Raw genomic sequence first — 455,377 nt, forward strand, 5'->3', positions numbered from 1 at the left:
ATGACGATGCCGATGGTTTTGTGTTCGTCTTCGAGGATCGGGCCTTGCTCGATGTGCGCCTCGAAATAGGCGCCGACGGCGTGGCCACTGACTTTGCGTGGGCCGGCGTAACCGATCGCGTTCAGGGCTTCGCCAACGGTGACGCCGTCGGCATCGACCTTGGCCAGGGTTTCTTCGAGGGTGAATTTTTCTGCGAACACGCCGGAGCCCATCATGCACGGGGCGAAGCGCGAGCCTTCTTCGTTGGTCCAGACCACCACTTCCAGCGGCGCTTCGGTTTCCACGCCGAGGTCATTGAGGGTGCGCAGCACTTCGACGCCGGCGAGCACGCCGAAGCAGCCGTCGAACTTGCCCCCAGTGGGCTGGGTGTCGATGTGGCTGCCGGTCATCACCGGTGGCAGGTTCGGGTTGCGGCCGGGGCGGCGGGCGAAGATGTTGCCGACGGCGTCGACAGTGACGGTGCAGCCGGCCTCCTCGCACCAATTGACGAAAATATCCCGGGCCTGGCGGTCGAGGTCAGTCAAGGCCAGGCGGCACACGCCGCCCTTGACCGTGGCGCCGAGCTTGGCCAGTTCCATGAGCGACTGCCACAAGCGGTCGCGGTTTATGTGCTGATGGGTGGATTGCAGAACGTCTACGGCAGCGTTCATGGGGATCTCCTCAGGCAGTTGTTATAGGTTTCTACAGGCATTTTTTGGGTGTTTTTGCGGCCGTCTTCGCGGGCAAGCCTCGCTCCTACAAGGGACTGTGCGAATCTGTAGGAGCGAGGCTTGCCCGCGAAGAGGCCAGCAATCACACCGAAGATTTCACAACCGACGGACTGGTCCGCATCGAACACAACCCGTAATAAATCAACCCGCCCAGCGCCGACCCGGTAAACCAGCCGTAGCTGTAGAACCAGCTGAACGCATCGCTACCCAGCGACAGCAACGTCAGCACCACCGGCACGCCAAAGGCGATAAACCCGAACCAGTTCCACGCCGGGTACACGTCATCGCGATAGAGCCCGGCCAAGTCCAGTTGCTGTTTCTTGATCAGGAAGTAGTCCACCACCATGATCCCGGCGATGGGCCCGAGCAGGCTGGAGTAGCCCAGTAACCAGTTGGAATAGACGGTATCCAGGCTCACGTCGGAGACGATCAGCCCGAGCTTTTTCAGCAACTCATGGCCCATCAGCAGCAACCCGACCAGACCGGTGAGCAGCACGGCTTTGGTGCGGTTAATCACTTTGGGCGCGATGTTCTGGAAGTCGTTGGTGGGCGAGACAATGTTGGCGGCGGTGTTGGTCGACAACGTGGCGATGATGATCAGCGCCATGGCCACCGCAACCCAGACCGGGCTCTGGATATGCCCGATCAGGCTGACCGGATCGGAGACAGTGACGCCTACCAGTTTCACCGACGCGGCGGTCATCACCACACCGAGGGCGGCGAACAGGAACATGGTCAGCGGCAAGCCGAAAATCTGCCCGAGGATCTGATCCTTCTGGCTTTTGGCATAGCGGCTGAAGTCCGGAATGTTCAGCGACAGCGTGGCCCAGAACCCGACCATCGCCGTCAGCCCGGCGGCGAAGTAACTGACCACGCTCGCACCCTCAGGGCGTTTGGCTGGAATTGCCAGCAGTTCGGTCATCGACACATTGGGCATCGCCCACACCAGCAGACCAATGCCGACCGCCACCAACAATGGTGCGGACAGGGTTTCCAGCCATTTGATCGATTCGGCACCGCGCAGCACCACCCACAGGTTCAGCGTCCAGAAGGTCATGAAACCGATGACTTCGCCGGTGCCGCCGAGGGATTTCCAGCCTTCGAATATCGAGCCCAGAAACAGGTGAATCGCCAACCCGCCAAACATCGTCTGAATGCCAAACCAGCCGCACGCCACCAGCGCCCGAATCAGGCACGGCACGTTGGAGCCGAGGATGCCGAAGGACGAGCGCAGCAACACCGGAAACGGAATGCCGTACTTGGTCCCGGCGAAGGCGTTGAGGGTCAGCGGGATCAGGACGATGAGGTTGGCAATAAGAATCGCCAGCAGCGCCTCGCCGACACTCAGGCCGAAATACGCGGTGAGCACGCCGCCGAGGGTATACGTGGGCACGCAGATCGACATGCCGATCCACAGCGCGGTGATGTGCCATTTGTTCCAGGTTCGTTCGTGCACCTTGGTCGGTGCCATGTCGTGGTTGTAACGGGGACTGTCGAGGACGTCGGTGCCGGCTTCGAGCTCAAACAAGCCGTCGCGCTCGGTCACTTGCGATCTGATCTGTTGCATGGCCGCTCCACTGTTCTTTGAATTATTTTTGCTCATCAGGGGCTGGCGCCTGGGGGGCACGAGCCGACGATGGCCGGAGGAACTGACAACTTTCATGGACCGGCCAAGGTGTCAGCGGCGGCATCAATAAACGTGCCGGGGTTCCCGCTGGCGCCTCTTGCTGTGCCATAAAACTTTGCTAAACAACTGATGCTTATCAGTTTTATTCATTCAACTATTGAGTCTTCGGTTACTTGCCACATCACTCAGGCCGAATGCGCAGCAAGTTGTCGGAACCGTCAGGACTCAATCTGGTGCATCCCTCTTTTTTTAAAACTTGCGCATCAACCATAGTCCATCCTCAAGCGGCTGATTTCACATAGGAAATCTGGTCTTTTTTTCGATCCTGTCAAGTGCGTCAAAATGGTGATCGGCCTCACCATTTTGGTGATTTCAGTTTTTAATCCTTATTAATCAATAAGTTAATATCGATATAAGCTTATGAAAATTATTCTTGCTCATTCGATAAACACCAGCTAGCGTCTATTCCTGACAGCGCTGACAGGAATACACCTGTTTGCGCCGGCTTCATATAAAACATTTAGAACCGGCATAAGTCGGTCATGCCTGCGAGGAACTCGGAATGTCTCTGTTGATCCGTGGCGCCACCGTTATTACCCATGATGAAAGTTACCGTGCTGATGTGTATTGCGCCGACGGCGTGATCAAAGCCATTGGTGAAAACCTGGATGTTCCCGCCGGTGCCGAAGTGCTCGACGGCAGCGGCCAATACCTGATGCCCGGCGGCATCGACCCCCACACCCACATGCAACTGCCCTTCATGGGCACCGTGGCCAGTGAAGACTTTTTCAGTGGCACGGCGGCGGGTCTGGCCGGGGGGACGACGTCGATCATCGACTTCGTGATTCCCAATCCGCAGCAGTCGTTGATGGAGGCGTTTCATCAGTGGCGCGGCTGGGCCGAGAAGTCGGCATCGGACTACGGTTTCCACGTCGCGATCACCTGGTGGAGCGAGCAGGTGCGCGAGGAAATGGCCGAGCTGGTCAGCCATCACGGCATCAACAGCTTCAAGCACTTCATGGCCTACAAGAACGCGATCATGGCCGCTGACGACACCCTGGTGGCGAGTTTCGAGCGCTGCCTGGAACTCGGCGCGGTGCCGACCGTGCATGCGGAAAACGGTGAGTTGGTCTATCACCTGCAACGCAAGTTGATGGCCCAGGGCATCACCGGGCCGGAAGCGCATCCACTGTCTCGCCCATCGCAAGTGGAAGGCGAAGCGGCGAGCCGGGCGATTCGCATTGCCGAAACCATTGGCACGCCGTTGTACATGGTGCATGTCTCGACCAAGGAAGCCCTCGACGAAATCACCTACGCTCGCAGCAAGGGGCAACAGGTCTATGGCGAAGTCCTCGCCGGGCATCTGCTGCTGGACGACAGCGTCTATCAACACCCGGACTGGCAGACCGCCGCCGGTTACGTGATGAGTCCGCCCTTCCGCCCGCGCGGCCATCAGGAAGCGCTTTGGCATGGCCTGCAATCCGGCAACCTGCACACCACCGCGACCGACCATTGCTGCTTCTGCGCCGAGCAAAAAGCCGCCGGCAAGGACGATTTCAGCAAGATCCCGAATGGCACCGCCGGCATCGAAGACCGCATGGCGGTGCTCTGGGATGAAGGGGTGAACACTGGACGGTTTTCGATGCAGGACTTCGTCGCCCTCACCTCCACCAACACCGCGAAGATCTTCAACCTCTACCCGCGCAAAGGCGCGATACGCGTTGGCGCTGATGCGGACCTGGTGCTGTGGGACCCGGAAGGCACGCGCACCATCTCCGCCAAAACCCACCATCAGCAGGTGGATTTCAACATCTTCGAAGGCAAGACCGTGCGCGGTGTGCCCAGCCATACCGTCAGCCAGGGCCGCGTGGTCTGGGCCGATGGCGATCTGCGCGCCGAGCGCGGGGCCGGGCGGTACGTCGAACGGCCGGCGTATCCGGCGGTGTTTGATTTGCTGAGCAAGCGGGCTGAGTTGAATAAGCCGGTTGCCGTCAAGCGTTGACCCATGATCGTTCCCACGCTCCGCGTGGGAATGCAGCCCGGGACGCTCCGCGTCCCATTGGAACGCAGAGCGTCCCTTGAGGCATTCCCACGCGGAGCGTGGGAACGATCAACCCACTGCCCACCAGAGGCAGACACCTCAAAAACCATGAGGCCTTAAACCGTGATCAAGACCCTGAACCACCTCCCGCATCCCTACGAGAATGCGGCCGCCCTCGCCGGTCATTTCACCGACCTGGCGCCGCCGCTCAACGACCGTCAGGCCCATCTGGAAGCTTCGCGCTGTCTGTATTGCTACGACGCGCCGTGCGTGAATGCCTGTCCGAGCGAGATTGATATTCCGTCGTTCATCCGCAATATCCACACGGAAAACGTCCAGGGCGCCGCGCAGAAAATCCTTTCGGCGAACATCCTTGGCGGCAGTTGCGCCCGGGTTTGTCCGACGGAAATCCTGTGTCAGCAAGCGTGTGTGCGCAACAACGATCATGAGTGCGCGCCAGTGTTGATCGGCCTGCTGCAACGCTACGCCGTGGACAACGCGCACTTCAGCGAACACCCGTTCCAGCGCGCCGCCGCCACCGGCAAGCGCATCGCCGTGGTCGGTGCCGGCCCGGCCGGTTTGTCCTGCGCTCACCGCAGTGCCATGCACGGCCATGACGTGGTGATTTTCGAAGCCCGGGAAAAGGCTGGCGGCCTCAATGAATACGGAATCGCCAAGTACAAACTGGTGGACGATTACGCCCAGAAAGAACTGGATTTCCTGCTGCAAATCGGCGGCATCGAAATCCGTCACGGGCAGAAACTTGGCGAAAACCTGACCCTCAGCGAACTCCATCAACAATTCGACGCGGTGTTCCTCGGCCTGGGCCTGGCGGCGAGCAAACAACTCGGGCTGGATCACGAGGACGCGCCGGGGCTGCTCGCCGCCACCGATTACATCCGCGAACTGCGCCAAGCCGATGACCTGACGCAACTGCCGCTGGCCGACCGTTGCATCGTCCTCGGCGCCGGCAACACCGCGATCGACATGGCGGTGCAAATGGCGCGTCTTGGGGCTCATGACGTCAATCTGGTCTACCGCCGTGGCGTCGAGGACATGGGCGCCACCGGTCACGAACAAGACATTGCCAAGGCCAACCAGGTGCGTTTGCTGACCTGGGCACAACCGGAACAAGTGCTGCTCGATGATCAAGGCAATGTGCGCGGCATGCGTTTCGCCCGCACGCACATGGTCGACGGTCGCCTGCAAACCACCGGGCAAACCTTCGAACTGGCCGCCGACGCGATCTTCAAAGCCATCGGCCAGGCCTTCGACGGCAGCGCCCTCGCCGACCCGCTGGCCCGGGAACTCAAGCGTCAGGGCGAGCGCATCCACGTGGATGAAAACCTGCGCACCAGCATCCCCGGCGTGTATGCCGGTGGCGACTGCACCAGCCTCGATCAGGACCTGACCGTGCAAGCGGTGCAACACGGCAAACTCGCCGCCGAAGCGATCAACGCCCAACTCATGCTCAACGTGGAGGCTGCGTAAATGGCCGATCTCTCGATTGTCTTCGCCGGCATCAAAGCCCCCAATCCGTTCTGGCTGGCCTCCGCGCCACCCACTGACAAAGCCTACAACGTGGTCCGCGCCTTCGAGGCTGGCTGGGGCGGCGTGGTCTGGAAAACCCTGGGGGAAGACCCGGCGGCGGTCAATGTGTCTTCGCGGTACTCGGCGCACTTCGGGGCCAACCGCGAGGTCATGGGCATCAACAACATTGAGCTGATCACCGACCGTTCGCTGGAAATCAACCTGCGGGAAATCACCCAGGTCAAAAAGGACTGGCCGGACCGGGCTCTGATCGTGTCGCTGATGGTGCCGTGCGTCGAAGAGTCGTGGAAATTCATCCTGCCGCTGGTGGAAGCCACCGGGGCCGACGGCATCGAGCTGAACTTCGGCTGCCCCCACGGCATGCCGGAACGGGGCATGGGCGCGGCGGTCGGTCAGGTGCCGGAGTACGTCGAACAGGTCACCCGTTGGTGCAAGACCTATTGCTCGCTGCCGGTGATCGTCAAGCTCACGCCGAACATCACCGACATCCGCGTCGCCGCCCGTGCGGCCCACCGTGGCGGCGCCGATGCGGTGTCGCTGATCAATACGATCAACTCGATCACCAGCGTCAACCTGGAACAAATGGTCGCCATCCCCACCGTCGGCCACCAAAGCACCCACGGCGGGTATTGCGGCTCGGCAGTGAAGCCGATTGCGCTGAATATGGTCGCCGAAATCGCCCGCGACCCTCAGACCCAGGGCCTGCCGATCTGCGGCATTGGCGGCATCGGCAGTTGGCGCGACGCGGCGGAATTCATCGCCTTGGGCAGCGGCGCGGTGCAGGTGTGCACCGCGGCGATGCTCCATGGGTTCCGCATCGTCGATGAGATGAAGGACGGTTTATCGCGCTGGATGGACAGTCAGGGCTACGCCAGCATCGCGGACTTTTCCGGGCGCGCGGTGGGTAATACGACGGATTGGAAGTACCTCGACATCAACTATCAGGTGATTGCCAAGATTGATCAGGAGGCGTGTATTGGTTGTGGCCGTTGCCATATTGCGTGTGAAGACACGTCGCACCAGGCGATTGCCAGCCTCAGGCAGGCCGACGGGACGCATAAATATGAAGTGATCGATGATGAGTGCGTGGGCTGCAATCTGTGCCAGATTACCTGCCCGGTGGCGGATTGCATTGAGATGGTGCCGATGGATACGGGCAAACCGTTTCTGGACTGGAATCATGATCCGAGAAACCCCTACCACGTCGCCCTGTAACTGATCGTTCCCACGCTCCGCGTGGGAATGCCTCAAGGGACGCTCCGCGTTCCAATGGGACGCAGAGCATCCCGGGCGGCATTCCCACGCGGAGCGTGGGAACGATCGGCTTACGGCTCCAACCCGATCCCGCGCAATATCACACTGGTCACCGTCTGCACCGCCCGTTCGAACTGCATGTCCGACAACGGCTGATGGTCATTCAGGATATTCACCTGATGATCAAAGTCGGCGTAATGCTGGGTCGAGGCCCAGATCATGTACAGCAGCGCCGAAGGCTCCACCGGCAGGATGCGTTTGTCCTCCACCCACTGGCGAATTTTCGCTTCTTTCATCTTGGCCCAGTCGTACAGGCTCACGTCCAGCGCCTCGCCCAAGGTTGGCGCGCCGTGAATGATCTCGTTGGCCCAGACTTTCGAACCGTACGGCCGGCTGCGGGAATGGTTCATCTTGGCGCGGATGTAGCTGCTGAGCACCACGCGCGGGTCGTCGAACATTTCAAAGCACAGGGCGTCCTGCTTCCACACTTCCAGCAGGTCGAACAACACCGCGCTGTACAGCTCACCCTTGGTGCTGAAGTAGTAATGCAGATTGGAGCGCGGCAGTTGCACTTCGGCGGCGATGTCCGCCATGGCGGTGCTGCCGAAGCCTTTTTCGGCGAAGACCTTCTCGGCCCCCAGCAGGATTTTCTCGACGTTACTGCGACGGATCTCGATCTTGTGATTGCCCATGAGGGCTCCCTGACAACAGCGTTGCCCAAGACTAGCATCCGCTCTGGGTCGCGGCGACAGGCCTTTTTCACTTCCCCGGGGAAAACCGATTGGGTAGCATCCGCCGCACTTTCCCGCCGCGATGGATCACCCGCCGTGAACATTCGACCTCGCGTTGCCACCGACGACGCCGCCCTCGCCACCCTGTGGGAACGCTCGGTGCGCGCGACCCATGACTTTCTGAGCGAGGACGATGTTCAGTTCTTCCTGCCGCTGGTGCGCGATGCCTACCTGCCGGCGCTGACGGTGTGGGTCGCGCAAGACCCGGACAGCACGCCCGCCGGCTTTATCGCCACCGGCGACAACATCGTGCAGATGCTGTTTATCGAACCGTCGCAACGGGGCCGGGGCATTGGCCGCCAGTTGCTCGACCACGTCAAAGCGCTGCACACGACCCTGCGCGTCGACGTCAATGAACAGAATCCCCAGGCCCATGGCTTCTATTTGCACTATGGTTTTGAACAGACCAGCCGCTCGCCCACCGATGGCGAAGGTCGGCCGTTCCCCATCATTCACCTGCAACTACGCCCGGCGTAAACATTTCCCGGCGCACAGCGTTCATGCTTAAGTGACGCCCATTAATCTGCCCAGAAGGTAACTGACCATGCTGCTGAAAAAAGCCCTGACCACCGCCGCCCTGCTCGGCTCCCTGCTCGCCGCTTCGTCGGTGTTCGCCCATGCCCATCTGAAAAGCCAGGTTCCGGCGGCCGACAGCACCGTTAGCGCGCCGACGGAATTGCGCCTGGTGTTTTCCGAAGGGGTTGAAGCGACCTTTACCAAAGTGACCATCAACGGCGTACCAGCGAAAAAACTGGCCACCGAAGGCAGCGACAAGAAAACCCTGATCGTTACCCCTGACGCGCCGTTAACGGCGGGTGAGTACAAGGTCGAATGGCACGCGGTGTCGGTCGATACCCACAAAAGTGAAGGCGCCTACAGCTTCAAGGTTGGCCAGTAATTCATGACCGACGCGCTGGTGCTGTGCCGCTTCCTGCATTTTGTGGTGGTGTTGATGCTGTTCGGGGCCTGGGTGTTCCGGCCGCTGTTGCTGAACGCTGACGCCGACCCTCTGGATCGACAACTGGCGCGCATCACTCGCTGGCTGACCGTCGTGGCCTTGGTCAGCGGCGGGACCTGGCTGCTCCTGATCACCGCCAGCATGGCCGGGGCCTGGGATGCGGCGTTCGATCCGTCGACCTTGAGCCTGGTGCTGCGCAATACGTTTTTCGGCCAGGTGTGGAGTTGGCACCTGCTGCTCAATGCCGTGCTGCTCGTGTTGCTGCTGACGCCGCTGCGCGCGAACGTGCCGCTGAGGCTGATCGTAAGCGGCTTGCTGCTCGCGACCCTGGCGCCGGTCGGCCATGGCGCGATGCTTGACGGGCTCAGCGGCCAGTTGCTGATCCTCAATCAGATCATCCATCTGACCTGCGTCGGTGCGTGGCTCGGTGGGTTGATGCTGTTGGTGATGATCCTGCGCCAGCCGAACGGCCACGGGCTGAGCACGATACTGCGGCGCTTTAGCGGAGTCGGTTATGGCTTGGTGGCGGGACTGGTGATCACCGGTTTGATCAACGTTCGCGTGTTGACCGGGGCGTTTTGGCCGACACCGCTGTTGTCCGGGTTTGCCTTGATTCTGTTGATCAAGGTCGTGCTGGTGGCGGTGATGCTGGGGCTGGCGCTGTTCAATCGGTTGCGGATCAAGGATTGCGAACAGCGGGTTGGCGCGCTTCAAACCAGTGTGCTGCTGGAGTGGTTGCTGGGGATGGGCGCGGTGGCGGCGGTTTCGTTGCTCGGTACCCTGCCGCCGATGATTACCGGTTAACCCTGTAAGAGCGAGGCTTGCCCGCGAAAGCGGTGTGTCAGGCAACATTGATGTCGGCTGACAGTCCGCCTTCGCGGGCAAGCCTCGCTCCTACCCGGGCCGGTGCGTTTCAGGGGATATCGGTATGCCCTTCTGCGGCCGTATCAATGCTGACCACCACCGACATCCCCGGCCGTAACCGCTCACTCTGCTCCTGCCCCTCATCCACCGTAATCCGCACCGGCACCCGCTGGGCGATCTTGACGAAGTTACCGGTCGCATTGTCCGCCTGCAACAGGCTGAACTCCGACCCCGTGGCCGGCGAAATCCGCTGCACCTTGCCCTTGAATTTACGATGGTCGAGCGCGTCGACGGTGAAGCTCGCCGGTTGGCCGACGCGCACGTCGTCCATCTGGGTTTCCTTCATGTTGGCGATCACCCACAACTGGTTCGGCACCAGTGCCATCAACTGCGCGCCGGAGTTGACGTAGGCCCCGAGGCGCACGCCGATCTGCCCGAGTTGGCCGTCACGCGGGGCAATGACGCGGGTGTTGGACAGGTCAATGCGCGCCAGTTGCACCGCCGCTTCGGCGCTGGCCACTGCCGCCTCCAGCGAGCCGCGATTGACGATCACGGTTTGCAAATCCTGCCGGGCAATTTCCAGGTTAGCCTGGGCCTGGGCCACGGCGGCGATGGTCTGGGCGTTGGCGGCCAGGGTCACGTCCAGTTCGCGCCTGGACACCGAGCCGTCATTGATCAGCTCTTTGTTGCGCCGCAGATCGGCTTCGCTCTTGCGCTGCTGGGCCTGACTGTCGGCGACCGCTGCCTGACGCAACTTGATGGTCGCTTCGGCGCTGTTGCGTTGCTGCACCACGTTGGCCAGCGCGGCTTTCTGCACCGCCAGTTGCGCCAGGGACTGATCGAGGTGTTGCTTGTAGATCCGGTCATCGAGACGCACCAGCAAATCGCCGGCCTTCACAAACTGAAAGTCGGTCACCGGCACTTCGTACACATAACCGCTGAGTTGCGGGCCGATGATCGTCACCTGGCCGCGCACCAAGGCGTTTTCCGTGGTTTCCACAGCACTGCTGAACGGCGGCAATTGCCAGGCATACAACACAATCAGCACACCGATGATGGCAATCGCCGCGAAGCCCATGGACGAGATGATCCGCACCCGCAGCGAACGCGGTTCGGTGGCCGGCGTGGACGGTGGCGCCACGCCTTCAGGGGTGGCGGCGATGGCATTGGTGGTCGTGGTGGTCGGTTCAGTCATGAAGAAGTGGCACCGCTGGGTTGAACGGAAGGAGTGGCAGGCGCTGGGGCGACGGCTTGGGTGGTGCTCATCAGCCACAGGGCGCGAATCGAAATCCAGATCATGGTCAGCACCGCAATCACGGCGATCAGCATGAACACATCGTTATAGGCCAGCACGTTGGCCTCGCGGGTGGCGGCGGTGGCCAGGCTGCGAATGCCTTGCAGGTTGCGCAGGCTCGGGTCGGCGATCATCGAGCCCACCGCATTGCCGCCGCTCTGCACCCGTGCCGCGACACGCGGATCAAGCAGGGTCAGGTGTTCAACGATATTGCTGGAATGGAATTTTTCGCGAACGCTCTGGAACGTGCCCAGCAGCGCCGCGCCGATCAAGCCGCCGAGGTTCTGGCAGATCCCGAACAGCACCGAAAAACTCACCAGATTGCGCGGATTGGTCAACACCCGGCGCGTGCCCAGGACCATGGTCGGGCCGAGGAAAAACGTGCCGCCGAAAGCCAGCAGGAACTGGCTGATGTACATGTTTTCCGGGCGGGTCAGGTTGTTCGAGTAGCTGTCCATCACCGAGCCGACCGCCATCAGCGCCAGGGACACGATCAGCGGCATAAACAGGTGTTTGGGGTCGATGGTCAGGGCGCTGGTGGCAAGACCTGCGATGCTGCCGAGCAACATCACCACATAGAGGCTGTGCAGTTGCTGGCTGCTCATGTTCAGCATCTGCATGAAGCCGACCGCGCCGGTGGATTGCTCAGACAACACCATGCGAATCAGGATCACCGCCAGGGCCAGGCGAATCATCACGCCGCTGCCGAGCCAACGGGTCATCAGCATCGGGTTGCTGCGGTTATGTTCGATGGCCAGGCCGGCGAGGATCAGCACGATGGACGCCGCCGACGCGACGCCGATCCACGGCGCTTCCAGCCACCAGTCGATACGTCCCAGGGACAGCACGGCGCACAGCAGGGCCACGCCGCTGGCAAGGATGGCGAAGGTCAGGAAGTCGAGCTTTTCGAAGGTCTTGAAGCGGTCGCCCGGCGGCAACTTGAGCAGGAACACGCAGCCCAGCGTCAGCAGCGCCATGCCCAATTCGAACAGGTACAAGCCGCGCCATTCAGCGATTTGCATCAGGTCTTCGGAGAACAATCGCGCCAGCGGCAACGCCAGTTGCGACGCCCCCAGGCCCAGCACCAGCGCCTTCATCCGCCATTTCGCCGGGAAGGCCTGGATCATGTAATACAGGCCCAACGAACTCAGCGCCGCGCCGACCATGCCGTGGGCCGCGCGCACGGCGATCGCCGAACTCAGGTCGTTGACGAACAGATGGCCGAAGGTCACCAGGGCGTAGAGCACCAGGAACACTTCGGTGAACGCACGCAAGCCGAACTGCTGGCGAAACTTCACCAGCAGCAGGTTCATCGAGACGTTGGTCATCACGTAGGCCGCCGGCAGCCAGGCCATCTCGGCGGTGGTCGCGCCGAGCGCGCCTTGCAGGTAAGGCAGGTTGGCAATCACCAGCGAATTGCCGAGGCCACCGGTCAACGCCACCAGCAAACCCACCAGCGCATAGGCCAGGCGCTTGGGGTTGGAGTGATCGGGCGTCGAAGGAGAACCGGGCAAACTGGGCCGTTCGTGGGGTTGCCAGTTGCGCGGGGCGTAGTGATCCATTCAAGGGCCTTGTGTTGAGATGGCGCCAGTTTGCCGCAAAATCGTCGGGCAAAACACACATCCCTGTGGGCATCGCACCTGTGGCGAGGGAGCTTGCTCCCGCTGGAGTGCGTAGCGCTCCCAGTATTTTTGGTCTGCTTCGCAGCCCAGCGGGAGCAAGCTCCCTCGCCACAGTCATCTTTCACTCGACATCGATATCGACTGGGACGACGTCTTCGCGGGCAAGCCTCGCTCCTACAAGTCGTGCGCTCGCCCCATGTCATCGTACAACTTCTGATTGACAACCCCGCAAAGCCACGCAAATAATCGCCGCCATGTTGTACGACGACGTATAACAAACAATAAAAACAACAAGAAACAAAGGGAAGTCACAGTGAGCAAACTCGTCCGTCATTCCGCCGTCTGCACCCCTCGCCCGACCTTCATCCGCCGCCACACCCTAAGCCTGATCGGTTGCAGCAGCCTGGCCCTCGCCTTGCCCATGACTGGCCACGCCGAAGGTTTTGTCGACGACGCCAGCGCCACGCTGAACCTGCGCAATGCCTACTTCAATCGCAACTTCACCAACCCGGCCTACCCCCAGGGCAAGGCTGAAGAGTGGACGCAAAGCTTTATCCTCGACGCCAAGTCCGGCTTCACCCAAGGCACCGTCGGTTTCGGTGTGGATGTGCTGGGCCTGTACTCGAAGAAACTCGACGGTGGCCAAGGCACCGGCGGCACGGGACTGCTGCCGCTGGATCACGACGGGCGCCCGGCGGATAACTTCGGCCGCACCAACGTGGCGTTCAAGGCCAAGGTGTCGAGGACCGAGTTGAAGGTCGGCGAGTGGATGCCGGTGCTGCCCGTCCTGCGCTCGGACGACGGCCGCTCCCTGCCGCAAACCTTCCGCGGCGGCCAGGTGACGTCCAGCGAAATCGATGGCCTGAAGCTCTACGGCGGCCAGTTCCGCGCCAACAGCCCACGCAACGATTCGAGCATGGACGACATGTCGATGAACGGCAAAGCGGCGTTCACCTCGGATCGCTTCAACTTTGGCGGCGGTGAATACACCTTCAATGAAAAGCGCACCCTCGTCGGCGTCTGGTACTCGGAACTCAGCGACATCTATCAGCAGAAATATTTCAACCTGAGCCACAGCCAACCCATCGGCGACTGGACCCTGGGTGCCAACCTCGGCTACTTCATCGGCAAGGAAGACGGCAGCGCCCTGGCCGGCGACCTCGACAACAAAACCGCGTTCGCCATGCTCTCGGCCAGATACGGCGGCAGCACCTTCTATGTCGGCCTGCAAAAACTCAGCGGCGACGATGCCTGGATGCGCGTCAACGGCACCAGCGGCGGCACCTTGGCCAACGACAGCTACAACTCGAGCTACGACAACGCCAAGGAAAAATCCTGGCAAGTGCGCCACGACTACAACTTCGTCGCCCTGGGCATTCCCGGCCTGACCCTGATGAACCGCTACATCAGCGGCGATAACGTGCACACCGGGGCGATCACCGACGGCAAGGAATGGGGCCGCGAAAGCGAACTGGCCTATACCGTGCAGAGCGGCGTGCTGAAGAACCTCAACGTCAAGTGGCGCAATGCGAGCATTCGCAAGGACTTCAGCACCAATGAGTTCGATGAGAACCGGATTTTTGTGAGCTATCCGATTTCGTTGTTGTGAGGCGAGCACTGGCATAAGGAGCGACTCAATCCCTGTGGCGAGCGAGCTTGCTCGCGCTGGAGTGCGAAGCGCTCCCAACTATTTTGGGTCTGCTGCGCAGCCCAGCGGGAGCAAGCTCCCTCGCCACAGGGCAGGTGCTTTACTCAAGACCGACGTTGTAACCCTCCGTCCATTTCAACCACCAACGCGTTGACAACCACCGGAAAGGCTAACGATACTCCGCCCAAGTCATACGACAACTTACAACAACTGCAATGACTCTGAATTCAGGAATTTCCATGACCACGACATCCCCTGCCCCTTTCAATCGCCTGCTGCTGACCGGTGCCGCCGGTGGCCTCGGCAAAGTCCTGCGCGAAACCCTGCGCCCTTATGCCAACGTGATTCGCCTGTCGGACATCGTCGACATCACCCCGGCCATCGATGACCGCGAAGAAGTCGTGACTTGCGACCTCGCCGACAAGCAGGCCGTGCATCAACTGGTCGAAGGCGTGGACGCGATCCTGCACTTCGGCGGGGTGTCCACCGAGCACTCGTTCGAAGAGATCCTCGGCGCCAATATCTGCGGCGTGTTCCACATCTACGAAGCCGCGCGTCGGCATGGCGTGAAGCGGGTGATTTTCGCCAGCTCCAACCACGTCATCGGTTTCTACAAGCAGGACGAAGTGATCGACGCCCGCTCCCCTCGCCGCCCGGACAGCTACTACGGTTTGTCCAAGTCCTACGGCGAAGACATCGCCAGTTTCTACTTCGATCGCTACGGCATCGAGACCGTCAGCGTGCGCATCGGCTCCTCGTTCCCGGAACCGCAAAACCGCCGCATGATGAGCACCTGGCTGAGCTTCGGCGACCTGACCCAATTGCTCGAACGCGCGCTGTACGCGCCGAATGTCGGCCACACCATCGTCTACGGCGTGTCCGACAACAAGAACGTCTGGTGGGACAACCGTTACGCCGCTGGCCTGGGCTACGTGCCACAGGACAACTCCGAAGTGTTCCGCGACAAGATCGAAGCGCAACCAATGCCGGCCGCGGATGACCCGGCGATGGTTTACCAGGGTGGCGCGTTTGTCGCGTCCGGTCCGTTCGGCGATTGAGCCAACCTCCAAGGGAATGAGCGTCCATGCAAGCCGAATTGATTGTCGATGCCCGTAACGCGGTCGGTGAATGCCCGGTCTGGGTGCCTGAGGAAAACGCCCTGTACTGGGTCGACATTCCCGCTGGCGGCCTGCAACGCTGGAGCGCCGCGACCGGGCATGTGCATGCCTGGAAAACCCCGGAAATGCTCGCCTGCATGGCCCGACACAGCGACGGCGGCTGGGTCGCCGGGATGGAGAGCGGGTTCTTTCATCTGCGCCCGCACAGCGACGGTAGCCTCGACAGCGAACAGCTGGCCCAGGTCGATCACGCCCGTCCCGACATGCGCCTGAACGATGGGCGCTGTGATCGCCAGGGCCGTTTCTGGGCCGGCAGCATGGTGCTGAACATGGGGGCCAATGTGGCGGAAGGCGCGTTGTATCGCTACAGCAGCGGGCAGCGTGGGCCGATCGAGGCACGCCTCTCTGGTTTCCTGGTTCCCAACGGGCTGGGCTTCAGCCCGGATGGCCGGACGATGTACCTGTCTGATTCGCATCCACTGTCTCAGCAGATCTGGGCGTTCGACTACGACATCGAGAGCGGCACGCCGAGCAATCGGCGCCTGTTCGTCGACATGAATCACTACAGCGGCCGCCCCGATGGCGCAGCGGTGGATGCCGAGGGCTGCTACTGGATCTGCGCCAACGACGCCGGGCTGATTCACCGCTTCACCCCGGATGGCCGGCTCGACCGTTCACTCGCCGTGCCGGTGAAGAAACCGACCATGTGCGCGTTTGGGGGCAGTGGGCTGGACACGTTGTTCGTGACCTCGATTCGCCCTGGGGATGACCATGACGAGCAATCGTTGGCGGGTGGGGTGTTTGCCCTTGATCCCGGCGTGAAGGGCTTGCCTGAACCTTTATGTCGCGACTATTGATGACCTGTGGTGAGGGAGCTTGCTCCCGCTGGGTCGCGAAGCGGCCCCCCGCAATCCTTCAAACACACTGAGTTGCCTGACTCTACGACTGCTGCGCAGCCGAACGGGAGCAAGCTCCCTCGCCACAGTGGTGTCTGTTTGCCTGAAGCCTCTCATTGAGTCAAAAATCACCATGACACTGACGATTCTGGAACTCGAAGACGATTTCACCCACCTCACCCTCGCCCCCGAACTCGGTGCGAGCATCGTCAACTGGACGGTTCGCAGCAGCGGCCAGCCGCTGTTGCGCCACAGTGACCAACAGGCCCTGAACACCGGCCTGCCCGGCAAACTCGGTTGCTACCCGCTGGCCCCTTGGTCCAACCGCACTGCCGAGGGCGGTTTCGACTGCCCCGAAGGTTGGCTGGCCCTGACGCCGAACAGCCTCACCGATCCCTTGCCGATCCATGGCAGCGCCTGGCAGCAGCCGTGGCGAGTGGTTTCCCAAACCCGAAACGAAGCCGTCCTGGAACTTGATTGCACATCGCCCTTCGCCTACCGCGCCCGGCAACGTTTCCAGCTGAGTGAAGGTCGGTTGAGCATCGAGTTGAAAGTCACTCACGTGGGCGAACACGCCGCGTGGCACGGCCTCGGCTTGCACCCTTACTTCCCGCGCACCGCCAATACCCGGTTACAGGCGCAAGCCCGACAGGTCTGGTTATGCGACAGCACAAAACTGCCAACCCAACTCAGCTCGTTGCCCGCCGAATGGGATTTCCAGCAGCTCAAGGCGCTACCGCAAACCCTGGTGGACAACGGTTTCTGCGAGTGGAATGGTCACTGCCTGATCCAGCAACCCGAACTCGGTTATGAACTGGAAGGCCAAGCCACCGGCAGCGATTACTACCTGCTCTACTGCCCGGTGGGCTTGGGGTTTTTCTGTATCGAACCGGTGAGCCACCCGGTCAATGCGCATCACCTGCCCGGTCGGCCAGGCTTGCGTTTGCTGGAGCAAGGCCAATCCACCGAGTTGGGTTTCAGCCTGCAATACCGCGAACTTAGCTAACCCAGCAACTGACTCAACACCGCGCGCAATTTGCCGGGCTTCACCGGTTTATTCAGCAGCGGCGCGTCGAGCCGTTGCAGCGAGCGACGGCATTGGTCGGTGCGATCGGCGGTGATGATCACGGCCGGAATCGCCTGGCCAAAATGCTCGCGCAAGTGCCGCACCACGTCGCAGCCCACCACCCCATGATCGAGGTGATAGTCCGCCAGAATCAGTTCCGGCGCCTGTCCCTGCAACGCCGCCAGCGCGGAAAACTCATCCGTGGCGATCACCACTTCACAGCCCCACTGCCCCAGCAGCGCGCTCATGCTTTCAAGGATGCTGACCTCATTGTCCAGCACCAGCAAACGCCGGCCCGGCAGCGGATTGCCGGTGCCCGGCGTCGGCGCGGCCAGGCTGATCGGCAGGGGCACCTCATGGGAAATCGGCACGTCGATGCTGAACACCGACCCGCGCCCCGGCCAGGAGCGCACCTGGATCCGGTAGCCCAGAATCTTGGCAATGCGCTCGACAATCGCCAGCCCCAGGCCCACGCCTTTGCGGTCAGCGGCGCGGCCGACGTCCAGTTGATTGAACTCCAGAAAGATCGAATGCAACCGGTCCGCCGCAATCCCGCGCCCGGTATCCCACACTTCCAGACGCAGCATATCGCCCCGGCGCCGCGCCCCGAGCAGGATGCAGCCCTCGTCGGTGTAGCGGCAGGCATTGCTGAGGAAGTTGCGCAGTATCCGCGTCATCAGGCGCAGGTCGGTGCTGATGGCAAAATCGCCCATGCGCACCCGCAGGTTCAGCCCCGCCGCCTCGGCCACGGACTGGAACTCCGAGACCAGTGGCGCGAGCAATTCGTCGAGGCGGTACAGCGCGACGTCGGGTTTCACCGCAGCCTGGTCGAGCCGGGAAATGTCCAGCAAATCAGTGAGCAAATCCTCGGCGCCTTCCAACGCCTGGTGCGTGCGCTCCACCAGCACCTGCTCGACGTCGGGCAGCTTGCGTTCGCGCAAGGTCGAGATCAGCAACCGCGCCGCATTCAGCGGTTGCAGCAGGTCATGGCTGGCGGCGGCGAGGTATTTGTCCTTGCTGCGGTTGGCCGCTTCGGCGGCGTCCCGGGCATCACGCAGGGCCTGGGCGATCTGTTTACGCTGGGTGATCTGCTGTTGCAGGTTGCGGTTGGCTTCGAGCAATTCGTCGGTGCGCGCGGTGACCCGTTGCTCCAGTTCATCGTTGAGTTGCTGCAAGCGTTGCTGGGCCAGTTTGCGTTCGGTGATGTCAGCGACAAAGCCTTCCACCAGCCCTTCCTGATCGGGCTTGAGCAGCAGGTTCATCAGCACGTCGAGGCTGCTGCCGTCCTTGCGCCGCAATTGGGTTTCATAGCCGTGCAGGCTGCGTTCGGTCTTGAGGATCTCGCCAATATTGGCCAGTTCCTTGGCGCCGCCGACAAACAGGTTGCTCGCCAGGTCCGCCAATGAAAACAGCACTTCCTGCGGACTGTCGTAGCCCAGCATCCGCGCCAGCGCCGGGTTGGCGGCGCGCATGCCTTCCAGCAGGCTGGCCTGGAAGATCCCGTGGACCGCGTTTTCGAACAACCACTTGTAGCGATTGCGCTCGGCTTCCAGTTCATCCAGGCGCGCATTGAGTTCCGGGTAGTGACTCTTGCGTGCCGAGTGGCTGCCTAATCCGAGTAACCCGGCCAGCGCCCGTTGCTGGTCTTCAGAGGGCTTCGCCATAGACGACCTCGACATCACGCTGACTGGATTCGCGGGGGTTGGTCAGGATGCACGGGTCGTGCATGGCGTGCTGCGACAGGAACGGAATGTCCGCCATGCTCACCCCGTGCAAGCCCAGGGTTTCGTGGAAGCCGATGGAGTGTTTCAGGGCAATCAGGTGGTCGACCAACCGCTTGCAGATCTGCCGGTGATTCAGGCCCCGGCAATCGATGCCGAAGGTCTCGGCGATTACCTTGAAGCGGTCCGGCGCCGAGTTGTAGTTGAACGCCACCACGTGCTCCACCAGCACCGCGTTGCACAAGCCGTGGGGCAAGTCGAGGAAGCCGCCGAGGCTGTGGGACATGGCGTGCACCGCGCCAAGGATTGCGTTGGAAAACGCCAGCCCGGCCTGCATGCTGCCGAGCATGATTTTCTCGCGCAGGGCGATGTCGGTCGGGTTGGCGATCATCTGCACCAGGTTGCCGTTGATCAGGCGCATGGCTTCCAGCGCATGGGGGTCGGTCAGCGGGCCGTGACCGGTGGAGACGAAGGCTTCGATGGCATGCACCAGCGCGTCGATACCAGTACAGGCCGCCAGGAACGGGTCCATGCTCAGAGTGGTTTCCGGGTCGATCAGCGACACGTCGGGCACCACGGCTTTACTGACGATGGAGAACTTCATGCGTTCTTGCTGGTTGGAAATGATCACGAATTGCGAGACGTCCGCCGACGTGCCGGCGGTGGTCGGGATCAGGATCAGCGGTGGGCTGGGCACGCGGATGGTGTCCACGCCCTCGAACTCCAGAATATTGCGCCCGTGAGCGACGACAATGCCGATGCCTTTGCCGCAATCCATCGGGCTGCCGCCGCCAATCGCGACGATCACATCGCAATGGTTTTCCTTGTACAGCTCGGCGCCGAGCATGACTTCTTCGACCCGAGGGTTGGGCGAGACATCGCTGTACAGGAAGTAATCGATGCCCTGGGCTTGCAGGCTGACCTCGACATCCGCGACCCAACCGGCGGCAATCACCCCGGGGTCGCTGACCACCAGCACCTTGCGGGCACCGAAGGTCTTGGCGTAGTTGCCGACGTTGTGCCGGCAACCGGCACCAAAAATGATTTCAGGCGACACGAATTTACGCAGTTGGCTGAGATTCTGGCTCATTGGAAAGCCTGTTTTTATTGTTTTGGAAGGTAGAAGCCACACTAACCCATCCGGCTGCGAATGCAATCAGACCAATGGGTAGCTCGATCCTGCATCCACCACCGATGTCCTGTTGGAGTGAGCGTGTGTGGCGAGGGGGCTTGCCGCCGTTGGGTCGCGAAGCGGCCCCGCTTATCCCAAAGCAGGGGACTGCTGCGCAGTCCAACGGGGGCAAGCCCCCTCGCCACAAATGCTCGCTCACACAGGGGATGTGCGGTGCACCGTTTATCCGCGATAGATCAGCCGCGAAGCCTTCTCATTGCGCAACGTCAGGTGTTCCATGCCCTGCCCCGGCGCATCGGCTTCCTCGCGGGCTTTGAGGATCACCCCGTGGTGCGGCGACTTGCTGCACACCGGGTCGGCGTTTTCGGCATCGCCGGTGAGCATGAATGCCTGGCAGCGGCAGCCGCCCAGGTCTTTGTGTTTTTCATCGCAGGAGCGGCACGGTTCCTTCATCCAGTCATCGCCGCGAAAGCGGTTGAAGCCGAAGGACTCGGTCCAGATGTGTTCGATACTGTGCTCGCGCACGTTGGGGAACTGCACTGGCAATTGCCGGGCGCTGTGGCACGGCAGCGCAGTACCGTCGGGGGTGATGTCGAGAAACAGATTGGCCCAGCCGTTCATGCAGGTCTTGGGGCGTTCTTCGTAGTAGTCCGGGGTAACGAAGATCAGTTTGCACGGATGCCCCTCGGCCTCAAGTCGCTCGCGGTACTGGTTAGTAATGCGCTCGGCGCGCTGCAATTGCTCGCGGGTGGGCAACAGGCCGACACGGTTGAGTTCGGCCCAACCGTAGAACTGACACGTGGCCAGTTCGACGAAATCCGCCTCCAGCTCCAGGCACAGGTCGATGATGCGGTCGATGCGGTCGATGTTGTGCCGGTGGGTGACGAAGTTCAGCACCATCGGGTAGCCCTGGGCTTTCACGGCCCGGGCCATGGCGAGCTTCTGGGCGAAGGCCTTGCGCGAGCCGGCGAGCATGTTGTTCACCGTTTCATCGGCGGCCTGGAAACTGATCTGAATGTGATCCAGCCCGGCGACCTTGAAATCGGCAATCTTCTGTTCGGTCAAGCCGATGCCTGAGGTGATCAGGTTGGTGTAGTAACCCATGTCCCGCGCCGCCTTGATCAGCTCGGCCAGGTCCTGGCGCACCAGCGGTTCGCCACCGGAAAACCCCAACTGCGCGGCGCCCAGTTCCCGGGCTTGTTGAAACACCCGAATCCATTCCTCGGTACTCAGTTCCTCACCTTGCTGGGCGAAATCCAATGGGTTGGAGCAATAGGGACACTGCAACGGGCAGCGATACGTCAGCTCCGCCAACAACCACAACGGCGGGCCCGGTGGCGCGATCAGGTTCACAGGGCGATCCCCCGGTGCCAGACATTTTCGGCGGTCACCGTGTGATACGGCGGGCGCTCCAGCTCGTAGGCCATGCTCATGGCGTCAAGCATGCTCCACAGCACGTCGAGCTTGAACTGGAGGATTTCCAGCATCCGTTGCTGGCCTTCGAGGGTGACGTAATGGGCCAGGGTGATGCGCAAACCGTGCTCGACATCTCGCCGCGCCTGGCTCAAACGGGTGCGGAAATAGTCGTAGCCGCCAGCGTCGATCCAGGGGTAATGGGTCGGCCAGGCGTCGAGGCGCGATTGGTGGATGTGTGGGGCGAACAGTTCGGTCAGGGAGCTGCTGGCCGCTTCCTGCCAACAGGCGCGACGGGCGAAATTGACGTAGGCGTCCACGGCGAAACGCACACCGGGCAGAACCAATTCTTGAGAGAGGATGTGCTCGCGGTCCAGGCCCACGGCTTCACCGAGGCGTAGCCAGGCCTCGATCCCGCCTTCGCTGCCGGGCGCGCCGTCGTGGTCGAGGATGCGTTGCAGCCATTCCCGGCGCACGTCGCGGTCGGGGCAGTTGGCGAGGATCGCGGCGTCTTTGAGCGGGATGTTGACCTGGTAATAGAAGCGATTGGCGACCCAGCCCTGGATCTGCTCGCGCGTGGCACGGCCGGCGTACATGGCTTGGTGGAACGGGTGATGAATGTGGTAGTAGGCGCCTTTTGCACGCAGGGCGGCTTCGAATTCGCTGGGGGACATGGGGGTGTCGGGCATTGCGGTTCTCCGGGTTTTGCGGCGTCAGGGCGGGCCTCTTCGCGGGCAAGCCTTGCTCCTACAGGTTTTGTGTAAGCCTTGGAATCCGCGAACGACGACGTCACGTCGGTTGACCATGAAATCCGCGAACGACGATGTTCTGTAGGAGCGAGGCTTGCCCGCGAAGGGGCCGTCCGCTACAGCACAAGACTCATGCCGTCATACGCCACCTCAACCCCACGCCGCTCCAGCAATGCCCGTTCAGCCGAGTCTTCATCGAGGATCGGGTTGGTGTTGTTGATGTGGATCAGCACCTTGCGCTGGCGGTCAAAGCCCTCCAGCACCTCAAGCATCCCGCCGGGACCACTTTGCGGCAGGTGCCCCATTTCACTGCCCAGGCTCTGGCCGACTTCGCACACGCGCATTTCGTCGTCGCGCCACAAGGTGCCGTCCAGCAGCAGGCAATCGGCGAGTTGCATCCAGCCCAGAACTTCTTCGTCGACTTGCCCCAGGCCCGGCGCGTAGAACACCGAGGCGCCGCTGCGCAGGTCTTCGATCAACAGACCGATGGTGTCGCCCGGTTGCGGGTTGCCGCGATTGGGCGAGTACGGCGGTGCATTGCTGACCAGGGGAATCGCACGGAACTGCAGATGCGCGCACGCCGCGACGCTGAACGGCTCGCGCTTCAAATCAATCGGCTGCCACTGCAACCCACCGTTCCAATGCTTGAGCATGTTGAACACCGGAAAACCGCTGCTCAAATCCTCGTGCACCCGCTCGGTGCACCACACGGCATGGGGGCAGCCTTCGCGCAGGCTCAGCAGGCCGGTGCAATGGTCAATCTGGCTGTCCAGCAGGATCACCCCGGCAATCGCCGTATCGCGACGGCGGCGCGCCGGTTGCAACGCGGGGAAACTTTCCAGTTGCGCCCGAATATCCGGGGAAGCATTGCACAGCACCCACGACACGCCGTCGTCACTCACCGCAATCGAGGACTGCGTGCGCCGTTGGGCGCGCAGGCTGCCATCGCGCACGCCGGTGCACTGGTGACAGTTGCAGTTCCACTGCGGGAAACCACCGCCAGCGGCGGAGCCGAGAACACGGATGTGCATGAGCAATGCTCCAGAAGGCAGGCCCGGCCAACGCAACGGCTGGCCGGGTGATCAATCAACGGTTGGCGAAATACATCGTCACTTCGAAGCCAATGCGCAGATCGGTAAACGCGGGTTTATTCCACATGGGTCAATCCTCTTCTTGTGCCGGGCAATTCCGGTAAAGCCATTAATGCACGGCGCGCCAAGGGCCCGAATGCTACTTTCGAAGGAGGTGGCGGCGTGCGTTGGTAGGGGGTGTTGCGGGGTGTCATACACAACGATTCGCGGGCACGCCTCGCTCCTACGGATCACCTGAACCTGTAGGAGCGAGGCTTGCCCGCGAAAGCCGTTACGGGGTCCAACGTCGAATCAAAAGAACCCCATCGGATTGATGTCGTAGCTCACCAGCAGGTTTTTGGTCTGCTGGTAATGGTCGAGCATCATCTTGTGGTTTTCACGGCCAACCCCGGACTTCTTGTAGCCACCGAACGCGGCGTGGGCCGGGTACAGGTGGTAGCAGTTGGTCCAGACACGCCCGGCCTTGATCGCCCGGCCCATGCGGTAGGCGCGATTGATGTCGCGGGTCCACAGGCCGGCGCCGAGGCCGAACTCGCTGTCGTTGGCAATCGCCAGGGCTTCGGCTTCGTCCTTGAACGTGGTGATGCCCACCACCGGGCCGAAGATTTCTTCCTGGAACACGCGCATTTTGTTGTGGCCCTTGAGCAGGGTCGGCTGGATGTAATATCCCGTCGACAGGTCGCCCTCCAGCCGCTCGGCCGCGCCACCGATCAGCAGCTCCGCGCCCTCTTCCTGGGCAATTTTCAGGTACGAGAGGATCTTGTCGTATTGCTGCTCCGACGCCTGGGCGCCGACCATGGTTTCGGTGTCCAGCGGGTTGCCGCGCTTGATCTTGACGATCTTCTGCATCACCACTTTCATGAAATCGTCGTAGATCGATTCCTGCACCAGCGCCCGGGACGGACAGGTGCAGACTTCGCCCTGGTTGAAGAACGCCAACACCAGGCCTTCGGCGGCTTTCTCGATGAACTGCGGCTCGGCGTTCATGATGTCTTCGAAGAAGATGTTCGGCGACTTGCCGCCCAGCTCCACGGTGCTCGGAATGATGTTCTCGGCGGCGCAATGCATGATGTGCGCGCCCACCGGGGTGGAACCGGTGAAGGCAATCTTGGCGATGCGCTTGCTGGTGGCCAGCGCCTCCCCGGCCTCGCGACCGAAACCCTGGACGATGTTCAGCACACCGGCCGGCAGCAAATCGGCAATCAGTTCGGCGAAGACCATGATCGACAGCGGCGTCTGCTCGGCGGGTTTGAGCACCACGCAGTTGCCGGCGGCCAGGGCCGGGGCGAGTTTCCAGGCGGCCATCAGCAGCGGGAAGTTCCACGGGATGATCTGCCCGACCACGCCCAACGGCTCGTGGAAGTGATAGGCGGTGGTCAGCTCGTTGATTTCGGCAGCGCCGCCTTCCTGGGCACGGATGCACCCGGCGAAGTAGCGGAAATGGTCGGCGGCCAGCGGCACGTCGGCGTTCAGGGTTTCGCGCACGGCTTTGCCGTTGTCCCAGGTTTCGGCGACGGCGAGGATTTCCAGGTTTTGTTCGATGCGGTCGGCGATCTTCAGCAACACCAGGGATCGGTCCTGGGCCGAGGTCTTGCCCCAGGCATCGGCCGCCGCGTGGGCAGCGTCGAGGGCTTTGTCGATGTCGGCGGCGCTGGAACGCGGGAACTCGGCGATCACTTCACCGTTGACCGGCGAGGTGTTGGTGAAGTACTCGCCATGGACCGGCGGCACGAACTCGCCGCCGATGAAATTGCCGTAGCGCGGTTTGAAGGAAACGACGGCGCCGGGGGTGCCAGGTTGTGCGTAGATCATGGTGGCCTCTGTCTGGGTCGGAGCCTGTCGGGCAAACAGGCGATGCATCGATAGTAGAGAGCCCCGCACGCCGGACGAATGCGCCGTTGGAGGGGGGACTCTCGTTATTTGGTAGTAGGTGATCGTTCCCACGCTCCGCGTGGGAATGCAGCCCGGGACGCTCCGCGTCCCATCAAGAGCCGAACGCGGAGCGTCCGTTGAGGCATTCCCACGCAGAGCGTGGGAACGATCAGTGGCAGCGATCAGTGCTTGGCGACTACCAGGTCTTTAGGCAGCTTAAAGGTCCAGAGCATCCCGCCCTGGTTGAAGTCCTTGATGCGCTTGGCCACTTCGCCGCCCCACAGCGGAACCGCGCCGCCCCAACCGGAGAGCACCGAAACGTACTGTTCGCCGTCCATTTCCCAGGTCACAGGCGAGCCAAGCACGCCGGAGCCGGTCTGGAATTCCCAGACTTTCTCGCCGGTCTTGGCGTTGAAGGCCTGGAGGAATCCTTCCGGCGTGCCGGTAAACACCAAATTACCTTTGGTGGTCAGCACCCCGCCCCACAGCGGCGCGTAGTTCTTGTGGCGCCAGACTTCCTTGCCAGTCACCGGATCGATGGCGCGCAGCACGCCGATGTAGTCTTCGTTCAACGGCTTGATGGTGAAACCGGCCCCCAGGAACGCCGCGCCTTTCTTGTAGGCGATGCCTTCGTTCCAGATGTCCATGCCCCACTCGTTGGACGGCACGTAGAACAGCTTGGTGTCCTTGTTGTAGGCCATCGGCATCCAGTTTTTCGCACCGAGGAACGCCGGCGCTACAAACACCGAACTGCCCTTGGCTTCAGTGCCCGGTGCACCCGGACGGCTGGCTTCGTTGTAGATCGGCCGGCCATCCTTATCCAGGCCGGTGGCCCAGGTGATCTTGTCCACGAACGGGAAGCCCCGGATGAACTTGCCGTTGGTGCGGTCCAGCACGTAGAAGAAGCCGTTGCGGTCGGCGGTGGCGGCGGCTTTGATTTCCTTGCCGCCCTCGGTGTAGTTGAACGAGATCAGTTCGTTGACGCCGTCATAGTCCCAACCGTCGTGGGGCGTGCTCTGGAAGTGCCATTTGATGGTGCCGTCGTCCGGGTTCAGCGCCAGGCGCGACGACGAGTAGAGGTTGTCGCCAGGGCGCAGGTGCGAGTTCCACGGTGCCGGGTTGCCGGTGCCGAACAGCAGCAGATTGGTTTCCGGGTCGTAGTAGCCGCCGAGCCAAGGTGCAGCGCCGCCGGTTTTCCATAAATCGCCGGGCCAGGTCTTGCCGGCTTCGCCGCCGGAGATGCCGTTCTCAATCGCTTTGCCGTCCTTGTAGATGTAGCCCATGTGGCCTTCGACCGTCGGCCGGACCCACAGCAACTCACCGTTTTTCGGGTCGTAGGCGGAGATCTTGCCCACCACGCCGAACTCGCCACCGGCCACGCCGGTGATCAGTTTGCCGTTGATCACCAGCGGCGCGGCGCTGATGGAATAGCCTTCCTTGTGGTCGGCCACCTGCTTGCTCCACACCACTTTGCCAGTGTCCTTGTTCAGGGCCACGAGCTTGGCGTCGAGGGTGCCGAAGAACACCAGGTCGCCGTACAGCGCCACGCCCCGGTTGATCACGTCACAGCATGGGCGGATGTCATCCGGCAGGCGCGCGTCGTATTGCCAGAGCTTCTTGCCGGTGCGCGCATCCACCGCAAACACTCGCGAGTAGGAACCGGTCATGTACATCACGCCGTCCTTGATCATCGGTTGCGCTTGCTGACCGCGCTGCTTTTCACCGCCGAAGGAAAAGGCCCAGACCGGCCGTAGATCCTTGACGTTGTCGACATTGAGGGTGTCCAGCGGGCTGTAGCGCTGACCCTGGACGCCCAGACCGTTGGTGACGATCTGCTCCGGATTCTTGGGGTCCTGGAGAATGTCCTGGTCGGAGACGGCGGCCAATGCCGAGCCGGACAACAGCATGGCACTGAGCAGCACGCTCAAGACGAAGGGTTGGCGACGTGCGGGTTGGGTCATGACGGCTACCTCTGCGGTTTTTTGTTATACCCGGGAAATTTTCCCGGTCTGGTGCAGATTCTTGGCCGCCGCCGCCCTGGCAACAATTGCCCGCAGTGTTGAGATTGCTAGTTCCTTAGTAGCGGGTCCCTGGAGAGGATCGTGCGAGGATCGTTCCCACGCTCTGCGTGGGAATGCAGCCCGGGACGCTCCGTGTCCCATCCAGAGCCGAACGCAGAGCGTCCGTTGAGGCATTCCCACGCAGAGCGTGGGAACGATCATTGGCTGCCGGTGGAATCGACGCGGGTCATCTGTGATCGCTCATAGCCCGGGTACAAATGGCTGACACTGCGGATCAGTTCATAACGACTCAGGCTGATCCCCGCAAACCGCTCGGGAATGGGGCTGCGAATCATCTCGGACATATCGCTGCCAATGGCGGCACCGTCGCGCAGGAGTTGGTCGAGCCAGGTCAGGTAGTCGCGCATTTGCTCGAAGGGTTTTGCATCCGTGGCCACCGGCCCGTGACCCGGAACCACCAACGTCCAGGGCAATCCCTGGAGGGTGGCGATGTCCGCCAGCCACACCGCCAGCCCCGGGCTGTTGGGGGTGGTCAGGGCCCGTTGATAAAACACCAGGTCGCCGGCAAACAGCACGCCGGTTTGCTGGTCGAGAATAGCCAGATCCGCGCCGGTATGCCCACCCAGGCCTAGCAGACGCAAATCGTGGTTCCCAAAACTTTTCAGCCCCGGTGTCAGCATCTCGCTGGGCAGCACCACTTCGGTACCGCGCATCCAGTCGCCCACCAGGCGATACATGTTCTCGGCCATGGCATCGCCCTGATTTTTCAGCAGCTCAGCGGTGCCGGCCAGTGCGCCGATCGGCACGTCAGCAAACGCCTGATTGCCCAGCGCATGGTCGGGGTGATGATGGGTCAGCAGCACCTCGATCACCGGTTTGTCGGTGACCGTGGCGATGACCTTGCGCATCGCTTCGCCGTAGCGTTTCGACGGCCCGGTGTCGATCACCACCACCCCGCGCTCGGTGACGATAAACCCGGTGTTGACGATATTGCCGCCGTTGGCTTTGGCGAAATTATCGGTGCTGCCTTCCAGCAGCCAGGTGTCTGGCGCAATCAGCCGCGGCTTGAGGGCGTATTCAAGCTCCGCCAGCGCGGGCAGGCTCATACCGATCAACAACAGCAGGATCCAGCGCATCACGCGCTCCTTGGGTCAGGGGATGGCCGCATCGAATTGATTGCCGCTGTTGTCCCGCAGCAACAGGCGCGTCTGCCCTACCCCTTCGATGTCGAAGGCCAGGTTGGGGTTTTCGCTGACGGCGGGAAACAACTCCAGCGTGGCCAGCACCTGATCGTTTTGATCGCGCAGTTCGGCATGATTGATAAAGAATTCCGGGATGCCGCTGACCATGCCGTTGTCCATCGGGTGCGCCACCTGCAAGCGCAGGCGACTGAATTCGCCACGGGGATAACGCCCGCCGAGCACTTCACCGATGTGCTCTTCCCAACCCGGTTGCGTGCGCACCACGCTCGGCGCTGTGCAACCGCCGCCCGCCGCATCGATCAGGGTCGAGCCGACGTGCCACACGCCATCACGGGTCAGCACCGCCGCGCGCAACGGCGTGGCCTGCTCGATGCGGATGCGGATCGACAGCCACGGCAGCACCCGGTCCTGCGGCTGAAAGTCGACGATCTTCGGCAACGGATTGAGTTCGGCCCAGGCGAGGATTTTCACCACGTCTCCCTTGAACGCCCGGGCATCGATTTCCAGCGGCACCTGGCGCGCATCTTCGGCGAAGGGCGGCGCCAGCAGCTTGACCCGCTCATCGAATACGAACGGGGCATCGCCGAGCATTTGCTTGTGATAGAACGCCCACATCACCGAGGGCACCGGGTCCTTGCCCGGATTGATCTCCACCGCGTGGGCGGCCAGTGGCAACCAGCAGGCCAGCAGGCACAGCGCTCGCCAGTTCACTATTGGTACATCTCGGGCACTTCGTATTGCAGGCCGTAACGGGCGTAAATCGCTTGCACCGAACCCTCACGGATCATCGCTTCCAGCGCCTCTTCCAGGGCATAGGACAATTGCCGGTTGCTTTCATGCACCGCCATGCCGATCTCCCAGCGTTGCTTGCCCATGTTCGGGTAGGCGTTTTGCGCCAGCGCCACTTGCGGATCGTGAGCCTCATGCACCTGCCAATCGACCTCGCCGCGCATGGCCATGACCGCGTCGACTTCACCGGCCTTCATCGCGGCAAAGGCCTGGGGTACGCCGGGATAGTGATGGGTCTTGGCGGCGAGCATGCCGTTGAACACCGAGGTCAGGTAGAACGAGGGCACGCTGTCGACTTCGACGCCAATTGGGTGTTGCTCGAACACCGCGACGCTGCCCACCGAGTCCAGACGCCGGCGATCATAGGCGACCTGCCATTGCTCGTTCTGGTACGGGCCGAACATCACCACATGGTCGTTTTCCAGTTCGCCGAGCTCGTTGCGTTTTTGTGAATAGTCGCGGTCGTAAGGCACGCGCATCATCAGGTCCGCCAGTTGCTGATCGTGCAACTGGCTGGCGCGCCAGATGTAGTCGCGCAGGTCGTCGTCGAGCTTCTCGCCGGCCGGGGCCCAGATCAGCTTGAGTTTGACCCCCAGCGCGGTGGCCAGGGCCTGGGCGAGGTCGACATCCACGCCCCGGGGCTGGCCGGCGTCTTCGAAACTGTAAGGCGCGAAGTCCTTGTACACCGCGACCTTCAACTCCCCGGCGGCGATCATTTGGTCATAGGTCCGAACCTGCGCCTGCGCCACCTGGCAGCACAGCAACACAGCACTGATCAACACCGCGAGCAGGCGCATGGATTACTCCTCGACGTGCACGCTGTCCAGGTAGGTGCGCACCGCCCACAGGGCTTCCTGACTCAGGTAATCGGCCATTTTCGGCATGTACACCCGACCGTCGCGCACTGCGCCGTGACGCACCCGTTCGACGAACCATTCATCCCCGGCGTCGCCGACATCGAGCAGGCGCAGGTCCGGGGCAATGCCGCCAGACTTGGCTTCCAGCCCATGGCACGCCGCGCAGTTCTGGTTGTAGGCCGACGAGCCGATCTCTACCGCTTTATCGTGCTGCGGGGAGTTGCGGTACGGGTTGACCGCCGCCCAACCGTCGCCATCCACCTGCACGCCAGCGTCCTTGATCGGGGTCAGGCCCGGGGTTTCCACCGCTTGCGGCACCACGTTGCCGTGGGCCCAGACCGGGCCTGCGCTGATGAAACCGGCCAGCAGTCCGGCAACAAGTAAGGCGTTGCGTTTTGTTGTCATTGTTATGCCCTCAGGGTTGCACGCAAAACCTCTTTGCAGAGGCTATGGCACCCATCTTAGGAAGCACTTCCCGCCAGCCCCATGCTGCTTTGGTGGCCGCCGCCCAGTACCTTGGTAGTAGGGCTTGTGGCGCACACCCAAATCAGGTGCCGCTCGGGAACTCTTCCCGGCCACAGCGGGACTTTTTCCGTATCCGCCAAGGGGCGGCGAGCACCACCCTGTGCAGGTCAAAACCTCCACTGGGAACTGCAACCATGACAATAAGATCGCTACCCGCCCTTTCCCCTTTGACCCTCGCCGTGCGCGCCTTTGTGCTGGTGAGCAGCCTGTCCCTGAGCACCGTCGGCCATGCCGCGACCGCGCCCGCCACGCCGACGCACAACGTCACCTGGGAAGACATTGCCAACGATCACCTGACCACCAAGGACGTGCTGCAATACGGCATGGGCACCAACGCCCAGCGCTGGAGCCCGTTGGCCCAGGTCAACGACAAGAACGTGTTCAAGCTGACCCCGGCCTGGTCCTACTCGTTCGGCGATGAGAAGCAGCGCGGCCAGGAATCCCAGGCCATCGTCAGCGACGGTGTGGTCTACGTCACCGGTTCCTACTCGCGGGTATTCGCCCTCGACGCCAAGACCGGCAAGCGTCTGTGGACCTACAACCATCGCCTGCCGGACAACATTCGTCCGTGCTGCGATGTGGTCAATCGCGGGGCGGCCATTTATGGCGACAAGATCTATTTCGGCACCCTCGATGCGCGGCTGATCGCCCTCGACAAGAACACCGGCAAAGTGGTGTGGAACAAGAAGTTCGGCGACCACGCCGCCGGCTACACCATGACCGGCGCGCCGGTGCTGATCAAAGACAAGGTCACCGGCAAGGTGCTGTTGATCCATGGCAGCTCCGGCGATGAATTCGGCGTGGTCGGCCAGTTGTTTGCCCGCGACCCGGACACCGGCGAAGAAGTCTGGATGCGGCCCTTTGTCGAAGGTCACATGGGCCGCTTGAACGGCAAGGACAGCACCCCCACCGGCGACGTCAAGGCGCCGTCCTGGCCGGATGATCCGACCACCGAAACCGGCAAGGTCGAGGCCTGGAGCCACGGCGGCGGCGCGCCTTGGCAGAGCGCGAGTTTCGATCCCGAAACCAACACCCTCATCGTCGGCGCCGGCAACCCCGGCCCTTGGAACACCTGGGCCCGCACCTCCAAGGACGGCAACCCTCACGACTTCGACAGCCTCTACACCTCGGGCCAGGTCGGCGTCGACCCAAGCACTGGCGAGGTGAAATGGTTCTACCAGCACACCCCGAACGATGCCTGGGATTTCTCCGGCAACAACGAGCTGGTGCTGTTCGACTACAAGGACAAGGACGGCAAAGTGATCAATGCCACCGGCCACGCCGACCGCAACGGTTTCTTCTACGTGGTGGACCGCAACAACGGCAAATTGCAGAACGCGTTCCCCTTCGTCGACAACATCAGTTGGGCCAGCCACATCGATCTGAAAACCGGCAAACCCGTCGAAAATCCGGGCCATCGTCCGGCCAAACCGTTGCCGGGGGAAACCAAGGGCAAATCCGTGGAAGTCTCGCCGCCGTTCCTCGGCGGCAAGAACTGGAACCCCATGGCCTACAGCCAGGACACCGGGCTGTTCTACATCCCGGGCAACCAGTGGAAAGAGGAATACTGGACCGAAGAGGTCAACTACAAGAAAGGCTCGGCCTACCTGGGCATGGGTTTCCGCATCAAGCGCATGTACGACGATCACGTCGGCACCCTGCGCGCCATGAACCCGACCACCGGCAAAGTGGTCTGGGAGCACAAGGAAGCCCTGCCGCTCTGGGCCGGGGTGTTGGCGACCAAGGGCAACCTGGTGTTCACCGGCACGGGCGATGGTTTCTTCAAGGCGTTTGACGCAAAAACCGGCGAGGAGCTGTGGAAGTTCCAGACCGGCAGCGGCATCGTCTCGCCGCCGATCACCTGGGAACAGGATGGCGAGCAATACGTCGGCGTGACCGTCGGTTACGGCGGCGCGGTGCCGTTGTGGGGCGGTGACATGGCGGAGCTGACCAAACCGGTGGCTCAGGGCGGGTCGTTCTGGGTGTTCAAGATTCCGAGTTGGGATAGCAAGACGGCGCAAAAGTAACGCCTTGCACACCTGTGGCGAGGGAGCTTGCTCCCGTTGGGCTGAGAGGCGGCCCCCTCACTTTTCGGCCGCACCGAGTTGTCTGGGTTTGCGACTGCTGCGCAGCCGAGCGGGAGCAAGCTCCCTCGCCACAATTGTTTGTGATGACATCACGAGAGCCCTGCCATGAAATACCTGCCTCTACTGCTATTGCTAACCGCTCTTCCGGTTTTCGCCACCGACGACGGCGACGACGCCCCGCTGATCATCAACGGCTGCACCCTCGCCGAACACAGCCAATGCCCCGGCGCCAACCTCAGGGGGGCCAACCTGAGCAATCAGGATTTGCGCAGCATGAACCTCAGCGGCGCCGACCTGCGCAATGCCGACTTACGCCACGCCCGACTCGACCTCGCCAACCTGGAAAAAGCCCAACTGCAAGGCGCCAACCTGACCCGCGCCAGCCTGCAACAAAGCAACCTGCGCCTGGCCGATTTCAGCGGCGCGACGCTGATGGCGATTCAGGGATGGGGCCTGTTCGCCCAGGGCGCGCAATTCGAAAACGCCAACCTCAGCGCCGCCTACCTGCAATTCGCCCGCCTCTCGGGGGCCGAACTGGATAACGCCAACCTGCGCGCCGCCGACCTGGAAATGACCTGGCTGAGCAAAGCCGACCTCAAGGGCGCCAACCTCAGCGATGCCAATTTGCAGGAAGCCAAGTTCGGTGAAAGCAACCTGGAACACGCGAACCTCAGCGGTGCGCGGCAGCATTATGCGAATTTTCAGGATGCGAATATGGAGGGGTGTGCCGGTTGCCCGACCACGTGGGAGAAGTGACCGTAAAACGTTGATGACTGGAAAAATCATGAAGTCTGTATCAGGCCTGAATCACTTTTCTCCACTCATCAATATTTTCAGAAGAAATGTCCGATTTCGGCTACCAAAACCCGGAGGTTCGTCTATAGCTTCATCCAACAGTGCCACTGAATACGCATTCAAACTCTCCCATTCAAGGAAGAAAAGCCATGCCGATTGTTTTCGTTCACGGGGTCAATAATCGAAAGGAAGACGCGGACTATGAACCGTCCCGTGTTCGCATAGAACAGTCTTTGCGCAGCATCCTGGCAACTGATCTCGATTTGGGCATCGATCCGAAACTGCTGAGTGTTTCCTTCCCTTACTGGGGCGGCGACGGTGTGAAATTTCGCTGGAATCAGGCATCGCTTCCAACGAACAAGACAAACGTCAAGGCGTTGAACCTCACCATGACCGGCTTACGGGCCGCCGAATATGAACTTTGGATAAATGAAATACAGGCACAAAACGGTGGAAAGCCCGTGGTATTGGGCGATATCAGCCGACAAGACAAGGGTTTTGCAAAAGCGGTAGATCTGGTGTGGGATGCTGCTTCGATGGTCGCGCAGACGGAGGCAGACTATCAGCAAATACTCGAACGTTATGACGCGTCGCGTAAATATGCAGCAAGCACTATCCCGGCCTGGGCGATCCAGAAGCCGCCATTAACCAATAAACAGTTCATCGACAGACTCAATCAGGAAATTGCCCCACTGCTGAACGCACCGGGTGCCCCGGCAGTTCAAGCCCTGGGCTTAAAAGACTGGTGGGTTTCACTGGGCGAAGCCGTCAACCGCCTGGGCTCGGCTCCCAGCGATGCGGTCACAGCGCTGGCGCTGGCCCGGGCGCGTGAATCGTTGCATGCCAAAGCCACTCGTTTTCTGGGCGATATCTTCGTCTATCTCAACTCACATCAAGGAGCAAACGCCCCCGGCGCCATCGTAAATGTGGTCATGGACGCCTTGAAGCAAGCCGATCAAGATCGAAAGCCGGGGGACGACAAATTGATTGTCATTGGCCACAGCCTTGGCGGCGTAATTCTTTACGACATCCTCACGTACTTCGCTCCACAGATCAAAGTCGATCTCTTTGCCACGATCGGCTCGCAAGTTGCAGTGTTTGAAGAAATGACGCTTTACCGCGCAAGCCAGCCAGGCATGCCTGCCCACCCTCCCGAGGACCGTTTGAACAAGCCAGGCAATATTAAAAAATGGCTCAACGTCTTCGACACAAACGACATCTTTTCTTTCCGCGCCGAGGGGGTTTTCAACGGCGTAGAGGACTATAAATTCGATACCGGTTACGGGCTTCTTGAAGCACATGGCGGTTACTTCGCCAGACCCAGCTTCTATAAACGACTTGCCGTACGCCTGAAGGGCAAATGAAATGAAACCTCTATTTCTATCGCAAGCGGTGAAAGACAAACCTGACTCGACGGCAACCCACGTCTTGTTGGTTGGTTGCGGTGAATATCCAGCGATGGCGAAAACTGCCTATTCGAATGTAAAGCCGTTGAACTCACCGCGCACCTCTGTCCAAGAGATGGTGAACTGGTATCTGAGTGGCGCGCACGCCATGCCAGCAGGCCAGGAAAAACCACCGCACGAGGCATTTTCCAACCCGGACGCACCACTCGGCTCACTCACGGCTCTGGTCTCTCCTTCAATAAAAATCGAAACTCCGCCTGGGGGCAGTTTTGCCTGCGCGCGACCAACGCTCGCCAATATCCGTAAGGCTTATAAGCAGTGGTATGAACGATTGGGAGCAAATCCCGACAGTGTCGGCGTGTTTTATTTTTGCGGGCATGGTGTCAGTGATGGCGTCGAGCAATTTCTCATCGCTGATGACTTCGGTGAGAAAGGTAAAACCTGGTCGAACGCATTCCATGTCTCCAATACCCGCGCGGCTACTATCCGCGTGACGAAAGCGCGAATCGTCTATGTGCTCGATGCCTGTCGTGAATTCAACGATGGTGTGCAAGATCAGTTGAACATCCCTCAGGGGCTGACCGACGGCTCTAGAAAAGGCACGATCACCAGCGCCGGGTCAGCGATTTTGCGTTCCACCTCCGCGAACCGTCTGGCATACACCCCCGACGAAGGCGTGACTTATTTCACCCAGGCGCTGCTACAGGCGCTGCGGGGGCAGTGCGGAGAAGAGCGGGATAATGCCCCTGGAGTGTTCGATGTCAGACCGTCAGAACTGCAAGTGGCAACGGCCGTATTGTTGAATCACCTGTTGCTCCTGCAACCCAATCTGCAACAGCACGTCGCATTTGAAAGTGATGGAACCCACCTGATCGCCATGAATGTGCTGGATCGGATTCCGGACGTACTGGTTGAAATGGATATAGATCCTGCGGTGCTGCGTCAGATATCCCAGGCTTACCTCGAGAACGCGGTGACACCTCGTCAACTCAAGGCACTATGCGATGGCCCTGCATCGTTCAGGGTGCCTCGAGGCGAGTGGCAATATGGCGCTGAATTCAATCAAGAGGGCTATCAAGTCACGCCGAAACACCGCTTCATGAGTAAGGTGATTTTCCGCGACTATCTCGAAGCCAAAAGCGTGTGAATCCATCATGAATATATTGACCGTTTCTGTCGCAGGTCAGGTGAGTGATTCACGACTCCTGACATTACCGTTCGAAGTGTTTTCCACCCGTGGCGAGCGTTTGGGCAAAGGCACAGCCTCCCCTGACAAGCCGGCCAGGATAGAACTGCGCGATAGTCGCGCTGCGGAATCCGCGCGGGTTTACGTCTTGGCCAAACTGCCAAACGGCAAGCAGGTTCAGGAAGTTGCTGAACTTATGAATGGCCAGGGCAACGTCACACTGTTGAAAAGTGCCGACAGCCAAAGTGATTGGCTGGCATGGCTCAAGCCCTTTCGTTCCCTGGAGCACCTCAACGCCACTGTTCAGGTCAAATTTTCGGCAGCCACTTCACGTCGACGAGTCGGCGAAGTCTGGAGGATGGTCTGGGCCCTGAACAATGGGCAATGGGAAGCGTCCGACCTGGAACCGTCAAAAACGGAAAAAGAAGGCATCATCCAGCAATTCTGGTTCGATGTGCCCAATCGGCCCCATTTACTGCAAATTGGCGGGGAAGACATCGCCTGGCGACTTGTTTCCATGCCCCCCGGCGGGGAAGTTCGAGTGGCACTGACTCCAAGTGACAAAGAGGTCGGTAACTCGATGGACATCACCATCGGACGCCGAAATGCTGACAATGAACTGATCATGTCCTACCTGGCACATGGCGCCATGGAACAAGTCACAAGCCTCGCCGACGCCTGGCAAACCGCCGATCAAATGTTGCAAGGCAAATATCAGGATCCGGTGGGTGCCGCAGCGGGTGCCTATGTGCTGCTCAAATTACGTCGCCTGGGCCAGCATCGTGATTGGATGGAAAACCTGGTGAACTCATTCCCTTACCTGGCAGACGCGGCCATCGTTTCTGCCGCTTTTCTGCTCCAGGATGAAGTCCCGGATGAGCCCCTGATACGCGCCCGAATCAAGCAGGCTCTGGAAAACGGGCTGCCGGTATTCTCACTGGGTGCGAAGCTTCTGGTGGAAACAATGGCGGCTATTCATCGCGGCGAGGACGAGGCACCCGAATTCCAGGCTGACTATCTGTCGGCCAAGGCCTATGCCAGGGCGATCTGCACTCAAGGTGCCTATTTTGCTTTTTACGGCACCAATCCCAAAACCCCCTCGCCACACCCCACCTATGGTCCGAAAGATTCGGCCGAAACGACGCCGCGCGACTGGATAAAGGAGATCGAGGAACTCCAGAAGTCATTCGAAAAGCTGATCGCCACTCGGGGCGCAGGTGTCTCAGGTCACATTTCCCTGGATGTAATCAACCGCGAAGCTCGTGTCGCGCTGAATATGCCGGAAATCGGTGCCGCCGAAGTCGCAGTAGCGCTGAATCCGGAGACAGAACCACTGGAGGAGGTCCGTGCGAATCAAGCGGCCGTCATTATCACTGGAGAGAACTGACGCTCTGAGACACTACCCGCACCACCCCCATATCAATCCCCAAATGCACCAACTCGGTATGGGACGTGACCTGCAATTTGCTCTTCAACAACGTCAGGTGATTGGAAACGGTCTTGCTGCTGATATTCAACTGCTCGGCAATCAACCGCGCCGGGGTGCCTTTGGCGAGCATGACGAAGATCTCCAGTTCGCGCTGGGTCATGCTTTGCAAGCGCGGGTCGCGGGTGTCGTGTTGCGGGTGGCAGGCGAGTTGGGTCGCCAGGGGTTGTTCGATGTAGGCGTGTCCGGCGAGGATCCGGTGCACCGCTTCGATCAGCACATCCGGCGCCGAGCTTTTGGTCAGGTAGCCCGAAGCCCCGGCGTCCAGTGCCTGGCGCACCAGCGGCAGTTCGTCGTGCATGCTGAAAAACAGCACCCGCAGTTGCGGCAAGCGCTGGCGCAAGCGGCGGGTGGTTTCGAGGCCGCTGATGCCCGGCAAGCCGAAATCCATGATCACCAGGTTCGGCACCGCTTCCTGGACCCGGATCAGCGCTTCCTCACCCGTGGCCGCTTCGCGCACCTCCATCGCCGGCAATAGCGCGCGCAACAGACTGGCATAGCCCTGACGGACCACCGCATGGTCATCGACCAGCAAAATATTCATGACGCCTCCAAAGGCATGCTCAAGGCCAGCGCCCAACCGGCGCCGGGGTGGCTGATGATCCGCAGTTCACCGCCAAGGCTGCGGGCTCGTTCGGACATTGAGTACAAGCCGACGCCCGGCCGTGGCGGCTGTGCGGCGCCGCGACCGTTATCGCGAATCAACAAGCGCAAACGCCCGCCGCGATGCTGCAGGCGCACCCGCACCTGACTGGCCTCGGCGTGCCGCGCAATGTTGGTCAGGGCTTCTTGCAACAGGCGATAGAGATGGGTCTTGCTCGGCCCCGACAGCGCCGGCAACTGCGCGCTGACCCGCAATTGGCAATCGATGCCCTGCCGGCCCTGCCATTGCTCCACCAATAATGCGAAGGCTTCGGACAAGGGCAGGTGTTGCAGCACCACCGGATACAGGTCGTGCACCAACGCCCGAAAGCCCTGTTGCAGGTGTTCGCAGTTGTGTTCCAGCTCGCGCACCGTGCGTTCGACGGTGTCCGGTTGGTCTGCCACCAGGCGCAATAAACAGGCCTGGGCGCGAATCCCGGCCAGGTACTGACCGAGGTCGTCGTGCAGGGTTTGCGCCAGATGGGTGCGTTCCTGCTCCTGCACCGCGAGCAAGGTCTGGGTCAGTCGGGTGTTGTCGGCGCGGGCCTGTTCCAGGGCACCGGTCATGCGATTGAAATGGGTCGCCAGTTGCCGCGCCTCCGGCACGCCTTGTCCGCGCAAGCGCACGTTGAGCTGTCCAGCAGAGACTTGCTGCAACGCGCGGAGCAATTCATCGAGCAGGCCCATGCCTCGGCGCACCGCCCAGCGGATGGCCAACAGACTTACCATCAACGCCAAGCCGCAGAGAACCAGCACTTGTTGCAACGAATCCCAGACTTCATCGATCTCGTCCCGGGGGTCCACGGCAATCTGCACCCGCCGACCGTCCTGCAAATCCAGGACCCGGGCAGCGTGCCGGGCTTCGGCGAACAGCAACCGCCCGAGCCAGGCATCCAGGCCGTCCTGCACCGGCAGCCGCGCGGCTTCGCCCGGTTGCAGCCAGCGCACCCGCACATGACGCAGGCTTTGGGTCAGGCGTGGCTGAAGGTTGACCGGATCACGCTCAGCGGTTTCGCTCAGGTACTCGACCACCGCTTCGGCCGATTGCAGCTCGCGCTCCACATCCGCCAGCGCCTGGTGCACCAGCAACGCCATGCACGCCAGGGTGACCAGGGCGAAAAAGCCGCACACCCACAGGTTGATCCGCCACAGGGCCGACACGCCTAGCGCCCCGGCAGCGCGGGCGACATCTGCACCAGCGTCGGTCGCGGGCCGTGCAGTTTGTCGATGCCGATCAGGGTCAGGATCAGCAACAACGGCAGGAGCAGCGCCTTGAAAATACGCATGGTCGATCCCCTCCTCGGTAATGGCCGTTGAAACCCATGCTAAAACCGCGCCGCCGCCGATGAGTTACTACCTTGGTACTGCCTTAGCGCTACTTTCTGCATATTTCCTCTGCTCCCCGGGCTTCCTATGCTGGCGCTACCCGTCATGGAGTGCCTTATGCGCCAGCTCGCCCCCTACGCCTTGATCTACCTGCTGGCGATTGCCTGCGCCGCCGGGCTGGCGACCCAGAGCCAGGCCGCCGATGCGCCGTTGCAGGTGCAGATCGGCTACCTCGGCTATCGGCCTGATCCGGGGCCGCTGCTGTCGAACGTCATTCCCGAACCCGCCGATGCCGGGCTGCGCGGCGCCGAACTGGCGATCACCGACAGCAACAGCACCGGGCGTTTTCTCAACCACAGCTACAGCCTGATCAGCGCCAGCACCGACACCCCGGATGCGCTGGTCGAAGCGGCCAAGGCCCAGCACGAACAAGGCCTGCGTCTGTTTGTGGTCAACGCCCCGGTGGAAACCCTGCGCCGGCTCAGCACTGTGTTGCCCGACAGCTTGCTGTTTAACGCTGGCAGCCCGGATGACAGCCTGCGCAGCACCGATTGCCTGCCGAACGTGCTGCACAGCCTGCCGAGCCGGGCGATGTTGGCCGACGCATTGGCGCAATTTCTGGTGGTGCGCAAATGGCAGCGGGCGCTGCTGATCGTCGGCCCGACCCCGGATGATCAAGCCTACGCCGCCGCCCTGCGCCGCGCCGCCAAACGCTTCGGCCTGAAACTGGTGGCTGAGAAGGCCTGGAGCTTCGACAACGATCAGCGCCGCAGCGCCCAGGCCGACATGCCGCTGTTCACCCAGACCGCCGAGTACGACGTGGTGCTGGTGGCGGACGAACGCGGCGACTTCGGCGAATACGTGCCCTACCAGACCTGGTACCCGCGCCCGGTCGCCGGCACCCAGGGCCTGACCCCGGTGGGCTGGCACAAGACCGTGGAAACCTACGGCGCCGCGCAGTTGCAAAAACGCTTCGAAGCCTTGACCGGGCGCTGGATGAATGACCGGGATTTCGCCGCGTGGATGGCCGTGCGCAGCATCGCCAGCGCGGTGACCAAACTGCGCCAGGCCGACCCGATGGCGATCCGCGACCTGGAGATCAGCGATCAACTGCCGCTGGACGGTTTCAAGGGACGCAAGTTGAGTTACCGGGCGTGGAACGGCCAGTTGCGCCAGCCGATCCCCATCGTGCAACCGCGCGCACTGGTCAGCACCTCGCCCCAGGACGGTTTCCTGCACCCGGTCAACGAAATGGACAGCCTGGGCTACGACAAGGCCGAAGTGACCTGCCGCTTTCCCTGATTTTCTTCACAACAACGACAATAAAAAGGAATCCGCCATGCGCCGTACCCTGCTCTCATGCGCCCTGCTGCTTGCCGCCGGGCACGCCGTGGCCAGCACCGCCTGGGTCTCCAACGAAAAGGACAACAGCCTGAGCCTGATCGACATGCAGACCCTGCAAGTCACCGACACCCTGCCCGTCGGCCAGCGCCCACGCGGGTTGCTGCTGTCCCACGACAGCAAGCTGTTGTACATCTGCGCCAGTGACTCGGACCGGGTCCAGGTGATGGACGTGGCCACGCGCAAGATCATCAAGGAGCTGCCGTCCGGCAAGGACCCGGAGCAATTTGCGCTGCACCCGAACAACCGCTGGCTGTACGTCTCCAACGAAGACGATGCGCTGGTCACGGTGATCGACACCGAAACCTCCAAGGTGCTGAGCCAGATCAACGTCGGCGTGGAGCCCGAAGGCATGGCGGTCAGCCCCGATGGCAAGTGGGCGGTGAACACCAGCGAAACCACCAACATGCTGCACTGGATCGACACCAGCACCCAAACGTTGGCCGACAGCACGCTGGTGGATCAACGGCCGCGTTTCGTCGAGTTTTCACCGGACGGCTCGCAGCTCTGGGCCTCGGCGGAAATCGGCGGCACCGTGACGATTCTCGATGTGGCGACGCGCAAGATCCTCAAGACCCTGAACTTCCAGATCAAGGGTGTGCACCCGGACAAAGTCCAGCCGGTGGGGATCAAGCTCAGCGCCGACGGCAAGTACGGCTTCGTCGCCCTCGGCCCGGCCAACCATGTGGCGGTGGTCGATGCCAAAACCTTTGAAGTGCTCGATTATTTGCTGGTGGGGCGCCGGGTCTGGCAGATGTCGTTCACCCCGGACCAGAAGCAATTGCTCGCCACCAACGGCGTCAGCGGCGATGTGTCGGTGATTGATGTCGACAGTCTCAAGGTCAGCAAATCGATCAAGGTCGGGCGCTATCCGTGGGGCGTGGTGGTCACGCCATGAACGCCCTGGAAGTCAGCGAATTGAGCTTCGCCTATGGCACCAAGGAGGCCTTGCGCCAGGTGAGTTTCAACCTGGCGCCGGGGCGTTTTGCCGCGTTGCTGGGGCCGAACGGGGCCGGGAAATCGACGCTGATTGCGCTGTTGACGCGACTGTATGATTTGCAACGCGGGGACATCCGGGTCGGCGGTTGTTCATTGCGTGACGCACCGCGCCCGGCGCTCAAGCAATTGGGCGTGGTGTTTCAGCAAAGCACGTTGGACCTGGACCTGAGCGTCGAGCAGAACCTGCGTTATCACGCCGCGCTGCACGGCCTGTCCCGGCGCCAGACCGGCCTGCGGGTCGAGGCCGAATTGACCCGCCAAGGCCTGACCGAACGCCGCCGCGAAAAAGTCCGCGAACTGAATGGCGGCCACCGGCGTCGGGTAGAGATCGCCCGGGCCTTGCTGCATGAGCCGCGTCTATTGCTGCTGGACGAAGCCAGTGTCGGCCTCGACCCGGCCAGTCGCCTGGCGCTCAACCAGCACATTCGCAGCCTGTGCCGCGAGCAAGGCATCAGCGTGCTCTGGACCACCCATTTGCTGGATGAAGTGCAGCCCAGCGATGACTTGCTGATTCTGCATCAGGGTCGACTGGTGGCCAGCGGTCAAGCAGACGTCCTGAGCCAGGAACATGGCGGCGACCTCGGTTCGGCCTTCACTCGACTGACCACCTCGGGAGCCGCTCGATGAATGCGTATTGGCAGTGTTTCAACGGCATCGTGCTGCGCGAATGGCTGCGTTTTGTGTTGCAGCGCACGCGGTTTCTCAGCGCCCTGGTGCGCCCGCTGTTGTGGCTGCTGGTGTTCGCCGCCGGGTTTCGCGCGGCGCTGGGTATCGCGATCATCGAGCCTTACGACACCTACATTCCCTACGAGGTGTACATCATTCCGGGGCTGGCCTGCATGATCCTGCTGTTCAACGGTATGCAGGGCTCGCTGTCGATGGTTTACGACCGGGAAATGGGCAGCATGCGCGTGCTGCTGACCAGTCCCCTGCCCCGGACCTTTCTGCTGTGCAGCAAGTTGTTGGCGACGTCGCTGATCTCGTTGTTGCAGGTCTATGCGTTTTTGGCGATCGCCTGGGTGTACGGCGTGCAACCGCCGGCCATGGGTCTGTTGATTGCCTTGCCGGCGTTGCTGCTGGTGGCGTTGATGCTCAGTGCGTTGGGGCTGTTGCTGTCCAACGCGATCCGCCAGTTGGAGAACTTTGCCGGGGTGATGAATTTCGTGATCTTCCCGCTGTTTTTCCTGTCGTCGGCGCTGTATCCGCTGTGGAAAATGCGCGAGTCCAGTGAGTGGTTGTACTGGTTGTGTGCGCTGAACCCGTTCACCCACGCCGTGGAGCTGGTGCGGTTTGCCCTGTATGAGCGTTTCAATCCCCTGGCGCTGGCGGTGTGCGTGGGGCTGACGCTGGTGTTCGTGCTACTCGCCGTGCTCACTTTCAACCCGCAGCACGCCGCCGTGCGCAAAGCCACCTGATTGATCGTTCCCACGCTCCGCGTGGGAATGCAGCCCGGGACGCTCCGCGTCCCTCCAGAGCCGAACGCGGAGCGTCCGTGGAGGCATTCCCACGCGGAGCGTGGGAACGATCATCAACCGGGGGAAAATTACGACTTTAGTACTGCTTTACCTGTCTATCGTCGCATTCCCTTCGCACCGCGCCTGGCATGTAATAGGTTCATAACTATAAGGATTGAACCCCCATGCCGCGTGCCCGACGTCGCCTGCTGCGCCCTTGCCTCGCTGCCCTGTCGCTTAGCCTGCTGCTGAGCACCGCGCAGGCCGAAACCACGCTGTTTTCCGCCGACGGTTACCGCATCGGTCTGTACCGCAGCCCGACACCGAATCAATTGCAAGACGCGACGATCATCGACACCCCTGCCCTGCAAACCCTGCTCAAACAGACGCCGCGCCCGGTGCTGATCGACGTCTACCGCCGCCAATGGCTGCAAGGCCAATTCATCGAAGACCAGCCCCACGAGAACCTGCCCGGCAGCCATTGGCTGGCCAATACCGGCGACGGCGATCTGACACCTGACTGGCAGGCGTACTTTGCGCGTAATCTGGACCAACTGACTGACGGCGATCACCAGCAACCGCTGGTCTTCTACTGCCGCGCCGATTGCTGGCTGAGCTGGAACGCGGTAAAACGCGCCACCTCCATGGGCTATAAGTCAGTGTATTGGTATCGCGATGGCCTGGATGCCTGGCAAGCGGCGAACCTGCCCGTTGCGCCGGCCCAGCCCGAGCCCTTTCCCTGACTGAACACGTGCACGATGTTGCCCCACCAAAAATCAAAATAATGAGGTGAATGGCCATGTACAAAATTCTGATTGCCGACGATCACCCGCTGTTTCGCGAAGCCATTCATAACGTCATCAGCGACGGTTTCCCCGGCAGCGAAGTGATGGAAACCGCCGACCTGGACAGCGCCCTGCTGCTGACCCAGGAACACGACGACCTGGACCTGATCCTGCTGGACCTGAACATGCCCGGCATGCACGGCCTCAACGGCCTGATCAACCTGCGCAACGAGGCGCCGACCATTCCGGTGGTGATTGTCTCGGCCGAACAGGACAAGCAGATCGTGCTGCAAGCCATCACCTATGGCGCGGTGGGGTTTATCACCAAGTCCTCGCCACGGCTGCAAATGACCGAAGCCATCCAGCAGATTCTCAACGGCAACGTGTACCTGCCGCCGGACATCATCCGCACGCAAAAACCCGGCACCCATCGGCGCATGAACGACAACCCGAGCTTCCCGCCGGAACTGCTCCAGGCCCTGACCCGCAAGCAGTTGCTGGTGCTGGAACGCATGACCAAGGGCGAGTCGAACAAACAGATCGCCTACACCCTGGAAATTGCCGAAACCACGGTCAAGGCCCACGTTTCGGCGATCCTGCGCAAACTCAATGTGCACAATCGGGTGCAGGCGATCCTGAGTGCCGGGGATATTGATTTCGGGTCTTACCTGCGGCGTTGAAACGCAGTCCCCTGTGGCGAGGGAGCTTGCTCCCGCTGGGCTGCGTAGCGGCCCCAAAAATCTTGTGAGCGCTGCGCACTCAAGCGGGAGCAAGCTCCCTCGCCACAGGGGACCGCGCCGGCTCGGGTTATCGGGATGGGCCGAGCAGGTGACTCATCGCCGTCTTGAGCTTCATCGGCCGCACCGGCTTATGCATCAACATATGCCCCAACTCCCGGATCTGCAGCTTCAGCTCATTGCTGTAATTGGCCGTAATCATCATCGCCGGGATGGCCGAGCCGCGCCGGGCGTTGATCCGGGCCACGGCATCGACGCCGTTCTGGTCGTCGTCCAGGTGATAGTCGGCGATCAGCAGATCGGCCTCTTGGTGATAGTTGTCCACCTGCCGCGCCAGGTCCTGCTCCGACAGCGCCGTGACCACCAGACAGCCCCACCCTTCCAGCAACGTGCGCATCCCCGCGCAAATCGCCGCGTCGTTATCCAGCACCCACACCCGTGCCCCGCGCAGGCGTTCCAGCATGGGCTCGCTCATCAGCAGGTTCGGTAACGCCTTGGGCGCCGTGGCGCTGAGCGGCACTTCAACGGAAAACATCGAGCCCTTGCCCGGCCACGACCGCACGTGAATCCGGTGCCCGAGGATCCCGGCGATTTTCTCGACGATGGCCAAGCCCAGACCCAAGCCGCGATCCTGATCCGGGCGCTGCACATCGCCACGCTTGAACTCCTGAAAAATCTCCTCCAGCCGGTTTTCGGCGATGCCCATGCCGCTGTCCCAGACTTCAATCGACAAGCGCTGATGATGACGCCGGCAACCGAGCACCACGCGGCCGCTGTAGGTGTAGCGAATTGCGTTGCTCAGCAGATTGCGCAGGATCCGCGCCAGTAACTGAATGTCGCTGCGCACCAGCGCCGAACACGCAATGAAATGCAGCTCCAGCCCTTCACTGCGCGCCACGTGGGTGTATTCGGCGGCGAGGTTGTCGAGCAATTCGCTGAGGGCGAATGGCGCGATGTCGGCCTTGATCACCCCGGCATCCAGTTTGGAAATGTCCACCAGGGTGCCGAGCAGGTTTTCCACGTCTTCCAGGGAATTGCTGACGTTGCGCACCAGCATTTCGTTGGCCTGGGGCTCCCGGCGTTCGAGCAAGGCGCTGGTAAACAATCGCGCGGCGTTCAGCGGTTGCAACAAATCGTGGCTGACGGCGGCAAGGAACTTGGTCTTCGACAGGTTGGCCTGTTCGGCTTCCAGTTTGGCCTCGCGCAGGCGTGATTCGACCCGGCGACGCTCGTCAATCTCGCGCAGCAGTTGATCGTTGAGGGTGGTCAGTTCCGCCGTGCGTTCGCGCACACGCAACTCCAGGTTTTGATAGGCCTGATGCAAGGCCTCGGCGGTGCGGCGGCGTTCGGTGATGTCGCGGATCAACACGAAAATCCCCACCACTTCCCCGGTGGCCAGGCGATTGGGCACGTAGGAGCGCAGCATGTAGCGCTCCTGGTTATTGATGTTGGTTTCGGCGAACTCAAAGGTCACGCTCTCACCGGCCAGGGCCCGGGCGACATAGGCTTCCAGGCGCTGATAATGTTGCTCGCTGTGCACTTCCCGCAGGCTCTGCCCGAGCATCACGCCCCGGGGCCAGCAGTACCATTGTTCGTAGACCTTGTTGGTGAATTCGTAGACCAGATCAGCGTTGAGGTAGGCGATCAGCGCCGGCACGTGGTCGGTGATCAATCGAATCCAGCGCTCGCTTTCGCTGAGGGCTTCGGCGTGCTGGTAGCGTTCGGTGATGTCGGTGAAGGTGTTGACGAAACCGCCAGTGGGCAGCGGATGGGTACGAATTTCCAGGACCCGGCCATCGTAGAGACGCTGTTCGCATTCCTGCACCGGCCGGCCATTGTTGTCGCGACTGGCGGGGGTCAGCAGGGTCAATTCGCTGTCGGCGATGACTTCGGCAAACGGCCGATGGGCGGCCACCGGCGCGAGGCCGCTGAGTTCAAGGAAGCGCCGGTTCCACAGTTCCAGAATGCCCTCGGCGTTGACCATCGCCACGCCCTGGGACAGGTTGTCCACCGCCCGTTGCAGCAAATGGGATTTTTGCGCCACGGCTTGCTCGCGGCGCACGGTTTCGCTGAGCTTGACGTCGGTGATGTCGGTGAACAGAATCACCCGCCCGCCTTCCTGGGTCGGTCGTTCGCTGACTTGCAGCCAGCGACCATTTTGCAGGCGATACAGCAGGTTTTGGTCGGCGTGGCCCCGGGGTTCCTCGATGAACAACCCGGTGGCGGTCATCAAGCGCTTGACCTCCGCCAGGTGCATGCCGGCGATGATACGCACCCGGCTATTGCCCCAAAACGCCTTGAAACGGCTGTTGAACAGGACGATGCGCTGGTCTTCGTCGAACAGCACGAAGGCGTCGGAAATGCTCTCGATGGCGTCGATCAAATGTTGGTGCGCGGTTTCCGCCCGCAAGCGGGCATCGCTGAGCAAATGATTGCCGGCCTTGAGTTCGGCCATGGCCTGGTTCAGCGCATCGGTGCGCTCGCGGACCTGCTCGGCCAGCACCACCGAATGCTGGAACGCCGCATACGGGTCGTTGCCCCGGGTGATGCCGGATTCGATCCGTTCGATCAGCGCGCCGTTGATGCGCTGCAGCTTGTGGTTGTCGCGCTGCAGGCTGGCGATCTGCGCCTGCAGCTCAACGGTGTCCAGGGGAACGGCCTCGGGCAATGGCAACCCCGGTGAAGGTCTGGTTGATGTGCATGCCATTGAACTGTTCTCCGTAGGTGTTGAACCCCATCACCCGATGCTCGCGCAAAAACGTTCCGATTGACTCCAGGCTGTCGCGGTCCTCCAGTTCCAGGCGCCGCAGAAAACAGTCGCAGCCGATGGTCAGCAGCAGGTCGCCGAGGCGTTCTTCCAGGCCTTCGAACAGCGCTTGCAGGTTCGGCAGCATGGGGCCGGGGGTCATGGCGGTGAGGACGATGCCGTTTTCCACGGCGCAGTAGAAACTCAGGCTCAGGTCCGGGTGCACCTGTTGGATGGCGCGTACGTAATACTGATCGTTGATGCGCACCGCCAACGGGTGCGCGGCGAAGATCCGGTGATCGAGCTCGGCCACCGGCACGCCGATGTGGCGGGCGTACTCCTCGGCGGCAGGTTCGGCGTTGAGTTCGAAAACCCGTCGCGACGCACTGTCAGCGCCAGTGACCACCAGTTTTTCCGCCCGGGGCAGGATGTGGTGGGTGGTGAACACTTCGAAGTCGAGCCAGGTGTTGACCAGCACCACCACCGCCGCGCCGCTGTGGAACGCGCCGTCGAAGTACACGTGGGTGTGGGTCAGGTAGTTGTCGTCACCAGCGGAACCGCCGAAATGCGGGATGTCACCCAACGCCGCACTCAACGCGGCGAGGACCATTTCTTCGCGGCTGGACAGGCCATCGAGCAAGGTCAGGGCAAAGCTGTTGCCCTTGATCGGCGCCAGGGTGTTACTGCGGCAACCGCCCACCAGGCGTTCGACCATTTGCTGGGCGTCGATCAGGCTGAAGCGCTCCATTTCGTCGATCAGTTCGATGGCGATGGAAAAGTGCCGATGATCAAACCCTACCGCCGTCACGCAATTGCGGCCGTAACCTTGCGGCGTGATTTCCCCGGCGCTGGTGCACCCCACCAGGCGAATCCCGCCGAAGCTCTGTTGCAAGGCCGGGCCCAGCACCTGCAAGTCGTACTCGGCGGAACAGAAAAACAGCACAAACCCCAGGTGCGGATGCAACAGCTGTCGCGCCAACTCCTGGGCCGCCTGCTGCGCATCGGTGGCCTGGGACATGGCACTGACCACCCCTTCACTCTGGACCTGCTGCATCTTCGCCTCCCGCAGGTGCGCCTGTATGAGGTACGAGTGTACGAAGCCTGCAGGCCGGGACGTATGCTACTTGGGTAGCGGTCTTGGGCTTCGATGGGATGAGAGTGCTGTCAAATCTAAAACCTCACACCGATCCTCTGTAGGAGCGAGGCGTGCCCGCGAAAGCGGTGTGTCAGTCGACATCCATGTTGAATGTGACGGCCTCTTCGCGGGCAAGCCTCGCTCCTACAGGGGATTTACGCGCAGCCAGACTCGCCACCCAAGCCTTACCAGGTCAACACCGCCCCCACCGCAACCGTATCGGTGTCTTCGTTCTGCGCACTGGTGTCGTGGCCATCGATGCTGAACTGGTTGTACTCGGCCACCAACTTGAGGTTGTCATTGACGTCATGGAATAGCGCGATGCCGCGGGTTTTATAGTCTGCGCCGCTGCCCACCACGCCATTGCCATCGTCGTTGGTCTTGCCGTAGGACAGCGCCAAGCGGTTCTTGCCCAGTTTGTACGAGCCCTGCATCAGATAGCCCTTGCTATCGACATTGCGCAACGTCGCTTCGCCGGCATTGTTGGTGAAGAACGGGTTGATGCCCTTGGCCTGGAACCCGGAACCGGTCAGCGATAACCCACCCATTTTCGCCTGCACGCCGTAGCCGACGCCTTTGGAGGTGACGGATTGAACGCTGGAATCGGTGTTGTCCGAGGTCTGGTAGCTGCCGTTGACCCAGCTGTAGATCTTCGCCCCGGCGACATCGAACTGGTAGGTGATCTCGCTCTCGGTGCGCGGGTTTTCCTGGTAGGCCTTGCCCAACGGGCTGCTGTCGTTGGTGTCCACCGGGTCCATGATCCCCACCGCCACGCGCAAGCCGTCCATCACCGGGGTGCGGTAAGTGATTTGCGAGGTGGGGAACGGATACGGATAACCACTGCCGATGTTGCCGAACGACACCCCGCCGCCGTCCACCAGCCCCAGGCTGTCGCTGACCTGGCCGTAACCGGCGAGCAGTTCATCGAGCAGGATGTTGGAGCGGGCAAACAGCCCGAAGTCCTTGCCGATCAGCACCTCGCCCCACGCCGGGTTGGCCACGGTACCGTAGAACTGCCGTACATCGATGGCGGTGTCGGTGCCGTTGGTTTCGCTGTCGTTGATGGTCACCCAGAACGAAGTGCGGGCGCCGAGCTTGAGGTCATCGACCTGCTTGCCCATGTTGAAGCCCAGGTAGTTGGGCAGAAACCCCATCTTGACCCGCGCCTGCCGTCGGTCGAACTGATCGCCAGCGCGGTCGACCTTGCTGTTCACATAGAAAGCGTTGATGTAACCGTCAGTGGAGAACGTGGTCTGGTCCTTGTCATACAGCATGATCTCGGCCTCGGCCAATGAGCTCAGGCCAAGGGACGACAGACTGACGATAACGGCCGGCAGGAAACGATGCGTAAAGTTCTTATTGTTAGGCATGAAGCGCTCCGCAACAGGGGGACAAGTTGTCGGAGGCGATTATCGAAAGCTGACCGGCGGCGTCATACGCTGCCTTGGAGGTGGTTGTGAAGTGCTTTGGACGGGCCGGTGGCGCGCGGCAAATCCGGCGTAAGACCGGGCCACGACAAGGCCCGGAACTTTGGGCGTACGCCTGCGAGCGCTACTGGCGCCCGGAGGAACCACTACCGGTCAGGCGCCCGCTCTAAACAGCATGTACGCGGCGACTACGACGCAGACGCTGGCGAAGCCAACTTGCAGCGTTCGGGCGGGAACCCGGGCGCACAACTTGCGGCCAATGACCATGCCAACGATGCTGGCGACGATAAACGCCACGCCCAGACGATCAATTCGCACCCCGGCGTGAAACGCGCCGATCACGCCGATGGCCGAGATCAGGCTGATCACCATCAAGGACGTGGCGATGATCCCCCGCATCTGTACATCGGTCAGCTGCTTGAACGCCGGGACAATCAGAAAGCCGCCGCCCACGCCCAATAACCCCGACACCACCCCGGTCACCGCGCCGAGGGCGGCCAGGGTTGCGGTGCATTTGGCGGTCCAGGAAAAACGCCCGGTCTGTTGATCGAGCATGCAATTCTTCTGGCCCCAGTTGGCGTGGCCGTGATCGTTCGGGCCTGCGTCCTGACGCTCCTTGCGCAACATCCGCCAGGCCACCATGACCATCAGCAGGCTGAACAGGATCATCAGGATTTTTTCCGGCAACTGATGGGCGAAGAAGATGCCCAGCGGGGAGAAAATCGCCCCCATCAAGGCAATCAACATCGCCGCGCGATAACGCACCAGCCCGTGGCGCAAACCGTCGATGGCGCCGACCGCCGCCGCACTGCCCACCGCAAACAACGCGACCGGCGCCGCTTGGGTCATGGTCCAACCCAGGCCCAGCACCAACGCCGGCACCGCCAGAATCCCGCCCCCGGCGCCGGTCAAACCGAGCACCAGGCCCATCAGCACACCAAAAAAACTTGCCAGCAGCATAGGGTTCTCTCAATCGACCTTGGACACGGCAGTCAGCCACTCGCGGCCCTTGAGCATGCCGTTCCAGTAAAACCACGGCAGCAGCGTCGCCTTGAGCCACCACGCCGAACGACGCGGCACGGTGGGGTCGAGGGGAAAGGTCGGCAGCAACTTACCGGCATAGCCAAATTCGGCGAGGATGACCTTGCCCTTCTCCACCGTCAGCGGGCAGGAACCGTAGCCGTCGTATTTGAGCGGCAGCGGCTGTTGCTTGCGCAGGGCCAGCAGGTTTTCGGCGACCACCACGATCTGCTTGCGCACGGCGGCGGCGGTTTTGGCGTTGCTGGTGGAGCAGATATCACCGAGGCCGAAAACCTCGGGGTAACGCACGTGTTGCAGCGTGTGCAGGTGCACTTCGCACCAGCCGGCGGCGTCGGCCAAAGGGCTTTGCTGGATGAAATCCGGGGCTACTTGCGGCGGCACGACGTGCAACAGGTCGAAGGTTTTTTCTTCAACGGTGACCGTGCCGGCCGCGTCCTTGACCTCGAACCACGCGGTTTTCGCCGGGCCATCGACCTTGATCAGATTGGAGGTGAAGGCCAGCCGCGCGTTGTACTTTTCGATGTACTTCATCAGCGGCGGCACGAACGTCGGCACGCCGAACAGCGCGGCGCCGGCGAGGTTGAACTCGACATCGATGGTGCTGAGCACACCGCTTTTGAGCCAGTGATCGCAAGACAGGTACAACGCCTTTTGCGGCGCCCCGGCACATTTGATCGGGATTGGCGGCTGGGTGAAGATCGCCTTGCCACCGCGCAGATTCTTGACCAGTTCCCAGGTGTAGGCCGCGTGTTGATAGCTGTAGTTGGAAGTCACGCCGTGTTGGCCGAGGGACTCCTGCAAACCTTCGATCTTCTCCCAGGCCAGGCGCAGGCCGGGGCAGACGATGAGGTGTTGATAGCCGACGGTGCGACCGTCGTCGAGGGTCAGGTGCTTGTTGTCGGCGGTGATATCAGTAACAGCCGCTTGCAGCCAGGTGGCTTGACGCGGCATGACGCTGGCCATTGGGCGCACGGTGTCTTGCAGGTTGTAGGCGCCACCACCGACCAAGGTCCAGGCCGGCTGATAGAAATGCTGGGGATTGGGTTCGATAACGGTGATGTGCAACGACGGATCGCGCTTGAGCAGGCTGGCGACAACACCAATCCCTGCCGTGCCGCCGCCTATTACCACGATGTCTGCACTGATGGTTGGGCCCCAGTGTTGATCGTTCATTGGTTGTTCCCTATTTACTGCTGCACGCATTTAGTCGGGTCAGGCCCAGCTTTTTAATACCGCCCCGCAATACAGGCCGGACAGGGTCTTCATCACCTGGATGACTTCGTGGCTGGCCAGCCCATAGAAAATGTATTTGCCTTCACGCCGAGTCGCGACCAGGCCTTCATCGCGCAAAATGCCCAGCTGTTGGGACAGTGTGGGCTGGCGCACGCCGGTCATGGTTTCCAGTTCGCCCACATTGCGTTCGCCCTGGGTCAATTGACAGAGAATCAGCAAGCGATCCTCATTGGCCAAAGCCTTGAGCAACGCGCAAGCTTTGGAGGCCGATGCCCGCAGTTGGGCGACTTCACCTTCGGTCAGACTGGATTGCATTTGCAGGATGCCTTCGACGTCACTTAAGCTGCAGACATTATGTGTAAACATAAAGTGTTGCAACCGGTTACTGTCTTCCCACTCCTTTCACAGGTTCGTGTCCCATGCCCGCGCTGATTGAAGCCTTCCTCGACCCCGCCTCGTCCACCTACAGCTACGTGATCTACGAGCAGGCTGGCGGGCAATGCGCGATCGTCGACCCGGTGCTCGATTACGACCCGGCGGCCGGGCGCACCACCACGGCCCAGGCTGATCGCGTAATTGCGTTCGTGCGCGAACACCAATTACAGGTGCAATGGCTGCTGGAAACCCACGCCCACGCCGATCACCTCTCCGCCGCACCGTACCTGCGTCGCGAGCTGGGCGGGAAGATTGCGATCGGGCAGTCGATCAGCAAGGTGCAGGGCGTATTCAAGACCCTGTTCAACCTGGAGCCGGAATTTTGTGTGGATGGCTCGCAGTTCGATCACCTGTTCGCCCCGAACGAATCGTTCATGATCGGCAACCTCAAGGCCACCGCGCTGCATGTACCCGGCCACACCCCGGCGGACATGGCGTATTTGATCGACGGGGATGTGATTCTGGTGGGCGATACGCTGTTCATGCCGGATGTCGGCACGGCGCGTTGCGATTTTCCGGGGGGCAATGCCAACCAGTTGTTTGCTTCGATTCAGAAGCTGCTGGCCTTCCCTGCCGGTGTTCGGCTTTACGTTTGCCACGATTACCCGCCTGAGGGCCGTGAGCCTGAGTGCCAGACCACCGTGGGTGAGCAGCGCAAAAGCAACATTCATGTGCATGACGGCATTGATGAAGCGGCGTTCGTGGCCATGCGTACGCAGCGCGATGCCGGGTTGGGCATGCCGAATTTGCTGCTGCCGGCGATTCAGGTGAATGTGCGGGCGGGGAATATGCCGCCGGCTGAGGAAAACGGCGTCACCTACCTGAAGATCCCGATCAACAAACTCTAACGCTTGATCGTTCCCACGCTCCGCGTGGGAATGCCGCCAGGGACGCTCCGCGTTCCGCTTCGGATGTGATGCAGAGCGTCACGGGATGCATTCCCACGCGGAGCGTCACTAGTGTCCGGTAAAAAACGAAGGGGGAGCGTGCTCCCCCTGCTGTTGGCGGCTGTCAGTCATAATCGGAGTTTTCAGACTCGATTTTGACCACTCATGTTCACCAGTACCCGTTTAGCCCAGTTACTCAGTGCAATTCCGCGTCAGTTCTTCCGGCAATCTGCCGAAAGGCACCAGGCTGATCGCTACGTCAAACGCTGCACGTCCTGGCAATTGCTGGTAACGCTAATCAGCGGCCATGTAACCCAAGCCTTGAGCCTGCGGTCCTTGGCGACCTTCTCCGAAACTCTAGGCCCGCACAGCTACCATCTCAAAGCCGGCCCCATCGCTCGTTCGACCCTGTCAGACGCTTTGAACAAGCGCGACTACCGGCCATTCCAGGATCTTTGCGAGTTGTTGTTGCGCGGCATCAGCCGCCAGCAGCGTAAAGAAGTCGGTGCCATGGTCAGTCTGATTGATTCGACTTCAATCACCCTGCGCGGTCCTCACTTCGATGATTGGACGGCGGCGACGAAAACCCAAATTACCCAGGGCCTCAAAGTGCATGTGGGGTTGGATTTGGCGCAACTGGCCCCGGTGTACGTCAACATCACGCCGGCCAACGTCAACGACGTGAGCGACGCATTAAAAATGCCGATCGAGGCCGGTATGACGTATGTGTTCGACAAGGGTTACTGCGATTACAACTGGTGGCACCAGTTGCAAACCAAGGGGGCTTTTTTCGTCACTCGTTTGAAGAAAAACGCCAATACCAAAGTGCTGCGCGAGCACTCGCCCGCAACCGAGCAAAGCTCGGTCATGACCGACGAAGTCGTCCAATTTGGCAAAAAACGCTTGGCCGGAAAACGTCTGAATGACTACCGCGATACACCGCTAAGACGCGTCGTGGTTGAGCGCAAGAGCCATGCCACACCGTTAACGCTGGTGACCAACGACTTCACCAGAACAGCGGAGGAAATCGCCGCCCTGTACAAAGATCGCTGGAAGATCGAGCTGTTTTTCAAGTGGATCAAACAACATCTGAAACTCAAACGTTTCTATGCCTTTTCTGAAAACGCAGTGCGCCTGCAAATTTACAGCGCCTTGATCAGTTACTTGCTACTGCAAATTTTCCATCGGCGCTCGGGATTTACCGGTTCACTGTTCGAGTTCACAGTTCGCATAGCCCATGTCCTGCATGAGCGGCCCGCTGTCCCAGAGTTAAGAGATAGACGAAGGCAGGAGCGAGAAAAGCTGAAGGCTGCCCAAGGCAGCCTTCAGCTATGAAACGTGTTTACCGGACACTAGTGACGCGGAGCGTGGGAACGATCAGTGGACGCCTTCAGGCGAGGGTCAAGCCATTCGCCGGCAACGGCAGCGCGGTTTTGTAGCGCACTTGCTTGAGCGCAAAGCTCGAACGAATGTTGGCAACCCCGGGCACTTTGGTGAGGAAATCCATCATGAAGCGCTCCAGCGACTGAATCGTCGGCACCAACACCCGGATCAGATAATCCGGATCCCCCGCCATCAAGTAGCATTCCATCACTTCCGGGCGATCGGAAATCGCCTCTTCGAAATGCGCCAGCGCCTCCTCCACCTGCTTCTCAAGGCTGACGTGAATGAACACATTCACATGCAGCCCCAGCAGGTCGGCATCCAGCAGGGTCACTTGCTCGCGAATTACCCCCAGTTCTTCCATCGCCTTGACCCGGTTGAAACACGGCGTCGGCGACAGGTTCACCGAACGGGCGAGGTCAGCGTTGGTGATGCGGGCGTTCTCCTGAAGACTATTGAGAATGCCGATATCGGTACGGTCCAGTTTGCGCATGAGACAAAACCACCTGTTATTTTTGTTTGGGCAGATTTTTTATCCTCAAATGACCGCCAACGCAACGAAACACAGAGAAATATTCTCCTGCGCCGGGCCTATGATGTTTGTAGGACAAGATTTCCATTAACCGTGGAATGACCGTCAGCTCACTACAAAAAATTCACAAGATCGAGCGTAGAAGCCATGAACCAAGCGTACGAACCGCTGCGCCTGCACGTTCCCGAACCTTCGGGCCGTCCCGGTTGCAAGACCGACTTCTCCTACCTGCATCTGACTGACGCAGGCCTGGTGCGCAAACCCCCAATCGACGTTGAACCGGCCGACACCGCTGATCTGGCCAAGGGCTTGATTCGTGTGCTCGACGACCAGGGCAACGCACTGGGTCCATGGGCCGAAGGCGTGCCGTCCGAGATCCTGCGTAAAGGCATGCGCGCCATGCTCAAGACGCGGATTTTCGACAACCGCATGGTGGTCGCCCAGCGTCAGAAAAAAATGTCGTTCTACATGCAAAGCCTCGGCGAAGAAGCCATCGGCAGCGCCCAGGCCCTGGCCTTGAACATCGACGACATGTGCTTCCCCACCTACCGTCAGCAAAGCATCCTGATGGCCCGCGAAGTGCCGCTGGTGGACCTGATCTGCCAACTGCTGTCCAACGAGCGCGATCCGCTCAAGGGCCGGCAGCTGCCGATCATGTACTCGGTACGCGATCACGGCTTCTTCACCATTTCCGGCAACCTCGCCACCCAATTCGTACAAGGTGTGGGCTGGGGCATGGCGTCGGCGATCAAGGGCGACACCAAAATCGCTTCGGCCTGGATCGGCGACGGCGCCACCGCTGAATCGGACTTCCACACCGCCCTCACCTTCGCCCACGTTTACCGCGCGCCGGTGATCCTCAACGTGGTCAACAACCAGTGGGCGATCTCGACGTTCCAGGCGATTGCCGGTGGTGAAGCCACCACGTTCGCCGGTCGTGGCGTCGGTTGCGGGATTGCCTCCCTGCGGGTCGATGGCAACGATTTCGTCGCGGTCTACGCCGCCTCTGCCTGGGCCGCCGAACGGGCGCGCCGCAACCTCGGGCCGACCATGATCGAATGGGTCACCTACCGTGCCGGCCCGCACTCCACCTCTGATGATCCTTCGAAATACCGTCCCGCCGATGACTGGAGCCACTTCCCGTTGGGCGATCCGATCGCGCGCCTCAAGCAGCACCTGATCAAGATCGGACAGTGGTCCGAAGAGGAACACAGCGCCGTCAGCGCCGAACTGGAAGCCGAAGTCATTGCCGCGCAGAAAGAAGCCGAAACGTACGGCACCCTCGCCGGTGGCCAGACGCCAAGCGCCGCGACCATGTTCGAAGACGTCTACAAAGAGATGCCGGAGCACTTGAAGCGCCAGCGTCAAGAGTTGGGGATCTGACATGAACGACCACAACAACCATATTGAGCTGGAAACCGCCATGACCACGACCACCATGACCATGATCCAGGCCCTGCGCTCGGCCATGGACGTGATGCTTGAGCGCGACGACAACGTCGTGGTGTTCGGCCAGGACGTGGGCTACTTCGGCGGCGTGTTCCGTTGCACCGAAGGCTTGCAGAGCAAGTACGGCACCTCCCGGGTGTTCGATGCGCCGATTTCCGAAAGCGGCATCGTCGGCGTTGCGGTGGGCATGGGCGCCTACGGTCTGCGGCCGGTGGCCGAGATTCAGTTCGCCGACTACGTGTACCCGGCGTCCGACCAGATCATTTCGGAAGCGGCGCGCCTGCGTTATCGCTCGGCCGGCGAGTTCACCGCGCCGATGACCCTGCGCATGCCTTGCGGCGGCGGCATTTACGGCGGCCAGACCCACAGCCAGAGCATCGAGGCGATGTTCACCCAAGTCTGCGGCCTGCGCACGGTCATGCCGTCCAACCCGTATGACGCCAAAGGCTTGCTGATCGCCTCCATCGAAAACGATGACCCGGTGATCTTCCTTGAGCCAAAACGCCTGTACAACGGCCCGTTCGATGGCCACCACGACCGTCCGGTCACCCCGTGGTCGAAACACCCGGCCGCACAAGTGCCGGACGGCTACTACACCGTGCCGCTGGACGTCGCCGCCATCGCCCGACCGGGCAAAGAAGTCACGGTCCTGACCTACGGCACCACGGTTTACGTGTCGCAAGTCGCCGCTGAAGAAAGCGGTGTCGACGCTGAAGTTATCGATCTACGCAGCCTGTGGCCGCTGGACCTGGAAACCATCGTCAAATCCGTGAAGAAAACCGGTCGCTGCGTGATCGTTCACGAAGCCACCCGCACCTGCGGTTTCGGCGCGGAATTGGTCGCGTTGGTGCAAGAGCATTGCTTCCACTACCTGGAAGCGCCGATCGAACGCGTCACCGGTTGGGACACCCCCTACCCGCACGCGCAAGAGTGGGCGTATTTCCCAGGGCCGTCCCGAGTGGGCGCGGCGTTGAAACGGGTTATGGAGGTCTGAATGGGCACGCACGTTATTAAAATGCCGGACATTGGTGAAGGCATTGCAGAAGTTGAGTTGTCGGTGTGGCACGTCAAGGTTGGCGACATGGTCGTCGAAGATCAGGTGCTGGCCGATGTCATGACCGATAAGGCGATGGTCGATATTCCGTCGCCGGTGCATGGCAAGGTGATTTCCCTGGGCGGCCAGCCGGGCGAAGTCATGGCGGTTGGCAGCATTTTGATCAGCATTGAAGTGGAAGGCGCGGGTAACTATAAAGAGTCCGCGCAGCCGGCAGCCGTTGCCGTTAAAGAAGCACCGGTTGCAGCGGCGCCAAAGGTTGAAGCTGAACGCAAACCGGTGGCGGCGCCGCGTCCTGCGGTCGCGTGCCAGGGCCCGATGGTCGCCCGTGAAGCCGATGAACGCCCGCTGGCCTCCCCGGCCGTGCGTAAACATGCGCTGGATCTCGGCATTCAGTTGCGCCTGGTACGTGGCACTGGCCCGGCCGGTCGCGTATTGCACGAAGACCTCGACGCTTATCTGGCCCAGGGTCAGTCGAATGCCTCGGCACCGGTTGCCGCCGCTTACGCCCAGCGTAACGACGAAGAGCAAATCCCGGTGATCGGCATGCGCCGCAAGATCGCCCAGCGCATGCAGGACGCCACCCAGCGCGCTGCCCACTTCAGTTATGTCGAGGAAATCGACGTCACCGCCGTGGAAGAACTGCGCGTGCACTTGAACGAAAAACACGGTGCGACTCGCGGCAAGTTGACCTTGCTGCCGTTCCTGGTCCGTGCCCTGGTCGTTGCCCTGCGCGACTTCCCGCAGATCAACGCCCGTTACGACGATGAAGCCCAGGTCATCACCCGCCTCGGCGCGGTGCATGTCGGCGTCGCCACCCAGAGCGATATCGGTTTGATGGTGCCCGTGGTGCGTCACGCCGAAGCCCGCAGCCTGTGGGACAGCGCGTCGGAAATCTCGCGTTTGGCCACCGCTGCACGCAATGGCAAGGCCAGCCGCGATGAACTGTCCGGCTCAAGCATTACCCTGACCAGCCTCGGCGCGTTGGGCGGCATTGTCAGCACGCCGGTGCTGAACCTGCCGGAAGTGGCGATCGTCGGCGTGAACAAAATCGTCGAACGCCCGATGGTGGTCAAAGGCCAGATCGTGATTCGCAAGATGATGAACCTCTCCAGCTCCTTCGATCACCGGGTGGTCGATGGCATGGACGCGGCGCAATTCATCCAGGCCATTCGTGGCCTGCTCGAACAACCCGCCACCCTGTTTGTGGAGTAGGAAATGCAAAATTTGAACACCACGCTGCTGATCATCGGCGGCGGCCCTGGCGGTTACGTGACAGCGATCCGTGCCGGCCAGTTGGGCATTTCGACCATTCTGGTGGAAGGTGAATCGTTGGGCGGTACTTGCCTGAACATCGGCTGCATTCCGTCGAAGGCGCTGATTCACGTCGCCGAGCAGTTTCACCAGACGCAACACCACAGCCAGCATTCGGCTCTGGGTATCAGCGTTTCGGCGCCGACCCTCGACATTACGAAAAGCGTCGAGTGGAAGGACGGCATCGTTGATCGCCTGACCACTGGCGTGTCGGCGCTGCTTAAAAAGCACAAAATCCAGGTCATCCAGGGTTGGGCCAAGGTCATCGACGGCAAGACCGTTGAAGTCGGCGACACGCGGATCCAGTGCGAACACCTGGTGCTCGCCACCGGCTCCAAGAGCGTGAACCTGCCGATGCTGCCGATTGGCGGGCCGATCATCTCCTCCACCGAAGCCCTGGCGCCGAAGTCAGTGCCTAAACGGCTGATCGTGGTCGGTGGCGGTTACATCGGTCTGGAGCTGGGGATTGCCTATCGCAAGCTCGGCGCCGAGGTCAGTGTGGTCGAGGCCCAGGATCGTATCCTGCCGGCCTACGACGCCGAACTGACGCACCCGGTGCACGAAGCACTCAAGCAACTCGGCGTGAAGCTTTACTTGAAACATAGCGTTCAAGCCTTTGATTCGGCTAGCAATACGCTGCAAGTGCTTGATCCGAATGGCGACGTTTTGAATCTTGAAACTGATCAGGTATTGGTGGCCGTCGGTCGCAAGCCGAACACTCAGGGCTGGAACCTGGAAGCGCTGAATCTGGCGATGAACGGTTCGGCGATCAAGATCGACAACCGCTGCCAGACCAGCATGCGCAACGTCTATGCCATCGGCGACCTGAGCGGCGAACCGATGCTCGCGCACCGGGCCATGGCCCAGGGCGAGATGGTGGCTGAGCTGATCAGCGGCAAATCCCGCGAATTCAACCCGACGGCCATCGCTGCCGTGTGCTTCACCGACCCGGAACTGGTGGTGGTCGGCAAGACGCCGATTGAAGCTGAAGCGGCCGGTCTGGACTGCATCGTTTCCAGCTTCCCGTTCGCCGCCAATGGCCGGGCGATGACCCTGGAGTCGAAAACCGGCTTCGTGCGGGTGGTCGCTCGTCGGGACAATCACCTGATTGTCGGCTGGCAAGCGGTGGGCGTGGGCGTTTCGGAGTTGTCGACCGCGTTCGGCCAAAGCCTGGAAATGGGCGCGCGGCTGGAAGACATCGCCGGCACCATCCATGCGCATCCGACGCTGGGCGAAGCGGTGCAGGAAGCGGCGTTGCGGGCGCTTGGGCACGCGCTGCACCTCTGACTGATCGTTCCCACGCTCCGCGTGGGAATGCAGCCCGGGACGCTCCGCGTCCCAAAGCGGACGCGGAGCGTCCGTTGAGGCATTCCCACGCGGAGCGTGGGAACGATCAGCTCGCGGGGAACGATCAAAGGAATGCATTCCAGGCTGCGAAACCGGCCCGGAATGAAGTATTGTTGTCCCCATCCAAAAAAACGTCAGAAGCCTTGAACCGTTTCGGCGGTTGTTCAGTGATAGAGGGTGTCATGGGTAACGAGAGCATCAATTGGGACAAGCTGGGTTTTGACTACATCAAGACCGACAAACGCTATCTGTCGTACTGGCGCAATGGCGAGTGGGACGCAGGCACCCTGACCGAAGATAACGTGCTGCACATCAGCGAAGGCTCGACTGCCCTTCACTATGGCCAGCAATGCTTCGAAGGCATGAAGGCTTATCGTTGCAAGGACGGCTCGATCAACCTGTTCCGCCCGGACCAGAACGCCCTGCGCATGCAACGCAGCTGCGCACGCCTGCTGATGCCGTTTGTGGAAACCGAGCAGTTCATCGAAGCCTGCAAAGCTGTGGTCCGCGCCAACGAGCGTTTCATCCCGCCTTACGGCACTGGCGGCGCGCTGTACCTGCGTCCGTTCGTGATCGGCGTGGGTGACAACATCGGCGTGCGTACCGCCCCTGAGTTCATCTTCTCGATCTTCGCGATTCCGGTCGGCGCTTACTTCAAGGGCGGCCTGACTCCGCACAACTTCCTGATCTCCAGCTACGACCGCGCCGCCCCACAAGGCACCGGTGCGGCCAAGGTCGGTGGCAACTATGCCGCCAGCCTGATGCCCGGCTCCCAAGCCAAGAAGGCGCACTTCGCTGACTGCATCTACCTGGACCCAATGACCCACACCAAAATCGAGGAAGTCGGTTCGGCCAACTTCTTCGGGATCACCCACGACAACAAGTTCGTGACCCCGAACTCGCCGTCGGTCCTGCCAGGCATCACCCGCCTGTCGTTGATCGAACTGGCAAAATCGCGTCTGGGTCTGGAAGTGATCGAAGGCGATGTGCTGATCGACAAACTGTCGGACTTCAAGGAAGCCGGCGCCTGCGGCACCGCTGCCGTAATCACCCCGATCGGCGGCATCAGCTACAACGACCACCTGCACGTGTTCCACAGCGAAACCGAAGTCGGCCCGGTCACCCAGAAGCTCTACAAAGAGCTGACCGGTGTACAGACCGGCGACATCGAAGCGCCAGCGGGCTGGATCGTCAAGGTTTGACCTGACGTCCGTTGCACAAAAGCCCCCCATCGAGTGATCGATGGGGGGCTTTTTGATCTTCAGCGCTTCATGCCAATCCGTTTCCCCTGCCTCCCGGCAATCCCGCTCGCCTGCCCGTCCTGCTGCTTACCCGTGCGCGCCTGGGTGATCAACCCCGGAATCAACACACCCTCTGGCAAGTTCTTCCAGAACCGCGCTGGCAAATGCCCTTGCATGACCTTCGGGTTCAACCGCGCCGGGTTGAAGATGTGGCTGTAGTAGGTCAGCCACATATCGCCGTGGGGATCGTCGACGTTCTGCGCCAGTTGTTGCCATTCAATCGGGCATTGGCGTTGGTGGATCAACTGCTCGCCATCGTAATAGACGCCGTCGCGGGGTGTGGCGATCAACCAGCGGTGGCGGCCCATGCGCCCGACAAAGTGCTCGCTGGCGCTGTGCAGGATGTCGTGGGCCGGTTCATGCCACGCCACGTATTGCGGGCCTTCGGCATGCTTGGGCCGCTCGACGAACCGCACAAACGCATGCAAATGATGGGCTTCGCGCTGCACCTGCTTGATCCGCCGCTGCAGCTCACTGCCGAGCTTGTCACCGGCCAGCATCGCCGTGCGATCACCATGACTGACCCGCCACAACACCTCATAGAGCAGGCTCCAGCGCTGATCGCCACGATAACGGGCGGCGCTCTCCAGGATGCCGAGCAAGGCCAATGGAATGCGCGCCTGAAACGGGCCATTGCCAGCGGGCGGTGCATCGTCGCTGGCAAACAGGTCGGTGACACCTTCCGACGCCCAGCTGACCAGGCTCGGATCGATCTCATGGCTGAGCAACCACCGCGCCTGTTGCCGCCAGGTGTCGAACAGGTCGTCACAGTCCAGGCTGATCATCCCCACAACCCCATTTGTTGCGGTTGCGGCCGGTCCCGCAGTTGCTGATAGAGCAAATGGCTGGTGACTTCCGCCTGCTGGGGGTGGTAATCGCTGGTGATAAAGAACGGCTTGGCCTTGGCCAGCACGCAGCGCATGCGTGCCAGGTCTTCATAGCGTATGCGCCGCTGTTGGCGCAACGCCACCAGACGTTCGGTGGTGCGCAGGCCAATCCCTGGAATCCGCGCGATCAACGAAGCCTCAGCGCGATTGAGGTCCAGGGGAAACACGTCGCGATTCTCCAGCGCCCAGGCCAGTTTCGGGTCGATGTCCAGGGCCAGATCCCCCGGTCCCTTGAACAACTCGCCAGCGGTGAAGCCGTAGCTGCGCAGCAGAAAATCGGCCTGATACAAACGGTGTTCGCGCATCAGCGGCGGCGCCGCCAGGGGCACACTTTTCGGGCTGTTGGGGATCGGGCTGAACGCCGAGTAATAGACCCGCCGCAGGCGATAGCTGCCATACAGCGCCTGGGCGCTGTGGAGGATGGTGCTGTCATCGGTGTCATCGGCGCCGACGATCATCTGCGTGCTCTGCCCGGCCGGGGCGAATTTCGGTGACCGAGGTTCATTGAGCACGGTTTGCTCGCCGGTGTAGATGGTCTGCATCGCCTGCTTGATCGAGCCCAGTTGCTTTTCCGGGGCCAGGGTTTGCAGGCTGAGGTCGGTCGGCAGTTCGATATTGACGCTCAACCGGTCGGCATAGCGCCCTGCTTCGGCAATCAGCGCCGGATCGGCTTCGGGAATGGTCTTGAGGTGGATATAGCCGCGAAACTCATGTTCTTCGCGCAACAGCCTGGCCACGCGGATCAGTTGTTCCATGGTGTAGTCGGCCGAGCGGATGATCCCCGAACTGAGAAACAAGCCGCTGACGCAGTTGCGCCGGTAGAAATCCAGGGTCAACGTCACCACCTCTTCCGGACTGAATCGCGCCCGAGGCACATCGCTGGAACGGCGATTGACGCAATACTGGCAGTCGTAGAGGCAGAAGTTGGTCAGCAGAATCTTCAGCAACGAAACACACCGCCCGTCCGGCGTGTAGCTGTGGCAAATCCCCATGCCATCGGTGGAACCCAGCCCGCTCTTGCCTTCGGAGCTGCGCTTGGGCGCGCCACTGCTGGCGCAGGACGCGTCGTACTTGGCGGCGTCGGCGAGAATGCTGAGCTTGTCGATGAGTTCCATGGGGCACGCCTTATACTGTTCGGATATACAGTATCGCTTCGCCCTTCGACGCACAACCCGCAGATGCACCCCTCGTCGGATCAGAGGAAATCGGCGCCCGCCCCAATTCATTACTAAACTTGCGGCGTGCAACCGCCATCGACAGGTATCGACACACCATGGGCAAATTCTGGCGCAAGTATCTGGCCTTGCTGGACACCGACTTCACCACGCAGGTGTTCGACAACATCAAGAACCTGCTGGTCTGCGCTTTACTGTTTGCGGCAGGCACCAATGCGTTGCACAGCGAACATCACCCGTACATGGGGCTGCTCACCTCGGACGTCGCGGGCTGGGCGCTGATCGCGGTCTCTGCGCTACTGATGCTGCTCAGCGTCAGCGACGGCTTGCGTCGCTTGTCACGACTGCCCTATCACACGGCGTTCCAGGTGATTCTGTTTTTGATCTACCTGGTGCTGGCGGTGCGGGTGGTGGAGTACGTCTGGGATTTTCGGGCGTAGGAAAGATCGGCCGGTAACACCAGATCAAACCGCACCCCCATCTCCTTGCGCCCCGCCGCCGTCAATGCCAACGCCCGACTGTCCAGGCCTTGGGTCACCCATTTACGCTTGATCGCCACCTGCAACAACGCCGCCCCGAGCGAACCACCCAGATGCGGCCGACGCATGCTCCAGTCCAGGCACGGGCAGGCAAAGCGACGACGCATCGTGCTCAAGTCTTTGACTTCGATGCCCAAGCCTTCAAACAACGCCTCACCGCTGTCACTCAGCTGATAAACCTGCTCGTCAGTCTCCAGCAACCACCCCGCCTCAATCATCCGGTCATGCAGCAACACCGCCAGGGTACCGGCCATGTGGTCGTAGCAGGTGCGGGCGAATTGCAGGCGATCAGGGGTGCGCGAATTGAAAGTGGGCGCGGCGTTCTGGCCGATCACCATCAACGCTTCCAGCGCCTGGGCCACGCGTTTGTCGGCGAGGCTGTAATACCGATGGCGGCCCTGGACGTGCAGCCGCACCAGCGCCGATTCCTTGAGCTTGGCCAAATGCGCACTGGCCGTGGAGGCGCTGACCTCGGCAATCGCCGCCAGCTCGGTGCTGGTGCGGGCGTGGCCGTCCATCAGCGAACAGAGGATCTTCGTCCGGGCCGGCTCCGCAATCGCGGCGGCGACCTGAGAGACGCCGATGTCGTGCTGTTCAACGTTCATATTTCGCTCCCGGACGAATCAAGGCCGTTGTGAACTGGAGATAGTAGCAACACTTTCCCTACCACGAACAAGGCTGCGCCCCATGGACCCGATCATCGCTGCGACTCATGCCGATCCTTATCCCTATTACGCGCAATTGCGTGCAGAGGGCGGGCTGGTTTTTCATCAAGGACTGAAGTTATGGGTCGCCAGCAGTGCCGCGGCCGTGGCGGCGGTGTTGGCGCATCCTGACTGCCAGGTGCGCCCGGCCGGTGAGCCAGTGCCCAAGACGATTGTTGACGGTTTGGCCGGCGAAGTATTTGGGCGGTTGATGCGGATGAATGAAGGTGAACGGCAGCGCTGTCCCCGGGCGGCGATTGAGCCGGGGTTGGCGTTGATCGACCCTGTCGAAATACAAGCGTTGGTCAGTGCACGGTTGATCACCCCGGACGCCGAGGGCTTATCAAAAGCCATGTTTTATGGCCCGGTGTGCGTGGTCGCGACGTTGCTCGGGTTCTCCCCCGCCCAGACCCGAGAGGTCAACGAATTGACCGCTGACTTCGTGGCCTGTCTGTCGCCGCTGAGCACTCGTCTTCAACTGGACCGCGCTCACGAGGCGGCTGAACAATTGCGGGGGCATTTCTTCGAATTGCTGGATGACCCGGACGTGCACAGCCCTCTGTTAAATGGCATCAAGCAACGCTTCGCTTCTTCGGACAACGAAATGCTGATCGCCAACCTGATCGGCCTGTGCTCGCAAACCTATGAGGCCACGGCCGGGTTGATTGGCAATGCGCTGGTGGCATTGATTCGCGATCCGCTGTTGCTGCGCGATGTTGACTCGTTCCTGGCCGAAGTCCAACGCCTCGACCCCTCAGTCCAGAACACCCGCCGCTTCGTCGTCGCGCCTTGCGTAATCGACGGTATCAACCTGAACCCCGGCGACACCATTCTGGTGCTGCTGGCCTCGGCCAATCGCGATCCGCAGCTTAACGAGCAACCCGATACATTCATCGTCGACCGCCCAAACCGTCGCAGCTTCACCTTCGGCGCGGGCCGCCATCAATGTCCGGGGCAGACATTGGCGTTGAGCATTGCCAGCGCCACATTGAGGCAAATCCTGGCGATAAATCCTGCGCTGGACGGTTTGACCTGGCACTACCGCCCTTCCCTGAATGGTCGGATTCCACTGTTGACCGAAGCCCAAGCCTGATCACTCAGGCGACGCGGTATTCCACCGTCAGGTGCGACAACTCATGAACAGGCGCCAAACGCTCGCGAATGGCATCTGCACTGACACTGGCCGCCGCCACCACGCTGACGATCGCCGCCCGGGCGTCAGGCCCGACCTGCCAGACGTGCAGGTCGCTGATGGTCACGTCGCCGGGGGTTTCCAGCAGTTCGCGGATTTCTCCGGCCACGTGTTCGTCGGTGGTATCGAGCAGCACGGCGGCGCTGTCGCGCATCAGGCCGTAGGCCCATTTCGCGATCACGACGGCGCCGACGATGCCCATCACCGGGTCGAGCCAGACCCAACCCAGATAGCGGCCGGCCAGCAACGCGGCGATGGCGAGGACCGAGGTCAAGGCATCGGCCAGCACGTGGACGTAGGCGGAACGCAGGTTGTTATCGTGATGATGACCGTGGTCGTGGCTGTGCCCGTGATCATGGCCGTGATGCCCATGATTGCCCGCCAGCAGGAAGGCACTGACGACGTTCACCGCCAGCCCCACCACGGCAATGATCGTCGCCTCGGTGAAGGCCACGGTGGTGGGTTGAAACAGACGCAGGATGGACTCGCCAGCAATGCCCAGCGACACCAGCCCCAGCACCATGGCCGAGGCAAACCCGGCCAGATCGCCGACCTTGCCGGTGCCGAAACTGAAGCGCGCATTACTCGCGTGGCGCCGGGCAAAACCGTAAGCCGCCGCCGCGATGCCCAGGGCCACCGCATGGGTGGCCATGTGAAAACCATCGGCCAGCAACGCCATTGAACCGGTGATATAACCGGCGGCGATTTCGCCAATCATCATCACGAACGTCAACGCCACCACCCACAACGTGCGGCGGCCGTTTTCATCGTGGGAGGCGCCGAGAAACATGTGATCGTGCGTAAAACGAGAAGCCTGGGGTGTCAGTGTCATGGTGATCGACCCTACTTCGAATAACGGCGGATGGCTTGCAGCAACTCTTCCACGCCCTGGGCGCGCTCTTCGTTGCTGAGGTCGGGATGGGCCACGTGCTCACGGGCGTGGGCGTCGATGAACTGGTCCATCAAACCATTGACCGCGCCACGGATCGCCGCCACCAGATGCAGGGTCTTGGCGCAATCGGCATCGGATTCCAAGGCCTTCTCCACCGCTTGCACCTGCCCGGCAATGCGCCGGACGCGATTGAGCAGATCATCCTTGTGTTCGTGAATGTGCGACATACCTATACCCCCTACCCCTATATGGCGCGCATAGTCTCTGGAATAGCACAGGGCGGCAAGGATTTATTCAAGGTTTTTCTGGTGGCCTGACGAACAACGCGATCTGTTGATCTTCATTCGCCAAACATAAAAAACCCGCCCTCCCATAGCACCGGGATGGCGGGTCTTGTCATCTCAAATCACAGCCAATCAATCATCCCGCGTCAAAACTTCCAACAACTCAATCTCAAAAACCAGATTCGAATTCGGCGTAATCGCGCCCATCGTCCGTTCGCCATAGGCTAAATGCGCCGGCACCAGCAGCTTGCGCTTGCCACCGACCTGCATGCCCATAATCCCCTGGTCCCAGCCTTTAATAACCCGACCCGTCCCGATCACACACTGAAAAGGCTTGCCACGGCTATAGGAAGAATCGAACTCGGTGCCGTCTTCCAGCCATCCGCGATATTGCGTGGTGATCAGTGCACCTTTGACCGCTGCTTTGCCGTCGCCCAGTTCAAGGTCGATTACCTGAAGCTCATCATTCATTACATGCACTCGTCTGTTGTCTCCCCCGGAGGGACCTCATGGCCGCCGTTTTCCCAGAATCGCGGGCAATTGGCAACTGTTCGGCGCGGTTTAGCTCTATTTCCGACCGCAACCCTGAACTAAGCTAAGCACCATCAACCCCACGGTTAAAACACCCGATGATGGCCATCCCTGAATGAGTGTCCTCTGGATCAGCGCTGCCATCGGCTTAGTGATGCTTGCCGTGCTGATTGTGCTGGTCTGCCGCCAGTCTGTCCTGCGACGGCAGTTGGCGGAATGCCGCGCGCTGATCGCCAGCCTGTCCACGGCGCAAAATATTCACCTGGACGGTGACGCCGAACGTTTCAAACGCAGCCAGTACTTCGCCCGCATCGGCACCTGGGACTGGGACGTGGACACGGACACGCTGTATTGGTCGGACGCGATCTACGGCATGTTCGGGTTCAAGACCGGTGAAGTCACGCCCTCCTACGCCTTGTTCTGTTCCTGCGTACACCCGGACGACCGGGCCAAGGTCCGCGCGGGCGAGTTGCGTTGCCTGGAAACCGGCGAAAACCATGACGAGGAATACCGCGTGGTCTGGCCCGACGGCACCATCCGCTGGCTACGCGAGACCGGCAATGTGGTGAAAAACGATCACGACGCCACGATCAAAATGATGGGTGTGGTCCGCGACATCACCGAAGAAAAAGCCTCCGCCAGCTACCTGCAACACTTGGCCCATTACGACCCGCTGACCGGCCTTCCCAATCGCCTGGTGCTTGAAGAACGCCTGTCTAAAGCGCTGGAACAGGCGCGCATCAGCGCGACACGGGTGGCGCTGGTGTTTGTCGACCTCAATGGTTTCAAGGCGATCAACGACCATTACGGGCATGCGGCCGGCGACCGAGTACTGGTCACCACCGCCACGCGGCTCAAACGCATCCTGCGCTCAACCGACACCGTGGCCCGGATTGGCGGCGACGAATTCGTGGTGATCCTCCAGGGCCTGCCGCCCGGCATTAATCTGCAAGACGAAGCGCGCAGCATCTGCCAGAAAATCTTCGTCGAACTCTCACCGCCGGTGACGATTGGCAATGACCAACGCCACATCGGCACCAGCCTGGGCGTCGCGGTGTTCCCGGACCATGCGCCGAGCATGGACCGGTTGATTCACATTGCAGATTTGGCGATGTATGAGGCCAAGCGCAGTGGGAATAATCAGTATCGGTTGGGCATCAAGGCGTTGAGTCCTAGTTAGTGACGGACGAACTAACGCTCCACCGGCGTAACATCCACAATCGTCCCGCTGGTAATCAACACCATCATGTACTTGTCATTGATCTGCACCCACTGCGCGTCAGACGCCGGCGCCTTCAGACCTTTGGCCTTCCAGTTTTTCACGGCTTTTTCGCTGCGCTGATAGACCTCCGGCGCACGGTCGCCTTTCACCAGGCTGCGGGCGTTGTTGGCGCCGGGCTGGACGGTTTTCTGCGCTGTTTCGGCGGCCTGGACGATAGGGCTGATTGCGGCAATACCGGCGACAAGGGCGAGGCTGGCGATAAGGGTTTTGCTGTTCATCGGTGAACCTCTTGGGATGTCGTGACTACTGAGTTCCGACTGCGCTCGTGGCGAATCATTCCTTACTGTAGCGATGATTCTGCAACTGGCTGTACTGGAGGTGTCGCGCCGGCTCGGCGTAGGCTACGAAAAAGCCAGCAGGATTCGCCATGCACGTCGCCATTCTGACCTTCGATGGTTTCAACGAACTGGACTCCCTGATCGCCTACGGCATGCTCAGCCGGATTTCGCTGTTGGGGGATCAGGACTGGCGGGTGAGTATCGCCTCGCCAACACCGCGTGTGACGTCGATGAACGGTTTGACCATCGATGCGCACATCAATCTGCAGCAAGCCTGCGCAGCCGATGCGGTGTTGATCGGCAGTGGCCGCAAGACCCGCGAAGTGGCCGACAACCCGGAGATCATGGCGCAGTTGCAATTCGACCCGGCGCGGCAACTGCTTGGGGCGCAATGCTCCGGCACGTTCCTGCTGGCCAGGCTCGGGTTGCTCGGCGATGCCCCGGCCTGCACCGACGCGATCAGCAAGCCCTGGGTGCAAGCGGCCGGGGTCAATGTGGTCAATCAAGCGTTCTACGCCAACGGCAACATCGCCACGGCCGGTGGCTGTTTGGCGTCGCAATACTTGTCAGCGTGGTTTCTGGCCCGGCTCAAAGGCACGCAAGCCGCGCGGGAAGTGCTGCACAATTTCGCGCCGGTGGGCGAGAAAGACGACTATGTCGCGCGGGCGTTTGCGCACATCGAAGCGAGCCTGTAGCGGCATAATCCACAATGTATTGATCCACTTCGCACATCAATACATGCCAACTATGCAATTAACATATCGATGCCTCTGCTCCACTATCCGCCCCAATAAGAACCGTGCGCCGCTCCCACGCAGCGCACGTCATAAAAGCGGTGGAGTACAGATCAATGACAGCCTCAATCCCTTCCGGGCGCTCCCGGGCCAGTGCGATTTTCCGGGTCACCTCGGGTAACTTCCTGGAACAGTTCGACTTCTTCCTTTTCGGCTTTTACGCCACGCAGATTGCTGCCGTGTTCTTCCCGGCCAGCAGCGAATTCGCCTCCCTGATGATGACCTTCGCGGTGTTCGGCGCCGGGTTCCTGATGCGCCCGCTCGGCGCCGTGGTGCTGGGTGCGTACATCGATGACGTGGGCCGGCGCAAAGGCTTGATCGTGACGTTGTCGATCATGGCCAGCGGGACGATCCTGATTGTGCTGGTGCCCGGTTACGAGACCATCGGGCTGTTCGCCCCCGCCATTGTGTTGATTGGCCGCTTGCTGCAAGGCTTCTCGGCCGGTGCGGAAATGGGCGGTGTCTCGGTGTACCTCTCGGAGATCGCCACGCCAGGCAACAAAGGCTTTTTCACCAGTTGGCAGTCGGCCAGCCAGCAAGTGGCGATCATCGTCGCCGCAGCGCTGGGCTATGGGCTGAACCAATGGATGGCGCCGACGATGATTGCCGATTGGGGCTGGCGGATTCCGTTCTTCGTCGGCTGCATGATCGTGCCGTTCATTTTCTTGCTGCGCCGCAACCTCGAAGAAACCGCCGAGTTCGCTGCGCGCAAACACCGCCCGAGCATGGGTGAAGTGTTCCGAACCTTGGCGCAGAACTGGGGGATCGTGCTCGGCGGGATGATGATGGTCGCCCTGACCACCACCGCGTTTTACCTGATCACCGTGTACGCCCCGACCTTCGGCAAAACCGTGTTGCACCTGAGCACGTCCGATGCGCTGCTCGTCACGCTGCTGGTCGGTGTTTCGAACTTTTTCTGGCTGCCGATTGGCGGGGCCTTGTCCGACCGCATCGGCCGGCGTCCGGTGCTGATCGCCATGGCGCTGCTGACCCTGGCGACGGCCTATCCGGCGCTGACCTATCTGGTGAACGCACCGAGCTTCCTCAACATGCTGCTGGTGTTGCTGTGGCTGTCGTTCATTTATGGCCTGTACAACGGCGCGATGATCGCCGCACTCACCGAGATCATGCCGGTGGAAGTGCGGGTCGCCGGGTTCTCCCTGGCGTACAGCCTGGCGACGGCGGTGTTTGGTGGGTTCACTCCGGCGATGTCGACCTTGCTGATCCAGTACACCGGCGACAAGGCCGCACCCGGTTACTGGATGAGTTTTGCCGCGCTGTGTGCCCTGTGCGCCACCTTGTTCCTCTATCGCCGCTCCACCGGCCGCCTGCAACCGGCCGTGTCCTGACCCACCTTTGACTGCGAGAACTATTCGATGAAAAAGCTGTTCAACTACGCCGCTCTGCTGCTCATCGCGGGTCTGAGCACCATTGCCCAGGCCGAAGAGCTCCACGTGATGACCTCCGGCGGCTTTACCGCGGCTTACAAAATCCTCGGTCCGCAATTCGCCAAGTCCACCGGCAATACCCTCGACACCGCCCTCGGCCCCTCGATGGGCAAGGCACCGGAAGCGATCCCCAATCGCCTGGCGCGCGGTGAACACGCCGACGTGGTGATCATGGTCGGCTACGCACTGGACGAGTTGATCAAACAAGGCAAAGTCGACCCCGCGTCACGGGTGGAACTGGCGGACTCGCGGATCGGCCTGGTGGTGCGCGAAGGCGCGGCGAAACCTGATATCAGCTCTGTGGAAGGTTTGAAAAAGACCCTGCTCGATGCCCGTTCGGTGGCCTACTCCGACAGCGCCAGCGGTGTGTACATCGAGGAGCAGTTGTTCAAAAAACTCGGCATCGAAGACCAGCTCAAGCCGAAGTCGAAGATGATTCCGAAAATCCCGGTGGGCTCGGTCGTTGCCACTGGCGACTACCAACTGGGCTTCCAGCAGGTCAGCGAACTGTTGCCGGTGCCGGGGGTGAGTTTTGTGGCGAAGATTCCCGAGTCGGTGCAATCGGTGACGCGTTTTGCCGCCGGCATTCCGGTGGGCGCGCAACACCCCGCGCAAGCCAAGGCATTGCTCGATTACCTGGCCTCCCCGGCCGTGCAGCCGCAGGTGCAAGCCACCGGGCTGGATTCGGTCACCCGCTGATCGGCTGGATTTTCATTTCCACCACCAGCCGTTCCAGTTCCAGGGCTGCCGGGGTCAAGGTGCGACCCCGGCGTTTGATCAGCCCGACACTGCGCATCACCTGCGGATCGGTCAGCGGCACCCGCGTCAGAATCGGGTGGTCCTGCGCCGGCATCGCCATCATCGGCACCGCCGCCACGCCCAACCCCGCCTCCACCAGCCCGATCATCGTTGTGACGTGACGGGTTTCACAGATGCTCGGCCGCTGCGGCACCACGCCGGCCAGCGCCTGATCCAGCAGAAAACGGTTGCCCGAGGTCTTGTCGAGCGAGATGTAGTCCTGCCGGTAAAACTCGTCCCACGTCACGCTGCTGCGCCCGGCCAACAGATGATCGCGGCGACAGGCCACCACATAACCTTCTTGCACCAAGGGTTCGAAATCGACCTCGGCCTCCAGCGTGCCCATGAAACTCAAACCGAAATCCGCCTCGCCGTTGACCACTGCGCTGAGTACATCGTGGGCGCTGGAATCGAGGACCTTGACCTTGATCCGTGGAAATTGCCGGTGGTAGTGGGCAATCACCCGCGGCATGAAGTAGTACGCCGCCGACGGCACACACGCAACGGTGACGTGGCCAAGCCGGGTCGAGGAGACTTCGCTGATGCCGAGCAGCGCCACGTCCAGGTCGTCCAGCAAACGCTCGACGCTGGGAATGAAGCCGCGCCCGGCCTGGGTCAGGCTGACCTTGCGCGTTGTGCGTTCGAACAGCTTCACACCGAGGGCATCTTCGAGTTTTTCGATGCGCCGGCTCAGGGCAGGCTGGGAAATGCGCACGGTGTCGGCGGCCTTGCGGAAACTGCCCTGCTCGACCACGGCGCGAAAGGCTTGCAGGTCGTTGAGGTCGAAATTGATGGCCATGTTGCGCACTCGCAGGACGGGCAGATTGATCAGCTTATCCTATGAATGTAACCAATTGATGCGAATTGTAACAACTGTACCGCTAAGCTTTGCTGACGCATCCGGTTACAGCCTTTATCCTTGGCCCCCCATGCCGTACCGAGTCTTTGGAGTTTTGCCATGCCCCATGAAGGCAACTTGTTGCAAGCCGCTGTCGTGTTTCTGTTCGCGGCGGTGCTCACCGTGCCTTTGGCCAAGCGTCTGCAATTGGGCGCGGTGCTGGGTTATCTGTTTGCCGGGGTGATCATCGGGCCGTCGGTGCTGGGCTTGATCGGCAATCCGCAAAGCGTCAGCCACATCTCGGAACTGGGGGTGGTGTTGCTGCTGTTTATCATCGGCCTGGAGCTGTCACCGCGACGATTGTGGGTGATGCGCAAATCGGTGTTCGGCGTCGGGCTGGCGCAGGTGTTGCTGACGGGGTCGGTGATTGGCGCGCTGGCGTTGTTTGTATTCGGCCAGAGTCTGAATAGCGCGATTGTGCTGGGCCTGGGCCTGGCGCTGTCGTCCACGGCATTCGGTTTGCAAAGCCTGGCCGAGCGCAAGGAACTGACCAGCCCCCACGGGCGGCTGGCGTTCGCGATTCTGCTGTTCCAGGACATCGCTGCGATCCCGTTGATCGCCATGGTGCCGCTGCTGGCCGGCGGTGATCACACCAGCAGTGCCGCCGAGGACTTGAATCACGGTTTGCGGGTGCTGGGCAGTATCGCGGTGGTGGTGATCGGCGGGCGTTACCTGCTGCGGCCGGTGTTCCGGGTGGTGGCCAAGACCGGCCTGCCGGAAGTCTCCACCGCCACCGCATTGCTGGTGGTGATCGGCACCGCATGGCTGATGGACCTGGTCGGCGTGTCGATGGCGTTGGGCGCGTTCCTTGCCGGGTTGCTGCTCGCGGACTCTGAATACCGCCATGAACTGGAAGCGCAGATCGAGCCGTTCAAGGGTTTGTTGCTGGGATTGTTCTTCATCAGCGTCGGCATGGGCGCCAACCTGAGCCTGCTACTGAGCGCGCCGGTCGCCGTGTTGGGGCTGACCCTGCTGCTGATCGCGATCAAGCTGCCGCTGCTGTTTGTCGTCGGACGCCTGGCCGGCGGCTTGGGCAAGGTCAGTGCGATTCGCCTCGGCATCGTGCTGGCGGCCGGTGGTGAATTTGCGTTCGTGGTGTTCAAGATCGGTCGCGACCAAGGTTTGTTCGAGCCGCGCCTGTACGACTTGCTGGTGCTGACGATTACCTTGTCCATGGCGGTAACGCCGCTGTTGCTGCTGCTGTGCGCGCGGCTGTATTCGCCAAAAGTGCAGCCGGTGGTGGTGCCGGAGAAATTCCGCGAAATCGACACCGACGCCCCACGCGTGGTGATTGCCGGCATGGGCCGCATGGGCCAGATCGTTGCGCGGATCCTGCGGGCGCAGAACATCAAGTTCGTGGCGTTGGACACGTCGGTGGAAACCATCGAACTGTCCCGCAGCTTTGGCGGCGTGCCGGTGTTCTACGGCGACCCGATGCGCCCGGAAATCCTCAGTGCGGCCAAGGTCGAGCAGGCGGAATACTTCGTGATCGCCACCGACGACCCGGACACCAACATCAAGACCGCCGAGCTGGTGCACAAGCTCTACCCGCACATGAAAATCATCGCTCGGGCGCGTAACCGTCAACACGTGCACCGCTTGGTCGACCTTGGCGCCGAAGCGATTCGGGAAACCTACTATTCCAGCCTGGAAATGAGCCGGCGTACGCTGGTGGGCCTCGGGCTGACCCAGGCCCAGGCCGATGCGCGGATCAAACGCTTCAAGCATCACGATGAACAAGTGCTGGAAGCGCAGCATGCGATTTACGACGATGCGGCGAAGGTCCTGCAGAGCGCGCAGGAAGCGCGGGCCGAGTTGGCCAAGTTGTTTGAAGCGGATCAGTTGGAAGAACAGGAATCGGGTAAGGCTTGATCCTGACCTGATCGCCTGATCGTTCCCACGCTCCGCGTGGGAACGATAATCGCCAGGCGTCAGGCCAGTTCCCGTTTTTTCACTTCAACCCCGGCCTTCACCTCAAACCGATCCGCCAAAAACGGCGTGATGTCCAGCGGCAACGGCTCATTGTTCACCAGCCTATCCAGCAACACCCCGGTAATCGCCGACGTCAGAATCCCCGTACGGAAATGCCCGCAGGCATTGAGATAGCCTTCCACACCCTGCATCGGCCCCAGAATCGGCAACTCATCCGGCGAGCCCGGACGCAAACCGGCCCAGGTGCGCTTGAGGTTGACGTCGGCCAGTGCCGGAATGCAGCGCACCGCGCCTTGCACCAAACCGGCGATTTCCGGGTAGGTGGTGGTGACGTCGAAGCCTTTGTCCTCGGTGGTGCTGCCGATCAGGATCTCGCCGTTGTCCTTCTGCGCTACGTAGCAATCGCTGGTGGTCAGGCAACCGCGCAGGATCTTCGGCATGCGCTCGGTCAGCAGGATCTGGCCTTTCACCGGGTTCACCGGAATGCGAATACCGGTGGCCTGTTCGCTCAAGTCCGCCGCCCAGGCACCGGCCGCGTTGATCAGGGTGTCGCAATGAAACACCCCGGCCTCGGCGGTTTGTACCCCGGTCACCCGCGAACCATGGTGCAGCACCCCGGTGACGTTGGTGTTGAAGTACATGTCCACGCCGTTCTGCCGCGCGCCTTCGGTATAGGCGTCGGCCAGGCGGAACGGACTGACCTGGTGATCGCACAGGAACTCCAGCGCTCCCCTCGCCTCGTGGCTGACACTCGGTTCGGCTTCGCGCAACGCGGCCTGATCGAGCCAACGGATCTGGTCCGCCAGGTGCGGAATGCAGGCAACAATATGCTCGGCGTAGAGCCGGTCTTCATCGTCGTAGATCACGAACTTCAGCCCGGTTTTCTCGAACTTGAAATCCATCCCGTGGTTGTCCTGCAATTCCTTGTGCAGCGCCGGGTACAGGGCGTTGGACTGCAAGGCGAAATCGAAGAACGAATCCGGCAGGATGTGCGGCGTGCTGGAGTCGACCACCACCGCCGAGCCCTGGGTTTCACGCTTGCGGTTGGCCGACATCATGCGAAAGAAGATCACCCCGCAACCCAGCCCTACCGACTCGCCGATGGCCCACAAACCGCCAGCCGAGGCCCGGGTCGCGTTGCCCGGGCGCTTGGCGTCGATCAGCGCGACCTTGAGGTTTTTGCGCTTGGACAGTTGATAGGCGCAGGACGCCCCGATCACACCGCCGCCGGCGATGACCACGTCATAGAACTTACTCATGGTTGGCGCCCTCCGTGGCGGCGTTGTGAAAGGCTGAAAACGGAATCGGATCGATAGGGAAGCGCGGGCGCAACCAGCCCACGTCCTGACGCCCGGTGGCTTCGCGCAGGCGGTCGCTGCAATAGCCGACGCACATCCGGCCCTGGCAGTCGCCCATGCTGACGCGGGTGCGCATTTTCAGGCTGGCCATGTCTTGCACGCCCTGCGCAAGCGCCCGGTCGATGTCGGCGCGGGTGGCGTGTTCGCAACGGCAGATCACCGTGTCGCTGGCGGGCAATGCGGTCTGCCCGGCGCCGCGTTCGGTGTAGCGGTCAACCGCGGCGCGAAAACGCACGATCGACTTGAGTTTCGACAGGCAGCGATCGCGCCGGACCAGTGCCAGTTCGGTGTCCAGCACGCCCCGTTGCTGCAGGATCGACAGCGCTGCGATCCGCCCGGCCAGCATCGCCGCTTCGCCGCCGCGAATCCCGCCCATGTCCCCGGCCAGGTGCACGTGCGGCTCATTGCTTTGCTGCCAGCTATTGGCGCTGGCTCGCAGGTAGCCGTCATCGCTGAAGCCGTGGTTCAGGCCCATTTGCTGACTGAGTTGGGTGCGCGGAATAAAGCCATAGCCGACGGCCAGGGTCTGCGCGGCAATCTGTTCGGCACGGCTCAGGTCCGGCACCCACGTGCTGGAATACGGCGCCACGGTGACCGATTTCAACTCGGTATCGCCCTGGGCCTCGACCACGCCCCAGCCGTAATACATCGGGATGCCGTGCAGTTTGAGGAACGCCAGCATGCTCAAGCCATCGAGGAACAGTTGCGGTTTGTTCAGCAGCGCCAGGCTCTCCCGGGCGATCTTGCCGAACGCGCACGCCTCGTAGACCCCGGCGACGGTGACCCCGGACGCGTGCAACTGACACGCCACCAGCGGCAGCAATGGACCGGTGCCGGTAATCACCACTGGCCCTTGGGGCTTGACCACGCCGCTCTTGATTTGCAGTTGCAGGCCGCCCAGCAGGATCACGCCGGGCAAAGTCCAGCCAGGAAACGGTACGCTGCGCTCATGGCAACCGGCCGCCAGCAGCAGTTGCGGGTAGTCGATTTCGTGCAAGTGTTCGTCCGCATCCAGCACCACCAGCGCACGCGTGCCTTCGGTGCCGACCACCCGATGATTGAGCCGCACATCGATCAGGCCCGCGTGCGCCTGGAATTCGCCATGCAATTTGCCCAGGACTTCGGAATAGCGCGGCCCCAGGTAATCGAGCTGCACGCCATCGCGTAGCGGTCCGCGATAGACCACGCCGCCGAGCCGCGAAGCTTCTTCAAGCAAAATGCTGCGCACGCCATGCCGGGCCAGTTCAATGGCCGCGGCCATGCCCGCCGGCCCGCCGCCGACGATCACCGGATGCAGGTTCATAAAACCTCCTGCTCGGCGATGCGATTGACCTGGGTTTCGATGGTCATGCCGTCACGCACCACGGTCTGGCAGGCGCGGCGCTTGTGCCGGCCGTTGATTTTCACCAGGCAGCATTGGCACACGCCCATGCCGCAATAGGCCCCGCTGATTTGATCGTGATCGTTGCGAGCCACCTGGCGCAGGCCAAGGGATTGAATGACCGTGAGGACGGTTTCGCCGATGGCGGCGCTGACCGCTTGGCCGTTGATGTGCAAAGTCATGTCCGCCCGGACCAGCGGCTGGATATCGAAGGTTCTGTCTAAGCGTTGCATTGCGATGTTCTTCCGTGAAAGTTTCAGGGTTCGACAGCTCCATGCTGCACTACACCTTGCCGGCCAACTGATACACACACAATGAGGAGGTCTGCATGGGTACTCCGACAGCGCATAAGCTGCGCACCAAAGCACTGTAGTCGATGCCGCAGCGAGGGCCTGGATCTTTTACGGTAAGCGATATTTCGCTTCGAAATATTGATCCACGCCAGTGAAAGTCCCCCACTGCATGCCGTGCGTCAGTTGGAAAACACGTACTGACCCTTGATTTTTTTTGGCCCGAAAAAAGCCAGGTCCGGGAACAGCTTCATCTTCAGGTACAACACGAAATACACCATGCCCAGGGTGATGCCGGCGCCGATCAGCGTGGTCAGCGGATCTTCGGCAAAGTCTTTGAACAAGCGCGACGACTGGCTGAGGGAAAGCACGATGTAGACGGTGTAGAACTGCGCCAGGTTCTTGTAGAAGCCATAGGCGAACCACAACGGGATGAGCCCGACAAACAAGGTTAAAAACACTGTGGTCTTCGGCCCGATCGTCGATCCCAGCAAGAATCCCACCATCGCGCCGAGCACGGCCTGGGCCACCGTGAGCACAATCAGTATCGTGAGCTTGCGCCGATGCTGGCGGTTGAGCGCCGGATCCGGGTGCGCGCCGATCCAGTAAGCCAGCACCCGATCCTTGACCGCCCCGCCAGAGAACGCCTTGAACGTCTCGGTCCGCGACCGCCCGGCGTCGAGCATGGCCAGCAGTTGCCGTTTGATTTGCTTCTTGTCCACTTACTTCTCCCTGATACAACACAACAATAAATGTGGGCGCGCGCTTTTGTGGCGAGGGGGCTTGCCCCCGTTCGGCTGCGTAGCAGTCGTAAAACCGTCCTATGCGGTACATCTGATCCACCGCGATGGCAGGTTTCAGGGCTGCTTCGCACCCCAACGGGGGCAAGCCCCCTCGCCACAAAAGCCCGCGCCTACAGGTATAAGTCCTGTTACATCTTGCCCCAGAAAGCAAAACGCCGCTTCTACCAGAGGCAGAAGCGGCAGAGGCATGAGCCTCAGAGGATCAGTGCATGAACAGGGCGATCAGGATAATGATCGGGATCGGCACGCCGAGAAAAAACAAAAGTAGTGAGCGCATGATGATTCTCCTGGGTTAGCGAACAGGTGGCACGGTGGTGGTGGTGACGTAGGCATCCGATTCCAGATACACCACGGCATCCCGGCGACGACCGCCGTAGGTTGCAGCAAGGCTGGCGAAGAACGCACCGGCCAGCAGCGCGATGAACATCCACAACGCGGTCCAGGCTGCGACTTTGGCGGCGGTGTCGGCCGCTTGTTGGGCGGCAAGCTTGGCGTCGGCAATGGCTTTCTGGGTGCGGGCGTAGACTTCATCGACACGGCGCTCGGCATCAGCCTGGGTCAGGTTGGTGCGTTGGGCGACCAGTTGCGCGAGGTAGGTCCGGTCTTCTGCGGACAGGCCGTTATTGCTCAGGCTGCGCGCAAAGATGCGGGTCACGGTGCCACGGGCGGCGTCATCGCTGACGGCGGCTGGGCGATCATCGCGGAACAGGCTGTCGACGAAGTAACCGTACTGGTCACTGCTGGTGTTGGCAGCGGCCGTGCCGGCAGCTGCGGTCATGGCCGTTGCAGCACCACCGGCGACACTCGCCCCGGCCTGCACACCACCGCTGACGATACTGCTGACCGAACCGACCACCAGGGTTGCGGTCACCAGGGTCGCCACGCACCACGCGAGGAAGCCATGGGCAGTGTCACGGAAATAGACTTCATCGCCATGCATGTTGGCCCACTTCACCCGCAAGCGACCGGCAATGTAGCCGCCAAGCCCGGAGGCCACGATTTGCGTAACCGCCAGCCAAACGATGGTGGAAATGCCCAGGCCCTTGGCGCTGACGCCCTCATTGGCCCACGGTGAAACAGCGGAAAAGCCCAGGCCGAAGCCGAGCAATACCAGAATCAGCGACAACGCGGCGGCTGCAGCAGCCCCGGCGAAGATCGCGCCCCAGGACACGCCCGAGAGCGTGCTCGATTCATCTGCGGCAGGATAAAAACCCTCAGAAGATCTATTCATTATTGTTCAGCTCCAGGCATGAAAGATGTTGTTACAACTCGTCGAAAGAGGAATTGCAGACACCGTGCCAGTCGCCGACTTTAAATAAATCGTTCTATATCAAGAGGTTAAAAATAATCCAAATCCTAGGACCATGCATTTTGCAATAGCGGCTTAATATCAGCGGGTTTTATGCATTGGGCGCCAACGTGCAAAAAAACGCCGCAGACGCAAGGTTCCTCAACCAACATGAAAGTTAATTTAATAAGCCGCGCGTATTTCTTGGCAAAATGCCCTCACTCTGTAATGAACCGCATAGCAGGCCCGCCCTATGACCCGCATCTTGACCATCGAAGACGACGCCGTGACCGCCCGGGAGATCGTGGCTGAACTGAGCAGCCACGGCCTGGACGTGGATTGGGTGGACAATGGCCGCGAAGGCTTGGCGCGGGCCGTCAGCGGCGACTATGACCTGATCACCCTCGACCGCATGCTGCCGGAGCTGGATGGCCTGGCCATCGTCACCACGTTGCGGACCATGGGCGTGGCCACACCGATTCTGATGATCAGCGCTCTCTCCGATGTCGACGAACGCGTGCGCGGCCTGCGCGCCGGTGGCGACGATTACCTGACCAAACCCTTTGCCACCGATGAAATGGCGGCGCGGGTGGAAGTGCTGCTGCGTCGCCAGAGCACCGTCAGCACCCACGCCACCACGCTGCGGGTGGCGGACCTGGAGCTGAACCTAATCAGCCACGAGGCCAGCCGCGACGGTGAATTGCTGACGCTGCTGCCCACTGAATACAAACTGCTGGAATTTTTGATGCGCAACACCGGGCAGATCCTGTCGCGCATGATGATTTTCGAAGAGGTCTGGGGTTATCACTTCGACCCCGGCACCAACTTGATCGACGTGCACATCGGCCGCCTGCGCAAGAAGATCGACCCGCCCGGCAACGTCCCGTTGATCCGGACTGTGCGAGGCTCGGGGTATGTCATTGCTGAACCCCTCTAAAGGCTGGCGCTCTTCCAGCAGCCGATTGCTGGCGCTCTACAGTTCCCTGTTCGTGGCCTGGAGCGGGATCCTCATGGGGGTCATGTATTACGAGGTCTCCGGCTACCTGGACAACCTGGCCAAGCACTCGCTGATGCAGCGCCAGCACCTGTTCTCGCGCTTCCAGGGCGAACAACTGGTGGATGCCCTCGACGCCAGCATGACCTTCGACATCCGCGGCATCGACGCCTATGGCCTGTTCGACGCCCAGCATCGCTACCTCAGCGGCGCCCTGCGCGATATTCCGGCGGATTTGCCGCTGGATGGCCGTATCCACATGCTCGACAACTGCGCCGAGTCCGACGACCCGACCCTGCCCGCCGACAGTTGCGACGCCGTGGCTACCCCGACCCTCGACGGTCGCTGGCTGGTGCTGGTGCGCGACAACGGTTCGTTGTTCGCCGTGACCCAGATCATCCTCCACGCGTTGTTCTGGGGCGTGTCCCTGACCATCCTCCCCGGCATCGCCGGTTGGCACCTGTTGCGCCGCCGCCCGCTGCGGCGCATCCGGGCGATCCAGGCCAGCGCCGAAGCCATCGTCGCCGGCGACCTGACCCACCGCTTGCCGCTGTCCAACCGCCGCGACGAACTGGACATGCTCGCCGCCATCGTCAACGCCATGCTCGAACGCATTGAGCGCCTGATGAATGAAGTCAAAGGCGTGTGCGACAACATCGCCCACGACCTGCGCACCCCGCTGACCCGCCTGCGGGCGCAGCTGTACCGGATCCAGCAACAGGCCGGCGACGGCTCGCCGCTGGCGGTGCAACTGGATTCGGTGCTGGCTGAGGCCGACACCTTGATGGCGCGGTTTCGTGGGTTGCTGAGGATTTCCGAGTTGGAAGATCGGCAGCGCCGTTCAGGGTTTGTGCAGTTAGATCCGGTGCCGCTGTTACGGGAACTGCATGACTTTTATCTGCCCTTGGCGGAAGAAGGCGAACTGGTTTTTCACCTGCAACTGCCTGAAGTCTTGCCGTCATTGAATGGCGACCGGGCGCTGTTGTTCGAGGCCATTGCGAACCTGCTGAGCAACTCGATCAAATTCACCCCGCCCGGAGGCGAAGTGATCTTGCGCGGGCTCAACCAGGGCGGGCATACGCGGATTGAAGTGCTCGACTCCGGGCCGGGTATTGCGCCGTCGGAACGGGAAGCGGTGTTCCAACGGTTTTACCGGGCCGAGGGAGGGAATCAGCAGAGTGGGTTTGGCTTGGGGCTGTCCATCGTTGCGGCGATTGTCAACCTGCACGGCTTCACCCTCGACGTCGGCACCAGCGACAGCGGCGGCGCGCGGTTGGCGCTGGATTGCCGGCAAAGCCTGATTCCCCAGACCTGACGCGAACAACGAGCCCCCCGTAGGAGCGAAGCTTGCTCGCGAAAGCGTCGTGTCAGTCGACATCTGAATTGACTGATACTCCGCGTTCGCGAGCAAGCTTTGCTCCTACAGGGGTTAGCGGCGCGTATAAGCTGATCGTGACCAATGTAGGAGCTTGCTCGCGAAAGCGTCGTGTCAGTCGACATCTGAATTGACTGATACTCCGCGTTCGCGAGCAAGCTTTGCTCCTACAGGGGTTGGCGGCGCGTATTAGCTGATCGTTCCCACGCTCCGCGTGGGAATGCAGCCCGGGACGCTCCGCGTCCCTTTCCAGAGCTGGAACGCGGAGCGTCCCTTGAGGCGTTCCCACGCAGAGCATGGCAACGATCGTGACCAATGTAGGAGCGAAGCTTGCTCGCGAAAGCGTCGTGTCAGTCGACATCTGAATTGACTGATACTCCGCGTTCGCGAGCAAGCTTTGCTCCTACAGGGGTTGGCGGCGCGTATTGGCTGATCGTTCCCACGCTCCGCGTGGGAATGCAGCCCGGGACGCTCCGCGTCCCTTTCCAGAGCTGGAACGCGGAGCGTCCCTTGAGGCATTCCCACGCAGAGCATGGGAACGATCGTGACCAATGTAGGAGCGAAGCTTGCTCGCGAAAGCGTCGTGTCAGTCGACATCTGAATTGACTGATACTCCGCGTTCGCGAGCAAGCTTTGCTCCTACAGGGGTTGGCGGCGCGTATTGGCTGATCGTTCCCACGCTCCGCGTGGGAATGCAGCCCGGGACGCTCCGCGTCCCTTTCCAGAGCTGGAACGCGGAGCGTCCCTTGAGGCGTTCCCAGCAGAGCATGGGAACGATCGTGACCAATGTAGGAGCGAAGCTTGCTCGCGAAAGCGTCGTGTCAGTCGACATCTGATTTGACTGATACTCCGCGTTCGCGAGCAAGCTTTGCTCCTACAGGGGTTGGCGGCGCGTATTGGCTGATCGTTCCCACGCTCCGCGTGGGAATGCAGCCCGGGACGCTCCGCGTCCCTTTCCAGAGCTGGAACGCGGAGCGGCGTTCCCAGCAGAGCATGGGAACGATCGTGCAGGTGCTGTGGGGGCTTAGGCCGGGTAGTTGGCCCGCAGGGCTTCGAGGCCGCCCTTGTAGATCCCGTCAAACAACGCTTCCACCTCCGCATCGGTCACGCCTTTGGCGGTAAACCGGCCGGACCAAGTCACCCGAGCGCCCTGCCCTTGGGCTTCAACTTGCAACGTCGCCAGGTAATCAGTCGCCGGGAACGGCGCTTCCTCAATCGAATAGCTGTAGGTTTTCGCCCCGTTGTCGAACGCTTGCAGACGCTCAACCACCACCGCGCCGTCCGCCGTTTGCAGACTGCGCACGCGCCCGCCTTCGCTCAGCTCGCTTTTGACAATGAACGGCAGCCAGTCCGGCAGCGAGTCAAAGCCGCCGATCAATTGCCAGACCTGGTCGGCCGAAGCCGGAATATCGATAGTCGCTGATGCAGTTGTCATAAATACGTTTCTCTCTGTGAATTCAGGTTCAGATAGCCATGCTGTCGACGACACCGCCATCGACCCGCAACGCCGCGCCAGTGGTGGCCGAGGACAGTGGCGAGGCGATGTAGGCCACCAGGTTGGCGACTTCTGCCACATCCGCTACGCGCTGGATGATCGAACTCGGGCGGGCCTTGCGCACGAAGGCGTCGGCTTCTTCCCGGGCGCTGCGGCCGGACTCGGCGGTGGCGTCCTTGAGCATCTGTTCCAGGCCGTCGGTGAAGGTCGGGCCGGGCAGGATCGCATTGACGGTGACGCCGGTGCCGGCCAGACGTTTGGCCAAGCCATGGGACACCGCCAGGTTGGCGCTTTTGGTCACGCCATAGTTGATCATGTCGGCCGGAATCGCCACCCCGGATTCCGAGGACAGGAAGATCACCCGGCCCCAACCGTTCTTGACCATCTCTGGCGTGTAGTGCCGAGCGAGGCGCACGCCGGAGATCACGTTGACTTCGTAGAAACGCGTCCACTCACTGTCCGGCGCGTCGAAGAAATCCACTTCATTAAAGATGCCGAGGTTGTTCACCAGGATGTCCGCCCGAGGTTCGGCGGCGAACAGTTGCTCGGCGCCTTCAGCGGTGCCGAGGTCGGCGGTCAGGCCACGCAATTGCGCACTCGGCACGCTTAGACGAATGTCCGCCAACGCCTGCTCAACCTTGGCCGAGTCGCGGCCGATCACCACCACCGTGGCGCCGGATTCGGCCAGTGCCTTGCTGATGCCCAGGCCAATGCCGGCGGTGCTGCCGCTGACGATGGCGAGTTTCCCCGTCAGATCGATTTTCATGCCACACCTCCTGGCAATGGAGCCCGTTCGGAAATCAGCTCCGCGACACGCAGTGCCTGCCAGAACGCCGCAGGAATCACCTCATTCAACGCGGCCACATCTTCAGCAATCCGATCAGGACGGCTGGAACCGGGAATCACTGCCGCCACGGCCGGGTTGGCCAAGGAGAACTGCAACGCCGCCGCTTTGATGCTCACGCCATGGGCCGCCGCAATTTTCTTGATCTGCTCGACCTTGCTGATGATCGCCGGGCTCGCCTTCTGGTATTCGAAGTGCGTACCGCCGGCCAGAATGCCCGAGCTGTAAGGACCGCCAACGACGATTTCCACGTTCTGCGCCAGCGCCGAATCCATCAGGCGTTGCAACGCACGGTCATGGTCCAGCAGCGTGTAGCGGCCAGCCAACAGAAAACCGTCCGGCTGCGCTTCGGTCAGGTCCAGCGTCAATTCGCACGGCTCAACCTTGTTCACACCCAAACCCCAGCCTTTGATCACGCCTTCTTCGCGCAAACGAGTCAGCACTTTGAACGCGCCGGTGCGGGCCTGGTTGAAGTATTCCAGCCATTGATCGCCGTAGAAATCCTGGGCGATGTCGTGCACCCAGACGATGTCCAGGCGATCGGTTTGCAGGCGCTTGAGGCTGTCTTCGATCGAACGCATGGTCGCGTCGGCACTGTAGTCGTTGACGATTTTGTTCGGGCGACCGTGTTCAAACACACCGGCCTTCTCGCCCAGATCACGGGCGGCGGTGTCTTCGACTTCGTCGAGAATCACCCGGCCGACCTTGCTGCTGAGCACGTAGTCGTCGCGGTTGTATTGGGACAGCGCGGTGCCGAGGCGAATTTCCGACAGGCCCGAACCGTAGAAAGGCGCGGTGTCGAAATAACGCACGCCGGCATCCCAGGCGGCGTGCACGGTGGCCATCGCTTCTTCTTCGGGGATGGCGCGGAACATGTTGCCCAACGGGGCGGTGCCGAAACCCAGCGTGCCGGGCAGTTTGTCTTTCAAGCTCATGGGTGATTCCTCTTGAGTGTCAGTGGTCAGCGCATGGGTGACCGTTGAGCAGATCGTAGATTGGCAGGATCGGACCGTCCAAGACATAATGCGCAGCACTTGAGTCCCTAGAGGTCTGACATGATCGACATCCGCCAATTGCGCTACTTCGTCGCCGTCGCCGAGGAAGAACACGTCGGTCGCGCCGCCGAACGCCTGCACATTTCCCAGTCGCCCCTGAGCCGGCAGATTGCCCAGCTCGAAGAACGCCTGGGCCTGACCCTGTTCGAACGCAGCCAGCAACGCATCCGCCTGACCCGCGACGGCCAGACCTTCCTCGCCGAAACCCGAGCCCTGCTGACCCACGCCAATCGCCTGGAATCCCTGGGCAAACGCCTGGGTCGTGGTGAAGAAGGCGGGTTGTGCATCGGCTACATTGAGAACGCCATGCATGCTGGCGTGTTGCCGAACGCCTTGCGCGTGTTGCGGGTGGACCGGCCGAACGTGCACGTTGCGCTGTACAACCTCAGCTCCGCCGAACAATTGGAAGGCCTGCGCCAGCGTAGTCTGGATATCGCCCTGGTGAGTGAGCCGCCCGTCAGTGATGACCCGGATTTGCTGGGTTTCCAGGTGCTGGATGACCCGATGCTGCTTGCTTTGCCGGAAGATCACCCGCTGGTTCAGCAGGCGGTTTTGACGCCGGAAGACCTGGCCCATCAGGAATGGATCGGCGTGCAGCACCACCATAACCTCACCGGCCGCGAGAACTTCGTCAGCGCCTGCATCCGCGCCGGCTTCACCCCGGACATCCGCATGGAAGCCACCGGCCCCTTCACGGCATTGGCCCTGGTGGCCTCGGGACTGGGCATCGCCATGATCCAGAAAGGCCTGAGCCGCAACGCACCGCCCGGCGTGGTCCTGCGGGAAGTGCCATGGATTGGCTTCACCCGACCGCTGTGGGCGGCGTGGCACCGGATCAATCTGCGGCCGTTGGTGGAGACGTTCAGGAAGGTGCTGACGGAGCCCAGTTCTTCGCAGTAATGATCGTTCCCACGCTCCCACGCAGAGCATGGGAACGATCGTGACCAATGTAGGAGCGAAGCTTGCTCGCGAAAGCGTCGTGTCAGCCGACATCTAAATTGACTGTTACTCCGCGTTCGCGAGCAAGCTTCGCTCCTACAAGGGTTGGTGGTGCCTATTAGCTGATCGTTCCCACGCTCCGCGTGGGAATGCAGCCCGGGACGCTCCGCGTCCCTTCCCGGAGCTGGAACGCGGAGCGTCCCTTGAGGCATTCCCACGCAGAGCATGGGAACGATCAGAGCACGGTGATGACCCGCTCAGCCAACGCCAGGCAACTGGTCAAACCCGGAGATTCGATGCCGAACAGGTTGACCAGTCCTGGCACACCATGTTCGGCCGGGCCACTGATGACGAAGTCAGCGCCCGGTTCTTTCGGCCCGGTGATCTTCGGCCGGATGCCGCTGTAGGCTGGCTGCAAGCTGTCATCCGGCAACCCCGGCCAGTAACGCCGGATCGCCTGATAAAACCCATCCGCCCGGCGCGGATCAACGCGGTAGTCGATGTGCTCGACCCACTCCACATCCGGCCCGAACCGCGCCTGGCCACCCAGGTCGAGCGTCATGTGCACGCCCAGCCCCGCACTTTCCGGCGCGGGATAGACCAAGTGCCGAAATGGCGCCCGGCCGCTTAAGCTGAAGTAACTGCCCTTGCACAATCGTGCGGTTGGAATGTGCCGTGACGGCAGACCTTCAATGCCACGAGCCACCTCAGGCGCCGACAACCCCGCGCAATTGATCAACTCGCGACAGCTCAATGTCATCGGTTGCGCACCGCCCATTTGCAATTCGAAACCCTGCTCAATGCAACGAGCCGCCAGCAGCGGCGTGTGAAGCGCAATCGACGCTCCAGAGGCCTCAGCGTCAGCTTGCAACGCCAACATCAAGCCATGGGAATCGACAATGCCGGTGGACGGCGACCACAGTGCGGCGACGCAGGACAATTCAGGCTCTAGCGATTGCGCCTGCCCGGAATCCAGCCATTGCAAATCATCAACGCCATTGCGCAACCCCTGATCCAGCAACCGCTGCAACGCCACTCGCTGCCCGTCATCGGTAGCCACGATCAACTTGCCCAACCGCCGGTAATCCACCCCACGCTCGTCGCAAAAGGCATACAACCGGCGCTTACCCTCGACACACAGCTGCGCCTTGAGGCTGCCCGTCGGGTAATAAATCCCCGCATGAATCACCTCGGAATTGCGCGAGCTGATGCCCACGCCAATCCCCTCGCCCGCCTCGACCACGATCACTTCGCGCCCGCTCAAGGCCAGAGCCCTGGCCACCGCCAGCCCGACCACCCCGGCCCCGACCACCACACACTCAATATCGACGCTCACCTGCCCTCCGCTCATTCACGCCAGACCCCGTTCCCGATAATCGATCAGGCTGGAAAAAATCGCCAGCAACGCGGCCATGACCACGAAGAAGATCAGCACCAGGAAGTACGAACCGGTGAACTGCACGATCAGGCCGATCAGGATCGGCACGATCACCCCGGCCATGTTGCCGCAGAAATTCATGGTGCCGGCCAGAATGCCGGTTTTTGACGTGCCGCCGAGGATCGACGGGATGCACCAGTACATGCCGCACCAGCGAATGAAAAACATCGCCACGCAGAGCAAGCCAATCGCTCGGCTCGCCTCGGTCGTGTAGGCCACCGCCAACATGCACAGGGCCGCGACCAGCGCCGAGCCGCTGAACATGCTGCGCATCACCAGGTTGGGCGAGGCGCCGCTGGATTTCCATTTATCGCCCAGATAACCGCCCACCAGTTCGCCGACGAAACCGCACATGAAGATCAGAAATGTTGCGCCGCCCATGCTCGAAATGTTCAAACCGTGGGTCTGGTGCAGGTAGCTCGGCATCCAGGTCAGCAAGCCGTAGAACACGCTGAGGATGCAGCAGTAACCGGCGAACATCGCCAGCACCGAGCGGTCCTTGAGCAGTTCTTTCAGGGCAATGCTGGTGACCGCGCCGGGTTGGCTGGTTTTGCGATTGCCTTCGGTGATGTGCGCCAGTTCGGCCGCGTTGACGCCGGGGTGTTCGCTGGGGTGGTTGCGGATGTATTTCCAGGCCAGCACGCCGGCGAGCATGGTGCCGATGCCGGCGATGACGAAGGCGATGCGCCAGGAGTCGAACCAGCCGATCAGGCCGGCAATGATGATTGCGCCAAACGCACTGCCCAGCGGCGCGCCGCCGTCCACCAGCACCGCGCCGCGCCCCCGTTCGTTGGGGGTCAACCAGGCGCCATTGAGTTTGGCCCCGGCGGGCATGATCGGCGATTCGGCGATACCCAGGCCCATGCGCGTGATCAGCAGCACAATCCAGTTGTGCGCGCCGGCGGCCAGGGCCTGGAACGCGCCCCAGGCGACGGTGGCGATCACGATCACGCGGCGGGTCTGGAAGCGATCCAGCAGCATGCCACCGGGGATCTGCATCAAGGCGTAGGACCAGAAAAACGCGCTGAGCATCAAGCCTTCCAGCGCTGGCGGGATCTGGAATTCGCTGGAAATCAGCGGCAACGCCACGGACAGCGAAGCGCGGTCGATGTAGTTGATCGCGGTCAGCAGCAACATGATCAGAAAGATTCGCCAGCGCACGCTGGTGGGACGCTCGATGGCGGCCAGGGAAAGTGTTTCGGCACTCGGATTGTTCATGAGGGGCACTCTTTATTGTTGTGGATGCAAGCGACCCAATACACAACACCTGTAGGAGCGAGGCTTGCCCGCGAATGGGACGCCGCGGTCTGCCGGTTACACCGCGTTATCGTTCTTCGCGGGCAAGCCTCGCTCCTACAGGTTTGGTAATGGGCAAGCAGCCCCACTCTAATCACGCGCCCGACGAGTGAATAATGAGGGGATCTGATTGGGGGATCACTGAACGTCATCCCCCGGCAGATCAGAACGTTCCGGGGTAGCTGCCGCCGTCCAGCAGCAAGTTTTGCCCGGTGAGGAACCCCGCCTGGGCGCTGCAAATGAAGGCGCAATAGGCGCCGAATTCATCGGGCTGGCCGAAGCGCTGGGCCGGCACGTGTTTGCGCCGTTGTTCGCTGACGGCTTCAACGCTGGTGCCGTTGGCGTCGGCGGCAGCGCTCAGGGTTTTGTTCAAGCGCTCGGTTTCGAATGGCCCCGGCAGCAAGTTGTTGATCGTCACGTTGTTGCCCGCCAGCCGCGACTGGCGCGCGAGCCCGGCGATAAAACCGGTGAGGCCACTGCGCGCACCGTTGGACAAGCCCAGCACGTCGATGGGTGCCTTCACCGCGCCGGAGGTGATGTTGACGACACGCCCGAAACCGCGCTCGGCCATGCCATCGACACAGGCCTTGATCAGCTCGATGGGCGTGAGCATGTTGGCGTCCAGCGCTTTCAGCCAGTCTTCGCGCTGCCAGTCGCGGAAATCACCCGGTGGCGGGCCGCCGGCGTTGTTGACCAGAATGTCGACCTGCGGACACGCCGCCAGCACCAGTTCGCGCACGCTCGCTTCACTGATATCGCCAATCACCGTGCGCACTTCGACACCCAAGGTGCGCAGTTCCGTGGCGGCGACCTGCAAGGCCTCTTCGCCGCGAGCGTTGATCACCAGGTTCACGCCCTCCTTCGCCAAGGCTCGCGCACAGGCCAAACCCAAGCCTTTGCTGGCGGCGCAGACGATGGCCCAGCGGCCTGATATTCCTAAATCCATGACGATGCTCCTGACCGTTGAAAAGTCCTACGTTACCACTGCCACCCGAAGCGTCAGGGGATGACAAAGAGTGATCCCCGGATCAGACCTTTTCATTATCAGCCGCCCGCTTCGCTAATTACTGTCTCCCGACCAATAAGAAACCGGAGACACCCATGAACCCGTTCCAGTTTTATTTCCCCACGACCTTGAAGAGCGGCAACGGCCTGGTGCGTCAGGCCGGTGCATTGCTCAAGCCGCACGTTCGAAAAAAACTGCTGGTGGTCACCGATGAAGGGTTGATGGCGTCGGGCGTGATGGAAGGCTTCTTCGCCTCGCTGGCCGCGAGTGAGATCAGCTATGAAGTGTTCACCGGCGTCGAACCCAACCCCACCACCGACGTGCTGGAGCGCGCCGTCACCTTTCTGAAAAGCCATGACTGCGATTCGGTGATCGGCGTCGGTGGTGGCAGTAGCATCGACACCGCCAAAGGCGTGGCGGCCATGGCCACCAACCCCGGCAACATCCTCGACTACGAAGGCTACGACAAACTGCTGCACCCGCCGCTGCCGATTTTCGCCATCCCCACTACCTCCGGCACCGGCAGCGAATGCACGGCGTCCACGGTGTTCACCAACACCAAGACACTGTTCAAAACGGTGATCATCAGCCCGGCGCTGTTTCCGAAACTGGCGATTCTCGATGCCGAACTGACCCTCAAGTTGCCGCCGTCCATCACCGCCGCCACGGGCATGGACGCCTTGACCCACGCCATCGAATCCTACGTGTCGAAACAGGCCAACCCGGTGAGCCAGGCCTTGGCCCTGCAAGCGATCAAGATGATTTGCACGCACCTGCCCAAGGCGTTTTTCACCGGTTCGGATTTGCATGCGCGGGAACAGATGCTGCTCGCCTCGTTCCTGGCCGGCGTGGCGTTCGCCCAGTCGAAACTCGGCAACGTGCATGCGATCTCCCACACCTTCGGCGGCGTGTTCAACATCCCCCACGGCATCGCCAACGCGACGCTGCTGCCCTACGTCATCGAATACAACCTGGCGGCCTGCCCGGAGCTGTTTCGCGAGATCGCCATCGCCATGGGCGAAGACGTCGATGGCCTGAGCCTCGCCAATGCCGGGCGCAAAGTGGTGGAGCACGTGATGGCGCTGAACAAAGCCATCGGCATCCCGGCCAACATCAAGGACCTGGGCGTGGACCTGGACTACATGCCGCAAATGGTCAGCGACTCGATGCGCAGCGGCAACGTGCTGGTCAACCCACGCCTGACCACCGCCGCCGACATCGAACGGATCATCAACAACGCCTACCACGGCCTTCATTCCTGAGAGACGAAATCCATGTTTTACGAAATGCGCACCTACACAATCCAGATCGGAAAAATGCAGACCTACCTCAAGCACTTCGAAGAGAACGGCCTGCCGGTGATCTCCCGCTACGCCACGCTGGTGGGCTGGTGGTACACGGAAATCGGCGAGCTGAACCAGGTGATCCATATCTGGGCCTACCCGAGCCTTGATGAGCGGATCAAGAAACGTGCGGCGCTGTATCAGGATGCGGATTGGCTGGAAGGCTTTGTGCCCATCGCCTTCCCGATGCTGGAAAAAATGGAATCGAAACTGCTGATCGCCGCGGATTTCTCACCGATCAAATAACCCCAGACGCCACCGTTCCCCTGTAGGAGCGAGGCTTGCCCGCGACGGCGGCGTGTCAGCAACAATGATGTCGACTGACACACCGCCGTCGCGGGCAAGCCTCGCTCAAGAAAGGGTACGGCCGTCAAATCCCAGGACAACCCTCATGTGCGACCACAACACCAACAACACCGCCGCCGACCGTTCTCCCGACGCTAAAAAACTCCTCGAAGGCCTCCCCACCAATTGGGGCAAATGGGGCCCGGACGATGAAGTCGGCGCCCTGAATTACCTGCAAGAAGCCGAGGTCCTGCGTGGCATTGCCTCGGTGCGCCAGGGCAAGACCTTCACCCTGCAAGTCCAGATCGGTCACCCGAAAGGCGAACCGCTGTGGCCCGGTCGTCGCCCGTCGATGCGGGTCAACGTGCTGGACAAGGGCCACTTCCTGGCCGGCAAGACCCACTTCGACGGCCACGTCGAATACGCCGACGACGTGATCTTCATGCACCTGCAAGGCTCGACCCAGTACGACGCCCTGGGCCACGTCTGGCACGACAACAAGTTGTGGAACGGCTACGACGCCATGAGCACCATCGGCAGCATGGACAAGGCCAGCATCCTGCCGATTGCCGAGCGCGGGATTGTCGGGCGCGCGGTGTTGATCGACATGGCCCGGCATCGCGGCAAAACGGTGCTGGACAAGGGCGAGACCTTCACCCACCTGGACTTGCTGGCGGCGGCGAAAGCCCAGGGCATCGAGATCGAGAAGCGCGACATCCTGATCATCCGCACCGGTTGGATCGGCTCGTTCTACGAGCGCGAACCGGACGAGTTCTACAAGGACTTCGCCGAGCCTGGCCTGACCTTCAGCCGTGAACTGGTGGAATGGTTTCACCAGATGGAAATCCCCAACCTGGTCACCGACACCATGGCCAACGAAGTAGCGGTGGACCCGGCCTCCGGGGTAATGATCCCGTTACACAACGCCTTGATGCGCAACCTCGGCGTGACGTTCACCGAAGTGGCGCTGCTCGATGAACTGGCCAGCGATTGTGCCGCCGACGGCCAGTGGAAATTCCTCTACACCGCCGCGCCGCTGAAGATCGTCGGTGGTACCGGGGCGCCGGTGAACCCGATTGTGATCAAGTAACCGGGTCCTGTTGCAGCGCGTTGATCAGCAGGGTCGCCGCCGGAGACAGGTCGGCGCCGGCCCGGCTGATCACGCCGAAAGGTTCGCTCAAGGCACGCAACAGCACTGGCAGTTTCACCAACAAATGGTGTTGCTCGCAGAACGCGGCGACTTCCGCCGGGATCACTGCCAGCAGCGTTGGGTCTTGCTGCACCAGCAGGATGGTGGCGAAGATCGACGAGGTCTCCAGCGGATAACGCGGGATTTGCAGCCCGGCCTCGTTGAGTTCGCGCTCCAGGGCCTGGCGCATCGGCATGTCCTTGGGGTAGACCAGCCAACGGAAATCGCTCAGTTGCGAGAGCTGTAAAGTCCGGGCACCCGCCAGCGGATGATCCTGGCTGGCAACCACCGCCAAGGGTTCTTCGCTGAGTTCGATACAGTCATAGGCGTCTGAACGCTGGCCGACACTGGTGCGACAAATCGCCAGATCCAGCCGTCCCTGATCCAGCAAGCCGAGCAAGGTCGCGCTGGTGTTCTCCACCAGTTCGATCGACAGCTCTGGCTGCTTGAGGCGCAACGCGGTCAAGGCCCGGGTCAGCAGCGGCATCGCGCCCATGATCACCCCCACCGACAAGCGCCCGCCCTGGCCCTGCAGGATGCTGAGCATTTCTTCGTGCAAATGCTCGACATCGCTATGAATCAGGCGCGCATAACGAATCATGCAACGCCCCATTTCATTGGCCACCAGGCCCTTGGGCTGGCGCTCGAACAGCGGCATGCCGATCAACGACTCGACTTCATGCAACGCCTTGGTCGCGCCGGACTGCGAGATGGAAATATGCTCGGCGGCCTTGTGCAAGGATCCGCGATCATCCAGGGCGATCAGAAGGCGCAGTTGTTTGAGGCGCAAGCGTGAAGCAATGCTGGCGAGGGAAGGCACCGTGTCCATGTGTTCTCCATGTCCAGAAACGTTGTTTTTCGTAGGAGCAAGGCTTGCCTGCGATGGCCATCTCAAGAACGCCATCGCGGGCAAGCCATACTCCTACGGAGTTGTCAGTGAATCGCCACCGGGTTGATGTTGACCTGGGTCGAGCCCTTGTACAGCGGCTGGCCGAGGACAAACATGAACTCCCAGGCCTTGTCTTTGACCAGGGCGCGGCTGTCGATCAGCTCCAGGTTGTAGATGCCGTTCTTGGCCAGCATGTACTGGTTGACCGGGAACTCCTGGCCATCTTTGGCCGGGTAGATTTCCGAAGCCCAAGTGTCACCGCCGAACGCGACAATCTGCTTGTCCACCAGCCATTTGGCGGCGGCCATGCCGATGCCCGGCTCCACCGCGAGGAATTTCTTGTTGTCCTTGCCCAACAGCTCAAGCCAACCGGTGTTGAACAACACCACATCGCCTTTCTGGATGGTGATGCCTTGCAGGTCGAGGGCTTTCTGGATATCGGCGACGCTGAATTCGGTTTTTTCCGGGACGATCGGTGTGCCGTACACGGCGGTCATGTCCAGCACCACACCACGGGTGACGATCGGCGGGACTTTCTCGATGCCGAGTTTTTTCACTCCTTCGACGGTGACGAAATCGGCGGCGCGGTTGCCGTTGTAGTAGACGTAATCGATGCCGATATGGCCGATGCCGTTGAGCTGGGTGCCGACGCCGGTCCAACCCACCACCAGTTCATCGTTGAAGGTGAATTTGTTCGGGCCCATGGTCGTGCCACCCGCCTCGCCCGGCTGGACGTTGGTCAGGTTGAAACTGCGATGGCGGAAGGCCGGGAGGGTCTTGTCGATGGGTACGGCCAGCGGATACGTCTTGCCGGTCTTGATCAGTTTGGCGGCGTTGAGCACCGAGTCGGCGTTTAGCAGATTGAGCGCGCCGATTTCATCGTTGGCGCCGTATTTCGAGGGGTACCATTTTTCCGCATCCGCAGCCTGGGCGGCGCTGAAGGTGAAGAGCAAGATGAACGGCAGTATCAAACGGTTGAGCATGGGGCGTCCTTGTGGGTTTCGAGTGGAACCCAAGGTACGCAGCCCGTCTGTGGGGAAACAGACAGCTATGGGCAATACATTAGTTCTGGATAGTCATGAGTCATGTTGGCGCGGGTACGTCTCGCACTGAACCCCTGTGGCGAGGGAGCTTGCTCCCGCCGGGCTGCGAAGCGGCCCTAACAAGGCTGTCGCGGTCCTCCTGAAAGAACTCAATAACCGATTTGGGGCCGCTTCGCAGCCCGGCGGGAGCAAGCTCCCTCGCCACAAAAGTGTTCAAGGGCAGTGAGGGAGTCGTCTCCCTCGCTACCGTGCCTGGCGCTTACCCGGGCTTGTGGTTGTCCAGTATCCGATTGGCCGCCATCTCACCCATCAGGAGCGACCGATGCAACACCAGCATCGTATGGCGTCGTGGGCCGTCCGTCAGCTCGACGAAATCGTTGACCATCTTGCGGGCCGTTGATAACGATTCGTAGACCTCGACCAGCAACGTCTCGTCATCCACCGCTGCGTCGATGGTGAAGAAAGTACCGGAACTGCGGGGCGGTATCTGCGTTTTCGTCGCCCCGGGGTTGAGGTAATGGCTGAGCGCGCGGTCGGCGGCCTCTTTCATTTTCTTGGGGTCAAGCTCGAAGGAGGCGTCGTAGGGGACTGGACCGGCATTCGGCGGATTAGGTGTGACTTTGAACATAGGGACTTTCTCCAGTAGAGCCGCACCGACTCGCTACTAAACGAGGGGTGGCGGCTGTGCACAGGTTAGTAGACCGGCAAAGTCACCTAAAAACCCCGGCGCGCCCGAGGGCGCCCTGTACACAACCACCATCAATTGCAGGCAAATACCTGACTGGATGACGCTTGTACAACCGAAGATGACTGCCGAGCTACTAAACCCGATCACTGATGAGCAGTGACAGGAACAAAGTTACCGACGAGCCCCAAGCCGCACAAGCCGGCGGATTCTGGCGTACGCGTAGGCAACGGCGCAAGGCGTTGTAGCCGTTTATGACGTAACACCGGATGTCTTTAAACAGTCGTCGTTAAACATGTTTAGCTGGTGCGCCAGACACACCGCGTTATCGTTCATCGCGAGCAAGCTTTGCTCCTACAGGGTTCGGTGTCGGCCACCCATTTTGTGAACACCCAAAACGAATGTAGGAGCGAGGCTTGCCCGCGAAGGCGGTGTGTCAGGCGACATCATCGTTATAGATAGACCGCTTTCGCGGGCAAGCCTCGCTCCTACAGGGTTCGGTGTCGGCCACCCATTTTGTGAACACCCAAAACGAATGTAGGAGCGAGGCTTGCCCGCGAAGGCGGTGTGTCAGGCGACATCATCGTTATAGATAGACCGCTTTCGCGGGCAAGCCTCGCTCCTACGGGGGTTCGGTGTCGGAACGAATCAGCCGTACGCCACTTCCGGGTTGCCAGTCTCCAGCGCATCCACCCGAACGCAACATCGACCAGATCGCCCGGCAGTGCGGGTTTGGTGATGAAGAACGCATGCGCTTCACCTTCCAGCGCAACCTGGGGATCTCACCGCGAGACTATCGCAACCGCTTCTCGCGCTGAGTCCGCTCTCGATCTAGGGTTTGGCGGCGGCGATACGCCAAACCTTGTTCCCCACATCGTCAGCCACCAGCAACGCGCCACCCTGATCCAGCGTCACGCCCACCGGCCGTCCCTGGGCTTCGCCGTCGGCATTGAGGAATCCCGTCAAGAAGTCCACCGGCAACCCCGAAGGCTTTCCATCGCTGAAAGGGATGAACACCACTTTGTAACCGGCCTGGGGATTGCGATTCCAGGAACCATGCTCACCGACGAAAACGCCATTGGCGAAACTGGCGGGCATGCCTCGGGCATCGGAGAACGTCAGGCCCAGCGGTGCTACATGGGTGCCCAACGCGTAGTCTGGCGCGATGGCCTCGGCCACTTTGTCCGGGCGCGGCGGGTCCACGCGAACATCAACATGGGCGCCGTAGTAACTCCACGGCCAGCCGTAGAACGCGCCGTCCTTCACCGAGGTCAGGTAATCCGGCACCAGGTCGCTGCCGATTTCGTCCCGTTCATTGACCACGGTCCAGAGCTGGGTCGAACCGGGTTTCCAGGCCAGGCCATTGGGGTTGCGTAGGCCACTGGCGAACAGGCGCTTGTTGCCGCTTTTGACGTCCACTTCCCAAATCGCCGCGCGCCCTTCTTCCGCCTCCAGGCCGTTCTCGCCGACGTTGCTGTTGGAGCCCACCGTGACGTAGAGCTTGGTGCCGTCGGGGTTGGCGATAACGTTCTTGGTCCAGTGGTGATTGATGCCGGCGGGCAGGTCGGTGACTTTCACCGGCGTGGCGCTGACCTCGGTCTGACCCGGGTTGTACGGCACTTTGACCAAGGCATCGGCATTGGCAATGAACAACTCATTGCCCACCAACGCCATGCCAAACGGCGACGTCAGGTTGCTCATGAACACCGTGCGCACTTCGGCGCGGCCATCGCCGTCGGCGTCACGCAGCAAAGTAATGCGATTGGCACTCGGCGCATCCGCCCCGACCCGGCCCATCACAAACCCCATGACGCTGCGCTTGGCCCAGGCAATCGGCCCAGAGCCGCCGTCGGTGGCGCCTTCCGGCATCGGCGGGTGGTTGCTCTCGGCGACCAGCAGGTCGCCATTGGGCAGCGTATAGACCCAACGCGGGTGATCCAGATTCTCCGCCAGGGCGGTCACCTTGAAACCGGCCGGCGCCGTGGGCATGGCAGTGCCCGGCCAGCCGATGGCCTTCGACACCTTCAAGGTAGGGATCAGCGACGTGGTGGGTTCCGGCAACTGCGGCGCCGGGCCGACGCTGGCCTGGGGCGGCAATTTGGAAGACTCGCCACAGGCGCTGAGCAGTGCGGCGGCGGTGATCAGGAGCGCAAGTCGGTTGGACACATTCATTGTTCTAACCTCGCGTTGGCCATCCATGGGCCCGTTATAAGACAGACAAAATCCCGGCGGAGTATCGCGGCACCGATCCCTGACAAACACCGCGTCTGGCTCAAATCACATTTGCCGTAATTGCACGAATGCGCGGTTTCAAAGCCAGTCAGTATTCGAAGAGCCTCACACCGGGTTCAGCAACGCCTCACGCAACAGCCGCGCGGCGGGCGAATCCGGCACATTTTTGCGCGACACCAGCTCATAGGGTTCGCTGCGCGAGGTAATGGGCAGCGGCAGCGTGGTGGTAAAGCCGTAGCCGGAGCAGAACTTGGCCACGTCGGTGGACACCAGCGCGACCAGGGTCGGGTTTTCCTGCAACAGCGACAGGGTGGCGAAGGCTGAGGTAGTTTCCAGCAAGTGCACCGGGAAACGCAGGTCGGCCTCGTGAAACTCGCGCTCCAGCAGCAAACGCATGGGCATGTTGGCGCGGTAGACAACCCAGCGGTAATCCACCAGGTCCTTGAGCGAGAGTTGCCGGGCATAGGCGAATGGATGTTGGGTGCTGGCGATCACCGCCAGGGTTTCCTCGACGAAGGTCGAGCTCTCGTACAGATAGGGCGTGGTGCTGATGGTGGTACGACAGATCGCCAGGTCCAGGCGCCCGGCGTCGAGTTGGCTGAGCAACGCGGCGCTGGTGTCTTCGACGATTTCGATGGACAGCTTGGGGTGGTCGGCGATCACTCGGCTGATCGCGGTGGTCAGCAGCGGCACGGCGCCCATGATGGTGCCCACCGACACCCGCCCGCCCTCGCCGCTCATGATGCCGATGATCTCTTCGCGCAGGTGCGCGAGGTCAGTCTGGATCAACCGGGCGTAGCGAATCACCGAGCGTCCGGCATCGGTGGGTTCCAACCCGCGGTTAGTGCGGGTGAACAACGAAGTGCCGAAGGTGGTTTCGATTTCTTGCAGGGCTTTGCTGGCTCCGGGTTGGGTCAGCGCGACCTGTTTGGCCGCGCCCAGCAAGGAGCCGTGGTCATCCAGGGCGATCAACAAGCGCAGTTGCTTGATGTGCAGGCGGGACATGATTGAGTTGAGTGAGGGCGTCATCAGGATTAACTAAAAGTTATAGAGGTATCGAAAGTTGTCAGTATCGGGGCTCGCCGCGACGGCCCTATAGTCCACCCCACAACCAGGCAATGCAATGGGTTTGACCCGAGAGCGAGAGCCCTCCTGCCCCGGACCGATTGCAACAATAACAATCCTGTATAACTTGTGGTGAATCATGTCCCTCATCAATTACGTCACCAAGATCCAGTTCGGCTACGACAGCCTGGAACACCTGGCCGCCGAAGCCGAGCGCGCCGGCATCACCCGGCCGCTGATCGTCACTGACCTCGGCGTGCGCAATGCCGGCATCGTCGACAAAGTCATCGCCGCCCTGGGTGGCAGCCTGACGCCGACGATTTTCGACGCCACCCCGCCCAATCCCAACGAACACGCCGTGCGCGAAGCCGTCGCGCAATACCGCCTCGGCGAGTGCAACGGCATCATCGCGGTGGGTGGTGGCTCGTCCATCGATCTGGCCAAGGGCGTGGCGGTCTGCGCCACCCACGATGGTCCGCTGCAAAGCTTTGCGGTGATTGAAGGTGGACTGGATCGCATCACCGCCGCCACCGCGCCGCTGATCGCGATTCCGACCACTGCCGGCACCGGCAGCGAAGTCGGCCGCGGCGCCATTTTGATCCTCGATGATGGCCGCAAAGTCGGCGTCATCTCGCCGTATGTGGTACCGCGCGTGGCGATCTGCGACCCGGAACTGACCCTCGGCCTGCCCGCCATGCTCACCGCCGCCACCGGCATGGACGCCATCGCCCATTGCATCGAAACCTTCATGGCCCCGGCCTTCAACCCTGCTGCCGACGGCATTGCCCTCGATGGCCTGTGGCGCGCCTGGGAACACATCGAACGCGCCACCACCGAGCCCGGTGATCGTGAAGCACGGATGAACATGATGAGCGCGTCGATGCAAGGCGCCCTCGCGTTCCAGAAAGGATTGGGTTGTGTACACAGCCTGTCCCACGCCTTGGGCGGGATCAATCCGAGGCTGCACCACGGCACGTTGAACGCGATCTTTTTGCCGGCCGTCGTCGACTTCAACGCCAACGCCCCGACCGTGCGTGACGAGCGCAAACTCGAACGACTGCGCCACGCCATGGGCCTTGCAGCCGGGGCCGATATCGGCGTCGCCATCGAAGACATGACCCGACGCCTGGGCCTGCCGACCCGCCTGAGCGAGATCGGCGTCGATGAAAGCCTGTTCGCCGGGATCATCGAAGGCGCCCTGCACGATCACAGCCACAAGACCAACCCTCGGGAAGCCTCGCCGGCGGACTACCGGTCGATGCTCGAACAATCGCTGTAAGCAAGCGCTATCCAACAACAATAAATCAGGAGGCAACCGCGTCCTCGGCCCAGCTGACGACAGCGGAACAATCATGAAGCCCACCGTCCTTATCGAACGGCAAGCCGCCATTGCCATCGTCACCCTCAGCCACCCTGGGAAAATGAACGCCCTGACCCTGTCCATGTGGCAGGACCTGGGGGACGTCATGCGCGAACTGTCCGCTGACTCCAGCGTGCGTTGCGTGGTGTTGCGCGGTGCCGGCGAGCAAGCCTTTGCCGCTGGCGCCGATGTCAGCGAGTTCCCGAGCGTGCGTGCCAATCAGGGCCAAGCTCGCCACTATGCCGAAATCACCTCGGCGGCCATGCGCGCCGTCGTCGAATGCCCGCACCCGGTGATCGCCATGATCCACGGCGTGTGCGTCGGCGGTGGCCTGGAAATCGCCGCGTTGTGCGACTTGCGCATCTGCGGCAGCTCCAGCCGTTTCGGCGCACCCGTGGGCAAGCTCGGGTTGGTCATGTCCTATGACGAAATGGCCGGGCTGGTGGCGCTGGCCGGGCGCTCGACGACCCTGGAAATCCTCCTGGAGGGCCGCATTCTCGACGCCAACGACGCCTATGTGAAAAACCTCGTAACCCGGGTCGTCCCGGACGCCGAGGTCGAATCCGAAACCCTCGCCACCGCCAAACGCATCACCCAAGGCGCGCCGCTGGTCGCCCGTTGGCATCGCCAGGCTGCGTTGCAGCTTGAGGCCGGCGTGGCACCCACCGCCGAGCAGATCGACGCGAGTTACTTCTGCTACGACACCGACGATTTCCAGACTGGCCTGAACGCATTCATCGCCAAAGCCAAACCACACTTCGAGGGCAAATGACATGGGACCGCTGACAGGTATGCGCGTTGTAGAACTGGCTCACATCATGTCCGGGCCGGTGTGCGGGATGATGCTGGCCGACATGGGCGCCGACGTGGTGAAGGTTGAGAAAGTCCCGGACGGTGACGACTCGCGGCGCTTCTCGCCGATCATGGCCAGCGGCGAATCCGCCTCGTTCATGGTGGTCAACCGCAACAAGCGCGGGATCGGCCTGAACCTGAAGACCGACGGGGGCCGCGACGTGTTGCGCCGTCTGCTGCTGGACGCCGATGTGGTCACGGAAAACTACCGCGCCGGCACCATGGAAAAATTCGGCCTGGGTTATGACACCCTGAAAACTTTGAATCCGGGCCTGATCTACTGCGCGATTTCCGGCTACGGGCGCAGCGGGCCGTTTGGTGAAAAAGGTGGTTTCGACCTGATCGCCCAAGGCATGAGCGGCATGATGAGCATGACCGGTGAAGCCGGGCGTGAACCGGTCAAGGCCGGCTCGCCAGTGGCCGACATCAACTCCGGCATCCTCGCCGCCCTCGGCATCTGCGCCGCCTACGCCGCCAAGCAGAAAACCGGCCTCGGGCAAATGGTCGACACCTCGCTGTTCGAAGCCGGTCTGCAACAGATGTACTGGCCAGCAGCGGCGTATTTCGCCGACGGCACCATCCTGCCGAAGATGGGTTCGGCCAACTCCACCAGCGCGCCGTACCAGGTGTTCCGCACGGCCGATGGCTGGATCAACATCGGCGCCGCCAACCAGGCCAACTACGAACGCCTGGTCGAAGCCCTGGCCGTGCCGCAACTCAAAGCCGACCCGCGCTTCGCCAGCAACGCCTTGCGCATGGAACATCGCCTGGCCCTGGTGGACATCCTCAACGAAGTACTGGTGGCGCGCACTACCGATGAATGGATGGTGTTGTTCGACAGCCTCGGCCTGCCTGCCGGGCCGGTGCTGGACATCGCCGCCGCCCTCGCCCACCCGCAAACCATCGCGCGCGGCATGGTGGTGGAAACCGAACACCCCACCGAAGGCCGGGTGCGCGGCATGGGCCTGCCGATTCACTTCTCCGACATGGACAACGCCGCGCCACCGACCAGCCGCCATGCGCCGCTGCTGGGTGAGCACACCCGTGAGGTACTGAAGGAAAGCGGTTATGCGGACGCTGAAATCGATGAGCTGATCAAAAGCAAAGCCGTGGTGGCACTGGCCTGACACAACGCCCCTGTGAGCGCGGTTTTTCCGAACAACTACAAAAACAATAAGGTGAACATCATGAGCCGTATCTTGACCGAGGCCGTTAGCCGCCGATCATTCCTGCAATCTGCCGGCATCACCGTGGGTGGCGCCTTCGCCGCCAACCTGCTGCCCTCCGGCGTCTTCGCGGCGACCAAACCCATCGTGTTGCGCTACACCAGCAGCCTGCCCGACACCCATCCACTGAACATTCAAATGAAGGCGGCTTCACTCGCCATCAAAGCCGAAACCAACGGCGCCGTGGACCTGCAGGTGTACGCCAACGGCGCCATGGGCGGCGACACCGACATGCTGTCCCAGGTGCGCGCCGGGGCCATCGATTTCATTCCATTGCCCGGGGCGATTCTCTCGACCCTGGTGCCGGCCATGTCCATCGAAAGCATGCCGTTCGCGTTCAAGGACTACGACAGTGTCTGGGCCGCGCTGGACGGCAAGCTCGGCGAGTACGTGCGGGCCAAGACCGAGAAGGTCGGCCTGATCCCGATGGAGAAAGTCTGGAACAACGGCTTCCGCCAGATCACCAGTTCGACCCGGCCAATCAACACGCCACAAGACCTCGCCGGTTTCAAGTTGCGGGTGCTGGTCAGCCCGTTGTGGACCTCAATGTTCAGCGCCCTGGGCGCCTCCCCTACCGGCATCAGCATCAACGAAACCTACTCGGCGCTGCAAACCAAAGTGGTCGACGGTCAGGAAAACCCGCTGGTGGTCGTCGAAGCCGCGCGCTTCTATGAAGTGCAGAAGTACTGCTCCATGACCGACCACATCTGGGGCGGTTTCTGGATCGTCGCCTCGGGCAAGACCTTCCCGAAACTGCCCGCTGACGTGCAGGAAATCGTTTCCCGGCAGATCAATGCCGCCGCGCTGGTGCAGCGTCAGCAAGTCATCGACCTCAACTCCAGCCTGGAGCCGTCCCTGACCGCCCACGGCATCACGTTTAACAAAGTCGACCGTTCATTGTTCAGGACCGACCTGCAATCCAAAGGCTTCTACACCCAATGGAAAGAAAAGTACGGCACCGAAGCCTGGAGCTTGCTCGAGCAGTACGCGGGTCAATTGTCCTAAGCCGGAGACCGGGTCATGAAAAACGAACTACGAATGACGGACGTTTCTCCTGCTGACGGACTCAGCCCACGGCAAACCACTTTGCGCCTCGGCCGCGCCCTGGACACCGGCCTGCGCTGGCTGACCGAGGGCAGCGCGGCGTTGCTGGTGGTGGTCGAAGTCACCCTGCTGTTCTGCAACGTGTTCTCCCGTTATGTGCTGAATCAGCCGATTGTCTGGGGCGATGAACTGGCCTCGCTGCTGTTCCTGTGGCTGGCGATGCTCGGTTCGGTGGTGGCGATGCGGCGCGGCGAACACATGCGCCTCACCTCGTTTATCGGGCGTTTACCTGCGGAGAAACGCGCCTTTATCGACACTTTGGGCGCGGTGATCGTTATCGCGTTTATCGGGCTGCTGTTCACCCCGGCCTGGGAGTACGTCAGCGACGAGTGGATCATCACCACCGCCGCCCTGGAAATCCCCAACGCCTTTCGCGTGTCCGCCATTGCGGTCGGCCTGAGCCTGATGCTGATGACCTGCCTCGCGCGCCTGCTGACCAGCGCCCGGCTGATCGACTTCACGGTGTCGGTGGCGATGCTGGCCTCCATGGCGGCGTTGCTGTGGGTCGGCGAGGGCCTGCTGTTGCTGATGGGCAACTGGAACCTGATCGTGTTCTTCATGATCGGGGTGATGGCGATGATCATCATCGGCGTGCCGATTATGGTCGCGTTCGGCCTGGCCACCGTGGCGTACCTGTCGACCATGACCGCCACGCCGCTGACCCTGGTAGTCGGGCGCATGGACGAAGGCATGGCGAGCCTGATTCTGCTGGCGATTCCGCTGTTCGTGTTTTTGGGCGCATTGATCGAAGCCATGGGCATGGCCCGGGCGATGATCCGTTTCCTGTGCTCGTTGATCGGCCATGTGCGCGGCGGCTTGTCCTATGTGCTGATTGGCGCCATTTACTTGATCTCGGGGATTTCCGGGTCCAAGGCGGCGGACATGGCCGCCATCGCCCCGGCGCTGTTTCCGGAAATGAAGAAACGCGGCGAGGACGAAAACGAACTGGTAGCGATGCTCAATGCATCCGGGGCGATGTCGGAAACCATTCCGCCGAGCCTGGTGCTGATCACCATCGGTTCGGTGACCGGTGTGTCGATTTCCGCACTGTTCACCGGCGGCTTCATGCCGGCAGTGGTGGGCGCGATTGCCATGGCGGCGGTGATCTGGTGGAAGAACCGCAAGGGCGAAGCCTCCACCGGCAAACGCGCCACGGGCAAGGAAATCGGCCATTCGCTGCTGGTTGCATTACCTGCGTTGGCCCTGCCCTTTGTGATCCGCACGGCGGTGGTCGAAGGCGTCGCCACGGCCACCGAAGTGGCGGCGATTGGCGTGGCCTACACCTTTGTCGTCGGGTTGCTGTGCTACCGCTGCTTCGACTGGCGCCGCCTCTATCCGATCCTGGTCAGCACTGCCTCTTTGTCCGGCGCGATTCTGATCATTATCGGCAGCGCCACCGCCATGGCCTGGGCGCTGACCCAGTCGGGCTTTTCCCATCAACTGGCGCAAGTGATGTCCACGGTGCCTGGGGGTGCGATGGGCTTCCTGATCATCTCCGCAGTGGCCTTCATCCTGCTGGGCAGTTTCCTCGAAGGTATCCCCGCCATCGTGTTGTTCGGGCCGTTGCTGTTTCCCATCGCCAAGACCATGGGCATCAACGACGTGCATTACGCCATGGTCGCGATCTTCGCCATGGGCCTGGGCTTGTTCGCGCCGCCGTTTGGCGTGGGTTTCTACGCGGCATGCGCCATCGCCAAGGTCGATCCGAGTGGCGCCATGCGCCGGGTCTGGCCGTATCTCGGGGCGCTGGTGGTGGCCCTGGGCGTACTGATTGCCGTGCCGTGGATTTCCATCGGTTTCCTGCCCAACACCTGATCACTCCTTTGATAGCCCGAGGTTGCTTATGAATTTCTCAACGCTGGAAGCAGGCACCGCCACTGAACGCCGACTGCTGGTCGATCAGCCCCGCACCATTTCGTTTCTGGGCGAGGACTTGCGCATCTACGCCACACCGCGCCTGGTGGACGACATCGAGCAGACTTGTCTCGACTACCTGCTGACCTTCCTCGATGAAGGCGAGAACACCGTGGGCGCGGCGGTGGATATTCGCCACGTCGGCGCCACGCTGCTGGGCATGTCGGTGAGCATTGTTGCCACGGTCACGCGGATCGAGGGCCGCAGCGTGACCTTCAACGTCGAGGTACGCGACGACGTCGAGCTGGTGGCCACCGCCGCTCACACCCGCGTCGTGGTCAACGTCGCCAAGCTGCGCAGCCGGGTCCAGGCCAAGGCCGCAGCCGCCGCGGCGGGCGAAGTCGAAGACGGCGTGCTCAGCCCTTCCCAATTCGCTGCGTCGCGCTGAGCAAGGGCTGCCGTCATGATCACGCTGCACGAACGCAATGGCCTGTCCAACCTTGCACCCGAGGACGCGCTGCCGATTGTCGATGCCCACCATCACCTGTGGGACCTCGGCAACGGGCGTTATCCGTGGTTGCAGGACGAGTATCACGAGGGCTTTTTCCTCGGTGACTATCACAGCCTGTGCCGGGATTTTCTGCCGGAACACTTCCTGGCCCTGACCGAAAACCAGCGTTTGGTCGGCACGGTACACGTCGAGGCCGAACGGGCTCGGGATGAGCAAGTCGCCGAGACCCTTTGGCTGGAGCAGGTGCACGCCCGCTACGGTTTCCCGAATGCCATCGTCGCCCATGCCTGGTTTGATCGTGAGGACAGCGCCGAGATCCTTGCGGCCCAGGCTGCCCGGCCACTGGTTCGGGGGATTCGCTCGAAACCGGTGACGTCGGCTTCACCGCTGGAGTCAGTGGCCGGCACAAAGGGCACCATGCAGGACCCGAAATGGCTGGAAGGCTTTTCGTGCCTGGCGCAGCACGGTTTGTCCTGGGATTTGCGTGTGCCACCGTGGCACCTGGCCGAGGCTGCGGAAGTGGCGGCGATGTTTCCCCGGATTCAGATCGCCTTGAACCACACCGGTTTCGCCTGGGATCGCAGCCCGTCGGGTATGGCGCGCTGGCGCAAAGGCCTGGAGGCACTAGCCTTGCAACCCAACGTGCATATCAAGCTGTCGGAATTCGGCCTGAAGGATTCGCCCTGGAATTACGACGACAACCGAGTGGTAGTGCTGACCGCCCTGGAGATCTTCGGCCCCGAGCGTTGCATGTTCGCCAGCAACTTTCCGGTCGCCGGGTTGCGTGCGTCCTACGACACGATTGCCGATGGCATGGCCACGATGCTCGCGCCGCTGGGGCGTGCGGTGCAGGAAGCGGTGTTCGCCGGCAATGCGCAGCGCTTCTATCGCCTGGAGCCACAGCATGGATAACTGGCGCGAACGCTTTCTGGCCAGCGGCGAAGATGCGGATTTACCCATCGTCGACGCCCACCAGCACTACTTCGATATTGAGGCCCACTACTACCCGTGGCTGAACGACCGGCCATTGCGCCCATTCCGTTACGGCGATTACTCGTCGATCTGCCGCACCTTTTTGCCCGAGGACTATAAGCGGCTGACGGGCCGGCATCGCATCGTGCAGACCGTGGTGATCGAGGGTGAATGGGACCCGGCGACACCGGCCGACGAAGTGCGTTTTATCGAGTCCCTGACGAAGCACGAACCGACCTTGGCGGCCATGGTCGGCCAGGCCTGGCTGGATCGCGAGGACGCACCCGAACTGTTGCGCCTGTACGGCCAGCACCCGCTGGTGCGCGGCGTGCGCCACAAACCGACGGTCACGAGCCGTGAAGAATGGCGCGAAGACTTTTCCGCGCCCGGCTCCATGCGCGATCCGCGCTGGCGCGACGGCTACGCCCGACTGGCGCAAAACGGTCTGCATTTCGAGTTGCAAGCACCGTGGTGGCATCTGCCGGAAGCCGCCGAACTGGCCCGGGACTTTCCCGACGTGACCCTCGTGGTCAATCACACCGCGCTGCCGGCGGATCGCTCGCCGCAAGGTCTGGCCGGTTGGCGCGACAACCTGGCGCTGCTGGCTCGCGAGCCCAACGTCGCGCTAAAGATTTCCGGCATTTGCATCCCCGGCCAGGCCTGGCCCGTGGACGCCAATCGCGTGGTGGTGAACGACGCGATATCGATTTTCGACGTCAGTCGCTGCGCCTTTGCCAGCAACTATCCGGTCGATGGTGTGGTGAACAGCCTCAGCGAAGTGTTCGACGGTTTCAAAACCATCGTCCGCGACCGTTCCCGCGTTGATCGACTGGCGCTGTTCCATGACAACGCCCAACGTATTTATCGGCTCACTTGATCCCTATTTGAACAGCCCTTAAGGAGTTCCCATGTTTGAAGTTTCAGGCCACAACTACATTGCCGGCGCCCGTTCGGCCAAAGGTTCGAACACCCTGCAAAGCCACGACGCCAGCACCGGCGAAGCGCTGCCGTTCCGGTTCCATCAGGCGTCTGTGGAGGAAGTGAATACGGCCGCAGAAGCGGCGGCCACGGCTTACCCGGTTTTCCGTAACCTGTCGGCCGCCCGTCGTGCCGATTTCCTTGACGCCATCGCCACTGAACTCGACGCGTTGGACGAGTCATTTATCGCCCTCGTCTGCCGCGAAACCGCCCTGCCCGCCGGGCGCATTCAGGGTGAGCGCGCCCGCACCAGCGGCCAGATGCGTTTGTTCGCCACGGCGCTGCGTCGGGGCGATTTCTACGGGGCGCGCATTGACCGCGCCCTGCCGGAGCGCAAGCCGCTGCCCCGTCCAGACCTGCGCCAATACCGCACCGGCCTCGGCCCAGTTGCCGTCTTCGGTGCCAGCAACTTTCCGCTGGCGTTTTCCACGGCGGGTGGTGACACCGCGTCCGCCCTCGCCGCCGGTTGCCCAGTGGTGTTCAAAGCCCACAGTGGCCACATGGCGACCGCCGATTACGTCGCTGACGCCATCACCCGCGCCGCCCGCCAGACCGGCATGCCCGACGGTGTGTTCAGCATGGTCTACGGCAGCGTCGGTGAAGCGCTGGTCAAGCACCCGGCAATTCAAGCTGTCGGGTTTACCGGGTCGTTGCGTGGTGGCCGGGCCTTGTGTGACATGGCAGCAGCACGGCCGCAGCCGATCCCGGTGTTCGCCGAGATGAGCAGCATCAACCCAGTGTTGCTGATGCCTGAAGCGCTTAAAGCACGGGGTGAAAAGATCGCCACCGAACTGGCCGCGTCCGTGGTCCTCGGTGCGGGTCAGTTCTGCACCAACCCCGGTTTGGTGTTGGGCATTCGCTCGCCGGAATTCACCGCGTTCCTTGAACGCTTCGCCGGGCTGATGGGCGAGCAATCCGCGCAAACCATGCTCAATAGCGGCGCGTTGAAAAGCTATTGCCACGGCCTCGACAACCTGCGCGCCCACTCGGGCATCACGCACCTGGCCGGCAACGCACAACAGGGCAATCAGGCGCGGCCGCAGTTGTTCAAGGCCGATGTCAGCCTGCTGATTGACGGTGACGAGTTGCTGCAGGAAGAGGTTTTCGGGCCTACCACCATCGTCGTGGAAGTCGCCGATCAAGCCGAGTTGCTCCAGGCCCTGCACGGCTTGCGCGGTCAGTTGACCGCCACCCTGATTGTCGAGGATTCGGAACTCACCACCCTCAACGAAGTGTTGGCCCTGCTGGAACAGAAAGTCGGGCGCGTGCTGTTCAACGGTTATCCGACTGGCGTTGAAGTAAGCGATGCCATGGTGCATGGCGGGCCTTACCCCGCGACGTCGGATGCGCGCGGCACCTCGGTGGGAACGCTGGCAATTGATCGTTTCCTGCGGCCGGTGTGCTTCCAGAACTGCCCCGACAGGCTGTTGCCGGACGCCCTGAAAAACGCCAATCCGCTGGGCATCGCCCGGTTGATTGACGGGGTCAGCAGCCGCAACGGGCTGTAAGCCTCAGCGTTACCACCCGCTGTTAGCCACAACTCCCACGCCTGTGAACAACAGGCGTCGGATTCGCTCATCCAGAAAACCGCTGTACCCCACAACAACAAAAACAGAGGAAGTCCCATGCACGTTCAACTTCACCCGAAACAACGCCTGTGCAAATTGATGTTGGCTGTTACTGCCGCCTTGTTGCTCAACACCGCGGCCACGCAATTGGCCGTTGCCGACACTTCACCCACCGCGACGACACCGCCCATGCAATGTGCCACCGAAGCCACCCCGCGCTACACCAAGACGCCCACCGGTTACCTGATGGTGCTGCGCATGGGCGACAACGCCTTCAAGGAACTGACCAAACTGGCCATCGCCGAAAAAATCCCGAGCGCGTCCATCAGCGGCATTGGCTTCGGCAATGTGAAGTTCGGCTTCTGGAACAAGGACAAGAAGGACTTCGACGCCAAGGTCTTCAGCAATGTCGAGATGGCGAGCATCACTGGTTCGGTGGCCTGGAAGAACGACCAGCCTTCGATCCACATGCACGGCGTTGCCGGTGACGCCACGTTCCAGGCCTATGGCGGCCATATCCTCGACTTCGACGTGACCACCGGCTCCATGGAAATCACTGTCGTCGTCCATCAACGCCGTCTGGAGCGCGGAATCGATCCGTGCATTGGCGCCAACGTGCTGGGTATCTGACCCGAGTTTCAGGCTCCCGCCGATAGCGGGAGCCTCCCTCCTGAATTCGAATTACAAAAAAATAGGGGCGATTGAGATGAGCAACAAAAACACGGTGGTTACCCTGGCGCTGGGCGCCCTTGCACTGAGCACCCAGGCGCAGGCGGACTTTCTGAGCGACAGCAAGGCCACGTTGGGCCTGCGCAATTTCTACTTCAACAACGACAACCGCGACGGCACCGCCACGCCGTCGAAAACCGAAGAATGGGCGCAAGGTTTCATGCTCGACTTCAAGTCGGGCTACACCGACGGCGTGGTGGGTTTTGGCATCGACGCCCTTGGCCTGACGGGGATCACCCTGGACAGCGGCAAAGGTCGACATATCGGCGGTTCGATGATTCCGTCGGACAGTGACGGCAGCGCGGTCGATTCGTGGAGCCGGTTGGGGTTGACCGGCAAGGTCAAGGTCTCGAAGACCGAACTGCGCCTCGGCACACTGATGCCGAAGCTGCCGATCCTGGTGTCCAACGACGGTCGCCTGCTGCCGCAGACTTTCGAAGGTGGGCAGATCACGTCGGGCGAGTTCAAGGACCTGACCTTTACCGGTGGCCGGATCGAACATGCGACGGGCCGGGGCTCCAGCGACCAGACCGGATTGGCCGCCGTCGGCGGCACCCGTGAAAGCAACGCCTTCGACTTCGCCGGTGGCGACTGGAAAGTCACCAAAGACCTGACGGCGCAGTATTACTACGCCCACCTCGACGACTACTACACCCAGCAGTTTTTCGGCCTGATACACACCCTGACGATCTCGGACAACCAATCCCTGAAAACCGACCTGCGCTACTTCAAGACCAACTCGTCCGGCGCCAACAGCTCCGGTACCTCGGGCTACAAGATCAGCGGCTACACCCGGGATGGCGATGGCGAAATTGACAACAAAACCTGGAGCGCGGCGCTGATCTACTCCCTGGGTGCCCATGCAGTCACAGCGGGTTATCAAAGCGTTTCCAGCGGCAGCGGCTTCACCCAACTCAACCAGGGCGGCCTCGCGGACAAAGGTGCCGGCGGGGTCAGTCTCTACCTCTACACCGATCGCTTGATCCAGACCTTCACCCGCGCAGGCGAGCGCACCGCTTTCGGCCAGTATGCGTATGACTTCGCAGGCCTGGGTGTGCCAGGCCTGAAGGCGTCGGTCATGTACCTCAGTGGCGACAACATCAAGACCACCTCCGGTGATAATCAGAAGGAATGGGAGCGCGATATCAGCCTCGACTATGTGTTGCAGTCCGGGGCGCTGAAAGGGGTGGGCTTTGGGTGGCGCAATGGCAAGTCGAACAGCGAGGCGTCGCGTAATCAGGATCAGAATCGGTTGATTGTGAGTTACAGCATTCCGTTGCTTTAACGTAATCCCGCTTATGTAGGAGCGAAGCTTGCTCGCGAAGGCGGCTTCAAATTCAACATTGTTGTCGACTGACACACCGCCTTCGCGGGCAAGCCTCGCTCCTACAGGGACTATCATTAACTGTCATTTACCTGAACAACTTCCAACTTCAATAATCGAATGCGAAGTTCCTCCATTCAATTGCACTTTAATCAAGTATTGAAGGTTGACTTCATCCACCGGCCTGAGTAAATTGCGCGGGCCGGTTTCACAGGCCTTTTTTCAACTCACAAAAGAATCCAATGGACACAGTATCTAGTCGCTGTCGGGCAACTGCGAATTCGCAGGACCTGGCACATAACCCAGAACATGACGGGACTCGACTTTGTGGTCGGGTGAGCTGCGCTAGAGCTTGATGCTCCACCGTAACTTGCCTCGCCGGCGTCAGTCCGGTCCAGAGGTATGTTATGAACTTCAACATCACTGTAATGCCCGGCGTACGCGCCTTTGCCTCGACCATGCGGGTCCGGCTCAGCCATGAGCGCCCGCAGGCAAACCGGGTTGTCGCCCCGTTTTCCAGCCCTTCCTCCCCTGCCACGGCCCCTCTGCGAGCCAACTGGCGTGTCTGCCCGATGACGGGCCAGCTTCAGCAACGCTGGAGCCTCGACGACAGCCAGGAACCACCGAGTCGGCGCATCGCGCGTCTGTTCCAAGAGGCGAGCCTGATGCTCGGCCTGCTCCCCGGGGCACGCACTTTCAACTGATCTGAAGGCACTTTAAAAGTCCTTCCCTTAACGTTTTCCTTCGTTGGAATTCGATAACTTCTTATTGCCTGTTAAATAGCGAGTTAGTTATGGACGAAGCCAGTAGACGGTTCGCTGCCCATTATTATTCAAACAACGGCCAGCGAACATTAAACCCTGAAAACGCAACTATCAGAATCGATCGCCTATTGGCGGCTCGGCATACGTGCGCTCGTCTTTGATTAGCTGAGGTGCCTGTGTGTCGTGCCGCGAATCAGCGGCAGGAGCACAGCTATGACCCTTGTAAAAACCGCAAAGAAAACCAAACAGGGTGCCAGCAACGACAACGCCAAACTGTCGATGCGCGCCGCCCGGGAAGCGCAAAACGGCCTGGCCGTAACGCTGACCAACCTCAACGCCAGCACCGATGGCCTGACCGAACTCGAAGCCCAGGGCCGCCTGGCGCGCAACGGTCACAACGAAGTGGCCCACGACAAGCCGCCTCACGCCCTGATCCAACTGCTCAAAGCCCTGAACAATCCCTTCATCTATGTGTTGCTGACCCTGGTCGCCATCAGTTTTTTCACGGACTACTGGCTGCCAATCAGCAACGGTGAAGCGGAGGACGCCGACCTGACCAAAGTCATCATTATCATGACCATGGTCAGCCTCAGCAGCCTGCTGCGGTTCTGGCAGGAATACCGCTCGGCCAAGTCCGCCGAAGCCCTGAAAGCGATGGTGCGCACCACCGCCACCGTGCTGCGCCGCGAGCACAAGGACGGCAAGCCGCTGCTGCGCGAAGTGCCGATGCGCGATCTGGTGGCCGGCGACATCGTGCAGCTCAGCGCCGGTGACATGATCCCGGCGGACATCCGCCTGATCGAATCCCGCGACCTGTTTATCAGCCAGGCGGTGCTGACCGGCGAAGCGTTGCCGGTCGAGAAATACGACACCCTGGGCAACGTGGCGCAAAAGTCCGCCACCGGTAGCGCGGCGGATCAAAACAACCTGCTGGACCTGCCGAACATCTGCTTCATGGGCACCAACGTGGTCAGCGGCACCGCCAAAGCGGTGGTGGTCGCCACCGGGGCGCGGACTTACTTCGGTTCCCTGGCCAAAGCCATCGTCGGCTCCCGGGTGCAAACCGCGTTCGACCGTGGGGTTAACAGCGTCAGTTGGTTGCTGATCCGCTTCATGCTGGTGATGGTGCCGATCGTGTTCCTGCTCAACGGCTTCTCCAAGGGTGACTGGGGCGACGCGTTCCTGTTTGCCCTGGCGGTGGCGGTCGGCCTGACCCCGGAAATGCTGCCGATGATCGTCAGCGCCAACCTGGCCAAAGGTGCGATGGCCATGGCCAAGCGCAAAGTGGTGGTCAAGCGCCTCAACGCGATCCAGAACTTCGGTTCGATGGACGTGCTGTGCACCGACAAGACCGGCACCCTGACCCAGGACAAGATCATTCTGGAGCACCACGTCGACAGCCAGGGTCGGCGCGATGATTCGATCCTCGAACTGGCGTGGCTCAACAGCCATCACCAGAGTGGCCTGAAGAATCTGATGGACCAGGCCGTGGTGCAATTTGCCAATGCGAACCCGAAGTTTCGAGTTCCATTCGCCTACAGCAAGGTCGATGAACTGCCGTTCGACTTCGTGCGTCGGCGCCTGTCGATCATCGTCAAGGACAGCCGCGACGATCACCTGATGGTGTGCAAGGGCGCGGTCGAGGAAATGCTCTCCATCGCCAGCCACCTCAATGAAAACGGTCAGGTGATTGCGCTGGATGAGCAACGGCGTAAAGACCTGCTGGCCTTGGCTAACGAGTACAACGAGGACGGCTTTCGGGTGCTGCTGGTCGCCACCCGCGAGATTCCAAAAGCCCGGAGCAAAAACCAATACAACACCGCCGATGAGCGCGACCTGGTGATTCGCGGTTTCCTGACCTTCCTCGATCCGCCGAAGGAAACCGCCGGCCCGGCCATTGCCGCGCTGCGGGACATGGGCGTGACGGTCAAGGTGCTGACCGGTGACAACGCCGTGGTCACTTGCAAAATCTGCCGCGAAGTCGGCCTCGACCCAGGCACCCCGCTGCTCGGCCAGGACATCGAGCACATGGACGACACCACGCTCAAGCTGCGGGTCGAAGAACGCACGGTGTTTGCCAAGTTGACGCCGCTGCAGAAATCCCGGGTGCTCAAGGCCCTGCAAGCCAACGGTCACACCGTGGGTTTCCTCGGCGACGGTATCAACGACGCCCCGGCCCTGCGCGATGCTGATGTCGGGATTTCGGTGGACAGCGGCACCGACATTGCCAAGGAATCGGCGGACATCATCCTCCTAGAAAAGAGCCTGATGGTGCTTGAGGAAGGCGTGCTTAAGGGCCGCGAAACCTTCGGCAATATCATGAAGTACCTGAACATGACCGCCAGCTCCAACTTCGGCAACGTGTTCTCGGTGCTGGTGGCCAGTGCGTTCATTCCGTTTTTGCCAATGCTGTCGATCCATTTGCTGCTGCAAAACCTCATGTACGACATCTCTCAGCTGGCGTTGCCGTGGGACAAGATGGACAAGGAATTCCTGCGCAAACCACGCAAGTGGGACGCGAAGAACATCGGTCGCTTCATGCTGTGGATCGGGCCGACCTCGTCGATCTTCGACATCACCACGTTTGCGTTGATGTGGTACGTGTTCGCCGCCAACAGCGTGGAAATGCAGAGCCTGTTCCAGTCCGGCTGGTTCATCGAAGGGCTGCTGTCGCAGACGCTGGTGGTGCACATGCTGCGCACGCAAAAGATCCCGTTCTTCCAGAGCACCGCAGCGTTGCCGGTGATCCTGGCGACCGGGGTGGTGATTGGCCTGGGCATCTACATTCCGTTCTCGCCGCTGGGCACATTGGTCGGCCTGGTGCCGTTGCCATGGGAGTACTTCCCTTGGCTGGTGGGCACGCTGCTGAGTTACTGCGTGGTGGCGCAGACCATGAAGACGATCTACATCCGCCGGTTCAAGCAGTGGTTCTGATCGCCTGAACACCACACTCTCTGTAGGAGCGAGGCTTGCCCGCGAAGACGGTCTGACATTCAACATTGTTGTCGACTGACATACCGCCTTCGCGGGCAAGCCTCGCTCCTACAGGTTTTGTGTTCACAGCCTCTTCGGCCTTCGGGTCTTCGATAAATGCAACACGAAATAAAGGAGAGTTCTCATGTCGGGAACGACTCTACTGCTCAACCTCGCGGGCGCCATCGCTCTGTTGCTGTGGGGCACGCACATGATTTCTTCGGCGCTGTTGCGCGGCTTCGGCACGCCGCTGCGCCACTGGATGGGCCGGCACCTGAACAACCGCTGGCTGGCCCTGCTCGCCGGCATCGGCATCACCGGCGTCTTGCAAAGCAGCACCGCCGTCAGCCTGATGGCCACCTCGTTCACCGCGGCCGGCACGTTGGGCCTGGCCCCGGCGCTGGCGGTGATGCTCGGCGCCAATATCGGTTCGACGCTGGTGGTGCAGCTGCTCAGCGCTGACATCTCGATACTGACGCCCATCGTTTTGCTGGCAGGGCTGATCATCTTCCGGCTGCGGGATGACTCACGTTTCGAGAGCATCGGCTGTGCTCTGATCGGCCTGGGATTGATGCTGATGGCCCTGCACAGGCTCGGCTCGACCTTGGCCGAAGTGGAAGCCACTCCAGTGTTCCAGCTGATCATGCAAAGCCTGGACGGCGACCTGTTGATCGCGTTGCTGGTGGCACTGATCCTCACCTGGCTCTGCCATTCCAGCGTGGCCGTGGTGTTGCTGATCGCCTCCCTCGCGGCGACAGGCATGCTCTCGGCCACCACCCTCGTCGCGTTGGTGCTCGGGGTAAACATCGGCGGTGCATTGCCGCCGGTGATCAATGCCGGATCGAGCGTCGGCCGGCGCCTGCCCCTGGGCAATCTGCTGGTTCGGGCGCTGGGCGCAGCGGCGGTGTTGCCGCTGGCCGGGTGGCTGGCGGCGCTGAACCTCGATCCGGCGGCGCTGGTGGTTTACCTGCACACCGGCTTCAACCTGCTACTGGCGCTGGTGTTCATCGGCTTCACCGGGCCCATGGCCAAACTGCTGACTCGGCTGCTGCCGGAGCCGGCGCGGGATGTCGATCCGGGCATGCCGCGCTACCTCGATGAGGCCGGGTTGGAGATGGCCAGCATCGGCCTGTCCAACGCCGCCCGCGAAGCCCTGCGCATCGCCGACATGCTCTCGGCCATGCTGGCGCGCACGCTGCAACTGTTCCACACCTCGGCGCCGGCCTGTGCCGATGAGGTGCGGCGCATCGATCAATCCACCGACCTGCTCAGCGCGGCGATTCGTGCGTACCTGGCGGACATCGGCCAGGAAGGCATCAGCGACAGCGATGCCGATCGCGCCCAGGAAATCCTCACCTTCGTGATCAACCTCGAACACGCGGCGGACATTCTTTGCAGCAGCCTCACGCAATTGGCCATGCGCCGCTTGCGTCGTGGCGAGCACTTTTCGGTGTTCGAACTGCGCAACATCGCGCCGCTGCACGAAGCGCTGCTGGACAGCCTGAGCCTGGCGATCACCGTGTTCCTGCGCGAAGACATTGCCACCGCGCACCAGTTGATCAGCCGCAAGGAAACCGTGCGCCGCCTTGAAGCCGACGCCAGCCGCCAACACTTTCGCAAACTCCAGGAGGACAAAAACACCTGGGCCGAATCCGGCGACATCTTCCAGCGGGTGCTGCGCGATTACCGTCGCGTGCATCACCACATCGCCGCCCTCGCCTATCCGTTACTGGAACGGGCCGGCGAGCCGCTGGGCGATGATCAGGCCAACGAGGTCTCGCCATGCGCGTCCTGATCTGCGCCGGCCGCCATTACACCGACAGCCGCCAGTGCCGCCGCGTGCTCGACGCCTTCCAGCGCCTGCACCCGGTGCAGGTGTTGATTCACGGCGGCAATCAATACCTGGGCGCCGACATCGAGGAATGGGCCCGGGAACACGGCGCCGACCTCGTGCGCTACCCGCCCAACTGGCAACGCCACGGCAAATTGGCCGAACGGCTGCGCAATCACTTCATGCTCCATGACAGCCGGCCCGATGTGGTCATTGCCCTGCCTGGCGGCGAAGACACCGAAGAACTGGTCGCCCAGGCTCGAGCGGTCGGGCTGCAAACCCTATCGGTGGCGGACCGCGATTGAGCGCTCCCACAGGGCAATGGTGTGAATCAATGCCTGGTCTTGCGCTCCAGCAGGCGCACGCCGAGGGACAGCGGATAACACAATGCAAAATAAATCGCACCAACGAGGATGTAGATCTCCAGCGGCATGAAATACACGCTGCTCAAATCCTGAGCCCGCAGCATCAAATCCGGTGCTGCGATCAACGAGGCCACCGAGGTGTCTTTCAGCAGCGAGATTGCCACGTTCCCGATCGGCGCCAACACAATGCGGATGGCCTGGGGCAACACTACCCAGCGCAGTACCTTGAGGTGCGGCATGCCAATCGCCTTCGCCGCTTCCACTTGCCCTTTGGGCACCGCTTCCAGACCCGAACGATAAATCTCCGACAGGTAGGCCGCCGCGTTCAATCCCAATCCGATCATGGCGGCCTGGAACGAGCTGAACTGCACGCCAACTTCGGTCAGGCTGAAGTAGACGATGAACAGTTGCACCAGTGCCGGCGTACCGCGAAAGACCTCGATGTAAATCAACGCCGCGCGGCGCAACGCCGGGCTGCCCGAGAGCCTCGCCAACGCTACCAGCAACCCGACAATCAACCCGATGACCAATGCGCCGAACGCCAATTGGAGCGTGGCCCAGGCCGCCGCTAGCAATTCGACATGGGTTGCTTCCCACAACTCGCCATAACCCATATCAATGCTCCTTCACGACTTTAAGTCGCCGTTCGGTCCGGGCCGCCCAGTGAGACAGCACCAGGCTCAACACCAGGTAAATAATCGCCAGCAGGAAGTAAATGAGGTTGGTCTGATAGGTTTCACTGACCAGCATCCGCGCTTTGAACGTCAGCTCCGGCACCGCCGCCGCCGAGGCCAGAGAGGTGTCCTTGAGCAGGCCGATGGCGAAGTTGGCCATCCCCGGAATCGCCACCTTGAACGCCTGGGGCAGCACGATGATGCGCATCGCCAGTGACCGAGTCATGCCGATGGAAAACGCCGCCTCGCTTTGCCCACGGTCGATGGTACGGATGCTTGAACGGAACACTTCCGACAAAATCGCCGCGCCGTTCAGGCCAAACCCGATGATCGCCGCACCAATCGCCGGCAACGTGATGCCGATGTAGGTCAGCCCGAAGTACAGGATGAACAACTGGGTCAGGATCGGGATGTTGCGAAACACCTCCAGGTACACGCTGGCGATCAGGCTCAGCACCCGGCTGCGCGAAAGCCGCATCAACGCCAGGCAAAACCCTAGCAACGTCGCCACCACGAACGCGGCAGCGGTCAGGCCAACCGTGGTCAAGGCACCGAGCCCCAGCACGTTCAAAAAGTACGGCAGCACCTCGATGGCTTTGTGCAGTGCAGTGGTGTCGAACATCGATCAATGCTCCTGCACGGCGCGGATGAAGTTGCGGGTGCGTTCGATCTGGCTCTCGCGAAAAATCTGCCGTGGCGGCCCTTGCTCGACGATGTTGCCATCGGCCATGAAGATCACCTGATCGGAGACACTTTCGGCGAAGTGCATTTCATGGGTCACGATAATCATCGTCATGCCCTCCTCCGCCAGCTTGCGCATGACGCCTAGCACTTCGCCGACCAGTTCCGGGTCCAGCGCCGACGTGGCCTCGTCGAACAGCATCAGCTTGGGTTGCATCGCCAGCGCCCGGGCGATGGCGATGCGTTGTTGCTGCCCGCCCGAGAGCTGTTCCGGGAACACGTCGCGCTTGGCGAACATGCCCACCTTGTTCAGCAGGTCCTCGGCCAGCTCCACCGCTTCGGCGCGGCTGCGTTGTTGCACCTTGAGCGGGCCGAGGATGATGTTGTCCAGCACCGAGAGGTGCGGGAACAGGTTGAAGCGCTGGAACACCATGCCGATCTCGGTACGCATCCGCGCCAGCTCCTTGTCGCTCATGGGCACTTTGCGGGTGCCCACCAGACGCTGGCCGATCAGTTCGTTGTCGATGTAGATGTCGCCCTTGGTCGGCTCTTCCAGGTAATTGACGCAACGCAGCAGGGTGGTCTTGCCCGAGCCGCTGGGGCCGATGAGCGAGATCTTCTGGCCCTGCTGGACGTTGAGGTCGATGCCTTTGAGCACATCCAGGCTACCGAAGGACTTGTAGAGCCCTTCGATGCGCACAAGTGGGGTTGATTCAGTCATGGGTCAATTCCTCGGCTCAGGCAAAGGCCTGACTGAAATCACGCGGCGGATGCTCGAACGGCCCGATCAGGTTGCCCTTCTCGTCGCGGTCCACGCCGATGCGCGGGTCCTTGGCCGGCGGCACCAGGTAGTCGGGGTTCTTGATGCCGTACTTGGCGAGGATCGGTTTGATCTGATCGGTGCTTTTGAGCCAGCGCAGGCCCTGGTTGATGCCATCGAACAAATCCTGGTTCTGCGGATGAACACCCCAGATCGCTTCGAACTTGGCGGTCAGGCTGGGGAATTTTTCGTCGTAGGCCATGGGGATCTGTTTGAGCTTGAGGCTCGGGTCCTGAAGGATCATGTAGTCAATGGTCGGGGCATCCAGCACGGCAAAATCCAGGCGCCCGGCTCGCACGTCACGCAGGCACGAGTCGGTGTTGTCGTAGAGCTTGACCTCCTTCACGCCTTCGATTTTCTTCATGTCCGGGATGGTGAAATAGCCGGTGATGGCACCGATGGTGCGCCCTTTCACGTCGTTGACGGTAATAGAAGTGGTGAACGGCTCGCTTTCGCGCATGATCACGTAGGCACCGGTGTAGAACACCGGGTCGGTCAACAGCAGGATCTTGGAGCGCATCGGGTTCCAGGCAAAGTTGCCGCCGAACCAGTCGGCCCGTCCCGAGCGCACCGCTTCGACCACGGCCGGGAAGCCCATGGTCAGCACATCGAGCTTGAGTTCAAGACGATCAGCGATGATTTTCAGCAATTCCAGATCGGTGCCGACCGGAACGCCTTCACGCAGCGCGCCCAAGGGCATGTCGCCCAGGCACGCAGCTGTCAGGTAGCCGGGGCGCACAGTCTTGATCGGTTGACCGGCGGCGAATGACAGCGGGATCGGGCCGACGACACTGCTCAGCAGCGCCGCCAGTGAACCGTACCCCGTGGCTTTGAGCAGCCCGCGTCGGGAGAAACCCTGGGAGTCGAATGTGAAGTAGGACATAGATCACCTATTGGGCAAATGATTGTTGTGGACCGTTTCAAGCCAAACAACGCAACCGCCATCCGTGGCTGGATGTCCCTATGATTTATGACCGTGTCGGCAACCCCGCCAGCAGGTCGGTGGCATTGACGTGGGACTGGCCGGCAGACTGCCGACGACGCTTGAGCAGCAGGTAAGCCGCCGAGACCACGCCCAGACTGACGAGACTGGCGAGGAACTGCGTGCGCAAGGATTCCTGAAAGGCCATGGCGACCAAAACGCCCGCAATCACTGCTACCACAGCATAGGACAGCCATGGGAACAGCCACATCTTGAGGGTCAGCCGGGCGGGTGCCGTGACTTCGATCTGACGCCGAACCTGGATCTGCGCCAGGGCTACAGCAAGGTACACGAAGAGCATCACGGCGCCGGACGCGTTGACCAGGAACAGGAACACGCCTTCGGGAGAAATGATCGCCGCCATGATCGCGATGTACCCGATCACACTGCTCAGCAGCACCGCCGCCCGTGGGACTTTGCGCCCGGTCAGCGTCGACAGTTTCGCCGGGGCATCACCGCGCTGACTGAGGCCAAACAGAATCCGCGACGACACGTACAACCCGGAATTAAGCGCCGAGAGCACGGCCACCAGCACCACTGCTTGCATGATCATCGCCGCGCCGGGAATGTGCAGGACTTCCAGCGCCGCCACGAACGGCGAGTGCCCAGCGACGATCTGGCCCCAGGGCACCACGCAGACAATCAGGAAGATTGAACCGACATAAAAGGTAATGACGCGAAAGATCACCGAACGGGTCATGTTCGCCACGTTCTTCGATGGGTCATCGGATTCGGCGGCGGCAATGGTGGCGATCTCGGCACCGCCCACAGCGAAGATCACCGTCGGCACGCCGGCCAGAATCGCGCTCACACCATAAGGCATGAAGCCTCGGTCATTCACCAGATTACCCAGCAATGTACGGGTGCTCGGCGCAAAGCCGAAGAGGTAGGCGCCGACCACAAAGATGAAGACGATGATGGCGAAGACCTTCAATGAAGCGAACCAGTATTCGAATTCGCCGTAGGACTTCACGGACAGGCAATTAATGGCCGTCATCACCGCCAGCAGCGTCAAGCCGATCATCCACGCCGGCAGCGGTATCCATTGCTGGAGGATGTTGGCGCCGACCACTGCTTCCACGGCGACCACGATCACCCAGAAGTACCAGTACAACCAGCCGCTGGTGAACCCGACCCAGTTGCCCAAGCCAATGCGCGCGTATTCGGTAAAGGAGCCGACACCGGGCAAGGCCACGGCCATTTCGCCGAGCATGCGCATGACCAGCATCACCACGATGCCGGCGGCGAGATAACTGAGGAATGCAGCCGGGCCAATCGCCTGGATCGTCGCGCTACTGCCCACGAACAGACCGGCACCGATGATCCCGCCGAGGGAGATCATGGTGATGTGGCGCTGACGTAAGGCGCCGCTGAGCTGTGGTTGAGCGGGGTTTGTATCGGTGGGTTGGGGCTTGTTCATCGGGTCACCTCGGCTGCGTTGTCTGGTATTGATCGACCGGATAATTTCATCGAAGACTTTGCGCGAGGGGGACAACACACCGGATACTCTGTGCCGCCCGCTGCCAGGCTGAAAAGTCGGTGGTGCCGGGGCGTGCCTGGCTGGAACGTTTTGATAGTCATGTGCGTACCTGTGGGGCTGAGCATGGCAGCCATTTTCTTATTGTGTTGCATGACAAGCATTACAACTCACACACTAATCACGGTTTTTTAGCTTGTCAATGGGCTTTGTATCGGATAAAAAGCAATACAAATTTGCTTATTGTCTTGCTACGAGCATGACAAGCAGGGATAAAGCACCATGAGTCAATTCGAACAATTGCTGGACGAGCTCAAGACCAGTGCCGCTTTACAGCGCGACAAGGCAGAAACCCTTTACGCCCAATTGGCCGATTCACTGGCCGAGGCGATCGGCAACGGCAAGCTCAAGCCAGGTGAACGTTTGCCGCCACATCGCGAGTTCGCCAGCGCACTGGGGGTGAACATCACCACGGTGACTAAAGCCATGGCGGTGTTGCAGCAAAAAGGCTTGGTGGAAAGCCGTCCGGGTCGCGGTACGCAAGTCGCCCAGCCTCGGCATCCAGCGGCACAGTTCCAGTCGGCGCCGAGCAATGACCCGGGCACCGTGGACCTGAGCGTCAACCGTCCGGCCACCGATGGCTTCAATCGGGTGCTGGCGCAATTGCTCCCACGTCTTTCCAGTGATCCGCGCTTTAGCGACATGAAGGACTATCACCCGTCCGAAGGACCGCTCTGGGCCCGAGAAGCTGCCGCACAATGGCTGCGCCATACCGGCGTAGAAGCTCATGCCAGCCAGATGCTGATCGTTGAAGGCGCGCAACACGGCATCGCCAATACGTTGCGCAGCCTGACCAACAGCGGCGATACCGTGCTGGCCGACAGCGTGACCTATCAAGGCATCAATGCCTTGTGCCGTTCGCTGGGTTTGATTCTGGTTGGGGTCGACGCCGACGCACGCGGCATGTCCCCCGAAGCGTTGCGCCTGGCCTGTGCCCAACATCAGCCACGGTTGCTGTTCCTGGTGCCGTCGATCCATAACCCGACCGCCATCACCCTCGATGCCAAGCGTCGTGAAGAACTGGCGGCGGTGATTCGCGAAACCAACTTGCTGGTGATTGAGGACGATGTGTACCGGCCGCTGCTGGATCAATCGCCGCCCTCCTTCACCTCACTGATGCCGGAACGGACGATCTACATCTCGGCCCTGTCCAAATGCATCGCGCCGGGGCTACGCATGGGTTTTGTCATGGCCCCGCAGCCTTTGGTGCAAGACATCGCCGCCATGCAGCGCATCGACTGCTGGAGCACCTCGCCGCTGACCGCGCTGATCGCCACCCGACTGATCGAGGACGGGCATGCCGATCAACTGGTTTCGGAGCAGCGCGAAGAATTGCGCATCCGCCAGGCGTTGCTAGCCACGCACCTCGACGGTCTGGAATTCCAGCACAGCGCCACCGGCACCCACGCCTGGCTGGTACTGCCGGAACCGTGGACCGGTTCGCGCTTCGCTCGCTTGTGCCAGGACCGCGGCGTCGTGCTGCTGGCCGGCGGCGCCTTCACCTTGCGCCCGGAACTGTCGCCGCAAGCGGTACGCATCAACATCTCGGCTGCCCTGTCACGGGAGCAGTTGATCAAAGCCTTGGGCGTGATCAGCCAATTGGCGCGCCAGGGTCATCTCTATATGCACAACCGGATTTGAGGATATGACCCAGCCAGTTCATTGCGAAATTGCCGTTATCGGCGCCGGCGTTGTCGGGGTGGCGACTGCACTCTGGCTGCGTCGCCAGGGTTACCAAGTGTTGTTACTGGAACGCGAGGCGATTGCCGCCGGAGCGTCTTACGGCAATGCCGGCACCTTGGCGCCCTACGGCGTGATGCCGATTGCCCAGCCTTCACTGTTGAAGGCGATTCCGTCGCTGCTGTTTTCGAAGGAGTCTCCCTTTGTCATCAACTGGGCACGTTTGCCCCGGTTGATGCCCTGGCTGCTGCGGTTTCTCAATGAATGTCGCACCTCGCGCTGCGAGGCCAACACCCTGGCCCTGAGCAAAATACTGCAACACACCTACAGTGGTTATGCGCCGTTACTGGCTGACTGCCCCGAGGCCAATCAGCACCTGCGCCACAACGGCTGCATCTACGCCTATGGCACTGAGCAGGGTTTCGCTGGCGCCCGGGCCGCCATCGAGTTGCGCCGCTCCTTGAGCATCCCGCAGCAGGTGCTGAACGCCGCCGATGTCGAACAATTGGAACCGGCGCTGGCGGGCAAAGCGGTGGCCGGGATTCTGTTTCCCGAGTCGTCGCACATGGATGACCCCCGAGCCTTTATTGAAGCACTGGCCGCGCCGCTGGTAGCTGAAGGTGCGTTGCTTCAGGCAACGATCACGTGCTTGCAAAGGCACAGCGGCGGCCTGCACCTGCTCAGCGCCGAAGGCCAGACCTACCGCGCTGACCGGGTGGTGCTGTGTGGCGGCGCCTGGTCGGCGGGGCTGGCGCGTCAGGTCGGCGACCATATTCCGCTGGATACCGAGCGCGGCTATCACATCGAATTCGACCTGCAAGACACCCTGCTCAACCGCCCATGCTGCCCGGTGGAAAGCGCCTTCTACATGACGCCCATGGCCGGTCGCCTGCGGGTGGCGGGCACGGTGGAACTCGGCTCGATCAACGATCCGGCCAACCCTCAACGCTTTGAGTATCTGGAGCGCCATGTGCGCCGGGTCATGGGCCTGACGGAACCGGTGGCGCGCCAGTGGCTGGGCTTTCGCCCTTCGCTGCCCGATTCGCTGCCGGTGATCGGCCCGTCGCCGAACGAACCGCGACTGATCTACGCCTTCGGCCACCAACACCTGGGCCTGACCCTCGCCGGGGCGACCGGCCAATTGGTCGCCGATTGCATCGCCGGCAAGGTCCCGGGCTGGCTGGACAGTTTTTCCGTGCAACGTTTCTAAGTCACGCCATTTCACAGGAGAGCAGTTGATGCCAATCATCGAGCGCAAACACACCAATCAGCGCATGAGCCAAATCGTTATCCACGGCAATACGGTGTTCCTGGCCGGCCAGGTAGGTGAAGCTCACCACGATATCGCTGATCAGACTCGCGATGCTTTGGCACGAGTCGATGCCTTGCTCAAAGAGGCCGGCTCGACCCGGGAACATCTGCTGCAAACCACCATCTGGCTGGCCGACATGGCGGACTTCGACGCCATGAACACAGTGTGGGATGCCTGGGTGCCAAAAGGACATGCACCGGCGCGGGCCTGCGGCGAGGCAAAACTGGCTGATCCGCGGCTGCTGGTGGAAGTCATCGTGAGTGCCGCGCGGGTGTGAACAAGGCTGATTACAAAACCTGTGGGAGCGGGCTTGCTCGCGAATGCGTCGTATCAGTCGATATCTGCATCCACTGACCCACTGCATTCGCGAGCAAGCCCGCTCCCACATTGGATCGTGGGCCGAGCACAGAATTTGTGTTCTGCCTTCAGCGATACCGCGCGGCCGCCGCGGAGTGGCCAAACGAACCGCTGAGCACCTGGCGCTGGGCCTCGTAGGCATCCCATTTCTCGCCTTCATGCAGGCCCGGGATGGTCACCACTTCGCCCTGGGCCAACCCAACCAGCGCGGCATCGACCATGTCCTGGGCCGACATCACGATCTCTTGCGGCAGGTTTTCCACCGGGTTGCCGGCCTCGCTCCAGAAATCAGTGGCGGTGGCGCCGGGCAGTACGGCCTGGATGCGCACGCCTTTGTCGGCGAGTTCATGGTGCATGGATTGGCTCAAGCCCAGCACGAAGGCCTTGGTCCCGCCGTACACGCCGTTGAGGATTTGCGGGGCGATGGCGACGATCGAGGCGATGTTGATCACGGTCCCGGCGCCACGGGCGACGAAGCCGGGCACTGCGGCGTAGGCCAGGCGCATCAGCGCGGTGACGTTGAGGGTGATCATGTCTTCCATGTCATCCACCGGGCTGCCGAGTAGCGGCATCACCCCGCCGACCCCGGCGTTGTTGACCAGCAAGGTGATGCTGGCGTCGGTGCGCAGGAGGGTTTCGACGCGCAGCAGGTCAGCCTTGTCTTTGAGGTCGGCGGCAACCACTTCAACGGCACGCCCGGTTTCATTGCTCAACTGGTTGGCCAGGGTGTTCAGTTTGTTTTGGCTGCGGGCCACTAGAATCAAGTCATACCCTTGCCGTGCGAGGCGGTCGGCGTAGACCGCGCCGATGCCGGAAGAAGCGCCTGTGATCAGCGCGGTGCCTTTGGATGAAAGTGTCATTTTGGATTTCCTTCACAGTGAGGCGATCAGTTCGCCGGGTGTGAACAGTTATAAATGGGCTGACACTTGTCTCAAATGACGTTTAAAGTACGTTTTTCGGACACGACCTTTTTGAGGGCACAGCAATGACTTCCGTGGCGTTTGTGGTGTTCGAGGGTTTCCAGTCCATGGCGCTGGCGGCGATGCCGGTGTTTGAGTACGCCAATTTCAGTGCGGGCGAACCTTTGTATGAAGTCAGCGTGTTGTCCGAAGATGGCCGCACGTTGCGCGCTTCCGGCGGATTGAGCGTGGGCACTGAGGCATTCGACGATCGGGTGTACGACACCGTGATCGTGGTCGGTGGCGATTCCATCATCGAGCAGGCACCCGACGCGGTGCTGACGTATGTGCGCGGCAGCGTGAACACCGCACGGCGCACGGCATCGATTTGCTCCGGGGCGTTTGTGCTGGCCCAGGCCGGGTTGCTGGAAGGACGCCGCGCCACGACGCATTGGGCGTATGCCCGAGAGTTGCAGGCACGGTTTCCGGCGATCAAGGTCGAGGAAGACCGGATTTTCGTGATCGACGGCTCGATCTGGACCTCGGCCGGCATGACTGCCGGCATCGATTTGGCGCTGGCCATGGTCGAGAAGGACCACGGCGCCGAACTGGCCCGGGCGGTGGCGCAGAAACTGGTGATGTACCACCGGCGTGCGGGCGGTCAGTCGCAGCACTCGGCGTTGCTGGAACTGGAGCCGAAATCCGACCGCATCCAGACCGTGCTTGGCTACGCCCGGGAACACCTGACGTCGGCGCTGTCGGTGGAACAACTGGCGGACGTGGCGCGGCTCAGCCCGCGGCAATTCAGCCGGGCGTTTCGTGCTGAAACCGGGCAATCGCCAGCCAAGGCGATTGAGAACCTGCGCCTGGAAGCGGCGCGGCAGTTGCTCGAACGGGGGCGATTGACGCTGGATCAGATTGCCGAGGAAAGTGGGTTCAGTGATCGGCGGCGGATGCGGGAGGCGTTTTTAAGGGCATTCGGCCAACCGCCGCAGGTGATTCGGCGTAATGCCAGATCGGCGTGACGATATTTTCAAGCCAGACACCAAACCTGTGGCGAGGGCGCTTTTGTGGCGAGGGCGCTTGCCCCCATTGGGTCGCGAAGCGGCCCTGCATTCGTTCAATGCTACCGAGTTGCCTGGTTTGACGACTGCTGCGCAGCCGAACGGGGTGATGCGGCATTCCGACAAGCCCCCTCGCCACAAAAGCGGTCTCGCCACAGGATTATCGATTGGCTCTAGATTCTCTCAATTGAACAACTCCTACACTGGTTGTATGCCATGTGTGGAGCTAACCATGAAAATCTCACCCAAATTGGCGTTTTTCGCCGTCATCTCCACCCTCGCCTACCTCGGCCTCGCCGTGTGGGGGCTCGGCGGATTCGCCGCGTTTTTTTCCCGTGGCTCGCTGGTGGTCGTGGCGCTGGCCACGGTGGTGATGGCGGTTGCCTCGCTGTTCACCGAGGTCAACCTGAGTTCCGGCGAACGGGAAGACCGGGGCAATCGCTGGGTGCTGCCGGTGTTCGGGATTATCGGGTTGCTCAGTGGATTCCTGCCCGCCTACACCGACCGCATCGACTTCTGGTCCTTCGGTGGCGAAGGCGTGCGTTGGCTCGGTGCGCTGCTGTTCAGCCTCGGCGGCGCGCTGCGGTTGTGGCCGGTGTTTGTGCTGGGCAAGCGTTTCAGCGGGTTGGTGGCGATCCAGCCGGGGCACACGCTGGTGACGGACGGAATTTATAGAACGCTGCGCAACCCCAGCTACCTGGGGCTGATGGTCATTGGCATCGGCTGGGCGCTGGCGTTTCGTTCGGTGGTGGGACTGGTGTTGGCGGGGTTGACGTTGATCCCGCTGATTGCGCGGATTCATTCTGAAGAAGCGCTGCTGCGGGCGCAGTTTGGCAGCGAATATGAGGCATATTGCGACAAGACCTGGCGGCTCATCCCCGGCATTTACTGACCCACCCTGTCCCCTGTAGGAGCGAAGCTTGCTCGCGAAGGCGTCGTGTCAGTCAACATTGAATTTGGCTGACACGACGCCTTCGCGAGCAAGCTTTGCTCCTACAGAGGACGTTGTTCGATCAGAGAGAATGCAGGCGAATCCGGCCATCGGCATCGACGCGAACTTCGACGGCATCGTAATCAGCCATCGTGTCGTGGGGCGTCTGGATCGGGTGGTCGTGGGTCGAGGTAATCACCAGCAAATCCGCCTCCGCCGCTTCCGCCGCCTGAATCCCCACGGTGGCGTCTTCAAAAATCAAACACTCCCGAACGTCCAGCCCCAATCGCTGAGCCGCCAGTCGATAACCCGCAGGATCAGGCTTGCCCGCCTTCACCTCCTCAGCCGTGACCATCACTGAAGGCTGCGCAATCCCCGCCGCCGCCATGCGTCGTAACGCCAGCGCCCGGGGTGCAGAGGTGACAATCGCCCACTGATCGGCCGGTAAAGTCTTCAGAAAACGCGCCGCACCGGCCACCTCGACAATCCCTTCCACATCCTCGATTTCCGCCTCGGTGATAAACGCCGCTTCAGCTTCTGCATCCAGTTCCGGCAAGCCCTGACGGTTGATGGTGTCGATGGCGCGAGCGCCGTGGATGGTCGGCAGGAAGGTGGCGACGTTGATCCCGTGGCGCACGGCCCAGGCCGTCCATATCCGCTCGGCGGCGGCGATGGAGTTAAGGACGGTGCCGTCCATGTCGAACAGAAAGGCGCGGTAAGGGGTGTTGAAGACGGATGTTTGAGCAGGCAAAAGACAGCTTCCTATCGCAAGGGGCCAGGCGGTGTGTCAGGCAATGTACCACCGCCGGCCGGTTACGCCAGCGGCCGCCGGGATTTCAAGGCGCCTTCCACGCAATCGAGCAATTGCCCCAGCGCCCAGGGCTTTTTGATAAACGACACGTGGTGCCGCACCCCGGAGCTTTCCGGGGTTTCGAAACCGGACATGATCATGATCGGCTTGTCCGGCCAGCGATCGCCGAATTTGTTGGCCAAGTCCGCGCCATTGAGCTTGCCGGGCATGGTGATGTCCGTCAGCAACATCCGCACCTTGCCTGCGTGCTCTTCCAGATACTCAGACGCCGCATCCGCGCTGACGTGCGGCGCCACGACAAAGCCTTCGTCCTGAAGAATTTCGCAGAGGAATTCCAGAATCAGCGGGTCGTCCTCCACCACCAGGATCAAGCCGCCAGGTAACGACTCGCCCGCCATTTTTGTTGGATTCATGACCTGACCACTCCCTGATTGCACCAATGATTTTGCGGCTAAAATCCGCCACCTATCTGGTATGAGCGGCTTACTGGGCGGAAATTCATTTTTGATACAGCCAGAGGTGAAATCAGGCGTCCTGCAGGATCAGGTCGGCACCCTTCTCGCCATCATCAGCACCGCGGCGTGGGTATTACCGCTGGCGACATTGGGGAAAATCGAGGCGTCGACGATGCGCAGACCGTCGAGACCATGGACCTTTGCCTGGCGCATGATAGATTTGCCGGTCTATCAGGTGCAGTTCAAACGCCTCGACGCAAAGCATTCATTATTCCGGGCTCCTATTTCGATGGCCGAAAAAATCGCTTCAAGCATCTGGTGTTGGTATGGCCAGGATGAATACCAAAAGGTCATCCTTCTCGGCGAACTCTGCCCGGCATTGGAGTTTCTAGCCCTTGATGCTCCGGCGCAATGCAACGCGATCAGTTGCTGCCTGGAATGCAGTTTTGACGATGACGTCACCTGCCATATCGACGCTTTTTTGCGGGACTTTGCAGGTCCGGTTGCACCTCAGTTGCGCCAGGCGCTCGAAGGTTTGCAAACGCGCTATTACAACTTGAGCGAGGCGTCGATCCGGTTCCGCGAGGGAGAACGATTCACGCAGGACGAATGGCAGGAGATGCGGGTTTTAGCGCGTAATGCGCTGGAAATGATTGGCTGGGGAGAGATAAAGGCTGATATGGGGTCACTGGTCAGCGATTGTCGGGCTCAGCTGAAAAAATGAGGGCCATGGCATTCGTAAACAAAAGCTGCAGATTGGCAAAAAAAGAGCCGGCCTCCCCCAACGGGCGGCCGTCTCTTTCAGGCGAGTTACTGTGACATCGCGTCTTTTTTCATGGCGTCTTTGCTCATGCCGTCTTTGGACATGGCGTCTTTCTTCATCGCGTCCTTGCTCATAGCGTCTTTGGACATGCTGTCTTTCTTCATCGTGTCCTTGGCCATGGAGTCCTTTTTCATCGTGTCTTTTTTCATGTTGTCTTTGGACATCGCATCTTTGGACATCGAGTCTTTGCTCATGCTGTCGTTGCTCATGGTGTCGGCGGCGTACACGCTGGCGACGCCCATGGCCAAGAACAGGGACAGTGCGGCGGTGGCTAACTTCTTCATGGTGCAGTTCCTTTTGGGGTTGGGGTTGTTACGGTCAAGTGTCCGGGCGTGCATCAGCTGCCACCGAACCAGTTGTAGCCCTGGTCTTCCCAGTAGCCGCCGCTGTAGGTGTTGCTGACGAAAATCGCCTGAATGTGTTTGGGGTTCTTGTAGCCAAGCTTGGTGGGCATGCGCAGTTTCATCGGGAAGCCGTACTCGCGGGGCAGCACGGCGCCGTCGTAGGTCAGGGCCAGCAGGGTTTGCGCATGCAGGGCCGTGGCCATGTCGATGCTGGTGTAGTAGTCGTCGGCGCATTTGAAGCCGACGTACTTGGCGCTGGTGTCGGCGCCAATGCGCTTGAGGAAGTCACTGAAGCGCACGCCGCCCCAGCGGCCGATGGCGCTCCAGCCTTCGACGCAGATGTGCCGGGTGATCTGGTCGGTCTGGGCCATGGCCCGCAGTTCTTCGAGGCGCCAGTTGCGTTTGTCGGCGACCAGGCCGGTGACTTCCAGCCGGAAGCTTTCTTCCTCGACGGTCGGTGCTTCGTCGATGCCGTAGAAGGCATTGAACGGGAACGGTCGGGTGATCATCGACTCGGGATAGGTCGGCGCCATGGCGTTGGGGTTGAACAGCCAGCCCTGGACCCGATCGTTGAGGCGGGACATGGAGGACAGCGCGGTTTCGACGCTGTCGTTGTCGGTGATGTTGCAACCGGACAACATGGCCACCCCGCCGAGGGTCAGGCCGCGTAGCAGGAACGAGCGCCGGGAACGGTCTTCGATTTGCGGCGCCAGTACCTTCCGGGCTTCGCTGAGGATGGACGACTCGTCGAGTCCTTCGATGCGCTTTTTCATACCGGCTCCTTGCGGCCAACAATCATGGCCCACAGCGTTTTCGGGACCAGCAGTACCATCACCAGATGCACCACGATGAAGCCCACCAACAGCGCCATCGCGATGAAATGCACCTGCCGCGCCCCTTCGTAACCACCCAGCAATTCACGCAACAACGGGAACTGCACGGACTTCCACAGCACCAGCCCGGACACCACCATCAGCGTGATGTCGAGCATGACGAACAGGTAGGCGAAGCGCTGGACCTGGTTGTAATGACTGAGGTCGGCGTGCCCCAACCGCCCTCTCAGTGCCGCCCACAGGTCATGCAGGATGCCTTTGGGCGATACCGGGAAAAACCGGCGCAACAGTCGACCGCTGGCAATGTTGATGGTCAGGTAAATGAGGCCGTTGATGGCGAGGAACCACATCGCCGCGAAATGCCATTGCAGCGCCCCGCCGAGCCAGCCACCGAGGGTGATCGACGCCGGGAAGCTGAAATCGTAGAGCGGCGAGGCGTTATAGATGCGCCAGCCGCTGCTGATCATGACCACGACCGCCAGGGCGTTGAGCCAATGGGTCAAACGCAGCCAGCGTGGGTGGCTGGCCTTGGGTGAAGCAGTTGGCTGCGACATGTCCGGCTCCTTGTTTGTTGTTCGATGGGCCGAGTATGGAAGCCAACTGTTCGCCAAATCCTCACGTAAAGTTAAATTAATCGTGATAACTATCCGGACGTCCCCGGGATTCATTTGTGGTTAAAATGCCGCCCACTCACATTGCCGACGTTGCCCGATGAACCCTGACGCCCTCGCCACCCTGCACACCCACCTGCTGACCGCCCTGGCCACCGCCCCGGCCGAAACCCGCCGCTTGTTCCACGGCCGTGGGCGTTGCTGGCCGGGGCTGGAGCAGTTGACCGTCGACTGGTTGCAGGGGGTGGTGCTGGTGTCGCTGTTCAAGGAGCCGGAGCCGCAACAGCTGGAGGATCTGAAGCAACTGCTGATGGGCCTCACCGGGGCCGCCGAATGGCAGCAATCCGGCGCGCATACATTGTTGCTGCAACACCGTTACCTGCTGCAAAGCACCACCGAATGGCTGCTTGGGGATGCGCTGGAAGAAATGACCATCACCGAGGGCGGCCTGAAGTATCGGGTGGACCTGGGCCGTAAACAGAACGCCGGGCTGTTCCTCGACATGCGCTACGGCCGCGATTGGGTGCGAGCGAATGCGGACGGCAAGCGGGTGTTGAACCTGTTCGCCTACACCTGCGGGTTTTCGGTCGCGGCCATCGAGGGTGGTGCGGCGCACGTGGTCAACCTGGACATGTCCAGTTCGGCGCTGAGCCGTGGCCGTGATAACCATCGGCTCAATGGCCACGACGTGAGCCAGGTGACATTCCTCGGCCACGACCTGTTCAAGTCCTGGGGCAAAGTGATTGGCAAGGGACCTTATGACCTGGTGATCATCGATCCGCCATCGTTTCAGAAAGGCAGTTTTTTGCTGACCAAGGATTACCAGCGGGTGCTGCGTCGGTTGCCAGAACTGCTCACCGAACAGGGGACGGTGCTGGCCTGCATGAATGATCCGGCGTTTGGTTCGGACTTTTTGATTGACGGCGTTACCCGTGAGGCGCCGAGTTTAAGTTTTGTCGAGCGGCTGGAGAATCCGCCGGAGTTTCCGGATGCGGATATTGAGTGCGGGTTGAAGGCGTTGGTGTTTCGGCAGGGCTAGCTGAAGATCAAAAGATCGCAGGCTTCGCCAGCGCCTACATTGACCGCGTGAAAACCCGAGCCTCAACGCGGCTGCAGCACCAACGCAAACAACTCCCCATGCCCGCTGACATTGAGTTTGTGGTAAAGATTGCGCCGATGCACCTTCACCGTTTCCGGGGAGATGCTCAGTTGTTGGGCGATGGCTTTGCTGGAGAAGCCCTGGAGGATCAGGCGCGCAGTCTCGACTTCACGCACCGTCAACCGTGCGTCGAAACGATCGAGCAAGGTCGCCAGATCCCCGGCCACCGTCGTTGGCCCTTCCGGCGGCACCAATTGCAGATGTCGGCCCATCGCCGCCAGCACCCAGTCGCGCACGCATAGAAGTCGGCCGTGTTCTTCGGGCGTGAAACGCGTCGAACGACCCAGCGACAAACCGAGCACGGCGCCGTCCACATTAATCATGAACTGCAATTCATCGCCGCCCACCACCGAGCGGAAGTAACTCTGGTAGTACTCGCTCTGCTGAAACTGGTCCGGGGCCACTGAATCGAGGCTGTGCAAGCCGTCAGTGATGCCGGCGCAGGCTGCCTGGTAGAAGGGATCGATCAGGTACATGCCGGCGCTGTAGTCAGCCAGTTCCTCCTCCTCGTGCGCGCTGGCACGGGAGTCGAAATCGATCAGCAGCTGCGGCACCCGCCCCGCCTGCATCACCGCGACCAAAGCATTATCCAGCGGCACCAGCAACCGCAAGGTATCCACCAGCGCCCGCCAGAAACCGTCGCGGCCCAGCGCGCCAAACACTCGGGCCAGCCCTTGGTGCACCGGCAACTCTTTCAGCAACGCCTCCACGCTCTACCCCTTTTGTGTAACCCATGATGGGAATGGGTGACGAGCACCCCGGTCGATACGCTGCATGCACTTATTGACCACCGGCCTGTAGCAGGCCAGGAGTGCCGCATCATGAGTCGTCATCGCACGTATATCAACCTGGGACTGGGCGCCTGTCTGTCGGCCTGGATAGCAGCCGCAGCGGCGGATGAACCGACCGTGCACGTCTACAACTGGTTTGACTACATCGGCCCGACCACGCTGAAGGATTTCCAGCGCGACACCGGGATCAAACCCGTCTATGACACCTTCGACAGTGGCGAAGTACTGGAAGCCAAGCTGATGACCGGTCACAGCGGTTACGACGTGGTGGTGGCCAGCAACTTCATTCTGCCGGCCCTCATCAAGGCCGGAGCCTTGCAGAAACTGGACCGTAGCCAGTTGAGCAATCTGCACCACATTGACCCGGTGTTGCTGGAAAAGCTGCGCGCGAACGACCCGGATAACCAATACGCCGTTCCTTACCTGTGGGGCACCGACGGCATTGGCTACAACGTCGACAAGGTCCGCGCGGTCCTCGGCGATCAGGCGCCAGTGAATTCTTGGGACCTGCTGTTCAAAGAAGAAAACCTGGCCAAGCTCAGCCAATGTGGCGTGGGGATTCTGGACGCTCCAGCCGAGGTCATCCCGATCGCCCTGCACTACCTCGGCCTGCCGCCCAACAGCAGCAACCCCGCGGACTACAAGAAAGCTGAAGCGCTGATGCTCAAGTTGCGTCCGCACATCACCTATTTCAATTCGTCGAAGATCCAGACCGACCTGGCCAACGGCGATATCTGCGTCGCCCTGGCGTGGTCCGGCACCGTGTTCGGAGCCATGCAAGCCGCCAATGAAGCGGCGAAGGGTGTAAAGATCGAATACAGCATCCCGGTCGAAGGTGCGCCGATGTGGTCCGATAACCTGGTCATGGTCAAGGACGGCAGCAATCCACAACAGGGGCTGGCCTTTATCAACTACCTGCTCCTTCCCGAAGTTGTCGCCCCCGCTACTAACCTGGCGCTCACCGCCAATGCCAACAAAGACGCGACGGTGTTGCTCTCGGACGAGGTGCGCGGGTACAGCAACATCTACCCCTCCGCCGAAGTGATCGCCAAGGCATTCACCCTGCAACCGCAGCCCCACGAGATCGAACGTGTGCGCACGCGCTCCTGGAGCAACATCAAGAACGGTCAGTAAAAACACCGCCGTCCCCTGTAGGAGCAAAGCTTGCTCGCGAAGAGGCCATCCCATTCAACAAAGATGTCGCCGCCTGATCTACCGCTTTCGCGAGCAAGCTTTGCGCCTACAAGGGGCCTGCCAATGAGTTTGACTTGAACATGAGAACGACAATGAAACCACGTGCCCGCGACCTGAATATCCAGTTCGGCCAACTGCAACCCGGCCCGTTCAATGCCATCACTGATGTACCCGGCGTGCGGGTCGGCCACAGCGATGTGCGCGGCCGCACCGCCAACGGCCGCGACATCCTCACCGGCGTTACCGTGATCGAACCTCGCGCCGGTTCCACCAGCCAGCAGCCGTGTTTTGCCGGGGTCCATGTGCTCAACGGCAATGGCGATGCGACCGGTCTGGAATGGATTCGCGAGGCCGGGCTGTTGACCAGCCCCATCGCCTTCACCAACACCCACAGCCTCGGCGTGGTGCGCGATGCGCTGATTGTGCTGGACCGCGAGCAGCAACCGGACGACGGGCGACTCTACTGGAACATGCCGGTGGTGCTGGAGACGTTCGACGGTTTGCTCAACGACATCAACGGTTTTCACGTGACGCCCGAACACGTGGCCGAAGCCCTGAATACAGCCGTCGGCGGACCGGTCACCGAAGGTAATGTCGGTGGCGGCAGCGGCATGATCTGCCATGAATTCAAGGGTGGGATCGGTAGTGCGTCGCGCCGTTTGAGCAGCGCTCAGGGTGGCTGGACGGTGGGCGCCATCGTCCAGGCCAACCACGGCATTCGCAACGAATTGCGCGTCGATGGTTACCCGGTCGGGCGCTATATGGAAAAGGCTGACTCGCCGTTTCTCAAGGCGTCGCTGCCGCATCCGGGCATGGGCTCGATTGTCGTCTGCCTCGCCACCGATGCGCCGTTGCTGCCGCACCAATGCACCCGCCTCGCGCAACGTGCCAGCCTCGGCCTGGCCCGCACCGGCGGGGGCAATGAAGACCACAGCGGCGACATCTTCATCGCCTTCGCCACGGGCAATGATGTGCCGCCCGCGGCGTATGAAAGCAAGAAAGCGCCGACCTGCGACAACCTGCGCATGGTCAACAATGACCACATCAGCGAACTGTTTCTGGCCGCGACCGAAGCCGTCGAGGAAGCGATCATTAATGCCCTGCTGGCGGGTGAAACGGCTGAGGGTAACGGGCATGCAGTGCCGGGGCTGGATGCCACAACACTGCTCGATGCCTTGCGCCAGGCAGGTTGGCCGGGAGCCCAATAAAAGAACCTCCCGAAGTCGCTGACACCACCGCAACGGGGGATGCTCATGGATCGCAGGCGTCCCCCGTACATATCGATCGCCACGCTGCTTCTGCCAGCAGGTCCCGATAATCCTTCGGCCGTCCCTTCACCCGCCCCGACAACCACGTCCGGCAGTAGCTTTGCGCCTGACCGATGATCAGCGACGGCATCAATTCCGCCGGAACCCCTTTCAACTCATCGCCCCGCTCCGGGGCTGACAGCCACTCCCACAACTGGCGGTTGCGGGTTTTGTTGCGGGTCGCCAATTCATCCTTGAGCGGTCCTTTGGTCACGGCAAATCGCGCGTGGTACTGGAACCGTGCCCACTCGGGCTGGTTATCGACCCAGTCCACATAACTGTGCACCAGCGCGTAAACCCCGGCGCGCGTCGTTTCGGCGTCGGCCAGATAGCTGTCGCGAAGCTGCGCCTGATCGTCCAGCGCAGTGAAAAACAGCGCCGCCACCAAGCCTTCCTTGTTGCCGAAATGGTGGTAGATCGCACCGACGCTGGTATCGCATTCGGCGCGGATCATCTCGATGGTCGTGGCCTCGATCCCCTGCTCATTGAACAGCTTGAGGGCTTTTCGAAAAATGTCGCGCTTGAGTTCGGCTCTTCGTCCGGGGTAGCAGCGCTCGAGTAAATCTGCAGTTTCCATGCTGAACACAAGCCCAAAAAATCAACGGTAAGGCAGACACCTGCCCACGGATAAGTCGCGCTAGGTTGACAGATTTCCCATCGACAGAATACTGTTCCGTAACAGAACATTATTCTGTTACGGAACATCATTCTGTTAATCCCCCCCTCAGCGAGGCTTCAACATGAACCAGGTTCTCAGCCTGTACACCAGCGCCGGCCCCGACGCGTTCAGCAAAATGGTGTGCCAGATGGCGCCCTACTTCAGCACCATCCACCCGGTTTTCTCGGCACTGCGCCAAGGCTATGCGAGCGTGCAGGTGCCGTTTTCCAGGGAAATCACCAACCACCTGGGCACCGTGCATGCGATCGCCCTGTGCAATGCCGCGGAACTGGCGGCCGGCACGATGACCAACGTGTCAATTCCCGAAGGCGCGCGCTGGATTCCGAAAGGCATGACGGTGGAGTACCTGGCCAAGGCCAAGACGGATGTGACGGCGGTCGCGGATGGGGAAGCGGTGGACTGGCTGACCGAGGGCGACAAGATGGTGCCGGTGGACATTCACGATGCCGAGGGCAAGAAGGTGTTCACGGCGCGGATCACCATGAACGTGAAGCTTTCCTAAACACTTTTAACTGTAGGAGCGAAGCTTGCTCACGAAGGGGCCGGCACATCCAACATTGATGTCGGCCAACAGGACGCCTTCGCGAGCAAGCTTCGCTCCTACAGGGGGGATGTGTGGTCAGACCAACCGCAATCTCGGCGCCATGGCTGGCACGGCCTCATCACCCAACCGCCCGCGCACAAACTCATTGGCCTTGCGCGTCAACTGATCCAGATGCCGGTCGCGCTGTTTCTCGGCATCGGTCATCGCCCGTTTGCCGTGCTTTTGCAGCAGGTAGGTATGAATCTGCCGCACTTCCAACGCGCTGTAGATCGGTGCCGTGTCCAGCACCGCCATCAGGCCGTCGGTCCCGTGATCGCGGGTGTTCATCAGCACTTGCGTGGCGCGCACACCCAGCACCTGGAAGCCCATCGCTTCAAAATACGGGACCTTTCCAACGCTGCACGTCAACTCAGCGTGAGGGTAGCGGCCGACCATTTCCCGCAGCATCGCCCGGGCAACACCCTGGCCGCGATAGCTGGCATCGACGGCCATATAGGCCACACCGCACGCCTCGGGATCGTCCTTGACCGGCAGGTACAGCACGAAGCCGATGACCTTCTCGGGGTCGTCCACATCCGTCGCCACGATCAACTCGACCGCCAGCCCCTTGGCCCCGTTCAACGCCTCCAGATACAGGTGGACCTCATAGCCGATCGCGTATTGGTACACGTTGTACAGCAGGTTGCTTTGCGGCAGAGCGACCGCGCTGATGTCGGTCAGGTTGTCGACCACCAGTTGCAGGATCTGGCTGGTGATGTGCTCGGGGCACGGGGTTTTGAAATGGCTGATCTGGGGCATTGCGCGACTGACTCCGGCGGTTAAGGCGTACCCGCGACGTGAAGAATGCGTCGCGAGTGCGGCCATCATAACGCGCGACGGGGCAATTCCCCGAAACTGAGGGGTTGCCCCAGCGAAACAGGCTTTCTCACACAAATAAAAATCAATGCAACCCGTTGATTAGCAAACGGTTTAAACAAAAAATCGCCCATGGCGCGGCTTTTGCTTTGTTCCTCTTTAACGCACCGACGGCCCTCGCTTCCAGGTGATGGCTGCTCTCGCCGTGCCGGCCTGACGCAAGGGGAAAAAAAAATGAAAAGCCCAGCATCGGAGCACCGTTGGCCCAGCCGTTTGCTGGGTTCGGGTGTCGCCTCCGTCATGCTCATCACCTTCAGCCTGACCACAGTCAGCGCTGCACCGATCGATGATGTCGGGCAACCGCCCCCCACGGATCCCTCGGCCTTTACCAATCCCCCGGCCGATCCCAAGGCTGCGCTGGAAGCACTGAAAACCTTGCCTGAGGCCAATCAAGGCGCGATTGCCCTGCCCAATGGCGTGTTCGGCGACCGCACTACACCACGGGCCGACAACGTATTGCCCCCGTCTCTGCAAACGTCGTTCAACTTCCCCACCAATGGCAAACCCAGCCCCTTGTTTGGGGCCGAGCCTTTTACCCAGCAATTGCTGTTATTCGAAGAGTTCGGCACGGAAAAACTCGACCCGACCACCCCGCCACCGACCCTGACCTTCCCGGTGCCGACCCTCGGCCCGGCGCCCCAACAAGACCCGAACAACGTCGCCCGCAGCGGTCCATCCAGTGCCGCAATCGAAGCCTTCATGCGTCAGCCGGGGTTGTTTCCGTTTCCGGCGCAGTTCTCCAATGTGCTGGACCGCAACCCCTGGAAGGCACAGATCGAAGCCTTCCTCAACCGCCACCCGGTGGGTTCGCCCGCCGAGGGCCGGCCACCGGGCAAAGGCTGGTCGCATCAGCGCTGGAACGAGTTCTATCCACAGGTCGCCTTCAAAACCGTGCAAGCAGGCGCCAAACTCAATGGCGGCATGCGCGACCGTAAGCAATTGCATAACTACGCCGTCGGTGAATTCGGCCCCGGCGGGCTCTACTACCAGACCTCGGACATTCCGACCACGACGGGCACCACCAAAGGCATCGATACCCGGTTCCACCCCAGCATGCCGGTTCAGAATCACAATGCGCTGTGGACCTTCGACGGCACCTTTCCGCCCAAATTGCTCATGGTGCGTTACGGCCAACCGGTGCTGATGCGGCACTACAACGCCCTGCCGATAGACCCGGCCGCCAACATGGGTTTCGGCCTGCACACCATCAGCACCCACGAACACAACGGGCACTCGCCGGCAGAAAGCGACGGCTATACCAACGCGTTCTTCTTTCCGGGGCAGTACTACGACTATCGCTGGCCGCTGCAACTGGCCGGCTACGACACGATCAACACCACCGCCCAGGACCCGCGGGCGGCGTTCCCCTGCTCACCGGGCGAAACCCTGTACGTCAACGACGCCAACCCCGGCCTCAAGACCTGTGACCACGGCAGCATCAAGATTCGTGGCGACTGGCGCGAGACCATGAGCACTCACTGGTTCCACGACCACATGCTCGATTTCACCGCACAGAACGTCTACAAGGGCAACGCGGTGATGATGAATTACTACAGCGCCCTCGACCGCGGCAACGAAGCCATCGACGACGGCGTCAACCTGCGCTTGCCCAGCGGTTCGGCGCTGCCCTGGGGCAACCGCGACTATGACGTCAACCTGCTGGTGGCCGACAAGGCCTGGGACGAGAACGGTCAGTTGTGGTTCAACCCGTTCAACACCGACGGCTTTCTCGGCGATCAGATCCTGGTCAACTGGCAGTACCAGCCACGCCTCAAAGTGCGTGCGCGCAGCTATCGCTTCCGCATCCTCAACGGCTCGGTGTCGCGCTTCTTCAAGTTGGCCCTGGTGCGTGAAATCAGCGGCAACGGCGGCGAGTTTCCAGGGCCGGCGGGCTCGGGGGTTTCCTACAATCGCGTGCCGTTCCATATGATCGGCAACGACGGCAATCTCATGGAACACACGGTGCCGTTCGACGGCAGCATGGACCTGGACGGCGACGGTGACCGTCAGGACCACAACGCGATCCTGCCGACCCAAGGCATTGCCGAACGCTACGACATCATCGTCAACTTCGCGAAAAACGGCATCCAGCCCGGCGACAAGCTGTACTTCGTCAACCTGCTGGAACACCGCACCGGCAAAGGCCCGGAGAAGAACGAACTGGCCCTGGCGGACGTGTTGTCCGAGAAATACAAAGCGGTGATCAAGCAGACCAGCAAAGGCCCGCAATGGGACAAGGGCGACCCGGCCGTCGGCAAGTTCCTGCAACTGCTGGTCCAGCCCTACAGCGGCCAGGACCTGAGCATGAACCCCGCAGACTTCGAACCGGCCAAACCCGGCAAGCCCGCCGGCAAGACAATGATCCCGTTGACCATCGACCGCGATAACCCCAGCGACCAGGCCAAACTCAAACTGGCGCGGCATCGTCATTTTGTATTCGGTCGCTCCGACGGCACCGACGAGGCGCCCTGGACCATCAAGACCGACGGTGGCCTGGGTTACGACATGGACCCGCGCCGCATTAGTGCTGCGCCGCAATTGGCCAACGGTCCGACCGACGCGGGCTATGCCGGTGACGGCACCCTTGAGGTGTGGAAAATCGAGAATGGCGGCAACGGCTGGAACCACCCGGTGCACGTGCATTTTGAAGAAGGGGTCATCCTCAGCCGCGACGGCAAAGCGCCGCCGGAATGGGAAAAATGGGCGCGCAAGGACGTCTATCGTATCGGTGAAGGCATCGACAGTTCCGTGGATGTGGAAATGGCGATCCACTTTCGTGAGTTCGCCGGAACCTACATGGAGCATTGCCACAACACCCAGCACGAAGACACCTCGATGCTGCTGCGCTGGGATATCGAGCACCCCGGGCAGTTCCAATTGATGCCCACGCCCCTGCCCGGCTGGGACGGTGTCACCTACGTGAACTCCGCCGCGCTGCCGACCTTCCGCACCGGTGATCAAGGTGAGGAAAACAACGGCCCGAATAAAAAACCCGTGGCCAACCCCGACAACGCCATCAGCAACAATGGCCAGCCGCTGACCATTAACGTGTTGGCCAATGACACCGACCCCGACGGCAACCTGCCGCTCAAAGTGGTGGGCCTGAGCCAGCCGGATTCGGGCCAGGGCACGGTCAGCACCGACGGCCTGCGCGTGGTCTACACCCCGCCGGCCGTGGTCAGCGCGCCGTTCACCGCGACCTTCACCTACCAGGCCAGCGACAGCAAGGACGCGGTCTCGGACAAACCGGCCGCAGTGTCGGTGGCGGTCAGCGCGGCGGCAGTCAATGAAGACTTGCAGGTGACCAGCGCCACGGTCGTCGCCCGCAGCAACAGCCGCTACACCTGGGATTTAGCGGGAACCACCTCGCGGGCGGCAGGCAACAGCATCACGGTCAGCGCGAGCACCACGGGCGGGGCGCTCAATCTCGGTGCGGCGGCACTGACGCCGAGCGGGACCGGCGCACGCTGGCGGCTGTCTGTCACCACCACCGGTGACGGCCCGACGCCAAGCCCCACCGCCACGGTTCGCTCGGCCCTTGGGAAAACGGTGACGGCGCCCATCGCGGCGCATTAACGATGGGGGCCTGACTCAAGACCGGGCGCCAATCGATTACGGAACAATCGGTCCAGAGAGAGCGGATCGCCGGCCCGTTTTTCCCATCAGGCAATCAGCTTAAGGTGGCCTCCATTCACTCATTGGAGGTCACCATGCATCACCCCACCCTGCTTTCCACGATCAACATCGGCCCGCACACCCTCGCCCACCGCGTGGTCATGGCCCCCCTGACCCGCATGCGTTCCGAGCCCGGCGACCTGCCCGGCGCGTTGATGGCCGAGTACTACTCGCAACGGGCCACCGACGGCGGCTTGATCATTTCCGAAGCCACGGTCGTGTCCACTACCGGCAACGGCTACCTCGGCTCGCCCGGCCTGTATAACGACGCGCAAATCCCTGGCTGGAAAGCCATCACCGAAGCGGTGCATGCCAAGGGCGGGAAGATTTTCCTGCAACTGTTCCATGCCGGTCGCCAGTCCCACAGCGACATGCAGCCCGACGGCGCACAACCGGTGGCCCCATCGGCGGTCGAGTACGACGGCGTGGCCTACACCGCCAGCGGCTGGGTGCCGAGCACTCCGCACCGGGCGCTGAGCGAAGCGGAAGTGGAAGCGCTGGTGGACGATTTCCGCAGCGCCGCCGAACGTGGCCTGGCTGCGGGTTTTGACGGTGTGGAAATCCATGGCGCCAACGGTTACCTGATCGATCAGTTCTTGCAGGACGGCAGCAACCGCCGCACCGACGCCTATGGCGGCAGCATCGCCAAGCGTGCGCGGTTTTTGTTGGACATCACCAACGCGGTGATTTCGGTCTGGGGCAGCGAGCGCGTTGCGGTGCGCCTGGGCCCAAGCGGTACGTTCGGGGACATGAAGGACAGCGATCCCGAAGCGTTGTTTGTCTACGTCGCGGAGCAATTGGCACCGTTGAAACTGGCGTACCTGCACTTGATCGAACCGCGTGTGCTGGGCAACTCGATCGATGAGAGCAAGGACCAGAATCCCGTGGCCGCACAGTTGATTCGTCGGCATTACGACGGTTTGATCATCGCGGCGGGTGGTTTCACCGCCGAGTCGGCCGAGCAGATTTTGCGCGCGGGCGATGCGGACCTGGTGGCGTTTGGGCGCGACTTTATTGCCAACCCGGATTTGCCGGAGCGGATTCGCCAGGGTCGACCGTTGAATGCTTATGACCGGGATACGTTTTATGGGGGTAATGAGGTCGGGTTTACGGATTATCCGTTTTATCAGCACAGTGCCTGACAGGTCCCGGCCCATGCGTTGAATGTTCGGACGCCTTCGCGGGCAAGCCTCGCTCCTACAGAGATCACGCGATCCATTGTAGGAGCGAGGCTTGCCCGCGAAGGCGTCACCTCGATTTACCCTATCACCCTTTGCAAATCCCCCGCCCGCCTCTACTCTGCGTCAACCCTCCTGCATCGAGCACACCTCCCATGATGGACAGCCTCAGCGGTATCACGGCCTTCATTCAGGTGGCCGAAACCCGCAGTTTTACCGAAGCCGGGCGCCTGCTGGAAATCTCCTCCTCAGCCGTCGGCAAAAGCGTGGCGCGCATGGAAGAACGCCTGGGGGTGCGGCTGTTCCATCGCAGCACCCGCAGCGTCACCCTGACCACCGAAGGCGAGCTGTTCCTGGACCGTTGCAAGCGCATCCTCAGCGAAGTGGAAGCCGCGCAAATGGAGCTGCTGGAGTTGTCCGCCACGCCCAAGGGCAAGGTGCGCATCAGCGTGCCGATTCAGAACGTGTTGATCATGCCGGTGCTCGCCGGGTTCATGCGCGCCTACCCGGACATCGAGCTGGACGTGGACATGTCCGACCGCATGGTGGACGTGATCGAGGAAGGCTTCGACGCGGTGATCCGCACCGGCGCGCCGCAGGATTCGCGGCTGATGGCGCGCAAGTTGGGCGGCTATCAATTGCAGTTGGTGGCCTCGCCCGCGTACCTGGAACGCCACGGCGAACCGACGCACCCGGACGAGCTGATCAACCACGTGGCGTTGCTGCACAAGTTTCCGGCGACGGGGATGATCGAGCGCTGGCCGCTGCGCGTCGGCGATACGCACATCGAGCCGAATCTGGCGAAGGCCATGGCCTGCACCACGATGGATCCGCTGACGTATCTGGCGCTGGATGGGGTGGGGATTGCCTGCCTGCCGGACTTTTCAATCCGTCAGCCGTTGGCCGATGGCAGGCTGAAGGTGGTGCTGGCGGACTACACCGACCACACCGGCAACCTGTGGATGCTCTGGCCTGCATCAAAGCAGACCGCACCGAGGCTGCGGGTGTTGATCGATTTCTTCAAGGACAACATTCTCAAGGTTTGAACTAGCGTTGCAGGGCCTCGGCAATCGGGGCCTTGCTGATGCCGAAACTGAGCATCACCGCCAACCCGAGCACACCGATCACCGCACCGAGCCACAGCGCCGACGGCACGCCGAAGTGATCGACCATCAAGCCGCCAAACAGCGAACCCGAGGCGATTGCCACCTGGAAGGTGGTCACCAACATGGCGGAACTGGCTTCGGGCAATTGTGGCGAGGTCAGTTGCATCCAGGTGCTGACGCCTAATGGAATCGCGCCATAAGCAATGCCCCAGACCAGAACCGCCAATGCCACGCCCCAGCCATGCAGCGCGGGCAAGGCCAGTTGCGCGATCACCATCAACACCACCACCGCCCCCAGGGACAGGCGCAGATGCTTGACGATGCTCCCAGCCATCGCGAAGTTGGCGAGCATGCCGACCAGGCCGAAGCCGAGCAGGATCCCGGTGATTGCACTCGGCGTGTAACCGGCGTTTTGCCCAAGGAATGGCGCGATGTAGGTGTAGGCCGTGAAGTGTGCCGCCACGACCGTGCCCAACAGCAACATGCTGCGTCGGGCGTTGCTGCGGCGCAGGAAACCCAACAATGCGCGCACCTGCAAGCCTTCGCGGGACGGCAACGACGGCAAGGTCAGCCACTGCGCGAGCAACGTCAGCAACGCCAACCCCGCTGTCGCCGCAAACGATATCCGCCAGGAAAACAACGTGCTGACAAAGGTCCCGAACGGCACCCCGAGCACCGTCGCCAGGGTGATGCCGCCGAAGATCAGCGCCGTTGCTTTTGCGGCTTTTGCTTCGCTGACCAAGCGCCCGGCCGCCGCAATTGCCACGGCCCAGAAACCGCCCAGTGCGACACCCAACAGACCTCGGCCGAGCAGCATGATCGTCAGCGAAGGCGCCAGCGCCGATACCACGTTGGAAGCCACCAGTAACAGCGTCAATAACAGCAGCAGATGCCGTCGATTCATCTTCCCGGCGCCCAGCATGATCGCCGGTGCCGAGACGGCCGCGACGATGCCCGGCACGGTCACCATCAACCCCGCGACACCATCGGTAATGTCCAGGCTGTTGGCAATCTGCGGCAGGATGCCCACCGGCAGGTATTCGGTGGTGACAAACGCGAAGGCGCCGAGGGCGACCGAGAACACCGACAGCCAGTCGCGGGCGGAGGATGGCGGCTCAAGCGCAAGCGCCGGGGTGGCCGGTATCACGTGTATGTCGTTCATGGGGAAAGCTCCACAGTTATAAGTGGAGCCATGGTAGGGAGCGGCCCGGCACGGAAAAACGGTGCAGCGCTCCGATCACTGTGGATCGATGACTCCGCAATCCGACGCTCCGGGCCACGGATTAGCGCCGTTACTGTCCAAAGAGCTCGGCCCTCCAGGCTGTTTTTCCCAAAGCCTGCGCTCCCTAGACTTCGCCTCGTCTGCCATCAACCTTACGAGGCCACACCCATGACAACTTCACGTTCCCCCATTCGCGTCGGCATCGTCGGCGTTGGCACGTGGGCCCGCCACGGTCACCTGCGTGTATTGGCGCTGCTGCCGCAATACCGGGTGCAAGCGGTGTACAGCGAACACCGCGAACGCGCCGAAACGGCGGCCAGCGAATACGGCATTCCACAGGTCGCCGACTCCCTCGACGCCTTGGTGAATAACCCCGAAGTGGACCTGGTGGTGGTGCTCAACACCGCACCGCAACACGAGCAAACCGTGCGCGCCGCCATCGCCGCCGGCAAAGACGTCTACTGCGAATGGCCGCTGACCACCACCACTGCGGCGTCCGAACAATTACTGCACCTGGCCAAGGATGCCGGCGTGCGTCACATCGTCGGCCTGCAACGCCGCCACGCGCCGCACAACCGTTATCTGCAAGACCTGTTGCAACAAGGGTATGTGGGCCAATTGCGCTCGGTGCGCCTGCACGTCAGCACGCATTATCTTCAGGCGCTGCGCTCCAATTCTTTGCGCTGGACGGCCCCGGAAGAAAACTTCTCCAGCGTCATTGCGATTTATGCCGGGCACTTCCTCGACATGCTGTTCACCGCCACCGGTTGGCCGCTGAAAGTGTCGGGGCTGACCGTCAGCCAGTTCCCGAAAGTCACCATCGTCGAAACCGGCGAAGTGCTGGACAGCACCGCGCCGGATCAACTGGTGCTCAGTGGCCTGTTGGAAAACGGCGCGGTGGTGTCGATCCATATCGAGGGCGGCAAACGCAACGGTTCCGGCGTGCAGATCGACATCACCGGCGACCAGGGCGACCTGAAAATCACCAACCGTTCCGCCTTCGGTGGCGTGGGCGATGACTACGTGATCGAGGGTGCCCACGGCGATGACCAGCCGTTGCAAAGCCTGCCAGTGCCGGACAGTTATCAACGCCTGCCCGAATCCGGATTGCCCTCGGCGGTGTTGGAACTGGCAGAGTTGTATCACGTGTTTGCCCAGGACCTGGCGGATGGCACTCACGCGGCGGCGACGTTTGAGGATGCGGTTCGGATGCATCGGTTGCTGGATGTGGCCAAGGTTGGAAATCAATTACCGCTCTGACTTATCACCTGTGGCACAGGGTTATGTGGTGAGGCGGCTTGTGTGGCGAGGGGGGGGTCTCGAAGCTTGGCTTCATGGCAATACGTTCCTGCTCGGCGCCTGACTACAAACGCCAGAATCGAATCACCGGCGCCATCACAAAACCCGAGCGGCTTTGATACAACCCCGTTACCCAACCTGTTACCTGCCCGAACAATCCCCTGCAAACCCCCATCACGAATGTAACGTCAAGACACTTCGCCCCCCTGCCCGCCGCGCCTAGTGTGAAGCCGTCAATGGGCTTACAGGGTTGTGACACATCATCGGCATCGCCCGCCTCCCGCCAGTGGAGGCATGGAAGACCTGTCACGGGTGCTGCCTGATGGTTGCTCGGATTCGACGCCCGCTGCCCATTGATTGCCTAAACACAACCCAGACAGAACAGAGGGACACCATGAGTAAGTCAAACGTTGCAAGCACTCAACAAGCACTGCACGACGACGTTCAAGCGGCCGTCAAATCGATTCTCGGCGCCTCAAGTTCAACGGCCCTGAAAACCACCGACTACAGCAAAGTGCTGACGTCGACCCTGGCCGCTACCCAGAAATCGGTCAAGATCCAGATCGCTTCCGGTGACCTGACCACGCTCAAGCAGTCCGGCTACAAGCTGTGCTTTGCCAAGAAGGTCGGTACCGAAGACTACAACGTGGTCTGGCAGTCCTACGTCAATTACCTGAGCAACAACACCTTCAGTTGGACGCCGCAATACCAGTTGTTCGGCTCCAATTCGTTCCAGGCCAACGTTCAAGTGGATGTGTCGACCAACCTCGTCACCATCGGCCTGGGCCAACAGTCGATTCTTGACTCGTCCGGCTTGCTGGGCAATGCGACCACCGGTGGGCCCGACACCTCCATCATGCTGGTCAATCAATACGGTGCGATTCACCCCGGCGTCAGCCAGTTGTCCACGGGCATCGACGGCAAGCAAGTCGCCACCCCGATCTACGTGGCCACTAAACAAGTGGTTATCGGACAGACTGTGCTGACGCCTGTCGAGACCATTCTTGTCTGGTTCGAACAGAATGTGCAGACCAGCACCATGTTCAGCACCTCGCGCTCCCAGGCCATCGAGGTCGACCTCACCTTCGATAACAACGCGACCCGTCTCTACTCGGGTGGTTCCTGGACTGTGGTGTAACGGTGACATCGGGGGCAACCTCGCGGTTGCCCCTTCTCTCAGGCATCGTCACTGCCCCGGTCGAAATAGCCCGTCAGTGAACGGCAGATCGATTCGGCCAGGTCTTCCTGGGTCGCGATGCCGTAGGGGTGACTGCGATCAAATTGTGCCGACCAGCGAATCCGCCCCTGAGCCACATCAATCAGGCGCACCGACGCCCGGACCCGGGCCGGCTCCACCCGCACACTGCCCTCCAGCGAATAACTGCCACGCCCCACCCGCTCCGGCACCGGCGTTTTCACGCTGCTGCATGGCACCTTCATCAGCACATGGTTGGCATGGGTCTGGGAATGCTCGAAGGACTCGAACAGCCGGCAACTCAACTCTTCGCACAAGCCTCGGGTAAAGTCGTCGCCATCATGGGTGATGCAGGTAAACGGCTGCAGTTGCAGCACCGGATGAGGGTGGCTGGCCACTTTCGGCCTGAGCCGTTCGTACGCCAGGCGATAACTGCCGGCCGGCAAACTCAGGCGCATCAGGTCGTGTTGACCGAGGGTGGTGTAATAACTGTTGAGCTTGCGCCGCAGGCGGCCGACCTGCACCCGCACCACCGGATCGTCGACCGTTGAATACACCGCCGGGTCACGGCGAAACACCGCGAGGCCAATGGCGTGTTCAGTCAGAGGAGTGTTCGACAACTGCAAGTCATGCTCGACCAGAAACCGCAGCAAGCCACCCATTCGCCGGGATTTGGCAAACAACGGGCTGGCCAGGAGCAGCGCCAGCACCCGCTCCACTTCATCCCGACCGAACGGCTCGGGAACCGCGTGCACACGTGTTTCGGCAATGCGTTTGATCACCATCAGTCTGCCTCCATGCAGATTGTTGCGTTCAACGTGGGCGTTGCACGGGCGAAGCTTAGCAGTTGCGCGGGATTGTGTAGTGGCACCTTGGCATATAGCGCTGGGGGCTAACGCTCCGGGGCTACCATTCGAAAGCGGATGTTGATGTCTTTGGAGACCACACCGTCTGCCCACTCTCCGGCGCCGATCTTGAAGTCGTCACGATTGAGGGCGAACTCACCGACAAAAACCCCAATGCCACTCTCCGGCTTCAACTCGACCTGAACCTGGACCTTACGGGTGATGGTTTTGAGCGTGAGGTTACCGGCAAACAGATAGCGGTTATCGCCCAGGGCTTTGACGCTGGTGGATTCAAAAGTCCCCAGCGGGTAGGTGGACGTGTCAAACCACGCAGGCTTTTGCAACTCGGTGTTGGCGTCACTGCTGCCGGCATCAATGCTGCTCAGCTCAATACGCAGGGCGGCGTGGGCGGCGACGGGGTTTTGCGTGTCGAAATCAAGAGTGCCTTCAAACTGACTGAACGTGCCGTAGACCCGCGAGCCAAACTGGTCGAAGGTGAAGCTGATCTGGCTGGCCGCGGTGTTGACCTGGCTGTATTCGACGGCCTGGGCCCCTGGGGAAAAACCGACCGCAACCACCGCCGACAGTGCGGCAAACTGCGGAAATCGAAAGCGCATGGAATGCTCCGGTCAGAGGGGCCCGAGGAACGCACGAGCATAAGGCCTGGCATCCTTTTAAGGAAAGTCTAGCCATCAATCTTGTCGCCATGGTCATCGAGCGCCAGTTGAAACTGGACGCGCACTTCAAACCCTTGCGTCCTGCCTGTCGCCGGTGATGCCAGGGTCAGGCTGGCACCGACACCTTGCACAATGGTTTTGGCAATTGCCAGCCCCAACCCTGAACCGCTGGCTTCACTGTTGCCCCGCACAAAGCGCTCGGTCAGGCGCTGCAACACCGGCGCGGGCACCGTCGGGCCACCGTTGACCACCTGCAGCAGCGCTTGATCGGACAGGCTGACCTCGACCGGTTGGTCCGCGGCGCCATATTTCAGCGCGTTTTCGATCAGGTTACGCAACAGGACGCCGAAAGCGTCCGGATCAATCGCCGAGTAAACGCTGGCCTGACGGGGCAATTGCAACTCGATCCGCTGTCCGCTGCTGTGATTCCACTCATCAACCACATGGGCCAGCAAGGGAATGAGGTCCTGAGGCGCCTCGGACAACAATCCGCCTCCCTCAGCCTTGGCCAGTTGCATGAGTTTTTCCGAGAGCCGGGCCAGCTCGCGCAACGAGTTTTCGATCTTCGCCGCACGCACGCGCAATGGCCCTTCGGGTGTTTCATGGCGCAGCCGCTGGATCTGCGCCAGGGTCGCGGCCAGTGGGGTACGCAGTTCGTGGGCGCTGTTGGCGGTAAAGCTGCGTTCGGCCTCCAACGCCTTGCGCAAACGCTCCAGCAAATGGTTGACCGCGCCGGCCAACGGGTTGATTTCTGCCGGCAGTCGCGCCACGTTGATCGGTGACAGATCGCCCACACCACGAGCCTCCACGGCGCGACGATAGGCCAACACGCTGCGCAGGCTGATGCGTACGAACAGCCAGGTGCCCAACAGGCTGATGGGAATCAGCGCCAACAACGGCAACAACAAGGCAAACAAGGCTTCCCGGGCGGCCTCTCGGCGATGATTCAGCGGTTCGGCGATCTCGATGAACAGCGTCCCCCGCAGCGCACTCGCGCCATACAGACGGTATTTACCGGTGGTGGAAAACCCTTCCGTCGGCTGTTTGTTGAAGATCTTCGGGTTGGCGTCGTGGGACTTCATCAGAATCTCGCCCTTGGCATCGCGCACCAGGTATGTCAGGTATTCCTTGTGGGTTTTCAGGGTGGCAATGTGCTGTGATTCGCGGGGTTCTTCACGGTTGCTGATTTCCAGCACGGCCAGGGGCAGGATGCGTTGTGCGGTTTCCTCCAGAGCGCTATCGAACGCCTCGTTCAACTCATGTTGCACCACCAGCCAGGCCCCGACGGTCGCCCCTAGCCAGAGCAAGGTCATGCCCAGGGTCAGCCCCAGGCCAAGGCGTTTTTGCAGACTCGACGGCGACTTCATACGGACATCAACCGGTAACCCATGCCGCGCACGGTTTCGATCAGGTCACGCCCGAGTTTTTTACGCAAGCGACTGATGTACACCTCGATGGTGTTGCTCTCGATTTCCGCACCAAACGCATACAAACGTTCTTCCAGCTGCGACTTCGACAACAATGCGCTGGGCCGCTGGACAAACGCCTCGAACAGCGCCCATTCCCGCGCCGTCAGGTCCACGCAGGAGCCGGAACGATGAACCGTGCGGGCGTTCATGTCGATCTGCAGTTCGCCAAGTTTGATCAGCGGGTTGGGGTTGCCGCTGTAACGTCGGGCCACGGCCGCCACACGGGCCGAGAGCTCGAACAGGTCGAACGGCTTGACCAGATAATCGTCGGCCCCGGCATTGAGTCCGGCAATGCGATCGGATATCTGGTCCTGGGCGGTCAGGATGATCACCGGGGTCACGTCCCCCGCTGAACGCTGTTGACGTAAAAAGTCCAGCCCGCGCCCGTCCGGCAGCATCAGGTCCAGCAGGATCAAGTCGTAAGGCGTGGTGCGCACACTGTTGCGCGCATGGTCCAGGCGCTGCACCCAATCGACGGCATGGCCGTCATCGGCGATCTGCTCGCGCACCGCCTCCCCGAGCCCTGGTGCATCCTCGACCAATAAAACCCGCATCTGGCACCTCCTGTGATGGTTGTCGTGCAGCACCTTAACGGCCTCACCTGACGGGAATCTGAAGATTCAGCTGGTTGTCAGGAATGCACCTTAGGGTATGCCTCAGACGCCACGCCGACAGGAGACAGATCATGAAATCAGCTTTTATTGCCCGAATCGCGCTGCTGAGCGTGCTGCTCAGCGGTTACGCCCTGGCCGATGACGACTGCAGCGAGCCGGTCAGTGATTGGCAAGCGCGAGACACCCTGCGTCAGCAGGTAGAGCAGCAATACGGCTGGAGCGTGCAACGGATCAAGGTCGACGACGGTTGCTACAAGCTCAAGGGCGCCGACCGCAAGGGCAACGCCATCGAAGCCCGCTATGCGCCCGCCTCCCTGCACCTGCGCACGCTGCAGATCAATTTCGGCGACGACGGTGACGCCCGGGACTACCTCGCCAGCCCCAACGCCGAATGATCATTGCAGTTTTTTCCAGGGCTTTCAGGTTGCTGTCAGCCAGCAGGTCCAGGCTCTCGCCACAACGCTCAAACAGGACTCCCTCATGAAAAAAATCATCACTGCAACCTGCCTTGTCGGTGCCATTGCCCTGCCGGGGCTGGTTCAGGCCCGTGAAGTGACCCTGACCACCCAGCTCAAGGACTACAGCGGCAACGATGCGTACCTGGCGATCTATGTCACCGACGCCAATGGCCAATACCAGAAAACCCTGTGGGTGGCCGGCAAGAAGGCCAAGTACTACCGGCACTTGACGGATTGGGCCCGTGGCAGCGGCATGAACCCGAGCGAATTCGACGGGGTCAGCGGCGCCAGTGTCGGCAGCGGGGGCACCCTGAAAGTCAGCGTTGAACTGGCAGACACCTTGATTGACGCCGGGTATCAGATCCGTATCGACAGCGCCGTGGAAAACAAGCGCGAAGGTCGAGCCGACGTCAGCGTGCCCCTGACCGCCAAAGGTTCAGGCAAGCCGGCGACCGGTAGCACTTACGTCGATTCCTTCACTTACGACCTGTAGCACCCACAACCCTGGAGGCTGAACATGCTTCGCCAGTTCCATTCACTGCCCGGTTTGATCGCCGCCCTGTTGGTCATGATATTGGCCATCAGCGGCGCGGTATTGTCCGTAGATCCGGCCCTGGAACGCCTGCACAGCACATCCACCGCTGCCGGGCAGCTCAACGTCGGACAGTTGGCCGGGCGTGTCGCCAGCCACTTTCCCGGCGTGGAGCAAATCCAGCGCACGGCGTCCGGGACGGTCATTGTCTACTACAACCAGGACGGTCAGTCCGGGGCCGAAAAGGTCGACCCGCTGACCGGTCAGGGCCTCGCGCCCTATGAGCCGTCAGCCTTCTCACGCTGGATCAAAGACCTGCACCGCTCGCTGTTCATGGGCACACCGGGCCACGGAGTGGCGGGCGTCGGTGCGCTGTTCATGTTGATCCTGTCGGTGTCCGGCGCGCTGTTGCTGGCCCGGCGCCTGGGCGGCTGGCGCAATCTGCTGCGGCCACTGCGCGGCACGTTCAGCCAGCGCTGGCACGCCGAAGTCGGACGCTTGGCCTTGCTCGGTCTGCTGCTGTCGGCGCTGAGCGGGCTCTACCTGTGCGCCACCACTTTCGGTTTGATCGCCGACGGCAGTCAGAGTGAACCGGCCTTCCCCACCCACATCAGCACCGGCCCGGTGTTGCCGGTGGCCAACCTGCAAGCCCTGCGGGCCATCGACCTGAATGACCTGCGTGAACTGGTGTACCCCAGCCCCGGCAACCCACAAGACGTGTTTTCTCTGCGCACCGCCCAAGGCGACGGTTACGTCGACCCGGTCAGTGGCGCGTTGCTGTCCTGGCAAGCCCACGACTCGATGCACAAGGTTTACCAATTGATCTACCGGTTGCACACCGGTGAAGGCCTCTGGTGGTTGGGCCTGCCGCTCGGGCTCTGCGCCCTCTGCGTGCCGTTGATGAGCGTAACCGGCATGCTGCTCTGGTGGCGCCGCCGCAAGGCCGGCCCGAACATCCGCCACAACAGCCCCGCCCAATCTGCCGACAGCGTGATTTTGGTGGGCAGTGAAAACAACAGCTCCTGGGGATTTGCCAAAGCCTTGCATGATGCCCTGCACCTGGCCGGACATCGGGTGCATAGCACAGCGATGAATACATGGACGGGCGATTACCGCGATGCCAAACGGGTGTTCATCCTCACCGCGACCCATGGTGACGGCGACGCACCGGCCTCGGCGTCGCAGTTCCTGACACGGCTGAACACCGTCGGCCTCAAACCCGACCTGCCGTTTGCGGTACTGGGTTTGGGTGACCGGCAGTTTCCGCGTTTCTGTCAATACGCCCATCAGGTGCACGATGCGATGGTGCAGGCCGGCGGCTCGCCGCTGCTAGGGCTGGAAACCGTCAACCGCCAGTCCGCTCAGGAATTTGCGCGTTGGGGCCTCGCGTTGGGTGAGGTGCTCGGGCATGAGCTGACACTGGTACATACCCCGCAGCAGCCACAGTCCCATCAATTGCAACTGACCGAACGCATTGTCTACGGCGAACAGGTGAATGCACCGACTCACGTACTGCGCTTCAAGGCGCCCGGCGTACTCCCGGACTTTCTGGCCGGTGATCTGGTCGGGATTTTCGCCCCCGATAACCCGGTTCCGCGCTTTTACTCGCTGGCCAGCAGTTCAGAAGACGGTGTGCTGGAAATCTGCGTGCGTAAACACGAAGGCGGTGTGTGCTCGCAGTTCCTGCATGGGCTGAAGATCGGCGCGCCAATCGAAGCCTTTATCCAGCCTAACCCGCAATTTCGTCCGGCGTCGGGCGACCACCCGGTGATCCTGATCGGCGCGGGCACCGGCATTGGTCCCCTGGCCGGTTTTATCCGCAACAACAAGGCGCGCCACCCGATGCACCTGTATTGGGGCGGACGCAACCCGACCTCGGATTTTCTTTACGAGCCGGAGCTTAATCGTTACCTGGCAGACCGTCGCCTCACGGCGTTGCGCGCGGCATTTTCCCAGGTTCAAGACCGCAGCTACGTGCAAGACCGGCTGATCAGCGATGCCCTGGCCTTGCGCCGGCTGATTGAGAAAGGCGCCCAGGTGTTGGTGTGCGGCAGTCGAGAAATGGCCAAAGGCGTGATGCTGGCCCTGGATGAGGTGCTCGCCCCTCTCAATCTGACTGTGCTGACCCTAAAGGCACAAGGACGCTACCGTGAAGATGTCTACTGACAGGCAACGCTACAGCCTCAACGGCGAAACCATGGGCACACGCTACACCGCCCTGTTCTATGCCGAGGCCGGGATCGACACCCACGAAATCGGCCTCAGCCTGGCGCACGCCGTGGACCGGGTGGACCAGCAAATGTCCATTTGGAAGCCCGACTCTGACCTCAACCGTCTCAACGCTGCCCCCGAGCAGGAGTGGCTGTCAGTGCCCGAAGAGCTGGCCACGGTGTTGTCCGCCGCGCTGCGGGTCAGCCAACAATCCGGCGGCGCCTTTGACATCGCCGTCGGTGACCTGGTGAACGCCTGGGGTTTCGGTCCCGGCGAACAGTCCGTCACGCAGCAGACGCCCGGAACGCCGCCACCGCGCGCTCGACTGTCCGCCAGCGCGGCGCTGGTGGTTGACCCGCAACGCAATCAGGTTCGTAAACGCGCACCGCTGAACCTTGATTTGAATGGCATCGCCAAGGGCTTTGGCGTCGATGAACTGGCCCGTTGCCTGGAGCGTTTTGGCATTGATCGCTACCTGGTCGGCATCGACGGCGAGATGCGCGCCCGTGGTGTCAAACCCGATGCGCAACCCTGGGTCGTGGCCATTGAAAAACCCCGTCGGGGCGTGCGTGAAGTCATGGGTGTGATGGAGCTTGGCGACGCCGCTATCGCCACGTCCGGGGACTACCGACATTGGATTGATGTGAAGGGGCACGCCTATGCCCACACGATGGACCCGGTCACCGGCGCACCGCTGAACAACCCGCTCGCGGCGGTCACCGTGGTAGCGGCCTCGTGCATGCTTGCCGATGCCTGGGCCACGGCGCTGATGGTGTTGGGCGAGATCGAAGGCCCACGCCTGGCTCAGGAACGCGGGATGGACGCGTTGTTCGTGCTGCACGACGGTGACCAGTTCAAAGAAATATCCATTGTCGGCGGCCAATTGCAGGCGCAGATTGAAACCCGCCCGATGCGAACAACCTAATGACAGTGAGTCCCGCTAAACCATGAAATTCATGCACAGGCATACCGAGTCTCACCGCAGCGATCGAATTGGCTGGCTGCGCGCCGCCGTCCTGGGGGCCAACGACGGAATCGTCTCCACCGCCAGCCTGTTGATCGGCGTCGCCGCCGCCAACGCCACTCACTCAACGTTGCTGGTCACCGGGATGGCCGGGCTGGTGGCAGGCGCCATGTCCATGGCCGCGGGTGAATACGTCTCCGTACACTCTCAGGCGGACACCGAACGGGCTGACCTGTCCCGGGAACGAGCCGAACTGGCCAGCGACCCGAAATCCGAACACATAGAACTGGCCAACATTTACAGGCATCGCGGTGTCTCACCCGAGTTGGCCCATCAGGTGGCCGACCAACTGATGGCCCATGACGCCCTCGGTTCTCACGCCCGGGACGAACTGGGCATCAGCGCAGTACTCACGGCCAAACCGCTGCAGGCTGCCCTCGCCTCGGCCGCCAGTTTTGTGGTCGGTGCCGCCTTGCCGCTGGCGGTGGTTTTCATCGCGCCAGCACCCAGCGTGGTGCCGTGGATCTGCGCGATGTCGCTGGTGTTTCTCGCCAGCCTGGGCGCCGTCGCAGCCAGGGCCGGAGGTGCCAACGTATTGATCGGTGCCTGGCGTGTGACGCTGTGGGGCGTGCTGGCCATGGGTATCACGGCGCTGGTGGGATCGCTATTCGGGGCCGTGGTTTAGTTCGCGTTTATGCCTGAAACACAAAGGGCGCCCGATCCAGGATCGGGCGCCCTTTGTGCGTTAACGACTACACCACGCCGACGAAATCACTCGCCGTCAGGGCGACATGCCCGACCAGGTCGATCTGAAAATCGGCCGCGTTACCTGTGTTTACATTGCCCTCCACATAAGTGTGGTCAACCCCGCCGACGTTGACGAAGTGGTATTTCAATTGCGCCTGGTTGTTGAACTCGTTGCCGGCGCCATTCCACTCGCCAAGGAAGGTGAAGTCCTGATTACCGGCCGAACCGGCGCCGGAGGTCCGGGCATCAATCAGCGACAGATCGATGTGGTCGGTGCCGTGCACAAAGTCGGTAATCACGTCGCGGCTTGCGGTCGATGTGCCGGAGTCGTTGATCGAGCTGAACACAAACGTGTCCGCCCCTGCACCACCGGTCAACGTATCGCGGTTGCCATTTCCGTTCAGTGTGTCGGCACCGCCACCACCGCTCAAGGTGTCGATGTTGCCCTGGCCGGTCAGTACGTTATCGGCATTGTCGCCCGTCAGGCTGTTGGTGCCGCGGCTGCCGACGACATTCTCGACGCCAGTCAAGGTGTCGTTGCCGGTTTGCGAGCTGAAGGCCGAACCGGTGGTCAGATTGACCGTGGCGTTGGCCGTAGTCCCGGACAGGTCGTAGGTATCGATGTCAGCGCCACCGTCATAAGTGTCGTTGCCATCGTTGACCGACGCCTGGAAGGTGTCATTGCCAAGACCACCGAACAGGTTGTCCAGGCCTTGCCCACCGCTCAAGGTGTCATTGCCACTGCCACCGTCGATGAAGTCGTTACCGCCTTGTCCCAGCAACTGGTTGTTGGCCGCATCGCCCTGGATGTGATCGTTGCCAGCGCTGCCGATGACGTTTTCGATACCGGTCAAACTGTCACTGCCGGTCTGGGCACTGGTTGACGTACCGGCCTGCAAATCCACCGTAGCTGCCGCCGAAGTGGCCGACAAGTCATAGCTGTCGGTGCCCGAGCCACCGTCATAGTGGTCGTTACCGTCGTTCACCGATGCCAGCAGCGTATCGTTGCCCGCCTCGCCGAAGATCGAGTCATTGCCTGCCAGGCCGCTGAGTTGGTTGTTACCACCGTTGCCATGGATAACGTTATCCAGCCCGTTACCGGTGCCGTTGATGTTGTTGGAGCCCAGCAAGGTCAGGTTTTCGACGTTGGCACCCAAGGTGTAGCTGACCGAGGACATGACCGTGTCCGTGCCCTCGTTCAGGCTCTCCTGAACCACATCGCCATTGGTATCGACCATGTAGATGTCGTTGCCGGCGTTACCGCGCATCGTGTCGTTGCCCGAGCCGCCATCCAGCAAGTCGGAACCCAGGCCACCGTTGAGCACATCGTTGCCCGAATAGCCCATCAGGATGTCCTGAAAGTTGGTGCCATTGAGCGTGTTACCGACGAAGTTGGTGCCCTCGATAAAGCGTCCGACTGCCTCCGACGGGTCAGACGTCAACTGCTCCACCGTGCCGTTGTTATCGGTGTAAGTCGTGATCACCCGCAGTTGCTGGCCGAACTGTGCCGAGGTCGGCGCAAAGGTCGCTGCATTCGCCCCGGCGATGCTCAACCAGGCCGCCCCCACCAGCGCTTGCCACTGATAGGAGAACCCGCTCGGCCCAGGCAAGCCGTCGGCGTCCTGGATCGCCGCCGTGTTGGCGGTCAGCCGATATTGGGCCGGCACCGGACGGCTCGGGGTGGTTGGCGCGGTGGCAAACCCTGACAACACCACATTACCGGTCGGCAGATGATTAGTGATGCTCAGGTTCACCGTGCGATCGGCGAAGCGCAGTTTCTCCACGCCTATCACGATGTCGGTGCCATCGATGTTCGCCGCGCCGACCCGCAGGTCCACCACTTTGAACGCGGTGATCAGTTCGCCACCCGGCCGGGTATCGGTGAACTTGGTGATGCTGTAGTTGGCAAAGTTGCCCGAGAACAGCGCCGTGTCCGCCGCACCATCAGCCGTGCCCGGGGCTTGATGGTTGTCACCCAGAATGAAATCGGGGCGAGTCGATTGCAGGCCGGTAAAGTGTTGAGCAAACCCCTGGCTGGCGAGCAAGTGATTCAGGTCGGCAAGTTTGATCGAATCACCGACGATCACATCATTGCCGCCGTTACCTTGGGAGACATCATCACCACTGCCGCCAATCAGCCAGTTTTCCGTGGCATCACCGATCAGGCCCGCAGAAGGATTGGCCGGAGCGGCCGAGTTCGGCCGGCTGTCGCTGAAACGTGAGCCGATCAAGCCTTCAATGTCGGTGAGCAAGGCGTTGAACGGTTGGAACAGTACTGCAGTGCCGGGTGCCGCCACGATGTTCTGATTGTTGAGGTCGGCCGCCGCATCCAGCGCAATATTCACATCGCTGAACGCGGCGATATCGAACCCGACATCACCAATGGCTTCATCACCGTCACCCTGGCCAGGCGCACCGCCCAGGCCTGGCAACAGAATATCGTCACCGGCACCGCCGAACTCCTGGTCACCGGAGGAGCCACCGGAAATGATGTCGTCACCATCCTCGCCAAACAGAATGTCCGGGCCGTCGCCACCGTAGATCTCATCGTTGCCGTCACCACCATGCACCAGGTCGGTATCGCCACCGGCATCGATATAGTCATCGCCGGTACCACCGTAAATTTCGTCGATCCCGGCCTCGCCGTAGAGGTGATCGTTACCGCCACCGCCAATCACCACATCGAGCACCCCGGCGCTGGACCCGGCATAGATGATGTCGTCCCCTTCCCCGCCATCGAGGAAGTCCTCGATATCACCACCGTAAATCACGTCGTTGCCGTCGCCGCCATAGATATGGTCGGCGCCAGACTTGCCGTCGAGCACGTCGTCGCCACCTTCGCCGTAAATCGTGTCATCGCCGTCCCCGGCGTCGAGCCAGTCGTTGTAGTCAGTCCCCACCAACACTTCGTGGGAGTTGTAGCCCACTGCCGCCGTGCCATCGGGGTTTTGCCCCTGATCCGGGCGATAGTCGCGGATGTAGGTTTGCGCCACGTGGGTTTCCGGGTTCGCCAGGCTCATCAGCAAGCCGTTACCGCCGATGCCGCCACTGCCGCCGGTGGAATAAACGCCCACATGGTTGGCCGCGATCAGGGTGCCGTACTTGTGCTCGCTCTTGTACGCCGTCGCACTGGCGCCGGAATCGGTGTAGCTCAGTTCGATGTAGCTGTCGGCGTAGCCGAACACATCACCGGCCAGGTGCCGGGCGTCGGTGGTGCGCTCGATAATGTCCTTGAATTGCTCGGTCACCACCTGCTCGTTGAGGTTGGTCATGGCCGGCAAGCCGAGGTCGAGGCGGAACAGGTAGTAGAACCGGTCACCGTCCATCAACCGTTCCATCTGGTCCTCGAAGATCGCGTTGAACGTGGTGCCCAGTTGCCCGGTGTAGACATGTTTTTCCGCCAGACCGCCGATCCACAGATCAATCGCGTTGTAGCCGTCATAGCCCGCCACATGATTGCCGTTGGCATCCGCCGCGCCGGACAGGAAATAGGCCGCCTGTTCGGCCGTGACACTGCCACCGGCATAGTTGACGGTGAGGCCCGAAATATCGGCATCGATAATCGCCTGGGCATGGGCCACGTCACCGTCGAAGGAATACGCGGCGATGAAGTTCACCAACGATTCGGGGTGAATCATGTTGTTGGCGAAGTCACTCCAGCTCGTATAAGGCGTCAGGCCATCGACGATCAGGTTGGTGTGGTGCTGCGCGCCGGCCGGTGACGCCCGTTCGGCAATCAACGCATCGTGGATCTGCTGGCGGGCCTGGTTGAGGGTTGGCAAGCCCAGGTCGCGGCCACGGGCCAGGTTGATCGTCGCCAGGTCCAGCGGCTGGCCGAGCAAACCTTGTTGCAGGGCCGGGGTGACGAACTCGTCGATTTCGTTGCTGATCTGCCGGGTCATGCCCAACGCAATGGCCGTCGGCCCGATATCGGCGAAACCACCTGGGTTGAGAAAAGCCTGCTCCAGCGCATAGTGGGTAATCGCGCCCGTCAGGTCGTAGCCGCCACTGGCGTTTTTCTCCAGGGCATCGATGGTTTCACGCAGTTGCGAGTGGCCGAAGCGGAACGCCGCCTGGCCGTATTCCAGCGAAATGTTGGTGTTGATGCCTGAGTCGTAGGTCACGAATTCCGGCAGGTCCGGGGTAATCAACCGGGCGTACTGGTCGATCGCCACGTGCTGGTATTCCATTTCCACGGTCAGCTTGGCGGCATAAAACAGCTTGTCCTGATCCCAGGACACCGTGACGCCATCGGCCAGCGTGAAGTTGCCATTGGCATCGCTGTAGAAACCACCGCTGCCATTGCTGATCTGCACCTGCCAGTTGTGCCGCACCGTGACGTCGGTTTGCGCCAGCACCTCGTTCTGCAGGTTGATCAGCTGCACGTTGTGGTCTTCGTGGAAGACGTGGTGAATGGCGGTCAGCCCGAAGTTTTCATTTACCCGGCCGTCACCGGCAATGTAGTGGTCGCCCACCGATTGCAGCAGCAACTCGTTGGCCACCGCAAAGTCGGCGCTGCCGGCGGCGGCGCTGATGGTGAAGTCGGCAAAATTGACGAAGCTGAACAGGTTTTTCGGCCCTGAGTTGTCGTAGTTGAAGACCATGCCATATGGGTTGTTTGCATCGAAGGTGATGCTGGTGATGTGCGCGTCCAGCGACATCAGCTTCGCTTGATCAATATGCAGATCGTCGAAGTGCGGGTTCATGTCCAGCAGGATCGCTTCGCGGGTGTACACCGCTTGCACGCCGGCGGTGGTCGGGTCGGCATCCAGTACATGGCCGTGGGCGTCGCGTACACGGAAGTTGGCGATGTCGTCCCAGGTCAGGTCGTCACGCCCGGTGGCCAGTACATGGGCGCGCAGTTCGCTCAAGGTCGGCAGCGTCTGATGGGTGACCACGCCGTTGAGGGTCCAGGCGGCGTCATCACTCAACGTGGTGCCGTCGAACAGCGCGGCCCCGGCGATGAATTGGCCCGGGTGATTGGGGTCCGCGACCCACTGGCGCAGCAATTGGGTCACGGCGTCGTTGGAGCCGTAAGTCTGGTTCTGATCGATGTACGGCGAATCGAGGTTGACGTATTGCGCCTGGCCCTGGCCGTCCACTTCGCTGACCGAAGCGCGGTGCACTTTGATCGAGTAAACCGGTTGCCCGTCCGGGCCGATGGAGCCGTACAACGGATCGTCCGGCGCCAGGGGAATGGTGATCGTCGCGTTCTGATTGGGCTTGTTGATGAAGTCCAGGCCGTGGTCGAAGAACTGCCCGAACAAGGTGAACCAGCCGGTGGTCGACGGGTCGCCGCTGACCGTATTCTGGTTGCGAATGTAGTACTGGCCGGAGTCCGGCGAGGTGGTATCGACTTCGCCGATGGCGCCCAGAATCCCCGGATCCGTGACGATTGCCACACCTGTTGCGGTGTGCTGGATGTGCCCGTTGGCATCGGTGGCAAACGTCACACCGCCACTGACGATGGTCTGGCTGATCATCCGGGGCGTGTAGTCCACCAGTGAAGCTGTCGGATCGCTATACAGTGAACTACTGTCAGTCATGGGCGTGGCGCCGACGGGCACACCCTGCCCCGTCAATGCCGCGTTGCTCAGGTCCTGGTGGACGTAATGCGTGTAGTCGGAATGAGTCAGGCGAATGAAGTTTTGACTGAAACTGCCCCAGGCCTGACCGTCCTGGGTCATGTTGTTGAAGTGGCCAGAAACGTTGCGCAGGCCGATCGGGTCGCGGGCGCCGTTGTACCAACTGGTCTCGCCGGGAGGCGTGTCCAGTGGGTTGAAACTGCCCAGTACACCGAGCACATGGACATTGCCGTCCGAGCCATCGTAGCCGTACAGCGGCTGACCCGCAGTGTTGTAGCCAACGATGTGAATGGTGGGAAAAGACACCTGCTGCTCAAGAAACGAAATATCGTTTTGGTTGAGGGTGAAGCGTTTTAGCGCATACATGGCGAGCTCCAGATATTCGTTGAGTTGCAGGGTTTTCCAACCGACTTATCACGATGATCAGGGAAACGAACCGATGGCAAAAGATGCAAAAGTCGAATCAAAAAACCAGACTATTGTCAGTGGTCAGGCTGAGACTTTGGTCGGGCCCGCACCGTCATCCGCGGCGGGTCACACTCGCCACTGGCGCAGCCGAATCAAGGCCAGGACGCGCAACCTGAGCCGCTCCACCCAGTTTGTGATTGCTGCCGCGTTGATCCTGGGGCTGACGATGTTTTTCGTCGGCAAACTGGTGAGTGCACGAATAGAACGGGCCGCCGTGCAAAGCGCCGCCGAGGCCGGCGCCCATTACATGGAAGCGTTTCTGGAACCCTACGTTCAGGAGATGAGCCGCGATAACGGGCTGTCGCCCACCAGCATCAAGTCCCTGGACCGGCTCATGGAAAGCCGTTCGCTGAAGCGGCACATCGTCTCGATCAAGATCTGGCGCGCCGACGGCACCGTGGTGTACAGCACGGACAAATCCATCACCAATCGTAAATTCCCGATGGACGAGATCGCCCAAGCACTCAAGGGCAATGTGGTCACCGACCTGGAGGACCTGGATCAGGAAGAGAACGAGTTCGAGCGAAATCTGAACGTGCCGCTCTATGAAATTTATGCGCCGCTGCGCGAATTCCACTCTGGAAAAATCATCGCCGTGGGCGAGTTTTATGAAAAGGCTGAAAGCCTGGAGCAGGAAATCAATCGGGTACGTCAACAAGTGTGGATGGTAGTCGGCGCCGCGACGCTGGCCATGCTGGCGCTGCTGTTCTTCCTGGTGCGACGCGGCGACAAAATCATTCAGCGCCAGCAAGTGGCTTTGCGCTTGCGCTTGCTGGAGCAAACCCGGTTGCACGTCAGTAATGCCGCGCTGCAGCGCAAGATGACCACCGCGACCCAGGAGTTTTCACGCATCAACGAACTGACCCTGCGCCGCATCGGGGCGGACCTGCACGACGGCCCGGCGCAACTGTTGACCCTGATTCTGATCCGGCTCGACGATCTGGCCGAGAACTGCACGGAAGTCGATCAGGAGTCGATGGAAACCATTCGCGGCGCGGCCACCGATGCGTTGCGCGAGGTACGGGATCTGTCCCGGGGGTTGGCCCTTCCGGAAATCAACGAACTGACCCTGTTGGAGGAGTTGCGGCTGGTGGCACAACGGCACGAGCAACGCACCGGCACCAAAGTCAAACTGAAACTGGGGCCGTTGCCGGAAGCGGTGCAGCTACCGCTCAAGCTTTGCATCTACCGTTTCGTCCAGGAAACCCTGAACAATGCCTACCACCACGCCCAAGGCAAAGGTCAGGTTGTCAGCGGGAACCATGTCAACGGGACGTTGCTCATCACCGTCAAAGACAGTGGCCCAGGCATGACAGCCGACGCCTTGGTGGCTGACCCCGACGGCAGGATACGGTTGGGGCTGGCCGGTTTGCGTTATCGGGTCGAATCCCTGGGCGGGCAGTTCAGTATTGATTCATCACCCGGCAAAGGCACCTTGGTCAACGCACAATTCAAGCTGTAGTCAGGAACCATCCCGGACGCCCAGATGCGCCGCCCCAGGGCTGATGTGCAGTCGGCTGATGGCCTCGCGCTCCCAATAACGCCTCAGGGCCGTGACCGCTTCCACACGATTGCGCGCATGCAGCTTCTGCATCACGCAGGTCATGTAGTACTTGACGGTTTTTTCACTGATCAGCAGCTTTGACGCCACTTCCTTATTGGTCAGGCCTTTTGAGACTTCTCGAATGATCTGCTCCTCCCGATGGGTGAGGTCGATCTTGTGCACTTGCGCTTCGTGCTTTTTGAAATTGATCAGCAGCTTATTGGCAAATTCGGGCGTGATGTACGTTTCACCCCGGGCAATCGAGCGAATCGCCAGTACCAGGTCCGGTCCGCTGACCCCTTTCAATACATAGCCGCGCGCCCCGGCTTCAAGCGCCGAGTAAGCATCATCCTCGGACTCGGAAACGGTCAGCATCAACACTTTGACGTCTGGCAAATGCGTGGCAATGAAGCGCACCGCGCCAAACACATCGCCCGGCATATTGACGTCCATCAGCATCACATCCGGACGTTCGCGCTGGGCGATATCCCGGGCATCGTCCGCGCTGGCGCCCTGCTCCACAACTTGCAGGTCAGCCCTTTTTCTCAGCGTATTGGCCACACCTTCACGCAACAACGGATGATCGTCGGCAATGCCGATTCGAATAAAAGGGTTCATGACGCACTCCCCGAGAGGCCAAGTACTCGGACACACATTGATTAATAGCAGGTAACCCCATCGGACGCCGGTCGCCGGTCGGGTACGGCAAGGGCCAAAACGTCGAAAATTAGACTTAGGTCGGACGAAATTCAGCCGTCAACAAGCCCTCATCATCACAACCCGCTGAAAAACACGTCGCCAACTCATTGTTTTACAACACAGTCAAAACCGCCAAAAAAACGCCAACGGCATAAAACCCGGACCTGCCCCTGATCCGACCAACAGTCGCTCTCCTACGCTGAGGTACATAAAACCACGGCATTGGAACCTTCCGATGGACAAGAAAACCCAGCAGCGATCCGAGTTTGCCGAAGTGTTTTTTCGGCTGCGCCATACCTTCTATTCGCTGGCCGGCTTCAGTGGCGTGATCAACGTGCTGATGCTGGCACCGGCCATTTATATGCTGCAGGTGTACGACCGAGCACTGGTCAGCAGTAACCTCACCACGCTGCTGATGCTGACGATTCTGATGATCGGTTTGTACACCCTGCTGGCCATGCTGGAAGTGGTGCGCACACGGGTGCTGATCCGGGTTGGCAATCGACTGGACATGGCGCTGAACCGTCGCGTATTTACTGCCGCCTTCGAGCGCAATCTGCAGCGTGCCGGCGGCAACCCGGCGCAGGCTCTGCAAGACCTCGCGCAAGTGCGTCAGTTTCTCACCGGCAACGGCCTGTTTGCGTTCTTCGATGCGCCATGGACGCCGATCTACCTGTTCGTCGCCTACCTGATTCACCCGTTGCTTGGGGCCGTTACCCTCGGCGGCTCGCTGATCCTGGTCGCCTTGACCTGGCTCACCGAAATAGCCACCAAAAAACCCTTGGGTGAAGCGGGCATGGCCGCCCAGGTCTCCGGCACCTTCGCCAACAACAACCTGCGCAACGCCGAAGTCATCGAAGCCATGGGCATGTTGCCGGCGATCACCCGGCGCTGGTTCGGCAGTCACCTGCGGATACTGGAAATGCAAACCCTGGCGTCCGACCGGGCTGCCTACATCAGCGGTTTGGGGCGTTTTGTGCGGATCACCCTGCAATCGCTGATCCTTGGCACCGGTGCCTTGCTGGCGATTGAAGGCTCAATCACCCCCGGCATGATGATCGCCTGCTCGATCCTCAGCGGCCGCGCGCTGGCGCCGGTGGAGCAACTGATCGGCGCCTGGAAGCAACTGTTGACTAGCCGCCGCGCCTGGTCGCGATTGAGGAACCTGCTGCAGGAATTCCCGCCCCGGGCCGATGCGATGAAGCTGCAGCGGCCGTTGGGCATGCTCTCGGTGGAGCACCTGCACGCCGGGGCGCCAGGCATGAGCCAATCGATCATTCGCGGCCCGCACTTCAACCTGTCGCCAGGCGAATCCCTGGGCATCATCGGCCCGTCCGCATCCGGTAAATCGACCCTGGCGCGTCTGCTGGTGGGCATCTGGCCGGCGCAAAGCGGCAAGGTGCGCCTCGATGGCGTGGACGTTTACCTGTGGAACAAGGAGGAGCTCGGGCCTTGGGTCGGTTACCTGCCCCAGGACGTGGAATTGTTCGAAGGCAGCATCGCCGACAACATCGCGCGTTTCGGTGAAGTCGACAGTGACGCGGTGATCGTCGCGGCCAAGCGCGCCGGGGTGCACGACATGATCCTGCGCTTTGCCCACGGCTACGACACCGTCCTGGACGTGGACGGCAACCCGCTGTCCGGCGGGCAGCGCCAGCGCATCGGCCTGGCCCGCGCGCTCTACGGCGAGCCGGCGATCATCGTGCTCGACGAGCCGAACGCCAACCTCGACGACGCCGGTGAAAAGGCCCTGATCGAGGTCCTTGAAGACCTCAAGGTCCGGGGTTGCACCACGGTCCTGATCTCCCACCGCCCGAGCATCCTCGGCACCGTCGACAAAGTGCTGATGCTGCGAGAAGGCAGCACCCAACTGTTCGGTCCCCGGGAGGAAGTGTTTGCCGCCCTGCGTCAAACCAGCGTGCTGCCGACCGTGGGCGCACCCACCCTGTCAGCCGTTCGCGGGAGAGAATAAATGGGCGCCTTGAGTCTCGATCCCCGTGGCCAGGAACTGCAAAGCGCAGCGGCTAATATCGATGTCGATGACCACCGCCCGGCACGCTGGGGCGTGTTGCTGGTGATCCTCGGGTTTGGCGGGTTTCTGCTGTGGTCGTGGCTGGCGCCGCTGGACGCCGGGATCGTCGCCACGGCCACGGTCAAAGTCACCAGCAACCGCAAGACCATCCAGCACCTCACGGGCGGCAGCGTCGAAGCGATTCTGGTGCGCGAAGGCGACAGCGTCAGCAAGGATCAGGAACTGGTACGCCTCGACGCGACGCAAGCGTTGTCAGAACAAGGGGTGGTCAATGCCCAGTTCATCGCCACCAAAACCATGGAAAACCGTTTGGAAGCCGAACGTGACGGCTTGCCCGACGTGGCCTTCGACCCCGCCATGGTGCAGCGCTACGCCGGTAACGAGCACCTGAACAACGCAATCCTCCTGCAACGGCATTTGTTCACCACGCGCCGCGCCGCCCTTGAGGGCGAAATCGGCATCCTGCGTGAATCACTCAACTCCGCCGAGGCACAGATCAAGGGTCTGCAGCACATCTACGGCGCCCGCTCGGCACAGATCGGCTTCCTCAATCAGGAACTGGTCGGGGTGCGCCAACTGGCCGCCGAGGGCTATGTGCCGCGCAACCGCATGCTCGAACTCGAACGCACCGGCTCGGACCTCAATGCCTCCCAGGCCGATAACCTCAACAACATTGCCCGGGCCAAGGGCCAGGTGGCGGATATCAAGTTGCGCATCCTGCAGCGCGAGTTCGACTACCGCAAGGAAGTGCAGTCGATGCTGGCCGATGTGCAGAAGGAAAACAGCGCCCTCACCGACCGCTTGCAGGCCCTGGATTATCAGGTGCGGCACACGGTGATCCGTTCGCCCATCGACGGCATGGTCCAGGGTTTGAGCGTGTCGACCATCGGCGGTGTGATCGCTCCCGGTTTCAAGATCATGGAAATCGTACCGGGCCACGAACCGTTGCAGATCGACGCGATGATTCCGGTGCAAGCCATCGACCGCATGTCACCAGGCCTGCCGGTGAGCATCTCGTTCCCGGCGTTCAACCACGTGCAGACACCGAACATCCCGGGCCAGGTGCTGACCATTTCCGCCGACCGGCTGCTGAATGAAGAAAACAAGCAGCCGTTCTACCTGGCGCAGATCGAAGTGACGCCGGCCGGCATGGCCATGCTCGGCAGCAACCACATCCGTGCGGGCATGCCGGCCTCGGTCACCATCAAGACCGGTGAGCGCAACATGCTCAGCTACCTGTTGAAACCGCTGCTGGACCGCGTCAATAGCGCGTTCAAGGAGCAATGACGTGAAGCGGTTCATTGGCATTGCCGCTTTGCTGACCCTGGCTCAATCAGCCGCAGCCCTGGACCTTCGCGAGTCCTGGAATTTGATGCAGTTCCAGGGCCCGACCTACCTGTCCGCCGGTCACGAAAGAGATGCGGCCCTGGAAAACCGTGCCATCGGCCATTCCGGGCTGTTGCCCAAAATCGGCATCACCGCGTTCGACAACCACATCAACGGCACGCAAAAGCAGCCGGATTTTTACGGCAACAGCCACACCAACGACCTGAACTACAACTCCCGGGGCGCGACGTTGCAACTGCGCCAACCGCTCTTTAACAAGCAAAAAATGGCCGAATATCGCCAGGGCGAATACCAGGCCGACTACGGCGTGGCGGTGTTCGATGGCAAGGCGCAGGACGCGGCGGTGAAGCTGGCCGGGCGTTACTTCGACGTGTTGCTGGCCCACGAAACCGTGGAACTGGCGACGGCCAAACTCAAATCCTTCGATGAACAAGTGGCCTCGACCCAACGGCGCAAGGACCTGGGCGACGGCACCATCACCGACATCGACGAAGCCGTGGCCCGGCGCGACCTGGCCCAGGCTGAACTGATCGAAGCCGAAGACAGCGTGACCGTCGCCCGGCGTCTGTTGCAGGAATACCTCGGCCAGCCTCCCGAAGACATCGCCACCCTGCAAGACACCTTCCCGACCCCGCCCCTGCAACCGGACAACCTGCAGGAATGGATCATCCGCGCCGGCACCGACAGCCCCTCGATTCGTGCCCGACGCTTGAACGTCAACACTGCTGACGAAGAAGTGGCCAAGGCCAAGGCCGGACACTGGCCGACCCTTGATTTGGTGGTCGGTTACACCGCCGCCGACAGCGAAACCCTGTCCACCCAAAACCAGCGCAACCGCTACACCTCCGCCGGGCTGGAGCTGAACATTCCGCTGTACAGCGGCGGCTACGTCAGCGCTCGCGCCCGGCAAAGCGTCGCCACCCGGGACCAGGCCGAAGAGGACTTGAACGCCACCCGCGAGGAAATCATCTCCGGCACCACCCGGGAATTTCGCGGCGTGCAAAGCGGCGAAGCGCGCATCCATGCACTGGAAAAAGCGGTCAAATCCAGCGAGCGCTCACTGGACTCCTCGAAAAAAGGCTTCCTCGCCGGCAGCAGCACCAACGTCGATATCCTCAATGCCCAGGAGCAGATCTACACCGCCCGCCGTGACTTGTTCGAAGCCAAGCTGCGTTACCTGCTGGCCAAACTGCGGCTGGCGGCGGATGTGGGGGCATTGGGGGATGACGACATCGCCAGCGCCAATGCTTATCTGGGGCCGAAATTGGCGTTTTGAGCCGATGCACCGAACGCTTGAGAAACATCAATAAACAGCCAATCGGCATGGGTTACCTTGGCGTGACGCTCGCGCCCTGAGGATTCCCCATGCCTTCTACCCCCACCGAAGTGGATGTCGCCATTATCGGCGGCGGCCAGTCCGCACTCGCCGTGGCTTACTTCCTGCGCCGGACCCAGCGCTCGTTTGTGATCATCGATGCCGAAGCCGCACCGGGCGGCGCCTGGCGCCATGGCTGGAATTCGCTGCGACTGTTTTCACCCTCGACCTGGAGTTCCCTCCCCGGCTGGATGATGCCGCCGGTCACGGACGGCTACCCAAGCCGCGACAACGTAATCGATTACCTGCGCCAGTATGAACAGCGCTACCACTTCCCCATCGAGCGCCCCTATTGGGTAGACGCTATCGAGCGCCGGGACCATCGCCTGCACGTCAAAGCCCAGGGCCGTAGCTGGCTGGCCCGCACGGTGGTCAGCGCGACCGGCACCTGGCGCCATCCCTTCGTGCCGCATTACCCCGGCAACGAAACCTTTACCGGCCAGCAATTGCATTCGGCCCACTACGTGGACCCCAAGCCATTTGCCGGAAAAAAAGTCCTGGTGGTGGGCGGTGGCAACTCCGGCGCGCAGATCCTCGCTGAAGTGTCCCAAGTGGCAGACACCACATGGATCACCCCGCAAGCGCCGCAATTTCTCGCCGATGACGTCGACGGTCGAGTGCTGTTCGAACGCGCCACCGAACGCTGGAAGGCCCAGCTCGCCGGCATCGTCGTTGAGCAACCGGTCGGCGGATTGGGCGATATCGTGATGGTGCCGCCGGTCCTCGACGCCCGGGAGCGTGGCGTGCTGCACGCCGTTCGACCTTTCCAGCGCTTCTCCGAAACCGGCGTGGTGTGGGCCGATGGCACCCAAACACCGGTCGATGCGGTGATCTGGTGCACCGGTTTCCGCCCGGCCCTCGGCTATCTGGAATCACTGGGCGTTTACACCGCCGATGGACGTGTCGCCGTCGAAGGCACCCATTCCATTCAAGAGCCGCGCTTGTGGCTGGTGGGCTATGGCGATTGGACGGGGGCCGCCTCCGCGACGCTGATCGGCGTCACGCGCACGGCACGCAGTACCGTGGAGGAGATCGGGCGATTTTTATCGGCGCAATGAATCGAGGGGAGCGCTGCGGTGAGGCCTGCGGGTTGTTCCGAGCGATTTAACCTTCAATAGCTGGCGTGCTTCAGGCCGCAGCCGGGCCATGGGTGTACGCGCGCAAACTGACCCGGCAGGGTGAAACCTACGCCGGCCACCGTGCCTTGCAACTGCGCGACCTTGCTGTGGTCCGGGACATTGGCCCTGTAAGGGTGTACTTGAGCGAGCTCTATTGTGGAGGCTCGGCAAACGGGATGTTTGCCGGGCCATCTCTATGACCAGGGCGCGACGCATGCCCCTTTCAGCCGAGCCGGGGCAACGGCTTGACGATCATCAAACTGCAGGGCCCGTGGTTCAGCACACTCTCGGCGGTACTGCCGATGAACCTGTCGACCCCAGGGTGATAGGTCGTGCCCAGCACCACCATGTCGAAGGCATTTTGCCGGGAGAAAAGCTCGATCACCTTGTGGGGGATGCCGGTCAGTAGATGCCGGCGTTTTTTCTCGATGTCATGGCGTTCGGCAAGCACATCAAAGGCCTCTTCCTGGGCATCGTTGACCGCGTCTCTCAAACTGTCATCCAGGCACGGGGTCGGCAGACTCCGCTGCGCGCCGCCCACCACCGACCAGTTGTTGACGTTAAGCACGTGCAACGCGGCGCCACAGGAAAGCGCCAGCAGCGAGGCCAGGTCGAGAACCCGGTCATTGAGCCCTTGGGTCAGATCTTCCAGATGGGACAGATCAATGGCCGCCAGAATCTTCAACGGTTTGGGGTGGCTGGCTTCGGTTACCAAGAGCAAGGGGGCCGGACAGTCGCGCAGCAAGAGCCAGTCCAGCGGGCGGTGGAAAGCACGGTCGAGTGCGGGCACATGGTGGGTGTCCTTGATCACCAGATCCGCGTGGAAGTCATTCACATAGGTCAGCACCTGCGCCAGGCTTGACTTGGCCCAGACCACTTCCGTCGTCACCTGCAACCCCGCGCTCTGCTGAAACCGGGCTTGCTGCTCCAGCCAGTGACGATGCACCTGCAAGTAGCCCTCTCGTGCCTGGGCCATGGCGTCGTGGTCAAACACCCCGGCCAGCGCCAGCGCCTGCACATAATCGAAGGCCACGATGTGCAACAACGCGCCGGTGGCTATGGCCAATGCCTGTGCCCGATCAAACGCCGGGGTACGGGTCATTTCGGTGGGGGCAATCAAAAGGATTCGTTTGAGTTTGAGCATCACATACCTCGTCCAGGGAACGCTTTACCGGCCTGACTGCACACGGCAACGAACGAGCGCATGTTGGTTTCCCTCGGTTTATCGTAGCTGGAGCAAGCTGTCGTTCGAGTATCTGGCGTTGTCGGGCGCCGGCTCTGATCTCTGTCAACAAATGGGGGCTTTGGGTCAATGCACGAAGCCACGGCAGGCTCGCAGAGGTATTGTTGATATAGCTCAACGCATCTACGTCGCTCAGGCGTAGAAAAAAGCGGACGGCCTGTGTGCCTCATGGCACGGAGCGACACGTGCCCCCTATCACTGGAGTTGGCGATGCTGGCAGTCACGCTGATCAATACGCTGGTGGTCATCATCGTTGTCGTGATCCATTACGAATGCCTGTCGCGCCTGAACGATTGGCTGCCCCGGCTCAAGCTGTGGAGCCGTTTCAGGATTGTCGTCGGCGTGTTCGGTGCGCTGCTGGCCCACGCGATAGAAGTCTGGTGCTTCGCGCTGGTCTATTACCTGATGGCGCGCTCCGGCGAATGGGGCGCCCTGATTGGCAGTTTCGACGGCTCGTTCCTGGACTGCGTGTACTTTTCCTTCACCACCTACACAACCATCGGCTTCGGCGATATTTCTCCCGTGGGCAACCTCAAATTCCTGACCGGTCTGGAGGCCCTGACCGGCCTGGTGCTCATCACCTGGACCGCCTCCTTTCTGTTTCTTGAAATGCAAAAGTACTGGAAGCACAAATAACCAATTTTCGTCGGCGGCGGGCCGGTTTCAGACGCGCCTCAGCCGGTATCCCCCGGGAATCCGAACCGTCCAAGGCTTGATTTGCATCACCTCCCAGGCCATCACCCGGACCAAAGGTGCAGCGGTTTTTCCCCGTTCGTCGATTAGCCCGGCAAACGTCCGAACGAATGCCGCATTCAATGACCCGCGATCTATGCTACGAGCACCCCAAGACGGTGCCATATTCCATGCCCGAAGCCCGCCCGCTTCAAATTCAACACCTTAAGGCCGCATGCTCCAACTGCAGTGTTTTGGAGCTGTGCCTGCCGATTGGCCTGACCAGCCCGGAGGTCGAGCGCCTCGACACGCTGATCGTGCAACGTTTGAAGGTTAAAAAAGGCGCAACCCTCTACCGCGCAGGCGATGCATTACGCTCGCTGTACGCGGTGCGTATCGGCTCATTCAAGACCAGCGTGCTCTCGGTCGATGGTCGCGAGCAGGTCACGGGCTTCCAGATGCCCGGCGAAATACTCGGCCTGGACGCTATCAGCACCGACCTGCATGCCTGCAACGCGTTTGCCCTGGAAGACAGCGAAGTCTGCCCCATCCACTTCGCGCACCTGGAGAAACTCGCTCAGGAGCTGCCGTCACTGCAGCACAACCTGAACAAAATCCTGAGCCGGGAAATCGTGCGCGATCACGACATGCTGATGATGCTGGGCAATATGAACTCCGATGAGCGCCTGGCAGCCTTTTTGTTGAACCTGTCCCAGCGTTTGAATATGCGGGGGTATTCCTCGCGCAACTTCGTGCTGAAAATGCGCCGTGAGGAGATCGGCTCCTACCTGGGGCTGCGTCTGGAAACGATCTGCCGCGGCATCGCGCATCTGCGGGATCAAGGGCTGGTGGAAATCTCCGGCCGAAATGTCGACATCCAGAACATGGAAGGCCTCAAACAACTGGTTGTGGGCTGTCACCGCCCCTTGCGCTAGCGCCGCACGGCAGCCGCCGCCACGACGTGACCAGGATGGCGGACCTCCCTTCGCCATTACATCCGCCGGGTACTCCTCCACAAACACACAAATCAACACCCCCGTCACGGGTGTCTGATCCAGATCAGGTTTACACGCCGCCAACGGCGTACAAAGGAATGAGCGGCGTGGTTCGTCACCGCGCGCCGACCTTTGAAACCGGATGGAGGATCACCCCATGCTCACCGTCAAAGACCACAATGATCGGGCGGCTGCCGCCTACGCCGCAGTCACCGGCAAATACTGGATCGAAGCGCTCAAGGACGGCCGCCATGTGTTGATTCGCCCCCTGACGGAAAAAGACCGCGACCGTGAATACGCGTTTATCAAGCGCCTGTCTCCAGAGTCCCGGCACATGCGTTTTCTCGCCCACATCAACGAGCCCGGTGCCGCCATGCTCAATCAGTTGATGGACGTCGATGACAAACAGCGTGCGGCCTTCATCGCGCTGGTCCATGAGAATGGCCATCTGATCGAGATCGGCTTGGCCCGTTACGCCGCCACCGGCGAAAGCGAGTGCGAATGTGCGGTAACAGTCGCCGATGAATGGAAGCACTTGGGGCTGGCCACGGCGTTGATGGAGCATTTGATCAAGGGCGCTCGCAAGAACGGTTTTCGCCAGATGTATTCGGTGGACGCCTCCAGCAATGCCCCGATGCGTGACCTGGCCAAGGCCCTGGGTTTCGAAACACACAACGATCCCGACGACAGCTGTCAGGTCATCCATCGTCTTTGCCTGTAAACAATCGCCCCGCGACGGACCGGCCAACGGTTCATCGCGGGGCGATTCTGCGTCAACTCAGGATGACAGCGTGCGCCCTGGCTTGATCGCCAGCACGCTGCACGGCGCCCGATGCAAGAGTTGTTCGGCCGTGGTCCCCAGGAGTTTTTTCAACCCGCTGTGTTGTACGGTCCCCATGACAATCACGTCCGTCCCATGCTCCATGGCAAAGTCACAGATCCCCGACAGCGGTGCGCCCTCAATGAAATGGCGACGATCCGGCGGTACGCCATGACGTTCGGCCAGAGCGGCAAACGCCTCATGTTGCCCCGCGCCCAGTGCCTCATAAATCCCGTTGGCCAGCGGCAATGCGCCTACGCCCATGTCTTGGGCATACAACGCCGTCCAGTCATACACATGCACCAGTTCGAGCGTGGCCACGCATTCTTCGGCCAGCTTCACCGCCGCCTCGATAATCCGGTCATTGAAGACCAGGTCCTGCTCCTCGCTGCGCAGCACATCGACAATCGCCAACACGCTGCGCGGCCGTGGGTGAACAGCATTCGTGACCAAATGCACCGGCACCGGGCAGTCGCGCAGCAACTGCCAGTCCAGGGGTGTGAAAAATACCCGTTTCAACGCTGATTCTTCCTGGGCATCCTTGATGATCAGCGTCAGCGACATCTCGTTGACGAAATGCAGGATTTCTTCAAAAGGATGCTGTACCCACACCACCTCGCTGGTGACCTCGACACCGTGCCGGCTCATCAATCCGGCTTGCGCCGCGAGCCATTGCCGATGGGTTTGCAGATACCCTTCCCGGGCCAGGTTGATCTGCTCGGGAGCAAACAGGCCGGCCACCGCCAGGGCCTGCAGATAATCAAACGCCACGATGTGCAAGGGCAATTGCATGGCGAGCGCCAGTGCCGCGGCCCGGTCGAACGCCGGTGTGCGGGTCATGGCTGGGGGAGCGATTAACAGTAAACGCTGAGTCTGCGACATGGGGCACCTCGGCACGCGGCCATCTCAATGCAACGAATTGATCTACAGATTGAGCATTCCGGCCCGGGGCGACTTGATCTTAATCAGCTGTAACGTTCCTTTTTGCTGTTCACGTCGCACGTTTAAAGTCGATTTTGATCAACCCTCCCCGCTCTTTCCCCTGGTCTGAAACAACGTATCCCACGCCAACGGCAGCATCGGAGGGGACAATGATCGAAAACAACCAGCCATTACGGGTAAGAGCATTGGATGCTGCGACAAATCCGGTATTGATCACCGAACCGACTGGTTGCATCGTCTGGATCAATAACGCGTTCTGCCTCTTGAGCGGCTATTCCAAGCCAGATCTGGTCGGCAAAACCCCGGCTCGGCACGTCATGACGGGCCTCAGTGCAGCAAGGTGCCGGCCCACATCGCCAGCGTCAGCCCCAGCTGTCCGGGAATCACATAAGCGGCAAACCGCCGCCCGCCACTGATCCAGGCCACCAGGCATTTGCTCACGGCGTTGCTGCTGACCGCGATCAGCGCAGGGGTGGCCATGGCGTCGAACGGCAACTGACCGGATTTGACCAGGGCGGCAATCGACGCCGTCGAGGAGTGAGCGTCGGCGAAACCGGTGAAGGTGGCCGTCAGCATCACCCCCACCTCACCAAAGAGGTTGAGCATGACCGACGACAGCAAGGTGATGCCGGTCATGGTCAACGTGACGACCAGGGCCAGCTTGAGGTTGAACGCACCTCCAACCTTGATCGGCTGGCTGACACCGGTCGCTCGCTGGGAAAACATCAGGCACAGGCCATACAGCGCCGTGGCCGCGACACCGCACAACAACGGCCCCCACATGTGGCGCAACAGCCCGATGTCAACCGCTCCCAGAATCAGGCCGACCTGAATGACAGTGGCCAAATTGGACAATATCGCCGCCGCGGCCAGGACTCTGAGGTTGCCCGGTTCCTTGGTGACCAGATGTCCCATGGTGGCGATGGTTACGGTACTGGAAGCAAACCCGGAGGCGATGGCGCTGATCGCATAGCCGTAATGAGTGCCCAAGGCACGCACGGCGACATGCCCCACGGCCCCCACCGCCATCAACAACACGGTCAGGGTGCAAATGGTGCGCAGATTGATCGCGGCATAGGGACCGATGAAACGGTCCGGGGCCAGCGGCAACACCACCAGTGCGACGATCAACAACACCAAGCCATCGCGCATTTCAGCTTCGGTCAATTGGCTACGGGCGAAGTGGTGCAGTTTTTGACGGTACGTCAGCAACCCCGCCACCACCACGCCAATGGCAATGGCCAGTTCCGGCGCAGAGCCACACAACGCGCCCAATACCAACACCGTGAGTAACGCCACTTCACTGGTCACGCCGGGGTCATCGCTCAGGCTTCGCCAGTACGCCACCGTGACCAGCAACGCCACACAGATCGCCATGATCCCCAACAGCAAGCCACCACCGACCTGCATCGCCACATAGCCCAACAATGCCGTGATCGCGAACGTGCGCAAACCGGCACAGGCACGGCTGTCGCCTCGTCCCTTGTGCCGCTCGCGTTCAAGACCGATGAGCATGCCGATCCCCAGTGCAGCCGCTGCACCTGCTATGCCGAGTGTGTCATTCATTGGATGGATGTCCGGGTGGGCCGTGCCCGCCCTGGTTTCGACGTCGAGGGGCAATGGGCACAAGCCTGCACCGACCTGTTCAAGGATAGATTGATCATGATCAACCCATTGAGAATCGACGGCATCGCGGCAACCACACATCGGACGGCCCGTGCCGTAAGGCATCGGTTTGATACAGATCAAGTCTGAAACGCCGTCCGGCAGCATCTTGGTCAGATGTCACCGCCAACAGCCTCTCGCGGCCCTGTCGGCCAGCGTCGGTGTGATAACCCAAGGGAGATTTCCATGTCTGAGCAATCACGTTTCATGCTGGTCGCCTCACCGCTGATGCAAAACAGCCCTGCTTTCGACCGGGCCGCCGCACTGGCCAAGGCCGAAAATGCGGCGTTGCACATTGTGGCCTTCGATTACCTTGAGGGCTTGGCGACCGCCGGCCTGGTCAACGAACAGGCGCTGGAACAGATGCGCTTGGGCTATGTCGAGCGCCATCGCCAGTGGCTGGAGGACCAGGCCCGGCCCTTGCGCAACATCGGCGTCACTGTCACCACGGAAGTGGTCTGGGTCGAAAGGCCCTTGCAGGAAATCCTGATTCACCTCAAAGAACAGCCAATCGCCTTGCTGATCAAGGCGCTGGAACACGAATCGCTGCTCTCGCGGCTGATGTTTACCCCGCTGGACATACACCTGCTGCGCGAATGCCCGGTGCCGCTGCACTTTGTGAGTCATGTGCAGCATGCCTTGCCGCGAAGAATCGTCGCGGCGGTCGACCCCTTCCATCGCGATGGCCAATACAAAGACTTCAACGACCGGATCCTGCGCGAGGCGGTGAAATTGGCGACCGCGTGTAACGCCCAGGTCGACGTTATCTACGCCCATGACCTGTCCTCCATCAGCGCCGAGGAATTCGGCTTCGACAACGCCTCTGCGTACTTTTCCTCCAGCAATGCCAAGACCTTGTTCGACGCGCAGAGCCAGACGTTCAACGAACTGGCCGAGCGCAACGGCATCCCGCCGGAGCAACGCCACATGATCATGGGCAACCCGGCCAAGGTCCTGGCCAGTTATGCCGATGCCTACAACATCGATGTGATCGTCATGGGCCGGGTCGGCCATCACGGCATAGAACGCCTGGTGGGCAGCACCGTGGAACACCTGCTGTACAAAATGCCCTGCAGCGTTTGGGTGGTGTCACCGGAGGTACTGGTGGATTGAGCAACGGACGCTAAACGGAAAAAAGGGGCCGACGTGTGAGCGTCGGCCCCTTTGTATTTCGCATTAAGCCAGCCTGACCGAGACAAGCCACGCTTAAGAAAGCAGCGCCCTGAGTCGTTCTGGAACGGCGACGACTTCTTTGGTCTCAGGCGAAATACACACGTGGGTGACCGTCGCGGTAAACGCTAACGTCTCGTCCCGGACAAAACCTTCGACCCGAAAAGTGAAGGAATGAACCCCCACCTTGGCCACACTGACTTTGATGCTCAGCTCATCATCCCAGGTCAACAGCTTGAGCATCTCCACCGACATAGCCCGCACCGGCGGCAGCACATCAAAACCCATCAGCGTTCGAAGGCCGGGGGCGCCCAGCCAACTGTCCAGCGCGGTGTAAATGGCCTCAATGGCGAAGTAGGAAAATCGCGGCGTAAACACCACGCCAGCGGGGTCGCAGTCGCCGAATGAAACGGTTCTACTGACAAACACTGCATCAGGCATTAAATAGTTCTCCCTGTTGTTTAAATGGAAGGCGCATCCCCATGAAAAGCACCCTCGACCACCTCGCCATCGTCGCCCCCGACCTCGACAGCGGCTGCGCCTTCGTCAGCCGCGTGCTTGGCGTCGACCTGCAACCGGGCGGCGCGCATCCGCGCATGGGCACCCATAACCGGTTACTGCGCCTGGGCCCGGACGTTTATCTGGAAGTGATCGCCATAGACCCATCGGCCCAACGCCCCGACCGGCCGCGCTGGTTCGGCATGGACGACTTGGCGGGTGATACGCCGCCGCGTCTGGCCACGTGGGTCGCCCGCACCGACGACATCCACGCCATGAGCGAAACCTGTCGCGCCATCCTCGGCAATCCCGAGCCCATGACCCGAGGCACCCTGGCCTGGCAAATCACCCTCCCCGCCGACGGCAGCCTGCCGCTGAACGGGTCAGCGCCAACGTTGATTCAATGGGCGCAAACGCCACATCCCGCGAGCGCCATGCTGGACCGAGGCTGTGAGCTGGTGGCGCTGGACGTGTTCGATCCCGATCCCGCAAAGGTCCAGGCACTGCTCAGCGCGATCAACTTTACCGGGCCAGTTCATCTGCATGCCCTGGAAGCGACCGCAAAGCCTTACCTGATCGCACATATCCAAACCCCAAGCGGCCTGAAAACCTTGCCGATTGTTCATGCTTAAGATCCCGCGCCTACACCAACCGCTCAATCTTCTGATGCCGCCAAACAAACTTGTAATACACCGTCTGCAACGCCAGCATCCCCAAATACGCCACCGGAAACGCCATCCACACACCCTGCAATCCGTACTTCGCGTCCAGCAGATACGCCACCGGCAACTGCACCCCGACCACACAAACAATCGAAATCACCATCGGCACCAACACCGTGCCGCTGGCGCGCATGATCCCGCCGATAATCGCCTGGAAGCCAAACACCAACAGACTCCACAGCATGATGTGCAACAGATGCTCCGCCATCGCCCGGGTCGAATCCTCCGTCAGGAACAAACCCAACAACCAGTGCGACAACAGATACCCGAGCAACACCAAACCACCGGTCAAACACACGTTAATCAATATCCCCGTGCGCAGAATCGGCGTGATCCGCTCCAGCCGCCCCGCCCCAATCGCCTGCGCCCCAAGAATCGACGCCGTGATCGCAATCGACAACGCCGGAAACTGCACGTAATTCACAATCTGCGTCACCGCCCCATACGCCGCCGTCGCCTGGGAACCGTGCTGATTCACCAACGCCAGAATCACCAACTCCGACGCCGACAACACCACCATCTGCAACCCGGTCGGCAACCCGATGCGCAACACCTTGCCCAGAATGTCCAGGTCCAACCGCATCGCCGCAAACATCTCCCGATCCGGCGCCAACGGATGCCCCTTACGAATCAACCGCCACGCCAACCACCCCATCGCCGACAAATTCCCCGCCAACCCCGCAAACGCCGCACTCTGAATCCCCATCGGCGCAAAACCCAACCAGCCTTTAATCAAGGCAGGCGTCAGCGCCAGACCAATACACGTCGAAACAATCAACGCCACCAACGGCGAAACGGTATCACTCACCCCACGCAGCAACTGCGTAAACAGCACGTAAACCAACAGCGACGGCATGATCCACATCATCACGTGGGCGTAGGCCACCGCATCGTCCAACACATCCGCCGGCGTGCCCAAACCCTGCAAGGCTGGCCGCGCAAACACACTCCCCAACACCGCCGCCACCAACCCAATCATCGCGCCCAACAGCAAAGTCGTGGCGGCGATGGTTTTCACCAGATGGGTTTCGCGAGCGCCCCAGGCTTGACCGATGAGTACGCCAGCACCGGCGCCGAGGCCGATGACCAGGGCGATGAAGAAGAAGACGATGGGGAACATGCCCGAGACGGCTGCGAGGGCTTGGGTGCCGAGCATTTGGCCGATGTAGATGCTGTTGATCGTGCCCGACATAGATTGGAGGAAATTGGAGAGGACCATGGGGGCTAGGAAAAGGAGGTAGGTTTTCCAGAGGGGGATGGAGGTGGTGGGGGTTTGCATTGAGGGTCCGTCTCGCTTCAGGAATGTGGCTCCGGGACATTCTACTGGATAGAAGAAGCACATTCGCACCGAAAAATAAATGGAATCTACTGCCGATTTTTGACTACGCTCAATCAGTACCGATTATCTCAGACTGAATGAACAGCAATGCAAAATAAAAGTTATTTGTCACTGCAAATGCCTTTCACGTGATAACCAAACCAATAAAACAATGAAAATTCTGGAATACACATTATGTCTCAAGAGTTAAAACTAGAAATCCGAGAAAAACTTAGAGCAACTGAAAGTGACGCAAAACTGTTTTTCTCTAAAGCAACTCTAGAGTTAACCGAGAAAACCAACTCACCTTTTACTTCAAACTACGAATCTGTCAATTATTTCTGGGACTTGCTCTCCCCTGAGTTACAGACCTTCTCAAACCGCATCATTGACCAACTTCTTCCTACTTGCGCGGCACTAGCGAATATAGCACGCTCTTCCACTTTAACGGGTTCAGAAGACCTACAAGACATAAAAATTTCGGCTAAAGCAATGCGCGCAACGCTAAAGCTCCGCAGATATAACTATCGTGAGCCTGATGCCATACACGATGAAGGCACGGTACTAGGATTTCGCCCAGCCGATCAGTTTGAAAATCAAGGAATCTCACCAAAATCAGCAGAAAGTGAATTTTTTTTAAAGTTCTCATCACTCATAGCAATTCTGAAGCTCACTGAAGCGTCAGGACCTCCAGACTTGGGCACTACTTTAGTTACGGCAACAGAGCCAGCAAAATACCGAGCCGGAACGGCATTTATAATGATGTGGATGGACCCAAACCATCCTGAACTAACTGACATTGCCGATGCAGTCAGATCAACATTCAACTCTTTTAAAATAAAAGCTGTACGAGCGGACGACATAGAACACGACGGACTCATCACTGATAGAGTCTTAAATGAAATACGAAGCTCCGAGTTCCTTTTTGCCGATTTAACAGGAGCACGGCCAAATGTCTATTATGAAATTGGTTACGCTCACGCACTTGGCAAGCGAGTCATCCTTTTTCGAAAGTCCGGAACGGGATTGCACTTCGATTTGGCGGGATACAACTGCCCTGAATACGAAAATATTCGCGACCTAAGAGAGAAGCTCACAAAAAGACTGACAAGCATAACAAATCTAAACCCGTCAGCCGACAACAACTAAAATAAACATACACTGGCAAATCATAATGCTTTTTCCGCAGCAACATCATACAAATAGAGTGTGCAAATGATTAGCAAGGCTTCGGATTTATTAGAAATGTTCATAAGAGAAGAGACTTCAAAGATAGCAGACATTAAAATGCCTCATATGCCAACGCTGGGTAGCGCGTATGAAGAAATAACGAAAAGCGGCATAGATCAAAGTTTCTCCATACCAAAAAACCTCGACCTTAGTGTTGTATCTGGATTCATCTGTATCGGAAATGAAAAATTACCAGAACAAATTGATTGCATGCTAGTACATGGCGAGGGACAAAGGTTCGGACTTACCAAAGAATATTTTTACGACATCGAGCAGATACTATGTATTTTCGAGGTGAAAAAAACATTGCGCAAAAGCGATTACGCAGATGCATTAAACCACTTAGAAAACATAAAGAAAAAGTACGCAGAACACTTTAACAATATAGTCGACAACGACGGATATGAGCCTAACATCACCTCTTCGAGGCAGCTTTATTCACAAATAACCGGAAAGGTAGCACCCGAAAATTATTCGGACATATACAAACTATCAAAAACAGATCAAGTTTTATTTTACTGCTTGGTACAAGAAGCCCTGACCCCGGTAACTATAATCCACGGCTATAACGGTTATAAAAGTGAAGCGGGCTTAAGAACGGCATTCGTAGATATACTAGAAGAAAGAAAAATAAACGGGACCGGATTAGGAATTACAGGTATACCATCACTAGTTACATCCAATCAGTTCTGCTTAATAAAGGGTAATGGCGCTCCATTTTTAGCAATAAGAAATAAGGACGAATGGATTTCGGTACTCTCAACCCGACATAACACAGCTAAAATGATATTAGAAATTATATGGTCTAAAATATCCAGCTATTTTAACATTGACATGCCATGGGATGACGGACTACACATGGACAGCATCCAGCCGTTAATAGTCTCTAAAGTTGTAGAAATTGGAGACCAAGTCGGCTGGGCTTACGAAACACTAGAATTCAAAGAAAGAAGTTTAATTCGAGAAGATAATGATAAATGGATACCTGCACAAGTAGGCGCTGCGGAGATTTCGGCTATCAATATTTTGGCTATGCAAGGGGGATACCTTTATCTCGACACTGACATGAATGATTATTTAATGAAAGAATACAACTTAACAAACGAAGAGGTTATGGATCGATTGATAATGACAAGAGCTTTTATGAAAGAAGGCAACTCCATCAGACCAATTCACTCAATCACACACATAATTACAAATGATGACGGTACTGGCTTTGTTTCCGCCGAGAAAGAACGTTTTGATATCTGGTGCGAAGAGAACAGCATCAATAAAAACTACCTAAATATTTTATTCATCGAATAGCCACTAGTTCAACGAGGTATTATTTCGAGCCAAAAACCTCTTTGAGAATAGTCATTAATCCCACACCTCTGGCGGGATCCAGCACCTTGCCCATCACTTAATTGAAGCTTATAGTCCGCCCCGTCGCCCAAATGGCGACCAGGTTTGGCGACCTGTTTGATCGGGTGCAAAAATAGAAAAGGGGACGGATTTATTTTTGAATAAACAGAAAATATATCTGTCCCCTTTTATTGATTTAGTTTAGGACGTCTACCTTTTCAATGACACAAGGTACGCCAGAAGGGAGATAAGCCTTGATAAGTTTTATCACTTGTTCTTTTGTCTGCCGATTGAAAAAAACATACTGCCTTCCTATAGTCATGTAAATAGAGTCTTCTTTGGGGATGCTGTACTTTAGCTCGACCATTTCTCTATTGGTAGCTATCGTTGATCTCGTTAGTTCTGTCCAATGTAAAAAATAGTGGTGGTATTCGGTTTGCAAATTCTGGTAGTTTTTGGAGTTGGCCATGGATAGATACATTATGCCCATTCCCCCAGGGCCTATCAGTGCACCAATTAAGAACGCTGGATCAATGGTCGCCAAGAAGATGAAAATGAGTGCCGTAATGCCGGAAAACCATTTTAAAAATTTTAGCGCCCACTTAGGGAAATCTTTCCATTCGCAATACTCTAATCCAGACTGACTGAAGCGATAAGCGTAGTTTATTCGCTGGTGAGTCATGCATGAAACTGTAAACAATATGAAAACGAAGAACAACACGCAGGATAGAATCCTCCATGGTTGATCCATGCCCTCGTATACAGAGTACATTATGAATGCCCCCCCTAGCGTTAGCATGGCCATAAATGCAAACATGCAATTCGCCACAAATGTATTGTAATTTCGCGCTCGGATCGTCCATTCCAGAAGTTTTGGTTCATTTGCATACTTCCATTGGAGTTGTTGCGGCAGATCAGGTGCTTTGTCAAAATTGAACATTGTAGGGCTCATTGACTAATTCAGTTAGGGACCGCCAGCTTCAATAGCTGGGTGCTGTTCTGTCTCAACACAATACTGTCCTTTTCCTTTAGTTCACCATTAAAGGCATTGTTGGCTCTGTCAGCTTCACTAGGAGCCCATTCGAGTGCCAATCGAAACATATAACCGCGGTTGTCATTGCGCTGAAGCACTCCGGGCGGATACTTTACTTCCAATTCTAGGATCGGACTGTCTGTTGACGTGTCAATCCACACTTGCCAAAGACGGTGCTGCTCTGTGCTCTTGTAAGTGAAGTCAGCTGGGTTGGTTTTACTTCCAGCACCATCGGGCAACTGTCCCAGTTGCTTTGGGTCGACCCAGCTACCGTTGAGGAACTGCTCGTAAAAGCTGCTTCTTGTTGTTTGGAGTTCGTCGTCGGCAAAAAAGTACTTCCTCTCGATCATCGCCGGTTGCAGCATCACTTCTTTGCCCGCTAATCCATTAGGCACTTGAATTTGTACCCAGAAGCCCAGCCATTTTCTCGGCGTACTTCCGCCTCCGTAATACAGGGCCCTTCCTACGACGCTAGGTCGTTGCAGGGTCTCCAACAGAGCTTGCATCTGCTTTTGATGGCCCTCATCACCTAGCCATTCAGGTTCTGCTCCGCGACCCCAGCAGCAACGATAGAGCCACAAACGCAGCCCCTCACGCTTGTAACGATTGGCGGCCATTGTGATCATCAAATAGGCGATTCCGAGGACCGCCAAAATGATCGTAACCGGAGTGGACATCACCCACGCAAAACTTAACAAAGGACCTAGGGCTGCGCCTACTAGTTGACCCGTAGCAACAAAAAATAAATCTGTCCCATTTACCGTCCCATTTACCTGATTTACCTAAAGAAAATAAATCTGCCTCGTTTACCTTGTTTCGGCTTTCCGTCAAGAGAATGCCAAGAAAAAACTGTCCATTTTTAAACAAAAGAACAACGCAGTGTTACGTAAGAAGCTATTGCAGATGCCGGAGAGAATGTCAGTCAGTGCTCATGGGGACATTAACTTTGGCTTTGATAAAAGTTACACCTGGAGATAAATAAGGCTTGATAAGTTCCGCTACGTTTTCCTTTTGTTTTCGTTTGCAAAAAATATTAAGACTCCAGTTTGTTTTGTAATTGTTTCCATCTAGTATAACGCTGTATTTTAAATCGACTACTTCTCTATTAGTGGCGATGGCAAGCTGGGTGAGTTCCTTCCATTTAAATGCATGATGATGATATTCGGTTTGCAAGTTCTGGTAGCTTTTTGAGTTTGCCATCGATAGGTGCATCAACCCGATTCCCCCAGGTCCTATCAGTGCGCCGATCAGGAATATTGGATCAATGATCGCAAGTAAGATGAAACCAATCGCTGTAAAGCCGGAAAACCATTTCAAAAACGTCAGAGCCCCTTTGGGGAAATCTTTCCATTTGCAATACTCCACTCCGGATTGGGTGAAGCGATAGGCGAAATTCATTTGCTGGTGGGTCATGCAGGAAGTTACAAATAACATAAGCATATAAAAAAACACACAAGACAAGATTCGCCAAGGTTGCCCCATGCCCTCGTATACCGAGTACATGATGAGTGCCCCCCCGAGTATGAACACAGCTATAAACGCAAACATGAAATTTGCTAAAAAGGTATTGTAATTCCGAGCGCGAATGGTCCATCCAAACAGTTCTGTTTCATCGCCGTACTTCCATTGGAGTTGCGGCGGTAAGTCAAGTGACTTATTGAGGTTGAACGTCGTAGGGCTCATTGATTCATTCCGTTAGAGACCGCCAGTTTCAAAAGTTGGGTTTTTTTTGAGTCAGTACAATATCGTCCTTTAGTTCACCGCTAAAGGCCTTGTTAGCTCGGTCGGCTTCACTCGGAGCCCATTCTAGAGCCAATCGAAACATGTAACCACGATTATCTTTGCGCTGAAGCACGCCGGATTGATACTTGACCTCCAAATCAAGGACGAGACTGTCTGTCGAGGTGTCGGTCCACACTTGACAGAGACTATATTGGTCTTTGTCGGTGTAAGTGTAATCAGCCGGGCTAGTAAGAAAACAGATCTGCCCCCTTTTTCGGTCAGAAAATAAATATTTCCCTTTTTCGCTTTTTCGTTTCGTTTCGTTTCGTTTAATTTTAAGTGCTTTGTGGTCAGCATTTATTGTTTCTTGCATTTTTTTTGCGGCTGGTAGATAAAAAGTCATTTTTAAGTCTGTAATTCGTTGTGATGAATATTTGTTGGGAGTTACCACTCCCATTTTTTTTCTGTATATTGCGCCGTTGGTGGAAGCAGATTTTTTAAAGTTTCTAAGTACTTGCGAATGTGAGTTTTATCTTTGAGTCGAACTTCAAATCCAACAGTTAAGTCTTTGTGATGAGTGATTATTATCAGCCTGTTAGTATCTATGGATACAAAATTATATTCGTTCCAAGGTCTACTTTTTTCGTATTTATTTTCATTTTTCCACCTTAGTAGGTTTCGGGCGGCTCCCAATGCTATACCAATCGGGCCAACTAGGAATAGGAGTGATTGAGTATAAATAGCCACTCCTAAAAACAGCATTATTGTTGCTAGTGCGGTGCCTTTAAAAAAAACATTGGCATGTTCAGGGTAGTAAAGTTGGTGGTTGACTTCAGCTCCGCTGGTTGTAATACGATAATTGAATAATGTTTTTTGTCGAACTCCAAATGCTATTAGATAAATTGCCAATATTATTGGTGCGCTACATGCTGTAATTAAATACCCTGCCGAGTCTGGTAAAGAGTTCCACATTAACCATGTGAGGTATAGGATTACAGCGCATGAGACACCTATGACGCCGAGTTGAGCCTTCATTATTTTTTCAGGAGATGATGCAATGGTTTTAATCGACCATCTCATCAGCTCTATCCCCTGCAGTGGCTCTTGTCTATCTTCAACGTTCTTCGCATTTGTTTTATTTATCATGCTCTCATTATTCATTTGCTTCACTCGGAAACTGCCAGGATTAACGCCCCATTACGATTAGCTGACTTTACCTGAAGATCGGTAGCAGTTAATCCATCACTCGCACTCAGCCCAGAAGTACTTAGCTCGACTTGATAAAGGTAACCTCGATCTTTATCGTTTGATTCTAGAATTTGTTTTGGGTACCAAATCTGAAGCTCAATATAATCGGCGTTTTTGCTTACTGGGATCCATGTTTGCCAAATAATATCTTCCCCTGCCTTTAATAGGGGCGGAGGGGTAGAAACTCCTGCATACTTCTCTGGAGCTGTGTTGCTTGTCTTGGTAAATTTTCCTGCTTGGGGAAAAACGGGACGGATTTATTTACGCGATTTTCTGGCAAGAATATGCTAAGGAAATAAACCTTTCCACTTACTGCATATGTTTCATTTAGCCGCGATGAATGTTGTCGTAATCATCTGCCTTCGGAGTTGAGTGTATGCCTTTCGCCTCTTGAGCGTGATAATAAGCCTCGATGCTAAGTGCAGGATCGATTCTGGCCATTAAAATGCACGCTTGGCTTTGCCAAGGGTACTGCAAGTTTCTCCGCATCATGGCCGGCCGCTCAGTGCGATCCCAAACTTTATATTTAGTATCACGCCATCGGCGTAGGGGGCGATTGGACAGTTTGTCGTGTGCAGCAGTGGTTGGATCAAGATGACGGAATTGTTCAAGGATTGGTAGTTCCGGCAGTGGCTGACTCACGTCCATATAACGCTGTAATGTATCCCAGAATGCAAGGCACTCTTCACGACTCATGCCCAATGATTGAACCTTGCCTCCAAGAAATATCTCAAAGTCGCTATAGCGATGGTGCAACCAGACGGTCATGCTGCTATTGCCGTGCGGACTTGGTCGTAATTCCATGGTCGCGTCGAACTCATAAAATGGTGCAGTAAAGGCAGGGCGGAAGCGGCGAGCAACGGTGACTATACCTGTTTTTCTATTGAGTTCACTGCCATCGTGTTTGAATATACGTAAGTAATAAATAGTTATATAGTCCCAGCCGACTAGCCCCATAAATACCGCCGCACCCATCGCGAGGCTTAACCATAGTGGAGAGGTATCATCTGGTGCGGTCTGAAAGTTTAAAAAGCTTGAAGCGAAAACTACTAAAAACTCAATCGATACCAAGAATAGATATTTTTTATACTTGGGGTTGTCTCTCCACATCATCCAAGCACTTAATGCAATTGATATTAATGTGGTGGCTACTATTAGTAGCATAAGCACCATAGTGATATACACACCTTTAGATGCATTGATCTCGTCGAAAAAATTCGAAAATGCTTCAGTCATCCCGAATCCCCACAATATCCATGGAAAAAATGCGATGGACCACCATTTAAGAAAAGGCAGAAGTGTTAAAAATATACTGGAGGTTTCAAAACTCCAGCGATGATGGTTAATGTAGTGATCGACGCTACTTTCTGGGGCCGATGAATTTTGCATGTCTGAATTGAGTTGAGCGCTGACATCTTGCCAAGGTTGGAGATTGGCGTAGTTTCCCCAGCACAACGTCGTCCGGAAAAGGCCCGAGCGGGTAGAATTCTCGCGCCCTCGGTGTCCGGGTTGAGTCGGAATTTTGCCGCTGTCGAATGAGGCCGGGCCATAGTTAAGTGGTTCAAAATTTAAACTATTCATATTTTCGCAAAATCTCTCTGCTCTATCAGCCAGTATGGTACGTCTCCGGCACCATCATTTTTTTCTGGTTCAGGACCGGGGTAAGGCACCCACGCGCTAGGTTTAGGTTGCGGAAGCGCGATGTTACGATACGCGGGAAATGGCTCTCCTGCATTACATTGACGCTGCCCCAACTCAAATTGACCAGAGACCTTTAAACTGTACTCGCATGTACGAAGTTGCCGACTCGGATCATTTTCCGCAATTGCGTAGTTCTGGTTTGCAAGTATATAAAGTACCCGAGTTCCATCCAATACAACTCCACCAAGTTTTTCTTTGGGGATTTCTGTCGGAGGGCGATAGTCCCAACCGCTATTGTTTTGTAGTGTGCGCACGGTTTCTTTGGCTGTGATTTTGAACGTTGACTCATTATCAAAGTGGCTCAAAAGAGGAGTTTGCAGTTCCACGGCCCAATCATTTGGAGCTAATATTGTGTTGCTTTCTCTTGCAGCAGAAAGAAGTTGGCTGTTGTCTTCTTTGCTGACCTCTTGTTGCCAATTTTTTAACCGGTAAATTTTAAATCGAGGGGCGCCTAGTATGCCAAGCAGTTGTTGGTATGCAATCAACGGGTCATTCAGATGTGTTAGTCGATCACTATCACCAAAAGGCCCCTGTTTGACAGATTGCTCTACTGGGCTGTTGGCTAATAAAGCACTTCCTACAAGTCCCACCACAAACAGGGTGATCCCGATTCCAAGTATCCAAGGACTCGCCAAAAATCCAACGGTATAAAGTGCCCACATGCCAGAGCCGACGGCAGCCAAACTATAGGCCATTGCTACATCATTTTCACCCTGCTTAGCTGCTCGAACCGCATCCCAAATAAAAAGAGCGGTAGTGGCTGCGACAGCAAAGGTTGACCCTATACGAGTCCAGTTGAGCCAACTACTTCCGGTACGTTTGAGAAGGTTTTCCGAGAAATTACCTTTCCGCATACATGCCCTCATGGCTTGGATTTTTCGAAGCGCCCTCTAGCGTTTGTATCACATTAGGCCCAACCAGAGCTCACCCTGCATAAGGTAGTACGCCCGGCCGAAGTATCCTTGAGGATCAATGTCCGCTATGGGTCCAGGCTGTGTGAAAACCCGCTAAATACGTCGAAAACTGAGAGGCGCGAGGATTGCCTGTGAAATCAGCGGGCGGAAGCGCGAATTACCTTAGTCAGCTACATAGACGTTCGTAATGCCGTTTGCGCCGCGTCAGCAGCCCAAACGGCTACTCACTGGCGAGCCAAGTGGCTGGATTTACGTCCTGATCGCCTCAAGCAGTCCTACTATGCCGAAGATGCTCATCATTCGTTTGAGGTTGTAGGCGAGTACATGAAGACTCATTTCGGTACTTACCCGCGGAAGTGTTTTGGTCAGGAAGTGGGTGGCTCCCATCCAATATTTGAGCGTTCCAAAAGGATGCTCAACAGTCTGGCGGCGAACCTTCATCTTCCCCAGGTCATGTTCCAGCCGAACCTGCATCGCGTCGATTACCGCCTCATGTTCCCAGCGCTTCACACGGCGCTCCTTACCCGTCGTACATTGCTTGTGCATTGAGCAGGACTGGCAGCCCGAGAAGTAGTAACAATGCAATAACATGCCGTCTTCCATCGACGAATGCCGCCTGGTTAGTAGCTGCCCCGCAGGGCATCGATACTCGTCCGACGCAATAAGATAGATGAAATCCTGTTTGCCGAATCGGCCTTCGGCTTTGCTGCCAGATGTCAGGGGTTTCGGTACGAAGGTAGTGATGCCGGCTTGCTCGCAAGCATGGATTTCCAGACCTTTGTAATAGCCTCGGTCGGCCACCACCGTGAGCGATTCAGCCTTGATTTCTTCACGCGCTTGGTTCGCCATATTGCTCAGTTGCCCATGATCATTACCAACGTTGGTCACCTCATGGGCAACGATCAGATGGTGTTTGTCGTCGACCGCTGTTTGTACGTTGTAGCCAACCGTTCCGGTGCCTCGGCCGCTCGTGGCCATTGAGCGTGCATCTGGGTCTGTGAGGGAGATCTGCTGGTCTGGACTTTCGTGGAGCTGCGCCTCGATGTCCTTGAGTTTCTGCATCTGCTTTTTCAGTGTTTCTATCTTTTCTTTAAGCCGCTCTGCTTTGGCCTCGGCCACTTCGGGTGTTGCCCGATCCGCCGAATCCATCGCCGCCAGATATCGATCAATGCTCTGCTCGATCTGCTGCATGCGTGCCTTCACCTTGCCCTGAGTGAAGTTGCGGTCGCGATTATTGACGGCTTTGAATTTGCTGCCATCGATGACGATGATCGACTGAGAGAAGAGATTGAGGTTGCGGCAAAGCACTACGAACTGGCGGCATACGCTGCGAATGGCTTTGCCGTTGTCTTTGCGAAAGTCGGCAATGGTTTTGAAGTCCGGAGCCAAACGCCCCGTTAGCCACATCAACTCGACGTTGCGCTCGGCCTCACGCTCAAGCCGGCGGCTGGACTGAATCCGATTGAGGTAGCCGTAGATATAAATCTTCAGCAACACCGCTGGGTGATAGGCCGGACGACCCGTAGCGGCAGGATCGACGCCCTCAAACCCAAGTGCGCCCAGGTCGAGTTCATCGACGAAAACGTCGACCACTCGCACTGGATTTTCTTCGGCTACGTAATCGTCCAGACACTCCGGCAGCAAGGTGACTTGCGTCCGGGCCTCGCCTTCAATGAATCGCTTCATGCTCGCCCCTGCTACGATCTCGACGTGAAAAGGTTAGACGATTACTGGCCCTTTCTCACAGCCTGGCCCAAAGAGGACGTAAGCTTGCCCCTCATCTCGTGGCATAGCAGCATAGTGAGAATTTACTCCTTCGCTATCACCTATCACGCACTTCCAAGGTCACCATGTCCATAAATCTTGATGAGCTACTGAAAACCGTAGACGACGAACAATCATTCATCGGCTTCATTGAAGCTCTAGGTATGGATTTCGCCGAGGAGCGTTTGCTGGAGGAGACCTCTCCGTCGTCTCCCTATGGACCGGGGGCGTTGGGATGGGAAAACGGCTCTATTGATACCTTTCTTGATGCTGCCGCAGCGTGGGCGACTGCCAGCTCACGCAGTTCCCCTGTGAGTGCCAGTAGATCAAACGTATGGCAACGCTGTGCGGCCATTTTGCTGGCTGGTAAATTTTATGAGTGAGCCCAGCCATCGCTGTTCGAAGGACAACGACCGAACGAAGGCTGCCGGTCGTGAAAGTCCACTATCGACTCATACTGTTTTAAACCGCAGGTCTTGAACGGCTCGGCGGTGTTTTCACACAGCCTGGACCCATAGCTGCCGATTAGCACAGGCAGTAAACAGCCACAATCAAACATCCGTGACGGGTAGCATTCAGCTCGAAGTAGCCTCCCGCACGGTAGTTACGTCAGCTTTTCAATCAAAATCGAGGTGGCTGTGATCGTTATATCTCCAAAATCACCTTCAAGGGATAGAACATTATCAACGATGTTTATCCCTTCAAGCTCTCCGAGTTCACTGGTGTTTTGAACGTTAAGAGCGCCAAGCCTGATAGTTAGCTCAGTGCCGTCCGCGTTCCATGCCATCAGCTTATTTCTGGACCCGTCATCCAGTCTGACAACCATCTCGAAATAGCGATGGGCTTGGTCCACTGTGATCGATAAGACACTGCTTTCTTCAAGTGCGTGAACATCCATGATGAAGCTTCTTTTGTTCAAATCCGCATCCTACTACAGGCCGCTATAGGCGAATGCATGCGTCTGAAATGAAGGTCCGCTTCTGGCCCAGGCTGTGTGAAAACTCCCGCAATTGTCTAATCTTCTGATCGTCGAGATCGTAGCGGGGGCGATCATGAAGCGATTTATTGAATGTGAGGCTCGGACGCAAGTCACCTTGCTGCCGGAGTGTCTGGACGATTACGTAGCCGAAGAAAATCCAGTGCGCGTGGTCGACGTTTTCGTCGATGAACTCGATTTGGGCGCACTAGGGTTTGAGGGTGTCGATCCTGCTGCAACTGGTCGTCCGGCCTATCATCCAGCGGTGTTGCTGAAGATCTATATCTACGGCTATCTCAATCGGATTCAGTCCAGCCGCCGCCTTGAGCGTGAGGCCGAGCGCAACGTTGAGTTGATGTGGTTAACGGGGCGTTTGGCTCCGGACTTCAAAACCATTGCCGACTTTCGCAAAGACAACGGCAAAGCCATCCGCAGCGTATGCCGCCAGTTCGTAGTTCTTTGCCGCAACCTCAATCTCTTCTCTCAGTCGATCATCGCCATCGACGGCAGCAAATTCAAAGCAGTCAATAATCGCGACCGCAACTTCACTCAGGGCAAGGTGAAGGCACGCATGCAGCAGATCGAGCAGAGCATTGATCGATATCTGGCGGCGATGGATTCGGCGGATCGGGCAACGCCCGAGGTGGCCGAGGCCAAAGCAGAGCGGCTTAAAGAAAAGATAGAAACACTGAAAAAGCAGATGCAGAAACTCAAGGACATCGAGGCGCAGCTCCACGAAAGTCCAGACCAACAGATCTCCCTCACAGACCCAGATGCACGCTCAATGGCTACGAGCGGCCGAGGCACCGGAACGGTTGGCTACAACGTACAAACAGCTGTCGACGACAAACACCATCTGATCGTTGCCCATGAGGTGACCAACGTTGGTAATGATCGTGGGCAACTGAGCAATATGGCGAACCAGGCGCGTGAAGAAATCGAGGCTGAGTCGCTAACGGTGGTGGCCGACCGAGGCTATTACAAAGGACTGGAAATCCTCGCTTGCGAGCAAGCCGGCATCACTACCTTCGTACCGAAACCCCTCACATCTGGCAGCAAAGCCGAAGGCCGATTTGGTAAGCAGGACTTCATCTATCTTGCGGCGTCGGACGAGTATCGATGCCCTGCGGGGCAGTTACTAACCAGGCGGCATTCGTCGATGGAAGACGGCATGTTATTGCATTGTTACTACTTCTCGGGCTGCCGTTCCTGCTCAATGCAAAAGCAATGTACGACGGGTAAGGAGCGCCGTGTGAAACGCTGGGAACATGAGGCTGTAGTCGATGCGATGCAAGTTCGGCTAGAACATGATCCAGCGATGATGAGGGTTCGTCGACAGACCGTTGAACATCCTTTTGGAACGCTCAAGTTCTGGATGGGAAGTACCCACTTCCTGACCAAAACCCTGCCTAGAGTGAGCACTGAGATGAGCCTTCATGTGCTCGCCTACAACCTCAAACGAATGATGAGCATCTTCGGCATCGCAGGACTGCTTGAGGCGATCAGGGCGTAAATCACGCCGTTTGCTCGCCAGTGAGTAGCCCTTTGGGCCGCTGACGCGGCCCAAAGGGCATTGATAATGTCTACGCAGCTAACCCAGGTAATTCACGCTTCCGCCCGATGATTCCACAGGCAACCCTCGCAGCGCTCAGTTTTCGGAGTGCTGGCTGCGTTTTCACACGGCCTGGGTCGATGGCTGCTGTTCGCGACCGGCGGCTTTTGGCCGAAAGCAGTCGTTGCCGAGCGACCGATTAGGATCGAACACGAATTCCCGATCCTACGCTTCGGACCTGCCTACTCCAAGCTCCTGCCTACTATCCATAACCGTCCTACAACAACCTCGGAAATTACGCCTATCCCCATGTGGCGATAAAACTTACTGTTACCCCGTCCCCCAAAAAGCGACCAGGTTTGGCGACCTGCAGATCGGATCAGTCCTTTACTAAAATCTGATTCGGAGTTTCACCTATGGAAAGATACATGCCTATCACCGGAATCGACCTGGTCCCGGCCTCCCTCCTCATCGACACCCAAGCCCCACTCGACGTCCTGCAAGCCATGGCCGATTACCGTATCCGCACGGTCACGCAGGTGTTGGAGAACATCGCTTACCGCGCCGAGATCGGTTGCGACACGGTGGTGTTGGCGGATTTCTCCAAGTTGTTGGTCATTCCGTTGCGCGATGGCTGTGATTTGATGGATGTGATCGGTCGGCGTTTGCGGGCGCAGGTTAAGGAGTAAGTGAAGACGGGTGCCGGGCAGGCACCCGTTTTGTTTTGTCGGGGGGACGCGTGGAGGCATAGAATCCGTCGCTCGCCTCGCCCCGACTTCGCAAGGATTGTGAATGCCTTCCCATAAACGCCTCAGTAGCGTGTGTCATAGCCTCGCTCACCACGCCGGCAGTTCGCTGTCCTGGGTTCATCCCCATTTAAGTGAGGCGTTGCGGCCGTTGGGGGTCAGGGTGGCGGCGGTTGATTTGACGAAAGACGAGTCCTGTCCTGCGGCGTTGAAAAGTCATCCCTATTTGTCCAACGGGCTCAATGCGTTGAAAACGCGTTTCGAGGAGATGCTGGCGGCGGAAGGTTTTGCGCTTTCGGCGCTGCGAGAGGCGACGGTGTTGTTTAACTTTGAAGACGGTAGCGACGACTATTGCTGTGAGAGCCATGCGCGGTTGGTCAGCGTGGCTGGCCGGCAGTACGTGGCGGCGGTGAATTATTTGGGCAAGTCTATCGTTCCGCAGTTTGGGTGTTTTCAATAATGGGACCGAAGACTGAGCAGCTTATTGGCGTGCTTGAGCAACTTGCCGTGGTGCTTGAAAGCGATGGTGCCGTTCACTGGGGTCAGTGGATGCGCAAAGCGCGGGCGCATTTGTTGAACGGGGATGCCTATGGGGTTGAGTATCTGTTGTCAGCCTATGGCGGGATGAGTTCGCTCAATGATCTTGTGCTTGGCCAAAGTTCTATCGCGGGTGTGTTTGCGTGGAAACCTGGGCATGTTGAGTTGAATGAAAGGTTCGATGCGCTCAGGGATGAAGCTGCCACGCTCGCTTATGCGATTAAACGGGCTCAGGATTGATCGGCGAAAATACATCCGGCGTCCGCTGTACCCTCACCCTCCTCTTTTTTATTTGAGTAACCGATGAACATGGATGAGTTTCATCAAGGCAGTTGTTTGTGCGGGGCCGTGACGTATGAGGTTTCGGGTCAGTTGAAAGCGGTGTCGCACTGTCATTGCGCCATTTGCCGGAAGGCCCATGGGGCGGCGTTTGCGACGTATGCCAGTGCGCCGAAGTCGGCGGTTTCCATTGCGAGCAGCGTGGAGGCGCTCAGGCGTTTTCAGTCGTCGGCGGGGGTTACGCGGCAGTTTTGTTCGATCTGTGGGACTTCGTTGTTCTGGTCGGATTCGAATGGTGAGTTTGCGGATTGGATTTCGATTGCGGTGGGGACGCTGGATACGCCGTTTCATGCGCAGAAACAGCGGCATACGTGTGTGTCCGAGAAGGCCTCGTGGTTTGAGATTGGGGATCAGTGGCCTCAGGATTGATAAATTTTAGTCACGGCTAATTCATTGAATGGATTAGTTTTTCTTTGCGCTTAAATGGATGGAAACGCAATGCGACCACCTGTCTCTGACCCGATAAAGCGGGATTACTCGCCACTGACCGTAGGCTCCGCTCTCGTCGTAATCTTCGGTTTGTTGATTATGTTGTTGCGAATTGCACAGGAGAATTACCTGATGGCGATTGGCGCCGTCTGGGTAGCGAACGGTCTGACGTTTGTCCTGCATGTGCTGTATTGGCGGCGTTATGGCTTGTCCGATGGCTTGAAGGTTGCTGTCGTGTTCCAAGGCTTGATTACGCTCGCACCGCTACTGGCAGGCAATTTTGGAGTGGCGTTGATTTTCTTGATGCTCGGTGGGGAACTGCGCTTTTGGTAGGTGCGGATGTCGTGGCGATTGCAGGTTTTGGGGCTGCTTCGCAGCCCAACGGGGGCAAGCCCCCTCGCCACAGGGGATCGGGTCGATGGCGGATTATCAACCTCGCCGATAGCCCATTCTGCCAACCATCATTGGCGTCGATGGTCACCATCACGTCAATGAAGTTCTCATAAAAAATCCCCGGCGTAACATCCGCTCCATACCAACCAATAAACACCCCGGAGCACACCATCATGAAACGCCAAATCCTTCTCAGCATCGCTTTCTCGGTTTTCGCAGCTAACGCTTTTGCCGCTTCCCACACCATGATCGCCGAAGGCGGTTCGGATCGGTTGATTGAAAGCCGTGTGGCTGAAGGTGGTTCGGATCGTCTGCAACAGAATCGTGTTGCCGAAGGTGGTTCGGATCGTTTGATCGAGAACCGCGTGGCTGAGGGTGGTTCGGATCGTCTGCAACAGAACCGCGTTGCCGAGGGTGGCTCGGATCGTCTGCAACAGAACCGCGTTGCCGAAGGTGGCTCCGATCGTCTGCAACAGAACCGCGTTGCCGAAGGTGGCTCCGATCGTCTGCAACAGAATCGCGTAGCCGAAGGTGGTTCGGATCGTCTGCAACAGAATCGTGTAGCTGAAGGTGGCTCCGATCGTCTGCAACAGAATCGCGTTGCTGAAGGTGGCTCGGATCGTCTGATCCAAAACCGCGTCGCATAAATGATTGGCTTTAAAGCGGTAACCAACAAAAAGCCCGGCCTGATCAGCCGGGCTTTTTCATGCCTGAAATAATTCAGTCCTATTCAGGCGCTGCGATTCATACGTTGCTTCGGCTACCTGCCCGCTCGCTGACGTCGAGCAAAGCATCAAACGCCGCATTATCCAGCGGCCGGCTCAGAAAGTAGCCTTGGCCTTCGTCGCACGCCACGGCTTTGAGTAATCTGAGGTGTTCGGCGGTTTCAACGCCTTCAGCCGTCACGGTGAGGGATAACGCGCGCCCCAGGCCCACGATGGCCTGGACAATGGCTTTGTCGCCTTCGCTTTCGACCAGTCGGCTCAAAAAGCTGCGGTCGATTTTCAAGCCATCGAATGGGAAGGCGCGCAGGTAGCTCAGCGAAGAGTATCCGGTGCCGAAATCGTCCATGGATATCCGCACACCGAGGCGTTTGAGCGTATGCATCAGCTCCAGTGCGCCGGCGGCATCGTCGAGCATGACGCTTTCGGTAATTTCCAGCTCGAGTCGGGTGGGGTCTATGCCGGAGTCATGGAGCGCATTCTGGATGCGCTCGACCAGGTCGCCGCGCTTGAATTCGATGGGGGAAAGGTTGACGGACACGAACAGTTTTTCCGGCCATTGTGCGGCGTAGCGGCAAGCGGTATTGAGCACCCAGTTGCTCAAGGCGAGAATCAGCCCGGACTCTTCTGCAATCGGGATAAAGGTGTCGGGTGGTATCAGGCCACGCTCCGGGTGTTGCCAGCGCACCAACGCTTCGGCGCCGACCATTTGGCCGTCAGCGATGCGGTAACGGGGCTGGAAATGCAGGCGCAGTTCACCGTGTTTGATGGCGAAACGCAGGTCGCTTTCCAGGCGGCGGCGCTCAATGATTCGGGCGTTCATATCACCGGCATAAAAGCGCCAGGTGTTGCGACCGGCGGACTTGGCTTCGTACAGCGCAATATCCGCGTAGCGCAGCAACTCGGCGGCCTCGAAAGCGTCGGTTGGCGCCATCGCGATGCCGATGCTGGCGCTGACAAACACTTCCTGCTCCTCGATGGCGATAGGCCGCTCGATGGACTCGATCAAGCGATGACAGAGTGCCTCGACTTCGTCCTGGGAGCTCACGTCGGTGAGGATCAATACGAATTCGTCCCCACCGATACGGGCGACAAGGTCGCCATCGCGCACGCAGGCCGCCAGGCGGCTGGAGACTTCATTGAGGACCAAATCGCCGGCCGCATGGCCCAGCAAGTCATTGACCGGTTTGAACCGGTCCAGGTCCAGGCTGAGCATGATCAGCGGTTGCTCTACCGTCGGCAACGCCTTGAGTTTGCCATCGAGAAACTCCTGCAGACGCGTCCTGTTGGGTAAGCCGGTCAAGGCATCATGCTGTGAGAGGAATTCGATGCGCCGGCGGGATTCAACCTCCTCCGTCACATCGGTCGCGGTACCCCGGAATCCTTCCCGGGCCATTTGTCGAGCCGATAGGCGAGTGATGCGCTCCCGGCCCTTGGTGTCGACGTATCGGCACTGGACGCTGATATCCGGACGGCGATTCGGGATGCTGAGCCATTGGGATAACGTGCCTAATTCGGTGCTCAGCAGATCGTCGATAAGCGCACCGGCCCAGGCGTCCCGGGAAAGACCGGTCACGATTTCAAATCGTTCGGACAAAAAGGTCAGACGCCAATCAGCATCGATTTCCCATACCCAGTCCGAGCTGGCTTCCACCACGTCGCGAAACCGCGCTTCGCTGATGGCCAGCGCATCTTGACTGCTCTGTAGCGACGCATAGCTGGCGTCGAGTGCCAGTGCGCCGGCGGTGGTGCGACGCAAAATGGCCCAGGTCATCAACCACACCAGCAGCGCGGCGACGCCGATCAATGGCAAGCCGATACCCAACAAACGCAGGCCTGGCTGTGACGACTTCCAATGCAGGCTGCCGGCCGCACCGTTATCGCCCAATGCAAGCAAAGAACCTGCGTCCTTTTCGTCGGGGGTGGCGACGTGCAAATGATCGACCCCAAAATCGCTGCCGATTAGTTCAAGTTTGGTGCTGTTCAGCATGTCCACGAAAACCAGCACCGAAGGCAACCGGTCATCGAGCGCCACCGTGGGGTCAGTGCCCGGGGTGATCGCGGCCGCGGCGACAAGCACGGGGGTGCCCCTGACATTGATAAAGGTCGTGATCGGCGTTTCCGTTTCCGCACCGGCACGCGCTTTATCGAGAATGCCGACAATGGACTGGTCGAGCCAATCGGCGGCTTCTACAGGTTTCAACTCACCCTTGATCACAGAGTAAACAGTGCGATTGACGTCGTTGACGACAAACACGCCCTGCATTCCGAAGTCCGTATAAAGCGTTGAACCAATGTTCTGCCGAACGTAAGCCCAGTCAGTGTCCACTTCCGTGTGCAGGTGCTTGTAGGCATCGCCCCAAAATGCGTAGTCCTTGACGGTCGAACGCATGGACTTTTCCAGCGATTGCACGGCCTTCTTCGTATAGAACGCACTTTCGACCTCTTCCGTGCGGTCGAGATCATGGGCCAGATAAATAAGGGAGAGGCTGGCCAGTACAAATACGGCGGCTAACAGCCCCACAAACTTGAACAGAGAACCGCGTGCCAGCGACAGGCTTGAGCGAATGGTGAGGGTTTGGACGATAGAAGCGAGATTGCTCGGCATAATTTCCCGCTTGTCTTGGAGGCGAGTCGGTCGCATATAACGCTATCGGCTGCGTTAACAGAAGGGTGAGTCACCGCGTTTTCACGACGCTGTTTCAAATACTCTCCAAGAGGCTAGCTCAGTATTTCCCCTTCGCTATGCGACAAGTTTGACGTAGCCAGATTCCCCCGTCCGTCACCCTATCCTCTACTTTTTCACGCACGCTAACGAAGCATAGGGGAATGACCTTTTCACCTCATCCAATGTGCTTTTAAGACTGTCCTCAGCCGCCTTCGCGGAAGATGCTTTTACGGTGATAGGGGCAATAGGCGCACCCACCCCCATGAAACCGCACATGTAGGTGTCATCTGCCGCCTGGCTTGCTAAAGGGAAGGCCAGTGTTGAGAGAAGAATGATTTTTGAAAGCCGTTTCGATAGAGCGGGAAAAACCGGTTTTTCTGATTTGGTTTCCATAATGAACTCCATTTATTTATGGCGTTGGGTCCTGGTCCAAGCTAGGCCTGACAATCATTCGCAACCACTGTAACAAATGACAGTTTTATAGTTTTTTTTGAAATAAACGACTCATCTATGAAGATCAAAAGATCGCAGCCTTCGGCAGCTCCGGGGGTACGCCATAAGTTACTGATCTATCTCGACCTGGCCAAACCGCGCCACTTGCGCCCTCTTGCGCCCCTGAATCCAATACCCCAACAGCGCCAGCGGCACTGTCCCGAGCATTACCACCACGGCAATTTGCAAAGGCTGCTCGATCCACGTCGACACCAGCAAACTCGCGCCAAAACACGCTCCCAGTTGCAACGCGTTTTGCAACGCCGCCGCTTTGCCGGAGTTTTCCGTAAAGGGTGTCAGTGCGTTGGTAATGATGATCGGGAAACTGGCACCGTTGACCAATCCCATCAGACAGAACGGGATCAGCAGTGTGGTGAGGGTCGGCGTGGTCAATGTCGCGACCAGGTACAGCGCGACCATGCTCACGCAGTAGGCGAGGATCAGCCAGGGCAGCATGACGTTACCGCTGATGCGTTGCAGCAAACTGCGGCAGCTGAAGCCGCCGATCAGGAAACCGAGGGTTGGCAATGCGTAGCTCAGGCCGATGTCGCTGGGGCTGTAGCCCATGCCGCCGAGGATGAACGGTGAGGCGGTGAGCCAGGCGAAGAACGCGGCTGAGCAGGCGGCGTAGATCAGGACGTTGCCGCTGAAGGCCGGGGTTTTGAGGAGTTGTCCGAAACTGATGCGCGAGCGTTCGCCGTTGGCGGTCAGGCGTTTCGCTGTAGTTTTGAGCAACACCGTGGGCACCAGCAACAGAACACTGACGCCCAGCAGCACGGCAAAAATCGACAGCCAGCCCAAGTGATTCAGCAGCAGCGCGCCCAGCAGCGGCGCGAGTGCGGGTGACAGGGACATCAGCGGGATGATCCCGGCGAACAGGCGATTGGCTTGTTCTGGCGGGTAGCGGTCGATCACCAGCGCTTGCCAACTGACCGCCGCCGAGCACACGCCGACAGCCTGGATAAAGCGCAGCGCCCAGAGTTGCACGTCGGTTTCGACCCAGAACATGCCGAGGCAGCCCAGGGCGAACAGGCTCAAGCCCATCAGCAACACGGGTTTGCGGCCGATGCGGTCGGACATCGGGCCCCACAGCAATTGGCCGACGGCAAATCCGGCGAGGAAAATGCTCAGGCTTGCGCCGACCGCGCCGGGCGACAGATGCAGTTCGTCGCCGATAACGCCGAACGCCGGCAGGTACATGTCCATGCCCAGGTAGCCAAGCACACTCAGCCCAATCAGGTAACAGGTGAAGCCAAACGAGTTTTTCATCAACGCCCTAACGGAATCTTCAATCAAATAATTTGTTAGCAGCGTGCCATTATGGGTGGTGAGCATTTCGTGTGAAGCGTTAATAATTGAACACTGTGATCAATATTTTTGAAGGCAACTGAATGTGGTCTGAATATTCCCTGGATGTGGTCGATGCCGTGGCCCGGCACGGCAGCTTCAGCGCGGCGGCGCAGGAGTTGCACCGCGTGCCGTCAGCGGTGAGCTACACCGTGCGCCAATTGGAGCAATGGCTGGCGGTGCCGTTGTTTGTGCGGCGTCATCGCGACGTCGAGCTGACGCCGGCCGGCAAGTTGTTTATCGAGCAAAGCCGTGGGGTGATGAAGTCGATGCTCGACACGCGCCGTTTGTGCCAGCAAGTGGCCAACGGCTGGAGTGGTCAGTTGAAAGTGGCGGTAGACGCCATCGTCAAACAGGAACGCTGTCGCCAATTGGTGCTGGATTTTTATAAACAGTTTCCTGACGTGGAATTACTGCTCAGCTACGAGGTGTTTAACGGCGTGTGGGACGCCCTCGCCGATGAGCGCACCGACATCGTGATCGGCGCCACCAGTGCCGTGCCGGTGGCCAGTCACTACAGCTTCCGCGACATGGGCCTGTTGAACTGGTTGTGCGTGGCCAGCGCCCGGCATCCATTAGCGGCATTGGACGGACCACTGGAAGACGATCAACTGCGCCCCTACCCCGCGCTGTGCATGAACGACACCTCGCGCCATCTGCCGAAACGCGATACCTGGTCGCTGGATAATCAGCGGCGGCTGGTGGTGCCGAACTGGGCTTCGGCCCTGGATTGCTTGCGCGAAGGTTTGTGCGTGGGCATGGCGCCGGCGCACTTGATGCTGCCGCTGATCGAACAAGGCGAACTGGTCGCGCTGAACCTGCAACGGCCGTTCGCCGCCAGTCCGTCATGCGTGGCGTGGAATCAAAACAAGCATTCGCCGGCCATGGCCTGGTTGCTGGATTATTTGGGTGATGCCGAGACGATGAATCAGGAATGGTTGAATGGCGCGCTGATCGTTAACGACGAACGTTGAACCCAATCAATCCGCCGACACCCACTTCAACCCGATCACGCCGCCCAGGATCAGTGTGATGCAGAGAATCCGCAGCGGCGTGGCGGCATCGCCCAATACCGCCATGCCCGCCGCGCCACAGGTTTTGCACACTACAGCGGATCCGGCGTTTTCTATGGGCCAGTGATCGGCGCGTGCTGCGCCATCAACTCCGCGACCCAATCGATGAACACCCGCACCTTGATGCTGATGTGCCGGTTGGGCGGAAAAGCCACATAAAGCGGCATCGGCTCCAGGCGCCAATCCGCGAACAGGCGCACCAGTTCACCCCGGGCTTCGGGGCCTTTGGACATGTAGTCCGGCAACCAAAACACGCCCATCCCGGCCAGCCCCGCCGCGAGGTAGGCATTGCCATCGTCGACCGCCAGCACATAGCGACCCTTGATCTGTAAGCGCTCACTGCCGCTGCTCATCGCATAGGGCAAAGCCTTGCCCGTACTCGCCCAAAGGAAGCCGACGATCCGATGCTCCGAATCTTCCAGCTCCCGCGGATGCGTCGGCGTACCGAGCCGCTCCAGGTAACTCGGCGCGGCAAACACGCCCAGCTGAAGCTCGCCCACTCGCCGGGCCATCAACGATTGATCCGTAAGCTCGCCGCCGCGCACCACGCAATCGACGTTCTCGCCGATGATGTCGACGATGCGATCACTGACGCCCATGTCGATCTGGATGTCCGGGTAGCGCGCATGAAACGCCGGCAATGCTGGCATCAGAATCAGCCGCGCCAGCGGGCTGGGCACATCGACCCGCAGGCGGCCCCGGGGTTGCACCGAGGCGCCGGACAGGCTGGTTTCGGCATCGTCCATGTCCGCCAGCAGCCGCACCACGCGCTCATAAAAAACCGCGCCGTCGGCGGTGACGTTGACCTTGCGCGTGGTGCGGTTGAGCAATTTCACCCGCAAGCGCGCCTCCAATTGCTGCACCAGTTGCGTCACGCTGGTCTTGCTCATGTGCAGGGTCTCGGCGGCCTTGGTGAAGCTGCCGGTTTCCACCACCCGGGCGAAGGCCTGCATTGCATCAAAACGGTCCATTTTTGCCCCGGATTGTTTGGGTATTACAAACAGTGATGGCCAAGGTTGCTCGTTTATCGGGCGGGCGCAAGTGCCTACAGTTCCTTCATCGTTAATTGCGGGTCAGTGTTGACCTGCCGATGGAGGCACTTTATGACTCAGCGTGATGTGGTTTTTCCGCCAGGACGCCAGGCACTTTACGAGCGCAATCGTTATTCGCCGGCGATCAAGTCCAATGGCTTTTTGTTCGTCTCGGGCCAAGTTGGCAGCACCGAAGACGGCTCGCCCGAACCCGATCTGGAAACCCAAGTGCGGCGCGCGTTCAACAACCTCAACGCGATCCTGGTCGCGGCGGGTTGCACGTTCGATGATGTGGTTGATGTGACGGTGTTTATCGTCAATCCCGAGGAGAAGTTCGAAACCATCTGGAAGATCGTGCCGGAGTTCTGGGGCAACGCACCGCACCCGACGCTGACGGGGGTGGGTGTGACGTGGCTGTATGGGTTTGATTTCGAGATCAAGGTGATTGCCAGGCTTCCACAGGCACAGGCGTAACTCAAAACCACAACGACCTTCCTTGTGCGGGGCCCGGATTGCCACCCGACACAAACAAGGCCGTTTCCTTTGTCTGACTGCGGAAAAGTCCTCGGGGCTTACACGCTAAACCGGTTTAGCATGCGCTCGCCACAGCACGATGTAGCGTAACGACTGAGTCGGTTTTTTTCGCTCGCCAAGTCAACACCAGCATCGTCAGGAAGCCCAGCACGATCAGCACCGGATAGGCCAGCAACAGTTCAGAAAGCGAATATTTCCAGGCCAACGGGCGCCCGACACCGAGCATCGCGGCATACATCCAGGACACCGCTGATAACGAGCCACAGAACAGCGCCAGCATCCGTGCACTGAACCCGAGATTGAGCAAGGAGCCCGCCTTTTGCAGGGCCGGCAACACCAAGCGATGCAGCAGGATGCCGTTATAACTCAACAACAGGACAATAATCACTTTGGCTTGAAGTTTTGGATTCATAAAGTAATCCATCCCCTTGTCCAGATAATCAATACCGACTATGCCGATACCGGTCAGCCACAACGCTATCAATGCCACGATGACAGACTTCTGAAGGCCTTCCATGTGAGCGTTATCATGTTCAGTGAATGTTTTTCGCTTAATTAAATCTTTGACCATTGTGATATCACTGGTCAACACCAGGCCAATTGCCACACAACACGCCACTAAATGAACATACACAACACCTAGACGTAAAAACTCCATGAATTCTTTATTTTCGAGCAGGCTCATAATTGTATTTATCGCCACGGTCAGTTCTCCACCTTATTCGATAGTACAGATCAGCTACTTAACAGGATATTTGTCCACTCAAAAAATCCTGCGCGATCTTACTTATACAAGACAAGCCAAATCATAGACTTGGCACTGCAATGCCCATTGATTCGCCTGGCAAATCAACGACCGGCATATGTGATACCTCCTGAATTGCAGATAAAAAAATCCCCATTTGCATACTCTGCACATGAGGTTCAATTTCCACTTCTTTTTCTGCGACAGCTGCAGCAGGTCATGGGGTGACGTGCTGAAGGATCAGAGGCCCATGCTCCAGAAATGTTCATTTTTCGAGCAGACTACCGACAAACGGCAGCCCCACTTAACACCGTCTTAATCGCCCACTAATCTGACAACTAACCGTCAACGCCCATGGCAACTGGCTTACTTGATTACAGAGGGGCGCGACTACTATCTATTGGATCCACTAGTTACTGTACAGCATCAAACAGGTGCAATAGCGACGAACTCTCATTTACACCTCCCACCCTTCAAAAACGTCATACTATTGAGCGTGCGATCACCCGCCATTAGACATGAACACTCAAAGACCCATTTGAATTGTTCCGCCCCCAACTTTCGCCGACTAATCCATATCAACTGAATATTGTTAACGCTATCCAGTAACTATTTATCTAATATTTCGAACCGTTATACCGAGTGACGATGCAAGGTTGCGGATGGTGCCAACCCGGCCTATGGTCCAAGCGTGATTTACCTGCAACTGGTAGACGACAAATCCCGTCGCCAGTGGCTGCCCCCCACAGGAGGTGACGACATGCCAACTAATTCCCGCCCCGCCGTTCTCGAACTGATTGGCAACACGCCGCTGGTGCGCGTCAGCCGCTTCGATACCGGCCCATGCACGCTGTTTCTCAAACTCGAATCGCAGAACCCCGGCGGTTCGATCAAGGACCGTATCGGCCTGGCGATGATCGACGCCGCCGAACGCGATGGGCGCCTCAAACCCGGTGGCACTATCGTTGAAGCCACCGCTGGCAATACCGGCCTGGGCCTGGCGCTGGTCGGGCGTGCCAAAGGCTATCGGGTGGTGCTGGTGGTGCCGGACAAGATGTCCACGGAGAAGGTCTTGCACTTGAAGGCCATGGGCGCCGAAGTACACATCACCCGCTCCGATGTCGGCAAGGGCCATCCCGAGTATTACCAGGACGTGGCCGCGCGGTTGGCCAAGGAAATTCCCGACGCGTTTTTCGCCGATCAATTCAACAACCCGGCCAACCCGCTGGCCCACGAATGCAGCACCGCGCCGGAGATCTGGGCGCAGACCCAGCATGATCTGGATGCGATTGTGGTCGGCGTGGGTTCCGCCGGCACGCTCACCGGGCTGACCCGATTCTTCAAGCGCGTACAGCCGGACCTGGAAATGGTCCTGGCCGATCCGGTCGGTTCGGTCATGGCCGAATACAGCCGTAGCGGCGTCCTTGGCAAGCCCGGGTCGTGGGCGGTGGAAGGCATTGGCGAAGACTTTATTCCGTCAATCACCGACCTCTCCAGCGTGCGCCACGCCTACTCGATCAGCGACGAAGAAAGCTTCGACCACGCCCGCCAACTGCTGCGCGCCGAAGGGATTCTCGGCGGCTCGTCCGCCGGCACCTTGCTGGCCGCGGCCCTGCGTTATTGCCGCGAACAAACCGAGCCGAAACGCGTGGTCACCTTCGTCTGCGACACCGGCACCCGCTACCTGTCGAAGGTCTACAACGACCAATGGATGAACGACCAGGGCTTGCTGCAATACAAACGCTACGGCGACCTGCGCGACCTGATCTCCCGGCGTTTCGAGGATGGCCGGGGCATCAGCGTCGGCCCGGACGACACCCTGCTCACTGCGTTCCAGCGCATGCGTTTGGCGGATGTATCGCAACTGCCGGTGCTGGTGGATGGCAAGCAGTTGGTCGGCGTGATCGACGAGTCCGATATTCTGCTCGGCATGCAGGAAGACGCTTCGCACTTTCGCTTGACCGTGGCCAGCGCGATGACCGACAAGGTACAAACCCTGTCGCCCGGCGCCAGCCTGCCTGAACTGCAAGCCGAACTTGACCGCGGACTGGTGGCGATCATCGCCGACGCCTCGGGCTTCCACGGCCTGATTACCCGCGTCGACCTTCTCAATCATTTACGGAGATCCCTTACATGAGTCAGCACGATGAAACCGGTGCGCCACGTGCCTTCGCCACGCGGGTGATCCACGCCGGCCAGGTCCCGGACCCGTCCACCGGGGCGCTGATGCCGCCGATCTACGCCAACTCCACCTACTTGCAATCGAGCCCCGGCGTGCACAAGGGCCTCGACTACGGCCGCTCGCATAACCCGACGCGCTTTGCCCTGGAACGTTGCGTCGCCGACCTCGAAGGCGGCACCCAGGCCTTCGCCTTCGCCTCCGGGCTGGCGGCGATTTCCACCGTGCTCGAACTGCTCGACGCCGGCTCGCACATCGTCTCCGGCAATGACCTGTACGGCGGCACCTTCCGCCTCTTCGACAAAGTGCGCCAACGCAGCGCCGGGCATCGCTTCAGCTACGTCGACCTGACCAGCCTGGCGAATTTCGAAGCCTCGCTGCAGGACGACACGCGCATGGTCTGGGTCGAGACGCCGAGCAATCCCCTGCTCAGCCTCACCGACCTCAGCGCCATCGCCCGCACCTGCCGCGACCGCGGCATCATCTGCGTCGCCGACAACACCTTCGCCAGCCCGTGGATACAACGTCCGCTGGAGCTGGGCTTCGACATCGTCGTGCACTCGACCACCAAATACCTCAACGGCCACTCCGACGTCATCGGCGGCATCGCCGTCGTCGGGCAAAACCCGGAACTGGCCGAACGCCTGGGCTTCCTGCAAAACTCCGTCGGCGCGATCTCCGGCCCATTCGACGCCTTCCTCACCCTGCGTGGCGTAAAAACGTTGGCCCTGCGCATGGAACGCCACTGCAGCAACGCCCTGGAACTGGCGCAATGGCTGGAAGACCAGCCGCAAGTGTCCCGCGTCTACTATCCGGGGCTGCCGTCACATCCGCAGCACGAACTGGCGCGCCGGCAAATGCGCGGGTTTGGCGGGATGATTTCGGTTGAATTGAATACCGATCTGGCCGGCGCCACACGCTTCCTTGAGAACGTAAAAATCTTCGCCCTGGCGGAGAGTTTGGGTGGCGTGGAAAGTTTGATTGAGCATCCGGCGATCATGACCCATGCGAGCATTCCGGCGGCGACGCGGGCGCAGTTGGGGATTGGGGATGGGTTGGTGCGGTTGTCGGTGGGGGTTGAGGATGTGGAGGATTTGCGGGCGGATTTGGCGCAGGCATTGGCGTTGATCTGATTGAAACCGTAGGAGCGAGGCTTGCCCGCGAAGGCGGTGTGTCTATAACGGTGATTCCGACTGACACGCCGCTTTCGCGAGCAAACTTTGCTCCTACAGGGATTGATGTCGCCCGCCCATTTTGTGAACGACGCAGACAAATGTAGGAGCGAGGCTTGCCCGCGAAGGCGGTGTGTCAGTGACGATGATGTCGACTGACACGCCGCCTTCGCGAGCAAGCTTCGCTCCTACAGGGATTGATGTTGCCCGCCAACTCTGTGAACGACGCAAACAAATGTAGGAGCGAGGCTTGCCCGCGAAGGCGGTGTCTCAGCGACGAGGATATCGACTGACGCGCCGCTTTCGCGAGCAAGCTTTGCTCCTACAGGGATTGGTGTTGGCTGCCAATTTTGTGAACGACGCAAAACAAATGTAGGAGCAAGGCTTGCCCGCGAAGGCGGTGTGTCAATGGCGAGGATGTCGACAGACCGGTTACCATGCGTTCCGAAATGGATTTTAAGAAAAGGGAGTGGCAGGAGTGAGTGTGGTAATTCCGGCGAATATTATTCAGGCGATTTATGTTCATCCTCACGAGGCGTATATCAAGCCGTTCGGTAAGGCCTGGAGGTTTATGGAAGCGAGTACAAAATGGATGTACGCCATTATTGTGTTCGGTGTCGTGTTTGCGAATGTGTTTGGAAGGCCTTCATTTTCCGATCCTGTTGCTTATTTGATACTCGGTGTGGTGGCGATTGTTGTGTTTGTGATCGTGACCATCAAACTGGTAGAAAAGTCGGAGAGCAAGGCTAAGGTCGATAATGAAAGTCCTGCCGAGGCCGGTTTTCACGTGGGCTTTGATTCGTCGGGCGTCACTGTCGAAAAGCAGATGAGTTCAGAGCATTTTTCTGGCGTGATACCTCGATCGGACATCAAAAAAATTTCCGGTTATGTTCAGGGCGGATGGCTAGGCGCGCGGGATCGCGGCGTTGTCATTGAGAGAAATGACGGCGCACAGTTTCGCTTTGTTTTGTCTATTCAGAAGTCTCGGTTGAATGATTTTCTCAGTGAGTTTGAATTGTCGCTGAAGCAGCTGAATTACCCTGTGGAGCCTCTGAGAACGTTTCAGGTGTGACTGGAGGATGTTTTATTCACGATGGTAGTGCGCGAGGCGAGTAGCCGGATAGAACCGCCGCCGAACATGTTGAGCAGCTGACTTTTCGTAAAACAAGATAAGGGGGACCGATTTATTTTCGAAGAAAAACAAGAAAATAGATCTGTCCCCTATTCACAGTGAACGACGCAAACAAATGTAGGAGCGAGGCTTGCCCGCGAAGGCGGTGTCTCAGTGACGAGGATGTCGACTGACGCGCCGCTTTCGCGAGCAAGCTTTGCTCCTACAGGGATTGATGTTGCCCGCCAGCTCTGTGAACGACGCAATACAAATGTAGGAGCAAGGCTTGCCCGCGAAGGCGATCGGTCAATGACGAGGATGTCGACTGGCACGCCGCCATCGCGCAGGCGAACCTTCCAAACCCTCAACGCCGCCGTTCAATGGCAAACTCCCCCCAACTGATCGTTTTGGAGACCGCCATGCTTCGTGTGTTTGAACGAAGGCTCGACCCCTTCCCCCCCGACGAGGTCCCCCCGCCGCCCGACGGCCTGGCCCGATTTCTGTGGGCCTGCACCCGCGGCGCTCGCGGTTACATCCTGGCGCTGGCGCTGCTCAGTGCCGGTGTGTCGATTTACGAAGCCTGGCTGTTTTCCTTCCTTGGGCAGATCGTGGACCTGCTCTCGACCTGGCAGGCCGGCGGTGAAGCGGCGGCGCAGGAAAGTTCCGTGTTGTGGGGCATGGGCATTGTCATGGTGACCAGCGTCGGGCTGGTGGCGTTGCGCACGATGGTGCAGCACCAGGTCTTGGCGATCAATTTGCCGTTGCGCCTGCGCTGGGACTTCCATCGCCTGATGCTGCGACAAAGCCTTTCGTTTTTTTCCGATGAGTTTTCCGGGCGCGTCACCACCAAAGTGATGCAGACGGCGTTGGCTGTGCGCGACGTGCTGTTCACGCTGATCGAAATCCTCCCGGGGATTGGCGTTTACTTCATCGCGATCATCGCGCTGGCCGGCGGCTTCGCGCTGAAACTGATCCTGCCCTTCGTGGCCTGGTTCGTGCTGTTCGGGCTGGCCATGTGGTATTTCGTGCCCCGCCTGGGCAAAGTCGGACAGGAACAGGCCAACGCACGCTCGATGATGACCGGGCGTATCTCGGACGCCTACACCAACATCACCACGGTGAAGCTGTTCTCCCACTCCAATCGCGAAGCGCATTTCGCGCGTGCCGCGATGGAAGACTTCAAGCAAACCGGGTTCCGGCAGATGCGCCTGGTCAGCCAGTTCGAGATCGTCAACCAGGCCTTGGTGGTGGCGCTGATCATGGCCGCCGGCGGTTATGCCCTGTGGCTGTGGCACCAGGGTGCGGTCGGCGCCGGCGCCGTGGCGGCAATCATTGCAATGGCATTGCGGATCAATGGCATGTCGAACTGGATCATGTGGCAAATGACCTCGCTGTTCGAAAGCATCGGGACCGCCCAGGATGGCATGGCGACGCTGACTCTCGGCACCCAAGTGCAGGACGCGCCGGATGCGGGCGTGCTGCAGACCACCGGCGGCGCGGTCACCTTCAACAATGTGAGTTTCAACTACAACGGCGAACGCCAAGTGCTCAATGGCCTGAACCTCAGCATCCGCCCGGGCGAAAAAATCGGCCTGGTGGGCCGTTCCGGCGCGGGTAAATCCACGCTGATCAACCTGCTGCTGCGCTTCTACGACGTCAACAGCGGGGAGATTTGCATCGACGGCCAGAACATCGCCAAAGTGACGCAAGATAGCCTGCGCGCCTCCATCGGCATGGTCACGCAGGACACCTCCCTGCTCCACCGTTCCATCCGCGACAACATCGCCTACGGCCGTCCCGACGCGACCGACGCGCAAATCCGCCGCGCCGCCGCCAATGCCCAGGCCGATGAATTCATCAGCCAACTCAGCGACCGCCAAGGTCATAGCGGCTACGACACCCTGGTGGGTGAACGCGGCATCAAACTGTCAGGCGGCCAGCGCCAACGCGTCGCGATCGCCCGAGTCATGCTCAAAAACGCCCCGATCCTGCTGCTCGACGAAGCCACCAGCGCGCTGGACTCGGAAGTCGAAGTCGCCATCCAGGAAAGCCTCGATGAAATGATGCAAGGCAAAACCGTCATCGCCATCGCCCATCGACTGTCCACGATCGCGGCCATGGACCGGCTCATCGTCATGGATGACGGACGCATTATCGAACAGGGTACGCACAGCGAATTACTGGCGAAGAATGGGGTGTATGCGCGGCTTTGGCAGCATCAGAGTGGGGGTTTTCTGGGGGAGGATAAGGGTGTGGTTGAGGTGTTGGATCAGGTTTGAGTGGGACGTTCGGGCAGCGATGGGCGTCATGATCGGCGCTGCTTGGTGAGGGGTGCTTTCGGCCAGAAGCAGACACTCAAAAAGCGTCCTGAACGATCAGGCTCTCATGTCATGAAATCATCCAGCTGTCGTACCATCGGCACATCGACAGAACGGAGGTTGATATGGGAAATGGTCAGGGCAAACGAGTGGTTGTCATTGGTGCAGGCATCGTGGGCGCGTCATTGGCGTATCACTTGGCAGGTAAAGGCGCGAATGTCACCTTGGTCGAGGCTCAAGGAATAGCTTCGGGAGTGACTGGCAGTTCATTCGCCTGGATCAATACCTCACACCCCGAACCTGACCCAATTGCGCAACTGCGCGGTTCTGCAATCAAGGAGTACGGCCGACTCGAAACGCAGCTGCCTGGTCTGAAGGTACGATGGACAGGAGCCTTGTCTTACAGCGTGATGGCAAGTGGAGAGCTGCAGATCTCAGGTAGCCAAGCTTCGGCAAATCTGGTGTCTCGATCGCAGATTCTCGACCTTGAACCAAATCTCAAGAATCCTCCTCAGTCTGCTGTGTATGTGGCTGAAGAAGGGGCGCTGGACGCAGTGGCAGCTACGCATGCGTTGATTGCAGGTGCCCAGGCGCATGGGGCGAAGATTCTCACTCAGACGCGGGTGCTCGGCTTTGTAACCCAGCGTGCAAAGGTGACCGGAGTCGAAACAACAATAGGCATCATCGATGCCGATATTGTCGTATTGGCGGCCGGGACAGGCATTACGAAGCTGGCAGACATGCTTGAAGTGTCCCTGCCAATCGAGGCCTCGCCCGCCATTTTCATCCGTTACAAGTCACAACCCAACCTCGTGCACACCCTCATCTCCAGCCCTGAAATGGAAGTGAGGCAAAGTCCGGAGGGTGCGTTGCTGGCGGCAGAAGATTACGTGGACGACTCCATGGAAAATCAGCCGGCAGCGATAGCGCTTCGAACTGCCAAGACCATCCAGAACGAACTCCATGGTGTTGTTTCTATAGATCCGGAATGGGCTTGTGTCGGACTTAGGCCCATGCCTGCCGATGGCATCCCCGTTATCGGTTATCTACCAAAAGTGGGCGGCGTCTATGTTTGTGCAATGCACCCTGGAGTGACTTTGGCGGCGGTAGTGGGACGCCTTGCCAGCGAGGAGATCATCGATGACAAGGCGTCCAGTGCCCTTTGCCCCTGCCGGCCCGATCGATTCTTCCAAGCGTAGGGATCCTCTTGGGAGGCAGCAATCGGCCCATCCGCGTCCAATTCGACTCTGGCGCTTCCCGTCAGTAACTCTGACTGGGCCGTATTTAGCACGACAGAGACAAATATTCAGGAAAGGAAAACTCGATGAATACACAGACTCAGCCCCCTGAACACTATTTATAAAGCGGATGACGACTCAACTTACTCAACAGTCGTCACGAAAGTAAGATTGGGGAAAAAGGGACAGACTTATTTACATGCCCCCTTTTTCGTGGGTAGAACGGAAAAATAAATCCGTCCCTTTTTCTCGGTGTATAGCATTCAGAACAGGCGAAAAGACGGATGTTGAACGTCCGCTTCTGCCAAAAGTAGCCTGTCGTGAACGGCTGCTACATTGTTTTTAGATAAAGGCAGTCTCGATAAACGCTTCCAGAGCCTTTTCTTCAAGTATCTCGATAGAAAAGTGCCCGAAGCGCTTTGGTAACCAGATGATGCGTGCGCCGGACGGGGATTGCAGATTCGCGCGAGCCAATGGTTCTCCATTTTCGTCTTGAGGCTGAACACCGACGTCTATCAATTCGTCATAGGCTTTTTCGATATCCGTTGTTGAGTAGCAGTGGCGGTAAATCATCCCTTCACCCGAAGAATCTAAAAGTTCTTTCAGATTCCCCGCTAACGGTTGCACCAGCATGAAACGCTCTTGACCGATCATTGCAATCGCGTAGTGGACGTGCAGACCACCCCGCTCCCAGACAAGCGTTTTGGAGATCCTGGCGTTTAGTATGTGTGCGTAGTAAGCACAGGCTTCCTCAAGATTCTTGACCAGTACATCTACGTGACTGAACTTCAGATCCATTGCATTGCTCCTGTCGAAACGGCACCTATCGTAAACACAACTCGGCGTATTAGGTTGTCAATGAGTGACTGCTCCTTGCCGATAGCTGCCAGTAACCAACAAACCCCACCCATCGCTTGAAAGCGTCCCTCCCCGCCCGTCTTCTACACTGACCAAGCCCGCTCGTACCCCGTCGTTCGCGACCACGAGCGCGCTACCTTTTGCACGCCCCACACCCACCAGATCACAAGGGGACACATGCCATGAACACCATCACGACCAAAGACGGAACGCGGATTTTCTACAAGGATTGGGGTCCGAAGGACGCGACGCCGATCGTGTTTCACCACGGCTGGCCCTTGAGCGCGGATGACTGGGACAACCAGATGATGTTCTTCCTGCTCAAAGGCTACCGGGTGATCGCCCACGACCGTCGCGGGCACGGGCGCTCGACGCAGACGTGGGAAGGCAATGAAATGGACACGTACGCCGCCGATGTCATCGAGTTGACCGATGCCCTCGACCTCGAGGGCGCGATCCATGTTGGCCATTCCACCGGTGGTGGTGAGGTCGCACGCTACACCGCGCGCGCCAAGCCTGGACGCGTGGCCAAGGCTGTATTGATCAGCGCGGTGCCGCCGATCATGGTCAAGTCGGAGAAGAACCCCGGCGGGCTGCCGCTGGAAGTGTTTGACGGGTTCCGCTCGGCGCTGGTCGCCAGCCGCGCGCAGTTTTATGTGGACGTGCCGGCGGGGCCGTTTTATGGCTTCAATCGGCCCGGGGCCAAGGCCTCGCAAGGCGTGATCGACAACTGGTGGCGCCAAGGCATGATGGGCGGCGCCAAAGCGCATTACGACTGCATCAAGGCGTTTTCCGAGACTGACTTCACCGAAGATTTGAAGGCGATTGAAGTGCCGACGCTGGTCATGCATGGCGAGGATGATCAGATTGTGCCCTTTGCCGACTCGGCGCCGCTGTCGGCCAAACTGTTGAAGCATGCAACGCTCAAGACTTACCCGGGCTTCCCGCATGGTATGCCGACGACGAATGCGGATCAGATCAATGCGGATTTGTTGGCGTTTATTCGCGGTTGAAAGTGAGATAAGGGAACAGATTTATTTCCGAAAAAAATAGATCTGTCCCTTTATTCAAGCCTCGTTCAGTAAGGCTTCAAGCGCACTTTCCAAATCCGATAACCCAACTGTTTTTCCGCCCCCCCAACGCGCAACGCGCCCATCACAATCGACCACGACGCGTACGCCCTGCCCCATCCGGTCTCCAGGGAATTTACGTAGTGTGAGTTCTACGGTCGTCGGGGTGAGCCAAGTGGATTGATCCGCTGACCAACAAGCGTCCGAGAATTGAAAAATGCAGAGGCCCTGCCGGGTATCGATGATGCGCGGCGAATAGACCCACAGCGAATTGCGTGCCTCCCAAGGCGTCACCCGAACACAATAGTGACCGTCCGGTGAGCTGGATTGAATTTCGCTTTCGTCCACTGGCTGTGCGGGGCTACGCGAGGTGACGTACAGGTCGAACGCCCCGACTTGAGCCGTCATCAGAGCGGCATCCTTGTAGGAGTGAACGTGGTTTCGATAGGCCACGAACGCCTCTGACTGCGCACCGTCAGCGAACAGCGAAGCGAGCGCCGCGCTTTGCATCAGCCAGTAAATGTCCGGCGAAAGCTCTTGGGCTTTGGAGCTGCTGAGGTCAATCGCTTTTCCCAGCAGGTCCCTGGCCAAACGCTGTCCGGCCTCGCGCAACGCGGCGTTGGCCACGGGCGCATCGAGCGTCTCCACTTGCGCAATGTAGGCCCGATAGCGACTGACCAACTCGCCGGTAGACGGCCCTAATGAAGGACAGGCGGGAGGCGGAAGATCAAGGGGCTTCGGCGCTTCGAATGTCGGCATCCACGCCAGATTCCGTTCCAGGCGGGACGCTGCTTGATTGTCATCTTGCGCCTCTGAAGCGCCGGCCTCCCGATGCGAATTCCACCCAAAGTACGCCTTGATCCGTTGCATACACTTCATCACTGAGTCATCCCTGAAAATACCACCTCCGCTAGTCGTAAAACGCCTCAACCAACGCCCGACTCCCCACAAAAAAACTATCCGCCACCAGCCGCAACGGCTGAAGATCCAGATCACTGGCCTTATCGCCAATCAACTGCTGAAAATGCCGATACACGGCCGCGTATTCGCCCTCCTCCGAGACCGCCTGGCGCACGCCGTCAATGCTCAGCAAGGCGCCGCCGTTGTCCAGGCGCAGGACGCCTTCGGTGCAGCGAATTTCGATGCTCCAGAGTTCGTCGTGACCGTGGTCGAAATCGAACTCGGCGTGCACGTCGAGGTGGCGCGCGTCGGACATTTTGATCGACGCGGCAATCGGCGACTGGCAGTTGCTGGGGACGCGCAGTTCGGCCGATTCGACAAACAGCGGCAGCGCCAGCAGGTGGGTGGCGATCGACAAGGCGTTGATGCCGGGATCGAACACGCCCAGGCCGCCGGGTTGCCAGATCCAGGCCTGGCCGGGGTGCCATTTGCGCACGTCTTCCTTCCAGTCGATCTGCACGCTTTGCAAGGTGCGGCTAGCCAGCCAGTCACGGGCGGCCTGGATGCCGGGGGCGTAGCGGGAATGCCAGGCGAACAAGCCGCTGACGCCCTGCTCCGCGACCTGATCCACCAACGCCATCGCCTCGCCCAAGGTGGCGCACGGCGGTTTTTCGACCAGCACGTGTTTGCCCGCGGCCAGTGCTTGTTGCACCAGAGCGAAGCGGCCTTGTGGCGGTGTGCAAAACGCAATTGCATCGACGGGCGGGCCGTTTTCCAGCAACTCGCCCAGGGACTTGAAGTTTTCGACCCCGGCGCAGGGCTGCCCTTGGGTGGCGACGGACACCAACTGGAACGCGGGGTTGGCGTGGATAGCGGGGACGTGTTGATCCTGGGCAATCTTGCCGTAGCCCACCAGACCGAGACGGATCGGTTGCATCAATGACTCCTGATTATTTTTCTTGTCGGGGTATGCGAGCGGGCAAGATTACACCTCTCATGACCATTGATCGCCCCCCTACCGAACCTTTACCCGACAACCACCGTCCGAGTTAGAGCATTAATGCCCCCCACTCGCCGCGAGGTCGCCGCTTGAAAGCCGCCGTCATCAAAAAATACCGCCTGATCATCAAGACCATGGGCTATGTGGGCTGGGCCCTGTTCTGGTTACTGCTCTGGGATATTGCCGTCACCGTGGACTTCATGCTGTTTCTGGAAAACAAGATCACCCTGCCGCTGATGCCGCTGACATTGCTCGGCTCGGCGTTGGTGGTGCTGATCAGTTTTCGCAACAGCAGTGCCTACAATCGCTGGTGGGAGGCGCGCACGTTGTGGGGGGCAATGGTCAATAACTCCCGCAGCTTTGCGCGGCAAGTCCTGACGCTGGTGGATGACCCGGATAACGAAGTCAACCCGATGAAATCAACCCTGCTGCGCCGTCACGTGGCGTACGTGAATTGCCTGGCGGCGCATCTGCGGGGCCAGCCATGCCCGCCCGAATTACAGGCGTTTATTCCCGCCGGGGAGTTCGCGCGCAGCGGTTCTACCAATAACTTCGCCAACGATATCCTCAACGGTTCCGCGGCGCTGTTGGCCCAGGAATACAAGGCCGGGCATCTGGACAGCATTCGCCTGTCGCGGCTGGAGACGACCCTGGTCGATCTGTCCAACAGCCAGGGCGGCATGGAGCGGATTGCGAATACGCCGCTGCCCTACCCTTACGTGTATTTTCCACGGCTGTTTATTTCGCTGTTCTGCCTGATTGTGCCGGTGGGGCTGGTCGAGTCCCTGGGCTGGTACACCCCGCTGGCCTCGACGGTGGTGGGCTTCATGCTGCTGGCCATCGAACGCATTGGCACCGATCTGCAAAGCCCGTTCCGTGACAGCGAGCACCAGATCCAGATGGAAGCCTTGTGCGAAACCATCGAGAAAAACCTGCACTCCATGCAGCGCGATTCCCTGGGCGGCGAACGCCTCCACTACCCCAGCCCGGCGGTGATTTAACAAAAATGCGGCGAGTGGTGAATTATTTCGTGTCCTGATGTATCTGAACCAAGAGCACGTGCCATTAGAACAGTGGCATCGACAGCCATCAGGGACAGAGTCATTCGTATGAAATCAAGCAAGAAAACCGTCAATCCGATCGGACTGGACGACATCATCATTGTCGACGACGCCAAGATGCGCAAAGCGATTACCGCCGCCGCACTGGGCAATGCCATGGAATGGTTCGACTTCGGCGTTTACGGCTTCGTCGCCTATGTGCTGGGCAAGGTGTTCTTCCCCGGCGCCTCGCCCAGCGTGCAGATGATCGCCGCACTGGCGACCTTCTCGGTACCGTTCCTGATCCGTCCTTTGGGTGGCCTGTTCTTCGGCGCCTTGGGCGACAAATATGGCCGGCAGAAAGTCCTGGCCGCCACCATCGTCATCATGTCCTTGAGCACCTTCGCCATCGGGCTGATTCCGTCCTATGACACGATTGGTATCTGGGCGCCGATCCTGCTGTTGCTGGCGAAGATGGCCCAAGGTTTCTCGGTGGGCGGCGAATACACCGGCGCCTCGATCTTCGTCGCCGAGTATGCCCCGGACCGCAAACGCGGCTTCCTCGGCAGTTGGCTGGACTTCGGCTCCATCGCCGGGTTTGTCCTGGGTGCCGGCCTGGTGGTGTTGATTTCCGCCGTGATCGGCGAGCAGCAGTTCGAATCGTGGGGCTGGCGCCTGCCGTTCTTCCTCGCCCTGCCCCTGGGCATGATCGGCCTCTACTTGCGTAACGCACTCGAAGAGACCCCGGCCTTCCAGCAACACGTGGAAAAACTCGAACAGGGCGACCGCGAAGGCCTGGCGCGCGGCCCGAAAGTGTCGTTCAGAGAAGTCGCGACCAAGCACTGGCGCAGCCTGATGACCTGCATCGGCGTGGTGGCCGTGACCAACGTCACTTACTACATGCTGCTCACCTACATGCCGAGCTACCTCGCGCACAACCTGCACTACAGCGAAAACCATGGGGTGCTGATCATCATCGCGATCATGGTCGGCATGTTGTTCGTGCAGCCCCTGATCGGCTTCTTGAGCGACAAGATTGGCCGCCGCCCCTTCATCCTCTTCGGCAGCATCGCGCTGTTCTGCCTCGCTATTCCGGCCTTCATGCTGATCAACAGCGGCAAGCTGGGGCTGATTTTCTCGGGGCTGTTGATCATTGCCGTGGTGCTCAACTTCTTCATCGGCGTGATGGCCTCGACCCTGCCGGCGATGTTCCCCACGCACATCCGCTACAGCGCCCTGGCCAGTGCGTTCAACGTGTCGGTGCTGATCGCGGGCCTGACCCCGACTTTGGTGGCCTGGCTGGTGGAGAGCACCAACAACCTGTACATGCCGGCGTACTACCTGATGGTGATCGCCATCGTGGGCCTGGTGACCGGTTTCACCATGAAAGAAACCGCCAACATGCCCTTGCGCGGCGCGGCCCCGGCGGCGTCGGATCTTGCGGAAGCGAAGGAACTGCTGCAGGAGCACGAAGACAATATCGAGCAGAAAATCGAAGACATCGACGCCGAGATCGCCGCGCTGGAGGCCAAGCGCAAGAATCTGGTGCAACAGCATCCGCGCATCGACTGACTAAGTGATCGGTCGTCAGCCCTGACGACCGATCAGCTCACTCGCCAACAACGCCGCCAACCCCATTGGCTTGGCAAAGTAATAACCCTGGGCCTGCCCCGCGCCCATCTCGCGCAGCAGGTCCAGGGTCGCTTGATCCTCGACCCCTTCCGCCACCACGCTCAAGTCCAGCGATTCGGCCATGCGCACGATCGCCCGCACGATTGCGCGGCTGCGGGGGCTGGCGGTCAGTTCGAGGATGAACGACTTGTCGATCTTCAAGCCGCTGAAGCGGTATTGGTGCACGTAGCTCAGGGATGAAAATCCGGCGCCGAAGTCGTCGAGCACCACGGACATGCCGTTGTCGGCCAGTTGCTGCATGGTCAGGCGGGCAATCGCCGGCTCGGCCACCAGCGCGCCTTCGGTCAGTTCCAGGCAGATCCGCGACGGCGCGACCCCGTGCCGCGCCAACAGGGCCAGCACGTCACTGGCGAAGTCCGGGCGGGTCATGCTGTAGCTGGAGCAGTTGACGTGCACTGGCGGCCAATTCGCATGTTGGGGTTGGGCGAGGATCAGAGCGACGCTGGTGAGCATGTACAGGTCCAGGCGACCGATCAGGCGCAAGCCCTCGACATCCGGCAGAAACTCGCCCGGCGCAATCACTCGGCCACCCGGTTGATGCCAGCGGATCAGCGCTTCGAGGGCCACCAGTTCGCCGGTGTCGACGCTGACAATCGGCTGGAAATACGGCAGCAGTTCGTCGGTGCGTTTGAGCGCATTGCGCAGCGCGCCTTCGCGTTCGACCTGGTCCGAGACTTCCCGGCGCACTTCCTGGTTGAACACCGCGTAGCTGTCGCGCCCGGCACTTTTGACCCGATACATCGCCGCATCGGCATCGCGCAGCAGATCGGCGGGTTCGTGATGGAACTGACTGTCGGCGCTGACGATGCCGATGCTGCAGGACGAAAACACCTGATGGCCGTTGATCACAAACGGCAGGTCGAACGCCACCAGGATCCGTTCGGCGATGTCGACCACCACCTCCAGCGGCGCTTCGGGTGCGAGCACGGAAAACTCATCGCCCCCCAGGCGCGCGAGCATGTCGGTGTCGCGCAGGCAACCGCGCAGACGCTGGGCGGCCTGCATCAGCAGCAGGTCGCCAAAATGGTGGCCGAGGCTGTCGTTGACCATTTTGAAACGGTCGAGGTCGATGAACATCACCGCCAGATGCCCGCCGTCGCTGCCGAATTGCGACCAGGCCAGGTTGAGGCGCTGTTGCAAGTAGGTGCGATTCGGCAGCCCGGTCAGCGCATCGTGGGAGTTTTCGTGTTGCAGCTTGGCATTGGCGTGATCGAGTTCACGGGTGCGGTTCTGTACCCGGGCTTCGAGCTTGAGGTTGGCGGCATGGATCGCCTCGGCGGCGGTGCGGCGCGACAACGCAGTGTCGATGTGCCGCGAGACGAACGTCAGCAGTTCCTGGTCCCGCAAGGTATAGCGCACGTTCGAGGTGTAGCTTTGTACTGCCAGCACACCGCGCACCACATCGCCATCGAACAGCGGAATGCCCAGCCAGGAATAGGCTTGGTAATACACATCGGCGACTTCGATTTCGCCTTCTGCGGTCAATCGTTCGGCTTCGTCGACGTCAATCAGACATGCCCGGCGCTGACGGATAACGTACTCGGTCAAGCCCCGACTCCCGCGCCGAGCTTCCGGGCGAACCGTCTGGCGCTCATCGACGTAATACGGGAAGGTCACTTCACTGGTGCCGTCGTCGAACAGCGCGATGTAGAAGTTCTGCGCAAACAGCAAATCACCGACGATGCCATGCAAGGTTTGGAACAGCTCGGCCATGTCGCCGGGCTGGCTCGACAGTTCGGCGATCTGGAACAGCGCGCTCTGCAGATGTTCGGCGCGCTCGCGGTCGGCCACTTCCTGGCGCAAGGCGTCGTTGAGCTCCGAGAGCTCCAGGGTACGCCGCATTACCGTTTCTTCCAGGTCGGCGCGGTGCAGGATCCGGTCCAGCGCCATGGCCACGTGGCGGGCCACCACCAGGAACAGCGCGCGGTCTTCAGCGCTGTAGATCCGGGACACGTCGTAGACCTGCATCGCCAGCATGCCAAACACGTCATCCGAAGCGTTTTTCAACGGCGCGCCCATCCAGAACTCCGGACAATCACCCACGCAGTAGAAGCGCCCCTCGGCCGCCGCCGCGTGAATGCCGGCGGCGTCGATCAGCAACGGCTGCCCCGAGGTCAACACCTGGGCGGTCAGCGACAAGTGCGCAGGGTCGAGGTATTCGTAGTTCTCGGATTCCAGGGCTTCGACATCGATGATGTCGACGTAGTACGGGTATTCCATCTTGCCGGTGTGCGGGTCATACAGCGCGAGATAGAAGTTCTCGGCGTCGATCAGGCTGGCCAGCAACTGGTGAACCCCCACCAGGAACACGGCGCGGTCGCGGGTCGAACTGGCCAGGTAGGTGATTTCATACAGCACGCGTTGGGTAATCTGCGCACGGGCCAGGGTGTCGGTCTGCACCTGAATGCCCAGGCGCAGGGCAAACTCGGCGAGCGCTGGTTGCGCGGCATCGCTGATGGGTGCGAGTAGCCAACCGAGCTCACTTTCGCCGCGACCGGTCGGCCAGCGGTGCAACTGCCGACTCCGGCAAAAGGCTTCGAACTCGTCATTGGCCACGCTGGACGGCCATTGCACCTGCGGATCGCCCTGCCCGACCAGATGCAGTTGTTCACCGGCGCGATAGACCACCCACGCGGTGGTGTGGGCCCAGTTGCGCGCCGAGTCCAGCAAGTGTTCGATGGTGTCCCTGTTGCCAGCGTAAGCCATGCCGACTGTTTCCAGATTCCCTTTCAGTTGGGATGCGATAACGCCGCAATCGTTCGATTGCGCTGGGAAGTCAGTCAATGGGCGAAAACTCATCAGCGTTCCCTGAGCCAGAAACTGGCGATACTTAATTATTGTTTGCTAGCACTGCGCCAGTGATCTTCCCGTTTAAAGCTTATGGCCGTTTTTTTCAATAGCTTTATCGCTTTAGTGACAACCAAGGCACGGCCTCAAGCCCAAGTAGCGGTCGCTGGGATTTGACATGCACGGCGTTGCTCGCCAGAGTCGCGCCCCGATCCGGCCAATGGTGCCGGGCGTTCGTGGTGAAAAGGGGTTGCAGTTGAACGAACAGACATTGTCCATGCGCCTGGAGCGCGTGGCGGCACATGTGCCCGCCGGTGCGCGCCTGGCCGACATCGGCTCGGATCACGGCTACCTGCCAGTGGCGTTGATGCGCCGTGGCGCCATCGTGGCGGCGGTGGCCGGCGAGGTGGCATTGACGCCGTTCCGCTCGGCCGAACGCACGGTGCGCGAGAGCGGCCTGGAACAACAGATCAGCGTGCGCCTGGCCAGTGGCCTGGCGGCGATCGAGCCGGAAGACGGGATCACGGCGGTCAGCATCTGCGGCATGGGCGGCGAGACGATCCGCGACATCCTCGACCACGGCAAGGCGCGCCTGAACGGCCAGGAGCGCCTGATCCTGCAACCCAATGGCGGCGAGCAGCCGCTGCGCCAATGGCTGATGGACAACGGCTACCGCATCTTCTGCGAGGAGTTGCTGCGGGAGAACCGCTTCTACTACGAAATCATCGTCGCCGAGCGCGCCGGGCCGGTGATGTACAGCGACGAGCAGCTGTACTTCGGACCGCTGCAAATGCAGGCGCGCAGCCCGGCGTTCCTGGCCAAGTGGCAGCGCATACTGCGAGAGAAGCATAAGACCCTGGACAACTTCACCCGGGCGCGGCAGGCCGTGCCCGAGGAAAAACTGCAAGAGATCGCCCGGCAGGCCCGGTGGATCACCGAGCTGCTCGGGGCGTAGTGCATCAGGCGATCAAGAGCGCCCGACGGAACCGCTCACCGGTAGATTCCCGAGCAATTTGAGCCCGGTGCTTTTCACGAAGGTGTCGTAGTCCATCGGTTTCTGGATGCGGGTTTCAGCGTTGGGCAGCACGTAGGCCCAGGCCCGCTGGGACGAGGTGTCGTATACCAGCTTGAACAGGCGCGTCGGTACCCAGACCTTGTTGGCGCCGATGGTGCCGTGGCCGTCGTCAAACAGCGGGCCGGTGAAGACGAACACATTGCCATCGGCGCGCTTGGCAAACTTGCGCACATCCGCCTCGACCTTGCTCCAGATCTTCCGGTTGTTGGTGGGGTCCTGTGGCACCATGTTCGACAACGCGAAGGACTGGGCCATGGCATTCGGACTCGGTGCATCGGCGGCCGGAGATTGATGCCCACGGTCCACAGCCGGATGCTGGCTGCGGTAGTCGCTCAACTCGGCGCGCCCACTCTTGGGAATGCGTGGGTCCGGGTAAAACTGATTGGTGCGTTCCTCGCCTTTGGCGTCCCGTAACTGGGCGGCATTCAGGCGTTCGACCACTAACAGCGGCGTGCGGCTGGTTTGCGAGTACAGCACCGCGAAGTTGTCGGAACACAGGGTCATCGGTTTCATGGTGGCAGGCACGGTGGCGGTGCTGATCGGTTTCGCGGCCGGGAACAGGTCTGCGCAGCCGTCAAACGAAGGCTGTTTCTGTTTGTTCGAATAGAGGTCCAGGGCCGCGTTCTGGTTGATCGAGCCCGAGTGCGACGTTTGATGCTGGGTTTGCGGCTTGAGCAGATCCAGCAGACTGCGCGCTTCGGCGCCGGTGGAGAGCAAAACAAGGGCCGACAGCCCAACTGCAATTTTGCGTAGGTGCATGCTTTAATTCTTCGAATGGGATTGAGGGGCAAACACAAGGCGAGTTCCGTTGACGGAACCAGGTGGCGGCGGTGGCGGATTATCGTGCGGCGAGCATGCGTTCACTTTCCTTGATCAAAATACCGATGCGCAGTATGACCACTGACGGTCGTGGGGGTTTATGGACCGTGATAAATCACTTTAGTGCTGGGCACTTTTACATTCTATCTGCGCGTTCCATCGTCCTAACGACACCCAGTAGCCCTTTGAAATCGCCCATCTGTTATCGAGGTAATGGTGCCCCACTCTTGCGAACAATCTGCTGACGAAAAAAGCCTGCCGCGATTATTGCTCGATCTGCTGTGGCAACTCGCTGTGCTGCTGATCCCGATTTTCCTCGTGACAGTCATCCCGTTGCTGTGGGCCCTCGGTGTCGTGCTGGCGTGTGCGGCCCTGATGTGGCTGGCGTCGTGGGCGGGTTGGCTACGCGCCGGCCGAGGGCTTGCCCGGTTCATGACCTCCGCCGCCATCGGCCTGGGCTTTAACCTGGGCCGGGCGTTGCCGGCGTACTGGGACATCGCGGGGGCCGCCGTGGTGATGTTTGCCGGGCTGGCCTGTGTCAGTCATCTGGAGCGACGTTTGGGCTTTGCCGAGCCGACAAAGGCGAAGGCCAGGTCGACCCCCCTGGCGTCGGGCCAGTCTTCCGGTGGCGCCAGTGCCTGGGGCGGCGGCGAGCCCCAACAGACGCCCGAGGGCGAACCCATCCGCGTGTTCAACTACAGCGAAATCGCCATGGGCGGCCCCGTCCTGTGCGATTACCTGTTTCCCGATGGCGTGCTGCTCCAGAGTCTTGGGTCGTCGGCGCGTTTTTCCAACGACGGGCGTTACTTCGCCGCGCCTTTGCCCTCGCGCCAGGCCTGGGGTTTGGTGATTCTGGATCGGCAGGAGCGTGTGCTCTACCAATGTGCCTGCGATGAATTCTGGGAACTGGATGCCTTTAACGACGGCACCCTGACTGGGCGTTACAGCCCTTTGGTCGACAACGGCGGGCGGGCGATCAGCCTGGAGCAACTGCTGGCCACGGCTGAGCGGATCAGCCTGGTGCCGGTGGCCGACCTCTGGCTAGAACCGGGAACCTGGCAACACAACCTGGCGCGCGAAACGCTCCACTATACGTCCCCCGATGGCCAGCAACGCCTGGACGCGAGTGCGGCCGTGCCCGCCAGCCTGCGCGACTTGCCGCAACCCTGCGACCCGCTGAGGTACCCGCAATACCGCGTGAGCCTCAACGGCGAGCTCACGTCGCTGCTGATCACGGCCGACACCGCCATCATCTGGCATCCCGATAGTCGCTCGTTCGCGTGCCGGGCACGGATGGGTGCCGAGCAAGCCCTCGATTACTGGCTCTGGCACGTGGACCGAGGCTGGCAAGCACTGCCCTGCCCGTGGATACCCGCTGACAACGAACCCTCCCTGGGCTGGAGCGAACCGCTGGAACTGGACGACCACTGCCTGCGGTTGTCGTCCTACTTCGACTACCCGCAGCCTGATCACGGTCGTTATGGTTACGGCTTGTACAGCATTCACAGCGACTGTGAGACGCAGGTGGGCCACGCGCCGAACGGCCGGATGCAAGTCGCGGAGCGGCAGCTGACGCGCGTGCAATTGGCCGTGCCGCTGACCGGTGATGGACAGTGTGGCGCGACGAAGGTCGAGTCCGCGCCCTTGAGCGGTAAAACCCGCGCTCAATTCAGTTGGCAGCAAGACAACGGCCTGGGCCTCGGCGGCTATGGCTGTCGGATTGGCGACTGGGATTTGCCGGGGGTTTGGCAACTCGATCATCGGGTGTGCGACACCGGACGCTACATCGCCTTGATCCCGTTCACCCAGCCACCCGCCACTGCCGGTCATGTGGTGGTGGCCGACGCCCAGGAACGCCGGTTGCTGAACAGCCCCGCGCTGATGGTCGCCCGGGTGTTGGACTTCCGTGGACCGACACTCAGCGTGGCGGTGATTCGCGGTCGCCTCGATCAGGATCGGCAAGGCACCCCGTTGCAGCGCTTTGACCAAGCAGCCCCCGCAGCGGACGATAGCGCAGCCTTCTGTGAGCCTCGACCGGACTCGCGACTTTACTATGAGTGGTGCGAGCTGAATGTCACCCCGCAAGGCCTGACCGCGCTCCCCGACTGGCGTCTGGTCAAACAGCCACAGTCTGCCACCGCCGATGGCAACTTCATCCAGCCCGCACCGACGGACAAGGATGCCGCCTGGGTGTTCGGCTGTGAAACCGAATACGCCGACAGTTGGCTGCGCGTCCAGAGCCCACGCCTGGGCGGACATTTGCTGACGGCCTCCGGTTGCGCCATCAGCCATCTCGCGCCCTCGATGATCTGGTCCGAAGACGCCCGTTATCTGGCCCTGACTCGCCTGCACACCGACGCCGACGACGACCACGACGGTCGACTGGCATGGCAGGTTCTGCTGCTGGATGTCCAGGCGCGAACCCTGAGGCAATCGACACAGCGGTTGCACAACCGTCCACAGTTTGAAAGTTTTAAAGCGGAGGTCTTGAAGGTGCGGCTATTCCAGCGCGACTGGGAAGCCGAGGATGACAAAGACCGAGGCTCGATCAACGTGATGAAGTTGAGCGATCTGCTGGCACTCCCCGCCGAAGCCCTGTGCCCGTACGCGGGACTCTGGCTGACGGAAGATCAACTGGCGGAGGCTGACGCGTGGCGTGCCTTGGATGCGTCGGCGTTGAGTGATTGGCGCTAGTCAGATTCATCGAAGGGGCCGCCCCCCTTTTCTCTAAAAATGATCAAAAGGTATCAAGCAATGCCAGAAACTACTGACGATTCGTTCTATGACCGTGCCGACGCACATATCCACTTATCAAACGAGCAGCTCAAGGCCTTCGAAAACCTTGGCAAGGTCAGTGCATCGATGATGTTCGGCACGACCCGATTCAATGCCTGGGTGAGCGCTCGCGGCTTCAAATCCGGCGCTGAGATGGCTCAGGCTCGCGAGGCGATGTTGAGCTACTTCTGTGAGCAATACCGAATGATGCTCGAGGATAATCTCGACGACCACATCAACAACTTCACGCAATACATGGGTACGACGGACGTTTGATTGATCTGCCTTCATTTTTTTTCAGAAAATGGAGCTTCACTTTTTCCTGGCGTAATGAGGCCCGCGTTTGGAGTGCGGTATCATCGGCCGTGGACCCGGATCTACTGGGCTCCTTCCCCTGATAAGGATCATCATGAACGACAACACCCCCCCTCTGCAGAATGCAGGTGACGCCGTGGCAGTTCCGATTGCAACGCCCGCGCAAGCAGATCAGCACGCTCAGCAGATGCCACCTGAACCGCCCGCAGAATCAGCACTCCCTGAGCAACCCACGCCAGCACCTGGCGCATCCGAATCGCCAACGTTGCTTGTTTCCAAAGAGGACAAGTTCGTTAACGCGGTTACCCCATGGGTTAAAAGTGCGCTGTACGTCGTTACGCTATCGGCCGTATGTTTTGCCGTATTTCTGAATTATAAGTTTGGCTGGGAAATAGCACTGGCTTACTCCTTCGCCGCCGGAAGCCTGATGCTGATCTGTTTTGGGTTAGTGCTCACGAGCCAGCGCGCACAGATACTCATCGCGATCAGCGGGATTGTGCTGACGGTCATAGGCGTAAGCGTCTTCAAGCCTTGGGACGCCGGTCCGCATGACCCTAAAATCGGCCACGGTTTCGAGGCAGCTGGTTACAAGGTTGTAGGGCAAAATAATGAGCCATGCGTGTGGAATCTGGAGGAGAAGGTGCAGACCTACACTTGCTACTTGACGATAGAGCCGCTTGGAAAAAAAGGCGTCGCGCCGATAGCAGCAGATCCTCAACCTGAGGCAATGCCTCCATCGACGCCGTCTCCCGCCAAGGCTGGTTAATCCACTCAATCAGCGAATCGAGTGGTCTGACCGATAGCCCGGACGACCTCAATAAAAGCCCGCCCTGTGCGGGTTTTTTACGCTTGGGTGCTTCCCGCGACAATCAAGACCAGCCCCGGACAGCCCATGGAGTGTTCCCGTGTCGAGGCGAACCTTTAAGTTGCGGATATACTGCGCTTTCACTAGGGAAGGAAGTTTTACATGACGGCAGAGAAAGAAGACACCGGCTCATCGCTGATGAAGATGGTCGAGGCAATTGCTATCACGCCTCAGGATGCTCGCGTAGTGGTGGAACAATATAGAGCCCAGGCACGCAAATCGTTGCCTGAAGCCACAGACGAAAAAATCCAGAAACTTGTAACCGATAAGATCATCAGCCGATATTCCAAACTGGCCGCGACGTCCGGCGCTGCCACCGCAATTCCCGGTGCCATTCCAGGCATAGGAACAGCGGTCAGCATGATTGGAGGCGGGTTGGTGGACGTTTCAGTCTGCATGAAACTGCAAATCGACATGACGATGTGCCTGGGCATTGCCATCAATGACGGGATGTCCAATGAAGATGCGAAGCACATGTCTTACATCATCGCCTTGTACGGTTCTCTTGAGCAAATGGGCTCAGCCGGTGCCACAAAGATCGCCAGTAAGGCCGGTGTGCGCATGGTGAACCAATACCTCGCTGGCGCAACACTCGTTGCAATCAAAGAGTTTTTCAAAAAAATAGGCATCACCTTTACCCAAAAGGCCGTCGCCAAAGCTATCCCGTTCGGGGTTGGCATTATTATTGGGGGGAGCGCCAATTATGCTTTGACGAAATATGTTGGTAGCGCCGCTCGCGAAACTTTTTTGCTGGATACCGCTGAAAAAACCCAACCGACGGATTCAGTAACTTAAGACCACTTCCAGTTGTTGCAAAGAAAAGCGAACGACCGCTACGCAACCGAAGCCTGCGGTCGGCTCGCCCGGGATTGCAGGTGCCACTATCACCATCGCGGAAAATGCTTGGCGACCTGTGCGAGGCAAGCTGGCTTTCTATACCGCATAATCCGGCTTTCCGACGCGCAGCAGGTCCTTTTCAGAATACTCGCTAACCTTTCACTGATTGCAGCCGATGCCTCTAACTTAGGGCATTGGAGCAATACAGATGAGAAACAATCAACCGGTTACGCAGCGCGAGGTTGCCCTTGGACCTCAACAAAAACTCATCTCCACCACGGATGCACGAGGCGTCATCACGTACTGCAATGACGCCTTCGTCGAGATCAGCGGTTTCAACAAGACAGACCTGATCGGCGCCCCGCAAAACATTGTGCGTCACCCCGATGTACCGTCAGCGATCTTTGCCCATATGTGGGGCGCGCTGAAGCAGGGCAAGCCGTGGATGGGCATCGTCAAGAATCGCTCGAAAAACGGCGACCACTACTGGGTCAACGCCTACGTCACGCCGGTTTTCGAAGGCAGCCAAGTCGTGGGTTATGAGTCGGTCCGGGTCAAGCCGACCGCCGAACAGATCCGTCGCGCCGAAGCGCTCTACAAACGGATCAACCTCGGCAAGTCCGCCGTCCCGGCCAGTGATCAATGGCAGCCTGCCGTATTCGCCTGGCTTCCGGTGGTGACCATGGGCCTGGTGGGTGCGCTGGGTGGCGTGTACCTCGGCATGACGGAGGCGATCATCCTCGCGGTCGGGGTTTCAGTGCCGCTCGGGCTCTGGGTGTCGAGTCGCCAAAATCGTGGGGCGTTGCATCTGCTGGCGATGGCTGAAGCCTCCACCTCCGATGCGGTGCTGGCCAAAATGTACAGCGATGAACGCGGCCCTCAGGCACGCCTCGAAACGGCATTTGTCAGCCAGGCATCGCGGCTCAAGACCTGCCTCACCCGGCTGCAAGATACCGCTGAGCAACTGACCAGCCTCGCCGGCCGATCCGATGGCCTGGCCGCCGACAGCGCTCGTGGGCTGGACCGCCAACGCGTCGAGACCGAACAGGTGTCGACAGCGGTCAATCAAATGGCCGCCACCACACAAGAAGTCGCCAGCCATGTACAACGCACCGCCGACGCCACCCAGGAAGCCAATGTGCTGACCGGGCGTGGACGCGATGTGGCCCGAGATACCCGCGAAGCCATTCAGCGCCTCTCGGTGGTGGTCGGTGAGACCGGGCTGACGGTCGCGCAACTGGCCAAGGACAGCAATGAAATCGGCACGGTGGTCGACGTGATCAAAGGCATCGCCGACCAGACCAACCTGCTGGCGTTGAACGCCGCCATCGAAGCCGCACGTGCGGGTGACATGGGTCGAGGCTTCGCCGTCGTCGCCGATGAAGTGCGTCAGTTGGCACAACGCACGACAGAGTCCACGACGCAGATCCATAGCCTGATTTCCAAGCTGCAGGTTTCGTCGAACAACGCGGTGAAGACCATGGAAAGCGGCCACCGACAGGCCGAAGAAGGCGTGGCGTGGGTGCTGGAGGCCGACAAGGCGCTGGTCGGTATCAGTGAAGCCGTGGCAAACATCACGGACATGACCACCCAGATCGCCGCCGCGACGGAAGAGCAAACAGCGGTGGCCGAGGAAATCAGCCGCAACATCACCACCATCGCGACGCTGGCGGATCAAACGTCGGAACAGGCCAGGCATTCGGCTGAATTGAGTAAGGAACTGACTCAGACCGCTAAAACCCAGTATTCGCTGGTTGAGCGGTTTAACCGGTAGTTCTTTAGACCAACACTGGAATTGTGGCGAGGGAGCTCCCTCGCCACAGGTTTTATGTTCGCCGTACCCTTTTCCTAACTTAAAGCCATGACGTCCTTAGCAGGCTATGAGTCTCTCGATGCTTCGCTCATTTGCGCCGCACCGCCACGCACTTGATCTCCACCAACAACCCCGGATGGGCCAATTCGCTGACGCCGATGCACGTCCAGGCGCAGTGTCCTTTGGGGAACATCCGATTTTTCACGTCCCGAAACACCGCCATATGCCTGGACATGTCCACGTGGTAAGTGGTCATGTCCACCACATCCTCAAACGTGCACCCGCCCGCCTCCAGCACTTGTGCGAGGTTTTCCCAGGCGCTGATGAACTGCTGCTCGGGATCCTCGATTACTTGCAAGTCAGGCGTGCGCCCCACTTGGCCGGCGCAGAACAACGTGTCGCCGACCTTGACCGCCGGGGCGTAACCCGCGCGTTCGACGATGGGGCGCATGGCCTCGGGAATGATGATTTCACGCTCAGACATTGCTGGGTCTCCGGTAGTTTATTTGACCAGCCGCTTTTCCTTGGAGGGCCTGTAGCCAAAGTACGAGCTGTAGCATTTGCTGAAATGACTCGGCGACACAAAACCGCAGGCCACCAGCACGTCGACCTGGGACAGTTCGGTGTGCTGGAGCAATCGGCGCGCTTCGGTGATGCGCAGTTCCATGTAATAGCGTTGCGGCGTGGTGCCCAGTTGTTCCTTGAACAGCCGCTCCAGTTGGCGGCGGGAACGGCCGGCGTACACCGCCAGTTGCTCCAGCTCCAACGGCTCTTCGAGGTTGGCATCCATCAGCTTCACCACCTCACGCAACGGCGCGCTCACGCAGATGTTTTCCGTCGGTTTGATCCGCCGGTAGCGCGACTCTTCGAACGCCAGAATGTCTTCGATACCCTCGACAAGAGCTTTGTCGTACAAGCCTTTGATCCAGTCCAGCGCCATGTGGAAGGCGCCGGAAGGACTGGACGCGGTGAGCCGGTCGCGATCAATCACAAAGGGCTCGCTGGTGACCTGCGCGGCCTTGGCAATTTCCGCCAATGCCGGGCGATGTTCCGGGTGGATGGCGCAGCGATAACCGTCGAGCAAACCTGCGGCGCCGAGGAACCATGCACCGTTCCACAATCCGGCCAGCATCACGTCATGGTCGGCTGCGGTTTTGAGCAAGTGGATCAGTTCATCGTTGGCTTTGAGTTCGGTGCGGTAGCCGCCGCAGATGACCAGCAGGTCCAGGTCTTGAATCGCAGCAGCGTCGAACCGGGCATCGGGCCGAATAACCAGGCCCAGATCGCTGACGACCTCGCCTTCGTTCAAGCCGAATGTGCGGGAAGTGAACAACTTCGGTCGCAGCAGATTCGCGGTGATGATCGTATCCAGCGCCTGGGTAAACGCGGGTAGCGAGAAATGCTCGAGCAGCAAAAAACCGGCGCGAACCGATTGGCTGGTCTCGCTGGGTTGCTCATTCAGATAGCGAAGGTTTTTCCCCTTCATGCCTCCGCTGAATTGGCGTCGTTCGATCAAGGTCTGGGTCACTCGTTGTTATTAGCGAACAGGTGCGTTGATAAAGGCCATGCTAACCTCCAGCCGCATAAAAAGCCCTTCCCTCTTCGTCATTATGTGACTGATCAGTTCAACAAAAGGAGTTGGCGACATGGACGTTATCAATCAGATGCAGCCCGCCGAGTGTGCAGACATGGTGGACATCCGACGCGAAATCGATGCCCTCGATCAGGCCGTTATCAAGTTGTTGGGCAGGCGTTTCAACTATGTGCTGGCGGCGTCGAAGTTCAAGACATCCGCGACCTCGGTACGTGCCCCGGAGCGATTCAAAGCCATGCTGGAAATACGTCGGGAATGGGCCGCTGCCGAAGGCCTGAGCCCGGATGCCATTGAAAAGATGTACAGCGATTTGGTGCACCACTTCATTGCCGAAGAAATGAAGCATTGGGCGGCGCATCAATCGGAGACATGATTCGGCCGTCAAAAGCACCTGTAGGAGCGAGGCTTGCCCGCGAAAAACGATAACGCGGTATGCCAGGCCTGACGCCTTCCCCGTAGGAGCAAGGCTTGCCCGCGAAGAACGATGACGCGGTGTATCAGACCTGACGCCTTCCCCGTAGGAGCAAGGCTTGCCCGCGATGAACGATGACGCGGTGTGTCAGACCTGACGCCTTCCCCGTAGGAGCAAGGCTTGCCCGCGAAGAACGATGACGCGGTGTATCAGACCTGACGCCTTCCCCGTAGGAGCGAGGCTTGCCCGCGAAAAACGATGACGCGGTGTGTCAGACCTGACGCCATCGCGAGCAAGCTTGTTGTGGCTCAATGTTTTTGGACCATGATGTAGGAGCATCTACCTAAGGAAGCATCATGGGATATCGGATCGTTGATACTGGGGCAAAAGCGGAAGCCATTCGCTTGGTTGTGGAGATGAATTGCTCCATACCTGAAGCCTGCAAGCTAACGGGAATTGGACCCACAGCTCTACGCCGATGGGTTCTGCTCTGGCGTCGGGAGCATGCGGGGATTTCACAACCCTCTCGGCCGCAGGACCAGGAGCTGATTGAGTCGTTACAGGCAAAATTGGCACTGGTCGAAGCAGAGAACCAGGTATTAAAAAAGCAATTGCCCTCTCATCTGAAGGTTCTGTTCAGTCGAACCAAGTGATTGACGGCGCTAGAGGGGCAGGGTCGATTAGACGCACGTGTCTGGTCTTAGGCTTGGCCCGCAGTAGCTATTACGCGCAACGTAAACCCAAGCCGCCTCGTGTTATCGAGAGTGGTTTGGAGATGACGATTCGTGCGGTGCATACCGAGCATCGCGAAGCTTTAGGGGCCCGAGGGCTTTCCAAGGAGTTGAGGAAAGAAGGTATTTCTATCGGACGTCACCGCATGCGCTCCTTGATAAAGACCCTTGATTTAACCAGGCGCCGGCCGCGTTACGCCCACTATCGTCGCGCCACCAAACCAAGTATCACGGCACCGAACATACTTGATCGTCGCTTTAATCCGGTCCAGCCAGACACGCTCTGGGCCGGCGATATCACTTACATCAAAGTGAGGGATAGCTGGTTATATCTAGCCGTAGTGATGGATTTGTTTTCACGCCGGATTGTGGGGTGGGCTTGTTCAAGAACCGCCGACACGGACCTGTCGATCAAAGCACTGAAATTGGCAGTAGCACTGCGCCACCCAATGCCTGAGCTGTTGTTTCATTCAGACCAGGGCTGTCAGTACACCTCTGAGCGATTTTCAGCGTGTCTGGCGCAATGCCGAATCGTCCACAGCGTGAGTCGTCGCGGTAACTGTTGGGATAACGCGGTGGTAGAGCGTTATTTCAGAACGTTGAAGCACGACTGGATGCCAGAAAATGGCTATCAGAATCACCTTGAGGCGGAAAAGGATGTGATCGACTTCGTGTCGCACTACAACCATCGCCGCTGCCACACCGCATCGAATAACCTGCCGCCTGCGCTTTTTGAGCAGCAGGCGGCCTAAAGCTCCTACGGAGTGGTCCAAAAAAACTGGACCCCAACAGCTTTGCTCCTACAGGTGGTGGCGAGATTGCGTTTACAGGTCGGTGATTTCCTTATGCTGCGGCACCAGCGCTTTCATCACGCTCCACGCCACCAGGTAAGCCAATGCGCAGATGGCGAACATGATCATGTAACCGGTGTGAATGTCGTTGATCGATTTGTAGTAGTCGAACACCCAGCCGCCGATCTTGGTCATCACCACACCGCCCAAACCGCCGGCCATGCCGCCGATTCCCACCACCGAGGCCACGGTTTTTTGCGGAAACATGTCGGACACGGTGGTGAAGATGTTGCACGACCACGCCTGGTGCGCCGAGGCGCCCACACCGATCAGCAACACCGGCACCCAGAAACTGATGTAGCCGAACGGCTGCGCCAGCAACACCACCAGCGGGAACAGCGCGATCACCAGCATGGCTTTCATGCGACCGTCGTACGGCTTGTCGCCGCGCGCCATGAAGTAGCTCGGGAACCAGCCGCCGCCGATGCTGCCGACCATGGTCATGCTGTACAGCACGGCCAGCGGGACCACGATGTCCGGGCCTTTCATGCCGTATTGCGCTGACAGGTAGGTCGGCAGCCAGAACAGGAAGAACCACCACACGCCATCGGTCATGAACTTGCCAAAGGCAAACGCCCAGGTCTGACGGTAGGTCAGCAACTTGAACCAAGAGACTTTCTTGACCACTTCACCCGGTGTGGCAATCACTTGCACCGGTTCATCGCTGCGGATGTAAGCCAGTTCCGCCGCCGACAGGCGTTTTTGCTGCTCCGGTTTCTGGTACAGCGTGATCCACACCGCCACCCAAACGAAGCCCAGCATACCGATGACGATAAACGCCGCTTCCCAGCCCCACAGGCCAGCAATCAACGGCACGCAGATCGGCGCCAGGATCGCGCCGACGTTGGCACCGGAGTTGAAGATGCCGGTGGCGAATGAGCGTTCTTTTTTCGGGAAATATTCGGCGGTGGCCTTGATCGCGATCGGGAAGTTACCCGCCTCGCCAATCGCCAGCACTGCCCGGGACAGCATGAAACCGGCAATCGAAACCGGAATGACCGCCAGGCCGAATGCGCTGCACACCGCCGCGATCCCCTCGCCCATCGGTACTGCAAACGCATGCATGATCGCGCCCGTCGACCAGATGCCGATGGCCACTACAAACGCGGTTTTGGTGCCGATCTTGTCGACCACACGACCGGCGAACAGCATGGAAATCGCATAGACAAACTGGAACACCGACGCAATGTTGGCGTAATCGGTATTACTCCAGCCAAATTCCGTCGACAGGCCCGGCGCCAGCAGGCTGAGCACCTGGCGGTCGAGGTAGTTGACGGTAGTCGCAAAGAACAACAGCGCGCAGATCGTCCAGCGGTATTTGCCTACGGCTTGGCCGACACGTTGCGCATTGATGGGCTCGTTCAGATTCATGGCATCACTTTATTATTGGATTAGGGTGATGAACTCTCGACAACCTTGTGAGAGTGCAGGTGCACGCTCTCCATGCCCGGTGGCTGGAGTTGGACCTGGGCACTGCTATGAGGCGTTGGGTGGGACGGTTGTTTGGGAGGGACCGGCTGCGTTAAGGCAAACAGTCAGGATCGAACCATGGGGAGCGGCATTCGGGGAGGCGAGAACGCAGGTTGGATTCATGATGGGGTCGACACTCTTTTTTATTTTTAGGGTTCAACAGCCGAGCTATCGTCTGTCGTCGTACAACTGTGCCTTTTATATCGAGGCCGATACCCGGCTGTCAATCTGAAAGATGGCCGTTCGTCATGACACAGTCCATTCGATTTTCAAGGAATACGATGGATGCAGGCGAGATCAGCAGGGTAATGTCATGGGCGAGTGGCCGATGGAAGGGAAAACGTCGTTGTACGACAACGTCAGCAGAACTCACAGCCTGCAATATTCATCAATGGATCGAGAATTGGCGCGAGGCTCCACATGGCTGAAGGGTCTGTCCGCCGGTCATTACCATTGAACTCTCGCGCCATGGACACCGTCCAGCGCGTCCTGAAACCCGCAATCTTCCCTTCAGAAATCAATAAGTAACAACGACCGAAAATGCTTTGAATTTTTTTCTGACGCCACCACTCCTTTATCTATGAGCATATGGAGGGGGCCTCATGAAGACTGGACTGTACATCATCGAATACAAGCTTCACGGACAGACGAAGTCCTTCATCATCCGCGCGCAGACCATGAGCAATGCCCAGGCCTGGCATTGGGCGAGTTGTGATGCGGGGATCGCGCCGATACCGAAACCCGGACGGCCGCCACTCAAGGTCGTTTCCAAGCCCCTGGCGGAAAAATACGGGCTGACCGAGGTCAAGTGGAGGGAATCGGCGACGTTGAACTGGACGCAGGTGTCGACGTGAGACCGGCGCTGGCGCTGGCGCTGTCCAGGCAGCCTGGTTGCCGTTCAGATGATCCGAACGCTGTCTTTTCGCAGAAAACAGGGCGACACCCTGCTGCTGCCCCACGATCCGTCATCGTTGACCATCACCGCTTCCCAGGGACCTGCGTCGCTCGTGATCTGCCGGTTCTGGTTCGATGCCAGCAGCTTCCAGGCCATGCTGTTCGCATTGCCGTGGCTGATCCACATCAAGCATCAGCCGCGCCTACAAGGCGTATTTCGGACACTCGCCACGGGACGACAACAACCAAGAGCACGTTTGAAGGCAGCGATCCTTGTATTGATCTGCCAGAGCTTTCGCTCAAGGCTGCTTGCGATACATCCCCGTCAGCATGTCCTGGGAATCTGGCGCGGCGTTGTAGTTGATGACCGCGAAGTTTTTCACCAGTTGGATGTGATACGGGCCATGTAGTTTGGACGCTTGCGGCTCGCGCACGATGATCAGGTTGTCGGCTTCCATCGGTACGATGTGATGCTCGGTCGCGATGTCCTTCAAGGTTGCGGCGTCTTTCAAGGTCACGGTGAATTCCGCCACTTCTCGGCCCTGGGCATCGCGGTCGGGCAGGATGTTCAAGTCCAGGTCGCCATCACGCCCGAGGAAGTCCCGGCGCATTTGGTAATGGCCGCTGCGCTGGTCGCGCTCGACTTCGCTGAGTTTGGTGTATTTCGGTTCACGCTGTTCATAGTGCAGCTGGATCGCCAGTTCGCGGTCGTCGCCCTTGGCGCCGCTGACCCAGGTGCCGATGTAGTTGTAGGGTTTGACCTTTTCCTGGGTAAGGCGCCAGATGCCCGTCTGACGACCCTCGTCGGTGTATTCGAGAAGGCCGAAGTGGGTGTCGCTGGAGTCTTCCCGAACCCCCACCAGTTTGATCGGTTCACCATTGCCGCCCTTGGTGTAGCGCACTTCGCCGATGATCACCTCGCCCTGCTGCTGGTACCAGAGTTCTACCGGGATCTTGCCATTAAGGGTCCCGGCGAGCATCTGTGGATCGTCGTTGACCGGTCCTTCCAGGCTCGGTTGTTCGTGCCACTGGCCGTCCTTCCATTCGCCGGTGGTACGCAGCATATAGCCGCCAGGCATGCTGGAGTTTTCGCCAAACTCGGTCGCTGGCACGTCTTCCTGAGTGTACGTAGAAAGCTGCGCCAGCTCGCCGTCGTGCATTTTCCATTTCGTAAAGCGCATCCAGCAGCAGCCCCGGTCGGTTTGCGTATGCAGAATGCCGTCCTGCGGAGTGACCGAGAACATCCCGCCGCTGACGCCTTTCGCCATGTCGGTCAGCGCACGGTTGAGGACCCACTGGTTTTGCTGCGGGTCCTGCAGATAGATGTCGAACTGCGCCTCGTAGTCCTTTTCGGGATGGGTGCCGTTGCGAATCGCCAGATCCTGATGGCCATCGGAGTCGAAGTCGGCGAAGTACAACAAGCCTCCATTGCCGAGCAACTCGGGATCGGCTTTGCCGTCGCGTTCCCTGGGCACATTGCCGGCCTGGGTCTGCAATTGCTGCAGGGTTTGGAGGGTGTTTTTGTCGCGCACCGTGATGAGCGCTGGCATCAGTTGACGCGGTTCGCTCGGCGGCTCGGGGAACAGCACGTCGACCAGGTATTTCCCAGTCGGATCGTTGACCGCAAACGACAGCGGTTCGGCCACGGCCGGGGCCGCCAGGACCATGGAAAAGAGCACACAACTGACAAGCGAACGCATACAACGCTTCCTTGCGGTAAATTCGGGGCCGCCGTGTAGCGGCAAACGGGGGGGTTATCGAAAAAGTGGCCAGCCTTGAACCGGCGATTCACTCATCGGCATTGCAATCGACATCGCCTGCGCCCATGTGATCGAAGCCAGTCAACATCACCAACGTCAGCCCGTTGGAGGAGTCAGCCTGGACACTGGTGTCCATGATGTTTTCCGGCAAGGCCCCCTGCTCCGCTTCGGATAACGAATAGGCTTCGGCACGCGGCAACTTGAACGCCCTTCGGACCTCGACCTCGTTGAACGTGCCCTTGAGCACGAGCGTGACCTGTTGCAACTCCCCATGCTCCCAGCTCAGTTCCACGTCCTTCGCGAGCGGGTGAACCCGGGCAGCCAGGCGTGCGGGAAACTCGGGGCCTTCTGCGTAGGCCACAGCGTTGGTGCACGGATCGCCCTGATTTTCGTAGCCTTTCAAGGCGCAGTTGAAGCGCTTGTCACGATGCCCCAGCGTCTTCTCCAGGTAGCAACCAAACTCGCTGGAAGACAGGCGCGGCCATGCCAATACGTCGACGCTGGCTGGCGGCAGGTCCGCAGCAAACGCTTGATGGATACAGGTAAACAAGACGATGAAGGCGCACAACGAACGTAAAAGTGTCGCTGGCCGAGGGGATATGGAGGTCTTGAGCGAAGGGATAACCACGTTATTGCACCCTGCCTTTTTGAAGTAAGGGCCGTGATCAAAGAAATAACGCGGCGACTTCAGACGTTCCCAAATAACTGCGTGGCGCCTACTTCGAAAGTAGATGCCACGTGCATCAGTTCTACGCAGTGCGCTTAGTGCGCATTAAGCAGCGCGAAGACAGCAATCAATGCCCACAACACCGACACATATTGCATAGGCACAAAGAACAATGTGTTTTTCTTGCGAAAGACGACTTCGCCACCAGTGGCTGGATCAATGTAGGTTTTGCCCGGCTGGTTATTCAGTTTGTGGCCAACGAAGGCGTTGACGGCCGCGCCCACCAACAGACCGAAACCCAGACCGAACCCGCCGAAGAGCCCTACAAAAGGAATCATGCAGACCAACGGGATAATGATCGAAAGAACGCCCCATCCTTGCCAAATAATAAACATCACTCTTCCCTGATTCATTTTTGAGGCGCGCAATCTAACAACAAACAGTGGGCGCAGCAACAAATTGAAACAGGTTGTCGGCAACTTGATGAATCATCGTTGAGCAATCACAGTCCGAGCCCTCAAGGGTCCACCTGCCCCATCATTTCAGCGACCGTTTCCTGGCGATTGGCATAACGCTGGGCCAACACTGCACACACCATCAATTGAATCTGGTGAAACAGCATCAGCGGCAAAATCAGCACACCCAAGGTGCTGCCCGCGAATAACACCTGGGCCATCGGCACCCCGGTCGCCAGGCTTTTCTTCGAACCGCAGAAGAGAATGGTGATGCGGTCTTCCTGATTGAAGCCGAAGACTTTGCCCAGCACGGTGGCTGCGACCAGTACCAACGCGAGGACGATGCAGCAAGCGACCACCAGCCCGGCCAGTTCCCACAGCGGAATCTGGTGCCAGATGCCTTCATTCACCGCCTCGCTGAACGCACCGTAGACCACCAGCAGGATCGAGCCCTGATCGACGAATTTCAGCCAACTCTTGTTGCGCGCCACCCAGTTGCCGACCCAGCGACGAGCGATCTGCCCAGCCACGAATGGCAGCAACAATTGCACGCTGATTTTCAGGATTGCATCGAGGGTCGAGCCGCCATCGCCGTGCACATTGAGCAGCAACGTCACCAGCAGCGGCGTAAGGAAGATCCCGAACAGGCTGGACGCCGCCGCACTGCAAATCGCCGCCGGCACGTTACCCCGCGCCAGCGAGGTGAAGGCAATCGCCGATTGCACGGTGGCGGGCAGCGCGCAGAGGTAGAGCATGCCCATGTACAGGTCTTTGCCGATCAGCGGCGACAGCACCGGTTTGAGCGCCAGACCAATCAAGGGGAACAGGACAAAGGTCAGGCTGAAGATCAGCAAATGCAGGCGCCAGTGGCCAGCGCCGGCGATGATCGATTCGCGGGAGAGTTTGGCGCCATGCAGGAAGAACAGCAGGCCGATGGCAAGGTTGGTCAGCCAGCCAAAGCCGACCGCGACCTGGCCGCTGGCAGGCAGGAAACTGGCGAGAATCACCACGCTGATCAGGGTCAGCGTGAAGTTGTCGGGCAAGAAACGGGGACGGGTCATCTTCAGGTATCCGGGCGCCAGGAACAGTGTCGCCACTCTAGCGCGCCGCCCCATGACCGACTAACGCCAACAAGCCAGTAGATGTCGGCAAAAGGACATATATGCTTACATTAATCGGACTCGGCTCAGCCCAGGGTGGTAATCCCCGCCCGCCACTGCCCGCAAATACGCCGCATCCGCCTCGACCCGCAGGTCACGCCACTCCTCCCAATTCACGATGCCTTGGCGATCCATTTCATCGGCCTGGCGCAGCAGCTCTTCATGGTAGGCATCGGGACATTCCATACGCAGCATGCAGTTGTCGAGTGCACGGTGCCAGGCATCCAGCGCGTAGAGCCGCTGTTCTTGAGCCAGGGTCAGCAAGTTTTTGAATGATTTCATGACGGTATCCTGCAAAAGGAACTACACCGGTAGTCGTCGCGTGACGATCAGCTCAACGGCGGCAATTCGATCAACCTGCTCGTAACCCGACTCCAGCAATTCCTCGCCGAACACGTCCGGGTCGAGTTCCCGGTACTGCCAGTCCAGCGCCGGGCGGTCCAGCGTCGCTTGCACTGACGCGAGAAACGGGTCCTGGCCATCCACAATGGCAACGCCGGTATACAGCACCAGCGACCCGCCGATGGACAACCGCTCAATCGATTCGCGCACGATCCGCACGGACAGGTCGGCGCCTAATGCATCACCGCCATGTCGATAGGCGCGTTGCCGGGAATCCTTCATGTACGGCGGGTTGGCGACGATCAGGTCGAAGCGCCCTTCTACCTCGCTGAGCACATTGCTGACGTGACAGGCCAGGTTCTTCAAGCCTGCCAATTCAGCGTTGATCCGGGTGAAGTCGAGCGCCTTGGGATTGATATCGACCGCCAGGACTTCAGCCTGGGGGCACGCCCGGGCGATGAGCATCGCGCCGGCGCCGGTCCCGCAGCCGATGTCGACCGCGCGCTGGATGTCGCCAGCGGTTGAGCGCAAATGCCGTTCGATCGTTTGCGCAAAACGATAGGTATCGGGGCCGAAGAACACCGAATCTTCCTGGGTGGTCGGAAAGGCAGAATGCACCAGCAACAGGTTATCCAGCGACGACCATCTGACCGTGCTTTTGAGTCGCGGGTGGTCGCGTTCCAGCAGCCCAGCTTCGATCAACTCCTGCTCAACGTTCGAGGGCAGCAAGCTCGGTTCAAAGGGCCGGTTCCAGCCAAACGCATCACGCAATGTTTTGCCGATAGCGTTGCCCTTCCGCTCGTTGACCCGCTGATGAGTGACGGGTGTCGGCGTCACGAACCTGTAGTTGCTTTCGCGCAACCAATGGCCCAGTTGCAACACTGCCTGCTGTCCATTCATGCCGGTAGCCCCTTGATGTTCTCGCTCATCGCTTTGACGAACTCACGGGTGGCATAGAGCCCGGCCGGTGTCGCGTGCATGGCGGGACACATGAAATCCTTGAGCAACGCCATCTTTTCACCGGGCGCACAGTGCTTGAGATCGCGGATCAACCCTTGCAGGTCCGGGTCGGTTTGCACGAGCGAAGTCGGGACTTCCAGTGGCCCGGAGGACTTGCCTCTGAACTGGAATCGAAAAGCGTTGGTCGCGCTTTCTTCGACCACCCGCTCGCCGGCAATCCAGTCCCAAAGCAGCTGTTTTTCATAGCCCGAAAACACCCCGAACATCGGCGCGCCTGCGCCATCGATCAAGGTCCAGAAGCGACTATTGGCGGGGTCTTCATCGCGCTTGATCCAGCCTTTTTTCAGCAAGGCCTCAAGAAAAGCCGGGATCTGATCCGGCGTGCCCAACCACTCATTGATGGTCCGGCCTTCGAGACGGCAGTAGTCGGAATGCATGTGCTGGCCGAACGATCTTTTGCGTTCGAGCATGGCGATGACTTCCTGCTCCAGGTCGAAAGACTGGATGACCGCCGTCGAGCCAATCCCCAGTTCATTCAGCTTGTAGCCTTGCACGACACGCCGATAAAACTCATCACGCTCGGCCCCCATCGGCATCAGCGACAGCACGCTCTGGGCTGCCTTGCGCGCATGGCCGGTGCTGGCGTTGTCGATGGTCACGTGCAAGGTGAAATAGTGCGGATCAATGCCCAGTTCATTCAACTCGAACGAGGTGATCAGCAAGTGCAACGGCAACTGTTCATAGCCCAGGTTGTAGCCGATCACTTCAGGCAGAAACGCCGCGCCATGCTGCCCCAGCGCCAATTGGATAGCGCCCTGCACGTAATAATCATCCGCCAGCGTATAGCCGGGGTCGCAGTCCACATCGGCGATCAGTTTTTGATACAGCGCCACATGATTGAGCGCGGGGTCGCCGTCGCCCAACTCTTCCAGGTACGTGCGAATCAACCCATGAAACCGATGGTCCGCCCAATGCGGCAACAGCCCGTAAAGCCAGGCGCCGTCCACCCTTTTGGTCGGCGCGACATGCTGCAGGAAAAACATCGCATGACTGCGGCCGCTGAAAAATCGCCGGGGGCCGCCCGCATGCCGCTCTTGCAGGTACGCCGAATACTGCTCGGCAACCCTCGCCACACCTTGCTCGATCCAGCCTTCAAGTTGCTCCGGCGTGGTCGGCACCTCACCGTTTGCCTGGTCGGCGCGGGCCAGTTCTCGCTGCAGAAAATCGGTAACGTCGACCTGGCGTAATTTTTCGCTCGGTTGCATCAAGGCGTCATAGACGGTTTTTGCCGGATCGCCGTCGGCTACCGCAGGATGACCTATTGGCGTTCCTGTAAGGGTCTGAAGGGAGGTCATAGGTCCACCTGGCAGTGTCAAATCTCAAGGAATCCCGGCATTTCGCCGCTCTAATTCTTACGATTCACCTCGCTTCGGAACATTCATTTAATTTCACGGCTGTCCGGTGGACGGCCATATCTCCCTTGTTTTGCTCACTTCACCGGTTTCGATGTATTGAGCTTCACCGCCTCGCGAATCAACGCTTTCAACGCGGTTTCGTTGATTTTTTCGCCCTCGCGAATATCGATGGCCCGCCGGGTGTTGCCTTCAAGGCTGGCGTTGAACAGGCCCGAAGGGTCTTCCAGCGACGCCCCCTTGGCGAAGGTCATTTTCACCACGGACTTGTACGTCTCGCCGGTGCAAATGATGCCGGCGTGGGACCACACCGGAACGCCCCGCCACTTCACTTCCTCGATCACGTCGGGGTCGGCCTTGTGGATGAGCGCGCGGATCTGCGCCAGGGTCTTGCCCCGCCAATCGCCCAGCCCAGTGATGATCCCGTCGATTTGCGAAGAGGCCGCGCCGCGTTCCTCTGCGTCCGTTTCCTGGTTCATGGTGGGCCTCGCTCGTGTGGGTTGCCGACTGTTGAGTATTGCCGACGCAGGATTTTTCTACAGGCGCCACGACCGCTGGGCCTGTCGCCTCGCGCATCCCGCAACCTCGGCCGATAATTGCAACGTCGTGGGCTGCACACGTTCATCGAGGACCGAAAGATGCCGCTGACTCTTTACTACCATCCGCTCTCGTCGTTCTGCCACAAAGTGCTGACGGCGCTGTACGAAAATGGCGTCGAGTTCGAGAAGAGGATCGTTGACCTGACCAACGAGGCCGACCGGGCGGAGCTTCAGGCGCTGTGGCCGATCGGCAAGTTCCCCGTCATCCATGATCACGCGCGCGAGCAGGATGTGCCGGAATCCACGATCATCATCGAGTACGTGGACCAGTGTTATCCCGGCCCGCATCGCCTGGTTCCGCAGGAGTGGGAGACCGCACTGGAGGCGCGTTTGTGGGACCGGTTTTTCGATCACTATGTGCAGGGGCCCATGCAACGGATCGTGGCTGACCGCCTGTTCGCCGCCCATGGCGATTTGACCAAGGAACGCGCCCTGCTGACCACGGCGTACCAGATGTTGGAGCGGCGGATGGCGTCGAGAATCTGGGTCGCCAGCGAGGCGTTCAGCCTGGCCGATTGCGCGGCGGTCCCGGCGTTGTTCTACGCCAGTACGCTGGTGCCGTTCCCCAATGACTACGGGCACTTGAGCGCCTATTTTGAGCGGTTGATGCAGAGGCCGTCGGTGCAGCGGGTCATCGATGAAGCCAAGCCGTATTTTCAGTTTTATCCGTTTGCGGAGGCGATACCGTTGCGGTTTCGGTGATGCCGCCGCACCGCAAAACCAATTCGAATTGTAGGAGCGAGGCTTGCCCGCGAAAGCTATGTAACAGTCACCCTATCGGTTGGATGTTATGACGCCTTCGCGGGCAAGCCTCGCTCCTACAATTTTGGGGTGCTACTGAAAGGTCTCGAGGTAAGCCAGCAGGTTTTCGATCTTTTCCTGATCGCTGATGCCCCAGAAGATCATCCGGGTCCCGGCCACCACGCTTTTGGGGTCTTCGATGTACTTGGCCAGGGTTTCGCGGGTCCAGACCACACCGGAGGATTTCATCGCCTCTGAATATTGATAGCCCTCGGTGCTGCCAGCGGTGCGGCCGATCACACCGTTGAGCACGGGGCCAAAACCCGGTCGCGCCGATTCGCCGACTTGATGGCAGCCACCGCAGGTGCGGGTGAACAGTTTCCCGCCCGCTTCGGCATCGCCGGCCGCGTGAGCCCCGGTGCCGAACAATCCTGTGGTGAGCAATAAAGCGATAGTCAGTACGCCAGCCTGGTTCATATAGCGGCTCTCGAAAAAACGAGCGGCTATTTCATCACGACCGGCGCCCGGACCGAAGCATCATTTACGCGCCAATTTGTAGCGCACGCAGTCCTCATAAAAACTCTTGCGGATCGCTTCCGGCTTGAACCGCGACTTGCTGTCGTAGGTTTGCTCGGTAATGCCCATGGCCATCATGTGCATCCACGGTTTGTTGAACTTGTAGACCTGGATCTTCTGGCGGGCGGCATACAGCGAAACACCTTGCAGTTTCAGCTCCTGAGCCCTGGCCGCCGTCCCCGCGCCCCAGCTGCACATGTACCGATCATTGGGCTTCAGCTCTTTGGCCTCGACCGCGACGGCAACGCTCGCCAGGGCCAGCGAGATCACTAGATTGCGCAATTGAATGTCACCTAACCATCTGAAAGTGCGGCGATTCTGGCGATTAGTCGAGGGTTTGGGGGCCAGCAAAATGCCTTATCTGCCAACGCCAAATCCGTACCCTCGCCTACACTTGCTTCCCGTGCATGGATGACTCCAATAACGGTCGACAAATGAGGCCCCGATGACAAAAACAAAAACACTGATGGGCTAATGGCCATGTTGCCGGCAGTCACCGTGCAAGCGGATGACGGCGGCATCAGTTTCTGGCTGCCCGGCCAGTTCGGTGTACTGGCGGCGGCACCGACCGAGCCGGGCTGGAGCATGCCGCTGATTTACTACCATGTCAGCGCCAGCGAGGGCGGGAGCAAGCCATTTCCACGGGGCGGCCGCACCACCGTGGGGCTGGATGCGAAAGCCGATTTGCTGTTCGCCAGCCCCACCTACACCTTCCGAACCGCTGCTGGGTGCCCAAGCGGCGGTGTCGATGGTCGCCGCCGTGGGCCGGTCCGAAGCCAGTGTCGATGCCACGTTGACTGGCCCGCGCGGGCGGACCTTTTCCGGGGGCACGGACGATAGCCTCAAGGGCGCGAGTGACCTTTATCTGCTGGGCACGTTGAAGTGGAACCACGGCGTGCACAATTTCATGTGCGTACAGCATGGGCAACCTTCCCGTCGGCGCCTACGACCCGGATCGGCTGGTCAATACCGGGCTGGGCCATGCCTCGATGGATGCGGGGGGGGCTACACCTACTTCGACAAAACCAACGAGTTTTCCGCCGTGGCAGGCATGACTTACAACTGGGAAAACACCGATATCGATTACAAAAACGGCATCGACGCCCACCTCGACTTGAGCGCTTCGCACTTCATCACCAGCCAGACCCACCTGGGCGTGGTCGGCTACGTTTACCATCAGGTCACGGGGGACAGCGGCAGTGGCGCCACCCAGGGTGACTTCAAATCCAAGGTCAGTGCGGTCGGGCCACAGGCCGGGCATTTCTTCAAGGTTGGCAAAGCGCTGGGGTACGCCAATCTCAAGGGTTATTACGAGTTCGATGCCGAGAACCGTGCCGAGGGCTGGAACACCTGGGTGACGTTGGTGGTGCCGCTATAGGGGCGGCGGCTCGGGGCTGATCGTCGAATTGGGTGGTGGCTGACAGGGCCTTTTCGCGGGCAAGCCTTGCTCCTACAGGGATGGGTGGTGACACGCTCTCCCCCGTAGGAGCAAAGCTTGCTCGCGATGGCGGTTTCACATCCAGGATTGAAGGTGCCTGACGCACCGCTTTCGCGAGCAAGCTTCGCTCCTACACAGGATCTGCTCGCGACAAATTGCCCAACGGTTTCAGGTATTGGTCTTCAGCTTGTTCCAAAGACGCGTGGTCAACCGCGCGATGGCCGGCGGCAGGTCTTCGACGATGAACAGTTTTTCCAGGACCGTTTTCGGCGGGTAGATCGCCGGGGCTTGCTTCACGTCCGGGCTGACCCACTCGTCCGCCGCCAGGTCCGGCGAGACGTCGAGGTAAACGCGGTCATGACCTTTTTCCATCGCCCGGGTTTTCACCGCCTCAACCAACCGAGCGACCACGCCAGAACCGCGTGCGGCGGGTTCAACCCACATGCCAATCAGGTTGAAGCGATTCGCCTGGCTGACCCCGGCTCCGATCATGCCCACGGGTTGATCGTCCTTGAGGGCCAGCCAGAATTGCGTTCCCGTGGACGAAGCGCGCTCTTTCCACTGGTCGTCCGTGTAATTGGCCGCCGTTTGGTAACTCACGCCAAACGCTGTCGGCGCGTCCAACAGCGCGGCAAGACGGATTTGCTTCAATAGCCGCCAGTCCTTTGTTTCCGTCAGACGAATGTTCATGACCTTCCTTGGTAAATAGCGAAACCTCATCGTCCCCTAAGAATGATGAAGGGGGACATGAGGGTGCGCTGTGCCACCACAACTTGAAGAAAATTTCCGAAGACCTTGCATCAAAAAATTTGAACCGCTTTTGGACGCGCTCGCCTAATGATCAGCAGGTGGGTAATCCCACAGGCAATTTGCCAATACCAACAGACTCCGAGAGGTGGTCAACGTGGCTAAAGACGAGAAGAAAAGCAAAGGTGAGTCTTCAAAAGCCAGCAAGGATTTGAAAGACAAAAAATCATCACCGGCAAAAAAATCAGCTGCGGCGTCGGCTCTTTCGAAATCTTCCGACAAGAAAGACAAGAAAAAAGATGCCGAACCAAAGAAATCTGCAAAAAAAGCTGATAGCAAGCCAGACAAGGCAAAGAAATCAGAGAAGGCCGATAAGCCGACGAAAAAGAAAAAGTGACATCTGCTATTTGCTAGGGCTTTACGCCCTAGCTTCCTAATGCCGTGTTGCGGCTGTCGGCGATTCAGCCGATATCGACGTTCAAGGCGATGTCCCAAGTGCCGGCGCCGTTTTTCGCCAGGCCGATCATCATCAGGCCGAGCGCCTCGAGCGTCTGGGCCATGTGCAGGCCACCGACATCCAACGGACGCAGCCCGAGACTTTCGATGAACGTCGAGACGCGCGCCTTTACCTGCTGATCGTCGGCCGCGATGAACGCGTCGAGGGGGCCTCCCTTGGCAAGGACGTGGCCGAAGAGGGTGTTGAATGCCTTCACGACATGCGCGCTGGCGGGAGCGACCTTGGCGATCTCTTGCGCACCCGAACTGCCGGCGGGAGAGACGAGGCCTGTGAGGTCCGGAGAGGCTGTGTTGGTGATGTCGATGATCACCTTGCCGTCGAGCGCGTCTCCGTACTCAGCCACCACCGACGCCGCACCGGTGTATGGCACGGCGAGGATGACGATGTCGCCGGCCGGCGCAGCCCCATACGTCCCTGTGGTCGCTCCGGCCGCAAGCTTATCGACCAGCGCCTGCGCCTTGGCGGGTCACGGCTCATCACCTCAACGGCATGTCCAGCTCTGGCGGCACGACCGGCGATCGCCGCAGCCATGCCTCCTGAACCGATAATGCTGATAGTGCTCATGTGCAGTCTCCTCGTGAATTAGGGTATTGCTCATTGATGTCCGCCGGGCCAGTTGCGACCCGGCAGCCTGCCGAACTCAACCGGCCGGGAAGTAATGGCCGTTGTCGAGGTCCTCGAGCAGGCCGGGCTGAACAGGCTCCCAGCCGAGGGTCTGGCGGGTGATGAGGTTGGACGCCGGGAGGTCCAGCGTGACCAGATTCGCGAGGAATCCAAAGTATCCCGGCAGCATCAGTACGTCCGCGGGAATGCTCACGGCCGGCACGCCCAGTCGGCTGCCAATGGCCTCGGCGATCTCGCGGAACCGGAAGCCCTCACTCTCGACCCCGTGCCAATATTTGCCAGCCTCACTCTTCTCCAGCGCCAGGCGGAACAAGACGGCGAGGTCACGGGCGTGCACGGCCGGCCACAGGTTCGCGCCTTCTCCCGGATAACCGATGACGCCCTTTTCCTTCGCCAGCCCAATCAACAATGGAAGGAAGGCAACGTCGGTCGTGCTGTGCGCGATCGTAGGAATTCGCACGATCGCCGACCGCACGCCCCGCTCTGCGAGGCCGATCACGGTGGTTTCGACGATGTTGCGAACCCGCAAGGTCCCCTTGTACGCATCGCCGCCGGGAAGTGATGGGTCTTCCTCGGTGGCGGGTCGGCCCAGGGTTTCCCACCCGGGTGCGCCGATGCTCCCCGAGACGATCAGCGGCTTGCCGCTTCCAGCCAGTGCCTCGCCGTACGCGAGCATGATCTGGAGTTCCGCAGCGGCGACGGCGTCGATCCCGCCAGTGGGCAGCAGGTCTTGCCGGTGCGCGACGTGGATAACGCCGTCGGCGTCCGCCGCCGCAGCCTTGAGCCCCTCGAGGTCGGAAATATCCCCGCGACGCACCTTGGCGCCGAGTGCGATCAGCGCAGCCGCGGACTTGTCGGACCGGGCCAGGCCGGTGACTTCGTGGCCGGCGGCGATGAGCTCGGGGATGATGTAAGAACCGATATGGCCGGTTCCGCCAGTGACTAAAACGTGCATGTTACGACTCCATATGCGTGATGTGATGCGAGAAGTGGTTCACCGGGAACGCTCAGCCGAGATGGCACTCATTCAACGTACGATCCATGCCGGTCGCTTTACTTGCAAAAAGCAAGTGATCTGCCGGGTTTACTTGCGACATGCAAGCAATGCTAAGATCCCGCCATGAAGACAACTCTTAAAGAAGACTTTCGATCCCACTGCGCGGTGAACTACGGCGTGGAGATTTTCGGCGACCGGTGGTCGCTCTTGATCATTCGCGACATCGTTTTTGTAGGAAAGAAAACGTATGGCGATTTCCTGAAATCGGAAGAGGGAATCGCGACCAATGTCCTTGCTTCCCGACTGGCCTTTCTTGAGAAGCAAGGCGTTCTCGCGAAGGCGCCCAGCCCCGACGACAGGCGCAAGGACTTCTACACCTTGACCGAGAAGGGTCTGGACCTCATTCCTATTGTGATCAACATTGTGCTCTGGAGCGCGAAGCATGATTCAGAGTCGTACGTGCGGCGCCAGGAGGATCTGATTGCTCGATTCAGTCAAAACCCCCTGCAGGCGAGCGAGGAAGTGAAGGCGCTGGTCCGCAATGGCGGGTGCCTTTTTCCTGAGGGTGGTAGATGAACAAGGCGGCGAACGCGCCTTTTCACGGCGCGTAAATGAGTGGGTATCGGTCCTGATGACTCAGGGCCTTGGGCTCGCGACCCTTTCTGAGGCCCGCGCCAATGCTTGGGTGTCGACGTACTCGCGGATGTTCGCCAGCTGGCCATTGCGCACAGTGATGGCGAAGACAAAATAGTCCTCGAACGTCCGGTTCGTGGCTTTGACTTTCCCCGTCGCAAAGCCGACAACCAGAACCCGGTCGCCCTGCGCTACAAACTCGGGGGGCTCCATGGATGTTTCCAGTTCAGCGGATGCCTTCTGAAGCACGTCCGCCAATCCCGCGTGCCCGCGGTATGTGCCGGCCAGCGGCCAATCCTCCCCCGGAATGATCCACTCGAAATCTTCGGCACACAACGCCAGCAGACGTTGCCTATCGCCGCCGCCCATTGCTGCAAAAAAGTCCTTCACAACCTGGATATTCTCTTGAATGCTCATAAAGACGTCTCCATTGCGCTTGCATCGGATTGCGTGGTGGCGGTCATTCAGCCGGGGACGAGGCCAAGTTGTTGCTGCATCGCGCAAGCCTCGTTGTAGCAATGGAAAGAGATGACCTTCCCGCCTTCGAGGTGAAAAACATCGCATGACGGAACATCTATCTTCTTGCCCGTGGGAGCCAGCGTCCCTGAAGGAAGAGGCAAATCACCTTTGTGCGTGCCGCGAATCGCGAGTTCGACAACAACGACGTCTCCCGCAACATGGATGTTAAATATCTCACGGTGAACATCGGGGAACGCACTGACCATAGCCGCGATAGACTCACCAATGGCCTTCCCGTGAAACTTCATGCCGGATGCCATATCCCACATGTACCCTTCCTCAGAGAACATGGAAACAAACTTCTCGATATCCGTTCCTTGTCCTTGCGCGGCGGCGCAGAGCTCTCTGACTATTTTTTCATTATCAAGCATCATCATTCCTCTCCTTCATTATTGAGTACTGACCTGGCCACATAAGTGGTGGCCAGGACCGCCCTCAACATTTGCGATCGAGATTTATCAGTCGAACTTGACCAAGTCCTTGAAGATCAGTTGGCCCCAGGTATTTCCGCGCGCCTGCACCAGCAGCCCACCTTCCGAAAGCCCGCCCAGTTTGATCGGCGAGAAACCGAGATTTTCTGCAAGCGCACCCACTTGCGCTGCGGCGCCGTCATCGTCGCTGGCCAGGAACACGACTCTCCTGCCACCCTTCACGGCCGGATCCTGGCCAAGGACAGCGGCGCCCAAATGGTTGAAGCCCTTGACCAGTCGTCCGCCGGTAAAGGCCTGCGCGACGACTCGGGAAGAAGGCTCTCCTCCCAGTTCTTCAGGGGACACGCCGTAGGCATTGGTCACATCGATGATGGTCTTCCCCTTCCAGCTCGGCAGCACCTTCGCGACGTCCGGGTGCGACTCGAAACGAACAGCCAGAAAAATGATGTCCGCCTTGACCGCGTCCGCCAGTGTTTTGGCAATGATTTGGGGGCCGATCGCGGCAGCGGCAGCGGCAAAGCTTTCCGGTTCACGCGTGGTTGCCACGGCTACTTCGATGCCATTGCGGGCAAACGCCTTGGCCAGGGCCTGGCCGATATTGCCGAAGCCGATAATTGCGTAGCTCATATATTCTCCTGAGGTTTATAGCGTTCTAAGGCGCTCCGAATCATCGAATGGAGCGCCCGGGCGTAGGGCGTCAGAGTTGCGCAAGACCGCCGTCAACGGCGACTTCGCTGGCGGTCATGAAGCTGCTGTCCGGCGACGCGAGAAAGGCGGCCACGGCCCCGATCTCCGCCGGATCGGCCATGCGCTGAAGCGGCGTCATCGCGGCGTAGATTTTCTGGCCCTCCTCGCCCAGCGCTTCCTTCGCGAGTTCGGTCGCCGTCGCCCCGGGCGACAGCACGTTTACCCGAATGCCGGTGCCCTTCAGGTCCTCGGCCCAGGTCCGCGCGAGGTTGCGCACTGCCGCCTTGCTCGCGCTGTAGGCGCTCATTCCCGGGGCGCCCGTGGTGCCGGCGCTCGAACCGGTCAGGATGATCGAACCGCCTTTGCCCATCAGCGGCAGCGCCTTCTGGACGGTGAAAATCGTCCCCTTCACGTTGGTGTCGAAGGTTTCGTCAATGTGCTCGGCGGTGATCTGGCCGAGCGCAAGCTGGCTTCCCGCACCGGCATTGGCGAAGACGATGTCGAGGGTTCCGCGCTCGGCCTTCACCGCCGCGTAGAGTCGGTCGAGGTCGGCCAGCTCGGACACCGAGCCCTTCACCGCACGGGCATTGGGCCCGAGTTCGGCGACAGCGGCATCGAGCGCTTCCTGCCGGCGGCCAAAGATGAAGACAAAGGCGCCCTCCTCGATGAAGCGTTTTGCAGCGGCGCGGCCGATGCCGGTAGCGCCGCCAGTGATCACGGCGGTCTTTCCATTCAGTCTGGTCATGTCGTGCATCCTTCGTTGGAGTTGTGCCAAGCAGGGAATTGCTTGCTTGAGACGAGGATGCAGTGCTGATAACCTAAGGACAAGTATGCACCTTTAGGTAAGTATCAAAAAATGACGACGACTTCTGAAATCTGTGGCACCGGTTGTGGGCTCAACGCCACGCTGCGCATCATCTCGGGCAAGTGGAAACCGCTGGTCCTGTTTTTCCTGCGCGACGGCCCGAAACGTTACGGCGAGCTCAAGCGTTTGATCCCGGGCGTCAGTGACAAGGTGCTGATCCAGCAATTGAAGGACCTGGAGGCCGATCACGTGCTGGTGCGGACCGACTACAAAGAAGTGCCGCCGCGCGTGGACTACGCGTTGACCCCGCTGGGTCGCAGCCTGGCTGACGCGATCATGCCGCTGTGCACCTGGGGAACCGAAAATGCGGCGCAAATGGCAAGCATCTTCGCCAAGCGCGACGCTTTGCCATAGCAGGATGGTGACTGTCGCTAGCGTCTGGAAAATCCGGAGCTATTGCGCCGGTTGCAAGCTCAAGGAAGGCTGTAGTGAAAATCAGCAAGACGCAGGTCGTTCTCAATAGCCTATTGCGCCTTCTGCAGGTGCTCATGGGCTTGGCGGGCTGGATAGGCGCGGGGGTGATTCTGGGGCTGCACCTGCGCTCCGAGTTACAACCGTTTTTGTCGATGATCCTGGCGTCGGGGTTAGGTGTCGTTGCCTTGGTCGTGCATGAAGGCGGTCATTACCTGGGCGCCAGGTTGCATCACATGCCGGTGTTGATGATGCGAGTCGCCGCCGTGGAGGTTCAGGTAGGACGCCGGAATTGGCAGATTCGCTGGTCGCCACAGCTCAAGGGTCGTCGACTCGGCGGCTACGTAATGGCGGCGACAAACTGTCAGCTTCCGCTGCGCCAGCAGATGCTGTGGTTTGTGCTGATGGGGCCCTTGGCCAACTTGCTAATGGGCCTGGCCACAGCGGGATTGGGCTGGCTCACCGGTGGGCTAATGTCAGCATTTTTCCTGGCGTTTGCCATGCTTAACCTGAGCATGGCATTGGCTAATCTGGTGCCAACCTCCCGCATTCTGCACAGCGACGGTATGCTCCTTATCGCCTGGTGGCTGCACCGCGACGACCAGCGTGCCGAATTGGCCGAGTTGCGCTTGCTGGCAATGTCAGTGGCAGGAGTAACCTGCGAGCAACTGCCGGAAACCGACATTGCACAGCTGTCCCAAGGCGCCATGCCTCAACCCTTGATTGCCATCGGCTACCGCCTTGGCGCCTTGCTGGACCAAGGCGATTTCCGGGCGGCGACGCAGTTGGAGCAGAATCTGGAGACGGTGTTGCAGGAATATGCGCAGTCACTCAACGGCATGGGCACGCTGATCACTCTGTTGCGCGTTGAGTTCGCTTTCGTCCGCGCTTATCTAGAACAGGACGCGAGGCACCTGTGGGACGATTGGGCGAACAGCGACCTTGACTGGTTTAACCCTTGGCTGCGTCCACGCTGTGCGGCGCTGCGGGCGTTTTTGCAGGGAGACCTGCAACTGGGTGAACAATATTTGCAGCAGGCGCTATCAGCTGCGAACAACAGCGTGGTAGCTACGACAAGCCGCAGCGAGGCACTTCTGGCGGACAGCCTGCGGGCATTACCGGCAGCGGTGCAAAGCAAGGATCTGGAACCCGAGTGCGTGTCTTGTCCTGCGGCGAGGGGACTTGCCCCCTCGCCACAAAAACAGCGCTAGACGCTATTCCGACGGCAATGCCCGCAACCGCCGCCCAAGCACATCCAGCACATCACACCCATCGCGTAATGGAATGGCGCACAGCAGGGCAAAGTCGCTGAGGATGAAGGATTCACATTCGATTGAGCCGCGCATGGACAGGTTTTCCAGCGCTTGGGTTACGGCGCGGATTCGGTAATTGGCGGCGTCATACAAAACATCGAGCGGCGCGTGGGTGTCGACGAACAGGGTGGGCATGTCGTCGCAGTTGCTGGTAAGCGCCATGAAGCGGATTTCGGGGTGGGGAGTTGGTTTTTCGTAAGGTGGATCAGGATGTAGTGTTGGCATTTTTAAGCTTCCGATGAGAAATGGAAGCTGCCATCAGCCTTCCTACAGGCTTGGGTGGCAGCTATACGCGGGGTAGGAATACCGAGCATCGGAAAACTCGACCACGCCGAAACGTGCCCGCGCATAGCCGCCGCGACGGATATTACGGGCGCACATGGCGGGCCGCAAATCTGACTTCGATTGCTAACGCATTACCGATGCTACTAAAGGGTTCCTACACCCTGTCACTGAAAATGCAGCGACCACCAAAGCCTACCGATCAAACTCACCGCGCACCAGTTCACCAAAACCGCCACAACTTGAAGGAAATTTCCGAAGACCTTGCCCGGAAATTTCGCTCGGAAGGAAGCAATGTGGTGAAAGTATTCACTGAAGCTGGGCCTTGTTTGTTCAGCCGCTGAGGGACCGATTTCGGCCAATCGCAGACGTCGAACGTCGTCGGGAACCAAGTCAAAAACATAGAAGGTGCCCGCACCGTGAACGAAGCCACCTCAGCAAGTAGCTCCAATACGGCCGGAGAAGAGAAGCGGAATCAATCGATAACGGGGCGCGGATCGAATGCCGGCACCGCAGGAGTGCTTGCGGCACTTTGCAAGGCCGCCTGGAAATGTTCTTGATCGCCTCTGTCGTTGAGGATATTGAAGAACAGCGACGTGCCGAATGAAATAGATGTGACAGGGATAACCCTTCGCTCTCCGGCGGCCAACGTTAGCTGCTCGGCGAGCAATACCTTTTCATTTCTTCGTTGGGTAACCACTTGCGACATTGAAATGGGAAAGGCTCCCGTGTTTTGGACAACGACACTCTCACCGCTTGGGCCCAAACGCCACAGCAAATTGCTAGCGGTTTCTGCGGTATTGGAATTGGCCAGTGCCGTGTTGACTAGCAGAAAAACAAACAACCCCATAAGCCAAACTTTAAATTTACACATTTTCATTATCCAACGATATTCAACTTAAGCAAGACCGCTTCTTATTCAATACTCGTGACAAAGGTTAGGTTTGTGTTGATGTTACCACCAGAAAGTGCTTGATCTGGGTTTCGTTGTAGATCCGCGATAAAACCATATTTCAAACCGGTGGGACTGATCGTCGACGAACCATTGCTCGATAACTTGTAGCTCCTGGATAGATTAATCGGTGTTCCTTTGCCATCCTTCAATGCTATCTGAAGTCCTTTAGCGCAGTTGGCACATGACTTATTTAATAGTGCTGAACCGTCAGCACGAATATCGTCAGATACAAAGCTTAAGGAAACCGAATCATTAAAGCGCTTGGTGTCAGCCTGATTGGTGCATCCCGAGAACTCAATATCAAACGGCTCTGACGCGTTCGCCTCCGAAACTTCGCCAAAGTTGACCAAGATATCTGTGTTTACCAGGGAGCAGGTGGTAATAATGGCAGGCCCCTCATCGCCAGTGTGTAACAATACATGAAGGTAAGGGTTCGTCGGGGTTGTAGTCCCCCTATACCAACCTAAATAAAGAGTGTTCAGCTTAGGTCCCAGTTTGTAATTGCCAGGCGCGGAAAGTTGATATTGATTTCGAACAAAATTTTTCCGTATATATCCAGATTGCGGAAACGGCTGATCAATTCTAATCACTGTCGTCATAGACCCGAATGGAGCATCCACCCGACAGTAAGAAGGCGACACATCAAGATAGATGCCACTGATCGTCGACGTACAATAAGGGTCGCTAATACCTCCAGGACCGTAATATCCAACATAGGCCGCACTCCCATACGGCGCGCCTGGTACATTGTCACAATTGCTAACCGTCCAACCATATTCGAAGTAACCCACCACCTCGTGGAGCTTCGCGGACGCGAAATCACCGGTCATGACACTACGCGAATATAGATTATCAAAATAACATGCTGGAGATGCGCCGGCAGCACGCGCGCCCGCAGAATAATAAAACATGAGAAAAAAGATAATAACGAAGCGAACCACTGCACGCCCTCCACTCTAAATACATTGGGAAGGGATTAGATTATAAATGGTCGATCAACTTTGTAGGAATGGTCCGAGACTTATGTCGGATGACGCCCTGCAGCTCTGTAGGATGCACGGTCATCTGTCCCCTACGGCACCGATGCCTCTTCGACGAACGTCAGCTTTGGGTCGACTGCTGCCCTTCGCAACTGGTCGTTATCGACCGAACGTAAGGAGGTAGGAATTTTTAAAGCCCACCCTCCCACAACTCAGCAGCCACCTGCGAGCGTTACTACGTCCAGTAATCGACCTGAGGATGCCAGCCGCTCGTCAGAAGTCGCAATTCATCCTGAGCAATCTTGTCATTTGCCAAGGCTTAGGGCAGGGTCGATACCACTGAGATCTCTGCCAAAGGAGTCACGCCATGTCAAAGCTATATCCCAATATCGATCCCGAGGGGCTGGTCGAATACTCAGTGGTCTACACCGACCGCTCGCTCAACCACATGTCGCAGTCATTTCAAGGCGTGATGAAGAACATTTCCAGGACCCTGAAGCAGGTCTACAACGCCCAGGCGGTTGCGGTGGTCCCGGGCAGTGGCACGTTCGGCATGGAAGCGGTGGCGCGACAGTTTGCCACCAACCAGCAATGCCTGGTGATACGCAACGGCTGGTTCAGTTATCGCTGGAGCCAGATCCTTGAGATGGGCAACATCCCGGCGGCCACCACGGTGCTGAAAGCCCGACCGGTCGAGACTGGTCACCAGGCTGCCTACGCCCCACCCCCTCTGGACGAAGTGCTGGCAGCCATTGCGGCGCAGAAGCCGCAGATTGTCTTCGCCCCCCACGTTGAAACCTCATCAGGGATTATCCTGCCCGACGAGTACCTGCGGGCCGTCGGCGACGCCGTGCATGCGGTGGGTGGCCTGTTCGTGCTGGACTGCATCGCCTCAGGCACGCTTTGGGTTGATATGCAGAAATGCGCAGTCGACCTGCTGATCAGCGCACCGCAGAAAGGCTGGAGCGCCTCCCCTTGCTGCGCACTGGTAATGCTCAGTTCCTTGGCCCTCGAGCGCATCGAACAGACGCAAAGCAGCAGCTTCGCCTGCGACCTGAAAAAGTGGCTGCAGATCATGCAGGCCTACGAACAGGGCGGACATGCCTACCATGCGACCATGCCCAGCGATTCCCTCGCGCGATTTAACGAAGTGATGAAAGAGACGCAAGCCTACGGTTTCGACAAGGTCCGCGGCGAACAACAGGCTCTGGGCGATCGGGTGCGCGCAATGTTGACCGGCAAAGGCATCAAAAGCGTGGCCGCAGCCGGTTTTCAGGCCCCTGGCGTAGTGGTGAGCTACACCGATGATGCCGACATCAAGAGCGGCAAGAAATTTGCCGAACACGGCCTACAGATTGCCGCCGGAGTGCCGTTGCAGTGCGACGAGCCGGCCGACTTCCAGACCTTCCGCATCGGTCTGTTCGGACTCGAAAAGCTGCACAATATCGAGCGCACGGTCAGCACCCTCGAGCAGGCACTGGACGAGGTGTTGGTTAACTAAACGCCAAAAAAGGGACTGATGTGTTTTTCCTTTGGAAAATAAATGGTCCCCTTTTTCCCCAATACTGTTGGTAAAAGGGACACCCATTAGCCGGTCTCGAGTCAAGGCTAAAAGCTAACTTGCCCTGCAGCTTTGCTGCAGGGTTTCTCCTATCACCAAACCCGACTGGTTGAACCCGTCGTATCCGTTTCCTCATCGTTGGCTACGACCGAGTCGTGCCTGACACCCATGTGGATCAAGCGGTAGCGATACACCGAGCACCGCCCCCGTTAGCTTCACCTGCGCAGTGTTCGAAGGTGCCGGGCTATCTTCAGAGATCATTTCTCAGTTCCGATCAATGTTGGCAGCGGAACATGGTTGACCGCGCCGTCCCTGCATTTCGGGTCCGACTTTGTGCCTGAATCTCGGCGCGCCATGGCAACTTCTGGCCGCTTCCCGCCCGTCACGACCGGCTGAAAACGACCAAAAGCAATGCCTGCTCCCCTACTCCGCCAGCGGCAACCGCAACCGGCTCCGATGAGACAACCCCACCTGCAACGCGAACGCAGTGATCACCGTGGCTGGCGCAGAAAAACTCCCCAAATCACCACCAGAAAACATCAACGCCAGCCCCAATCCCGTCGCGCCAAACCAGGCCGTCAAGCCAACCGGGTTGAACGCGGCCACCCGCTCCAGCGCCGCCACATCACTGCGTCCATAGAGAATCTGCGCCAACGCCACGCCCACCCAGGCCACGACGAAAATCCCCTGATAAGCCAACGCCTTGAGGATGTACGCAAACACATCGGCAAGCATCAAGCCGTACACAATGACCCCGACCACCAACGCCCACATCAGGTACGAACCACGAATGCCAAACCGCCCGAAGAACGCCTGCATGTTCAACGTCGCCAAGTAGTAGTTGGCCGTGTTGATCCGGGTTTGCGTGGCCCAGACAAACAACAATCCCCACAGGCCCATCAACTGCAGAATCGCCATCACCACCGAGACTTCGTTCAGCGCGCCGTCGTGGGGAATGCTGCTGACCAGGTAGATGCCGGCCGCGCCGTTGAGCAGGAAGGTCACGGCGTAGAACGGCATGCCGAAGTTCCAGCGACCGTGGTACTCGGCGTCTTCAGGTTTGCCGAAACGCGCGTAGTCGAAGGTGAACAGCATCAGCACCCAGACGCCCATGTAGGCGACGAAGCAGTCCCACCAGCCGAAGGCGCTGGGGGTGGCCGGGCCGAAGTCCAGCCATTGCGGCTGGTAGCCATAACGACTGATCGACAGCCCCACCGCCACCAGCAAGCCGCCCAGGTACACCGGCAGCAGCACGCCGTTGAGCTTGTCCAGCCAGTGCTGCACACTGCCCAGGATCATCGGCACGCTGTAGAGCACCACCGCCAACGCCGCCAGCGGATACACCAGTTCCGGGTACAGGTGATTGAGCGCGACGGCGATCACCGAGCCTTCGAACACCGCGTAATAGATCGCCGTGGAAAAGAAGATCAAGGTCGCCAGGCACGCCCCGGTGCTGCCGAACAACAGCCGTGAAAACAGCGCCACCGACAAGCCGCTGCGAATCGCGAAGCGACTGAGCACACTGTTGACCAAGCCGTAGCTGATCACCGACAGGAGCATGCCGATCAGCGCATTGCGCGCGCCGTACGACAACGCCAGTGATGCGCCGACCACGATGTAGAACATCGCGCTGCACACCGCCCACCAGGCCATGGTCAGGGACAGTCGCCCCATGCGCGCTTCGGCGGGGACGGGTTGATTGGCCGGGTCTTGCCCGGTTTGACTCGATTGCGATAAAGCAGCCATATGCGTGAACTCCAGAACCAGTCAAAGGTTGAAGCGCGGGCAGCCGCCACCGCACCGAAGTGCGGCGTTGACTTACCGTTTGGCATGGCCCGCGCTGTGCGGCGGGCAGAATCAGGAAGGGAACAGCTTGCTCAGGCAGCTGAGTTTTTTCTTATAGGAACGTCGCGCTTCCAGCGCCTCTTCGAGGGTCACCGCGACAAAGCGGGCCTTCTGGTTGGGTTGCATCTGGCCGATCAAATCGAGGTCGGCGCTGATCACCGTGCCGATCATCGCGTAGCCACCGCCGGACACGGCATCGCGGTGCAGCACGATCGGTTCGAGCCCGGCCGGGACCTGGATCGAGCCGATCGGGTAGCAACTGTCGACGATGTTCGACGGATCGGAACCGGCACCGAACGGTTGCTCCCTGGGCTGGAAGCTCAGCGCGCTGCCGCCCTTGAAGCGATAGCCGATGCGGTCCGCTTCCGAGCCGACCGTCCACGGCTCGGCGAAAAAGCTCTTCGCCGCCGATTCGGTCAAGCGGTGGTAGTACAAACCGGGCACCACCCGCAGGGTGATTTCGCCGCCCAGCGCTTGCCGCAACGCCATCGGTAAACTGGCGCCGACGCGGCTCTTGCCGCTGGCCATGCCCACTGGCAATTCGTCGCCCGCGATCAAGCGTCGTCCTTGAAAACCGCCGAGTGCGCCGAGGGCATAGGTCGAACGACTGCCGAGCACCACCGGCACATCGATGCCACCGGCCACCGCCAGATAGGCACGGGCGCCAGCCTTGGGAAAGTCAAAGCGCAGCACTTGCCCGGCCTTCACTGCGAACGCCGTGTCGTGGTGCATTTCCACGCCATCGACCCGTGGCGTCATGTGCGCGCCGGACACGGCCACCAATGCGTCTTGTTGAAATTCCAGCTCCGGCCCGAGCAACGTGCATTCCAATGCCGCTGCACCCGCCGGGTTGCCGACCAGTTGATTGGCCGCGCTCAAGGCGTATTGATCGAGCGCGCCGGAGGGCGGAATGCCCAGGTGGTAATACCCTTCGCGGCCCAGGTCTTGTACCGAAGTGGCGAGGCCGGGTTTGAGGACCTTGATCATGCCAACACCTCCTGCAGCGACTTGGGGTAGCCGACGGGGTCGGCCAGAAACGCGTCCAGCGAAAATTCCACCGGACGAATCCGCAGATCAAAGCGCCCGGCTTCGACTTCGGCCACCGCGTGGTCGTAGGCTTCACGGTCCATCGGCTTGAACTGCACGATGTCGCCCGGACGGAAAAACACCATGTGCTCTTTCAGGTACGCCAGGTTTTGCTGCGGGTCGTAGATCGGTGCCGGCGTGACGCCGAACATCTGATACCCGCCGGCACCGCGCACCGAGTAGATGCAGCCGAAGCAACCGCCGTGACCCAGGGTCAGTTTCGGTGTGTCGGTGCGCGGGCGCAGGTATTTGGGCACCTGCAACTGCCGCTCGCGCTCGACCATCTGGAACATGAACGGCAGCCCGGCGACGAAGCCGACCATCGAGACAAACCACGGCGCACCACTGTGGGCCGCAATGAATGCCTCGACGTCGGCCAGGCCGTTGATGCGTGCGGCGTATTCCAGGTCCGTGGCGCTCGGGTCCTGATGCCGGTCGCGAAAACGCATCAGGGTTTCATGGGTCCAGGGGTCGTTGTAGAGCACCGGAATCTCGATGATCCGGGTCTGCAACGTACGCTCGGCGACGGCCCCGGCCTCGGCGATTTTGACCGCTTCGAGCAAGGTATGCGGGGCGATGCGATCCGGGTCAAAACGAATCTGGAACGATGCGTTGGCCAGGCAGATATCGAGCACGCCATCCAGTGCCAGCCGTTCCACTGCGCGGGTGACGGCCAGGCCTTTGAAGAACGCTTCAAGGGACATGCTGTCGCTGACTTCGGCGAACAAATGTTCATCGGCGCCAAAGCTGTAGCGGATGGGCGTGCTCATACTTGACCTCCGCTGCGGCGCTCGGCCAGCCAGGTTTCCAGGGTGCCGGTGTGGAAGTCGGCGCTGTGCAGCCACGGTTGTTCCAGCAGTTCGCCGTGCAACGCCAAGGTGCTGGCCATGCCGGTGAGCGTGGTCCGCCTGACCGCCACCCGCGCGCGGGCCAGGGCTTCGGCGCGATCCGCACCGTGCACGATCAGCTTGGCTAACAGCGAGTCATAGTACGGCGGCACGCGGTAGCCTTGATACAGGTGCGTGTCGACGCGAATGCCCTCGCCCTGCGGCCAGATCAGTTCCTCGACCAGCCCCGGGCTGGGGAAGAAATCCCGCGCCGGGTCTTCAGCGTTCAGGCGCATTTGCAGGGCGGCGCCGTTGAGTCGGATGTCACTTTGCTTGAAGCCCAGCGGTTCACCACCGGCAATGCGCAACATGGCCTGGACCAGATCGATGCCGGTGATCAATTCGCTGACCGGGTGCTCCACCTGAACCCGCGTATTCATCTCGATAAAGAAGAACTCGCCAGTGGTGTCGTCATACAGGTATTCCAGGGTTCCGGCGCCCTTGTAGCCCAGGGATTCGGTCAAGCGCACGGCACTGGCGCAGAGCGTCTCCCGTTGCTGCTGGCTGAGAACTGGCGACGGCGCTTCTTCGAAGATTTTCTGCCGCCGACGTTGCAGCGAACACTCGCGCTCGAACAGGTGCACCGCGTGCTGACCGTCGCCCAGGACCTGCACTTCGATGTGCCGGGCCCTGCTGATAAACCGTTCCAGATACACCGCGCCATTGCCGAACGCCGCCTGGGCTTCGCGCTGGGAACGGGGAAATTCTTCTGCCAGTTGTTGGGCATTTTCGGCGAGGCGAATACCGCGTCCGCCACCACCGGCCGAGGCTTTGATCAGCAGTGGAAAACCAACGGCTTCGGCGGCTGTGAGCGCCGACTCGACGTCAAACAATTCACCGGGGGAACCCGGCACCACGGGCACGCCGGCCTCTTGCGCGGTGCGGCGGGCCTCGGCTTTGTCGCCCATGCGCCGGATCGTCTCCGGGCTCGGGCCGACGAAAATCGCCCCGGCGGCGAGGACCGCTTCGGCGAAATCGGCGTTCTCCGAAAGAAAGCCATAACCGGGGTGTACGGCATTGGCGCCGGTGGCTTTCAAGGCGCCGAGCAAGGCTTCGACGTTGAGGTAACTTTTATCCGCGCGGGCCGGGCCGAGGACGTGGATTTCATCGGCCATGCGCGCGGCCTGGGAGTCGACGTCCGCCTCGCTGCACGCCGCGACGGTGGGAATCCCCAGCGCTTTGGCAGCGCGGATAATCCGCACGGCGATCTCGCCACGGTTGGCGATCAGTAATTTATGAATGGCTTGCGTCATGATCGCGCCCTCACTCGTCGTCGAGTGTTGCGACGACCTGACCCGGTTCCACCGGATCGCCGTCTTCTACCAGGAATGCGCTGAGGCGACCCGCCGTCCCGGCGGTCAGTTCGGAAAACTGCTTCATGACCTCGATCAGGCCAATCACCGTGTCGGCACTGACCTGCGCGCCCACCTCGACGAAGTTCGCCGATTCGGGGGTGGCTTTGCGGTAGAAGGTCCCGGGCAACGGGGTGATTACAGTGTGTTCGGCCATGTCTGTTCCTCTTGGAATAGTTGTAGAAAGGCAGGCAAAAATGAATCGGTGTGCAAACCCTGGCGTCTGTGTGCCAGGTGTCTCGTCCTGATTTAGCGCGGTGCGCGGACCTCGATCCCGGCGCTGTCGAGGGCACGGCGCGTGGCTTCGACCAACGCCAGGGCGCCTGGGGTATCGCTGTGTAAACAGATGGAATCGAATTCGATCGCCAGGTCTTCACCCTCGACCGTGCGCACCACGCCTTGCTGACAGGCACGCAGTACTCGCGCGGCGACTTGCGCCGGATCGTAGGCGCGGACGTTGCGGGTGAAGACGATGGAGCCCGTGAGGTCGTATTCGCGGTCGGCGTAGAACTCGCGGATCACCGGTTGGCCGAGCTCTTTGGCGACTCGCCAGATCACCGAGTCGGGCATGCAATACAACAGCAACTCTGGCTCCAGGCGCTGGAGATTTTCCACCAGCAAACGCGCGGCCTCTTCGTCCCGAGCCAGGTGCATGTAGAGCGCGCCATGGGGCTTGATGTGTTGCAGGGCCACGCCTTGAACCCGGGCGAGTTCACGCAGGGCGCCCAGTTGGTAGAGCATGTCGTCGACCAGTTCCTGGGCCGGCGCATTGATGTGCCGGCGGCCGAAACCGACCAGGTCGCGAAACCCCGGATGCGCGCCGACGGCCACGCCCAGACGCTTGGCCTGCTCGATGGTGCGGCGCATGGTGCTGGGGTCGCCGGCATGAAAACCGGTGGCGATATTGGCCGAGCTGATGAAGCCCATCAGCTCATTGTCGACGCCATCGCCGATGGTCCATGGGCCGAAGCCTTCGCCCATGTCCGAGTTGAAATCTACTGCTTGCATGACGCTTGCTCCTGACGCTTGTGACTTCATGCAGCCCAAGTTAGATTCCTCCGTACCCCTTGGGAAGATCTATTAACAGATAGGGTATCTTCTGAAAAACAGATACCCCGTCGTCGGGAGAACTCATGTCACTGACCCTGCGCCAGGTCCGCTATTTCGTCGCCACCGCCGAGATCGGGCAAATTTCCCAGGCCGCGATTCATCTGAACATTTCCCAATCGGCGGTCACCACGGCGATCAAGGAACTGGAAGGAATGCTGGGCGCGCTGTTGTTCCAGCGCTCGGCCCAGGGCATGAGCCTGACCGATGCCGGGCGGCATTTTCTGAATCGGGCGTATGTGATTTTGCGCAGCGTCGATGACGCGATGAACAGCCCGTTGCCGGACATTCGCGCCAGTGGCCTGCTGCGTCTGGCGGCGAGTTACACGGTGATCGGCTACTTCCTGCCGCACCACTTGCAGCGGCTGGAACATTGGCATCCGGACGTGGCCATCGAAGTCCACGAACAGGAACGCACGGCCATCGAGGAAGGCCTGCTGGAAGGTCGATTCGACATGGCCGTGGTGCTCACCGCGAACCTCACGCACCCGGACATCGTCTCGGAAATCCTGTTCAATTCCGAACGCCGGTTGTGGCTGCCCAGCCACCATCCGCTGTGCGAACGTTCGGCGGTCAGCCTCGCCGATGTGGCGAAGGAACCCTACATCCTGCTGACCGTCGACGAAGCCGAACAAAGTGCGATGCGTTACTGGGAACACGCACGCCAGCAACCCAATGTGCGGGTGCGCACCAGTTCAGTGGAAGCGGTGCGCAGCATGGTCGCCAATGGCAGCGGCGTGGCGATCCTCTCGGACCTGGTGCACCGCCCCTGGTCGCTGGAAGGCAAACGCATCGAAACCCTGACAATCACCGACAAGGTGACGCCCATGAGCGTCGGTTTGGCGTGGCATCGCGAGCGGGAATTCAGCCCGGCGATGCAGGCGTTTCGTAACTACTTCCACGATGCGTTTCTGGCGCCGCAACAACTGTCTGCGCGACGCTGAAAGCCGCATGCACGATTTTCCAGCATTCGAATAACACCCTAAAAATCGGTGATGGTCGTCCCGGCAATCGTTTCGGCAAAGCCCATTCCGACCACTCGCCCAGGCGTTTCAAAACGGCGTCGGTTAGGCGGGTGTGATCAGTAGCCCACCCCGCGCACGCCACCCGATGCCCGGATCGATTCTCCGGTGATCCAATGCGAGTCCCCGGAGGCCAGAAACACGGCCAGCGGCGCAATATCTTCCGGCTCACCAAACCGGCCCAGCGGCGTGCCCGCGATCAGCTTTTCGCCAAACTCACCGGCGAAGTTACCGTCGGTGGCGGGTGTATTGGTGTGGCCGGGCATGATCGCGTTGACCCGGATACCGCGCGGCCCAAGCTCCCGGGCCAGGGCGAAGGTCAATGTGTCGACCGCGCCTTTGGTGGCCGAATACAGACTGGAGGCCAGGTAGGGATCGGTGCTGAGAATCGAGCTGATGTTGATGATGCTGCCCGCTTGGCCAAACAGCTTGACGGCTTCTCGAGCAGCCAACAGATAGCCGAGCACGTTGAGGTTGAACTGCTGATGAAATGCTTCCTCGGTGAAGTCTTCGAGCATTTGAAACACCGCGACGCCGGCATTGTTCACCAGAATATCCAGGGTTCCGTAGTTGCTCCTGACGGTGTCGAACAAGCGAATCACGTCGGTAGACTGGCTCATGTCCGCCTGAATGCCGACGGCGTTGCCGCCCAATGCCTGGATCTGCGCAACCACCGCATCGGCGTCGCTTTTGCTGGTCGCATAGTTCACCACCACCGTGGCGCCCGCGGCACCGAGCGCCTTGGCGATCCCCGCACCGATGCCTTTCGATGCGCCGGTGACCACTGCAATTTTGCCTTCGAGTTTCATGTCATGACCTTTTTAAACAGGAGTGATGTGTCGCACCAGTATTCGCGCAACCGCCGGTCAAACGGTTGCCGGTTCTTCCCCGATGCTTGCCTATTCTTCTCGCACGCCTTGCTTTGCACGCGGGTCTGCGCCATGTTCGACCCCATGAATGAAGCAATGGATGAGCTGCGCAGCATTGTGATGCGCGCGCAAGACAAGTGGACGGACACGGGCCTTGCGCGCGTGTCGATGGTCCGGGCCGAGGCGTGTGCGAATCAGGTGTATCAACCGATGCTGCACCTGGTGCTTCAAGGCTCCAAGACGTTGTCGATTGGCGATCAGGTGTTGCAGTACCCGCCGATCAGCTATTTCCTGGTGCCCGTGGACGTCCCCGCCACCGGCGAGATCTACCCCGGCGCCCCGGGCGAACCCTACCTCGCCATCAGCCTGACCCTGGACCCCAACGTCATTGCCACCTTGCTGGTGGATGAGGTCAAAACCGGCGAGCAGCCCACCGACAGTGGCTTTGCTGCGGTGACGGCGCCGACTGAACTGATTGACGCCTGGCTGCGGATGATGCGGCTGATGGATCGCCCAGACGAGGCGGCGGTACTGGCGCCGATGATTGAGCGAGAGATTCTGTTTCGAATCCTGCAAGGGCCGTTCGGCGCGATGCTGCGGGAAATCGCGCGACCCGATGGCCGACTGGCGCAGATCCGGCGTTCCACTTTATGGATCCGCGAGCACTACGCCGAACCCTTTCGCGTGGAACCCCTCGCGGCGATGGCGGATATGAGCGTCTCGGCGTTCTATCGTCACTTCAAAGCCATCACCGGCATGGCGCCCACTCAGTACCAGAAACGCCTGCGCCTGCTCAGGGCACGCTGGTTGCTGCTGTTCGATCCGCGCGATGCCGCTTCCATCGCCTTCACCGTGGGCTATGAAAGCGCCTCGCAGTTCAGCCGTGAATATGCGCGCCTGTTCGGGATGCCACCGGGGCGAGATGCCGCGCGGTTCAGACCGCAATAGGCAAAAAAAACCCCGCGACCTCATGAGGCGCGGGGTTAAAAAATTGGTTGGTTGCGGCCAACCAAAGGAGCTTCGTTGAAAACCGGTGACATTCCTGAGCAGCGTTTTCGATGGAGGCGATTCTCAACGTTTATCCGGCGAAGCAGAACTTGTCATTGGTGATTGTCACTATTAGTCGAACCGATGGTCGGGCGACGGGCACAAAAAACAGGCACAAAAAAAAGGGGACAGATCTATTTTCTGGAAAATAGATCCGTCCCCTTTTTAGGGAATATGGCAGGGGCGGCTGGATTTGAACCAACGCATGGCAGGATCAAAACCTGCTGCCTTACCGCTTGGCGACGCCCCTGCAAGAGCGGGCGGGAATTTAACAACTTTCGCCGCGTCTGGGAAGCCCCCATCATAAATAAATTTGTTTTAAAACAGCCAGTTGCCATTAAACCGATGGTTGGTGACTGGTGACACAGTGAATACCGCCGCCCCCGGCGCTGATCGCGTCGATATTGAGCTGCACCACTTCACGCTCCGGGTAGAGCTGCGACAACAGCTCAAGAGCCTTGGCATCCGCTGTCTTGTCACCAAATTCGGGCGCGATGATCGCTCCGTTGATCACGAAGTAATTGATGTAGCCGACCGCAAAATCCGGGTTGTTGCGGTTGAATTTGCTCTTGCGCGGCTTGAGCGGCGGCGACACGGTGTGGACCTGTAGTTTGCGACCCTGCGCGTCCGTGGCGTTTTTGAGAATGTCCAGATGCACGCGGGTGACCTTGTAATCGAAGGATGCAGGGTCGTTGTCGAGGTTGGCGATCACCACGCCAGGTTTGGCAAAGCGCGCGTAGAAATCCACGTGAGCATCGGTGATGTCCTTGCCCTTGATGCCCGGCAGCCAGATGATTTTGCGCAGGCCCAATTGGGCTTTCAGTTCTTCCTCGACTTCGGCCTTGCCCCAGTCGGGGTTGCGGTTGCTATTGATCCAGCTACTTTCGGTCATGATCCCGGTGCCATGGCCATCCACTTCGATCGCACCGCCCTCGCCCACCAGTTCGCTGCGCAGATAATCGGCCTGCGCGTTGCTCGCCACCCGAGCGGCCAATTGCGCATCCTTGCCATGCTGCTGCTTGTTGCCCCAACCGTTGAAGTTGAAATCCACCGCACCCAATCCGCCTTTCCCGTCGATGACAAAGTTGGCGCCGATATCGCGCATCCAGATGTCGTCGAGTTCGGTGATGACGTAGGTGACATTGCGCGTGCCGCAATGCTTCTCGGCCAACGCCCGCTCACGCTGACGGCAGAACACGGTTACCGGTTCATAGCGGGCGATGGTGCGCGCAATCAGGCCCAAGGCGGCTTGCACATCAGGGGTGAAATCCGCCCAGATCGCCTCCTGAGCACCGAACGCGATGAAGGCCCGCTGGTGTTTGTCGCCCTCGTCCGGCATGTGCCAGCCCTGAGCCACCGCCGCTTGCACGCGCGTCAGCCCCAGGGAAGCGGCGATGCCCACACCGGCGACAACCGATGCCTGTTTGATGAAATCCCGACGCGTCGGCATGTAGTTGTCCCTGATCATTTCGCAGTGGCCGTCTTGAATTTAGTCCAGGTCCGCATGCGCGCTCGCATATCAGCCTGGGGAATGTCTTGGCCGGGAATCAGCCGCGCATAGGTGGTCTCATCAAGGTAGATATCCGGGTTGTTGCGCATCGTCGCATCGACATCCGGCCGGGCCTTGGCATTGGAAGTGGGATAGCCGGTGAAGTTACTGATGGCCGCCATGTTCTGCGGGCGCATGACGAAGTTGATGAACGCGTAGGCGTATTCCGGGTGTTGCGCGTCAACCGGAATCGCCATGGTGTCCATCCACACCGTGGTGCCTTCGCGGGGGATGCGGTACTGGAACGCAGTCTTCTTGCCGGCGCTGTCCGACGTCCGCTGCGCCTGGGTCATGTCGCCGCTGTAGCCGAGGGACAGGCACAGGTTACCGTTCACCAGGTCGGTCACTGGCTGCGACTGGAACTTGCGAATGTACGGCCGCAGTTTCATCAGCAGCTCACTCGCCGCCGCCAGGTCTTGCGGCTTGGCACTGCGCGGCTCGCGACCGAGGTAGTTGAGCACCACCGCCAGCACCTCGTCGGGCGAGTCGATCATCGAGATACCGCAATCGGCGAATTTGGCCGCCAGTTCCGGCTTGAACAACATGTCCAGGCTGTTGACCGGCGCATCCGGTGCGCGTTGTTTGATCTGCTCGGCGTTGTAGGTCAGGCCGATGGTGCCCCAGGTGTAGGGCACGGTGGCGTTTTTCGAGAACGCGTAATGGGAGCGCAGCTTCTGCAAGCCGGGTTCGATATCGCCCACAGCGGTGAGTTTGGCTTGGTCCAGCGGCAACAAGCTGTGGGCGCGCATTAAGCGTTCGGCCACGGTGTCGCCGGGGAAGATCAGGTCGTAACCACTGCCGCCGGCGAGCATTTTCGCCTCCAGGGTTTCGCTGCCGTCCATGACGTCGTAGATCACCTTGATCCCGGTTTCAGCGGTGAATTTACTCAACGTGTCTTCGGCAAAATAATCGGCCCAGTTGTACAGCCGCAGGGTTTTCTCTTCGGCGTGCAGCGACGGCGCGACACATGCCAGTGCCAGGGCACCGAGCAGCAGTTGGTTGGCAATACGCATGTTCAAACCCCTTGAGTCGCCCAGCGTGAATGAAGATGACGACCGTCCTGGCTCAGCAGCGCGCCGTACATGTCCGGGCGCCGGTCGCGGTAGATGCCCCAGCTCAGGCGCTCTTCGCGCATGGCGGCCAGGTCGAGGGTGTGGACCCGCACGCCGGTGCTGTCACGGTCGGCCTCGGCGAGCAATTTGCCCTTGTGGTTGCAGATGAACGAGGAGCCGTAGAAGTCCATTTGCAGGCCCGGATCGGTGGTCGCGACTTCGCGGCCGACCCGATTGGCCGCCACCACCGGCAGGATGTTCGCCGCCGCATGGCCGCGCATGGTCATCTGCCAGTGGTCGCGGGAATCGAGGGTGGCGCAGCCCGGTTCAGAGCCGATGGTGGTGGGAAACAGCAACACTTCGGCGCCCATCAATGCCAGGCAGCGCGCGGTTTCGGGGAACCACTGGTCCCAGCAGATCCCCACGCCGAGGCGCCCGAACGCCGTGTCCCAGACCCGGAACCCGGTATCGCCGGGGCTGAAGTATTCCTTCTCCTGATAACCGATGGCGTTGGGGATATGGGTCTTGCGATATACCCCCAACAGGCGCCCGTCGGCATCGGCCACGCTCAGGGAATTGAAGTAGGCATTGCCGGCCTTTTCAAACCAGCTCAGCGGCAGCACCACCCCCAATTCCTTGGCCAATGCGGCGAAGCGCTGGAGCACGTGGCTGTCGCGATATTCTTCGGCGAGTGCCAGATGTTTATGGCTTTGCTCGATGCAGAAATACGGCGTGGCAAACAGCTCTTGCAGCAGGATGACTTGCGCGCCTTTGGCCGCCGCTTCGCGGACCAACTGCTCAGCCAGATCAAGGTTGTTTGGCAAGTCCCAGGTGCACGGCATCTGGGTGGTGGCGATCGTCAACAGGGTCATGGCTTCAACCCTCCACTGGCCAGGCCGGTTGTTGCTGGGTGATGCAATGCACCCCGCCGCCGCCATGGGCCAGGTGATTGATCCGCACCGGCACCACTTCGCGTCCCGGGAACGCCTGCACCAAGACTTCGGCCGCCGCGTGGTCGGCGTCGATGCCATAGGCCGGCATGATGATCGCGCCGTTGGCGATGTAGAAGTTGGTGTACGAGGCACAGAACACTTCGGCTTCGGTGTCCACGGCGTCGCTGGCTTCGAACAGTTCGATCAGCTCGAACTTGCGGCCCTGGGCATCGGTGGCCAGCTCCAGGGCGCGGCGGTTCTCGCGGGCCACTTCGGCGTACACCGACTGCTTGTCGTGGGTCGCGTCCACCAGCAATACGCCAGGACGGGCGAAGGCGCAGACGCCATCGACGTGGCCATCGGTCATGTCGCCGGTCACGTAATCCGGGTCACCCGGTAGCCAGATGGTTTTCTTCACGCCCAGCAGACGGCTGAAGATGTCTTCCATCTCGGCCTTGCTGGTGTCCGGGTTGCGATTGGCGTTGAGCAACACCGATTCGGTGGTGATCAGCGTGCCTTCGCCGTCGACATGAATCGCCCCGCCTTCGTTGCTCAGCGGTGTGCCAAAACACGGCAGGCCGAGGTGATTGAGTGCGCGGCGCGCCAGGCTTTCGTCGAGGTCGTGGGCCGACTTGCCGCCCCAGGCGTTGAAGCGCCAGCTCACACCGGCCAGGCCTTGTTGCGGGTGGCACACGAAGCTCGGGCCGGAATCGCGGAACCAGCTGTCGTTCACCGCCAGCGGGATCAATTCGATGTTGCGACCGCACAGCGCTTTGGCACTGGCGAGCGCCGACGGATCAACGACCATTTTCACCGGTTCGAAACGCGCGATGGCGTTGGCCACCCCGGCGAAATCCGCTTGCACTTGCGCCAAGGTGACGCGCCAACCGGATTCCCAAAGCGCTTGGTTGTGGGGCCACACCATCCAGGTCGCCGCATGCTTTACCCACTCTGCCGGCATCATCCAACCATTGTTGTTCTGTTGCATCACCAGTACCTTTTAGTTAAGACATTGTGTTCAATGAAATCTGTCTCGAAAGTCTTGGCATGCATGCTACGGCCGTAAAAACAGGCGAACAAACGATGGATTTAGTGGAAAACTGATTAGAGGAACTTATCGATATGCTCAAGCACTGGCCCCCGCTCAGTACCCTTCGCGGCTTTGAAGCCGCCGCTCGGCTGGGCAGTTTCCACAAGGCCGCCGCCGAGCTGAACCTGACCCAATCGGCGATCAGCCAGCAGATCCGCAGCCTTGAGGCCTACCTGGAACAGCCGCTGTTTTTGCGCAGTGGCCGCAGCGTCACCCTGACGGATGCCGGTCACGACCTGCTCAGCACCACCCAGGCGCTGTTGCAGCAATTGGCCGTGGGCATTCGCCGCCTCGGGCAATACCAGAAACCCAATCAACTGGTGCTCAACACCACGCCGGCGTTCGCCCGTCACTGGCTGCTGCCACGTCTGGGGGATTTTCGAAGTCAGCATCCGGAGGTGGATCTGTGGATCTACAGCACCGATGAAGTACCGGACATGACCACCCAGACCATCGACGTTGCGGTGCGCGATGACATCAGCTCCCAAGCCGAATGCAGTTTCAAAGTGCTGCACGCCGACCGCCTCTACCCGGCGTGTCATCCGCGCCTATTGGCGCTGCCACCGGCACAACGCACCACGCTGCATGGCGAGCGGGAGATGGATTGGAGTCATTGGGCGGTAGAGTCCGGCATCGATGTCGGCCAGCAGGATCAGGGGCTTAACTTCTCCGATCCCGGCCTGCTGCTGGACGCTGCCTGCGCCGGACTGGGCATCGCCCTGGTCAGCGAATTACTCAGTGGTCAGGCACGGGCCAACGGGTCGTTGCAACCCTTGGTGGAGCAAACCATTCGTGGCCCGAACTGGGCGCTGCTGACCCACCGCGACAGTGAAACCAACGCGCGAAGTTTCAGTGAGTGGTTGCTGAGTCAGCTGGAAACGGCCTGACGGCGCTATTCATGCGAAATCCGGCAACAGTGTTTGTCCCATTGCCGGCTATTTGAGGGAAAGGCAAACCCCTAGCATCGTCTCTACCCGCTGAGCAAACAGCCCGGCAGGCAAAACAACTAACCTTGAACGAGACGGTGAACATCATGAAACTCTCAAACATTGCTCTGTTTTTTGCGCTTGTCGGTGTGGGCGCACACGCATTTGCAGACGAGGCTGATTCAACTAACGCGACCCGCCAGCCACCGGTTGAAAATTACGCTTACGGCATGAAACCCGACATCCAGAAAGTCATTTCGATTACCGACACTGGCAATGAGTGTGGACCGGTCCCGGCGCAAATGACCTATGAAGATTCCGAGGGTCAACGCCACGTCATGGAATACCAAGTGATGGGCAGCGGCTGTTCAAACGGTTGAGGCCGGTGCAGACGATGGAGGGTCGACACTCCATACCTGCGGTCATCGTAACTTTGTTGAGCCGACAATTTTTTCATCAGCAGCCAACAAGCCTGGAATGTAGGTTTTAAGAAATTCCACCCAGGTCTTTATTTTTGCGTCCACGAACTTGCGTGACGGGTAGATGGCAAAGATATTCAACTCTTCAAGATGATACTCAGGCAGTACACGCACTAGCGTGCCTGCTTTCAAGCCATCAACGGCCGAAGCAATCGGCTGGATGCCGATGCCCATCCCGCTCAACAGCGCGACGGTCATGGCGTCTGCGGTGTTCACATGAAAGGGTGACAAGGGAACGGTCACCGTCTCCACGCCGTCCGGCCCCTCGAAAGCCCAGTTCTCTGCGGGCATCACCGTATTAACGATCTTCAAACAATCATGTGAAGCAAGAGCCGCCGGTGATTGCGGCGCTCCGCGTTTTTTCAAGTACGCGGGCGAAGCGCACAGGATGCTGTAGGTGATGCCCAGCCGCTGGGCGACAAACCCGGAATCGGGCAGATCCCGCGCCAGCACAATCGACATGTCATAGCCCTCCTCCAGCAAGTCCGGCAGCCGATTGGTCAGGGACAGATCGAACATGACCGAGGGTTGCGTCTCTCGGTACCTGGCGATGGCATCGATCACGTAGTGATTGCCGATGGCGGCCATCGCGTGAATCTTCAGCCGGCCAGCGGGCATGACTTGCGCAGTACCCGCTTCTTCATCCGCCTCACGGACCTCGTCGAGGATTTTCTCGCAGCGTTGCAAGTAGCGCGTACCGGCTTCGGTCAACGCCAGGCGTCGGGTGGTGCGGTTGATCAGGCGGGTTTGCAGCCGCGCTTCAAGGCTGGAGACGGCTTTGGAAACGTTGGTGGTGGTGGTGTCCAGAATCTCGGCAGCCGCGGTGAAGCTGCCGCTTTGAGCGACCGTCATGAAAAAACGCATGGTCTGGAAAACGTCCATCGTTTACCTCTGGAGGATAGAAAAAAGTAGTGGCGAACACCAAACCTGTGGCGAGGGAGCTTTTGTGGTGAGGGGGCAAGCCCCCTCGCCACAAAAGCTCCCTCACCACAAGGTCAGTGTCAGGGCAGAGAATCCGGCGTTACGCCTGCTTCTTGCGTGGGATAAACCCGGGCACGCCAGTCTCCACCACCGAGTTGAATCGCACCCGCGTTGTAATCTCTTCCTTGATCTCACGCATGGCCCGCTGCGGCAAGGTAGCAATATCCATGTTCTCCTGAATATGGCTGGGTGTTGCCGAGGTCGTTAAAAACGCGACGCCCCGCTGTACCGACCAGGCCAACGCCACTTGCGCCGGGGTTTTCTGCAAGCGCTGGGCAATCCCGGTAATCACCGCGTCTTCCAGGACTTTCGGCTCCATGCCATGCCCCAGCGGCGCAAAGGCCAGGACGATGATTCCATGCTGCTGACAAAACTCCAGCAGCTCCCATTCCGGCAAGTAAGGATGGGCTTCAACCTGCACGACGGCGGGTTTGATCCGCGCTTGGGCCACGATCTCTTTCAAGGCCGGCAAGGTGATATCCGACAAGCCGATGGACTTGCACCGGCCTTCGTCCACCAGGCGTTCAAGTGCGCGCCACGTCTCGATCAAGGTCACGCCGCGATCATAGATCACATGCCCAAACGCATCCCTCGGGTCCTGGTTATCACCGGGCTCAAAGGCAAACGGCGTATGGATCAGATAGCAGTCGATGTAGTCGACCTGAAGCCGTCGGCAACTGGCCTCGAAAGCCGGTTCGACACGCTCGGGGCGATGGTTGGTGTTCCACAGTTTGGTGGTGATGAACACGTCCTCGCGCCGGACCTTACCGGCCGCCAACACTTCCTTTAAAGCAACGCCGACCAGGTCCTCGTTGCGATACCGTTCCGCACAATCGAAATGGCGAAACCCGGCGTCCAGCGCATCCTTGACCGCTTGCGTCGTCACGCTCAGATCGCGAAACAGCGTGCCAAAGCCAACGGCCGGGATCTGGCCGGAACCGTGATTCAGCGGGAATCGGGTATCGCGAAGTCCATCGTGAAAGGCTTCATATGACATGTCTTTACTCCACTACCTGAGGCCGCAGCCGTTATTGATACGAACGTTTCGGTGCGTCGCCAGACGCCACTTTCTGCTCGAACACACCCACGCAATTACCGCCGAGCGCCACATACAGGCGCACGGTGTCGAGGTATTGCGCGGTCTTCACTCTGATCTGCCCCAGCAGCGCCTGCTCATAGGCGCGCTCCGACTCCAGCACTTGCAGGATGCTGTTTTCGCCTTGGGCGTAGGCTTGCTGGTTCAAGCGAAAACTGGTGTCGGCCGCGCGCAAGGCATCTTCCTGGGCGAGGTTTTGCTCGGCGTCATGGTTGATCGCTTGCAGGGTGTCGGCGACCTGGCCGAACGACTTGATGACCGTCTGCTGGTAGCCCGCGAGGGACGCCTGATAGCCATCGACGGCGGCCTGGCGTTCAGCCTTGAGCGTGCCGCCATTGAAGATCGGCGCCGTGAGCCCCGCCGCGAAACCCCAGAGTGCTGCGCCGCCATTGCCGGAAGCGGCCTGGGCCAGCGACGCGGAAAGTTGTATGCGGGGATAGAGATTGGCGGTCGCCACGCCCACCGCCGCGCTGGCCATGTGCAGTTCGGCCTCGGCTTGCAGAACATCCGGCCGGTCGTGGGCCATCTCCGACGGCAAACTGACCGGCACGTTGGACGGCAAGGCAAATTCGGCCAATTCGAACTCCGGCGCAATCCAGTCACCCGGACCTTTACCGGTCAGGATCGACAACGCGTGGCGCGCCGAATCACGCTGCTGCGCGAGGGGCGGCAACAGCGTGCGGTCCTGGGCGAGCCGGGTTTCAGCCAGCGACACATCGATCTGGGTGGTGGCACCACTGGCGTGTGCCCGGCGCACGAGGTCGAGGTTCTTCGCGTCATTGGCCAGCAGCTTTTCCACGGCTTGCATCTGTGCGTTGGCAGAGGCCAGCAACAATGCCTGGCTCGCGACATCGCCGGTCAGGGTCAGGTACGCCGCCTCAAAGCGATGTTTTTGCAGCTCGGTGAACGCTTGCTGCTGTTCCACCAGCCGCTTGTTACCGCCAAAAGCGTCCAGGTCGAAGCCGACCCGCGGCCCGATTGCGTAGAAATTCGAAACCGAGGCCTCGGGGGCATTGTGGGTGCGTTGGCGACCGGCCTGCGCCGCAAAATCGACTTGCGGATACAAGGCGCCCTCCGCCGCCGCGACCGAGGACGCCGCTTGCCGAATCGTTGCATCCGCCGCCACCAGCTCAAGATTGCCGTCGATGGCGCGCCGCACCAGCGCATCGAGCTTGGGCGAACGGAACGCCGTCCACCAATCACCGTCGAGCTTTTTGCCAAGGACAATCTGCCGGGCCAGTCGCTGCTCGGCCTGCTGGTCATAGTGCTGCGACTCGCTCGGCGCCGGGGTTTTAAAGTCCGGGCCAACGGTGCAGGCGGAGAGGAACACCAGGAACGACATCGCCGCGACCAGATGTCTGTTGCTGAAAAGCGCATGAGTTTTCATGGGGCAGACTCCACGACAAGTTAGAAGGTCGGAACCGGTTTGCGAAGAAACAGAACCAGCGGGCTCACCACCAGCATGGCCACCATCAAAATCTTGAATTGGTCGATAACGGCGATAAACGCCGCCTGACCGGTGATCATTTCGTTGAGCCCGCCCAGTGCCTGCAGGGACATCCCATGGGCTTGGCCGCGATATGGCGTGATGTGGCTGGCCAGCGCCAAGTGCATCGCCTGGGTGTTGTTGAAGAAGAATGTTTGCACCACCGCCACGCCAATCGTGCTGCCGTAGACACGGGTCAGATTGAAGAAACCGCTGCCTTCGGTGCGCAGCCTGGGGTCGAGTGTGTTGAACGCCACCTTGCTGATCGCCGGCATCAGCACACCGAGGCCGACACCCTGGATCGCACCCGCCATCGCCACCGGCGGCCAGTCCATCAACGGCGAATAGCCGAGCATCAGCCAGTTGCCATACACCACCAGCGCGATGCCCGCCGCCACGAAGAATCGTTGGTCGAGGTGTGCGGGAACACGACCCATCAGCAGGAAGGCCCCAACCAGCCCCACGCCGCGCGGGATCGTCAGGCAGCCGGTCAGTACTGGCGGGTAGCCGAGAATCTCGTCGAGCATCGGCGACGTCAGCGCCATGGTCGACAGCAGCACGAAACCGAGGGCAAAAAAGATGATCGTCGAGCACACGAAGGTGCGGTCCCGGAACAATCCCTTGTTGAGAAAGTGGGTGTTCGCGGTCAGTACGTGCACGACGAACAGGTACAGCCCGAGTGCCGCCGCCACCGCTTCCAGCCAGATTTCGGGCGAGGCAAACCAGTCCAGGCGCTCACCGCGATCGAGGAACATTTGCAGGCCGATCATGCCCAGGGTGAAGGTGCCGACGCCGAAGAAATCCAACGTTGGACGTTGCTCGGCTTTCTTCTTGGCCAGCAACAGCGTCACCACCAGAAAGATCCACGCCGACAACGGAACACTGACGTAGAACAGCGAACGCCAGCCGTGATACTCGCTGAGCCAACCGCCGATGCTCGGGCCGGTGGCGATGCCCAACAGCACGATGGCGGTGAACACCGTGGCGAATTTCGCCCGCCGCGCTGCGGGCAATGTCTCCAGGGCAATCGCCATCGACAGCGGTGCCAGTACGCCACTCGCCACGCCTTGAACCATCCGTGCGCCAACGAACTCCAGCGAGGTGGTCGCCGCTGTGGCGAGCAGCAAGCCGAGGACGAAAATCGCCAAGGCGGCCTGGTACACACGCTTCAAGCCAAAGCGCCCGGCGAGCCACTGCGCAACCGGCAATGTAATGGCGCTGGCAGCGAGGTACGCGGTGAATATCCAGCCGGCCTGGTCGTCGGTCATCGACAGGCTGGCCTGAATAAACCGCAGCGCCGAGTTCGGCAGCGGCAGGTTCGCCGACTGCATATAGATCGCCAACAGCGCGGCGAACCTTAAGATTCCCGTGTTCATCAGCCATCACCCCGCCGTCAGCAACGATTTGAGCGGATGCCACCAAGGCGTGCGAAACCCGGTATCGACCTTGACCGTAGCGCTGGTGCCGGAGAACAGCGGCAGCGCCGGATCCACCTCATCGAGTTCCAGTCGCACCGGTACGCGCTGAACGACCTTGACCCAGTTGCCGGTCGCGTTTTCCGGCGGCAGCAAGGCGAAGTCCGCGCCGGCGCCGGGGCTCATGCTGGTGACGTGGGCTTTGAACAGGTGATCCGGGTAGGTATCGATACGGATCGTGGCTTCCTGGCCGGGGCGCATGTGCGTCACCTCCGTTTCGCGGAAATTGGCCTCGACCCAGACCTGACGGTCGGACAGCAGCGCAAAGGCTGGCGCGCCGTTGTTGACGTAGTTGCCCACCTGCAAATCGTCGACCTTGGCAACGATGCCATCGTCCGGCGCATACACCGTGGCGTAGGAAAGGTAGAGCTGTGCTTCGTCGAGCTGCGCCCTGGCTTCATGCACTGTCGGGTGGTTGTCGGCATCGATGTTGGGATCACCGTTCAGCGCGACGACGGTACTGGCGATCTGTTGTTCGATCGACGCGATACGTTGCCGGGACACTTTGAGGTCGGTGTCGGCGCGCTCGTAAATGGCCCGAGAGACGAACTCGGTCGCGACCAGCGCTTTCTTGCGGGCAAATTCCTTTTGGTCGAAATCCGCCGACTCTTTGGCCGATTGCAGCTCAGCCTGTTGCTGGCGGTAACTGGCCTTGAGTCCATCGATGCGCAGCCGCGCCATGCTCAGCTGTGCCTGGGCACGGTCAACCGCGATCTGCAGGGGTTTCGGGTCGATCCGAAACAGCACCTGGCCCTTGCGAACCGACTGGTTGTCCTCGACCGCGATGTCCACCACTTGCCCGGAAATTCGCGCATTGATCGAGGCCTTGGCCACCCGGGCATAAGCGTTGTCAGTCGAAACAAAGGACTCGCCCGCGACGTAATGGGCATAGCCGACGGCGGCGAAAATGACCGGCACACCGATTATCAGCCAAGGTCGCAGTTTCTCTTTGAGCGGCTTGCTGATGGGCGCGTCCGGCCCTGGATGCTCGACGGCGGGTGACGCTGAGAGATCGAACTGTTTGGTCATGATCGAATACACCTGTAACCGGGAAATTGGGGACAGCATCCACATCAACAGCCATACCGTGCGCGGCCGGGAGGATCGCTCCACCGCGCCTGTTTCGTCGCCGCAACACCCTGTTCGAGCTCCGCTTCAACAAACCTTCAAGCCAAGGAATTTTTGGTTCCTTATTTTTGTGCGATGATGTAAGAATATCGGCGAGCCCATCATTCATCAAGAGTTTTATACGACATGGCACAAAAAAAGATTACCGAGGGAAAAGGTCGTGGCCGCCCTCGCGCATATGACCCGCAGACTGCGCTGCAACAGGCGCTCGGGGTGTTCTGGAATACCGGTTATTCCGGCGCGTCCCTGGACAGCATCGCCACGGCGGCGGGCATGAATCGCCCCAGCCTCTATGCCGCGTTCGGCGACAAGCACGCGCTGTACATCAAGGCACTTGAGCAATATTGGGAATTTGCCGCCGCCGCCATGCACGAGGCGCTGACAGACAACTCACTCACCTTGCGCGAAGCGTTGATGCGCTTTTATGAGGGCCAGTTATCGATCTACTTTTCCGGCGAGGGCCAACCGCGAGGCTGTTTTGCGATTGGCACGGCCACCACCGAAGCGGTCGAGGATCAGGAAATACGCGACGTGCTGTCCGATCGGCTGAGCCGGCTGGATGCCGATCTTGAGGCGCGTCTGCAAACGGCAGTCACTGCCGGCGAATTGAAAGCCGATGCCGACCCGGCGGCCCTGGCGGTCCTCGCGTCATCCCTGCTGCACAGCATTTCGATACGCGCGCGAGCGGGCAAATCCCGGGCTGAATTGACGGAACTGGCGCGCAATGCGGTCAGCGTCATGTGCGGATGAGGGGCTTTTAAGGTGGGACTCGAAGACATTCTGGCCGAGCAACTCGCCGTGATTTTCTGCGGCATCAATCCGGGGATGATGGCGGCGGCCCAGGGTCATCATTTTGCCGGCCGGGGCAATCGCTTCTGGCGCACGCTGCATCTCGCCGGTTTTACCCCGGAGCAGGTGCACCCGGAAAATGATCGGACGATCTTGCAGTATCACTGTGGATTAACCGCCGTGGTTGACCGCCCGACGGCGCGCGCCGATCAACTGTCGTTAAAGGAATTCAGCGCTGTCGCCGCGGACTTCGAACAGAAGATCACGCGTTATGCACCGCGCTTCGTGGCGTTTCTCGGCAAGGCCGCGTATGGCGCGTTAACTGGCCAACGGGAGATTGCTTGGGGGTTGCAGCCCAAGACCTTTGGCGGCGCGGCGGTGTGGATTCTGCCGAATCCGAGTGGACGAAACCTCGCGTTCACCCTGGATCAACTGGTGGACGCATACCGCCAGCTGTATTTAGCCGCGATCAATGAAGCAAGACTCCGGTAGCATTGCCACCAAGGATCAATCCACCTCAAGGAAGCTTCAATGCTGTTCACCCAACGCTCGACCCACACCCCGCTTCTGCTGTGCCTGGCGATCTTCATCACGTTCTGGCTGGTGCAGCTCAACGCGTTCAACATCATCGTCTGGAGCTACAACGTCTGCCACTTCCTGTACGGCTTGTGCGCCGCACTGCTGTTGGGCTACGTGACGATTCCGACGCGGTTTTTCAAGCAGTCCCCGCGAGACAATTTCCATGCGCTGAAAACCGGCATCCCGTGGAGTCCCTGGGGCGGATTGATCATCGTGGTGTTCCTCTCGGCGTACAACGAGATGTACGTTGACCCGCGGGAGAACGGCATCCCGTTCAGCGCCGCCTACCAGAACTTTGTCGCCGATATGTTGGGCCTCGCGCTGTGCCTGATCCTCAGTCACTTCACCTTCCGCGACCGCCTGGGCAACACGCGAACGGACTATTCGACTGGCTCTGAAGTGAGTTCGATTCGCCCCGCGTGATCAATGCTGACTCATCAAGCCATGCATCACCCCGAACCGTAACCCCGGCTCGGACTGTGTCATGTGCGAGATGCCAAACACCTTGAACGCCGCCAGCATGACCACCAGGCCGCCGGGCAAGATGCTCAGTCGATGGGGTTGCAGCCCGGCCAGCTTGAGTTGTTTGACGTGCCCGACTTCGAGCAGACGCAGCGACAGGCGCAGCAACCCGCCGTAGGTGATGCCGCTCTGGTCATCGTCGTTCAAGCCGTTGGCCTTGAGCACTTTGGCCAGCATCCGCGCGGTGCCGGACGAGCCGATGGTCTGCTGCCACCCCAATGCGCGATAACGCCGGGCGACTTTTTCGAATTGCAGCGAGGCCACGCGTTCGGCCTCCAGCAGAGCCTGGGCGGTGATGCGACCGCCATGAAAGTAGCGCGAGCCGAAGGTGCCGCTGCCGATGGCAATGCTCTCGGTGATCAGTGGCTGAGTGCCCCGGCCCAGAATCAACTCAGTGGAGCCGCCGCCAATGTCCACCACCAGCCGCTGACTCTCTGCACCCGGCAGCGTGTGGGCCACACCGGCGTACACCAGTTGTGCCTCTTCCTGCCCGGTGATCACGTCAATCCGAAACCCCAGGTGCCGCTCGGCGCTGGCCAGGAACAGCTGCGCATTATCGGCTTCGCGCACCGCGCTGGTGGCCACGGCCCGTACCCGGCACGACTCAAAGCCACGCAGCTTCTTGCCAAATCGCGCGAGCGCCTGCCAACCGCGATCCAGCGCCAGCTCATCGAGCGCCCCACCCTGGAATCCCTCGGCCAGCCGCACCGGTTCACGCAGGGTTTTCACTTCCTGGATGACGAACCGCTGGTTCCGTTTGACCGACTGGCCAATCATCATGCGAAACGCATTCGACCCCAGGTCAATGGCCGCAAACAGAGAGGCGTCACCTTTCATGGTAGGAATTCCTGGCAGATTCATCGGCCCGCCATCGGAGCCTGGAAGACGGTTTGTGAAGAGCTTGCCATGGCCTAGGTGACACGAAGATGACAGCGCCTGCGCAAAGTCCTACGGCTGTTTCGTCACGACTTCGTCATATCTCCCGGAATACCATCGCCCACGCCATCTTCCTCTTCCACGGGAGCGTCCCACCATGCTTGCGAACAACGACACCCTGATACAGCGAATCCACCGCGAGCTGCTCGATCACAGCGACGAAGAGCTGGAACTGGAACTGCTGGAGGACGGCCACAACCTCGATGAGCTGTTTGACGGTCACGTCGACGAAGGTAGCGAAAAGGAAGAGAGACGCCGCTATTTCAGCGAATTGTTCCGCCTGCAAGGCGAGCTGGTGAAGCTGCAAAGCTGGGTGGTCAAGACCGGGGCCAAGGTGGTGATTCTGTTCGAAGGCCGCGATGCCGCCGGTAAGGGCGGTGTGATCAAGCGCATCACCCAGCGCCTCAACCCTCGGGTCTGCCGCGTCGCCGCCCTGCCCGCCCCGAATGACCGCGAACAAACCCAGTGGTACTTCCAGCGCTACGTCTCGCACCTGCCGGCAGCCGGCGAAATCGTGCTGTTCGACCGCAGCTGGTACAACCGCGCCGGGGTCGAAAAAGTCATGGGGTTTTGCAATGACGATCAGTACGAAGAGTTTTTCCGCACGGTGCCGGAGTTCGAACGGATGCTCGCCCGTTCCGGCATTCAGTTGATCAAATACTGGTTTTCGATTTCCGACCAGGAACAGAACCTGCGCTTTCTCAGCCGCATCCACGACCCGCTCAAGCAATGGAAACTCAGCCCCATGGACCTGGAGTCCCGCCGGCGCTGGGAAGCCTATACCAAGGCCAAGGAGATCATGCTTGAACGCACCCACATCAGCGAGGCGCCGTGGTGGGTGGTGCAAGCCGACGACAAGAAAAAGGCCCGTCTCAACTGCATCAACCACCTGCTTGGGCAAATGCCCTATGAAGAGGTCGAACAGCCGACGATCCAGCTGCCGCAACGGGTGCGCCAGGAAGATTACTCGCGCAACCCGACGCCACCGGAACTGATCGTGCCGCAAGTCTATTAAACGTCATCATTCTGTAACCTGAGGGCGTCAATACTCAGGTCATACACCGCGTGCTTTTTTTATGGCTGCCTTAACCGGCGGCTTTTTTTTGCCTGTTGTTCAGGGTGCCGGATAGCCTTCAACCTGATCCGGCCAAGCGGTCAGCACTTCGAAGCCGTCATCCGTCACCGCCACCATGTGCTCCCACTGCGCCGACAGCGACAGATCCTTGGTCACCACCGTCCAGGCGTCCGCCAGGGTTTTCACGTGGCGTTTGCCGGCGTTGAGCATCGGTTCGATGGTGAAGATCATCCCGGTTTTCAGCTTCAGGCCCTGGCCCGGATAGCCGTAGTGCAGGACCTGCGGTTCATCGTGGTAGACCTTGCCGATGCCATGCCCGCAGTACTCGCGCACCACGCTGTAACCGTCGCGCTCGGCGACACTCTGGATCGCGTGGCCGATGTCGCCCAGGGTCGCGCCGGGGCGCACCACGCGGATGCCGGCGCACATCGCTTCATAGGTGGTCTGCACCAGGCGGCGCGCCTCCGGGCTCGGTTCGCCGACGAAGTACATGCGGCTGGTGTCGCCGTACCAGCCATCCTTGACCACGGCAATGTCGATATTGACGATGTCGCCGTCCTTCAGCACCTGGGGCGACGGAATGCCGTGACACACCACTTCGTTGACCGAGGCACACACGGTTTTCGGAAAGCCGTGATAGCCGACGTTGCCGGGAATGGCTTTTTGCACGTTGACGATGTAGTCGTGACACATCCGGTCGATGTCGTCGGTGGTGACCCCCGCCTTGATGTGCGGCGTGATCATCGCCAGCACTTCGGCCGCCAGTTTGCCGGCGATGCCGGACTGGGCGATTTGTGCCGGGGAATTGATCGGGACACCTGCTTTCACTGCACGATTCATTGCACGGCTCCTGCGACGGCTGGCGACGCTTCGGCGAGTGCACACACCTGTTGCAAATCGAGACCGCCGGCCTGTTCGGCACGGATCAGCAAACGGCAGATGGCGTTGTGGTCCAGGTCGGGATGCAGCTCGGCGAGCATCCCGATGCGCATCCAGTGCTCGGCCTGAGCGTTGATCGAGCGGCTCAGCGCATTGCTGGCGACGCGCAGATTCTCATGCATGTCTTCTGAAATTTTGACGATTCCCACAAATCCACCCGATATGAAATGCATATGAAACGTATACTACTTGACTCCATACGGATGTCGCAAACCCCGATTAGCGTTTTTCTGTCCTGCGGCGCTTTCGCTTGGGCACAATCGATCTAAAACGCCCGCGCCGGGCATCAGGTGATGGGCTATTCTGAAGTGGTAGGTGAAGACGCAGACTGATGCGCAAGAGGATAGCGAGAACGCGTGGGGCGCGCTCCGAAGGGTACACGGTTAGAAAGATCTCCGCGCTGAGATCCAGCCCTTATGCCGTGTGAGGCAGTGACGCACAAAACGTCGCTGTGAGAGGCCTGATAAATCTCGTAAGCCGGAGACCAGCACCGGCCACCTACTCAACTTCCAAAGCCCGCCTTGTGCGGGCTTTTTCATGGCGTATCGATCCTGGCCCTGATGGCATGCCCCGCCAAACGCCACAGACTAAAAAGCCCGGCTGAACCGGGCTTTTTCACGTTTCAAGCACCCTCGCCAAGCGGCGAGGCACTGTGCTTACTGAACGTTGTTCAGCTTGATCACATCACCCGAAACCTTGGTGGTGTAACCGGTCAGGACGTAGGCCCAGAACCAGTTTTCCTGCACCTGGGTGTTGATCATGGCGTCGCCGCCCTTGGCCTTGATCGCCGCGTCTTGTGCGCGAACGAAACGGTTGTTCTGCTTGATCGGGATGCAACCGAGCAACAGCATGCCAGTGGCGGTCGCTTCGCTGTGGCCCAGGACAGTGTATTGGCTGCTGTCATAGTGCTGGGTCTTCATCGCGGTGCCGGTGCAACCTGCCAAAACCAGACCGAACAAAACAACGGCAACCACTTTACTGAGGTAATTCACGGTGTAACTCCATTAGAAGAAGCCGGGATCCGTCTCCCGAGCGGCGCATACTCTAACGGACGTAGTGGCAAATTGGTATCGCCGCTGCAACTTCCCTTTCAAATGGCTGACTGGACCACACCTCGCTCCTCCAGCAAACGCACAAACATGGTCAGGCTTTGCGACACCGTGCCGCGACGCCACACCAGCCAGGTGCGCAAATAACGGAAGGATTCCGACAGCGGCCAGATACTCACGGTGGTGCAGCCGGGCATGCTGTCGAGCATGCTGCGGGGCATCAGCGCCAGCCCGGCCCCGGCGCTGACGCAGGCGAGCATGCCGTGATAGGACTCCATCTCGAAGATCTTGCCGGGCACCGAAGCATCCTGGTTGAACCAGCTTTCGAAGTGGTGGCGGTACGAACAATTGGAGCGAAACGCATAGATGTTTTCGCCGTTGACGTCCCGCGCGCGGTGGATCGGCGCATGGTTGAGCGGTGCGATCACCACCATCTCTTCCTCGAACGCCGGCACGCCTTCCAGCGCCGGGTGCAGCACCGGGCCATCGACGAATGCGGCGGCCAATCGCCCCGAAAGCACCCCGTCGATCATGGTCCCCGAAGGACCAGTGGACAGGTCCAGCTCAACCTTGGCGTGCTTCTGGTTGTAGGCGGCCAGCAACTCGGGAATCCGCACCGCTGCGGTGCTCTCCAGCGAACCCAGCGGGAAAGACCCTTGCGGCTCTTCACCGGCCACCGTGGCCCGGGCTTCCTGGACCAGGTCGAGGATGCGCCGGGCGTAGTCGAGAAAACTCCAGCCGGCCGGCGACAGGCGCAAGCGGCTTTTCTCGCGGATAAACAGGTCAACCCCCAGATCCTGCTCCAGTTGCTTGATCCGCGTGGTCAGGTTCGACGGCACCCGGTGGATGTGCTGGGCCGCCGCGCTGATGCTGCCGTGCTCGGCGACGGCCTTGAAAATTTCGAGCTGGACCAGATCCAAGTCATTCTCCAAACGTGAACGTTGCGCTCAGTATTATTCAGTTTCCAGAAAACTACCACCGCCGTAACCTGAGCGCATCCCCACCCAGCAGGACGGTGCCATGACCCAGGTTTCCAGTCACACCCATGCGATTTCGATCAACCCCGCCACGGGCGAGCAGATCGGTCACTACCTTTTCGAATCCGCCGCGGCACTGGACGCCGCCCTTGCCCGCGCCGCCGCCGGGTTCAAGGCCTGGCGCCGCACGCCGGTCGAACAGCGCGCGCAATCGCTGATCGCCCTGGCTCAAGCCCTGCGCGATGACGCGCAAAACCTGGCACACATGATCACCCTGGAAATGGGCAAGCCCACCACCCAGGCCCGGGGTGAAATCGAAAAATGTGCGCAATTGTGCGAGTGGTACGCCGAACACGGCCCCGCCATGCTCAGTGCCGAGCCGACGCTGGTTGAAGGTGGCAAGGCGCGCATTGAATACCGTCCGCTGGGGCCGATTCTGGCCGTGATGCCGTGGAACTTCCCGATCTGGCAGGTGCTGCGTGGCGCCGTTCCAGCGCTGATCGCCGGCAACACCTACGTGCTGAAACACGCGCCCAACGTCATGGGTAGCGCTTATCTGCTGCGCGACGCGTTCCAACGCGCCGGTTTCGCCGACGGTGTGTTTGAAGTGATCAACGTCACGCCGGAGGGTGTTTCCACGGCGATCAAAGATCCACGCATCGCCGCCGTCACCCTCACCGGCAGCGTGCGCGCCGGCATGGCCATCGGCGCCCAGGCCGGTGCCGCCCTGAAGAAGTGTGTGCTGGAACTGGGCGGTTCCGATCCGTTTATTGTGCTCAACGACGCCGACCTCGACGACGCCGTCAAAGCCGCCGTGATTGGCCGCTACCAGAACACCGGGCAAGTCTGCGCGGCGGCCAAGCGCTTGATCGTCGAGCAAGGCGTTGTCGAAGAATTCACCCGCAAGTTTGTCGAGGCGACGCGCCAACTGGTGGTCGGCGATCCGCAGTCCAGCGCCACTTACATCGGCCCCATGGCCCGTTTTGATCTGCGCGATGAGCTGGACCAGCAAGTCCGCGACACCCTGGAAGAAGGCGCGACCTTGCTGCTGGGCGGCCAAAAGGCTGAAGGCCCTGGCAACTTTTATGAGCCGACCGTGTTCAGTAACGTCACCGACCAGATGACCTCGTTCAAACAGGAACTGTTTGGCCCGGTCGCCTCGATCATTACCGCCCGGGATGCCGAGCATGCCGTGGCGCTGGCCAATGACAGCGAGTTCGGCCTGGCGTCGACGATCTACACGCGCAATCTCGATCTCGCCAAACAGATGGCCGACGAGCTGGAAACCGGCGGCGTGTTCATCAATGGCTACTGCGCCAGTGACCCGCGCGTCACCTTCGGCGGCGTGAAGAAAAGCGGCTTTGGCCGTGAGCTGTCGCACTTCGGTGTGCGGGAGTTCTGCAACGCGCAGACGGTGTGGCTGGATCGCCGCTGATTGCACCGACATACCTGGGAGCGTTTAGCTCCCGGGTTTAATTCAGGTTGGCGGATTGCCCGGCCCTGGTCGAACAAACCATTGCCCGGTAATCCGCCCACCCCAGTGCTCCCCTTCCTGCTCCTGCTCCAACGTGAACCCCACGTCTTCATACAGCTTGCGCGCCGCATCCAGACCTTTGAACGTCCACAGCCGCGTTGCCGTAAAACCGCATTCGTCACAAAACCGCATGGCTTCAGCCAGCAAGCGCTTCCCGGCGCCTTGGCCCCGCGCGCTGTCATCCAGAATGAAACAACGCAGCACCGCGCCCCCCTCTTCGCCTTCACCATCGATGGCAATCGAACCGACGATGCGTTCGCCGTCCAGCGCCGCCCACACCTCATTGCGCGGGTTGTGCAGACGCCCCATCAATTCGGCCATGTCGGAGGCGACCAGGCTTTCGAACGGCTGACCGAAGTTCGCGACTTTGGCGTAGTAGCAGGCATGCATTTCGACGATGCGGCCGATGATGCCGGGACGGTAGCCCCGAGCAATCTGCAACGTCACCTTGGGCGGTTCGGTGCCCAGGCGTTGGGATTGCAGGGCTACAGCGTAATGGCCCAGGCCTTCACTGACGGCCTGTTGTTGCGCCGGGCTCAAGTGCGTCATGGCGGCACCGACCCGTTGGTTGGCGAAGGCATCCACCGCGCGCAAGGTCTGGCGGCCCTGGTCCGTGAGTTGCAGTTTTTTCGAACGTGCGTCCTGCTCATTCGGCACTTCTTCGATCTCGCCGGCCTCGATGAGCTTGCGCACCATGCGGCTGACGCTGGATTTTTCCAGGCCGAGCAGCGCCACCAGTTCCACGGCGGTCAGCGATTCGCGGTTGCCCAGTTCCACTAGGGTGTGCACGGAGGACGGCGGATAGTCGGTCGCCGCCAGGGTCGCCTGCATAAAACCCAACTCTCGCACCATCAGGCGCGACGCCGAACGAACGTGGTGGATCAGGTTGGAATCGGTCACGGCGCACACCTCCTGGGAAACAGTTATTTAGTTGTATCGCACAACAAAATATCCGTCAATCGAGGCGAGCGGTGTGATGACCGTCCGTAACCCTGCCCAAGGGCGCCCTGCGGCTTAACTATCCTTAACCACACAGAGCAATCCGGAGCCGGGATCTTGATAAGGAGCAGCCACTTCAACCGAGTACCCCATCATGAAAATGCTACTGACGGTCGAGTTCCCACCTGAACCTTTCAACACGCTGGTGCGCGCCGGCAAAGTCGGTGAAATCATCGGGCGCGTGCTGGAAAGCCTTAAACCCGAAACGGTCTACTTCACTGAACAGGACGGCAAGCGCGGCGGGATTTTGCTGATCGACGTGCAGGACGCCTCCGACATCCCGCGTTTCTCCGAACCGTTCTTTCTCAACTTCCAGGCCAGCTGCAAATTCCGCATCGCCATGAGCCCGCAGGATCTGCAAAAGGCCGGTCTGGAGGCGCTCGGCAAAACCTGGGGCTGATCAGGCCCGGCGTCCGCGACTGGCCAATGCAATGGCGAGCGCGACGACCATCAGCGCGGCGGCCACCGCAAACGTCATCCGCAGACCGGCAGCGACGGCTTCGGGGGCGGCCGTCGTCAGGTCGGTCGTCGCCGAAGCGAAGGCAAACACGGCACCGATCACCGAGGCACCGGTGATCAACCCGAGATTGCGCGACAAGCTGAGCAGGCCGGACATCACGCCGCGCTGCTCCGACGGTACGTCCAGCATCACCACGGTGTTGTTGGCGGCCTGGAACAGCTGATAACCCGGGGTCAGGATGATGATGGCCGTCACGTAGCCTGCCAGACCGAACCACGCCGGCAACACGGACAGCGCAATTGAACCCGCCGCCATGGCGACCAGCCCGAGGATGACCATGCCCGACGCGCCGAACCGGTCAACCACCCGCCCCGCCGGCAAGCCACTCAACGCGGAGATGACCGGACCGATCGACATCACCACACCGACCACGGCCAGGTTGAGTCCAAGCCCACGGGAAAGGTAGAACGGCCCGACCACCAGCGTTGCCATCATCACCGTCGACACCAACACGTTGGTGGCGAGGCTCCCGCTCAGCGATGCATCGCGGAACATCGCCAAACGGATCAACGGCGAATCCACCGTCGACTCGACGAACACGAAGAGGCCGGTGCCCAAAACAGCCCCGCACAGCAGCGCCACATTGAGCACACCAAAACTGCCCCGGCCCAGGGTCATGGCGAGGGCGTAGGCAGCCAGCGTCAACGCCAGCAGCAACGTGCCCACAGGGTCGAAACCACCACGCTTCGGCTCTCGGCGATCGGCTGGCAGATACAGCCAGGCGAGCGAGAACGTCAGAATCCCCAGCGGCACGTTGATCAGGAATATCGCCTGCCAGCCGAACCCGGCGATCAGCACGCCGCCCAGGGATGGACCAAGCGCGGTGCCAATCGCCGACATCGTCCCCAGCAAGCCCATGGCACTACCGGTCCTTTCCTTCGGCACCACCTCACCGATAAACGCCATGGACAGCGCCATCATGATCGCCGCGCCAAGGCCCTGCACCGCCCTGGCGCCAATCAGCAGCCAGAGCGACGGCGCCAGGCCGCACGCGGCGCAAGCCAGCGTGAACAGAACGATGCCCGTCAGCAGCAAGCGGCGACGGCCGATAAGGTCGCCGAGCCGTCCGACGCTGACGATCAAGGTGGTGATGGCGAGCAGATAGGCGAGGACGATCCACTGCACGGCCTGAAAGGACGCGCCGAACACTTCGGCTAACGCCGGCAAACCAACATTGGCGATGCTGGTGCCCAGCGATGACAACAGCATCGACAACGACAGGCTGGCGAGCACCCAACGCACCGAAGGTGTCCGTTGTGCACTGGCGGCGAGGGTCTGATCGGGGTGGGTCATGAAGGTGAGCTCCTTGGCTGGATGTCCACAGCGTACGGCCCGTCCTGACAAGGCGGAAGACGCACCGTTTGCACATTACTTGTGCACCAGACGCCATATCCCGTGCTAACGTCGCCACATGTCGATGCCCGATCTCAACTTGCTTATCACCCTGGATGTTCTGCTCGCAGAAGGCAGTGTCACGCGCGCCGCCAAGCGACTGCGGCTAAGCCCGTCGGCGATGAGCCGGGCGCTGGCGCGCTTGCGTGAAACCACCGGCGATCCGCTGCTGGTCCGGGCCGGCCGCGGTCTCGTGCCCACGCCCCGCGCGCTCGAATTGCGCGAACGGGTCAGTCAACTGGTGCAAGACGCCGAAGCGATCCTGCGCCCCGTCGAGCAGCTCAATCTGCAGCAATTGGTGCGCACCTTCACCGTGCGCACCAGTGACGGTTTTGTGGAGACGTTCGGCCCGGACCTGCTGGCTCGCATCAGCGAAGAAGCGCCGGGGGTGCGGTTGCTGTTCGTGCAGAAACCGAACAAGGACAGCACACCCTTGCGCGATGGGACGGTGGACATGGAAACCGGCGTGGTCGGAACGTCGATGGCGCCGGAGCTGCGAGCGCAGGCGTTGTTCCGCGACCGTTTTATTGGCGTAGTACGCCTGGAGCATCCGCTAAGCCAGGGCGACATGACCCCGGCCCGGTATGCGGCTGGCCGGCACATCGGCGTGTCGCGACGGGGCCCGGAGAAAGGGCCGACGGCGATTGATGACGCCTTGGCTGCGCTAGGGCTGGAGCGCGAGATTGTCACCGTCGTCGGCGGTTTCTCTACCGCACTGGCGCTGGTTCGCTCCTGCGACCTGATCGCCAGCGTGCCGGAACGCCATACCGCCAGCCTGCGTGCCGGCCTGCACAGTTTCGCCCTTCCGGTTGCCATCCCGCCGATCACCGTGTCCCTGCTCTGGCACCCCCGGCTCGATGCCGACCCGGCGCATCGCTGGTTGCGGGGGTGTATTCGGGAGGTGTGTGCCGAGCCGCTGTTGTAGCCCGCAACACAGCTTCTGTGGCGAGCGGCTTTTGTGGCGAGGGGGCTTGCCCCCGTTCGGCTGCGAAGCAGTCGTATAACCAGGCGACTCGGTTAGCCTGAAAAATAGTAAGGAGCCGCTTCGCGACCCAACGGGGGCAAGCCCCCTCGCCACAAAAGCCTCCCTTGGCCACAAACACATTCCTTGACCACAAAAGTCCTCCCACGCCTGCAAAAAACAGCTCCTCCCGCACGTCTTTATAAGCTCTTTATCCCCCCGCCCCCAATCCTGATAACAACTTACCAACCATCCCTCTAGGCTTTTCCTCAATGCAGGAGGAAACGCCATGGACTTTATCTTTGTGGTACTCGGTGCGCTGCTTTTCGTCAGCCTGATCGGTCTGGCCCGTGGCTGCGCGGCGCTCAACAGGAGGCGGTCATGACCGGTTTCTATCTGTTCGGCGGCATCATCGCGGCCGGGTTGCTGGTGTACCTGGTCGCCGCGCTGTTCTTTCCGGAGGACTTCCTATGACCACGCAAGCCTGGATCCTCCTCGGCGCTTTTTTGCTGGTGCTGGGTCTGTTGGCCTGGCCCCTCGGACGCTGGCTGACCACGGTGATGGAGGGTCGGTTTGCCCTCGGCGCGCGGATTGAATCGCCGCTGTATCGCCTGGCCGGGGTCACGCCCGAAGCGCAGATGAGTTGGCTGCAATATGCCCTCGCCCTGATCCTGTTCAACGCCCTGGGATTGCTGGTTGTTTACGCGCTGCAACGCTTGCAAGGCGTGCTGCCGTTCAACCCCCAAGGCTTCGGCGCCGTGACGCCAGACTCTTCGTTCAACACCGCCGCCAGTTTCGTCACCAACACCGACTGGCAAGGTTATGGCGGCGAATCGACCATGAGCTACCTGACGCAAATGCTCGCGCTGACCGTGCAGAACTTCCTCTCCGCCGCCACCGGCATCGTCGTGGCGGTGGCGCTGATTCGCGGCTTCGCCCGCCACAGCGCCAACAGCATTGGCAATGCCTGGGCTGACCTGACCCGCATCACATTGTGGGTGCTGCTGCCGCTGTCGCTGATCTTCGCGTTGTTCTTGGTCAGCCAAGGTGCGATCCAGAATCTTGCCCCCTATAAGGACGTCTCGACGCTGGAAGTCATGCAGTACCAGGCGCCAGTACTCAACGACGCCGGCCAACCGAAACTTGACGCCCAGGGCAGCCCCGTCACCGTGGCTGCCAGCACCGACAAGCAAACCATCGCCATGGGCCCGGTCGCCTCGCAAGAAGCGATCAAGATACTCGGCACCAACGGCGGCGGCTTCTTCAATGCCAACTCGGCGCATCCGTTTGAGAACCCCACCGCGCTGACCAATTTCCTGCAACTGATCGCGATCTTCCTGATCCCGACCGCGCTGTGCTTCGTATTCGGCCACATCGTCGGTGACATCCGCCAAGGCTGGGCGTTGCTGGCGACGATGACGATCATCTTCGTGGTCGCGGTGATCGCCGTCACCCACTACGAACAACTGGGCAATCCGCAGTTTTCCGCGCTGGGCATCGACACAGCGGCGGGCAATATGGAGGGCAAGGAACTGCGCTTCGGCATCAGCGCCTCCAGCCTGTTCGCCGCCGTGACCACCGCCGCGTCCTGTGGAGCGGTCAACGCCATGCACGACTCGTTTACGCCCTTGGGCGGTGCGGTGCCGCTGGTGCTGATGCAACTGGGTGAAGTGGTGTTCGGCGGCACCGGCTCGGGGCTGTACGGAATGTTGGTGTTCGCAATTCTCGCGGTGTTTATCGCCGGTTTGATGATTGGCCGCACACCTGAATATTTGGGCAAAAAGATCGAAGCCTACGAGATGAAAATGGTCGCCATCGCGATTCTGGTGACGCCGTTGCTGGTGCTGTTCGGCACCGCCATCGCGGTCATGGCCGAGGCCGGTCGACTGGGGATCGCCAACCCGGGCGCCCACGGGTTTTCGGAAATCCTCTACGCCTTCTCCTCGGCCGCCAACAACAACGGCAGCGCCTTCGCCGGGTTGTCGGCCAACACGCCGTTCTACAACACGATGCTGGCGATCGTAGCCTGGTTTGGCCGCTTCGGCGTGATCGTCCCGGTGCTCGCCATCGCTGGCAGCCTGGCGGCGAAGAAACGCCTGGCGGTCACCGGCGGCACCATGCCGACCCACGGCATGTTGTTCGTGGCGCTGCTGATCGGCACGGTGTTGCTGGTCGGTTTGCTGAACTACGTGCCGGCGCTCGCGCTCGGGCCCGTCGTCGAACACCTCAACCTGATCAAGTGAGACCACGACCATGACCCGCCAAGCGTTCTCCTTGTTCGACCCTAAACTCATTACCCCGGCCCTCGTCGAATCGGTGCGCAAACTCAGCCCCAGAATCCAGTGGCGCAACCCGGTGATGTTCGTCGTCTACATCGGCGCGATCATCACCAGCGCCCTGTGGGTTCAGGCCCTGCGTGGCCAGGGCGAGGCCAGCGCCGGGTTTATCCTGGCGATTGCCTTGTGGCTGTGGTTCACCGTGCTGTTCGCCAACTTTGCCGAAGCCCTGGCCGAAGGTCGCAGCAAGGCTCAGGCCGCCTCGTTGCGCGACCTGAAAAAGGAAACCTGGGCCAAAAAACTGCGCGAGCCGCACTACGGCGCCGAGTGGCAATTGGCGCAATCGAGCGGTCTGTGCAAAGGCGATGTGGTGGTGGTCGAGGCCGGCGACCTCGGCGACTCGATCATCCCCGCTGACGGCGAAGTGATCGAAGGCGCGGCCTCGGTGGACGAGTCGGCGATCACCGGTGAGTCGGCGCCGGTGATTCGCGAATGTGGCGGCGACTTTTCGGCCGTGACCGGCGGCACCCGCGTGCTCTCGGACTGGATCGTCATGCGCGTCACCACCAACCCCGGCGAAACCTTCGTTGACCGCATGATCGCCATGGTCGAGAACGCCAAACGGCAAAAGACCCCGAATGAAATCGCCCTCTCCATCCTCTTGGTGGCGCTGACCATCGTGTTCCTCGGCGTGACCGTGACGCTGTTGCCCTTCTCCCTGTTCGGGGTCTCGGTGGCCCAGGCCGGGACACCAGTGTCCATCACCGTGCTGATTTCACTGCTGGTGTGCCTGATCCCCACCACCATCGCCGGCCTGCTGTCGGCGGTCGGCGTGGCGGGCATGAGCCGCATGATGGAAGCCAATGTCATCGCCACCTCCGGCCGCGCCGTGGAAGCGGCCGGTGACGTCGACGTTCTGCTCCTGGACAAGACCGGCACCATCACCCTCGGCAACCGCCACGCCTCGGCGTTTTTACCGGCGCCGGGGATCAAGGAAGCGGATCTGGTGGATGCAGCGCAACTCGCCTCCCTCGCCGACGAAACCCCCGAAGGCCGCAGCATCGTGGTGCTGGCTAAACAACGCTTCAACCTGCGCGAACGGGACATCGGCGCACTCGACGCCCACTTCGTGCACTTCTCCGCCCAGACCCGCATGAGCGGCGTCGATATGGGCACGCGCCAACTGCGCAAAGGCGCCGGTGAAGCGATCCTGCGCCATGTGCAAAGTCTCGGCGGCCATTTCCCCGACGCCGTGCAAACCATCGTCGAAGACGTCGCGCGCCGGGGCAGCACGCCACTGGTGGTAGCTGATGGCGCCAAAGTGCTGGGCGTGATCGAGCTCAAGGACATCGTCAAGGGCGGGATCAAGGAACGTTTCGTCGAACTGCGCCGCATGGGGATCAAGACCGTGATGGTCACCGGCGACAACCGCGTCACTGCCGCCGCCATCGCCGCCGAAGCCGGGGTTGATGACTTTCTGGCCGAAGCCACACCGGAACAGAAACTCGAGCTGATCCGCCGCTACCAGGCCGAAGGTCGCCTGGTGGCGATGACCGGCGACGGCACCAACGACGCCCCGGCGCTGGCCCAGGCCGATGTCGCGGTGGCGATGAACTCGGGAACCCAAGCGGCGAAGGAAGCCGGGAACATGGTCGATCTGGACAGCAACCCGACCAAGCTCATCGAAGTGGTGGAAACCGGTAAACAAATGCTGATGACCCGGGGCTCGCTGACCACGTTCTCGATTGCCAACGACGTGGCCAAGTATTTCGCCATCGTGCCGGCGGCGTTCGTCACCACCTATCCATCCCTGGCGGCGCTGAACATCATGGGCCTGACCAGCCCCAATTCGGCGGTGTTGTCGGCGGTGATTTTCAATGCGCTGATCATCATTTTCCTGATCCCGCTGGCACTCAAAGGCGTGAAATACCGTCCGGTCGGCGCCGCCCTGCTGTTGCGGCGCAACCTGCTGATCTACGGGCTGGGCGGGGTCATCGTTCCATTCATCGGCATCAAAATCATCGACATGGCCCTGGCCGCTGTCGGTCTGGTTTGAGGGAGCTTTGTCATGAGCACTCAGTTACGTCCGGCGTTGACCCTGTTGATTGTCTTTTCACTGCTCACCGGCCTGGCTTATCCGTTGGTGACGACCGGCATCGCGCGGTTGGTGTTTCCCCATCAGGCGGCCGGCAGCCTGATCGAGCGCGACGGCAAAACCGTCGGTTCGCTGTTGATCGGCCAGGGCTTCAGCGATCCGAAGTATTTCTGGAGCCGCCCGTCTGCCACCAGCCCCATGCCCTATAACGCACAAGCCTCCAGTGGCTCGAACCTCGGCCCGCTGAACCCGGCGCTGATGGACGCGGTCAAGGGCCGGATCGAGGCGCTGCACGCGGCCGATCCCGGCAACAACGCCACGGTGCCCGCCGACCTGGTCTACAGTTCCGCCAGTGGTCTTGATCCGCAGATCAGCGTGGCCGCCGCGTTGTATCAGGCCGGGCGGGTGGCGCGGGTGCGTAACGTGCCGGTGGAGAAGGTCCGGCAACTGATCGGCGCGTATGCTCAAGGCACGCTGCTCGGGTTCCTCGGCGAGCCTCGGGTCAACGTGCTGGCCCTGAACCTGGCGCTCGACGCCGCCCACTGAGCGGCAACTCACACACGGTGAGGGTGATGGCCGAACAACGTCCTGACCCGGACCAGCTACTGGCCCGGATTCGCGAAGAGGAAGCGCAAGCCAAACGCGGTCGGCTGAAGATTTTCTTTGGCGCCAGTGCCGGGGTCGGCAAGACCTACGCCATGCTCGCCGCCGCCCATACCGCGCAGTCGCAAGCCATCAAGGTGCTGATCGGTGTGATCGAAACCCACGGTCGCGCCGAAACCCAGGCGCTGATTGAAGGCCTCGAAGTGCTGCCGCTCAAACGGGTCATCGATAAGCAGCGCACCGTCAGCGAATTCGACCTCGACGCCGCCCTCGCCCGCGCGCCGGGGCTGATCCTGATCGACGAACTCGCCCACTCCAATGCCGTCGGCTCGCGGCATCCGAAACGCTGGCAGGACGTGGAAGAACTGCTCAGCGCCGGGATCGATGTCTGGTCGACCATGAACGTCCAGCACCTGGAAAGCCTCAACGATATCGTCGGTGGCATCACCGGTATTCGGGTGTGGGAAACCGTGCCCGACCATGTATTCGATACTGCCGACGAGGTGGTGATCGTCGACTTGCCGCCCGACGATCTGTTGCAGCGCTTGAAGGAAGGCAAGGTCTACCTCGCGCAACAGGCCGAGCGCGCGGTGCAGAATTTCTTTCGTAAAGGCAACCTGATCGCCCTGCGGGAACTGGCGCTGCGGCGCACCGCCGACCGGGTCGACAGCGACATGTTGCAGTACCGCCAAAGCAGCGCGGTGAAACCGGTGTGGGGCACCCGCGACTCGCTACTCGCCTGCATCGGGCCCCATGAACAGGCGGAGAAAACCGTGCGTTCGACGGCGCGCCTGGCCGCGCAATTGAACGTGCCGTGGCATGCGGTGTTTGTCGAAACCCCGGCCTTGCAGCGCCTGCCCGAGGCCAAGCGTCGTCGGGTGCTGGCGACTTTGAAACTGGCCCAGGACATGGGCGCGCAGATCTCGACCCTGGCGGGTCAGGACATTGCCGAAACGCTGGTGAAATATGCGCGCATGCACAATCTGTCCAAGGTGGTGCTGGGACGTGACGAACGTCCACGGCGTAAGTTTTGGCGCCAGGTGCTGGCGGATCGGATTGGTGCGCTGGGCGCGGATCTGGATGTGATTCAAGTGTCGTTGCCTGCCTCCAGCCAGCGCCCGGAAAGCAAGCCTGAAACCCGCGAAAGTCCGATTCTGTGGTCGACGTATCTGTGGAGCGCCGGGATCTGCGCAGCGACAACGCTGATCGCCTTGCCGCTGGCGAACGTTCTTGAACAGGCCAACATCGTCATGCTGTTCCTGCTGGCGGTGGTCGCCGTCGCCGTGCGCTTCGGTCGTGGCCCGGCGGTGATGGCGGCGTTCATGTCCGTCGGCGCCTTTGATTTTTTCTTTGTCTCGCCGCGTTTTTCCTTCGCGTTTGCCGATGTGCAGTACCTGGTGACCTTCGTTGTGATGCTGGTGGTGGCGTTGGTGATCGGGCAGATGACCGCCGGCCTGACGTACCAGGCACGGGTGGCGCAACGGCGCGAAGACCGCATGCGCGCGCTGTATGACATGTCGCGTCTGCTGTCCGCCGCGCTGATCACCGAACAGGTGGCCGAGATCAGCGCGCAGTTTCTGTCCGCCGAATTCGGCGCCCGCTCGGCGTTGCTGGTGGCCGATGACAACAACAAATTGCTGGCGCCGATGGTCACCGGCGATGCCCCGCAAGTCGATCTGGCGATTGCCCAGTGGTCATTCGATAAAACCGAACCGGCCGGTTACGGCACCGATACCCTGCCCTCCAGCACCACGCTGTACCTGCCGTTGTCGGCGCCGATGCGCGTGCGCGGCATCCTCGCCGTGCAGCCCCGGGACACGACGCGGTTGGTGGTGCCGGAACAGCGGCGTTTACTCGATACCTGCGCGTCGTTGCTGGCCATTTCCCTCGAACGGATTCACTACATCAACGTGGCTCAGGACACGACCGTGCAAATGGAATCCGAGCGCTTGCGCAACTCGCTGCTGTCGGCGATTTCCCATGATTTGCGCACGCCGCTGTCGGTGATGGTCGGCCTCGCCGAAGCGCTCAAACTGACCCAGCCACCGCTGACCGGCGAAGCGGCCGAGATTGCCACGGCGGTGGGTGAATCGGCGCTGCGCATGAACACCCTGGTCAACAACCTGCTGGACATGGCGCGACTGGAGTCCGGCAAAGTGGTGTTGAATCGGCAGTGGCAACCGGTGGAAGACGTGGTCGGCAGTGCCTTGCGTGCCGTGCAGCCGATCCTCGGCGGGCGAACCGTGCACGTCGCCCTGGAGGATGACTTGCCGCCGGTAAGGATCGACGCGGTGCTGATCGAGCGCATCCTGATCAACCTGATCGAAAACGCCGTCAAATACACCCCGCCCGCCACCACTATCAACCTGGGCGCCTCGGCCACGCCCGATACGATCGAAGTGTGGGTCGCCGACGAAGGCCCGGGCCTGCCCCAGGGTCACGAAGAAGCGATCTTCAGCAAATTCATGCGCGGCAAAAAGGAAAGCGCCATCCCCGGCGTCGGCCTGGGTTTGGCCATCTGCCGGGCCATCGCCCAGGTCCATGACGGCACCATCGTCGGCGCCACCCGGCCCGAAGGCGGCGCGCGCTTCACGCTGCGCCTGCCCCGCGAAACCCCGCCCGTTATCGAATCCTTCGCCCCGCAGACTGACGAGGAACAGCCATGACCGACTCTGTGCCCCACGTCCTGATCATCGAGGACGAAAAGGAAATCCGCCGCTTCGTGCGCATGGCCCTGCAAGCCGAAGGCCTGGACGTACATGAAGCCGACACCTTCCACCGCGGTCTCATCGACGCCGGCACCCGCCGCCCGGACCTGATCATCCTCGACCTCGGCCTGCCCGATGGCGACGGCATCGACCTGATCCGCGACGTGCGCAGCTGGTCGCCGGTCCCCATCATCGTGCTGTCCGCCCGAGGCGCCGAATCGGACAAAATCCTCGCCCTGGACACCGGCGCTGACGATTACCTGGTGAAGCCGTTTGGCACCGGCGAATTGCTCGCCCGAGTGCGCGCCTTGCTACGCCGGCAGGCGAAAGAGGCCGATAACAGTTCAGTGCTGAGCTTTGGCGAGGTACGCATCGACATCGAACGTCGGGTAGTGGAACGCTCCGGCGCACCGCTGCATTTGACGCCGCTGGAGTATCGGCTGCTGGTACACCTTTGCTCGCATCCGAATCGGGTGTTGACCCATTTGCAACTGTTGAAAGCGGTGTGGGGGCCGTCGCATACGACGGATACGCCGTATCTGCGGGTGTTTATGGGAGGGTTGAGGAAGAAGGTCGAGGTGGATCCTTCGCAGCCAAGGCATCTGGTGACGGAGACGGGGGTTGGGTATCGGTTTATCCCATGACCCTGTAAGAGCAAAGCTTGCTCGCGATGAACGATGACGCGGTGTGCCAGGCCTGACACCTTCGCGAGCAAGCTTTGCTCCTACAGGGATCGGGGCTGATTTATGTGTAGGAGCGAGGCTTGCCCGCGAAGAACGATAACGCGGCGTGTCAGGCCCGACACCTTCGCCGTAGGAGCAAAGCTTGCTCGCGAAGAACGATGACGCGGTGTGTCAGGCCTGACGCCTTCGCGAGCAAGCTTTGCTCCTACAGGGATCGGGGCTGATTTTTGTGTAGGAGCGAGGCTTGCCCGCGAAGAACGATGACACGGTATGCCAGGCCTGACACCTTCGCCGTAGGAGCAAAGCTTGCTCGCGAAGAACGATGACGCGGTGTGTCAGGCCTGACGCCTTCGCGAGCAAGCTTTGCTCCTACAGGGATCGGGGCTGATTTTTGTGTAGGAGCGAGGCTTGCCCGCGAAGAACGATGACACGGTATGCCAGGCCTGACACCTTCGCCGTAGGAGCAAAGCTTGCTCGCGAAGAACGATGACGCGGTGTGTCAGGCCTGACGCCTTCGCGAGCAAGCTTCGCTCCTACAGGCTCATGCTAATATGCCATCACTCAATCAATGTAGTACGCCCGCATGGATGCCACGCTCCACCCCTTCCGCCGTTTCTCACTGTTCACCGTTGCGCTGATCCTCTCTGGATGCCAGACGACAAAACCCACACCTGTTAAAACCCCGCAACCAGGCCTCGCGGTGTTCAACAGTGTGTTGGTGGAAACGCCCGAGCCTAATTCGATCATCCGCGAACGGGACCGAATCACCTATGTCGTGGTGTCATCACTGGGGCCGGAAGACCGCTATTTGGCGCGTTTCGACGCGGACTGCAAGCAGCCTGATGCGCAAATGGCCTACCGCAGCAAAGGCGGAATGTCGCGGTTTGCCATCGATCCGCGGGGTCGCACAGAGGAATCCTGGCAATTACCGGCGGAACAAAAGAGCCAATACCTGCAAAGCGCTCAGTTCAAGCAGGTTTGCGCCCAGACCGCATCGCCCGAATGGCGAGTGTTCTCGGCCCCGGAGCATCAGGATTGGCAGATGATCGACCGCGCCAGCCTGAAGGTAAAAGGTGATGAAGTGACGTTCTGGACGGCTCGAGTGCCGCCCGCCGAGTTGTTGCTACCTGACCAAACCAGCCTGTATGGGCAGGTACGCCAGCGGTGGACAGCCAACTGCTCGCGGCAAGAGCTGACGGCGCTGAGCAGTTTCTACCTGGATAAGCGCAGTCGCGTGATCGCGGGGGAGATGAAAACAAATCCTGAAGCCATCCGCTCGCAAAGCCTCTCAGCTGACGAGCGCCGGTTGCTTGAGCTGGGCTGTGGTACGCCGCAGTCGCTGGATCAATACGCACATTTCGATGGGCGTGAGCAGTCATCCTTTGAACTGCCTGTCCCCGTCGTTACTGCCCCGGTATTGAAAGCCATCGCGGCATTGAAGATGCCCAAACCGGAGAAAAGCATTCAGCACCTGCGCTTGGTGTTCAAGGACATGTCCGAGCCGAAACAGTTTTCAGAGGTCGGTGTGCGGTACAAGGGACGTGACGCCAGATACCAGCCAGAGGCGTCAGTTAATCAATTGCTTGAGCGCTTTAAAAGCGGACGAGAGCAACGGGCCAACGTTAGTTTCCGCGGCTTGATAAAACTGGCTGACAGTAAATTCACGACTGTCGCCGATCTGATAGAAATTGAAGACAGCGCCCTCTCGGACCTGCGCTTCGAAGGCGATTGGGCAAATATGCCGGTCGGCGCGCTTCTGAGCTACACCGTGCAGCGCCCCACAGAGCACTATGGCAAAGGTTTGGTGCCGGTCGACGACCGGTTCACTTGCGACGTCGAATCACAAAAGCCCGCCAGCGCGTATTACCCGAGCCTGACAGGGACTGCCAAGGTGTTCAGCTGTACGGGTGATGACTACCACCTCGGCCAGGGCACCGCTTTTTACGCCTACCTGGAAGCGTATGGCATGTTCGTGCCGGTTCGGTACGTCGCGAAGGATTGGCAAGGGGAATGGAGCATTGAGGCTTTGGAGTGAAGTGGTGTTTCCCCATAAATAATGGGGACTCCCATTAGCCGGTCTCCAATCAAGGCTAAAAGCCAACTCTGCCTGCAGTTTTTAACTTCGGGGGTTGTCCTCTCTCGCAACCTGCCCGGTTGAACCCGTCGTACCCGCTTTCTCGTCAATGGCTACGACCGAGTCGTGCCTGACGCCTTCGCCGTAGGAGCAAAGCTTGCTCGCGATGAACGATAACGCGGTGTGTCAGGCCTGACGCCTTCGCGAGCAAGCTTCGCTCCTACAAGGGATCGGGGCTGATTCATGTGTAGGAGCGAGGCTTGCCCGCGATGAACGATGACGCGGTATGCCAGGCCTGACACCTTCGCCGTAGGAGCAAAGCTTGCTCGCGATGAACGATGACGCGGTGTGTCAGGCCTGACGCCTTCGCGAGCAAGCTTCGCTCCTACCGGGGTTTCAGCGCTGCCTCGATCGCCGCGATGTCGATCTTGCCCATGGTCATCATGGCGTCGAATGCCCGTTTGGCCTTCGCTTGATCGGGGTCGGTGATCGCGGCCGACAGGATGCGCGGGGTGATTTGCCAGGACAGTCCCCATTTGTCCTGGCACCAGCCGCAGACGTTTTCCTTGCCACCGTTGCTGACAATCGCATGCCACAAGCGGTCCGTTTCGGCCTGGTCGTCGGTCGCGACCTGGAACGAAAACGCCTCGTTGTGCTTGACCCCGGAGCCGCCGTTCAACCCGAGACAGGGGATGCCCATCACGGTGAATTCGACGGTCAGGACATCGCCCTGCTTACCCGCCGGATAGTCGCCCGGCGCGCGATGCACCGCGTCCACCGTGCTGTCCGGGAAGGTTTTGGCATAGAAGGTCGCGGCCTCCAGCGCGGCGCCGTCGTACCAGAGGCAAATGATGTTTTTGCTGAGCATTTCGGTTCTCCAACGTTGAGACAGACCCGATCAGTCTAGCTGCGCATTTCGGCACCGATGGTCACCGGTCCGGGCCAGTCACCCAGGCCGATCTATACTCTTCAGTTGGTTATCGCTTTGTCATGCAATACGTCGACACCCGTGCGCCATGGGCGCACCCGTGCCAATCGCCAACGTAACCAGCCCGAGCCCGTGCGTCGTGTCGCCCAGGATCGAACGACCGGTCGTGCTTGATGGCTTTGTGGCTGATGGGTTATGGAGAACATCATGAAATACAAGTTTTTTTCAGGCGTTGTATTGGCACTCGCGGCGACGGTGATGGTGCCCAGTGCGCTGGCTGCGAAGGCGCAAGCCGTGGCGGCGGATGGTGCGGATCATGTCGGGGCGGGGTCGGTGGCTGCTGACGGTTCGGATCGCGTTGGGGCCGGTGCTGTTGCTGCTGATGGCTCGGATCGTGTTGGGGCCGGTGCTGTTGCTGCTGATGGCTCGGATCGTGTTGGGGCTGGAGCTGTTGCTGCTGACGGCGCAGATCGAGTCGGCGCTGGTGCTGTTGCTGCTGATGGCTCGGATCGTGTTGGGGCTGGAGCTGTTGCTGCTGACGGCGCAGATCGAGTCGGCGCTGGTGCAGTTGCCGCAGACGGCTCGGATCGCGTCGGTGCCGGAGCCGTTGCCGCAGACGGCGCAGATCGAGTCGGCGCCGGAGCAGTCGCCGCTGACGGCTCAGATCGCGTCGGCGCCGGAGCAGTCGCCGCTGACGGCTCGGATCGCGTCGGCGCCGGAGCCCTCGCCGCAGACGGCTCCGACCACGTTGGCGCCGGAGTCCTCGCCGCAGACGGCGCCGATCACGTCGGCTCCGCCCGCCTCGCCTACTCGCGCAGTGGCATAGGTTCGGATCGAGTGGCATCCTCGCTGATGGACGGCAGTTACTCCGACCAGTTCAACAGTCCGATCATCAATCAGTAACGCACGCTTTCACTGAGGGAAATGACCGTTTATGACGACGCAAACCGAAACCGCCCTCCTGGCCGGTGGCTGCTTCTGGGGCATGCAGGATCTGCTGCGACGCTATCCCGGCGTGGTGTCCACGCGGGTGGGTTATTCCGGTGGCGATGTACCGAATGCGACCTATCGCAACCATGGCAACCACGCGGAAGCGATCGAGATCGTGTTCGACCCGCAGCAGATCAGCTACCGCCAGATTCTCGAGTTTTTCTTCCAGATCCATGACCCGACGACCCAGAATCGCCAGGGCAACGACATCGGCGCCAGCTATCGCTCTGCCCTTTTCTACCTCAGCGATGAGCAGAAACAGGTGGCCGAAGACACCGTCGCCGACGTCGAAGCCTCCGGCCTCTGGCCCGGCAAGGTGGTCACCGAAATCAGCCCGGCCGGGCCATTCTGGGAAGCCGAACCGGAACACCAGGACTACCTCGAACGCTTGCCCAACGGTTACACCTGCCACTTCATCCGCCCAAACTGGAAACTGCCCAAACGCGGTTGATCACTGAACAGAGGCGGCTCGAATGAGCCGCCTCTTTTTTTTTGGGCGAAGTTCAGTGATGGGGACGCACCGTCAACGCCACCAGCCTGATCACAACAGGACGCACGACAAGGATGCACAGGAACGCCACGGGCATCGCCAACTGGTAAGCGTGCAGCGCATTACTTAGAAAATCCTGCTGAATACCGGAATTGGCCGCCGTAATCACAAACGACATCAGCAGCGCCATGATCGCCGCCATGTACAGGGCAAACACAAAGGGCGTCGCGCGGGCCGAAAGTTTGCGTGGGTTTTGGAACAGTGTTTTGGCGGTTGTCTTTGAATTCATATCAGACCTTATTGACCTTCGATTGATAAGGATCCGCACCATAACAAGCCAGGCAATCGCCAACTAGACGCTTATCCGTGAGTGCTTTATAAAGAGAAACTTACGAATCAGATCAGGCCAAACAATGAACTTGCTCGGCGCCATAGACAGCTTTATCAAGGTCGTTGAAGCCGGCTCCATCGTCGGCGCCGCCAAGACGTTGGGCGTCAGCGCCGCGGCCGTGAGCCAGACCCTCAATCGTCTGGAAACGCACCTGGACACGCGCCTGCTCCAACGCACCACACGCAGCATGGCGTTGACCGAGAACGGCACGGCGTACTACGAAAAAGTGAAACACATCGCGCGCGATCTCGAATCGGCGCACAGCGCAATCACCCACGCACACACCCCGCTGCAAGGGCGCCTGAGCATCGCGTCTACCTCGGCGTTTGGCCGGCATGTCTTGGCAACCGTCATCGCCGGCTTCGCGGCGCGTTACCCGCGTCTGATCCTCGAACTCTCCACCACCGATCGCAAAATCAATCACATTCAGGAAGGCATTGATCTGAGCCTGCGGATCAAGCCGCAACTGGAAGAAGGGATCGTCGCGCGCAAGATTGTGTCGGTGCCGTTTATCATCTGCGCCTCCCCCGCTTATCTGGAACGCGTCGGCTGGCCGCACGCCCCGGAAGATCTGCAACAGCACGCCTGCCTGGCATTTCGTTATCCGCTGGACGGGCGTTTTCTACGCTGGGGTTTTATCCGCGATGGACAGCGGTATGACGCAACGATCAACGCCACCGCCATCAGCGACGACATTGACGCGCTGGCGCAAATGGCGATCCGCGGCGCGGGCATTACCCGCCTGGCCGAGTTCGTGGCTGCGCCCTACCTCGACAGCGGGCAACTCGTTCCGCTGTTCGAACATCGCGACGCCGCAGCCTATGCCTACGCCGAACCCCTCGACATATACGCATGCGTCCAGGAACGCGCCGCCCTGACGCCCAAGGTCAAGGCGTTCATGAGTTATCTGGCGGAGTATCTGGAAACGCGCTGGCCGATGGACGCTGGCGACATCGAAGAAAGGTAGAATGCCTTCCACCAGGACGACCCCATCAGCGCGATATAGATCATTCAAGACCTGACAAACCGAGTAGAAAACATGAATCGTCGTAAAAAAATCACCCAGTTATTAAAGGCCCACGCCAAAAAGGCCAGTGCCAAACTGGCACCGGCCAACAAGTCCAAATACATCAGCAAAGCCGACCGATTGAAACTGGCTGCCGAGCCGGGTCAAGACGCAATTGTTCCAGCCAACGATGCTGTCGATTGAAATCACGTTCGTATCAGAAACGTGAAACTTTCATGGCCGTGCCCGCCGCTGCCGGGACAGGCGCAATACCCGCTATTCTCAATACACACGCCCACCAACACGCCTCCAGCCTGTTGATACAGGGGGACATGGCATGACCGGAAAAACAGCGCGCCACTGCTCGTCATGGGGCCTTCCCTTCCTGCTCGCCATCACCCTTGCGCTGATAGCGGGATGTGCCGGCCATCGCCATTCGACCTCAAGCGTCGGCTCAAGCTGCTATGCCAAAGCGCTACCCACATCCGGCGAAGGCGGCCTGGCCTGGGGCGACACCTTGAGCATGGCGCGGCAAAAATCCCTGAATAACTGCATGCGCTATGCCGGCCGATCCGGTGGCACGCCGAGTACTTGCCAGGTGGTGTTGGCGCAGTGCAAGAAATAACTGGCGGCGGCCGCTGATTCAGCGGCGCCACCGGGTCACTCGCCAATCAGGCTTTGGCCGCCATCGCGGTCACTTCCACCCGCATCCCTTCGACGGCCAAAGCAGCCACGCCAACCGCGGCGCGGACCGGCCACGGCTTGGCGAAGAAGCGCTTGTACACCTCATTGAAAGCGGCGCGGTCGGCCATGTCAGTCAGGTAGATGGTCAGGTGCAACACCCGATCCATCGAACTGCCCGCGCCCTCCAGCGCCACCTTTAGCGCCTGCAAGGTGCATTCACTCTGTTCGATGATACCGCCCAGCTCCAGGCTGCCATCGGCGTGGGTGGGAATCTGCGTGGAGACTAGCAGGCCGCCAAAACCGGCGACGTCGGAGGAGATGGAGTCTGCGTCTGGATCGGGGGTGAAAGCGATGTCTTGGTTTGCCATGAGGTTCTCTTATTCGAGGTGAGAAAAGGCTGCCAGTTTACAGCGCATCGACGGCTTGTTCGCAGATTGGCGCAAAAAGCGCGCCTCGACCACTCGTCGGCCAGTGGCCCTGAACTTTCTGACGGCGTGATGCTACCCGGCCGGTTCGGCGAGACCTGCTCGTCAAACCCGGCGCCCTGCTAAGAACATGGAGCACTTCAGACACCATGGCACGCGATGTATATTTCACACATTCGAGCCATCAACCCATGGCTAAAGAGGATGTACATGAAGTTCAAAGACACCCCGTCTCCCGCTGGCCGTTCCACCACAGGGCTGAAGCAGGACGAGTTTACGCAACAGCAGAAAGCGATCGTGCGGTTGCGCAGCAATGTCATCAAGTCCCCGGCAGACGAGGAATGACCGCTCAGCGCCCTGCCCTGACCGCCCGCGAGGTGTGCCAGTTATTGCGCGATGCAGCCTTGGGCACTCGCGCTTTGCAGTGCCTCGACACATTCTGCGCTTCGGGCCAGGTAATGGTTGATATCGAAGGCTGGCGCCTGACCCTCGACCTCGACGGCAATCATTTGCGCCACTGCCAAAACTGCCAGAGCCCGGACGGCCGCGAAGTCACTTTCGAGTCCTGGCATCGTTACGGCACCGACCCGGTCAGTTTGCTCAGCACCTGGGAATTGGCGCAGATCGAGCGCTTGCTGGCGCCGGGCTACGCATAAGCTCCAATCACCCACTTCACTTTTTCCAGGGCCAAACGCAGCGCGCCCATGTCGGCAGAACCCAGCGCCAGGCGGATGGCGTGCGGAACATGGGCCGACGTCGCAAACGGCTCGGCGGTCGACACCGACACCTGCTCACGCATCAGTTCCTTTACGATCTGCTCCGCCCGCGCATCCTCGGGCAGCGGCAGCCACAGAAAATACGACGATGGATGCCCCACCCACGGCAGCCCCGCCAGCACCTCGCGGGCCATCGATTGCCTGGCTTGCGCGTCCAGACGCTTTTGCGCTTCCAGCTGTGTGACGGTGCCGTCATCGAGCCACGTGCTCGCGATGGCGGTCAATACGCCCGGGGTGTTCCAAGTGGTCGCCCGAATCGCTCGTTCCAGGGCGGGCACCTTTTCGGCGGGGGCGGCAATGAAGCCCACGCGCAGCCCGGTGGCGACACTTTTCGATAACCCGGACACGTAAACCGTGCGCTCGGGGGCCAGGTACGCCAAGGGTGCCGGCGGGTTCTCGGCCAGGAAAGCGTACGCCGCATCTTCAATGATCAGCAGGTCATGCTGGCGCGCAATCGTCACCAGGGCCTCGCGTTGAGCGGCATCCATCACCCATCCCAGCGGGTTGTGAATCGTGGGCATCGAATACACGGCCCGCACCCGTCGCTGGCGGCACAAACGCTCCAGCGCCTCCAGATCCGGACCGTGCTCGAGCACCGGAATGGGCAGCACTTCCAGGTGCAGCGACTCGGCCAACACCTTGAACCCCGAATAGGTCAACGCATCGGCGGCAATCACATCACCGGGTTGCAGCAGCGCCATCATCGTCACCGCCAATCCATGCTGGGCACCGCTGACCACCAGCACCTGTTCAGCCTCCACCGTCAGCCCTCGCGTGCCCAGATGCCGGGCGATCGACGCACGTTCATGCGTACGCCCCGCGTGTGGCTGGTAGCGCAGCAACGACTCAAGATCGCCGGACGACGCCAGTTGACGCAGCGCACTGCGCAGCAGGTCGGCTTGCCCGGGAAGCGACGGATAGTTGAAATTGAGATCGGTCATGCCCACGGCAACGACTTTCTGATCCATCCCCAAACCCGGCGGCAACGAGGTTTCGCGCACGAACGTGCCGCGCCCCGTTTCCCCGCTGACCAGGCCCATGGCTTCAAGCTCGGCATACACCCGCGAGGCGGTCACCAGCGCGAGCCCTTCCGTGGCCGCCAGTTGGCGGTGGGTCGGCAAGCGCGTGCCCGGCAACAGTTTTCCCGACCTGATGTCAGCCGCAAAAGCATCCACTAATGTTTTGTACCGTGAGCGAGGCATACGGAAATGTATCCATGACGATTTTTTGATTGTAGTGATTTTCGATCATACGATGGATCACGGCACATTGAGTGGGACCTCATCATGGAACAGACATCGAAGCTGCAAAACCCGGCCACGGCCAAGACCACGAGCGGATGGCTCAACGGACTGATCGGCGTCATCATCTTCAGCGCCTCGTTGCCCGCGACCCGAGTGGCCGTGCTGGAATTCGATCCGGTATTCCTCACCGTTGCCCGGGCGACCATTGCCGGACTTCTGGCGCTTTGCTTGCTGGTGCTGTTCAAGGAAAAGCGCCCCGCCAGACATCAACTGCTGCCCTTGGCCATCGTCGCCATCGGCGTCGTCGTGGGGTTTCCGCTGCTGACCGCGCTGGCGTTGCAGTACGTGACCTCGGCACATTCCATCGTCTTCGTCGGCCTGTTGCCGCTCGCCACTGCGGTGTTCGGTGTGTTGCGCGGTGGCGAGCGTCCACGGCCGGTATTCTGGTTTTTCTCAGGACTGGGCAGCCTGTTGGTGGTGGGCTTCGCGGTGTCCCAGGGGCTGACGGCCTCCCCTACCGGCGACCTGCTAATGCTGCTGGCGATCATCGTCTGCGGCCTCGGTTATGCGGAGGGCGCGAAGCTTTCAAAAACACTGGGCGGCTGGCAGGTGATCAGTTGGGCACTGGTGCTGTCGCTGCCGGTCATGGCGCTGCTGAGCGTGTTCAAGGCCCCGCCTTCGTTCGCCACCATTTCTACACCGGCATGGCTGAGCCTGGCGTACGTATCGATCTTCAGCATGTTGATCGGTTTCGTCTTCTGGTATCGCGGCCTGGCCCAAGGCGGGATTGCCGCGGTCGGTCAGCTTCAGTTGCTGCAACCGTTTTTTGGCCTGGCGCTGGCGGCTACGTTGCTGCATGAACAGGTCAGCCTGGGCATGCTTGGGGTGACGGTGGCGGTGATTCTTTGTGTGGCGGGGGCGCGAAAGTTTTCGAGATAGACACACGGCGCAGTCCTCCACCCGTATGAGCAACAACCGAGGCTGTCCATTGTTCTTTACCCCTGCGGATGGGATAGCATTGCCCGTTTTCGGCAAGGGAAATGCTGATGCAGCGCATCGTGATACTGGGCAACTCGGGGAGTGGCAAATCGACCTTGGCGCGTGAAATAGGCAATCGTCTTGATTTGCCGGTGGTCCACCTCGATACGTTGTTTTGGGAACCCGGTTGGGTCGAAGCGGATACCGATATTTTCCGCGCACGGGTTCGGCAAGCCGTCGCCGGGGACGCCTGGATTTGTGAAGGCAATTACTCCACAAAGACCTTCGCGTTAAGGCTGCCCCGGGCGGATCTCATCATCTGGCTCGATACACCGCGCACTACCTGCTTGCGGCGAGTCATTCTGCGCAGCGTGCTGAACCGACCACGCGCCGATCTTCCGGCAGGCTGCACCGAGAGGCTGGACAAGGAATTTTTCGGTTTTCTGAAGTATGTCTGGGATTTTGACCGCACGAGACGCCCCCGCACCGAGGCTTTACGCCTGGCCATCGGGCCGCTGATTCCGGTTGTTCACCTTCGAAGTGCTGCGCAGATTTCCGGTTTTCTGGCTGGCCTGAATCGACGTAGCGCTGGAGGAACTGGCCCATTGGGACAACTTCCAACTGCTGCTGAAAGAGCGAACATTCAGATCGCGCTGGCCGAGGCGTTTGTCGACAGCGCCGTCGATTACGCGTTTATCGCTGAGCGAATCCGCGGCTATGACCTGAACGTCGTGGAAGACATCCTCTACTCGGAAGTCGCTCCGGTATGTTTCAGCAACCTTGAAACGCCTGTCCCCCCGATCTGGACAGGCTTCAAGGACGAATGGCTATTAAGTGAAATTGAAACGACACTGCAAGCGCGGGCACGCAGTGGTACGCGCCGCGCAGTGGCCAAATTGAAAATCGCCTGGCTGCGCTATAGCTACGGTTATGTCTGGAAAGAAATCATGAGATTCATCGACTGAAATCCTCAAGGGCTCTGCCTGATTCGTCGGGATAAGCGATTACTTCAAGAGCATGAATTGATCCATGGAAGATGACTTCTATACCCGGTACATGCGCTTTCAGACACCTGACGCCGCCATTGCCCCACGCGAACAGGCGCCGATGCTCGCTCAGGAGCTAGCCTGGGCGCAGCAGCACGCGTCCATGCACCGCTTCAGCTGGATCACCGTGATAGTGCCGCCGCTGTGCTTGGGTCCGGTTTTGCCGGGCATCGCGTTTGTAGTGGGCCTGTTGCTCTATCGAACGTTATTCGCCTCCGACCTGGATATCGACGGGATCGTCGGCGCGTCCTTTGGCTGGCTCGCGCTCGCGACGCTGCTGTTCATGGTTGCCTGGGGGTTACGCAACTTCCTGCGCGACACCCACGACCCGACCAAACGCTACTGGCAATCCATGCCGGATCAAGGGCTGGTCGAGCTTGAGCGGCATACGTTGATATCCGGTTTCAGCCTGTGGTCCAACGACTATGATCCGGACTGCAACGCCATCATGCGCTGGAGCAACGGCAAGCTTGAAAGCGTGCAAGACAGCGGCGTGGCGCAATGGCTCCTGGCCAAGACCACGGCGGGCCACTGGCTGGTGCTCAAGGAACAATATCCGGGCGACTTCAGCTACGCCCGGGTCGGGAAAATGCCCTCGCCGGACAAGCACATGCAACCCGGCCAGCAATTGGCGATCGCCTTCGCCCCCGGCACCAACCTCCCCCTCGGCCGGCGCTTCAGCGGCGCACCGCTACCCCTGATCGACACGCCGTATTGGATGTCCGCCGAAGAGCTCAAGCGCCTTGTCGAGGTGGCTCATCACTGGACGTTTTTTCCGCCGGATCGCTACGCCGTGGTGAATGACCAGGATGCCGGGTGGGTGCAGCGGTTGGTGGACAAGGCGCAAGCCAGTGTCGGGCCACAGCCGGAGTTGCGCGCGCCGACGGTGGTTTAGTGATGTGGGGTTGGTTGGGGGATTACGGGCTTTGTGATGGGCGGTAATCGGCCACTAGCTGCCAACGGCTTTCGACTAGAAGCGGAAGTTCATCAATGATCACTTTTCACCCCATTGCTGCCAGTGGCGTAATTGCGTTTGGATGTTTGTTAGTAGAACACTCCGCGAGCCGGGAAGATCGCCTGAGCTTCTCCGTGACCCATGGGTCTTCAACACGACCTCCCGGTATTCGCGTGTCGATATCAGACACGATCTTGGCGCAATCAGGCTACTGAATCGTCGGGAAGGCCGGCTAAGGTGACGTGTCTTCGTATCAAAATAACCCCACTCAAATCATGGGGTTGATAAGAACTGCGGCGGTTGGACAGGCCTCTTTCGGGAGTTTCTGCAGGCAACGATGGTGATCGATTGTGTGCTCGGTCAATTTGCTTAAATGTCGATCAGCAGAGAACAAAAAAACCAATGATTAGCCCGAACTCCATGGATTCGAGTAGCCAATTGGCGCAGGGCTTCAAGCCTCGTCACGTCACAATGCTGTCCATCGCCGGGATTATCGGCGCCGGTTTGTTCGTAGGTTCAGGACACGCCATTGCCGCGGCAGGGCCGGCGGTCCTTCTCGCCTATTTATTTTCAGGTTTGCTCGTTGTTCTGGTCATGCGCATGCTCGGTGAGATGGCGGTGGCCAACCCGGACACCGGTTCATTCTCCACCTATGCCGACCAGGCCATCGGCCGCTGGGCTGGTTTTACCATCGGTTGGTTGTACTGGTGGTTCTGGGTTCTTGTGATTCCTATCGAAGCGCTGGCGGCCGGGCATGTGTTGAACCAATGGTTTGCCCAAGTCGATGCCTGGCAGTTCGCGTTGGGCTCGATCATTGCGCTGGTGGTGACCAACCTGTTCAGCGTGTCCAAGTATGGTGAATTCGAGTTCTGGTTCGCCATGGCCAAGGTCGTGGCGATCATCGGTTTTATCGGCGTCGGTTTTGCCGTGTTGGTGGGCTGGGTGCCCGATCGGGAAGTCAGCGGGTTGAGCGGACTGATGGCCGAGCACGGCGGATTTGCGCCCAACGGATTGTCAGCGGTAGTCGGCGCGTTCATCACCATCATGTTCAGCTTCATCGGTACTGAAGCGGTGACCATTGCGGCCGCTGAATCGAACGACCCATCGCGAAACATTGCCAAGGCCACGCGTTCGGTGATCTGGCGTATCGGCGTGTTTTACCTGCTGTCGATCTTCGTGGTGATCTCCGTGGTGCCTTGGAACGATCCGCTGCTGGCCTCGGTCGGCTCTTATCAGCGCGCCCTGGAAATCATGAATATCCCCCACGCCAAGTTCATGGTCGACATCGTCGTCCTGATCGCCGTGGCCAGTTGCATGAACTCTTCGATCTACATTGCCTCTCGGATGTTGTACTCGCTAGGCCGGCGTGGTGATGCACCGAAAGCGTTGAAGGCCACCTCCTCGGAAGGCGTGCCACGGGCCGCTGTAATCGCCAGCACCGTGCTCGGCGCGTCGATCACCGTGTGGAGCTACTTCATGCCCGCTGGACTGTTCGAGTTTCTGTTAGCCAGCTCTGGGGCGATTGCCTTGCTGGTGTACCTGGCCATCGCGGTGTCGCAGTTGCGCATGCGGCGGATACTGCGTCAGCGCAACGTCGAACTGACCTTTCGCATGTGGCTGTTTCCATGGCTGACCTGGCTGGTGATCGTGTTCATCTGCGCAGCGCTGGCGGTCATGATGATCACCCCGCAACATCGCACGGAAGTTACCACCACCATTGGCCTGGCGTTGGCGATTTCTCTTATTGGTCTCGCGACGTCGCGCCATCCCACGCCGGTGGCGAGGGTCACGTCGGTGGGGTAGGCGTTTACACCGAACCCAATACTCCCTTCACGAATGTCGGAGGGAATGACAGACGCCTGCGTCGCAGACCGATTTTTATGAGGACATGATGTCATCGCTCCCTTCCGTGGCCGACGGTACGACCCAATCCGTCGGGTTTCTGCTGTTGGACAAATTCACCCTCATGTCTCTGGCGTCCGCTGTCGAGCCATTGCGCATGGCCAATCAACTGACGGGACGAACGCTGTATCGCTGGCATACCTTCAGCCCCAATGGAGCGGCGGTCTGGGCCAGCGACGGCGTGCCGATCACGCCGGATGCGTCGTGGAGCAATCCCTCCGTGGCGGATACGGTCATCGTCTGCGGCGGTGTCGGCATCCAGAGCTCGATTACCCAGGAGCACACGAGGTGGCTGCAAGCGTTGGCGCGACAGTCTAAGCGCTTGGGCGGGGTGTGCACCGGTAGCTGGGCTCTCGCCAAAGCCGGGTTGCTCGATGGCTACGAGTGCAGCGTGCATTGGGAGTTTCTGGCGGCCATGCAGGAAGCTTTCCCGCGCGTAAGCGTCAGCACCAGTCTCTTTACCCTCGACCGCAACCGTTTCACCAGCTCCGGAGGCACCGCGCCGTTGGACATGATGCTGCACCTGATTGCTCGTGATCATGGTCGTGAACTGTCCAGCGCTATCTCCGAGATGTTCGTCTACGAGCGCATCCGCAACGAGCAGGACCATCAGCGCGTGCCGCTCAAACATGTGATCGGCACGCACCAGCCCAAGCTGCAAGAAGTCGTGGCGTTGATGGAAGCCAATCTCGAGGAACCGATCGACCTGGATAATCTGGCGGAGTATGTCGACCTGTCACGTCGACAGCTGGAGCGGCTGTTTCAGAAGTACCTGCAATGCACGCCGTCGCGCTACTACTTGAGGTTGCGGCTTATTCGAGCGCGCCAACTGCTCAAGCAGACTTCTTTGTCGATCGTTGAGCTGGCGTATGTCTGCGGTTTCGTCTCCACACCGCATTTCTCCAAATGCTATCGCGAACACTTTGGCGTGCCGCCCAGCGACGAACGCTCAGGTTCTGAAATGAGTCGTAAGCAGGCAACGCAGCTGTCACCGGTCAAACCGCTGACAACGCTCGATCAGGCAAGGAATGAATCGACGTTTGCCAGTGTTCGAATGATAGAGCGTGCCGATCTGGCATCAACGGGCTGATCGATTGATGGGCTCAGCCAAAAGCTTACCTATGTGGCTCCACCAATCGCGCAAGATCGCCTTACCTGTCCGGGGGTTTGTATCGTCGAATTGCCGGGTTGAGCTCGGGCGAAATTTCCGGGCAAGGTCTTCGGAAGTTTCCTTCAAGTTGTGGCGGCTTTGGTGAACTGGTGCGCGGTGAGTTCGATCGGTAGGCTTTGGTGGTCGCTGCATATTCAGTGACAGGGTGTAGGAACCCTTCAAGACTTTTAAGGTGACATTGGCGTCGATGCTTGATTGCGGCCGTTGAATTGCGTCCGTAAGATTCGTTGCGGCGGCTGTGTGCGGGCACGCTTCGGTGTGGTCGAGTTTCGCCTTAAAAGTCTCGATATTCCTACCCTGCACATAGCTGCCACCCTAACCTGTAGGAAGGTGGATGGCAGTTTCCATCACACTTTTAAGGTTCGAAAATGACAACACTGCATCCCGATCCACCCTACGAAAAACCAGTTCCCCACCCCGAAAGCCGCTTCATGGCGCTCACCAACCATTGCGACGACATGCCGACCTTGTTCGTCGACACCCGCGCGCCGCTCGATGTTTTGTATGACGCTGCCAACTACCGAATCCGCGCGGTCACCCAAGTGCTGGAGAACCTGTCCATGCGCAATTCCATCGAATGTGAATCCTTCATCCTCAGCGACTTTGCCCTGCTGTGCGCCATACCGTTGCGCGATGGCTGCGATGTGCTGGATGTGATTGGCCGGCGGTTACGAGCGATGCCGTCGGAGTAGCCTGATGACCCTTCCCATGCTTTGTGTGGGAAGGGTCATGGTGGACAGGTTGGTTGTTTTTGGGTTGACTAGCTGCCGCTCTCTGAGGACAGCAATCGGTCAATAACTGCTTGTCACGATAGGCAGCAATCGACCCAGAGTGTGTAAAAACGCTCATAACCTGATCGTCTTGAGCCATTGACGTTCGTTGGCTGAGCGATCGCACGGTCAATGCTTCGAGTCGCATCGGTCGCGACCTAGAACACGTAACGCTGTTTTTACAGCCTCTGGGATGGGCCAAAGCCAGCCTTTTTATGCCGACAGCGCCTTCATTAAACCGTTAGCACCAATGATTTTCATGACCCGTTTCAAGTTGTAGGCGAGCACATTCAAGCTCATCTCCGCGCTCACCCCAGCCAGCTTTCGTGTCAGGAAGTGCGTTGCACCCATCCATTGTTTGAGCGTCCCGAAGGGATGCTCAACAGTCCGTTTTCGGACGCGCATCATCTCCGGTGCTTTGCTCAGCCGAAGCTGCATTTCCTCCAATACAGCTTCATGCTCCCAGCGTCGCACTCGTCGTTCCGTGCTCGGGGTGCATTGCGACTTCAACGCGCAGCCCTGGCATTTCGAACTCCAGTAACGATGCAAATTCAGGCCTTTTTCAACGTAGGAGTAGTGCCAGACCAGCGCCTCGCCAGCCGGGCAAATGTATTCGTTTTTTGCCGCGTCATAGATGAAGGCATCGTTATTGAAACGCCCGTCAGCCTTGGCTCCAGAGGTCATCGGTTTGGGCACATAGGCGGTGATACCGGCATCGTGACAAGCGAGGATTTGTTCGCTTTTGAAGTAACCTCGGTCCGCCACTACCGACAACGTTTCTGACGCCATCGCCTCGCGGGCTTGCTTAGCCATCGAGCTGAGTTGATCGCGGTCGGAACCAACGTTGGTCACCTCATGCGCAACGATCAAATGGTGCTGCGTGTCGACCGCTGTCTGCACGTTATAGCCAACAATTCCCGTGCCGCGCGTCATCATGGATCGGCTGTCTGGATCGGTCAGTGAGACCTGTTTATCCGGTGATTCATTGAGCTGGATTTCGATCGCCTGAAGCTCCTTCATTTGAGTTTTGAGCTTGGCGATTTTCTCTTCCAGCCGCACGGCACTGGGCTCGGAAGATGGAGGTTCTTGCCGATCGGCAGCATCGAGTGCTGCCAGGTAACGATTGATACTCGATTCAATTTCTTCCATGCGCCGTTTCAGTTTGGCGCTGGTGAAATTGCGGTCGCGGTTGTTGACGGCTTTGAACTTACTGCCATCGATCGCGACCAGATTTTCTCCGAATAATCCCAACTGCTGACACAGCACAACGAACTGGCGACAGACGCCTCGAATGGCCTTGCTGTTGTCCTTTCGGAAGTTGGCGATGGTCTTGAAATCCGGCATCAAACGTCCGGTCAACCACATCAGTTCGACGTTGCGTGGGCTTCTCGCTCCAGGCGTCGGCTCGACTGGATGCGGTTGAGATAACCGTAGATGTAGATCTTCAACAAGACCGAGGGATGGTAAGCAGGTCGGCCAGTGTCGGCTGGAATGACACCTTCAAAACCCAGATTGACCAGGTCGAGTTCGTCGACAAAGACGTCGACTACGCGCACCGGATTGGTATCGCTGACGTAGTCGTCGAGGCTCTCGGGAAGTAAGGTGCCTTGGCCTCGATGTTCACCTTGGATAAAGCGCTTCATGGGCGATCCTTGCGATGAAATCCTCAGAAATCATAGCAAAGGTTCGCGGAGGCGTTTTTACACACTCTGGACCCATTGCGGCCATTCACGGCAGTCATTTATTGGCCAAAACTTGCCCATTTTTAGGCCCCGAGCACGAAATGGACAATTAGCGCATCCAGGCACGAAGAGCTTCGAACTCAATTGGGTTCGGATGGCGCAGTCGGGCGGCTAAAGATTCCTCTTCTTCTTGAGAAATGAAAGCTTTGACAATTTTCGGGATACTTCGAGGCCCAGCCTGGTAGTTCATGGCAACACACTGTCGACTGAAAAGAGCCTCAAGAAGTGCATAATCTGCGGGTAGTAGAGCCGATTGGATCAATGCCACTTCACTTTTCAGTGCAACACTGAAGTCTGCTTTAGGCGGTAGCCAAGATAGATCTCTAGCGACGCGCACGTATTCCCTTGTCACGAACGAAGAGATATCGGCATGGGCAAGTGGGGATGGCTGTGCAAAATGAAGTACCTGAGCAATCCCCGAAGCGCCGTTTTCCAATCGAACCACGCAGTAAGGCTCACCACCGCCTGTAGCCGCAAAGGGAAGAAAGGTTCGACCTTGCTGGTCATCAGGATTAAGCCACTCATTGATTTCTCGCTCGGCCTGTTCGGCATCAAGCCATATAAAATCTTCAAGGCTACTCAGTGCTGCCGTTGCTGGATGCGTATGTGCTATTCCCATGAGAGTCGCGAGGCGTTCAGGAAACTCAATGTCTATATTGCGCGCAAGCCTTTGAAAGGCCTCTACAACCGCAACGTCTTTTCCATAATTCAAAGTGACAGGCTCTCCGCATCGTTAGCAGGGCGTTTGAAATTTCGGAATTCATCTCAGCTTTCCGGCCGTTTTCAAAACGCATCTTAGGCTGTTTATGCGAGTCCCAAAAGGCGAGAGGTTGCGGACTGGCGGTGCCAATCACTCTGAATAGAATGTCCGCTGCTGGCCGATTGCTGCCTTCGTTTCCATCCCATCACAAAATCGAAAACGCCGCTCATTGAGCGTAATGCTGTTCACTTAAGCGGAGCAGCCTTACGGTCCACTGGAAACCGGGTCTTTGAGATCTTCACCGTCCTTGGCCTCGAAGGCCTGGGGCGGTGATCCAGAAATAGTCCTCCAATACCTGCCCTTAGCTCTGCCAATCGCCTCCCTGTCGCTGAAACCGGGTTAGCCGCTGCCATGACGATCAGTTGGACGGCAATGTACTGGCAGGCCGGTTTGAAACGGATGTCCGAGGGGGCTCGGCCAAACGCCACCACCGCCTGACTGGCCTCTCGACGAATCACGTTGTAAGCCAGTAAAAGCCCCCACACTTCTTGATAGATCAGCTCGATTTTTTTGCTGCGCAAGGTCATTGCGTTCTGTTGCATCGAACTCTTGATGTCCCTGAAGCCCAACTCGATCTCCCAGCGCTCCTGATAAAGCTTGGCAACGGTCTTGGTGGTGTAGGTCTTGGCTGGCACCCACTACGATTACGATGAGCGCGGTAACCAGATCCAGCGCTGGCATAACGGTAACCGCAGCGATTTTCAATGGGACCTGTTTGATCGACTGGTGCATTTCGAAGATGCGCGCCTAGCGGTGGACTACTCCTACGACGCTTTGGGTCGACGCTTACACAAGAATTCCTGCGCGCACTACAAACAGCGCCCCGAGGCTTGTTCTCAATGGAACCAGAACGAGTACGCCCGTAAACAACGCGAGTTTGGATGCGGTTTGACTTTGTATGGTTGGGACGGTGACAACCTAGCCTGGGAGAGTAGCCCGGCTCAGTTGGATGGAGATACGGGACGCACCGTGCACTATATCTTTGAGCCGGGCTCCTTCGTGCCTGTGGCTCAAGCGCTGCGGCATAAAGCTATTGATTTGCCAAGACAGCCCGAGTACAGCGGCGATTACAGCTTTGAAGAAGATCCTCTGTGGAACCAGGTCGTTACCGCACAACCGTTCGATGTTTTAGCTTGGTATCAGTGCGACCATTTGGGTACACCCTTGGAACTAACTGACCAACATGGTGACATTGCCTGGAGTGCTCAGTACAAAGCGTGGGGTGAAGTACGCGAACAACGATCCGCATCTGCGCTGCAACAAGGATTGACCAACCCGATTCGGTTTCAAGGGCAGTATCACGACCACGAAACGGGCCTGTACTACAACCGGCATAGGTACTACGACCCTGAAACCGGGCGCTTTGTCTCCAAAGATCCTATTGGATTTGCAGGTGGTATTAACCTTTACCAATTCGCCCCCAATCCGATTCAGTGGATTGACCCGCTTGGTTTGGCGAAAAAGCCTCCCTCAAAATTAGCGCTCAAGGATGGTGATGGGGCAAGTCCTCAAGATATCGCTGCGAGTAAAGCAGGTGGGGGGGATCGAAAAGGCCAAAGCAGTTGCCGTAAAAAGCTGGTTAAGAAAAGTAAACCAGTCGGAGTCTACAAATGCTGGCGGTGTGGTCATACCTCCACAAACCCTGATGACATGCACCTTGGCCACAAGAACGTCCCTACCTCAAAAGGAGGGAACCTTGCAGACGTCAACGTGGATCTAGAGGGCGCATCGTGTAACCTTAGCGCAAGGAATAGCGGTTGTAGTGGTCTAATTTCCCCGGACACCCCGATAGGTGGAAAATGCATCTATCGAGGAGTTTTTCATGACCGACAAACGCAGAACATTCGACGACAGCTTCAAGCTGCAAGTCGTGAAGATGATCAAGGATCAGGGGTTGACCGTTCCACAGGTCTGCCGGGATTTAAATCTTGGTGAGACGGCCGTTCGACGCTGGGTGCAACAGTACGAGGCTGAGCAACTGGGACAAACCGGAATCGGTAAACCGTTGACCGCTGAACAGCAGCGCATCCGGCAGTTGGAGCAAGAGAACCGGCAGCTCAAGATGGATAACGACATCTTAAAAAAGGCTACCGCCTTCTTTGCCCGCGAGCTGAAGTAACGTATCGACTGGTTCGGCAGCTGCAACAGAAGGCGTATTCGGTGGCGTATGTCTGCCGTTTATTGAGCATCAGTCGATCCGGCTTCTACGAAGCCCAAAAACGCGCTGAAGCGCCTATTCGGCAGAGCTGTCCTGTCGTTGTGCAACTCAAGGCATCGTTTGCTGCAAGTGGTGGCTGCTACGGTAGCCGCCCGTTGCGTGATGCTTTGCGCGACAAAGGTATGGCTGTCGGTCTTTATAAAATCCGTCGTTTAATGCGTGCTAACGGTCTGCGTTCGGCCTGGAAGCGCAAGTTTGTGCACACGACCGATAGCAACCATGACTTGCCGATTGCAGAGAATATATTGAACCGTCAGTTTGACCCTACGGCGCCAAACAAGGCTTGGGTGGCTGACATAACCTACATCCGCACCCGCAGTGGCTGGTTGTACCTGGCGGTGGTATTGGACTTGTTTTCCCGCAAGATAGTGGGCTGGGCCATGGCCCCGAACATGCCGGCAGAGCTGGTGTGTAGCGCGATGCAGTTGGCCATCGCTCAGCGCCAGCCGCCACCAGGGCTGATAGCTCACTCAGACCGTGGCAGCCAATACGCGAGCGCCAGTTACAGAGCGTTGCTGGCGCGAAACAACATGCAGCAGAGCATGAGCCGTAAAGGTAACTGCTGGGACAACGCGGTGATGGAACGCTTCTTCCTGAGCTTGAAAATGGAGCGGGTATGGCGACGTGATTATGCCAACCATGGTGAAGCTATCCGCGACATAACTGAGTACATCGTTGGGTTTTACAACAACGAACGGTTGCACTCAAAACTGGGGTATCTGCCGCCGACTGCCTACGAGCGGGCGATGGCGTCGAAACCACCTATCGAGGTGTCCGGAATTAGTTGACCACCACAGGTTACGTAAAAGAAGGGATGTCGTGTGTTGAACGTGGAAGCTGTGGAGCACCTTATGGACGATAAACAATCACCTCTTCTGATTGAGGTGTATGCGGCAGACGACGACGGCCCTGTTTTTGAGGAGTTGCCTGTTCGCCGGATTGATCAGGATACATACGAATTGCTCTCCTCCCCGGGTCTCGCGCTGAATCTTGCTCGTGGAGACGTTGTATCTATCAAAAACAAAAATGCACCTGCGGAGGTTCTGAAAAGAGGCGGTAACTTTTGCATTCAGATTTACGCCGACTACATTCCTCCGGAGGATATTTCAGCACTCGAAGACGAAGTTACTCGTGAGTTGAATGGGACGTTGGATGGCGTATTTGAAGGCAATTTATCGTTAGCCGTCCCTGCAAAGAACGGGATGAATAAAATCAATGAGTTTTTCGATAGGTTTCGCGAGAAGACCGGCATTCAATGGTACTACGCGAACATCTACAAGAATCTTGACGATGATGATGACGAGACGCTTTTGAACTGGTGGTTGGATAGTTAATGGCTAACGCCACGGTGGAAGGGCTGCCGACTTGATCGCGATAGCCTCTGATTAAGGATGAACACAGTGAAAGACATCATCCGCCTTGGGGACTCCACCAGTCATGGTGGAGTGGTCCTTGAGGCCTTCTCTCAAACCGACCTCAATGGCAAACCCATTGCCGGCGTCGGTCATAAGGTTAGCTGCCCGCTGTGCAAGGGGATTTTCCCCATCGCCGAGGGCAGCAGCACCTACACGGTCGACGGAACCCCCATTGCACTGCATGGCATGAAAACCGCCTGTGGTTCCAGCCTGATTGCCAGTGGCCCCAAGGGCGCAGTGGCCGGCTGATTCCAACTCATTTGGAAATCGCTGCTCGTCCGAATTGAGTGGCCTTCCGTCGTGTTAAGCCCGTTGATATCGATCCCAGCCTCACAGAGCCAGTACGCAGCATGCGATACCGGCTCTGTAGTGGCACTGCTGTGTGCCTAGATTTTGGATCGGTACAATGACTGAACCTGCATGACACGGATGAAGGCAGCAGCTGCCACTTTGCAGCGCTGGTACAGCGGGGCGATTCAATGGTCCATGAGGCCGATACGTTGAGCACCCTCCTAGCCGAGCAAGAAGCGACTAGGGTGGCTAGGAAAAAATTCCGCTTTGTGGCAGTGGTTTCGATCGAGTCGATGTAGATGGATATTCACGTGGCTAACGGGCTATTCGTTGACAGGCTTTCATTTGGTGGCCAATCCCAACGACCTCGCTGGAAGGACTCCGTCCTGGATGTCACTGGCGGAAATCGGCCAGGAGCGGGCATTCGAAAGTTGTATATTCGCAGCCACGTTATTGTCAGAAATCGAAAGTAACCTATGGAAATAAAGCATGGATTTGGTTGAGCTCGCACCTGCGGCATACCACATAGAAGACGGCTACTGGCATCTGCTCAAAGCAGAGAATGGCGCAGTTTATATTCTCGTCGAGTGTGAAGCGTCTTTCGTGAGTTACGAATGCCTGATCAAGCTCAACGACGAGGAATTGCGTGACTACCACGGCTTGGGCTGGCTGTCCATTCAGCACCTGGCTAACCGAATCAATTACTTCGTCGGTGATTACAACGGTAGAAAAATCACCGGGCCTTTGCTTGAAGAAGCCATTCAGGCTTCGAAGCAATAGTCATCTCAAGACATTTGGTGGATGTTAGTCAGCCCGCGACTGGATGACCCCAGGTCGGAATCGGTCGGTCATGAAAATCCGCTCCCGGCCGAGGTCTTCACTCTAAGAACGACCGCCTGAACACTAGACATTGACGCCATGCATAATTATCCGACCATCATATCCACAGCTAATCCAGTGACCGTCACAGATTGGAAGAACATCGGTTGCAAAGTTGACGTGTTGCCCAATGACACCACCCTGCCGTGAAAGCAGGTCCCATCGGCTTACGAATCCATCCTCGCCGCACGTCAGCAGGACGTGCCTGGCTTCGAATCGCACACGCCGGCCCGTCGTGTACGGCAAGGAAATCCATACGCTTCAGTATTGGGTTACACGTCAGCAGGTGCACCGAACCGTGAAGGTCACCCGCAGCCAGAATGACGTCACCATCAGTATCTAGCCAGCTCGCCAGAGTCCTGAGGGGGTGGCCCAGGTCAATCACATGCATGCACTCTGACACGTCGGGCTGCCACAGCCTGACCGTCCCATCCTCGGACGCGGTGGCGAAACCGCCGTCACCCAAAGGTGCGATCCCCCAGATCCAGCAGGCGTGGGCCTGACGCCTGGCCGCGGCACCTGTCGTCAGGTCCCAGACTGTCACGTGACCGTCAGCGGCCCCGGTAACGAGGCGGCCACAGCCTAACCTTGCCGAGGACAGCACAGCCGACTCCGATGTGCCGATCACCTTTGACTGCCCGGTCGCCAGGGACCAATGCCGGATCGTACGGTCCCGCGAGTGCGAAACAAGCTCACCAGGCGCAGATTGCACCAGACCCAGAATGGATTGTGTATGGCCTTCAAGCTGCCCTGAACACTTGCCCTCGCGATCCCAAAGCCGGATGGTTGCGTCACGCCCGGCGCTTGCAAAGCCCATGTCGGAGAAAACGGGACGGATTTATTTACGAGTCAGTGCTCATGGGGACATTAACCTTGGCTTTGATAAAAGGTACACCTGGAGATAAATAAGGCTTGATGAATTCTGGAATGTTTATTTTTGTTTGCGTTTGCAAAATATATTTTGACTCCAGTTTACAATGCCGTTGTCGTACATGGTGTACTTTAAATCTACTACTTCTCTATTGGTCGCAATGACCAGTTGCGTGAAGTCCTTCCATTCGTATGTCAGATGATGGTATTGAGTCTGCATTTTTTTGTAGCTCTTGGAATTCGCCATCGAAAGATACATTAAACCCACATTTCCTGGACCTATCAGCGCACCGATAAGAAAGGCCGGATCAATGGTCGCCAAGCAGATAAAAACAATCGCGGTAATTCCGGGAAACCATTTTAAAAACGCCAATGCCCACTTAGGAAAGTCCTTCCAGTCACAGCACTCAACTCCAGATCGAGTGAAACGATAAGCGAAATTAATTCGTTGGTGGGTCATGCAGGCGGTTACAAATAACATGAGCATATAAAAAATACACAAGACAATATTCGCCAGGGTTGACTCATTCCCTCATACACCGAGCACATGATAAGTGAGGTACCAAGTACGAATAAAGCCATAAACGCAAAAGTGCAGTTGGCCACAAAAGTATTGTAATTTCGTGCGCGAATGGCCCATCCCAATAGTTCTGGTTCATCACCATACTTCCATTGTGGCTGTGGCTGTGGCTGTGGCTGTGGCTGTGGCTGTGGCGGCAAGTCAAGTACCTTGTTGAAGTTGAACATCGTAGGGCTCATTGATTCATTCCGTTAGAGACCGCTAGTTTCAAAAGCTGGGTGTTTTTTTGACTCAGCACAATGTCGTCCTTTAGCTCAGCGCTAAAGGCATCGTTGGCGCGGTCGGCTTCACTCGGAGCCCATTCGAGAGCCAATCGAAACATGTAACCACGATTATCTTTGCGCTGAAGCACGCCGGGTGGATACTTGACCTGCAAATCAAGGACGAGACTGTCTGTCGAGGTGTCGATCCAGACTTGCCATAAACGATATTGGTCTTTGTCGGTGTAAGTGTAATCAGCCGGGCTAGTAAGAAAATAGATCTGTCCCCTTTTTCGCCTTTTTCGCTGCAGTTAAAAACTGCAGGGAGAGTTGGCTTTTGCCTTGAATGGAGACCGGCTAATGGGGTTCCCATTCACCTTGTTTTAATACAAGTAGATTAGCTCTGAAAAAGCACCTTTGTTTGTGTAAAACATCACGCCTTTTTCTTTCCGCCGTTTTCTGCCTGATAAACCTCTGCAAAAATTTCAGTGATTGAGCGCAGGGGTTTTTGCTTTTTTAGTTCTTTGACCCGTTTACTCAGTCTTACCAATACTTCACTTGGCTTTGTCCATTGCTCTTCAGGTAGTGGCTCGGACCAATCACGCATAGCTTGCGGCAGTGCCTTTCGTCCGACTTTCGCTATTCGGCGAATCTCCCATTCGACGATTCGATTGGGTAACGTCCAGAACGTCATGATGTGGTAAACGTACCAAAAGAATGCATAGACCCAACCAACTTCCTTTTCGTGAATCCTGCGGTGCAGACGTGTTCGCGCATTTCGGAACGTGTGCATCCCCTCATGTGGCGGATCGTTGGGACCTTGCAGGTCCATGGGGTCTTGAATGTTTTTGAGGTCATGGACTTCGTACTCCATGTAGGCACGTACAGCTTCCCAATGGGCAATCGCAGGCGGCAGGCCTCCACAAACGAATTCGACGCTGACCAATTGCCCCTCATGGTGGAATCCCATACCCATGCCGTACTGTCGTCGTATGCCGTATTGAGTCGCACCTTGTGCCTGGTCGACCCAAGCGGAGAGCGATTCCCAAGGCACGAAAACTGGAGTTTCTGCGCCAGTGGGCATAAAGCAGACTTCACGGCGCTGACGGTTGAAGCGTGTGGGGATGACATTTGTGTACTTTTTATGATTGTAAAACCACACCGCTAATCCAACAGTAAGTCCACCTATGTACATACAAATGGCTGGTTCCCGAGTAGCGATAAAAAGGTCTGCACTGAACTCCAGAACTTCAGCCAATCCAAAGCCGCTGGCAGCGACGATTAGTCCGACAATCAGCGGAATGCCTAATATCATTAAAAGCGCGGCGGTAAAAGGACCTCCCAGTGTCATCTGCCATGAAAAAACTTGGGGTTTACCGCCGCCGAAATCCAGATACGTATCGTTGAGATCGCTTACATATGGGCTGTGTGGCGATGCGTCGGTGGGCAGCGGCAACGGTGCCAAATACATCGTATTGCCAGAGGGAAACCACTCTATGTCTCCCGCGCGGTGCAATTTGGTTGCCGATGGATCGATCGGGTCGATATCAAGGGTCTTAGACATGCGAAGCAAGTTCCAGCATCAGGGGCTCTACCTGGAGCAGAGGCGCGTGAGGGGGAGGTGGGACTCGATCAACTGAAGGGAAGGCGCCAATTCCTCTTGGATCAAGACGGATATAGTGTGTTCTCTGTTGAGGCTGTCCGCTGGAACTGGTGCTTTGAACAGCCACGAAGAAAATAAATCTGTCCCGTTTGCCTTCGTCGTGGTACGCACACTTCTCGGCATTGCCGATTGAAGCGTACGGGCAACGGGACCTCGCGGAATAAACCCTGGATTACAAACAAGATAGGGATGCCTGTAATACAAGCCCCCAATATCAACGCATCAGGATCATTAGAGGCATAAGCCAGTCCCAAAAACAGCATTACCGTCGGCCACAGTACCATCACCGCCGAACCGATGCTGTAATTACCGATGTCGAGAAACACCTCGTTTTTGCGCCAGATGGGTTAAGCACGTCACAGGTTTTTTTACCTGTAGAATGGGTAACGGCGCCAGGTAATCGTTGGGCGAAAATAATCGTTTTTTTGTGGCGCCTGCCGGTGGCATGCTCATGCATTGTCCTTGTGTTATAAGTCCGGCTACTCACCATCAAGATAATTCTTGAGCCGTCTGCGCGGCTAATTCGGCTTCACGCTTGGCGATGGCCTCTTCCAGTTCTGGGGATCGCTTTGCCCATTGCTCGGGTGGCAGTGGTTTTGACCATTCGATGATGTCGGGGTAGAGCAGTTCAGGTGGTGGCGATAACTTCCATACTTGCAACATCATTGCGAGTGGCCCTCCCAAAAATATGGCGCCGATAATCAGCCACGACGCTTTGCCAATTTCCAGGGCACGCATGTGCTGGATGATGCCACCCACGTACTCACAACAAATGCCCCAAAATATATTTCTGCCGCGTAACTTTTCTCGGCCCCTTTCAAAGTCATTTGTGATCGGCAACGCTTCGGGCCCTATCTCCATGTAACTGCGCATGCATTCCCACAACGCCATGGCCGTGGTGCCGCCGCCACAGTTGAAACCGAATGAAAAATGTTTGTTGTCTTCTTTGGCCTGCGGGTCTGGGTTTTCAAAGCCGATGATCAACAAGCCCATGGTGGCTTTACCGGCTTGGCTCACCGAAGACTGTTGCGTCGCTACCGCCGTAACGCTTTCCCAGGGCACTAACCAATATTCGCCATTCTCTCGTGGTACGCACACTTCTCGGCGTTGCCGATTGAAGCGCACGGGCAATGGGACATCGCGGAACAGGCTCCGGATCACAAACGAGATTGGGAGAGCCATAATAATTAAGCCCAATATCAAAACATCTTGAGTGAAGTCTGAGTTAAGGTTTCGAGTGAAGAAAGACATTGCTAAAAACGTCATTACCCCGGGCCATATGACCATCACCGCCGAGCCCACGCTGTAATTGCCGATGTCAAGAAACACCTCGTTCTTGCGCCAGATGGTGTTAAGCACATCGCAGGGTTTTTCCCCAGTGGAGACGGGCAAGGGCGCCAAATAATCATTGCGCGAAAACAACCGTTTTTTTGTGGTGCCTGCCGGTGGCGCGTTCATTTCTGTTCCTTAGGTTGCAGATAAATCGACCCGGGTTGGTATTCTCCGAGTGGGTAGCTTGGCACACGATCCAGTTCAGGTGTCGGATCGTCCCGTAGGGAAATCACTCCGGCGTTATTGCTCAGGGTAAAGGCCACCCCACGTGCTCCACCGACAAAACTATCGCCGCTCAGCATCGCGATCAATGGCGAGCGATATCGCAACCGCAGGGAAAGCGTGCTCGGCGGCGTGCTGAAGACGTTCGATAGGGGCTTGATGGGACCACTCAGACGCAAGCCCTGACCTTCCTGGAACGGAATCCACGTGCAGGTACTGGTGTCCAGCCAGTAAGGTGTCAGATCGCGCCATGGGCGCGGTGGTTTGTAGGCGGAGTACGGGCTGTTTTTGATCAGGTCGCGAGACGCCTGAGTGTCGACCGGATCGCCGGCCATGCTCAGCTCAAGGTAGGCACTGCCAGGTTCGGCGCCGGGCAAGTCGATGGTCAGAGTGTCGATTGAGCTTGCGTAGGCTATCCCGGAGTAACCATCTGACCTAACGCTCACAGAGCTACTTTCCATGCTGACCCGGGGTGTGTACAGGATGCCGTACAGCAGATTGAGTTCGTCTTGCTGGGCCTTGGCCGCGATAGGGTCAAGGTTGCCCGCCCGCGCTTTTGACCAGCAACAGAAGTTGAGGAAGTTTTGCATTGGTGTCTGCTGAAAAAACCAGGTGATCAGGTACAGCACACCCAATATCGCAATGACCCAGTTCAGTGGGCCCATGCGTAACGAATAACGCATGATGGCGGCCTCGACCTCCAATAATTCCGCCAGGGCTCTCGCCGTTTGACTGAATCCTAATATAGCTTGGGCGCCATAAGCAGTTACTTGACCAGTGACTACAATCTGCCGCATTTCCAGCCATGGGTCGGCACGAGTTTGGGCGTTCTCCAGCTGTTTTTTTAGTGATTTGAACTCTGCAAGCGCTGCACCGGTGGATAGGGCGCCAATCACCCCACCGAACAAGGTAAGGGTAGGTGCGTTTCCAACCCATCCGTCAGGCATTTTGAGTGTTAAGGCCTTTATTCCAAGCCCCTTCCGCACCTGACTATCTACCACCGCTACCAACGCAGCAGCGGCATACAACGAAGCGGAAGCGGTATCGTTAACACGCTGATTATCCATCCCCTCCACAGCCCCAGCCTGGTTCAAATAGTTACTCGCGTTGAACGTATTCAGCAGCAACGCCGCGAGAGGTACAACGCCACCGCTATTGGTAACAGCGGAGGAGTTCACGATGCCTGCCACACGGCCGGCGCCAATAGCTTTTCCCGTACTGTTCGCCCATTGGCTTATCCTTTCAGCTTTTTGCCCCAGCAACTTCCATACCTGTCGGCCACCTTCTGTCACTGCCTGTAAACGGGTGTCGCTGCCCAGGCGAGCAGCGACCAAGATGCCGAGCCAAGCGCTGCTAAAAGTTTTCGCACCTTTTAGTAGCAGTAACGAAGCCGCCGTACGGTTGACCAGCACACTCCATAGGCTTTTGGCGTCTCGGGCCATGGCTGCGATGTCATCCATTATCGGGACAGTCAGTGGCGCAAGTGCCAGATGGGTCGCGGCGATGTTCTCGGACGCGAGTGCTGCCATTAGCTCGCCCAGACGCGTTGTGTTGTTGATTGCCGCGTCGAGCGAGGGCGCCCAAGCGCGGAACAGCTGGGTCAGTGCTCCGCCATCGGCCGCTCGCACATAGTCGGCGTATTGCTCGGCGCCCAGCGCACGAATGCATTGGGCAGTGAGGCAACCGGTGGCCATTTCGCTCAACCAGCTCCGAGTATCTAGGTCGTTGTAGTCGACAAACCAGGTGCCATTGTCTGAACGCTTGAGGTACGTACCTCGATCTGCATACAGCGCTTTGTGGCGCTGTTCGATCTGCTGGAAATGCTTAGGTGCGGTCGTATCGAGCCAAGTGTTCATCGCCTCTAGATCGATGTATTTACTAACCTTGGCACTGAGGAAGTCGTCGTCAAAGTTAGCCTGCTTTTCGGCACGGTATTCGCGCACGACGTATTCCGCCTCGTTGTACAAGTCTGCGGGAATAAAGGCTCGCACGGGCGCCACGATAGTGGCAATACGAGCATCTCGAGCGGCGGCTTCCGTCTTGCTAGGCTGACCACCGTACTGGCGGGCCTTGGTTTCGGCCTTGAGTTCATCATCCAGCTGATGCTGTGCATTGAGCATCACCTTACCCTGATCGGGCGTGAGGGTGATGTCGCGATCTTTGTAGCGATAGTTGAGGGTGCCAGCCAACTCGGCCCCGTCTTCGCTGATCAGACTACGTACAAAACCACCGATGCTAAGGCGTAGGTTGTTATCGCCGACCCATTTTTCATGACGCGTTTCGACCCATTCTTGCTCATGGTTGATGTCACGCAGCACACCCAGATCATCGTCGAGCGCAGCGAACACCGCATAAAGCGGAGCCGACTGGCTCTTGGCTTTATCGAGCCATGCCTGGGTGGGGTCAATCTCCCAAGGGCTGGCGCTCCAAATTCCGGGTTCGACCACCGGCTCTCCCTGCGGTTGTGCGCTAGCTGCCTGTTCACGTTCGCTCAGTGATTGCGAGCTGGCGGAGTAGGCTTTGATGTTGTCCCGTGTGGGGGCGTCGCGGGCCGCTTTGTTTTGTTCTTTCAGGCCTTTATGGTAGGTCTCACCATTATGCTGATAATCATGTGCCAAGGCTTTATCACGAACTTCTGGCATGAGTTCAGCCACCAGCGCCGGGGCTTTTTCGAGTGGCGGGCAGTGTTTGGCCGACAGGGTTTTGGCGATCTCGGTGAGGCCGATCTGGCGCATGCGCTTGCGTCGTTCGCCGTTTTTCTTCAGGCGTTCGCAGGCGTCTTCGCTCAACGGGATTTCGCTGTAAAGCATCCAGGCATCGGTGCTTTTGTTCAGGGCAATACCAGCCTTTTCTCCAGTCGTGATGGCGGCGTGGGGTTGCGTCAGTGGTTGTTCGAGCATCAGGCCATCCGCCGCCACGGCAAAACGTTTGAGCGGCCCTTCGGCGTGCCACAGATACACGTAACCCGCCCGCAGGCGGCGCAGTGCCATCGGATGGCTTTCGGTCGGACTGGAAGGCTGGAAGTCCGGGTGTTCGGCGGCCTGTTCGGCCATGGCGTAACGACTGGGAACGACGAAGACTTCCGGTTGACGGGCTGGACAGGTAGTCGCTGGACTCGATAGGTCTTCGGTACCGAATTGACATTGTGCGGCCTGATCGGCGGCGGCCAGATTACGGTTTTTATCGAGTGGTTGGGCGGTCATGAAAAGGACTCCTTGTCAGTCAGCAGCCAATGGCGATGCAGTTCTACCAACAAGGCATCCAGGCGTTGTGCGGCGTTAAGTGTTGGCTGTTGGATAATTTCGATGTAGGCCTGATGGTCGGGCGCTATTGGAAAAGTCGTTCCGTGTTCGGCTACCAGGGCTGACCAGCGTGCCACTTCGTTGGGCGCCGAGTATCCGTACTGCGCGGCGCCTTCGCGGCACTGCACCGCCCATTCCTGCTGTTCGGCGGTCGAGCGCTGGCTCAGGCAATCAGGGAAGTAGAGGCGAACGTGCTCCAGCAGTTGCCGGTCGAACATCTCCAGTTTGCCTTGGTTGAGCTGTTGCAACTGCTGCTCATCCAGAGATAGCCAGGGACGTTCGGCATATGGCTGGGCGTTTTTTCGATCGTGCTCGCGAACGATCCATTGTTCTTCCTGATCTTCGCGCGGGGGGAGGCGCACGCGGCTGATGGGGCCCATCAGGTGATCTTTTTCGGCCGAACTCTGGGCCGGAAGCCAGTGACGCATGATGCGTGGATCGTAGTAACGAAACAGCATTGAAGCATCACCGGTCACCCGCACGTGGATCAGGCTGCGGAGATGCTCTGCCAATAACTGCATGGGAGCATCGCTTTCGATGACGAGGCCGGCATTGTGTTGCCAATGTTCCATGAACGCTTGTTCAAGCCCACTATTGGCACGCAAGACGACCAGTGCAGGGCCGACATCAAACACCGCTTGATAGGGCGTTGTATGGTAGAGCCATTCGACCACCGGGTTGTCATCCAGGCTGTACAAACGGACTGGTAGGTTTTCGATCTGTGCTCCATCCAGCAGCAGATAACGCAAGATGCCAGTGATCATTTCATCGCTTCCAGTTTTTGGCATATCTCGCAGACAGGCTGAGCCGTTGTGGCGGCTCGTTGCAGGGTCTGACGCATGGCGGGAACGAGCAAATCACCTGCCTTATCCGCATCCGCCTGCTTCAACGGCCCCGGCAACAACGGTGCTGCCCCCGTCCCATTCCCCGGACTCCCCCCCGAGTTCATGTTGATCACCGGCCCGCTCAACGTCACGCCGCCAGCGTCAATTTTGATGAAGCTGCCCCCGCCAATCAGGGTCAACTCGCTGCCGGCTTCGAGCACGACTTTCATGCCGCTGCTCAAATGAATCTCCTGCCCTGCCTCAATAAACTGCCCAGTCCCAATCTTGACGTGCTGGTTAACCCCCACCGTCAGATGATCATTCGCCTGCGTCTCCACCTTCCGGTCTGCATAAACCGTGTGGTGTTCTTCAGCCTTGAACTCCGTATAGCTGTTCTTCTCAACCGTATCGTGGCGTTCATTGCCGACGCGGATCTTCTGGTCGTGCTCGACGTTTTCATCCCAGTCGCGCTGGGCGTGGAGGAAGATTTGTTCCTGGCCTTTTTTGTCTTCGATGCGCAGTTCGTTGTAGCCGCCGCCACCGGGGGAGCTGAGGGTTTTGAAGGTGGTGCGGGTTTTGTTGGCCGGTAGCTCGTACGGGACGATGTTTTCCTTGTGGTACAGGCAGCCGCTGATCAGGGGTTGGTCGGGGTCGCCTTCAAGGAAGGTCACGAGCACTTCCATGCCGATGCGCGGGATGGCGATGCCGCCGTAGTGGGCGCCGGCCCAGGCGGAGGAGACGCGTAGCCAGCAGCTGGTTCTGTCGTCGGCCTGGCCTTCGCGATCCCAGTGGAATTGCACTTTGACGCGGCCGTATGGGTCGCAGTGGATTTCTTCACCTTTGGGGCCGGTGACCACGGCGCTCTGGCTGCCGAGGATTCGCGGTTTTGGGTGGTTCAGCGGTGGACGGTTCGGCACGTCCCACGGGGTGGCCTGGAAGCGGTTGCGATAGCCTTGATGGAAGTCATCCTTCAGTGCCGTGGTGTGGCTGGTGACCGACTCTTCCAGCACTTGCGGCTGTTTGCCTTCGTGGAGGACTTCGGTGAGCAGCCACAGGTCGTTCCATTTGGCTTTCGGGTGTTGGGTCAGGGCCAGGAAGTGGCCGCTGACCAGCAGCGGTTGATCGCTGCGGCCTTCGGCGAGCTGGAAGTCGCTGCGGTGGCGTTCGAGGGCGCGTTTGGCCAGGTGCTTGCCGCGTTCGCGGTCGATGAAGCGACCGGGGTAGTCGTAGTCTTCGAGGTCGGGCAGGGCATCACCACGGTTTTCGCTTTCGAGGGTCAGGCGTGGTTTTTCGAAGTCGTAGTCGCGGCGGGTGGTGCGGCTGGTGCGGGTTTCCAGGCGCAGGTCGAAGCGCTTGATCACCGGGTCGGTGGCGACCATGCCGGAGTCTTGCTGGTAGGCCACAGGCGCGAGTTTCGGGAACACCGTCTGGTCATCGCCGAACACCAGTTTGTGGGCCGTGGCGCTGTGCTGGAAGTGGTAGTGGATACCTTCTTCCTCGCACAGGCGCTGGATGAAGTGCAGGTCCGATTCATCGTACTGAACGCAGTAAATACGCTCGGGATAGATCGACCCGACTTTGAATTCGTAGGCGTTGCTTTGGATACCGTGCTCTTCGAGGACCATGCCGACGATTTTCGGCACGCTGAGGTTCTGGAAGATGCGCTGGTTGATGCGGTGCGCCAGGTAGGACAGTTGCGGGCGCAGGGTCACCGCGTAGCGGGTCAGGCGTTTGCCGGAATCACCCTGGGCGGCGCGATAGATCTGGCCATGGATGCCGCTGCCATCGGGCGAGAGCTGCAAAAAGGCCGGTTTGTGCAGCAGCGTTTCGAGGTCCAGGGACGGCTGTTCACTGACCAGCTCCACCTCAAACACAAAGGGCTGGCTGATGGCTTCCCGGCCTTGCAGGGCAAGGACCTGCAGGTCGTTGGAAAGGCCTTCGATAGTCAGGGCAAAGTGAGTCTGATTGGCCGGCGCGAACATCCCTTGTTCCTCGTGCTGTGCTGCGGCGTAAACCAATACCCGATCAAAGGATCAGCAGACGCGAAATTCTGGAAAGGCGTAAACAACATCGACCAGCAGAGCTGGCCGATGCGTAAAGCGGTCAGCCGCGATTAAGCGACTGGTTGACGCCAGTCATCGGAACCCGAAGTACCGGATACTTCGTGGGTCCAGGTGATTTTACGGTAGGTGAACTGCACTTCTTCCAGGTGCGTGAAGTGGGCGTTCGACGGATCCTGGCAGTTGTGCATTTTGTTGTTGATGGCGACGATGATCGCGTCTTCCAGTTTGGTGGTGTAGTAGTGCTCTTGGGTCCCTTGGGCCGAAGTGCGGTACCACTGGATAACGATTTCGCTCATGCGCTCGCCGGAAGTCAGTGCGGCTTGCAGCAGTGGCGAAGCTTTGTCGTAGACCTTGGTGATCACAACTGGTTTGTGAACGCGCTGACCGGTTGGTTGGCCGGACTGTGGGTCACGCGGGATGATCACGTCGTGGCTGAACGCCTGAACCATGACCTGGTCTTCGTGACCTTCCTGGTAGGTGTTGCCAACGGAGTCAGCGGTGAATGCGCCAGCAGTGATCAGGCCTTGTTTTTCGCCAGTGACGGACATGTAGGCAGGTGTTGCCATGGGATGCTCTCCTTGCTTGATAAATAGAGGTGCCCGGAGGCGAAATCGCCCGGTGGGTGCCTAACTGTTATCAAGGTCCGTGCCAGAAAAGGTGAGGGCTATATAAACCGGGGGGATGATCGAGGTTTTTCAAGCGCTTGGGTGAGTTTGGAGGGAAATCACCTCATAAAGTGCGCAAGAAGTTGCGCAGTACTGCGCAACTTCTTGCGCACTCGGCTACAGGCCACGGCGGGGTTGGCGCTTAGCGATATTGGAAGGCGTTTTCGCAAAATAAGTGCGCAACTTCTTGCGCATCAAGGCCATGCGCCATCATTCAGGGACTGGCGCCGATTTGCTCGACGAATTGCGCGAAGTCGGTAGCTGTTTTTACCGAGTAAGAGCGCAACTTTTTGCGCACAATGGCATTGCGATACCCAGTGCGCCTCCCGAAAAGTGCCAGCAGTTGTAAGCAGATGGTCGCCGATATTCGTTTCTTGCCGAAAATTTAACCACGCTCTAAAAAGAAGGGCTGACCGTCCACTTTTGGCCGTTTTCTGCCTGCCACAACGAGCCGCAAACACCCCGAAGCAGCCGGCCGTTCTAGAAAAGGCGGCAATCATAAGCAGACGTTCAAGCCAAGCTGAAAATACCCGCTTCTCCAGTCTGTAGGTCGTACGCAACTAATGCCTCTTGAAAGGCGTCAGCACCGCAAACAATTTCACCGTCACTGTTCCAGATGGCAGACCGACCCGCTGCTACATAGTTGTCGGCGGCGCCTATACAGTTTGGCTTGCAACCAAGTGGATGACATCAATGTGTCTGGCGATGTTTTTTTCAACTTCGCCCGGTACAGCGAGGATTTGCGCAGCGATTAGCTTCATTTCCCGTCTCGCGTCCATGTGTTGGGTTAGCTTCTAGAATGACTGAACCGGTGCTCAGCCTCCACGCGGCCCAAAACATCACCTCAAAGGGAAGTCATGCCTGAATTTCTCGTAGCCCTCCTGAACGCGTTATCCCTCATGGATACCTCAGCGCCAAAGGAAGGCCAATCCACATGGACCCAACGCCATCGAAAACTGATCAACGTGCTTTTCATCCTGTGCATGCTCCCCTTCTGCGTAGTAGGTTTGGTGTTTTTGATCCAATGGCTGAGCAACCTGGGGCCGGTGGCGCAGAAAGTGGCGATGGGCGTGGGCGCGATCCAGTTGATTGGCTTATTGGCATTACTGGGTCGCCGAAGAAAAGCTTAGCCGCTCGGGTTTCCCAACCCTCAAAACCATGGTCAGTTAGCTACAGGGAATGACTCCCCAACAACCCAGCCGCTGGGTCAATCGGTGATGTGGATTGACGCGCACTACAACCCCAGCACCTGCCTGTGGTAGATAGTCACCGCAGACTTCAATCACACAGGTTTTCGGATGAACACTCCAATCGCGATCATCGGTGCAGGGCTGGGTGGCTTGGCCCTCGCGCGGGTTCTGCATGTGCACGGGATCGCGGCGGCGATCTACGAGGCGGAGCCTTCGGCAGACGCCCGCGCCCAAGGCGGGCTGCTCGATATTCACGAATACAACGGGCAGCTCGCACTGAAGGCGGCGGGTCTGTTCGAACAGTTTCTGGGCATCATTATTGAAGGCGCTGACGCCAAGCGGATTTGCGACAAGCACGGCAATGTTCTGCTGGACTGGCCGAGCCCGGACAACGGTGGTCGGCCTGAGGTGGAGCGCGGCGAGCTGCGCAGGATTCTGCTTGAGTCGCTGCCGGCCGAGACGATTCGCTGGGGACACAAGCTCACTACGGTGGCCGCGCTCGGCGGTGGTCGGCATGGGCTGACCTTCGCCAACGGCTCGACCGTGACCACTGAGCTGCTGGTGGGTGCCGACGGCGCCTGGTCAAGGGTTCGTCCCCTGCTGACCGACGTGAAACCGGCCTACGCCGGCCTGTCCTTTGTCGAGACTTTCCTGTTCGACGCCAACCGTCGCCATTCAGCCAGCGCCGAGGTGATTGGTGACGGCACGCTGATGGCGGTGGTGCCGAACCAGGGCATCCTGGCCCACCGTCATTCGAACGGTACCTTGCAAACCTACGTGGCGTTGAACAGGCCGGAAGACTGGTTTGCCCGCCTCGACCTCTCCGGTCCCGACGCAGCCATGGCCCTGCTCGCCGAGGAATTCGATGGCTGGGCGCCGGCGCTGACCGCGCTCATCACCGATTCCGATACGCCCCCCGTGCTGCGCCCGATCCATGCACTGCCGGTCGGCCATCAATGGGAGCGCGTACCCGGCGTGACCCTGCTTGGCGATGCTGCTCACTTGATGTCGCCGTTTGCTGGCGAAGGCGCCAACCTTGCCTTGTACGACGGCGCGTTGCTCGCAGAAGCGATTGTCGCCAACCCAGGAAACGTCGAAGCCGCGCTGCTGGCCTATGAACAGGAACTGTTCCCTCGCAGCGCAGAGACGGCGGCGGAAACGGACAAGAACCTGAAGTTATTTTTCAACGAGACCGCGCCACAGGGCCTGGTTGATTTGTTCACTCAATACTTACCGCGCCAATGATTGTTTTCACCCTGTAGCGGCTGGCGAAGCCTGCGTCCGGCTGCGAAGCCGTCGTGAAACACGCAATGGCCATCATGAACCAGATTTAAAAACCGCAGTCTTAGACCTGCCCTGAAATGCGCTCGCCCACCCGCTAGGCCAGCGCAGCCTCAGCCCCATGGTCGTCTTTCATCCGAGCCGTTCGCCCCATGCGCCAAGCCCTCGTGTCCTTTCGCGTTGTTTCGCTCTGCCTCGCTCCTTTGTTTTCCCTGTTTGCCACGCCTGCCCACGCCAGTGAGGAACGGCAACTGGTGTCGGACATCAACGACTACCGTGCCCACCCCCGCCGCTGCTCCGTGCGCCCGACCCAGGCGTTGACGCCGTTGGCGCTGAAGTCGAACCTGGCGTTGCCCATCGGTTATGGCGGCGCGTTGCGTGAGGGGTTGAAGCAGAACGGCTATCAAGCGGTGACAGTGCGCACTATTCGCCTGGTCGGCGCACGAGATGCCGAGGACGCTTTCGACATGTTGCAGAGCAACTACTGCGGGGCGCTGCTCGATGCGCAGTACGCCGACATCGGCATCAGCCGCGCCCGTAGCGAATGGCAAGTGGTGCTCGCGCGGCCGTTGCTCGACAGCCGTATAGGCGACAGTCGAGCGGCGAGCAAGACGCTGCTGGCCGAGGTCAACGCCGCCCGGGCACGGCCGCGCCTGTGCGGTCGCCAGCGTTTCGCCGCCGCCCGGCCGCTGAGTTGGAACGCCGCGTTGGGCGCCGCCGCGCAAGGCCACAGCAAGGCCATGGCCTACGGCAATTATTTCGCGCACCAGGACCCCGACGGTGAAATGCCGGCGGACCGGGCCAGGGCGGCGGGCTATCGTGGCCGGCAGATCGGCGAAAACATCGCCGCCGGTCAGGGTTCGCCGAGCAAGGCGATGGCCGGTTGGCTGGCCAGTCCCGGGCACTGCGCCAATCTAATGAACCCGATGTTCACCCAGGTCGGCGCCGCGTTTGCCACGGATGCGCGCAGCGATGAAGGCGTGTACTGGACGATGCTGTTCGGGGCGAAGTGAGTCGCGAAGCGTCTACAGAACCGCAAAAGATTTAGGTAGAGTGAGGGCCTTGCGCGTCGCCTGCACATGGGGAATCAGCATGATCCGTCTTTCAGTCATGGCCAGTCGAAACTGATGACTCAGCCCGCCGCGAATCTACCCGCCGCCGTCCCCGGCCAACTCTCCCCCCGAGAACGCCGTGGGCTGTTGGCGATTCTGGTGTCGATTGCCCTCGCGGTGCTCGACACCGCCATCGCCAACACCGCGCTGCCGACCATTGCCGCGGATTTGCAGGCCTCCCCTGCCGCGTCGGTGTGGATCATCAATGCCTATCAACTGGCGGCCGTGGCCACGCTGCTGCCGTTTGCCGCACTCGGCGGGATCATCGGCCATCGCAAGGTGTTCCTCAGCGGGATCATTCTGTTTGTGGTGGCGTCGGGATTGTGTGCGCTGGCGTGGTCGCTGCCGACCCTGACCGTGGCGCGGGTGCTCCAGGGTGTCGGGGCCAGCGCGATCATGAGCGTCAACGCCGCGTTGATCGGCTTGATCTTCCCCCCGGAACGCCTCGGTCGCGGTCTGGGCTTGAACGCGCTGGTGGTCGGCACCTGCTTCGCCGCCGGCCCGACCATCGCCTCTCTGGTGCTGTCGGTGGCCAATTGGCCGTGGCTGTTTGCGATCAACCTGCCCCTCGGTTTATTTGCCCTCGCCTTCGCCTGGAGTTCCTTGCCGACCAGTAAGCCCAGAGCCGTGGTGTTTGACCGGCTGACCGCGGTGCTCAACGTCATTGCGTTCGGTGCGTTGATCTTCTCCCTGAGCCAGGCAGCGCAGTTGGGCTCGGTGAGCAGCGTGGTGATCGCCCTGGCGGTGTTCCTGATCGCCGGGGCGTTGATGTTGCGCCGCGAGGCCGGGCATCCGACGCCGATGTTCCCGCTGGACCTGCTCAAGCGCCCGATGTTTGCCTTATCGGCGCTGACCGCGTTCTGTTCATTTGCTACCCAAGGCTTGGCGTTCGTCTCGCTGCCGTTCTTCTTCGAAACCACCCTGGGACGCGACCCGATCCAGACCGGTTTTCTGATGACCCCGTGGTCCATCGTGGTGGCCCTCATCGCACCGATGGCCGGGCGCCTGTCTGACACCTACCCGCCGGGCCTGCTCGGCGGCATCGGCCTGGCCATCCTCAGTGCGGGCATGGTCTCCTTCGCCTTGCTGCCAAGCGACCCCAGCGCCGCCGGGATCGTGATTCGCATGATCATCTGCGGCATCGGTTTCGGCTTCTTCCAGGCCCCCAACCAAAAAGCCCTGATGACCAGCGCCCCCCGGGAACGCGCCAGCGGTGCCAGCGGCACCATCGCCATGGCCCGGCTGATTGGCCAGGCAACCGGCGCGGCGTTGGTGGCGTTGAGTTTCGGAATTTCGGGAACTCACGGGCCGGTGCTGGCGTTGAGTATCGGGGCTGGGTTTGCGGCGGTGGGGAGTGTGGCGAGCGGGTTGCGGTTGGTAACGCGCTAAGCGAGAGACTCAAGGGCATGACACCAAACCTGCGGCGAGGGAGCTTGCTCCCGCTGGGTTGCGAAGCGCCCCCCAAAGAGGGACTGCTGCGCAGTCCAGCGGGAGCAAGCTCCCTCGCCACAGGTTATTCATCGTTAGTTCTATTTTTGAACGGATTCAACGCGCAGCCCACGCATTAAACCGCTCTTCCAGCTCCTCACCATGGTCCACCCAGAACTCCGCATCCACTGCCCGGGCCTTGGCCATGTTGGCGTCGGCGGTTGGCAGTTGCTGTTGCACTTGCGGCGGTAGCAGGGCCAAAGCCTGGCGGTGGACCGGGCCGTAGGGGATGTTTTCCGAGAACACTTTCTGGGTCTGGGGCTGGCTGGCGAAGGCGATGAAGCGCTCGGCCAGGGCCTTGTTTGGCGTGCCTTTGACCACGGCCCAGTATTCCGGGTCGTAGAGGCTTTGCGGCCAGACGATGCTCAGGTTCATGCCTTCTTTCTGCGCCGAGGCGATGCGGCCGTTGTAGGCGGCGCTCATGACCACGTCACCGGCAATCAACCACTGCGCCGGTTGGGCGCCGGCCTCCCACCACTGGATGTTCGACTTGATCTTGTCGAGCTTGGCAAAGGCGCGGCTCACGCCTTCAGGGGTGTTCAGGACTTTGTAGAGTTGATCCGGCGCGACGCCATCGGCCAGCAACGCGATTTCCAGGGTGTACTTGGCGCCTTTGCGCAGCCCGCGCTTGCCCGGGAAGTCGTTGACGTTCCAGAAGTCCGCCCAGGAGCTCGGGGTCTTGGTCAGTTTGTTCTGATCGTAGGCCATGACCATCGACCACACGTAGGTGGCCACGCCGCACTCGGTAAAGGTCCCCGGCACGTACTGGCTCTGGTCGCCAAAACTGGCGGCGTCCAGTTTCTCGAACAAACCGGCATCGCAGCCGCGCAACAGTTCCGGGCTTTCGACTTCAACCACGTCCCAACTGGTGTGGCCGACATCGACCATGGCCTTGATCTTCGACAGCTCGCCGTTGTATTCGCCGGCGACGATGCGTCCGGCACCGCTGGCGTTGAAAGGTTGGAAGTAGGCTTTGTCCTGGGCCTGCTTGGTGACGCCGCCAAAGGAAATGACGGTCAAATCCTGCGGCGTGGCGAATACACCAGTGCACAACAGGGCCAGGGAAAAAGGGATGCACGTACGTAAGGTTAAAGACATGGAACGCTCCCGCAGCTGTTTTTTTAAAATTAGGGTAAAGCCGGGCAGTGCTGGCCAGAGACCAATAACAGTTCCATCGTGCTGGCCTCCTGGGACCGACATCGTTATGAGCAACGGCTTCCATCCGGGAACGCCGAACCACGCAGGGTGTGGCTCGATAGTGCGACATCCCTCTACAGAGGAAAATTATTAAAAATATGCTTGGGAGCGATAAAAAAGCTCTCTAGCAGCGGATCCGACTGACGGTATTCGTCCCGCTCAAAGCGCTCTGCGACACGCTTCCCACCTTCAAGTCCTGCGCAAAGCCGGGATTTTTTTGCGCCTCGTTTTGATATGTTTATTTTCAGTGTATTGATTAATGAAATATTACGTGTCATTTATAGCCACACAAAAACAACCCCAAGGAGTCAACAATATGAACAAGACAGCACTTCTAGGCGCCCTGACCCTCTGCGCCGCGAGCTTCCTGGCCCACGCCGATGAAGACAGCCTGCGCATCGGCATCGAAGCCGCTTACCCGCCCTTCTCCTACAAGACGCCGGAAGGCAACGTCAGTGGTTTCGACTACGACATCGGCAACGCGCTGTGCGAGGAAATGAAGGTCAAGTGCGAGTGGGTGATCCAGGAGTTCGACGGCATGATCCCTTCGCTCAAAGTGCGCAAGATCGACGCGGTGCTGTCGTCGATGTCGATCACCGAAGACCGGATGAAGTCGGTCGACTTCAGCAAAAAGTACTACCACACGCCGGGCAAGTTCGCGATGAAGGCCGGCAACGTGATCAACGATCCGCTGGTGGACCTCAAGGGCAAGAAAGTCGGGGTGCAACGCTCTTCGACCTATGACCGCTTCGCCACCGAGCAACTGGAAACAGCCGGGGTCAGCGTCGTGCGCTACGGCTCGCAAAACGAAGCGTTCCTCGACCTCGCCTCGGGTCGCCTCGACGCCACCCTTGCCGACATTGTCAACACCGACGAGAGCTTTATCAAAACGCCAGCGGGCAAAGGTTTCGCCCTCGTCGGGCCAGACATCAACGACCCGAAATACTTCGGTCGCGGCGCCGGGATCGCGGTGCGCAAGGGGGACAGCGTGAACACCGCACGCCTCAACACCGCGATTGACGCGATCCGCGCCAACGGCAAGTACCAGCAAGTCATGGCCAAGTACTTCGCGTTCGATATCTACGGCGAGTAACCCCTACCTGTCACCCGGGCGCCCGTCTCCGGCACGCGGCGCAGCGGTTTGTCTCGCGGTTTTTTTGAGGACTTCATCATGCTTCACGGCTACGGATCGAGCATTCTCGATGGCGCCTGGCTGACCATCAACCTGGCCCTGACCTCCATGGCCATGGCGATTGCCCTCGGCCTGATCGGTGCAGCCTTTCGCCTGTCGCCCCTGAAATGGCTGGCCATGCTCGGCGAAAGCTACACCACGCTGATTCGCGGCATCCCGGACCTGGTGCTGATCCTGCTGATCTTCTACGGCGGCCAGGACCTGGTGAACCGCATCGCCCTTGCGCTGGGTTACACCCACTACATCGACATCAATCCCTTCATCGCCGGCGTCTGCACCATGGGCTTCATTTTCGGCGCCTACCTCTCGGAAACCTTTCGCGGCGCGTTCATGGCGATCCCCAAAGGCCAGGCCGAAGCCGGTGCGGCGTATGGCATGACGGGCGCACAAGTGTTCTGGCGAATCCTGGTGCCGCAGATGATTCGCTTCGCCATCCCGGGGTTCACCAACAACTGGCTGGTGCTGACCAAATCCACCGCGCTGATTTCGGTGATCGGCCTGCAGGACATGATGTTCAAAGCCAAAAACGCCGCGGATGCGACCCACGAGCCGTTCACCTTTTTTCTCGCAGTGGCGGCGCTGTACCTGATGCTCACCAGCGTGTCATTGCTGGTGCTGCGCTATCTGGAAAAACACTACTCGGTCGGCATCAAAGCCGCCGAATTGTGATCGGGAGCCACTGACAATGCTCGACTACAACCTGATCTGGGACAACCTGCCGCTGTACTTCAACGGCGCCTTGTTGACCCTCAAAGTGCTGCTCATTTCCCTGGCGTTCGGCCTGGTGCTGGCGATCCCGCTGGCCCTGATGCGCGTGTCCCGCTCGCCGCTGCTCAGCTTCCCGGCGTGGCTCTACACCTACGTGATTCGCGGCACGCCGATGCTGGTGCAATTGTTCCTGATCTATTACGGCCTGGCGCAGTTCGCTGCCGTGCGGGAAAGCGCGCTCTGGCCGTACCTGTCCAGCGCGACCTTTTGCGCTTGCCTGGCGTTCGCGATCAACACCAGTGCCTACAGCGCCGAACTGCTGGCCGGCAGCCTGAAGTCCACGGCCCACGGCGAGATCGAAGCCGCGAAAGCCATGGGCATGTCGCGCTTCACCTTGTACCGGCGAATCCTGCTGCCCTCGGCCCTGCGCCGGGCGCTGCCGCAGTACAGCAACGAAGTCTTGATGATGCTGCAAACCACCAGCCTGGCGTCGATTGTCACGCTGGTGGACATCACCGGCGCTGCGCGAACGGTCAGTGCGCGGTTCTATTTACCGTTCGAGGCGTTCATCACCGCCGGCCTGATCTACCTGGCCCTGACCTTCATTCTGGTGCGTCTGTTCAAGCTGGCCGAGCGCCGCTGGCTGGCGTACCTGGCACCGCGCAAGCACTAAGGAGCGTGTATGGAACACATTGAATATTTGTTGCCGTGGAGTGCTTCGGGCACGGAACGGCGCCTGTCGCTGTTTCGCTTTGGCAGCGGATCGCGCAAGGCGTACATCCAGGCCTCCCTGCATGCCGATGAGTTGCCGGGGATGCGCGTGGCGGTCGAGCTCAAGCGCCGCTTGCGGCTGCTGGAAGAACAAGGTCGGTTGAACGGCGTGATCGAACTGGTGCCGATGGCCAATCCGATCGGCATCGCCCAGATGTTCCAGGCCACGCATCAGGGTCGCTTCGAATTCAACAGCGGCAAGAATTTCAACCGCGACTTCCCGGAGCTGACCGAAGCCGTGGCAGCGTTGGTGCAAGGTCAACTGGGCGACGACGCCGACCTCAACACCACGCTGATCCGCCGCGCCATGAGTGACGTCCTCGCCGACATGCCACCCGCGACCTCGGAACTCGATGGCCTGCGTCGCCTGTTGCTGGAACACGCGTGTGACGCCGACGTGGTGCTGGACCTGCACTGCGATTTCGAGTCGATCATGCTGCTTTACGCCATGCCGCAAAACTGGCCGCGCCTGCGTTCATTGGCCGCTCGCCTCGGCGCCGGCGCCGCACTGCTGGCCGAAGATGCCGGCGGCAGTGCCTTCGATGAAGCCTGCGCCTTCCCTTGGTTGCGCTTGGCCGAGCTGTTCCCCGAAGCCGCTATTCCACTGGCGTGCGTGGCGACCACCATTGAATTGCGCGGCATGGCTGACACCGAGCGCGAGCCCTGCGTCGACAGCGCCGAAGCCATTCTCGGCTACCTCGCCGAACAAGGCCTGATCAGCGGTGACTGGCCCGAAGCGCCGTTATTCTGCTGTGACGCAACGCCGTTTGCCGGCGCGCAATACGCCTACGCGCCGCATCCCGGCGTGGTGAGTTTCCTGCAACCGCTGGGCGCGCGGGTCCGGGTTGGCGATCCATTGTTTGAAGTGCTCGATCCATTGACCGACCGCCACAGCATCGTGCGCGCCAGCACCGACGGCATCCTCTATGCCCGGGAACGCCTGCGTTTCGCCCAACCCGGTTTGTGGCTGGCCAAAGTTGCCGGTACCCGCCTTATTCGCCAGGGTCGCTTGCTCAGCGACTGATGCCAGAAGAGTGAACAGCATGTACAAACTTGAAATCCAGAACCTGCACAAAAGCTACGGCGCCCACCAAGTACTCAAGGGTGTTTCCCTGGAAGCGAAGGCCGGTGACGTGATCAGCATTATCGGCTCCAGCGGCTCCGGCAAAAGCACCTTCCTGCGCTGCATCAACCTGCTGGAACAGCCCAACGCCGGCAACATCGTGCTCAACGGCGAGCCACTGAAACTGGTCAGCAACACACTCGGCGGGCTCAAGGCTGCCGAGCCGAAACAGTTGCAACGCATGCGTTCGCGGCTGTCGATGGTGTTCCAGCACTTCAACCTGTGGTCGCACATGAGCGCCCTGGAAAATGTGATGGAAGCCCCGGTGCATGTGCTCGGGATGGGCAAGAAAGAAGCGCGGGAAAAGGCCGAGCATTACCTGAACAAAGTCGGCGTCGCCCATCGCAAGGACGCGTGGCCGGCGCACATGTCCGGCGGCGAGCAGCAGCGCGTGGCGATTGCCAGGGCACTGGCCATGGAACCGGAAGTGATGCTGTTCGACGAGCCGACCTCGGCCCTCGACCCGGAACTGGTGGGCGAAGTGCTCAAAGTCATGCAGGACCTGGCCCTGGAAGGCCGAACCATGGTCGTGGTGACCCACGAAATGGGCTTCGCCCGGGAGGTGTCGAACCAATTGGTGTTCCTGCACAAAGGCCAGGTCGAGGAGCGTGGCGACCCGCGCGAAGTGCTGGTCAACCCACAGTCCGAACGCCTGCAGCAGTTTCTGTCCGGGAGCTTGAAGTAATCCCGCTGGCGCTGCGCACCCACGGTTGGCTTCGGATACACTCCAGCCAACCTTATGCCCTCAGGAACTGTTGAGCCGCACATGCCGACCTCTTCGAAAAACACCACGGTCTATGCCGCGCCGGTCATGCGCAAACTGGCGGAAATCGTCGCCGAGTTGCCGCCGTCACTGCGCAAGGTTGCGGATTTTATCCTGCGTCACCCCTTGCGCGCCGCGACGTTGACCATCGAGGAGATGGCCCACGAAACCTCGACCTCGCCCGCCGCCGTCAACCGCCTGGCCAAAGCCATGGACCTCGGTGGCTACACCGGCATGAAGGCCGAACTGGTCGCCACCTTGCAGCAAATGGTGTCGCCGGTGGACAAGCTGCGCAACGAACTGGCCCAGCGCACCGGCGGCGCGTTTGGCCTGCATGAGCAAATCCACAGCGCCAGCAGCAACCTCGCCACGGCGGCGACCAACAACCATGCCGACACCTTCGAAGCCTTCGTCACCTGCCTGATCAATGCGCGCAAGATCTACATCCTCGGCTTTGGCAACAGCGTCTACTTCGCCGGCCTCGCCGCCTCGACCCTGATGCCGTTCTGCGCTGACGCGACCGCGATCAGCATGGAGGGCGGCAACGAAAACGCCGCGTACCGTTTGGCCGCGATCACCGATCAGGACGTGCTGCTGGCGATCTCCCTGCCGCGTTACTCCCTCGACACCCTGCAACTGGCGCGCTTCGCCAACGAGCGTGGCGCCACGGTGCTGGCGATCACCGACTCCCCCGCCTCGCCGCTGACCAGCATCGCCGAACACACCCTGTTCGCCCCGGCCGATCATCCGGTGCTGACCAGCTCCAACATCGCCGTGCTGGCGTTGATCGAAGGTTTGGTCGCGGGGGTGATGGCGCGGAACAAAGAAGCGGTGAAACTGGCGACCGAACTGACGGAAAGCGTGATGGCTTACCTGCACATTCCCAGCAGTGGCAAGGCACCAAAAAAATGATGATCACCACGGCGCGATTGATCCTGCGGCCACCGAACGCCGAAGACCTGGCGCGTCTGTTTGCGATCTACGGCGATCCGGCGACGAATCAATTCAACCCGGCCGGGCCGCTGGCCGACATCCATCGGGCTGAGGCCTTGCTGGAGGGCTGGCTTGAACACTGGAACGCCAACGGCTACGGACAATGGGCGATTGCCAGCCGTGACGCGCCGGAGCACATCATCGGTTTCGGTGGTATCGCGTTATACAACTACCTCGACGTCGAGCGCCTGAACCTCGGTTATCGGTTCGATAGCGCCGCGTGGGGCAAGGGTTATGCCACGGAACTCGGCAGCGCTGCGCTGACGTTTGCCTTTAACGAAATAAATGCCGAGCAGGTGTTTGCGCTGGTGCGGCCGAGCCACCGGGCCTCAATCGGCGTACTGGAAAAGATCGGCATGCAGCGCATCGATGTGCTCGATGATGTGCCGGGGCAACCGCAGAGCCTGGTGTTCAAGGCCAACCGTGACTCATGAGTGCTGCCAGCTCTTGTAGACGAACTCAAGGCTATAGCCATCCGGGTCGAACACATTGGCGGCGTAATAGCGCGGGTCGTAATACAGCCGTGCACTGGGCACGCCATTGTCGGTAGCGCCGGCCGCCATTGCCGCAGCGTAGGCGGCGTCCACTTCAGCGGTGCTGTTGGCGACGAACCCGACATGCGCGGCCCGGCCCTCGACCATCCCTTCGCGCAACCAGAAGAATACTCGCCCTTGCGCGCCGAAACCCTTGAGGTCCGGATGGCCCGGCGGACCGTCCTTGCCGTCGAAGTCGAGGCGTCCGGTAATCCCCAGCGGGGCGAGCGCCGCGCTGTAGAAACGCACCGAGCGCTCAATGTCACTGACCGAAATAAACACATGATCGAGCATGGATTCGCCTCCCTGATTCAGATGATGTAGCCGCCCGCCACTTCGATGCTCTGCCCGTTGACCCAAGCGCTGTCCTCGGACAATAGCGTGGCGATGACCCGCGCGACATCGTCCGGTTCGCCGACCCGACCGAGGACGGTTTGTGTGGCGAGCAGGGCTTCGAACTCGTCGTTCAGGCCGCCGCCCAGTTCCGTGCGGATCGCACTCGGAAACTGCCTGTTTCTGCTTTTTGCTTGCGCCACGGGTGGCCATGGGATCAGATGTCGCCCCATGAACGATCAACTGAATGAACTCAGAACCCTCGCCGCCAAGGCCGAAAACCGCCGCACCGAGACCGGCATCCCACGGGTGGCGATGGTCCAGGGCGCGATGCTGCGGGAAATCGCCGCGCCCGATTCGGCGATGACCCGCGTGAGCCTGGCCATCCAGTGGATCCGCCGCGACTTCGCCGAGCCATTGCGGGTGGATGCCTTGGCGCAGAAAGCGGCGATGAGTGTGTCGGCCTTCCACCGCCACTTTAAAGCCGTGACCAACTTCAGCCCCTTGCAGTATCAAAAACGCGTTCGGCTGCTGCATGCCCGCTCGCTGCTGGTGGCCAGCGCCCACAGCGTGACCAGCGCCGCGTTCGACGTCGGTTATGAAAGCACCACCCAGTTCAGTCGCGACTATGCCCGCGTATTCGGTCTGCCACCGGCGCGGGATGCGGCGCGGATTCTGGCGGATACCCGAGGCGCGAACCGGTGAATATGGACACTCTCTGGAGGCATCCCATGCACACACTCAGCAAAACCCTGACGGCCCTGTGCCTTATCGTACCGAGCATGGCCAGCGCCGAGCCTCGGCCCGAGCACATGGTTTATCTGCGCACCATCGCCCCGAGCATCGAGCAAGACATCCGCTACGCCACGGCCCATAACTTCACCGGCCACCCGCTCGACGGTTACGAGGTACCCGAGTGCCTGTTGTCGGCGGACGCGGCCAAGGCCCTCGCCCGGGTGCAAACCGCGCTGCATGCCGAAGGCTACGGGTTGAAGGTCTTCGATTGTTATCGCCCGGCCCGCGCGGTTGCCGACATGGGCCATTTCGCCAAGGTGCCGGGTGATCCGAGCAAAGCCGAGTTCTATGCGCGCGCGAACAAGCAGGACTTCTGGCGCCTGGGGTATGTGGCGCGGGTCTCGGGGCATTCCAAGGGCAGCACGGTGGACCTGACCCTGACCGGCCCAGGCGCCCTGCCCGCCGCTACCTGGACGCCTGCCGCCAAAAATGTCGACTGCACCGCCCCGTATGGTCAGCGCTGGCACGACGGCGCGCTCGACATGGGCACCGGTTTCGATTGCTTCGACGAACCGGCCCACACTGACAGCACCGCGATCAATGCGACCGCCCAAGCCAATCGCCAGCGACTGACCAGCGCCATGGAAAAAGAAGGGTTTGTCGGCTATTCGAAAGAGTGGTGGCACTTCACCTGGAACGGCAATCCGGCGTTGAACCAAGTGATGGATTTTCCCATTACCCCGATGGAACTCAGCCGCAGTCATCAGTTAATCATCGTCACCACTAAAAACTGGACCGACATCCAGGGCACCGCCCAGCGCTATGAGCGCCACGGGCAAACCTTTGAAAAATCCGGCGAACCGTTTACGGTAGTGGTCGGTAAAAGCGGACTGGCCTGGGGCAAGGGCCTGACCGTCGTTGACCAACGCGCAGGGCCGGTCAAACGCGAAGGTGACGGCAAAGCTCCGGCCGGGATCTTCAAACTCGGCACAGCGTTTGGTTACGACAAAACCGCCGATACCCAACTGCCCTACCTGCCGCTGAGCGCGACCGTCGAATGCGTCGATGACGGCCAGTCCACACGCTACAACCAACTGGTCGACGGCGCGACGCTGGCCAAGGACTGGAACAGTTCCGAAACCATGCGCCGCAAGGACGACATGTACCGCCAGGGGATTTTCATCGAGCACAACAGCCCGGCGGCGGCCGGTTCGGGCTCGTGCATTTTCTTCCATATCTGGCGCGGGCCAACGTCGCCGACACTGGGGTGTACGGCCATGGACCCGGCGAATATTGCGCGGTTGTTCACCTGGCTGGATCCACGGCAGACGCCGTTGCTGGTGCAGTTGCCCGAGGCGGAATATGCGCAGTTGCGTGAGCGTTGGGGGCTTCCAGAGCGGTGAAGCCAATCTATATGACCTGACACAAAACCTGTGGCGAGGGGGCTTGCCCCCTCACCACAGGCAAACCCCTTTGCCACCAGAATCCACTTACGGATGAGTCATGTCCAGGGGCACCAAGTAGTGGTCGAACTCCGCTGCAGAAATGGCCGGGATAGATTCAGTCCCAGGCAGGCACTTCGCTGCGCAACACCGACGCCATCTTCCCGAGGTGTTCACAGGCCTTGGCCACGTAGTCCCTGGACAGCCGCTCGATGCGCAGGTAGTTGATCGGTCGTGCGGTCGCGCTGGCGTAGAGTTCCAGTGCCTGTGCCGCATGCTTGAAATGCCGGGCCTCGACGCTGCCGCAATGCACACTGAGGAACGCGGCGACGCGATTGGCCTCACCCGACGGATAACCCCGCACTTCGCGCAGCCACTGTTTCCACATCGGGGTCATCAGGTTGTATTCGCCAGTGTTGAACAGCTCGGTCATGGCCATCATTTCCAGCGCTTCGATGAGCTCCGGTGCCAGGGGGCTTTTCTCCCCGACCCCACTGGAAAACGCCTTGGTGACCGGGTCCTGGAAGCGGTCCTGGAGGCGCCAGTCATCGGAGCCGCAAATGGCCGACGCCATGCGGTAATACAACTTCGAATGGTGCGGATGCCCGTGCATTTCGCCGAGCCCCACGTCTTCAATGATGATTTCGCCGCAGTGCCGCGCCGCTTCCAGCATCTTCAACTTGCCATCGTCGGTTAACGACTCGGACTCCTGCAGGATCCGCACAATAATGCTGGAGACCGCATGGGCCTCGCCGTCCGGGCTGCGCCAGCCGCAAAAGAACGTGCACAGTGACGACTCGGTCCAGTTGCTGGACGTCATGTCGACATAGGTTTCGCAATATTTATCCAGCTTGTCGGGGTGGCGGTGAAAACCACTCAGCAGCGCTTCAACAAGATTTCTGTCCTCGACATCAACCAGTGCCTGATTGACGTACCCGATAAAATTCCGGCTCAACTGTTCCACGGCTTATCTCCTTATTAGGTGGTTCATTGCTCTAGGGCAAGATGAATACCCGCCGTCAATCCGCGACGACGTCTGCCATGAACTGAACGAAACGCGTCATGCCTTCGATCAATTCTTCACGCTCGACGGCGTAGGAAATCCGGATGCTGTTGGGGTCGCCGCAGCCTGAGCCGGGGACGACGGCAATATGCGCCTCGCTCAATAACAGATCGGCGAGATGATCGACGTCGCGGATTTTCGTGCCGAGGTAACGGCAACCCAGCTTCCGGGAGACATCGATATAGAGGTAAAACGCCCCTTCCGGTGGCGCGCAGGTCACGGCGTCGACATAACCCAGACTGGTACACGCTGCCTGCAGTTGGCTGTCGAGGAAGGTATTGATCTGGCGGGCGAAGTCCGGTGAATCGGCGATCAAGGCGTTCAGCGCCGCATATTGGGCAAGGCTGCTGGGGTGGGACGTGGTGTGGCCCTGCAAGTTGTGCATGGCCGCGATGACCTGGGCCGGGGCGCAGGCGTAACCGATGCGCCAGCCCGTGACGGCCTGGCTCTTGGAGAACGAATCGACCAGTACCGTCTGGTTTTTCAGGGCCGGAAACAGCGACACGATGTTGTGATGTTCATGGGGATGGCGCACCAGTTTGCGGTAGCACTCATCGAACACCACCCAGAGCCGATGATCGAAGGCGAGCTTGGCAATCTTGCGCAACTCCTCTCGTTGATAAACCGTGCCCGTGGGGTTGTTCGGGGTGTTGATCACGATCATTTTGGTGCGTGGCGACAAGGCTCTTTCAACGGCGTTGCAGGTCAAGCGATAGTCGTTGCCTCGGGTATCGACAAACACGGGTGTGGCGCCGGCCAACAGGATCTGCGTGGGCGAGTTTTCCCAGTAAGGCGTCGGCACAATCACCTCATCACCGGGATTGAGCAGCACCATCGCCGCGTTGTAGAGCGCTTGTTTGGCGCCGGCGGTCACGGCCACTTCATTGGCGGCGTACGGGACGCCGCAGCGCTGGCTGACCTGTTGCGCCAGGCGTTCACGAAGCTGAGGCAAGCCAATGGGCGGTGTGTAGCGATTGCGTGCGCCGTTGATGGCGTCGATGGCGCCCGCCTTCATGTCCGCGCTGGCATCGAACGATAGTTCGCCCGCCGCGAAGTTGATGACCTTGATGCCACTTTCTTTCAAGGCATTGGCTTTGCTGCGCATGCTGGAGGTGCCGGGCGCCTTGAGAATCAGGGCACGATGGGATAACGCCAATCGGATTGCAGAGGGCTCACTGTGATTCATTCTTCTACCTGCGAAAACGACTTGAAAACCAAGCGACCGGCTCACGGGCGGTGGCCCGTCAACGACTCGCGCGCTGATACAACCGTGCATCCGCGTCCAGGCCGCGTTGTACACACCAGGACAACGGCAGCGTCAGCAACAGGGTGGCGGCCAACAGCATCACCGCGACGGGCACCCCAGTGACGTCGCCGAGAGCGCCAAACAACACCGGCGCCAGCGCGCCAGCGCCGATGGTGCCGGTGTAAAACACCGCGAACGCCCGCTCGCGTTTGCCCGGCCCTGCCAGATCGGGCACGGCGCCGTACAACACCGACGAGGTGCCGTTCAACGCCAGCCCCAACAGCGGCAACATCACCATCAGGCCGAAAAACGGCAGGTACACCGCCATCACGATCAGCACCGCCGTGGTGAACTCGGTCAGCCACACGGTCTTGACCATGCCAATGCGCGCGCCCAGGTAACCGCACAGCAACTTGCCGAACGCGCCGCCCACGAACAGCATCGTCAAGGCCAGGCCGATGCCCGCCGTACCGGCGCCCTTGTCTTTGAGCAGAAAGGGCAAGAAGGTGAGAAAGCCCATGCGCACCGCGCTGTCCAGGGTGCCGGTCAGGATCAGGGCGCGCAGCCCGCTGGCGGAACCCTGTCCATTTATCGCCTTGGACGCTTTGCTTTTTGCCGACACCGACTCAGTACGTGCCGGGATCAACCACCACAGCAGTCCCGCAGCGGCCAGACCTAGCAGGCCCAGCAGCGTGACGCTGGCACGCCAACTGATGACCGTCAGCAACAGACCGATCAACCCCGGGATCAACGTCTTGCCGATATCGCCGGAGAAGTTGTACTGCGCCAACGCTTGCTTGACCCCGCCGCCCGCCTCGTAACTGTCGGTGATCAACGACGAGGCCAGTGGGTGCTGGGTACTGGCGCCCAATCCGCCCAACAGCAGCGCCAGCAACAGCACCGTCAACCCGCCCGCCTGCCCGGCCAGCAAATAGGCCAGGCCGGCGAGTGCCGTTCCGCCCACCAGCAGGCGCTCGCGCCCCCAGCGTTTGGCGGCGCGGCTGGCCAACAGCTGGAACCCGGCCATCATCCCTGCATAGGCCCCGCGCAGCAGGCCGATCTGGGCGAAACTCAGGCCGAACTGCGCCTGCCAGATCGGCAACAGCACGTAGATAACGTCGCTCAACCCGTCATGCACGGCATGCGCGCCGCAGCCCGCCACCAGCGAACGACGACGCACGCAGGCATCGGCCGGTGGCGTGGTGCGCGGGCGAACCACTTCGTGTGTCAAATCGTTCATCGTCGTGTGCGACTTGAAAGTGGATGTAGAGAGTCAAGCAGGCTGAGCCACCGTCACTGCAACAGCTGCGCGCAATCCTTCATCACCGTGGCTTTGCGACGCAGGTACTCGGCGAAGATTTCCCGCGCGGTCTGGTGGTCGACGGCGATTTGCATGGCATCGACAAATTCACTGACCGCCGCTACGGCATGGGCGAAATGATTGCTCTCGGTGCCGCCGGTATGCACGGTGACCCAGGCGACGGTGGCGCGGGCCTTGGCTTCCGGCACACCCATGTCGCGCACGAACCACTGCTTGTACAGCGGGTGGATAAATTCCACTTCACCGTGGGTGTACACCTCGTGGATCAAGGTCGTGAGCAGGCCCTGCAACAAATCGCGATCACGCAGGCGACGGGTGTCGGTCCAGTCCTTGAAGGCCTGGGCTGAAGGCAGGCAGTTTTCCTTCAGCAGCCACTGGTCATCGCCGCACAACGGCGTGGCCATGTTGTAGAACAGGTCCGAGTGCACGATGTTGCCTAGCGCACCCAAGTCCTCGTCGGTGATTCGTTGCAGACTGCCGCAGGCCCGGTACAGCTGCTCGGCGCACTCGGAACCTTGCTCGGAGCGCGCCAGCAAGGTAATGCGGTTGGCCAGGCCGGACACACTGGTGGCCGAGTTGTTGGTCTTGGACCAACTGGCGAAAAACTTGCGCAAGGCGACCGGCGAATGACGACGCGAGGTGAGTTGCTCGAACGCATTTTCAATGTCCACCAGCGCCTCTTCTTCACTCCAGAAGGCCTCGAACAGCGCATGCTTCAACACACTGGCAGGCATGTCGTTCAGCACCGGTTCGACGATCTTCAACAACTGGCTGTGGCGGGTCATTACGTTACTCATGGTCACCTCTTATATTCCCTTATTGGATGATGAATCAGGCAGGTTCACCGGTTCGGCTGGAACCGTTGCGGCCGCGTGCGACCGGTGTATCGGGGGTGTCGGGTTTGAGGGGTTTCCAGCCGGTCAAGGCAATCAGCAGCGACAACAGCTGGAAGCCGATGATCAGCGCCACGCAGCCTTGCCAGCCCCAGCGACTCCAGATCATCGCCGGGACGATGGCGCCGAAACTGCCGCCCAGGTAATAGCCGGTCAGGTACAGGCCCACGGCACCGGCCTTGTTGCGTTGGGCGGTGGCCGTGATGAAGGCATTCGCCGACGCCTGGGCCAGAAACACACCGGTCGAACTCAGGGCCAGACCCAGCACGATCAGCCACAGCGAAGGCATCAGGGTCAGGATCGAGCCGCAGACCCCGAGCAGCACCGCGCCGGTAAGTAATTCGGATTGCGGTCGCAGTTTGCTCAAGCGGCCGGCAATCGGAATGACCACCAGCGCCAGCAGGAACACCGCATAAATCGTCCCCAGTGCCGCCGCGCCCAGGTTGAACGGCGCCTGGCTGAGGTAGAGCCCGGCGTAGGTAAAGGTCGCCACTTGGGAAAACAGCACACAAAAACCGACGCCGTACGCCGCCAGCAGGGGCTTGTGGCACAGGTCGCGAAACGTGTGCGCACGCACAGGCAAAGCCTGGGTCGTCAACACTGGATTGGCCGGCAGCAGGATGTGGATGGCCACGCCGACCAGCAAGCTGATGATCGCCAGCAGTTCAAAGGCCTCACGCCAGCCCACGTATTGCGTCATGATCCCCGACACGAAGCGCCCGGCAAAACCGCCCAGCACCGTCCCCGCCACATACAGGCTGGTGATTTCGGTGACGGTGCCGCCGCGCCAGCGGTCGCCGATGTACGCTACGCTGGTGGCGAACACCACCGGGATGAGCATGCCTTCGATAAAGCGCCACACCAGCAGTTCGGCAAAGCTGCCGGCACGGGCGGCCAGCAGCGCCGGCACCGCCAAAAACAACGCCGCGACCACAATCACCGAGCGTTGCTCGAAGCGACCGGTCAAGCGGCTGACAAACGGGGCCGTGAGGGCGACCGCCAGGGTGGTCACGGTGATACTCCAGCCGGCCTGACGAGCGCTCACCTGAAAACTCAGGGCAAACACCTGGAGAATGCTCTGGGTTGAATAGAGGTTGAGAAAAGCCGCACAGCCACACAGAAACAGGGCGACGCGAGCACTGTGCAGGCGCGAATTCATGAGACCTCTCGTTTTAATGCCGGAGGTCTTTATAGAATGCGCAGCCCGCCGAACACCAATACCGAATTCGGACCGATCAATACCTAGGGATCAGGATGCTCGACCTACGCAAGCTACGTTACTTTTTGACGGTCGCCGAAGAACTGCACTTTGGCCGCGCGGCATTGCGCCTGCACCTCGCCCAACCTCCCCTGACCCGACAGATTTCGGCCCTGGAAACCGAGCTGGGCTTTCGCCTGTTTGATCGCACCAGCCGCACGGTCACGCTCACGGCCCAGGGTCGGCATTTCCTGCCTTACGCCCAAGCGGTCCTGGACCAGGCCAACCTGACCGAAGTCATCGCCGGCAAGTTGGCCGCCGGTACTGCCGGTCAGTTGGCGCTGGGTTACGCCAGTTCGATCGCGCTGTCGGATCCGTTCAGCCAAACCCTGCAAGCCTTTGCCCAACGTTTCCCGGACGTGCAACTGACCCTGGTGGAAAGTGCGTCCGCCAGTCTGTATTCGCAAGTGGTCGATGGCCGCATCGATATCGGCCTGAGCCGTCTGCTGCCGGAACCGGGGCAAACCGAGGTTCAGGTCCTGTCGCTGGGCGGCGAACCCCTGGTGGCCGCCCTCTCCAGCGACAACCCGTTGGCCAGCCAGGACGAGGTCACCCTGGCCCAGCTCAGTGCGCACCCCTTGATTCTGTTTCCAGCCGATTACGGCTCCGGGCTCAATGAATCCATCGAGCACCTGTACCGCTGCAACGACCTGCCCATCCGTCCGGGGCCGTCGGGGCGGCAAATCACTTCGATCATCGCCTTGGTGGCCGCCGGCCAGGGTGTCGCCCTGGTTCCCGAGTGCGCCAGGACCCTGGCCAAAAAAGGCGTGACCTATCGGCCGCTGGCAGACCCCACCGCCCGTGCGGAACTGCTGATTCTCACGCGAACCCAGGGGCGCAGCCTGCTCGTCGAGGCCTTTATGGGCGTGGTCGAGGAACTGCTGCAGCGGGATCGATGAAGCCGGCGATCAGTAATCCCCGCCTGCCCGCTTGAGCATTTGCTTGCAGCGTTCCGACAGGTGAAACACCCGCAGATGCTTGCCGGCCTTGTCGTAGCGTTCGCGCAGGGTTTTCAGCGCCGCGATGGCCGAGTAGTCGACGAAGCTCAGGTGACGGCAATCAAGGGTCACTAGGGCGGGATCGTTGGCGGGATCGAACTGATTGAGAAACGGCGCGGTGGAGGCGAAGAACAACGTGCCGTGCAGGCGGTAGAGTTTGCTGCCGTCGGTTTCCAGGTAGGTGTCGGCGTACAGCTCACGGGCCTGCTGCCAGGCGAAGTTGAGCGCGGCAATGATGATCCCGCAGAGCACCGCTGTGGCGAGGTCGGTGAACACGGTGATGGTGGTCACGGCGATGATCACCAGCACATCGTTGAGCGGCACTTTGTTGATCACCCGCAACGAGGCCCAGGCGAAGGTCTGCTGCGACACCACGAACATCACCCCCACCAGCGCGGCCAGCGGAATGCGCTCGATCAGCGGCGATAGAAACAACACGAACAGCAGAATCATGACCCCGGCGATCACCCCGGAAAGCCGACCACGCCCGCCGGAACTGAGGTTGATCACGGTCTGGCCGATCATCGCGCAGCCGCCCATGCCGCCGAACACCCCCGACACCATATTCGCCGCGCCCAGCGCCACGCACTCACGATCCGGGTAGCCACGGCTCTCGGTGATTTCGTCGGTGAGGTTCAACGTCAGCAGGGTTTCCAGCAGGCCGACCAGCGCCATCAAAATCGCGTAGGGCGCGACGATGCGCAGGGTTTCGAGAGACCAGGGAATGTCTGGCAACGCCAACGTCGGCAAGCCGCCGGCGATGTGCGCCATGTCACCCAAGGTGCGAGTCGGCAGGCCAAGCAGGTACACCGCCAGCCCGACACCGAGGATCGCCACCAAGGCGGGCGGCACCGCGCGCGTCAGGCGCGGCAACAGATAGACGATCGCCATGGTCAGCGCCACTAACCCGCTCATCACGTACAGCGGCGTGCCGCTGAGCCAGGTGTCGCCGCTCTTGAAGTGCTCCAACTGCGCCAACGCAATGATGATCGCCAGCCCGTTGACGAAACCGAGCATCACCGGGTGCGGCACCATGCGCACCAGTTTACCCAGCCGCAACAGCCCGAACGCCATCATGATCAACCCACCCAACAGCACCGTCGCCAGCAAATACTGCACGCCGTGCTGCACCACCAACGCCACAATCACCACCGCCATCGACCCGGCCGCCCCGGACACCATCCCCGGCCGCCCGCCGAACAGCGCGGTCAATGTGCAAATGATGAACGCGCCGTAGAGGCCCATCAGTGGATTGAGATGTGCGACCAGGGCGAAGGCGATGCATTCGGGCAGCAACGCAAAAGAGGTCGTGAGCCCGGCCAGGGCATCGGCGCGTAGGCGTTGTGGTTTCATGGCTTACCTGAAAATGCGGGCCGGTGAAGCTGGCCGCGGGGAGTGGCGGGGAATGAGGGGGGGATGTTACGGAATTGGGGGTGGTTGGGCCAGTGGTTGGTCGCTCCTACACGCAAATCAAGCCCGATCCCTTGTAGGAGCGAAGCTTGCTCGCGAAGGCGTCGTGCCTGACACACCGCGTTATCGTTCTTCGCGAGCAAGCTTTGCTCCTACGGTGATGGCGTCGGGTCTGGTGTATTGCGTTATCGTTCTTCGCGGGCAAGCCTTGCTCCTACACACCAATCAGCCCCGATCCCTTGTAGGAGCGAAGCTTGCTCGCGAAGGCGTCGTGCCTGACACACCGCGTTATCGTTCTTCGCGAGCAAGCTTTGCTCCTACGGTGATGGCGTCGGGTCTGGTGTATTGCGTTATCGTTCTTCGCGGGCAAGCCTTGCTCCTACACACCAATCAGCCCCGATCCCTTGTAGGAGCGAAGCTTGCTCGCGAAGGCGTCGTGCCTGACACACCGCGTTATCGTTCTTCGCGAGCAAGCTTTGCTCCTACGGTGATGGCGTCGGGTCTGGTGTATTGCGTTATCGTTCTTCGCGGGCAAGCCTCGCTCCTACTCAGATCAGACCTGCTTCAAATCGAGGCCGTAGGTGTAATAGCCCGTATCCCGCACATACCCCAACGATTCATACAACCGCTGCGCGCCAAAGTTATCCGTGGCCGTTTCCAGCACCAATCCCTTCGCCCCCGTCGACAGCGCAAACGCGCGGGCGGTGTTCATCAGCAACGTCCCTACCCCGCGGCCCCGCGCAGCCGGTGCGGTGAAGAGGTCGCTGAGCAACCACGTTCGGTGAGCATCGATGGAGGAAAACGTCGGGTAGAGCTGGACGAAACCCAGTGCCTGACTGTCATCGGCCAGGGCGAGGAAGATCGCGGATTCATCCAGGGCGATGCGCTCGGCGATGAAGTCCCGGGACTGCTGCAGGTTCGAAGGCTGGCCGTAGAAACCGCGATAGGCGTCGAAGAGTCGGGCGACTGGGTCGAGGTGGCTGGCGTCGGCGCGTTGGGCGTGGATGGTCATGCTGTTCCCTCCTTAGGGTTTGGTCCGAGTGTAGCGGGCCGCCATCCTGCCAGGCGTTTCACGCACGCCCATTTATCCAGCCAATTTGCAGGGCGCTCCCGCACTCATCAAACTGCGGGACCCGCCCACCGCCCACCGGACCCCAAAATGCCTGACCTATTGCTGAAGCCAGCGCTGCCCGGCATTGCGCTCCGGCGATGGCGCCTGCTGCACCGCGTCAAACAAGCCCACGCCGCGCAGATGTTCAGCGTCACCCAATCGACGATTTCCCGATGGGAGAGTGGCGTACAAGCCATGGATCGCGCCGCACACCAGCAACTTGAACGGTTGCTGGCCGCTCGTCTCGATTCCGCCGCCGATCGCGTCCTCGCCAGACTGGTCGCGGAAAGTCCGCGGCCGGTTCATCTCATTTGCGACCTGACCCACCGTCTGCTGGCCTGCTCCCCGTCTCGTGCCGCCGAGTTTGCCAGCCCGCTGGGCGATCTTCTGGGTCAGTCGCTCTGGCGCTTCGCAACGCCAGAGATACTGAGCACAGAGGCCGCGCTTGATGAGTCGGGTTGGCGCGAAGCCCTCGCCCCTCCCGCTCTGGAATTCGTCACCGGGAGCAATGACTGCGCGCTCGTCCCCATCCGCCAGAGCCTGTGTCGCTGGACGCGCATTCCCCTCTCCGACGGCTCGGCGGCACGTCTGGTGGAAACACTCTGACAGAACGGCCGCGCATATTTTATGCGTGGACGATGCGCCTCGCCGGGCCTAGTCTGGCGCCGGTCAACCTACAGGGCGGATGTATGGACATCGAAAAAATCAAAGGACGCCTCGACTTTCTGCGCGAAGCGGAAAAGCTCAAGGATGTACTCAGGAGTGCGCATACCACCTCCGGGCGCACCGAAAGCACGGCTGAACATAGCTGGCGCCTGTGCCTGATGGCCATTGTGTTCGCGGACGAACTGGCCAGCCTCGACCTTTTGAAAGTCCTCAAAATGTGTGTCATCCATGATCTGGGCGAAGCCATCAACGGCGATATTCCAGCCGTCAGCCAAGCCTCGTTCCCCGACAAGAGCGAGCATGAACGACGCGATCTTCTGCTCTTGACCAGCACCCTTGATGACGCGCTGAAAACAGAGATATTGGCGCTCTGGGATGACTACGAAAACGCGTTGTCCCCCGAGGCGCAGGCGGTCAAGGCACTGGACAAACTGGAGACCCTGCTTCAACACAATCAGGGCTTGAACCCGCCGGACTTCGACTACGCGTTCAATCTGGCGTATGGCAAAAAACACACCAGTGCCCAACCGATTTTTGAGGCGCTGCGCAACATCATCGATCAGGATACGAAAGCAAAAATCGACAGGGATAAGCAGTGACGAGGCTATTCATAGCTCCGTCCTGTTTGGCGATGGGTTGAGGAACAACATCGGCCTTCAGAGCTAAAACCCTTTCTGTGGCGAGCGAGCTTGCTCGTGCTGAGGTGCGTAGCAGCCCCGCTCTTTTCCTTAAAAAGCAGGGGCCTGCTACGCAGTCCAGCACGAGCAAGCTCCCTCGCCACAGGTTATTCATTAATCATTGCGCTGTGCTCTTCTGAGTAACACCCACAAACGGCGCCTTGGCCCACACGACCTTGCCGCCGACCATGGTCAGCAGCACGTTATTGCGCGCCAGCTCAGCCTCGGGCACTTGCATGAAGTTCTTGTCCAGCACGATCAGGTCCGCGAACTTGCCGACCTCGACAGAACCGACCACCGCGTCCAGCTTCAACTGCTCGGCAGCGTTCAGGGTGATGGTACGCAACACTTCCTCCCGGGACAGCGCCGGATCAGCGTTGAGCCTGCCCGCGTACTTGGGACCATAGCTGTGTGGATTCTGCGGATCACCCGAGCGAGTGACACCGACTTTCAGCGCCAGGAATTCGTCGAGCGGATCCACCGGCCAGTCGCTGCCATAGGCCACGCGACCGCCCGCCCGGGCGATGCTGCCCGACGGCTCCATGCGGGCGAACCGCGCGGCGCCGAGGTGGTCGCTGGTGCCATCAACCGTGGACGGCGCTTGCTGGGCCCACTGGAACGACATGTTGGCCGTCACGTCGAGCGCCTTGAAGCGCGGATAGTCCGCCGGGTCCACTTCTTCGTTGTGGGTAATGGTCGGGCGAAAGGCATTGCCGGGCAGTTGATGGCGTACGTATTCGATGCCGTTCAGTGAATCGCGCACCGCGCGGTCGCCGGTGGCGTGAAGGTGCGGATCGAAGCCCGCCTCAACGGCCTTGAGCAGCAGCGGATTGAGCACTTGCGGCGGGAAGTACAGCTCGCCGAGATTCTTGCCCGGCGTCCATTTCGGCGCCTTCTCGGTGCCTGTGTTATGCAAATACGGCGTCAACATCGCGCCCGTGTCGGCCGGTGCGTTGATGATGCCGTCCATGAACACTTTGACGTGGCGCATGCTCACGCCCGGCGCGACTTTGGTTTCGCCCTGATCGTAGGTGTTGGCCAAAACCTTGGCATCAGCGATGGTTTTCCCCGGGTCTGCGGCCGCGGCGGCCGGGTCGAGTTTGATTGCCAACAAAGCCCGGGCGGTCAGTTCGCCCGACTGCTGCAAGGTCGTGAACGCTTTACCCATTTCGGGCCCCGACATGGCATCGAAGAAACTGGTGATGCCTTGCTGGCGCATGGCGTCGAGCGCGGCGCGGGTCTGGGTCAGCTTTTCGGCGTCGGTGGCGGGCGGCACCACGGCGGCCATGGTGTCGGCGGCGCCGTCTTCGCAGATGCCGTTCGGATTGCCGGCGCTGTCGCGCACGTATTTGCCGTCGCTCGGGTTGGGGGTTTGCTTGGTGATGCCGGCGACTTCCAGGCCGCGGGAGTTGGTCAGCACCGTGTGGAAGTCTGTCGAACGGACTTGAATCGGGCGTTTAGTCTTGAGCGCATCCAGAGTCGATTTGTCCGGATCGCCATCGAGGCCATCCATGCCCATGCGATCCCAACTGCCGACTTCGAGCCACACGTCCGGGCCTTTGTCCTTGTCGGCATCCAGGCATGCCTGGATGGTTTCCTGGAACACTTTGCGCGTCATCGTCTGGTATTTCAGGTCGCACAGGGTCATGGCGCGGCCGCCGTCCCCCGGATGCATGTGCCCGTCGATGAAGCCCGGCATCAGCATGCGCCCGGCCAGATCGATCAGCTGTGTCTGCTTGCCGATATAGGGCGCGACGCCTTCATCACTGCCGACATACACAATCTTGCCGCCCGTGACAGCGATCGCCTGCTGCACCGAATTCTTGCCATCGACGGTGTAGACATAGCCGTTGCGCAGCACCATGTCAGCGCCGGTCGAACCCTGGGTCTGACACCCCACCAACCCCACACCCGCCAATGCCGTGGTCGCGGCCACCGCGATAAATAGCCCGGAAAATTTCACTGACCCACCTCTGTTCTTATAGTTTTTTGAAGTGCCCGGACAGACTGGCGCGCCAGCCCGTGGCAGGCAGGCCTACCCTATAGCGCACAAGCGAAATCCGGACCTCCGCAAATGAGGAGGGGTCAGGCAATTAGTGGGGAATACGCCGGGTATCGTGGGACGGCGAACGCAGGACAGAACCCAGTTCCACCTTGCTCTTCACGCCAAGCTGCAAATAGCAGTTACGCAGATACGTGCGCACGGTGGCCGGACTCAGCCCCAGGGTTTTGGCGATTTCCTTGTAGGAGTGGCCGGCGGCAAACAGCATCGCGGCCGTGCGTTCGCGAGGCGCCAGCACCGCCCCGCGCGATTGTGTTTCAAGGGACAGAATCACATGCTCGGCGTTCGGGCTCAGCGTCAGCGTGCAACGACCGAAACGGATCACGCACGGCGCTTTGGCCAGTTGCGCGGTCACCTCAAACGGCAGCGTCGAGCCGCTCCACCCCGGCAATTCACGCTGAATCGCGGCGCACAGATTGGCGCCGACGTACAGCAGACTGCCGTCGAGTCGGGCGATACCGAAGTCAGTGGCGCCGCTGCCGGTGTCGAAGCGAATCATGTCCTGCACCTGGAACCGCCACAGTTGCAGCAGATGATCGCAGAACGCAGAAAACAACTCGGCCTCATTGTCGCTGAACCCCGGCGCATCATCGCCACGGTAAACGCAGACGAAAAACAGCAAGCCGCTTTCGGGCAATTCGAAGGTGATGCACATCGGGTGATACAGGTCGTGACGCCGCGCGAAGTCGTTCACTTCTTCACTCGGGTCGGTGTAACCGCTTTCACGCACCACCGCGCCGAGCTGGCTCAGGGTGTCGTTGGAAAACTTGTCGATTTGCGCACAGGTGTGCCATTCGGCCGCGAACGATTGCGGCAGATTGATGCGCCCGTGCATCCAGCTTTGGGGCGGCGCATCGGCGTCCGACCCCGACATCTCGCCCCACCAGGAGGATGCGAACGGCACCAGTTCGCTGAAGGCGTGCAGGCCGTCTTCGATGAATTGCGAGTCGCCACGATCCCGGGCCAGGCGACCGAGGTGGAGGATGCAGCGGTTGAAGGCGTTGAGTGTGGTCATGGCACCGACGTCGTTACCCTCCCGCATAGTTCTTATCCTGTTGGCTACATCGCGTATTGATCGGACGATGCCATAGGGGCAGTGATGACGTCCATACCGTCACCGCTTGAAAAAGTCCTGCAGGTGGGGCTAGATCGCGGCTGGACGTCCATTCACCTTCTATCTCGTCGCCAAGGACTCTTCATGCCACTGAGCTTCCACAAAATGCACGCCAATGGTGATGATTTCGTGATTGTCGACTCGCGAAATTCGCCCCTCTCAATAACCAGTGCCCTGGCACGGCGAATGGGCGATCGGCACCGTGGAGTGGGGTTCAATCAACTCGCGGTCATGCTCGATTGCGATGATGCCGCCGCGCGCTTGATGTTCTGGAATGCCGATGGCTCCACGCTGGATGCCTGTGGCAGCGCAACACGAGGGGCGGCGGATCGACTGATGCGTGAATCAAATACGACCTCGATAGTATTGCGAACCAACCGTGGACTGCTCACGTGCGAACGCACCTCAACGGGTGCCATTTCTGTTGCCATGGGAGAGCCGATTTTCGGCTGGTCGGCTATTCCCCTGGCGCAGGAAGTGGACACGGCTATTTTGCCACTGGCTGGCGACCCCGCAGCGTGCAGCATGGGAAATCCGCACTGCACTTATTTTGTGGACGATCTAACAGCCGTTGATATAGCGGCCATCGGACCGACCATTGAAACCGACGCTCTATTTCCACTGAAAACGAATGTGCATTTCGTCCAGGTCATCGACCGCACGCACATTCGGCTGCGCATCTGGGAGCGCGGCGGTGGCATCCCGCTCGGCTCGGGCTCCTGCTCTTGTGGCGCGGCGGTCAACGGCATTCGCCGGGGCTTGCTGGACAACTGCGTCGAGGTTGAATGTGATGGCGGGACCGTTACGGTTCAATGGGATGGGCTGGGGTCTGTTTTTCTCATTGGACCGGTAGAGACGTGTTTCTCGGGAACACTGACGGATCGATTTTTACAGGCGCTTTAGCTGCGCCGTTCAATCAACCGGGATCACCGCAGGCTTCCCCTTCCCCTTCTCCTTCAACAAAAACACCAAAAACTTCGCCGGCTTGTCCTGACTCGCATGCGCCCAACCGTGTGCACATCTTCAGGCCCTTCATGAAAGCTCTGCCCCGGCGTCAGCATCACTTCCTTGCCGCCCTTCACGCCCATGACGATGGAGCCTTCGAGCACATAGATGAAGCCATGGGCATCGTGCCGATGCACAGGATCGGCGCCGCCGGGCGAGTATTCCACGGTGATCATCAGCACTTCTTTTCCGGGATAGGGGGTGCACCGTGGGGTGCACCTGTCGGCGGGTGATGATCGACTATCAAGCCAGAAGCCGAAGCCCCATTAAGTTTAGGCAACCGCTCACGGAACGCCCTTTTCAATTAGGCAGCCTCGGACGAACCGCCTCTAGCTCATTCGCTGTATAGTTTTGTATATTACGAAACCGATTTTCCAAGATGCCCCTCATGCCCTCTTCCTTCGTTCCGTCTCCATGACCAGCATTCGCCAACGCAATCAGCACCTGATCCTGGCCGCCGCCAGCGAAGAATTTGCCGCCAAGGGTTTCGACGCCACCCAGACCCGGGACATCGCCGCGCGCGCGGGGGTGCCGAAGGCGAATCTGTATTACTACTTCCAGACCTAGGAGCGAGGCTTGCTCGCGAAGGCGGTGTGTCAATGACGATGATGTCGGCTGACACGCCGCTTTCGCGAGCAAGCTTCGCTCCTACAGGGATTGGTGTTGGCTGCCAATTGTGTGAACGACGCAAAACAAATGTAGGAGCGAGGCTTGCCCGCGAAGGCGGTGTGTCAACGACGAAGATGCCGACTGACACGCCGCCTTCGCGAGCAAGCTTCGCTCCTACAGGGATTGGTGTTGGCTGCCAATTGTGTGAACGGCGCAAAACAAATGTAGGAGCGAGGCTTGCCCGCGAAGGCGGTGTGTCAACGACGAAGATGCCGACTGACACGCCGCCTTCGCGAGCAAGCTTCGCTCCTACAGGGATTGGTGTTGGCTGCCAATTGTGTGAACGGCGCAAAACAATTGTAGGAGCGAGGCTTGCCCGCGAAGGCGGTGTGTCAACGACGAAGATGCCGACTGACACGCCGCCTTCGCGAGCAAGCTTCGCTCCTACAGGGTCCAGCAGTACGCCCCTCGCTAGGGCATCTGGTCCAGCGGCAAGGACCCGGCGGCCGCTCGTTTGTCATACCAACGCTGGAGTGTTTCGGGCAGGCGCCCTTTCCAGCCTGGTACGTTGGTGTAGTAACGGGCGCGAAGATTGCCCTTCGAATCGCTCACGATCAACACCAGCCAGAAGCGTGAGTCGGTGGCGCGCATGAAAATTGAAGCATTGATACCGCCGAGCCCGCGTACCCACATTTCATCGACTTCGGCGCCCGGCACATCGCTGGATGCATCGCCCTTGGTCCGCGAACTACTACTCTCGACCAACCGCCGGTAGTCGTCCTTGAGCAATGTGCGCATCGCGTCGTCTTCCTGTTGCGTGCGCACCAATCCGACGCTGAGCAAATCGTCTTCCAACGGCAGAGACTGCTCCGATGCCACGTATCGTCCGGCATAAAACACGCCCATCCCGGCACCGCATTCCGAGTCACTGCCCTGCTGATTGACATCCAGCACGCCATTCATGGCGATGAAGGTCAGCGCACAATCGCCCTCGGCGTAATGCGCCGTCGTACCTTCGAGGGTAGCGACACCGTCCAGATTGCCCATATTGGCGCCGTTGGCAGCCAGGACATTGAACGTGATGTGGGTCGAATCTTTACGCCGGGTCTTCAACTCGCCATCGTTCGCTACGCCCCACGGAATCATCTGCCAAGTGGCGTCCCACGAAAACGGCGTGGCCATGTAGCCCAGTTCGGTGATGCGCATTTGATACTTCTGCCGCAGGCAAGAGAGGTCATCCGCGCACAGATTGCGCTGTTTCAGCCACTGGCGCTGGTCGGTCTTCAGCGCTTTGGGATCAGCGACTTTCGGCAACGTGGCGCTCCACAGTTCGCCCAGTTTTTTATCCAGGTTGGAGGTGTAAGCGTCGGCGCAAATGGCTTTTTCGCTGGGGCTGGCGGCGCTGGTGCAGTCGAAGCTGCTGGCGTGGGAAACGCCGGACACTGCTAACAGCAAGGCGATGACGATGACAGGAGAAAACGTGAGAGGCACGGGCAGATTCCATTCTTCAGATGAGCACTGACGTTAATGAAAACAGGCGCCCTTTGGGCGCCCGTTTCGTTTAGCCCATGGCTTACAGATTCTTGGCCATGGTGTCAGTGACGGTTTTCAGCGCTTGTTCGGTGCTTTGTTTCCAGTCGTTGTCGGTCACGGTCTGCACGCCTTCGCGGTTCTGACCAAAGATCTCGATCGGTTTCGCCGAGGTGCCGGTGTCGACTTTCAAGTGCACTTTATTGTTCACGCCGACGGTGAAGAAGCCCGGGGACATCCACGACCAGAATTCGATAACGTGCACGGTGACCGCTTGGGTATCGACGGTTTTTTCGCTGCTCGGCACGACCCGGTAACCCGCCTGGCCGTACGCCGCAGCGATGCTTTTGGCGACAAGGTCGCTGAGTCGGGTGCCTTCAGGCAGCAATACGTCGCCCAGTCCCTTACCGTAGCCGTTGCGTTTACGGGCAATGGCGCGCTCGGTGATGGATTTATCGTTGATCTCGCCCTCCTTGAGGGATGGGGTCTCCGGAAGCTCAGGCTTGAGTTCGAAGCGGCGCTCGTCCAGCACGCTGATGAACACTTTCTGGCCATTGCCATTGGCCGCTGGCGGCGTGGTGATGTCCACCACCGAACGGCTGGTTGCGCAGCCGAATAGCGCGGTGGTCGCCAGCAACAGACAGGCGAGTTTGAGGTGTTTCGTGACAGCTCCGGTCATTGTGATCAGTCCACTTTTCGATTCTGGAAGACAAACGTGTCTCGCGCTCTGGCGCGAGCACTAACCATCGGCCGCAAGTCGACAATCATGAGTCGCCACGGCTGATTTCTGGTTGAACGCGGACGCGAGCTAAACGCGGATTTCGGCGGTGGGCAGGACGTCGATCCGTGCCACGGGGCCGGTCAGGTGTGCGAGGTCGGCGTTGTGCTCGGCGATGATGTCTTCGGCGGCGAGGTTGCCGTTGTCGACGGTGGAATGCGCGTCGCTGGCGAGTACCACGTCATAGCTCAGGTTCAGGGCCTGGCGCACGGTGGCGTTGACGCAATAGTCGGTTTGCAGGCCGCAGATGATCAGCCGGTCAGTGCCCTGGTCTTGCAGCAAGGCTTGCAGGTGGGTCTTGTAAAACGAATCCCGGGTGGTCTTGCGCACGCGCAGGTCCTGCGGGGAAGTCTCCAGGCTGGCGGCCAACTGCCAACCTTCGGAGCCGTGTTGCAGCAAGTCGCCCTTTTCTTCGTGCTGGATCAGGACCACCGGGACCCCGGTTTCCCTGGCCTTGGCGCTCAGGCTATTGATGTTCGCAATGACGCGTTGGATGTCGAAGCATTCGTACTCGCCAGTGCACAGGGCGTGTTGGACGTCGATGATCAGCAGTGCGGTGGTCATGGCAGGGAGCCTTAAAGTAATCCATCAGATTAAGGGGGGACGCTACCGGGTCCCTGAGGGCCGAGCGAGGATCGCGTGCCGTCGATAATGCCGTAAAACGCGTTCGTATAGAACAGCGCCGTTTCAGAGCGTACGCAGCTTCCCCACCGCCGCTAATTTGAATTAAAAAAGCATTAAACCACATCCACCCTGACATTAATTTGTTGCGCTATTGTAACGAGCAATATCATTTCAATAACCACCACAATAAGTGTAGGTAATATTGATACTTTGCTTTAGGGTGAATCATCGATATCGAGAAGTTTCGCCAGGACTGTGACCTGTTTAATAACAGGGCTGCGGCTTTGCCGCTGGCTATCAATGGATTTCAGCCAGTGACTGTGAGTAATCAACTGATCGTTCTTTTTTGAACGGGATGGACACTTACAATCCTGATTCCCGCTGATGCGGTTATATCCATTGAGTACACTTGATATGAATGACAACAAAGTCCTGGTCTTGCGCACGTGTGCCAATGACATGTCGGACCACGCTGGCCAAGTCTGGCCTGAATCCGGCCCCCTGGTGTGCAAGCACTGGCAGCCCAGCAGAAAGCTCGAGAACGGTCTGGTCGGGCTGTTGTGGGGCGAGGGTTCTTCTACTCAGCTAAGTCTGCGCGCCGATGCCCGATGGATTGTGTGCGAAGTTAATATCGATCACATTATCAAACTTGAAGAAGACGGCATGATCAAGTTTCCGGAAGCGGAAGTTGTTCACACCGGCACTCAAGAAAGCGCGATTAATTACATTCTGCAGAATATTGATAGTTATCAAACGGCCAATACACCTTCAATTGAAGCATCCGGTGAATTACCCAAGACACCCTTAAACCGCGAATTCGAAAGTCGCCGGGCGCAGGGTTACAGTCCTTCCGGTATTGGCGCAAAAGTTGATGCTTCGCAAAAGTTCGAAACGGCGGTTTATGGCAGCACCCTGACCGGCGGACATCAAAGTTATTTGCTGGCGGGCTACGGCAGCACTGAAACGGCGGGCGGCCAGAGTTCGTTGATTGCCGGTTACGGCAGCACCTTGACCGCCGCCGACAGCAGTTCGTTGACCGCCGGCTATGGCAGCACGGAGATGGCCGGCAACGACAGCGCGCTCATCGCCGGCTATGGCAGCACCCAGATTGCCGGCCAGAAAAGCACCCTGACCGCCGATTACGGCAGCACGCAAACCGCCCAGGACGACAGCACCCTCATCGCCGGTTATGGCAGCACGGCAACGGCGGGACGCGACAGCTCACTGACCGCAGGTTACGGCAGTACGCAGACCGCCAAGGATGGCAGCGCACTCACGGCGGGCTATGGCAGCACTGAAACCGCCGGAGCGGAAAGCTCCTTGATCGCCGGTTATGGCAGCACGCAAACAGCAGGTCAGGACAGCACGCTGACGGCGGGCTACGGCACCACTCAAACCGCCCAGGACAGCAGCGCCCTCACCGCCGGCTACGGCAGTACGGGCACGGCCGGGCCGGAAAGTTCGTTGATCGCCGGTTACGGCAGCACCCAGACTGCCGGGCACGAAAGTACGCTGACCGCTGGATACGGCAGTACCCAGACGGCTCAGGAAAGCAGTTCACTCACAGCGGGATACGGCAGCACCGCCACCGCCGGAGCGGAAAGTTCGTTGATCGCCGGTTACGGCAGCACCCAGACCGCCGGCCACGAAAGTACGCTGACCGCAGGTTATGGCACCACGCAGACCGCTCAGGAAAGCAGTTCACTCACCGCCGGCTATGGCAGCACCGCCACCGCCGGGCACGACAGTTCGCTGATCGCCGGGTACGGCAGCACGCAAACCGCCGGTTACGAAAGCACGCTGACGGCGGGCTACGGCAGCACCCAGACCGCGCAGGACAGCAGCTCTCTTACGGCAGGCTATGGCAGCACTGGAACCGCCGGGCACGGTAGCTCGTTGATCGCCGGTTACGGCACGACGCAGACTGCCGGCTATCAAAGCAGCCTGACCGCCGGCTATGGCAGCACGCTCACGGCCCAGGAAAGCAGCTCCCTCACCGCCGGTTATGGCAGCACCGAAACGGCCGGCGGTGACAGTTCGTTGATCGCCGGTTATGGCAGCACGCAAACCGCCGGGTACGACAGCACGTTGACGGCGGGCTATGGCAGCACCCTCACCGCTCAGGATGGCAGTTCCCTCACGGCGGGTTACGGCACCACGGAAACCGCCGGGCATGAAAGTTCGCTGATCGCCGGCTACGGCAGCACCCAAACCGCCGGTCACGACAGCACGCTGACAGCAGGCTACGGCAGCACCCTCACCGCCCGGGAACACAGCTCGCTCACCGCCGGTTATGGCAGCACGGAGACGGCCGGTTATAAAAGCACCCTGACCGCAGGCTATGGCAGCACGCTTACCGCTCGGGAAAGTAGCGAACTGACCGCCGGGTATGGCAGTACTGAAACCGCCGGCAGCGACAGTTCGCTGATCGCCGGGTACGGCAGCACGCAAACCGCTGGCTATGAAAGCACCCTGACGGCCGGATACGGCAGCACCCTCACGGCGCAGGACAACAGCTCCCTCACCGCCGGCTATGGCAGCACCGAAACCGCCGGCTACGAAAGTTCGCTGATCGCCGGGTACGGCAGCACGCAAACCGCCGGTTACAGCAGCACATTGACGGCGGGCTACGGCAGTACCCTCACCGCCCAGGACAACAGCTCCCTCACCGCCGGTTATGGCAGCACGGAAACCGCGGGCCAGGACAGTTCGTTGATCGCCGGCTACGGCAGCAGCTTGACCTCCGGCATCCGCAGCTTCCTCACGGCGGGCTACGGCAGCACACTGATCAGCGGCTTGCGCAGCGTGTTGACAGCCGGATACGGCAGCTCGCAAACCGCCGGTTACGAAAGCACGCTGACCGCCGGCTACGGCAGCAACCAGATTGCCAGTCATCAAAGCTCCCTGATCGCCGGCCCCGACAGCACGCAAATCGCCGGGCACAAAAGCATGCTGATTGCGGGCAAGGACAGTTCCCAAACCGCCGGTTATCGCAGCACGCTCATTGCCGGTGCCGGGAGCATCCAGACCGCAGGCGATCGCAGCAAATTGATCGCCGGCAAGGACAGCACGCAAATCGCCGGCGACCGCAGCAAGCTATTGGCGGGCAGCAACAGTCACCTCACGGCGGGTGATCGCAGCAAGCTCACGGCAGGTGATGACTGTACGTTGATGGGCGGCGATAAAAGCGTGTTGACGGCGGGCAGGAACAGCATTCTGGTGGGCGGCGCACGCAGCAAGCTGATTGGCAGCCTGGGTTCGACCCTGACCGGCGGCGAGAACGCGACGCTGATTTTCCGCTGCTGGAACGGCAAGCGTTACAAGAATGTCGTGGCGCATACCGGCAAGGATGGCGTGGAAGCGCATGTGCCTTATCAGGTGGATGAGGCGGATAACATCGTCACCAAGGCGGATGAATAAGGGACGGAAAATAAATCCGTCCCCTTTTCAAGAGCCTCAGTAGCCCAGCGACAAACCGGTATTGCGGCGCGGATCATTTGCGCCGTAGTAGCGGTTTTTGCCCACCGGTTTGCCGCCCAGTGAAGGCGCGCCTACCAGGATGGCCGCCACATGGTTGGCGTCCTGCGGCCCGGCGAATTTATGCCCCCAGCTTTCGAGCAGTTTCACCGTGTCCGGGCTGGTGGTGAAGGTCTCCAGGTTGGTCTCTTCCGGCAACCACTGCTGGTGGAAACGCGGCGCGTCCACCGCTTCCTGGATGTTCATGCCGTAGTCGATCACGTTGAGGATGGTCAGCAGCGTTGCGGTAATGATGCGACTACCGCCCGGAGTACCCACGACCATCACCACTTTGCCGTCCTTGGTGACGATGGTCGGGCTCATGGACGACAGCGGCGCCTTACCGGGCGCGATGGCGTTGGCTTCACCCTGGACCAGGCCATACATGTTCGGCACGCCGATTTTCGAGGTGAAATCGTCCATCTCGTCATTGAGGATCACCCCGGTCTTGCTGGCCATGACGCCTGCGCCGAACCAGTCGTTGAGGGTGTAGGTCATCGACACCGCGTTGCCCCATTTGTCGACGATGGAGAAATGCGTGGTGTTGCTGCCCTCATGCGGTGCTACGCCGGGTTTGATCTCCTTGGACACACCGGCCTTTTGCGGCTGGATCGCGGCGCGCAGTTTGGTGGCGTAGTTTTTGTCCAGCAGGTGGTCGAGCGGATTTTTCACGAAATCCGGGTCGCCGAGGTAGCTGTTGCGGTCCACATAGGCGTGGCGCATCGCTTCGATCTGGTAGTGCATGCCCTGGGCCGAGTGATAACCCAAGTCCTTCATCGGGTAACCGTCGAGGATGTTCATGATCTCGCAGATCACCACCCCACCGGAGCTTGGCGGTGGCGCCGAGACCACGTGGTAGCCGCGATAATCGCACTCCACCGGCGCCAGTTCGCGGGTCTTGTACTTGTCGAGGTCAGCCTGGGTGATGATGCCTTTGTTGGCCTGGCTGGAGGTGACGATGGCGTCGGCCACCCACCCTTTATAGAAACCGTCAGCGCCCTTTTCGGAGATTTCCCGCAGGGTTTTGCCCAAGTCTTTTTGCACCAATGTCTGCCCGACCTGCATCGGCTCGCCCTTATTCAGGAAAATCGAGCCCGAATCGCGCATGTCCTTTTTGAACACGTCGGTGGCGTACTCCAGCAGATCGACATCGCCCTGCTCCAGCTCGAAACCGTCTTCAGCCAGTTTGATCGCCGGGGCAATCACTTCCTTGCGCGGTTTGGTCCCGTATTTGCTCAGGGCCAGCTCCATCCCGGACACCGTGCCCGGCACGCCAACGGCCAGGTGGCCACGGGTGCTCAGGTCCGGGACGACGTTGCCGTCCTTGTCCAGATACATGTTCGCCGTAGCGGCCAATGGCGCTTTTTCGCGGAAATCGAGGAAGGTCTTGCGCCCGTCCGCCAGTTGAATGGTCATGAAACCGCCGCCGCCCAGGTTGCCTGCCGCGGGATAAACCACCGCCAGTGCATAGGCCACCGCGACCGCGGCATCCACGGCGTTGCCGCCGTTCTTCAATTCATCCACGCCCACATGCGTGGCCAGGTGCTGGGCCGTGACCACCATGCCGTTTTCGGCTGCAACCGGCGCCACGGAGGCCGCGTAGGCACTGAGGCAGCTGAGCGCCAACGAGGTCGCCACCAGCGTTTTGGCAAAAGGTTCGAACTTCATGATTCGGTCTCTTTTTTGTTTTTTGGCTCTGTACAGAACAGAGGGAACGCTTCAAGAGCAGTAGCCAGTATGGCTGGGATTGCGTATTGCGCCTCCCCGGCGAGGCAGTATGCTTGCCCTCTGTTCAACCGTTTTCGGAGTTCGCCAGCATGAGTTATACCTTCACCACCATGGCCTCCCCGGTCGGCGAGTTGAAGCTGGTTGCGAACGGTTCAAGACTGGCAGCCATCCTCTGGGAAAACGACAAACCGAACCGCGTACGCCTCGGGCCGATGACTGAGGCGGCGGACAACCCGATCCTGAAACGGGCCGTCAAACAGTTGCAGGAATATTTTGCCGGCACGCGAAACCGGTTCGACCTGGAGCTGGATTTTGCCGGGACGGACTTTCAGAAAAAGGTCTGGCAGGCGCTGCTGACCATCCCGTTCGGCGAAACCCGCAACTACAGCGAGATTGCCGAGCAGATCGGTAATCCAAGCGCGGTTCGCGCGGTGGGTGCGGCGAATGGCAAGAACCCGATCTCGATTGTGGCGCCGTGCCATCGGGTGATCGGCGCTTCGGGGAAATTGACGGGGTTTGCCGGAGGGCTCGAGGCGAAGGAGCGGTTGCTGACGCTGGAAGGTTGCGAGTGGTCCGGGGCTAGCCGGACGGGCGAGCTGTTCTGACTGGATTCACCCGCAGCCTTTGTGGCGAGGGGGCTTGCCCCCTCGCCACAAAAGCCCAGCCTGCTCAGGTAGCGGCGAAGATGTTTTTCATCGCCGCGTATTGCAGCAGCATAATCGTCTTCGCATCGCAGATCTCGCCGCGATAAAACGCCTCAAGCGCCTCATCAAACTGCCACTCCAGCACTTCCAGCTCTTCGGTCTCTTCCTCCAGCCCACCGCCATCGCTGACTTTCGACGCTGCGTCATATTCGGCGATGAAGAAGTGCAGTTTTTCGGTGACCGAGCCGGGGCTCATGTAGGACTCGAAGACCTTTTGCACATGGTGCACGCGATAGCCGGTTTCCTCTTCGGCTTCCGCCCGGATGCGTTCTTCGGGGTCGGCGCCCTCAAGCAATCCGGCCGCCACTTCGATCAGCAAGCCATCGTGACCGTTGACGAACACCGGCAAGCGAAACTGGCGCGTCAGCACCACGGTTCGCTTTTCGCGGTTGAACAACAGAATCGCCGCGCCATTGCCACGGTCATAGACCTCGCGAGTCTGGCGCTGCCACTCGCCGTTGTTTCGCAGATAGTCGAAGGTGAATTTCTTGAGCACATACCAGTTGTCGGACAGCATCTGAGTTTCGATGATGTTGACCCGATCGGCTGTATTCGCCATCACAACGCATCCTTTTCCGTAAGCGGACGCGCATGGTAGACCAAAATCAAAAAGCCCGGCATCTCTGCCGGGCTTCTTATTAGCGCTGGTTGGCGGCTTCAGGCGCCGCGAGTTCTTCCTCGTGGGAAGCGAGTCGCTTGCCGTTGATCAACGGCCCGTAACGACGACTGAACTCCCAGTTGTAGGGCACGTGGTCCTTGTTGACACCATTGTCCCAGTTCACCGACCAGGTCATCAGGCCCTTGATCGACAGCCCCTTGGCGTCGAGACGCTTGAAGGCGTTCACCACGGCTGCCGGGTTGATCACGTAACCGGTGGCTGCCGCGTCGACGTTGGCGGGCAGGCCGATCACGAATTTGTCCGCCGGGATCTTGGTGAACCCGCGAGTGCCGCTCACCAGACTTTCGGTCAGGTAAAACAGGAAGTCCTCTTTCATCGCGTCGTTGTTCTGGGCAATCCATGCGCCATTACCGTTATTGGCTTCCTGCACCCAGATCCCGTCACCGCCCTGGTTGTAATACTGCGGGGCGATGAAGTCGTAATAGCCTTCCAGGGCCTGAATGTAACCGACGTATTTGCCGGCGGTGGTCAGGTACGGGAATTCCGGCGCCATGCTGATGATGAAGTGTTTGCCCTCACCGGCGTAATGATCCTTGACCAGTTTCAGCGCGGCAGGCAGGACGGTCTCGTTGTCGGCGAAATCAATCGCGCTCTGTTCAAGATCGATGTCCAGCCCATCAAAGCCATAGGTTTCCACCAGGCGGATGATTTCATTGGCCAGTGGTTGTTCATTGCCTTTGTGCAGCTCGATATGCGCGTCGGCGCCACCGAGGGAAATCAGCACCGCCCGGCCCTGACTGTTGAGCACGCCGACCTGGCGGCGGAATTCGGCGTCGGACAGGTTGTACGGCTTGAAGGTCGGGATGCCATTGCCCTTCATGAAGGCCACGGCCACCACGTTGTAATCCTTCGGTACATCTTGCAGTGCGATGTTGGCGAACTGGCCACGCTGGTAACCGTCACTCGGCCCCGCTGGCCAGTTGTGCCAGAAGCCCATGAGGATCTTTTTGCCGGCAATGGTCGGCATCAACGAAGCGGCATCGCTGACGGTGGATTTCAATAACGTAAAGTCGAATGTAGACATGTTCTATTCCTTCAGAACGTGTGGAGGGTAAACGCGTCGGGCTTACTTGAAGTCCACGTCGAACGCTTGGTAGAAGGCGTTGCCAGTGTTGGCCACGATCCACACCAGCACGATCACGTGATGGCCTTTTTTGTTGGCTGGCAGTTTCACTTCGTGGTTGACCTTGGCCACCATCTCAGCCGAGTGGCTGTAATACGGGACCTGGGTGTAGAAATCGTCGGCGAACGATTTCGGCTCCAGCTGTGCACGGCTGATGCGCTGTTTCGGATCCCAGTCATCCTTGGTGATGAACCAGCTGTAGCCACGGGTGACGTGGGGTGCTGTGTATTTCCAGGTGACTTTGAAGATCTGGCCCGGATCGACGTTCAGCAGCGGCCAGGCGACCGAGCGGTCGAGTTTCCGGCTCAGTTCTTCGTTGGTGAAGTTGACGCAATCACGCTGATCCACTTTGCCGCCGCTCAGGATATGACCGTCGGCTGGTGGCACGTCACTGGCGGTGTCGGTTTGATACGGCGCCGGGAACGGCCCGGCGGTCAACGACGGGAAGTTCTTGCCGCCTTCCATTTCGTTGACTTGCCAGTCCCCCAGCAGCCCCAGTTCCATGGCGACCGCACCGCGGCTTTTAGGGGACGTAACGCGACCATGGCGTAATACGGGTTGAGTCTGTGGTTGGTTCATTTTTTCACTCCGTTGATTTAAGAACTCTCCTTCCTGAGGAGAGGCCTTCAACCTAACGGAGCTGCTTTTTTTGTCCACCGACCCCTTTATCGATTCTGCTGATGCGGAGAGGGCCAACGGCTCGCAAATACTGGATATACAACCAGTTGTTTGAGCCAAGTCCTACGGCGCTTGTAGCAGAAGGCCTACACCGCGAGGCAGCAATCGGAACGATTCGCAGCTCAGGAAAGCTGTGCCTTGTATTCCTTTTCATATTGCCCGGCGAGGGCTTGTTTCTGCTTCTCGTCGAGCAGCTTGCCGGCCATCTGGAAGAACTTCTGCTCTTCTTCTTTCAAGTGGTGATGCACCTTCTCGGAGAGCTTTTTCGCCGTCACCAGCCAGGTCGGATCTGACATTTCGGTCTCGTCCAGGGTCTCCATCATTTCGTCCATCTCATGGTGTTCGGAAATGGCATGGCGACTCAGGTCGACACCGTTGTCGAACTCCATCAGCGGGATGTAGAAATGCCGTTCCTCGGCGGTTTCATGGGCCTGCAGCTCGGCCTTGAGCCGCTTGTAGGCTTCAACCCGCTCCGGGGTATCGCCGCTGGTCTGGATCAGCGCATCGGCGTAACCGCGCTGGCGATCGTGGCTTTCGCGCAAGGCTTCGAAAATATTCATGGGCGGTCCTCATGGCTGCGTTCGGAAATGACGCTCTTGAGGCTAGACACCTGCGCGCTTGCGGCGGTTCCACCGGCGTTCGAGGATGGAACAAAGTCGAGGAGCCGGATAATCTGAGCGGTCACCGCCATAAGGACATAGCCATGACATTGCGTATCGAACGCTCGCAGGACCCGACCAACGAAGAACGCGAGGCGATCCTTGCACCGTTGCGTCTCTACAACGCGGCGCAAGCGGGGGCGGCCAATCCGCAACCGGTGGCCTTGCTGGTGCGTGACGACAAGGGCGAGATTCTGGGCGGACTCTATGGCCGGGTGTTTTATCAGTGGCTGTTTATCGAGTTGCTGTCCGTGCCGGAGCAGGCTCGGGGACAGGGCCTGGGCTCGAAACTGATGCACATGGCCGAAGAACTGGCGCGGGAAAAAGCATGCGTGGGGATCTGGCTCGACACCTTCGATTTCCAGGCGCCGGATTTCTACAAAAAGCTTGGCTACAGCGAAGTAGGCCAAATCGCTGATTACCCGCCGGGGCACCAGCGCCTCTTTTTCCAGAAGCGCCTGTCACCCGCCTAATGCACTACCCCTTGTAGGAGCGAAGCTTGCTCGCGAAGAACGATAACGCGGTGTGTCAACGCTGCCGCCTTCGCGAGCAAGCTTCGCTCCTACAGAGATCCACTGTTACAAACAGGTCGCCAACGCTGCCAACCGGCGCTTGGCCACGAAATCATCGTGCTGCGCGTAGTAATCCAACTGCGTCCCGGAGGCATCGCTGCTCAAGTCCACGAACGATTCCGCCGACCGCGTATAAACCGTCGAACCACCCTTCTTGCCCGGTTGCAGATAAGCCCCGGCGTCCACCCCGAACACCGCTTCGTCCTGCCAGGCGAATTGCACGCACTGGGCGACGACTTTTTCCGGTTTGTCCGAGGTCATGGTTTTGGTCGGGGCCTTGGTGCGGGAGTCGTCCATCACCGAACCGGCGCATCCCGCCAGCAGGGTGGCGGCCAGCGCCACCATCAGAATTCGCATTGTGTTCGCTCATCAGGAAAAAGCGGACTGTATCACCGTGGCGCGGCGTATCGTTCTGCTTTACTTCATTTATACCGCGACACCGGGTGACGATTCGCGCACCCTGTCGCGCAATTAACAACGCATCGCCTCTTTTTCTGGAAAGCCACATGACACCCAACGCCGAATTCTACAAACCGACCGCCGAATACGCCGACAAGCTGATCAGCCAGATCGGCCAGACCCCGTCCTGGATCGCCAAGCGCATCGGCGTCACCGACAAGCGGATTCGCTACATCCTCGACGGCGAACGCACCGTCAAGGGCGAAACCACGCCAATCCAGATGACCTACCCCGAGCAGTTCGCCCTCGAATGCCTGGCCGCCGCAGCCAAGGCCAAGAAGCAGTCTTCGTAACCCGGCCATCAAGGAGCGACCATGGCAGCCACCGAACAGCAACACGAACAGGCGCTGAAGAAGTTTCTCGATGAGCGCCCGGAGTTGCGCCACGAGCTCGACAACCTCAATCCGCTGTTGGCCCAGGCCAAGGGCGAGACCGCCGCGCAGTATCGCGAGGAGCGCCTGCACGAAGCCTTCGAAGCCGAGGCCGAACGCCTGGGTCTGTTTGCCTGGGAGTTGACCCTGCAACTGACCGCCGCCACCGCCGAGGCCTATCAGGCCCAGCGCATGGAAGTGCACAAGGAAGTGGCGGAGATGGCTGGCATGGACTGGCTGGAGTATTGCGAGTTATATGGATTGAGCAAGTGACCACCACGGTTGCTGCCTGAGGACGACCTGCACCGATGCTGCCATCCGCCTCCTCCCACCGGGCCAGCCCGGGTCATCTGCATATCCAGAAATGGCGCGGACGCATCGGCCTGTCGCTGGTGGCCGCGCTGTCGGTGCTCGCCGGCATGACCGACGCCATCGGCTTCATGGCCAGCGGCGACTTCGTGTCCTTCATGAGCGGCAACACCACCCGGCTCGCCGTGGCGATCAGCGATGGTGACCTGGGGCTGACCTTGCGCCTGTTGATCCTGGTGGCCACGTTCATCCTCGGCAATGCGCTGGGTATTGTGGTCAGCCGACTCGGCGGACGACGGGCGTTGCCGTTATTGCTGTGCATCGCCACCCTGCTGTGCGGTGCAGCCGCATGGCCGTACGAAGAACAACTGCCGGCGCTGCTGGCCGCGATCATCGCCATGGGCATGCTCAACGCCGCCGTGGAAGATGTGAACGGGCTGCCGGTGGGCCTGACCTACGTCACCGGTGCCTTATCGCGCTTCGGTCGTGGCCTGGGCCGCTGGCTGCTGGGCGAGCGGCGCAACGGCTGGCGGGTCCAGCTGATTCCCTGGACCGGCATGTTCGCCGGCGCGGTGATCGGGGCGCTGCTGGAACATCATCTGGGGCTCAAGGCGCTGTTTGTCAGCGGCTTGCTGGCCGGGGTGATCGGGTTCTTGTCGCTGAAAATCCCGCGGCGTTGGCAGTTGGGCTACATGCCACGCTGACACAGCGATCGTTCCCACGCTCTGCGTGGGAATGCAGCCCGGGACGCTCTGCGCCCCATTGGAGCGCGGAGCGTCCCTTGAGGCATTCCCACGCAGAGCGTGGGCACGATCAGCGAGAGCGTAATCGCCCTTCGCCGCCCAGGCGATAAAGCTTTATCATGGCCGCAGTTTTGCTGATCGAGTCCGTCATGAAGTTCGCCATTGCGCTGTTTTCCGCTGCCCATGCGCCCTCCTCGCGCCGTGCCTTGTTGTTCGCCCAGGCCGCGCTGGCCGGTGGGCATGAAATTGTCCGGCTGTTTTTCTATCAGGACGGCGTCTATAACGCGTCCGACAGCGTGGTCACGCCCCAGGATGAACAGGACCTGCCCAAGCAATGGCGCGGGTTTGTCGCCGAGCATCAATTGGACGGCGTCGTGTGCATCGCGGCGGCCCTGCGTCGTGGCGTGTTGAATGAAGAAGAAGCCCGGCGCTATCAGCGCGAAGCGGTCGCCGTCAGCGCGCCGTGGGAATTGTCCGGCCTCGGTCAGTTGCATGACGCCGTGCAAGACGCCGACCGTCTGATCTGTTTCGGAGGCGCTTGAGATGGCTAAATCCTTGCTGATTATCAGCCGCCAGGCGCCGTGGTCCGGCCCGAGTGCGCGGGAAGCGCTGGACATCGTCCTCGCCGGCGGCGCGTTCGACCTGCCGATCGGCCTGCTGTTTCTCGATGACGGCGTCTTGCAGCTAGCTGCCCGTCAGGACGCCAAGGCCCTGCAACAGAAAGACCTGAGCGCCAACCTGCAAGCCTTGCCGATGTTCGGTGTCGAAGACCTGTTTGTCTGTGCCGACAGCGCCGCTGAACGGGGCCTGGACCCGAGCGCTCTGGCGCTGGAAGAAGCCCAGGTCCTGGCCGCTGACGAAATCACCGCCCTTATCGACCGTTATGACCAGGTGATCACCCTCTGATGTCGACTTTGCATGTGTTGTCTCATTCCCCGTTCGGCGACGATCGCCTGAGCAGTTGCCTGCGCGTGATCGGCGCCCATGATGCGCTCCTGCTGTCTGGCGACGCAGCGTACGCCTTGCAGCCTGGCACCGCGCCGTTCAACGCGCTGAACGCTCGCGGCCTCAAGCTGTTCGTGCTGGCCGAAGATGCCCAGGCCCGCGCACTGAATGTCCCTGACTGGGCCAGGGCCATCGATTACCCCGCCTTCGTCGAGCTGTCGATTCACTACGACAAGGTCAACAGTTGGCTATGAATTCCCTGACCGTCGGCGCTCGCGTCATCGAGCTGGACAAGGACGGCTTCCTGGTCGAACTAAGCGACTGGTCCTTTGAGGTGGCCAGTGCATTGGCCGCTGCCGAAGACATCGAGTTGAGCCCCGAGCACTGGGAAATCCTCGAACTGCTGCGCAATTTCTACGACGAATTCCAGCTGTCCCCGGCCACCCGTCCGCTGATCAAGTACACCGCGTTGAAGCTCGGCCCGGAAAAAGGCAACAGCCTGCACCTGAACCGACTGTTCAAAGGCACCCCTGCCAAACTCGCCGCAAAACTGGCGGGCCTGCCCAAACCGACGAATTGCTTATGATCCGGAGCGTTGTGCCAGTTAGATCTATCTGATATTAAAATCATAGGTCTATCTGATCGGGAGTGGAAGGCTGCAGCAGCAGCCTTCAGTCAATCCATTCAGACGGGATACCGATTGATTGCTCAATGACAGGGTGATAGATGGAGCTTGTGTGGGGCACCAAGGATTTCGTAATCGCCGGACAACCTTACCAAGGGTTTCCTATCCTGCTGTGGGACTCGATGGAGAGTTGCAGCCAGGCCAATCAGTTCTTCCGCTTCTACCTCCTTCGCGGGGACATCGGTTCAAAGCAATCCTGGCCTAGCACTGGACGGGCACTGTACGATTTCTTCAGCTTCCTGCAAGCCCATGATCTTGATTGGCGGGACGTAGATCGCGGAGAGGCCAAGAGCCTTGTGGCTGCCTACCGAGACTACTGCTTGGTGACGTGCGGACTGGCTCGCAACACTACTCGCCAGCGTCTGACGTACATCTGCAAGTTCTACGAATTCGCCTTGGATAAAGGCTGGGTGAAGCGCTTACCTTTCGGTCGCGAAGAGCGCACCGTGAAGCGTGAAACAGGCTTCCTTGAGCATGTTGATGCCAGCGGAGGCAAAGCGCTGGTGAACGACGTGATGCCACGACGTCACAAGCCCCTACCCAAGCTCCTGAGCATGGCCCAGGCCAAGTCACTTCTGGCAGCAACGGAGAATTCACATCATCGGATCATGATTCAGCTGGCGCTGCGCACAGGTCTGCGTCGTAACGAACTGGCGACTTTCCCAGTGGCGTACGTTTTCGACCCGGACAAGGCTGGACGAACCGAACGCAATCTTCGCATCCGACTGGATCCTTTCGACGGCAGCGGGATGGAGACCAAGGGTAGCAAGGTGCGAGATATCTGGGTCAGTCGCAAGTTCATGGCCGAACTATACCGTTACGTGTCCAAGGTGCGCGGCGAGCGGACGTCTCTGGGTAAGGATCAGAGGGCACTCCTCCTCAACCATCTCGGAGAAACCTATGGCAGTGCCGGCAAGAGCCTGAACCGGATTATCAGCGAGACCGGAAAGCTTGCAGGAATCGAAGTCCATACGCACATGCTGCGTCACACCTACGCCACTCACACTCTGGTCAACCTTCAGCGCAACCCACAGAACGGACTTGATCCCCTGGTGTTCCTGCAACGTCAACTTGGCCACAGTTCAATTCAGACAACTATGGTGTACCTGCACCTGATCAACGAAATGGCCGATGAGGCCGTGCTTGCCTATGACGACGAGTTGAATGAGATGGCAGGAGCAGCCTGATGGGGAAGCGCAAGGTATTTACCAAGACTGATCTCAGCGTTCCGCAGGTCGAGCACAACCTAGACACGGCCGGCAACGTCGTTATCTTGCCTGAGGTCGTCCCTCCAAAGAATACTGTGGTCAATTTCGGGCGTAACTCGACTAACTACCGAAGCTATGATTTCGCACGATGGTATGGAGCTGGGATTGATGCCATTACTTACGCCTGCCAGCGTCAAATTGAGCGGTTCCTAGCGGGGCAAGATGGCAACCTGTCGGTTGCTACCGTGGTGGGCTGTTGTAACACTGGGCTACGGTATTTCCTCGACTACTGCATGCTCCAGGCGACGGTTTTTGAGCGTGACTTGACGCTGACGGATGTGAACCGAGAGCTGATAGATGGTTATCTCAGCCACCTATCTCGACTGGGTACAGCGACGATCAACCAGAGAAACTGTTATTCAAAAAACAAGTCGGTGCTTGTTGCCCTTGGTCAGCGCGGCCTTTTCCCTTTGATCACCTCTGGCGATACGGCCACCTTCCCTCGTAATCCATTTCCAAACATCAACCGCAAGATTAAGGGCGAGACAGCGTTATCAAAGCGCGAGCGGCAAGAATTTGCGGCGGCGTTGCGGCAAGCCATCAAGCCGATATGGATTGATGGCACGCCTATGCCCAACTACATGTTGGTGTATGCGCTGTTGATCATAGCTCTGCACACCGGACGCAATACCATTCCCTTACTGGAAATGGGCCGCAATTGCTTGCGCCCTCATCCCAAAGACGACACCGTCTTCCTGGTGTTGTGGAAGCGGCGTGGCTACAACTTCAGCAAAGTAGCTTTGCGGGCTGAGTCGAAAGCTGAGCGTATGCTGGAATCCATGCCCAGCGTCAGAGTTAACGTGGAGCGTCTGATCCGTCGGGTGATGGTCTTAACTGAACCTTTGGATTCTGAAGCCCCGGACGACATCAAAGGCCGTATTTGGCTGTACCGCAGCCGGGCCAAAAGCTCAGAAGGCCAAGTCCTAGCGCTCCAAGTTCGACAATTGGATATAGGGATAAGTCGTCTTGTCACTGAATACGGCCTGAAGGATAGCGAAGGAAAACCACTGCGCATCAACATTTCCCGTTTGCGAAAAACCTTTGCAAACCGCATCTTTGATCTAACAGATGGAGATCTTGCGACCACCGCTGCTGCTCTGGGTAACACTCAACGGGTAGCCGACAAAAACTACCTAGCGCCCAGCGAGGATGCCCGTCGAAATTGGCGGTTCATGGGGGAAATGCTGGTGCAGGAACTGATAACAGTGACCATCGGCACCACCTACAAAGATACTCCTCTGGGTCGTTGTAGCGACCCAGTAAATGGTCAGTTCGCCCCAAAGCGCGAGGGCGTAACCTGCATGAACTTCATGAACTGCCTGCGCTGTAAGCACTACGCAGTAACCGCCGAAGACCTGTACAAGCTCTTCAGCTTCTATTTTCGCGTGCTGACTGAACGCTCCCGTATGGACAAGCGCCGCTGGGCAAGGGAGTACGCACATGTCCCTCGTCTCATCGACCATTACATCATTGCAGAGGGACTGCGCCGTGGCGCTTTCAAGGCTGCGGCTGTTGACGCTGCTCGTGAGCGCGCCCGTACTGAACCACACCCATTCTGGTCAGTTGACCTCATCTCCAGCCTGGAGGTCTTATCATGAGTGACAGCATTTCGGAAAAACTGCCTTGGGCGCTCATCACCACTCAGCCTGACGATGTACGGGAGCTTTCCGACGCAGAGCGCGACAAGCTGATCATCGCCGCAACTCAAGTCGATGGACAATGGGTGATCCTAAGCTGCTATGGCGATGACATATGGCAACTCGAAGGCTTGCCGAGCAATGTTCCGCTAAACAAGAGACAGATGAACTTCGGAACTATGCCGCCGCCATTTCGAGCGGTAATGAAGGCGATATTATATCGCTATATGAAACGAGGTCGTAGCGGTACGGATCGACCCAGAGGGGCGACTATTCGTGAATTCTTTAATGCTGCATTACCATTCTTGCGGCACCTAGAGAAGCTTAAGATTGAGCGTTTAGGTGCAGTAACATCTATGATCGCAGCAACCTATGTGGCGGCCTGCAAGGCTCATAGACACGCCAGATCTAGTAAGCCGCTTACGATAGAAACGTTACGTGGGCGTTACCATGCGGTAGAGGCGATATATGAGCTAAGCCACTACACCGGTGAACAGATGCAGCATCCATGGCCTGGCACGTCTGCACAGGCAATGGCAGGAACTATGGGTATGGTCAGTGGGGGCAAAACGCCTCTAATCCCCGATGACGCGTTCTGCACCTTGTTCGAGCATGCCCATCAACAGGTGGAGCGTGGCAATCTATTGCTCGACCTACGTGATGATTTGGACGCTATCGAATCCAGGCATAAACACCTAACTGCCAAAGGTATAGTTTGGAATAAAAATCGATTTTTGGATGACATGGGCTGGGAGGGAGGACTGAGAACATTCAGCAAGTCGCTGGTAACCCTTCGCACGGCCTGTTACATAGTCTTAGCGAGTACCTCAGGCTGTCGTAATCACGAACTGGCCAACTTACAGTCGGGAGCGCACCGCCGCACTGAGGACGACAATGGCATCATTTATCACTGGATGCGTTCTGAGTCTGAAAAGACCGATGAAGGAATCCATGACTGGATGATCCCGGAGGCCGCAGTGCGTGCTCTGCGCATCATGGAGCGCTGGTCTGCCACCTATCAAGCGATGATCGCCGACGAAATCATCCAGCGACGTCGCGTAAACCCGCACGACCCCCAAATCGCAGAAGCTTACCAACATCGCCACGCCCTCTTTTTGGGCATGGATTTAAAAGAGCATAACCGAGTTCGCACGCTTTCCCATGATACTTGGCACACCAAACTCAAGGAGTTTACGAAAGATTGTGGGTTGACCTGGAAACTCGCCAGCCATCAATTTCGACGCAAATTCGCTAACTACGCGGCACACAGTCGCTTTGGCGACCTGCGCTACCTCAAGGAACATTACGCTCACTGGTCTCTGGACATGACATTGGGTTACGCCATGGATGACGGCTGGGGTCAGCATCTGGATCTTGACCTGTACATGGAAATCCGAGGGGAGTTGGAAGATATCAAGCTCGGCGTCGTCGACAACTGGATGGGAGATGAATCTCTAGCCGGGGGCTACGGGCGCGCCATCAAGGGATGGCAACGAGAACCGGAAAACCTGCTGATCTTCAAAGATCGTGCCTCCATGCTGAAGTCCATCTCTGAGAGCACAGCGATCCGCAGCAATGGCCATGCCTGGTGTACGGCAGACAACGACGGTTGTGTCGGCAACACCCTTGAGCGTACCCGTTGCAGTGGTTGCGATCACTCCGTGATCGGGAGTACCCATGGGCCCATCTACCAGAGACTGTACGATGAGCTTAAAGGGCTGCAGCACTGCAAAGACATTGGAGAAGGAGGTCGCCAGCGCGTTATTCGCGACCTGAACCGCTGCCGAGACGTATTGGTTCAGTTGGGCATGCCTTCGGAGGATCTGACCGCTTGAAGAATAAGGACAAAACAGCCAATTACAAGCCTGCCGTGGATCGAGAAAAGGAACTCAAGCTAGCGATCTACCGTATAGAAAAGGGGCGGGCTCATACCCAGGAAATCAAGTTGACCATCGCTGCCGTTGCACGCGAGGCCGGCGTATCTACGGCGTTGATTCACAATCACTACCCAGAAATTGCAGAGACAATACGGCAGAAGCAAGGGCGATCCAGCCGCGCTATGCGGGATGTGAAACATCAAGATCTGATCGTCGAACGGTTAAAGTCAGCAGGCTACCGTCAAGAAATTGAGGCCCTGCGGGCGAAGCTCGCCAGCATCGCATCCATCAATGAGGTACTGCTGGACGAGAACCAGGCGCTCAGGGCTAAGCTGAAAGCAAAAAATGTGGTTGAACTGGCTTCCTCAGTGCCGCGCAGTGAATCGCCCCTGGTTTCCTAGACACCTCCAAGCTTCATAATGAGGCCCAAATAGGAGGTGCCATGGGTTGTCAGCGTTACCCTGAAGAATTCAAGATCGAAGCGGTCAAGCAAGTGACCGAGAAAGGCAATCTGTCGCCGATGCACCCCAGCGCTAGTCTCGCCTTTTGGCTATTTGTGTCTGATGCGCCCGGCATTGGCCAGATGATGGATGTAGGGCGTAAGACTCTCTACATACGCTTCAATAAATTCGTGAGGGTCTACGTGGTCGCTACCTGCGAAACGACGCTCCATCGCCTTCCTCGAGTTGGCAAAAACCTCTTCTAGATGCTGCTCCTGCTGCCGCTGAATCTCATGAGGAAGGACAGCGTGCAGGCAGTCCAAAGCTACCTGCGAATCGTAGAACTGATACTCATAGATTTTTCTAACCTCTAATTCGTCAAAACCCAAGTCGAAATCGACAGAGAATTCCTGACCTTTAGTTGGGTCTATCGCATACGAATGCTTAAAATCATCACCCTCATAATCTGCGCTCAATGAAATAACGATTCGGACGATGCCAAAATATTCCAGATACGCTTGAACCGTCCGCGCGGCCTTGTTGCCCCTCACGCAGATGCAGTGAACGGGCACACCGACTGGCCGGTTGATGAGCAGGTCATGGTGGTAGTAGTGGCCGTAGCACGGTTCACCATCATTGAAGATATAGGCGTTCGCTCGCTCGCAGATCTTGGGGTTGATACCGTTCGCAGACAACAGAGCTAGGGCCGTTTTCACGAACGACTTGCCAACGCTCAGGCCGCCGAAGCTGAATTCGAAGTGGAAATACCCATCAGGGTATTTGGGCTGTGCTGCCGCGCTGGCCAAGGTTTTCTCGACATCCAGCGTGGGATAGGTGCGTTTCAAGCCAGTCACGATCTGACGGGCTTGCTTCATGTCATTGGCGCTGATTTGAAAATGAACGCCATCTTCCTTTACTTCCTTCTTGATCTCTGGCGCGAAGAATTTCAACGAATTCTTATCGTAGATCAGCTTTTCGCCAGCAGTCGTCTCAATGACCTCAGCACGGTTCTCGCCTCTGTCACGCACGACACGGAAGAACAAGGCCAGCATGTTTAATTGCTTGGCTAAATCGGTATCCCAAGTCTCCCCGGCCTTACCATTGCACACACGACAGATGAAGCCTTTAACCTCACGTATCCCGCCAATTGAGTTAGGGATGATGTGTTCGCCAGAATCGTTTTGAGGCGTCAGAGTCTCACTGCACAGGTAGCAATCCATACTTCCTACTCCTAACGGCTCACCGGACTTCGAAGCCCTCGGAGCCTTTTTCACAAGGGTGTTGAACATGGTACTCATGCTACTTCCAATCTCGTTAACTGTCCGGCGAACTTACTTCCTAGCGTAACCCGCTACCTAGCCAAAAGGCGCGATTCAAACGTTTGGCTGAATCTGTCACCAGTCAGTGAAGTTGAGGACGTTGGCTTTCCGAATCAGATCGAAATGCTCAGTACGCAGTATCCTTTCCCAAAATCGCTCACGCTGCGTTCGAGTACCAGCCCCACGCCATTCCACTACCCTGATTGCTGCCGTTCGGGCATAGGCCGCAAGCACCTCATTGAGGTGAACATCGCCGCCCGAGTACCCAAACACAATTATTTCCTCCACTTCATGGCAGCAACCGTGGAGGTAATCCCAATAAGTTGAAAGGACTTCGGAGGCGTCAATAACGGATCGTTTATGGTAACGTGCGTCAAGACGATGTGGTTTGATATCTCCGCCGAATTCATGGTTAACATGTCCCGCGTCATCTTACGAGCAGCACCGCGCCTGTCATCATAAAAAAGAGGAGATCCATGCAGGTGCAGGTAATACCCGAAATCATTTCCGTATCGACGCTCAAGCGTTTCCGCTCCGAATCCACCGTTTATCATGCCATCGACCAGGTGGCCCCTGTAACCGCCGTCCATAAAACCGGCGTCGATAAGGGCTCCATAGAGAAGCCGGTCGTAATTTAAGGTCGCGATATTCGATTTAGTATCGCGAATGAAATCGAAAAGCGGATCAAGAAAAGTATCGGGTAGTGATGCGTCGTATAAGTGCAGATTGGACGCGACTCTGTGTATGTACTTCGCTACGGCTGTCGGAAACTCCTGGCCTTCGGCGGACAACCAATGAACGTCCTCATCGCCAATTCTGTTCAGCATATTGCACGCCGCGACGACGACGTGGAGGGTGTCGAGCTGTTCCTCGCCCTGAGGCGCCTCACCGTTATTATCGACACAGCGACCTACCAATGTTTTTTGATAGGCCGGTAGGTGACGCGGATGGTCCCACACATCCTCTGGGTAATTGCACCGACTTGACCAGCTGTTTGCATAGGACCTGACCAGCTATTTGCATGGGACTTGACCAGTTGAGCTTCTAACCGTAATCGACCAGTAATGGCTACCAGCTGCATTCCCCACGCGGCGTCATATTCTTCAGCAGCTCAACCCATGTGGTACTCAAGGTAAGCGGCTGCAGGAGTTACGCCCGCTGGCATACTTCGCTATATGGATGCGGAACCGGTCACAGGCGCGATGGCTGAGCCGTGGAAGCCACAACATCAGATTGGACGTGAGCTGGGAGAGCAGCGTGCCGATTGATGAGCAGGTCAATTGAGTGATCTATAAAGGAATGTTCACATCATTCGTGAGCGCCTTGAGTTGCTCGATGAGGAGGCTTGCCTGAAACGATACGAAACCTTTATCACTGACTGATCAACAGGCACGTTACACAGCCGCATCCAGCGGCCCGGCGCTCCATGCTCATGTCGCCAACTATCTGTTCAAAACTGAACGCCGGATCATTGATGTGGTGCCTTTACAGGCTGACCGTACGGCCGGAGTCGATAGCGCAATGATTAGGATCGCGAGGTTCGAAGCGCGGTTCGACATCAAGCTGGAACTCTTCCGCGCAGAGGCAAGTTCACATCAACGACCCGGTGGTGTTTCTCCTTCTTCAAAAGTGGTAACAGACATGATCTGTCGGTACAACAAAAAGTCATCGGGACAGATGATTTCGTATTCGCCGCTCTCTTTCAGCCAGAACTGAGCCACCCTTTCATGGTTGAAAACTGACGGGGCGAGAGGTTTCTTTGCATAAGGGTTATGAAATACATACAAGCCATCAAGAAGATGCTCTTCGTATCGATTCGACGGTTGCTGTCGACGTTCAGGGTGGATGCTTCCTTCGATGGGATGCAGTGTAGTGAACACTGCCGGGATCCCTGTGTTTTTTGCGAGAGCCCGGATCTTCCCCCATGTGGCAACTGGCGAAAAGATGACCGCACTAATGTCTGCGTGGCTATCGTCTAAAAAAATGCCCATCGGGACCGTGCTGCCATTGGGCTTGATCGCCCCCTGGACATGATATTGACCCAAATGCTGCTTCCCATCCTCCTCGTAGATGTCGGACTCATCAATGTAGTGGCCATACAGCGCGGCCATGATCGGCCGGTTTACCGCCATGTGGGCATATGGGCGGTCAAACGCGGCTAGGCCGATAACGAATGGCAAGTCTTGAGACTGAGGCAATTTAGAGTAGCGGCTCTTGTATTTCTCGTGCTTTGCCGAAATGCTGTTGCAGAGCCTCAGTGCTGCTTCGTGGTTTAGCTCCCCGAAATCTTTCGGTATTGCTTCCAGGGCATCAAATCCAAAAGCTGGCTGTCCGTTGAGGGCAGGCTTGGCGATTGTCGCTTCGATGGCTAAAGGAATCGGGCCGGTGACGACGAAATCTGGGGCGTGGAAACTCATGTCCGTGGTGCAGCCTAGCTCCTTCAAAACGGCGTGCAGGTATAACTCCCACATCGCTGCTTCGAATGTGAGTTGAAATTCGTCGACAAACTTGCCATCACGATCCGTGAATCCTTCGGCCCACCTGTTGAGAACCTCCCGCTCTGGCGCATGACGGTGCCTCGATATCAGCGTAAATATCGGGTGGAGCCGATCCTTGCTGAATTTTGCCTCGAAAAGATTGAGCATTTGTCCTACGACCCCCGATGAACGAAGACAACGTCAGTCACGTATTTTAGGCTAGATGATCTGCGGAGCCCGCTTTTTCGTGATTTTTGGGGTGATAAAAGCGATCGAAGACCATCCTTTCCTGATGGAAATGCTGGGTCATAATCTTTCACTCATGGTTAAAATCGTATCGGTGATCCACAACTACTATCCAAACATTGCCGAGGCTATCCGCGAAACTCAGGGGCGCTCCAGTCGCGCGATGCGAGATTTGAAGCGACAAGACTTGATGGCCGAACGAAAGAAGTCCGCTGCCTACGAACTGCGAGCGAAGGTCGCCAGTCTCGCTTCAGTCAACGAGGTGTTACTGGACGAGAACCGTGTCCTCAAGGCTAAGATAAGCGACCATAAGGTGGTCGCACTGGCTTCAAGGAAGTCGCACGCATAGGTCGACCTCACAGGTGTGTAACTGCATCCGTCTGGCCACTATTTGTTGCGAGTTATTCGAACCTTCAAATAGGCAGCGTTATACAGGTAACGACGACTGGCCTACAGCCAGTATCTGGGCTGAGTGTTGGGGGGGGCAGTTTTCAATCAGCGCCAACAATCCGTCCGAAATAGCGGCCGCTGCGCTGTTTCTAGCTTCGGAAAGACAGCAGCTTCGTCAACGGAAGCGAACTGTTCGTCGACGGCGGCGCCACACAAATCTAAAGGTTATGCGTCACTGAACCCTATGCGCATCCGCAAGCTCGGATGCAGCTTCGGGCCCTAATTCGTCGGCGATAATACGTGAGGCATCCTGGACGAATGACTCCGCATTTGCTCCGCTAATATCATCTGGTGTACTAGTGTGCGACTCCAATCCTGGCTCATCCCACCGCGGACCGAAGCGATAAACGGCGTAGTACATTACAGTGGCCTGGACTTTGCCAACGCCGCTGCAGCGCATCGCGTCGTGGAACATGAGGTGTGTTTCGCGCCAACTGCGGGCCTTGGTGATGCAAAAATGGTCGTGAACGATCGAAGCAGCGCGATATTTGCCCTCGAATGGCCCGCCGATGAACGTCCAGAAGATGCGGGGAATAGATGCACCGTCGAGCCAAGCGTTGACAGGTACCGGCCAGTTCACTGTCTTGGGGCTGTGATAGGTGATCGCGCGCAGTAGTCGTGCGCTGCGGCCATTGTCGTCCAGTTCGATCTGTGCGGGTATCCCGTCATAGCTACCGTAGCCGACAAACGCCTCGAGCCCCCCTTCGGACTGTTTGGCAAGTAGGCTGCCGACGTAGCCGACGGCTACGTCGAAATCCGTGAAGGGCTGGGTTGGTTTCGTGTTCATGATCGCAAGTCCATTTCGTTGAAATCGGCAGGTAACAGGTAGGAAGACCGTATTACTTCGGTCCAGTCCTGACCCTGAGTTCTTCATTCAGGATATTCTTGTTCAGCGCGTCCAGCCGGGCCTGTAGCGCATGTTTGTCTGCCTCCGCAGCCGATCCGACCTGCTTCTGCAAATCCACCGCCTGCCCGCGATACTTCATGTCACTGGCGAGTTTCATCGCATCGATCAGTGACGTGGACAAGACTTCGGCGCCGTCACGCAAGTTGAAAAATTGCTTCATTATACCGGCCGTGGCGACGGCGTTAGCGAAGGACTCGAGACTCTTACGCACCGCGCCGTCGAGGCTGATTACTACATAGGGCTCGTCGCCGTCATAGACCGTGCCGTTACGGTTGAGCAGGCCGCGTGCCGGGTCGTAGGTCATTGCGCTGGCATCGAAATGGCACAGGACGCGGAAGTCTGCCGCCGGTACTGGGACGCCGGGCAAGTTGAAGTCGAAACTGTCCGTGACCGAGAAGGAAGCGTTGCCGTCGACCAAACCATCGGCGAAGCTTGCGCCCAGCTTGACCAGGCTGCTTGCGGCCAGCAGGTAGCCAGCTGCGGGCATGAGCAGTGGAATACCGGCTGCGGTGGCAAGCCCCTTCGAGACTACGTCGAACAGGCCCTCATCGAATTTGTCAAAAGCGATCTCGACAGTGAAATGGAAAGAGTCGGTCAGCACGGCCGGCGAATAGGCCACCACATTGGTACCGTCGGTGAATGCAGGCGGCACCTTAAACCGGGTGCGGGGCTCAACCTCTCTCAACAGGAAGTTCACCGCGCGGGTCGTCGCAGCAAAGACGGAATAGTCTTTGAGCCCCGTGACCACTGCCATGGGCTTGGTGCTGCTGCCGAGAAAGCCCCGAGTCGGATAGCGACCCGTATAGATTTCGCGGATGAGTATAGTCAACGGCTTGCCAAGGCCAATAGGCTCGAACCGCGTGGCGGCGGCGCTCGGCGTAGTTTCGAGCGCTGAAGTTGCACCGAACGCGACGTCGGCGCCGACATTCGTCAGAAAATCTTTCAGTTCCAGTTTGCTATTGGCAGCTTCGACTAAGGTTTCTGCATATTCTTTGTTGCTTAATAGCTTATCGCCATATATTCGGTAGACGCTCATTGCGAATGTCCCTGGCTTTGTCAATAGTTGTACGAGTATTGATGCGGGTTTTAATGAAAGCAATTAATCACAAGAAATAGCTAACTCATTACAAGGATGCGGCGGTGACTGACGATCAGGAAACTATCCATCGGATCGGGGAAATCCCGGAGGTCGAGAAAGCGCAAGCTATTGGCTCGGCCGATAATAAAGGCGACATGCACAATGACCCCGACGCGCCACCGATTTCGAGGGGCGGGCTGGAGGCGGGTGTGAAGAGTTGGCGCGTCGCGCGTTCGCTCGATACGCTTTTAAAGCAGATTAATGAGTGGGCGCCCCGTCGAAGCAAGTCGAGCGATGGCGCGATTGGCGATGCCGCCCATGCGTCGGGCAGTTCGGATCACAACCCTTGGATCGTCGACAGCGGCGTCGGCGTGGTTACCGCGCGCGACTTTACTCACGATCCGGCACATGGCTGCGACTGCAATGAGCTCTCGGATCTGCTGCGCGCCAGCCGCGACCCGCGAATCAAGTACATGATCTGGAACCGGCGAATCTGCGCCTCCGAGGCGAAGGGTGGACAACCGCCATGGGCATGGCGGCCCTATACCGGCGCCAATCCGCATGACCACCACATCCATGTGTCGGTGATGCCAACTAAAATGCACTACGATTCGACCAACGCTTGGTTGTTACCGTCCAAGGTGCCGACAGCTGCGGCCCAAGCGTTGACACAATCTGGTGCAGTTAACAACGACGGTGACCCTGAAGGTACTCGTCGCCGCTAGTGATATTGCTATCCAGGAGGGGCTATGCGGCTTGAACATCCGATGCTGGGCATGTTTTTAAAAGCGCTGGACGACAGTTTCACTCAGCCAGACATGGAATCCTTGCTCCTGCACCGATTCGGCTTCCCCTATCAGAGGCTCACCAATGCACAGTTGCACTGGCAAACGCAGATTATCAACGTTAATCAATATTTCCAGCAACGGAACATTACCGAGCAACTGGTTGCGGCAGCGCGGGATGCGCGACCAAGCGTGGTGGAGTTCGACCTGATTGCCGACAGCATGGGCTTTGTCATAACGCCGGCAAACGCGGAATTGGAAGTCCTGATTCGACCGGAGTCGCCTTATCAGGACGTCGACGCCTTCCGCTGCAAGCTGGCGTCCCTTCAAGCGGCGATTTGCCAAGTCGACACGGGAACTGAGTTCGGCACCGGAACCCTGATCGCCGAAGATCTAGTAATAACCAATCATCACGTAATAGCCTCCAAACTGGGCACCGACGGCAAATTGACCGGCCCGGTGACGTGCCGGTTCGACTACAAGACCAACGGCGCTGGTTATACGACGCCCGCGCTGAACGTAATAGCCAGAACCCTCCTCGCCTCCAGTCCCCACGCCGCAGCAGATCTGGTCGTCGGCCCCATGGCCAGCGATTTTGGTGCGCTCGATTATGCGATCCTCAAGCTTGATGGGAAGCTGGCGAGCGAGCCCCTCGTACCGGGCGGCGATCCGCGTGGTCGGGTCGACATCTCGGGCCCCTCCGCCATCACGAGAAATACCGGCGTGCTGGTGCTTCAGCACCCCGGCGGCCAACCAATGAAGATCGACCTCGGGTCCGTGCTCGACCTCGGCGCAACGCGCTTTCGCCATAGCGTAAATACCGAGCACGGCTCTTCTGGTGCACCTGTATTCGATGGAGCACTGCGTCTGATCGGCATCCATCATGCTGGTCAGAGCGACGGGACAGCGAGCCTGCCGTACAATGAAGGGGTTCCATTGGGCGCAATCCTCGCCGATGCGCGCTTGAAGAATGTGGAGGTGTGAGATGGACTTGCTGCCCGCCGAACGCGAAGCACTGGTTGCCGTGCTACTCCGATTCGATCAGACGCGTTTCGATGCTTTTCTGGTGCTCAATGGCGGCCCGAGAATCGCCGATTTCTGCGCAATTACGCTGCCGATCGAGTCGGTCGTTGCCGAATTCATAGGCTGGATCAAGCGCGATGGGCGGGGGCTTCTAGGGTTGCTGAAAGCATTGATCGTACAGGCTGGACAAAGTTCGGAGGTCGTCGTGCTGAAAGAAGCCACAGCACGAATTGCCGCCGCTCAGGTCGCGATCGAGCGATTAGGTTGTCCTTCAGATGCGCGGCTCGTGGAAGGCCTGCCGATTGTCAATCGGAGCGTGCTCCGTCGATACTTGAAGGACGCCATGAACCATGCGAATTTGGCGTGGACCAGTGTCCGCATCATTAAGGTAGCTGGCGGGCGCGGGTCGGGACGCAGCCACAGCTGGTACCTGATCAAACATGTAGCGAAGAATACAGGGGGCGCCGAGGCGCTTAAGTTTGACCTGGTGAGCGCTACGCTTGCAAATCAAACGCTCGATGTCCTGTTCAATACGCTGGTACGGAATTTAAAGATCACCGATGCCATGAAGCCGACAACAGACGGGGTCACCTCGGAAACGTTGGCTGCTCGCTTCGCCGAAGAGCTCGCTGGCTGTCTTGCTCGAGCTGCACACAGTTGGAGCAAACCCTACTGGTTGGTCTTCGACAGCCTCGACCGCGATCTGCGACCCGAGGTGAAAAGGTTCGTGTCGCTTTTGTGCCGGGAGCGGCTGGATGGTACGTTCGACAACTGTGTGATCTTCCTGCTCGGGCCGGACGCGATAACAGAGCCGGAGGATCCCGGCCGCACGACACAAGAAGAGCTGCTTACGCCGTTTAGCGACAGCGAAATCCGCGACGCGGCCATCGAACTGAACAAGCTGGGGCGCAGAACTCTTCAGCAGGTCGATCTCGACCAGCGCATCGGTGCCGCGCAAGCGCTCGCGCATCAATTTAGTGGCCCTGACCTTTGTCGCGAGGTGTTCGCCAAACTCGTCGATTTGCGGATCGAGGTGGGAGCATGAAAGAGCTGGATGCGGCAATCAGAAATACGGCTGACCCCACTCGCGAACTTTGGGCAGCGGCGGCGGTGCGCGAGAGCTTCCGCGCTGGCGACCTGTTGGCGCTATGGTTCAACAAGCACGACGAAGCTGACGCGAAATTGCGCCAGGCAGCACTGATGACCTCACTTGCGATCCAGGATGCCGCCACGCCCGCGTTTACCAGCGACGGTGCCGATGCGCTCCGCCTTCCGAGCCAGCTACGCAAACGCGCACTGGAAGGCTTGGGCGTGAAACTTGCTCAGACAGCGCTGCACGCCGTCTCTGAGACTGGCCTCACGCCGTTCGAGCGAATGCTGCGCGCGATGCTCGACGGCGAGCAAATGGCGGTCGACATGCATGACCGAGGGCAGTTGACAGCTCTGCGCGTGGCTACCGGCTGTGCAGTAGCCGCAGGCGCGCGCCCAGGCATTACTGAAGCGGAGTTGGACAGCAAGGTTCAGCGGCTCGATCTCATGCTCGCCTTGGGCGGGGCCGACCTGCATCGCTTCGTCGGGCGGGAGACGGACCTCCAGATTCTGCACCAGCTCTGGTGGAATCAAGCCAGAGGCGTCGCGATCGAAGGGCCTGGCGGTACGGGCAAGTCATTGCTGGTTAGCCGTTTTGTCAGCGACTTGCTCGATAGCGAGCCCGACCCATCGTCAAGTTCTGTATGGCCAAGCTTGCGGCGGGCCGTTAATAAGGTTCTTCATCACAAGACAAACCAGCAACTGTCGGCCGTCTTCCATTTCGACTTTGATCGTCGGGATCTCCAAGGCGGTAGCGACTCTTCAAGCCTCGATGCGCTTACGAACGAGTTGATGCGGCAAGCGAGACGTTGGGTTGCGCCGGCGAAGCTCGACAAACTGTTGGACAGTGAGTCAGATTCGTTCAGCTACGGATTAGAATCGCAATCTTACTCTCGTTCGACCCGCAACTTTCGTGGGCGTGGCGGTCAGATCACCGAATTGGCCCATATTTTCAATCGTCAGTCTGCTGAGGCTTCTCCCCGAATACTGCTCATCTTCGACAGCATGGAGCAGATATTGGGTTGGGATGATGAAGCCGCCAACAGCGTTTTCCATATCGCCGAGCAGTTGGAGCAAGGAGGGACGCAACCGTTCATCATCTGTGTATCAAGAAGCTTCCCATCCGTTAGACAGATCGTGGAGAGGCTAACGCTCGTTATTAACCTCGCGCAATTTTCTGACAGCGAGGCCAGAGCTTATCTGACCAATGAGGCGATGAGGTCCGGGATCGTGCTGGACGACACTGCGCTCGATCGAGTGATCGCCACGGTCGGTTGTTCACCACTCGCCCTTCGGCTTGCGATCTCCCTGATGGAAAAGGACAAGGAAGCCTTCGATCCCAAGCATTGGGCGAAGAGTCTTCGCGATGACAAGGAGCGCATACAAGCAAGCCTGTATGATCGGGTCCTGAAGCGAGTCCGCGACAAGGATCTGGCCAAAGTCGCGCGCCCTGGGCTACTCGTCCGGCGCCTGACGTCGGATGTGATCACACGGATATTGGCGGGCCCATGCGAGATTGGTGAATCAGAAGACCTCGCGAAAGAACTGATGTGGAAGGCTAGAAACGAAGGGCAGTTATTCTCGGTGAACCGCGGCGATCCAGACCCCGATGCGCTCTGGCATCGGGCCGACGTCCGCGCATTGATGCTGCCAGATCTGGATACAACGATCGACGAAACGGTTGCCAGACGGATCAATGAAGCCGCAATCGCGTTTTACGCCAAGAACGACGATTTCATTTCACGAACCGAAGAGCTGTACCATCGTCTCAGGCTGGGACAGGGCGCTGCCGAACTCGACGCTCGTTGGATCGCGGTGGCCGGCGCGGCACTACGCAACTCGCTCGAAGAGTTGCCCCCTCAATCCCGCACCTATGTACGCCGGCGTCTTGGCGGCGCTTCGGTGACTGCGGCAAGGGCCGCAGTCACGGCGAGCAGCGCTGACGTCGAGTTGCGCGAGGTCGTACGCCGAGAGCTTCAGGCAGTAGCGGACGGCGCAGACCCCATGAACACACTCGCCAACTTTGGCGTCGACCGCATGCGCGGCAGCCTTGCTGACCTATATGCCGAAGCATTGCTGAGCCGGGGGAGGTTGGCCGACTTGCTGGCGGGTGCCGCGAACCTTATCGCCACGGGCGACGCGCCGCCAGCGGTCCTGGCGTCAGTGTCGAATACCGCAGGTGGTGTGCTCGAAGGACTTGGCCAGCTGCCAGAGGCCTTTGAAAGCTGGCAGGCAGCCATCGATGTTGCGCCAACGAACGATGAGGAATCGATCCACATAGCGGTGGCGGCACGGATCGGGGCGCTTCGCACCGCTCGCAAACAGGACGACATCCGCCATTTCGCAGCGTTCAAAAGCAGCCGCGCGAGGCTGATCGATGAGACTCTGTCCCTCGCCAGAACCATTTTGCCTGGCCTCTCCCGCCGTGCAGTTGAAGCGAGGGAGATGGTAGCCGAGCTTTCCGAACCTGAGTCCGGGCATGTCGTCCCAGAAGAGCTGTTTCGCATATTCGCCGATCTGGTTCGAACTGGCGAGGCCTTCCCCGGCCTGGCTGAGCGTCCCGCTCGGCTAGGTGAAATCGCTCACGGCTTCGGTTTTCAAGCGGCCTCGCTGCGGGAGTTTTCAACCGTTCTGTCGAATCGTATCTATGGCGATGAAAAGGGCCGCGTGATCGAGCTGATGCGGGACGAGGTCGATTGGACCATCGCGCGCGCCGTGGGGCGAACGACTTAAGCACACATAACGGACCGCCGATCCCACTGTGGTCGGCAGCGTTTCGCGAGGTTGTATCGAAGACGACCTCGTTGACCGTTACACCGGCGCTTGTTGCGTATGGGAAGGATCGTGCTGACAGCCTGCCCGTGGGCGATTCCTACTCTGACGGGAATACCAGCACCTGGCTACGAATCCGACGCCCGAGCGCATTCAGGTTCGAGATACCCGTCAAATCAGCAAAGGCTTCGTCGATGCTGTAGGCCTCCACCGCCGACACCATTGACTCGATCAGCGTCATCACGCGCCCACTCATGTCGCCATACAGCGCGTAGTTTGAGGAGAAAGGAACGATGCCGTGGTGCTTGAGCTTGTGCCTGATCTGAAAGTACGGCTCGCCCATTTTCACGAACGGTTTGGCGTCATAGCTGCGGGGATTCACACAACCGTCGTTGTTGCTCAGCACGACGATGGGCACACGCGCTAAATCAGGTCGAAACACACGCGCGCAACTGGCGTAGAAGCTGTTGCAATCAACCAGCGCAAACGCTGGCTCCAGCTGTTTAGCCATGGCTACGCACGCTACTGGTGATCACACCCCAGATGGATAGCTCATCTCCTTCGAGAACGTATCGTGGCGGGTATTTCGGATTCTCTGAGAGCAGGATCATCTGAGTGCCGCGCTTGCACAGCCGCTTGCAAATAGGTTCGTTGTTTAACAATGCGACCACGATGTCGTTGTGGCCAGCCTCCAGCGCACGGTCGACGATCGCCAGGTCACCGTCAAAGATCCCAGCACCCTGCATGCTGTCACCTGCAATAGAGACCACTACATTTCAATCTCAGACGCGTACTTTTCTGCCTTGGAAATCGAAGCTGACTTTTTCAACAGAATCGGCCAGTTTCGGCCTATCACAATCGCTAAAACGCGCCAGCCTAGGATGATTATTACGCTAGCTAATGGCATCCTCCGCTTCGCTCGATTGCACAACCCAATGGAACGAATGGAGACGCTGAATGGAAATGGGGAAGGAAGCTAGAAAGCTGCAAGACGATTTGGCTTTCACGGACATGCTGATGAGTCCGAGTCGTGGCGGCGATTTCGTCGAGATGGCGATCAAAAAGCTTCAGCGGCTCACAATCAGAATGGAGGCTGATCATCACGCTAGGGCGCATGTACATATCGATTACGGTAGAGAGCGCCATGCTGCAAGCTTTGCTGTTGATAATGGAGAACGCATGGTGGGTCGGATGCCTGCTAAGTACGACAGAGACGTCAAGGCCTGGATCATCCAGCATCAGGTAAAGCTCAACTCGCTCTGGGACGCAATGAAGCGTGGCGAGCCGCACGAGTTAATTTTAGCTGAGCTCAAAGCGGCAAAATAAGCAGCAGCGTCACTCGCTAAGATGATCAAACCATGAGCTGGGCTTATTTGCGGATAGCCATCCTCACAAGAATCCCCTTACGCCCTCAAACAGAAGAATACAAGGAGCTTTGATGTCTGAATATCTCGGTTTTCGCTTGTGTAACCTCATCATTCCTGGAGACCCTGAGGAGCTTGAACTCAAGACCCCTTCGGGCATCTGGCATTTAGAGCGAGAATCTCGCTATGCCGAGGTAAAACAAGCGATCGAACAAGGTCAAATTGGGGAGACATATTGCCTCATGACTAATGTCGTCGTCGGTCAGTCTGGCCGCTCAGCCGCTCTGGACGCAGTGTGTGACGAATTGGTACCCATCTGCCTCGCGGCAAGCTATCTCACCGGGGCCAGCGTCGCGATCACGAGATCGCTTCCGCATTCTGAGTGCACATTTGTGGAAGTTGGCCCACATTTTCCACGCCCACGCGCAATGCAAGGAGTTGATGCTGCAGTCACCACCCCGCAAGAATTCACCGAACGAGTTGAGGCCTTCGTACGTAATCACCCTTCGACGGGGCTTGCGGAGAAGGATCGGCTTCTGGTGCATCACTGGATCGATGCGGTCGCATGTTGGTCGATGGAGGACCTCTGCTTAAGCACCGCGACATTGCTTGAAATCATTGCGGCGACCGCAAACAGAACCGGCACAACTGCTGGGCAAACTCTCAAAAGCTTTAACCAAAGAATCCAATTCGCGGCGACTCGTTTCGCATTGTCAGCGCTCAGCGCGGATTTTAGAAATATGCGGAATGATCTCGTTCACGAGGGGACGCTATCTATCAAAAGCTTCCCTAACAAGTCTAACGCGGACTGTGCAAAGGCTGTGGCCGAGGCGCTGCATTGGATCGACCAGTATATCCACGCCGCACTGGGGCTGGGACCGTTAGTTAACAATAGATTCCCAGCGAACACCTTCAGGGGGTTGAACGCGTTCTCTCTGGACTAATGCCGACGAAATCTCGACAGAGGCCAACTTCATGGCCACTGTCGGACGCTTTATGAAAGCCATATCGTCACACTTGCCATGTGTACTCCTTAATTACGACGCCCGTTCGCCAGGATCGCGAGTCAAAACGCCACTGCTGTAAGCTTCGTCTGGAAACTGCTGGATTACCAGCGAAATGCTATTGGAGCTATCTGTCAGCGCTCATTAGCAGGTTGTAGGGCTATCGGCAGACGGCCATGACGGCGAGCAAGTTGCGCAGAGGTGTAGGAAGCCCGAGGATGCTCATAAGGCTCAACGCGGGGGGCCGGCAAGCCACCCAATTGGTTCCTCATTCTTTCCTTTTTCAACAGCATTGCGGAGCCATTTTTTCTGTACGCTCGCACTGTTGCGCACTGCCTCTAGAGCCTCCGTCCTGAACTGAGCGATTAAGTGCCATTTTGCTGTTTTCAGTTTGCGACGACCTTTCATGGACTTCTCATCTTGGAAAACGGGAACTGCGGAGCTTTTCACCTAGTGAGTGTTTCACGCAAGGCAAAAGACCGGACGCATCGGCCTTGGTCCAAGTTCGAACTAGGTGCTAATCCTCCGTAATGAATTGCTTTGCTTTTTTCCAGGTCAAAGGCCATCAACGCCCTTGATGCGGAATTGCGGAGCCTTTCACCTAGTGGGTGTTTCATGCAAATAAAGACCGGACTCATCGGCCTTTGGTCCAGGTTGGGGCTAAGTGCTAATTCTCCGCAATGGCTTGCTCTGCCCTATTTTGCGAGGGCCAAAGAGCCCTTGCCGCTCATGACCCGGAATTGCGGAGCTTTTCACCTAGCGGGTGCTCCACACAAACCAAGGGGTTTGTTCGCTGAGTCGAAGTCCAAGGCTGAAAATAGGTGGTAATCCCCGCAAGGGCTTGCTGAGCGCTTAGTTTGGGAGGGGGCAAAGCCCTTTGCTTCCCACAGAAACCGGAATTAAGGAAATTTCACCTACTGCATAGCGTCCGGAAACGAATCGCACATTAGGTGTGGATACTCCGCAATCACTTCCGCAAAATTGGTTTGCTGGCCGTATCAAAATCTGGGCCGGAATCACAAAACAGTGGCTCCTGCACCAACCAAAGACCTAGCTCCGTAGGTAGAGAACCTAGTTGCTCCTCTAGAAGGAGCAGCAGTGTTCTGCGCCGTGCCTCTAGCTTGCCAGCAAGCCAGATATCATCCGCTGTTGGGTAATGCCGCAGAAGCCCCTCTGCCTGAAGACGCAAAGGTGCTGGCAGGGTTTTATCCCTAACTATATCGCGCAGGAACTTCTCGGTTTGTACAACGCTGCGGGTACGTTCATGAATCATCGTCATAACAAAACTCTCAATTCTACGGACGTCTGCAAGGAGACGGGTCCCTTCAACAATCCTATGCAACAGAAAAACATCTTACTCAATGTGATGGGTCCACCGAGAGATCAGCGTTTATTCAGCGCGTCTGAACCTCACTATCATTTTCCGTAGGGTTCCATTAGTTGAGTAGGTAAGGAAAACAGCTTCGATTGCGCCAAAGAAGCTAGGGTTGACGGTACATATTGCGAGAGCATGCCACGCGACGAATCTAGTCCGCAGATTGAAGCCGACGCCCATTCATGCTCTGTAGACCATGGCAGTGAACTGATATGGGCGATGCCATTCCTCGATCATACGGCCAACTACAACGCAACGTGTTTTCCCAGTCGCCTCCAGGAGGTCATTGGCAAATTGTCCAGCCGCTTCGCCGCGGCTGGCCGACAGCACTTCTGGAAAAACATAGAAAGCAACCAAAGTATCGCTGTAGGAGGGAGGTAGGATGGCAAGCCCACGAGGCTGTAGCGGGTCATGAGGGTTAGCTAAAACCCCAAGTTTGAGCGCTATCAGCTCCTCGTCCAAACCGTCCGCTGCGTTGTAAGCGATGTCGAGTAGTGCGAGGCTAACCGTCGCCCAGCCTCGGCCAGCGCGCCGCTGGACCTCCAAGATCATTAGTCGAAGTGTTTCGGGCAATTGAAGCGGCGGTTTAGGTACACTTACCCCTGCGTCGTGGCTGTTGTAAAAGTGATCGATCGGAGCAGACATCCCCGCAATGGTAAATATCGCGTCGGTGCGTTCTACCTCCGGCATGCCAAATGCGGTCTGAAGGTAGAACCCGAGATAATCCAACTCATCGCCGAGCAGACCAGTCGAACGTTGCACATGGCCGCGATTCGACAGGTAATGCAGGATGAATGCGGGCTCCTCAAGGATATCCACGACGCAGCCCAAGTCCGCAAGATTCAACGTCGGCGCGAGTTCTAAGTCACTGGGAACCCACCCCGCCCCTTTCAACTCCGCTTCGCAACTGGCCAGGATCGAGAAGTCATCAAGCGTCACCGAAAGCCGGATTACCCGGTCTATGGCTTTACCATCAATCCCTAGCTGATCTAGGATTTGCTGGCTGGCAACGTCGCCACTGCTCGCTTCGCGGATGAAATGCGCCAATCGATCCGACTGCACGGCTGGATCGACGAGCAGCTCCTGCACATGGCGCTTCACCCGATCCGGGGCGCCGCGCAGCCCCTGTGCTGTCAATGAGGCTGACTTTGCCTCAACGATCAATACTGTGCGGTCAATTATCAATAGCAGATCAGTCTCGTAACGATCCTCCCCCACTGACCACGTGATCCCCGCGCTGAGGCGGGCCATGGGAAATGCCTTTCGCAGCAGGCTGGAAACTTTCCCTTCAAGATAACTAGCACGCGTTCGAGCAAGTTTTTCCAAGGCGGATGGTTTCAAGGCACTAAGCAATGAACGCATGACGCAATGGACGTGGCTGAACACCAGTTGGGGCATCGGAAAAAAGTACGCCGAGCCGTCCTTAACACAGGGCGCGCCCCACACCGGATTGCCCATGAAAAACTTAGGTATGTCGTCGGAGCTCAAGCTCCCTGGTGTCAGGGACAACCGCTCCAGCACTCGCACTACAACATCACGGTCACGTGAAACCGCATGCGCCATACGATCGAGATCAACGGTGGCAAGCGCTGGAAGCTGCAAGTCCGCATGAGCCATCAGTATGCAGGCCAGCTGTTCGTGCCCAACCTCTTCCGGAAGTTGACGCAGAAACTCCTCGGGATCGCCTTGGACAGAGGCACACTCCCGAAAATAGGTTTGGACCATCTCGGTGCGGGTTTGGCAACGGGTAACGCGTCCGAGCATCACGAAGCGTTCTGAAGCCTGTCCCTCAGTACAAACGAGCATGGCCTGAGCGAGATCGATCAACTCCGTCGCGCCGAAACCGTAAGCCGCGTTAAGCTCGCTGTCCAACGCGCCGTAGAGTTCGCGCGAAATTTCCACTACCGAACAATGGTAGCCCCAATTTCGCACGAACTGGGTATGTCCCCTCAAGCGCTCCTGAAGCAATAGCACGGCACGCTGCTCAGCATCAGCTTCCTTAGCTAGCGCTAGAAAACGCGAGCGGTAGAATGCGTCCGCGAGCTCTCCCAGCCTATCAATCATTTGCTGAATTTCGTCAGCTTTAGCGGGGAGTTGCCCCCATTGATCGCGCGGCACAGTTAGCATGAGTGCCTGCAATAGCTCGACATGATGCTGCTCGATCCCTGACATTATCCGTCCAGGAGAGACACCCTCGGAAGTAACCGTAGATTGCAGTCCATAACCTGCCAAAACCGCAAGCAAGTGAAGCGGGTAACTGCGTTGCAGCATCCCGCGGATCTCTTCGCACAGCTCTGGCAGTTTCCTTAGGCTTTCTGCGCCTTCGGCAACAAGCTTCGCCTTTAGCTGATCACGGTTTATATGGCTATAAGGGTGAATGATCCATCCCAACGCCGAGTCTGCTTCATCATTCATCACTTACCGGTTCCATCGACTGATTGTCGTTCACTGGCGAGCAACCAAGCCGATATCTGTTTTTACGCATCGTTGAATCCCCCTTCTTCCAATACAGCGCGGTCAAGGTAGTGCTCTTCGAGCTCGTCAGCAGCGTCTTCGTCTAGCACATTAAAAATCTGAGCGAGGCCTTCTACCGCCTCTTCCGCCTCTTCTACTTCTGCTTCATGTTCGCCAAGGACTACTGGGGCATCATCTACCCCCTCGTCGGGCTGGGGAGCCACCACGATCGCACGGAGGTTTGCAGCCCTAGCTACCGGAGTCGGAATTTTAAGGCAGATGATTTCGTCCATCGCCTTGACGAGGTCCTCGAGAGCTGTCAACCAAACCTTAACCCTAGCGTGGTCGATGTCTTGAATGCGGTTGTGTTTGTTGTCGTCCCCCGCATGCGCAATCTCATGACGGAGGTCGATTACGGCTTTATTTGGCAGTGGTGGCGCTTTTGTATAGGCGAACATTTGGGTGACGCACAGTCATAACCATTCATCAGATCAGGATTCAACCCAATCATCACCAAGGAGAGGTAAGCATGGCTTTCGACGCTTTCATCCAATTTGACGATATCGGACGACTGGGCAGTCGTACATTTCGAGTCGGTCGCGCGGCCTGCTCAACGAAACAGATCTGGAAGGTCATAAAGGAGTTTAAGGGCATCTGGCCATCCCACGTCAGAGAAAACTTGAAGAATCGCCACCAACCTACTGCGTCGATCTTTGTCCTCAAAAATTGAGAGATGGTCAGCAATGTATCGCTGCACTATCTCAACCACCACCGAGCCCCCCAGCCCTTCGTATTGATAACCTTCCTCCTTACCGCGCCCCAGCAAAATCGCATGAATAGTCTCAAAAACCATAATTGGGTTGCCGGGGATCAAGAAGCCGTAAAGCTCGATCAAATGGTGCAAAGTCGCGGGAGTGCGCGTGCTTGCGATAAGCGCAAGTATTTCAGCATAGTCCGCAAGGAACCGCGCCATTGATGACTCATTTGGCAACCCAGGTTCATCATCGCTACTGCTCTTAAAGGCACCAGAACCGAAGTAAAGCTGGTTCATCGCTTGGTGGACCACCTTCTCTGCTGCTTCGAACCGATTGCTCGCAACCTTCTTGTCAGCTTCACCGGCATCAGAAATAAGTACCCCGTAGGCATCTTCTGAGATAGCGATTGCCGGCCTCAGGATTAGCTCGAGACTTTCCTGTGCGCGATCACTAACTTCGCAGATTTGGGTCGTACTTTCGGGTTGATAGCGCTCAAAAAAAGCTACGCGCAGGTTAAAAGTAAAACGGCTGATCAAACCTCCGAAACGTTCCGGATCGGCTGCCCATTCTTCGAGCCAAGTGCGCGAGAGCGCCCGCCCCTGCCCCACATAAAGTTGGGCAAGCCAGCCGGCAATAGTGTCTTGAAGATGCGAATTTTTTTCATCATCTAAATCAAGATCTACAAACAGTCGGTCCTTAACAATGCTCAGCACAGATTCACATCGCTCTGGCTCCGATAGTTGAAAAGGATCCATCGCATATTGGAGGTAAAAGCCTACTATTTCGGTGCTGGTCTCCTGAGCCGCTATACGCTGCGCCAACGCCCACATGCGTTCGGGTGCAACAGCATTTAGGACCTGAAGATTTTGAGCCACCTGAAGCCGCACTGCGGGCTCAGGATCTTGTAGAAGCGCCTCGAGTCGATCGAGGATCAACGTATGGTCTGCCCCAAAACGAGAAGCAAGGGACACCCAAGCATCTGCAGCATAAACACGCACGTCCCAATTCCCCCAACTGATGGTCATGACTCAGTCTCGCTCGGCTCGGGATAGCGACTAGTCGTGAGTCGATCCAAGACTGCAATTAGCGTTTCAATACTTGGCAAGCCATCTGTGCTCGGCGTAAAAGTGGGGCTCGACGCGACACGCTCTACAGCGCATGCAAGATGCCCCCACGCCGAGCGATCAACCTGATCGTGCAACTCAGGATTAGCGTCAATCAGAGAGAGCAACGCCATTGCCTCATTCCACAGTAATGCCAGCTCGGGCGCCCCGCTGTCGGTGGGTGTGCGCTGTACATGGTCATGAAGAGAGCTTGAAGCATCGAGCACCTGACGATGGGGTCCGGCGTCCGTATCCACGCCCGCCTGCCGAAGTTGTTCAAGTTCGTATTCTCCCGGATCGGACCAAGCAGCGAGAGGTCGATACGGCTCATTACTTATCAACAAATCCCGCGAACTGAGCGCGTTCTGTAGCGTGCGCATTTCCTCTAGCTCCAGGGTATCCTGAGGCATTTGCGCAAAGATGTGGCCCAGGGTGCGATGCCATTTGTGAAGATGCTCTGTACCAGTTAAGCGCGTCATATCGAGCGCCATTGTCTCGAACCTCACGCGCTCTTCTTGCGTGCGCGACGCCCAGGCGGAATTCAAAAACTGAGCCGCGGCGCGCCAGGTAAACCTGTTCTCGAGAAAGTCAGGCCGCTCAATCAGAGGCCAGAGAAGATCACCCAACTCGGGAACTCGTTCGCTGCCAACACCAAAAATCCGTGTCCAAACTGAAGCGGTGGCATATTCACGCGATGCGGCGATGACGCTGAGCCTAAACGTTGCAACATCGCACTCCCGCAGAAAGCGCACGTATTGAAACAACAAATCTTCCTTTGCAGGATGACTCCCCCGTTGGTCCCACGCCCTGGGCTCAAAGGTTAACCCACGAAGTTCGAGGGGCGATGTGCCAATATTAATCCGCTCAGCCGGTAAATTACCGCCACTGCTCCGAGTAGCGACTTTACCTATCAACGCCTCAATCAGTGCGCGCGTGCCATGTTCGGGCGAAATCGCCAAAACTTCCTCCATCGCTGCACCCAACTGATAACGACAATGCTCATAGTTCTGCCGCCTATTAGAGGAAAGCTGCATGATACGGCTACGTCCACCGAGAGGTGATGGAGCATCATCTGTGATTTCCTGGCTGTAGAGAGCCCTGTATATTTCGATACAAAATTCAGGGTCACCACGCGTAACAGGAACAATTTGCCCGGCAAGTCGCGTTGCTTCTCGGTCAGCATGTTGCGAAAAATGGGGTTCACGCAGAATGCGATCCAGCAACGTCCGTGATGCGACCGGATCCGAGGCGAAACTTCTGCCGACGAAGCGAATTGCGCTTTCTGCGATGTGCGTTGAAGAAATTCTCCACCCTGCTGCTAGGAGCAAACGCGAAGCTTTCCCGAATACAGCCAGAAGGCTCGGATCCTCAAGATCACTATGCTCAATCAATGTGTGGAGCAAAAACAAAGCAGGCTCCGCTAGCGCTTTCTCTTCGTTGACTAATAGCGCCTCGGCGAGCCGTCCCCAAGCGATGGCTGCAGAAGTCGAAATTACTTCGGCGGACGCAGACACCATTTTTGTATATCGCGCAAGGCGCGCGAGCAGCGACGCGAATCCCGGATCTTTTGAGTCTGTGACCACACGCGCCATTAGTGCAGTGACATCACTCTGCTCTTCGATATTCTCGACTGCGGTCCGAAGCGCAACACTCCCCAACACCGGATTTATGCTATTTGCCTTGTAAATCCCGATGATCAGTTGCCAGCTATTAGGTCGCCCAACTTTGTCGAAACGCCAAATTCTTTCGATAGCAAATCGAAGCGCTGGCGCGAGAAAAAGCGCCGTCGATGTATCGCCGGCGATCTGGTCAAGAAGTGCTTTAGGGTCATCCCAAGCGAGAAGGAAACGACTTGCGACATGATCAAACAGCACGTGATGGGCAAAGCCTACCAAGTCCCCTGTAGCAGCGAGCACGCCCGTCTGGATAACCGCATCGAGGGCGGAATGTTCAACCGCCACCTTGCGCACTACCAGGCGTTGATCCCTAACCATCGTACTCACAGCCTTCGCTGCGGCCTGTTGAAGCTGCGTCGTGTTGAGCCGCGCATCTTCATAAACATCTATCAGACCTGATTGAGTACGAATTGCGCTGAATGCTTCAGGTGCAGTGCCGTCGGTAAGTAGTTCTGCAGCTAGGGACAAATTAAAGACATTACTCAGTAGTTCCGCTAAAGGCCGAGGGGCCGAACGGAGCAGGACGCCCAATTTCGGTGATGTCCCCCCTACTGAAGCGAGGTCTACCTCACTCAAACGTGGAACAAGAAAGTGACGTACGTTTGAGAGACCGGGTGCCGCAAAGTCAGTATCGGCTGGCTCGCCCAAAAAAGCTTTTTTGAAGCGCTGACCATTCTTGAGGTCGAAGGTACGGATCGATGCTACGACGATCCATTCATCAGCGAGTTGTTTACGAACATCTTCAATCAGAGCAGCGAATACACCCTCCGCAGACGTGCCACGCGCAGCATCGAGCGCATCGATGAATAGTACCTTGTTACCGGCTCCGGGCATGGCGGCAAGGGCTTCAACGAGCGGGTGCGTGAGCCCAAGTTCAGACGCAAGTTGAGACGCCATAGTGACGCCAGGAAAACGATCGAGTGAAAGAAAAACAATAGTGTCGCCCGCAGCCTCAATTGCAGCAGCAGCGTGGATCAATGCACCGGTCTTCCCCGCACCCGGCTCGCCGACAATGAGTAACGAACCGGACATGATAGCTGCCAACAACGGTGCATCGCTCTCGCGAATAATTGGCACGCCATCATCAAGAGGCAATTGACCATGGCTCGCGAGTCGAGCAAGCTCGTTGGCGGTTGCTGTGCGCAGTTTGACGATGTCCGGCTCAAAGCCTGGGGCTCCGACATCAACATGGCCACGAAGACGTAGAGCGCGCAGTAAACCATCACGATCAGCAGGAGCGCCGGTGGCAATCAAATCACGCATGATGCCTTTGAGGTCACGTAGAGGCGCTTCACCCGCAGCATCCCCCCCGAACAAGGCACGGCCCAATAATTGTGATGCTTCGCGCCAATTATTGTGTCCTTCGTCCATGGAGAAGCGAGATATACGAAAAATGCGCGCCAAATCCGTCAGATCGCCATCTCCAGGTGCCGCACCTCGATGTTCTTTCCAAGCTGGGGAAGCAATCGCCTTGAATATGTCGAGCGCTTTACGCTCTCCCTGATTGCGTTGCGCACGCGTCACAGTCCAGGCGCCACCTAGATCGAACACCCGGCAAGCTGATCCAAGAATGTCCAGCGTACTCGGGGCGTCTGAGTGCACCGCCAACAGGGCAACATTTCGACTCAGATCAGGAAGACCGCCCGATGCTTTTGCATCAGCCACCCACCGCACGAGTTGTCCAATCGTTTTGGACAGCGGTGCCTTAGGGCCAGTACCTAACGTCGCACTGGTCTTGCACTGGATATGGAGTGCACCTGAGTCAGACTGGGTCACCTCTATGTCATCAAGGCCCTCCCCAGTTTCGAGTCGGATCGCGATCGGGAGCGCCTGATTATTGATGCCTAACCTGCCCCCTACTGGCATGCGCGCAAGTATGTGAACGGCAAACCAGGTCGCTACCTCAGCCTGAAAGGCCATTCCAGCTTCTGTGGCACGGCCGCCGGCGCGCATAGGTGCCGGTAACGCTGAAGATGTCTGCACCATTGTTATCGAAACGCCCCCAATCTTTTTGTCTGGGCGCGATCATGTCACCCGGCATGGCCGATTGTCTCGGTGTGTACTGAGGCCAGCATTAAAATCATTCGCCCACTGACTCCCAACACCACCATTTTGCGGCTATTGTTGAGACTTCTCACGGAAGACAAAACAATATGCCGACGCGCGATGTTTCATTAGCACTCTTTGAGCATGGCCTTCGCGAGCCAGACTTGGAAATGTTGCGGCCGACAGAGGCCAGTTACACGTCCTTACTGCTACAACCCAGTGGACCTATTTTTGCCTCAGAGCAGCGCATCGGTAGCTACGATGTGCCCGCTGCCACGGCCAAAAGTTTGTCGTTGCTAAGGTTGGCTCGTGAAAGAGGCGCGCACCTTGCTGTAACACCCGAATATTTCATGCCGTGGGCAGCGCTGGAGGAGGCTTTAGCGACTGGCGTCACGCCAGCTGAAGGTGTTCTCTGGATTTTGGGGTGCGAGAGCATCACCCAAGAAGCACTTGAGCAATTTCAACGGAACGTTGTTGATCACTGCTTAGTGATTCATGAGCCATGGCAAGGTCTAGAAGTCGATCGAAATCTCTTCGATCCTGTAGTTCTGATGTTTCAGGCAACACGCCCAGATGGGTCTTCTCGACTGGTCGCACTTGTTCAATTCAAAACATTCCCTTCTAGGGATGAGTTTTTCCTGGAGGAGCGATGGTTACGACGGGGAACTCAGATCTATAGGTTTCGTGGTCGTAGTGGACATCTTACGGCCGCCGTCATCATCTGTTCTGATGCCTTTGCGTTAAGCGATAACTGGCTAGCTGACTTCAATGATCGCTCTACATTGATTCATATTCAGCTCAATCCAAGTCCCCGTAACGCAGCATACCGAAGCTACCGAACCACAACATTCAACACAGATCCACGCGCCAGCAATTGCCATATCGTCTGCCTAAATTGGGCGCAGTCCATCGTCCAATACGGTGCCGCGGGAACCCCTCCTGACGCATGGAGGAACGTCGCAGCCTCTACCTGGTACTGCTCCGCAGAGGATTGTTCATACAAAGATGAGATCGTCATACCGAATCATAATCTGGGAATCTACTACGCCTACATGACCGAGCGGCGCCACGCTCTTGTTTTCCACTATGACGAAGCGGTGTTCGAGCTACGAGTACCGAAAGTGTTAACTGTTGGCAATGCAATCATGGCCAATCGCAACGGTCCGGTTGCGTTTCAGCGATACACATGGGCGACGGCTGCTCAAGAGTGGATGGTAGGAGAAGCACCTGATGCCGGGTTCACTGCACTTGCTGCTGACGACCCGAGGTCGCAAATTGCGCTCCAGCAAGTAATTGCTTCCCAAAATCCCTTGGACATTGAACGCGTACTGGCGTTGAGCGCTGGACAAATAACTGGTCGCCCGAATTGGTGCGCACTGAAAGATATCGACTCCTGCAAGATTGGGCCTGACGAGGTGGTACGTAGATTGACCGTAGCCCAGGACGGTGACAGTCGAATTTTTCGCTATCAGCGACTTAGCACCGCGTCCCAAATTCATTATGAAATTCTGAACCGAGTTGAATGGCCTCCGCAGGTGACCGGAGTCGATGCTACGTCCGTTTTGCAATGGGATGCGACAAATCCCAATTTCAACGTGATGACGTCAGACAACAAACCCACCCTCATCGTCTACCTAGGCGACTTGCCTGCGCCTCACGAATTAGAAACGATCGCAGACAAACTTTATGAGCTGTTGCGCCAGGCCGGTGGCCCCCACCAAAAGCGGCTGTGCATTGCATACCGGGAGTTTGGCGAGCTCAAATTTGCGGGAATTGATGCTCTAACCCGATTCGATGACCCAGCAGACGACAAGACCGAATTCCTCGCTGTTACTCCGCTCGATCACACGGAACCCTCATATGGTTGATTCAGCCTCGTTACGTCGTACGATTACGGAAAAACTTTCCCGGGTTCAAGACTTGGGCAACGGCATTTTTCGTGGGGAACGCATTTATCAAGGCAAAACCTTCGCTACGGCTTACATCGACCTATCGGACAGTGTCATCCAGCGGGCGGAGAATCTTGCGAAATTTCAAGAAGGTTTGCTTGGGAGTGAATTTTTCACAGCCGATGGCGACCAGCGCTGGAACAGCTACCTGTATTTTTGGGCAGGCCCTGAATCGCAAATCAACGATCACTTTTTGGAAGCAAAGGCCCACATCGAAGGCGATCGGCATTTTGCGAGAAAATTCGTCCTGACCGAGGAAGATCTTCTCGAGCGGTTTGACGACCTTTCGACTCATGACCATAGCGCGCAGGTATCCACAGACGCTAGCGTTCAATGGGAGGAGATTTTACGTGCGGCAGCGCTCAGCACCCTGTTGGAGAAACGCGCTCGAACTCAACAAATTGAATTGATCGGTTCAGGGGAAGCCTTCACTGCCGACACAACCCCGGTAATGCGTCCGCTTTCTCAACCACTCTCTGATCCGTTGAGTACTGGTCTGATTCGTCGGTTTCAGGTAGGCGAATTTCGATCGGCCATCAGTGGGAAACAGTTTCAGTTTGGCGATGTGAATTTGATATTCGGACAGAACGGTGCGGGCAAAACATCGTTGCTTGAGTCGATTGAAGCCTTGTACTGCGGGCGTGTTCGTCGCGATCCTGAAGCTACATTCAAAAATAGCGAAGCAGATGTCATCACTGCATCCGGTGAGTTATTCACCGTTAAAAGCACCACAGTGCCAGCGACCCTAAAGGCGCGCAATCTCGCTTGGTATGGGCGATCGAATCAAAACACTAACGCACTCGCCCAGTCGTTCACCCGGTTCAACTTCTTAGACACTGATGCCGCATTTCGCCTGTCTGGTGAATCAACCCCAGATAAATTGAAACAAGATCTGAGTTTATTGCTAGTAGGTGGGGAAACATCGTCGCTATGGACTGATCTCTCCAAGCTGCATGATGACGCCGTGGCGAAGCGCACGAGTTACAACGAGCGCATCCCTTCCCTGCTGAAGCAGACCCAACTGCTAGGTAACGAAGTAAAGCGATTGCAGTCGTCACCTAGTGAATCCGCAACCTTTGCAAAATCATATCGTGCGAGTCTGAAGGAGCTAGGCTGTACTTGGGCTCCAGAGGGTGACAATGAGCCTCTCTCCCCCTCGGATCGAACTCGCCTTGAATCGCTCTCGCGAGGACTGCACCAAGCAATTGCCCTGGCACAATCCTCTCCAGCAACAATTGCGCAGATACGGCAGAGCGCGCAGGTATTACGCCCCGCATTCGAAAAAATTCAGGAACTGGAAGACTTAGACTTTCGCAAGCGCCTAGAGCTGCGCGAATATGAAGCCCTCATAGAGAGCTATAGGGCGGAACTCGCTGACCTGGAAATATGGTCCATCTACTGCGAAGCCGGGGCACCGGCACTTGCCAGTTCAATTGAGCAGACCAAGCGTGTGGCTTCTAAGGCACGGATTGCCCTCGCGGGAACGTCCTTGGACGAAGTCCACGAGCTACCTGTTGAGTATTCTATTCGTGGACTCTCTGAAGCTCTTGAGGTTGCCACGGAAAGCCTCGCTCTCGCTGAGCAGCAGGAGAGATCAGCCTCTGAAAGCCTGTTGCAGCAGGAGCGTCTTGGTCAGTCGTTAATTGCGCTTCGTGCCGATCTACGTGGACTTGCACAATCCATAATTGATCGCACAGGTGATGCATTGCATTGCCCTGTCTGTTCCACCCCCCATTTAGATGGAGAGCTGCTTCATAAAATTGAGTCGCTCACCGCTTCCGACAACTCAAACTTCACCAATGGTCTTCATCAGGCAATTCAGGTCGCTAGAGACCGTGCCCAACGAGAGCGCGAAGTTCTCGCTGCGTTGCAGGTTTTGCAGCGCTTTCACGATGCAAATGACATTCGGGATTGGGCAACCGTACGCGATATCCATCAGAGCTTGCTCTTGAAACATCATGAGTTCATCGAAGCAAATAGCGAGCTCAATCGACTGGAATCCACCATGCGTTCGCTCGACCAGTATGGTGCCGACCCAGAGGGTTTCCCTGCCGCGGAGGCTGCCGCTATCAAATGGCTGGGGGTCGAACAAGATTATTCGACTCTGACAGTCATAAATACACGCATTGCAGAGATTCAGAGAAGCACAGAGCACGCGAACGAATCCGCATCAGAAGCACATGAGGATCTGTTGCTTAGAAGCTCCCAGTTCAGCGAGATCGCCTCATCGATAGGTTTTGCTACCGAAGGGTCAAAGGAGGTGAGTCTAGGGATCCAACGATTGGTGGATAGGCATGATGCTTCAACAAGCTTTCTTGGGGTTGCTGCTCAGCTAATAACCATCGCAGGTGATCAACCTCTAGAACCGATTTCTCAGGCTGTTGAGGACGCAATTATTGCCTTTGACCGCGCCCTATATGCCGAAAATATGGAATCAAATGCGCGCTCTGAGCTGAGCGCCAAGACGCTTGAGCTCCAACAAAGTGCTGATCTGCTGAAAACCGCGACGAATCGAAAAGAAAACCTGACAAAGGCCATCGATGCTCTAGCCGACATCGTTGAAAATCATTCCCTTGAAAAAGCAACGCAAGAAGCTCTTGAGTCGATACGGGGACACGTCAGCGAAATATTCGCCCGAATTCATTCTCCCGCTGAATACAAGCTAGGTGACTTCAACGGGGATCATCTCCTCGTCACACGAGATGGCCTTCGCACCCATACGGCGGCACAGGTGAGTACAGGCCAGCGTGCCGCTTTGGCGCTATCAATATTTTTAGCTTTGAACCGCAGCGCGGAAACTGCTCCCCCAGTGCTGTTAATCGATGACCCCATTGCACATATTGATGATCTAAATGCGCTGTCATTTCTGGACTATCTGCGCGATCTCGCCCTCAGCATGCGCAAGCAGGTTTTCTTCGCAACAGCAGATGCTCGGCTTGCCGCCTTGTTTCAGCGAAAATTCGAGTTCATGGGCAACGAGCGATTCAAAAAAATTGTTCTATCTCGCTCATGAACCTACTTGGCGAGTTTGATCAGACTGAAGAATCGTAAATTCGGATACTCACTGTGAGTTCACCAACCCCAGAATTGAACCAAACGACATTCAGGAAAGAAGGACGTTGATGCCTCAACGTGAAATGATGTAGGCGGTTCGACCGACTTTCTCTTCCTATCAGAACGCTTTTAGCCCGAGATCGTGCATTTGCACGCAGAACGAATTCGCTGATATGCCTAGACATTCTTTTTTTAGTATTCACCGCCGGAAGATAAAACCTCGATTTGCCCTACCAGATAAGCGGGCAAGAAGTTGGAATCGATCTGACATTGTATCTGCTCTCGCCATGGTATTTGCTGCAGCGGCCTTCTTCGTTGCATACCAAGCTGAGATTCGGGTACGTAAGAGTGAGTTGCGAGAGGTAGAGGCCGTCGCGATTTCTGTTGGCAACAAGGTGCAAGCTACAGCCAATAGCGCCGGTTTCTCCGCCATGTTCATGCAGGGTTTCCTGGATCATAGACAATCTAACCCGGAGGATCTCGCCCAGATTGATGCGTACATCATTGAGCTTGCCGGTAGCCCCGAGTTTCCGGGACTACCGGTACTGCCAGAGCAGATCGCCGCATTGGCTCGCGCCGACAGCAACGTAGCTGGACTACTCGCCGCTTGCTCAGACCGGCGCGCAGACATTCAAATCGACTCCAAGAAACTCACTAACGCAACGCCGGGGCGTTTGACCGATATTCAGCTGTCGACGGCTCAACTCATGCCTTACCGCTTGCACGAATTGAAGGACGCTTGCAAGGCATCGCTAGACGCTCTGGTAGCCCTAGTGCCTAAACTGCCAAAGATCATGGGTCCGATTCCTGGGACGATCGGCGAGTTGGTGGAGGCAGAATCGTCCTTCCTTAGAGAAAAAGAACGCGGCACTCACATTGAGCTTCTTCTTGGGGGAAGTAGGCTCAAAAACAATCAAGATATGTCGAAGGTCGAACAGTAGGGTCCAACCGCGGTAACTGAACCAAGTGACGAATGTTCGGGAGGCGCGAGCAACAGCAAACCTTTTCGTGTACTGCTAGCCCATTTTTCCTGTTCCCGATTGTCGGGCTACTCGAAGAAAGTCTAATCTTCAAGGCACGCGCGAATTTCCCATCTACTGCCATCGTTCATTTTCTGGCAACTAGATCGTTTCGCTGAATGAGCACAACGCCGAGTATTAGAACCTGGAACGCTCCTCAAAATAGGCGCGGCAACAAGCTATCCATTGGCTGAGACTTCCGAAGCCCTCGAAAAAGAGCAACAGAATGCAGATGAAGACTGAAGAACAGGTCGTCTCGCCATCACAATTCATGCGCCGAATCCGGCCAGAGCTCTACTCGGACTCGACTCCCCGCGTCAAACATCAGCTCAAAGCCGAGGTCCTGTCACATCACCTCGAAACCATCACCGAGCGCAACCAGACACATGACTTTGAACTGTTTTGCCGCAAGCTTTGTGAGCGGACGATCTGTCCGAACTTGAGGCCGGCAACGGGCCCGGAGGGTGGTGGAGACAGTAAGGCCGACACCGAGACTACTCCTGTATCGGAAGAGATCAGCGCACTCACTTACGTCGGGGCGGCCAACAGTGGCAGCGAACGATGGGCTTTCGCCTTCAGCGCGAAGAAAACTTGGGCCGACAAGGCGCGTTCAGACGTAGCTGGAATCATGGCCACCAATCGCGGTTACCAGAAAATCTTTTTTGTGACGTCGAGAGCTGCACGCGCAAAGGATCGAGCCCGCGTTGAGGAAGAACTCACCCGCGAATACGGTGTTCAGATCACCATCCACGATCGTAGTTGGATCATCAACGAGGTCATCGACAAGAACCGCCGCGACCTTGCATACAACTACCTAGGGATCGGTGATGAAACCAGCGACCTCGACCTTGGCCCCTCTGACTATTCGCGCAAGCAGCAACTAGCCGACATTGAGAAGGAGTTGACGGATCCTTCCACATTTGTAGGGATGAAGATGCAGCGCGCATCCGAAGCACTTGTGGCAGCAAAACTGGCGCGGCAGCTGGAATTACCGCGAACTGACGTCGACGGCAGGTTCCTTCGGGCCGTTCGATTGGCGGACGATGGTGGTACGCATCGGCAGCAGATCGCTGCGCGCTATGAGACGCTTTGGACTGCGTTTTGGTGGTTTGACGATATCAAGGCGATCGTCGACGGCTACGACGTCTTTGAAGCGCTAGTCATCGAAAGCGAGCATGCGACGAATCTCGAGATGCTATGTAACCTGGCGCAGTTGCTGTTCAATGCCGTCATCCATGGTCACCTTACGTCGGATCAGGCAGAACTGCAGCCCCGAATCGCCCGACTGTCGTCAAGGCTTGCCGAATTAGCAATCGACAGCGATCGTCCAAACAACGCGTTGGAGGCACAGACGTCACTGCTGACCATCAAGGTCAACGAAGCAATGATGGCTGGCGAGCCAGGATGGCTTGCTCCATTGTGGTCGCAGTTTGGAGACATCCTCTCCAAAGCCGACGGTTTGGGGGAGTTTGATGCCAACCGACTAACCAAGCTGATTGAGGTCTTCGGACAGGTCGCCGGCAAGGACCGCGGTTACAGGAGTCTTGTAGACCAAGTTTCCGACTTCGTGACTAAACGTACGGGGGAAAGCCAGGGCGCATTGGTTTTGCTCAAACGCGCCGAACAGCTCGACTTTGACGAAAACATGGAGATGATTCGGCTTCTAGGCAAAGCCGCTAGGCTGCTTTCCAAAAAGGAGCACGCGGAGGATTTCGTTCATGCACAGGCCCTGCTCGCAGTCGCTTATCAAAGCGCCGGCTTGCTCTGGGCTGCGCGTGCAAGCTGCACTTCGGCCGCCGCAACCTTATTCATCGAAGGCGAAGAAGGCGGTGAACTCTCACCGACCTTATTTCCGACATTGATGAATGCAGCATGGCAAACAGTTCAGCTTAAGCACTTTCCCGAATTACTGGAAACCGTTCAGGTCGCGCGGGGCTGCCTGAAATCTCTGCCCTCCGACGATAAGTCGACGAAGCGTGCCGCTGAGCAGTTGCAGGATTTCGACATGCTTCTGGCCTGTCAACTGGCTAACCTCTCCTCGGAGGAGGTGTCGCGGCTGGAGTCGATCCCTGACATTCTTGCAGGACTGGAACTGAACCACAGCCGACTCACGCTGCTTTACATGCTGGGGTACGAGGATGTGCTGAGAGAGGAAGGATGGATTCCACAGAGTGAATCTGCCCAGGACGTGGAAAGTTTTTTCAACCAGTTGGCGGGGCAGCCCGCTGGCAATGCACGCTGGCGACCGGCTATTTTCAACGGTCTGAGCACACAGGTATTTGTCACCTCGGTGCTTGGCGTTCAGGTAAACGTGACGCACGAGCCTACCGACACCAGTATCACTGTCTCCGAGGCTATTGTCGGAACAATTGAAGCCTTTTTTGCCACAGCCTTCGAACTAGACGCATTTGCTCACGTGGAGCGTTTCGATGTCACTGTTGTCGACGCAAACATCACACGCTTCGAGGTATTGGTGGAAATTGACCGTATGAAAGCTACGGTTCGTTGGCCCAACGGCGTGTTTCCCGGATCACCATCGGTGTATGGCGACTTTCTAAACATGCTGCTGGAAGTCGCCGCCACCATCTTTTCTGCGACTTGCCACGCGAAGGACTTTGAAGAAGCCACTAACCGATTATTTAAGACGGATGCTGCAATGGATCGCGTTGCGATGATTGGCTCATTATGCTTTAGCCGACAGCGCATCTTCGGTGGTGTATCGCGCCTGACCTCCTGGGGAAAGCGTTCACCGAAGAGGTTCGAGGCCAGACTAGGTAGGCCGCACGTTGAACGCGATCCACAACCAACCAAAGCAAATGTGCAACCCAAGGATAAAGTTTGCAACGAGACAGAACTCCCAAAGCTGACCGACCACCGAGATGTGAAGGTCCGATCGGTCATTGACGTGCATCTCTGGGATCGTGCGGGCTGGATGGGCATGGCCTACGGCGTCTTCGCTCCCGGGGCGCCACCCTTCATTGCTCTGATGTTTAAGGATCGAGATGCGGCCGCAAAAATATTTGAGCGATGGCGGGAGCGATTCGGAACAGTAGATAAGGACGAGGAAATTCACATCGGCATCGTTCGCCGTTTCTCCGCCAAGCATCCGACGCATTACGGAATGGTCATCACCTCAAAAATCCCGGAGGATGAGACTGCAGCACGGCTTTCCATGTTTGCGTCGCGCACACACACCATGGAGCCTTCTGATGACGTCAATCTCACAACATTTCTAGATCTTTACAAAAAGGCCGGTGCTTATCTCTTAATGCCGGCTGTGATGGTAAGCGGGCAACAGCCGCAACTCATGCACAACCTTTGCCTGTTTAAGCGATCTTTACACGTGAAAATGGCTGCCGATGTGGGCCCAAATGATCTAGAGAGCATGTATCTCAAACCTCGCGGCCTCTAGCGCGGTAAGAGGCTCATCGTTTCAGACTCATCCACGTAGACTTTACTTGCGGCTTCTGGATGAGTATCGCATCAACAGATGCATACTAGCCCCAAGAAGACCGCTAAAAATACGTGGTACATAATGCAGAAATAGCTTGCTTACCTGGGTCAGTAGTGGGCTTCGCGTGGTTCGAACGAAGAGTTGCACATTCTACTCGTCTTCCAACTCCTTGATAGTTTATGAGAGCGACATTACTGGTTCGATTACCTTCGGCCGGTTGCACATCTTGCCGATTGTGAATGAATTTGACTCATCATGATGCGATCTCAGCCCGGCGCGGAATGTCCGACCGCATCAACGTCGTTTCTGGGTATGTTGACGTTGCTGTGCCGGCACGTGCTCCGCCTCTACTTCGCGCGGATCGCGGCCGGGGGTGTTGACCATAACGAACTAACCTCCACCTCTGACGAACGCTCAAATGAGGGGTTGCCATGGAATAGCAATGAGACAGACTGGCAGTCACTCACTCGTTCCACGCGTAAAAAAACGTGAAAAAAAGTTAGATTAGGTAAGTGACTGATTTATGGAAAATAAAACACATGTAACTGTTAGCAAGGCTCCGGAACTTTTGACCGACTACCCCGCATTGACCCTCGAAACGCCCGCCGAGCACCCGTTCGCCCAGTTCGTGCGGATCCTGGGCAAAGGCAAGCGTGGCGCCCGTGACCTGACTCGCGAAGAAGCCCGCCAAGCCATGGGCTTCGTGCTGGACGACCAGGTCGAGGACACCCAGCTCGGCGCGTTCCTGATGCTGTTGCGGCACAAGGAAGAAAGCGCCGAAGAGATGGCCGGTTTCACCGAAGCCTTGCGCGCACGCTTGAAGGCGCCGGCCTTTAATGTCGACGTGGACTGGCCGACTTATGCCGGTAAGAAGCGTCATCTGCCGTGGTTCCTGTTGGCAGCCAAGTGCCTGGCCCAGAACGGCGTGCGGATTTTCATGCACGGCGGCGGCGCGCACACGGCCGGTCGGCTGTACAGCGAGCAACTGCTGAATGAGTTGAACATCCCGCTGTGCCGCAACTGGCAACAGGTGGGCGATGCGCTGGATAACGGCGGTCTGGCGTTTATGCCGTTAGTCGATTGGGCGCCACAACTTCAGCGCATGATCGACCTGCGCAACACCCTGGGCCTGCGTTCACCGATCCACTCCCTCACGCGCATCCTCAATCCGTTGGGCGCACGCTGCGGCCTGCAAAGTATTTTCCATCCGGGCTATCAAGCCGTGCATCGCGATGCCAGCGGCTTGCTCGGCGACACCGCGATTGTGGTCAAGGGCGATGGCGGCGAAATCGAGATCAACCCGGACGCCGACAGTCACCTGTACGGCACCACGGGTGGCGAAAGCTGGGACGAGGAATGGCCGCAGCTTTCCGCGCAGCGCCACGTCAAACCGGCAACCCTTGACCCTGAGCATTTGAAAGCGGTGTGGCGCGGTGAGGTGGTCGACAGCTACCCGCAAATGGCGCTGATCTCGACCATGGCCCTGGCCTTGCGCGGCCTCGACCAGACCCGCGAGCAAGCGTTCGAAACCGCCCAGCAGTACTGGGATGCGCGAGACAGATCGATTTAACCGATCATAACTGCCCAACCTTTGCGCTATTTAATCGAACCTATGCGCATAGACTCCTCTCCAACGCTTATTGGTTGAGGAGTCTTGAAATGGGTTTGTTAGTTGAAGGCCAGTGGCACGACCAGTGGTACGAAAGCAGCAAGGACGGCGCATTTCAGCGCGAACAGGCGCAACGCCGCAATTGGCTGACCGCCGACGGTCAGCCCGGCCCGACCGGTGTCGGTGGCTTTGCGGCCGAGGCCGGGCGCTATCACCTCTACGTCTCCCTTGCCTGCCCCTGGGCTCATCGCACGCTGATCCTGCGCAAACTCAAAGGCCTCGAAAGCCTGATCGACGTGTCGGTGGTCAGTTGGTTGATGCTGGAAAACGGCTGGACCTTCGACCAGAGCCTGGGCTCGACCGGCGACAAGCTCGATCACTTCAATTTCATGCACCAGCGCTACACCGCCGATACCGCCGACTACACCGGCCGCGTCACCGTGCCGGTGCTGTGGGACAAACAGCAAAAGCGCATCGTCAGCAATGAATCGGCGGAGATCATCCGCATGTTCAACAGCGCTTTCGATGATTTGACCGGCAATGACCTGGATTTCTACCCGGCGCCGCTGCGTAGCGAAATCGATGCGCTGAACGAGCGGATTTACCCGGCGGTGAACAACGGCGTTTACCGCGCCGGATTTGCCACGTCGCAGAAGGCCTATGAAGAGGCATTCGATGAGGTGTTTGCCGAGCTGGATCAACTGGAGTTGCTGTTAGGCGAGAACCGTTACCTGGTCGGCGAATACCTGACGGAAGCGGACATTCGGTTGTTCACCACGCTGATTCGCTTTGATGCGGTGTACTACGGGCACTTCAAGTGCAACCTGCGGCGCATTGCCGATTATCCGAATCTGTCGAACTGGCTGCGGGAGCTGTATCAGTGGCCGGGGATTGCCGAGACGGTGGATTTCGAGCACATCAAGAACCACTACTACGGCAGCCACAAGACCATTAACCCGACGGGGATTGTGCCGAAAGGGCCGGCGCAGGACTTTACCGCTGCGCATGATCGGGCGCGGTTGAGCGGGAAAGGGGTTTGGCGTAACGCCTAAGATGATCGTTCCCACGCTCCGCGTGGGAATGCCTCAAGGGACGCTCCGCGTTCCTGTTCTGGAGGGGACGCGGAGCGTCCCGGGCTGCATTCCCACGCAGAGCGTGGGAACGATCGGTTACCGGGTGTTCAGACCTGCGCCTGAGCCCCTTCAAACCACGCCAGTTTCTCGCGCAGTTGCACCACTTCCCCAACAATCACCAGCGTCGGCGCATGCACTTCATGCTCCGCCACCAGCCGTGGAAGGTCGGCCAACGTGCCGGTAAACACCCGCTGATTGACCGTGGTGCCCTGCTGGATCAACGCCGCCGGGGTGTCCGCGCCTCGACCATGCTTGATCAACTGCTCGCAGATGATCGGCAAGCCCACCAGCCCCATGTAAAACACCAGGGTTTGCGCCGGGGCGACCAGGTCGGCCCAGGGCAGATCGGTGGAACCGTCCTTCAAGTGCCCGGTAACGAACCGCACGGACTGCGCATAATCGCGGTGCGTCAGCGGAATCCCGGCATACGCCGCGCAACCACTGGCTGCGGTGATACCCGGCACGACCTGGAACGGGATGCCATGGGCCGCCAGCTCTTCGATCTCTTCACCGCCACGGCCGAAGATGAACGGATCGCCGCCCTTCAACCGCACCACACGCTTACCAGCCTTGGCCAGATCCACCAGTTGCTTGTTGATCTGATCCTGTGGCACCGCGTGATCGGCGCGGCGCTTGCCGACGTAGATCCGCTCGGCATCGCGACGGCACAAATCCAGAATCGCCGGCGCCACCAAGCGGTCGTAAAGCACCACATCGGCTTGCTGCATCAGACGCAAGGCGCGGAAGGTCAGCAGGTCCGGATCACCGGGGCCAGCGCCGACCAAATACACCTCACCCGTGGCTTTCGGAGCGTCACCGGCGATTTTCGCCAGCATCAGGCGTTCGGCTTCAGCGCCCTGCCCGGCCAGTTGCCGGTCGGCGATCGGGCCCTGGAACACATCTTCCCAGAACGCCCGACGCTGCTGCACATCCGGGAACAGGCCTTTGACCTGACTGCGAAAACGCGCCGCCAGACCGGCCAGTTGACCGTAGGTGGAAGGAATCCAGGTTTCGATTTTCGCCCGAATCAGCCGCGCCAGCACCGGCGCATCGCCGCCGCTGGAGATGGCAACGATCAGCGGGGAACGGTCGACAATCGCCGGGAAGATCACGCTGCACAGGGCCGGCGCATCCACCACGTTGACCGGCACGCAACGCCGATGGGCATCGGCGGAGACCTGCGCGTTCAGCGGTTCGTCGTCGGTGGCGGCAATGATCAGCCCGCAACCGTCCAGGTCCGTTTCGACGTAGCCACGCAACAGGCACTCGCCGCCGCTACCGACCACCAATTCACGCAGTTGCGCTTCGATTTCAGGTGCGACCACCCGCAGCAGCGCACCGGCTTCGGCCAGCAGGCGGGACTTGCGCAATGCAATCTCCCCGCCGCCGACGACCAACACACGACTGCCGCGCAGGTTATGAAACAGCGGCAGATAATCCATTTAGCCGATGACCTCGAGGCCACCCATGTACGGCTTCAGTACCTCAGGCACACGGATCGAACCGTCGGCCTGCTGGTAGTTTTCCAGCACGGCCACCAGGGTACGACCGACCGCCAGGCCGGAACCGTTCAGGGTGTGCACCAGTTCAGGCTTGCCGGTTTCCGGGTTGCGGAAACGCGCTTGCATGCGCCGGGCCTGGAAATCGCCGCAGTTGGAGCACGACGAGATTTCGCGGTACTTGTCCTGGCTCGGAATCCACACTTCCAGGTCGTAAGTCTTCACGGCACTAAAGCCCATGTCGCCGGTACACAGCGCGAGGGTGCGGTAAGGCAGTTCCAACAGTTGCAGGACTTTCTCGGCGTTGGCGGTCAGGCCCTCCAGAGCCTCCATCGAGGTCGATGGTTCAACGATCTGGACCATTTCAACTTTGTCGAACTGGTGCTGGCGGATCATGCCGCGCGTATCGCGACCCGACGCGCCGGCTTCGCTGCGAAAGCATGGGGTGTGGGCGACGAACTTGATCGGCAGCAGTTTCGAATCGACGATTTCGCCAGCAACGATGTTGGTCAGCGACACTTCAGCGGTCGGGATCAAGTACAGATCGGCTTCGCCTTCGCGGGTGATCTTGAACAGGTCTTCTTCGAACTTCGGCAACTGGCCAGTGCCTTGCAGTGCCGGCGCCTGGACCAGATACGGCGTGTAGGCCTCTTCGTAACCGTGTTCGGTGGTGTGCAGGTTGATCATGAACTGCGCCAGGGCGCGGTGCAGACGGGCGATCGGGCCGCGCAACAGAGCGAAACGGGCGCCGGACAGTTTGGCGGCGGTTTCGAAGTCGAGCCAGCCGAACTTCTCGCCCAGGGCCACGTGGTCCTGAACCGGGAAATCGAATGCAGTCGGGGTGCCCCAGCGGCGCACTTCGACGTTGCCGTCCTCATCGGCGCCGATTGGCACGGATTCGTGGGGCAGGTTCGGGATGCCGAGCAGGATCGAGTCCAGGTCGGTCTGGATCTGGTCCAGTTCAACCTTGCCGGCGCTCAATTCGTTCGCCATGCGCTCGACGTCAGCCATCAACGGTGCGATGTCTTCGCCGCGCTGCTTGGCCTGGCCGATGGATTTGGAGCGCGCATTACGTTCAGCCTGCAGTGCTTCGGTGCGGGTCTGGACGGTCTTGCGCTGTTCTTCCAGCGCTTCGATGCGCGCAACATCCAGCACAAAGCCACGGGATGCCAGGCGGTCCGCTACGTCCTGAAGGTTGCTACGTAACAGTTTGGAATCGAGCATGTCGGTCTCTCGTTTATCAAAGTTTGGTCAGGGACAGGCCAGCCCAGGTGGCGAGCAGCCCGCCGAATACGCTGATCGCAGCATAGCCCAGGGCCAGCGGCACTTGCCCGCTTTCGAGCAGGCGCACCGTATCCAGTGAAAAGGATGAAAAAGTCGTCAGCCCCCCGAGGAAGCCGACGATCAACCCGGCGCGCACCTCGATCGGCACCTCCGGGCGTATCAAAAACAGACCGTATAAAACGCCGATCAGCAAACAGCCGACGATATTAACGGCCAGCGTCGCGGTATAGAAGTGCCGCGGCCAATTAGCGTTGATCCAGTTACCGGTAGCAAAGCGCAACAGCGTGCCGGCGATCCCGCCGATGGAAACTGCAACGATCAAGGGAATCACTATTTTCTCCGCTGCCGGGGGCTCAGACGATCAAGTTGCGCGAGGTGGTTGAGCTTCTCGCCGATCTTCAGCTCCAGGCCACGGGGCACCGGCTGATAGAAGGGTTGTGGCTCCAACTCATCCGGGAAGTAGTCTTCACCGGCGGCATAGGCGTCCGGCTCATCGTGGGCATAGCGGTATTCGTCGCCGTAACCCAGTTGCTTCATCAGCTTGGTCGGTGCATTGCGCAAGTGCAGCGGCACTTCCAGCGAACCATGTTCGGTGGCGCTACGCATCGCCGCTTTGAAACCCATGTACACCGCGTTGCTTTTCGGTGCGCAAGCCAGATAGGTGATGGCCTGGGCCACCGCCAATTCGCCTTCGGGGCTGCCGAGACGCTCCTGCACTTCCCACGCCGCCAGGCACAGGCTCAGGGCGCGGGGGTCGGCGTTGCCGATGTCTTCGCTGGCCATGCGCACCACGCGCCGGGCCAGGTAAAGCGGATCGCAACCGCCGTCGATCATGCGCGCGAACCAGTACAGCGCGCCGTCGGGGTTGGAGCCGCGCACGGATTTGTGCAGCGCGGAAATCTGGTCGTAGAACGCTTCGCCGCCCTTGTCGAAACGCCGACGGGTATCGCCGAGCAGACTTTGCAGCAGATCGATGCCGATCTCACTGTTGTCTTCGGCCAGGTCGGAGGCGTTTTCCAGCAGATTGAGCAGGCGTCGGCCATCGCCATCGGCGGCGGACAGCAACATCTGGAAGCCTTCGTCGCTGAGGGTCAATTGCCGCTTGCCCAGGCCCCGCTCTTCGGTCAGCGCACGGTGCACCAGTTTGCGCAGAGCCGCTTCGTCAAGGCTTTTGAGCACGTAGACGCGTGCCCGGGAGAGCAAGGCGTTGTTGAGTTCGAAGGACGGGTTTTCGGTAGTCGCGCCGATGAAAATCAGCGTGCCGTCCTCAACGTAGGGCAGGAACGCATCCTGCTGGGATTTGTTGAAGCGGTGCACTTCATCGACAAACAGAATGGTCCGTCGGCCGTACTGCCCCGCCTGTTGCTTGGCAATTTCCACCGCCTGACGGATTTCCTTCACGCCGGCCAGCACCGCCGAGACCGTTTCGAAGTGTGCATCCGAGACTTCCGCCAGCAGCCGCGCCAGGGTGGTCTTACCCACGCCCGGCGGGCCCCAGAAAATCATCGAATGCAGGGCACCCTGCTCCAACGCTTCGCGCAAAGGCTTGCCGCGAGCGAGCAGGTGTTCCTGACCGACGTACTCATCCAGATTGGCGGCACGCAAGCGCGCGGCCAAGGGTTGAGCAATCGGGGCACTGCGAAACAGGTCCATCACGTACGGTTGAAACCTCGCTTTATTACCTAATTCTCAAATCTGCCGAATACTCTGTGGCGAGGGGGCTTGCCCCCGTTCGGCTGCGAAGCAGTCGTAAAAACCAGCAATCGCTGTATGACTGTTACACCGCGTCTGCAGGTTTGGGGTCGCTTCGCGACCCAACGGAGGCAAGCCCCCTCGCCACAAAAGCCAGCGCCCACAAATTCCGCATTTTACTCCTGGATCACGTCCGCACCCTTCGGGATGTCGAACTTGAACTTGGACGCCGGGATCGGCTCGTTGGCCTTCACGCCGGTGAACAGGAGGTTGGTGCGCTGGCCGACGCTGTCGATCATTTGCATGTCATTGACCAGGCCGTTGCGGAACGACAGGCGCAGGCTGTCGAACAGGGTGTCCTTGGTTTTCGGCTTCAGGGTGAAGTCGATCACGCCACCGGCTTCCTTGGCGCTGATGTCGAAGCTCTCCTTGATCTTGGACACGTCACCGGACAGCAGCAGGGCGGGGGTCTGGGTCAGGCGCTGGTCGAGGGTCTTGATGGTGACCTGTTCCAGATCCGGGTCCCACAGGGTGACCTTCTTGCCATCGGAGACCATGGTTTGTTCGGCAGGTGCATCGGTGTGCCAGTAGAACAGGCCCGGACGCTGCAGCGACATTTCACCAGCGGTTTCCTGCAACTGGGTGCCGCTGCCATCGAGAGTCAGCTGGGAGAAGCGCGCGGTCAGGGTCTTGGATGTTTCCAGCAGTTGGGTCAGGCGCGCCACGTCCTTGTCGTCGGCGTGGGCCGAGAGCGTGGTCAAAGCCAGAACCGGCAGCAACAGCATGCGGATAAGACGCATGGGAGTCCTCTTGAGATGCGTGGGGGTTGCGGAGGCGCGTCATTGCGCCCCCCTTCAATTCAAATCAGTCGCGCACCGGGCCAGGGGCCAGGACTTCACGCGAACCGTTGGTGTTCATGGACGTCACGACCCCGGCCATTTCCATGGCTTCGATCATGCGCGCGGCGCGGTTGTAGCCGATTTTCAGCTTGCGCTGCACCGCCGAAATGGACGCGCGACGGCTTTCCAGCACGAACTGCACGGCTTCGTCGTATAGCGCGTCGGATTCGCTGTCGTCATCGCCACCACCGCTGCCGCCGTCGAAACCGCTACCGGCTTCTTCGACACCGGCGAGGATTTCATCGTTGTATTCCGGTGCGCCGCGCAGTTTCCAGGCTTCAACCACCCGGTGTACCTCGTCATCGGACACGAACGCGCCGTGAACCCGGATCGGCAGGCTGGTGCCCGGCGGCATGTAGAGCATGTCACCGTGGCCCAGCAATTGCTCGGCGCCACCCTGGTCGATGATGGTCCGGGAGTCGATTTTGCTCGAGACCTGGAACGCCATGCGGGTCGGAATATTGGCCTTGATCAGACCGGTGATCACGTCAACCGACGGACGCTGGGTCGCGAGAATCAAGTGGATACCGGCCGCACGGGCCTTCTGGGCGATACGGGCGATCAGTTCTTCGACCTTCTTGCCGACGATCATCATCATGTCGGCGAATTCGTCGACGACCACGACAATGGTCGGCAGCTTGGTCAGCAGCGGCGCTTCGTCGTGAATGCTTTCGCGCTTGTACAAAGGATCGGTCAACGGCGTACCGGCGTCCTGGGCTTCCTTGACCTTGGCGTTGAAGCCCGACAGGTTACGCACGCCCATCTTCGCCATCAGTTTGTAGCGACGCTCCATCTCCGCCACGCTCCAGCGCAGGGCGTTGGCCGCGTCCTTCATGTCGGTGACCACTGGGCAGAGCAGATGCGGAATGCCTTCGTAGATCGACAGCTCAAGCATTTTCGGGTCGATCATGATCAGCTTGGCGTCTTCCGGGCCAGACTTGAACAGGATCGACAGGATCATCGCGTTCACACCCACCGACTTACCGGAACCGGTGGTACCGGCCACCAGCAAGTGCGGCATTTTCGCCAGGTCGGTGATGACCGGCTTGCCGCCGATGTCGTGGCCCAGGGCCAGGGTCACCGGGGACTTGAAGTTGTCGTATTCCGGGGTCGACAGCACTTCGGAGAAGCGCACGATCTGGCGGTCTTCGTTAGGGATCTCGATACCGACGGTGGTCTTGCCCGGAATCACTTCCACCACCCGCACGCTGGTCACGGCCAGGGAACGCGCCAGGTCTTTGGCCAGATTGGAGATGCGGCTGACCTTGACGCCGGCGGCCGGCTGGATTTCGTAACGGGTAATGACCGGGCCTGGGTGAATCGAATCCACCGAGACTTCGACGCCGAATTCCTTGAGCTTGATTTCCAGCAAGTGGCCGACGGCTGCCAGCGACTCCGGGGAATAGTTGAGCTGTTTCTTTTCCGCCGGGTCGAGGATCGAGATCGGTGGCAAGGTGCCTTCGACGGCGCTGTCGACGAACAACGGCGCCTGCTTCTCTTTTTCCACACGCTTGCTCGGCGCGGCCGGTTTCGGCGGTGCCGGGGCAATCACGGGCGGCACCTGCTTCTCGCGATCCGACATGTGCTTGCTCAGGGCCTGCTCGCGCTCGATCAGGCGTTCCTTGACCTTGGCCTGCTCACGTTTATCGGTGACTGTCGGGGCGACCACGTCATGCACACGGTCATCGACTTCACGCAATTGCGCGACCAGTTGTTTGCGCTCGACCCGTGCCGCCCACCAGCGATTGGCGGCGCCCTGGAACAGTTCGAGCAGGTCGAGGGTGATCTTGCCGGTGACGTCCATCACCTTGAACCATGACAGGTCGGTGAACACCGTCAGGCCGAACAGGAACAGGGCGATGAACAGCAGCGTGCTGCCCTGGATGTTCAGGGCATTGCGGGCCAGGTCGCCCAGGCTTTCGCCCAATGCGCCGCCGGCACCGGCCGGCAGGCCGGTCGCCGCATGGAAATGGATGTGGGCCAGGGCCGCGCCTGACAGCACCAGGAACACCAGGCCGATCAGCCGCCAGGAGAACAACCAGCCGCTCCACTGCCACGGTTCATGGCGTTGACGAAAAATCTGGTAGATCTTGACCGCCAGCAACAGCGGGAAGATGTAGGCGAAGTAACCCAACACCATGAACAGGATATCGGCGCTGTAGGAGCCCACCGGGCCGCCGAAGTTCTGGACGTCCTCGATCTTGCTGTTATGACTCCAGCCCGGATCGTCCTTGCCATAGGTTAACAAGGCCATCATCAGGAACAGGCACAGGGCGCCGATGGCGATCAATGCACCTTCCTTGAGTCGGTAGTGCAGATGCTGGCGCCAAAGCGGTACAACGGCTGGTTTAGGTGCTGCGGTGGATTTCTTCAAAACGCTTCTTTTCCTGCGCCTATGGCGCGTCCATCTGTTGAATGACTATAAAAAACTACCCAATCCAGGCAGGTAAAAAAGTTAACCGATGCAACCGGGACTACTTTTAACACTGCACACCGATGTTTCAAAACAGGGCAGGCAGTGCTTTTTTTAATACAAGCGCTGTAACAAGCAGGCATTGTACGGGTTTGTTCGCCCGATGCCATGCTGGCAGTCCTTGGGTGTAGCATAGCCAAACGCATATGACACACGGTTCAATTTGAGCACGCATTCTCTTTTGTGACAAAGGCTTATGAGGTGTTTTTATGAGCGAGTCCAAGCATTCACGCCTGATCATTCTGGGTTCCGGCCCTGCCGGTTACAGCGCCGCCGTTTATGCCGCCCGGGCCAACCTCAAACCGGTGGTCATTACCGGCATACAGGCAGGTGGCCAGCTCACCACCACCGTCGAAGTCGATAACTGGCCCGGTGACGTCGAAGGCCTCACCGGCCCGGTGCTGATGGAACGCATGCAAAAACACGCCGAGCGCTTTGACACAGAGATCGTTTACGACCACATCCACACCGCCAAGTTGCAGCAGCGCCCGTTCGAACTCATCGGCGACAGCGGCACCTACACCTGCGACGCGCTGATTATCGCCACCGGCGCTTCGGCGCAATACCTGGGGCTGCCCTCGGAAGAAGCCTTTGCCGGCAAAGGGGTTTCGGCCTGCGCAACGTGCGACGGCTTCTTCTACCGCAATCAGGTGGTCGCGGTGGTCGGCGGTGGCAACACGGCGGTTGAAGAAGCGCTGTACCTGTCGAACATCGCCAAGGAAGTCCATCTGGTGCACCGGCGCGACAAACTGCGCTCGGAGAAGATTCTTCAGGACAAGCTGTTCGAGAAAGCCGCCAACGGCAATATCCGCCTGCACTGGAACCAGAACCTCGATGAAGTGCTGGGCGACGCCAGCGGCGTGACCGGCGCCCGTCTGCGCGACAGCCATACCGGTGAGATGAGCGAATTACCGCTGGCCGGCGTGTTTATCGCCATCGGCCACAAGCCCAATACCGATCTGTTCCAGGGCCAGCTGCCGATGCGTGACGGCTATCTGCTGATCAAGGGTGGCAACGAAGGCGATGCCACCGCTACCGAGATCCCGGGCGTATTCGCCGCGGGCGACGTGGCCGATCACGTTTACCGTCAGGCCGTGACGTCTGCCGGTGCCGGTTGCATGGCCGCACTGGACGCCGAGAAATACCTCGACGATATTCCAACCGTGTGACGCTCCAATTCACGGCGGACCGACAAGCCCGCCACTGCCCTCCCCTTTTGCAAGCCCGGATGCCATGCTGACTTGGTTACAACGCAACACCCTGACTTTCCCGCCCCTGGAAAAAGCCATGCGCGATCCCAACGGATTGTTGGCGGCGGGCGGCGATCTGTCCGCCGACCGCCTGATCCAGGCCTATCGCCACGGTTGCTTTCCGTGGTTTTCCGAAGGCCAGCCGATTCTCTGGTGGTCGCCGGACCCGCGCACGGTTCTGTTTCCCGACGAACTGCACGTTTCCCGCAGCCTCGGCAAACTGCTGCGCCAACAACGCTATCAAGTGACCTTCGATCAGGATTTCGCCGCGGTCATCAGCGCCTGCGCCGCACCACGGGATTACGCCGACGGCACCTGGATCACCGAAGCCATGCAGGACGCCTACCTGGAGCTGCACCGGCGCGGCTATGCGCACTCGGTCGAGGTCTGGGACCAGGGCGAGCTGGTCGGCGGGCTGTACGGCCTGGCCATGGGGCAGCTGTTTTTCGGCGAATCGATGTTCAGCCGCGCCGATAACGCGTCCAAATTTGGCTTTGCCACCTTGGTGCGACATCTGAAAGACTCGGGTTTCGTGCTGATCGATTGCCAGATGCCGACCGATCACCTGCACAGTCTCGGTGCCCGGGCGATTCCCCGAAGGGAATTTGCCGACTATCTGGCGCGACACCTGGATCAGCCCAATAGCGCCACCTGGGTTTACTGAGCGACTTTTGCGTGTGTGGCTTACACTTAATTCAAAGCTTTTTCCCGAGGGTTGATCATGACCGAGTTGGCGCGCCTGAAGTTTTATGCCACTCAGCCCCACTCTTGCAGTTATCTGCCCGAGGAGCAGGCCACTACCCTGTTTCTCGATCCTAGCCAGCCCATGGATGTGCATGTCTACGCAGACCTGTCGGAAATGGGTTTTCGTCGCAGCGGCGATCATCTCTACCGGCCTCATTGCCAGAATTGCAATGCGTGTGTGCCGGCGCGCATCCCCGTGGCGCAGTTTTCGCCCAACCGTCAGCAAAAGCGCATTTTCAAACGCAACGCCGATGTACAGGTGCGCCCGGCCAGGCCGAAGTTCAGCGAAGAGTATTTCGATCTCTATCAGCGCTACATCGAACAGCGACACGCCGACGGCGACATGTACCCGCCGAGCCGCGATCAGTTTTCGACGTTCCTGGTACGCGACCTGCCGTTTTCCCGATTCTACGAATTTCGTCTCGACGGTCGGTTGGTGGCCGTGGCCGTGACCGACTTGCTGCCCAATGGCCTGTCGGCGGTCTACACCTTCTACGAGCCCGCCGAAGACCATCGCAGCCTCGGGCGCTACGCCATCCTCTGGCAAATCGCCGAAGCCCAGCGACTGGGACTGGAAGCGGTTTACCTCGGCTACTGGATCAAAAACTGTAAAAAGATGAACTACAAGACCCAGTATCGCCCCATCGAACTGCTGATTAATCAGCGCTGGGTCATCCTGAACTAAGGCAATCTGTAAACCGCTTGGCGTAAACCCCATTTTTCGGGCACAATGCACGCCGCTTTTGCCTGGCGCAGTTGCACCGGGCCATTCATTGGATACCGAGGGCTTTACTGCATGTCGAAAGAAGACAGCTTCGAAATGGAAGGCACTGTCGTCGACACCCTGCCCAACACCATGTTTCGTGTGGAGTTGGAAAATGGGCACGTCGTAACCGCGCATATTTCCGGCAAGATGCGCAAGAACTACATTCGTATTCTTACCGGTGACAAAGTGCGCGTCGAGCTGACGCCCTATGACTTGAGCAAAGGGCGCATCACTTACCGCGCTCGTTAATCAAGTCAATACAAAACGCCCGGTTATGCCGGGCGTTTTTGTGTGCGCGGGATTTACCATCCGCCACGATTGATCGTTCTAACGCTCTGCGTGGGAAACCCTCAACGGACGCTCCGCGTTCGTCCTTTGGGACGCGGAGCGTCCCGGGCTGCGTTCCCACGCGGAGCGTGGGAACGATCAACGGCGCACAAACTGCAGACAGCAAAAAGGCGCCTTTCGGCGCCTTTTGCTTTGTTGCGGTTAACGTCAGGCCATTTCAGCCGTGGTCTCGAACTCGAAGGTCAGCTCGCCGTCCTTGAGGTCGATGTGAACCACACCACCATGGTCGGCCAGTTCGCCAAAGAGGATCTCTTCGGCCAGCGGACGCTTGATCTTGTCCTGGATCAAACGTGCCATTGGTCGAGCACCCATGGCCGAGTCGTAGCCACCCGCTGCCAGCCAGCTGCGTGCCGCGTCGGTCACTTCCAGCTGCACGCGCTTGTCTTCCAGCTGCGCCTGAAGCTCGGTAAGGAACTTGTCCACCACGCTTTTGATGACCTCATGACTGAGGCGACCAAACTGGATAATGGTGTCCAGACGGTTGCGGAACTCTGGCGTGAAGCTCTTCTTGATCACTTCCATTGCATCAGACGAGTGGTCCTGATGGGTGAAACCGATCGAAGCGCGCGCTGCGGTTTCGGCGCCGGCGTTGGTCGTCATGATGACGATTACGTTACGGAAATCCGCCTTGCGCCCGTTGTTGTCGGTGAGCGTACCGTGGTCCATGACCTGCAACAGCAGGTTGAAGACTTCCGGATGCGCCTTCTCGATTTCATCGAGCAACAGCACGCAGTGAGGCTGCTTGGTGATGGCTTCGGTCAGCAGACCGCCCTGATCGAACCCGACATAGCCTGGCGGTGCACCGATCAGACGCGATACGGTGTGGCGCTCCATGTACTCGGACATGTCGAAACGAACCAGCTCGATGCCCAGCGCCTTGGCCAACTGACGCGCCGCTTCGGTTTTACCGACACCGGTAGGACCTGCGAACAGGAACGAACCGACGGGCTTGTCTGGCGACTTGAGGCCGGCACGGGACAGTTTGATCGCAGTCGACAACGAGTCGATCGCGGCATCCTGGCCAAATACCGTCAGCTTCAGGTCACGCTCAAGGTTACGCAGCAACTCTCTATCAGAGCTGTTGACGTGCTTAGGCGGAATCCGCGCGATTTTCGCCACGATGTCCTCGACCTGAGGCACTTCGATGCGTTTCACGCGTTTTTCGATCGGTTGCAGGCGCTGGTAGGCCCCCGCTTCGTCGATGACGTCGATGGCCTTGTCCGGCATGTGCCGATCATTGATGTAGCGTGAAGCCAGTTCAGCCGCCGCACGCAACGCTTCATCGCTGTACTCGATGCCGTGGTGCGTTTCGAAACGCCCTTTCAGGCCGCGCAGGATGCTGATGGTGTCTTCGACCGAAGGCTCGGACACATCGACCTTCTGGAAGCGCCGTGCCAAGGCACGATCCTTCTCGAAGATCCCGCGGAATTCCTGGAATGTGGTCGAACCGATGCAACGGATATCGCCGGACGACAGCAACGGTTTGAGCAGGTTAGAAGCATCCATGACGCCACCGGACGCGGCACCCGCACCAATGATGGTGTGGATCTCGTCGATGAACAGAATCGCCTGCGGACGTTTTTTCAGTTCGTTGAGCAACGCCTTGAAGCGCTTCTCGAAATCGCCGCGGTATTTGGTCCCGGCCAGCAAGGCGCCGAGATCAAGGGAGTACACCACGCTATTGGCCAGCAAATCCGGCACCTGGTTGTCGACAATGCGCTTGGCCAGGCCTTCGGCAATCGCGGTTTTACCCACGCCCGCCTCACCCACCAGCAGCGGATTGTTTTTGCGGCGCCGCGCCAGGATCTGCGCGACACGCTCGACTTCCATCTCACGGCCTACCAGCGGATCGATTCGACCCTGGCGCGCAAGTTCGTTGAGGTTGCTGGCATAAGCATCCAGAGGATTGCCTGAAGAAGAAGACTCACCGCCCTCGTCGTCCTGCATATCTTGCTCACCTTCAGAGTGATCGCCGTGCCCCGGCACTTTGGAAATGCCATGGGCGATGTAGTTGACGACATCAATGCGTGCAACGCTCTGCTGTTTCAGCAGGAACACTGCCTGGCTTTCTTGCTCACTGAAAATGGCGACCAGCACGTTGGCGCCAGTCACTTCGCGTTTGCCCGAGCTCTGTACGTGAAAGACAGCACGCTGCAGAACACGCTGGAAGCCCAGGGTGGGTTGGGTCTCGCGATCCTCGTCATGGACGGGGATCAACGGCGTGGTGGAGTCGATGAACTCCTGCAGGTCATGCTTGAGTTTGTCGAGGTTTGCGCCGCAGGCACGCAAAACGGTGGCGGCAGCCTCATTGTCCAATAGGGCCAACAGGAGGTGTTCGACGGTCATGAATTCATGACGTTTCGAACGGGCCTCCTTGAAGGCTAAATTGAGGGTGACTTCGAGCTCGCGGTTTAACATAGCTTCACCTCATACCCAAGTGGTCGGCGATTAACCGTCCTTCTCGATTTCACAGAGTAGCGGATGCTGGCTTTCCCTGGCGTACTGGTTGACCTGCATGGCCTTCGTCTCGGCGATGTCGCGGGTAAACACTCCACATACTGCCCGTCCTTCTGTGTGGACGGCCAGCATGACCTTGGTCGCCAGCTCGCGATTCAGGTTAAAAAACACCTCGAGCACTTCGACGACGAAATCCATCGGTGTGTAGTCATCATTAAACAAAACCACCTTGTACATCGGCGGCGCCTGTAAAGCAGGCTTGGCCTCCTGAACAGCAATGCCTGCGGAATCGTCGTCGTGTTCCTCCGGGCGATCCTTTTGGAGAGTCGGGCGATCCTGATTGAATGTTAGTCGAATCTGGCTGATTGCATGCATGGAAAGAAAGGTTCGTCAGTTGTGCAAATACAGTGGTGGGGGCGGCTATCAACGATTTCAACTCCGACTGCCCGGTCACCTTGACTATCGGGAAAACGGTGTTACAACCAATAGAGCCCACAGTGGGTAAAAAAGGTCCGCGGAGTCAATCTTATTTGTGAGATTAGACTGCGGATGTACTGGATGATACTCCAGTGATGGAGTCTGTTGCAGAGGGATATGGGTATGTCAGGTGTCAAGGACAACGAGAAGATCAAAGGCACTGCGAAAGGTAAGGTTAAGTGGTTTAACAATGCCAAAGGTTATGGCTTCATCATCGAGGATGGCCACAGCGAAGATCTATTCGCCCATTACTCGGCTATCCAGATGGATGGTTATAAAACCCTGAAAGCCGGTCAAGCTGTCACCTTCAACATCATTCAGGGACCAAAAGGGCTGCACGCGATCAATATTGGCGCGCCTGAAGACGCTACCCCGGTCGCCGCGCCCGCCACGCAGCAGACCGTTACAGCGTAAATCTGCACACCTCATCCAGTCATAAAAAAACCGCCCGACTCAATCACTGAATCGGGCGGTTTTTGTCGTGCGTGAACTCGCTTACATATGCGAAATCAGCGCATCACCAAACGCCGAAGAAGACAGCAGCTTCGCGCCTTCCATCAAGCGGTGGAAGTCATAGGTCACGGTCTTGGCGGAAATTGCGCCATTGGTGCCCTTGATGATCAGGTCAGCCGCTTCAGTCCAGCCCATGTGACGCAGCATCATCTCCGCAGACAGGATCAAGGAACCCGGGTTGACCTGGTCCTTGCCGGCGTATTTCGGCGCAGTCCCGTGAGTCGCTTCGAACATGGCAATGGTGTCGGACAGGTTGGCACCCGGCGCGATACCGATACCGCCCACTTCGGCCGCCAGGGCGTCGGAGAGGTAGTCGCCGTTCAGGTTCAGGGTCGCGATGACATCGTACTCGGCCGGGCGCAGCAGGATCTGCTGGAGCATGGCGTCGGCGATGGCATCCTTGACGATGACGTTCTTGCCGGTTTTCGGGTTCTTGAACTGCATCCACGGACCGCCGTCGAGCAGGGTCGCGCCGAACTCTTCAGCCGCCACTTCGTAGGCCCATTCCTTGAAGGCACCTTCGGTGAACTTCATGATGTTGCCTTTGTGCACGATGGTCAGCGAATCGCGGTCGTTGTCGACCACATATTGCAGCGCCTTGCGCGCCAGACGCTTGGTGCCTTGCAGTGAAACCGGCTTGATGCCGATGCCGCAGTTTTCGTCGAAACGGATCTTGGTGACGCCCATTTCATCTTTCAGGAACTTGATGACCTTGGTCGCTTCCGGCGAACCGGCCTTCCACTCGATGCCGGCGTAGATGTCTTCCGAGTTCTCGCGGAAGATCGTCATGTCGACGTCGCCTGGCTTCTTGACCGGGCTTGGCACACCTTCGAACCAGCGCACCGGGCGCAGGCAGACGTAAAGGTCGAGCTGTTGACGCAGGGCCACGTTCAGCGAACGGATGCCGCCACCGACCGGAGTGGTCAGCGGACCCTTGATGGAAACCACGTAATCCTTGACTGCGTCCAGGGTTTCCTGAGGTAGCCAGGTGTCCTGATCGTAAACCTGAGTCGCTTTTTCCCCGGCGTAGACTTCCATCCAGGAAATTTTGCGCTCGCCGCCGTAAGCCTTCTTAACAGCAGCATCGACAACCTTGATCATGACCGGGCTGATATCAACGCCAATACCATCACCTTCGATGAAGGGGATGATCGGGTTGTTAGGAACATTGAGAGAATGGTCCGCGTTGACGGTGATTTTGTCGCCGACTGCTGGAACCTGAATCTTCTTGTATCCCATGCTGAACTCCATTGTTTGGATTGAACATCTGGCTTCGTTCGAGCGTACCCCAGTTAAATCGGCGCGCAAACCCTATGTTCCACCCATCTGCCGCAAAGCTGTGCAGTTCGCGATCTACAAGCCTGAAAGCAAAGGGAAAAGCGCCAAACTCAAGCACGGTGCAAGACTCTACGCCGCCCCCTCGCCTGCGACCTTTAGACCAATGGACGAGAATCGTTGCATATGAACCATCGGCAGATTGCCAGCTACCTATGTATAATGCCGCCGCTGACCGAAGGGTCACAAAGGCCAAGCTCTCTATTACGAGACTTTCAGCCAGATTGAAGCCGGGTTGTTACCGCAGCCCACCCGCTTGACGCTCGACTGATGCACCCAACATCACCGCGAAGAAACCTCGACATTCGGCTCATGGATGACTTTGAACGAACGCGCTTACCCGGCGCCCCTCGAGTTTTCTGCGCACGCTTTAGCAAAGAAGAGAGTTAATCCGAATATGCCCACCCGCTCGAAGATCATCTATACCTTCACCGACGAAGCCCCAGCCCTCGCCACCTATTCACTGTTGCCTATCGTAGAGGCTTTCACCGCCTCCGCTGATATCGCCGTGGAAACCCGCGATATCTCTCTTGCAGGGCGCATCCTGGCCAGCTTCCCCGAGCAATTGGGTGACAAAGCCGTAGCCGACCACCTCGCCGAACTGGGCGACCTGGCCGTTACGCCTGAAGCCAACATCATCAAGTTGCCGAACATCAGCGCCTCGGTTCCGCAGCTGCAAGCCGCCATCAAAGAACTGCAAGCCCAGGGCTTCGCTCTGCCGGACTACCCGGAAACCGTAACCACCGAGGCCGACAAAGAAGCCAAGTCGCGTTACGACAAGATCAAGGGCAGCGCCGTGAACCCGGTCCTGCGCGAAGGCAACTCCGATCGTCGCGCGCCGCTGTCGGTTAAAAACTATGCGCGCAAGCACCCGCACAAAATGGGCGCCTGGGCTGCGGACTCCAAGTCCCACGTTGCGCACATGAGCACCGGCGATTTCTACGGCAGCGAAAAAGCTGCCCTGATCGACGCCGCTGACGCCGTCAAAATCGAACTGATCGCTCAAGACGGCACCACCACCGTCCTGAAAGCAAAGACCACCGTGCAAGCCGGTGAGATCCTCGATTGCGCCGTGCTGAGCAAAAACGCCCTGCGCAGCTTCATCGCCGCCGAAATCGAAGACGCCAAAGCCAAAGGCGTGCTGCTGTCGGTTCACCTCAAAGCCACCATGATGAAGGTCTCCGACCCGATCATGTTCGGCCAGATCGTTGCTGAGTTCTATAAAGACGCACTGGCCAAGCACGCTGACGTGCTGGCGCAGATCGGCTTCAACCTGAACAACGGCATCGGCGACCTGTACGCTCGCATCAAGGCTTTGCCGGCCGAGCAGCAAGCGCAGATCGAAGCGGACATCCAGGCGGTCTACGCCGTTCGTCCGTCGTTGGCCATGGTCAACTCCGACAAAGGCATCACCAACCTGCACGTGCCGAGCGACGTGATCGTCGACGCCTCGATGCCGGCCATGATCCGTGACTCCGGCAAGATGTGGGGCACTGACGGCCAGTTGCACGACACCAAGGCTGTGATCCCGGATCGCTGCTACGCCACCATCTACCAGGCCGTCATCGAAGACTGCAAGGTCAACGGCGCTTTCGACCCAACCACCATGGGCAGCGTGCCAAACGTTGGCCTGATGGCGAAAAAAGCCGAAGAGTACGGCTCCCACGACAAGACTTTCCAGATCAAGAGCAACGGCGTGGTCCGGGTTTCCGACGGTGCTGGCCGCACCTTGCTGGAACAGTCGGTTGAAGCCGGCGACATCTTCCGCATGTGCCAGACCAAAGACGCGCCGATCCAGGACTGGGTCAAACTGGCCGTCAACCGTGCTCGCGCCAGCGCAACTCCGGCTATTTTCTGGCTGGACCCAATGCGCGCCCACGACGGCGTGGTGATCGAGAAAGTTCAGGCTTACCTGAAGGATCACGACACCGCCGGCCTGGATATCCAGATCATGGCGCCAGTCGACGCGATGAAGTTCACCCTGCAGCGCACCCGCGAAGGCAAGGACACCATCTCGGTGACCGGCAACGTACTGCGCGACTACCTGACTGACCTGTTCCCGATCATGGAACTGGGCACCAGCGCCAAGATGCTGTCGATCGTCCCGCTGATGAATGGCGGTGGTCTGTTCGAAACCGGCGCCGGCGGTTCGGCACCGAAGCACGTTCAGCAGTTGCTGGAAGAAAACTTCCTGCGCTGGGATTCCCTGGGCGAGTTCCTGGCCCTGGCCGCGTCCCTTGAGCATCTGGGTGTTACTTACAACAACCCTAAAGCGCTGGTGTTGGCCAAGACCCTGGACCAGGCCACCGGCCAGTTCCTGGACAACAACAAGTCGCCATCGCGCAAAGTCGGCAACATCGACAACCGCGGCAGCCACTTCTACCTGGCGCTGTACTGGGCTCAAGCCCTGGCCGCCCAGTCCGAAGACACTGCACTGCAAGCGCAGTTTGGCCAGCTGGCAAAAACCCTGACCGAGAACGAAGCGACCATCGTTGCCGAGCTCAACGCCGTTCAGGGCAAGCCTCGCTCCTACAGATTTTCGACCGGAGGATATTTCATGACCTGGCTACCCCACATCACCGTCGCCACCATTGTCGAAGACAATGGCCGCTTCCTGATGGTCGAAGAATCCAAGGGCGGACGAGCGGTGCTCAATCAGCCCGCCGGCCACCTTGACCCGGATGAAACCCTGATCGAAGCCGCCGTGCGCGAAACCCTCGAGGAAACCGGCTGGGACGTCGAGCCGACCGGCGTGGTGGGCATTTACCTCTACACCGCCCCGAGCAACGGCGTGACCTATCAACGGGTCTGCTTCACCGCCAAGGCCATCAAACACCACCCCGACTATCAACTGGACGACGGTATCCTCGGCGCCAAATGGCTGACCCGTGGCGAACTCATGGAACAGCGCGCAAACTGGCGCAGTGAGCTGATCATCCGCTGCATCGATGATTATCTGGACGGTAAACACTTCAGTCTCGAACTGATCCGCCCTTCTCTTTAGCCTTGCGGGCTTCGGCCTGTTAGAATCGCGTCCTTTTTCAAGACACTCATTGAATCCCTATGCGTGATCCAGCCCCTTCTGACATACAAAAGAAGCGCGTCATTGTCGGCATGTCCGGCGGCGTGGACTCTTCCGTTTCCGCTCTCCTGCTGATCGAGCAGGGTTATGAGGTGGAAGGCCTGTTCATGAAGAACTGGGAAGAAGACGATGGAACGGAATACTGCACTGCCATGGACGACCTGGCGGATGCGCAGGCCGTGTGCGACAAAATTGGCATCAAGCTGCACACCGCCAACTTCGCCGCCGAGTACTGGGACAACGTGTTCGAGCACTTCCTGGCCGAATACAAGGCCGGTCGCACGCCGAACCCGGACATCCTGTGCAACCGCGAGATCAAGTTCAAGGCGTTCCTCGACTACGCCATGATCCTCGGCGCCGACCTGATCGCCACCGGCCACTACGTACGCCGCCGCGACATCGATGGCCGCACCGAACTGCTCAAGGGCCTGGACCCGAACAAGGACCAGAGTTACTTCCTGCACGCCGTGGGCGGTGAACAGATCGCCAAGACCCTGTTCCCGGTCGGCGAGCTGGAAAAGCCCGAAGTGCGCGCGATTGCCGAGAAACACGAACTCGCCACCGCGAAGAAAAAGGATTCCACCGGGATCTGCTTTATCGGCGAACGCCGCTTCAGCGACTTTCTCAAGCAATACCTGCCGGCCCAGCCAGGCGAGATCAAGACCACCGAAGGCGAAGTCATCGGCCGTCACCACGGCTTGATGTACCACACCATCGGTCAGCGCCAGGGCCTGGGTATTGGCGGTTTGAAAGACGCCAGTGACGAGCCGTGGTATGTGCTGATCAAGGATCTGGTCAACAACGAACTGATCGTTGGCCAGGGCAATGACCACCCGTACCTGTTCTCCCGCGCCCTGCTCGCCTCGGACATCTATTGGGTCAACCCAATCGATCTGAGCGAACCGCGCCGACTGACCGCCAAAGTGCGTTATCGCCAGAGCGACCAGCCGTGCACGCTGGAGAAAACCGCCAGCGGCTACCGCGCGACCTTCGATGACCCGCAACGCGCGGTCACTCCAGGCCAATCCGTGGTGTTCTACGACGGTGAAATCTGCCTCGGCGGCGGCGTGATCGAAATCGCCGAGCCATGGACCAGTAAAGACACTGCGCAAGGCGCACAGCAATGAGCCCCACTCAGGAGCAACTGACGGCACTCGGTGGCGTGTTCCTCGCCGCAGTGCTGGTGGACAAGATCGCCAAGAGCGGCCAGACCAGCGAAGCCGGCCTGACCTGCATGCTCGGTAGCCTGCTGATCCGCGACCCCAAGGACACCCTGGAAGTCTACGGCGGCGACGACATCAATCTGCGCGAAGGCTATCGCGCCTTGATCGGCGCCCTGGAACGCGACCCGAGCACCTTGCAGCGTGAGCCGCTGCGTTATGCCCTGGCGATGCTGGGTCTTGAGCGTCAACTGGCCAAGCGCGACGACATGCTCGGCGTGATCGGCAAGCGTCTGCCGCAAATCCAGTCCCAGGTCGAACACTTCGGCCCGGCCCACGAAAACGTGATCGCCGCTTGCGGCGCGCTGTACCAGGACACCCTGAGCACCCTGCGCCAACGGATCCAGGTCCACGGCGACATGCGCAACCTGCAGCAACCGAGCAACGCCTCGAAGATCCGCGCCCTGTTGCTGGCCGGGATTCGTTCGGCGCGCCTGTGGCGACAGTTGGGCGGTCATCGCTGGCAGTTGGTGATCAGCCGTCGCAAGTTGCTCAAAGAGCTTTACCCGCTGATGCGCAGCAGCTGAACCGCGCCCGCAACACTGCTTTAGATCTGTAACGCGTAATACGCCGGTCAGTTGGCAACGGACCGGCGGATTTTTTCATGTATGATACGCGCCCCATTTCGTTGCCCGACTGTCCGAGAACACCCCATGCAGCTTTCTTCGCTCACTGCGGTTTCCCCTGTTGACGGCCGCTACGCCGGCAAAACCCAGGCCCTGCGCCCAATTTTCAGCGAATACGGCCTGATCCGTGCTCGCGTTCTGGTTGAAGTACGCTGGCTCCAGCGCCTGGCCGCTCACCCAGGCATCAGCGAAGTGCCGGCGTTCTCCGCCGAAGCCAACGCGGTGCTGAACACCCTGGCGGACAACTTCGCTCTGGAGCACGCCGAGCGTGTCAAAGAGATCGAGCGCACCACCAACCACGACGTCAAAGCCATCGAATACCTGCTCAAAGAGCAAGCGGCCAAGCTGCCGGAACTGGCCAAAGTCAGCGAGTTCATCCACTTTGCCTGCACCAGCGAGGACATCAACAACCTGTCCCACGCCCTGATGCTGCGCGAAGGCCGTGATGACGTGATGCTGCCGCTGATGCGCCAGACCGCCGAAGCCATCCGTGAACTGGCTATCCGTTTCGCCGACGTGCCGATGCTGTCGCGCACCCACGGTCAACCGGCCTCCCCGACCACTTTGGGCAAAGAGCTGGCGAACGTGGTTTACCGTCTGGAGCGTCAAATCGCCCAGGTCGCTGCCGTGCCGCTGCTGGGCAAGATCAATGGCGCTGTCGGCAACTACAACGCACACATCTCCGCCTACCCGGAAATCGACTGGGAAGAGAACGCCCGCGCCTTTATCGAAGACGAGCTGGGCCTGGGCTTCAACCCGTACACCACGCAGATCGAACCGCACGACTACATTGCCGAGCTGTTCGACGCCATCGCGCGTTTCAATACCATCCTGATCGACTTCGACCGCGACATCTGGGGCTACATCTCCCTGGGTTATTTCAAACAGCGCACCATCGCTGGCGAAATCGGTTCCTCGACCATGCCGCACAAGGTCAACCCGATCGACTTCGAAAACTCCGAAGGCAACCTGGGTATCGCCAACGCATTGTTCCAGCACCTGGCGAGCAAACTGCCGATCTCCCGCTGGCAGCGCGACCTGACCGACTCCACCGTACTGCGTAACCTCGGTGTTGGCTTCGCCCACAGCGTGATCGCGTACGAAGCCAGCCTCAAAGGCATCAGCAAGCTTGAGCTCAATGCTCAGAAAATCGCTGCTGACCTGGACGCATGCTGGGAAGTCTTGGCCGAGCCAATCCAGACCGTGATGCGCCGCTACAACATCGAAAACCCGTACGAGAAGCTGAAAGAGTTGACGCGCGGCAAGGGCATCAGCCCTGAAGCACTGCAAACTTTCATCGACGGCCTGGACATGCCAGCCGCGGCCAAGGCCGAGCTGAAATTGCTCACCCCGGCGAACTACATCGGCAACGCTGTAGAGCAAGCCAAACGCATCTGATCGACCGCTTGACCCTTTTGAGACGCCCGGCAGCGCCGGGCGTTTTTATTCCCGTCTGAAAAGTGCATTTTTTCAATAGGTTACACATGAATCCTGATATTCCCCTTCAACTTCTGGGCGGCATCACGGCGCGCGAATTCCTGCGTGACTACTGGCAGAAAAAACCGCTGCTGATCCGCCAGGCGATCCCTGATTTCGAAAGCCCGATCGATCCAGACGAACTGGCCGGCCTGGCGCTGGAAGAAGAAGTTGAATCGCGCCTGGTGATCGAGCACGGCGAGCGTCCCTGGGAAATGCGTCGCGGCCCGTTTGCCGAAGACGAATTCAGCAAGTTGCCGGAAACCGAGTGGACCCTGCTGGTGCAAGCGGTCGACCAGTTCGTGCCAGAAGTCAGCGAACTGCTGGAGAACTTCCGCTTCCTGCCGAGCTGGCGCGTCGACGACGTGATGATCAGCTTCGCCGCCCCGGGTGGCAGCGTCGGCCCGCACTTCGATAACTACGATGTGTTCCTGCTGCAAGGTCACGGCAAGCGCAACTGGAAGATCGGCCAGATGTGCGACTCCGAGAGCAAGCTGCTGCCACACGCGGACCTGCGCATCCTCGCCGACTTCGAAGCTACCGACGAGTGGGTCCTGGAGCCGGGCGACATGCTCTACCTGCCACCGCGCCTGGCCCATTGCGGCGTTGCGGTGGATGACTGCATGACCTACTCGGTCGGCTTCCGCGCCCCGAGCGCCTCTGAAGTGCTGACCCACTTCACCGACTTCCTCAGCCAGTTCCTGACCGATGAAGAGCGCTACACCGATGCTGACGCCCTGCCGGCGGTCGATCCGCACCAGATTCAGCACGACGCCCTTGATCGCTTGAAAGCGTTGCTGGCCGAGCACATGAGCGACGAACGCCTGCTGCTGACCTGGTTCGGCCAGTACATGACCGAGCCGCGCTACCCGGAACTGGTGGTCGGTCCGGAAGAAATCGAGGAAGAAGACTTCCTCGCGAGCCTGGAACAAGGCGCCGTGCTGATTCGCAACCCGAGCGCGCGCATGGCCTGGTCCGAAGTCGATGACGACCTGCTGCTGTTCGCCAGCGGCCAGAGCCGTTACCTGCCGGGCAAACTGCGCGAGCTGCTGAAATTGATCTGCGCTGCCGACGCCCTGCACACCGATAACCTCGGCGACTGGCTGAAGGACGAAGACGGCCGCGGCCTGCTGTGCGAGCTGGTCAAACAAGGCAGCCTGGGGTTTGCTGATGAATAAAATCCACGTTCGTGTCGCAGACTGGCAGAAGGACATCGCCGAGATCCGGCGCATTCGTGAGACGGTGTTCATCGCCGAGCAATCCGTTCCACCTGAGCTGGAATGGGATGCCGATGACGCGACAGCTGTGCATTTCCTCGCTTTCGAAGGCGACTTTCCGATTGGCACCGCCCGCCTGCTGCCCGATGGGCATATTGGCCGGGTCTCGGTGCTGAAGGATTGGCGCGGCTTGAAGGTTGGCGATGCGCTGATGCAAGCGGTGATCGGTGAAGCCGAAAAGCGCGGGCTGAAGCAGCAGAAGCTGAGCGCGCAGGTGCAGGCCACGGCGTTCTATGAGCGTTTGGGCTTCAGCCTGGTCAGTGAGGAGTTCCTGGAAGCCGGGATTCCGCATGTGGACATGGTTCGGCATTCGGCCTGAGACACTGCACTGATCGTTCCCACGCTCCGCGTGGGAATGCCTCTCGGGACGCTCCGCGTCCCATCGCGGCAGGTGACGCAGAGCGTCACGGGCTGCATTCCCACGCGGAGCGTGGGAACGATCACGCCCCGCCATCTTCGGATGTCGGGGCGTTTTGCTGTCCAGAATTCAACTTGCCCCACCCCGGGCCGACAAACTGGCAATATCAAGCCTTTCGAAAGCGGAGATAACGGACATGTCCCTACGCACCCTGCTCACCACGTTGCTGCTGACCTGCAGTTTTTCGGTCATGGCCGCCACCGAGATCGTGCCCCTGAACTACCGCACCAGCACCGATATGCTGCCGGTAGCGCAGAATTTTATCGGCAAGGATGGCCAGGTCAGCGCCTATGGCAACCAGCTGATTGTCAATGCCGATCAACGCAAGATCGACGAACTTAAGGCCTTGATCAGCCAACTCGACGTGGCCGCCAAACGCCTGTTGATCACAGTCGACACCAACGAAAACAACTTCCAGGGTGACCAGGGCTACTCGGTGAACGGTGCCAAACCGAACCAGACTCGGATCATCAACCGCAGCACCGACAGCCGTGACGGCGGCATTCAGCAGGTGCAGGCCAGTGAAGGCACGCCGGCGCTGATCCAGGTCGGCCAGAGCGTCCCGCTGACCAGCACGCAGACCGATACCTACGGTCGCCTGCAGAGCCAGACCGAATACCGCAACGTCACCCAAGGCTTCTACGTCACCGCCAGCGTCACCGGCGACATCGTTCATCTGGCGATCAGCACCAATCGTGACCGTATGAGCCAGGAACGTCCCGATGTAGTGAATGTGCAAAGTACCGACACAACTGTCACGGGGCGTCTGGGCGAGTGGATCACCCTGGCCGGCGTGAATCGCCAGACTCAGGCCGACAAACAGGGCCAGACCCGCAGCTACTCTACTCAGGGCCGGGATGACATGACCTTGCGGGTGAAAGTCGACACCCTGGACTAAAGCACCAAAAACTGACTGATAAGTCTTATTAGACTAAAGATGTAGTGCTTGAAAAAAAGCACTACAAAATGTTTGACGATACAAAAAAGCAAAGGCATGATGGCCTCGCTCCCGCTAATCAGGGGCCCTGGCAAGGGCCTTCGAGGCGCCACTCGCATCTACCCCGCGAGACGCTTCGTGTCTGTACCGCCCACAAGGTGTGTTTGACGAGGTTGCCGACTGGAACGAAGTTGTCCCGAGGGACGGAAGCGTAATTAGGTAACCCGGCACCACTCTGATGTTCGCACCAAGGCCCACGATGCCCGAATGCGCCCGCCAGTTCGCCCTTACCTGCTCACTTCCCCTCGAGCCCATCGTTCATCCCGTCGCCATCCCCGCCAAATCCGACTTGACCGCCTAAGCTTCTGGTCAGCGAGCAGCCTTTTACGCTTCCTTGATAGGCGTAACCGGCAGGAGCAGGAATTTTCCACCCAAGACCTATGCGACGAGGTTTATCTCCATGGCACTGACACGCGAACAGCAAATTGCAGCCCTCGAAAAAGATTGGGCTGAAAACCCACGCTGGAAAGGCGTGACACGCGCTTACTCCGCTGCTGACGTCGTCCGCCTGCGCGGCTCGGTTCAACCTGAGCACACCTTTGCAAAACTGGGCGCCGAGAAGCTGTGGAACCTGGTCACCCAGGGTGCCCACCCGTCCTTCCGCCCTGAGAAAGATTTCGTCAACTGCATGGGCGCCCTGACCGGCGGCCAAGCTGTACAACAGGTCAAAGCCGGTATCCAGGCGATTTACCTGTCGGGCTGGCAGGTTGCTGCGGACAACAACTCCGCCGAATCGATGTACCCGGACCAGTCCCTGTACCCAGTGGATTCGGTTCCAACCGTGGTCAAGCGCATCAACAACTCGTTCCGTCGTGCCGACCAGATCCAGTGGAAAGCCGGTAAAGGTCCGGGCGACGAAGGCTACATCGACTACTTCGCACCGATCGTGGCTGACGCTGAAGCCGGTTTCGGCGGCGTACTGAACGCTTACGAGCTGATGAAAAGCATGATCGAAGCAGGCGCCGCCGGCGTTCACTTCGAAGACCAACTGGCTTCCGTGAAAAAATGCGGCCACATGGGCGGCAAAGTACTGGTTCCTACCCAGGAAGCTGTACAGAAGCTGACCGCTGCTCGTCTGGCGGCTGACGTTGCCGGTACACCGACGATCATCCTGGCTCGTACCGACGCTAACGCGGCTGACCTGCTGACTTCCGATTGCGACCCGTACGACCAGCCATTCGTGACTGGCGAACGCACCCAGGAAGGCTTCTACAAAGTACGCGCCGGCCTCGACCAGGCCATCGCTCGCGGCCTGGCCTACGCGCCGTACGCCGACCTGATCTGGTGCGAAACCGCCAAGCCGGATCTGGACGAAGCTCGTCGCTTCGCTGAAGCGATCAAAAAGGAATACCCGGACCAACTGCTGTCGTACAACTGCTCGCCTTCCTTCAACTGGAAGAAAAACCTGGACGACGCGACCATCGCCAAGTTCCAGCGCGAACTGTCCGCCATGGGCTACAAGCACCAGTTCATCACCCTGGCCGGCATTCACAACATGTGGCACAGCATGTTCAACCTGGCGCACGACTACGCCCGCAACGACATGACTGCCTACGTGAAGCTGCAGGAACAAGAGTTCGCTGACGCGGCCAAGGGTTACACCTTCGTGGCTCACCAGCAGGAAGTGGGCACCGGCTACTTCGATGACATGACCACCGTGATTCAAGGTGGCTCGTCCTCGGTAACCGCGCTGACCGGTTCGACTGAAGAAGAACAGTTCCACTGATACCTGAGCAAACGGCCGTTGCGGACCCGATAGAAAGCTAACCGCAACGTCGCACAACTAACGCCCCGACTGGTTCGGGGCGTTTTTTTGCCTGGAATTTGGCAACGACCCGCCCTGTAGGAGCAAGGCTTGCCCGCGATGGGTGCACTGCGGTGCTTCCAGGAGACCGCGTCATCGTTCATCGCGGGCAAGCCTTGCTCCTACAAGAACGGTGGCAAAAAACATTGATCCAGAGCGGTATCGCGATCAGAAAAACGCGGTAAAACGGGCAACGCTGCTACTTGCAGTAACGGCTATATAAGACAACTTCCCAACCCCTCACCCGTTAAACAGTTTAAAAACCGAGCCAAACAATATTGATTATCATTTAGACGCAACTTTGTTCGTTACATTTCCTACAAAACAATATTGATGAAAAACCGGCTAATGCCCGCATGGCATGGGCTACAGGGCTGTGGAGGTGTGCTATGTCCTTATTCCTATAAATAATTTCGCTATAGGAATTTTACTTGCACGGTGTTGTGCCATAAAATCACCGCGATTGATTGCTGCGACATATCGTCACTGCTTTGTTTCTTTTCAAGCTCAGAGACCTTTGCTCTCTGTTAAGGATTACCAGCATGCCCGAAGCGACAGGACTCATGGCCCACAACTGGGGCTTTGCCATTTTCCTTCTGGGCGTTGTCGGCCTTTGCGCCTTCATGCTCGGCGTCTCCAGCCTCCTCGGGTCAAAAGCCTGGGGCCGCAGCAAAAACGAACCGTTCGAGTCCGGCATGCTACCTACAGGTGGCGCCCGCTTGCGGCTCTCAGCCAAATTCTATCTGGTCGCGATGCTCTTCGTGATCTTCGATATCGAAGCCCTCTTTCTCTTTGCCTGGTCTGTGTCCGTCCGCGAAAGCGGCTGGACCGGATTCGTCGAAGCTCTCGTTTTCATAGCAATTCTGTTGGCAGGTCTTGTCTACCTGTTCCGAGTGGGCGCCCTTGACTGGGCTCCGGAAGCTCGTCGCAAGCGGCAGGCGAAGCTGAAACAATGAGGCTTTGGCAATGCAATACAATCTCACCAGGATCGACCCCGATGCTCCTAACGAGCAGTATCCGATTGGCGAGCGGGAAACCGTTTCCGATCCGTTAGAAGATCAAGTCCACAAAAACATCTTCATGGGCAAGCTCGAAGACGTGCTTAACGGCACGATCAACTGGGGGCGCAAGAACTCCCTGTGGCCGTATAACTTCGGTCTTTCGTGCTGCTACGTGGAAATGACCACCGCCTTCACGGCGCCCCACGACATCGCGCGCTTTGGCGCCGAAGTTATCCGGGCATCGCCGCGTCAGGCGGATTTCATGGTTATCGCCGGTACCTGCTTCATCAAGATGGCGCCGATCATTCAGCGTCTCTACGAGCAAATGCTCGAACCGAAATGGGTTATCTCCATGGGTTCGTGCGCCAACTCCGGTGGCATGTACGACATCTACTCCGTCGTTCAAGGGGTGGACAAGTTCCTGCCCGTGGACGTCTACGTGCCAGGCTGCCCGCCCCGTCCCGAAGCTTTTCTGCAAGGCTTGATGCTCTTGCAAGAGTCGATTGGACAGGAGCGTCGTCCGCTTTCCTGGGTCGTCGGTGATCAAGGCGTTTATCGCGCCGAGATGCCTTCGCAAAAGGAACAGCGCCGCGAACAGCGAATCGCAGTCACCAACCTGCGCAGCCCCGACGAAGTCTGATCCAGCTCTGCTTCTTTTACAGAACGAGACACTGGCTTCATTCTTTACGTTGACCGAAAGCGATAAATAACCATGACTACAGGCAGTGCTCTGTACATCCCGCCTTTTAAGGCAGACGACCAGGATGTGGTCGTCGAACTGAACAACCGTTTTGGCCCCGAGGCGTTCACCGCCCAGCCTACCCGCACCGGCATGCCGGTGCTTTGGGTTGCCCGCGCCAAACTCGTCGAAGTCCTGACCTTCCTGCGCAACCTGCCCAAGCCGTACGTCATGCTCTATGACTTGCACGGCGTGGACGAGCGTCTGCGCACCAAGCGTCAAGGGCTGCCAAGCGGCGCCGACTTCACTGTGTTCTATCACTTGATGTCGATCGAACGTAATAGTGACGTGATGATCAAGGTCGCCTTGTCCGAGAGCGACCTCAGCGTGCCGACCGTGACCGGCCTCTGGCCGAACGCCAACTGGTACGAGCGCGAAGTGTGGGACATGTACGGGATCGACTTCAAAGGTCACCCGCACCTGACCCGCATCATGATGCCGCCGACCTGGGAAGGTCACCCGCTGCGCAAGGACTTCCCGGCCCGTGCCACCGAGTTCGACCCGTTCACCCTGAACCTGGCCAAGCAACAGCTTGAGGAAGAAGCCGCACGCTTCAAGCCTGAAGACTGGGGCATGAAGCGTTCCGGGGCGAACGAGGACTACATGTTCCTCAACCTCGGCCCCAACCACCCTTCCGCGCACGGTGCGTTCCGCATCATCCTGCAGCTGGACGGTGAAGAAATCGTCGATTGCGTGCCGGACGTTGGCTACCACCACCGTGGTGCCGAGAAGATGGCCGAGCGTCAGTCCTGGCACAGTTTCATCCCGTACACCGACCGTATCGACTACCTCGGCGGCGTGATGAACAACCTGCCGTACGTGCTCTCGGTCGAGAAGCTGGCCGGCATCAAGGTGCCTGAGAAGGTTGACGTCATCCGCATCATGATGGCCGAGTTCTTCCGGATCACCAGCCACCTGCTGTTCCTGGGGACGTACATCCAGGACGTTGGCGCCATGACCCCGGTGTTCTTCACCTTCACCGACCGCCAGAAGGCGTACACGGTGATCGAAGCCATCACCGGTTTCCGTCTGCACCCGGCCTGGTACCGCATCGGCGGCGTCGCCCACGACCTGCCGCGCGGCTGGGAAAAACTGGTGAAAGACTTCGTCGAGTGGATGCCAAAGCGTCTGGACGAATACCAGAAAGCCGCCCTCGACAACAGCATCCTCAAGGGCCGGACCATCGGCGTCGCGGCCTACAACACCAAAGAAGCCCTGGAATGGGGCGTCACCGGTGCCGGCCTGCGTTCGACCGGTTGCGACTTCGACCTGCGTAAAGCACGTCCGTACTCCGGCTACGAGAACTTCGAATTCGAAGTTCCGCTGGCGGCCAATGGCGATGCCTACGACCGTTGCATCGTGCGCGTCGAAGAAATGCGCCAGAGCCTGAAGATCATCGAGCAGTGCATGCGCAACATGCCGGAAGGCCCGTACAAGGCGGATCACCCGCTGACCACGCCGCCGCCCAAAGAACGCACGCTGCAGCACATCGAGACCTTGATCACGCACTTCCTGCAAGTTTCGTGGGGCCCGGTCATGCCGGCCAACGAATCCTTCCAGATGATCGAAGCGACCAAGGGCATCAACAGTTATTACCTGACGAGCGATGGCGGCACCATGAGCTACCGCACCCGGATTCGTACCCCAAGCTTCCCGCACTTGCAGCAGATCCCTTCGGTGATCAAAGGCAGCATGGTCGCGGACTTGATCGCGTACCTGGGTAGTATCGATTTCGTTATGGCCGACGTGGACCGCTAAGCATGAACAGCACGCTTATCCAGACAGACCGTTTCACCTTGAGTGAA

417 protein-coding genes, 1 tRNA gene and 18 pseudogenes (2 of these 436 only partly in view) are annotated in these 455,377 nt (G+C 59.4%); 228 read left to right on the forward strand and 208 right to left on the reverse strand.

What is annotated here, in order from left to right; all coding sequences use genetic code 11:
- Nucleotides 1-650 carry the 5' portion of a Zn-dependent hydrolase gene (locus ACY4LX_RS20390; RefSeq protein ID WP_149661411.1) on the reverse strand. 634 nt of this gene lie to the left of the window's left edge, so the window shows 650 of its 1,284 coding nt (coding positions 1-650); the start codon lies at nt 648-650; its stop codon lies off the left edge, out of view.
- Between the two features lie 142 nt (nt 651-792).
- Complete coding sequence (locus tag ACY4LX_RS20395) at nt 793-2,277, reverse strand: NCS1 family nucleobase:cation symporter-1 (protein ID WP_463257614.1); 1,485 nt, start codon at nt 2,275-2,277, stop codon at nt 793-795.
- 622 nt (nt 2,278-2,899) lie between these two features.
- Here ACY4LX_RS20395 and hydA point away from each other — a divergent pair.
- The 3 genes from hydA to preA all read left to right on the forward strand — a co-directional run bounded on the left by hydA (nt 2,900) and on the right by preA (nt 7,144).
- A complete protein-coding gene (hydA, locus tag ACY4LX_RS20400) occupies nt 2,900-4,339 on the forward strand; it encodes a dihydropyrimidinase (protein WP_463257615.1) in 1,440 nt (479 codons plus the stop codon).
- Nucleotides 4,340-4,501: 162 nt separating this feature from the next.
- Nucleotides 4,502-5,869: an NAD(P)-dependent oxidoreductase gene (locus tag ACY4LX_RS20405; RefSeq protein WP_149661408.1), complete on the forward strand. Its 1,368-nt coding sequence runs from the start codon at nt 4,502-4,504 to the stop codon at nt 5,867-5,869.
- On the forward strand, nt 5,870-7,144 hold the full coding sequence (gene preA / locus ACY4LX_RS20410; RefSeq protein ID WP_149661407.1) for an NAD-dependent dihydropyrimidine dehydrogenase subunit PreA: 1,275 nt from the start codon (nt 5,870-5,872) through the stop codon (nt 7,142-7,144). It abuts the gene before it with no gap.
- Between the two features lie 110 nt (nt 7,145-7,254).
- Here preA and ACY4LX_RS20415 read toward each other — a convergent pair whose 3' ends face one another.
- Nucleotides 7,255-7,875 carry a TetR/AcrR family transcriptional regulator gene (locus ACY4LX_RS20415; protein ID WP_149661406.1) on the reverse strand — a complete coding sequence of 207 codons (621 nt, stop codon included), beginning with the start codon at nt 7,873-7,875 and terminating at the stop codon, nt 7,255-7,257.
- Nucleotides 7,876-8,010: 135 nt separating this feature from the next.
- On the opposite strand from ACY4LX_RS20415, the gene ACY4LX_RS20420 reads away from it, so the two are divergent.
- The 3 genes from ACY4LX_RS20420 (at nt 8,011) to copD (ending at nt 9,736) form a co-directional block, all read left to right on the forward strand.
- Nucleotides 8,011-8,451 carry an acetyltransferase gene (locus ACY4LX_RS20420; protein WP_463257616.1) on the forward strand — a complete coding sequence of 147 codons (441 nt, stop codon included), beginning with the start codon at nt 8,011-8,013 and terminating at the stop codon, nt 8,449-8,451.
- Nucleotides 8,452-8,518: 67 nt separating this feature from the next.
- Nucleotides 8,519-8,872, forward strand: a complete 354-nt coding sequence (copC, locus tag ACY4LX_RS20425; RefSeq protein WP_149661404.1) for a copper homeostasis periplasmic binding protein CopC — start codon at nt 8,519-8,521, stop codon at nt 8,870-8,872.
- A gap of 3 nt (nt 8,873-8,875) precedes the next feature.
- A complete protein-coding gene (gene copD, locus ACY4LX_RS20430; RefSeq protein WP_463257617.1) occupies nt 8,876-9,736 on the forward strand; it encodes a copper homeostasis membrane protein CopD in 861 nt (286 codons plus the stop codon).
- A gap of 109 nt (nt 9,737-9,845) precedes the next feature.
- Here the strand turns inward: copD and ACY4LX_RS20435 are convergent, their stop codons facing one another.
- Nucleotides 9,846-10,991, reverse strand: coding sequence for an HlyD family secretion protein (locus ACY4LX_RS20435; RefSeq protein WP_463257618.1), 1,146 nt, complete (start codon nt 10,989-10,991; stop codon nt 9,846-9,848).
- Entirely contained in the window at nt 10,988-12,652 is a 1,665-nt protein-coding gene (locus tag ACY4LX_RS20440) for an MFS transporter (RefSeq protein WP_149661401.1), read from the reverse strand. The genes ACY4LX_RS20435 and ACY4LX_RS20440 overlap by 4 nt, the downstream gene beginning before the upstream one ends.
- A 373-nt stretch (nt 12,653-13,025) precedes the next feature.
- Here ACY4LX_RS20440 and ACY4LX_RS20445 point away from each other — a divergent pair, with 373 nt between their 5' ends.
- The 4 genes from ACY4LX_RS20445 to ACY4LX_RS20460 all read left to right on the forward strand — a co-directional run bounded on the left by ACY4LX_RS20445 (nt 13,026) and on the right by ACY4LX_RS20460 (nt 17,380).
- Nucleotides 13,026-14,321, forward strand: coding sequence for an OprD family porin (locus ACY4LX_RS20445; protein ID WP_463257619.1), 1,296 nt, complete (start codon nt 13,026-13,028; stop codon nt 14,319-14,321).
- A 278-nt stretch (nt 14,322-14,599) separates the two neighbouring features.
- Nucleotides 14,600-15,418 carry an NAD-dependent epimerase/dehydratase family protein gene (locus tag ACY4LX_RS20450; RefSeq protein ID WP_149661400.1) on the forward strand — a complete coding sequence of 273 codons (819 nt, stop codon included), beginning with the start codon at nt 14,600-14,602 and terminating at the stop codon, nt 15,416-15,418.
- A 26-nt stretch (nt 15,419-15,444) separates the two neighbouring features.
- Complete coding sequence (locus ACY4LX_RS20455; protein WP_463257620.1) at nt 15,445-16,335, forward strand: SMP-30/gluconolactonase/LRE family protein; 891 nt, start codon at nt 15,445-15,447, stop codon at nt 16,333-16,335.
- Nucleotides 16,336-16,507: 172 nt separating this feature from the next.
- Nucleotides 16,508-17,380, forward strand: coding sequence for an aldose 1-epimerase (locus ACY4LX_RS20460; protein WP_463257621.1), 873 nt, complete (start codon nt 16,508-16,510; stop codon nt 17,378-17,380).
- Here the strand turns inward: ACY4LX_RS20460 and ACY4LX_RS20465 are convergent.
- The 12 genes from ACY4LX_RS20465 to pedF all read right to left on the reverse strand — a co-directional run bounded on the left by ACY4LX_RS20465 (nt 17,377) and on the right by pedF (nt 30,692).
- Nucleotides 17,377-19,104 carry a PAS domain-containing hybrid sensor histidine kinase/response regulator gene (locus ACY4LX_RS20465; protein ID WP_149661397.1) on the reverse strand — a complete coding sequence of 576 codons (1,728 nt, stop codon included), beginning with the start codon at nt 19,102-19,104 and terminating at the stop codon, nt 17,377-17,379. The genes ACY4LX_RS20460 and ACY4LX_RS20465 overlap by 4 nt on opposite strands.
- Entirely contained in the window at nt 19,088-20,251 is a 1,164-nt protein-coding gene (ercA, locus tag ACY4LX_RS20470) for an alcohol dehydrogenase-like regulatory protein ErcA (protein WP_463257622.1), read from the reverse strand. The genes ACY4LX_RS20465 and ercA overlap by 17 nt, the downstream gene beginning before the upstream one ends.
- Nucleotides 20,252-20,515: 264 nt before the next feature.
- A complete protein-coding gene (gene pqqE / locus ACY4LX_RS20475; protein ID WP_463257623.1) occupies nt 20,516-21,646 on the reverse strand; it encodes a pyrroloquinoline quinone biosynthesis protein PqqE in 1,131 nt (376 codons plus the stop codon).
- A complete protein-coding gene (pqqC, locus tag ACY4LX_RS20480; RefSeq protein WP_463257624.1) occupies nt 21,643-22,395 on the reverse strand; it encodes a pyrroloquinoline-quinone synthase PqqC in 753 nt (250 codons plus the stop codon). The genes pqqE and pqqC overlap by 4 nt, the downstream gene beginning before the upstream one ends.
- 176 nt (nt 22,396-22,571) lie before the next feature.
- A complete protein-coding gene (pqqB, locus tag ACY4LX_RS20485) occupies nt 22,572-23,486 on the reverse strand; it encodes a pyrroloquinoline quinone biosynthesis protein PqqB (RefSeq protein ID WP_463257625.1) in 915 nt (304 codons plus the stop codon).
- A gap of 55 nt (nt 23,487-23,541) precedes the next feature.
- Nucleotides 23,542-23,613 (reverse strand): pyrroloquinoline quinone precursor peptide PqqA, encoded by a 72-nt coding sequence (pqqA, locus tag ACY4LX_RS20490; RefSeq protein WP_010455123.1) that lies wholly within the window; start codon nt 23,611-23,613, stop codon nt 23,542-23,544.
- A 224-nt stretch (nt 23,614-23,837) separates the two neighbouring features.
- Nucleotides 23,838-25,358, reverse strand: a complete 1,521-nt coding sequence (gene exaC, locus ACY4LX_RS20495) for an acetaldehyde dehydrogenase ExaC (RefSeq protein ID WP_133838914.1) — start codon at nt 25,356-25,358, stop codon at nt 23,838-23,840.
- A gap of 242 nt (nt 25,359-25,600) precedes the next feature.
- Nucleotides 25,601-27,379 (reverse strand): PQQ-dependent methanol/ethanol family dehydrogenase, encoded by a 1,779-nt coding sequence (locus ACY4LX_RS20500; RefSeq protein WP_149661391.1) that lies wholly within the window; start codon nt 27,377-27,379, stop codon nt 25,601-25,603.
- Nucleotides 27,380-27,636: 257 nt separating this feature from the next.
- Nucleotides 27,637-28,575 (reverse strand): quinoprotein relay system zinc metallohydrolase 1, encoded by a 939-nt coding sequence (locus ACY4LX_RS20505; RefSeq protein ID WP_463257626.1) that lies wholly within the window; start codon nt 28,573-28,575, stop codon nt 27,637-27,639.
- 15 nt (nt 28,576-28,590) lie between these two features.
- Nucleotides 28,591-29,352, reverse strand: a complete 762-nt coding sequence (locus ACY4LX_RS20510; protein ID WP_463257627.1) for a quinoprotein dehydrogenase-associated SoxYZ-like carrier — start codon at nt 29,350-29,352, stop codon at nt 28,591-28,593.
- Nucleotides 29,352-30,227 carry a substrate-binding periplasmic protein gene (locus tag ACY4LX_RS20515; RefSeq protein WP_463257628.1) on the reverse strand — a complete coding sequence of 292 codons (876 nt, stop codon included), beginning with the start codon at nt 30,225-30,227 and terminating at the stop codon, nt 29,352-29,354. Before ACY4LX_RS20515 ends, ACY4LX_RS20510 begins: the two co-directional genes overlap by 1 nt.
- A gap of 3 nt (nt 30,228-30,230) precedes the next feature.
- Entirely contained in the window at nt 30,231-30,692 is a 462-nt protein-coding gene (gene pedF / locus ACY4LX_RS20520) for a cytochrome c-550 PedF (RefSeq protein WP_149661387.1), read from the reverse strand.
- A gap of 254 nt (nt 30,693-30,946) precedes the next feature.
- On the opposite strand from pedF, the gene exaA reads away from it, so the two are divergent.
- The 5 genes from exaA to ACY4LX_RS20545 all read left to right on the forward strand — a co-directional run bounded on the left by exaA (nt 30,947) and on the right by ACY4LX_RS20545 (nt 37,673).
- Nucleotides 30,947-32,839, forward strand: a complete 1,893-nt coding sequence (exaA, locus tag ACY4LX_RS20525) for a quinoprotein ethanol dehydrogenase (protein ID WP_463257629.1) — start codon at nt 30,947-30,949, stop codon at nt 32,837-32,839.
- A gap of 165 nt (nt 32,840-33,004) precedes the next feature.
- Nucleotides 33,005-33,655: a pentapeptide repeat-containing protein gene (locus tag ACY4LX_RS20530; RefSeq protein ID WP_463257630.1), complete on the forward strand. Its 651-nt coding sequence runs from the start codon at nt 33,005-33,007 to the stop codon at nt 33,653-33,655.
- A gap of 188 nt (nt 33,656-33,843) precedes the next feature.
- A complete protein-coding gene (locus tag ACY4LX_RS20535) occupies nt 33,844-35,058 on the forward strand; it encodes a hypothetical protein (protein ID WP_463257631.1) in 1,215 nt (404 codons plus the stop codon).
- 1 nt (nt 35,059) lies between these two features.
- Entirely contained in the window at nt 35,060-36,247 is a 1,188-nt protein-coding gene (locus tag ACY4LX_RS20540; protein WP_463257632.1) for a caspase family protein, read from the forward strand.
- A 7-nt stretch (nt 36,248-36,254) separates the two neighbouring features.
- Nucleotides 36,255-37,673: a hypothetical protein gene (locus ACY4LX_RS20545; protein WP_463257633.1), complete on the forward strand. Its 1,419-nt coding sequence runs from the start codon at nt 36,255-36,257 to the stop codon at nt 37,671-37,673.
- Here the strand turns inward: ACY4LX_RS20545 and ACY4LX_RS20550 are convergent.
- Genes ACY4LX_RS20550 through ACY4LX_RS20560 form a run of 3 tightly spaced genes read right to left on the reverse strand, consistent with a single transcriptional unit; the run spans nt 37,657 to nt 39,700 of the window.
- Nucleotides 37,657-38,316, reverse strand: coding sequence for a response regulator (locus ACY4LX_RS20550; protein ID WP_463257634.1), 660 nt, complete (start codon nt 38,314-38,316; stop codon nt 37,657-37,659). The two genes, ACY4LX_RS20545 and ACY4LX_RS20550, sit on opposite strands and share 17 nt — an antisense overlap.
- Nucleotides 38,313-39,575 carry a HAMP domain-containing sensor histidine kinase gene (locus tag ACY4LX_RS20555; protein ID WP_463257635.1) on the reverse strand — a complete coding sequence of 421 codons (1,263 nt, stop codon included), beginning with the start codon at nt 39,573-39,575 and terminating at the stop codon, nt 38,313-38,315. The genes ACY4LX_RS20550 and ACY4LX_RS20555 overlap by 4 nt, the downstream gene beginning before the upstream one ends.
- Before the next feature lie 2 nt (nt 39,576-39,577).
- The gene (locus tag ACY4LX_RS20560) at nt 39,578-39,700 is read right to left on the reverse strand and encodes a hypothetical protein (RefSeq protein WP_256672391.1); all 123 of its coding nucleotides are present in this window, start codon (nt 39,698-39,700) and stop codon (nt 39,578-39,580) included.
- Between the two features lie 157 nt (nt 39,701-39,857).
- Here ACY4LX_RS20560 and ACY4LX_RS20565 point away from each other — a divergent pair, with 157 nt between their 5' ends.
- The 6 genes from ACY4LX_RS20565 (at nt 39,858) to ACY4LX_RS20590 (ending at nt 45,059) form a co-directional block, all read left to right on the forward strand.
- The gene (locus ACY4LX_RS20565; RefSeq protein WP_463257636.1) at nt 39,858-41,042 is read left to right on the forward strand and encodes an ABC transporter substrate-binding protein; all 1,185 of its coding nucleotides are present in this window, start codon (nt 39,858-39,860) and stop codon (nt 41,040-41,042) included.
- Nucleotides 41,043-41,079: 37 nt separating this feature from the next.
- Nucleotides 41,080-42,039, forward strand: a complete 960-nt coding sequence (locus ACY4LX_RS20570; RefSeq protein WP_133838900.1) for a YVTN family beta-propeller repeat protein — start codon at nt 41,080-41,082, stop codon at nt 42,037-42,039.
- On the forward strand, nt 42,036-42,767 hold the full coding sequence (locus ACY4LX_RS20575; protein WP_463257637.1) for an ABC transporter ATP-binding protein: 732 nt from the start codon (nt 42,036-42,038) through the stop codon (nt 42,765-42,767). Before ACY4LX_RS20570 ends, ACY4LX_RS20575 begins: the two co-directional genes overlap by 4 nt.
- Nucleotides 42,764-43,555, forward strand: a complete 792-nt coding sequence (locus tag ACY4LX_RS20580) for an ABC transporter permease (protein ID WP_133838898.1) — start codon at nt 42,764-42,766, stop codon at nt 43,553-43,555. Before ACY4LX_RS20575 ends, ACY4LX_RS20580 begins: the two co-directional genes overlap by 4 nt.
- Before the next feature lie 224 nt (nt 43,556-43,779).
- On the forward strand, nt 43,780-44,337 hold the full coding sequence (locus tag ACY4LX_RS20585; RefSeq protein WP_463257638.1) for a PQQ-dependent catabolism-associated CXXCW motif protein: 558 nt from the start codon (nt 43,780-43,782) through the stop codon (nt 44,335-44,337).
- A gap of 56 nt (nt 44,338-44,393) precedes the next feature.
- The gene (locus tag ACY4LX_RS20590) at nt 44,394-45,059 is read left to right on the forward strand and encodes a response regulator transcription factor (protein ID WP_123508683.1); all 666 of its coding nucleotides are present in this window, start codon (nt 44,394-44,396) and stop codon (nt 45,057-45,059) included.
- A 127-nt stretch (nt 45,060-45,186) separates the two neighbouring features.
- On the opposite strand, the gene nahK is transcribed toward ACY4LX_RS20590, so the two are convergent.
- From nahK to ACY4LX_RS20620, 6 genes are all read right to left on the reverse strand, one after another.
- Nucleotides 45,187-47,784 (reverse strand): hybrid sensor histidine kinase/response regulator NahK/ErcS', encoded by a 2,598-nt coding sequence (gene nahK / locus ACY4LX_RS20595; protein WP_149661430.1) that lies wholly within the window; start codon nt 47,782-47,784, stop codon nt 45,187-45,189.
- Complete coding sequence (gene nosP, locus ACY4LX_RS20600) at nt 47,753-48,916, reverse strand: nitric oxide-sensing protein NosP (RefSeq protein ID WP_149661377.1); 1,164 nt, start codon at nt 48,914-48,916, stop codon at nt 47,753-47,755. The genes nahK and nosP overlap by 32 nt, the downstream gene beginning before the upstream one ends.
- A gap of 266 nt (nt 48,917-49,182) precedes the next feature.
- Nucleotides 49,183-50,367 carry a porin gene (locus tag ACY4LX_RS20605; RefSeq protein ID WP_463257639.1) on the reverse strand — a complete coding sequence of 395 codons (1,185 nt, stop codon included), beginning with the start codon at nt 50,365-50,367 and terminating at the stop codon, nt 49,183-49,185.
- A 210-nt stretch (nt 50,368-50,577) separates the two neighbouring features.
- A complete protein-coding gene (locus tag ACY4LX_RS20610; RefSeq protein ID WP_463257640.1) occupies nt 50,578-51,384 on the reverse strand; it encodes a sulfite exporter TauE/SafE family protein in 807 nt (268 codons plus the stop codon).
- Between the two features lie 9 nt (nt 51,385-51,393).
- On the reverse strand, nt 51,394-52,638 hold the full coding sequence (locus tag ACY4LX_RS20615) for an NAD(P)/FAD-dependent oxidoreductase (RefSeq protein WP_463257641.1): 1,245 nt from the start codon (nt 52,636-52,638) through the stop codon (nt 51,394-51,396).
- A gap of 39 nt (nt 52,639-52,677) precedes the next feature.
- Nucleotides 52,678-53,013: an ArsR/SmtB family transcription factor gene (locus tag ACY4LX_RS20620; protein ID WP_403017013.1), complete on the reverse strand. Its 336-nt coding sequence runs from the start codon at nt 53,011-53,013 to the stop codon at nt 52,678-52,680.
- Between the two features lie 104 nt (nt 53,014-53,117).
- On the opposite strand from ACY4LX_RS20620, the gene ACY4LX_RS20625 reads away from it, so the two are divergent.
- Together ACY4LX_RS20625 and ACY4LX_RS20630 are read left to right on the forward strand one after the other, a co-directional pair.
- Complete coding sequence (locus ACY4LX_RS20625; RefSeq protein ID WP_463257642.1) at nt 53,118-53,981, forward strand: MBL fold metallo-hydrolase; 864 nt, start codon at nt 53,118-53,120, stop codon at nt 53,979-53,981.
- Between the two features lie 204 nt (nt 53,982-54,185).
- Nucleotides 54,186-55,355, forward strand: a complete 1,170-nt coding sequence (locus ACY4LX_RS20630; protein WP_463257643.1) for an IS4 family transposase — start codon at nt 54,186-54,188, stop codon at nt 55,353-55,355.
- A gap of 55 nt (nt 55,356-55,410) precedes the next feature.
- Here the strand turns inward: ACY4LX_RS20630 and bkdR are convergent, their stop codons facing one another.
- Nucleotides 55,411-55,896, reverse strand: coding sequence for a Bkd operon transcriptional regulator BkdR (gene bkdR / locus ACY4LX_RS20635; protein WP_463257644.1), 486 nt, complete (start codon nt 55,894-55,896; stop codon nt 55,411-55,413).
- Between the two features lie 186 nt (nt 55,897-56,082).
- On the opposite strand from bkdR, the gene ACY4LX_RS20640 reads away from it, so the two are divergent.
- The 5 genes from ACY4LX_RS20640 to ACY4LX_RS20660 all read left to right on the forward strand — a co-directional run bounded on the left by ACY4LX_RS20640 (nt 56,083) and on the right by ACY4LX_RS20660 (nt 62,301).
- Nucleotides 56,083-57,318, forward strand: coding sequence for a thiamine pyrophosphate-dependent enzyme (locus ACY4LX_RS20640; protein WP_463257645.1), 1,236 nt, complete (start codon nt 56,083-56,085; stop codon nt 57,316-57,318).
- A gap of 1 nt (nt 57,319) precedes the next feature.
- A complete protein-coding gene (locus tag ACY4LX_RS20645; RefSeq protein ID WP_463257646.1) occupies nt 57,320-58,378 on the forward strand; it encodes an alpha-ketoacid dehydrogenase subunit beta in 1,059 nt (352 codons plus the stop codon).
- A complete protein-coding gene (locus ACY4LX_RS20650; protein WP_463257647.1) occupies nt 58,379-59,653 on the forward strand; it encodes a dihydrolipoamide acetyltransferase family protein in 1,275 nt (424 codons plus the stop codon).
- Between the two features lie 3 nt (nt 59,654-59,656).
- Nucleotides 59,657-61,039: a dihydrolipoyl dehydrogenase gene (lpdA, locus tag ACY4LX_RS20655; protein ID WP_463257648.1), complete on the forward strand. Its 1,383-nt coding sequence runs from the start codon at nt 59,657-59,659 to the stop codon at nt 61,037-61,039.
- A 242-nt stretch (nt 61,040-61,281) separates the two neighbouring features.
- The gene (locus tag ACY4LX_RS20660; RefSeq protein ID WP_149661367.1) at nt 61,282-62,301 is read left to right on the forward strand and encodes a branched-chain amino acid aminotransferase; all 1,020 of its coding nucleotides are present in this window, start codon (nt 61,282-61,284) and stop codon (nt 62,299-62,301) included.
- Nucleotides 62,302-62,360: 59 nt separating this feature from the next.
- Here ACY4LX_RS20660 and ACY4LX_RS20665 read toward each other — a convergent pair whose 3' ends face one another.
- Together ACY4LX_RS20665 and ACY4LX_RS20670 are read right to left on the reverse strand one after the other, a co-directional pair.
- Nucleotides 62,361-63,185, reverse strand: coding sequence for a TIGR03915 family putative DNA repair protein (locus ACY4LX_RS20665; protein WP_463257649.1), 825 nt, complete (start codon nt 63,183-63,185; stop codon nt 62,361-62,363).
- A complete protein-coding gene (locus ACY4LX_RS20670; RefSeq protein WP_463257650.1) occupies nt 63,182-64,402 on the reverse strand; it encodes a putative DNA modification/repair radical SAM protein in 1,221 nt (406 codons plus the stop codon). The genes ACY4LX_RS20665 and ACY4LX_RS20670 overlap by 4 nt, the downstream gene beginning before the upstream one ends.
- 158 nt (nt 64,403-64,560) lie before the next feature.
- Between ACY4LX_RS20670 and ACY4LX_RS20675 the strand changes: the two genes are divergently transcribed.
- Nucleotides 64,561-64,902 carry a hypothetical protein gene (locus ACY4LX_RS20675; protein WP_123408798.1) on the forward strand — a complete coding sequence of 114 codons (342 nt, stop codon included), beginning with the start codon at nt 64,561-64,563 and terminating at the stop codon, nt 64,900-64,902.
- Here the strand turns inward: ACY4LX_RS20675 and ACY4LX_RS20680 are convergent.
- On the reverse strand, nt 64,848-65,606 hold the full coding sequence (locus ACY4LX_RS20680) for an ArsR/SmtB family transcription factor (RefSeq protein WP_149661364.1): 759 nt from the start codon (nt 65,604-65,606) through the stop codon (nt 64,848-64,850). The genes ACY4LX_RS20675 and ACY4LX_RS20680 overlap by 55 nt on opposite strands.
- 82 nt (nt 65,607-65,688) lie before the next feature.
- Between ACY4LX_RS20680 and ACY4LX_RS20685 the strand changes: the two genes are divergently transcribed.
- Nucleotides 65,689-66,798 carry a cytochrome P450 gene (locus ACY4LX_RS20685; protein ID WP_463257651.1) on the forward strand — a complete coding sequence of 370 codons (1,110 nt, stop codon included), beginning with the start codon at nt 65,689-65,691 and terminating at the stop codon, nt 66,796-66,798.
- A 4-nt stretch (nt 66,799-66,802) separates the two neighbouring features.
- Here the strand turns inward: ACY4LX_RS20685 and dmeF are convergent, their stop codons facing one another.
- From dmeF to ACY4LX_RS20700, 3 genes are all read right to left on the reverse strand, one after another.
- The gene (gene dmeF, locus ACY4LX_RS20690; RefSeq protein ID WP_149661362.1) at nt 66,803-67,729 is read right to left on the reverse strand and encodes a CDF family Co(II)/Ni(II) efflux transporter DmeF; all 927 of its coding nucleotides are present in this window, start codon (nt 67,727-67,729) and stop codon (nt 66,803-66,805) included.
- Between the two features lie 11 nt (nt 67,730-67,740).
- Entirely contained in the window at nt 67,741-68,016 is a 276-nt protein-coding gene (locus ACY4LX_RS20695; RefSeq protein WP_149661361.1) for a metal/formaldehyde-sensitive transcriptional repressor, read from the reverse strand.
- 189 nt (nt 68,017-68,205) lie between these two features.
- A complete protein-coding gene (locus tag ACY4LX_RS20700) occupies nt 68,206-68,544 on the reverse strand; it encodes an FKBP-type peptidyl-prolyl cis-trans isomerase (protein WP_149661360.1) in 339 nt (112 codons plus the stop codon).
- Nucleotides 68,545-68,719: 175 nt separating this feature from the next.
- Here ACY4LX_RS20700 and ACY4LX_RS20705 point away from each other — a divergent pair, with 175 nt between their 5' ends.
- Nucleotides 68,720-69,784, forward strand: a complete 1,065-nt coding sequence (locus tag ACY4LX_RS20705; protein ID WP_463257652.1) for a diguanylate cyclase domain-containing protein — start codon at nt 68,720-68,722, stop codon at nt 69,782-69,784.
- A gap of 11 nt (nt 69,785-69,795) precedes the next feature.
- Here the strand turns inward: ACY4LX_RS20705 and ACY4LX_RS20710 are convergent, their stop codons facing one another.
- Complete coding sequence (locus ACY4LX_RS20710) at nt 69,796-70,104, reverse strand: RcnB family protein (RefSeq protein WP_463257653.1); 309 nt, start codon at nt 70,102-70,104, stop codon at nt 69,796-69,798.
- A 149-nt stretch (nt 70,105-70,253) separates the two neighbouring features.
- On the opposite strand from ACY4LX_RS20710, the gene ACY4LX_RS20715 reads away from it, so the two are divergent.
- The 3 genes from ACY4LX_RS20715 to ACY4LX_RS20725 all read left to right on the forward strand — a co-directional run bounded on the left by ACY4LX_RS20715 (nt 70,254) and on the right by ACY4LX_RS20725 (nt 73,105).
- Nucleotides 70,254-70,859 carry a DJ-1/PfpI family protein gene (locus ACY4LX_RS20715; protein WP_463257654.1) on the forward strand — a complete coding sequence of 202 codons (606 nt, stop codon included), beginning with the start codon at nt 70,254-70,256 and terminating at the stop codon, nt 70,857-70,859.
- A gap of 155 nt (nt 70,860-71,014) precedes the next feature.
- On the forward strand, nt 71,015-72,307 hold the full coding sequence (tcuC, locus tag ACY4LX_RS20720) for a tricarballylate/proton symporter TcuC (protein ID WP_463257655.1): 1,293 nt from the start codon (nt 71,015-71,017) through the stop codon (nt 72,305-72,307).
- Between the two features lie 27 nt (nt 72,308-72,334).
- Complete coding sequence (locus ACY4LX_RS20725; protein ID WP_463257656.1) at nt 72,335-73,105, forward strand: substrate-binding domain-containing protein; 771 nt, start codon at nt 72,335-72,337, stop codon at nt 73,103-73,105.
- On the opposite strand, the gene ACY4LX_RS20730 is transcribed toward ACY4LX_RS20725, so the two are convergent.
- Complete coding sequence (locus ACY4LX_RS20730) at nt 73,095-74,003, reverse strand: LysR family transcriptional regulator (RefSeq protein WP_463257657.1); 909 nt, start codon at nt 74,001-74,003, stop codon at nt 73,095-73,097. The genes ACY4LX_RS20725 and ACY4LX_RS20730 overlap by 11 nt on opposite strands.
- A 159-nt stretch (nt 74,004-74,162) precedes the next feature.
- Here ACY4LX_RS20730 and ACY4LX_RS20735 point away from each other — a divergent pair, with 159 nt between their 5' ends.
- Nucleotides 74,163-75,974 carry a monovalent cation:proton antiporter-2 (CPA2) family protein gene (locus ACY4LX_RS20735; RefSeq protein ID WP_463257658.1) on the forward strand — a complete coding sequence of 604 codons (1,812 nt, stop codon included), beginning with the start codon at nt 74,163-74,165 and terminating at the stop codon, nt 75,972-75,974.
- 59 nt (nt 75,975-76,033) lie between these two features.
- On the opposite strand, the gene hcnC is transcribed toward ACY4LX_RS20735, so the two are convergent.
- The 5 genes from hcnC to ACY4LX_RS20760 form a co-directional block, all read right to left on the reverse strand.
- On the reverse strand, nt 76,034-77,293 hold the full coding sequence (gene hcnC / locus ACY4LX_RS20740) for a cyanide-forming glycine dehydrogenase subunit HcnC (protein WP_463257659.1): 1,260 nt from the start codon (nt 77,291-77,293) through the stop codon (nt 76,034-76,036).
- Complete coding sequence (hcnB, locus tag ACY4LX_RS20745) at nt 77,286-78,695, reverse strand: cyanide-forming glycine dehydrogenase subunit HcnB (protein ID WP_463257660.1); 1,410 nt, start codon at nt 78,693-78,695, stop codon at nt 77,286-77,288. The genes hcnC and hcnB overlap by 8 nt, the downstream gene beginning before the upstream one ends.
- Complete coding sequence (locus ACY4LX_RS20750; protein ID WP_463257661.1) at nt 78,692-79,006, reverse strand: (2Fe-2S)-binding protein; 315 nt, start codon at nt 79,004-79,006, stop codon at nt 78,692-78,694. The genes hcnB and ACY4LX_RS20750 overlap by 4 nt, the downstream gene beginning before the upstream one ends.
- A gap of 239 nt (nt 79,007-79,245) precedes the next feature.
- A complete protein-coding gene (locus ACY4LX_RS20755) occupies nt 79,246-79,785 on the reverse strand; it encodes a hypothetical protein (protein WP_463257662.1) in 540 nt (179 codons plus the stop codon).
- 373 nt (nt 79,786-80,158) lie between these two features.
- Nucleotides 80,159-81,097: a hypothetical protein gene (locus ACY4LX_RS20760; RefSeq protein WP_149661348.1), complete on the reverse strand. Its 939-nt coding sequence runs from the start codon at nt 81,095-81,097 to the stop codon at nt 80,159-80,161.
- 310 nt (nt 81,098-81,407) lie between these two features.
- Here ACY4LX_RS20760 and ACY4LX_RS20765 point away from each other — a divergent pair, with 310 nt between their 5' ends.
- Both ACY4LX_RS20765 and ACY4LX_RS20770 read left to right on the forward strand, forming a co-directional pair.
- Nucleotides 81,408-82,091, forward strand: a complete 684-nt coding sequence (locus tag ACY4LX_RS20765) for a response regulator transcription factor (protein ID WP_463257663.1) — start codon at nt 81,408-81,410, stop codon at nt 82,089-82,091.
- A complete protein-coding gene (locus ACY4LX_RS20770; protein ID WP_463257664.1) occupies nt 82,069-83,463 on the forward strand; it encodes a sensor histidine kinase in 1,395 nt (464 codons plus the stop codon). The genes ACY4LX_RS20765 and ACY4LX_RS20770 overlap by 23 nt, the downstream gene beginning before the upstream one ends.
- A 1,084-nt stretch (nt 83,464-84,547) precedes the next feature.
- On the opposite strand, the gene ACY4LX_RS20775 is transcribed toward ACY4LX_RS20770, so the two are convergent.
- Genes ACY4LX_RS20775 through ACY4LX_RS20785 form a run of 3 tightly spaced genes read right to left on the reverse strand, consistent with a single transcriptional unit; the run spans nt 84,548 to nt 86,797 of the window.
- Entirely contained in the window at nt 84,548-84,958 is a 411-nt protein-coding gene (locus tag ACY4LX_RS20775; protein WP_463257665.1) for an SRPBCC family protein, read from the reverse strand.
- Between the two features lie 28 nt (nt 84,959-84,986).
- Nucleotides 84,987-85,784, reverse strand: coding sequence for an SDR family NAD(P)-dependent oxidoreductase (locus ACY4LX_RS20780; protein ID WP_463257666.1), 798 nt, complete (start codon nt 85,782-85,784; stop codon nt 84,987-84,989).
- Complete coding sequence (locus ACY4LX_RS20785) at nt 85,781-86,797, reverse strand: aldo/keto reductase (RefSeq protein ID WP_463257667.1); 1,017 nt, start codon at nt 86,795-86,797, stop codon at nt 85,781-85,783. Before ACY4LX_RS20785 ends, ACY4LX_RS20780 begins: the two co-directional genes overlap by 4 nt.
- 120 nt (nt 86,798-86,917) lie before the next feature.
- On the opposite strand from ACY4LX_RS20785, the gene ACY4LX_RS20790 reads away from it, so the two are divergent.
- A complete protein-coding gene (locus ACY4LX_RS20790) occupies nt 86,918-87,817 on the forward strand; it encodes a LysR substrate-binding domain-containing protein (RefSeq protein ID WP_149661341.1) in 900 nt (299 codons plus the stop codon).
- A gap of 274 nt (nt 87,818-88,091) precedes the next feature.
- Here the strand turns inward: ACY4LX_RS20790 and ACY4LX_RS20795 are convergent, their stop codons facing one another.
- The 3 genes from ACY4LX_RS20795 to ACY4LX_RS20805 all read right to left on the reverse strand — a co-directional run bounded on the left by ACY4LX_RS20795 (nt 88,092) and on the right by ACY4LX_RS20805 (nt 91,536).
- Nucleotides 88,092-89,192, reverse strand: coding sequence for an NAD(P)/FAD-dependent oxidoreductase (locus ACY4LX_RS20795; RefSeq protein ID WP_463257668.1), 1,101 nt, complete (start codon nt 89,190-89,192; stop codon nt 88,092-88,094).
- 15 nt (nt 89,193-89,207) lie between these two features.
- A complete protein-coding gene (locus tag ACY4LX_RS20800; RefSeq protein ID WP_463257669.1) occupies nt 89,208-90,512 on the reverse strand; it encodes an MFS transporter in 1,305 nt (434 codons plus the stop codon).
- 241 nt (nt 90,513-90,753) lie between these two features.
- Nucleotides 90,754-91,536, reverse strand: coding sequence for an SDR family oxidoreductase (locus tag ACY4LX_RS20805; protein WP_463257670.1), 783 nt, complete (start codon nt 91,534-91,536; stop codon nt 90,754-90,756).
- Between the two features lie 155 nt (nt 91,537-91,691).
- Between ACY4LX_RS20805 and ACY4LX_RS20810 the strand changes: the two genes are divergently transcribed.
- From ACY4LX_RS20810 to ACY4LX_RS20820, 3 genes are all read left to right on the forward strand, one after another.
- On the forward strand, nt 91,692-92,858 hold the full coding sequence (locus ACY4LX_RS20810) for an iron-containing alcohol dehydrogenase (protein WP_463257671.1): 1,167 nt from the start codon (nt 91,692-91,694) through the stop codon (nt 92,856-92,858).
- Between the two features lie 24 nt (nt 92,859-92,882).
- Nucleotides 92,883-93,185, forward strand: a complete 303-nt coding sequence (locus tag ACY4LX_RS20815; RefSeq protein ID WP_463257672.1) for an NIPSNAP family protein — start codon at nt 92,883-92,885, stop codon at nt 93,183-93,185.
- A gap of 145 nt (nt 93,186-93,330) precedes the next feature.
- Nucleotides 93,331-94,314: a cyclase family protein gene (locus ACY4LX_RS20820; RefSeq protein ID WP_463257673.1), complete on the forward strand. Its 984-nt coding sequence runs from the start codon at nt 93,331-93,333 to the stop codon at nt 94,312-94,314.
- Here the strand turns inward: ACY4LX_RS20820 and ACY4LX_RS20825 are convergent.
- From ACY4LX_RS20825 to ACY4LX_RS20835, 3 genes are all read right to left on the reverse strand, one after another.
- On the reverse strand, nt 94,307-95,242 hold the full coding sequence (locus ACY4LX_RS20825) for a LysR family transcriptional regulator (RefSeq protein ID WP_463257674.1): 936 nt from the start codon (nt 95,240-95,242) through the stop codon (nt 94,307-94,309). The two genes, ACY4LX_RS20820 and ACY4LX_RS20825, sit on opposite strands and share 8 nt — an antisense overlap.
- Before the next feature lie 104 nt (nt 95,243-95,346).
- A complete protein-coding gene (locus tag ACY4LX_RS20830) occupies nt 95,347-96,285 on the reverse strand; it encodes a cyclase family protein (protein WP_463257675.1) in 939 nt (312 codons plus the stop codon).
- A 319-nt stretch (nt 96,286-96,604) separates the two neighbouring features.
- A complete protein-coding gene (locus tag ACY4LX_RS20835; RefSeq protein WP_123408760.1) occupies nt 96,605-96,973 on the reverse strand; it encodes a DUF6124 family protein in 369 nt (122 codons plus the stop codon).
- A gap of 752 nt (nt 96,974-97,725) precedes the next feature.
- On the opposite strand from ACY4LX_RS20835, the pseudogene ACY4LX_RS20840 reads away from it, so the two are divergent.
- Nucleotides 97,726-97,848: pseudogene (locus ACY4LX_RS20840) on the forward strand (AraC family transcriptional regulator); the annotation flags it as partial.
- Between the two features lie 13 nt (nt 97,849-97,861).
- Here the strand turns inward: ACY4LX_RS20840 and ACY4LX_RS20845 are convergent.
- The gene (locus tag ACY4LX_RS20845; RefSeq protein WP_463257676.1) at nt 97,862-99,202 is read right to left on the reverse strand and encodes a PQQ-dependent sugar dehydrogenase; all 1,341 of its coding nucleotides are present in this window, start codon (nt 99,200-99,202) and stop codon (nt 97,862-97,864) included.
- A 165-nt stretch (nt 99,203-99,367) separates the two neighbouring features.
- Nucleotides 99,368-100,291, reverse strand: coding sequence for a LysR family transcriptional regulator (locus ACY4LX_RS20850; protein ID WP_429512802.1), 924 nt, complete (start codon nt 100,289-100,291; stop codon nt 99,368-99,370).
- A gap of 175 nt (nt 100,292-100,466) precedes the next feature.
- Here ACY4LX_RS20850 and ACY4LX_RS20855 point away from each other — a divergent pair, with 175 nt between their 5' ends.
- From ACY4LX_RS20855 to ACY4LX_RS20925, 15 genes are all read left to right on the forward strand, one after another.
- Nucleotides 100,467-101,606 (forward strand): iron-containing alcohol dehydrogenase, encoded by a 1,140-nt coding sequence (locus ACY4LX_RS20855; RefSeq protein ID WP_463257677.1) that lies wholly within the window; start codon nt 100,467-100,469, stop codon nt 101,604-101,606.
- A 73-nt stretch (nt 101,607-101,679) separates the two neighbouring features.
- Nucleotides 101,680-102,459, forward strand: coding sequence for an enoyl-CoA hydratase-related protein (locus ACY4LX_RS20860; protein ID WP_463257678.1), 780 nt, complete (start codon nt 101,680-101,682; stop codon nt 102,457-102,459).
- Nucleotide 102,460: 1 nt separating this feature from the next.
- Complete coding sequence (locus ACY4LX_RS20865; protein WP_463257679.1) at nt 102,461-103,666, forward strand: CaiB/BaiF CoA transferase family protein; 1,206 nt, start codon at nt 102,461-102,463, stop codon at nt 103,664-103,666.
- Between the two features lie 60 nt (nt 103,667-103,726).
- Entirely contained in the window at nt 103,727-104,770 is a 1,044-nt protein-coding gene (locus ACY4LX_RS20870; protein WP_463257680.1) for a TRAP transporter substrate-binding protein, read from the forward strand.
- 15 nt (nt 104,771-104,785) lie between these two features.
- On the forward strand, nt 104,786-106,684 hold the full coding sequence (locus ACY4LX_RS20875) for a TRAP transporter large permease (RefSeq protein ID WP_463257681.1): 1,899 nt from the start codon (nt 104,786-104,788) through the stop codon (nt 106,682-106,684).
- A 28-nt stretch (nt 106,685-106,712) separates the two neighbouring features.
- Nucleotides 106,713-107,171, forward strand: coding sequence for a thioesterase family protein (locus ACY4LX_RS20880; protein WP_463257682.1), 459 nt, complete (start codon nt 106,713-106,715; stop codon nt 107,169-107,171).
- 15 nt (nt 107,172-107,186) lie between these two features.
- Complete coding sequence (locus ACY4LX_RS20885; protein ID WP_463257683.1) at nt 107,187-108,146, forward strand: amidohydrolase family protein; 960 nt, start codon at nt 107,187-107,189, stop codon at nt 108,144-108,146.
- Nucleotides 108,139-109,083, forward strand: a complete 945-nt coding sequence (locus ACY4LX_RS20890) for an amidohydrolase family protein (RefSeq protein ID WP_463257684.1) — start codon at nt 108,139-108,141, stop codon at nt 109,081-109,083. Before ACY4LX_RS20885 ends, ACY4LX_RS20890 begins: the two co-directional genes overlap by 8 nt.
- 31 nt (nt 109,084-109,114) lie before the next feature.
- Nucleotides 109,115-110,692 (forward strand): aldehyde dehydrogenase (NADP(+)), encoded by a 1,578-nt coding sequence (locus ACY4LX_RS20895; RefSeq protein ID WP_463257685.1) that lies wholly within the window; start codon nt 109,115-109,117, stop codon nt 110,690-110,692.
- Between the two features lie 117 nt (nt 110,693-110,809).
- Entirely contained in the window at nt 110,810-111,382 is a 573-nt protein-coding gene (locus ACY4LX_RS20900) for a PPC domain-containing DNA-binding protein (protein WP_312407729.1), read from the forward strand.
- Between the two features lie 76 nt (nt 111,383-111,458).
- Nucleotides 111,459-112,766 carry an OprD family porin gene (locus tag ACY4LX_RS20905; protein WP_463257686.1) on the forward strand — a complete coding sequence of 436 codons (1,308 nt, stop codon included), beginning with the start codon at nt 111,459-111,461 and terminating at the stop codon, nt 112,764-112,766.
- Nucleotides 112,767-113,212: 446 nt separating this feature from the next.
- Nucleotides 113,213-113,509: a hypothetical protein gene (locus ACY4LX_RS20910; RefSeq protein WP_463257687.1), complete on the forward strand. Its 297-nt coding sequence runs from the start codon at nt 113,213-113,215 to the stop codon at nt 113,507-113,509.
- A gap of 273 nt (nt 113,510-113,782) precedes the next feature.
- A complete protein-coding gene (gene mgtA, locus ACY4LX_RS20915) occupies nt 113,783-116,503 on the forward strand; it encodes a magnesium-translocating P-type ATPase (protein ID WP_463257688.1) in 2,721 nt (906 codons plus the stop codon).
- Between the two features lie 184 nt (nt 116,504-116,687).
- Nucleotides 116,688-118,337, forward strand: a complete 1,650-nt coding sequence (locus ACY4LX_RS20920; protein ID WP_463257689.1) for a Na/Pi cotransporter family protein — start codon at nt 116,688-116,690, stop codon at nt 118,335-118,337.
- Nucleotides 118,325-118,678, forward strand: coding sequence for a DUF2493 domain-containing protein (locus ACY4LX_RS20925; protein ID WP_463257690.1), 354 nt, complete (start codon nt 118,325-118,327; stop codon nt 118,676-118,678). The genes ACY4LX_RS20920 and ACY4LX_RS20925 overlap by 13 nt, the downstream gene beginning before the upstream one ends.
- Before the next feature lie 26 nt (nt 118,679-118,704).
- Here ACY4LX_RS20925 and ACY4LX_RS20930 read toward each other — a convergent pair whose 3' ends face one another.
- The 5 genes from ACY4LX_RS20930 to ACY4LX_RS20950 form a co-directional block, all read right to left on the reverse strand.
- Nucleotides 118,705-119,352: an amino acid ABC transporter permease gene (locus tag ACY4LX_RS20930; RefSeq protein WP_463257691.1), complete on the reverse strand. Its 648-nt coding sequence runs from the start codon at nt 119,350-119,352 to the stop codon at nt 118,705-118,707.
- A 1-nt stretch (nt 119,353) separates the two neighbouring features.
- Nucleotides 119,354-120,034, reverse strand: coding sequence for an amino acid ABC transporter permease (locus ACY4LX_RS20935; protein ID WP_463257692.1), 681 nt, complete (start codon nt 120,032-120,034; stop codon nt 119,354-119,356).
- A 3-nt stretch (nt 120,035-120,037) separates the two neighbouring features.
- The gene (locus ACY4LX_RS20940) at nt 120,038-120,814 is read right to left on the reverse strand and encodes an amino acid ABC transporter ATP-binding protein (protein WP_429531540.1); all 777 of its coding nucleotides are present in this window, start codon (nt 120,812-120,814) and stop codon (nt 120,038-120,040) included.
- A 16-nt stretch (nt 120,815-120,830) separates the two neighbouring features.
- The gene (locus tag ACY4LX_RS20945) at nt 120,831-121,796 is read right to left on the reverse strand and encodes a substrate-binding periplasmic protein (RefSeq protein WP_463257693.1); all 966 of its coding nucleotides are present in this window, start codon (nt 121,794-121,796) and stop codon (nt 120,831-120,833) included.
- Between the two features lie 85 nt (nt 121,797-121,881).
- Nucleotides 121,882-123,315 carry an amino acid permease gene (locus ACY4LX_RS20950; RefSeq protein WP_463257694.1) on the reverse strand — a complete coding sequence of 478 codons (1,434 nt, stop codon included), beginning with the start codon at nt 123,313-123,315 and terminating at the stop codon, nt 121,882-121,884.
- A gap of 339 nt (nt 123,316-123,654) precedes the next feature.
- Between ACY4LX_RS20950 and ACY4LX_RS20955 the strand changes: the two genes are divergently transcribed.
- From ACY4LX_RS20955 to ACY4LX_RS20965, 3 genes are read left to right on the forward strand one after another with little or no spacing between them, the layout of a single operon-like run.
- A complete protein-coding gene (locus ACY4LX_RS20955) occupies nt 123,655-125,073 on the forward strand; it encodes an aminotransferase-like domain-containing protein (protein WP_463257695.1) in 1,419 nt (472 codons plus the stop codon).
- A gap of 4 nt (nt 125,074-125,077) precedes the next feature.
- Entirely contained in the window at nt 125,078-126,322 is a 1,245-nt protein-coding gene (locus ACY4LX_RS20960) for an NAD(P)/FAD-dependent oxidoreductase (protein WP_463257696.1), read from the forward strand.
- A 28-nt stretch (nt 126,323-126,350) separates the two neighbouring features.
- Nucleotides 126,351-126,701 carry a RidA family protein gene (locus tag ACY4LX_RS20965; protein ID WP_463257697.1) on the forward strand — a complete coding sequence of 117 codons (351 nt, stop codon included), beginning with the start codon at nt 126,351-126,353 and terminating at the stop codon, nt 126,699-126,701.
- A gap of 148 nt (nt 126,702-126,849) precedes the next feature.
- Here ACY4LX_RS20965 and ACY4LX_RS20970 read toward each other — a convergent pair whose 3' ends face one another.
- Nucleotides 126,850-127,641 carry an SDR family NAD(P)-dependent oxidoreductase gene (locus ACY4LX_RS20970; RefSeq protein WP_463257698.1) on the reverse strand — a complete coding sequence of 264 codons (792 nt, stop codon included), beginning with the start codon at nt 127,639-127,641 and terminating at the stop codon, nt 126,850-126,852.
- A 125-nt stretch (nt 127,642-127,766) separates the two neighbouring features.
- On the opposite strand from ACY4LX_RS20970, the gene ACY4LX_RS20975 reads away from it, so the two are divergent.
- Nucleotides 127,767-128,705, forward strand: coding sequence for a GlxA family transcriptional regulator (locus ACY4LX_RS20975; RefSeq protein WP_463257699.1), 939 nt, complete (start codon nt 127,767-127,769; stop codon nt 128,703-128,705).
- A 271-nt stretch (nt 128,706-128,976) separates the two neighbouring features.
- Nucleotides 128,977-129,636 carry a methyltransferase family protein gene (locus ACY4LX_RS20980; RefSeq protein WP_463257700.1) on the forward strand — a complete coding sequence of 220 codons (660 nt, stop codon included), beginning with the start codon at nt 128,977-128,979 and terminating at the stop codon, nt 129,634-129,636.
- Nucleotides 129,637-129,757: 121 nt separating this feature from the next.
- Here the strand turns inward: ACY4LX_RS20980 and ACY4LX_RS20985 are convergent, their stop codons facing one another.
- The 3 genes and pseudogenes from ACY4LX_RS20985 to ACY4LX_RS20995 all read right to left on the reverse strand — a co-directional run.
- Nucleotides 129,758-130,426 (reverse strand): HAD-IA family hydrolase, encoded by a 669-nt coding sequence (locus ACY4LX_RS20985; protein ID WP_463257701.1) that lies wholly within the window; start codon nt 130,424-130,426, stop codon nt 129,758-129,760.
- A gap of 62 nt (nt 130,427-130,488) precedes the next feature.
- Nucleotides 130,489-130,899, reverse strand: coding sequence for a response regulator (locus ACY4LX_RS20990; protein WP_463257702.1), 411 nt, complete (start codon nt 130,897-130,899; stop codon nt 130,489-130,491).
- Nucleotides 130,900-131,011: 112 nt separating this feature from the next.
- Nucleotides 131,012-131,151, reverse strand: a pseudogene (locus ACY4LX_RS20995) (GMC oxidoreductase); the annotation flags it as partial.
- A gap of 1 nt (nt 131,152) precedes the next feature.
- On the opposite strand from ACY4LX_RS20995, the gene ACY4LX_RS21000 reads away from it, so the two are divergent.
- The gene (locus tag ACY4LX_RS21000; protein ID WP_463257703.1) at nt 131,153-131,665 is read left to right on the forward strand and encodes a hypothetical protein; all 513 of its coding nucleotides are present in this window, start codon (nt 131,153-131,155) and stop codon (nt 131,663-131,665) included.
- An 86-nt stretch (nt 131,666-131,751) separates the two neighbouring features.
- On the opposite strand, the gene ACY4LX_RS21005 is transcribed toward ACY4LX_RS21000, so the two are convergent.
- Genes ACY4LX_RS21005 through ACY4LX_RS21015 form a run of 3 tightly spaced genes read right to left on the reverse strand, consistent with a single transcriptional unit; the run spans nt 131,752 to nt 133,495 of the window.
- On the reverse strand, nt 131,752-132,048 hold the full coding sequence (locus ACY4LX_RS21005) for a pentapeptide MXKDX repeat protein (RefSeq protein WP_463257704.1): 297 nt from the start codon (nt 132,046-132,048) through the stop codon (nt 131,752-131,754).
- 53 nt (nt 132,049-132,101) lie between these two features.
- Nucleotides 132,102-132,881, reverse strand: coding sequence for a molybdopterin-dependent oxidoreductase (locus ACY4LX_RS21010; protein WP_149661684.1), 780 nt, complete (start codon nt 132,879-132,881; stop codon nt 132,102-132,104).
- Complete coding sequence (locus ACY4LX_RS21015) at nt 132,878-133,495, reverse strand: cytochrome b/b6 domain-containing protein (RefSeq protein ID WP_463257705.1); 618 nt, start codon at nt 133,493-133,495, stop codon at nt 132,878-132,880. Before ACY4LX_RS21015 ends, ACY4LX_RS21010 begins: the two co-directional genes overlap by 4 nt.
- Nucleotides 133,496-133,652: 157 nt before the next feature.
- On the opposite strand from ACY4LX_RS21015, the gene ACY4LX_RS21020 reads away from it, so the two are divergent.
- Nucleotides 133,653-134,591: a class I SAM-dependent methyltransferase gene (locus ACY4LX_RS21020; RefSeq protein WP_463257706.1), complete on the forward strand. Its 939-nt coding sequence runs from the start codon at nt 133,653-133,655 to the stop codon at nt 134,589-134,591.
- A 62-nt stretch (nt 134,592-134,653) separates the two neighbouring features.
- On the opposite strand, the gene ACY4LX_RS21025 is transcribed toward ACY4LX_RS21020, so the two are convergent.
- Nucleotides 134,654-135,421 (reverse strand): helix-turn-helix transcriptional regulator, encoded by a 768-nt coding sequence (locus ACY4LX_RS21025; protein ID WP_149661681.1) that lies wholly within the window; start codon nt 135,419-135,421, stop codon nt 134,654-134,656.
- Nucleotides 135,422-135,532: 111 nt separating this feature from the next.
- Between ACY4LX_RS21025 and ACY4LX_RS21030 the strand changes: the two genes are divergently transcribed.
- Nucleotides 135,533-136,636, forward strand: a complete 1,104-nt coding sequence (locus ACY4LX_RS21030) for a polyamine ABC transporter substrate-binding protein (RefSeq protein WP_149661680.1) — start codon at nt 135,533-135,535, stop codon at nt 136,634-136,636.
- 152 nt (nt 136,637-136,788) lie between these two features.
- The gene (locus ACY4LX_RS21035; protein ID WP_463257707.1) at nt 136,789-137,904 is read left to right on the forward strand and encodes a DmpA family aminopeptidase; all 1,116 of its coding nucleotides are present in this window, start codon (nt 136,789-136,791) and stop codon (nt 137,902-137,904) included.
- Between the two features lie 43 nt (nt 137,905-137,947).
- On the opposite strand, the gene ACY4LX_RS21040 is transcribed toward ACY4LX_RS21035, so the two are convergent.
- The gene (locus tag ACY4LX_RS21040; RefSeq protein ID WP_463257708.1) at nt 137,948-138,580 is read right to left on the reverse strand and encodes a TetR/AcrR family transcriptional regulator; all 633 of its coding nucleotides are present in this window, start codon (nt 138,578-138,580) and stop codon (nt 137,948-137,950) included.
- 163 nt (nt 138,581-138,743) lie between these two features.
- On the opposite strand from ACY4LX_RS21040, the gene ACY4LX_RS21045 reads away from it, so the two are divergent.
- On the forward strand, nt 138,744-139,184 hold the full coding sequence (locus tag ACY4LX_RS21045; RefSeq protein WP_463257709.1) for a hotdog fold domain-containing protein: 441 nt from the start codon (nt 138,744-138,746) through the stop codon (nt 139,182-139,184).
- 117 nt (nt 139,185-139,301) lie between these two features.
- On the opposite strand, the gene ACY4LX_RS21050 is transcribed toward ACY4LX_RS21045, so the two are convergent.
- Nucleotides 139,302-140,024 carry a GNAT family N-acetyltransferase gene (locus ACY4LX_RS21050; RefSeq protein ID WP_463257710.1) on the reverse strand — a complete coding sequence of 241 codons (723 nt, stop codon included), beginning with the start codon at nt 140,022-140,024 and terminating at the stop codon, nt 139,302-139,304.
- A gap of 291 nt (nt 140,025-140,315) precedes the next feature.
- Here ACY4LX_RS21050 and ACY4LX_RS21055 point away from each other — a divergent pair, with 291 nt between their 5' ends.
- The 3 genes from ACY4LX_RS21055 (at nt 140,316) to ACY4LX_RS21065 (ending at nt 146,040) form a co-directional block, all read left to right on the forward strand.
- A complete protein-coding gene (locus ACY4LX_RS21055) occupies nt 140,316-143,717 on the forward strand; it encodes an Ig-like domain-containing protein (RefSeq protein ID WP_463257711.1) in 3,402 nt (1,133 codons plus the stop codon).
- A gap of 134 nt (nt 143,718-143,851) precedes the next feature.
- Nucleotides 143,852-144,958, forward strand: a complete 1,107-nt coding sequence (locus tag ACY4LX_RS21060) for an alkene reductase (protein WP_463257712.1) — start codon at nt 143,852-143,854, stop codon at nt 144,956-144,958.
- Nucleotides 144,959-145,152: 194 nt separating this feature from the next.
- Nucleotides 145,153-146,040: a LysR family transcriptional regulator gene (locus tag ACY4LX_RS21065; protein WP_463260623.1), complete on the forward strand. Its 888-nt coding sequence runs from the start codon at nt 145,153-145,155 to the stop codon at nt 146,038-146,040.
- A gap of 1 nt (nt 146,041) precedes the next feature.
- On the opposite strand, the gene ACY4LX_RS21070 is transcribed toward ACY4LX_RS21065, so the two are convergent.
- Nucleotides 146,042-147,262 (reverse strand): MFS transporter, encoded by a 1,221-nt coding sequence (locus ACY4LX_RS21070; protein ID WP_149661675.1) that lies wholly within the window; start codon nt 147,260-147,262, stop codon nt 146,042-146,044.
- 228 nt (nt 147,263-147,490) lie between these two features.
- On the opposite strand from ACY4LX_RS21070, the gene ACY4LX_RS21075 reads away from it, so the two are divergent.
- Together ACY4LX_RS21075 and ACY4LX_RS21080 are read left to right on the forward strand one after the other, a co-directional pair.
- The gene (locus ACY4LX_RS21075; protein WP_463257713.1) at nt 147,491-148,582 is read left to right on the forward strand and encodes a Gfo/Idh/MocA family protein; all 1,092 of its coding nucleotides are present in this window, start codon (nt 147,491-147,493) and stop codon (nt 148,580-148,582) included.
- A 433-nt stretch (nt 148,583-149,015) separates the two neighbouring features.
- A complete protein-coding gene (locus ACY4LX_RS21080) occupies nt 149,016-149,759 on the forward strand; it encodes a hypothetical protein (protein ID WP_463257714.1) in 744 nt (247 codons plus the stop codon).
- A gap of 38 nt (nt 149,760-149,797) precedes the next feature.
- Here ACY4LX_RS21080 and ACY4LX_RS21085 read toward each other — a convergent pair whose 3' ends face one another.
- From ACY4LX_RS21085 to ACY4LX_RS21100, 4 genes are all read right to left on the reverse strand, one after another.
- Nucleotides 149,798-150,601, reverse strand: a complete 804-nt coding sequence (locus ACY4LX_RS21085) for a hypothetical protein (RefSeq protein WP_149661672.1) — start codon at nt 150,599-150,601, stop codon at nt 149,798-149,800.
- Between the two features lie 107 nt (nt 150,602-150,708).
- A complete protein-coding gene (locus ACY4LX_RS21090) occupies nt 150,709-151,278 on the reverse strand; it encodes a YceI family protein (RefSeq protein ID WP_463257715.1) in 570 nt (189 codons plus the stop codon).
- A gap of 68 nt (nt 151,279-151,346) precedes the next feature.
- On the reverse strand, nt 151,347-152,705 hold the full coding sequence (locus ACY4LX_RS21095) for a sensor histidine kinase (protein WP_463257716.1): 1,359 nt from the start codon (nt 152,703-152,705) through the stop codon (nt 151,347-151,349).
- Entirely contained in the window at nt 152,702-153,361 is a 660-nt protein-coding gene (locus tag ACY4LX_RS21100; RefSeq protein ID WP_149661669.1) for a response regulator transcription factor, read from the reverse strand. Before ACY4LX_RS21100 ends, ACY4LX_RS21095 begins: the two co-directional genes overlap by 4 nt.
- 131 nt (nt 153,362-153,492) lie before the next feature.
- On the opposite strand from ACY4LX_RS21100, the gene ACY4LX_RS21105 reads away from it, so the two are divergent.
- From ACY4LX_RS21105 to ACY4LX_RS21125, 5 genes are all read left to right on the forward strand, one after another.
- The gene (locus ACY4LX_RS21105; protein WP_463257717.1) at nt 153,493-153,816 is read left to right on the forward strand and encodes a PepSY domain-containing protein; all 324 of its coding nucleotides are present in this window, start codon (nt 153,493-153,495) and stop codon (nt 153,814-153,816) included.
- A gap of 85 nt (nt 153,817-153,901) precedes the next feature.
- Nucleotides 153,902-154,372, forward strand: coding sequence for a DUF2271 domain-containing protein (locus ACY4LX_RS21110; RefSeq protein WP_463257718.1), 471 nt, complete (start codon nt 153,902-153,904; stop codon nt 154,370-154,372).
- 24 nt (nt 154,373-154,396) lie between these two features.
- On the forward strand, nt 154,397-156,577 hold the full coding sequence (locus ACY4LX_RS21115) for a PepSY domain-containing protein (RefSeq protein ID WP_463257719.1): 2,181 nt from the start codon (nt 154,397-154,399) through the stop codon (nt 156,575-156,577).
- Nucleotides 156,567-157,547 carry an FAD:protein FMN transferase gene (locus tag ACY4LX_RS21120; RefSeq protein ID WP_463260624.1) on the forward strand — a complete coding sequence of 327 codons (981 nt, stop codon included), beginning with the start codon at nt 156,567-156,569 and terminating at the stop codon, nt 157,545-157,547. The genes ACY4LX_RS21115 and ACY4LX_RS21120 overlap by 11 nt, the downstream gene beginning before the upstream one ends.
- 22 nt (nt 157,548-157,569) lie before the next feature.
- Nucleotides 157,570-158,271, forward strand: coding sequence for a VIT1/CCC1 transporter family protein (locus ACY4LX_RS21125; protein WP_149661665.1), 702 nt, complete (start codon nt 157,570-157,572; stop codon nt 158,269-158,271).
- Nucleotides 158,272-158,338: 67 nt separating this feature from the next.
- Here ACY4LX_RS21125 and ACY4LX_RS21130 read toward each other — a convergent pair whose 3' ends face one another.
- Complete coding sequence (locus ACY4LX_RS21130; protein WP_463257720.1) at nt 158,339-164,284, reverse strand: peroxidase family protein; 5,946 nt, start codon at nt 164,282-164,284, stop codon at nt 158,339-158,341.
- Between the two features lie 73 nt (nt 164,285-164,357).
- Here ACY4LX_RS21130 and ACY4LX_RS21135 point away from each other — a divergent pair, with 73 nt between their 5' ends.
- Nucleotides 164,358-165,848: a sensor histidine kinase gene (locus tag ACY4LX_RS21135; protein WP_463257721.1), complete on the forward strand. Its 1,491-nt coding sequence runs from the start codon at nt 164,358-164,360 to the stop codon at nt 165,846-165,848.
- On the opposite strand, the gene ACY4LX_RS21140 is transcribed toward ACY4LX_RS21135, so the two are convergent.
- Nucleotides 165,849-166,547, reverse strand: coding sequence for a response regulator (locus ACY4LX_RS21140; RefSeq protein WP_149661662.1), 699 nt, complete (start codon nt 166,545-166,547; stop codon nt 165,849-165,851).
- A gap of 316 nt (nt 166,548-166,863) precedes the next feature.
- On the opposite strand from ACY4LX_RS21140, the gene ACY4LX_RS21145 reads away from it, so the two are divergent.
- The 4 genes from ACY4LX_RS21145 (at nt 166,864) to ACY4LX_RS21160 (ending at nt 172,440) form a co-directional block, all read left to right on the forward strand.
- Nucleotides 166,864-168,600: a type I secretion system permease/ATPase gene (locus tag ACY4LX_RS21145; RefSeq protein ID WP_463257722.1), complete on the forward strand. Its 1,737-nt coding sequence runs from the start codon at nt 166,864-166,866 to the stop codon at nt 168,598-168,600.
- The gene (locus tag ACY4LX_RS21150; protein WP_463257723.1) at nt 168,601-169,947 is read left to right on the forward strand and encodes an HlyD family type I secretion periplasmic adaptor subunit; all 1,347 of its coding nucleotides are present in this window, start codon (nt 168,601-168,603) and stop codon (nt 169,945-169,947) included. It abuts the gene before it with no gap.
- Between the two features lies 1 nt (nt 169,948).
- Complete coding sequence (locus ACY4LX_RS21155; protein ID WP_256672397.1) at nt 169,949-171,283, forward strand: TolC family outer membrane protein; 1,335 nt, start codon at nt 169,949-169,951, stop codon at nt 171,281-171,283.
- 89 nt (nt 171,284-171,372) lie between these two features.
- Nucleotides 171,373-172,440 carry an ArsO family NAD(P)H-dependent flavin-containing monooxygenase gene (locus ACY4LX_RS21160; protein ID WP_463257724.1) on the forward strand — a complete coding sequence of 356 codons (1,068 nt, stop codon included), beginning with the start codon at nt 171,373-171,375 and terminating at the stop codon, nt 172,438-172,440.
- A 283-nt stretch (nt 172,441-172,723) separates the two neighbouring features.
- Here the strand turns inward: ACY4LX_RS21160 and ACY4LX_RS21165 are convergent, their stop codons facing one another.
- On the reverse strand, nt 172,724-173,644 hold the full coding sequence (locus ACY4LX_RS21165; protein WP_463257725.1) for a universal stress protein: 921 nt from the start codon (nt 173,642-173,644) through the stop codon (nt 172,724-172,726).
- Between the two features lie 309 nt (nt 173,645-173,953).
- Between ACY4LX_RS21165 and ACY4LX_RS21170 the strand changes: the two genes are divergently transcribed.
- The 3 genes from ACY4LX_RS21170 to ACY4LX_RS21180 all read left to right on the forward strand — a co-directional run bounded on the left by ACY4LX_RS21170 (nt 173,954) and on the right by ACY4LX_RS21180 (nt 176,131).
- Complete coding sequence (locus tag ACY4LX_RS21170; RefSeq protein WP_463257726.1) at nt 173,954-174,379, forward strand: potassium channel family protein; 426 nt, start codon at nt 173,954-173,956, stop codon at nt 174,377-174,379.
- Nucleotides 174,380-174,606: 227 nt separating this feature from the next.
- Nucleotides 174,607-175,350 carry a fumarate/nitrate reduction transcriptional regulator Fnr gene (gene fnr, locus ACY4LX_RS21175; RefSeq protein WP_149661698.1) on the forward strand — a complete coding sequence of 248 codons (744 nt, stop codon included), beginning with the start codon at nt 174,607-174,609 and terminating at the stop codon, nt 175,348-175,350.
- Nucleotides 175,351-175,567: 217 nt separating this feature from the next.
- Nucleotides 175,568-176,131, forward strand: a complete 564-nt coding sequence (locus ACY4LX_RS21180) for an N-acetyltransferase family protein (RefSeq protein ID WP_463257727.1) — start codon at nt 175,568-175,570, stop codon at nt 176,129-176,131.
- A gap of 57 nt (nt 176,132-176,188) precedes the next feature.
- On the opposite strand, the gene ACY4LX_RS21185 is transcribed toward ACY4LX_RS21180, so the two are convergent.
- Nucleotides 176,189-177,112, reverse strand: a complete 924-nt coding sequence (locus ACY4LX_RS21185; protein ID WP_463257728.1) for a universal stress protein — start codon at nt 177,110-177,112, stop codon at nt 176,189-176,191.
- Between the two features lie 109 nt (nt 177,113-177,221).
- A complete protein-coding gene (locus ACY4LX_RS21190; RefSeq protein ID WP_463260671.1) occupies nt 177,222-177,407 on the reverse strand; it encodes a hypothetical protein in 186 nt (61 codons plus the stop codon).
- On the opposite strand from ACY4LX_RS21190, the gene ACY4LX_RS21195 reads away from it, so the two are divergent.
- Nucleotides 177,322-177,588: a PAS domain-containing protein gene (locus tag ACY4LX_RS21195; RefSeq protein WP_463257729.1), complete on the forward strand. Its 267-nt coding sequence runs from the start codon at nt 177,322-177,324 to the stop codon at nt 177,586-177,588. The two genes, ACY4LX_RS21190 and ACY4LX_RS21195, sit on opposite strands and share 86 nt — an antisense overlap.
- Here ACY4LX_RS21195 and ACY4LX_RS21200 read toward each other — a convergent pair.
- Nucleotides 177,500-178,738 (reverse strand): MgtC/SapB family protein, encoded by a 1,239-nt coding sequence (locus ACY4LX_RS21200; RefSeq protein ID WP_463257730.1) that lies wholly within the window; start codon nt 178,736-178,738, stop codon nt 177,500-177,502. The two genes, ACY4LX_RS21195 and ACY4LX_RS21200, sit on opposite strands and share 89 nt — an antisense overlap.
- A gap of 285 nt (nt 178,739-179,023) precedes the next feature.
- Here ACY4LX_RS21200 and ACY4LX_RS21205 point away from each other — a divergent pair, with 285 nt between their 5' ends.
- Entirely contained in the window at nt 179,024-179,950 is a 927-nt protein-coding gene (locus ACY4LX_RS21205) for a universal stress protein (RefSeq protein ID WP_463257731.1), read from the forward strand.
- 93 nt (nt 179,951-180,043) lie between these two features.
- Here ACY4LX_RS21205 and ACY4LX_RS21210 read toward each other — a convergent pair whose 3' ends face one another.
- Nucleotides 180,044-180,448, reverse strand: a complete 405-nt coding sequence (locus tag ACY4LX_RS21210) for an acyl-CoA thioesterase (RefSeq protein ID WP_149661652.1) — start codon at nt 180,446-180,448, stop codon at nt 180,044-180,046.
- 41 nt (nt 180,449-180,489) lie between these two features.
- Between ACY4LX_RS21210 and ACY4LX_RS21215 the strand changes: the two genes are divergently transcribed.
- Nucleotides 180,490-181,137 (forward strand): VOC family protein, encoded by a 648-nt coding sequence (locus ACY4LX_RS21215; RefSeq protein ID WP_463257732.1) that lies wholly within the window; start codon nt 180,490-180,492, stop codon nt 181,135-181,137.
- Nucleotides 181,138-181,147: 10 nt separating this feature from the next.
- On the opposite strand, the gene ACY4LX_RS21220 is transcribed toward ACY4LX_RS21215, so the two are convergent.
- Nucleotides 181,148-182,506: an MATE family efflux transporter gene (locus ACY4LX_RS21220; RefSeq protein WP_149661650.1), complete on the reverse strand. Its 1,359-nt coding sequence runs from the start codon at nt 182,504-182,506 to the stop codon at nt 181,148-181,150.
- A gap of 234 nt (nt 182,507-182,740) precedes the next feature.
- Between ACY4LX_RS21220 and ACY4LX_RS21225 the strand changes: the two genes are divergently transcribed.
- Both ACY4LX_RS21225 and ACY4LX_RS21230 read left to right on the forward strand, forming a co-directional pair.
- Complete coding sequence (locus ACY4LX_RS21225) at nt 182,741-183,694, forward strand: hypothetical protein (protein ID WP_463257733.1); 954 nt, start codon at nt 182,741-182,743, stop codon at nt 183,692-183,694.
- A 66-nt stretch (nt 183,695-183,760) separates the two neighbouring features.
- On the forward strand, nt 183,761-185,080 hold the full coding sequence (locus ACY4LX_RS21230; RefSeq protein ID WP_463257734.1) for a DUF6602 domain-containing protein: 1,320 nt from the start codon (nt 183,761-183,763) through the stop codon (nt 185,078-185,080).
- 235 nt (nt 185,081-185,315) lie between these two features.
- Here the strand turns inward: ACY4LX_RS21230 and ACY4LX_RS21235 are convergent, their stop codons facing one another.
- From ACY4LX_RS21235 to ACY4LX_RS21270, 8 genes are all read right to left on the reverse strand, one after another.
- The gene (locus tag ACY4LX_RS21235; protein ID WP_463257735.1) at nt 185,316-186,059 is read right to left on the reverse strand and encodes a hypothetical protein; all 744 of its coding nucleotides are present in this window, start codon (nt 186,057-186,059) and stop codon (nt 185,316-185,318) included.
- A 20-nt stretch (nt 186,060-186,079) separates the two neighbouring features.
- Complete coding sequence (locus tag ACY4LX_RS21240; protein WP_463257736.1) at nt 186,080-186,829, reverse strand: hypothetical protein; 750 nt, start codon at nt 186,827-186,829, stop codon at nt 186,080-186,082.
- Between the two features lie 241 nt (nt 186,830-187,070).
- A complete protein-coding gene (locus ACY4LX_RS21245) occupies nt 187,071-187,835 on the reverse strand; it encodes a hypothetical protein (RefSeq protein ID WP_463257737.1) in 765 nt (254 codons plus the stop codon).
- 28 nt (nt 187,836-187,863) lie between these two features.
- A complete protein-coding gene (locus ACY4LX_RS21250) occupies nt 187,864-188,331 on the reverse strand; it encodes a hypothetical protein (RefSeq protein WP_463257738.1) in 468 nt (155 codons plus the stop codon).
- Nucleotides 188,319-189,035: a permease gene (locus ACY4LX_RS21255; RefSeq protein ID WP_463257739.1), complete on the reverse strand. Its 717-nt coding sequence runs from the start codon at nt 189,033-189,035 to the stop codon at nt 188,319-188,321. The genes ACY4LX_RS21250 and ACY4LX_RS21255 overlap by 13 nt, the downstream gene beginning before the upstream one ends.
- A gap of 414 nt (nt 189,036-189,449) precedes the next feature.
- Nucleotides 189,450-190,703, reverse strand: coding sequence for a hypothetical protein (locus tag ACY4LX_RS21260; RefSeq protein ID WP_463257740.1), 1,254 nt, complete (start codon nt 190,701-190,703; stop codon nt 189,450-189,452).
- A complete protein-coding gene (locus tag ACY4LX_RS21265) occupies nt 190,700-191,677 on the reverse strand; it encodes a hypothetical protein (RefSeq protein WP_463257741.1) in 978 nt (325 codons plus the stop codon). Before ACY4LX_RS21265 ends, ACY4LX_RS21260 begins: the two co-directional genes overlap by 4 nt.
- Before the next feature lie 309 nt (nt 191,678-191,986).
- Nucleotides 191,987-193,423 (reverse strand): IS1182 family transposase, encoded by a 1,437-nt coding sequence (locus ACY4LX_RS21270; RefSeq protein WP_463257742.1) that lies wholly within the window; start codon nt 193,421-193,423, stop codon nt 191,987-191,989.
- A 164-nt stretch (nt 193,424-193,587) separates the two neighbouring features.
- Between ACY4LX_RS21270 and ACY4LX_RS21275 the strand changes: the two genes are divergently transcribed.
- The gene (locus ACY4LX_RS21275) at nt 193,588-193,884 is read left to right on the forward strand and encodes a DUF7660 family protein (protein ID WP_064618392.1); all 297 of its coding nucleotides are present in this window, start codon (nt 193,588-193,590) and stop codon (nt 193,882-193,884) included.
- A gap of 221 nt (nt 193,885-194,105) precedes the next feature.
- Here ACY4LX_RS21275 and ACY4LX_RS21280 read toward each other — a convergent pair whose 3' ends face one another.
- Nucleotides 194,106-194,399, reverse strand: coding sequence for a hypothetical protein (locus tag ACY4LX_RS21280; protein ID WP_140670369.1), 294 nt, complete (start codon nt 194,397-194,399; stop codon nt 194,106-194,108).
- Between the two features lie 154 nt (nt 194,400-194,553).
- Here ACY4LX_RS21280 and ACY4LX_RS21285 point away from each other — a divergent pair, with 154 nt between their 5' ends.
- The 7 genes from ACY4LX_RS21285 to ACY4LX_RS21315 all read left to right on the forward strand — a co-directional run bounded on the left by ACY4LX_RS21285 (nt 194,554) and on the right by ACY4LX_RS21315 (nt 199,120).
- Nucleotides 194,554-195,990 carry an IS1182 family transposase gene (locus ACY4LX_RS21285; protein WP_463257743.1) on the forward strand — a complete coding sequence of 479 codons (1,437 nt, stop codon included), beginning with the start codon at nt 194,554-194,556 and terminating at the stop codon, nt 195,988-195,990.
- Between the two features lie 455 nt (nt 195,991-196,445).
- A complete protein-coding gene (locus ACY4LX_RS21290) occupies nt 196,446-196,718 on the forward strand; it encodes a hypothetical protein (protein WP_123402772.1) in 273 nt (90 codons plus the stop codon).
- A gap of 103 nt (nt 196,719-196,821) precedes the next feature.
- Nucleotides 196,822-197,235 (forward strand): hypothetical protein, encoded by a 414-nt coding sequence (locus ACY4LX_RS21295; protein WP_463257744.1) that lies wholly within the window; start codon nt 196,822-196,824, stop codon nt 197,233-197,235.
- Nucleotides 197,235-197,552 (forward strand): DUF6966 domain-containing protein, encoded by a 318-nt coding sequence (locus ACY4LX_RS21300; RefSeq protein WP_463257745.1) that lies wholly within the window; start codon nt 197,235-197,237, stop codon nt 197,550-197,552. The genes ACY4LX_RS21295 and ACY4LX_RS21300 overlap by 1 nt, the downstream gene beginning before the upstream one ends.
- Nucleotides 197,553-197,621: 69 nt before the next feature.
- Nucleotides 197,622-198,020 (forward strand): GFA family protein, encoded by a 399-nt coding sequence (locus tag ACY4LX_RS21305; RefSeq protein ID WP_463260625.1) that lies wholly within the window; start codon nt 197,622-197,624, stop codon nt 198,018-198,020.
- A 69-nt stretch (nt 198,021-198,089) separates the two neighbouring features.
- Nucleotides 198,090-198,413 (forward strand): hypothetical protein, encoded by a 324-nt coding sequence (locus ACY4LX_RS21310; protein ID WP_463257746.1) that lies wholly within the window; start codon nt 198,090-198,092, stop codon nt 198,411-198,413.
- Between the two features lie 233 nt (nt 198,414-198,646).
- Nucleotides 198,647-199,120 carry a phage infection protein gene (locus ACY4LX_RS21315; protein WP_463257747.1) on the forward strand — a complete coding sequence of 158 codons (474 nt, stop codon included), beginning with the start codon at nt 198,647-198,649 and terminating at the stop codon, nt 199,118-199,120.
- 97 nt (nt 199,121-199,217) lie between these two features.
- Here ACY4LX_RS21315 and ACY4LX_RS21320 read toward each other — a convergent pair whose 3' ends face one another.
- From ACY4LX_RS21320 to punC, 3 genes are all read right to left on the reverse strand, one after another.
- Nucleotides 199,218-201,803, reverse strand: a complete 2,586-nt coding sequence (locus tag ACY4LX_RS21320; protein ID WP_463257748.1) for a bifunctional diguanylate cyclase/phosphodiesterase — start codon at nt 201,801-201,803, stop codon at nt 199,218-199,220.
- A 186-nt stretch (nt 201,804-201,989) separates the two neighbouring features.
- The gene (locus ACY4LX_RS21325; RefSeq protein WP_463257749.1) at nt 201,990-202,256 is read right to left on the reverse strand and encodes a hypothetical protein; all 267 of its coding nucleotides are present in this window, start codon (nt 202,254-202,256) and stop codon (nt 201,990-201,992) included.
- Between the two features lie 168 nt (nt 202,257-202,424).
- On the reverse strand, nt 202,425-203,624 hold the full coding sequence (gene punC / locus ACY4LX_RS21330; protein ID WP_463257750.1) for a purine nucleoside transporter PunC: 1,200 nt from the start codon (nt 203,622-203,624) through the stop codon (nt 202,425-202,427).
- Nucleotides 203,625-203,746: 122 nt separating this feature from the next.
- On the opposite strand from punC, the gene punR reads away from it, so the two are divergent.
- Nucleotides 203,747-204,676 (forward strand): DNA-binding transcriptional activator PunR, encoded by a 930-nt coding sequence (gene punR, locus ACY4LX_RS21335; RefSeq protein WP_463257751.1) that lies wholly within the window; start codon nt 203,747-203,749, stop codon nt 204,674-204,676.
- 6 nt (nt 204,677-204,682) lie between these two features.
- Here the strand turns inward: punR and ACY4LX_RS21340 are convergent, their stop codons facing one another.
- Together ACY4LX_RS21340 and ACY4LX_RS21345 are read right to left on the reverse strand one after the other, a co-directional pair.
- Entirely contained in the window at nt 204,683-204,808 is a 126-nt protein-coding gene (locus ACY4LX_RS21340) for a hypothetical protein (RefSeq protein ID WP_463257752.1), read from the reverse strand.
- A 20-nt stretch (nt 204,809-204,828) separates the two neighbouring features.
- Nucleotides 204,829-205,746 carry a LysR family transcriptional regulator gene (locus ACY4LX_RS21345; protein WP_463257753.1) on the reverse strand — a complete coding sequence of 306 codons (918 nt, stop codon included), beginning with the start codon at nt 205,744-205,746 and terminating at the stop codon, nt 204,829-204,831.
- A 132-nt stretch (nt 205,747-205,878) separates the two neighbouring features.
- Here ACY4LX_RS21345 and ACY4LX_RS21350 point away from each other — a divergent pair, with 132 nt between their 5' ends.
- Nucleotides 205,879-206,280 carry a RidA family protein gene (locus ACY4LX_RS21350; RefSeq protein WP_149659749.1) on the forward strand — a complete coding sequence of 134 codons (402 nt, stop codon included), beginning with the start codon at nt 205,879-205,881 and terminating at the stop codon, nt 206,278-206,280.
- 115 nt (nt 206,281-206,395) lie between these two features.
- On the opposite strand, the gene ACY4LX_RS21355 is transcribed toward ACY4LX_RS21350, so the two are convergent.
- A complete protein-coding gene (locus tag ACY4LX_RS21355; protein WP_463257754.1) occupies nt 206,396-207,043 on the reverse strand; it encodes a hypothetical protein in 648 nt (215 codons plus the stop codon).
- Between the two features lie 802 nt (nt 207,044-207,845).
- On the opposite strand from ACY4LX_RS21355, the gene ACY4LX_RS21360 reads away from it, so the two are divergent.
- The 5 genes from ACY4LX_RS21360 (at nt 207,846) to ACY4LX_RS21380 (ending at nt 215,064) form a co-directional block, all read left to right on the forward strand.
- Nucleotides 207,846-209,222 carry a pyridoxal-phosphate dependent enzyme gene (locus tag ACY4LX_RS21360; RefSeq protein ID WP_463257755.1) on the forward strand — a complete coding sequence of 459 codons (1,377 nt, stop codon included), beginning with the start codon at nt 207,846-207,848 and terminating at the stop codon, nt 209,220-209,222.
- Nucleotides 209,219-210,397 carry a trans-sulfuration enzyme family protein gene (locus ACY4LX_RS21365; protein WP_463257756.1) on the forward strand — a complete coding sequence of 393 codons (1,179 nt, stop codon included), beginning with the start codon at nt 209,219-209,221 and terminating at the stop codon, nt 210,395-210,397. Before ACY4LX_RS21360 ends, ACY4LX_RS21365 begins: the two co-directional genes overlap by 4 nt.
- A 517-nt stretch (nt 210,398-210,914) precedes the next feature.
- Complete coding sequence (locus ACY4LX_RS21370; RefSeq protein ID WP_463257757.1) at nt 210,915-211,508, forward strand: hypothetical protein; 594 nt, start codon at nt 210,915-210,917, stop codon at nt 211,506-211,508.
- A 458-nt stretch (nt 211,509-211,966) separates the two neighbouring features.
- Entirely contained in the window at nt 211,967-213,826 is a 1,860-nt protein-coding gene (locus ACY4LX_RS21375; protein ID WP_149659754.1) for an ABC transporter ATP-binding protein, read from the forward strand.
- A 164-nt stretch (nt 213,827-213,990) separates the two neighbouring features.
- Complete coding sequence (locus ACY4LX_RS21380) at nt 213,991-215,064, forward strand: NAD(P)/FAD-dependent oxidoreductase (protein WP_463257758.1); 1,074 nt, start codon at nt 213,991-213,993, stop codon at nt 215,062-215,064.
- A 381-nt stretch (nt 215,065-215,445) separates the two neighbouring features.
- Here ACY4LX_RS21380 and ACY4LX_RS21385 read toward each other — a convergent pair whose 3' ends face one another.
- The gene (locus ACY4LX_RS21385; protein WP_463257759.1) at nt 215,446-215,901 is read right to left on the reverse strand and encodes a VOC family protein; all 456 of its coding nucleotides are present in this window, start codon (nt 215,899-215,901) and stop codon (nt 215,446-215,448) included.
- A 242-nt stretch (nt 215,902-216,143) separates the two neighbouring features.
- Between ACY4LX_RS21385 and ACY4LX_RS21390 the strand changes: the two genes are divergently transcribed.
- A complete protein-coding gene (locus tag ACY4LX_RS21390) occupies nt 216,144-216,974 on the forward strand; it encodes an alpha/beta fold hydrolase (protein WP_463257760.1) in 831 nt (276 codons plus the stop codon).
- Nucleotides 216,975-217,028: 54 nt separating this feature from the next.
- On the opposite strand, the gene ACY4LX_RS21395 is transcribed toward ACY4LX_RS21390, so the two are convergent.
- Both ACY4LX_RS21395 and ACY4LX_RS21400 read right to left on the reverse strand, forming a co-directional pair.
- Complete coding sequence (locus ACY4LX_RS21395; RefSeq protein WP_463257761.1) at nt 217,029-217,901, reverse strand: hypothetical protein; 873 nt, start codon at nt 217,899-217,901, stop codon at nt 217,029-217,031.
- A gap of 40 nt (nt 217,902-217,941) precedes the next feature.
- The gene (locus tag ACY4LX_RS21400; protein WP_463257762.1) at nt 217,942-218,868 is read right to left on the reverse strand and encodes a Gfo/Idh/MocA family protein; all 927 of its coding nucleotides are present in this window, start codon (nt 218,866-218,868) and stop codon (nt 217,942-217,944) included.
- A 152-nt stretch (nt 218,869-219,020) separates the two neighbouring features.
- Between ACY4LX_RS21400 and ACY4LX_RS21405 the strand changes: the two genes are divergently transcribed.
- Nucleotides 219,021-219,932, forward strand: a complete 912-nt coding sequence (locus ACY4LX_RS21405) for a bestrophin family protein (protein WP_463257763.1) — start codon at nt 219,021-219,023, stop codon at nt 219,930-219,932.
- 108 nt (nt 219,933-220,040) lie between these two features.
- Nucleotides 220,041-221,543 (forward strand): glycine betaine/L-proline transporter ProP, encoded by a 1,503-nt coding sequence (gene proP / locus ACY4LX_RS21410; RefSeq protein WP_463257764.1) that lies wholly within the window; start codon nt 220,041-220,043, stop codon nt 221,541-221,543.
- 15 nt (nt 221,544-221,558) lie between these two features.
- On the opposite strand, the gene ACY4LX_RS21415 is transcribed toward proP, so the two are convergent.
- On the reverse strand, nt 221,559-224,462 hold the full coding sequence (locus ACY4LX_RS21415) for a sensor domain-containing phosphodiesterase (protein ID WP_463257765.1): 2,904 nt from the start codon (nt 224,460-224,462) through the stop codon (nt 221,559-221,561).
- 244 nt (nt 224,463-224,706) lie between these two features.
- On the opposite strand from ACY4LX_RS21415, the gene ACY4LX_RS21420 reads away from it, so the two are divergent.
- A complete protein-coding gene (locus tag ACY4LX_RS21420; RefSeq protein ID WP_463260626.1) occupies nt 224,707-225,405 on the forward strand; it encodes a tRNA (adenine(22)-N(1))-methyltransferase in 699 nt (232 codons plus the stop codon).
- A gap of 12 nt (nt 225,406-225,417) precedes the next feature.
- Here ACY4LX_RS21420 and ACY4LX_RS21425 read toward each other — a convergent pair whose 3' ends face one another.
- On the reverse strand, nt 225,418-226,284 hold the full coding sequence (locus ACY4LX_RS21425; RefSeq protein ID WP_463257766.1) for a DNA/RNA non-specific endonuclease: 867 nt from the start codon (nt 226,282-226,284) through the stop codon (nt 225,418-225,420).
- Nucleotides 226,285-226,557: 273 nt separating this feature from the next.
- Here ACY4LX_RS21425 and ACY4LX_RS21430 point away from each other — a divergent pair, with 273 nt between their 5' ends.
- From ACY4LX_RS21430 to ACY4LX_RS21455, 6 genes and pseudogenes are all read left to right on the forward strand, one after another.
- The gene (locus tag ACY4LX_RS21430) at nt 226,558-229,038 is read left to right on the forward strand and encodes a hypothetical protein (protein WP_463257767.1); all 2,481 of its coding nucleotides are present in this window, start codon (nt 226,558-226,560) and stop codon (nt 229,036-229,038) included.
- A gap of 60 nt (nt 229,039-229,098) precedes the next feature.
- Nucleotides 229,099-229,395, forward strand: coding sequence for a DUF3144 domain-containing protein (locus tag ACY4LX_RS21435; RefSeq protein ID WP_463257768.1), 297 nt, complete (start codon nt 229,099-229,101; stop codon nt 229,393-229,395).
- A gap of 133 nt (nt 229,396-229,528) precedes the next feature.
- Nucleotides 229,529-230,200, forward strand: a complete 672-nt coding sequence (locus ACY4LX_RS21440) for a hypothetical protein (RefSeq protein WP_463257769.1) — start codon at nt 229,529-229,531, stop codon at nt 230,198-230,200.
- 201 nt (nt 230,201-230,401) lie between these two features.
- Nucleotides 230,402-231,094, forward strand: a complete 693-nt coding sequence (locus ACY4LX_RS21445; protein ID WP_463257770.1) for an EcsC family protein — start codon at nt 230,402-230,404, stop codon at nt 231,092-231,094.
- Between the two features lie 250 nt (nt 231,095-231,344).
- Nucleotides 231,345-231,617 (forward strand): annotated as a pseudogene (locus ACY4LX_RS21450) (PAS domain-containing protein); the annotation flags it as partial.
- A gap of 201 nt (nt 231,618-231,818) precedes the next feature.
- Entirely contained in the window at nt 231,819-232,910 is a 1,092-nt protein-coding gene (locus tag ACY4LX_RS21455; protein WP_463260627.1) for a methyl-accepting chemotaxis protein, read from the forward strand.
- 127 nt (nt 232,911-233,037) lie between these two features.
- Here the strand turns inward: ACY4LX_RS21455 and ACY4LX_RS21460 are convergent, their stop codons facing one another.
- Complete coding sequence (locus tag ACY4LX_RS21460; protein ID WP_149659767.1) at nt 233,038-233,433, reverse strand: RidA family protein; 396 nt, start codon at nt 233,431-233,433, stop codon at nt 233,038-233,040.
- Between the two features lie 18 nt (nt 233,434-233,451).
- Nucleotides 233,452-234,465 carry a GlxA family transcriptional regulator gene (locus tag ACY4LX_RS21465; protein ID WP_178129154.1) on the reverse strand — a complete coding sequence of 338 codons (1,014 nt, stop codon included), beginning with the start codon at nt 234,463-234,465 and terminating at the stop codon, nt 233,452-233,454.
- A 130-nt stretch (nt 234,466-234,595) separates the two neighbouring features.
- On the opposite strand from ACY4LX_RS21465, the gene ACY4LX_RS21470 reads away from it, so the two are divergent.
- From ACY4LX_RS21470 to ACY4LX_RS21480, 3 genes are all read left to right on the forward strand, one after another.
- On the forward strand, nt 234,596-234,916 hold the full coding sequence (locus ACY4LX_RS21470; protein ID WP_463257771.1) for an isochorismate lyase: 321 nt from the start codon (nt 234,596-234,598) through the stop codon (nt 234,914-234,916).
- Nucleotides 234,917-235,311: 395 nt separating this feature from the next.
- Nucleotides 235,312-235,608, forward strand: a complete 297-nt coding sequence (locus ACY4LX_RS21475) for a transposase (protein ID WP_463257480.1) — start codon at nt 235,312-235,314, stop codon at nt 235,606-235,608.
- Nucleotides 235,605-236,438, forward strand: a complete 834-nt coding sequence (locus ACY4LX_RS21480; protein ID WP_463257481.1) for an IS3 family transposase — start codon at nt 235,605-235,607, stop codon at nt 236,436-236,438. Before ACY4LX_RS21475 ends, ACY4LX_RS21480 begins: the two co-directional genes overlap by 4 nt.
- Nucleotides 236,439-236,510: 72 nt before the next feature.
- On the opposite strand, the gene ACY4LX_RS21485 is transcribed toward ACY4LX_RS21480, so the two are convergent.
- A complete protein-coding gene (locus ACY4LX_RS21485) occupies nt 236,511-237,908 on the reverse strand; it encodes an MFS transporter (RefSeq protein WP_149659770.1) in 1,398 nt (465 codons plus the stop codon).
- A gap of 701 nt (nt 237,909-238,609) precedes the next feature.
- On the opposite strand from ACY4LX_RS21485, the gene ACY4LX_RS21490 reads away from it, so the two are divergent.
- Nucleotides 238,610-238,861, forward strand: a complete 252-nt coding sequence (locus ACY4LX_RS21490) for a DUF6555 family protein (protein WP_463257772.1) — start codon at nt 238,610-238,612, stop codon at nt 238,859-238,861.
- A 44-nt stretch (nt 238,862-238,905) separates the two neighbouring features.
- On the opposite strand, the gene ACY4LX_RS21495 is transcribed toward ACY4LX_RS21490, so the two are convergent.
- The 9 genes from ACY4LX_RS21495 to ACY4LX_RS21535 all read right to left on the reverse strand — a co-directional run bounded on the left by ACY4LX_RS21495 (nt 238,906) and on the right by ACY4LX_RS21535 (nt 246,136).
- On the reverse strand, nt 238,906-239,058 hold the full coding sequence (locus ACY4LX_RS21495; protein WP_463257773.1) for a hypothetical protein: 153 nt from the start codon (nt 239,056-239,058) through the stop codon (nt 238,906-238,908).
- 142 nt (nt 239,059-239,200) lie between these two features.
- On the reverse strand, nt 239,201-240,601 hold the full coding sequence (locus tag ACY4LX_RS21500; protein ID WP_463257774.1) for an XAC2610-related protein: 1,401 nt from the start codon (nt 240,599-240,601) through the stop codon (nt 239,201-239,203).
- Nucleotides 240,602-240,689: 88 nt separating this feature from the next.
- Nucleotides 240,690-241,229: a hypothetical protein gene (locus tag ACY4LX_RS21505; RefSeq protein WP_463257775.1), complete on the reverse strand. Its 540-nt coding sequence runs from the start codon at nt 241,227-241,229 to the stop codon at nt 240,690-240,692.
- A gap of 194 nt (nt 241,230-241,423) precedes the next feature.
- A complete protein-coding gene (locus ACY4LX_RS21510) occupies nt 241,424-241,723 on the reverse strand; it encodes a hypothetical protein (protein WP_149659775.1) in 300 nt (99 codons plus the stop codon).
- Nucleotides 241,724-241,845: 122 nt separating this feature from the next.
- Nucleotides 241,846-242,844, reverse strand: coding sequence for a bile acid:sodium symporter family protein (locus tag ACY4LX_RS21515; protein ID WP_149659776.1), 999 nt, complete (start codon nt 242,842-242,844; stop codon nt 241,846-241,848).
- 105 nt (nt 242,845-242,949) lie between these two features.
- Nucleotides 242,950-243,225 (reverse strand): hypothetical protein, encoded by a 276-nt coding sequence (locus ACY4LX_RS21520; RefSeq protein ID WP_463257776.1) that lies wholly within the window; start codon nt 243,223-243,225, stop codon nt 242,950-242,952.
- A gap of 21 nt (nt 243,226-243,246) precedes the next feature.
- A complete protein-coding gene (locus tag ACY4LX_RS21525; protein ID WP_463257777.1) occupies nt 243,247-244,185 on the reverse strand; it encodes a methyltransferase in 939 nt (312 codons plus the stop codon).
- Nucleotides 244,182-245,600, reverse strand: coding sequence for an iron-containing redox enzyme family protein (locus ACY4LX_RS21530; protein ID WP_463257778.1), 1,419 nt, complete (start codon nt 245,598-245,600; stop codon nt 244,182-244,184). Before ACY4LX_RS21530 ends, ACY4LX_RS21525 begins: the two co-directional genes overlap by 4 nt.
- Before the next feature lie 134 nt (nt 245,601-245,734).
- The gene (locus ACY4LX_RS21535) at nt 245,735-246,136 is read right to left on the reverse strand and encodes a DUF1801 domain-containing protein (protein WP_463257779.1); all 402 of its coding nucleotides are present in this window, start codon (nt 246,134-246,136) and stop codon (nt 245,735-245,737) included.
- A 159-nt stretch (nt 246,137-246,295) separates the two neighbouring features.
- Between ACY4LX_RS21535 and ACY4LX_RS21540 the strand changes: the two genes are divergently transcribed.
- Nucleotides 246,296-246,958 (forward strand): glutathione S-transferase family protein, encoded by a 663-nt coding sequence (locus ACY4LX_RS21540; RefSeq protein ID WP_463257780.1) that lies wholly within the window; start codon nt 246,296-246,298, stop codon nt 246,956-246,958.
- Nucleotides 246,959-247,090: 132 nt separating this feature from the next.
- On the opposite strand, the gene ACY4LX_RS21545 is transcribed toward ACY4LX_RS21540, so the two are convergent.
- Together ACY4LX_RS21545 and ACY4LX_RS21550 are read right to left on the reverse strand one after the other, a co-directional pair.
- Complete coding sequence (locus ACY4LX_RS21545; RefSeq protein ID WP_463257781.1) at nt 247,091-247,474, reverse strand: c-type cytochrome; 384 nt, start codon at nt 247,472-247,474, stop codon at nt 247,091-247,093.
- Between the two features lie 60 nt (nt 247,475-247,534).
- A complete protein-coding gene (locus ACY4LX_RS21550) occupies nt 247,535-247,861 on the reverse strand; it encodes a hypothetical protein (protein ID WP_372242351.1) in 327 nt (108 codons plus the stop codon).
- Nucleotides 247,862-248,053: 192 nt separating this feature from the next.
- Here ACY4LX_RS21550 and ACY4LX_RS21555 point away from each other — a divergent pair, with 192 nt between their 5' ends.
- Together ACY4LX_RS21555 and ACY4LX_RS21560 are read left to right on the forward strand one after the other, a co-directional pair.
- Nucleotides 248,054-248,413 carry a hypothetical protein gene (locus ACY4LX_RS21555; RefSeq protein WP_463257782.1) on the forward strand — a complete coding sequence of 120 codons (360 nt, stop codon included), beginning with the start codon at nt 248,054-248,056 and terminating at the stop codon, nt 248,411-248,413.
- Between the two features lie 211 nt (nt 248,414-248,624).
- Complete coding sequence (locus tag ACY4LX_RS21560) at nt 248,625-248,951, forward strand: SphA family protein (RefSeq protein ID WP_463260628.1); 327 nt, start codon at nt 248,625-248,627, stop codon at nt 248,949-248,951.
- Between the two features lie 228 nt (nt 248,952-249,179).
- Here the strand turns inward: ACY4LX_RS21560 and ACY4LX_RS21565 are convergent, their stop codons facing one another.
- Entirely contained in the window at nt 249,180-249,701 is a 522-nt protein-coding gene (locus ACY4LX_RS21565) for a GNAT family N-acetyltransferase (protein ID WP_463257783.1), read from the reverse strand.
- A gap of 205 nt (nt 249,702-249,906) precedes the next feature.
- Between ACY4LX_RS21565 and ACY4LX_RS21570 the strand changes: the two genes are divergently transcribed.
- Nucleotides 249,907-250,155, forward strand: a complete 249-nt coding sequence (locus ACY4LX_RS21570) for a hypothetical protein (protein WP_463257784.1) — start codon at nt 249,907-249,909, stop codon at nt 250,153-250,155.
- Between the two features lie 64 nt (nt 250,156-250,219).
- Here ACY4LX_RS21570 and ACY4LX_RS21575 read toward each other — a convergent pair whose 3' ends face one another.
- From ACY4LX_RS21575 to ACY4LX_RS21585, 3 genes and pseudogenes are all read right to left on the reverse strand, one after another.
- Nucleotides 250,220-250,618 carry an NADPH-dependent F420 reductase gene (locus ACY4LX_RS21575; RefSeq protein WP_463260672.1) on the reverse strand — a complete coding sequence of 133 codons (399 nt, stop codon included), beginning with the start codon at nt 250,616-250,618 and terminating at the stop codon, nt 250,220-250,222.
- Nucleotides 250,619-250,624: 6 nt separating this feature from the next.
- Nucleotides 250,625-250,839: pseudogene (locus ACY4LX_RS21580) on the reverse strand (NAD(P)-binding domain-containing protein); the annotation flags it as partial.
- Nucleotides 250,840-250,915: 76 nt separating this feature from the next.
- Nucleotides 250,916-251,854: an SDR family oxidoreductase gene (locus ACY4LX_RS21585; RefSeq protein ID WP_463257785.1), complete on the reverse strand. Its 939-nt coding sequence runs from the start codon at nt 251,852-251,854 to the stop codon at nt 250,916-250,918.
- Between the two features lie 165 nt (nt 251,855-252,019).
- On the opposite strand from ACY4LX_RS21585, the gene ACY4LX_RS21590 reads away from it, so the two are divergent.
- Nucleotides 252,020-252,472 (forward strand): winged helix-turn-helix transcriptional regulator, encoded by a 453-nt coding sequence (locus ACY4LX_RS21590; protein ID WP_463257786.1) that lies wholly within the window; start codon nt 252,020-252,022, stop codon nt 252,470-252,472.
- 60 nt (nt 252,473-252,532) lie between these two features.
- Here the strand turns inward: ACY4LX_RS21590 and ACY4LX_RS21595 are convergent, their stop codons facing one another.
- The 4 genes from ACY4LX_RS21595 to ACY4LX_RS21610 all read right to left on the reverse strand — a co-directional run bounded on the left by ACY4LX_RS21595 (nt 252,533) and on the right by ACY4LX_RS21610 (nt 254,911).
- Entirely contained in the window at nt 252,533-252,946 is a 414-nt protein-coding gene (locus tag ACY4LX_RS21595; protein WP_463257787.1) for a nuclear transport factor 2 family protein, read from the reverse strand.
- A gap of 47 nt (nt 252,947-252,993) precedes the next feature.
- A complete protein-coding gene (locus ACY4LX_RS21600; protein ID WP_463257788.1) occupies nt 252,994-253,422 on the reverse strand; it encodes a nuclear transport factor 2 family protein in 429 nt (142 codons plus the stop codon).
- An 84-nt stretch (nt 253,423-253,506) separates the two neighbouring features.
- Nucleotides 253,507-254,106 carry an NADPH-dependent F420 reductase gene (locus tag ACY4LX_RS21605; RefSeq protein ID WP_463257789.1) on the reverse strand — a complete coding sequence of 200 codons (600 nt, stop codon included), beginning with the start codon at nt 254,104-254,106 and terminating at the stop codon, nt 253,507-253,509.
- 70 nt (nt 254,107-254,176) lie between these two features.
- Nucleotides 254,177-254,911 carry an SDR family NAD(P)-dependent oxidoreductase gene (locus tag ACY4LX_RS21610; RefSeq protein WP_149659790.1) on the reverse strand — a complete coding sequence of 245 codons (735 nt, stop codon included), beginning with the start codon at nt 254,909-254,911 and terminating at the stop codon, nt 254,177-254,179.
- A gap of 111 nt (nt 254,912-255,022) precedes the next feature.
- Here ACY4LX_RS21610 and ACY4LX_RS21615 point away from each other — a divergent pair, with 111 nt between their 5' ends.
- On the forward strand, nt 255,023-255,385 hold the full coding sequence (locus ACY4LX_RS21615; RefSeq protein ID WP_149659791.1) for a winged helix-turn-helix transcriptional regulator: 363 nt from the start codon (nt 255,023-255,025) through the stop codon (nt 255,383-255,385).
- Between the two features lie 74 nt (nt 255,386-255,459).
- Nucleotides 255,460-256,653 carry a M50 family metallopeptidase gene (locus ACY4LX_RS21620; RefSeq protein WP_463257790.1) on the forward strand — a complete coding sequence of 398 codons (1,194 nt, stop codon included), beginning with the start codon at nt 255,460-255,462 and terminating at the stop codon, nt 256,651-256,653.
- Nucleotides 256,654-256,656: 3 nt separating this feature from the next.
- Here ACY4LX_RS21620 and ACY4LX_RS21625 read toward each other — a convergent pair whose 3' ends face one another.
- The 3 genes from ACY4LX_RS21625 to ACY4LX_RS21635 all read right to left on the reverse strand — a co-directional run bounded on the left by ACY4LX_RS21625 (nt 256,657) and on the right by ACY4LX_RS21635 (nt 258,933).
- Nucleotides 256,657-256,980 carry a hypothetical protein gene (locus ACY4LX_RS21625; RefSeq protein WP_463257791.1) on the reverse strand — a complete coding sequence of 108 codons (324 nt, stop codon included), beginning with the start codon at nt 256,978-256,980 and terminating at the stop codon, nt 256,657-256,659.
- Between the two features lie 532 nt (nt 256,981-257,512).
- Nucleotides 257,513-257,911 (reverse strand): hypothetical protein, encoded by a 399-nt coding sequence (locus ACY4LX_RS21630; RefSeq protein ID WP_463257792.1) that lies wholly within the window; start codon nt 257,909-257,911, stop codon nt 257,513-257,515.
- Nucleotides 257,912-257,952: 41 nt separating this feature from the next.
- The gene (locus ACY4LX_RS21635) at nt 257,953-258,933 is read right to left on the reverse strand and encodes a fimbrial protein (protein ID WP_463257793.1); all 981 of its coding nucleotides are present in this window, start codon (nt 258,931-258,933) and stop codon (nt 257,953-257,955) included.
- Nucleotides 258,934-259,339: 406 nt separating this feature from the next.
- Here ACY4LX_RS21635 and ACY4LX_RS21640 point away from each other — a divergent pair, with 406 nt between their 5' ends.
- Both ACY4LX_RS21640 and ACY4LX_RS21645 read left to right on the forward strand, forming a co-directional pair.
- Nucleotides 259,340-260,473 (forward strand): aminotransferase class V-fold PLP-dependent enzyme, encoded by a 1,134-nt coding sequence (locus tag ACY4LX_RS21640; RefSeq protein ID WP_463257794.1) that lies wholly within the window; start codon nt 259,340-259,342, stop codon nt 260,471-260,473.
- A 253-nt stretch (nt 260,474-260,726) separates the two neighbouring features.
- Nucleotides 260,727-260,834: pseudogene (locus ACY4LX_RS21645) on the forward strand (glutamine amidotransferase); the annotation flags it as partial.
- A gap of 122 nt (nt 260,835-260,956) precedes the next feature.
- Here the strand turns inward: ACY4LX_RS21645 and ACY4LX_RS21650 are convergent.
- The 6 genes from ACY4LX_RS21650 to ACY4LX_RS21675 all read right to left on the reverse strand — a co-directional run bounded on the left by ACY4LX_RS21650 (nt 260,957) and on the right by ACY4LX_RS21675 (nt 266,711).
- Nucleotides 260,957-262,279, reverse strand: coding sequence for a purine-cytosine permease family protein (locus ACY4LX_RS21650; RefSeq protein ID WP_149659797.1), 1,323 nt, complete (start codon nt 262,277-262,279; stop codon nt 260,957-260,959).
- Nucleotides 262,280-262,390: 111 nt separating this feature from the next.
- Nucleotides 262,391-263,365 (reverse strand): 5-oxoprolinase subunit C family protein, encoded by a 975-nt coding sequence (locus tag ACY4LX_RS21655; RefSeq protein WP_149659798.1) that lies wholly within the window; start codon nt 263,363-263,365, stop codon nt 262,391-262,393.
- Nucleotides 263,362-264,234, reverse strand: coding sequence for a 5-oxoprolinase subunit B family protein (locus tag ACY4LX_RS21660; protein ID WP_149659799.1), 873 nt, complete (start codon nt 264,232-264,234; stop codon nt 263,362-263,364). Before ACY4LX_RS21660 ends, ACY4LX_RS21655 begins: the two co-directional genes overlap by 4 nt.
- Entirely contained in the window at nt 264,231-265,604 is a 1,374-nt protein-coding gene (locus tag ACY4LX_RS21665) for an acetyl-CoA carboxylase biotin carboxylase subunit (protein ID WP_463257795.1), read from the reverse strand. Before ACY4LX_RS21665 ends, ACY4LX_RS21660 begins: the two co-directional genes overlap by 4 nt.
- A gap of 10 nt (nt 265,605-265,614) precedes the next feature.
- On the reverse strand, nt 265,615-265,860 hold the full coding sequence (locus tag ACY4LX_RS21670; RefSeq protein ID WP_095079351.1) for an acetyl-CoA carboxylase: 246 nt from the start codon (nt 265,858-265,860) through the stop codon (nt 265,615-265,617).
- A gap of 92 nt (nt 265,861-265,952) precedes the next feature.
- Nucleotides 265,953-266,711, reverse strand: coding sequence for a 5-oxoprolinase subunit PxpA (locus ACY4LX_RS21675; protein ID WP_463257796.1), 759 nt, complete (start codon nt 266,709-266,711; stop codon nt 265,953-265,955).
- 125 nt (nt 266,712-266,836) lie between these two features.
- On the opposite strand from ACY4LX_RS21675, the gene ACY4LX_RS21680 reads away from it, so the two are divergent.
- Nucleotides 266,837-267,754: a LysR family transcriptional regulator gene (locus ACY4LX_RS21680; protein ID WP_149659802.1), complete on the forward strand. Its 918-nt coding sequence runs from the start codon at nt 266,837-266,839 to the stop codon at nt 267,752-267,754.
- Between the two features lie 137 nt (nt 267,755-267,891).
- Here ACY4LX_RS21680 and ACY4LX_RS21685 read toward each other — a convergent pair whose 3' ends face one another.
- A complete protein-coding gene (locus ACY4LX_RS21685; RefSeq protein ID WP_463257797.1) occupies nt 267,892-268,641 on the reverse strand; it encodes an SDR family NAD(P)-dependent oxidoreductase in 750 nt (249 codons plus the stop codon).
- A 144-nt stretch (nt 268,642-268,785) separates the two neighbouring features.
- Between ACY4LX_RS21685 and ACY4LX_RS21690 the strand changes: the two genes are divergently transcribed.
- Nucleotides 268,786-269,649, forward strand: a complete 864-nt coding sequence (locus tag ACY4LX_RS21690) for an AraC family transcriptional regulator (protein WP_463257798.1) — start codon at nt 268,786-268,788, stop codon at nt 269,647-269,649.
- A gap of 274 nt (nt 269,650-269,923) precedes the next feature.
- Here ACY4LX_RS21690 and ACY4LX_RS21695 read toward each other — a convergent pair.
- From ACY4LX_RS21695 to ACY4LX_RS21715, 5 genes are all read right to left on the reverse strand, one after another.
- Nucleotides 269,924-269,998 (reverse strand) — tRNA-Gln (locus ACY4LX_RS21695).
- 87 nt (nt 269,999-270,085) lie between these two features.
- Nucleotides 270,086-271,198 (reverse strand): agmatine deiminase family protein, encoded by a 1,113-nt coding sequence (locus ACY4LX_RS21700; RefSeq protein ID WP_463257799.1) that lies wholly within the window; start codon nt 271,196-271,198, stop codon nt 270,086-270,088.
- Between the two features lie 14 nt (nt 271,199-271,212).
- Entirely contained in the window at nt 271,213-272,310 is a 1,098-nt protein-coding gene (locus ACY4LX_RS21705) for an extracellular solute-binding protein (RefSeq protein WP_463257800.1), read from the reverse strand.
- A 2-nt stretch (nt 272,311-272,312) separates the two neighbouring features.
- On the reverse strand, nt 272,313-273,221 hold the full coding sequence (aguB, locus tag ACY4LX_RS21710) for an N-carbamoylputrescine amidase (RefSeq protein ID WP_463257801.1): 909 nt from the start codon (nt 273,219-273,221) through the stop codon (nt 272,313-272,315).
- Between the two features lie 4 nt (nt 273,222-273,225).
- The gene (locus ACY4LX_RS21715; protein WP_463257802.1) at nt 273,226-274,269 is read right to left on the reverse strand and encodes an agmatine deiminase family protein; all 1,044 of its coding nucleotides are present in this window, start codon (nt 274,267-274,269) and stop codon (nt 273,226-273,228) included.
- Between the two features lie 134 nt (nt 274,270-274,403).
- Here ACY4LX_RS21715 and ACY4LX_RS21720 point away from each other — a divergent pair, with 134 nt between their 5' ends.
- Nucleotides 274,404-275,258, forward strand: a complete 855-nt coding sequence (locus ACY4LX_RS21720) for a LysR family transcriptional regulator (protein WP_149659809.1) — start codon at nt 274,404-274,406, stop codon at nt 275,256-275,258.
- Between the two features lie 146 nt (nt 275,259-275,404).
- Complete coding sequence (locus tag ACY4LX_RS21725) at nt 275,405-275,677, forward strand: DUF2790 domain-containing protein (RefSeq protein ID WP_463257803.1); 273 nt, start codon at nt 275,405-275,407, stop codon at nt 275,675-275,677.
- 42 nt (nt 275,678-275,719) lie between these two features.
- Here ACY4LX_RS21725 and ACY4LX_RS21730 read toward each other — a convergent pair whose 3' ends face one another.
- The 5 genes from ACY4LX_RS21730 to ACY4LX_RS21750 all read right to left on the reverse strand — a co-directional run bounded on the left by ACY4LX_RS21730 (nt 275,720) and on the right by ACY4LX_RS21750 (nt 281,843).
- Nucleotides 275,720-276,658, reverse strand: coding sequence for a LysR family transcriptional regulator (locus ACY4LX_RS21730; protein ID WP_149659811.1), 939 nt, complete (start codon nt 276,656-276,658; stop codon nt 275,720-275,722).
- Nucleotides 276,659-276,797: 139 nt separating this feature from the next.
- Nucleotides 276,798-277,754: an aldo/keto reductase gene (locus ACY4LX_RS21735; RefSeq protein ID WP_463257804.1), complete on the reverse strand. Its 957-nt coding sequence runs from the start codon at nt 277,752-277,754 to the stop codon at nt 276,798-276,800.
- 31 nt (nt 277,755-277,785) lie between these two features.
- The gene (locus ACY4LX_RS21740; RefSeq protein ID WP_463257805.1) at nt 277,786-279,240 is read right to left on the reverse strand and encodes an efflux transporter outer membrane subunit; all 1,455 of its coding nucleotides are present in this window, start codon (nt 279,238-279,240) and stop codon (nt 277,786-277,788) included.
- Nucleotides 279,241-279,260: 20 nt separating this feature from the next.
- Nucleotides 279,261-280,715, reverse strand: coding sequence for a DHA2 family efflux MFS transporter permease subunit (locus tag ACY4LX_RS21745; RefSeq protein ID WP_463257806.1), 1,455 nt, complete (start codon nt 280,713-280,715; stop codon nt 279,261-279,263).
- Between the two features lie 6 nt (nt 280,716-280,721).
- On the reverse strand, nt 280,722-281,843 hold the full coding sequence (locus ACY4LX_RS21750) for an HlyD family secretion protein (RefSeq protein WP_149659815.1): 1,122 nt from the start codon (nt 281,841-281,843) through the stop codon (nt 280,722-280,724).
- Between the two features lie 225 nt (nt 281,844-282,068).
- Between ACY4LX_RS21750 and ACY4LX_RS21755 the strand changes: the two genes are divergently transcribed.
- Genes ACY4LX_RS21755 through ACY4LX_RS21765 form a run of 3 tightly spaced genes read left to right on the forward strand, consistent with a single transcriptional unit; the run spans nt 282,069 to nt 283,733 of the window.
- Nucleotides 282,069-282,692, forward strand: a complete 624-nt coding sequence (locus tag ACY4LX_RS21755) for a TetR/AcrR family transcriptional regulator (protein ID WP_463257807.1) — start codon at nt 282,069-282,071, stop codon at nt 282,690-282,692.
- Nucleotides 282,693-282,704: 12 nt separating this feature from the next.
- On the forward strand, nt 282,705-283,223 hold the full coding sequence (gene mug / locus ACY4LX_RS21760; protein WP_463257808.1) for a G/U mismatch-specific DNA glycosylase: 519 nt from the start codon (nt 282,705-282,707) through the stop codon (nt 283,221-283,223).
- 39 nt (nt 283,224-283,262) lie between these two features.
- A complete protein-coding gene (locus tag ACY4LX_RS21765; protein ID WP_463257809.1) occupies nt 283,263-283,733 on the forward strand; it encodes a hypothetical protein in 471 nt (156 codons plus the stop codon).
- Here the strand turns inward: ACY4LX_RS21765 and ACY4LX_RS21770 are convergent, their stop codons facing one another.
- Nucleotides 283,734-284,669, reverse strand: a complete 936-nt coding sequence (locus ACY4LX_RS21770; protein ID WP_463257810.1) for a Ppx/GppA phosphatase family protein — start codon at nt 284,667-284,669, stop codon at nt 283,734-283,736.
- 196 nt (nt 284,670-284,865) lie between these two features.
- Here ACY4LX_RS21770 and ppk2 point away from each other — a divergent pair, with 196 nt between their 5' ends.
- Complete coding sequence (gene ppk2 / locus ACY4LX_RS21775; protein ID WP_149659820.1) at nt 284,866-285,783, forward strand: polyphosphate kinase 2; 918 nt, start codon at nt 284,866-284,868, stop codon at nt 285,781-285,783.
- Between the two features lie 99 nt (nt 285,784-285,882).
- On the opposite strand, the gene map is transcribed toward ppk2, so the two are convergent.
- From map to ptrR, 4 genes are all read right to left on the reverse strand, one after another.
- A complete protein-coding gene (gene map, locus ACY4LX_RS21780) occupies nt 285,883-286,683 on the reverse strand; it encodes a type I methionyl aminopeptidase (RefSeq protein ID WP_463257811.1) in 801 nt (266 codons plus the stop codon).
- Nucleotides 286,680-286,931, reverse strand: coding sequence for a ParD-like family protein (locus ACY4LX_RS21785; protein ID WP_149659821.1), 252 nt, complete (start codon nt 286,929-286,931; stop codon nt 286,680-286,682). The genes map and ACY4LX_RS21785 overlap by 4 nt, the downstream gene beginning before the upstream one ends.
- A 507-nt stretch (nt 286,932-287,438) precedes the next feature.
- Entirely contained in the window at nt 287,439-287,774 is a 336-nt protein-coding gene (locus ACY4LX_RS21790) for a hypothetical protein (protein ID WP_149659822.1), read from the reverse strand.
- Between the two features lie 98 nt (nt 287,775-287,872).
- Complete coding sequence (gene ptrR / locus ACY4LX_RS21795) at nt 287,873-288,751, reverse strand: putrescine utilization regulator PtrR (protein ID WP_463257812.1); 879 nt, start codon at nt 288,749-288,751, stop codon at nt 287,873-287,875.
- A gap of 100 nt (nt 288,752-288,851) precedes the next feature.
- Here ptrR and ACY4LX_RS21800 point away from each other — a divergent pair, with 100 nt between their 5' ends.
- Nucleotides 288,852-290,243 (forward strand): aldehyde dehydrogenase family protein, encoded by a 1,392-nt coding sequence (locus ACY4LX_RS21800; protein WP_463257813.1) that lies wholly within the window; start codon nt 288,852-288,854, stop codon nt 290,241-290,243.
- Nucleotides 290,244-290,285: 42 nt separating this feature from the next.
- Here the strand turns inward: ACY4LX_RS21800 and ACY4LX_RS21805 are convergent, their stop codons facing one another.
- Entirely contained in the window at nt 290,286-291,194 is a 909-nt protein-coding gene (locus ACY4LX_RS21805) for a GNAT family N-acetyltransferase (protein ID WP_463260629.1), read from the reverse strand.
- A 241-nt stretch (nt 291,195-291,435) separates the two neighbouring features.
- Between ACY4LX_RS21805 and ACY4LX_RS21810 the strand changes: the two genes are divergently transcribed.
- Nucleotides 291,436-291,741 (forward strand): panthothenate synthetase, encoded by a 306-nt coding sequence (locus ACY4LX_RS21810; RefSeq protein WP_463257814.1) that lies wholly within the window; start codon nt 291,436-291,438, stop codon nt 291,739-291,741.
- Here the strand turns inward: ACY4LX_RS21810 and ACY4LX_RS21815 are convergent, their stop codons facing one another.
- Entirely contained in the window at nt 291,742-293,154 is a 1,413-nt protein-coding gene (locus ACY4LX_RS21815) for an MFS transporter (RefSeq protein ID WP_463257815.1), read from the reverse strand.
- A 118-nt stretch (nt 293,155-293,272) separates the two neighbouring features.
- Between ACY4LX_RS21815 and ACY4LX_RS21820 the strand changes: the two genes are divergently transcribed.
- The 8 genes from ACY4LX_RS21820 (at nt 293,273) to ACY4LX_RS21855 (ending at nt 304,614) form a co-directional block, all read left to right on the forward strand.
- A complete protein-coding gene (locus ACY4LX_RS21820; RefSeq protein ID WP_463257816.1) occupies nt 293,273-294,178 on the forward strand; it encodes a LysR family transcriptional regulator in 906 nt (301 codons plus the stop codon).
- Nucleotides 294,179-294,595: 417 nt separating this feature from the next.
- A complete protein-coding gene (gene kdpF / locus ACY4LX_RS21825) occupies nt 294,596-294,688 on the forward strand; it encodes a K(+)-transporting ATPase subunit F (RefSeq protein ID WP_123402870.1) in 93 nt (30 codons plus the stop codon).
- The gene (kdpA, locus tag ACY4LX_RS21830) at nt 294,685-296,457 is read left to right on the forward strand and encodes a potassium-transporting ATPase subunit KdpA (RefSeq protein ID WP_463257817.1); all 1,773 of its coding nucleotides are present in this window, start codon (nt 294,685-294,687) and stop codon (nt 296,455-296,457) included. Before kdpF ends, kdpA begins: the two co-directional genes overlap by 4 nt.
- A gap of 10 nt (nt 296,458-296,467) precedes the next feature.
- Entirely contained in the window at nt 296,468-298,546 is a 2,079-nt protein-coding gene (gene kdpB, locus ACY4LX_RS21835; protein ID WP_463257818.1) for a potassium-transporting ATPase subunit KdpB, read from the forward strand.
- Between the two features lie 12 nt (nt 298,547-298,558).
- On the forward strand, nt 298,559-299,131 hold the full coding sequence (kdpC, locus tag ACY4LX_RS21840; protein WP_149659830.1) for a potassium-transporting ATPase subunit KdpC: 573 nt from the start codon (nt 298,559-298,561) through the stop codon (nt 299,129-299,131).
- A 26-nt stretch (nt 299,132-299,157) separates the two neighbouring features.
- On the forward strand, nt 299,158-301,854 hold the full coding sequence (kdpD, locus tag ACY4LX_RS21845) for a two-component system sensor histidine kinase KdpD (RefSeq protein WP_463257819.1): 2,697 nt from the start codon (nt 299,158-299,160) through the stop codon (nt 301,852-301,854).
- Entirely contained in the window at nt 301,851-302,540 is a 690-nt protein-coding gene (locus tag ACY4LX_RS21850; protein WP_463257820.1) for a response regulator, read from the forward strand. The genes kdpD and ACY4LX_RS21850 overlap by 4 nt, the downstream gene beginning before the upstream one ends.
- Nucleotides 302,541-303,162: 622 nt before the next feature.
- Complete coding sequence (locus ACY4LX_RS21855; protein WP_463257821.1) at nt 303,163-304,614, forward strand: hypothetical protein; 1,452 nt, start codon at nt 303,163-303,165, stop codon at nt 304,612-304,614.
- Between the two features lie 424 nt (nt 304,615-305,038).
- Here the strand turns inward: ACY4LX_RS21855 and ACY4LX_RS21860 are convergent, their stop codons facing one another.
- Nucleotides 305,039-305,521 carry a VOC family protein gene (locus ACY4LX_RS21860; RefSeq protein ID WP_463257822.1) on the reverse strand — a complete coding sequence of 161 codons (483 nt, stop codon included), beginning with the start codon at nt 305,519-305,521 and terminating at the stop codon, nt 305,039-305,041.
- 364 nt (nt 305,522-305,885) lie between these two features.
- Here ACY4LX_RS21860 and ACY4LX_RS21865 point away from each other — a divergent pair, with 364 nt between their 5' ends.
- Both ACY4LX_RS21865 and msrA read left to right on the forward strand, forming a co-directional pair.
- Complete coding sequence (locus ACY4LX_RS21865) at nt 305,886-306,407, forward strand: hypothetical protein (protein ID WP_463257823.1); 522 nt, start codon at nt 305,886-305,888, stop codon at nt 306,405-306,407.
- Nucleotides 306,408-306,515: 108 nt separating this feature from the next.
- Entirely contained in the window at nt 306,516-307,022 is a 507-nt protein-coding gene (gene msrA / locus ACY4LX_RS21870; protein WP_463257824.1) for a peptide-methionine (S)-S-oxide reductase MsrA, read from the forward strand.
- 52 nt (nt 307,023-307,074) lie between these two features.
- Here msrA and ACY4LX_RS21875 read toward each other — a convergent pair whose 3' ends face one another.
- Nucleotides 307,075-307,350, reverse strand: coding sequence for a DUF2798 domain-containing protein (locus tag ACY4LX_RS21875; RefSeq protein WP_463257825.1), 276 nt, complete (start codon nt 307,348-307,350; stop codon nt 307,075-307,077).
- A 124-nt stretch (nt 307,351-307,474) separates the two neighbouring features.
- Here ACY4LX_RS21875 and ACY4LX_RS21880 point away from each other — a divergent pair, with 124 nt between their 5' ends.
- The 3 genes from ACY4LX_RS21880 (at nt 307,475) to ACY4LX_RS21890 (ending at nt 309,083) form a co-directional block, all read left to right on the forward strand.
- Entirely contained in the window at nt 307,475-308,419 is a 945-nt protein-coding gene (locus ACY4LX_RS21880; RefSeq protein WP_463257826.1) for a LysR family transcriptional regulator, read from the forward strand.
- Between the two features lie 72 nt (nt 308,420-308,491).
- Nucleotides 308,492-308,662 carry a DUF2986 domain-containing protein gene (locus tag ACY4LX_RS21885; RefSeq protein WP_149659836.1) on the forward strand — a complete coding sequence of 57 codons (171 nt, stop codon included), beginning with the start codon at nt 308,492-308,494 and terminating at the stop codon, nt 308,660-308,662.
- A 133-nt stretch (nt 308,663-308,795) separates the two neighbouring features.
- On the forward strand, nt 308,796-309,083 hold the full coding sequence (locus ACY4LX_RS21890; protein ID WP_463257827.1) for a hypothetical protein: 288 nt from the start codon (nt 308,796-308,798) through the stop codon (nt 309,081-309,083).
- A 46-nt stretch (nt 309,084-309,129) separates the two neighbouring features.
- Here the strand turns inward: ACY4LX_RS21890 and ACY4LX_RS21895 are convergent, their stop codons facing one another.
- A complete protein-coding gene (locus ACY4LX_RS21895; protein WP_463257828.1) occupies nt 309,130-309,510 on the reverse strand; it encodes a RidA family protein in 381 nt (126 codons plus the stop codon).
- A gap of 267 nt (nt 309,511-309,777) precedes the next feature.
- Here ACY4LX_RS21895 and ACY4LX_RS21900 point away from each other — a divergent pair, with 267 nt between their 5' ends.
- Together ACY4LX_RS21900 and ACY4LX_RS21905 are read left to right on the forward strand one after the other, a co-directional pair.
- Entirely contained in the window at nt 309,778-309,912 is a 135-nt protein-coding gene (locus ACY4LX_RS21900; protein ID WP_463257829.1) for a hypothetical protein, read from the forward strand.
- The gene (locus ACY4LX_RS21905; protein WP_463257830.1) at nt 309,909-310,223 is read left to right on the forward strand and encodes a DUF7693 family protein; all 315 of its coding nucleotides are present in this window, start codon (nt 309,909-309,911) and stop codon (nt 310,221-310,223) included. Before ACY4LX_RS21900 ends, ACY4LX_RS21905 begins: the two co-directional genes overlap by 4 nt.
- On the opposite strand, the gene ACY4LX_RS21910 is transcribed toward ACY4LX_RS21905, so the two are convergent.
- Complete coding sequence (locus ACY4LX_RS21910) at nt 310,214-311,545, reverse strand: aminotransferase-like domain-containing protein (RefSeq protein ID WP_463257831.1); 1,332 nt, start codon at nt 311,543-311,545, stop codon at nt 310,214-310,216. The two genes, ACY4LX_RS21905 and ACY4LX_RS21910, sit on opposite strands and share 10 nt — an antisense overlap.
- An 84-nt stretch (nt 311,546-311,629) precedes the next feature.
- On the opposite strand from ACY4LX_RS21910, the gene ACY4LX_RS21915 reads away from it, so the two are divergent.
- From ACY4LX_RS21915 to ACY4LX_RS21945, 7 genes and pseudogenes are all read left to right on the forward strand, one after another.
- Complete coding sequence (locus ACY4LX_RS21915) at nt 311,630-312,526, forward strand: DMT family transporter (RefSeq protein ID WP_463257832.1); 897 nt, start codon at nt 311,630-311,632, stop codon at nt 312,524-312,526.
- A gap of 107 nt (nt 312,527-312,633) precedes the next feature.
- Nucleotides 312,634-313,146: pseudogene (locus tag ACY4LX_RS21920) on the forward strand (P-loop NTPase family protein); the annotation flags it as partial.
- Nucleotides 313,147-313,170: 24 nt separating this feature from the next.
- Nucleotides 313,171-313,530 (forward strand): DUF7079 family protein, encoded by a 360-nt coding sequence (locus ACY4LX_RS21925; RefSeq protein WP_463260630.1) that lies wholly within the window; start codon nt 313,171-313,173, stop codon nt 313,528-313,530.
- A 64-nt stretch (nt 313,531-313,594) separates the two neighbouring features.
- The gene (locus ACY4LX_RS21930; RefSeq protein ID WP_463257833.1) at nt 313,595-314,506 is read left to right on the forward strand and encodes a hypothetical protein; all 912 of its coding nucleotides are present in this window, start codon (nt 313,595-313,597) and stop codon (nt 314,504-314,506) included.
- A 462-nt stretch (nt 314,507-314,968) separates the two neighbouring features.
- The gene (locus tag ACY4LX_RS21935; RefSeq protein WP_463257834.1) at nt 314,969-316,369 is read left to right on the forward strand and encodes an amino acid permease; all 1,401 of its coding nucleotides are present in this window, start codon (nt 314,969-314,971) and stop codon (nt 316,367-316,369) included.
- 88 nt (nt 316,370-316,457) lie between these two features.
- Nucleotides 316,458-317,558, forward strand: coding sequence for a choline metabolism transcriptional regulator GbdR (gene gbdR / locus ACY4LX_RS21940; protein ID WP_463260631.1), 1,101 nt, complete (start codon nt 316,458-316,460; stop codon nt 317,556-317,558).
- A gap of 449 nt (nt 317,559-318,007) precedes the next feature.
- Nucleotides 318,008-318,331, forward strand: a complete 324-nt coding sequence (locus tag ACY4LX_RS21945) for a hypothetical protein (RefSeq protein ID WP_463257835.1) — start codon at nt 318,008-318,010, stop codon at nt 318,329-318,331.
- Nucleotides 318,332-318,622: 291 nt separating this feature from the next.
- Here the strand turns inward: ACY4LX_RS21945 and ACY4LX_RS21950 are convergent.
- The 3 genes and pseudogenes from ACY4LX_RS21950 to ACY4LX_RS21960 form a co-directional block, all read right to left on the reverse strand.
- Nucleotides 318,623-320,052: pseudogene (locus ACY4LX_RS21950) on the reverse strand (IS1182 family transposase).
- Between the two features lie 148 nt (nt 320,053-320,200).
- Complete coding sequence (locus ACY4LX_RS21955) at nt 320,201-320,863, reverse strand: hypothetical protein (RefSeq protein ID WP_463257836.1); 663 nt, start codon at nt 320,861-320,863, stop codon at nt 320,201-320,203.
- 233 nt (nt 320,864-321,096) lie between these two features.
- Nucleotides 321,097-321,516, reverse strand: a pseudogene (locus ACY4LX_RS21960) (transposase); the annotation flags it as partial.
- 22 nt (nt 321,517-321,538) lie between these two features.
- Here ACY4LX_RS21960 and ACY4LX_RS21965 point away from each other — a divergent pair.
- From ACY4LX_RS21965 to ACY4LX_RS21985, 5 genes and pseudogenes are all read left to right on the forward strand, one after another.
- Nucleotides 321,539-322,378: pseudogene (locus tag ACY4LX_RS21965) on the forward strand (RHS repeat-associated core domain-containing protein); the annotation flags it as partial.
- A gap of 355 nt (nt 322,379-322,733) precedes the next feature.
- A protein-coding gene (locus ACY4LX_RS21970) for an IS3 family transposase (protein ID WP_463257837.1) occupies nt 322,734-323,917 on the forward strand; the annotation gives its coding sequence in 2 pieces (ribosomal slippage) (nt 322,734-322,998 and nt 322,998-323,917; 1,185 coding nt in all).
- Nucleotides 323,918-323,980: 63 nt separating this feature from the next.
- Nucleotides 323,981-324,463, forward strand: coding sequence for a DUF4265 domain-containing protein (locus tag ACY4LX_RS21975; protein ID WP_463257838.1), 483 nt, complete (start codon nt 323,981-323,983; stop codon nt 324,461-324,463).
- A 66-nt stretch (nt 324,464-324,529) separates the two neighbouring features.
- Nucleotides 324,530-324,793, forward strand: a complete 264-nt coding sequence (locus ACY4LX_RS21980; RefSeq protein ID WP_463257839.1) for a PAAR domain-containing protein — start codon at nt 324,530-324,532, stop codon at nt 324,791-324,793.
- Nucleotides 324,794-325,324: 531 nt separating this feature from the next.
- Nucleotides 325,325-325,615 (forward strand): hypothetical protein, encoded by a 291-nt coding sequence (locus ACY4LX_RS21985; RefSeq protein WP_401161447.1) that lies wholly within the window; start codon nt 325,325-325,327, stop codon nt 325,613-325,615.
- A 184-nt stretch (nt 325,616-325,799) separates the two neighbouring features.
- On the opposite strand, the gene ACY4LX_RS21990 is transcribed toward ACY4LX_RS21985, so the two are convergent.
- The 9 genes and pseudogenes from ACY4LX_RS21990 to ACY4LX_RS22030 all read right to left on the reverse strand — a co-directional run bounded on the left by ACY4LX_RS21990 (nt 325,800) and on the right by ACY4LX_RS22030 (nt 337,336).
- Nucleotides 325,800-326,531 (reverse strand): WD40 repeat domain-containing protein, encoded by a 732-nt coding sequence (locus ACY4LX_RS21990; protein WP_463257840.1) that lies wholly within the window; start codon nt 326,529-326,531, stop codon nt 325,800-325,802.
- A 25-nt stretch (nt 326,532-326,556) separates the two neighbouring features.
- Nucleotides 326,557-327,331: pseudogene (locus ACY4LX_RS21995) on the reverse strand (hypothetical protein).
- A 466-nt stretch (nt 327,332-327,797) separates the two neighbouring features.
- The gene (locus tag ACY4LX_RS22000; RefSeq protein ID WP_463257841.1) at nt 327,798-328,928 is read right to left on the reverse strand and encodes a hypothetical protein; all 1,131 of its coding nucleotides are present in this window, start codon (nt 328,926-328,928) and stop codon (nt 327,798-327,800) included.
- 197 nt (nt 328,929-329,125) lie between these two features.
- Nucleotides 329,126-329,480 (reverse strand): annotated as a pseudogene (locus tag ACY4LX_RS22005) (hypothetical protein); the annotation flags it as partial.
- Between the two features lie 36 nt (nt 329,481-329,516).
- The gene (locus ACY4LX_RS22010) at nt 329,517-330,485 is read right to left on the reverse strand and encodes a hypothetical protein (protein ID WP_463257842.1); all 969 of its coding nucleotides are present in this window, start codon (nt 330,483-330,485) and stop codon (nt 329,517-329,519) included.
- Entirely contained in the window at nt 330,482-333,784 is a 3,303-nt protein-coding gene (locus ACY4LX_RS22015; RefSeq protein ID WP_463257843.1) for a toxin VasX, read from the reverse strand. Before ACY4LX_RS22015 ends, ACY4LX_RS22010 begins: the two co-directional genes overlap by 4 nt.
- Nucleotides 333,781-334,647, reverse strand: coding sequence for a DUF4123 domain-containing protein (locus tag ACY4LX_RS22020; protein WP_463257844.1), 867 nt, complete (start codon nt 334,645-334,647; stop codon nt 333,781-333,783). The genes ACY4LX_RS22015 and ACY4LX_RS22020 overlap by 4 nt, the downstream gene beginning before the upstream one ends.
- The gene (locus ACY4LX_RS22025; RefSeq protein ID WP_463257845.1) at nt 334,644-336,689 is read right to left on the reverse strand and encodes a type VI secretion system Vgr family protein; all 2,046 of its coding nucleotides are present in this window, start codon (nt 336,687-336,689) and stop codon (nt 334,644-334,646) included. The genes ACY4LX_RS22020 and ACY4LX_RS22025 overlap by 4 nt, the downstream gene beginning before the upstream one ends.
- 131 nt (nt 336,690-336,820) lie before the next feature.
- Nucleotides 336,821-337,336, reverse strand: coding sequence for an Hcp family type VI secretion system effector (locus ACY4LX_RS22030; protein WP_463257846.1), 516 nt, complete (start codon nt 337,334-337,336; stop codon nt 336,821-336,823).
- 956 nt (nt 337,337-338,292) lie between these two features.
- Here ACY4LX_RS22030 and ACY4LX_RS22035 point away from each other — a divergent pair.
- From ACY4LX_RS22035 to ACY4LX_RS22050, 4 genes are all read left to right on the forward strand, one after another.
- Nucleotides 338,293-338,565, forward strand: a complete 273-nt coding sequence (locus ACY4LX_RS22035; protein ID WP_149659853.1) for a hypothetical protein — start codon at nt 338,293-338,295, stop codon at nt 338,563-338,565.
- A gap of 168 nt (nt 338,566-338,733) precedes the next feature.
- Nucleotides 338,734-339,870, forward strand: a complete 1,137-nt coding sequence (locus ACY4LX_RS22040) for an FAD-dependent oxidoreductase (RefSeq protein WP_463257847.1) — start codon at nt 338,734-338,736, stop codon at nt 339,868-339,870.
- A gap of 188 nt (nt 339,871-340,058) precedes the next feature.
- A complete protein-coding gene (locus ACY4LX_RS22045; RefSeq protein WP_463257848.1) occupies nt 340,059-340,919 on the forward strand; it encodes a CAP domain-containing protein in 861 nt (286 codons plus the stop codon).
- A gap of 183 nt (nt 340,920-341,102) precedes the next feature.
- Nucleotides 341,103-342,407 (forward strand): MFS transporter, encoded by a 1,305-nt coding sequence (locus ACY4LX_RS22050; protein WP_463260632.1) that lies wholly within the window; start codon nt 341,103-341,105, stop codon nt 342,405-342,407.
- Between the two features lie 156 nt (nt 342,408-342,563).
- Here the strand turns inward: ACY4LX_RS22050 and ACY4LX_RS22055 are convergent, their stop codons facing one another.
- The gene (locus tag ACY4LX_RS22055; protein ID WP_463257849.1) at nt 342,564-343,604 is read right to left on the reverse strand and encodes an ABC transporter substrate-binding protein; all 1,041 of its coding nucleotides are present in this window, start codon (nt 343,602-343,604) and stop codon (nt 342,564-342,566) included.
- A gap of 415 nt (nt 343,605-344,019) precedes the next feature.
- On the opposite strand from ACY4LX_RS22055, the gene ACY4LX_RS22060 reads away from it, so the two are divergent.
- The 7 genes from ACY4LX_RS22060 to ACY4LX_RS22090 all read left to right on the forward strand — a co-directional run bounded on the left by ACY4LX_RS22060 (nt 344,020) and on the right by ACY4LX_RS22090 (nt 349,687).
- On the forward strand, nt 344,020-344,796 hold the full coding sequence (locus tag ACY4LX_RS22060) for an ABC transporter substrate-binding protein (RefSeq protein WP_149659860.1): 777 nt from the start codon (nt 344,020-344,022) through the stop codon (nt 344,794-344,796).
- A 78-nt stretch (nt 344,797-344,874) separates the two neighbouring features.
- The gene (locus ACY4LX_RS22065; RefSeq protein ID WP_149659861.1) at nt 344,875-345,564 is read left to right on the forward strand and encodes an ABC transporter permease; all 690 of its coding nucleotides are present in this window, start codon (nt 344,875-344,877) and stop codon (nt 345,562-345,564) included.
- A gap of 16 nt (nt 345,565-345,580) precedes the next feature.
- Nucleotides 345,581-346,276 carry an ABC transporter permease gene (locus ACY4LX_RS22070; protein WP_149659862.1) on the forward strand — a complete coding sequence of 232 codons (696 nt, stop codon included), beginning with the start codon at nt 345,581-345,583 and terminating at the stop codon, nt 346,274-346,276.
- A 9-nt stretch (nt 346,277-346,285) separates the two neighbouring features.
- The gene (locus tag ACY4LX_RS22075; RefSeq protein ID WP_463257850.1) at nt 346,286-347,398 is read left to right on the forward strand and encodes a succinylglutamate desuccinylase/aspartoacylase family protein; all 1,113 of its coding nucleotides are present in this window, start codon (nt 346,286-346,288) and stop codon (nt 347,396-347,398) included.
- Between the two features lie 19 nt (nt 347,399-347,417).
- Nucleotides 347,418-348,182: an ABC transporter ATP-binding protein gene (locus ACY4LX_RS22080; protein WP_463257851.1), complete on the forward strand. Its 765-nt coding sequence runs from the start codon at nt 347,418-347,420 to the stop codon at nt 348,180-348,182.
- Between the two features lie 81 nt (nt 348,183-348,263).
- Nucleotides 348,264-349,172: a MurR/RpiR family transcriptional regulator gene (locus ACY4LX_RS22085; RefSeq protein WP_463257852.1), complete on the forward strand. Its 909-nt coding sequence runs from the start codon at nt 348,264-348,266 to the stop codon at nt 349,170-349,172.
- Entirely contained in the window at nt 349,169-349,687 is a 519-nt protein-coding gene (locus ACY4LX_RS22090) for a GNAT family N-acetyltransferase (RefSeq protein WP_463257853.1), read from the forward strand. Before ACY4LX_RS22085 ends, ACY4LX_RS22090 begins: the two co-directional genes overlap by 4 nt.
- Here ACY4LX_RS22090 and ACY4LX_RS22095 read toward each other — a convergent pair.
- Nucleotides 349,682-350,080 carry a VOC family protein gene (locus ACY4LX_RS22095; protein WP_463257854.1) on the reverse strand — a complete coding sequence of 133 codons (399 nt, stop codon included), beginning with the start codon at nt 350,078-350,080 and terminating at the stop codon, nt 349,682-349,684. The genes ACY4LX_RS22090 and ACY4LX_RS22095 overlap by 6 nt on opposite strands.
- A gap of 17 nt (nt 350,081-350,097) precedes the next feature.
- A pseudogene (locus tag ACY4LX_RS22100) lies at nt 350,098-350,301 on the reverse strand (SDR family oxidoreductase); the annotation flags it as partial.
- A 142-nt stretch (nt 350,302-350,443) separates the two neighbouring features.
- Here ACY4LX_RS22100 and ACY4LX_RS22105 point away from each other — a divergent pair.
- Together ACY4LX_RS22105 and ACY4LX_RS22110 are read left to right on the forward strand one after the other, a co-directional pair.
- Nucleotides 350,444-350,824: pseudogene (locus tag ACY4LX_RS22105) on the forward strand (helix-turn-helix domain-containing protein); the annotation flags it as partial.
- 26 nt (nt 350,825-350,850) lie between these two features.
- On the forward strand, nt 350,851-352,257 hold the full coding sequence (locus tag ACY4LX_RS22110) for a M15 family metallopeptidase (protein WP_463257855.1): 1,407 nt from the start codon (nt 350,851-350,853) through the stop codon (nt 352,255-352,257).
- A gap of 157 nt (nt 352,258-352,414) precedes the next feature.
- On the opposite strand, the gene ACY4LX_RS22115 is transcribed toward ACY4LX_RS22110, so the two are convergent.
- The 5 genes from ACY4LX_RS22115 to ACY4LX_RS22135 are packed head-to-tail and all read right to left on the reverse strand — an operon-like array spanning nt 352,415 to nt 357,978.
- Nucleotides 352,415-353,260, reverse strand: a complete 846-nt coding sequence (locus ACY4LX_RS22115) for a hypothetical protein (RefSeq protein WP_463257856.1) — start codon at nt 353,258-353,260, stop codon at nt 352,415-352,417.
- Nucleotides 353,261-353,315: 55 nt separating this feature from the next.
- Complete coding sequence (locus ACY4LX_RS22120; RefSeq protein ID WP_463257857.1) at nt 353,316-354,545, reverse strand: pyridoxal phosphate-dependent aminotransferase; 1,230 nt, start codon at nt 354,543-354,545, stop codon at nt 353,316-353,318.
- A 58-nt stretch (nt 354,546-354,603) separates the two neighbouring features.
- Nucleotides 354,604-355,845, reverse strand: a complete 1,242-nt coding sequence (locus ACY4LX_RS22125) for an MFS transporter (RefSeq protein WP_463257858.1) — start codon at nt 355,843-355,845, stop codon at nt 354,604-354,606.
- Nucleotides 355,846-355,898: 53 nt separating this feature from the next.
- Entirely contained in the window at nt 355,899-356,723 is an 825-nt protein-coding gene (locus ACY4LX_RS22130) for a hypothetical protein (RefSeq protein WP_463257859.1), read from the reverse strand.
- Between the two features lie 34 nt (nt 356,724-356,757).
- Nucleotides 356,758-357,978 carry an MFS transporter gene (locus tag ACY4LX_RS22135; protein WP_463257860.1) on the reverse strand — a complete coding sequence of 407 codons (1,221 nt, stop codon included), beginning with the start codon at nt 357,976-357,978 and terminating at the stop codon, nt 356,758-356,760.
- 95 nt (nt 357,979-358,073) lie between these two features.
- Here ACY4LX_RS22135 and ACY4LX_RS22140 point away from each other — a divergent pair, with 95 nt between their 5' ends.
- A complete protein-coding gene (locus ACY4LX_RS22140) occupies nt 358,074-358,976 on the forward strand; it encodes a LysR family transcriptional regulator (RefSeq protein ID WP_149659875.1) in 903 nt (300 codons plus the stop codon).
- A gap of 9 nt (nt 358,977-358,985) precedes the next feature.
- Here ACY4LX_RS22140 and ACY4LX_RS22145 read toward each other — a convergent pair whose 3' ends face one another.
- Nucleotides 358,986-360,428, reverse strand: coding sequence for a SulP family inorganic anion transporter (locus ACY4LX_RS22145; protein WP_463257861.1), 1,443 nt, complete (start codon nt 360,426-360,428; stop codon nt 358,986-358,988).
- A 610-nt stretch (nt 360,429-361,038) separates the two neighbouring features.
- Nucleotides 361,039-361,497, reverse strand: coding sequence for a GNAT family N-acetyltransferase (locus ACY4LX_RS22150; protein WP_463257862.1), 459 nt, complete (start codon nt 361,495-361,497; stop codon nt 361,039-361,041).
- Nucleotides 361,498-361,644: 147 nt separating this feature from the next.
- Between ACY4LX_RS22150 and ACY4LX_RS22155 the strand changes: the two genes are divergently transcribed.
- Together ACY4LX_RS22155 and ACY4LX_RS22160 are read left to right on the forward strand one after the other, a co-directional pair.
- The gene (locus ACY4LX_RS22155) at nt 361,645-362,202 is read left to right on the forward strand and encodes a helix-turn-helix domain-containing protein (protein WP_149659878.1); all 558 of its coding nucleotides are present in this window, start codon (nt 361,645-361,647) and stop codon (nt 362,200-362,202) included.
- Nucleotides 362,203-362,285: 83 nt separating this feature from the next.
- Nucleotides 362,286-362,861 carry an HD domain-containing protein gene (locus tag ACY4LX_RS22160; protein WP_149659952.1) on the forward strand — a complete coding sequence of 192 codons (576 nt, stop codon included), beginning with the start codon at nt 362,286-362,288 and terminating at the stop codon, nt 362,859-362,861.
- Nucleotides 362,862-363,057: 196 nt separating this feature from the next.
- On the opposite strand, the gene ACY4LX_RS22165 is transcribed toward ACY4LX_RS22160, so the two are convergent.
- Complete coding sequence (locus tag ACY4LX_RS22165) at nt 363,058-364,902, reverse strand: amidohydrolase (RefSeq protein ID WP_463257863.1); 1,845 nt, start codon at nt 364,900-364,902, stop codon at nt 363,058-363,060.
- Nucleotides 364,903-365,032: 130 nt separating this feature from the next.
- On the reverse strand, nt 365,033-366,043 hold the full coding sequence (locus ACY4LX_RS22170; protein ID WP_463257864.1) for a helix-turn-helix transcriptional regulator: 1,011 nt from the start codon (nt 366,041-366,043) through the stop codon (nt 365,033-365,035).
- 156 nt (nt 366,044-366,199) lie between these two features.
- Here ACY4LX_RS22170 and dapF point away from each other — a divergent pair, with 156 nt between their 5' ends.
- On the forward strand, nt 366,200-367,018 hold the full coding sequence (dapF, locus tag ACY4LX_RS22175) for a diaminopimelate epimerase (RefSeq protein ID WP_463257865.1): 819 nt from the start codon (nt 366,200-366,202) through the stop codon (nt 367,016-367,018).
- 53 nt (nt 367,019-367,071) lie between these two features.
- Here dapF and ACY4LX_RS22180 read toward each other — a convergent pair whose 3' ends face one another.
- A complete protein-coding gene (locus tag ACY4LX_RS22180; protein WP_463257866.1) occupies nt 367,072-367,296 on the reverse strand; it encodes a cupin domain-containing protein in 225 nt (74 codons plus the stop codon).
- A gap of 238 nt (nt 367,297-367,534) precedes the next feature.
- Between ACY4LX_RS22180 and ACY4LX_RS22185 the strand changes: the two genes are divergently transcribed.
- Nucleotides 367,535-367,687 carry a helix-turn-helix domain-containing protein gene (locus ACY4LX_RS22185; protein ID WP_463257867.1) on the forward strand — a complete coding sequence of 51 codons (153 nt, stop codon included), beginning with the start codon at nt 367,535-367,537 and terminating at the stop codon, nt 367,685-367,687.
- Nucleotides 367,688-368,200: 513 nt separating this feature from the next.
- Here the strand turns inward: ACY4LX_RS22185 and ACY4LX_RS22190 are convergent.
- The 3 genes from ACY4LX_RS22190 to ACY4LX_RS22200 all read right to left on the reverse strand — a co-directional run bounded on the left by ACY4LX_RS22190 (nt 368,201) and on the right by ACY4LX_RS22200 (nt 370,601).
- The gene (locus tag ACY4LX_RS22190; RefSeq protein ID WP_463257868.1) at nt 368,201-369,220 is read right to left on the reverse strand and encodes a lysozyme inhibitor LprI family protein; all 1,020 of its coding nucleotides are present in this window, start codon (nt 369,218-369,220) and stop codon (nt 368,201-368,203) included.
- 82 nt (nt 369,221-369,302) lie between these two features.
- Nucleotides 369,303-369,938 (reverse strand): flagellar biosynthesis protein, encoded by a 636-nt coding sequence (locus ACY4LX_RS22195; protein WP_149659885.1) that lies wholly within the window; start codon nt 369,936-369,938, stop codon nt 369,303-369,305.
- A gap of 129 nt (nt 369,939-370,067) precedes the next feature.
- Complete coding sequence (locus ACY4LX_RS22200) at nt 370,068-370,601, reverse strand: cysteine hydrolase family protein (RefSeq protein WP_149659886.1); 534 nt, start codon at nt 370,599-370,601, stop codon at nt 370,068-370,070.
- Nucleotides 370,602-371,552: 951 nt separating this feature from the next.
- Between ACY4LX_RS22200 and ACY4LX_RS22205 the strand changes: the two are divergent.
- Nucleotides 371,553-374,081 (forward strand): annotated as a pseudogene (locus ACY4LX_RS22205) (beta strand repeat-containing protein); the annotation flags it as partial.
- A 36-nt stretch (nt 374,082-374,117) separates the two neighbouring features.
- Here ACY4LX_RS22205 and ggt read toward each other — a convergent pair.
- Nucleotides 374,118-375,845 (reverse strand): gamma-glutamyltransferase, encoded by a 1,728-nt coding sequence (gene ggt / locus ACY4LX_RS22210; protein ID WP_149659888.1) that lies wholly within the window; start codon nt 375,843-375,845, stop codon nt 374,118-374,120.
- Between the two features lie 149 nt (nt 375,846-375,994).
- Here ggt and ACY4LX_RS22215 point away from each other — a divergent pair, with 149 nt between their 5' ends.
- Complete coding sequence (locus ACY4LX_RS22215) at nt 375,995-376,510, forward strand: methylated-DNA--[protein]-cysteine S-methyltransferase (RefSeq protein ID WP_463257869.1); 516 nt, start codon at nt 375,995-375,997, stop codon at nt 376,508-376,510.
- Nucleotides 376,511-376,574: 64 nt separating this feature from the next.
- Here ACY4LX_RS22215 and ACY4LX_RS22220 read toward each other — a convergent pair whose 3' ends face one another.
- From ACY4LX_RS22220 to ACY4LX_RS22235, 4 genes and pseudogenes are all read right to left on the reverse strand, one after another.
- Nucleotides 376,575-377,168, reverse strand: coding sequence for an NUDIX domain-containing protein (locus tag ACY4LX_RS22220; RefSeq protein ID WP_463257870.1), 594 nt, complete (start codon nt 377,166-377,168; stop codon nt 376,575-376,577).
- Nucleotides 377,169-377,310: 142 nt separating this feature from the next.
- Nucleotides 377,311-378,312 (reverse strand): annotated as a pseudogene (locus ACY4LX_RS22225) (chitinase); the annotation flags it as partial.
- Nucleotides 378,313-378,354: 42 nt separating this feature from the next.
- A complete protein-coding gene (locus tag ACY4LX_RS22230; RefSeq protein WP_463257871.1) occupies nt 378,355-378,990 on the reverse strand; it encodes a lytic polysaccharide monooxygenase auxiliary activity family 9 protein in 636 nt (211 codons plus the stop codon).
- A 221-nt stretch (nt 378,991-379,211) separates the two neighbouring features.
- Nucleotides 379,212-379,649: a hemerythrin domain-containing protein gene (locus ACY4LX_RS22235; RefSeq protein ID WP_149659893.1), complete on the reverse strand. Its 438-nt coding sequence runs from the start codon at nt 379,647-379,649 to the stop codon at nt 379,212-379,214.
- A 143-nt stretch (nt 379,650-379,792) separates the two neighbouring features.
- Between ACY4LX_RS22235 and ACY4LX_RS22240 the strand changes: the two genes are divergently transcribed.
- Nucleotides 379,793-380,221, forward strand: coding sequence for a GNAT family N-acetyltransferase (locus ACY4LX_RS22240; RefSeq protein WP_463257872.1), 429 nt, complete (start codon nt 379,793-379,795; stop codon nt 380,219-380,221).
- Nucleotides 380,222-380,326: 105 nt separating this feature from the next.
- On the opposite strand, the gene ACY4LX_RS22245 is transcribed toward ACY4LX_RS22240, so the two are convergent.
- Complete coding sequence (locus tag ACY4LX_RS22245) at nt 380,327-380,677, reverse strand: hypothetical protein (RefSeq protein ID WP_149659895.1); 351 nt, start codon at nt 380,675-380,677, stop codon at nt 380,327-380,329.
- A gap of 149 nt (nt 380,678-380,826) precedes the next feature.
- On the opposite strand from ACY4LX_RS22245, the gene ACY4LX_RS22250 reads away from it, so the two are divergent.
- From ACY4LX_RS22250 to ACY4LX_RS22300, 11 genes are all read left to right on the forward strand, one after another.
- Entirely contained in the window at nt 380,827-381,072 is a 246-nt protein-coding gene (locus ACY4LX_RS22250; RefSeq protein WP_054053620.1) for a hypothetical protein, read from the forward strand.
- Nucleotides 381,073-381,093: 21 nt separating this feature from the next.
- The gene (locus tag ACY4LX_RS22255) at nt 381,094-381,423 is read left to right on the forward strand and encodes a DUF6388 family protein (RefSeq protein ID WP_149659897.1); all 330 of its coding nucleotides are present in this window, start codon (nt 381,094-381,096) and stop codon (nt 381,421-381,423) included.
- Between the two features lie 35 nt (nt 381,424-381,458).
- Complete coding sequence (locus ACY4LX_RS22260) at nt 381,459-382,163, forward strand: YoaK family protein (protein ID WP_149659898.1); 705 nt, start codon at nt 381,459-381,461, stop codon at nt 382,161-382,163.
- A gap of 188 nt (nt 382,164-382,351) precedes the next feature.
- Complete coding sequence (gene tusD, locus ACY4LX_RS22265; protein ID WP_149659899.1) at nt 382,352-382,744, forward strand: sulfurtransferase complex subunit TusD; 393 nt, start codon at nt 382,352-382,354, stop codon at nt 382,742-382,744.
- A gap of 1 nt (nt 382,745) precedes the next feature.
- Entirely contained in the window at nt 382,746-383,108 is a 363-nt protein-coding gene (gene tusC / locus ACY4LX_RS22270; protein ID WP_149659900.1) for a sulfurtransferase complex subunit TusC, read from the forward strand.
- Nucleotides 383,108-383,401, forward strand: a complete 294-nt coding sequence (gene tusB, locus ACY4LX_RS22275; protein ID WP_149659901.1) for a sulfurtransferase complex subunit TusB — start codon at nt 383,108-383,110, stop codon at nt 383,399-383,401. Before tusC ends, tusB begins: the two co-directional genes overlap by 1 nt.
- Complete coding sequence (locus ACY4LX_RS22280) at nt 383,398-383,733, forward strand: TusE/DsrC/DsvC family sulfur relay protein (RefSeq protein WP_463257873.1); 336 nt, start codon at nt 383,398-383,400, stop codon at nt 383,731-383,733. The genes tusB and ACY4LX_RS22280 overlap by 4 nt, the downstream gene beginning before the upstream one ends.
- Before the next feature lie 140 nt (nt 383,734-383,873).
- On the forward strand, nt 383,874-385,019 hold the full coding sequence (locus ACY4LX_RS22285; protein WP_463257874.1) for a tyrosine-type recombinase/integrase: 1,146 nt from the start codon (nt 383,874-383,876) through the stop codon (nt 385,017-385,019).
- Nucleotides 385,019-386,698 carry a hypothetical protein gene (locus ACY4LX_RS22290; protein ID WP_463257875.1) on the forward strand — a complete coding sequence of 560 codons (1,680 nt, stop codon included), beginning with the start codon at nt 385,019-385,021 and terminating at the stop codon, nt 386,696-386,698. Before ACY4LX_RS22285 ends, ACY4LX_RS22290 begins: the two co-directional genes overlap by 1 nt.
- Nucleotides 386,695-388,572, forward strand: coding sequence for a site-specific integrase (locus tag ACY4LX_RS22295; RefSeq protein ID WP_463257876.1), 1,878 nt, complete (start codon nt 386,695-386,697; stop codon nt 388,570-388,572). Before ACY4LX_RS22290 ends, ACY4LX_RS22295 begins: the two co-directional genes overlap by 4 nt.
- Nucleotides 388,569-389,015: a TetR family transcriptional regulator gene (locus ACY4LX_RS22300; RefSeq protein ID WP_463257877.1), complete on the forward strand. Its 447-nt coding sequence runs from the start codon at nt 388,569-388,571 to the stop codon at nt 389,013-389,015. The genes ACY4LX_RS22295 and ACY4LX_RS22300 overlap by 4 nt, the downstream gene beginning before the upstream one ends.
- 149 nt (nt 389,016-389,164) lie before the next feature.
- On the opposite strand, the gene ACY4LX_RS22305 is transcribed toward ACY4LX_RS22300, so the two are convergent.
- The 3 genes from ACY4LX_RS22305 to ACY4LX_RS22315 all read right to left on the reverse strand — a co-directional run bounded on the left by ACY4LX_RS22305 (nt 389,165) and on the right by ACY4LX_RS22315 (nt 393,018).
- The gene (locus ACY4LX_RS22305) at nt 389,165-390,352 is read right to left on the reverse strand and encodes an HNH endonuclease (protein ID WP_463257878.1); all 1,188 of its coding nucleotides are present in this window, start codon (nt 390,350-390,352) and stop codon (nt 389,165-389,167) included.
- A 296-nt stretch (nt 390,353-390,648) separates the two neighbouring features.
- Nucleotides 390,649-391,200 carry a hypothetical protein gene (locus tag ACY4LX_RS22310; RefSeq protein WP_463257879.1) on the reverse strand — a complete coding sequence of 184 codons (552 nt, stop codon included), beginning with the start codon at nt 391,198-391,200 and terminating at the stop codon, nt 390,649-390,651.
- 768 nt (nt 391,201-391,968) lie between these two features.
- Nucleotides 391,969-393,018, reverse strand: a complete 1,050-nt coding sequence (locus tag ACY4LX_RS22315) for a glycosaminoglycan attachment site (RefSeq protein ID WP_463257880.1) — start codon at nt 393,016-393,018, stop codon at nt 391,969-391,971.
- 124 nt (nt 393,019-393,142) lie between these two features.
- Between ACY4LX_RS22315 and ACY4LX_RS22320 the strand changes: the two genes are divergently transcribed.
- The gene (locus tag ACY4LX_RS22320; RefSeq protein WP_463260633.1) at nt 393,143-393,445 is read left to right on the forward strand and encodes a hypothetical protein; all 303 of its coding nucleotides are present in this window, start codon (nt 393,143-393,145) and stop codon (nt 393,443-393,445) included.
- 273 nt (nt 393,446-393,718) lie between these two features.
- Here the strand turns inward: ACY4LX_RS22320 and ACY4LX_RS22325 are convergent, their stop codons facing one another.
- Complete coding sequence (locus tag ACY4LX_RS22325) at nt 393,719-394,333, reverse strand: DUF1353 domain-containing protein (protein ID WP_463257881.1); 615 nt, start codon at nt 394,331-394,333, stop codon at nt 393,719-393,721.
- A 52-nt stretch (nt 394,334-394,385) separates the two neighbouring features.
- Nucleotides 394,386-395,489, reverse strand: a complete 1,104-nt coding sequence (locus tag ACY4LX_RS22330; RefSeq protein WP_463257882.1) for a hypothetical protein — start codon at nt 395,487-395,489, stop codon at nt 394,386-394,388.
- 104 nt (nt 395,490-395,593) lie between these two features.
- Here ACY4LX_RS22330 and ACY4LX_RS22335 point away from each other — a divergent pair, with 104 nt between their 5' ends.
- From ACY4LX_RS22335 to ACY4LX_RS22350, 4 genes are read left to right on the forward strand one after another with little or no spacing between them, the layout of a single operon-like run.
- Complete coding sequence (locus tag ACY4LX_RS22335) at nt 395,594-396,256, forward strand: hypothetical protein (RefSeq protein WP_463257883.1); 663 nt, start codon at nt 395,594-395,596, stop codon at nt 396,254-396,256.
- Nucleotides 396,257-396,280: 24 nt separating this feature from the next.
- Nucleotides 396,281-397,300 carry a trypsin-like serine peptidase gene (locus ACY4LX_RS22340; protein WP_463257884.1) on the forward strand — a complete coding sequence of 340 codons (1,020 nt, stop codon included), beginning with the start codon at nt 396,281-396,283 and terminating at the stop codon, nt 397,298-397,300.
- A gap of 1 nt (nt 397,301) precedes the next feature.
- Nucleotides 397,302-398,384 (forward strand): hypothetical protein, encoded by a 1,083-nt coding sequence (locus ACY4LX_RS22345; RefSeq protein ID WP_463257885.1) that lies wholly within the window; start codon nt 397,302-397,304, stop codon nt 398,382-398,384.
- A complete protein-coding gene (locus tag ACY4LX_RS22350; protein WP_463257886.1) occupies nt 398,381-401,161 on the forward strand; it encodes a hypothetical protein in 2,781 nt (926 codons plus the stop codon). Before ACY4LX_RS22345 ends, ACY4LX_RS22350 begins: the two co-directional genes overlap by 4 nt.
- Nucleotides 401,162-401,247: 86 nt before the next feature.
- Here ACY4LX_RS22350 and ACY4LX_RS22355 read toward each other — a convergent pair.
- Nucleotides 401,248-401,711: pseudogene (locus ACY4LX_RS22355) on the reverse strand (Y-family DNA polymerase); the annotation flags it as partial.
- Nucleotides 401,704-401,970, reverse strand: a pseudogene (locus ACY4LX_RS22360) (LexA family protein); the annotation flags it as partial. The pseudogenes ACY4LX_RS22360 and ACY4LX_RS22355, both read right to left, overlap by 8 nt.
- Nucleotides 401,971-402,157: 187 nt before the next feature.
- On the opposite strand from ACY4LX_RS22360, the gene ACY4LX_RS22365 reads away from it, so the two are divergent.
- Together ACY4LX_RS22365 and ACY4LX_RS22370 are read left to right on the forward strand one after the other, a co-directional pair.
- A complete protein-coding gene (locus tag ACY4LX_RS22365) occupies nt 402,158-402,526 on the forward strand; it encodes a DUF4160 domain-containing protein (protein WP_203418045.1) in 369 nt (122 codons plus the stop codon).
- 112 nt (nt 402,527-402,638) lie between these two features.
- Complete coding sequence (locus ACY4LX_RS22370; RefSeq protein WP_463257887.1) at nt 402,639-403,508, forward strand: hypothetical protein; 870 nt, start codon at nt 402,639-402,641, stop codon at nt 403,506-403,508.
- A 291-nt stretch (nt 403,509-403,799) separates the two neighbouring features.
- Here the strand turns inward: ACY4LX_RS22370 and ACY4LX_RS22375 are convergent, their stop codons facing one another.
- The 6 genes from ACY4LX_RS22375 to ACY4LX_RS22400 form a co-directional block, all read right to left on the reverse strand.
- Nucleotides 403,800-403,976, reverse strand: coding sequence for a hypothetical protein (locus ACY4LX_RS22375; RefSeq protein ID WP_463257888.1), 177 nt, complete (start codon nt 403,974-403,976; stop codon nt 403,800-403,802).
- Between the two features lie 559 nt (nt 403,977-404,535).
- Nucleotides 404,536-404,847, reverse strand: coding sequence for a BPSL0761 family protein (locus ACY4LX_RS22380; protein WP_463257889.1), 312 nt, complete (start codon nt 404,845-404,847; stop codon nt 404,536-404,538).
- A 276-nt stretch (nt 404,848-405,123) separates the two neighbouring features.
- Nucleotides 405,124-407,358: a nuclease-related domain-containing protein gene (locus ACY4LX_RS22385; protein ID WP_463257890.1), complete on the reverse strand. Its 2,235-nt coding sequence runs from the start codon at nt 407,356-407,358 to the stop codon at nt 405,124-405,126.
- Nucleotides 407,359-407,420: 62 nt separating this feature from the next.
- On the reverse strand, nt 407,421-407,855 hold the full coding sequence (locus ACY4LX_RS22390) for a hypothetical protein (protein WP_463257891.1): 435 nt from the start codon (nt 407,853-407,855) through the stop codon (nt 407,421-407,423).
- Nucleotides 407,856-408,007: 152 nt separating this feature from the next.
- The gene (locus ACY4LX_RS22395; protein ID WP_463257892.1) at nt 408,008-409,177 is read right to left on the reverse strand and encodes a hypothetical protein; all 1,170 of its coding nucleotides are present in this window, start codon (nt 409,175-409,177) and stop codon (nt 408,008-408,010) included.
- Nucleotides 409,174-412,851, reverse strand: coding sequence for a hypothetical protein (locus ACY4LX_RS22400; protein WP_463257893.1), 3,678 nt, complete (start codon nt 412,849-412,851; stop codon nt 409,174-409,176). The genes ACY4LX_RS22395 and ACY4LX_RS22400 overlap by 4 nt, the downstream gene beginning before the upstream one ends.
- Nucleotides 412,852-413,084: 233 nt before the next feature.
- Between ACY4LX_RS22400 and ACY4LX_RS22405 the strand changes: the two genes are divergently transcribed.
- From ACY4LX_RS22405 to ACY4LX_RS22430, 6 genes are all read left to right on the forward strand, one after another.
- Nucleotides 413,085-414,845 carry a hypothetical protein gene (locus ACY4LX_RS22405; protein WP_463257894.1) on the forward strand — a complete coding sequence of 587 codons (1,761 nt, stop codon included), beginning with the start codon at nt 413,085-413,087 and terminating at the stop codon, nt 414,843-414,845.
- The gene (locus tag ACY4LX_RS22410) at nt 414,838-417,939 is read left to right on the forward strand and encodes an AAA family ATPase (protein WP_463257895.1); all 3,102 of its coding nucleotides are present in this window, start codon (nt 414,838-414,840) and stop codon (nt 417,937-417,939) included. The genes ACY4LX_RS22405 and ACY4LX_RS22410 overlap by 8 nt, the downstream gene beginning before the upstream one ends.
- A gap of 214 nt (nt 417,940-418,153) precedes the next feature.
- Complete coding sequence (locus ACY4LX_RS22415; protein ID WP_463257896.1) at nt 418,154-418,921, forward strand: hypothetical protein; 768 nt, start codon at nt 418,154-418,156, stop codon at nt 418,919-418,921.
- Nucleotides 418,922-419,225: 304 nt separating this feature from the next.
- Nucleotides 419,226-422,411 carry a tetratricopeptide repeat protein gene (locus ACY4LX_RS22420; protein WP_463257897.1) on the forward strand — a complete coding sequence of 1,062 codons (3,186 nt, stop codon included), beginning with the start codon at nt 419,226-419,228 and terminating at the stop codon, nt 422,409-422,411.
- Between the two features lie 610 nt (nt 422,412-423,021).
- Entirely contained in the window at nt 423,022-424,023 is a 1,002-nt protein-coding gene (locus ACY4LX_RS22425) for a glycosyl transferase family protein (protein ID WP_463257898.1), read from the forward strand.
- An 89-nt stretch (nt 424,024-424,112) separates the two neighbouring features.
- Entirely contained in the window at nt 424,113-425,114 is a 1,002-nt protein-coding gene (locus ACY4LX_RS22430; RefSeq protein WP_463257899.1) for a glutathione S-transferase family protein, read from the forward strand.
- 128 nt (nt 425,115-425,242) lie between these two features.
- On the opposite strand, the gene cysG is transcribed toward ACY4LX_RS22430, so the two are convergent.
- The 6 genes from cysG to ACY4LX_RS22460 form a co-directional block, all read right to left on the reverse strand.
- Nucleotides 425,243-426,637: a siroheme synthase CysG gene (gene cysG, locus ACY4LX_RS22435; protein WP_463257900.1), complete on the reverse strand. Its 1,395-nt coding sequence runs from the start codon at nt 426,635-426,637 to the stop codon at nt 425,243-425,245.
- Nucleotides 426,638-427,918 (reverse strand): serine--tRNA ligase, encoded by a 1,281-nt coding sequence (gene serS / locus ACY4LX_RS22440; RefSeq protein WP_463257901.1) that lies wholly within the window; start codon nt 427,916-427,918, stop codon nt 426,638-426,640. It abuts the gene before it with no gap.
- 16 nt (nt 427,919-427,934) lie between these two features.
- Nucleotides 427,935-428,309: a fluoride efflux transporter CrcB gene (crcB, locus tag ACY4LX_RS22445; RefSeq protein ID WP_149659907.1), complete on the reverse strand. Its 375-nt coding sequence runs from the start codon at nt 428,307-428,309 to the stop codon at nt 427,935-427,937.
- The gene (locus ACY4LX_RS22450) at nt 428,309-429,631 is read right to left on the reverse strand and encodes a replication-associated recombination protein A (RefSeq protein WP_463260634.1); all 1,323 of its coding nucleotides are present in this window, start codon (nt 429,629-429,631) and stop codon (nt 428,309-428,311) included. The genes crcB and ACY4LX_RS22450 overlap by 1 nt, the downstream gene beginning before the upstream one ends.
- 215 nt (nt 429,632-429,846) lie before the next feature.
- On the reverse strand, nt 429,847-430,470 hold the full coding sequence (gene lolA, locus ACY4LX_RS22455; RefSeq protein ID WP_149659908.1) for an outer membrane lipoprotein periplasmic chaperone LolA: 624 nt from the start codon (nt 430,468-430,470) through the stop codon (nt 429,847-429,849).
- 64 nt (nt 430,471-430,534) lie between these two features.
- Nucleotides 430,535-432,943 carry a DNA translocase FtsK gene (locus ACY4LX_RS22460; protein ID WP_133838662.1) on the reverse strand — a complete coding sequence of 803 codons (2,409 nt, stop codon included), beginning with the start codon at nt 432,941-432,943 and terminating at the stop codon, nt 430,535-430,537.
- A gap of 308 nt (nt 432,944-433,251) precedes the next feature.
- Here ACY4LX_RS22460 and trxB point away from each other — a divergent pair, with 308 nt between their 5' ends.
- From trxB to infA, 4 genes are all read left to right on the forward strand, one after another.
- Nucleotides 433,252-434,211, forward strand: coding sequence for a thioredoxin-disulfide reductase (trxB, locus tag ACY4LX_RS22465; RefSeq protein ID WP_149659910.1), 960 nt, complete (start codon nt 433,252-433,254; stop codon nt 434,209-434,211).
- Between the two features lie 64 nt (nt 434,212-434,275).
- The gene (aat, locus tag ACY4LX_RS22470; protein ID WP_149659911.1) at nt 434,276-434,956 is read left to right on the forward strand and encodes a leucyl/phenylalanyl-tRNA--protein transferase; all 681 of its coding nucleotides are present in this window, start codon (nt 434,276-434,278) and stop codon (nt 434,954-434,956) included.
- Between the two features lie 57 nt (nt 434,957-435,013).
- Nucleotides 435,014-435,721 (forward strand): arginyltransferase, encoded by a 708-nt coding sequence (locus ACY4LX_RS22475; protein WP_463257902.1) that lies wholly within the window; start codon nt 435,014-435,016, stop codon nt 435,719-435,721.
- 111 nt (nt 435,722-435,832) lie between these two features.
- Nucleotides 435,833-436,051, forward strand: coding sequence for a translation initiation factor IF-1 (gene infA / locus ACY4LX_RS22480; RefSeq protein WP_002553999.1), 219 nt, complete (start codon nt 435,833-435,835; stop codon nt 436,049-436,051).
- 246 nt (nt 436,052-436,297) lie between these two features.
- On the opposite strand, the gene clpA is transcribed toward infA, so the two are convergent.
- Both clpA and clpS read right to left on the reverse strand, forming a co-directional pair.
- Complete coding sequence (gene clpA, locus ACY4LX_RS22485; protein WP_123508924.1) at nt 436,298-438,568, reverse strand: ATP-dependent Clp protease ATP-binding subunit ClpA; 2,271 nt, start codon at nt 438,566-438,568, stop codon at nt 436,298-436,300.
- A 30-nt stretch (nt 438,569-438,598) separates the two neighbouring features.
- Nucleotides 438,599-438,982 carry an ATP-dependent Clp protease adapter ClpS gene (gene clpS, locus ACY4LX_RS22490; protein WP_020799529.1) on the reverse strand — a complete coding sequence of 128 codons (384 nt, stop codon included), beginning with the start codon at nt 438,980-438,982 and terminating at the stop codon, nt 438,599-438,601.
- A gap of 225 nt (nt 438,983-439,207) precedes the next feature.
- On the opposite strand from clpS, the gene cspD reads away from it, so the two are divergent.
- Nucleotides 439,208-439,498 (forward strand): cold shock domain-containing protein CspD, encoded by a 291-nt coding sequence (gene cspD / locus ACY4LX_RS22495; RefSeq protein ID WP_149659913.1) that lies wholly within the window; start codon nt 439,208-439,210, stop codon nt 439,496-439,498.
- An 81-nt stretch (nt 439,499-439,579) separates the two neighbouring features.
- Here the strand turns inward: cspD and icd are convergent, their stop codons facing one another.
- Complete coding sequence (icd, locus tag ACY4LX_RS22500) at nt 439,580-440,836, reverse strand: NADP-dependent isocitrate dehydrogenase (RefSeq protein WP_010458895.1); 1,257 nt, start codon at nt 440,834-440,836, stop codon at nt 439,580-439,582.
- A 493-nt stretch (nt 440,837-441,329) separates the two neighbouring features.
- Here icd and ACY4LX_RS22505 point away from each other — a divergent pair.
- From ACY4LX_RS22505 to nuoE, 13 genes and pseudogenes are all read left to right on the forward strand, one after another.
- A pseudogene (locus ACY4LX_RS22505) lies at nt 441,330-443,489 on the forward strand (NADP-dependent isocitrate dehydrogenase); the annotation flags it as partial.
- Nucleotides 443,490-443,936, forward strand: coding sequence for an NUDIX hydrolase (locus ACY4LX_RS22510; RefSeq protein ID WP_463260635.1), 447 nt, complete (start codon nt 443,490-443,492; stop codon nt 443,934-443,936). It begins immediately after the preceding pseudogene.
- A 59-nt stretch (nt 443,937-443,995) separates the two neighbouring features.
- On the forward strand, nt 443,996-445,141 hold the full coding sequence (gene mnmA / locus ACY4LX_RS22515) for a tRNA 2-thiouridine(34) synthase MnmA (protein WP_149659916.1): 1,146 nt from the start codon (nt 443,996-443,998) through the stop codon (nt 445,139-445,141).
- Nucleotides 445,138-445,761 carry a high frequency lysogenization protein HflD gene (gene hflD / locus ACY4LX_RS22520; protein ID WP_054053662.1) on the forward strand — a complete coding sequence of 208 codons (624 nt, stop codon included), beginning with the start codon at nt 445,138-445,140 and terminating at the stop codon, nt 445,759-445,761. Before mnmA ends, hflD begins: the two co-directional genes overlap by 4 nt.
- 126 nt (nt 445,762-445,887) lie before the next feature.
- A complete protein-coding gene (purB, locus tag ACY4LX_RS22525; protein WP_054614119.1) occupies nt 445,888-447,258 on the forward strand; it encodes an adenylosuccinate lyase in 1,371 nt (456 codons plus the stop codon).
- 86 nt (nt 447,259-447,344) lie between these two features.
- Entirely contained in the window at nt 447,345-448,514 is a 1,170-nt protein-coding gene (locus tag ACY4LX_RS22530) for a ribosomal protein uL16 3-hydroxylase (protein ID WP_149659917.1), read from the forward strand.
- On the forward strand, nt 448,507-448,932 hold the full coding sequence (locus ACY4LX_RS22535; RefSeq protein WP_133838672.1) for a GNAT family N-acetyltransferase: 426 nt from the start codon (nt 448,507-448,509) through the stop codon (nt 448,930-448,932). Before ACY4LX_RS22530 ends, ACY4LX_RS22535 begins: the two co-directional genes overlap by 8 nt.
- 235 nt (nt 448,933-449,167) lie before the next feature.
- Nucleotides 449,168-449,929 carry a secretin N-terminal domain-containing protein gene (locus ACY4LX_RS22540; RefSeq protein WP_149659918.1) on the forward strand — a complete coding sequence of 254 codons (762 nt, stop codon included), beginning with the start codon at nt 449,168-449,170 and terminating at the stop codon, nt 449,927-449,929.
- Nucleotides 449,930-450,428: 499 nt separating this feature from the next.
- Nucleotides 450,429-451,754 carry an isocitrate lyase gene (aceA, locus tag ACY4LX_RS22545; protein ID WP_123403070.1) on the forward strand — a complete coding sequence of 442 codons (1,326 nt, stop codon included), beginning with the start codon at nt 450,429-450,431 and terminating at the stop codon, nt 451,752-451,754.
- A gap of 620 nt (nt 451,755-452,374) precedes the next feature.
- Nucleotides 452,375-452,788 carry an NADH-quinone oxidoreductase subunit A gene (locus ACY4LX_RS22550; RefSeq protein WP_003223812.1) on the forward strand — a complete coding sequence of 138 codons (414 nt, stop codon included), beginning with the start codon at nt 452,375-452,377 and terminating at the stop codon, nt 452,786-452,788.
- 10 nt (nt 452,789-452,798) lie between these two features.
- The gene (locus ACY4LX_RS22555; protein ID WP_008146035.1) at nt 452,799-453,473 is read left to right on the forward strand and encodes a NuoB/complex I 20 kDa subunit family protein; all 675 of its coding nucleotides are present in this window, start codon (nt 452,799-452,801) and stop codon (nt 453,471-453,473) included.
- Nucleotides 453,474-453,545: 72 nt separating this feature from the next.
- Entirely contained in the window at nt 453,546-455,330 is a 1,785-nt protein-coding gene (nuoC, locus tag ACY4LX_RS22560; RefSeq protein WP_463257903.1) for an NADH-quinone oxidoreductase subunit C/D, read from the forward strand.
- A gap of 2 nt (nt 455,331-455,332) precedes the next feature.
- Nucleotides 455,333-455,377: the 5' end (the start) of an NADH-quinone oxidoreductase subunit NuoE gene (gene nuoE, locus ACY4LX_RS22565; protein WP_463257904.1), read on the forward strand. 453 nt of this gene lie beyond the right edge of the window; only the first 45 of its 498 coding nucleotides appear in the window; it begins with the start codon at nt 455,333-455,335; its stop codon lies off the right edge, out of view.

It is taken from the genome of Pseudomonas sp. Emmai, from assembly GCF_055179735.1.

Excerpts from the sequence above, each read along its gene's own strand:
- ACY4LX_RS20395 (WP_463257614.1), bottom strand. The coding sequence starts at position 2,277 with ATGCAACAGATCAGATCGCAAGTGACCGAGCGCGACGGCTTGTTTGAG.
- hydA (WP_463257615.1), top strand. The coding sequence starts at position 2,900 with ATGTCTCTGTTGATCCGTGGCGCCACCGTTATTACCCATGATGAAAGT.
- preA (WP_149661407.1), top strand. The coding sequence starts at position 5,870 with ATGGCCGATCTCTCGATTGTCTTCGCCGGCATCAAAGCCCCCAATCCG.
- ACY4LX_RS20415 (WP_149661406.1), bottom strand. The coding sequence starts at position 7,875 with ATGGGCAATCACAAGATCGAGATCCGTCGCAGTAACGTCGAGAAAATC.
- copC (WP_149661404.1), top strand. The coding sequence starts at position 8,519 with ATGCTGCTGAAAAAAGCCCTGACCACCGCCGCCCTGCTCGGCTCCCTG.
- copD (WP_463257617.1), top strand. The coding sequence starts at position 8,876 with ATGACCGACGCGCTGGTGCTGTGCCGCTTCCTGCATTTTGTGGTGGTG.
- ACY4LX_RS20435 (WP_463257618.1), bottom strand. The coding sequence starts at position 10,991 with ATGACTGAACCGACCACCACGACCACCAATGCCATCGCCGCCACCCCT.
- ACY4LX_RS20440 (WP_149661401.1), bottom strand. The coding sequence starts at position 12,652 with ATGGATCACTACGCCCCGCGCAACTGGCAACCCCACGAACGGCCCAGT.
- ACY4LX_RS20450 (WP_149661400.1), top strand. The coding sequence starts at position 14,600 with ATGACCACGACATCCCCTGCCCCTTTCAATCGCCTGCTGCTGACCGGT.
- ACY4LX_RS20455 (WP_463257620.1), top strand. The coding sequence starts at position 15,445 with ATGCAAGCCGAATTGATTGTCGATGCCCGTAACGCGGTCGGTGAATGC.
- ACY4LX_RS20460 (WP_463257621.1), top strand. The coding sequence starts at position 16,508 with ATGACACTGACGATTCTGGAACTCGAAGACGATTTCACCCACCTCACC.
- ACY4LX_RS20465 (WP_149661397.1), bottom strand. The coding sequence starts at position 19,104 with ATGGCGAAGCCCTCTGAAGACCAGCAACGGGCGCTGGCCGGGTTACTC.
- ercA (WP_463257622.1), bottom strand. The coding sequence starts at position 20,251 with ATGAGCCAGAATCTCAGCCAACTGCGTAAATTCGTGTCGCCTGAAATC.
- pqqC (WP_463257624.1), bottom strand. The coding sequence starts at position 22,395 with ATGCCCGACACCCCCATGTCCCCCAGCGAATTCGAAGCCGCCCTGCGT.
- pqqB (WP_463257625.1), bottom strand. The coding sequence starts at position 23,486 with ATGCACATCCGTGTTCTCGGCTCCGCCGCTGGCGGTGGTTTCCCGCAG.
- exaC (WP_133838914.1), bottom strand. The coding sequence starts at position 25,358 with ATGATCTACGCACAACCTGGCACCCCCGGCGCCGTCGTTTCCTTCAAA.
- ACY4LX_RS20500 (WP_149661391.1), bottom strand. The coding sequence starts at position 27,379 with ATGACCCAACCCGCACGTCGCCAACCCTTCGTCTTGAGCGTGCTGCTC.
- ACY4LX_RS20505 (WP_463257626.1), bottom strand. The coding sequence starts at position 28,575 with ATGCGCTGGATCCTGCTGTTGTTGATCGGTATGAGCCTGCCCGCGCTG.
- ACY4LX_RS20515 (WP_463257628.1), bottom strand. The coding sequence starts at position 30,227 with ATGCGCCTGCTCGCGGTGTTGATCAGTGCTGTGTTGCTGTGCTGCCAG.
- pedF (WP_149661387.1), bottom strand. The coding sequence starts at position 30,692 with ATGACAACAAAACGCAACGCCTTACTTGTTGCCGGACTGCTGGCCGGT.
- exaA (WP_463257629.1), top strand. The coding sequence starts at position 30,947 with ATGACAATAAGATCGCTACCCGCCCTTTCCCCTTTGACCCTCGCCGTG.
- ACY4LX_RS20530 (WP_463257630.1), top strand. The coding sequence starts at position 33,005 with ATGAAATACCTGCCTCTACTGCTATTGCTAACCGCTCTTCCGGTTTTC.
- ACY4LX_RS20535 (WP_463257631.1), top strand. The coding sequence starts at position 33,844 with ATGCCGATTGTTTTCGTTCACGGGGTCAATAATCGAAAGGAAGACGCG.
- ACY4LX_RS20540 (WP_463257632.1), top strand. The coding sequence starts at position 35,060 with ATGAAACCTCTATTTCTATCGCAAGCGGTGAAAGACAAACCTGACTCG.
- ACY4LX_RS20545 (WP_463257633.1), top strand. The coding sequence starts at position 36,255 with ATGAATATATTGACCGTTTCTGTCGCAGGTCAGGTGAGTGATTCACGA.
- ACY4LX_RS20550 (WP_463257634.1), bottom strand. The coding sequence starts at position 38,316 with ATGAATATTTTGCTGGTCGATGACCATGCGGTGGTCCGTCAGGGCTAT.
- ACY4LX_RS20560 (WP_256672391.1), bottom strand. The coding sequence starts at position 39,700 with ATGCGTATTTTCAAGGCGCTGCTCCTGCCGTTGTTGCTGATCCTGACC.
- ACY4LX_RS20565 (WP_463257636.1), top strand. The coding sequence starts at position 39,858 with ATGCGCCAGCTCGCCCCCTACGCCTTGATCTACCTGCTGGCGATTGCC.
- ACY4LX_RS20570 (WP_133838900.1), top strand. The coding sequence starts at position 41,080 with ATGCGCCGTACCCTGCTCTCATGCGCCCTGCTGCTTGCCGCCGGGCAC.
- ACY4LX_RS20575 (WP_463257637.1), top strand. The coding sequence starts at position 42,036 with ATGAACGCCCTGGAAGTCAGCGAATTGAGCTTCGCCTATGGCACCAAG.
- ACY4LX_RS20580 (WP_133838898.1), top strand. The coding sequence starts at position 42,764 with ATGAATGCGTATTGGCAGTGTTTCAACGGCATCGTGCTGCGCGAATGG.
- ACY4LX_RS20585 (WP_463257638.1), top strand. The coding sequence starts at position 43,780 with ATGCCGCGTGCCCGACGTCGCCTGCTGCGCCCTTGCCTCGCTGCCCTG.
- ACY4LX_RS20590 (WP_123508683.1), top strand. The coding sequence starts at position 44,394 with ATGTACAAAATTCTGATTGCCGACGATCACCCGCTGTTTCGCGAAGCC.
- nosP (WP_149661377.1), bottom strand. The coding sequence starts at position 48,916 with ATGCAGCAGGTCCAGAGTGAAGGGGTGGTCAGTGCCATGTCCCAGGCC.
- ACY4LX_RS20605 (WP_463257639.1), bottom strand. The coding sequence starts at position 50,367 with ATGCCTAACAATAAGAACTTTACGCATCGTTTCCTGCCGGCCGTTATC.
- ACY4LX_RS20610 (WP_463257640.1), bottom strand. The coding sequence starts at position 51,384 with ATGCTGCTGGCAAGTTTTTTTGGTGTGCTGATGGGCCTGGTGCTCGGT.
- ACY4LX_RS20615 (WP_463257641.1), bottom strand. The coding sequence starts at position 52,638 with ATGAACGATCAACACTGGGGCCCAACCATCAGTGCAGACATCGTGGTA.
- ACY4LX_RS20620 (WP_403017013.1), bottom strand. The coding sequence starts at position 53,013 with ATGCAATCCAGTCTGACCGAAGGTGAAGTCGCCCAACTGCGGGCATCG.
- ACY4LX_RS20625 (WP_463257642.1), top strand. The coding sequence starts at position 53,118 with ATGCCCGCGCTGATTGAAGCCTTCCTCGACCCCGCCTCGTCCACCTAC.
- ACY4LX_RS20630 (WP_463257643.1), top strand. The coding sequence starts at position 54,186 with ATGTTCACCAGTACCCGTTTAGCCCAGTTACTCAGTGCAATTCCGCGT.
- bkdR (WP_463257644.1), bottom strand. The coding sequence starts at position 55,896 with ATGCGCAAACTGGACCGTACCGATATCGGCATTCTCAATAGTCTTCAG.
- ACY4LX_RS20640 (WP_463257645.1), top strand. The coding sequence starts at position 56,083 with ATGAACCAAGCGTACGAACCGCTGCGCCTGCACGTTCCCGAACCTTCG.
- ACY4LX_RS20645 (WP_463257646.1), top strand. The coding sequence starts at position 57,320 with ATGAACGACCACAACAACCATATTGAGCTGGAAACCGCCATGACCACG.
- ACY4LX_RS20650 (WP_463257647.1), top strand. The coding sequence starts at position 58,379 with ATGGGCACGCACGTTATTAAAATGCCGGACATTGGTGAAGGCATTGCA.
- lpdA (WP_463257648.1), top strand. The coding sequence starts at position 59,657 with ATGCAAAATTTGAACACCACGCTGCTGATCATCGGCGGCGGCCCTGGC.
- ACY4LX_RS20660 (WP_149661367.1), top strand. The coding sequence starts at position 61,282 with ATGGGTAACGAGAGCATCAATTGGGACAAGCTGGGTTTTGACTACATC.
- ACY4LX_RS20665 (WP_463257649.1), bottom strand. The coding sequence starts at position 63,185 with ATGATCAGCCTGGACTGTGACGACCTGTTCGACACCTGGCGGCAACAG.
- ACY4LX_RS20670 (WP_463257650.1), bottom strand. The coding sequence starts at position 64,402 with ATGGAACTCATCGACAAGCTCAGCATTCTCGCCGACGCCGCCAAGTAC.
- ACY4LX_RS20675 (WP_123408798.1), top strand. The coding sequence starts at position 64,561 with ATGGGCAAATTCTGGCGCAAGTATCTGGCCTTGCTGGACACCGACTTC.
- ACY4LX_RS20680 (WP_149661364.1), bottom strand. The coding sequence starts at position 65,606 with ATGAACGTTGAACAGCACGACATCGGCGTCTCTCAGGTCGCCGCCGCG.
- ACY4LX_RS20685 (WP_463257651.1), top strand. The coding sequence starts at position 65,689 with ATGGACCCGATCATCGCTGCGACTCATGCCGATCCTTATCCCTATTAC.
- dmeF (WP_149661362.1), bottom strand. The coding sequence starts at position 67,729 with ATGACACTGACACCCCAGGCTTCTCGTTTTACGCACGATCACATGTTT.
- ACY4LX_RS20695 (WP_149661361.1), bottom strand. The coding sequence starts at position 68,016 with ATGTCGCACATTCACGAACACAAGGATGATCTGCTCAATCGCGTCCGG.
- ACY4LX_RS20700 (WP_149661360.1), bottom strand. The coding sequence starts at position 68,544 with ATGAATGATGAGCTTCAGGTAATCGACCTTGAACTGGGCGACGGCAAA.
- ACY4LX_RS20705 (WP_463257652.1), top strand. The coding sequence starts at position 68,720 with ATGAGTGTCCTCTGGATCAGCGCTGCCATCGGCTTAGTGATGCTTGCC.
- ACY4LX_RS20710 (WP_463257653.1), bottom strand. The coding sequence starts at position 70,104 with ATGAACAGCAAAACCCTTATCGCCAGCCTCGCCCTTGTCGCCGGTATT.
- ACY4LX_RS20715 (WP_463257654.1), top strand. The coding sequence starts at position 70,254 with ATGCACGTCGCCATTCTGACCTTCGATGGTTTCAACGAACTGGACTCC.
- tcuC (WP_463257655.1), top strand. The coding sequence starts at position 71,015 with ATGACAGCCTCAATCCCTTCCGGGCGCTCCCGGGCCAGTGCGATTTTC.
- ACY4LX_RS20725 (WP_463257656.1), top strand. The coding sequence starts at position 72,335 with ATGAAAAAGCTGTTCAACTACGCCGCTCTGCTGCTCATCGCGGGTCTG.
- ACY4LX_RS20730 (WP_463257657.1), bottom strand. The coding sequence starts at position 74,003 with ATGGCCATCAATTTCGACCTCAACGACCTGCAAGCCTTTCGCGCCGTG.
- ACY4LX_RS20735 (WP_463257658.1), top strand. The coding sequence starts at position 74,163 with ATGCCCCATGAAGGCAACTTGTTGCAAGCCGCTGTCGTGTTTCTGTTC.
- hcnC (WP_463257659.1), bottom strand. The coding sequence starts at position 77,293 with ATGAGTAAGTTCTATGACGTGGTCATCGCCGGCGGCGGTGTGATCGGG.
- hcnB (WP_463257660.1), bottom strand. The coding sequence starts at position 78,695 with ATGAACCTGCATCCGGTGATCGTCGGCGGCGGGCCGGCGGGCATGGCC.
- ACY4LX_RS20750 (WP_463257661.1), bottom strand. The coding sequence starts at position 79,006 with ATGCAACGCTTAGACAGAACCTTCGATATCCAGCCGCTGGTCCGGGCG.
- ACY4LX_RS20760 (WP_149661348.1), bottom strand. The coding sequence starts at position 81,097 with ATGAATAGATCTTCTGAGGGTTTTTATCCTGCCGCAGATGAATCGAGC.
- ACY4LX_RS20765 (WP_463257663.1), top strand. The coding sequence starts at position 81,408 with ATGACCCGCATCTTGACCATCGAAGACGACGCCGTGACCGCCCGGGAG.
- ACY4LX_RS20770 (WP_463257664.1), top strand. The coding sequence starts at position 82,069 with ATGTCATTGCTGAACCCCTCTAAAGGCTGGCGCTCTTCCAGCAGCCGA.
- ACY4LX_RS20775 (WP_463257665.1), bottom strand. The coding sequence starts at position 84,958 with ATGACAACTGCATCAGCGACTATCGATATTCCGGCTTCGGCCGACCAG.
- ACY4LX_RS20780 (WP_463257666.1), bottom strand. The coding sequence starts at position 85,784 with ATGAAAATCGATCTGACGGGGAAACTCGCCATCGTCAGCGGCAGCACC.
- ACY4LX_RS20785 (WP_463257667.1), bottom strand. The coding sequence starts at position 86,797 with ATGAGCTTGAAAGACAAACTGCCCGGCACGCTGGGTTTCGGCACCGCC.
- ACY4LX_RS20790 (WP_149661341.1), top strand. The coding sequence starts at position 86,918 with ATGATCGACATCCGCCAATTGCGCTACTTCGTCGCCGTCGCCGAGGAA.
- ACY4LX_RS20800 (WP_463257669.1), bottom strand. The coding sequence starts at position 90,512 with ATGAACAATCCGAGTGCCGAAACACTTTCCCTGGCCGCCATCGAGCGT.
- ACY4LX_RS20805 (WP_463257670.1), bottom strand. The coding sequence starts at position 91,536 with ATGGATTTAGGAATATCAGGCCGCTGGGCCATCGTCTGCGCCGCCAGC.
- ACY4LX_RS20810 (WP_463257671.1), top strand. The coding sequence starts at position 91,692 with ATGAACCCGTTCCAGTTTTATTTCCCCACGACCTTGAAGAGCGGCAAC.
- ACY4LX_RS20815 (WP_463257672.1), top strand. The coding sequence starts at position 92,883 with ATGCGCACCTACACAATCCAGATCGGAAAAATGCAGACCTACCTCAAG.
- ACY4LX_RS20820 (WP_463257673.1), top strand. The coding sequence starts at position 93,331 with ATGTGCGACCACAACACCAACAACACCGCCGCCGACCGTTCTCCCGAC.
- ACY4LX_RS20825 (WP_463257674.1), bottom strand. The coding sequence starts at position 95,242 with ATGGACACGGTGCCTTCCCTCGCCAGCATTGCTTCACGCTTGCGCCTC.
- ACY4LX_RS20830 (WP_463257675.1), bottom strand. The coding sequence starts at position 96,285 with ATGCTCAACCGTTTGATACTGCCGTTCATCTTGCTCTTCACCTTCAGC.
- ACY4LX_RS20835 (WP_123408760.1), bottom strand. The coding sequence starts at position 96,973 with ATGTTCAAAGTCACACCTAATCCGCCGAATGCCGGTCCAGTCCCCTAC.
- ACY4LX_RS20845 (WP_463257676.1), bottom strand. The coding sequence starts at position 99,202 with ATGAATGTGTCCAACCGACTTGCGCTCCTGATCACCGCCGCCGCACTG.
- ACY4LX_RS20850 (WP_429512802.1), bottom strand. The coding sequence starts at position 100,291 with ATGACGCCCTCACTCAACTCAATCATGTCCCGCCTGCACATCAAGCAA.
- ACY4LX_RS20855 (WP_463257677.1), top strand. The coding sequence starts at position 100,467 with ATGTCCCTCATCAATTACGTCACCAAGATCCAGTTCGGCTACGACAGC.
- ACY4LX_RS20860 (WP_463257678.1), top strand. The coding sequence starts at position 101,680 with ATGAAGCCCACCGTCCTTATCGAACGGCAAGCCGCCATTGCCATCGTC.
- ACY4LX_RS20865 (WP_463257679.1), top strand. The coding sequence starts at position 102,461 with ATGGGACCGCTGACAGGTATGCGCGTTGTAGAACTGGCTCACATCATG.
- ACY4LX_RS20870 (WP_463257680.1), top strand. The coding sequence starts at position 103,727 with ATGAGCCGTATCTTGACCGAGGCCGTTAGCCGCCGATCATTCCTGCAA.
- ACY4LX_RS20875 (WP_463257681.1), top strand. The coding sequence starts at position 104,786 with ATGAAAAACGAACTACGAATGACGGACGTTTCTCCTGCTGACGGACTC.
- ACY4LX_RS20880 (WP_463257682.1), top strand. The coding sequence starts at position 106,713 with ATGAATTTCTCAACGCTGGAAGCAGGCACCGCCACTGAACGCCGACTG.
- ACY4LX_RS20885 (WP_463257683.1), top strand. The coding sequence starts at position 107,187 with ATGATCACGCTGCACGAACGCAATGGCCTGTCCAACCTTGCACCCGAG.
- ACY4LX_RS20890 (WP_463257684.1), top strand. The coding sequence starts at position 108,139 with ATGGATAACTGGCGCGAACGCTTTCTGGCCAGCGGCGAAGATGCGGAT.
- ACY4LX_RS20895 (WP_463257685.1), top strand. The coding sequence starts at position 109,115 with ATGTTTGAAGTTTCAGGCCACAACTACATTGCCGGCGCCCGTTCGGCC.
- ACY4LX_RS20900 (WP_312407729.1), top strand. The coding sequence starts at position 110,810 with ATGCACGTTCAACTTCACCCGAAACAACGCCTGTGCAAATTGATGTTG.
- ACY4LX_RS20905 (WP_463257686.1), top strand. The coding sequence starts at position 111,459 with ATGAGCAACAAAAACACGGTGGTTACCCTGGCGCTGGGCGCCCTTGCA.
- ACY4LX_RS20910 (WP_463257687.1), top strand. The coding sequence starts at position 113,213 with ATGAACTTCAACATCACTGTAATGCCCGGCGTACGCGCCTTTGCCTCG.
- mgtA (WP_463257688.1), top strand. The coding sequence starts at position 113,783 with ATGACCCTTGTAAAAACCGCAAAGAAAACCAAACAGGGTGCCAGCAAC.
- ACY4LX_RS20920 (WP_463257689.1), top strand. The coding sequence starts at position 116,688 with ATGTCGGGAACGACTCTACTGCTCAACCTCGCGGGCGCCATCGCTCTG.
- ACY4LX_RS20925 (WP_463257690.1), top strand. The coding sequence starts at position 118,325 with ATGCGCGTCCTGATCTGCGCCGGCCGCCATTACACCGACAGCCGCCAG.
- ACY4LX_RS20930 (WP_463257691.1), bottom strand. The coding sequence starts at position 119,352 with ATGGGTTATGGCGAGTTGTGGGAAGCAACCCATGTCGAATTGCTAGCG.
- ACY4LX_RS20935 (WP_463257692.1), bottom strand. The coding sequence starts at position 120,034 with ATGTTCGACACCACTGCACTGCACAAAGCCATCGAGGTGCTGCCGTAC.
- ACY4LX_RS20940 (WP_429531540.1), bottom strand. The coding sequence starts at position 120,814 with ATGACTGAATCAACCCCACTTGTGCGCATCGAAGGGCTCTACAAGTCC.
- ACY4LX_RS20945 (WP_463257693.1), bottom strand. The coding sequence starts at position 121,796 with ATGTCCTACTTCACATTCGACTCCCAGGGTTTCTCCCGACGCGGGCTG.
- ACY4LX_RS20950 (WP_463257694.1), bottom strand. The coding sequence starts at position 123,315 with ATGAACAAGCCCCAACCCACCGATACAAACCCCGCTCAACCACAGCTC.
- ACY4LX_RS20955 (WP_463257695.1), top strand. The coding sequence starts at position 123,655 with ATGAGTCAATTCGAACAATTGCTGGACGAGCTCAAGACCAGTGCCGCT.
- ACY4LX_RS20960 (WP_463257696.1), top strand. The coding sequence starts at position 125,078 with ATGACCCAGCCAGTTCATTGCGAAATTGCCGTTATCGGCGCCGGCGTT.
- ACY4LX_RS20965 (WP_463257697.1), top strand. The coding sequence starts at position 126,351 with ATGCCAATCATCGAGCGCAAACACACCAATCAGCGCATGAGCCAAATC.
- ACY4LX_RS20970 (WP_463257698.1), bottom strand. The coding sequence starts at position 127,641 with ATGACACTTTCATCCAAAGGCACCGCGCTGATCACAGGCGCTTCTTCC.
- ACY4LX_RS20975 (WP_463257699.1), top strand. The coding sequence starts at position 127,767 with ATGACTTCCGTGGCGTTTGTGGTGTTCGAGGGTTTCCAGTCCATGGCG.
- ACY4LX_RS20980 (WP_463257700.1), top strand. The coding sequence starts at position 128,977 with ATGAAAATCTCACCCAAATTGGCGTTTTTCGCCGTCATCTCCACCCTC.
- ACY4LX_RS20990 (WP_463257702.1), bottom strand. The coding sequence starts at position 130,899 with ATGAATCCAACAAAAATGGCGGGCGAGTCGTTACCTGGCGGCTTGATC.
- ACY4LX_RS21000 (WP_463257703.1), top strand. The coding sequence starts at position 131,153 with ATGATAGATTTGCCGGTCTATCAGGTGCAGTTCAAACGCCTCGACGCA.
- ACY4LX_RS21005 (WP_463257704.1), bottom strand. The coding sequence starts at position 132,048 with ATGAAGAAGTTAGCCACCGCCGCACTGTCCCTGTTCTTGGCCATGGGC.
- ACY4LX_RS21010 (WP_149661684.1), bottom strand. The coding sequence starts at position 132,881 with ATGAAAAAGCGCATCGAAGGACTCGACGAGTCGTCCATCCTCAGCGAA.
- ACY4LX_RS21015 (WP_463257705.1), bottom strand. The coding sequence starts at position 133,495 with ATGTCGCAGCCAACTGCTTCACCCAAGGCCAGCCACCCACGCTGGCTG.
- ACY4LX_RS21020 (WP_463257706.1), top strand. The coding sequence starts at position 133,653 with ATGAACCCTGACGCCCTCGCCACCCTGCACACCCACCTGCTGACCGCC.
- ACY4LX_RS21030 (WP_149661680.1), top strand. The coding sequence starts at position 135,533 with ATGAGTCGTCATCGCACGTATATCAACCTGGGACTGGGCGCCTGTCTG.
- ACY4LX_RS21035 (WP_463257707.1), top strand. The coding sequence starts at position 136,789 with ATGAAACCACGTGCCCGCGACCTGAATATCCAGTTCGGCCAACTGCAA.
- ACY4LX_RS21040 (WP_463257708.1), bottom strand. The coding sequence starts at position 138,580 with ATGGAAACTGCAGATTTACTCGAGCGCTGCTACCCCGGACGAAGAGCC.
- ACY4LX_RS21045 (WP_463257709.1), top strand. The coding sequence starts at position 138,744 with ATGAACCAGGTTCTCAGCCTGTACACCAGCGCCGGCCCCGACGCGTTC.
- ACY4LX_RS21050 (WP_463257710.1), bottom strand. The coding sequence starts at position 140,024 with ATGCCCCAGATCAGCCATTTCAAAACCCCGTGCCCCGAGCACATCACC.
- ACY4LX_RS21055 (WP_463257711.1), top strand. The coding sequence starts at position 140,316 with ATGAAAAGCCCAGCATCGGAGCACCGTTGGCCCAGCCGTTTGCTGGGT.
- ACY4LX_RS21060 (WP_463257712.1), top strand. The coding sequence starts at position 143,852 with ATGCATCACCCCACCCTGCTTTCCACGATCAACATCGGCCCGCACACC.
- ACY4LX_RS21065 (WP_463260623.1), top strand. The coding sequence starts at position 145,153 with ATGGACAGCCTCAGCGGTATCACGGCCTTCATTCAGGTGGCCGAAACC.
- ACY4LX_RS21070 (WP_149661675.1), bottom strand. The coding sequence starts at position 147,262 with ATGAACGACATACACGTGATACCGGCCACCCCGGCGCTTGCGCTTGAG.
- ACY4LX_RS21075 (WP_463257713.1), top strand. The coding sequence starts at position 147,491 with ATGACAACTTCACGTTCCCCCATTCGCGTCGGCATCGTCGGCGTTGGC.
- ACY4LX_RS21080 (WP_463257714.1), top strand. The coding sequence starts at position 149,016 with ATGAGTAAGTCAAACGTTGCAAGCACTCAACAAGCACTGCACGACGAC.
- ACY4LX_RS21085 (WP_149661672.1), bottom strand. The coding sequence starts at position 150,601 with ATGGTGATCAAACGCATTGCCGAAACACGTGTGCACGCGGTTCCCGAG.
- ACY4LX_RS21090 (WP_463257715.1), bottom strand. The coding sequence starts at position 151,278 with ATGCGCTTTCGATTTCCGCAGTTTGCCGCACTGTCGGCGGTGGTTGCG.
- ACY4LX_RS21095 (WP_463257716.1), bottom strand. The coding sequence starts at position 152,705 with ATGAAGTCGCCGTCGAGTCTGCAAAAACGCCTTGGCCTGGGGCTGACC.
- ACY4LX_RS21100 (WP_149661669.1), bottom strand. The coding sequence starts at position 153,361 with ATGCGGGTTTTATTGGTCGAGGATGCACCAGGGCTCGGGGAGGCGGTG.
- ACY4LX_RS21105 (WP_463257717.1), top strand. The coding sequence starts at position 153,493 with ATGAAATCAGCTTTTATTGCCCGAATCGCGCTGCTGAGCGTGCTGCTC.
- ACY4LX_RS21110 (WP_463257718.1), top strand. The coding sequence starts at position 153,902 with ATGAAAAAAATCATCACTGCAACCTGCCTTGTCGGTGCCATTGCCCTG.
- ACY4LX_RS21115 (WP_463257719.1), top strand. The coding sequence starts at position 154,397 with ATGCTTCGCCAGTTCCATTCACTGCCCGGTTTGATCGCCGCCCTGTTG.
- ACY4LX_RS21120 (WP_463260624.1), top strand. The coding sequence starts at position 156,567 with ATGTCTACTGACAGGCAACGCTACAGCCTCAACGGCGAAACCATGGGC.
- ACY4LX_RS21125 (WP_149661665.1), top strand. The coding sequence starts at position 157,570 with ATGAAATTCATGCACAGGCATACCGAGTCTCACCGCAGCGATCGAATT.
- ACY4LX_RS21130 (WP_463257720.1), bottom strand. The coding sequence starts at position 164,284 with ATGTATGCGCTAAAACGCTTCACCCTCAACCAAAACGATATTTCGTTT.
- ACY4LX_RS21135 (WP_463257721.1), top strand. The coding sequence starts at position 164,358 with ATGGCAAAAGATGCAAAAGTCGAATCAAAAAACCAGACTATTGTCAGT.
- ACY4LX_RS21140 (WP_149661662.1), bottom strand. The coding sequence starts at position 166,547 with ATGAACCCTTTTATTCGAATCGGCATTGCCGACGATCATCCGTTGTTG.
- ACY4LX_RS21145 (WP_463257722.1), top strand. The coding sequence starts at position 166,864 with ATGGACAAGAAAACCCAGCAGCGATCCGAGTTTGCCGAAGTGTTTTTT.
- ACY4LX_RS21150 (WP_463257723.1), top strand. The coding sequence starts at position 168,601 with ATGGGCGCCTTGAGTCTCGATCCCCGTGGCCAGGAACTGCAAAGCGCA.
- ACY4LX_RS21160 (WP_463257724.1), top strand. The coding sequence starts at position 171,373 with ATGCCTTCTACCCCCACCGAAGTGGATGTCGCCATTATCGGCGGCGGC.
- ACY4LX_RS21165 (WP_463257725.1), bottom strand. The coding sequence starts at position 173,644 with ATGCTCAAACTCAAACGAATCCTTTTGATTGCCCCCACCGAAATGACC.
- ACY4LX_RS21170 (WP_463257726.1), top strand. The coding sequence starts at position 173,954 with ATGCTGGCAGTCACGCTGATCAATACGCTGGTGGTCATCATCGTTGTC.
- fnr (WP_149661698.1), top strand. The coding sequence starts at position 174,607 with ATGCCCGAAGCCCGCCCGCTTCAAATTCAACACCTTAAGGCCGCATGC.
- ACY4LX_RS21180 (WP_463257727.1), top strand. The coding sequence starts at position 175,568 with ATGCTCACCGTCAAAGACCACAATGATCGGGCGGCTGCCGCCTACGCC.
- ACY4LX_RS21185 (WP_463257728.1), bottom strand. The coding sequence starts at position 177,112 with ATGTCGCAGACTCAGCGTTTACTGTTAATCGCTCCCCCAGCCATGACC.
- ACY4LX_RS21195 (WP_463257729.1), top strand. The coding sequence starts at position 177,322 with ATGATCGAAAACAACCAGCCATTACGGGTAAGAGCATTGGATGCTGCG.
- ACY4LX_RS21190 (WP_463260671.1), bottom strand. The coding sequence starts at position 177,407 with ATGCAACCAGTCGGTTCGGTGATCAATACCGGATTTGTCGCAGCATCC.
- ACY4LX_RS21200 (WP_463257730.1), bottom strand. The coding sequence starts at position 178,738 with ATGAATGACACACTCGGCATAGCAGGTGCAGCGGCTGCACTGGGGATC.
- ACY4LX_RS21205 (WP_463257731.1), top strand. The coding sequence starts at position 179,024 with ATGTCTGAGCAATCACGTTTCATGCTGGTCGCCTCACCGCTGATGCAA.
- ACY4LX_RS21210 (WP_149661652.1), bottom strand. The coding sequence starts at position 180,448 with ATGCCTGATGCAGTGTTTGTCAGTAGAACCGTTTCATTCGGCGACTGC.
- ACY4LX_RS21215 (WP_463257732.1), top strand. The coding sequence starts at position 180,490 with ATGAAAAGCACCCTCGACCACCTCGCCATCGTCGCCCCCGACCTCGAC.
- ACY4LX_RS21220 (WP_149661650.1), bottom strand. The coding sequence starts at position 182,506 with ATGCAAACCCCCACCACCTCCATCCCCCTCTGGAAAACCTACCTCCTT.
- ACY4LX_RS21225 (WP_463257733.1), top strand. The coding sequence starts at position 182,741 with ATGTCTCAAGAGTTAAAACTAGAAATCCGAGAAAAACTTAGAGCAACT.
- ACY4LX_RS21230 (WP_463257734.1), top strand. The coding sequence starts at position 183,761 with ATGATTAGCAAGGCTTCGGATTTATTAGAAATGTTCATAAGAGAAGAG.
- ACY4LX_RS21235 (WP_463257735.1), bottom strand. The coding sequence starts at position 186,059 with ATGTTCAATTTTGACAAAGCACCTGATCTGCCGCAACAACTCCAATGG.
- ACY4LX_RS21240 (WP_463257736.1), bottom strand. The coding sequence starts at position 186,829 with ATGTCCACTCCGGTTACGATCATTTTGGCGGTCCTCGGAATCGCCTAT.
- ACY4LX_RS21245 (WP_463257737.1), bottom strand. The coding sequence starts at position 187,835 with ATGAGCCCTACGACGTTCAACCTCAATAAGTCACTTGACTTACCGCCG.
- ACY4LX_RS21250 (WP_463257738.1), bottom strand. The coding sequence starts at position 188,331 with ATGGGAGTGGTAACTCCCAACAAATATTCATCACAACGAATTACAGAC.
- ACY4LX_RS21255 (WP_463257739.1), bottom strand. The coding sequence starts at position 189,035 with ATGAATAATGAGAGCATGATAAATAAAACAAATGCGAAGAACGTTGAA.
- ACY4LX_RS21260 (WP_463257740.1), bottom strand. The coding sequence starts at position 190,703 with ATGAATAGTTTAAATTTTGAACCACTTAACTATGGCCCGGCCTCATTC.
- ACY4LX_RS21265 (WP_463257741.1), bottom strand. The coding sequence starts at position 191,677 with ATGCGGAAAGGTAATTTCTCGGAAAACCTTCTCAAACGTACCGGAAGT.
- ACY4LX_RS21270 (WP_463257742.1), bottom strand. The coding sequence starts at position 193,423 with ATGAAGCGATTCATTGAAGGCGAGGCCCGGACGCAAGTCACCTTGCTG.
- ACY4LX_RS21275 (WP_064618392.1), top strand. The coding sequence starts at position 193,588 with ATGTCCATAAATCTTGATGAGCTACTGAAAACCGTAGACGACGAACAA.
- ACY4LX_RS21280 (WP_140670369.1), bottom strand. The coding sequence starts at position 194,399 with ATGGATGTTCACGCACTTGAAGAAAGCAGTGTCTTATCGATCACAGTG.
- ACY4LX_RS21285 (WP_463257743.1), top strand. The coding sequence starts at position 194,554 with ATGAAGCGATTTATTGAATGTGAGGCTCGGACGCAAGTCACCTTGCTG.
- ACY4LX_RS21290 (WP_123402772.1), top strand. The coding sequence starts at position 196,446 with ATGGAAAGATACATGCCTATCACCGGAATCGACCTGGTCCCGGCCTCC.
- ACY4LX_RS21295 (WP_463257744.1), top strand. The coding sequence starts at position 196,822 with ATGCCTTCCCATAAACGCCTCAGTAGCGTGTGTCATAGCCTCGCTCAC.
- ACY4LX_RS21300 (WP_463257745.1), top strand. The coding sequence starts at position 197,235 with ATGGGACCGAAGACTGAGCAGCTTATTGGCGTGCTTGAGCAACTTGCC.
- ACY4LX_RS21305 (WP_463260625.1), top strand. The coding sequence starts at position 197,622 with ATGGATGAGTTTCATCAAGGCAGTTGTTTGTGCGGGGCCGTGACGTAT.
- ACY4LX_RS21310 (WP_463257746.1), top strand. The coding sequence starts at position 198,090 with ATGCGACCACCTGTCTCTGACCCGATAAAGCGGGATTACTCGCCACTG.
- ACY4LX_RS21315 (WP_463257747.1), top strand. The coding sequence starts at position 198,647 with ATGAAACGCCAAATCCTTCTCAGCATCGCTTTCTCGGTTTTCGCAGCT.
- ACY4LX_RS21320 (WP_463257748.1), bottom strand. The coding sequence starts at position 201,803 with ATGCCGAGCAATCTCGCTTCTATCGTCCAAACCCTCACCATTCGCTCA.
- ACY4LX_RS21325 (WP_463257749.1), bottom strand. The coding sequence starts at position 202,256 with ATGGAAACCAAATCAGAAAAACCGGTTTTTCCCGCTCTATCGAAACGG.
- punC (WP_463257750.1), bottom strand. The coding sequence starts at position 203,624 with ATGAAAAACTCGTTTGGCTTCACCTGTTACCTGATTGGGCTGAGTGTG.
- punR (WP_463257751.1), top strand. The coding sequence starts at position 203,747 with ATGTGGTCTGAATATTCCCTGGATGTGGTCGATGCCGTGGCCCGGCAC.
- ACY4LX_RS21345 (WP_463257753.1), bottom strand. The coding sequence starts at position 205,746 with ATGGACCGTTTTGATGCAATGCAGGCCTTCGCCCGGGTGGTGGAAACC.
- ACY4LX_RS21350 (WP_149659749.1), top strand. The coding sequence starts at position 205,879 with ATGACTCAGCGTGATGTGGTTTTTCCGCCAGGACGCCAGGCACTTTAC.
- ACY4LX_RS21360 (WP_463257755.1), top strand. The coding sequence starts at position 207,846 with ATGCCAACTAATTCCCGCCCCGCCGTTCTCGAACTGATTGGCAACACG.
- ACY4LX_RS21365 (WP_463257756.1), top strand. The coding sequence starts at position 209,219 with ATGAGTCAGCACGATGAAACCGGTGCGCCACGTGCCTTCGCCACGCGG.
- ACY4LX_RS21375 (WP_149659754.1), top strand. The coding sequence starts at position 211,967 with ATGCTTCGTGTGTTTGAACGAAGGCTCGACCCCTTCCCCCCCGACGAG.
- ACY4LX_RS21380 (WP_463257758.1), top strand. The coding sequence starts at position 213,991 with ATGGGAAATGGTCAGGGCAAACGAGTGGTTGTCATTGGTGCAGGCATC.
- ACY4LX_RS21385 (WP_463257759.1), bottom strand. The coding sequence starts at position 215,901 with ATGGATCTGAAGTTCAGTCACGTAGATGTACTGGTCAAGAATCTTGAG.
- ACY4LX_RS21390 (WP_463257760.1), top strand. The coding sequence starts at position 216,144 with ATGAACACCATCACGACCAAAGACGGAACGCGGATTTTCTACAAGGAT.
- ACY4LX_RS21395 (WP_463257761.1), bottom strand. The coding sequence starts at position 217,901 with ATGCAACGGATCAAGGCGTACTTTGGGTGGAATTCGCATCGGGAGGCC.
- ACY4LX_RS21400 (WP_463257762.1), bottom strand. The coding sequence starts at position 218,868 with ATGCAACCGATCCGTCTCGGTCTGGTGGGCTACGGCAAGATTGCCCAG.
- proP (WP_463257764.1), top strand. The coding sequence starts at position 220,041 with ATGAAATCAAGCAAGAAAACCGTCAATCCGATCGGACTGGACGACATC.
- ACY4LX_RS21415 (WP_463257765.1), bottom strand. The coding sequence starts at position 224,462 with ATGAGTTTTCGCCCATTGACTGACTTCCCAGCGCAATCGAACGATTGC.
- ACY4LX_RS21425 (WP_463257766.1), bottom strand. The coding sequence starts at position 226,284 with ATGCACCTACGCAAAATTGCAGTTGGGCTGTCGGCCCTTGTTTTGCTC.
- ACY4LX_RS21430 (WP_463257767.1), top strand. The coding sequence starts at position 226,558 with ATGGTGCCCCACTCTTGCGAACAATCTGCTGACGAAAAAAGCCTGCCG.
- ACY4LX_RS21435 (WP_463257768.1), top strand. The coding sequence starts at position 229,099 with ATGCCAGAAACTACTGACGATTCGTTCTATGACCGTGCCGACGCACAT.
- ACY4LX_RS21440 (WP_463257769.1), top strand. The coding sequence starts at position 229,529 with ATGAACGACAACACCCCCCCTCTGCAGAATGCAGGTGACGCCGTGGCA.
- ACY4LX_RS21445 (WP_463257770.1), top strand. The coding sequence starts at position 230,402 with ATGACGGCAGAGAAAGAAGACACCGGCTCATCGCTGATGAAGATGGTC.
- ACY4LX_RS21455 (WP_463260627.1), top strand. The coding sequence starts at position 231,819 with ATGGGCCTGGTGGGTGCGCTGGGTGGCGTGTACCTCGGCATGACGGAG.
- ACY4LX_RS21460 (WP_149659767.1), bottom strand. The coding sequence starts at position 233,433 with ATGTCTGAGCGTGAAATCATCATTCCCGAGGCCATGCGCCCCATCGTC.
- ACY4LX_RS21470 (WP_463257771.1), top strand. The coding sequence starts at position 234,596 with ATGGACGTTATCAATCAGATGCAGCCCGCCGAGTGTGCAGACATGGTG.
- ACY4LX_RS21475 (WP_463257480.1), top strand. The coding sequence starts at position 235,312 with ATGGGATATCGGATCGTTGATACTGGGGCAAAAGCGGAAGCCATTCGC.
- ACY4LX_RS21485 (WP_149659770.1), bottom strand. The coding sequence starts at position 237,908 with ATGAATCTGAACGAGCCCATCAATGCGCAACGTGTCGGCCAAGCCGTA.
- ACY4LX_RS21490 (WP_463257772.1), top strand. The coding sequence starts at position 238,610 with ATGAAGACTGGACTGTACATCATCGAATACAAGCTTCACGGACAGACG.
- ACY4LX_RS21495 (WP_463257773.1), bottom strand. The coding sequence starts at position 239,058 with ATGGCCTGGAAGCTGCTGGCATCGAACCAGAACCGGCAGATCACGAGC.
- ACY4LX_RS21500 (WP_463257774.1), bottom strand. The coding sequence starts at position 240,601 with ATGCGTTCGCTTGTCAGTTGTGTGCTCTTTTCCATGGTCCTGGCGGCC.
- ACY4LX_RS21510 (WP_149659775.1), bottom strand. The coding sequence starts at position 241,723 with ATGTTTATTATTTGGCAAGGATGGGGCGTTCTTTCGATCATTATCCCG.
- ACY4LX_RS21515 (WP_149659776.1), bottom strand. The coding sequence starts at position 242,844 with ATGACCCGTCCCCGTTTCTTGCCCGACAACTTCACGCTGACCCTGATC.
- ACY4LX_RS21520 (WP_463257776.1), bottom strand. The coding sequence starts at position 243,225 with ATGAAATCATTCAAAAACTTGCTGACCCTGGCTCAAGAACAGCGGCTC.
- ACY4LX_RS21525 (WP_463257777.1), bottom strand. The coding sequence starts at position 244,185 with ATGAATGGACAGCAGGCAGTGTTGCAACTGGGCCATTGGTTGCGCGAA.
- ACY4LX_RS21530 (WP_463257778.1), bottom strand. The coding sequence starts at position 245,600 with ATGACCTCCCTTCAGACCCTTACAGGAACGCCAATAGGTCATCCTGCG.
- ACY4LX_RS21535 (WP_463257779.1), bottom strand. The coding sequence starts at position 246,136 with ATGAACCAGGAAACGGACGCAGAGGAACGCGGCGCGGCCTCTTCGCAA.
- ACY4LX_RS21540 (WP_463257780.1), top strand. The coding sequence starts at position 246,296 with ATGCCGCTGACTCTTTACTACCATCCGCTCTCGTCGTTCTGCCACAAA.
- ACY4LX_RS21545 (WP_463257781.1), bottom strand. The coding sequence starts at position 247,474 with ATGAACCAGGCTGGCGTACTGACTATCGCTTTATTGCTCACCACAGGA.
- ACY4LX_RS21555 (WP_463257782.1), top strand. The coding sequence starts at position 248,054 with ATGTTGCCGGCAGTCACCGTGCAAGCGGATGACGGCGGCATCAGTTTC.
- ACY4LX_RS21560 (WP_463260628.1), top strand. The coding sequence starts at position 248,625 with ATGACTTACAACTGGGAAAACACCGATATCGATTACAAAAACGGCATC.
- ACY4LX_RS21565 (WP_463257783.1), bottom strand. The coding sequence starts at position 249,701 with ATGAACATTCGTCTGACGGAAACAAAGGACTGGCGGCTATTGAAGCAA.
- ACY4LX_RS21585 (WP_463257785.1), bottom strand. The coding sequence starts at position 251,854 with ATGCACGTTTTAGTCACTGGCGGAACCGGCCATATCGGTTCTTACATC.
- ACY4LX_RS21590 (WP_463257786.1), top strand. The coding sequence starts at position 252,020 with ATGAAGACAACTCTTAAAGAAGACTTTCGATCCCACTGCGCGGTGAAC.
- ACY4LX_RS21595 (WP_463257787.1), bottom strand. The coding sequence starts at position 252,946 with ATGAGCATTCAAGAGAATATCCAGGTTGTGAAGGACTTTTTTGCAGCA.
- ACY4LX_RS21600 (WP_463257788.1), bottom strand. The coding sequence starts at position 253,422 with ATGATGCTTGATAATGAAAAAATAGTCAGAGAGCTCTGCGCCGCCGCG.
- ACY4LX_RS21605 (WP_463257789.1), bottom strand. The coding sequence starts at position 254,106 with ATGAGCTACGCAATTATCGGCTTCGGCAATATCGGCCAGGCCCTGGCC.
- ACY4LX_RS21610 (WP_149659790.1), bottom strand. The coding sequence starts at position 254,911 with ATGACCAGACTGAATGGAAAGACCGCCGTGATCACTGGCGGCGCTACC.
- ACY4LX_RS21615 (WP_149659791.1), top strand. The coding sequence starts at position 255,023 with ATGACGACGACTTCTGAAATCTGTGGCACCGGTTGTGGGCTCAACGCC.
- ACY4LX_RS21625 (WP_463257791.1), bottom strand. The coding sequence starts at position 256,980 with ATGCCAACACTACATCCTGATCCACCTTACGAAAAACCAACTCCCCAC.
- ACY4LX_RS21630 (WP_463257792.1), bottom strand. The coding sequence starts at position 257,911 with ATGTGTAAATTTAAAGTTTGGCTTATGGGGTTGTTTGTTTTTCTGCTA.
- ACY4LX_RS21640 (WP_463257794.1), top strand. The coding sequence starts at position 259,340 with ATGTCAAAGCTATATCCCAATATCGATCCCGAGGGGCTGGTCGAATAC.
- ACY4LX_RS21650 (WP_149659797.1), bottom strand. The coding sequence starts at position 262,279 with ATGGCTGCTTTATCGCAATCGAGTCAAACCGGGCAAGACCCGGCCAAT.
- ACY4LX_RS21655 (WP_149659798.1), bottom strand. The coding sequence starts at position 263,365 with ATGATCAAGGTCCTCAAACCCGGCCTCGCCACTTCGGTACAAGACCTG.
- ACY4LX_RS21660 (WP_149659799.1), bottom strand. The coding sequence starts at position 264,234 with ATGAGCACGCCCATCCGCTACAGCTTTGGCGCCGATGAACATTTGTTC.
- ACY4LX_RS21665 (WP_463257795.1), bottom strand. The coding sequence starts at position 265,604 with ATGACGCAAGCCATTCATAAATTACTGATCGCCAACCGTGGCGAGATC.
- ACY4LX_RS21670 (WP_095079351.1), bottom strand. The coding sequence starts at position 265,860 with ATGGCCGAACACACTGTAATCACCCCGTTGCCCGGGACCTTCTACCGC.
- ACY4LX_RS21675 (WP_463257796.1), bottom strand. The coding sequence starts at position 266,711 with ATGCAAGCAGTAGATTTCAACTCGGACATGGGCGAAGGCTTCGGCCCA.
- ACY4LX_RS21680 (WP_149659802.1), top strand. The coding sequence starts at position 266,837 with ATGTCACTGACCCTGCGCCAGGTCCGCTATTTCGTCGCCACCGCCGAG.
- ACY4LX_RS21685 (WP_463257797.1), bottom strand. The coding sequence starts at position 268,641 with ATGAAACTCGAAGGCAAAATTGCAGTGGTCACCGGCGCATCGAAAGGC.
- ACY4LX_RS21690 (WP_463257798.1), top strand. The coding sequence starts at position 268,786 with ATGAATGAAGCAATGGATGAGCTGCGCAGCATTGTGATGCGCGCGCAA.
- ACY4LX_RS21700 (WP_463257799.1), bottom strand. The coding sequence starts at position 271,198 with ATGCCGACGCGTCGGGATTTCATCAAACAGGCATCGGTTGTCGCCGGT.
- ACY4LX_RS21705 (WP_463257800.1), bottom strand. The coding sequence starts at position 272,310 with ATGCGTATTGCCAACCAACTGCTGCTCGGTGCCCTGGCACTGGCATGT.
- aguB (WP_463257801.1), bottom strand. The coding sequence starts at position 273,221 with ATGACCCTGTTGACGATCGCCACCACCCAGATGCCGTGCACCTGGGAC.
- ACY4LX_RS21715 (WP_463257802.1), bottom strand. The coding sequence starts at position 274,269 with ATGCAACAGAACAACAATGGTTGGATGATGCCGGCAGAGTGGGTAAAG.
- ACY4LX_RS21720 (WP_149659809.1), top strand. The coding sequence starts at position 274,404 with ATGCTCAAGCACTGGCCCCCGCTCAGTACCCTTCGCGGCTTTGAAGCC.
- ACY4LX_RS21725 (WP_463257803.1), top strand. The coding sequence starts at position 275,405 with ATGAAACTCTCAAACATTGCTCTGTTTTTTGCGCTTGTCGGTGTGGGC.
- ACY4LX_RS21730 (WP_149659811.1), bottom strand. The coding sequence starts at position 276,658 with ATGGACGTTTTCCAGACCATGCGTTTTTTCATGACGGTCGCTCAAAGC.
- ACY4LX_RS21735 (WP_463257804.1), bottom strand. The coding sequence starts at position 277,754 with ATGTCATATGAAGCCTTTCACGATGGACTTCGCGATACCCGATTCCCG.
- ACY4LX_RS21740 (WP_463257805.1), bottom strand. The coding sequence starts at position 279,240 with ATGAAAACTCATGCGCTTTTCAGCAACAGACATCTGGTCGCGGCGATG.
- ACY4LX_RS21745 (WP_463257806.1), bottom strand. The coding sequence starts at position 280,715 with ATGAACACGGGAATCTTAAGGTTCGCCGCGCTGTTGGCGATCTATATG.
- ACY4LX_RS21750 (WP_149659815.1), bottom strand. The coding sequence starts at position 281,843 with ATGACCAAACAGTTCGATCTCTCAGCGTCACCCGCCGTCGAGCATCCA.
- ACY4LX_RS21755 (WP_463257807.1), top strand. The coding sequence starts at position 282,069 with ATGGCACAAAAAAAGATTACCGAGGGAAAAGGTCGTGGCCGCCCTCGC.
- ACY4LX_RS21765 (WP_463257809.1), top strand. The coding sequence starts at position 283,263 with ATGCTGTTCACCCAACGCTCGACCCACACCCCGCTTCTGCTGTGCCTG.
- ACY4LX_RS21770 (WP_463257810.1), bottom strand. The coding sequence starts at position 284,669 with ATGAAAGGTGACGCCTCTCTGTTTGCGGCCATTGACCTGGGGTCGAAT.
- ppk2 (WP_149659820.1), top strand. The coding sequence starts at position 284,866 with ATGCTTGCGAACAACGACACCCTGATACAGCGAATCCACCGCGAGCTG.
- map (WP_463257811.1), bottom strand. The coding sequence starts at position 286,683 with ATGAATCGTGCAGTGAAAGCAGGTGTCCCGATCAATTCCCCGGCACAA.
- ACY4LX_RS21800 (WP_463257813.1), top strand. The coding sequence starts at position 288,852 with ATGACCCAGGTTTCCAGTCACACCCATGCGATTTCGATCAACCCCGCC.
- ACY4LX_RS21805 (WP_463260629.1), bottom strand. The coding sequence starts at position 291,194 with ATGGTGCGAGAGTTGGGTTTTATGCAGGCGACCCTGGCGGCGACCGAC.
- ACY4LX_RS21810 (WP_463257814.1), top strand. The coding sequence starts at position 291,436 with ATGAAAATGCTACTGACGGTCGAGTTCCCACCTGAACCTTTCAACACG.
- ACY4LX_RS21815 (WP_463257815.1), bottom strand. The coding sequence starts at position 293,154 with ATGACCCACCCCGATCAGACCCTCGCCGCCAGTGCACAACGGACACCT.
- ACY4LX_RS21820 (WP_463257816.1), top strand. The coding sequence starts at position 293,273 with ATGTCGATGCCCGATCTCAACTTGCTTATCACCCTGGATGTTCTGCTC.
- kdpF (WP_123402870.1), top strand. The coding sequence starts at position 294,596 with ATGACCGGTTTCTATCTGTTCGGCGGCATCATCGCGGCCGGGTTGCTG.
- kdpA (WP_463257817.1), top strand. The coding sequence starts at position 294,685 with ATGACCACGCAAGCCTGGATCCTCCTCGGCGCTTTTTTGCTGGTGCTG.
- kdpB (WP_463257818.1), top strand. The coding sequence starts at position 296,468 with ATGACCCGCCAAGCGTTCTCCTTGTTCGACCCTAAACTCATTACCCCG.
- kdpC (WP_149659830.1), top strand. The coding sequence starts at position 298,559 with ATGAGCACTCAGTTACGTCCGGCGTTGACCCTGTTGATTGTCTTTTCA.
- kdpD (WP_463257819.1), top strand. The coding sequence starts at position 299,158 with ATGGCCGAACAACGTCCTGACCCGGACCAGCTACTGGCCCGGATTCGC.
- ACY4LX_RS21850 (WP_463257820.1), top strand. The coding sequence starts at position 301,851 with ATGACCGACTCTGTGCCCCACGTCCTGATCATCGAGGACGAAAAGGAA.
- ACY4LX_RS21855 (WP_463257821.1), top strand. The coding sequence starts at position 303,163 with ATGGATGCCACGCTCCACCCCTTCCGCCGTTTCTCACTGTTCACCGTT.
- ACY4LX_RS21860 (WP_463257822.1), bottom strand. The coding sequence starts at position 305,521 with ATGCTCAGCAAAAACATCATTTGCCTCTGGTACGACGGCGCCGCGCTG.
- ACY4LX_RS21865 (WP_463257823.1), top strand. The coding sequence starts at position 305,886 with ATGGTGCGGATCATGTCGGGGCGGGGTCGGTGGCTGCTGACGGTTCGG.
- msrA (WP_463257824.1), top strand. The coding sequence starts at position 306,516 with ATGACGACGCAAACCGAAACCGCCCTCCTGGCCGGTGGCTGCTTCTGG.
- ACY4LX_RS21875 (WP_463257825.1), bottom strand. The coding sequence starts at position 307,350 with ATGAATTCAAAGACAACCGCCAAAACACTGTTCCAAAACCCACGCAAA.
- ACY4LX_RS21880 (WP_463257826.1), top strand. The coding sequence starts at position 307,475 with ATGAACTTGCTCGGCGCCATAGACAGCTTTATCAAGGTCGTTGAAGCC.
- ACY4LX_RS21885 (WP_149659836.1), top strand. The coding sequence starts at position 308,492 with ATGAATCGTCGTAAAAAAATCACCCAGTTATTAAAGGCCCACGCCAAA.
- ACY4LX_RS21890 (WP_463257827.1), top strand. The coding sequence starts at position 308,796 with ATGACCGGAAAAACAGCGCGCCACTGCTCGTCATGGGGCCTTCCCTTC.
- ACY4LX_RS21895 (WP_463257828.1), bottom strand. The coding sequence starts at position 309,510 with ATGGCAAACCAAGACATCGCTTTCACCCCCGATCCAGACGCAGACTCC.
- ACY4LX_RS21900 (WP_463257829.1), top strand. The coding sequence starts at position 309,778 with ATGAAGTTCAAAGACACCCCGTCTCCCGCTGGCCGTTCCACCACAGGG.
- ACY4LX_RS21905 (WP_463257830.1), top strand. The coding sequence starts at position 309,909 with ATGACCGCTCAGCGCCCTGCCCTGACCGCCCGCGAGGTGTGCCAGTTA.
- ACY4LX_RS21910 (WP_463257831.1), bottom strand. The coding sequence starts at position 311,545 with ATGCCTCGCTCACGGTACAAAACATTAGTGGATGCTTTTGCGGCTGAC.
- ACY4LX_RS21915 (WP_463257832.1), top strand. The coding sequence starts at position 311,630 with ATGGAACAGACATCGAAGCTGCAAAACCCGGCCACGGCCAAGACCACG.
- ACY4LX_RS21930 (WP_463257833.1), top strand. The coding sequence starts at position 313,595 with ATGGAAGATGACTTCTATACCCGGTACATGCGCTTTCAGACACCTGAC.
- ACY4LX_RS21935 (WP_463257834.1), top strand. The coding sequence starts at position 314,969 with ATGATTAGCCCGAACTCCATGGATTCGAGTAGCCAATTGGCGCAGGGC.
- gbdR (WP_463260631.1), top strand. The coding sequence starts at position 316,458 with ATGTCATCGCTCCCTTCCGTGGCCGACGGTACGACCCAATCCGTCGGG.
- ACY4LX_RS21945 (WP_463257835.1), top strand. The coding sequence starts at position 318,008 with ATGACAACACTGCATCCCGATCCACCCTACGAAAAACCAGTTCCCCAC.
- ACY4LX_RS21975 (WP_463257838.1), top strand. The coding sequence starts at position 323,981 with ATGGACGATAAACAATCACCTCTTCTGATTGAGGTGTATGCGGCAGAC.
- ACY4LX_RS21985 (WP_401161447.1), top strand. The coding sequence starts at position 325,325 with ATGGATTTGGTTGAGCTCGCACCTGCGGCATACCACATAGAAGACGGC.
- ACY4LX_RS21990 (WP_463257840.1), bottom strand. The coding sequence starts at position 326,531 with ATGGGCTTTGCAAGCGCCGGGCGTGACGCAACCATCCGGCTTTGGGAT.
- ACY4LX_RS22000 (WP_463257841.1), bottom strand. The coding sequence starts at position 328,928 with ATGTCTAAGACCCTTGATATCGACCCGATCGATCCATCGGCAACCAAA.
- ACY4LX_RS22010 (WP_463257842.1), bottom strand. The coding sequence starts at position 330,485 with ATGAACGCGCCACCGGCAGGCACCACAAAAAAACGGTTGTTTTCGCGC.
- ACY4LX_RS22015 (WP_463257843.1), bottom strand. The coding sequence starts at position 333,784 with ATGACCGCCCAACCACTCGATAAAAACCGTAATCTGGCCGCCGCCGAT.
- ACY4LX_RS22020 (WP_463257844.1), bottom strand. The coding sequence starts at position 334,647 with ATGATCACTGGCATCTTGCGTTATCTGCTGCTGGATGGAGCACAGATC.
- ACY4LX_RS22025 (WP_463257845.1), bottom strand. The coding sequence starts at position 336,689 with ATGTTCGCGCCGGCCAATCAGACTCACTTTGCCCTGACTATCGAAGGC.
- ACY4LX_RS22030 (WP_463257846.1), bottom strand. The coding sequence starts at position 337,336 with ATGGCAACACCTGCCTACATGTCCGTCACTGGCGAAAAACAAGGCCTG.
- ACY4LX_RS22035 (WP_149659853.1), top strand. The coding sequence starts at position 338,293 with ATGCCTGAATTTCTCGTAGCCCTCCTGAACGCGTTATCCCTCATGGAT.
- ACY4LX_RS22040 (WP_463257847.1), top strand. The coding sequence starts at position 338,734 with ATGAACACTCCAATCGCGATCATCGGTGCAGGGCTGGGTGGCTTGGCC.
- ACY4LX_RS22045 (WP_463257848.1), top strand. The coding sequence starts at position 340,059 with ATGCGCCAAGCCCTCGTGTCCTTTCGCGTTGTTTCGCTCTGCCTCGCT.
- ACY4LX_RS22055 (WP_463257849.1), bottom strand. The coding sequence starts at position 343,604 with ATGTCTTTAACCTTACGTACGTGCATCCCTTTTTCCCTGGCCCTGTTG.
- ACY4LX_RS22060 (WP_149659860.1), top strand. The coding sequence starts at position 344,020 with ATGAACAAGACAGCACTTCTAGGCGCCCTGACCCTCTGCGCCGCGAGC.
- ACY4LX_RS22065 (WP_149659861.1), top strand. The coding sequence starts at position 344,875 with ATGCTTCACGGCTACGGATCGAGCATTCTCGATGGCGCCTGGCTGACC.
- ACY4LX_RS22070 (WP_149659862.1), top strand. The coding sequence starts at position 345,581 with ATGCTCGACTACAACCTGATCTGGGACAACCTGCCGCTGTACTTCAAC.
- ACY4LX_RS22075 (WP_463257850.1), top strand. The coding sequence starts at position 346,286 with ATGGAACACATTGAATATTTGTTGCCGTGGAGTGCTTCGGGCACGGAA.
- ACY4LX_RS22080 (WP_463257851.1), top strand. The coding sequence starts at position 347,418 with ATGTACAAACTTGAAATCCAGAACCTGCACAAAAGCTACGGCGCCCAC.
- ACY4LX_RS22085 (WP_463257852.1), top strand. The coding sequence starts at position 348,264 with ATGCCGACCTCTTCGAAAAACACCACGGTCTATGCCGCGCCGGTCATG.
- ACY4LX_RS22090 (WP_463257853.1), top strand. The coding sequence starts at position 349,169 with ATGATGATCACCACGGCGCGATTGATCCTGCGGCCACCGAACGCCGAA.
- ACY4LX_RS22095 (WP_463257854.1), bottom strand. The coding sequence starts at position 350,080 with ATGCTCGATCATGTGTTTATTTCGGTCAGTGACATTGAGCGCTCGGTG.
- ACY4LX_RS22110 (WP_463257855.1), top strand. The coding sequence starts at position 350,851 with ATGCACACACTCAGCAAAACCCTGACGGCCCTGTGCCTTATCGTACCG.
- ACY4LX_RS22120 (WP_463257857.1), bottom strand. The coding sequence starts at position 354,545 with ATGAATCACAGTGAGCCCTCTGCAATCCGATTGGCGTTATCCCATCGT.
- ACY4LX_RS22125 (WP_463257858.1), bottom strand. The coding sequence starts at position 355,845 with ATGAACGATTTGACACACGAAGTGGTTCGCCCGCGCACCACGCCACCG.
- ACY4LX_RS22130 (WP_463257859.1), bottom strand. The coding sequence starts at position 356,723 with ATGAGTAACGTAATGACCCGCCACAGCCAGTTGTTGAAGATCGTCGAA.
- ACY4LX_RS22135 (WP_463257860.1), bottom strand. The coding sequence starts at position 357,978 with ATGAATTCGCGCCTGCACAGTGCTCGCGTCGCCCTGTTTCTGTGTGGC.
- ACY4LX_RS22140 (WP_149659875.1), top strand. The coding sequence starts at position 358,074 with ATGCTCGACCTACGCAAGCTACGTTACTTTTTGACGGTCGCCGAAGAA.
- ACY4LX_RS22145 (WP_463257861.1), bottom strand. The coding sequence starts at position 360,428 with ATGAAACCACAACGCCTACGCGCCGATGCCCTGGCCGGGCTCACGACC.
- ACY4LX_RS22150 (WP_463257862.1), bottom strand. The coding sequence starts at position 361,497 with ATGACCATCCACGCCCAACGCGCCGACGCCAGCCACCTCGACCCAGTC.
- ACY4LX_RS22155 (WP_149659878.1), top strand. The coding sequence starts at position 361,645 with ATGCCTGACCTATTGCTGAAGCCAGCGCTGCCCGGCATTGCGCTCCGG.
- ACY4LX_RS22160 (WP_149659952.1), top strand. The coding sequence starts at position 362,286 with ATGGACATCGAAAAAATCAAAGGACGCCTCGACTTTCTGCGCGAAGCG.
- ACY4LX_RS22170 (WP_463257864.1), bottom strand. The coding sequence starts at position 366,043 with ATGCGGGAGGGTAACGACGTCGGTGCCATGACCACACTCAACGCCTTC.
- dapF (WP_463257865.1), top strand. The coding sequence starts at position 366,200 with ATGCCACTGAGCTTCCACAAAATGCACGCCAATGGTGATGATTTCGTG.
- ACY4LX_RS22180 (WP_463257866.1), bottom strand. The coding sequence starts at position 367,296 with ATGATCACCGTGGAATACTCGCCCGGCGGCGCCGATCCTGTGCATCGG.
- ACY4LX_RS22185 (WP_463257867.1), top strand. The coding sequence starts at position 367,535 with ATGACCAGCATTCGCCAACGCAATCAGCACCTGATCCTGGCCGCCGCC.
- ACY4LX_RS22195 (WP_149659885.1), bottom strand. The coding sequence starts at position 369,938 with ATGACCGGAGCTGTCACGAAACACCTCAAACTCGCCTGTCTGTTGCTG.
- ACY4LX_RS22200 (WP_149659886.1), bottom strand. The coding sequence starts at position 370,601 with ATGACCACCGCACTGCTGATCATCGACGTCCAACACGCCCTGTGCACT.
- ggt (WP_149659888.1), bottom strand. The coding sequence starts at position 375,845 with ATGAAGTTCGAACCTTTTGCCAAAACGCTGGTGGCGACCTCGTTGGCG.
- ACY4LX_RS22215 (WP_463257869.1), top strand. The coding sequence starts at position 375,995 with ATGAGTTATACCTTCACCACCATGGCCTCCCCGGTCGGCGAGTTGAAG.
- ACY4LX_RS22220 (WP_463257870.1), bottom strand. The coding sequence starts at position 377,168 with ATGGCGAATACAGCCGATCGGGTCAACATCATCGAAACTCAGATGCTG.
- ACY4LX_RS22230 (WP_463257871.1), bottom strand. The coding sequence starts at position 378,990 with ATGAACCAACCACAGACTCAACCCGTATTACGCCATGGTCGCGTTACG.
- ACY4LX_RS22235 (WP_149659893.1), bottom strand. The coding sequence starts at position 379,649 with ATGAATATTTTCGAAGCCTTGCGCGAAAGCCACGATCGCCAGCGCGGT.
- ACY4LX_RS22240 (WP_463257872.1), top strand. The coding sequence starts at position 379,793 with ATGACATTGCGTATCGAACGCTCGCAGGACCCGACCAACGAAGAACGC.
- ACY4LX_RS22245 (WP_149659895.1), bottom strand. The coding sequence starts at position 380,677 with ATGCGAATTCTGATGGTGGCGCTGGCCGCCACCCTGCTGGCGGGATGC.
- ACY4LX_RS22250 (WP_054053620.1), top strand. The coding sequence starts at position 380,827 with ATGACACCCAACGCCGAATTCTACAAACCGACCGCCGAATACGCCGAC.
- ACY4LX_RS22255 (WP_149659897.1), top strand. The coding sequence starts at position 381,094 with ATGGCAGCCACCGAACAGCAACACGAACAGGCGCTGAAGAAGTTTCTC.
- ACY4LX_RS22260 (WP_149659898.1), top strand. The coding sequence starts at position 381,459 with ATGCTGCCATCCGCCTCCTCCCACCGGGCCAGCCCGGGTCATCTGCAT.
- tusD (WP_149659899.1), top strand. The coding sequence starts at position 382,352 with ATGAAGTTCGCCATTGCGCTGTTTTCCGCTGCCCATGCGCCCTCCTCG.
- tusC (WP_149659900.1), top strand. The coding sequence starts at position 382,746 with ATGGCTAAATCCTTGCTGATTATCAGCCGCCAGGCGCCGTGGTCCGGC.
- tusB (WP_149659901.1), top strand. The coding sequence starts at position 383,108 with ATGTCGACTTTGCATGTGTTGTCTCATTCCCCGTTCGGCGACGATCGC.
- ACY4LX_RS22280 (WP_463257873.1), top strand. The coding sequence starts at position 383,398 with ATGAATTCCCTGACCGTCGGCGCTCGCGTCATCGAGCTGGACAAGGAC.
- ACY4LX_RS22285 (WP_463257874.1), top strand. The coding sequence starts at position 383,874 with ATGGAGCTTGTGTGGGGCACCAAGGATTTCGTAATCGCCGGACAACCT.
- ACY4LX_RS22290 (WP_463257875.1), top strand. The coding sequence starts at position 385,019 with ATGGGGAAGCGCAAGGTATTTACCAAGACTGATCTCAGCGTTCCGCAG.
- ACY4LX_RS22295 (WP_463257876.1), top strand. The coding sequence starts at position 386,695 with ATGAGTGACAGCATTTCGGAAAAACTGCCTTGGGCGCTCATCACCACT.
- ACY4LX_RS22305 (WP_463257878.1), bottom strand. The coding sequence starts at position 390,352 with ATGAGTACCATGTTCAACACCCTTGTGAAAAAGGCTCCGAGGGCTTCG.
- ACY4LX_RS22310 (WP_463257879.1), bottom strand. The coding sequence starts at position 391,200 with ATGCTGAACAGAATTGGCGATGAGGACGTTCATTGGTTGTCCGCCGAA.
- ACY4LX_RS22315 (WP_463257880.1), bottom strand. The coding sequence starts at position 393,018 with ATGCTCAATCTTTTCGAGGCAAAATTCAGCAAGGATCGGCTCCACCCG.
- ACY4LX_RS22320 (WP_463260633.1), top strand. The coding sequence starts at position 393,143 with ATGGAAATGCTGGGTCATAATCTTTCACTCATGGTTAAAATCGTATCG.
- ACY4LX_RS22325 (WP_463257881.1), bottom strand. The coding sequence starts at position 394,333 with ATGAACACGAAACCAACCCAGCCCTTCACGGATTTCGACGTAGCCGTC.
- ACY4LX_RS22330 (WP_463257882.1), bottom strand. The coding sequence starts at position 395,489 with ATGAGCGTCTACCGAATATATGGCGATAAGCTATTAAGCAACAAAGAA.
- ACY4LX_RS22340 (WP_463257884.1), top strand. The coding sequence starts at position 396,281 with ATGCGGCTTGAACATCCGATGCTGGGCATGTTTTTAAAAGCGCTGGAC.
- ACY4LX_RS22345 (WP_463257885.1), top strand. The coding sequence starts at position 397,302 with ATGGACTTGCTGCCCGCCGAACGCGAAGCACTGGTTGCCGTGCTACTC.
- ACY4LX_RS22350 (WP_463257886.1), top strand. The coding sequence starts at position 398,381 with ATGAAAGAGCTGGATGCGGCAATCAGAAATACGGCTGACCCCACTCGC.
- ACY4LX_RS22365 (WP_203418045.1), top strand. The coding sequence starts at position 402,158 with ATGGAAATGGGGAAGGAAGCTAGAAAGCTGCAAGACGATTTGGCTTTC.
- ACY4LX_RS22370 (WP_463257887.1), top strand. The coding sequence starts at position 402,639 with ATGTCTGAATATCTCGGTTTTCGCTTGTGTAACCTCATCATTCCTGGA.
- ACY4LX_RS22375 (WP_463257888.1), bottom strand. The coding sequence starts at position 403,976 with ATGAAAGGTCGTCGCAAACTGAAAACAGCAAAATGGCACTTAATCGCT.
- ACY4LX_RS22380 (WP_463257889.1), bottom strand. The coding sequence starts at position 404,847 with ATGACGATGATTCATGAACGTACCCGCAGCGTTGTACAAACCGAGAAG.
- ACY4LX_RS22385 (WP_463257890.1), bottom strand. The coding sequence starts at position 407,358 with ATGAATGATGAAGCAGACTCGGCGTTGGGATGGATCATTCACCCTTAT.
- ACY4LX_RS22390 (WP_463257891.1), bottom strand. The coding sequence starts at position 407,855 with ATGTTCGCCTATACAAAAGCGCCACCACTGCCAAATAAAGCCGTAATC.
- ACY4LX_RS22395 (WP_463257892.1), bottom strand. The coding sequence starts at position 409,177 with ATGACCATCAGTTGGGGGAATTGGGACGTGCGTGTTTATGCTGCAGAT.
- ACY4LX_RS22400 (WP_463257893.1), bottom strand. The coding sequence starts at position 412,851 with ATGGCCTTTCAGGCTGAGGTAGCGACCTGGTTTGCCGTTCACATACTT.
- ACY4LX_RS22405 (WP_463257894.1), top strand. The coding sequence starts at position 413,085 with ATGCCGACGCGCGATGTTTCATTAGCACTCTTTGAGCATGGCCTTCGC.
- ACY4LX_RS22410 (WP_463257895.1), top strand. The coding sequence starts at position 414,838 with ATGGTTGATTCAGCCTCGTTACGTCGTACGATTACGGAAAAACTTTCC.
- ACY4LX_RS22415 (WP_463257896.1), top strand. The coding sequence starts at position 418,154 with ATGCCTAGACATTCTTTTTTTAGTATTCACCGCCGGAAGATAAAACCT.
- ACY4LX_RS22420 (WP_463257897.1), top strand. The coding sequence starts at position 419,226 with ATGCAGATGAAGACTGAAGAACAGGTCGTCTCGCCATCACAATTCATG.
- ACY4LX_RS22430 (WP_463257899.1), top strand. The coding sequence starts at position 424,113 with ATGGGTTTGTTAGTTGAAGGCCAGTGGCACGACCAGTGGTACGAAAGC.
- cysG (WP_463257900.1), bottom strand. The coding sequence starts at position 426,637 with ATGGATTATCTGCCGCTGTTTCATAACCTGCGCGGCAGTCGTGTGTTG.
- serS (WP_463257901.1), bottom strand. The coding sequence starts at position 427,918 with ATGCTCGATTCCAAACTGTTACGTAGCAACCTTCAGGACGTAGCGGAC.
- ACY4LX_RS22450 (WP_463260634.1), bottom strand. The coding sequence starts at position 429,631 with ATGGACCTGTTTCGCAGTGCCCCGATTGCTCAACCCTTGGCCGCGCGC.
- lolA (WP_149659908.1), bottom strand. The coding sequence starts at position 430,470 with ATGCGTCTTATCCGCATGCTGTTGCTGCCGGTTCTGGCTTTGACCACG.
- trxB (WP_149659910.1), top strand. The coding sequence starts at position 433,252 with ATGAGCGAGTCCAAGCATTCACGCCTGATCATTCTGGGTTCCGGCCCT.
- aat (WP_149659911.1), top strand. The coding sequence starts at position 434,276 with ATGCTGACTTGGTTACAACGCAACACCCTGACTTTCCCGCCCCTGGAA.
- ACY4LX_RS22475 (WP_463257902.1), top strand. The coding sequence starts at position 435,014 with ATGACCGAGTTGGCGCGCCTGAAGTTTTATGCCACTCAGCCCCACTCT.
- infA (WP_002553999.1), top strand. The coding sequence starts at position 435,833 with ATGTCGAAAGAAGACAGCTTCGAAATGGAAGGCACTGTCGTCGACACC.
- clpA (WP_123508924.1), bottom strand. The coding sequence starts at position 438,568 with ATGTTAAACCGCGAGCTCGAAGTCACCCTCAATTTAGCCTTCAAGGAG.
- clpS (WP_020799529.1), bottom strand. The coding sequence starts at position 438,982 with ATGCATGCAATCAGCCAGATTCGACTAACATTCAATCAGGATCGCCCG.
- cspD (WP_149659913.1), top strand. The coding sequence starts at position 439,208 with ATGTCAGGTGTCAAGGACAACGAGAAGATCAAAGGCACTGCGAAAGGT.
- icd (WP_010458895.1), bottom strand. The coding sequence starts at position 440,836 with ATGGGATACAAGAAGATTCAGGTTCCAGCAGTCGGCGACAAAATCACC.
- ACY4LX_RS22510 (WP_463260635.1), top strand. The coding sequence starts at position 443,490 with ATGACCTGGCTACCCCACATCACCGTCGCCACCATTGTCGAAGACAAT.
- mnmA (WP_149659916.1), top strand. The coding sequence starts at position 443,996 with ATGCGTGATCCAGCCCCTTCTGACATACAAAAGAAGCGCGTCATTGTC.
- hflD (WP_054053662.1), top strand. The coding sequence starts at position 445,138 with ATGAGCCCCACTCAGGAGCAACTGACGGCACTCGGTGGCGTGTTCCTC.
- purB (WP_054614119.1), top strand. The coding sequence starts at position 445,888 with ATGCAGCTTTCTTCGCTCACTGCGGTTTCCCCTGTTGACGGCCGCTAC.
- ACY4LX_RS22530 (WP_149659917.1), top strand. The coding sequence starts at position 447,345 with ATGAATCCTGATATTCCCCTTCAACTTCTGGGCGGCATCACGGCGCGC.
- ACY4LX_RS22535 (WP_133838672.1), top strand. The coding sequence starts at position 448,507 with ATGAATAAAATCCACGTTCGTGTCGCAGACTGGCAGAAGGACATCGCC.
- ACY4LX_RS22540 (WP_149659918.1), top strand. The coding sequence starts at position 449,168 with ATGTCCCTACGCACCCTGCTCACCACGTTGCTGCTGACCTGCAGTTTT.
- aceA (WP_123403070.1), top strand. The coding sequence starts at position 450,429 with ATGGCACTGACACGCGAACAGCAAATTGCAGCCCTCGAAAAAGATTGG.
- ACY4LX_RS22550 (WP_003223812.1), top strand. The coding sequence starts at position 452,375 with ATGCCCGAAGCGACAGGACTCATGGCCCACAACTGGGGCTTTGCCATT.
- ACY4LX_RS22555 (WP_008146035.1), top strand. The coding sequence starts at position 452,799 with ATGCAATACAATCTCACCAGGATCGACCCCGATGCTCCTAACGAGCAG.
- nuoC (WP_463257903.1), top strand. The coding sequence starts at position 453,546 with ATGACTACAGGCAGTGCTCTGTACATCCCGCCTTTTAAGGCAGACGAC.